Raw genomic sequence first — 461,373 nt, forward strand, 5'->3', positions numbered from 1 at the left:
AGAAACTTCATAACGATAACGCGCCGTCTCTCTATGGCGGCCGGGCATTTTGCCTGAAACTTAAGGTAAAGAAAATGGCTGCTTTTTACACCGAGCATACCGGCAGCCAACCTTGAATGGTTACATAATAACCATATCAACAGCTTAATCTAAACTTTATCACCTGCGCAATAAGTGCCTATTAATACATTTTGGCACGAATAGTCACTTAACGTGATTCTGGTTAAGGTAGCGCGGGTTGCCCCCGGTGTACAGCCACCTAATCCCTTAGAATTGCAGGTGGTGATCCTGCTCACACTCTTAAGAATAGGTGTTAGTCGGCCGCCTGTTTAGTGGAAAAATGCGACCAAGCCCCGTGAGCAATACCCTTTTGCAAACTCAGCGCTCTTCGCCAGGCACCTCATCTGGATTACGTTCCTGCGGGTAAAACGTCTGTTGCTGTTCGGCCATGCTCACCAGCAGTTGGCAAGGTTCAAAACGTTCGCCGTATTGTTGTGCCAACAATCTGAGTGTTTTCACGACCTTCTCCACCCCCAGACTATCCAGATAGCGGAAAGGCCCCCCGAGGAATGGCGGGAAGCCGATGCCAAACACAGCACCAATATCACCATCGCGTGGGTTACGAATTATCGATTCATCCAGACAGCGTGCTGCTTCATTCAACATCATCATGGTACAACGCTGTGCTATCACCGAGGACTCGATATGGGCTTTCGGCGTCACACCCAGCAAGACATAAACACTGGTATCGACTTGTTTATCCTGTTTTTTCTTCCAGTTAATACCTTTGGTTGCTGCCGGATAGAGATAAAAGCCACGGCCATTTTTACGCCCTTTCCGTCCATCCTTCAAGATGACATCAAATGATGGAGGTGCAGCAAAACGCGGCCCTAGTTGCTCAACCAGAATCGGCATGATTTTGGTACCTACATCAATACCAACTTCATCCAACAGTGTGATCGGCCCAACCGGGAAGCCAAAATTCACCAACGCTTTGTCAACAGAATCGATAGGTTCACCGTCCAGTACACAGCGAGCAGCTTCGTTGATATATGGAGCCAGAATTCGGTTTACATAAAACCCAGCGCAATCAGCCACGACAATAGCTGTTTTACCTTGTTTACGCGCCAAAGCTACTGTGGTTGCGATAGTTTCTTCGCTGGTTTTTGCATGAGGAATCACTTCAACCAGCGGCATTTTATCTACCGGGCTAAAGTAGTGCAGGCCGATCACCTGTTCTGGTCGCTGTGCCTGCGCAGCAATTTGGCTTATCGGCAATGAGGAGGTATTGGAGGCAAAAATGGTATGTGCTGCGCCGAAACGTTCGATATCAGCAACCATTTGCTGCTTCAATGATAAATCTTCAAATACAGCTTCAACTACGATATCAACCGAGTCAAAACCGCAATAATCTGTGCTGCCGGAAATCAGCATCATCTGGCGCTGCCGTTCAGCCGGGCGCATACGCTTACTGCGAACCCGCTTGCCTAAGGCATCCCAAGTGTATTTTAGCGCCTGATTAATCCCTTGCGGATTAATATCTTTGATACGTACCGGCAAGCCTGCGCGAGTGGCCGTTACATTGGCAATTCCGCCCCCCATCAAACCGCCACCCAAGACCCCAACACGATGAATAGCACGAGGCTGCGCTGTACCACCGGTCTCCTTTTTCAGTGATGTTGTGGCAAAGAACAAGCTACGCAAAGCAGATGACTGGGGAGACATGGCCAGATCACCAAAGGCTCTGGCTTCCGCTTCATAACCACTGGGGCCACCGTAGTCCAATCCTTTACGCACCACATCAATAATGCGCTCCGCCGCCGGATAATGGCCCTTGGTCTGCGCCAGCGTTTTTTTACGCACAATCTTAAACAGTAATGCTTTACCCAATGGGCCGCTAAGTAGACGTTCCTGCCAAGGTAAAACTGGCCTATCGAGCCAACCCGCTTTGGCCCGTTTGACCGCCACATCTAACAAGATATCGAGGGGCACCGCATCGTCCACCAGCCCCATCTTAAGCGCCTGGCGCGCACGGACTTGTCTGCCGGTAAGAATCATATCCAGTGCTTTGCTGACACCAATCAACCGCGGCAAGCGTTGTGTACCACCCGATCCGGGCAACAGACCCAGTTGAACCTCTGGCAAACCGAGTACCGTTTTGTCATCTAGCGAACAGATGCGACTATGGCACGCTAGCGCCAGCTCCAAACCACCGCCCAGGCAAGCACCATGGATAGCAGCCACCACCGGTATGGGGAATGCAGCGATCTGCGCTAGAACAGATTGCCCTTTCTGTGCCAATACACGCGCATCGTGCGCGGTACGGCAAGCGGCAATCATGGTGATATCAGCACCTGCAATAAAAGAGTCTGGCTTGCCAGAAATAATAACCAGCCCCTGCAATTGTGATAAAGCCTGCGCTTGTTGCAGTATCTCGGCAATTTGCTCTGCAAATTCAGCCTTTAAGGTATTCACTTTGTCACCAATAACATCAATGGTGATCACACCGATATTGTCTGGCCGCACATTGAGGGTAAAGACCGAATCGGTTGGGGTACGGCTATCCCCTGAGGCTGCTTCCCTACCGCTGTTAAGTAAATTTTCCTGACCCATTACTCCACCTCCAAAATCATCGCGGCACCCAACCCACCGGCAGCACATGCCGTCGTTAGCCCTAATCCTCCGCCACGGCGACGCAATTCATTTAATGTTTGGGTAATCATCCGGGCGCCTGTGGCCGCAAAGGGGTGACCGTAGGCAATCGAACCACCCAATACGTTGAATTTGCTCATATCAACTTCACCAATAGCCTGGCTACGACCCAATTTTTCACGCGCGAAAGTATCACTGGCAAACATTTTCAGGTTAGCCAGTGTTTGTGCAGCAAATGCTTCATGCATATCGATAAGGGTCAAATCAGCCAGCGTGATGCCGGCACGGTCCAGCGCCAGTGGCGTGGCATAAGATGGGCCTAGCAGCATATCTTGCCAGACATCGATGGCGGAAAAGGCGAAACTGCGCAGATAACCCAACGGTTGCAAACCTAACTCTTTTGCTTTCGCTTCACTCATCATCATCACGGCTGCGGCACCGTCCGTCAAAGGGGTGCTGTTGGCCGCCGTGACACTGCCATGTTGGCGATCGAATGCGGGGCGTAACTTGGCATATTGCGCCATAGTGGAATCTTTGCGGATATTGTTATCTTCGGTAATAGCATCACGGTAAGGCGGGATATAAGCCGTCATCACCTCATCGTGTAATAACCCTTGCTGCCAGGCAATCGCTGCCATTTGGTGCGATCGTAGCGCCAGAGCATCCTGATCTTCACGGCTGATACCATAGGTTTTTGCCATCTGCTCTGCGGTATCCCCCATACGCAAGCCGGTAGAGTATTCAGCCACTGCCGGGGCAACAGGAAGCAAATCGCGTAACTTTAAGCGGCTGAACAACTTCAGGCGCTGGGAGAGGGTTCGCGCTTTATTAACATCAACCAAGGTTCGCGCCAGTGCTTTACTGACACCAATTGGCAGCACGGAAGAGGAATCGGCACCACCGGCTATCGCCACCGTGACTGAGCCTGCAATAATACTTTCTGCCACATTGGCTACCGCCTGAAAACTGGTGGCGCACGCGCGTGAGACACTGTAAGCATCGGTATGCACACTCATGCCGGTACCCAACACGATTTCACGGGCAATATTTGGCGCTTCAGGCATCTGCACCACTTGACCGAATACGAGTTGATCAATTAACTCAGGAGCAACGCCACTTCTGGCCAGCAACTCACTGACCACAATTTTGCCTAAGTCGACGGCCGGTACGCCATGATAAGCAGTTGCTTGCTTGGCAAAAGGGGTCCGCAGGCCGCTGACGATTGCAATGCGATCGCCCTGGCGCGTCACTAGCGGTAATGGCTTACTCATAAACGCTCCTGATAAATAGAGTGGCTTTTAGTTAAGCATAACAAATAACAGGTCTGACCTGATCTAATTATTTTTAACCAAAAATTTACATTTGGTAAACCTACAGAACAGGAAAGTGAGAGCAGGAGCAACTTTTAGCGACAAAATCGTGGGAAAGATGAATTGGGGATGGGGAAGAATGATGAATCTAACGCGATAAATTTACAGAGGAAATTAGACAAAAATAAACGCGAAGCAAAAGGCTTCGCGTTAGAGATCGGTTCAACTTACCTGAGTTGCGGTGACTACCGGCATGAATTAACGCAGACCCAGCTGGAAAATCATGGTTTCTGCCTGGCAGGCAAAAGTAAAGTCGATGGTTAAACAAACACCGCCGTCCTTCTCTTCCAATTTATGCTCAATCAAGCAAGGTTCTGACTCAACAGCACGCGCTTTTTCGGTCAGCGATTTCAGCATCGCTTCAGCTTCAGTACGGTTGTCAAACACACAACTGTAAGAGGCCGTGCAATCAGTATTATCCATTATAGTACCAACATCTATACAGCAGCAGGCAGCAGTTTCTTCCGCACTACAGCGATTAATTGCATCTGACATCTTCAATTCTCCTCAACGGACATTTCAAAATAGGTGCAAATTGCCAATTCGTTAGTGCAAATAGCACAAAAAGGCATGGCGCAAAAAAAATATTTTCTCTGTCATTATTTTACTACCGTCGGTCACTTGGCACTAGGACTTACTGTTTATAGGCTTATTAAGTGATAAAGGTCACAGTCAAATTGTATGTTCATTCATTGATAATGTAATAATTGATACTAAATTGTGAGTTTTTTGTTAACTGCGTCTATTTTTTGCAATCAAAACTGAACAAATCCCAAAACATACTTGCAACACTGACACAGGTCGGACCTATACTTCAGCCACTGGTCTGCTTTGTCTGACCGATAACGGACCCTACAATCCCGCATTCTCTTGTTACGGTGTGTAACATTAATTAAAACAATGAGGTTTTGGTCATGAACCAGAAAAACCTGTTTACCCGATCAGCTCTGGCAGCTGCAGTGGCAATCATATCGTCGAACGTTTCTGCGGCTGGCTTCCAGTTGAATGAATATTCAGCCGCTGCATTGGGGCGTTCTTTCTCTGGTGAAGGCGCCGTTGCCGACAACGCATCAGTTGGTAGCCGTAACCCCGCAGCAATGACTTTGTTCGACCGCCCTTCTTTCTCTGGCGGCTTTGTTTATGTTGATCCTGACGTCAATATTAGTGGGACATCCCCCATTTCAGGCAGAAGTACCGATGCCAATAACATCGCGCCTTCAGAGTGGATCCCAAATATCCACTTTATTATGCCACTGAATGAGCAATGGGCAATTGGTGCCTCTGGTACCTCAAACTACGGTTTGGCTACTGAATTCAATGACGACTATCCTGCGGGTTCCCTTGGCGGTCAGACTGATCTGAAAACCGCCAACCTGAACCTGAGTACCGCGTATCGCCTGAATGAAAACTTCAGTTTCGGCCTGGGCTTTAATGCAGTGTACGCCGATGCGAAGATTGTACGCCATCTCGGTGAAGTTGGTCCGTTATCGGGTCGCCCTGCTAATACCGAAGTTACCCGTATGGAAGGTAAAGAGTGGGGGTATGGTTGGAATGCGGGCGTGCTGTATGAAGTTGATAAGGAAAACCGTTATAGCTTCACTTACCGCTCAAAAGTGAAAATCGACTTTGATGGCGATTTCAGCAACCAACTGCCACCACCAAGAGGCACTGGCGGTAATACGATCCCGGGTGCTTTAACTCTGAACCTACCAGAAGTCTGGGAAGTGTCCGGCTATAACAAAGTGGCACCACAGTGGGCCATTCACTACAGCATGGCCTACACCAGTTGGAGTCAGTTCCAAGAACTGAAAGCAACCGGCACTAATGGCCAGACACTGTTTGAAAAACATGAAGGCTTCCATGATGCTTACCGTATCGCGCTGGGTACCACTTATTATCACGATGATAATTGGACCTTCCGTACCGGTATTGCCTTCGATGACAGCCCGGTTCCGGCAGATAACCGCACTATCTCAATTCCAGACCAAGACCGTTTCTGGATCAGTGCGGGTACTACCTACGCCTTCAACAAAGATGCCTCAGTGGATGTTGGTATTTCCTATATGCATGGCCAAAGCGTGCATATTACTGAAAAAACACCAGCGGCAGTGGGCGGCACTACTTATCAGTTCGACTCTAAAGGTACGGCACTGCTGTACGGCGTGAACTTTAACTACGCGTTCTAATCAGCGGATACTGGCAATTCCTTTGCCCATAAAAAAGCGCCTTTCGGCGCTTTTTTATTATTCGAATCAGGTATCAGAATCAGTTGGCTGAATCGATACTGTCCAAATCACCCTGAATAGCTTGTGCATTCGAATTGACTTCCGGTTTCAACTGCCCGCCGTTCGCCAGGAAATCATGACGTTGGAAGTAGGCATCGCGCACCATCAGATAAGGATCTGACGAGTTACGCAGCAACCCATCGGAATCCAATAGCTGAGCACGGGTTTCAATCCCTTCTACCATCCATTTACCTGCCGACATCCAGAACGTGAGATAGCTCAACACCGGATAAACGTAATCAGCCGCATTCCCCCCATCCTCACGAATGGTGAAGCTGCCATAGCCCGGTAACACTACATACGGGCCGTAACCAACATTATAATGGCCCAGTGTACTGCCAAAGCGGTGAGGGACTTGTTTAGCCAGCTTAGGGTTAGCCATACTCGCCACATCTATCAAGCCACCCATGCCCAAAATAGTATTCAGGAAGAAGCGGTTAAAGTGCTTCATGCCATTATACGGGTCACCCACCAAGAAGCTGTTGACCATACTGGCTGGCTCTTCAAGGTTACTCAGGAAGTTACTTGTGCCGTTACGTGCAGGTTGTGGCACGTAATCACGCCAAACTACGGCTACCGGGCGCACCACGTAAGGATCAAGAACCTCATAGTTAAAATTGAACATTGCCCGGTTAAAACCTTCCAGCGGATCTGAGCGGCCCTGCTCCATATGATCCGGCGAGCTACTGGCACACCCTACTAATAGCACGGTGGCAAAAGCCAGCACAGTCAGGCGGTAGTTCATAATCTTCTCCATGAAATTCTGTCCAGCCCCTTACGCTTAAGGGATCTGTTTGTTTATCTGTACATTAATTGTTTGTGGCTTTGCTGTCCCACCGAAACTCTGCACGCTGCTCTCACCAAACCAGTCACCCGATTGCGGATTGGCCGTACCATCTTGCGAGAGACGTGCCCGCACTTTCACCTGAGACAACGAAGAGAGCAAACGCTCTGGCATCATTGCATTACTGTCATCCAACGTTACTAATAACGGGAATCGGCTCACAGGCAGTTGTTTGACGGCAACCGGTACCGGGTTTGCTCCATCGGTTACCGATATAATCAGGGTTCCCTGCTGAGGTAATTTCTGAACGGCATCAGAGGAGAGTGAAACCTCTATTCCCAGTGTAGCTGTTTCCTGCCCAGCCTGTGATTTGGCTTGCTGGATACTGCGTTTTATCACTTCTATGCGGGAATCGCCAGCAGGCAGCAATTTTAGCATAACTTCCCATGCACCAATGGCTTGTTTAAAGTCACCCTGCTCAAAAGCATTAAAAGCTAATAAACTCATGGCGCGCAGATTGGTATGATCCTGTCCAACCATCGTTCGCAACATCTGAGTTGCCAGCTGATTATCTTGTGGATCGTTGGAACGTGTCAGCACCTCAGCATAACCGAGTCTGACATCTTCATTATCGGGCGCAAGCTGATAAGCTTTAGCAAAAGCTTGGGTTGCGGTAGTGGCATTATTCAGTGCCATCCCCACCCGGCCAAGCATCATCCAATCATTGACGTTAGCAATATCTTGCTGCAAAGAAGTACGCAAGCCCAGCCCTAAACGTGCGACCTCTTCCATACTCAAAGGCTCCGCCCGCTCATTGGCAACTCTGGCACGTAATTCAGGCATTTGTGCAACAACCTGATGCCATGCCTGCACCTGAGCCAAACCACCGGTTTTTAGGTATAACCCCACGGCGACCACCACCAGTATCACCACCCCGGGCAGTAACACCCAGCGGTTAATCGGGCTTATCTCCTCATCCGGTTGTTGGGGGATATCTGTCAGCAGGTTTTGTTGCAGTTCCTGAATCAGTTCAGGTCGCTGTTCTACCACGCCTTGCGCTTCATCTTCAGCCAGTTCAGATAACCGATCCTGATAAATAGCCTTGTTCAATTCATCCCGGGTGGTCGTCGGTGAATCCGTGTCTTGCCGCATGGCAGGTATAACCAACAAAGCACCCGCGACCGCCAGCAAAATGATCACTATCAGCCAAAAAGCCATTATGGTTGTTTCCTGTTTGTCTTCGCGTGTTTAGTCGGGATGCTGTGTTGCACCACCGTCGATTTTTCCACACCGCGAGCATGTTCGGCGAGCAGATGGTGTAACCGTTGCTGTTCCTGCGCCGACAGTGGGGTCTCTTTCTCCACTCGTCGCCGTGCACGTAATATCACCACTACGGCCCCAAATAGCACAAACAGAGCCGGCCCCACCCACAGAATCAGCGTTGCAGCCGTCACCGGCGGCTCGTAAGTGACGAAGTTGCCGTAGCGGGCCACCATATAGTCAATGACTTGCTGTTTGGAATTACCCTGCTGCATCAGTTCATACACTTTGGCGCGCATATCAGCAGCAATAATCGCATTGGAGTCGGCAATGCTGTTGTTCTGACATTTAGGGCAGCGCAGTTGTTCGGTCAGTTCACGATACTGCTGCTCTTGTGCCTCAGATTTAAAGGTGTAGGTATCGATGGCGGCAAACAGACTCCAACTCAGCATAAGGCCGAAGATCAGGCTTAGTAATCTCATGCGCCCCCCTGATACTTCTTATACAACGGCAGAATTTCTTGCAGCCAGACGCGATCGTTCAGATCACCGGCATGGCGATAACGGATAATTCCCTGCCCGTCGATCAGAAAAGTTTCCGGCGCACCATAAACCCCCAGATCCAGCCCTAACATGCCATCACCATCATACAAACTCAGCGCGTAAGGATTACCCAGCGCATTGAGCCACTGCACCGCTTTGACACGATCATCTTTATAGTTCAAACCCACCACACGGATGCCTTGTGCCGCCAGCTTATTCAGATATTGATGCTCAGCGCGGCAGGTCGGACACCAGGTTGCCCAGACATTAAGTAACATCGGCTTACCATCATGTAATACTGCCTGATCAAAGGTTTTCCCCGGTTGCTCAAGCGATTCAAGCTTGAACGTTGGCACCGGTTTACCAATCAGCGCTGACTCCAACATCGTCGGATCCTCGCCATTAGCATTGCGAGTCAATTGCACTAAAAAGGCCACAACTAGCAGTAAAAACAGTACCAGCGGAATAAACATCAGCTTATTGAATGAAAAGTGAGATTTCATTATTCAGCCTCCGATGCAGCACTGCGCTTTAACTTTTTGCTCATCCGATAGCGCGGATCAAGCATGCAGAAGATGCCGCCGATAGCCATAAATACCCCACCGAACCAGATCCAGCGGACAAAGGGTTTGTAATACAAGCGCACCGCCCATGACCCGTCATCCAGTTCTTCACCCAGTGCGGCGTAGAGATCACGGCTGAAGCCACCATCAATAGCGGCTTCAGTCATCATAGAACGGGCCACACTGTAATAACGTTTCTCCGCATGTAAGGTGGCTTCAGCTTTACCATGACGGGTGACATCAATAATGCCAACACCGCCGGTATAGTTCGATCCTTTGATATCGTGAACATCGCGGAACACGAAGTGATAATCGTGAATATCGATGCTATCACCAGCCTTCATGCGCACATCACGCTCAACACTGTAATTTTGGCTAAAGGCAATACCGATCACCGTCACCGCCACACCCAAGTGCCCCAACACCATGCCCCAATGACTGCGAGATAAGTGCGTTAAACCACGCCAAAAACCATGGCGGTGAGTTGCTCGCTCATGCAACTCCATCAATGTCAGGATAATGACCCAGATAGACATCATCAAACCGACCACGGTCATACCGGCAATAGTGTCTTGCAGCAGCCAGGGTATCAATATCGACAGCAGCAAGGTGATGACCAGAGCCACACTGAGGCGTTTCCAGAGTTTACTCGGCTCATCACGACGCCAACGCACTAACGGCCCAATCCCCATCAGCAGTGCCATTGGGGCCATCAACCAGGTAAACATGGTATTAAAGAACGGTTCGCCGATTGAAATACTGCCCAGTCCCAGTTGCTTGTGTACCAATGGCAACAAAGTACCCAGAAGCACCACCAACATTGCGGCAATCAGCAGCACATTATTACCGAGCAGGAAAGTCTCGCGTGAGAACACCTCATGCTGAGTACGGCTGCGCACTTGTGCGCCTTTAACTGCATACAGTAGCAATGAGCCACCGATAACAATCACCAGATAAGCCAGAATAAACATGCCACGAGCCGGATCAGAGGCAAAAGAGTGTACCGAAACCAATACGCCGGAACGCACCAGGAAGGTGCCCATTAGGCATAGAGAGAATGCCGTAATCGCCAGCAATACCGTCCACGCTTTGAATGTGCCACGTTTTTCGGTCACCGCCAGTGAGTGAATTAACGCCGTACCTGCCAGCCAAGGCATAAACGAGGCATTCTCAACCGGATCCCAGAACCACCAGCCGCCCCAGCCTAATTCATAATAGGCCCACGCCGAACCGAGCACGATCCCCATGGTCAGGAACACCCATGCCGCTTGAGTCCACGGCCGTGACCAGCGCGCCCAAGCACTATCAAGTCGGCCAGCCATTAAGGAAGCTATCGCGAAAGCAAAAGCTACCGAGAACCCCACATAACCCATATAAAGCAGTGGCGGATGGAAAATCAACCCGACATCCTGCAACAACGGATTTAAATCATTACCGTCAATTGGGAAGTCCGGCAAGGTGCGGGTAAACGGATTTGACGTCAGAATAATAAACAACAGGAAACCGCCGGTAATCATCCCCAGCACCGACAGCACTCGGGCTACCGCATCATCCGGCATTGAACGGCTAAAGAGCGCAACGGCCAGCGACCAGCAACTTAGCAGCAACACCCACAGCAGCAGCGATCCCTCATGTGCGCCCCAGGTCGCCGCAATACGATAATAAACTGGCAGGTGTGAATTTGAGTTCGCCGCCACATAGGAGACAGTGAAATCATTCACCACAAACGCATACACCAGACATATAAATGACAGCGCGATGGTAGCGAACATACCGTACGTCAAGGGTCTGCCAACCGCCATCATACGGGCATCTTGACGCGCAGCGCCCCATTGCGGATACAAACTCAGCAATAGCGAGATAGCCAGTGCCAGGCATAACAGAAAACTCCCTATTTCAGGCATCATGAGGCATTACCCTCACGCTTAGTGCTACTGTAAGCCTCCGCTGGGCGGGTGTGGTTTTCCTTCATCGCCTCTTTCACTTCTGGTGGTGTGTATTTTTCATCATGCTTTGCCAGCACTTCTTTCGCATTTACCGTATTGCCCTCAGCGAATACACCTTGCGCTACCACCCCCTGCCCCTCGCGGAACAGGTCCGGTAAAATGCCGGTATAAGTGACGGTGATTGCGCCGCGCGCATCATAAACCTTGAAACTCATTTCCAGCGTCTTATCATCACGTTTCACCGACCCCGGCATCACCATGCCGCCGATACGTAAACGCTGACCTATTTCCGGCTTCTCGTGGCGCTCCCCTTTACCCTGCAAGATTTCGCCAGGGGTATAGAACAGATCGATATTGGCACGCAGTGCGTACAACACCAGAGTGGTGGTCAGACCGATACCGATCAAAACCACCATCGCCAGATAGAGCCGACTTTTTCTACGTGGGTTCACTGCTGTTTCTCCTGCGAACGGGCGGAATGCTGAGTCTGATTTGCCTGCCGAATGCGCAGCTCCCGCGCCTGACGACGCTGAATATCCGCTAATAATTGTTTGTGCTGCCACAGCGTATGTCCCCACAAACTAAGCAGAGACAGCAAAGTAACCGCCGCCGCCAGCCAGACATAAAAGGCATAGCCGCCCATGGCGAAAAATGCCGCCCAAGAGTTAAAGGCCGGACTCATAGACGTGGCTCCTTACGCAATAGGGCGCTTACCCAAGGGCGATGGCGCTCTTGCTGCAAAATCAAGTTGCGCAGGCGCATTAATGTCAGAGTAATAAAGCACAACAAATAGCCAAAAATCGCCCAACGCAACGGTGAACGCATACTTGGATCAATGCTTTGCTGCATGTTGGTGGAACCTTGATGCAAGGTGTTCCACCACACCACGGAGAAATGAATGATTGGAATATTGACCACACCGACCAGCACCAAAATACCCGCAGCCCGCCCAGCCAACTTGCGGTCGTCAAATGCGTTATACAGCGCAATCACGCCAAGATAGAGGAATAGCAACACTAACTCAGAGGTCAATCGCGCATCCCAAATCCACCAGGTTCCCCACATCGGTTTACCCCAAGTAGAACCGGTGACCAAGGCAATAAAGGTAAACACCGCGCCGACCGGCGCCATGGCGGCGACGACGTTATCAGACATTTTCATTTGCCAGACCAGGCCGACAAGTGCCGCAATCGCCATCGACATATAGATCCCCATCGACCAGATCGCCGCCGGGACATGCAAGTAAATGATACGGAAACTGTTGCCTTGCTGATAATCAGAGGGGGCGAAACCAAATCCCCACACCCAGCCCACCATCAAACAGACCACAGCGGCAATACCCAGCCACGGGACAAACCGACCACACAGCGTATAGAGCCGCTCGGGTTTAGCGAATTGATGAAACCATTTCCACATTTTTCATTGCTCACAGTAAAATTGGACAGGCATCACTCAGTGGCAATGCCGGCGCAGGGTACGGCGCACAATCTGCTCTGACTGCGTTGGCTACCGTGCTTAAGCTTCTGAAAATTATTATATTTTAACTACAGATTTCTTTTAAGAAATTGTTACCTTCTGAGTGGCATTCAACTGCTAGTGCACACTCACTCTCAATGCAGCGGCGGTGGCAAAAGGCGCAAGTGTTACACTCCCCGCGAGCATTGCCCCCAAAATCGCCAGATACCCATCAATCGGCAGTGACATAGAAGCCGCATCAATGGCCGCAGTAGCAAATATCAGCACCGGGATATACAGCGGCAACACCAATAAACTCAGCAGCACCCCTCCCTTGCGTAACCCCACCGTCAGTGCCACACCAATAGCCCCGATAAAACTTAAGGTTGGCGTCCCCAACAGCAGCGTGAGCGCCATGGCAATCGCGGTATTACTATCAAGAGACAGCAAGAGAGCGACCAGCGGAGATAAAATAAGCAAGGGTAATCCGGTAACGACCCAGTGAGCACACACTTTGCCTAACACCGTGAGTGCCAGTGGCGCGGGTAACAACAACAACTGTTCAAGGGAACCATCGTAGAAATCATCGCGAAATAGCCGCTCCAAAGAGAGTAACGATGCAAGCAATGCCGCCACCCAGACAATCCCCGGAGCAATACGCGCCAATAATTGCGGTTCTGGGCCTATCCCTAACGGAAACAGCGTGATGACAATCAGAAAAAACCAGAGCGGGTTAACTATCTCTGCCCCTTTTCTAAAGGCTATTTTTAATTCACGACGCAACACGCTGATAAACATTAATTCTCCTGCGTGTTGGTTAAACGGATTTTACGCACACTCTGACCAACACCGTTCAGATCCTGATGTGTGGTAAGCAGTACCATGCCACCGTTAGCTGCATGTTCAACAAACAGATCTAACAGGGTAGCAACCCCCTGCTTATCAATCGCGGTCAACGGTTCATCCAGAATCCATAGTGGAGCCTTGCTCAACCACAAACGGGCCAAGGCCACGCGCCGTTGCTGCCCAGCCGATAATTGAGATACCGGTAAATCCTCATAACCCACCAACCCGACCTGAGACAAAGCCTGCCAGATTGCGGCGCTATCGACCTTTTGTAACACCGACTGATAAAACGCCAGATTTTCAAAAGGCGTCAGTACCGACTTAACCCCCGGTTGATGGCCTAAAAACAATAAATCCTGATGATACTTAGCGCGATCTCGGCGAATATTCGCCCCCAACCAGCTCACCTGCCCTTCATCTGCATCGGCCAGTCCGGCTAAAATCCGCAACAGACTGGTTTTACCTGCACCATTTTGCCCCTCGACCTGCACTATCTCCCCAGCAGCCACACAAAAGCTTAACTGTTGGAACAAGCTTCGCTCATCTCGGATGCAGGTCAGGTTTTTAGCTTCCAACATGAAGGATTGGTTTCCACCGTAGGATTGTTGTTTCAGGAAAACTGAATGATAACATAAGGCTTAATCCTTACGTAGCGTGGGCCTAACCCTGACCCTACCCTTATAGAGGTATTATTCGGTATAAGATCAAATTTCTGTAGAAAAAACCAACAACATTAACGTTGGGTTACTTTTCTCCCTCTTCTGATGGCTATTTTACTCCGCCCAACAAAGACACACTAACAACTCACCATTAGCCCGCGAATAATAAATAGCGACTACGCTTATTATGTCGACCTTCCCTTATTTTTTGTGTTCCAACCACCACAATTATTTATCTACCAACTGGGAAATCCCTATGAATGATGAAAAACTGTCGCAGAATAAGGGTGAATTGAAAGTGGAAAGTGAGGAACAAAAGCAGGGAAAAGAGATAGAAATAAATGAGAAGGAACTTCCCTCAAAAGCAGCCGCAATCCATGAATTGATCCGCCTCGAGGGGCAAAAAGAGTTAGAGCGCGACAGCTTTGCACTGCTGTGGTCTGCCATTGCTGCCGGCCTTTCAATGGGGGCATCGCTTATTGCCAAAGGCATTTTTCACGCAAAACTACCTGACTCACCGGCAAGTTTCCTGCTGGAGAATGTCGGTTATACCTTTGGTTTTATTATTGTCATTATGGCCCGCCAACAGCTATTTACCGAAAATACCGTGACCGCGGTACTGCCCATCATGCAAAAACCGAGTGGGCAAAACTTTCTTCTGTTATTTCGCCTATGGGGGTTGGTACTACTGGGCAACCTTATCGGTACAGGAATTGCGGCCTATTCCTTTATCCATATGCCGGTGTTTGATGAGTCGACCCGCGCATCATTTGTCACTCTGGCACAAGGGGTGATGGAGAATTCGCCATCTGAGATGTTTGCTAACGGCATATTTTCCGGTTGGATCATTGCCACTATGGTATGGATGATGCCATCAGCAGGAGGCACTAAGATCTGGGTCATTTTCCTGATGACCTATTTAGTGGCGCTATGCGACCTTACCCATATTGTGGTTGGTTCGGTCGAAATCTTCTATCTGGTATTTAATGGCTCATTACCCTGGCAGCAATTTATTTATCCATTCGCGATTCCAACATTGGCAGGCAACATTATCGGCGGTACTTTTATTTTTGCCCTGATAAACCATGCGCAGATCCGCAGTGATATGACCCATCAACCGAAAAATGGTGATAAGGCAGCCAAAGACACTCCGCCCCCCTCTGAATAGCACCAACTTAACCACTGTGTTAACGTAATAATTTCGTACTAGCAAAGAGGTACAACTAATGCATTTCTCTTCGATCGAGGATATCAGAGCGGCTATTGATGGCATAGATTCGCAAATTGTCGCGTTAATCGCGCAACGGAGCCAATGTGTAAAAGCGGCCGCCGCATTTAAGCAGGATCAGAACGCAGTACGGGCGCCAGATCGGGTGCAGATGGTAATAGATCGTGTCACAGCAGAAGCCAGCAAAGCGGGATTAGCAGAAGAGATCATAGAGAAAGTTTACCGGACGATGATCAATGCTTTTATCGACTATGAACTTGAACAACATCGGCGCTTAGGGCAAAAGTAAGCGGGATTCAGTTATCACTGTTCCACTAACAGGTGGTAACAGGGTATACCGACAATTTTTAATAAAATCCCCTTAGTTCAGCCAATCATCCTTATATCATCTAAACCATAAAAAATACCATGACGTGGCAGGATTCAAAGATAGCTACACCGATACACCCGTAATTATTTACCTGAGTTACTGGCCACTTGGCTATTCTTTAATGCGGTAAAAAGTGTAAAATATGTGAACATCAATATAGCAGACTGTTATTTGTCACTTTTTTATATTTATTCAATTTAATTTCAAGAGGTTAACGTGCAGGATTTACCAAACTGTCCAAAATGTAGTTCTGAATTTACATGGCAAGAAGGTGAACAACTGAATTGCCCGGAATGTGGTCATGAGTGGTCGGAAAATAGCCCTTCAGCCACCGGCCAAGACGACCTGGTGGTGCGCGATGCCAACGGTAATTTGTTGGCTGACGGTGACTCAGTAACTGTTGTTAAAGACCTAAAAGTAAAAGGCAGTTCTTCAACGCTGAAAATTGGCACCAAAGTGAAAGGCATCCGCCTGGTTGAAGGGGATCACAATATCGATTGTAAAATTGATGGGTTTGGTCCAATGAAGTTGAAATCAGAGTTCGTTAAGAAGAGTTGATATTTTAATCAATGAGTTACCCCCAAATAGAAATGTAGCCTCTGGGGGGATTGCCGTTGGTTGCTGAGTTTACTGGACACGAGTGGCGACAGCCTCGTGTCCTTAATTAACCTATTCAAATTAACTTATTCACTTCTCACGTCAGCCTGATACTCGATGTTGTTAATGGCTTACGGCAAAAAAACAGTTATAAGGCTAGATAGCTACAACTGTGCCGATAAACATCGTTTTTCGGTTATTACTATCACTTAATCACTCTAAGTTGGTGACAGAGTAACCAAACAGCCAGCTAACCGCTTATTATCTGGATAAAAATGCGTATAATGCTCGGCAGTACACTTCAGCGGCAGTCACTCTGCCAATGTCCGGGTCCCCGTAGTTAAACGGATATAACAAGCCCCTCCTAAGGGCTAGTTACTGGTTCGATTCCAGTCGGGGACACCATTAGCACTTCTCAGTAAGTCCAGTAAAGTCTAAAAATCCCTTTAAAACAAATGCATTACACAGAACTACGTCCAAAGAAATCCCCAAAATACCCGTAACAGCTACGCAAAACTTGTATAGAATGTTGTATAACGCTAGGTTCGATCTTATGGTTATACAAAAATGCTGCTAAATGACTTCAAAATCCGCTCCGCCAAGCCTACAGATAAGGCCTATACACTCAATGATGGCAAAGGCTTATCACTCATCATTTCCCCTAATGGAGTGAAAGGTTGGCGTTTCCGTTATCAATTTGGCGGCAAGGCTCATATGATTTCATTTGGTGTCTATGGCCCTGTATCACTGGCTGATGCTCGCCGCCAACGTGAAGAAGCAAAATCAGCTTTAGCCAATGGCACCAACCCCAGTGATGCCCGTAAAGCGGAAAAGATTGCCTTAAAGTATCCGGCTAAAAATACCTTTGAAGATATTGCCCGCGAATGGCACAGCTCCAAACTTGCGACATGGACACCAGAATATGCGGATACGGTTATGCGTGGCTTCGATAACAACGTATTTCCTTATATCGGCAAGCGCCCAATTGACCAGATAGCACCGTTAGAACTACTGGCCGTTCTGCAACGCATCGAAAAGCGCGGCGCACTGGAACTCACCGGAAAAATTAGGCGGCGCTGTGGTGAAGTCTTCCGCTATGCCGTCGTTACCGGGCGAGCCACTTATAACCCAGCCCCGGATCTGGCCAGCGCATTAAACCGCCCCAAGAATGGCCATTACCCTTTCCTGACTGAAAGTGAGCTACCCGAATTTATTCAGGCATTGGATAACTATAAAGGCAGCAAACTGACCAAATACGCCACCCAGTTGTTAATGCTCACCGGTGTAAGAACTATAGAACTGCGGGCCGCTGAATGGTCTGAATTTGATCTGGATAATGCCTTGTGGGAAGTTCCCAAAGAACGGATGAAGAAGCGCCGCCCTCACCTTGTGCCACTTTCTACACCAGCCTTGGCGATCCTTGAAAAGCTAAAGGTGCTGACAGGGAATTATCAGTTAGTGTTCCCCGGCCGCAATGATGCCGGGAAGCCAATGAGTGAGGCGAGTATCAACAAGGTGATCAAGATGTTGGGTTATCACGCTAGAGCCACAGGCCACGGTTTCCGGCACACCATGAGCACTATCTTGCATGAGAAAGGCTACAACAGTGCTTGGATTGAAACCCAACTTGCGCATGTTGATAAAAACTCCATCCGTGGAACTTATAACCATGCACAATATCTTGAAGGACGCAGGGAGATGTTGCAGTGGTACAGTATTTTTATACGAAAAGATAGAAATATAAATGATTAAAACATTCATTATCACATCAATTATATAAATATGTATAAAATTACATTAGCCAGAACTTAGTCATTTAATAATACCCATTATAACTAATTCGTAGTCACTCCATTAATCTAAACCAATCTTTTAAAGTTAAATTTAATCTTACTATCTCGTCTTCAGCTAAAGGGCTACAATGTGCTATAGGGCCTCTGAGAAGATTCAAGCTATGCATCACTCTATTAAAAGCCTTATCACTATTAAATAAATCAGCGAAATGCTTCCAGTTTTTTCTCACTATTTCACCTAACTCACCAAAGGTGGTATAGTCCAACTCATCATCTGAGCGCTGAGTAAAAGCAGAATCAATTTCCCGCTGAATATTATCTTTAACATTTTTCTTTATAATTTCCGGTATGTTATCGCTATTCCACCAATCTTCACCTAATTCGGATTTAAGTTTATCTTTAATTAAACTCCTAATTGAAACCTCTAAACAATAAAATATCTCATAATGCACAGCCATCTCTTTCGCTTGCATTCTTATCTTATGATTAAATTGGGGATAATATTCTTCATCCCTGTCTTTCTCGTCACTACCACCACGAAACAAATCTATTTTCAAATCACGCTCAAGATAATCCAAAGCTCTTTCTGCCATATTATTTGATAAAGCAAAAACCTTTATTTTATCTTCCATGATTATTTCCTAAGTAAGTTTTCTCTTAAGCTTCTAAATATTGCGTTGAAAACAGCAACATCATCTGTTTTTGGTAAAACCAAGTTAATTGTATATGACAAACCTAATTTTACGAGTTCGTTATCTAGATCGCTATTATTTAATTTCTCTATCGGCTCAACTTTGGCAGTTACAGCGCCATCCTCATTTTCTTGAGTATTGTTAAAACTTGCAAATGACTTGATTGCATCTATTGTTCCTAAAATTGCTCTAATTGTACCACTTCCCTTTTCAAGCCCTGTCATTTCTACCAATAACCCTTCAAGTTCAGTTTTAGAAAGATTATGAGCATACTCATTTCTAGCATATAAATCAGGGTATGCATTCTTTAACGCCTTACCCATAGCTTCTTTTGATTTTGAGCTGTTAGTGTTTCTAAATCTCTTATACAACTCAGTTGGCGCTCCGTCACTTCCCAACAAGCCCATTTTCTTTGCCAACGGAATAAAAGCTTTTGCACTCCCTCCGGAAAAACCCAACTCCGTACTTAAAAAATCCTGAGTAAAACGCTCAGGTGTAGCAGCGACTTTAATCTTTTCTAATATTTTTACTACCATCCCAGTAGCATTCATAAAAGCCGGATAATTCTTCGCCATCATAACCCCATGATTTTATTATTAAATAATAAATTTATAACTATAAGATATTAAAATGCAATATCATACAATTAAATTCAGCGCTAAAAACCTAACAATAACTAGCATTTTATTTATGAAAAATCAATATGATATGACTCACATGGTATTTTAACTATTTATTATTAAGCAGCATAATCGAATGATATATAAATAAAAAACTAAAAAAACTTGAAAAATCACATACCTCAAATATATATGCTAGTAAAATATCCCAACAAAATCCTAATATAAATAAAATGATAAAAATTCATGGATAAAACTCTAAAACCACGGAAACGGCACTACACCGCACCCGCCTGCACACTTTGCTTTATAAACTTATTTCAGTTTTAAATTCCTACAAACCCTAGCGCCAGCCCGCTCCGTGGCTGGGGTTCTGGCTGAAAATCCCAACTGAAAAGATTGAAAAGAATTTCAGTAAATTTCAGTTTCACTTTTTCTGACCGTGCCGCTGAAAGTTTTAATTATATGATTTAAAACAAGTATTTTATTTTACGTGGCGAGGGTTGAAAAAATCAGGTGAAAGAATAGCGCGGGGGAAATGTTGAAACCCTTGCCGGGCGGGGCTTCGCGGGGCAAGGTTATTTTTGGCTAACTGAAAAACACAGTACAGGGCCGGGAAGAAAATCAAGCGCCAGAGTGGTAACACCGGGCTAACGGTTGGCCACGTAATCTTTGCTCACCCTACGCGTAATTTGCGGTTTTGCATCACTGATGACTTGTTGCTGTACATCTTCTTTATGAGCCACTTGCAATAGCCTGATCGCCTCCTCCCTCTCTTGCGGTGATATGTGGTCTACCAAATCCTTAATTAACCGGCTATGCGTTAACGCACTGGGGCTAAGGGTATGGGAAAAGGTCGCATTCATTACAAAGGTATGGCCGCATTCAGTATTGGTACAACTACAATAGAGATCCGCAATATGGCTATGCTTGCGGTTAGTTTTACTGATAGTGGCTTGTGTACCGCAATCTGGACAAATAACTTTAAAAACTCGCATATTGATATGGCCCTCTGTTTAAAGCCAGAACCGCCAGCCAGAAAATAAGCCTCGAACTGACTCGTTTTTATATTGTCTCTTACGCCTGTGACTGGTATCAGTGGTAACGCTGGTAACGCTGGTAACACCATTGATTTATATAGATAAAATGAGTTACCACTGGGCATTATCAACTGGTAACCGGTGGTAACAGGCTGATTTCTGTTACCAGTGTTACCAATAGCCCCCTGTCACTGGTAACAGCTCTCCCCCTTGCTGCTTATGGTTGTTACCTCTGTTACCAGTGTTACCAGTTCTCAATAAGACTCGCGTGAGTGTATTAACCTAAAACCGTGCTATTGAACTGATAGACCCGTTTCAGCCCCATTTCTGGCAGGCGAATGTTTTTCTGTGTCCGGGCATCCTCTGGTGCATCGAGATAACCGGCCTTGACGCAGAGTTGAGCCACTTTCTTGGCATCAAAGCCCTTGCAGATTTCTTTCCAACCGGTGGCCAAAATAAAGAAAGTCGTTACCGCATCTTCTTTGTTATTGCCTTTATCCACTCGCCGAAAACCCACCATGTTAGCCGGGCGGCTGCGCTCGTCATGCCAGTCAGCAAAGCGGCTGAACTGATTACGGGTAATGAACTCTTTCACCTGCTCCAGTGCGGCGGCGTCTTCCTGATTGGCAGTGTGGCCACGATCTCCCATCCACGCATTAAGGCAGGTTTGTGCTGCCCGGAAAGCCTCGCCCTCTGGCCAGCCGGTGATCCCAACCTGTGTGGCCAACTCTCCGGCTATTGCCACCAGTGCAAAACGGGTAACTGCTCGGCCAACCTGATTACCGGCATTCTCCGGGGTAAGCAGTCGGGTATATTCTTTTAGCAGTATCTTGGCCTTGCTGGTCATGCCGGTCAGGTCTGCGGTTAACAGCCGCAGCCAAGCACGGAACGGCTCGCCATAGCAGGAAGCCACCGCCTGCTCTAAGTGCTCCGACAGCGCTTTACCTCCGGCAAAGCCGTGCAACTCTTCAAATACACCATGCTTACCGGAATCACTGGGGATCTGCACCATCCGCACTTCCACACCGGCATAAGTACGCTCCCCAGCATTGGCTGCATGTTCGACTAACGACAATTCACCAGTAGACAGAAACAACAGACACCAGCGATTAGCCTCGCGCAAACTGCCGTCAGTACGCGCCCGCGCTTTCCCTTGGCCATTCGCCAGCATATAGGCAATATTCCCGGCCTCTCTGCCATCCACTTCCCGTATTTCGTCTAACATTAGGGTGGCATCATTGCGGCGGCTGGCGGTGCCCTCCAGCGCGTTACCGGTTGAGCGCCACGTATGCCAGAAGTCAGTGCCGCCACAGACTGAAGCCGCCACTTTCATAGTGGTGGTTTTACCGTCCGTTGATTCCCCTTTCAGGTGATAACCACCACCGCCAACCCCCACCAGTTTTAACAATGGCGAGGCAAAAGAGAGACTGACAGAAAACGCCACCCGACCATTACCCACGCAATAACGGGAAACCTGATCGCGCCATTCGTCCAGTGTTCCGGCCGTTCTGAAATCCCGCCCCTGTACACTGGCAGTTTGTAAGATCACCGATTCAGCCCCAACGCCGATCACTTCGTCTTGCAGCACGTAAACCGAACCATGCCAGCCAGTTTTATTAACACAAGTTACCTTGCGCTCTGGCTTGCACAGGGAAAGGTATTCCATCAAGTGCGCCCGTGCTTGTCCGGTGGTACTGATATATGACAGGCCATTACTCAACAGAATGCGCCGCAGCTCTTCCCCGCTGCTACTGAGCATTTCCATCGGCATGGCCCATTTTCGGCTAATACCGTTGGTGTCTTCCCATTCCAGCAAGCGGCCATAGTTACCGCCGTCAGAATCGCAGGTAATCGCCGTGACTCTTACCGGGCTGCACAGTTTGATATTGCGGATCTCGGTATCGCCATCAGACTTATTCACCAGCTTGTCATACCAAAGATATTCCTGCGTTAAGCGGAACCCCTGCGGCAGTTTGGTTTTGCCCTTACCAAACAGGATCATTTCTTCCCGAAAGGCCTCTTTAGCCCGTTCCAGCCCGTTATCACGGCGATAATCATCCCAATCCGCTTTATGACGGGTAGGCGGCAGTGATACCCAGCCATCTACCGCTTTGGCAGCTTTCTCGGCCCACAGCTTACCAGTGTTCTCTTTACCATCATCAAAATCGTTATCCCCGGCGATAATCAACCGTGCATCGGGCCATTTATGGCGCAGGTGTTGCGCCACGTTCGGCAGGTTGTTAGCCGCGACTGCCGCCACAACCAACCCGTCAGTTAACATATCCAGCGTTAAAGCCGTGGCATAACCCTCAGTGATAACAACCAGCTCCGGGTTATCCCCAGCCTCTAATGGGTGAACCGCAATAAACGCCCCTTTAAGCACGGTATTAGGCAATAACCGCTTGTCACCTAACGGACTGATAAGCTGAGCACCGGTTAACTTGCCGTCGATATCAGTCAGTGGTAACAGTAAAGAGCCTGCCGGGAAGTCCATCCCTCCCGTTTTATGAACATCCTGCGTAATGGATTGGCTATGGCCAGACAACCCCTTATCAGCCAGATAACTGCTTTCACCGCTGCTGCAACGGGCCAGAAAAGCGTGATAAGCCTTGGCCAGCATCGCCTTTTTGCGCTCTTCGGGGATTTCATTTCTGGCAGGCTTAATCGCTTCCTGCGGCGCATTCGGTAAGGCTAGCGCCTTGGCCACCTCGGTTGCCGCCTGAAATGCCCCGTTGCCAGAAACCAAACGAATAAGATCCAGCCCGTCACCATGACTGCACTGGCTACAAATCCATGTGCCACGGCCTTCTTGATCATCAAAGCGGAAACGGTCATTACCACCACACTTCGGGCAAGCGCCGTGTCTGCCATTCTCTGGCACGGTAATACCCAACGCTGGCAAGATATACGGCCAACGCCCACGGGCCGCTTGCAGCGTTTCAGAGACAAATTGACTGCTCATCGCGGCGTCTCCATTGTAAATATGAAAAGAAATAACAATGACGGGAATAAATTAACGGCTTTCATTCTTTCCCCAGTCAATTTCGTTATCCAGCACTGCATCCAGATCTTCATAAATACAATCAAAGACAGCCGCTATATTTACTGAACCCACATTAGGTTGTGGCGTTTCATTTTTTGAATACAACAACTCTTTCATTAATTCTGAAATCAGCATGGCCCGATGGACTTTATCAACGCTCCGTTGTGATAAATTATATTTAGGTTTCATGCTATGCCCCCTGCGCAGGCAAACGCCCGGCAAAAAGCAGTATGTAATCTGCGGCATAACGGCGGCGGGCCGTCTTCTCATTCTCTGCGGTGATATGCAGCATGACAGGGCTAATTTTCTGTTGGGTGCGGTTGATCGCCGCAAAGATGTAGGTACACTTTGACGTAGCCATTGCGTTAGTTCCTCTAACATGATGGTCAGGCCCGGCTTGGTGTTGGTAGCACCTTGACGGGCCGCTGTATTTTGTCGGTACGCCGTGCTAACGTACGTACCTAACGAAAGACAGCTTATGAGGTTATGTACGTACGTGTCAACTATAAAACGAGATAAAAGCCCGAAAGGTGACGGTCTATCGCCAACATTCCAAATTCGTATCGCACCAGAACTGCGTGAACAACTTAATGCGGAAGCGGCTAAAGATGGCGTGAGCCTTGGCAATTGGTTTAAAGAGCTAGCCCGGCAGGAATTAAAACGCCGTGGCATAGAACCTAAAGCATAAATACTTTTGTCAGTAATATAACCGTATATATCCGAACCTATTTTATTGACGGAAATAACGGTGAATGAGATAGTCAAATCAGCATTAATTGAATTATTTGTCATTGTTATTTTCCGATAGAAGAGAACCATACCCGGCCCAGTAGCCGGGTATTTCTTATCTGTAATATAATAATTAACTTAGCGCTATTGCGGAAACCCAACCTTTACCGGCCATAATAGTGGCGTCTGATAAACTAAATTCCCTCGGCTTACTTATTTTTGCTTTAACACCACGTTTTGAAAAATAAGAACGGTTAGCACTAAAACGTAAGCGGTCAGTGCCAATGCTGGCGGGGCTATCAGTAACCGCCAGACCACTTAAATAAAAATGACCTTTGTCCTGAAAATCTTCTTCCACTTCGATGGAACAAAACAGTTTTTGCCCCAGTTCGTTATAACTCATCAATTTGGCCGTGGGCCGGATACGGGCATACAAATGAACAATGCCACTTTGCTTATCACTGCGTAGGGCCAGCACCTCGCCTAAATTATCCCGGTCACGTTTGTGCTCTTCCCAAATCAATGCGGTGTAAGTCCGTACATCATAGGTTTCAGCCATATCAAGCAGCCACTGCGATTCAATTTTGCGGCTATCAATGGTGGTTCCCTCGGTGGCAATACATATCCAGCCGGTAGTTAATTGCGAATCAGTCATTAGCTATCTCACTTCTTAACCAGAGTAATAGCAGCTTCATCTACGGCGGCATACAAGAAACCATTACCCAAGGCATAACCCTCATTGCGCAGGTAACTATGTTCGTAGGCGCTACGGTCTTCAACAAATTCAGCCCGAAAACGGCGGCTTCCTTTCTGTGTATAAATATGCAAATTGCTCAATGTCGTTACCGCCAAGCGTTTACCCGGCATAAATGGCGGGACAAAGGCAAAACGACCAGCAACCGACCCCATTAACATTTGTGCCGCTGCTGTATCTGCCGGGCGATCTGCGGCATTAAATAAACGTAGCCTTTCCGCTGCCGCCAGTTCTGCCCCCACCATGACCACTAAGCGGGGATCTTCCCGGTAGGCTTCAGGGATTTTTTCCGTAATTAAATGGTTAGCCAGTGCATCTAAATGTGGAAATTCGCCCCCCTCACCAAGGGTTAATTCATCAGTTATAACCTGAGATCCGTTATTAAAGTCTTTGGCTATCGTGTGCCAACCAATATTAACGTCCTCGCCTTTAGGGTTAGTAACGGGGTCTGATGGATAAGCAATTCGTTGACCATTTAACCCAATGCGTAACATATCCAATGAAATTGCCATACCAAAGAAATCAGAAACAGTCTGAGTAAAGTGCTCAATACCGCCAATATTGGCAATGGTGCTCATTCGCTCATAAGAGAGAGAAGCACAGGAATCAGTATCAGCCAGCGAATAATCAGAGCCTGAAACTTTCATTTCGCGATTAAAGCGGCCATCAATAGAGCGCCCGGTATATAAAGTGGATTCACCTATTTCAATACATTGCCCTTGCAACTCATCCACATCCAGCAACGTAATATTATTCATCATCCAGCCTGATTCCAGCATAGATATACGCAACTGATTTTCAGCCGATTCAGAAATTGAAAAACTCTTTTCATTATCGAATGCCTGACTAATACCGCCAATAAAATTGGCATGAAACTGCCCCGCCATAGCAGGAGGATTGACTCTGGCCATTAGTATTACCTTATATTATATAATTAAATTTTATTAACTATTAAAGTGGATTATTTATTGCTCGTTTTTTACTTGTTAGCCAGCTAGATTTATTTTTCATTAGACCAACAAAATCACCCAGTGACATTTTGCTTCTTATATTTTCAGACTCGATTTGATAATACTGTTTCTTTAATGCAGAAATTTCTTTCCCTCCGTTACTTAGTGAGTATTTATCTTTAGGCACAGTACATTTTTCTAATATATTTTTAAGCGCATATTCTAATTTATTTAGCTCCTTCCAAGCGTACTTGTGTGACGTTAATCCGCTGCTAGATCTATCCCCCTGATAGGTTTCCGATGGCAGTGAACCCATAGGGAGCAGCTCCAATACCTTACCTTTGAAGCCCTTACCCCCCTCACTCAGCATCTGCTCAACTTGCCCCCGCAGTAGCCCTAATAATCCTTTACGTGCTGAAACTGAGGCTTTAGTATTTTCTAACCTTAGCTTTGCATTCTCTACACGATCATTAAGATTAGACATTAACCCTCGAATATTACCATTATAACTGGATAAGCTACTGACTCCCCGCTGAGCATTATTTAGCTCAATATTGAGTTGTGAGATTTCATGCTCCACAGCTTTCACTTTTATTTCTTCTTGTTGGCAAATTTGTTGCCCACGCTCAATTAATATATTTATTTCGTAAGGTGTACAGTTTGCGCGAGGGGTTGCATAACCCGTTAATAATTCAAACTGTTCTAATAATGGAGCCATTTTCTTTAATCGATATATTTCGATTACCCGGATTGCATAGCCAGCATCACCCTGCTCAAGGGTAAATGGTATTGGCTGATATGTAGCAATAGTATTAATATCTTCATCGTATTTAGTTAGTGGCAGTTCTTTTAGCATCTCATTTCCCTCTTTGAAATATTTCCATCAATCCAATTAATTACTTCCCCCTCTACCCATGCAACGGATCTTTCTCCGATAGGGATATTATTAGGGAAGTTCCCTTCTTTCATCTTGAAATAAATAGTAGAACGCTTTAACCTGGTAATAGACATCACATCGGGTAACCGTATTAACCTTTTTGCCACATTATTTATGGCAATAGAATCCCGCTCCATAAAGTTATCCTTTAATAGACTTGTATAAATGTGTGAAGACACTATTAGACTTACATTTCCCCTAGCCGATGTAAATATAGGGTGAATGGACACAACCTAAATTAATACCAATAATTGCTTCTTATTTGTACACCTAATGGTGAATAAAGGTTAATGACAGTTAATAAGGGTTAAGAAGCTCTTTTGTAAATAAATGTAAAAGATAGAATTAAGAGCATTGGGTCAGAGATACTCTATATAGGTAGGCTAATAACATGAATATTGTGTTAGGTGTGACTATCTCGAATAAGAGAAAAATTTATGTATAAGGATACGTATAAGCAGATTAAGCAACATTAAAAATAAATATTAAAAACATATAATTAAGTAAACAGTTCGATTCCAGTCGGGGACACCATTAGCACTTCTTAGCACATCCCGCCAAGTCTATAAAACCCTGTTAAAACAACGATATCGACAAAGTCTAAACAATATGGATTTTCCAGAGAATCGAACTGGGTAGACTGCTTACGCTCCCTACTTTGAAGCTCAGTACAAAGAATGAACAATCAAGGTTGAAACACTAAAACAAAAATTGCCTAACGACTACCAGCAGTGGAAACACACAGAGTTTTTAGCTCATTTACTCCAGATAAAACATCACCAGCCAACCCATTCCCCTCACTATATGGACTTTGTCTTCACTTTATTCCTCGCTGGCATATAATAAATATTTATCATATATATCAATAAATAGAGTACAAATCTCCTCTATTTTTACCCATAAAACTCACTATTTATTACTCTCTGCTTGTCAATTTAGATATATCTAAAGGAGAGTCATTATGTTTGGTTTTTCAAAACGTGGTCATCATCAGGGCGGCGAACACCATGAAGGGCAGCGCCACTGTGGCGAAAGGATGCATCGCGGAGGTCGTCATCATATAACCGCTGAAGGCGCTGAAGCAGTAAGGGGCAGCAGGCGTGGTCGCGGTGATAAAATGCATCGCTTGTTCGAACATGGGGATTTGCGCATCGTCCTCTTAGCGCTGGTTGATAAAAAACCGAGCCACGGTTACGAGCTGATTAAGGCAATTGAAGAGGCGTCCTCCGGGCTCTATGTTCCAAGCCCTGGGGTTATCTACCCAACGCTAACCCTGCTAGAAGAGCAAGATTTTGTCACGCCAGTGGCAACCGGTAATGGCCGTAAAAGCTACCAAATCACTGATGCCGGTAAAGTTGAATTACAACAAAATCAACAGATGGTGGATGTGATTTTCTCCCGCTTGGCACAGGTAAATCGCCGGCCAGAAGGGAATCTGGCAGAAGGTATTTCTGATGCTATGCATCGCTTACGCCACATTCTACGTAGCAGTATGATGCGTTCTGATGTCGCACCAGAGCAGGTTTTACGCATTAACGCCGCACTACTGGCGGCGGTAGAAGTGATTGAAAAAGAGTTAGCACCGCCTTCGGCTACAACTGATGAAAAAGATCAGGAGAAAAGCTGATGCCGGGATATCGTTATCGCATCACCATTGAGCCGCTGACCGACCGCAAAGGTGACGCTATTGAGAAAGCCCCGCTAACGTTCGAAGCCGAGAATCATGACGAGATCCTCGGCATCATCGAACGGTTACAAATGCGGGAAGATATAGACTTCGGCAAAGAGAAAACCGCAGCATTTGCTCTCGGGCTGAAACTGTTTTCAGAAACGATGCTGGAGAACCGTAAACACCCGCTGTTTGCACCGCTGCGCACCGCATTTACCGATTTCATGATTCATCTGAAGAAAGGCCCGCACGATAGTAATGATAGTGCCGGGTAATACGTCATAAGGAGAAAATGGACCCGCTCCCGACTATATTTATCCACTGGGGATATCGGCTATAGACGATATCCCAGCAGATGACTTAATCCAAATCGGCACCGTTACTGGCAATAACTTTTTTGTACCAATAAAAGGATTTCTTTCTCTTACGGGCTAAAGAGCCCTTGCCCTGATCATCACGGTCAACATAAACAAAACCATAGCGCTTGCTCATTTCACCGGTAGAAGCAGAAACCAGATCAATACAACCCCATGAGGTATAACCCATTACCGGAATGCCATCAACAATGGCCTCCCCCATAGCTTTGATATGCTCACGCAAATAACTGATGCGATAATCATCTTCAATCTCGCCTTGCGGGTTAATTTCATCCTTGGCACCTAACCCATTCTCAACCAAAAATAGTGGTTTCTGATAGCGGTCGTACATCATATTCATGGTGATGCGTAAACCTAAAGGATCAATACCCCACCCCCATTCACTGGCCTCAATGTGAGGATTTTTCAGCGATTTTACGATATTCGCCGCACTGCTGTTATGGTCGTTCATATCGGCCGACGCACAGCGGGAGGCATAATAACTAAAGGAGACAAAATCCACTGTATGCTTGAGTATCTCGTCGTCACCCGTTTCAGTAACAATTGAAATCCCTTTCTCCCTGAAAAGCCGTTTGGTATAAGCCGGATAAGCACCTCGGGCCTGTACATCAATGAAAAACAGATTTTCACGGTCTTTCTCCAGCGCGGCCCACACATCCTCGGGTTTACAAGTGCGCGGATAAAAGTTCCCCCCCGCCAGCATGCACCCCACCTGATTATTCGGATTAACCTCATGGGCAATTTTTGTCGCCAAGGCACTGGCAAGCAACTCATGATGAGCAGCCTGATACTTTACTTGCTCCTGATTTTCCTGTTGCTCAAACACCAGCCCGGCGCCAGAGAACGGACTGTGCAGCAGGATATTAATTTCGTTAAAAGTGAGCCAGTACTTAACTAATCCATCAAACGCCGTAAAACATGTGCGCGCATAACGAGCGAAGAAATCAACCATCTTCCGGTTACGCCACGAGCCGTATTCTGTGACCAGATGCATGGGAACATCAAAGTGGCACAGCGTCACCAGTGGCTCAATATTGTACTTTTTACACTCGGCGAAAAGGTCGCGGTAAAATGCAATGCCCTGTGCATTCGGGGTTAACTCATCACCGTTAGGGTAAATCCGACTCCATGCGATTGAGGTACGAAATACGGTGAACCCCATTTCAGCCATTAACGCGATATCATCTTTATAACGATGATAGAAATCGATCGCTTGATGACTGGGATAAAACTCATCATCTCTTAGGGTAAAACGCTTCTCCTGCCCCAGCTTTACTGCCAAACGGTGTGGTCCATGAGGGATCATATCAACCGTCGTCAGCCCTTTTCCACCTTCAAAGCAAGCACCTTCGGCCTGGTTTGCGGCTAATGCGCCGCCCCATAAGAAACCGTCGGGAAATGTTGATACTGGCATTACATACCTCGTATTTAGTTAATTTTTACTGCGCTTGGCGCAACAGCAGAATGGGCGGTATCACTTTCGCTATTTTCAACCGGGATATCTTCAAAACCCAGCAACAGCGTGGTAATAAACGAAATCACGATGGCCAGAATCATCACACCAAACACCCATACGATACTCATTGGATTGGCCGGATCGAAGAACTGGACACTGGTAAATAATCCAGGGGACGCCATCGAATGACTTGCCAGCCCACCGATTCCGGCGACTGCACCACAAATAAAACCACTAATAAGACTGGCGATCAGCGGGCGTTTAAGACGCAATGCCACCCCATAAAGTGCCGGTTCAGAGATACCCGCGACAATCGCTGATGCGGCAGCAGCCAGCGCCGTTTGGCGCAATTCTGGGTTTTTGGTTCGCCATGCGACAGCCAACGATGAGCCACCCAGTGAAAGATTAGCGCCAATCTCTGATGGCATAACCATGCCCTCTTTGCCGGTCTCCGCAATGGTCTGAATAATGGTTGGGGTAAAGACACGGTGCATGCCGGTCATAACCAATAAAGGCCAGAGTGCCCCCATAATCGCTACCGAGAGCCAGCCCAGATAGTCATGAACGGTGTACACTAACGAAGAAATACCGCTGCCGATCCAAATTCCCAGAGGGCCAATAAACATGATGGCAATAGGCGCGGAAATCAGCACAATTAACATTGGTTTAAGGAAGTTTTTGGTCACCGCCGGTGTAATGCGATCCACCCATCTTTCAATATAAGACAGCAGCCAGGTCATACATAATGCCGGAATAACGGTATAGGTATACTTCACCGCCGTGACCGAAATGCCCATAAACTCAACTTGTTGGCCTTGTGCAGCTTTGGCCATTAAATCAATAAAGGCGGGATGAACCAACACCCCGGCAATGGCGATAGCCAGTGACATATTGGTTTTAAATTTGAGTGCGGCAGAAGCAGCAACCATAACCGGAAGGAAGAAGAACGCCCCGTCACCAATGACATTGAGAATAATCAGTGTCGATGAGCCTTTGCCAAAAACACCGGTCATATCCAGAATCATGGCCAACAGTTTGACCATTGAACCACCGATAATGGCAGGAATCAGAGGTGACATGGTGCCAATCAGCGCATCAAGGATCCCCGCTCCGATGCGTTTCAAGGTTATTTTATTTTTTTGCGGCAGCGTATTTTCAGCTACCAGGCCTTCCGGCAGCAGTTTTAGCACTTCAGCATAGGCATATGAAACGTTATTACCAATAATGACCTGACACTGGTTTTCATTGCGCACCACACCCAGCACACCGGTGATGGACTTCAACTTCGCCAGATCAACCGCACTATCATCGTTAAGCACAAAGCGTAAACGCGTCATACAGTGGGTCACCGCCGCGATGTTATTCGCCCCACCAATGGCATCGACTATCGATGCAGATACTGCGGCATAATTCTTTGACATGAGTAGCAACTCCCCGTAATGACGCACGCCGAGCTAAGCAAACCATTTGCCATCGAAGAGGGACTATCCTCACCAGCATGAATGGTAATTAGCTATTATATTCATAGTGTTATTTAAATATTACCTGCCGATACACCCTTGCTTTTAGTTATTATCAGGCAACTAGGTAACCGGTTCCACACGAGAATCTTAAATTACTGACTGCAATTCAATAGATGGAGTAATTAAATTCTTATTTTGTGATAACGATCAGCATTAATTAGGCGTGTTATTGTGCACGACAGTAGTTGTGAGCCTAAAGAACTGAGTATTGCCAGTCAGCCGCCAGTCTATAGCGCATGGGCCAGAACCCAATTGGAACAGCATGTCTACCCGCCCATAGGGTAAGTGAATATTGCTAACAGCCGTGCAGTTTCGAGGGCGAAAGGTATAGAATGACAATAATTTTCAACGGGTAGGAAAGACCTATGTCTACAATGCTAGAAGTGGCAAAAAAAGCAGGTGTCTCGAAAGCCACTGTTTCGCGTGTTCTGTCAGGCAAAGGCTATGTCAGTGAAGTGACTAAAGCGCAGGTATATAAAGCGATTGAAGAGAGCGGATATCGACCAAACTTGCTGGCAAGAAATCTGGCGACCAATAAATCACAATGCATTGGTTTGGTGGTGACCAATACTCTTTATAATGGTAACTACTTTAATGAAATACTGTCTCAAGCGGCCAAAAAATTAGAGAATAATGGCCGTCAACTGGTGCTGGTTGACGGGAAACACAGCGCGGAAGAGGAACAAGAAGCAATCCAATTCCTGCTCGACTTACGTTGCGACGCAATAATAATTTATCCCCGATTTTTAACTGTGGATGATATGGATCTTATTATTGATAAATATAAGCAGCCCATTATGGTGGTCAACAGAAAATTAAGAAAAAACCACAGCCACTGTACTTTCTGCGATCATAAAGGGTCCAGTTATAATGCGACAAAATATCTCATTGAGCGGGGCCATCAGGATATTGCATTTATCACCGGCTCACTGGATTCACCAACAGCGATTGAGCGCCTTTCTGGATATAAAGAAGCATTAAATGCATTTTCTCTTCCGCTGCGCGATAACCTTATTATTCAAGGAAAATGGACCCCGCTCAGTGGTGCAACTGCGGTAGAATCGTTATTAGCCAGCCAACAACCATTTAGTGCGATTATCGCCAGCAATGATGATATGGCAATTGGTGCCATGAAAAGATTAAATCAGGCAGGGATCAGCGTACCTGAAGCGGTCTCTCTTATTGGCTTCGACAATATCCCCATTGCACCTTTTCTAAGTCCATCGTTATCCAGTATTAAAGACCCCGTCAGCGGTATGATAAATGACGTCATTAATCGGCTAATTTCAATGCTGGACGGAGGATATTTATCAACTGAAAATATATTTCAGTCCGAACTGATTATCAGGGATTCAATCAGTGACGGGCCATATTTAAGCCAATTAGCGCTCAACCATCAATAAAGCGCCCAGTTCACTGGGCGTATATTGGGCATAGCAAGGGACAGCTGGTGTTTATAGCCCATCCTCTCGGCGATCACTGGCTATTGGTGGCACCGATGATGCTCTCTCAACCACAATACGGCGGACCTTATAGCCGGTGATACCCAGTATTAGCGTGACTATCGGCGCGGTAATATTAAATACCGCAAATGGCAGATAGCCCATGGTGGATACACCCAATACCGCCGCCATATAAGCACCGCAAGAATTCCAGGGAATCAACGGAGAGGTGACGATACCGGCATCCCCCACCAGGCGTGAGAGATTTTCAGGTGCTAACCCGCGTTTGGCAAATTCACCGTGGAATAACCGTGTTGGCAGCAATAAAGCAATATATTGATCACCCGCGACGATATTAAGCCCAATGGCCGTAGCAACCGCCGAAGCAAAAAGTTGCCCAACAGTTTTAGCCCGCAACAAAATCGGGGTTACCAGTTTATTAAGCAGGCCAAAGTCATCCACCATAATACCGAATGTCACTGCACCGATAATCAACCAGATAGTCAGCAGCATGCTGTCCATTCCCCCACGCGACAACAATGCATCCATCTGTGGAATACCGGAGTTCTCCTGAAAACCATTAGCCATCGCCAACCAAACGCCCTTCACCGCAGCAATGGGTAACGCGGTATCAGGTTCAGCAATAAAGCGCGCAATGGCCTGCGGCTGAATAAATGCTGCCATCACACCAGCCAATAACGCCGCGCTAATAATGGCCAACGGTGCCGGGACTTTACCGACGGATAATCCAAGCAAGAATACCAGTGGCAGTAAATTCCACGGCGTAATGTTGAATAACTCATCAAATCGGGCTAATTCGGCGTGCGTAATTGTGGCATCAAAGCTAGCTTGTTGATTGATACCCAATATGATGAATGCTACCAAAGCAACCAATGCGGCAGGAATTGTGGTCCAAAGTTGTGCCTGTATATGGCGATACAATTCAACACCATTCAACTGTGCGGCCAACACAGTACTTTCGGATAATGGCGAGATTTTGTCACCCACATAGGCACCAGAAATCACGGCACCTGCGGTTATCTCTGGTGAGACACCAATCATATTGGATAACCCAACCAACCCTACCCCAATGGTTCCCGCCGTTGTCCAGGAGCTGCCAATACTTAGAGAAACCCCGACACAAACAAGAAATGTAATGGGGAAAAACCAATTTGGTGTAATCAGAATAATGCCGTAATAAACTAAAGTCGGTATCGTCCCCGACATGTTCCAGGTCCCAATTAATGCACCAACAGCAAGTAAGATAAATATCGCGCCAACCACTGTTGATATTCCCTTACGCGTGGATTGGGCAATATCCTCCCATACATGACCATTCTTCATAATGATTACAGCGGTAATCATGGTGCAAAGAATAAGCGCGACCTGTAATGGTCCATTGACGGCATTGAGGCCAAACAGAGCGACAGATGCGCCGACGAGTAACACCAACGACAACATCGGAATAATGGCATCTAAATAGGAGGGAGGCTTGATAGTGCGCGTTTTTTTGGGAACATTGGCCATATATACCCCACAAACAATTAAATACGACTAGTGAGTCAGATCAATCTTTTAATGATGCTTGCACGCTACGGCTCGTTTTTTTAAGTATAGTCATTGGAAAGATATCTGATTAATTAGTTTAGCATTTAACGCCAGAAGTCAGCGCGGAGTAGCACCCAAAGAAAAGGAGCACAAGGCTCCTTTAGGTCAAACAACGACGGTATTGGTATCGCTCTGACTATTTGGCGCGAACACCTTCGACTGACAAAATCAGTTCGACTTCCTGTGATGCCGGGCCTAAATCAGTGGTGATATTAAAGTCTTTCAGCTTGATAGTACCATTTGCTTCAAAGCCAGCACGATAACCGCCCCAAGGATCACTACCTTGACCAGTCAACTTGCTTTCCAATGTCACCGGCTTAGTGACACCATTTAATGTCAGGTTACCCACGACCGAATAGCCTTCTGCATTTTTCTTAACGTCGGTCGACTCAAACGTTGCCTGTGGGAATTTACCGACATTCAGGAAATCTTTACTACGCAGATGTTTGTCACGCTCTGCATGGTTGGTATCAACACTATTGGTATTGATCACCACATTAACTTTATCAGCGGCCGGATTTTTCTCATCAAAAGTGAAAGAACCGTCAAAATCATTAAAACTGCCGTATAACCAGCTATATCCTAAATGTTTAATTCTGAATTCGATAAAGGCATGCTGCCCTTCTTTATCGATTTTATATTCGGCGGCTACGGCACTGCCTGCGGTAAACATCAGTGCACCTACAGCCAGGCCCAACAGGGTCTTATTAAACATATTTAATTCTCCATAATACAGTTGGTTAATCGGTGCTACGTCCCAGCATCCGCTTAAGGGTTACATCACCATCAATAAAGTGGTGCTTAATCGCGGCCAGTCCATGCAACAGTGAAAGCACGACGACTGCCCAAGCCAAATAGAGATGTACAGTTCCGGCAGTATCTGCCTGGTCAGGTAGATTGGTCAGTGTTGCAGGGACATTGAACCAACCAAATACATTGATTGGTTGCCCATCTGCTGTTGAGATCAAATAACCGCTGAACATGATACAAAATAGGACAATATATAAAATCAAATGCGCCAATATCGCGCTTACCCGAGTTAAGCGGCTATAACTCAATAAGGGTTTGGGGGGCGGCGAAATAAAGCGCCAAATCACCCGAAATAACATCACCGCAAACAGTATGCATCCGATGCTTTTATGTATTTCAGGTGCCTGATGATACCAGCCATCGTAGTAGCCCAGAGTTACCATCCATAAACCCAGGGCAAACAACGCATACACCGTAAATGCCACTAACCAGTGGATAGCAATAGTCATGCGCCCGAACTGCTCCCTGGTATTTTTCCAAAGCATAATGATTCCCTTTTGCTCAATTTACATAACAATAGTCAAACATTTCGAAACATAAAGTCAACACTTATTTTATATAAGATATATTTTCCCAACCGCCGTCAGTTATTTTGCGGGAGTCGATAATTACTCGGTCAGTTTAATTGTTGGACTTTACTTAACCTGACATAAGCACAGTAAGCAAGCAGGTAAATACAGCAGAAATAAAAGCGGTGAATTCATTAAATTAAGCATTTCCAGCGGGAAATAGCAGGAGTTAAAAGCAGAAATAATGCCATTACAAATATTTATAATGGCATTATTTGGAGTGGTATCCGTTGACCATTCTTATCTAACAGTAAGATAGAAGGCCATCAGGTTATACCGTAAAACCGAGATAGAGATAGATTGCCAAAACAATACTTGCAGTTGCAATGGCATAGGGCATTTGTGTTCGAATATGCTCAATATGGTCACAATCCGTCGCCATAGACGCCACAATGGCATCACCAGAGATAGGCGATGTCATGTCACCAAAAATAGAACCTGCAATGGCCGCACCAATCATATATTCCACTGGCATCCCCAAAGAAACCCCAAGCTGAACACCTATGGGGATCATAATGGCAAACGTGCCCCATGACGTCCCCGTAGCTAGCGACATAATTGCACTGATAATAAAAATAAAGCCAATTGAGAATCCAGGAGAAATAACACCGGAGGTGATAGTGGCAATATATTGCCCGGTATTGAGATCAGCAGAGACATTCCCCATCAAAAATGCCAATACCATTATTGAGCTGATTTTCACCATACTGGCGTAACCGATATACAACTCTTTAAAAAAGGATTCTATATTCAGGATCCGTCGCCCACAGAACCAAACAAAAGAAACCGTTGTCCCAAACATCACGGCGCTATATACCGACATAGAGCCGCTGCCTTTAGTGAAATCACCGTCCCCTGTAACATAAAGGGCAACCGGAACCGCAATAACTGTCGATAAGATAGGGATGAGGAAGTTAAGCAATGAATTACACGCCGGATGATCAATGACTTCATCTTTTTCTTTCTCAACGTGCAGATCCTGTTTGCTGATGTAATTCACTTCAGCCTTCTTCATCGGCCCCCAGGATGCCCCAGAGAAAATATAGAACAGCACTGACGCCAACGAGAACCATGCCATCAGATTCCACACCATCGATCTGGCCAGAATCTCAAAAGGCTGTCCATCGATGTACCCTTTGGCGATCTGGACACCGATGACCCCCATCATTGCCGCCCCCCAACCATTAATCATTGCTGAAGAACAGACCGATACACAGGAGGTTTGGACAATATAAGACATTTTCTCTGGTGATAGACCGTATCTTTTTGCCAGATCTTTGGTCGATGCACCGGCAATAAGTTGGTTGATCGAACTTTCAATGAAAATAATTGACGTAATCACCATCGCCAACAACTGCACTGCTTTTTTATTGGTAACAAACTGAGTTTTTTCTGTTAAGGCGCGAACTAAACTTCGAACGCCCCCGGTCACGACAATTAAGCGCATGATCCCGCCAATCATCACCATAAAAATAACGGTACGAGTATTCCCAGGAGAAGAGAACGTATCAATAATTCCATTTAAAGTGCCACTGATCCCTTGAAGTAGATTGTGATCATTAATAACCGTAAATCCAACAACTATCCCCATTAATAACGACAATATTACCTGCCGAGTAAAAATCGCCAAACAAATAGTTACCAGTGGAGTTATAATTGTCCACACGCTATAATCATGCATATGACTACCCTATTAATTATTGTATAAAGGAAAGGGCTTGCTCTGTGTCTGCTATTAAATCATTAATATCTTCGATACCGATTGAAAGCCGTAGTGTTGTATCGTATATGCCTATATTTTCCCTCTCTTCTTGAGACATTGAACCATGCGACATTGAAGCAGAATGGTTAACCATACTTTCAACACCCCCCAGTGATTCGGCTAAAACAAAATAATTTAACTTGGCAATAAAGGTTTTCACCGCTGTTATATCGCCTTTTAACCGGATACTGACTACCGCCCCGCCAGAACGCATCTGTTTTTTACATAATTGATATTGAGGATGAGATTCCAGACCAGGGTAATGCACATCCAGCACCTTAGGATGTTGCTCTAAAAACTGAGCAATTTTTAAAGCATTACTGCATTGACGTTCCATACGAACATCAAGTGTTTTCATGCCGCGCAATGCCAAATAGGCATCAAACGGCGAAGCAATTGCCCCAACGGTGGTTTTACAAAAATCCAGTTGGTCGGCAATATTCTGCACATTGGTAATAACTGCACCGCCAATTAAATCTGAATGCCCACCAATATATTTACTGGTAGAGAGCATAACAATATCAGCACCTAAAGTGAGCGGCCGTTGGTTCCAGGCACTGGCAAAGGTATTATCCACGCAGCTCATTATTCCCCTGCTTTTGGCAACCTGGCATACCGCTTCAATATCAACTAATTCCAACAGTGGGTTAGTGGGCGTTTCAATCCAGATTAAAGCTGTATTCTTCTGAATATGGCTATTTACTGACGCCAGATCGTTAAGATCGACATAACTGAATGTGGTGCCTGAAGTGTGTTTACGCAGACGTTCAAACAACCGATAAGTACCGCCATAGACCCCTTTCATTACTAATACATGGGAATCTTTAGGTAGCAACTCCAATATAAGTGCAGTTGCTGCCATACCGGAAGCGGTCGCTGTGGCATAGATACCACCTTCTAACTCAGCCAAGGCGGTTTCATACGCATATCTTGTCGGGTTACTGCAACGGGAATAACAAAACTCCCCTTCTTCGCCTAAATTGGGTTGAATGAAAGAACTGGCAGTAGTAATTGGTGGAAAAATAGCATTATTGCCCCGGTCAACTTGATCTCCGGCATGGATAACCAGAGTCGCGATCGATTTTGACTTATTCATTATTTGTCCCTTTAAATTTTTACGATAACCCACCGATCATTATTAATAATGACATTAGGCCACGCAGTTAAACCGTAATATTTATTTACGTGTCATTATACTGATAATTTCTTTATCTGTTTGCCTCATCGGCGATAACACTAATTTACATAAATTGTTGATAGAACCTTCAACATTACAAGAAACAATGCCATCACGCTCCCCTGCAACGCTATTTTGTTGTGCCATCAACACCGACTTAAATGCGCAGGCGGTGGCAGTAGACACTTTCATCGCACAACTATTTGATGCACCATCACAAATAATCCCACTGATATCACTGATCATATTACTGACCGCGTAGGAGATAGTCTGAAAATCTTGGGTCAATAACCAACTCATACCTGCCGCTGCGCCCATTGCTGCCGTTGAAGCCGCACACAATGCAGACAATCGGGTATAACGCATATGAATTGAAATTGCAGCCAAATGAGCCAATGCTAATGCCCTGGCCAGGGTTTCATCATCGGTATTTAGATGTCTGGCAAGTGTCACTACCGGCATTGTCACGGTAATCCCTTGATTACCTGAGCCATAATTTGACATCGCGGGTAAGGGTGCGCCTCCCATACGGGCATCTGACGCCGCAGTGGTGTTGATCAACATTTGGCTCAGTAAGTCAGTGCTGATAAAGCCGTTTTTCCTGGCCTGCGACAGCGCCCCACTCACGTTCAAACCATAGCTCTTCCTTTGCCCCTCATCAGAAAGCGCAGTATTAATCTCAGCACTTTTCAACATAAACATAATATCTTTAGCACCAACATCGGTCACAAATTTAAATGCGTCGTTAAGTGAAAATTCGGGTAGTGCGCCCTTTTCATTGTCGGTGATTAAGTCTCGGGCTAATATTTGTTTTATATTATTAATATATACTTGCGTGACATTGGTATGGCCACCTTGAATCACAACCCGGCAGTGTTCATCAAGGCTATATAACGTAATATCAATAAAAATAAAGTCCGCAGCATCTACTGCGTTTAAACACACTTTACCTGATTCATTGAACATATAAGCTTGGGTAATTTGTGCCGCAGTAATGTCTTTCAATACTTCTAAATCGGCATCCGCGTTACCGCCAATAGCCCCTATCGCCGCCGCAAGAGTTACTCCGCAATAAGTTGTTCCCGGGATAGTGACCCCCATCGCATTTTTATACAGATTCTCCGATATCTCCCCCGTTATTTTTAATATCGGTGCGTTGAGATATTTGGCAGCCACCGCAGCAGCATACGCAATAGCAATAGGTTCAGTACAACCTAATGAAAGTTTTACTTCTTTTCTCAACCAATCGAGCAACTGTTGATGCGTAATTTTTTGCATTTGAAATAATTAATCAGTGATTTTATTTATTTTTATCTTATGGTTTTAATGGGAGAAATACTTTTCATATTTTCCTGTTGTTTTTAATAGCTGGAGAATATTATTCTCTTTAATGAAAAATTAAAATACAGATAAATTTAATTAAAAATACATGAAATACAACAAGTTAAATAATTTACTTACCATAAGTACTACACCCAATGAGATACTAGTCACAAAACAATAAAGAGAATATTTTCCCCCTTGGGCGAGATTCTTTCTCTGAATCCATAAACCGCCGATTAAAAAGGCGAGTTAGCTACTGCCAACTCGCCTAAAATAAAACCTAAGCTATCACGATATTCTCGCTTCAACCTGTCCTAGTTTGATAACCCGTGCTACTGAGGAGACTGCTGCATGGTCCAGTTGAGCACTTGGGTGGCTAACTGGTCACTGGCCAGGCCAAAGGCCTGAATCACCTCATTCATCTCGCTACCTGTTATCGGTTGGCGAATTTCAAACTGGCGGGTCGCAATAATCCTACGGTCCGAAATTCTTACCAGCCGGGCATCAAAGCGGATCAGCACTTCGCTGCTACCAACATGATATACCCCTTGGAACGCAGACAAATCACCACTCAACTCCACATCAGCCTGTAGGCTGTCATCATCGCTACTGACTGCGCGGATTCGTCCATCACTACGGAACGCCTGAATAAGACGATTGCGCACCAGAATCGGCGCTGAATCACTCCAACGAGAGTTTTTATAAACTGCAATCTCCTGGCCCTGAGGCTGCACCGCTATGCGTGAGCTATTAAGAAACTGGTTCGTCGCCGGTTGTGAAACCCGTAATGACCAGTTTACTGTCTGCGCGCGCGGCGCACTCACTGCTGGTGGCACCGGCAGAAGATAAACTTGTGATACGGGGGCCGAGGGTAAAATGGTACAGGCAGAGAGCAGTATCGCCCCGCCAGATATCATCAACAGCCACACACGGCGGCCTGCATAGCGCATTAGATTAAGAGAGAGCATTAAGGCGTAAACTCCTGTGTTCTTTCACGGCCGCGCAACAAGGCCGCTGGGTTTTCTTCCAAACGAGAAACGGCGGCACGTAATGTCGCTAATGTTCTGCGCAGCTCATCCACAGCCGGCCCCAGCTCATTCATCCCTTGCATCCCGTTATTGAGTGAGGTTTTATTTTCATTCACCAATTTATTGAGGATGGTACTGGTATTTTGCAACGATGCCATGGTCTTGGCGGCATCATTGACCAGTTGTTTCCTCTGCCCATCCATTAAGCCGTTAGCATTACGCAGCAGGCGATTAGTTTGGGCCAGTGTCTCATTAGCCTGTATACTGGCCTGCGCCAACTGCTGCAACAGGGTACGAAGATCGCCACGTTGATCAGCCACGGTTTGAGTGACCAGCGCGAGATTATCCAGTGTCGTTATCAGGCGCTGCTGGTTATCCGGTGCCAGCAACTGGTTCAAGCGCACCAACACTTCATTAGCATTGGTCATGAAATTCTCACCGTTAGCCAGTAACTGACTCATCGGCGAAGGGGTGGCAATAATGATAGGAACATCGCCATCTTTGCCTTCCAACAACGGGCTGTCCTGGCTGCCACTGCTGAATTGAATATTTGAAGTGCCGGTAATACCCGCAACTGTCAGGCGGGCTTGAGTATCCTCGCGTATCGGAGTAGATGCAGAGACGCGGATACGTGCCCAAACCTTATTAGGATTCTCTCGGTCCAACCGCAATTGTGTCACCTCACCGACTCGAATCCCGCTGTACTGAACGGTGCTGCCCTGTGACAGGCCACTCACCGGTTCATTGAAAACGATATCGTACAATCTGAACTGGCGGTCAGAACCGGAATTTGTCAGCCATAGGCAAAACAGCAGCGCGGCACTCACCACAATAAGAGTGAACAAACCAATAACAACATGATGAGCACGGGTTTCCATATTACCACCTCTCTCCACTGTTAATTGCCGCTGCCTGATAAGCAGCCCGGCCTCGTGGGCCATGAAAATACGCCTGAATCCAGGCATCATCAGTCGCCGCAACTTTATCCAGAGTATCAACCACCAGCACTTTTTTCTGCGAAAGCACCGCCACACGATCACACAACGTATACAGCGTATCCAGATCGTGAGTTACCAAAAATACCGTCAGATTGAGGGCATCCCGCAGGGTGCGGATCAAACTGTCGAACGCCGCCGCACCGATGGGATCAAGGCCCGCTGTCGGTTCATCAAGAAACAGAATATCTGGGTCCAGCGCCAAGGCACGGGCTAACGCAACACGTTTGACCATGCCACCCGACAGTGATGCCGGATACTTACTGCCAGTGCCCGGCGGTAACCCGGCCAGTGCCAGTTTAACCTGAGCCAGACGCTCAGCCTCAGCCCGGGGTAACCCGGCGTTTTCTATTAATGGCAACGCCACGTTTTCGGTCACGGTTAGAGAGCTGAACAGTGCGCCTCGTTGAAATAATACGCCAAATCGGCGCTCGACCATGGAGCGGGATTGACCTGACAGTGTCATTAAATCTTCACCAAAAACATGAATTTGCCCGTCAGTCGGACGACGTAGCCCAACAATACTGCGTAACAGAACCGATTTACCAGTACCCGAGCCGCCAACCACGCCCAAAACCTCGCCGCGCTTAACATCAAGATTTAACCCTTGATGCACGCACTGTGCGCCAAAGCAGTTAACCAGAGAGCGAATTTGAATAATTGCATCTTGCGTCATTTGGCTCACCACCCCATTTCCATGAAAAATAGCGCTGCCACGGCATCAAGCAAAATCACCACAAAGATCGAATGCACCACACTGGTGGTGGTATGGACCCCGACAGATTCAGCGCTACCCGTCACTTTGAACCCCTCCAGACAGCCAATAATAGCAATCAGGAAAGCAAAAATAGGGGCTTTGCTTATACCCACCAGAAAATGCTGCAACCCATTACTGTTTTGCATAATCGACAAAAACATGGTTGGAGAGATATCCAGTGTTAAAGCGCACACCACCATGCCACCAAAAATACCACAAACCATACCAATAAAGGTCAGCATCGGCAGAGAAATCAATAGTGCCAAGACGCGCGGTAGCACCAGCAATTCGACCGGATTCAAGCCCAGCGTCTGGATAGCATCAATCTCTTCATTGGCTTTCATCAAGCCAATTTCAGCGGTAAAAGCACTGGCTGTCCGCCCTGCCATCAGGATAGCGGTAAGCAGTACCGCAAATTCACGTAAAAAAGAAAATACCACCAAATCGACGGTAAAAATGCCCGCGCCGAAGGTAGTGAGTACGGTGGCACCGAGAAAAGCGATAACTGCCCCCACCAAAAAGGTGAGCAACATAATGATCGGTACAGCATTGAGGCCAATCTGTTGAATATTGGCAATTAATGAGGTAATGCGCCAGCGTGAGGGCCGAAAGAGTGTTCCCAGCAAGGTTTCCAGCGTCAGGCCAATAAAGCCCAATAGTGACTTAATATCTTGCCATAAGTTATCTACCGAACGGCCGGTGTTAGCCAGCATCTCCAGCCAAAATCGTGCGGGTTTTTCTGACGGCTCAGGCGCTAAGTCAGGCAATACATGGCTTACCGTTTCAAGTAAGGTTCGCCGTTCTTCTGGCAATTTAGGCGCAAGTTCGCGTAAATTTGCCACACGATCCTCACCCATAAGTAGAGCTAGCAACGTTGCACCGGCGGTATCTAACGCCCCGAGTTGGTTGAGGTCAAATACTACGCCACTGGGCATATTCGCGCGCAACTGCGCCACTTGGGGTTCCAAAAAGCGATAATGCGCCAGTACCCAATCCCCCCTGATATACACTATGGGAGGCTGAGCCGCGCTATCGAGATCAAGTTGTACGGAGGACGTTTGCTCAGTCATTGCTCAGACCTTACCTATTTCAAACCCTAATGTTTCAAACCCTAAATAGGTATATCACACAGTTAAGTAAGAGTAATGACTGTTTAATTAATGAAGTGTTAACCACCCGCTAATCAGTGAGGTGTGGCACTCTGTTTGCCCAATTGCCGTATTTTCTTCCCCGGCAGGGTAAACCACACCACCACCGCCAGCAGAATTAACAGTGCGCTGGCAGTACCTAATACCAAACTATGCGAGGCAGAAAAGGCAAGTTTGGCGCTGGTCAGTAGATGCTCATTCCCACCAAGGCTATTGACCACCTGAATAGTTTCACTGATAGAAGCACTGGCCTGCTCAACCAGATCAGCAGGTAAATCTGCTGGTAATTCAATAGACGCGGTATAGGCCCGCGATAACATCAAACCAAATATTGCCACCCCGAATCCCGCCCCCAGCTCATAAGCCATACCCTCAACCGCCCCTGCCACACTGGCTTTTTCCGGGGGAGCCGCACTCATAATCGCCGCAGTAGAAGCTAATAACGAGGCTTCAATACTGAACCCCAGCACTATCATCCATCCCCATGCCAGATAAACTTGCGTGGCAAAATCGGTCCAGGCCAGGCCGAGAAAACTCAATGAGCTAAATGCAATACCCGCGCTTGCGACGGTACGTAACCCCAATTTAGCCACCAGCCAACCGGATATCGGCCCGCTAACACCACTGGCAATCATCAATGGCATTAGAAATATACCCGCTTCGAGTGGGCTTTTACCTAACACAAACTGCAATTCCTGTGTCAGCAGCAATTCAAAACCAACCAGCGTTATCATTGCCGTCATGGCCATTGCCATACCAACAGCGATCACCCGCTGGCTTATCAGGCGAAAATCGATCATTGGAGCTGTCGTTGATAACTGGTGACGAACAAAAGCAAACAGCATCGCGCCCCCGATACACGCGGTTAGGAAAGTTACCCTCATATCTCCCCCGCCGCGCAGCCCGGTTTTCGCCGCATAGACCAGCAATAGGATCGCAGTAATCAATACCAGTGCCGGAGCCAATCTCCATGACTGTTCCACCCGCACTGGCTGGCTCGGTATAACCAGCAGCGTGGCAATAACCACTGCAATAATAATAGGGATATTGATCAGGAAGACTGAACCCCAGTAGAAATATTCCATCAATAATCCACCAACCAGTGGCCCCATCGCGGCACCCGTCGTTCCGATGGCAACCCATATCCCCAGCGCCAATGCCCTTTCTCGTTCATCGGTAAAGATATGGCGCACCGCCGACAAGGTTGCCGGCAGGATCATCGCCGCACCTATCGCCAAGAAAGCGCGTGCCGCAATGAGCGCGGCAACCGATGGTGCAAGAGCCGCCGCCAGTGAAGCAAGCCCGAACAGTACCGACCCCAACAACGCCAACCGTTTGAAACCGATGCGATCCCCCAGCGCCCCCATTGGCAGCAGCAAACAGGCCATAACCAGTGAGTAAATATCAATAATCCACAGCAATTCACTGCCCGTGGCTGACAGTGCAATACCCAGCCGTGGGGCGGCCACATGTAATACAGTTGCATCAATAGAAACTGGGAGATACATCAGAATAATAACGTAGAAAATCATCCACTTTTTAGACATACAAAACGCTCAAATAAGGCATATATTAATGTTGAACACCTGTTCAATATGTCAATAATAGCGGAAAGTTGAACTAGCGTCCAATTCATCACATAATGGCTGAAACACTAATAAGTCAGATAAGGAGTCTCTTTGGCCTATTTGAACCGTGAGGAACGCCACGACACCCTTTTGCAGGCTGCGATGCGTGTCGCGATAAGTGAAGGGATGGCGGCAACCACTGTACGTCGTGTTGCCAGCGAAGCCGGCGTGGCTGTTGGGCAAGTTCATCACCATTTCACATCAGTCTCACGACTACGCGCAGATGCTTTTCTACTCTTAGTTAAACAGTCGTTATCTGCTTTTGCGCTAAACAGTCAAAACTTACCTGCCGTTGAACGGATACAGCAAGTGTTGGGCTATCCACAAGATGAAGCCGGCCGAAGAGAAACCCGGTTGTGGAATGAAATTTCAATGCTAGCCGAGCGCGATGAACTTATTAAGGAAGCCTATGCGGCGTCGATGTCAGACTGGCATGCGGCTACCGTGGCGGTGATCCATACCGGCATTACCTGCGATGAATTTCGCTCAGATATCAATGCCAGTGATGTTGCCTGGCGGCTGATCGGGCTGGTGTGCGGTCTGGATGGTCTAACCCAGTTTACCGAGTTAGGTTTTTCAGAAGCAGAAATCTTGCGCCATCTGGCCGCAATGATGAGAAGCGAGTTATTGAAAAACCATTAATAGATTCTCACCTTGGCCGGTACTTAACTCAGAGAGTTTTCCCTGATAGGACAGGCTATAATGATTATCTGATTCCTCAAATCCCCAACGTCATTGGCGTGGCAGCACAGCAACCAATCCCGATGAGCTGACAGAGGTTAGCAATTCAGGTGATAAACATGCCGGGAGCAGCTAACGTCAAGGAAGAAGGGACATATTATAAAGTACATAACATGACTAAACAGACTCCTGTCGCCGACAGTATTTATTACAACGGCACAATTTATACGGCAGATGCTGATAATACGGTTTGCAGTGCCATCGCCATCGGCCAGGGCTATATTCTGGCCACGGGCGGTGAGGAGATCAAACAGCAATTCGCTAGCGCGCATACTCAACTTATCGATCTGGCGGGTAAGTTTATGATGCCCGGCCTGATTGACAGCCATATGCACCCGTTTTGGGGCGGGAAACAACTGATTGGTTGTAACCTCAATTACGCTGCGCTAAGTGTTGAACAGACACTGGATATTATCCAGCAACACCTCGATAGCGATCCTTTTAACGGTGAAAATGACTGGCTGACCGTGCGCGCCTGGCAGCGTCAGGCGATGACACCCGTCGGCGCTGATATGAGCCGAAAGGCCTTGGATTCGCTCAATACCTGCCGTCCAATCGCATTGTTCTCCAATGACTGCCACACGCTGGCGGCCAACAGCCGCGCGCTGGAATTGCTGGGTATTGATGAACACACCCCAGTACCGCCAGATGGCAAAATTGCCCGCGATACCCACGGTAAATTGACCGGTATTTTGGAAGATGCGCCCGCCATGCGCGCCTTTGACAGTATCCCCTCCGCCACAGCGGAAAAGAATGTGCAAATTGCGGCCCATGTGCAGCAAGTACTTAATGCGCAAGGTGTCACTACCGTGATGGATACTCGTGTTTTTGCCGAACAGTTACTGGCTTTCCGTCGCTTGCATGAACGTGACGCATTAACCTTACGGGTACTGGGTGCTAAAGAAGTGACCCCTGATAGCCTGCAAGGCCCACAGGACGCCGCTCGCGTGGTACAAGAGGTGCTAGAGTTCGCCCGCCAATGGGGAAGCCACGCATGGACACCCGCACCGAGTTTCGCCGTCGATCACCTGAAATTGTTTATCGACGGGGTATTGCAACCCCCAACCATGACCGCTGCATTACTGGAGCCGTATCGTGCCAACCAGGGTTCAGCACAACAACCTGACTGGCAAGATACCGAGCGCTATGGCGACCTCTATTTTAGCGCGTCAGTAGTCAATGCCGTGATTCTGGAGTGCGCCCGCGCAGGTCTTCATCCACACACTCATACCGTGGGTGATGGGGCCATCGAGATGGTGCTGGATGCAGTGGAACAGATGCGCGCCGCCTTGCCGGGCAAAGATATCCGCCCAGGATTAGCACATAACGAGCTGGTTGCCCCCCATCAATATGATCGTTTTGCCAAACTGGGAGCAACAGCAGTGCTTTCCTTCCAGTGGGCCGGCTTACCGGGGGTACTAATTGATGAAGAGCGTGAGATGTTGGGCGAGGCCCGTTTCCTGCATATGGAGCCCGCAGCACGCTTCCTTGATGCTGGCGCACGTATTGCGTATGGCAGTGACTGGCCCATTGACCGGCTAGATGAATGGTACAACCTGCAAGTGGGTATGACCCGTCGTGCATGGGATCTCGACGGTCATCCGGCTGGCCCACGGCTGGATAATGATCGTGACCTGACGCTGATTGAAACATTACGTTCTGCCACTATTGATGCCGCTTATATGATTGCCAAAGAGCAATATATCGGCTCACTGGAAGCAGGGAAGTTCGCCGATATTATCATTCTGAAAAATAACCTGTTTGAGCAGTCGCCAAACGCTATTTACCAGACACAGGTGGACTCTACGCTGATCGGCGGTAATGTGGTTTATCAAGCCTAGTGAATGCCCCGCATCATTGATTCACGTCGGTGATGCGGGGGGCAAATCTGTCAGGAGCAGAGTTGAGCACGACAACATAGGCTAAGAAGGAAGTCATTGGCGTTACAGCGACCCTTATGTCAAAATCCGCTCCTTTATGTTCTATAGCTGCATAAAAATGCAGCGTAACGGTGCTTTTTCTCACCAGGAGATGATACGGTAATGCCACAAAATATTCAGTTGCGCAGAGTGCTTAAAACCCCCGCGCTGGTCGCTTTCGGGCTTGCCTATATGGTGCCTTTAGGCGTATTCACTACCTATGGACAGGTGACCGTATTAAGTCAGGGGCATTTGCCCGTTGCCTATCTGGTGACTGTTGCTACCATTCTGTTTACCGCCCTCAGTTATTGCCGGATGACCAGCGCCATGCCGCTGTCTGGCTCCGCCTATTCCTATGTTCAGCGTAGTTTTGGCGGGAAAACCGGTTTTCTGGTGGGTTGGGCGCAAATTTTGGATTATCTGTTCCTGCCAATCCTTAATTATTTAGTTTTAGGCATTTTCTTGCATGAGGCATTTCCGGCTATTCCCGCTCCGGTATTTATTATTGCGTCTATCATCAGTGTCAGTCTGCTTAATATTCTGGGCGTGCGTTTACTCACCTCAGTTAATTTCTCGCTGATCGCAGCACAGATGGTCTTTATCATATTATTTATTGCGCTCTCTTTCAGTCAGGCCGATTTAAGCCCGGAAGCGTTAATGAAGCCACTTCTGGTGAATGCCGGTGACCTATCCGGGTTACTCTCTGGTGCGGCAGTGCTCTGTTTGGCCTTCCTCGGTTTTGATGCCATCGCGACTATGGCCGAAGAGGCGCACGACGCCAAACGCACTCTGCCACGGGCCATTCTCTTTACGGTGATCAGCGCCGGTGCTATTTTTATCGCCGTTTCCTATGCTGCCCATTTGGCCTATCCCGATTGGAAATTGTTGATTCCACATCAGGATACCGCCAGCCTGATTATCTCCGAGCATGTCGGTGGTAAGTGGATGTATAACTTCTTTATGGCCACCTATTTGACCGGCGTTTATGCCTCCGCAATGACCGCGCAGACCAGTGTGTCACGTATTTTCTATGCCATGGGGCGTGAAGGTGTACTGCCACGCAAAGTGTTCTTTCATCTGCATCGCAAATTCCACACACCGTGGCGGGCCATTTTATTCGTTGCCACCATCTCGCTGCTGGCCCTGTTCCTTGACCTGAACTTAGTGGTATCGATGATAAGCTTTGGTGCCCTCGGTGCCTTCACCTTTGTTAATTTGAGTGTGATAAAGCATTTTATTATCAATGAGAAACGCCGCGGTACTGCGGCTATGTTTAAGTACGGGCTATTACCCATGATGGGATTCGTCATGTCGGTGTGGCTGTGGGTTCACCTTGAGCAACGGGCGCTTGAAGTCGGCTTATTGTGGCTATTGGCAGGCTTTATCTACTTGCTGTGGCTGACTCGCGGCTGGCGTAAATCGCCGCCATCCGTTAATCCAGATGATATTTCACACCTGTTGTAAGAAGCACCAACCACTAATAGAAAAGGGCCACATCGTAACATGTGGCCCTTTTACTACTTGCCATAACGACGCTAACCGTCGGCAACGCCTTTCACTCACCATTTACTGTATTGAACGTGCCCTGCCTACTGCCTCACCTAGCTGCCATACCGCCATCGCGTAATGGGTGCTGTGGTTGTAGCGGGTAATCGTGTAGAAATTGGGTAACCCGTACCAATACTGATAACCGGTGCCGACATCCAGACGCAGTAAGCTGGCCTCTTGATAACCCTCTAGCGAACCAGACGGGCTTAGCCCTGCGGCAGATAACATCGAGATAGGGTATTTCGTCTTAAAGCCATTATCAAGGTACGGCGCTTGCCCATTAGCGGGCACCGCGACCATCGCACCTTTGGTCCAGCCATGGGATTTGAAGTAGTTAGCGACACTGCCGATGGCATCTTCCGGATCCCATAAATTGATGTGGCCGTTACCATTAAAATCAACAGCATAGCTTTTGAATGATGATGGCATAAATTGGCCGTACCCCATCGCGCCCGCATAAGACCCCCGCAAGCTGAGCGGATCATTACCCTCCGCACGAGCCATCAACAGGAAGGTTTCCAGCTCGCCAGAAAAGTACTCAGCACGGCGTGGATAAGCAAAGGAGAGTGTTGCCAGGGCATCAATGATGCGCGTTTTACCCATCACCCGGCCCCAGCGAGTCTCAACCCCAATGATTCCGACGATAATCTCTGGTGGCACGCCATAAACCTCATAGGCGCGTTGCAACGCCTCTTGATGTTGGTTCCAGAAGTTAACACCGTTTTGCACATTATCCGGGGTAATAAACTGTTTGCGATAGCGGTTCCACGCACCATTAGGGCCGGAAGGACGGCCTGCCGATGGCGCTTGTTTATCCATCAAGCGGATAACAAAATCCAGTTTTTTAGTTTGGGCTAATACATCATGCAGTTGTTGAGGCTCAAAACCGTGTTCACGCACCATTTTGTCAACAAATCGGGCTGTATCGGCGTTATAAGCAAAATCACCGTTTTGCAAATGCCCCACATGTTGCGGCTCAAGCAAGAAACCGCTCTGTATCAGGCCCGCCGATGGCTCGGCAGCAACAGGAGGTGTCGGTTTGCTACTACAGGCAGAGAGCAACGTAAGTAAGGGAACAATAATAGCCAAGTAGCGCATCGAATACCCATAAACCATACAAAAAAGTGATAGCTATGTTAAGTCATTGTCTGCCACGAACAAACAGGAAAATTCGAACAATAAAGGAGGTACGATGCATTTATAAATCAGAACCCACGGCCACAACTGGCGATTAAGGAAAGATGACTGGAGCCGCTCAGATTTACCACCAGGCAGAAGATCGAAGTGATCACAGAACTGGGTCAGTTGATCATACAACAGGTACTATGGCTAAGCGTGATTGTAAGTCAGAACAGGCAGCAACTGAAGAAAAAGAACATAAGCCAATGATTATACAGTGTATTATTTACCTAGTGGCGGTAAAAAGCACCCTCAGCCTAAACTTATCCTAAGCGGTAAGTGGCAGGAAGCCTTGGGATTTACTACCGGCTAGCACGTTACTGTTACCCCCGAACACGGCCAGTTGATTATCCGCACCGCGCCCGCCACGGAGGGGAATGTATGAACATCACTTTTACCCCTGAGCCGATCCCTGAACTGACGATCGAAAGCGTGACGTTGGCCAAGCTCGGTTTTACCGCTGCAACTGACGCTCCAACATCACCAGCTCTGGATCACTGTCGTCACCGACGACGCCACCTGGGACGCGCTGTGCGAAGCCAGCCAAGACCGGCAAGATTTGGGGGCGGATTGGGTGCGGGAGAACGGCGAGGTGATTATCGGTAGGGATTGGATCACCGATTCTGGGATCACTGACGCGGAACAACTGGAGGTGACCGCCGCGCCCGGTGTTATTCGGTTGTGGCGGCGGGAAGTGTGGGGATTTAGGGCTTAGAAGTAGTAACCCCCAGCCAAGGCTGGGGTTGCTACTTTTAGTTGTAGTAGCTTAGACCTGATCTAACAGTCACCACCATTTAGGATAATCATTAAACGCTGCATATATTGCAGATTTCGCATCGTCCGTTAACTTTTCTCTGCCTTTTGATACTGTGGTATATCCATGCAGTTCTTCTTTAGCACATGACCATTCAAGCCATCCTAAAACTGGATTTACAATCAACTCAAAACATCCATTCATATCTTTAAGATGGGCTATATCATCATTCCGTATATTGTCGATAAATTCATCAAAGCATTGGCATTCAAGCCATACCTGGGAACTGACATTCAAACTATAACTAAATTTATCTACTTGAATCGCCAGATTAAACTTCAATGATGGAATATGTTCATCAAGTTCTATTACGTCCAATGTGATATTGATCGGACTTGTAATTTCTATATCCATTTAATTTGCCCCTAGATAACGAGCATGAATGACTGTTGGCAACTCACCAGCAGCACGCGGAGGTTTGATTTCCAGTTGCCAACCATCGACTGTTATACGCCCATATGACATACCGTTCTTTGTCGCGGTATCTAACGCAGCTTGAAAACTTCTGAGTTCTGTCTGGCTGGCAAGTCTGACCGCCTCTGGCGTATTAGTTACGGCTTTAGATGCCGCATATTCTGCCATGTGTTCTGTAGCATTGCCATGTACCCACACTTTTTGACCGTTAGGTAGTGTCATTTCAAAAGATTTCGGTATAACAGAACCAGGGTAAACAGGCTGGGTCCCTTTTATAGAATCAAATACAGTACCAGTTTTGCCTATATCAGCAGCAATAGACTCGGCCTTACCAGCAACACCATCAGGTAGTTTCTTGCCTGGTAGAAGAATACCTGCCAGCATTCCACCTGTGGCTTCCAGAGCAAGCTGGTTACCTTGAGCCGCTTCTTTCACCTGTCCTGCAACCGCTGACCAGGTTTCACTCTTCATCAGGGCTTTCAGCGTATCTGCCGCTGCCTGATTTTTACCCGCCAGATCGTTCAATGCCTGAGTGCAGTAACTGTCTCCCATGGCGCATGAGGTGAGCGCCATCGCCGCATCAGCACCGTAATCCGCTCCACCTAATAACGCATCACCGCTATCTGCCGCCGCACCGATAATGCTGTTAACAATAGCAGACAATGTCCCTTCACCAAGTTTATCCCTGACCTGATCTTTCAGGTTGGCCGTCACCTGTTTAACTGTTTCACGCGCCGCATCACCACTCAGCGAGTTATTCTCCACCGCGTTCTTCCCAGCCTGCGCGCCGATGAGAAGGCCGGTGCTGCTATCAGTACTTAAGCCACCCAGGATACCGGCAGTTAAGGTACTAATCGCACTAATAATTCTCTTATCAGGTTCGGACAAATCAGCGATTTTCTTGCCTGGATGCACCTCATCCATATAGATGTTGGCTGCCCACACTACCAGTGGCGGAAATTATACAGACACTGCGCAAAACCTGTAAGTTACCGAACCGTAAGCAGCAGTCCACTGATTTTATTGAGATGATGCTGGCTAAGAAACCGCCTGGCAGGAAGTGGACTTGATGAGTTGACTGGCAGGTAAAAAAATCCCGGCTTGCATTTGTCTGGGATTTTTTATTATGAACCGAGTTACCCATACAAAAAATAGTACTGAAAATGAAACATTTGGTAGCAAATAACGCGAATGATTTTCACTATCATTGTTAATTTCTTTCTATACAATTGCTCTGTTTTGCGGTTGCCTGACAATCTCGTTTTCTTCTTTGAGCTTTTAAAAGGATCTCAGTTTATGAAGTTACGTTTCCCCTCTTTCGGCCCTGTCGCCCTACTGGCTTCCTCAATGATGCTGGCGTTCTCCGTCAATGCCGCATCAAATGATGAAGGTATCGTGATTTATAATGCTCAACACGAAAATCTGGTGAAATCCTGGGTTGACGGTTTTACCAAAGATACCGGCATCAAAGTGACTCTGCGTAATGGCGGCGACAGCGAGTTAGGTAATCAACTGGTTCAGGAAGGCAACTCATCTCCCGCCGACGTTTTCCTGACTGAAAACTCGCCGGCAATGGTGCTGGTCGATAACGCCAAATTGTTCGCACCACTGGATGCCGCCACACAAGCACAGGTTGCGAAAGAGTATCGCCCTGAACATGGTCGTTGGACCGGTATTGCGGCTCGTAGCACCGTGTTTGTCTATAACCCGGATAAAATCAGCGAAGCCGAATTACCTAAATCCATTATGGATTTGGCAAAACCTGAATGGAAAGGCCGTTCGCCAATTCCCAAACGAAATGCAACAAAGTGACCCACCGGTCAGGTACGGATAAAATAGCCGTATTGACCCTGTCGGAGACCCTGTTGCATGAAGGGAAAACATTTGACTCAGCATGAGCGCTTTTACATCGAAAAACGAAAAGCTGAAGGCGTTAATCAGTCCTGCATTGCCAGAGAGCTCGGCGTCTCTCGCTCTACGCTGAGCCGGGAGCTCAGACGTAATACGGACCCCGCCTTCAACGGACTTTACTCCTCCAGACGCGCTGATGCCTTCGCCAGACAACGGCGGGGCGCCACCTCGGCACACAATGCCTGTTTCCCTCTGGGCCAGCAGACACAAGACTTTCTCCGGCAGGCGCTGGCTGTACATACCTCCCCTGAGGTTATCTCTGGGAGACTGAAAATCCAGTTTGATATCGCCGTCAGCAAAAATACCCTCTACCGCTATATCCGTTCGGACAGACAGGCTGGCGGTAAGCTTTACCTTCAGCTCCCTCACCGGGGTAAACGCTATCGCTATGATACGGGTGAGCCCGGACGCACGCCCATCCCGGACAGGGTTGGCATTGAGCACAGGCCTGCTGAGGCTGAACTCAAACAGGTTCCCGGGCATGTTGAAATCGATACGATTTTTGGCAAAGACCAGAAGTCATTCCTGCTGACGGTCGTGGACAAAGCCACAAAGCAGGTCATTATCCGTAAACTCCCCAATAAGTGCGCTGAGAGCGTCGTGGAAGCGTTCAGGGACATCGTGGCGAATACTTTCTGCGAGTTTAAAACCCTGACGGCAGATAACGGACCCGAGTTTGCGAAACATAAGGACATCACTCAGGTAACGGGCGCAAAGGTTTACTTTGCCCGGCCTTATCATTCCTGGGAGCGGGGGTTGAATGAGCATACCAACGGTCTGATACGGCGGTTTTATCCGAAAGGAACCGATTTTAATGGCGTCAGCGATGAAGATATTGCGAGACTGGAGCACATCCTCAACACTCGGGGGCGCAAATCTCTGGAATACAGCTCACCGAATGAGGTATTTTTAGAGTATCTACTCGCTGCATAACGCATGATGGTTTGTTGCGTTTCGTTCGGGAATGGGGCGTTGGGCTGCCTCACCATCGGGTGCCGACTTCCAGGCCATTGTCAGTGCCATGCTGGAATTGAAAGGCGAAAAAGCCACGTTGGAATGGCTAAAAGCCATGAAAACCAACTTCACTGCTTACAAAGGTAATAGCACCGTGATGAAAGCGGTGAATGCGGGCCAAATCGATGGCGGAGTTATCTATCACTATTACCGTTTCGTCGATCAGGCCAAAACAGGTGAGAACAGCGGTAAAACCAAACTGCATTATTTCAAACATCAAGACCCTGGCGCATTTGTGAGTATCTCCGGCGGCGGTGTTCTGGCCTCCAGTAAGCACCAGAAACAAGCGCAGGAATTCGTCAAATGGATCACCAGCAAATCAGGCCAGGATATCTTGCGTACCAACACCGCATTTGAGTATGCCGTTGGTGTCGATGCCGCTTCAAACCCTAAATTGGTGCCACTGAAAGACCTGCAAGCACCGAACGTTGAGCCGTCTAAACTCAACAGTAAAAAAGTGGTTGAGTTAATGACTGAAGCCGGTCTGCTGTAATAAGGACAACCGACTGATAGAATGCATTTTTAGCCCGTCACATCACTATGGCGACGGGTATTTAACAAGCCGAGCGCCTTGACTATTATGGCTAATATAAGCACCGATATTGTATTGGTTCCACTGCATAAGGCAGCCCAACGGCAGTATAACCATCGCCCGGGGTTTGGGATTGTGGCTATTGCGATTCTGTTGTCACTGCTATCCCTGCTGCCATTAGGGTTTGTTATTGGTATCGCTATTGATACCGGTTGGCCAACAGTCAAAGCCCTGGTTTTTCGCCCCCGCGTGGGCGAACTACTGATTAACACCGCGCTCCTGGTGCTCTTTACCTTACCGCTTTGTGCCATTATTGGCGTTGCACTGGCATGGCTGACCGAGCGTACGGCCCTGCCCGGCAGGCGGATTTGGTCACTATTGGCTATTGCACCGCTAGCCGTACCTGCTTTTGTACAAAGTTATGCATGGATTAGTCTGGTGCCATCAATGCATGGCCTTGCCGCTGGCGTGTTTATCTCAGTAATTGCCTATTTCCCCTTTATTTATCTGCCCGCATCCGCTGTATTACGCCGCCTTGATCCCGGCCTTGAAGACGCAGCATCATCATTGGGTAGTCCCCCAACAGTGGTCTTCTTTCGCGTGGTTCTGCCGCAACTAAAATTAGCCGTATGGGGCGGTTCGATACTGATTGCGCTGCATCTATTAGCGGAATATGGCTTGTATGCCATGATCCGTTTCGATACTTTTACCACCGCTATTTTTGACCAATTTCAATCCACGTTTAATGGTCCGGCGGCCAATATGTTGGCAGGGGTTCTGGCGTTATGTTGCCTGGGGCTATTGTTAATCGAAGCCACCAGCCGTGGCTACAACCGCTATGCTCGGGTCGGCTCCGGTAGCGCCAGGCGCCAAACTGCATATTCAATGGGTACAACCATCACACTACTGTGTCTGTTATTGCCATTGGTACTCACTGCACTCTCGCTGGGCGTGCCCTTTATCACGCTGGCCCGCTGGCTCTATATTGGTGGAATTGATGTGTGGCTGAATCCTGAACTGCTACCAGCCTTGAAGCAAACACTGGCATTAGCACTGAGCGGTGCGGTTATTATTACATTGTGTGCCGTCCCCATGGCATGGCTATCGGTGCGCTATCCGGGGCGCTTGCACCGTGTGATGGAAGGCTGTAATTATGTCACCAGCTCGCTGCCCGGTATCGTGGTCGCGCTGGCGCTGGTGACCATCACTATCCGTGTTGCTCGCCCGCTGTATCAAACAGAATTCACTATTTTGCTGGCTTATTTATTGATGTTTACCCCACGCGCTTTAATCAGTTTACGGGCCGGGATTGCGACCGCCCCGGTCGAATTGGAAAACGTGGCCCGCAGCTTGGGCAAAACACCCACTCAAGCCGTATGGAGCACCACCATGCGCCTTGCTGCTCCTGGCGCCGCTGCCGGGGCGGCACTGGTGTTCCTCGCTATCTCCAATGAGCTGACCGCCACACTATTACTGGCCCCGAACGGCACCCGAACACTGGCGACTGGCTTTTGGGCGTTGACCAGTGAAATTGATTATGTCGCGGCATCACCCTATGCACTGCTGATGGTGGCACTATCTCTGCCGCTAACCTGGCTTCTTTATTCTCAATCGCAACGTACGGCAGGATTATGAGCACGCTTGAACTTCAGCAAATCGGTAAGTCTTTCCAGTCTGTTACCGTATTAGACCGAATTGACTTGCAGGTTTCCGCCGGCAGTCGCACCGCAATTGTTGGGCCATCCGGCTCAGGCAAAACCACGTTGTTGCGGATTATTGCCGGGTTCGAAACCCCCGATCACGGTAAAGTTATTCTGCAAGGTCATCCGGTATTCGACAATTCAACCCACGTGCCAGCGCACAAAAGAGGGATTGGTTTTGTACCGCAAGATGGTGCGCTGTTCCCCCACTTTACCGTCGCGGGCAATATTGGTTATGGACTAACAGGGACCAAGCAGGACAAAGCCCGCCGAATTGATGAACTGATGGAGATGGTCGCACTGGATCGGCGGTTATCACAACTTTGGCCCCATGAGATTTCGGGTGGGCAACAGCAGCGGGTCGCTCTCGCCAGAGCGTTAGCACAGCGGCCGGTACTGATGCTGTTGGATGAACCTTTTTCAGCTCTGGATACCGCCTTACGCGCCTCAACGCGCAAAGCGGTGGCTGAACTGTTGGCACAGGCAAATATTGCCTCCATTTTAGTGACGCATGATCAAACCGAAGCATTATCATTTGCCTCGCAAGTCGCGGTAATGCGGGCGGGTAAACTGGCGCATGTTGGCCCGCCGCAAGAACTCTATTTGCGACCGATTGATGAACCTACAGCGACTTTCCTTGGCGAAACATTGATTCTTTCCGCCAATATTGATACCGGATGGGCTGATTGTGCACTGGGCAGCGTCAGGGTTGATGATGAGCAACGCCATGGATTGAGCCGGATTATGTTACGGCCAGAACAGATTACTATCACCCCTTTGCCCGCAGATCATCACTACACCACTCATTGTCTGGCCAAGGTTATCAATATTGATTTTGCGGGTTTTATCTCAACACTCACCCTATATCTGGTTGAAAGTAATGAAACGGTAGAGGTTAAAACCATCAGCCGCGAAGGTATAAGTATCGGTTTAATGGTTGACCTGACAATTATTGGCCAAGCGCATATTTTTGCTAACTGAGTAACCTCACAGGGCATTACAACCTTGGTTTTTGGTTCGCATTGCTCAGTATGGCCTTCATCTGGCTAAGGGGTTTTATGCTGCTGGCGTAATCTTCGATACTCCAGCAACGTCAACACAATAACCACCACATCCAGCGCAGTTATTACGATCAATAACACCGAGTGAGTGAAGGTATAACGATAGAGTTGATAGATAATGAATAAGCTGAATATGACTATTGCCGCCGGATAATAACCCAGTTTTTTGCGCCATAATCCAATAATGACCCACAACTTAACCACGCCGTGGATGAGCAGATAAAATGCGGCAAAATGCAGACTGCTGATTGAGAGATTTTGTGCCGCATGCAGTAAATAATGGGCTACCACATCGCCACGGTCTTCAATAAATTCAACTTGCGTGATGCGATGCAGAATATTTAGCAAAAACTGCGGCGTCACAAAATAGGTTAAAATACCGCTGATAATCTCCATCACGGCTAAGATTGCTTTCAGTAATAAGCTCAGTTCAAAAACTGCGTGAATATTCCTTTCACCTAAGATGTTGTTACCATCGAATCTGTTTTTCATATTCAACATCACGCTGATTCTCTACAATATAATACTCGATGGAGAATAGCGTAACAGTTTACGTGGTGCCAGTTAAAGCACCACGTCATAGCCGTATTATCTGCAATACAGGCGAAATTTAGAATTTAATAACTGTTTTTAATTCGGTTCCCCATACATCTTGCGTTTGGCTTACCCCTGCTGGTGAGTGCCAATATTGTAGATCAGGTTGTAATTCCAGCCATGAAGTGACACGGAAACGATAATACAGTTCGGCAGCAACCGAATACCCAGCTATTGGAGAGTAACGTGGATTATTATAATCAGAAACATTATTGATTTGATTCAGATAGCGTTGATTATCTTTATAATAATCACTCAGTTTAACCATTGATACGCCGAATCCCAACCAATCTTGTGGGCGGCTATCAAATAAGCCGCGATAACGGATGCCTGCGGAGGTAGCGTAATGCATGTAATTGGTCCGTTGGTCCGCCAACGACATGCTGTAAAACACACTTAAACCACGGTTGGCGTCATCCTGAGAGACTGTAATTAAATCTGTGTAACTGTTTATCATTGCCCCCTAACGGGAAGGATGAACAGACGATGGATAAAAAAGACCTAGAAGCCTTTGCACGCGAAGCGGCAAAAGGTATCAAGACTGAAAAAGACCTGACAGACATGCGAGCTATGCTGACTAAAGTGATGGTTGAAGCAGCTCTTAGTGCTGAACTTGATAATCACTTGGGCTATCGCAAGCATGAGCAGTCCAACTCAGACAACAGTCGCAATGGTGTCACGCGCAAAACCGTGCGCACTGAAGAGGGCCAGTTTGAGCTGGATACGCCACGTGACCGACAAGGGGATTTTGAACCACAGCTGGTGAAGAAGCACCAAACCCGCTTTACCTCGATGGATGATAAAATCCTTTTTCTCTATGCCCAAGGCATGACAACACGAGAAATTGTCGAGACCTTCAAAGAAATGTACGGTGCAGATGTTTCTGCAAGCCTCATATCCAAAGTCACTGATGCGGTGATTGAACAAGTCGTTGAGTGGCAGTCACGGCCACTGGATGCGGTTTACCCGATCGTTTATCTGGACTGCATCGTGGTTAAAATCCGCCAAGATAAACACGTGATCAATAAAGCCGTTTATCTTGCTCTGGGCGTAAATATGGAGGGCCATAAAGAGCTATTAGGCTTATGGCTGTCTGAAAACGAAGGGGCTAAATTCTGGCTTAGCGTGCTCACTGAGCTTCAAAACCGGGGCGTAAAAGATATATTAATTGCTTGTGTTGACGGGCTAAAAGGCTTCCCGGATGCCATAAATGCAGTCTTCCCTGAGACTCGAATTCAGCTTTGCATCGTTCACATGGTGCGCAACTCGGTCAAATATGTGCCCTGGAAGGACTACAAGGCCGTCACCGCCGAGTTAAAACAAATATACCAATCAGTCACCGAAGAAGAAGCCTTGCTAGCCCTGAGCCAATTTGCTGAGCACTGGGACGATAAGTACCCACAGATCAGCAAATCATGGCGGGCGCACTGGCATAACCTCAACACATTATTCAACTATCCTACGGATATCAGGAAAGTGATTTACACGACCAACGCCATTGAATCGCTGAACAGCGTGATCCGCAAAGCGATCAAAAAACGTAAACTGTTCCCAACCGATGACTCGGCTAAGAAAGTTATCTATTTGGCGATCCAGAATGCGTCCAAGAAGTGGACCATGCCGATCAGAGATTGGAAACCGGCATTGAATCGATTTATGATTGAGTTTGAAGACCGCTTAAAAAATTATATTTAACCTTGGCAGTTACACAGAATTATTTACACCCTCCATCCTGATGTTTTGTTACCTGCTGATTGAATCCACTGTAAAAGAACCAAGTATTATTATGGTAACGATAGCCACCTGGATCAGTCGCTCCGGGAGCACCAGAGACCCCGTTATAAAGATCCCGTTGGTTTCATTATTTTCCATTTTTAGAATAACCCGCACATCTAATAATAAATACTCGGTACTTCCCCAAAAATAAGTCGTGTTGCAGTGAGGCAAAACAGTTGAGAGCTGCTTATATCACTGCAACATACAAACGTCGCTATTAGCGTTTCAATGCCTCGCCATTACTCTGAATCACATCGCGATACCAATAGAAGCTCTTCTTACGACGGCGTTCCAATGTGCCATTACCACTGTCATCGCGATCGACATAAATAAAACCATAACGTTTGGATAATTCAGCTTTTGAGGCGCTAACCAAATCAATCGGCCCCCAACTGGTATATCCCATCACCTCAACGCCATCTTCGATAGCCTCACCGACCTGGACCAGATGGTCATTGAGATATTCAATGCGATAGTCATCTTCAATATGGCCATTAACATCCGGCTTATCTTTCGCTCCCAGCCCATTCTCAACAATAAACAGGGGTTTTTGATAACGATCCCATAATTCATTGAGCAAGATACGCAGCCCGTCAGGATCGATCTGCCACCCCCATTCCGAGCTGGCCAGATGCGGGTTCTGCACCATGCTAAGAATATTACCTCGGGCTTTACGGTTTAACTCTTCATCGGCGGTCACGCAGCCGCTCATGTAATAACTGAAGGAGATAAAATCGACAGTCTGTTTTAATGCCAGTTTATCTTCAGCAGTAATTTCAACACTAATGCCGTGCTGTTTAAAATAACGAGCCATATAAGAGGGGTAATAACCGCGAACCTGCACATCGCCAAAGAATAGCCATTCACGATTCTGCTGTAATGTTTCCAATACATCGGCAGGCTTGCAAGTTAGTGGATACATCAGCCCACCCAACAGCATATTTCCGATTCGGCCATCAGGGATAATTTCATGCAATGCAGCAACCGCTTTGGCACTGGCAACCAACTGGTGATGGATAGCCTGATACACGGCACTCTTACTGCTTGCTTGCTCTAATCCTACTCCGGTGAATGGCGCATGCAGCGACATATTGATCTCATTAAATGTCAGCCACAATTTAACCTTATGCTGATAACGCTGAAACACGGTGCGGGCATAATGTTCAAAGAAACCAATTGTTTTACGATTACCCCAGCCACCATAATTCTTAACCAGCCCATAAGGCATCTCATAGTGGGATAATGTCACCAATGGCGTAATGTTATATTTCGCCATTTCATCAAATACACGGTCATAGAATGCCAGACCTGCCTCATTAGGCTGCTGCTCATCGCCCTGTGGGAAAATACGTGTCCAGGCAATGGATATCCGCAAACATTTAAACCCCATCTCAGCAAATAGTGCGATATCCTCTGAGTAGCGATGATAAAAATCGATAGCGACATCTTTGACATAACTGTCACCACTCACCCTGGGAATGATATCGCCAAAAATACCATGGGGTTGTAAATCAGAGGTAGATAGCCCTTTCCCCTCAGCAAGATAAGCCCCTTCTACCTGATTAGCGGCAATCGCACCGCCCCAAAGGAAATTATCTGGAAATGCATGTTTCATCGGTTTTCTCCTAAATCAGTATTAACGAATTACGGTTAATAACGGGGCTTGCTCAGTAATAGAGGTGCCTTTAGCACACAGGACATCCTGATAATTTTCACTGTTGCTGATAATTATCGGCGTCGTCAGGTCATAACCTGCTCCGGTAATCGCCGCACAATCAAACTCCAGCAGTAAATCACCTGCGCTGACCCGGTCACCGGCTTTAACATGAGCGGTAAAATATTTGCCATCGAGTTTGACGGTATCAATACCAACGTGGATAAGGACCTCAGCACCAGAATCAGATTCAATGCCAATCGCATGGTGGGTTTTAAACAGTGACGCTACAACGCCATTAACCGGTGACACGACCCGCCCTTGTTGTGGAATAATCGCAATTCCCGCCCCCAATAAACCACTGGCGAAAATACTGTCACTGACATCCGCTAGCGCTAACAATTCACCACTGATCGGGCTGAATATCACTTCGCCCATACCACTGTGGTTATCGGTGATGGATGAGGTGTGAGACAAATCCTCTGTTTCTGCGGTGGCAACAGGCGCTGGCAGGCCAAAAAAGAAGGTGCTGATGGCAGCAAAGATCAACGCAATCAGGGTGCCAATAATGGCGCCCCATACGCTGGCATCGACACCTGTAGCGGGAATTATCTGGGCAAAAGAGAAGATACTGGCAAGGCCGAATGAATAAACATGGGTCTGGCAGAAACCGACGATGACACCCCCTATCGCCCCGCCTACGCAGCCAAAAACAAACGGTTTTTTCGACGGTAAGGTCACCCCATAAACAGCGGGTTCAGTAATACCGAATATCCCCGCAGTAAATGCCGAACCAGCCAGCCCCTTCATTTTTGCATCGCGAGTACGTAAAAAGACACCGAGCGTGGCCCCCACTTGCCCCATAACTGCCGGTAACAACAGCGGCAACATGGCGTCATAGCCCAGTACACTCAGGTTGTTTATCATCAAAGGGACCAAACCCCAGTGCAGCCCAAAGATAACGCAAATCTGCCATAGCCCGGCCAATACACCACCGGCAACAGGAGGAGCAGCCGAATAGATAATTTGGAACCCCGACGCCAATAAATGGCTAAGCCAGGTTGCCAGCGGGCCAATCAGTAAAAAGGTGGCTGGAACGGTTATTACCAGACACAGTAATGGCGTGAAAAAGTTCTTAATATTGCTGTGTAACACCCGGTTAAACCCTTTTTCTAACCGACTACTAACCCAAGCCGCTAATATGATAGGGATAACCGACGAGCTGTAATTGATAAATGTGACCGGAATACCAAGGAAATAGACCTCAGAAGCCCCAGGTTGCCCGGCTGCGTTAAATGCAGCGAGCATCAAGGGGTGCACTAATGCACCACCAATCGCCATGGTAATAAATGGACTGCCACCAAACTTCTTACCTGCGGTATAACCCAATACCAGTGGGAAGAAATAAAACAGTGAGTCACTGGCAGCAAATAAAATTGTATAGCTGCCGCTGTCGGGTTGTAACCAGCCGCAAACAACACTCAGTGCCAAAAAACCTTTAAGAATACCGGAGGCGGCCAATACACCGAGCAAGGGGGTGAAAATACCCGAAATGATATCGATACAGTGACTGAACAAACTCTCTTTTTGATTACCTGACTTGTTATCATGCTCTTCAGCATCAGCCAACCCCGCTTGGTTCACTAACGCCTGGTAGACCTCACTAACATGGTTTCCGATAACCACCTGAAACTGGCCACCACTTTCCACTACCATAATAACGCCAGGATTATCTTTCAGCGCTTGGGCATCAGCCCGCGCCATATCCTTGAGTTTAAAGCGTAAACGGGTAGCGCAATGTACTACGCTATTAATATTACTCTGACCCCCTACTCCGGCGAGGATCTCGCTGGCGACCGTTGTGTATTGCATCGTGTTTTCCTTCGGTAACACTCTTGTTTATACAGGTAAAAATTCGGGCAAAAAAAAACCTAAACGCACTCCGCACCGCGACCCAGCGACACAAGTACATTCAGGTTTTGCCTGCCGAAGCAGTAACAATCCAGTTTGGCTAAATTCTCTTACTACTTAGAACCCTTCCCTTTTAAATCATTTAATCTGGCAGATTAAAACTTTCCCGGCGAACGCGTTCAATATGGATAGTCAAAAACATCCGCTCTTCTTTGCTCAAATCTTGTTGATACTGCAATTTCATATGCTGCTGAATCTTACCCGCACAGCGGTAAGCCTCGGCATAATTATCTTTCACTGCATCGTGTAAGGAATCATCATCACTGGTGACCCCATTACGGCCCAACATTCGCTGTGAGAAAAATTTCAGATGGGTAACAAAACGGTGATAACTCAGCCCGTCCTCATCATATTCCAGCTTAAATTGGTACTTCACGATATGCAGTATCTCCTGCATTACCTTCGTCACTTGCATTACTTCAGGCATTTCACCCTTCAACTGAGCATTCACCAGATGGAGCGCGATAAATCCAGCTTCATCCTCACGCAATTGCACCCCAAGGCGTTGTTTAATAATCTGCAAGGCTTCACGACCCAAGGCAAACTCTTTAGGATACAACCGACGAATCTCCCACTGCAATCCATTCGTTATATCCAAACCTTGTTTATGCCGCTCAATCGCATAGAAACAGTGGTCAGTCAGCGAAATGTAGAGGTTATCCTGCAACTTACCCAGTTTTGCCGTTGCCTGCGTGATGATACAGTCACAAGCAATCATTACTTCTAATGGAATACAGCTCAGTAACTCACTCAGCCGCGAAACCAATTCATTGTCTTTTAGAGCAAACACTTTTTCGATCAATGTGTTATCTAGCGATTCACCTGGGTGTTTTTGAAAGCCAAGACCACGTCCCATAATGACTTGTTCCTGACCATGCTGATCGAGAACAATAACTACATTGTTGTTAAGTATTTTAGCGATTTGCATGCTTTAGCCCTGAAAACAAAAAAACCCGACTCAGCAGCATTCATCATGCTACTCAATCAGGTTTTGCCCGCCATTGACGGTAACAATCCAACTATTCGGTAAACTACCATGTTAATGCACGACTGCAAGCTGGAAGAGATAAGAATCGTGATGCAGATCTCCTCTTATCTGGATAAATAGATCAGCATGTCATTTTAGCCATTATTTAGTTAGGGTTAATACCACCAACCATTGCCGTTATGGTGATAAAGAATAGCGGTAAAAACAGCCGTTGCTTTATTAAGACTTTTCTTAAGATCATAAAGATAAATTAAATTAACCCATAAAATAATGGAAATAATAACAGCACCCGGTCATTTGAGATTGATTCTTTATTACAACTACTAACTTTATATAAATACATTAATTTTATGTATAGGGAATGGTTAATATCTTACGGTAAATTATTAATAACCTTCGCCTCACTCACAAAAAACAGCGCGATATTTCCGTTATATCGTCTTAATTGATTTACATCATATAAAAGTAACAAGTTATTTCCTAAGGTGAGACATTGCCGCTCAACCCTAATTTTCTTATTTTTCATTAAAAAAGTGTCCTCCGCAAAGGTAATGTCGATGAATAACAATAAAAGACCTATCACCGGCTCACTAAGCCGCCGTGAATTTATTCAAACATCCGCCGCAGTCACCGGGGCTGCGGCTATTGCCAGTTCTATCACCCTTCCTTTTTCAGTACATGCCGCGCCAGAAGAGCACGCAGCAACAACAGAGGAAACCGTTAAATACAGTGCTTGTCTGGTCAACTGCGGTAGCCGCTGCCCACTAAAAGTGCATGTGAGAAATGGCGAAATTATTAAGATTGCTAATGAAGCAATTTATGATGACTCTACCTTTGGTGAGCATCAAATTCGCCCCTGTTTACGTGGCCGATCGGTAAGATGGAAAACATATAACCCGGATCGGGTCAAATATCCCATGCTGCGTGTTGGCAAACGCGGCGAAGGTAAATTTAAACGTATTAGTTGGGATGAAGCTACCACTATTGTCGCTGATAATCTAAAAAGAACCATTGCACAATACGGCAACGAAGCAATTTATTATCAATATGGTTCTGGTTCGACCGGCGCTAATTTACAAGGCCGCAATGCCTGTAAAAGAATGCTGAGCTTGCTGGGTGGTTTTCTCGATCAACACGGTACTTATTCCACCGCCCAAATAAATACGGTAATGCCGTATATCTATGGCAATGCAGACGAAACTTTGCTGGATGAAATTAAAAACTCAGACCTGGTGGTTATGTTTGGTCATAATCTGGCAGAGACTCGGATGTCGGGCGGCGGGCAATATATCGAAACCGTTCATGCTCTGGGGCAAAGCAAAGCCAAAGTCATTATTATCGATCCACGGATGACAGACAGCGTAACGACCCTCAACGCAGAATGGATCCCCATCTTCCCAGGTACCGATGCCGCGCTGGTGGCCGCATTAGGACATGTATTAATTAAAGAAAATCTGACTGATGAAGATTTCCTGGCACAATATTGTGTCGGCTGGGATGCCACAACACTACCCGCCTCAGCCCCCGCCAATAGCTCTTACAAAGATTATATTTTAGGTAACGGCCACGATGGGGTAGAAAAAACACCGCAATGGGCCAGTGAGATAACCGGCATTGCACCGACACAGATTATTCAATTAGCCCGTGAGTTGGGAAATGCCCGTGCAGCATGGATATCACAAGGTTGGGGGATTCAGCGCAGTGCTAATGGCGAGCAGGCGGCACGCGCCATTATGATGTTGCCATTGATGACTGGTAATATTGGCCGCGCCGGAACCAATACTGGAGCCTGGGGCGGGAATGTGAAATATCCGGTGCCGGGATTCAGTATTCCGAACCCAGTGAAGACTGCTATTCCCTGCTTTATGTGGACCGATGCTATTTTTCGTGGCACTGAAATGACAGCGAAAAATGCGCATGTGAAGAATAAAGATAAACTTGATACCAATATTAAGTTTATGTGGAACTACGCCAGTAATGTTATCGGCAATCAGCATTCTGATCTGAATAAAACCCACCGCATTTTACAAGATGAATCACTGTGCGAGTTTATTTTGGTGTGGGAAAACCACATGACCAACTCTGCCAAATATGCTGATTTATTACTGCCCGATGTCACCTCAGTTGAATCAAATGATTTAATTGATAACTCCTACGCCAGTGGGGCTTATCACTACGTCACGCGGTTGCAAAATGCGATCGAGCCGCTGTGGGAGTGCCGCCCGTCTTATGATGTGTTAGCCGAAATTGCCACCAAGTTAGGAATTGGCGATGCCTTTACCGAAGGCCATACCCAGCAAGAATGGATTGAAATCAGCTATAACAAAATGCGTGAGAAAAACCCCGCCTTGCCACCTTTTGAACAGACCAACGACCAAGGCATCATCGATCGTATTTATGCCGACAGCAGTCAATATATCGCGTTAAAAGATTTCCGTGATGACCCTGTGAACCACCCGTTGAAAACCCCGTCTGGCAAAATTGAGATCTACTCAGAAGCGCTGGCAACATTGGAAAAAGAGTGGCAACTGGCACCCGGTGATCGCATTACCGCTGTCGCTGAATATTGCCCAACCTTTGAAGGTGTTAGCGATGTAGAAACCATGAAAAACTACCCTTTGCAGATGACAGGCTTCCATATCAAAGGCCATACCCACTCCTCTTATTATAACGTAGCCATGCTGCGGGAAGCGGTACCACATCAGTTTTGGATTAACCCCATTGATGCCCAGCCTCGCGGTATCCAACAAGGGGATATGGTCGAAATTTTTAACAGCCGAGGCCGCATGCGTATTGCAGCAAAGGTTACCGAACGGGTGTTACCGGGGGTTATTAGCGTGCCGCAGGGGGCATGGCGAAATACCAATAAGGACGGCATTGATGTGGGAGGGTGTATCAATACCTTAACAACACTGCGACCGTCACCACTGGCAAAAGGTAACCCACAACACACCAACCTCGTTGAAGTAAAACGTATATAAGGAGTTGAATAATGAAGCAATGTGGTTTTTTTGTCGACTCCACCAAGTGCACCGGATGTAAGACCTGCCAAATCAGTTGCAAGGATGAGAAGAAGTTGGATCTCGGACCGAAGCTGCGTCGGGTTTACGAATATGGCGGCGGCAGTTGGACTCAGCAGAACAATATCTGGGTACAAAATGTCTTTAACTACTACCTCTCTATCGCCTGTAACCACTGCTCATCACCTACCTGCGTAACGGGTTGCCCAACCGGTGCCATGCATAAACGCGAAGAAGATGGTTTGGTGGTGGTTAATCAGGATCTCTGTGTCGGCTGCCGCTATTGCGAGATGCGCTGCCCGTATGGTGCGCCGCAGTTTGATGCCAAGAAGAAACTAATGACCAAGTGCGATGGCTGCTATCAGCGGGTTGCCGCAGGTGATAAGCCAGTTTGTGTCGAATCCTGCCCGCAGCGGGCGTTAGATTTTGATGAAATCACGCTATTGAGGGATAAATACGGTGAAGAGAATGCCATTGCGCCATTGCCGCACGCGCATCTGACACACCCCAATCTGGTTATCAGAAGCCACCGTGATGCCAAGCCATCCGGTGATACATCAGGCTGCATCCAAAATCCGGCGGAGGTATAAAATGCATGAATTACCCTTGGTGTTTTTTACCGTACTGGGGCAAACCGCTGTCGGGTTGTTTGCACTGGTGCTACTGAGTCACAAACTCGGTATGACCACGCCACTGCAACTCAAACAAGCCAATATCATCGGTCTGCTGCTGATGATGGTAGGCCTGATCGTTGGCACACTGCATGTTGGGCAACCATTGCGCGCCGCCACCATGCTATTGGGTGTTGGTCGCTCGCCAATGAGTAATGAGATAGTGCTCAGTGGATTGTTTGTCGCCATGGCCTGTGGCACCGTATTTTTCTCAACCATAGCCAAAAATACATTACTGGCAATGCTGTGCAATGTGGCAACGGTTATCTTCGGCCTGGCCTTCGCCTGGTCAATCACCCAAGTTTATCAACTGACAACCGTGCCTAATTGGGATACCTCGTACACCGCCCTACAACTGTGGATGACGGTACTGGTCGGGGGCGGCGCTTGCGCTATTCTGACCGGCGCTCGTCAGCTTGGCGCATCAGCCGTGCTGGTCGGTGCCATTGTGACCTTGGTGAATAAACCGGGTTACCTCAGCTTTCTGGGTCAAAGTTCAGCGGAACTGAGTAGCCAGCAGGCGCTGTTTTGGGGAATTCAAATTCTGCTGCTAACGCTCGGTATCTTTGTTGCTGCCGCAGCATTACTGAAAGACAGGATCCCTCGGGTTACGCTCGCGGTCAGTGCCTCGGCGCTGGTTATCGGTGAGTTGGCCGGGCGTATCGCTTTCTACAATCTCTGGCAAGTGCCAATGTAAATTAACATATTGATTCTATTGGCCTACTGACAAATAGCTGCTTAGCCGTGATACCTGCGGCTAAGCCGTATTGAGATAGCTGGACCTGAAGAGAGAAAATTTTGATGTTACTGAACACCACTCTGCCGAGGATTTTAGGTGCCTGTTTTTACTATCCACCACAGTCCGATACCGTACAGCGCCTTTGGCCACTACTGCCACAGATTGCTGAGATTTTTCCGTGGCCGAATCAGGCTAAAATTGCACGATATTGCCAACAGATGCCGAGTATCCAACCCGAACAACTGGAATATGATTTCTCGATTTTGTTTGAGGGACAAGGTGAAATGCCCGCCCCACCTTGGGGGTCTGTTTATCTGGATAAAGAAAATATCTTGATGGGGGCGAGCACCCTGCAATATCGCCAATTCCTGTCAACATTCGGGTTGGTAAATCAAAGTGCGATACGTGAACCGGAAGATCAATTTGGCCTCATGTTACTGGCATGGGTTCATTTAATTGAACAGCAGCCGACAACTAAGCCCCCATCGGATAAAGCCGCGCTAGCACTGCTCACTGAGCATTTACTGCCGTGGGCCTATCGCTATCTTGAGCTGGTAACCAACAGCCAAACCGAGTATCAGGTATATCCGTTGCTGGCAAAAATCACCGAGTGCTACCTGAAAACCTTACAAACTGAACTGGGCCTATTTCCTCAGCCCCGTGAGCTATTTCGGTGATAAAAGACGAGCGCTACTACAAGGCGTATCTGGAAAACCGCACCATCAGTCGCCGTGGGCTATTTCGTGGCTTGCTAAAAAGCGCCCGCCAACAACCACTTACCCTCCCATCGGGGAGCGCAATCAGGCCACCGGGAGCCATTGTTGAAAGTGCTTTCACGCAAACGTGTACGGGTTGTGAAGCCTGCATGCACGTCTGCGGCGAGCATCTGATAGTCATGGTCGATCAACGGCCTGAGTTGGATTTTTCTACCCAATATTGCAGCCGTTGTCTGGCCTGTACCACTGCTTGCCAAACCGGTGCTTTATCACCCTCTACCTACCATATTACGGCGCACCCTCGCGTAGAAAACATCTGTCAAAATACCTATATCTACTGCGACAGTTGCGCCGATTACTGTGATAAACAGGCTTTGGTGTGGCAGCCTCACCAGCCGCCGACACTGGCTTTAGCGCAGTGCGATGGCTGCGGTGAGTGTGCATTCAGATGCCCGGCAAGGGCGCTGGAAATGCGGCTGACATCACCCAAAATGGCCGATTGAATCAAAGTGCTACTACGTTAAATAAGTAACCCCGACCTGCTGATGTCAGTACAATGCCACTACCTTTAGTAGCTTGTACCCCACAGGAGTGACACCGTGTTCCATTACCCAGCCCATTATGCCCTTGATGAAGCCAGCGGCGAGTACCACATCCAGTATCGCGACTTCCCTGAATTGGAATCAGTGACCTACTCTCAGGAGGATATTGAACTGGAAGCACAGGACGGTATTAAGAATGGTATTGCAGCAGAAATGGAAGAGCGCCGCCCCGTCCCCGCCCCCTCAGCGCTGCAACCGGGTGATATTGCAGTTCATGTGCCCATTCTGGTGCGACTGAAAGCTGAATTACACAATGCCATGTTAACCACCAATACCCGCAAAGCAGATATGGCGCGCAAGCTCGGTTTGAATGCCGCACAGATGGATCGCCTGCTGGATGTGTACTACGCTTCCAAGGTTGAAGCACTGGAACAAGCCCTGTATTTACTGGGCTTTGAGGCCAATATCGGGGTAAAAAAAATAAGCTGATTGTCTTAACGTCGGCCAGATTGGCTTAGATTGTAACCAAGAGAGTAACAAATTGTTATTTAGCGATAATTTAAAAAAACGTTAATAGCTTCACACTTCAATGCATTGGCTCACAATATTTGCGGTTTATATACGAAAACGTGATCTAATGCATAAAATTACAGTATTGAAAGTTTCTCCCTGTTGGGATTACATTAGCCCGATCCTGTCGTATACCACTGAGTTAGCTCAGGCTGGCACGACAATTCGGATGTATCTCAGATTGATAGCTGGCCAGTTGTGATGAAATGGCTACCATTGATTAAAAACGTGATTCGTCCACATTTAATACCCAAAGAACTTGGCATTACAGTCAGGCAGAACGTGAGTTGATACCGACAAGCTGACATCAATCAGTGACTCGGGTGAGTGAACGTAGCGAACACCACTGTAATTTTAAGTAACAAGGGTAAACGTAGCACAGCAATTTGGATCGTTACTGGCGAGGTAGCTCCAAGGGGAGTTGTTCAGTGAAATATTTCTTTATGGGTATCTCTATTATGTTGGTGGTTTGGGTTGGCACCTTCATGATGATGGTCGAGTAATATTAACTCGAACCATCCACAATCTGACATCGTATAGAGGGCGCATTCGCGCCCTTTATCATTTTCCTGGCATCATTCGGCGTAATGTATCATCCCGGCGAATATAGTGATGATAAAGCGCGGCCAGTGCGTGAGCGCCAATCACAAAATAGCCTAAATTGGCAATTAGCTCGTGAGTCTGCTTAAGATAACCACGCGCGACATCATCCGGTGTTACCCACTGCGGTACCTGCCACCCCAGCAAGAACCAGGTTTTCCCACCATAAGCCTGAGCCAACACCCCCAGCACCGGTAATGATAAGAACATTAAATACAGACCCCAATGCATAATCTGCGCCCCTAACAACTGCCAGTTAGGTAACCTTGGGGTGATCGCTGGTGTTATATTGCGCTGGCGCAACCACAGTCGTACCAACATCAGTAGCCAGACAGAAATACCAAAATTGAAATGCAGATTTTTCACTAATGTACGATCTTCATCCGGTACCGTGTCACTGAGTAACATGGCGGCATAAGTCAGAATGATCATCACTAGCGTCAGCCAGTGCAGGGTTATTTGGGGGAGTGAATAGCGATTTCTCATTGTGGTGCTCCACTGACTTCATCAAGTTAATAATCAGTATGGTGCAAAATAGATGAAGAAAACATTAAGGAGGGCGGATAACGTTTTGAACACAAGGTACTTTATTCTGACCGGACAGCGTGGGTCGCCGATCAGAATAGAGAGTTAGCTATTTAGTTGATGGTAAGCGCGGGGTTAGATACCGTCACCTGAAACCGCTTTACTCGGTTTCAGCAAACCATCAGTACGAAACATACTCTTAATTCCGCGCACCGCCTGACGGATCCGGTCCTGATTCTCAATCAAGGCGAAACGGACATGAGTATCACCGTAATCACCGAATCCTATCCCCGGCGAAACGCAGACTTTTGCCTCAGACAACAGGCGCTTGGCAAACTCGAGTGAGCCTAAATGGGCGTAAGGCTCTGGGATTTTCGCCCAGACATACATCGACGCTTTGGGGTTTTCAACCATCCAACCAGCCTCATGCAACCCACGCACCAACACGTTACGCCGCTGGCGGTATTTTTCAGCGATATCACGAACACACTGTTGGTCCCCTTCCAAGGCAGCAATTGCCGCCACCTGCAACGGAGTAAAAGTGCCATAGTCGTGATAGCTTTTGATGCGAGCCAGCGCATTAACCAATTCCGGGTTACCCACCATAAAACCAATACGCCAACCGGCCATATTGTAGCTTTTGGATAAGGTGAAAAACTCAACCGCAATGTCTTTTGCCCCAGGCACTTGCATGATTGACGGCGCTTTCCAACCATCATATACAATGTCGGCATAGGCCAAGTCATGCACCACCAGCACGTCGTATTGCTTCGCTAACGCCACCACCCGTTCAAAAAATTCTAGCTCCACACATTGTGCTGTAGGGTTAGACGGGAAGCCGAGGATCATCATTTTCGGTTTAGGAATGGTTTCACGAATCGCACGTTCCAATTCACAGAAGAAATCAATGCCCTCGGTCAATGGGACTGAGCGAACTTGCGCCCCTGCAATCACCGCACCATAAATATGAATCGGGTAGCTAGGATTCGGCACCAATACTGTATCACCGTGGTCCAGTGTCGCCAGCATCAGATGAGCCAGCCCCTCTTTCGAACCGATAGTGACAATAGCTTCAGTTTCAGGATCAATATCCACTTGGTAACGCTCGGCGTACCAGTTGGAAATGGCCCTACGCAGCCGCGGTATACCCCGAGAGGTTGAGTAGCCGTGGGTGTCTTCACGTTGCGCGACACTGCACATTTTCTCAACGATATGGGGTGGTGTCGGACCATCGGGATTACCCATACTGAAATCAATAATATCTTCACCGCGACGGCGGGCCGCCATTTTCAACTCAGCGGTAATATTGAAAACATAAGGGGGCAGGCGATCAATACGGGTAAAACGACGCTTAGCAGGGAGTTCAGCCATAATTTCCTCGAGGATACGTTAGCGCCCGGACCGTCCGAGCGACGCTGACCATCAGATGGTCTGTTTATGAACATATCCCAGCGCTAAAGGGCTGTCGAGTGGCTGGTAACAAATATCTAACTCATCGGAGAAGTTACTGAGAATCAAACTCACTCGCCAGCATCCCTAATACCCAGTCATCACACCATTGCCCGCCAAGTTGATAATTATCACGCAACGTCCCTTCCAACTGAAAACCACAGCGTTCCAGTAACCCGCGTGAAGCATGGTTGCCCACAGTAACCGTGGCTTTCATTTTATGAAACTGACATTGCTGGAAACCAAACGCCAATACAGCCAACAAGGATTCTTTGGCAAAACCTTTGCCCTGGCAGGACGGTAACATGGCATAACCCACTTCAGCTTGCTGTAACGGCAACCATTCAGCCAAAAAGCCGGTAAGCCCCATGCTCTGCCCGCTGGCGCGTTCACGAACCACCAGACATAGCCAATGGTTGGAGGCCTTTTCCCAAGGGGTTAAACGTGATTCAAAACGCTCACGAATCTCGGCCATATCCATCGGATCTGCCATATAACGCTGAACCACAGGATCTTGGTATAAGCGTAAAAACAGCGGCCAATCCTGCTCTTTGAGGCTCTCGAGCACCAACTGTGGTGTTCTCAGAGAAATCGGCGAGCTACTGAACATCGGGATCACTGGTGACATTTTTCCCTCGAATTGAAGATGTTAGCCATAAACAGAACGCAGAATATTAAAGAGGAAATTTTTCCATAACCTCATCCCTTTATTCTTCTCCATTTTACTTAAATAATGTTCACTTCAAGATAACAAAAAACAAACAAATGGTCAGCATCGCGCGCGCCATTACCACGGCCCTCCCCTACAGCTATCGGAGAATCAGTATTATGGCTTCATTACAAATAAACGATATTCCCGCAGCAATCAAAGCGGTGAAGCAGCAATTACGTCAGGCGCTGCCTGATTATCAGCAGGTCTTCCAAGCCGTGGAAGAGAATATTCGCCAGCAAGTCACCGAAATCCGCCGTAGTTTGGCGCAGGGTGAGAACCCTGTTCCCCAAATTCATGCCGATGATATTATCAATGGTAACGTCACTGAAGAACAAAAAGCACAAATAAAACAACGAGGATGCTGTGCCATTCTCGGTGTCTTCCCAACGGAAAAAGCAGCAGCGTGGAACCGTGAAATCGGTAACTATCTCGAACGTAATAATTTCGTCGAACGCCTGAAAAATGCTGCGGAAGATAACTATTTCGGTACGCTGGCTGCCAGCAAACCGCAAATTTACGGAATTTACTGGTCAACACCGCAGGTTGAGGCTCGCCAGGATCAGCGCATGAATGCGGTGCAGGTATTCTTAAATAATCTGTGGCAAACCGAGAGTAACGGCAAGCAACATTTTGATGCTAACCGGGTGGTGACTTATGCCGACCGGACCCGTCGCCGCCCGCCAAAATCATCGTCACTGGGCCTGTCCCCCCACGTTGATGGTGGCTCCATAGAGCGCTGGTTGGATGAGAACTTCCGTCATGTGTACCGCCACGTGTTCTCGGGTGACTGGCAGAAGTATGACCCATTCGCCGCTGAAGGCCGCCCACAAGTGCGCGAATTCCCCTCACCGGCAGTGTGCTCGATGTTCCGTACCTTCCAAGGCTGGACGGCACTGACACCACAGCGAACCCATGCGGGGACGCTGAATGTTATCCCGATCGCTAATGCCATGGCCTATATCCTGCTGCGCGCATTACAAGATGATGTTGCTGACGATGATCTGTGCGGTGCAACACCAGGGCGCGCTTTATCCGCCTCTGAGCAGTGGCATCCTCTTTTAATGGAAGCCATTTCCCCTATTCCAGATTTGGAAGCAGGTGATACGGTATTCTGGCATTGCGACGTGATTCACTCAGTGGAAAATGAGCATAATGGTGAGTTTGACAGCAACGTCATGTATATCGCGGCGGCGCCATGGTGCGACAAGAACGCCGCATACCTGCCACGCCAGTTAGCCAGTTTTATTGATGGCCGCTCACCACCAGACTTTGCCGCCGATGATTTCGAGGTGGATTTCAGTGGCAGAGCCACCGCCGATAACCTAACCACCCTCGGCAAACAACAGTTGGGTATGGCTGAATAACATTCCTATCAATCCCGTGTTTCTCTGCCAATAAGAACGATATAAATAATCTCCTCAACGTTATCTCTGCTGGCGCGACCCGCCAGCAGACTCCCCTGCAATCCGCCGCATCGATTTACCGGATAACGCGGATAAAGTGGCAGTTGCCGGTCATTTTCCTTATAGTTAGCCGCTTATTCGCCGCCGAATCTGATGGTCCCAAACTAAGATTCAAGGCTGTCGCCAAGAGAAAATAGTGTGCACCAGATATTTGAAATGCTACTGGCTGTGTTTGATCGTGCCGCATTAATGTTGATTTGTTTATTCTTTCTGACCCGCACCCACCTGTTTCGTCAGTTATTGCAAAAAGAGAAGCACACACCACTGGAACTGGCAGCGGTAACCGCTATCTTCTCGTTGTTCGCTATTTTTGGTACTTATTCCGGTATTAACGTCGAAGGTTCATTAGTGAATGTTCGGGTTATTGCTGTCATGTCTGGCGGTATTTTATTTGGCCCGTGGGTAGGTATCATTACCGGACTTATCGCCGGCTCTCACCGATATTTAATTGATATTGATGGAATTACATCAATCCCCTGTCTGATTACCAGCATTATAGCCGGCCTGATGTCCGGCTATATAAATCTGAAAATAAAGAAAGAGCGGCAATGGAGTATCGGTATTCTGGCAGGCATGATTTGTGAGTCACTCACCATGCTATTGGTGATTATTTGGGCCAGGCCGACCGCATTAGGTATTGATATTGTGTCTAAAATCGCCATTCCTATGATCTTAGGGGCGGTTTGTATCGGGTTAATTGTCCTGCTGGTACAGAGTGTCGAAGATGAAAAAGAGGTTATTGCCGCGCGGCAAGCAAAACTGGCACTGGATATCGCCAATAAAACCCTGCCCTATTTTCGCAATATCAACGGCGAATCACTGCGCAGTGTGTGTGAGATTATTCGCACCGATATTAAGGCAGATGCTGTCGCCATTACCGACACCCAACATATTTTGGCTTATGTGGGGGTGGGCGTTGAAGCCTATAATATCGGTCATGAGATCATCAGTGATATTACCAAAGAGAGCATTCAGTGTGGGAAGATTACTATCCGCAATAATGATGAAGTCCATCGCACGCCACAAATTCACTCCCTCATCATTATTCCGTTATGGGAAAAAGGTGAAGTCACTGGCTCACTGAAGATCTACTATTGCCATGCACATAAAATTACCTATTCACTGAAAGTGATGGCGGTCGGCTTGTCACAAATTATCTCAACCCAGATTGAAGTCTCCCGTATAGAACAACTGCGTGAAATGGCAAATAAAGCGGAAATGCGCGCACTACAAAGTAAAATTAACCCGCACTTCTTATTTAATGCCTTGAATGCTATCTCGTCCTCAATTCGTATTAATCCAGATACCGCGCGCCAATTGATCATCAATTTATCCCGTTATCTGCGTTATAACCTTGAGCTGAATGACGAACAGATTGATATTCGCAAAGAACTACATCAAATTCAGGATTATATCGCCATCGAGCAGGCCCGCTTCGGCAGCAAGTTAACTGTGATTTATGATATTGACGACGATATTGCGCTGAAAATACCCAGCTTGTTAATTCAACCCTTGGTTGAAAATGCCATTGTGCATGGCATTCAGCCGTGTCGTGGTAAAGGTGTGGTGGTCATTGCGGTTAAAGACAGTGGCGACCAAATAAAAATTTCCGTAAAAGACACCGGTAATGGTATTAACCCAGAGACAATTGAGCGCGTGGCGAATAATGAAATGCCGGGCAATAAAATTGGTTTACTCAATGTGCATCATCGGGTGAAGTTACTGTATGGGGAAGGTTTACAGATACGCCGCATGGAACCGGGCACCGAGATCTCTTTTTATATCAGCAAAAATGGCGGCAAAATCCATGCTGACCCCCATATTCCAGCCGGAGTCTAATCCGTGAAAGCAATCATTGTTGAAGATGAGTTTCTGGCTCAAGAAGAGTTGAGTTACCTGATTCGCCAGCACAGCAACATCACCATTGAGGCAACCTTTGACGATGGGCTGGATGTGCTTAAATACCTGCAAAACCATCAGGTCGATGCTATTTTTCTCGATATCAATATTCCATCATTGGATGGCGTGTTATTGGCACAGAACATCAGTAAATTTGCCCATAAGCCTTATATTATCTTTATCACAGCCTATAAAGAGCATGCCGTTGAAGCCTTTGAAATTGAAGCATTTGACTATATTTTAAAGCCTTATCATGAGTCTCGTATTGTCACTATGCTGCAAAAACTCGAAGCGCTGCATAAGCGTGAGCACCAAAATAGAGAACAGACCAGCAGTACCAACCACCGTTCTGCGGCGCATACCATCAATTTGATGAAAGATGAGCGCATTATCGTCACTGACATCAATGATATCTATTATGCCGCAGCACAGGAAAAGGTCACGTTGGTCTATACTCGGCGCGAAGAATTCATTATGCCGATGAATATTACTGAATTTTTCAACCGCCTACCGGAGGAGTACTTCTTCCGCTGCCATCGCTCCTATTGTGTCAATTTAGCCAAAATCCGTGAAATTGTGCCGTGGTTTAATAATACCTATATTCTGCGGCTCAGTGATTTGGACTTTGAAGTCCCTGTCAGCCGCAGCAAGATAAAAGAATTCAGGCAACTGATGCGTCTTTAAATGCATTTCATTCCGCGTGGAATGCAGCTCATTCCCCTTTCGATCTATAGTGATTAGCCCGCCCGTATACTGGTTTCATTCGGCGGGCTGATAACACCTCAAGACAAGATTTCCGGTGCCCCATCAGCGCGTAATCTTTGGCTTCCGACGCGATTGCAAATCATTGTTATGTTCGCAATAGCCATATTCGGGCCACATTGCATTGATGTTTAAGGAGTCCGGCATGAGCAGTAAACCGGTAAATCGTTGGCTAATTGTTGCGGGTACCATCATTGTTCAAATGGGGTTGGGAACTATCTATACCTGGAGCTTATTTAATCAGCCACTGGGAGAGAAGTTCAGTTGGTCGTTAGGGGCAGTTGCAACCACATTTTCCATTACCAGTTTCTCTCTCGCTATTGCCACTCTGTTTGCTGGCCGCCTGCAAGAGCGCATAGGTATCCGTAAACTGACGTTACTTTCCGGTATCATTCTTGGTTTGGGCCTGATTGCCAGCTCTTTTGCCACATCATTAGGAATGATTTATCTATTGGCTGGTATCGTGGTCGGTTTCGCCGATGGCACCGCCTACATCACCACCCTGTCGAATCTGATCAAATGGTTCCCGGAACGTAAAGGGCTGATTTCCGGTATTTCAGTGGGGGCATTTGGTACCGGCAGCTTATTGTTCAAATATGTAAATGCCAGTCTGATTGCCAACCAAGGAGTGTCGCTGGCATTCTTCTACTGGGGCCTCATCGTGATGGTATTAGTAGGGGCTGGCTCTTTCCTGCTACAAGAGAAAGCAGTGGCACCACAGGTCAATAACAGCCTGCAAACCGCCCGTGCCGGGCGTGATTTTAGTGTCAAAGAGATGCTGGCGGTTAAAGAGTCTTACTTCTTATTTATCATCTTCTTCACCGCATGTATGAGTGGCTTATATCTGATTGGTATCGTGAAAGATTTAGGCGTACAACTGGCAGGAATGGACTTGGTGACGGCAGCCAACACCGTTTCAGCCATTGCCATCTTTAATACCGCCGGGCGCATTATCCTTGGCGCACTATCAGACAAAGTGGGCCGTTTGCGCGTAATCAGCTTCACCTTGCTGGTCACCACATTAGCGGTATCCGTGTTGAGTTTTGTTCCACTGACTCATGCGCTGTTCTTCTTGTGTGTCGGGGCGATAGCCTTCTGCTTCGGCGGCAATATTACGGTGTTCCCGGCGATTGTCGGCGACTTCTTCGGTCTGAAAAATCACAGTAAAAACTACGGTGTCATCTATCAAGGGTTTGGTTTGGGTGCTCTGGCAGGTTCGTTTATTGCCGCACAACTGGGTGGATATCAGGCGACCTTTATGGTTATCGCGGTGCTGTCAGTACTTTCCTTGCTGCTGACGTTGATAATCAAACCGCCAAAAGGTGCAGCAACCGAGACTGAAAGTACACCAACAGCAACAGCGGGCGTAACTGCCCGTAGCCATGCCTAATAGAGGGTGACACGGCCCACCATAACTAATACAACTCAGCCAGAGTTTGTAAAGTATGGGGGCTGTTTTAAAGCAATGATGTAAAAAAGCAGAGCCTTGGCTCTGCTTTCATATTTCAGCGATGGCGAACAAAAACCTTATAATTCATGTCCTAATGTCTGACGCAAGTAAGCGCCCGCCCCCAGCAAACCCGGTTGCTGATGGGTAATCATATAAACAGGAATATCTTGCAGGAAATCTTTGAAACGGCCTTTATCTTCAAAAGCACTGCGAAAGCCCGAAGCTGTAAAGAAATCCATAAAGCGTGGCACGATACCGCCAGCAATATAAACGCCGCCAAAAGTGCTAAGATTCAATGCCAGATTGCCGCCAAAACGGCCCATAATCACACAAAACAGTGATAAGGCGCGGCGGCAGTCAGTACAGCTATCCGCCAGAGCGCGTTCAGTAATATCTTTCGGTGCCAGATGTTCCGGTAGGCGTGCATCAGAAATCACGATAGCTCGGTATAAATTAACCAACCCCGGCCCGGAAAGTACTCGCTCGGCAGAGACATGGCCCAGTTCCTGACGCAATACCGCCAAAATAGAGTCTTCTTCTTCGCTGTTCGGGGCGAAGTCCACATGACCGCCCTCTCCCGGTAAGCTAATCCAACGGCGGTCCACATTAACTAAATGGGCCACACCCAGCCCAGTACCTGCACCATAAACTGCCACTGGTTTACCCGCTTGAGGCGTTGTGCCACCAAATTGCAACACATCCTGTTCGGACAACACCGGAATCGCCATCGATACTGCCGTAAAATCGTTGATCACCTCCAGATGATCCAACCCCAGGCTTTGCTGCATAGCTGCAATAGAAAATGCCCAAGTATGATTGGTCATCGCCACCCAATCCCCGGTAATCGGGCAAGCAATAGCGATACAGGCATCCTTTACGGTGACTGTATGCTCTGACAGATATTGCTTAATGACATCTTCCAGACTGTCGAATTCCAACCCTGAATATGTTTTTGCTTGTGATATTTCGCCCGTCGCCACAGCGCAAAGCGCCAAACGGGCATTAGTGCCGCCAACGTCACCCACCAGGGCATAGCTTGTCATCAGAAACTTCTCCGTTACAGGGATGCTTAACTTCAACTATGTCCACTGTAAAATCAGGCCGGAGAAACAACAATATCAATGCGCTAAACCCTTTCGCTTTGCGATAAAGATCACATAAAAACGTTTCAGCAACAGCAAAATACCGCTGCTGAAGGTGAAAAATGACGTAAATATTTAGCGTGAATTGCGCCCTTCCTCAGAAACCGGCTGCAATGTCGCAAGCTGGCGCGAGCGGATAACCCGCATCCGCAGGCTGTCATAGGCCCAGTTGTAACATATGGTGTAAGGCAGGAAGAACAAGAAGAAACCGATCTCCAACATAAATGCCTGTAATAGCGAAACACCCAACGTGAAAGCCGCGATAGGTAAGCCTATCAGGATAAAACCACCCTCGAAGCCCAGCGCATGGAGTACCCGCACGAGCAGAGTCTTTGCTACCCGACTGACTGGCCAGAAGTGGTCGAACAGACTGTTGTAAACAATATTCCACAGCATTGCCACTGAGGAGAGGATCAAGGCCAATGTTCCCATTTGCAGTATGGAGCGATCCAGTAACCATGCGCCGACGGGCGCACAAATGGCAACGGCAATCACTTCAAACCCAACGGCATGAATAATCCGCTCCAAGAGAGATCGGTGATGAACTTGCATAAAACACCTACTTAAATTAACTGATGACAGATTGTTAGAGGTGATTATCATCGTTTTTTAAGATAGATTAAAAATAGAACCCATCGATAAAATAGATAGTTTATGCATTATTCTCCCGAAGCCTTAATTGCATTTGTTGAAGCCGCAGCCCTTGGGTCCTTCTCCGCGGCAGCCCGTAAGCTACGCAAAAGCCAATCAACTATCAGCACCGCCATCGCCAATCTGGAAGCCGATCTGGGTTTGACCTTATTTGACCGCCAGGCGCGCCAACCGGTATTAACTGACCATGGTCGCCGGGTGCTATCCCATGTGCAGGAAATTCTGGCGGCCAGCGAACGGCTGGATAATCTATCAATACGTCTGGCAGGTCAGGTTGAAACCCGACTGACTTTTGTCCTTTCTGATACTTATCAACCAACACATCATGAGGACTTACTACGTCGCTTTGAGCAGCGTTACCCTGATATCGAATTTGAGTGCCTGATTGCCGAAGAGGGCGACGTCATTGACCTGCTGCAACTACGGCGAGCGCATATCGGTGTAGTAGAAGTTCAGTCGTACTATCCACCGGATATTGCGGCCAGCCGATTAGCCGCACAGACTGAAATGGCTATATTCGTGCAGCAGGGTCATGCGCTGGCAAAGCTCCCTCAGGTTCACCCCGAACAACTGGCTACCGCCCGGCAACTTTGCCTCAATACTTACAATCGTACTGAGCGCAACCAGTCGCAAGGGCTAATGTGGTCTGCCCCCAGCTACTTAATGTTGTTAGAAATGGCGGAGCAAGGCTTCGGCTGGGCGATTTTGCCACGCTGGCTGGTGGAGCAATACAGCCGTCAAAAACTGGTCGCGTTGCCCACCATTGGTTGGCCTAAAATGATCTCTATTGATGCGGTTTGGTCGAAAAAAAGCCCACCGGGGCCAGCGGGCTATTGGTTGTTAGACCAATTAACCGGTCGTAATGGTATCGATAAACCAGATGCCTAATTAGCTACCACTGTAATTATTTTCTGACATCCCTTTCTCCGCCTTATCTTGTGATCCCGTTAGCTTACGTCGTCGGTGAAAACGCATACACTAAACTGTCGTTTACTCTCGTTAATAAGGGTCATCATGGTCTATCAGGCAGCTTCCTCCCGTTATCAAGAGATGAAGTATCATCGTTGTGGTCGTAGTGGATTAATGCTTCCGGCAATTTCTCTTGGCCTGTGGCATAACTTTGGTGACAGCACGCTGTACGAAAATAGCCGCAATTTAGTGCATCGCGCTTTCGATAGTGGTATCACCCATTTTGATTTAGCCAATAACTATGGCCCGCCGCCCGGTTCAGCCGAGCTGAACTTTGGCCGCATCCTGCAACAAGACCTGCGCCCCTATCGTGATGAACTGATTATCTCTTCCAAAGCGGGATACACCATGTGGCCCGGCCCTTATGGTGACTGGGGTTCGAAGAAATATCTGGTAGCCAGTATCAACCAAAGCCTACAACGTATGGGGCTAGATTATGTAGATATTTTCTACCACCATCGCCCGGATCCTAATACACCATTGGAAGAAACCATGGCCGCATTGGACCTGCTGGTGCGCCAAGGTAAAGCGTTGTATATCGGGTTGTCCAACTATCCAGCGGCGCAAGCCCGTCAGGCCTGTGAAATTCTGGCAAATCTCGGTACGCCTTGCCTGATTCATCAGCCTAAATACTCTATGTTCGAACGCTGGATTGAAACCGGGCTGCAAGATACTTTGGATGAGTATGGCGTAGGATCTATTGCCTTTTCTCCGCTGGCAGGCGGCGTATTGACGGATCGCTATTTGGCGGGTATTCCGCAGGACTCAAGGGCTGCCAGTGGCAGTAAATTCCTTAATCCCGAGCAGCTTACCGCAGAAAAACTGGCCAAGGTGCGCCAGTTGAACGCATTGGCCCACGAACGCGGTCAGAAGTTGTCACAGATGTCTTTAGCCTGGGTATTACGTGGCGGGCGGGTGACTTCAGCACTGATTGGTGCCAGCAAAATCAGCCAGATTGACGACGCGGTTGGTATGCTAGCCAACACTGATTTCAGCACCGAAGAAATCAAACGTATTGAAGATATTCTGGTGTAAACGCTCTCTCCAAAGTCCCCAACAGGGGCACTCCGGTGCCCCTAACCCATCATTATTACAGATAAATCTCAATTTTTTATTTTACAGTTTTATCTGAATCACAGTTGCCGAACCGCAGTTTAAGATAGGCCATAGCCAATAAAGCTGCGCAAGGATAAATCATGTCAAAAGTGGATGTTTTGAAACCAACGATATTTAGACCTATTGCGTTAAGACCACTGTTATTAGTAACGATATTAGCCTGGTTTCCTCTCGTTCCTATGGCAAATGCCGAAAGTATTGAGCTACTCCCCAGTGTTTCATTGCAGATCGGTGAGCAAGATCGCCGTGGCAATTATTGGGATGGTTATGACTGGCGCGATCAGCGATGGTGGCAGGATCATCAGGGGCGGGATTTAGGCGAACGAAACCGCCATGGGCATTACTGGGATGGCCACCGCTGGCAAAACAGAGACTGGTGGCAAAAGAACTATTATTACCGTGAAGGGCGCTATCAGAAACACGATAAACATTATGACAACCACGGCAAGAAACATCATCGAGGGAAAGGGCATGACCGCCATCATGATGATGACTAATTAAAAAAGCTTCTGGCGGATGATTGGCTATCGATCCGCCAGTATGAAGAAGTTAGAGCAAGCTAATCAACAGATAAGCATTTAATCCAACCACCACTAACACAATCATCTTCCCCAAAATCTGAATCAATTTTGAGTTAACCATCTCTCCCATCAATTCTTTATTGCCAGTAAAGACCAGCAATGGAACTAACGCCAACGCAATACCAAAACTCAGCAGTACCTGGCTCATCACCAAGATCCGTGTTGCATCCATACCCGCCAGAATGACAATAAAGGAAGGCAACATCGTGACCGAGCGTCGCACCCAGATAGGGATATAAAACCGGACAAAGCCTTGCATGACGACCTGCCCTGCCAAGGTCCCCACCACTGTCGATGACAACCCAGCGGCAACCAGACTCAAACCAAAAATAGTGGCTGCGGCATTACCTAACAGGGGTTGTAGTGTGAGGTACGCTTGCTCGATTTCAGCAATACTGCCATAACCATTGAAATGGAAAGCCGCCGCCGCCGTTGCCATCATAGCCAGATTCACAAAACCGGCAATTGTCATGGCAATCGCCACATCCAATTTAGTCGCAGCATAACGAGAAGCCTTGGAGTTTTCTCCCGCCGTTTGCGTCAAGGATGAATGCAGATAAATAACATGCGGCATAATAGTGGCACCTAATACCCCGGCCGCTAGAAACACCGCGTCACGGTTAGGCAAGTCAGGAACCAACATACCGCGACCCAACGCCGCCAGTTCTGGTCGGGAGAAAATAAGTTCGACAATATAAGCCGCCGCTACAAATAACAGCAACCCACCGATAACCAGTTCGAGAGGTTTTTGCCCACGCTTTTGCAGCATAAGAATCAGGAAAGTGGCAATGCCGGTCAGGACAGCACCTTCAAGCAGGGTCACACCTAGCAGTAATTTAAACCCGATTGCCGCCCCAATAAACTCGGCCAGATCCGTGGCCATGGCGATGATTTCGGCTTGTACCCAGTAGGCCCATACCGCAGGCCGTGGAAAACGATCACGGATATGCTCAGCCAGATTTTTACCAGTGGCAATACCGAGTTTAGCGGACAGTAATTGGATCAACATAGCCATGATGTTGGCCCAAACCACCACCCACAATAAGGTATAACCGAAAGAGGCCCCCGCCTGAATATTGGTTGCGAAGTTACCGGGGTCGATATAACCGATGGCCGCGATAAAAGCAGGCCCCATCAGGGAGAGTTTTATCCTCCTTGATGTACGGCGGGATGTATCGACAGCACGGCTATTCAGCATTCAGTATTACCCTTGAAAACTTACGTCTACTTTCTTATCAATAATAATATCTAAATGATAATAATTATCAAGCGCACTTGGCGTGGTAGAACTTATCTCTCTGATAGCTAACACCGTATAATCAGCCGTGTAGCAATCACCCGTGGTAGCTTTCTGAAAAGTTGGCTTAAATGTTCCATCGCCCTTTTCGTAACGAATGACTACAATTGTTCAACCTAGCATATTTAAACTACTTCCGTAGCAAATTATTAACATCCTATTTTTTGTGATCCACTCCACTAATTCGTTTGCATTAGTGCAAGTGAATTTCTATATTTGCTGCCTACATCTCGTTTTTAATGTAGCCGTTACATAAAATGTCCACCGAAATCTAGCCTGCCTCAAATTTGGAGCACACATGTCCCATATTCTGCAGTTTGCGTTGGCCTTAGTCGTGGTGGCCATATTAGCTCTGGCGATCTGTAAGGATCGTAAAAGCATCCGCATTCGGTTTGTTATTCAATTGCTGGTAATTGAAGTGTTGTTGGCGTACTTCTTCCTCCATTCGGAAGCTGGATTGGGTTTTGTGAAAGGATTCGCCGGTTTATTCGACAAGTTGCTTGGATTTGCCGCCAACGGTACCGACTTTGTCTTTGGCAATATGGGTGATAAAGGTTTGGCGTTCTTCTTCCTGAGAGTGCTGTGCCCTATCGTCTTTATTTCTGCTCTGATTGGTATTCTGCAATATATCAAAGTTCTCCCCGTCGTTATTCGTATCATTGGTACTTTGCTGTCTAAAGTTAACGGCATGGGTAAGCTGGAATCATTCAACGCCGTCAGCTCACTGATTCTGGGTCAATCTGAAAACTTCATCGCCTATAAAGACATTTTGGGCAAAATGTCTGAAAAACGCATGTACACCATGGCAGCAACCGCGATGTCGACAGTTTCTATGTCAATCGTGGGTGCATATATGTCAATGCTGGACGCGAAGTTTGTGGTTGCGGCTCTGGTACTTAACATGTTCAGTACCTTTATCGTGTTGTCATTGATCAACCCGTATAAAGCTGAGGGCGAGGAAGAGTTGCAACTAAGCAACTTGCACGAAGGCCAAAGCTTCTTTGAAATGCTGGGTGAGTACATTCTGGCCGGTTTCAAAGTTGCTATCATCGTTGCAGCCATGCTGATTGGTTTTATCGCGTTAATTTCTGCGATGAATGCCTTATTTAGCTTGCTGTTCGGTATCAGCTTCCAGGGTATCTTGGGCTATGTCTTCTTCCCGTTTGCCTGGGTGATGGGCGTACCGACTCATGAAGCCTTACAAGTTGGTGGCATCATGGCAACCAAACTGGTATCTAACGAATTCGTGGCAATGATGGACTTGCAGAAAGTGGCATCAGAACTGTCGCCACGCAGCGTGGGTATTCTGTCAGTGTTCCTGGTTTCATTCGCTAACTTCTCCTCTATTGGTATCGTAGCCGGTGCGATTAAAGGTTTGAATGAGCACCAAGGGAATGTGGTTTCACGCTTTGGCTTGAAGCTGTTATACGGCTCTACGCTGGTCAGTGTGCTGTCCGCCTCTATTGCGGGCCTGGTACTCTAAGTATCAGAAAAAAATCTCTAAAGAGGCGCTACGGCGCCTTTTTTTATACCTGCGATTCATACCCGGACTATTTACACGGATGATGACTCTTTGAGTAATCAAAGGCTGGACAACTTTAGTGGGTAAGTTTAATGCCGCGACTGATGTGATATGCCCGTTAATAAGCAATAGATGACGTTCTAAGTCAGGTAGTAAATATAATGGTGGGTCGTGCGGGATTACTCGGTCTCTGACCTCGCCCTTCGGGTCAACGCTCGCGCGTTGCTGTCTCGCTTCGCTCGGCTCGAACCTGAACGCAGGGTCTCACCCACACTATTTCGTGTAGTTTTTGATTTTTTAGATCTGGGGAAGTTAATACGGTACTTGATATAATGGTGGGTCGTGCGGGATTACTCGGTCTCTGACCTCGCCCTTCGGGTCAACGCTCGCGCGTTGCTGTCTCGCTTCGCTCGGCTCGAACCTGAACGCAGGGTCTCACCCACACGATTTCGTGTAGTTTTTGAGTTTTTAGATCTGGGGGAGTTAATACGGTACTTGATATAATGGTGGGTCGTGCGGGATTACTCGGTCTCTGACCTCGCCCTTCGGGTCAACGCTCGCGCGTTGCTGTCTCGCTTCGCTCGGCTCGAACCTGAACGCAGGGTCTCACCCACACGATTTCGTGTAGTTTTTGAGTTTTTAGATCTGGGGGAGTTAATACGGTACTTGATATAATGGTGGGTCGTGCGGGATTACTCGGTCTCTGACCTCGCCCTTCGGGTCAACGCTCCCGCGTTGCTGTCTCGCTTCGCTCGGCTCGAACCTGAACGCAGGGTCTCACTCACACGATTTCGTGTAGTTTTTGAGTTTTTAGATCTGGGGGAGTTAATACGGTACTTGATATAATGGTGGGTCGTGCGGGATTCGAACCTGCGACCAATTGATTAAAAGTCAACTGCTCTACCAACTGAGCTAACGACCCATTATATAGATTTATTCGACATTTTTAACACGAGTCATGCGGGATTACTCATCCTGCGGATTCGCCCTTCGGGTCAACGCTTACGCGTTGCTGTTTCGCTTCGCTCGGCTCGAACCTTTAACCAATTGATTAAAAGTAACTATTCTACCAACTGAGCTAACGACCCATTATATGGTAATACGAAGTAAAAGAAGTGGTGGGCGATACCAGATTCGAACTGATGACCCCCTCCGTGTAAAGGAGATGCTCTACCAACTGAGCTAATCGCCCACTTCTACTACCTTGAATCTTAATACTTTTAACAATGAGTGATGAGTGGTGGGCGATACCAGATTCGAACTGATGACCCCCTCCGTGTAAAGGAGATGCTCTACCAACTGAGCTAATCGCCCTCATCTATCTCATTTATTGCATAACACGTCGAGTTTGGTGGGCGATACCAGATTCGAACTGATGACCCCCTCCGTGTAAAGGAGATGCTCTACCAACTGAGCTAATCGCCCCGCCGTGTTGTTGGAGTCGCATTATAGGGATAGTTCGAAGTGAGTCAACGGTTTTTAAAACGAAAACAATCGTTCGCCGCAAATTTAAACAGGATGCGATATTTATCGCCGCTATGAACCTTTATTAAATGATCCCCAAAATATTTCAAGGTGCAGGACGGCGGCAAACAAATGAACCCGATGAGCTTACCCAAGGATGTGATTCGGGTGAGTGAGTGCGGCCAACACACCTGCAATTTGAAAGATGACAGGGATATCATCAATTGCATACCGGTAACATCGTTGAGGAATTACTACAGGGTGGTAGAATGTCGCCTACTTTTTCAAATTTCGAGCAACTGTCAGCTTTTGCTGACCGGCGTAGCGTAATAAGGCATCGATTCCAATGAAGATCAAAACCCGTTTTGCACCCAGTCCTACCGGCTATCTCCATGTAGGTGGCGCACGCACCGCATTGTATTCCTGGCTGTTCACCCGTCATTTAGGTGGTGAATTTGTTCTGCGCATTGAAGATACCGATCTTGAGCGCTCAACTCAGGAAGCTATCGACGCTATTATGGACGGTATGAACTGGTTGAATCTGGATTGGGATGAAGGCCCGTATTTTCAAACCAAACGGTTCGATCGCTACAATGCGGTGATTGACCAAATGTTGGAAAAGGGCACCGCTTATCGCTGCTATTGTTCTAAAGAGCGCCTGGAAGAGTTACGTGAAACCCAAATGGCCAATGGCGAGAAACCTCGCTACGATGGTCGTTGCCGCGATAGCCAGTGCACTCATGGCGCTGATGAGCCATCAGTGGTACGTTTTCGCAACCCGCAGGAAGGTTCAGTCATTTTCGACGACAAAATCCGTGGCCCTATTGAATTCAGCAATCAGGAACTGGATGATTTAATCATCCGCCGTACCGATGGTTCACCAACCTATAACTTCTGTGTCGTCATCGATGACTGGGATATGGAAATCACCCATGTTATCCGTGGTGAAGACCATATCAACAATACACCGCGCCAGATTAATATTCTGAAAGCATTAGGCGCGCCAGTGCCTGAGTATGCTCATGTATCAATGATTCTGGGTGATGACGGTAAAAAACTGTCGAAACGCCACGGGGCTGTTGGTGTTATGCAATACCGCGATGACGGCTATCTGCCAGAGGCACTACTGAACTATTTGGTGCGTTTGGGTTGGTCTCATGGTGATCAGGAGATTTTCTCTGTGGCCGAGATGACCGAGCTGTTTACCCTCGATGCAGTCAGTAAGTCAGCCAGTGCATTCAATACTGAAAAATTACAGTGGTTGAATCATCACTATATCAATAGCCTGCCACCAGAGCATGTTGCTGTTCACCTGTCATGGCATGTTGAACAACTGGGGCTTGATACCCGTAATGGCCCTGAGTTAGTTGAAATCGTAAAACTGCTAGGTGAGCGCTGCAAAACGCTGAAAGAGATGGCCGAGTCCTGCCGTTACTTTTACGAAGAATTTGACGAGTTCGATGCTGATGCGGCTAAAAAACATTTGCGCCCAGTGGCCCGCCAGCCACTTGAAGCAGTTAAAGCCAAACTCGCCGCCATCACCGCCTGGACCACTGAAAACGTTCACAACGCGATTCAGGGCACGGCTGATGAGTTAGGTGTAGGTATGGGTAAAGTGGGGATGCCGCTGCGTGTCGCAGTCACTGGTGCGGGTCAATCGCCAGGAATGGATGTCACTGTCCATGCTATCGGTCAGGCACGCTCACTGGCACGTATTGATAAAGCATTAGCCTCTATCAGCGAGCGCGAAGCACAACAATAATACGGTTATTGCGCGTTCAATCAGGCGGCTATTCAGGCCGCCTTTTTATTATTACTCGTTAGATAGTGTGAGCGACATTTAATATTTAATGCTATTTACCCGCTGATTTGGCGGCTTTTTCAGCGCTTAACGCGAGAAATCGAATTAGCCGTTGACACTGTTTCAGTGGTTTCATATCATGCGCCCCGTTCACACGATTTATTATGTGCACATTGGGGCTATAGCTCAGCTGGGAGAGCGCTTGCATGGCATGCAAGAGGTCGACGGTTCGATCCCGTCTAGCTCCACCAAATTTTCTTGTTTGATTGCATCATCAGGCCAGAAAAGGGTGGCATCATAGATAAGTCAGTACGAACAACCACATTTGTGGGGCTATAGCTCAGCTGGGAGAGCGCTTGCATGGCATGCAAGAGGTCGACGGTTCGATCCCGTCTAGCTCCACCACTCTTTAAAAAACCGGCTTATGGCCGGTTTTTTGCTTTCTCGCGCAAGCCTCCCTCACTCTTTGTCATTTATCTCTGTTATCCTGCGAACTAATCAAAGGTATTGATTACGGTGGAAATAGGCATGAATCAGCAGCAACAAATCATTCAATGGCTACAGGCTGACCCTCATCGTATGCAGGCTTTGTCGATTGCCCGAGAGCTCGGGTTAAAGCAGTGGTGTCTGGCGGCAGGATTTGTGCGTAATCTGGTGTGGGATCAATTGCACGGGTACCCGTTAGCGACCGCGCTCAATGATATCGATTTAGTCTATTTCGATAAGCAACATGCCCACGAGCAGCATGACTTACAGCGAGAAGCGCAGCTACAGCAAAAGAGTGCGGCTCAGCATCTCTCCTTCCCCTGGTCAGTAAAAAATCAAGCCAGAATGCACCTGTATAGGGGTCGCCAACCTTATACCAGTACCGACGATGCTATTAGCTACTGGGTTGAAGTAGAAACAGCAATCGGTGCCAGGCTCAATGCGAGCGGCGATATTGAGCTGGTGGCTCCACTGGGTTTGGGCGCACTGTTTACCCGAACGATCACCTTGAACCCGAAAAACGGTGAGGTCGATACCTACTACCAACGGGTAAATAGCAAAGGTTGGCTGCAACATTGGCCTGAACTACGTTTGGTAATTTAACGTTTCAGAACCGTGTGGTGGCGTTTAAAAAAACAACCAAGTGATAAGCAAGTGATAAGATTGTGTAAAGCAGCCCTCAAAAGTTAAAGGTTAATATCCTCCCGTCGATAAGCATTACTCCATCCAGGTTTTACTAAGGAATAATGATGTCGAATACTATCTCTGCAGCATCCGTGTCAGTGAGCAGCAGTAGCTCTTCTGACAGCAGTGCGGCGGCACAAATTAAATCCATTAATCAGCAGATCCAAAAACTGACCGAAAAATTAAGTACCTTAAAAGATTCCGGTTTGACTGCAGATGAATTACAAAAGCAGCAGCAACAGATTCAGAGTCAAATTGCAGCGCTGCAAGCTGAGCTTGCCCGTATTCAGGCCAAGGAAGCGGATAAAACCAAAGAAGGTGACAACAATGCGGCAACTGCGCCCGCCGGTGATGGAGTAAACCGCCCTTCCGCACAGAACCAGATTGACGTTTATATTTAATAACATTGATATTCGGTTAAACAGTGATAAGGCGATGGCAACATAACGGCTATCGCCCTGTTTTAGAAAGTAAAATCAACCACGCTTGAGGGGTTTTACCAAACCATCCAATCCCTCGATTTTAATGGTCAGCGTCAGCTCCATCAACATACCTAACTTGCCTGGTGGGAATTCCCCTTTGCGGGCGAACCAGAGCAGGTACTCTTCAGGTAAGTCGATTAATACCCGCCCTTGGTATTTACCAAACGGCATCCGGGTATTGGCAATCTCAATCAAATTCTCTTTTTCCATACAGCCCTCTGGCGTTACCACTATTCACCCAGCAGACGAATCATTTCCGCTTCATCAATGACTGTAATCCCAAGCTCCTGCGCTTTCGCCAGTTTTGAGCCAGCCGCCTCACCAGCAATAACCAGATCCGTTTTTTTGGAAACACTGCCACTCACTTTGGCACCTAAAGCAGCCAGACGATCTTTCGCTTCGTCCCGTGAGAGAATGGTCAGTGAACCCGTCAACACCACTGTTTTCCCAGCAAAGGGGCTATCAATCTCTTCGGCAATAATTTGCTGAGGTTCCGGCCAACTGATTACTTTCTCCAGCGCCGCGATCACTTTCTGATTATGTTCTTCGCTGAGGAAATTCCGCACATGCCTGGCCACCACTTCCCCGACATCTGGCACACTTTTTAATGCATCGATATCTGCCGCGCGCAAATTAGTCAGAGTGCGAAAATGAGCCGCTAAATTAGCCGCTGTCGCCTCCCCTACCTCACGAATACCCAAAGCATACAGGAAGCGGGCAAACGTCGTTTGCTTCGCCTTTTCTAGCGCCGCAATCAGATTTTGCGCCGATTTTGGCCCCATCCGATCTAAACCAGTCAGCTTGCCTGCGGTCAGCTCAAATAGATCAGCCGGGTTCTCGACATACTGTTTCTCTACCAGTTGCTCGATAATCTTGTCACCCATCCCGTCCACATCCAACGCCCGGCGCGAGACAAAGTGCTTCAACGCCTCTTTACGCTGCGCTGCGCAGAACAGACCACCGGTGCAGCGGGCAACCGCCTCGCCTTCTACCCGCTCGATATCAGAACCACATACCGGGCAGTGCTCCGGGAAAACTATCTCTTTGGCATCCTGCGGGCGTTGTTCCATCACCACACCAACCACTTGCGGGATCACATCTCCAGCGCGGCGAATAATAACGGTATCACCAATGCGTATACCAAGACGCTCAATTTCATCGGCGTTATGCAGTGTCGCATTACTGACAACCACGCCAGCTACCTGCACTGGTTCCAGACGTGCGACCGGGGTGATAGCACCGGTGCGCCCCACCTGAAACTCCACGTCGCGAACTTGAGTTATCTGTTCCTGCGCCTGAAATTTAAACGCTGTAGCCCAACGGGGCGCGCGTGCTACAAACCCCAATCTTTCTTGCAAGTCGAGTGAATCAACCTTGATAACCACGCCATCAATATCAAACCCCAAACTGGCACGGTCCTGTTCTACCTGACGATAGAAGGCAATGACCTCATCACTACCGGTGCATAACTTCACTCGATTACTGACCGGCAGACCCCAGGCTTTAAATTGCATCAGGCGCTGAATATGACTGCGCGCAAGCTCACCGCCATCGAGTAAACCCACACCATAACAGAAGAACATTAATGGCCGTTTGGCGGTGATGCGGGGGTCGAGCTGACGTAACGATCCGGCAGCAGCATTGCGTGGATTGGCAAAAATTTTACCGCCTTTGCGACGCGCCTCTTCGTTAAGTTGCTCAAAACCCGCTTGTGGCATAAAGACTTCACCGCGAACTTCCACCCGCTGTGGGATATTCTCCCCATGCAGGCGCAGTGGAATGGCACGGATGGTACGCACATTCGCGGTAATATTTTCACCCGTGGTACCGTCACCACGGGTAGCAGCTCTAACTAACTCACCATTCTCATACAATAGGCTGACCGCCAGGCCATCGAGCTTCAGCTCACAGCAGAAGGTCAACGGTTCAGCGGTTTTCAGCCGGTCATGCACCCGTTTGTCAAAAGCCAGGTAGCTCTCTTCATCGAAAACGTTATCAAGAGATAACATCGGCACTTCGTGTCTAACCTGTTCAAATGCATCAAGCGGCGCGGCACCAACCCGCTGTGTCGGTGAATCATGAGTAATCAATTCAGGATGTTGTGCTTCCAGGGAACGTAATTGCTGCATCAAACGGTCATATTCAGCATCAGGGATCTCAGGGGCATCCAACACATGATAAAGATGTTCGTGATGGCGCAATGAGGTTCTTAGTTGATTAATTTGCTGAATTATCGATTCCATGGCTCACCATCAAAGATAAAAAACCCCCGGCATGCGGGGGTTCGGGTTAATTCGATTCATTGCGAGGTAACGTTATCAGGCGCTAGCGTTTGCATCCAGCACTTCACGGATACGCGCCTTATACGTTTCCAGCTTCTGCGGGGTCATCATGCGGCGATCATCATCCAACACTACACCACCGACATCATCAGCAATGCGTTGGGCTGATTGCAGCATTAATTTAAAGTTCTGATTGGCATCACCATAAGACGGCACCATCATAAACATTGAGACACCCGGCGTTGAAAAATCAGACATGGTATCAGGGTCGAAAGAACCTGGTTTTACCATATTCGCCAAACTGAATAATACTGGGCCACTGCCTGCCGGGCTAAGATGACGATGGAAAATACCCATCTCACCAAACTGGAAACCAGACTGAAGAACACTCTGTAGCAGCAACTCGCCGCCAAGAGCGCCACCATGATGCGCAGCAACATGCAGCACCAAAACGGTCTCTTTCAGTTTCTGTGGTTTCACCTCTGCTGCCGGAGCGACAGGCTCTGGTTGTGATTCCACATGTTGTGGTGCCACACGAGGTGCAGGTTCTGCCACATGCTGTGGCTCTGCGTGTCGCGGTTGCGAATACGACTCTTCAACCGATCCAAGCAAAGGATCACGCTGTGATGCATGCGGTGGTTGCTCAGCCGATAGCCCACCCAAAAGAGGGTCGTCATAGTCTGTTGGCACTGAAGCAAAAGGCTTGTGACGAGGTTCCGTCTTGACCTGAGCCGGTTTGGTATCAGTATGCTGAATAACCGGCATGTCTTCGTCGTCGTCATCAATATGACTAAACGAAGGCTTCTCCTGTGGATGAGCAGTGCGGACGCGCACTTCTCCTACCCCTTCATCGAGACTCTCGATCGGGGTTTCAACACGTTCTTGTTTCGGACGTTTAACTGGGCGATCGCGAAAAAGTGAAGAGCGTTCTTTACGGCTGGTCCATAAACCATGCAATAACAACGCTATTATGGCGATCGCGCCAACAACGATTAATATCAGACGCAAATCCTGCATCATTACTATCTCTGTTGTTCCAATACATTGCCACCGCGGCAAACATTCACCCTTTAACTCTATTTGCCAACGAACACAAGTGCAAGTCCGTGCTCAATTTTCTTCGAAGAAAGATGATTATGCTAGATGTTTCGCTCGTTTTTTGCACAATATGTGACTATGCAGTGGGAAATCATACCGATATGATACGTGGGTCAATAGACTTACAGAGAACTGAATGGCATGGCGTATACGCAAAAAGCGGTAAAAAAGGTGAGTGGTGTCCATTATTTCGCCCAAGGATGGCAATTAATTTCCCGTCCGGGTATCCGGCGATTTGTTATTTTGCCCTTACTGGTAAATATTCTGCTGATGGGGGGCGCTTTCTGGTGGTTATTCAACCGTATAGGTGATTGGGTTCCACAATTGATGAGCCATGTTCCCGACTGGTTACAGTGGCTGAGTTATTTGTTGTGGCCAGTAATGGTTATCTCGGTGCTACTGGTATTCAGTTACCTGTTCAGTACCCTGGCCAATATTATTGCAGCCCCCTTTAGCGGCTTGCTGGCTGAGCAACTGGAGGCCAGTCTGACGGGTAAACCACTGCCAGACACCGGTATATGGGGAATAGTTAAAGATTTGCCGCGCATCATGGCGCGCGAGTGGCAAAAACTGGCTTACTACCTGCCCCGGGCATTAGGGCTGCTGCTGCTCTACTTTATCCCTGGCATTGGTCAGACCGTTGCGCCGGTATTGTGGTTCTTATTCAGTGCCTGGATGCTATCAATTCAATATTGCGATTATCCCTTTGATAACCATAAAGTGAGTTTCCAGCAGATGCGCAGTGCATTGCGACAAAATAAAGTCGATAACTTGCAATTTGGTGCACTGGTGAGCTTGTTTACTATGATCCCATTCCTTAATCTGGTGATTCTGCCGGTTGCCGTTTGCGGAGCCACCGCAATGTGGGTAGATCGTTACCGCGACCAGTTTACTCAACCACCTCGTTAATCTCCTTTGGGCGTGCCAGCCACGCCCTTAAAGCTATTGGGATTAAAACTTATTTCCTAATAACATATCGATATACTAATTACTTACTTCCATAGCCATACTGTTAGCGTATGCTTTGAACGTTTCCTACATTTTCATAGAGTTAAAGGACGGGCTATGAGCAAGATATATGAAGACAACTCTTTAACAATCGGCCATACGCCGCTGGTTCGTCTGAACCGTATCGGTAACGGGCGCATTTTGGCGAAGGTTGAATCACGCAATCCAAGTTTCAGCGTTAAATGCCGTATCGGTTCCAATATGATTTGGGATGCCGAAAAGCGCGGCATTCTGACCGCAGGCAAAGAGCTGGTAGAACCTACCAGCGGTAATACCGGCATTGCTTTGGCATTTGTTGCCGCCGCTCGCGGTTATAAATTAACCCTTACCATGCCAGAAACCATGAGCATTGAGCGCCGTAAGCTACTAAAAGCGCTCGGCGCTAATCTGGTCCTGACCGAAGGGGCCAAAGGGATGAAAGGAGCCATTGCTAAAGCGGAAGAGATTCAAGCAACTGACCCTGACCGTTACCTGATTTTGCAGCAATTCAGTAATCCAGCGAATCCGGAAATTCATGAGCAAACCACCGGCCCGGAAATTTGGGAAGATACCGATGGTGAAGTGGACGTCTTTATCGCAGGTGTCGGTACCGGTGGTACCCTGACCGGTGTTAGCCGCTACATTAAAAATACCAAAGGCAAAGCGATTATCACTGTGGCGGTTGAACCGACTGACTCCCCGGTTATCACGCAAGCGTTGGCTGGACAGGAAATCAAACCCGGCCCACATAAAATCCAAGGTATCGGTGCTGGCTTTATTCCCGGCAACCTCGATCTGAGTTTGGTTGACCGCGTAGCGTTGGTAACCAATGATGAAGCTATCTCAATGGCTCGCCGTTTGATGGACGAAGAAGGCATTTTGGCCGGTATTTCTTCCGGTGCAGCAGTTGCGGCAGCAGTCAAACTTTCCGAAGAAGATGGCTTTACTGACAAAACAATTGTGGTTATTCTTCCCTCCTCGGGTGAGCGTTATTTAAGCACAGCATTGTTTGCAGATTTGTTCACTGAGCAAGAGCTGCAACAGTAGTCAGGCTGTCGCACTAAATGCTAAAAAAGCACCCTCATGGGTGCTTTTTTTGTGGCGCACTTCAAAGTTTTTACTACATAAAGATTGATTTTACCCTCTGGGTTTAGTATTTAACCGGTCAATTATTTTGATACGCGAAATTAATCGTATCTTGAGTGAATCTCTGGCTGAATCGATTTAACAATTATGCAATGCGACAAAAAATGTCATCACCGAACGTGGATTGAAGACATAACGCAAAGAGAGCATTATTCTTAGATACGACAGTGTCGATTTTAGACCTGAATTCAGGTTGCATCAGAAACTGTCTTTGTGACTTGCCGGTGGTTGAGGCATAGTCATGCGCAAGTCAGATGGTCTTGTTATACGCGCACCAATACAGGCTAAAGTTTGGGTTCTACACTAAACTTTAGCTCCACAACATAAATCCAATAAGTTGGGGAAATACAATGTTCCAGCAAGAAGTTACTATTACTGCACCAAATGGTCTGCATACCCGCCCGGCTGCCCAGTTCGTAAAAGAAGCAAAAGGCTTTGCGTCTGAAATTACTGTGATCTCTAACGGTAAAAGCGCCAGCGCCAAGAGCCTGTTTAAACTACAAACTCTGGGCCTGACCCAAGGTACTGTTGTTACGATCTCGGCTGTTGGTGAAGATGAGAAGAAAGCTGTTGAGCATCTGGTAAAACTGATGGCTGAGCTTGAGTAATCACGCACGCTTTTTTAGTTAACACCAGTCAAGAGTAAGGTAGGGTTATGATTTCAGGCATTTTAGTATCACCGGGTATCGCTTTTGGTAAAGCACTTTTGCTGAAAGAAGATGAGATTGTCATCAACCGGAAAAAGATCTCTGCTGACCAAGTGGAGCAGGAAGTCGAACGTTTCAAATCTGGGCGGGCCAAAGCGTCTGAGCAGTTAGAAGCGATTAAGACCAAAGCTGAAGCAAGCCTCGGCGAAGAGAAAGCTGCCATCTTCGAAGGGCATATCATGCTGTTGGAAGACGAAGAGCTTGAGCAGGAAATCATAGCCCTCATCAAAGATGAGCATGCCTCTGCTGATGCAGCCGCTTATTCAGTGATTGAAGGGCAGGCAAAAGCCCTGGAAGAACTGGATGACGAATACCTGAAAGAACGTGCGGCTGACGTGCGTGATATCGGTAAACGCCTGCTGAAGAACATTCTCGGTCTGACCATTGTTGATCTGAGTGCCATTCAGGATGAAGTTATTCTGGTTGCCACCGATTTGACGCCATCAGAAACCGCACAGCTTAATCTGGATAAAGTGTTAGGGTTTATCACCGATTTAGGTGGCCGTACCTCTCACACCTCGATTATGGCTCGTTCGTTGGAACTCCCTGCTATCGTCGGCACCTCCGATGTGACCAAACAAGTCCAGAATGGCGACTATTTGATCCTTGATGCAGTAAACAACAAAGTCTATTTAAACCCAACTGCCGATATTATTGAGCAGTTGAAAGCGGTGAATACTCAATACATCACCGAGAAAAATGATCTGGCCAAATTAAAAGACCTGCCTGCTATCACCCTTGATGGCCATCAGGTTGAAGTGGTTGCCAACATCGGTACTGTGCGTGATATCGCCGGTGCTGAACGTAATGGCGCTGAAGGTGTTGGTCTGTATCGTACCGAATTCCTGTTTATGGACCGCGATTCTTTGCCTACAGAAGAAGAGCAGTTCCAGGCATATAAAGCCGTTGCTGAAGCGATGGGCTCTCAGGCTGTTATCGTCCGTACCATGGACATCGGCGGCGATAAAGATTTGCCGTATATGAACCTGCCGAAAGAAGAGAACCCATTCCTGGGCTGGCGCGCTATCCGTATTGCTATGGATCGCAAAGAAATTCTGCACGCACAGCTGCGCGCAATCTTGCGAGCCTCAGCATTTGGCAAATTACGTATTATGTTCCCGATGATTATTTCGGTTGAAGAAGTACGTGAACTGAAAGCAGAACTTGAACTGCTGAAAGGCCAATTACGTGAAGAAAACAAGGCCTTCGATGAAACTATCGAGGTCGGTGTAATGGTTGAAACACCTGCGGCGGCGGTTATCGCTCGCCATTTAGCTAAGGAAGTTGACTTCTTTAGTATTGGGACAAACGATCTAACTCAGTATACTCTGGCAGTAGATCGTGGCAATGAGCTGATTTCTCATCTCTATAATCCAATGTCGCCATCGGTATTGGGCCTGATCAAACAGGTTATTGATGCATCTCACGCTGAAGGTAAGTGGACCGGTATGTGCGGTGAACTTGCTGGTGATGAACGTGCTACACTGTTGCTATTGGGCATGGGGCTGGATGAGTTCAGCATGAGTGCGATTTCGATCCCACGCATCAAGAAAATTATCCGTAATACGAATTTCGAAGATGTGAAGGTGTTGGCAGAGCAGGCATTAGCTCAACCAACAGCGAAGGAATTGATGGATTTGATTACCACATTCATCGAAGAAAAAACACTCTGCTAATTCCACGATACTGGAACGCTGCCCGATATAAATACTTAGGAGAAGATCATGGGTTTGTTCGATAAACTGAAATCACTGGTTTCAGATGACAAAAAAGACAGTGGTACTATTGAAATCGTTGCGCCATTGTCTGGTGAAATCGTCAACATTGAAGATGTTCCTGATGTTGTTTTTGCAGAGAAAATCGTTGGTGATGGTATTGCTATCAAGCCTTCAGGCAATAAAATGGTTGCTCCTGTTGATGGCACCATCGGTAAAATTTTCGAGACTAACCATGCTTTTTCTATCGAATCAGACAGCGGCATTGAGCTGTTCGTCCACTTCGGTATTGACACTGTTGAACTGAAAGGCGAAGGCTTCAAACGCATCGCTGAAGAAGGCCAGCGCGTCAAGAAAGGTGATGTGGTTATTGAGTTCAATCTGGCCCTGCTGGAAGAGAAAGCCAAGTCTACATTGACGCCGGTTGTTATCTCCAACATGGACGAGATCAAAGAACTGATTAAGTTGTCCGGTAGTGTCACCGTTGGTGAAACACCAATTATTCGTATCAAGAAGTAATCTCATACGAATAAAAAAACGGCGCCTAAGGGTGCCGTTTTTGTTTTCTGCTATTACCGTTACTGTCAAACTACTCCACTGCAAGCCAACGTGGGATCCGTAGTGTAATCACCAATCCCCCCTGCTCACCATTGCGTGCTTCAACCTGCCCGCCATGGGCCTGAATCACCTTACGCGTAATGGCCAATCCCAAACCATAACCTTTGCCAGACATCGCCGACTTAACGCGCACAAAGGGGTCAAAAATACTGGATAACTTGCTCTCTTCAACGCCTGGTCCTTGGTCAGCAACCTGAATCTGATAACTCTTATCCACCAATGAAAGTGTCACTTTTACCTGTTGCCCATGAACGGAGAAACGCAGCGCATTGCGGACAATGTTATCAATAGCCCGTCGCATCAATTCAGCATTACCTCTGACGGTGTACTCGATAGGGGGCAACACCTGTAGCAAGATCTCAACGCCCGGCACCTGCGCCTCAAAGCGCGCATCATTTACCACCACTTTGACCAGCTCATGCAAATCGAAATACTCGTCATCGTCAGCAAGATCGTGGTTTTCAGCTCGTGAAAGTGCCAGCAACTCACCAATCATCTTATCCAACCGTTCCGATTCATGCTCAATACGCTGTAATGAGCTTTCAACATTGCCAGGATTCTGGTGCGCTAAGCCAATCGCCAGTTGCAAACGCGCCAGCGGGGAACGCAACTCATGGGACACATCATGCAGTAGTTGTTCCCGCGCACTGACTAGAGCTTCGAGCCGTTCGGCCATTGAGTCAAAGTCACGCGCAACTTCAGTCAGCTCATCATGACGCCGCCGCATTACCGGCAGCAATCGTACCGACAAATCCCCCTGTGCCACCCGTTCAAAACCGGCACGCAACTGGCGCATCGGCCGCGTTAGATTCCAGGCTAATAACGCACTAAAAAACAAACCGCCTAATACGCCCATCCAAATCATAGGGATAGGAATATTCAGTATTTCATGGCGCTTTTCATCGGGGCCACCCTGCTGATTAACGGGTCGCAAGCCATCGATGTCGTAACTGACACGATAGTTTTGTCCATCAGGGCCTTGGGCCCAAGTGGTAACCTCACGACGATAAAACTCAGGTTCACCGCCTTGGGGAATCGATTTCCCGGTAAGCGCCTCTTCAGTCAGCGGTGGCAGCGCCGCCACCGGTAATACAGAAAAATGGGCTTTATCAGCCTCCGACCAGTTAGCTGTCATGGTACTTAGCGCAGGCAAACCACCGGAATGTAATACCGACGCCGCCGAGGCAACCTGTAATTTGGCAATTTGCCGCACCATTTCACGCTCAGGGGGTTCATGGCGATTGCCATAAAAGGAGAACACCAGCCACAGCATCTGGGTCATTAAAATAAAGGTAAACCAAAAACCCAGCAGGATTTTCCAAAACAACCGTCCGCGCATAAGCAATCTCACTCCACCCAAGGCTATTATCTGATGCGATAACCAATACTACGTACCGTTTCAATATTCAGATTGTTCCCCGGCAGGGCTGCAAGTTTTTGACGTATATTGCTGATATGCACATCAACACTTCGGTCATAGGCTTCCCGTGGTCGGCCTAATCCTTTATCGGATAACTCATCTTTGGTAACCACCCGCTCTGGTGAACGCAACAGCAGTTCCAACAAGTTAAATTCCGATGCAGTCAGATCAAACGGTTTACCCTGCCATTCACTGCTGCGCGTTGACGGGTTGAGTGTGAGGTCGCCATGGCTGATGATACTGTCATCGGCTGACGGCACCTCAGGATGTTCATCAAAGCGGCGCAATACTGCGCGCAAGCGGGCGACTAGCTCGCGGGGATAACAGGGTTTAGGCATATAGTCATCTGCCCCCATTTCCAGACCGATAACCCGGTCAATATTATCCCCTTTAGCGGTTAACATAATGATCGGTAAGCGACTTTTTTTACGCACTTGCCGCAAAACATCAATACCACTCATATCAGGCAACATAATATCGAGGATCAAGGCGGTATAGTCTCCAGATAAGGCTGCGGCAATACCCGCTTTACCGGTTAATACCAATTCGGCATTAAAGCCCTCACCGCTCAGGTATTCTCTCAGCATAGTGCCCAGTTCCACATCATCATCGACTAACAAAATCTTCATTTTTAACTCTCCTGCCTGATTTCGGCTATTTTCATGCCTATTTGACTCGCGCGCAGCCGGTTTTACTCAATCCTTACATATTCTTGAATCTCACTTAACTCACACTCATCGGTGTTGGCGGTAAATTATCCCCCTGCATTTGGTTTCACCGTTCTCTTCATTGTGGTTCAAGGATCTTTGATTGATTATGCAACAGGTTACAAGGTCGAAACGACGCTTTATCGGGCTGGCTGTACTGCTGCTGATAGCGGGCGGCGTGCTGCTATTCAGATTGATTTCACCGGCGGATAAACCCGCTTACATCACCGCCGCCGCCGAAACTCGCACTCTGGAACAAACTGTCTTGGCTGATGGCACCATCAAGGCACAAAAACAAGTCACTGTTGGGGCTCAGGTTTCAGGGCAAATCAAAGCGCTCCATGTCACCCTAGGACAGCAGGTTGAGAAAGGCCAGTTAGTGGCTGAAATTGATGACCTGACTCAGCAAAATACCCTGAAAGATGCCGAAGAAGCGCTGAAAAATGTGCTCGCCCAACGAGCGGCGAAAGTGGCAACACAGAAAAACAACCTATTGACCTACCAACGGCAGCAGCAAATTTTGGCCAAAGGTCTCGGCGTACGCGCTGATTTTGATAGCGCCAAAGCCACATTAGAAAGCACTCAGGCGGAAATTACTGCGCTCGATGCCCAGATTGCACAGGCGGAAATTGCCGTCAGTACCGCCAAACTCAATCTTGGGTACACTAAAATCAGCTCACCCATCACAGGTACAGTGGTGGCTATCCCGGTTGAAGAGGGGCAAACCGTCAACGCAGTACAAAGTGCGCCAACGATTATCAAAGTCGCTCAGCTCGACACCATGACGATAGAAGCACAAATTTCTGAGGCTGACGTGGTGAAAGTTAAAGCCGGTATGCCGGTTTACTTCACTATTTTAGGTGAGCCGGAAGAGCGATTCAGTGCCACGCTGCGGGCAATAGAACCGGCGCCTGATTCGATCAACGATGAAACCACCACCACCTCATCCAGCTCAAGTAGCAGCTCCAGCTCCAGTAGCACTGCCATTTATTATAACGGCCTGTTTGATGTTGCTAACCCAAATGGCGCGTTACGAATTTCAATGACCGCGCAGGTCTACATCGTGCTCAACAAAGCCGAGAACGCCATCGTTATCCCCGCAACCGCATTAAACAACGTAAAAGGAAAGTATCAGGTCCAAGTGGTGAGCAACAACGGCAACATCGGTTGGCGTGAAGTGACCGTTGGGCTAAATAACAATGTTGATGCACAGATCCTCTCAGGCCTGCAAGCCGGAGAACAGGTGATCGTCAGCCAAGGCAGCAGTACCACCGCCAACAATAAGGCCCAACGTATGGGGCCACCGATGGGGATGTAACTGATGCCAGACCTCAACCACAGTAAGATCTTACTTCAGCTTGATAATGTCAGCCGTGAATTTATTAATGGCGAACAGACGGTTCAAGTGCTGAAAAATATCAATCTAACTATTTACAGCGGAGAAATGGTGGCGATTGTTGGCGCATCAGGCTCCGGTAAATCAACGCTAATGAATATTCTCGGTTGTCTGGATAAACCCAGCGCAGGCGAATATCTGGTCGCTGGCCGGATCCCACAACATTTGGACCGTGATGCGCTCGCCGAACTGCGCCGTGAACATTTTGGCTTTATCTTTCAGCGCTACCATCTGCTAAATGATTTGAGTGCGCGGGAGAATGTGGAAATTCCGGCAATTTACGCCGGTATCAATCGCGAGGAACGTCAAAAGCGAGCCGCCAGCCTGTTGTCTCGCCTCGGTCTGGCCGAGCGGCTGGATTATCGCCCAAGCCAGCTTTCCGGGGGGCAGCAGCAGCGGGTCAGTATTGCCAGAGCACTAATGAACGGCGGGGAAGTTATTCTGGCCGACGAGCCCACCGGAGCACTTGATACTCACAGTGGTAATGAAGTCTTAAATATCCTGAAAGACTTACACCAGCAAGGCCACACCGTGGTAATTGTCACCCACGATATGTCGATTGCAGAACATGCGCAGCGAATTATTGAATTGAGAGATGGCGAGGTCATTGCTGACCGACAAATGCAGTCGACAAAATCAGTAAGTACAGCAACCGTCGAACAAGAACCAGACATTGCCAGTAAACCACTACTCACCTCGTGGAAAGCGCAGCGCGACCGCCTACAAGAAGCGTTTAAAATGGCAATACTGGCGATGGCCGCACAGCGTTTGCGCACCGTACTGACCATGCTGGGGATTATTATTGGCATTGCCTCGGTGGTATCGGTGGTGGCACTAGGAAAAGGTTCGCAACAACAGGTTTTGGCGAATATCAACGCGATGGGGACCAGCACGCTGGAGATTTTCCCCGGCAAGGATTTTGGTGATATGCGCTCAGCGGCAATCCATACTCTACGGGCGACCGATGCGGATGCCCTGGCACAACAAGGTTATATTCACAGCGTGACACCAACGGTTTCGACCAGCACCACGCTACGTTATGGTAATAAATCGGTCAGTGGCACCGTCAATGGGGTCGGTGAGCAATATTTTCTGGTGCGTGGCTACAATATCAACCAGGGAATGGCCTTTAACCGCGCTAGCGTCGATGGCCTGATGCAAGAGGCAGTCATTGATGAAAACACCCGCGATAAGCTGTTTGCCCAAGGCGAAAACCCCATCGGAAAAGTTATCTTACTTGGCGCTCTGCCCTGCCGCGTGATTGGTGTGGCGGCCAAGAAACAAAGTGGTTTTGGTAGCGACGAGAACCTCAATGTGTGGATCCCCTATACGACGGCGATGAAACGTATGCTCGGCCAATCTTATCTAAAGAGTATTACCGTGCGGGTGAACGATGATATTGACCTGGCGAATGCTGAACAGGGTGTAACAAAATTGCTCACTCAACGTCACGGGACACAGGATTTCTTCGTGATGAATACCGACAGTATCCGTCAAACCATTAAGAAGACCACCTCAACCATGACATTGCTGGTATCAATGATTGCGGTTATTTCTTTGATCGTTGGTGGTATTGGAGTGATGAATATTATGTTGGTATCGGTCACCGAACGTACTAAAGAAATAGGTGTGCGGATGGCGGTTGGTGCCCGTGCCAGCGATATTATGCAGCAGTTTTTGATAGAGGCGGTATTAGTGTGCTTATTGGGCGGTGGCCTTGGCGTAATATTATCGCTAGCAATCGGCCTGATATTCAGTCAGTTCAGTAGTAACTTTTCAATGGTTTATTCAACAACATCCATCATGATGGCCTTTATATGTTCTAGTTTGATTGGGATTATTTTTGGTTTTTTCCCCGCCAAACGGGCCGCCGAGATGGACCCTATCAGGGCTTTAGAGCGGGAGTGAAGATGATTGGGGATATTAGAATCATCATCTATATCCCCTTCAATAGACTAACAATCAATACAATCTCGATATTATTTATCGATAAAATAGAGAAACATAAAAATAACAGCAGCCTATATCAACAACAAAGTAAATCATGACCAACCAGAGCATCAGATATAACTCAATCATAACCGCCATATTATTATAAGACAATTCCCACAAAACAAGATTGTTCTTAATAATAGCAAATTAACTTTATTAAATTTAAGCTAACAGCCTGAAGAACCTTTACACCTCTAATTACCTACGGTAATGTGTGGCTATACATATTAAAATACCAGACCATGCTAGGCCTAGTATTATCTATTTTTTATAATACACGTATAAATATCTCTATCCTTTTGGCGTAGTTATTTTCGTCATATTGGTATTCCACAATCTATTTTTGCTTTCAGCATACTGGGTGCTGTAAATCAGGGGCGGTAGCGTGGACAAACCAGATTAAATTTTTGGACAACAACAGATGGCTCGTAGTGGTTTCGAAGTACAAAAAGCTGCCGTTAACGCTTTGTTTCTAAGGGAAATTAAAACTAGATTTGGCAAGTATCGGCTGGGTTATCTTTGGGCGGCGCTAGAGCCTATGGCTCACATGCTCATGCTACTAGGCATTTTCGGCTACATTATGCAGCGTACCATGCCAGATATTTCCTTCCCGGTTTTTCTGATTAATGGGATTGTTCCCTACTTCGTATTCATTAATATCAGTAACCGGTCGATTGGTGCTATAGAAGCCAACCAAGGCTTATTTAACTATCGCCCGGTAAGGCCGATAGACACCATCATTGCCCGCGCTGTTTTAGAATCATTAATTTATGCGGTAGTTTACATCTTACTGATGGCGATCGTCGGCCTGCTTGGCGAGGAGTTTGAAGTCATTAACCTTATTTCGCTGGTTCTAGTCTGGTTAATGCTAATCATTTTCTCCTGCGGCGTCGGTCTGAGTTTTATGGTGATAGGAAAAACCTTCCCCGAAACCGAGAAGTTTCTACCCATTCTGTTAAAACCGCTCTACTTTATTTCCTGCATTATGTTTCCGCTCCATTCAATTCCAAAGGATTACTGGCCGTACTTACTGTGGAATCCGTTAGTCCATGTCGTTGAGCTATGCCGTGAAGCCGTCGTTCCGGGTTATGTCAGCGAAGGTGCCAACTTATACTATCTGGCCTTCTGTACGTTGGTCAGTCTGTTTGTTGGGCTTGTGTTGTACCGTAACGGTGAAGAGGCGATGCTAACCTCATGATCAGAATTGAAAATCTAACCAAATCTTATCGTACCCCTGCTGGGCGCCATTATGTTTTTAAAAATCTGCATGTCGAGTTCCCTGCTAATAAAAGTGTGGCCTTAATTGGTCGCAATGGTTCAGGTAAATCAACGTTATTACGTGTCATCGGTGGTATCGACCGGCCTGATAGCGGCAAAGTTATTACCGATAAAACGATCTCCTGGCCAGTAGGACTAGCAGGTGGATTTCAGGGGAGTTTGACCGGGCGTGAAAATGTTAAGTTTGTCGCCCGCCTGTATGCAGCAGACCGTGAATTACGAGAGAAAGTAGCCTTTGTTGAAGAGTTCGCCGAGCTTGGCAAATACTTTGATATGCCAATCAAAACCTACTCTTCCGGCATGAAATCCCGCCTGGGTTTTGGCCTGAGTATGGCATTTAAGTTTGATTACTATCTGGTGGACGAAGTCACCGCTGTAGGGGATGCGCGCTTTAAACAAAAATGTGCAGACCTGTTCAAATCCCGCCACCAGGAATCAAGCTTTCTTATGGTTTCCCATAGCCTCGGTTCACTGAAAGAGTTCTGCGATGCAGCGCTATTTATTGGCCGAGATAATCAGGTGAAATATTTCGAGTCAGTAGATGAAGCGATTGCGGTTTATAAAGTGGATGAAGGGATATAGTTTTGTTGCTTTAGTTTTAAGCAAATAAGATAAATTAAAACAACCTGTAAATTTAGCCTCAGGGTTTTGGCTATACTCCCCATTCAGGATACAACTCATAAATGTCATCCGCATGACAATCACGATTTTTAATCGTAGATAATAAAATGAAAAAAATTAAAAAATTCCTTAAAAGTCCTGGGGTATTCTTTCGTGACTATTTTAATAAAAAATACCCTATAATTAGAAATGAAGTTTTTTGTCCAGAAATTGAAGAAGAAATTCTTATCCGTCATGATCTGTCAATGGAAAAATTAATTAATATCGATTTTCCTATAGATGTCGTTTTTACATGGGTCGATGATTCTGACATCGAGTGGCAACAGCGCTATCAAAAATATAAAAGCCTTGCTGACTCAAATACTCTTGGTAAACACGCAACCGATAAGGCCAGATTTAGCAATCATGATGAATTACGATACTCTATTAAAAGTGTAGAACTATACCTACCTTGGGTTCGGCACATTTATATTGTCACAGATAACCAACGCCCTCAATGGCTACAAACTGACGAACGCATAAAAATAGTTGACCATAGCGAAATAATTGAAAGCCACTATCTACCAACCTTTAACTCACATGTCATAGAGGCGTATTTACATAAAATTCCAGGGTTAGCTGAGCATTTTATTTACTTCAACGATGATGTGTTTGTTGCAAGACCATTGCCTGCTGGGCATTTTTTTAAAGGTAATGGTATTGCCTCATTATTTCTCTCCCAAAAAAGCTTAACCAACATGCAAGCCAGGGGAACTGATACTCCCACACTATCAGCCTCGCATAATGCAGTAGAAATTTTTGACAAAGATTTTCAGATAGCAATTGATACACCGCTAGTTCATACCTATGTCCCACTCAGGAAGAGTATTTTCGAAAAAAGTTGGAAGCTTTATGAATATGAAATAAGAAAATTTTTACCCAATAAATTCAGAACAAATAATGATATGAATCTCGCGACTTTCTTCGTCCCTTGGATGTCCTATATTCAAGGTGAGGCCACTCCAGTACGGGATATTTGCTACTATTTTAATATTAGGTCTACCGCTGCAAGAAGTAATTTTAGGGCATTGAAGATTGCTAAAAAAGAGGGGTGTATGCCTCATTCATTTTGTGCTAATGATTTTAATACTCAGAAAGCACCGTTTGCAAACTATAAGTCATTATTAAATACCGAACTTAAATATCATTTTGAATCAGAGAAATAAAATGCTTACCAGAAAGTTTAAAAAATTAATACGCAATCCAAAATTATTCTTCTCGGACATGTTAGTAAAGCGAGAAAATAAAATAAAAAAATAATGCTAAAAAAATATAATGGCACCCATCAATACACTATAATTTCAGCAGTATATAATGTCGGAAGATATCTAGATGAATACTTTAAAAGTATTATTAATCAACACATGGATTTCAAAAAAAGCATTCACATAATTTTAGTCGATGATGGTTCAACTGATAACTCAGCACAAATAATAAAATCCTGGCAAAAAAAATACCCATTAAATATAACTTATATATATAAGGAAAATGGTGGGCAAGCATCTGCACGAAACCTTGGTTTAGATCATGCTAATACAGAATGGGTAACGTTCATTGACCCTGATGATATAATTGATCAAAATTATTTTTCGTCAATTGATATTTTCATTAATAAAAATATCAATAAAAAATTAGATTTAATAGGTTGTAATCTAATATTTTACTTTGATGCTACAAATCAATATAAAGACACTCACCCATTAAAATATAGATTTGCAAAAGAGGAAACGTTAGTTCCAATAAATAACTTAGGAAAACAAATTCAGTTATCTGCAAGTTCTGCTATTTTTAGACTGTCTAATATCAAGGATAACAATATATCGTTTGATGTAGATATAAAACCTAACTATGAAGATGCTCACTTTATAACAAAATATCTTTTTCCTCTAGATTATGGTAATGCAGCATTTTTAAAGAAAGCCAAATACTATTATCGAAAAAGAAGTGATGGTACATCCACTTTAGATAGCTCATGGGAAAAACCAGGGTTATACGATATAGTTTTACGAAAAGGCTGTATCGAGTCAATGCAGCGCTACCTTCAATCAGGGAGGCCTATTCCAGAATCACTACAAATACAGATTTTGTATCATGTTTTTTGGTATCTAAAAAGATTTATAAACCATGAGTCTAAACTCTCATTCTTAGATAATAAAAAAATAGAAGAGTTTGAAAAGAATATTTATGAAATATTCTCAATGATCGATGATAAGGTCATTATACAGTTCGGGCTGGCGGGATGTTGGTTCTATCATAAGGTTGGGATGCTATCATGCTTTAAGAAAAGTGAACCTCCATTCCAAATAGTATATGTAGAATCATATGATAAAATAAAAGGTCTTGTCCAATTACGCTATTTTACAGGTAAACATGAACTTGAACATATAACGATCAATGATGTTGATACTATCCCAGTATTCATAAAGAATATAAAACACACATTTATCTCTAAAGATTTCGTCAACGAAAGAAGATTATGGATTAAATTCGAACCAAAATCAGTTATAAAGGTAAATATTCGTGGTAAATCTGTACGAATAACACTTGCAGGAAAGCAGGAGAAAGATGGCGTCCATGGCGAGGCCATTATTAAACATTTCGATACAATAAAACCAAAATACAAAATATCTGAAAAATATAAAAACTCATGGGTATTGATGGATCGTGACACGCGTGCTGATGATAATGCAGAACACCTATATCATTATATTAAACTTAATCATCCTGATATTAACATATTCTATGTACTAAGAAAAACCTCTGATGATTGGCCGCGCCTTATTCAAGAGGAATTTAATTTACTCGAATTTGGCAGTGAAGAACATAGATCGGCACTAGAAAGTTGTTCAAAAGTAATAAGTTCTCATGCGGATTATTATGTAACTAATTTCCTTGGGCCAAAAATGTTATCCGGTAGACATTTTGTTTTCTTGCAACACGGAGTAATTAAAGATGACCTTTCTGGATGGTTAAATCAAAAAGACAATATAGATTGCTTTATAACTGCATCGAAACCTGAATTTGACTCTATTACTTCTGACAATTCACATTATAAGTTCGGTAAAAAAGAAGTTTTTCTTACCGGATTACCACGACACGATAAGCTATTAAAATCTATTGAAAATAACAAAAAAATATTGATCATGCCTACCTGGCGTTCTTCTATTTCCGGAGAAGCAAATAGAGAAGGCTGTGAACGAAAACTTAATCCTCTTTTTATGGAGTCGTGCTATGCCAAACATTGGTACAGTCTACTTCATTCGCCTGAGTTATATCGAATCTGCTTGAAGTATGGTTATGAAGTTATTTTTTATCCCCATGTAAATATTTTGCCTTACTTAGGTGAATTTAATATACCTAACTTTATAAAAATTGGTGACGACGAAAATATTGGAATACAAAATCTATTTAATAAATCTTCATTATTGGTTACTGATTATTCATCCGTCGCCTTTGATATGGCAGTACAATCTAAAGCGACACTTTACTATCAATTTGACGAAGATGCAGTTTTCCAAGGTTCTCACATATATGCCAAAGGATATTATGATTATCGTAAGGATGGATTTGGCCCAGTAGTCACTAACGAGAATGATTTTTTCTTAGAGTTAAATATTCTTCTTAAAAATTCAGCAAAACCCTCGAAACAAATTAAGAAACGTATCAATGATACATTCCAAAATCGCGATGGGAATAACTGCGAGCGTGTTTTCAACGCTATTGAAGCGCTGGATAAGCCTTTACCAACTGATTTTATAGATGTGGATATATTATTTGAATATGCTACTCATGCAAGTAATAGCAAAAACTGGAATCTTGCGCTTTCTCGCTGGTCATTAGTTTTAAATAGTGGGAATGAGCAGCAAAAAAATGAAGCAACAGTTCAAAAAATAGTTTCACTTAATAACCTTGGAAATATTAATTTAGCGCTGGAAGTAATTAATGAATATTATGGACACGATAAATCCATTTGGCCAGAGCCGGTACTTCGTGAATATGCTTTCATTCAGATGAAACTTCAACAATGGGAACTTTCCGCCGAATGCTGGGCAATGTTACCCAACCGTAGTAATGAAGACACTATTTATTTCCTGCAATCTATTGCAGAGCAATCAAACGCAGCAAAATTTGATCATATTTATAAAAGGCTAAACTTTGGTACTAGCGAAAAACATTCTTTGCTCAGTAAATCTTGGTATTATATCTGTCACGGCGAGTGGTCAAATACTATTGACCTTATAGAAAATAACTCTGTAGATTTTATTAATTGTGATTTTTCAAGATTACAAAGCTATATCATGCTAGCCCGCTGCAATAGAGAAATGGGTAACTATGACATCGCAAGGAAGAAACTTGAGTTAGCATCAAAAATACCAGGTGATAAAATAGCATTAAATTATGAAAATGCGAAAATTTCTTTCTTAGAAGAGAAATGGATTAAAGTAACCCAACAAATTAATAATAAAAATATTGATATAGTCTCTATATCTGATGAACTTATCATCACCTACATAAAAGGATTGCGCTTACAAGGAAATAATTCAGAAGCAGCAGTGGTTCTTGATAAACTCCCAATTAAAACTTTCGATAACCAAGAGTTTTTATTTGAACTAGGAGAAATTAACTACTTATTAAAAAAATGGGATGCTTCTGCTAAAGTCTGGTCAAAATTACTCACTAATTATGATATTGCAAACTACCGTTTAGCACATTCTTATAGAATGTTGGGAATGATAGAAGAAGCAATAACTTTAATCCAAAATTCTAAAAATAGGTTCCCAGACAGTATAGATGAATGGATTTTGAGAGCCGAATTAGCTCAACTTTGTTGCAAATGGGATGAAGCAATTCACTGTTGGTCGTCAATACTTCATTATTACCCTGATAACGCTCCGCAAGACAGTTGGTCAAGGCTTCATAATTCTCAAATGATGCTAATACTCTCAAAAGTTGCTGAGTAAATAAATTTTAGCAGCCCCCCCTAGTAGTTAATTTAATGCTTGTGGTATATCCGCTCACTCTATTTTATTTAATATACACCCTGTAGCATTTTAATATGTGAGTTGCAGACAGTATGAAGTACTATATCTGTCTGTATACTCAGTACGCATATAGCAATCATTGTATTATTGAAAAATCTTATCGGTAGTATTTTAAATTCACCCATAAAATAAGTTAGCAAAACCAAAAAGTTTAAACTATTTATTTCATATTCCCCACCCCCTCATCTTTAATATCTACGCGAGTGCGAATAAACTTATTCCCTTCCAGCACATTGTTATCGGCGTAATCAGCAAAGTACTTACCAGAATTATCTTTGGGGTTATCACCACAATCAAAACCAGAGAGATCTCTGCTTTGGCGGGAAGCTAGCCAAATGCCGACCTGCTCGTCGGTAAAGGTGTTATTGCGGATAATATTATGGTCGCTATGCTGCCAGCGGATAACCGACTTTCCACTACTGTAATGCTCGCCACAGTTCTTATACAAAAACACACCACCCGCACCATTGCCTTCAAATAGATTTCCCTCGATCAGATTATTGGCAGATGAATCCACCGCTAATCCTTCTCGCTTGCCCCGCCCCAGACTCTCATGACCATTATTCACTATACGGTTATTAATAATCCGGTTGTTGCGTGATGAGTGTTCCAGATATATTCCCGACATATAAGACTGCTGAACAGTAGAATTACTGAGAGTGGAGTCAGTCACGTAATCATCAAGATAGATGCCCACTCGCCCACTGCCGGTCACCACTACCGCGTCGATAAGAATCCCCATCGGCGTTCGGTGATAATTAATCTGGTGATCGGTGCTAAGTTGATTAGCCGGAATATTAGAGGTAATACGGATACCACTGCGACTAAAGTTGCGGATATGGCAATTTTTGATGCTGACGTTTTTTAGTGGTTTGCCTTTGCTATTGACCATTATGCCAAAGGGTAGATTATTGTCCCCTTCCAACGTCGCCCCTTGACAGTCGAGATGAGTATTGCTGTGCGATATCAGTAGGGATTGACGATAAATACAGTGCGGCTGCAAGCTGATATTCCCCTGTAACGCGGTGGCATCAGGCAAATAGCATGTCAGTTGAGCAGCTTGTAGCGATAATGTGTATGAAGTGGCTGTGGCTAATACTAACCAGAGGTGGCAGCGCAACAATAATCGGAAAATGGTTACAGCAGTATTATCTGTATTATTTATCGGCATCAGCAATAATCATTTCTCCGCCCCATCCTGAAAAGTATCCCCAAAACTCACTAAACCGGGATCCGGTAATATTCGTCTTTATATTCGGTCTTTACCGTAGGTATCAGTTCAAGCTGATTATCACCATAATAAACCGCATTAATCTGGGTGTTTCTCAGTATATATAGCCGGAATTTTTTGAATAACTTCATATCTGGCTTGAAATCAGACTGCCAAAATTGATTGAGGTGCCCCTGAAACGTTAACCCTTTCATGTCATACAGGGCGTTTCCCATCACGATCAACGGTTTATTATGGATCAGTGCTGATAACCCGGCAGTGCTATTAATCGTTACCACCGCCTTGGCGTGAGTCAGCAATTCCGGCATCGGCAAATCGTGTACATATTTTACTCGCTCACTGATGTTGTACTGCTTACCCAGTTTCCGGATTAATGGCCCGTACAGGCGATGCCCCCGGTCCATAGGGTGATGTTTGATAACTAACCACTGGTCACTACAGGCTTTTTTTGAAAATGAATACATTACGTCATTGATGTAATCACGCACGTCGTTGTATGGGCTGTGGTTGCGGATCTGGCTATCATTGTAGACCTGTAAAACCACCAGATGGTAGCGCTGGTCAAGCTCGCCCTGTAGTTGACTCAGCACTTTTCGTTGCAAGAATCGGTACCACTGTTTACGCGCGGCAGCACGTATCCAGCAACGGGCTTCGTACCAAGGTGAAAAGGATTTATGGTGACGATATTGTGGAAATTGGTGGCGGTAAAACCAGCCAGCCAGATAATAACCGATGCAACGGCGTACCCGCAGACTAAAGCATGATGTCAATTTTTTGGCGACCGGTGCTTTAATTTCTGGCAACTTACGGTAGAAATCAGGATTACGTGGCAAGGCGGAAAACGCATTCACCCCGCCCTCTTCGAGGGTAATAAAATGCGGGCGGAGGTAGCCTTCCTCAAACGCCAGAAAACGCACCCCTTTGGTCTGCGCCCAAAGCCTGGCAACTTGGTGTAGCGGGCGGCAATCACCAAAACACAAAATAGTGTCGAAGTGGTAATCTTGCCAGGTATCTTTCAACCAGGTGGGGAACTCTTTCGGCGTCTGCCTGAACACCAAATAGTCACGCTTACGGCAATAAAACTTGTCACCGCCGTTGAATACCACGTTCACCGCTTCGCACCCCTGAGATTCAAGCCACTCAGCGGTATCACTGAAATAAGGTCCCATCGGGCCTTGTAACAGTAGGTACTTCTTGCCAGCAAGAAGTGTTGTCAGTGCACGGCAATCTGTAAGCATAAACACGTCACCATTATCATTTAACAGACTGATTTATAAGTTCATTGTCACTTTAGTTAGCATGAGCAGTTTTCTATAATTACGCATAATCCTGCCCGATTTTTTTTTGCTAAATTGCATTTCAGCACGTGGCTGAGCCGCCAAAATGTCTAACGCCCGTTCTGCGGTTATTGCTTCACGCCGAAGAGGGTCAACATAGGTCGGATAAGCGATCAACGCCTGATATACCAAGTCATCCAGCGTCAATGTGCGCTGCCGGCGTGGTGCAGAATGTTCGTCCTGTGTCAGCCCCCACCCCGCATAAAAAGGTATGCCGTAGCAAAATACCTGCTTCCCATGCAACAGCGCTTCAAAGCCCGAAAGCGACGTCAAAGTATGCAACTCATCCGCAGCCTGAATGCATTGGATGATGTCGGCATCCTGCGCCTGAGTGTTAGCCCAACGCGCAATATCAGCCGCAGGAATATGCCCTTGCCGGTTGCCAACCAATACGTCCGGGTGCGGCTTATAGATAATGAAAGCGTCCGGGTTACGCTGGCGCACCGTTTTCAGCAGTTCACTATTGGTACGAATACTGATTGTTCCGCTCAAAATGGATGCATCGTCTTCCACCTGGCCGGATACCAGCAAAATGCGTTTGCCACTGGCTTGCGGCGGCAGACTGAATGGCGCGCCAATGTTGTATTTACTGATTTTGCCACTGACCAATCGCTGGCGAAGCTTTGCGGCCCGCACTCGCTGTAGGTCAGTTAACCGGCTGCTATTGAGTAACGACTCAAGATCACTCGGCCGGGTGGCATCGTAGTAAATGCCGCTTTTATCCAGCACCAGCGACAGCGGCGGATGCAAGTCAGAACCCAGCCCCGATGAGCGTATAAACCCATCTTCCATACGCCATACCGGCACTTTTTGCGCCTGAGCCTTTGCTTGCCAGCGCTGTTCGCCTTTATTGCCCCACACCACACAAGCCGTGTTCGATGTTTTACCGTCTCTGAAAGAGACGTTGTTCAGTGTGGTTTTTAAAAACAGTAAAAAAATGCTGCGTTTACAAAGTGTTAAACCCGGCGCCCATAACTGACCCTGGCGTTGTAGTTGATGGTTTTTTTGCATCAACAGGCCGTCTAACACAGCAAATAATGTCGCCGGCTGGCCACTACAGGGATCGATATAACGGCTGTAGCGCAGATAGGCGGCGCTGAATAAATCCAACAAACTGGCCTGCCCACGTCGTGCCGATAACCCATCAGCCTGCGAGTGGCGATCGTCAGTCAATCCCCAACCGGCATACCAGGGTTGACCAAATACCGTGACAGATTTGCCCGCCAGCAACGCTTCAAAACCATATTGCGAAGTCACCACATACACACGACTGACCTGGCGCAATAACGACTGCGGGCTGACATTTTCTGCCAGCAACTTGATGCGTGGATTTTTTGGTATTGCCTTGAAGTAGCCTGCTTTCTTGCCCTGTAAAACATCGGGATGAATTTTCAGCCAAACCTCTGCCTGTGGGTTTTCATTCAGCGCGGCATCTAACATGGCCTTAAAGTCTGCCGCATCGGCATTGCCGTATTTAACCGCCATGTCACCAAAAGTCTGGTCCACGACCAACACCGCATCACCTTGCGCAGGCACGCCGCTGAATGGCGGTGCCAAGTTATATTTCGACAAGTCAGCATCAACAATTAACCGCATTGCCTCTCGGGCATCGGCATAAAGTGGCTGGTTACCGGCCCGGTCAAGAATCAGCCTTTCCAGCGAGCTTGGCCGGCTGGCGTCGTAATAGATACTCTGAGTATCCACCACCATCGACAACGGCGGGCAGCCTGACACGCCCAACCCCAACGAGCGGATAAAACCGTCTTCAAGACGCACAACAGGCAAGCTGGAAGCTCGCGCCAACGCAACCGCTTTATCACCACTTGGACGATGGCCCCACACCGCCACCGCACTTATCTGCGGTGGAATTGAGCGCAACGATGAAAGCTTGCAGCAGGGTTCAGCCAGAAAGTTTTCCAGATGCTCGATACGATAAATCCCTGCCGAAAAGATGCCTATCATCAGAGTGTTAGCACCACTTTAGCGGCAACTGCCAACTGGTAAAGAATGGTCGAAATTCCCCGTGTCACTTCAATGTTCTTCGATTCAAACTTCGGTAATACCATCAGTTCGTCACCCGGTTGTAGCGTTTTGACGTCTTCAGCATTCAGTGCTTCACCATTCTGTTTAATCAGAATGACTTTGGTGTTACTGGCTTTTTGCGTGTAACCGCCAACCTTGGTAATGTAATCATCCGGGCTAAGACCTTTCTGCCAACTCACCGCATTCGGGAACATTACTTCGCCATGGATCATGACCAGCGAGGTCTTTTCAGGGATCTTAATTACGTCACCGTCCTCCAGAATCACCTGATCAAGATTACTTTCGTTGAGCACCACTTCACCCTTAGGTACCACGTTGCGGGCTTTGGTAACAAAGCGACTGATAAGCTGCGCTTCTTGCATTCGCAGACGGGCCTCTTCTGAAGTGGAAGACTGTGCTGATAAAGAGGCTTCTTCAAGTTTTTGCAGTGACAGGTCAAGCATCTCTTTCTGACGCAGCGCGACCGAGCGGCGATACAGTTGGATCGAGTCCATTTGCGACATGCTATTAGGGCGGATTTTTGCCAGCACCTGACGCATAGTCGCACCATAAGGCAGTACCATGGCATGCTCGCCGGAATGCGCCCCTTCGATTCGAACCTGAATGGTTCCTGAGTAGCGATCAGTGCTGATAATCAGCTTATCGCCATCTTGTAATGAACGCCCCGGTGCAGAGCTAAGTGGATAGTATTCACTGCGCTTAATCGTACCCTGCTGGCGGATAATGGTAATATGTGTGGCCCCCGGCTTAGGGCGTGCCCAACTGAGCGCTTCACTCACCGGAATCGTGCTGTTGCGGAATTCAAAGTCATAGCTGTTGAACACTTCGCCTTCGACACTGAAAGTGTGCTGGCGTGGGCCGACTACGATGGTATCGCCGTCAGCAAACTGTGATAGCCCCAAATTGCCGTTAAGGAGAAAGTCGTACAAATTAACCTGTGAGCGCACGCGGTTACCACGTTTGATGCTGATATCCACATAGCTGCCTCTCTGAGTATCGACACCACCGGCTTTACTGAGATAGGAGAGTAACGAGTCAGATGCCACCCCGCCGTACAATCCGGGGTTATTAACGTAACCGGTGACAAACACTTTGACCGGCTGGGCCTGTAATAAAGAGGCGTAGACATTCACATTCGACTGATAGACCTGTTTGACTTTGGCAGTCACCACACTGTTGATCTGGCTATTCGGGATGCCAACTACTTTCAGCGGGCCAACGTTTGGCAAGAAGATATTGCCTTTCGGGTCCACACTCACCCCCCATGTCAGGGTAGTTGTCGCCTCTAACTGAAAACATCCAAGGGGCTGGAGACAACAAGAATGAAAACGTATTCACCTGAGCTTAATGCCGCTGTGATTGCCAGAATGATGCCACCACACAATCAGCCGGTTGTTCAGATTGCACGCTCTGAGGGGATCCCTGTCAATACGCTTTACACCTGGCGCTCCAAGGCAGGTATTTCGACCGCGAGCACCCACGTTGAGGTAAAAACCCCGCAGCAATGGTCCCGTGAGGCTCGTTTTGCCATCCTGGTTGAAACGGCACCTCTTTCCGCCCATGCTGTTGCTGAGTACTGTCGCCGTAAAGGGCTCTACCCTGAGCAAATTCAGCAGTGGAAGAATGAGATAATGCAGCCAGATCCGCGTGAAGAGAAAGCACTCGTCAAGAAACAGCAAAACGAAATTCATCAGCTTAAGCGTGAAATTGCCCGCAAGGATAAGGCGTTGGCTGAGGCTGCGGCATTGCTGATATTGCAAAAAAAGTTCAAGGCGTTGTTCGTCGAGGAAAACGGGGACGAATGACGCCGACTCCGGACAGGCTGCGATTGATGACAATCGTAAAGGAAGCCGTTGCTGCAGGCGCGAGGCTGAGCGAGGCTTGCCAGTCTATTGGGCTTAGTGAGCGAACATTACAGCGTTGGGGAAAAGGGACGCATGACCGCAGACCCACGGCGTCACGGCCCATCCCGAAGAACAAACTCACTGCCGAAGAGGAACAACAGGTTTTAGCCCTCTGTCATGAACTGCGGTTCGCCAGCCTGCCACCGACGCAAATCGTTCCTTTGTTGGCGGATGAAAAGCGCTATATCGCCAGTGAGTCAACGTTTTATCGGATACTAAGACGTGCTGGCGAAACAACGCACCGTGGTCGGCAGAGGGTAGCGCAAAGCAAGCCGCTATCGACCTGGAGGGCGACGGCACCGAATCAGGTGTGGTCATGGGATATTACCTGGCTGAGGTCGCTGACGGCAGGACACTGGTTCTATCTGTACCTGATAGAAGACGTGTTCAGCCGCAAAATCGTCGGTCACGAGGTTCACTTGGTTGAAAGTGGTGAGCATGCGGCAGAGCTGATGAATCGGACAGTGCTGAGCGAACGCTGTTGGCAGGAGCCGCTGGTACTGCATGCGGATAACGGAGCCCCGATGAAGTCACAGGTGCTGCAGGTAAAGCTTGCGGAACTTAAGATAACCCCGTCGCACAGCCGGCCACGGGTGAGCAACGATAACGCGTATGTTGAATCGCTGTTCAGGACGTTGAAATACGTGCCGAGCTGGCCGGAGAAGGGCTTCGCGACGCTGGAGGATGCGCAGGCGTGGGTAGAAACCTTCGTTGGCTGGTATAACGAAGAACATCGGCACAGTGGTATCCGTTACGTCACACCAGGGCAACGACACAGAGGTGAAGATCGGGCACTACTGGCGCAGCGTAAATCGGTCTATGAAGCGGCGAAAATGCAGAATCCACATCGGTGGTCAGGTTCAACGAGAAACTGGCACCGGCAGGATGAGGTCTGGTTAAATCCGGAACGTGAAACGTTGGCCGCATGAATTAACTGAGGCGACAACTACCTTGACACGCGCCGATATTGTCACCTCGGACATGACCGGTTCGAGGCCGGTCATGTCCGTAGCCTGAAAAATCAGTACTCACATCCCTGGATAAAGTAAACTGGCCCGCTCTAGGCAGGCCAGCCAATAGCTTAACGACACGCCAGCTGCTGCTCGCAGTCCAGGGCATATCCATCTTCATTAAACCGCGCAGGCCAATCATGCATGTTATGTAACTGACACAGACTCAGTTCCCCTGGGCGATATAAAAGATGTCGGCACCAGGCACAGCAATCATCGTCAGATATCGAGCGGGAAAACGGGGTACTTTCCAATGACAAAACGTAAACGGGGGCTTGCTGGACGTGAAGAGGGATAAAATTGCTCATGACATTCGCTCCGAGTTATCAGATTAAGGTAGCGGCCTACGCCGTGCCCCTAAACCAAGACGGGCAAATAACGGATTTTACAAGGGCAGAACTGGAAGCCGCACGCGCAAGCGAATGACCGCAGGGAGGGAGTGCGAACGGGTGAAGGGCTGGCGTAGCATCCCCTTGTGGGAACCGTGGCCCGGATTAGTGTCAGGGCACGGCGTAAGGGGGATTTCGTTGATCGGGCAGAATATCGTCCATGGGGGACCCGACAAGGTCGGGTATCCTTTCTGTGGCCGGTGTTTGGCCACCATAGAACGACGGGCTATGCCCCGTCGGTTTGTAGCAACAACCGGAGTTGTGGCAGGAGATCATCAGGTTGGCCATTCGCCAGTTGGGGAAGCATAACCAGCAATGTCAGTGCCTGAATAGCCAATATAACCCGCCGTGGAAGCTTGTAGGATCCTTGTTCATAGCTCTTATAGGTCCGAATAGTGACCCCTAACTTTTCCGCAACCTGTACCTGAGTCCACTTTAGAGCTGACCGCCACTGTTTTAACCCTAACGATGGCATCACTACCGGATAAGTCGGCATGACCCCGAGCTCTTGTTTAGTGCACCCCGTCAGAGTTCGCAAACGATTTATTGCCTGATCGAAAGGCAATCTGGCCAACTCTGATAACATGGTTTGAAGTGATAAAATTTGCACACCTAGCTCAACCACTAATGGTGGCGTATATTGTTCATAAGTGCGATAGGTTCGCAGGGTTACGCCAAGTTGCTCCGCAGCATCCTCCTGCCGCCACCGACTTCCGATGCGAATTGATCTAACCTCATCTCGCGTCCAAAATTGTCCAGAGCGCCATAATCGCAAGTCGTAGCCAGTCATTTAATACGGCTCCTGTGCTCCATAAATTTAATTAATTTTAAGCAATTTTTGCACCTTTTTAGTAATGGAAAGGGCAATTTTTGCTTATTTTTCTACAATTCAAATGAGCTTATCCATCTTTTTACGAATATTTTCCAGTCCATCTGAGTTGGGTTCATCTTCCTTATGGACTGCCGCCTCATTAGGGGCAATGTCGACCGCCCCTAATGAGGCGATCACGTCGCGAATATCCGCCTGGCTGGGTTTCCATCCGGTAGTTTGAGTCAGCAAGTTGACCAGTTGATCAGCCGTCAACTGGCCATTAAACAGGGTGGCCAATAGCACCGGCAACCGAGGGTCGAGCTGATGCAGTGCTGCTGTCGTAATAACGGCATTACGCAAGAAATCCCCCCTTACCCGCTGTGATATGGACTCAACGACGTCCAACGCATGGCGATCAGCTTCACTATCCAGTTGCAAATAGCAGGTAAATTTCCGGCGGTTATCACTGCTTTTCTCGCTCACGTTCTGTTACCCCTTTAGCTTAAACAACGCCATTTCATTGACCAAGGCACATTGCGGATTGGAAACTAGCGTTATCCGTTCTGCAGGTAATTTCCAGGCATTTCGTATCGCTGATTCTATCAGTGGGGCGCCCCCACCGACCAGCCATACCCGGTTGACATGACGGAATCGGGCTAATTCATTCACAACACGGTCACCCAAGCGACTGATCGCTGTCTCAATCGTATCAATCACATTATCAACCCGCGAGCCGTCATTGATAACCTGAGATAAAAACTCCCGGTCGTGACGACGCTGGATAACCGTATCGGCTACGAATGCACTGGTATCACTCTCCGCGATACGTAATGCCGTTAAGGTAGCCTGCGTCACCAGTGAAACACCGATCATCGGGTTGCCATGGATTGCCGTTACGTCATCGAACTGGCCAACAATCACCCCTGCATCGAGCGTCGTACCGCCTAAATCAATGACAAGTGAGGTTTCAAGCGGCCCGACATTCTCACGGGCCAATGCAGAGAAAACAGCGGGTAATGATTCCGGCATCACTTCAACTGCCGAAATATCAAAGCATTGACCTTTATTCAGCACTACCGGCCGTAAAAGATTCTCAATTTTACGTTGAATATTCACCGTGTTTTTCTGGCAGTCCTCGGTATAAAACTCACTGATAGGCAATGTTACTGTCAATTTAACCGCCTGGGGTTCCAAGCCGCTGTTGAGCAAAGCATGATGCACCGCCAACAAGTTGGTATCACTGTACTGATATTCAATATTAGTTGTGCTGATTGCCTGGTGACTGACGTCATCAAATGTGTATTTCACGCCATCAATTTGATAGTTGAACGTGCGTCGGCTTCCCATGCCTTCGATTTTCCAACCGGGGCGAAAAGAGTTGGGGGAGAGGAAAGTGTTGAGGTTGTCATTATCAAACCATGCCAGCTTTACATTAGTGGAGCCGTCGTCACAGCAAATATGTTTCATTTCAGTGCCCTTTTTAGTTACTCAATTTGAGTCTTATTATAGATGAGTGATGTTGGAAATCAATGTTAATTACTCAATATGAGTCAATTAATACACTCAAATAGAGTTTTCTTGTATTATTGGTAGCGTAAAATTGCTTTCAATGCTACTCAGAATGAGTAACATTAATTATGCGTGCCCAGTATCCCCCTTGCCCTGATACCGTCTTGAACAAGGGGGAAAGGGCTAAATGCATGCCCTTATTCTTGCCATACGACTATTTATGGCATTCACTGACAACCGCCAGAAGTGCATTCGCCGTTGGCAACCCCTCAACATTTTTAATAATGAGTGATAACTCTGCAGCTAATTGACTGGCCATTGTCGCGACGTGTTGTGTTGATTTTTTATTGTTGATGTAAAGCAGCAGTGAGCAAGCGGCATCAGGATGCGCACCCTTAACATCAATCTCAATGCCCGTTTCTGCCTGGAAATGATTCATCGCGCGAACAAGAACACGTTCTTCCCACAGACCAAAATCGGTGTACAGCCCCTGCCGATGCAACAATGATCCCAGATGAAACAAATCAGCGATAAGATCACTGAATACCGACTCAACATCGATTTCATCGCATTGACTGTTATCCATAAAATTCAATAAAGCCCGGGCCTCTAACGTACTGCGGGCCAGGTTATCTTCTTCATCCGTTCTGTACGGGGTGCTCCCCGCTTCGGGCCCAATCAGGGCGACCAATGCATCTCTCAGTGTTGTAGTCATAAAACCCTCTCGTTTCGACTTTCTTCTGGTGTATACCCCTTTTGGCTTTTGCCGGCGCGGGGTGTCTGGCGCTGTGACATTAAGACCGAGACGGGGTATAAGCAGGCAGTGCAAGGGCGGCGTAGCCGGCGCCAGCGAACCCTTGCGCTGACTGCGCCCCGGCATAGCGTCTGTCACGGCGAAAGACTCACAGCGCTATTGCCAGAGTAAAGGGGATCACCAGAAAGGCCGGGCTTTAGCCTGGCTTTCCCAGACGCTGGCACATCAGTGGCAGCAGTGAGAGCGGCACGAGCGAAGCTCGTCGCAAGCGGGGGGTATATTGGTCAGAACCGGCTCAACGCCGGTTCTGACCAATAAAGGCAAATGGGCAGATTTGGGATGAAAAAAACCGCTCATCTGAGCGGTTTCTATTTGGCAGGATCAGGCGTGTGAGATACGCCGCCCCAACATTTCCATGATAGGACGCATTGGGGGTCGCTTATGTTTTTGAAGCGCTTCTCGTGCTTCCCAACGGTCATGAGCGGCTTGGAGGTTCAACCAAAATTCGGGCGTCGTCTCAAACAACTCAGAAAACAGCGTCGCTTCTTCTACAGTCAGACGACGACGGCCTTTGCACAAACGGTTAACCGTTGCTCGAGTCACTCCCATAATATCGGCCAGTTCTTCCTGCCCAATGGCTAATGGGGTTAAAAATTCTTCCTGCAAAATTTCGCCTACCGTAGTAGGTTCACGAGTAGTGGTATCAAGCATAAATCCCCCTGCTAGGTGTCTTGATGAGGATCGAGGTAGATGCTTTCAGCATATCCGTCTTTCCATTGAAACATTAACCGCCATTGAATATTGACTCTCATACTTGACCAGCCATCAAACTGCCCTGAGAGACGCTTGTAGTAATTACTGGTTGGAATAAACAAATCTCGCTCATTATGTGCGGCGGCCAACATATCAAGCTTCTTCGCTAACTGGCGCTCTATTGTTGCCGGTATCGCGCGATCTCGTTTACTTTCCATATAGAACAGTTCTAGGTTTTTATCCCGAAAAGACTTAATCATTGTCTGTTCCGTCATTCCATTCCGTACATGCATTGTATCATTAAAAGTTACACAATGTAAAATATAAAGTTACTATTATCAAGTATTCTAAATCAAAGTGATATATGATTTCTATATATCACTTTGTATTTAAAGTATTAAGCGGCTTGTAGGCGGGAGAATGTCGTCATCATCCGCTCAACGACTTCAGCGTGTTTTAACTTCTCTTCCCACCCCCCCAGATACCAAAAAGGTGTGTGGAAAGTTCTATTCACTGTCAGTGTGAGTGTATTACCGGTAACAACCTGGGCAGGGATACCCAGCAACGATAATTGGATGTAACACATATCAGCAACCATGCCATCAATATCTGTACAAACCATAAAAATTTGCTCTTGGGGGTTATACCCGTTTTCACGCATATACATCGCTGCTGCAATAGCCATCCCACCGGCCCCACAGGCGGGTTCATTGTAAGTTATAAAGGGACGTTTGTTTAAGTTTTGTACTGCGTCAGACATCGTTAATGCTGCCATCATTTCCGATAATGAATAAGGGGTAAAGAATTGACCTAAACTGGACGCACTCAACTCTAATTCCATATAGAGACTCCCCAGAAAGTCACTCGGCTCTGCGTCCAAAGCACCAATAACACACCCTAGCCATTGAGATAACTGACTCATATTCTCTTTGCCTAAGCGTTTTTCAATTACAAAATATTCTTGCTCTAACTCATCTGACTTTAAAAAAGCATTTTGAATAGCAATAGCAGCTGCATGAACAAAATCACGAAACACCTCGAAACGGTGATGATGTGGTGCCAAGTGTTTGAAAATAGATACAAACTCCTTGCGATACTGAGCAGCTGACACACCAGGGCGCCGGTTCGAGGGATCAAACAGGTTTTGGAGTGGTGAACGTGAGAACAGGTGGCCTAAATTTAATGAGTTGCCCAGTATTTCGGCGTTATGAATCTTCATCTGGTGTATTCCCCTTTGCTGTTAATCGCGAGTTTTCTGTTTCTCGCGCCGTAAAGCGTCAGGGCCTCTGCCAGATAAGCGTGATTGCAAGTGCGTCTGCAAAGCCGCAGCGCAACGACCGAAGGGAGTGAGAACGGATGTAGTAGACGGCGATAGCGCACACTTGTTGTCATGCCTGGCGGTGGAACTGTTTAGCGGGGCGGGAGAATAAGAAAATGCGTAAACGGTGAATTGCAGGAATAGCCGGAAGTTAATTTGTTCTGAAATTATTATGTTAGGTCTAAGACCTGATGTGACGTAGTTCTCTTGCTTGCTATTGAGATAGTTCTGGTTATTATTACTGTATGTATACACAGTAATAATGAGCCACACAATGAAAATTCAATTCCTATCCTCAGCGGGCATCGATTTACCAACTTCAACTATTCCATTATTCGCCGATCACTGTGTGGCCGGATTTCCCTCTCCAGCCCAGGACTATATTGAGCAATCCTTAGATCTAAACGATTACTGCGTGCCTCATCCTGTATCTACGTTCTATTTGATTGCACAGGGGGAATCGATGGTTCAAGCGGGCATCCTTTCCGGCGATCTTCTTGTGGTCGACAAATCTCTTCAAGCAGAACATGGCGATATTGTTATCGCTGCTTTAGATGGAGAATTTACCGTTAAACAACTTTGCACCCGCCCTACTCTGTGTTTAATGCCAATGAATCCAGCCTACAGCCCGATTTATGTCGAACCAGATCAACTGGAGATTTTTGGCGTTGTAACTTATGCCATCCACCGGACAAAGTAATGTACCTATTGTGTGATGCTAATGCGTTTTATTGCGCATGTGAGCAACTTTTCAGGCCCGACCTGAAAGGCAAGCCGGTGATTGTCCTTACAAATAATGATGGTGCCTGCGCGGCCTTGAATAAAGAAGCAAAGTTCCTGGGAATTAAGCGAGGCCAGCCCTACTTTGAAATAAAAAATATAATTAAAAAACATGATGTTACTGTTTTCAGTTCCAATTATGCCTTGTATGGAAATATATCTAACCGAGTCATGACGTTACTAGAAAGCATGGCGCCGAAACTGACAATTTATTCAATCGATGAAGCGGTGATGAATATTCAAGGGATGGAATCTGTCATGCCCCTAGAAGTATTTGGTCGCCTGGTACAACAGCGTGTTTTAAAGGAGATAGGGTTAAACACCGGCATTGGCGTTGCTCAAACGCTAACTTTAATGAAGCTGGCCAACTATGCTGCTAAGAAATGGCCAGCAACACAAGGTGTGGTTGTGTTAACTGACCGAGAACGCCAAAGAAAGTTAATGGCTCTCGTACCCGTAGGTGATGTATGGGGAGTAGGAAGAAAAATATCCGTTCGTCTTAATAGTATGGGAATTAAGACCGCCCTGCAGCTGGCCGACAGCAATTTGCAATTGATACGCAAAACATTTGGCGTTGTCTTGGAACGAACCTGCAGAGAACTGAATGGGATTGACTGTATTTCAATAGAAAACCTGTCAGCAAAAGAGCAGATCATCGTTAGCCGTTCGTTTGGTGAGCGAGTTACACAATTGCAAGATATGCGTCAGGCTGTCTGTCAGTATGCTGAGCGTGCAGCTGAGAAGTTGCGCCAGGAACACCAATATTGTAGGCAAATTAGTGTTTTTATACGTTGCAGCCCCTACTCTCCTGAACCGTATTACGGAAATAATGCTAATCAAACTCTGCTGTTGGCTACACAAGACACTCGCGATATCGTTGCCGCCGCCATGCGCGGTTTAGACACAATATGGAAAGGGGGGTATCGATATCAAAAAGCCGGAATTATATTGAACGATTTTTGTAGTCGCCCTGGGCAAATAGACATGTTTGACGATTCACAGCCCAAAGCCAACAGTGAGCAGTTGATGAAAGCTATCGACCGTATTAACCAAACAGGTCTGGGAAGGATTTGGTTTGCGGGTCAAGGGATAGATAAAGTATGGAAAATGAGGCAAGAAATGCTCTCCCCTGCTTATACTACTCGCTGGAGAGATTTGCCAAAAGCCCGATTATAAGTTTGATTGAGGATATTTCATCAATACAACCATTAATTCATGATTTAATGATTTAATGATTTAATGATTTAATGATTTAATGATTTAATGATTTAATGATTTAATGATTTAATGATTTAATGATTATTTATATATGACATATGAAACTCATCAAGCATAACCAAATTTCTGCGTCGTTTACGTCCGAACATACGGCGCATTGGACCACTTAAATCTTGTTCTGACCAGCCATACGGATACTTCCAATCGCCTTTTGGGATCTTAAGTGTGCAAATACGTTCTACTTCCGTATTCAGCTTACTACCGCGAAAACCGTATTGAGATAAATACCTGCGTACTTTGGTACGTGGAAATTTAGGGTCACTTACAGGGCCTCTTACAAAGGTTCTCATATCCTGATGAATCGTCGTTGTTGTATTACAACTAGATGCCCTTGATAAACACAACGTGTTTACTAGAGTTTCGTTCTGCATATGTAACCCTCAAAACCTAAAATCATGAATCAATGAAAGCATGATTTCATTAATTCATTTTTTGTCTATACATATCATAACCAGCCAAAAGCATATCCGTCATAGAGATACCTTGCTCCGCAGCATAAGCTTTCATTTCTTTATGCTTACTAACGGGCACCTTTATTTGAATTGGTTTTACATGAGTATCTGGCAATGCCCCTTTACCTGTAACATCCAATGTAGGTTCGTTTAAAGAAGGTGGGGCTAGCTTGATGCTGTTTTTTGGCGTTTTCATTGCAGTACCTATATATTTTCATGAAACAATTAAATCATTAATACATGATATCATGAATTAATGATATCATGTATTTCTTCTACCATGCCTTTTGCTGTGGCATTTAATGATTTAAATGGTGTTTCAAATAATGCTCTTCCTGCATCAAGCGCACTACCATAGCCCGCTTTGAAAGGTATTACGGTACTTAATACCCTGAACCCCCAAGCTCGGATAGTCTCTTGAGCTTTAACTCCCTCAGCATCCGAAGGCGATTTAGCAACAGAGAATACTATTTTCTCAAGTGCTATTCCCTTTTTCACCAATTCTCGAGCAAGTTCCAAGGACGGTTCAAGATCATCAATAGTCGTCCCCGTTGAGACAATAACAAGATCGGACTCCATAGCTACATCAAGAGATGTCGACTCTGCTGCTGGACGTCCATCGATGATGACAAGATGGAATTGATCTTGAACTTTAACCGCAGTATCTACTCTGCGATAAAGAGCGCAGTCTATTGTACTCAATCCGGCATCTTCACGACGCTTGCACCACTTGAATGATGTTTGCTGTTTTTCATCGATATCAGCCAGGTGCGTTTTCCAACCAGCATCAGTAAATCCCACCGCCAACGTTCTTGCTGTCGCACTTTTAGAACCACCACCTTTTTGGCCCACACAAGAAATCATCATGATATCATCCTTTCATTATTTCATGTTTTACTGCAAGTTATAATGACATGGCACTAGAACAAATGGAAGCATTTAAGCATGCTATCATGATTTAATGTTATCATTATATGCATATCATTGTTTATAATAAAAACACACACTAACAAATGAAGAATGAAATCATTATTTCATGAAATCATGATATTTAATCAACCATAAAATAGCTCGAATGGACAGCGCTGGCTATGAAAATATGAAGGTTATGTAAAATAGTAATGTGGAGATAATTGGATTATTCTGCGGAAAATGCAACATTAACACGAGGTAATGATATCATTCTTTCATGATATCATTCGAATGCGAATTCAGACAAAATGAAGTAGGCGAGGGCGTTTTACAATTGATGCAACTGTAAAACCCGCTCAGCGAACTCATCATCCAAGATATAAAAATAACATTCCGGCACATTCAGCACCCGAGCCATTGCGCACACGGTTAAAAATGTAGGTGTATAGGTTCCGTTTTCATATTGTGAAATACGTGACCGTGCGGTGGATTCATCGATACCAGCTAGCACCCCTAGTTGTTCCTGGGTGAGTTTGGCATGTAGCCGAGCGGATTTCAGTCTAATAGGAACCATAGCATGTCGTCATAGAAACATTGACGACATGTTTAGCATCACTTAACATTCGAGTTGTTTAGTATCCCTAAACACAATGCATTAACTAGCAAAAAAGCAACTCCAGGGAAAAGCCGGTCATTGACCGGCTGCCTGCTTATAACGTCTAAGTTTGCAGATATTCAAAGGTGCTTTAATACACCGAAGAAATACTTTTCAAAAGCTTTTTCTCCCTCAGTAGGCCACTTTGGAGGATCGGTATAAAGGTGTCCTAAACATCGCATCCCTGCATGTTGTCCAGCTTTTCTTTCGGCATACTCATCATCCGAATAACCCATGGTTTCAATAATGAGGTTACGCGCTTCTCCCGTACCCGGCGAAGAAGCTGTCACGATGAAATCAGGTAGGACAAATCCCTTTCCACTTGCAAGATTCACTTCCAAATCGAATAAAGGTTTCTTTAGGCTAAATTCATGTGGAGTAAAATTCTTTAGTTTGTATATCCATTCGGACGCAGTCTGAATAGAACGTATAGTTTGCCGCTCAAGCTCGCTGTCAACAGGGAGAGGGCATCCCCAACTGAACATTGCATGAGCATAACCCTCACTGCAAATCACTGCCCCATCCATACCCCGTCTGAACATAAGGACAACCCAATATGGCCCTCTCTTACCCTCCTGACTTTCTCCATTGATACTCACTTGTTTTGCCGGTGTAAACGTTATTTCAGTATAACGGCCTTTGTACTTCACTGATTCACGACTGACATCGTCGGACATGAAAATTTGGTAAAAGACTCTTTCTTTATCCTTTGGCCAAGGTTGTTCACTGCGTTCCAAATGTCGCATGAGAACTTCTTGCCGCGCCTGATTCAACCAAGGTTCGAAACGCACAAAGTCCGACAACATATTGTCTCGCCCAACGTATACTGTTCGTTCAGCAATTCCCCTCAGAGCATCAAGGTGTTGAGATGAAGGTATATTCGCGGGTGGCCAAACTGGTGACAGTTTATTAAGTTCAGCCTCTTCAATTAGCGTAAATAGCAGGCGGGCAATAGATGGAACGCGTTTTCTACGGGTCTTATCCGCTAAAGGAGGGGAATTTCCGCCTGGTAGACATATCCGGGCATCTCGTTCCATCTTCGGCAAAAACTTACGGTAATCTATCGTTTTGCACCCTGCAGTACGCCGCGTGCCACCGCCTGACAAATCATCGGTACTACTATGAATACGAAACAGCGGGCATTTATTGTCATGAGGGGAACTGAAACTATTAAAATATAGAGTCTGTGTATCGGAACGGAGGTTTGCACTATTCATCGGCACATTATCTCCTGATCCGCAATCGCATTTGAACCAGAGCTCATGCTGACGCATTTCAAGCAGGACCTTTTCTGCCAGCTTCTTTTCTATTAAGGAACGAACATTTCTAAAACCACAAACATGGCGAATAGCTGCTCTTTCTTCTTCGGTCAGTATTCGATAAAAACCACCACGCGGAGCTTTCTTTCTGACAAGTTGCATCTATCCTCCTGAGTCTTCCTCGTTGATTTGGACTTGGACTGGTAGACCAGCGTTATAACAGTTCAGATAGAGCTGGCCTACACTAATGGCATCTCCGTGTAAGCGGACCCTTTCCCCATCAGCTTGGACTAATAACAGGTAGGGCGTCCCCTCAAACGGTATAACGTAGCTTGCTCGCCAAGCCAAATATGTCTGATTATTTAAGATGATGGGTAGAGCGTCTGTAGCTGGTTTTGTCGGAAAATTATGAGGCAATACAAAGCTGGTTTTGCGTTTTTGCCGATCGAGCTCAGCCTGTCTTTCATTTGCGTAGAGTAGTGCGGCGCATTCCAAACCATCATGTGTTAGTTCGACAGCCAGTTGCAAATTAGTGGCTCGTAAAGTACGAACCATCCCAGCTTTAGCTAATCGATGGCATGCACCACGGAGATTGGGACCATATACTGGTTTGGCATCACTAAGAGCTAGCAATTTCTCGAGATCTTTTGTGGGTACTGGACCAGGCTTCCTTTCGTCCAGCGCAGCCAATATTATCAAGATATTCTTTTGCAACGCTGACAAGCGACGAGTTGGTGAATGTTCGTTATTCAAGATCATAAATATTGCCATATGATTAAAAATCACTGCAAGTAAATCATATCAAGATTGATTAAAAAACATATTCATAAATCAAATAATGAATGATTAGCTCACACTAACTACTATTTATATTAAGAATGATTAAAATCGATAATGGCTTAATCAATCATTTTCATATTTAACGTCAATGTGACATTTATGTATACCCAAATGTCACATCATAAATTATGGTCATTTCTCCATTGGATCATCACCTATCTGTCATGTACATTATGATCATCACCTAAACGTCACTTATGGGTAAAAAATGTACATTCACGGCTATCTCCGAGCTTCCACGAAAGAACAAGACGCTCTCCGGGCAAAAGACCGCATGAAAACCTTTGTGGAAGAGAAAGGCTTTCGGATGGCCAGCTGGTACACCGAAAATGTATCTGGGGCCTCCCTCCAACGGCCAGCACTTTTACAGTTACTCGATGATGCTGCACCCGGTGATATTATTCTCATTGAACAAGTGGACCGGCTTTCGCGACTAGACGATGAAGGTCGGCAGACGTTGAAATTGTTAATATTGGAAAAAAACCTGATTGTGGTTAGCCTGGATTTGCCGACCAGTCATACCGTGTTTTCAGTGAATGCCAGCGATAAATTCACGAAAAATATGTTAACTGCGATCAATGGTATGATGCTAGATATGCTGGCTGCCATTGCACGTAAAGATTACGAGGACCGGCGCCGGCGACAGGAAGAGGGGATAATCAAAGCCAAAGCGGCAGGGAGATTTAAGGGACGGCAAGCAGATCGAGAACTGCATGAACGGATCGTCGCACTACGAGTCAAGAACAGGGTGAGTATCCGTGAGACGGCGAGGTTATGCGGGGTTTCAGACCGAACAGTGATACGTATCGTGAAGAACGCAAAAGACATCACTGAAAACAACGAGAATAAATAGGTGATCGGTCATTTTGGAACAGAGATATTTTTGGACGTTTCCCGCAAAGAGCATAATACCTAATATGCCGCACTGGTGGGCAAGTTTTGCCCCCCCGGATATGCCCTCGAACCACAGACAAATCGACTCCTACTAAAAAGGAACTGAACAAACATGGATGAACATAGTAAACCTACCGACTTATCATCTCTGACACCAGATATGGTCAGGGCATCCATGGACTTTGTGGGCCTTAAATTTCAGATTGATACGTTAGCTAGAAAGTCACCGGCAAACATTCCGGATGACTTACATGGGCCAATGACAGGAGGAGAATGGGGACCATACTTCGGTAAAGATTTCTTCACCAACATCGTTCCCTTTTTACCCCGCGTCCGTTTATCTCAAAAAGCGACGATTATGGCGGTACCTGTGGTTCATACGATGGGTTGTAGTTGGCGTTTGTGGCCAGACCCAAATATTTCGATAAAAGAGAAGAAAGAAGTCATCTCGTATATTAATTCTGATAACGGGATACAAGACACAAGTTACGTTTATATTCCCGAACTGGGGTTGTTTTTTCCGGGAGAGGGAAAGAATCGAGTTAACTTCTGCCGGTTTCACAACATTGAGCATGTTCCCGCAAAGGTTTATGTCGAACATTATCCCGATGCTGAAAGGATCAAGGTTTACGTTTTAGGTATCGCCGGCGGCCGAGATGTGTGGGCTGTTTTTGATAACCGATATGTGCAGAAAGTCAGTCATTACGCCTTCGCACTGCCACTACTCAGAGCCTACGGTGTCACCGTGTCGCATGAGTGGCCAAAAGATCTGCCTGCGTTGTATGTGCTTCTGCAAAATGCTCGTTACTGTTCAGAGGATGATACCTTTCACAAGAAGGTTATCGATATCAGTGCCGTGTATGAAGTGCTCGATAAAGCTGCAAAGAAAGCAGAATTAGCAGAGCAATATGTGCGATGCGGACTGTTGGATCTCCCACTACGCAAAAAGTTTGTCTATCTGGCGTGGGTATCACTGGTCTGGCTGGTTTCTGCAATTGTTTGGGGGAGTTTCAGAGAAGGCGTTGTCGGGGATATTTCGCATGTGATTCTGGCCTTTACTACAGGTATCCTGTTTGTAATGATGGCTCCATTATTTAAGATCAGAAGAAAGAATTTAGATAGTGACCGTCTGTGACGAGCCCGTATTTTGATGCATGATCCCTTACTCGATAAACTGCAAATGAATGCATTTTTTGTGCGAGTCCGATATTATCGGGTGTGGGGCATCGCGCGCAAACCTATGCTAAGAATAACAGTCTTACTATCGATTTTTTCATACCGCTAGCGTACATTTTCGTTCCATTAACCCACAGAATTCTTCATGCCCTAGCGCTAAAATCCGTGCTATCAATGACTATGCTACTATTGCCTAATGAAAACGACACCCACACCGCACGATGCGCTTTTCAAACAGTTCTTGACGCACCCAGAAACGGCACGAGACTTTCTGGACGTGCACCTGCCGCCAGCACTACGCCAGGTGTGCGACCTGAATACGCTGCGACTGGAGTCCAGCTCATTTATCGAAGAAGATCTACGCGCTTACTACTCTGACGTACTGTATTCGCTTAAAGCGGGGCAGGGTGATGGTTATATCTACGCACTTATCGAACACCAAAGCTCGCCGGACAGGCATATGGGCTTTCGCCTGATGCGATATGCTATCGCCGCCATGCAGCGACACCTCGACGCTAGCAACGATAAATTGCCTCTGGTTATTCCCATTTTATTCTATCATGGCCAGGTGTCACCTTATCCTTATTCGATGAATTGGCTGCAAGCATTCAGTGAACCGGAACTGGCGGGGCAACTCTACGGCAATGATTTTCCCTTGGTTGATGTGACCATCATTTCTGATGATGAAATCATGACACACCGGCGTATGGCCATCCTGGAACTGCTGCAAAAGCACGTTCGTCAGCGTGACCTTGCCGAACTACTGGAACAACTGGTCACGCTACTGCTCGCCGGTTACACTAATAATGAGCAGCTGACATCGCTGATGAATTACATGTTGCAGGTTGGCGACACGGCGGCACCGGAAAACTTTATTCGGGAGCTGGCGCGCCGCTCACCACAGCACGAGGAGGTATTGATGACGATTGCACAAAAACTCGAACAAAAAGGGATTGAAAAAGGCCGGTTGGAAGGTATCCAGCTTGGTGAAGCCAAAGGACGTCAGGAAGGTAAACTGGAAGTTGCCCGCTCTATGCTAGCTAACGGTATCGATCGCGACTCGGTGATGAAAATAACTGGCCTGACCGCTGACGACCTGGCACAAATACGCCATTAACTATCAGTAATGACGGGCAGGGAAGATGTTGTTAGACAATATTGAGCCAGTTTCACCTGAAAACACCACCTCATCGTTAAGCCACCTGGCATTCTGTGCCTTGGTGGCCCTCGGGATGGCCCGGCATGATGGCGTAGCCGGAACGCCCTACGCAGAAAATTTGTTTCTCATCCGCTGGCTGGCCACCGCACAGAAACAGAAACGTTTCCCCAAAAGCGTCGCTATTGATATTACCTGGCTACTAGAACGGGGCCGTAAACACGGTGCAGCAGGCAAATTACGCCAACATCTGGAATATTTATGGCGTTCCTGTAATGGCACTATGGCCGCTCAATCAGACCTGTTCAGACTGACCTATGCCACTGAAACATTGAAAAATCAAGGCTGGGACAATTATGTGATGGACAGTCGGGAATGGAAATCCGGTGTCATACCCACCCCGTCTCAGAATAATGGCTTTTACGTCGAAAAAACCGCACTGCACGCCGCATTTTCTCAGAATGGTCACCACTTACATCCCGTACAATTTCATATTATCGGTGATACTCTCACCTTTATTAAGGTCATGGCTGAGTATGACCTGCAGGCAAGCGTTATCAACAGTGCATCAGATCACCATACTGTGATATTGGAGCCGGTAACGAATTTATCCTCACCCAGTCTGTAAAAGAGGGAAAACCAATGAAAATGGTCGACTTTCGCCGTATGGCGGCAAAAATGGATCAACATATGCAACAGCTGGATGTTCGTGGGATCCAAGAACCCCACCAAATTATCAACCACATGATGGGCTACACCCCCGAACTCCACCAGATTTGGACGGGCACCACCGATAAAGAGCTGATGGCATTAACACAGGAATATCCGGGGTTTTACCGTTACGCACTCATCATGGAAACCGCATTTGAACAGGATAGCCAAAAATCATCCCGGTCTTATGATGGCATGCCTGAGTTATCCGCGGCGCATAAGACAGTCATGGATAAAATACTGACTACGGCCGCCACACTAGAAAGAGGATATCTGGCTTATCAGGATAATACCCTCGCGGTATTTGATGGACAGATAGCCCAACTGGCTCTGTCGTTCAATTCATGGCGAGCAAGTGTGGACAGCTTCACTAAGATGCTGAATACCGATGAGAACATCCCCCCCATGCAAAGAGACTACATTCATGCTGGGCTGACACGGATTGTCGATCGCCTGATGGATTTGCAGGCAAGTATGGCACGCCACCGTGGCTAGCTCATGGCTTAGGTTAAAATTTATTACACTGTACAAACGTGGGCCTGTATAACGTGCTTCCCCATTGATGCACGCACTCTTACCCCTCGTTCAAATTGATTTTTAAACGTAACAAGTGGGTGAGAAAACGCCTGGGAATTGTGCCCGCTATAAACTATATTCATTTTCCGTAAATGAAGTTAATTCAATGGACTGCGTATATGAACGATTTTATCAAAAAGAGCATTGGCGGATTATCTAAGCAGTACTACATAAGAAATTTCCTCTTTGGTATGCTGTTCTTCGGGTTCTTTGTATGGATCATAAGCACCTCAACGACGCCGATGAAATTAGCCCCCTTATTTATCTTTGCTATAAGTACGTTGCTGTATCCATACTCACGATGTGTTTATGAGACCCTAATGAACTATATCATTGGGGATAATAGATTCTGGACTAACGCTATATTATTTATCATGACCAAATTTATGATGATGGCGCTATGTTGGGTCTTTGCCATTTTTATAGCCCCTATCGGACTGATTGGTCTGTATCTTTATCATTCATACCAGGAAAGGAACCCAGGGTAACGCTTGAGCGTTGGATGATCCAACAAGGAGAATGGATTTTGCTAACAAACAGTGGGGCACCAGACTTATTCCAGGCTAAGGCCTGTCTCTGGTTTATGTGTTGTTAATGGGTGCCCCTGTTAAGGTCAATGTCGTTTTTTGCAGCATCTCGCTCCCCAGATATAATCAGTTATTGATATTTCACCGCCCTCACAAATAAGATATTTCTTACTTAAATCATCTTCTATATAAGATATTTCCCACACAATGACTTTACTGTCAGATATTTCTTACAATATTGATTCGTTATTTCCCTAAGGTATTTTATCTCATCAAAAAACAGGTTGAAAATAACGCAGTGACAGGCAAAATAGCCTCAAATTATTCTAATATCATTCCCCACATCCTGGGGTAAAGGCATTTCTGATGTCCCGTTTCTGCTATGGTCTGTTCATGGTGAGCACCATTTTGCCCGCAACCCTTATTCCGTTAGTCAGTTATGGCGTGGAATTAGCGCCAGTCCAACAAAGTATTCATCAACAGGAACGGCAACGGGCACTGGAGGAGCGTTTGGCCCCCTCGATGCCGGATGTGCGTTTATCTGAACCCTCAACCTCTTTGGGTCGCCTCTCTTTTCCCGTCGAGAAACCTTGCTTTGCGATTGACCACGTGACACTCAGTGGGACGGAGCCGTTACCGCGCTGGTTGCCTCTGCAACGACTCGCCAATCAGGCGCAAGGCCACTGTTTGGGCGCGAAAGGCATTAACCTGCTGATGAGCGAGATGCAGAACCGCCTGATCGATCACGGTTATGTCACCACCCGGGTACTGGCTCCGCAGCAGGACTTAAACAGCGGCACACTGGCGTTACACGTAGTGCCCGGCAAAATACGCCATGTTGAGCTGACACAGGGCAGTGACCGCCATGTCACGCTGTTCAGCGCCTTCCCTGCCCGCCCCGGTAACCTGTTGGATTTACGTGATATTGAGCAAGGGCTGGAAAATCTCCAGCGCGTGCCCACCGTGCAAGCCAGCATGGAATTGGTTCCCGGTAGCGAACCCGGTGAGACCGATATTGCCCTGAGCTGGAAGCAGAGCAAAATGTGGCGACTGGCGGCGTCACTGGATGACTCAGGCACCCGCAGCACCGGTCGTTATCAAGGTGGGGCGACACTGTTTCTGGATAACCCGCTCTCCCTGAGTGACCTGTTTTATGTTTCTGCCGGTGGCTCCATAAAAAATCGCGGCGATAAAGGCACCAATAACCTGACCGGCCATTACTCGCTGCCGTTCGGCTACTGGACGGCCGGATTGACCGCCAGCAGTTATGACTATCACCAGACTGTCGCGGGCCTGAATGGCGACTACAGCTATCGCGGGAAAAGCGAGAATGTCTCGCTGCAACTCAGCCGTCTGTTGCACCGCAATGCCAGCCAAAAAACCACCGTGACTTACGATGTGCTGACCCGCTCGTCGAAAAACTATATCAATGATACCGAAGTGGAAGTGCAGCGCCGCCGCACCTCGGCCTGGCGTGTCGGGCTGGAACATCGCCACTTTATCTCCCAGGCCACATTGGACGCCGGTGTCAGTTACCAGCGCGGCACCCGCTGGTTTGGCGCAGAACCGGCACAAGAAGAGTATTTCGGCGAAGCCACTGCCCTGAGCAAAATTCTGCGCATGAATGCGCAACTGGATGTGCCTTTTGCCCTGGCGACACAAAAATTCCATTACAACCTGCAATACCAGCGCCAAAGCACCAACACGCCACTGACACCACAGGATCAATTCAGTATCGGTGGTCGTTGGTCAGTGCGCGGGTTTGACGGCGAACGCACCCTCAATGCCGATCGCGGCTGGACGGTTCGCAATGATCTCGGCTGGTACACGCCACTACCAGGGCATGAACTGTATGTCGGCGTGGATTACGGGGAGGTCAGCGGTCGCAGTGACCCTTATCTGTTGGGCCACCATCTGGCGGGCAGTGCCGTCGGCGTGCGCGGCACTGTGCTGAATACCCGTTATGACCTGTTTGCCGGTAAACCGCTGTCTAAACCCGATGGCTTCAAAACCGACTCGGTGACCCTGGGCTTTAACCTGAACTGGCAATACTGATGCACCTTATTAACCCTTTAGCTGTTGAGAGCCACCATGAATAAGAACCTGTACCGAATCGTATTTAACAAGGCGCGTGGCTTGTTGATGGTGGTCGCCGATATCGCCGCCTCCGGTCGGGCGGCTTCGTCGCCCTCGTCAGGTGTGGGTCATACTCAGAGCCGCCGTCTCAGTGCCTTATCAACATTGAGCTTCAGCCTGTTATTGGCACTGGGCTGCGTCTCATTATCCGTGCAGGCCAATATTGTCGCCGATGGCAGTGCGCCGGGTAATCAGCAACCGACCATTATCAGCAGTGCCAACGGTACGCCACAGGTGAATATCCAAACGCCGAGCAGTGGCGGGGTTTCCCGTAACGTTTACAGCCAGTTTGATGTCGATAATCGCGGGGTGATCCTCAATAACGGCCACGGTCCCAACCAAACCCAGATTGCTGGCGTGGTGGATGGCAACCCTTGGCTGGCGCGGGGCGAGGCCAGTATTATCCTCAACGAAGTGAACAGCCGCGACCCAAGCAAGCTCAATGGCTATATCGAGGTGGCGGGCCGTAAAGCGCAGGTGGTGATTGCCAACCCGGCCGGCATTACCTGTGAGGGCTGCGGCTTTATCAACGCCAACCGCGCGACATTAACCACCGGTCAGGCGCAACTCAATAACGGCCAACTCACTGGCTACGACGTTGAGCGCGGCGAGATTATCATTCAGGGCAATGGTCTGGACAGCAGTCGTCAGGATCATACTGACCTGATTGCCCGTTCCGTCAAAGTGAATGCGGGCCTCTGGGCCAATGACCTGAATGTCACCACCGGCCGCAATCAAGTGGATGCCGCGCACCAGGCCATTAATGCCAAAGCCGCCGATGGCAGCCCGCGCCCCACTGTGGCCGTGGATGTCGCCAATTTGGGTGGCATGTACGCCGGTAAAATTCGCCTGATCGGCACGGAAAGCGGCGTTGGTGTACGCAACGCCGGTGAGATAGGCGCATCAGCGGGTGATATCACCATCACGGCAGATGGCATGTTGGTCAACAGCGGCCAGATCAACAGTGCTCAACAATACCGCCGCCGGTATAGAGAACGCAGGTGTACTCTATGCACAGGGCAATACCCAGCTCACCACCGCGGGCAAGTTGAATAACACCGGCACTGTCGCAGCGGCGGGTGATACCTCACTGCGTGCTGCTGAAGTCAACAGCAGCCGCAACTCGGTCTTGGGTGCAGGCGTCAAGTCTAACAACAGCAGTATTACCGATGGCACACTGCGTGTTGAGGCCAGCGGAAAATTACTCGCGCAAGGAAAAAATATCAGCGGGACGGCGCAGCACTTCACTGCGCAGAGTCTCGATCTTAGCGGCAGCCAAACGCAAAGCCGTGATTTGACGCTGACCGCCCAAGGTGGGGATATCGATCTTGCTGGTGCAACTCTGTTCGCCAGTCAGAGCCTGTCAGCCTCGACCGCCGCTCTATTACGTAACGATAATGCCAGCCTGATTGCAGATAAAGTCACGCTGAACGCTCAATCACTCTCCAATATGGGCGGCGTGATAGCGCAAACGGGGACGACAGATTTTAACCTGAATCTGGCCGGTGATCTGGATAACCGAGGTGGTACTCTGCTCTCTAAAGGCAATGTGGCAGTTAATGCACAGCGCCTGGATAGCAACAGCAGCAGTCTATTGGCCGCTGGCGTACAAAGTGATGGCCGCCTGACGGAGGCCGGTGACTTGGTGGTGACCACCCGTCAGGCGTTGATAGCGCAAGGGCAAACCCTCGCCGCAGGTGCCATGACATTAAGCGGCAGCCGGGTTGATCTCACCGACAGCTACACCCAAGCCAGAGAAATGAATATCACCGCCAACAGCGGTGATATCAGCACGCAACGCGCCAACATCACATCCCTTGGCGCACTGACCCTCAATGCCAACGCGAATGCAGGCCAAACCCTCAATAACCAGAGTGGCACACTGGCGGCGAACACGGTGTCGTTGAATCTGGGTCAGTTGGACAATCACGCGGGCAAGATAACGGCCAGCGAGGATCTGAGCATTCAGTTACAGAGCGATTTCAGCCATCTGGCGGTCTCAACACTTCAGGCCGGGCGTGATTTCACCTTGACTACAGCGGGCGATTTGACCAATAACGGGCAATTGTTGGCGGGCGGCAAACTCAGTACCGATTCGAGCAACTTACTGAATAGCGGCACGATTATTGCGACGCAAGCCAGCCTCAAAGCTGCGGGTGCCGTGATTAATAGCCGCGAAATACTTACCACCGGCAGCCTTAATACTGACTCCAACACCCTGTTCAACACCGGCACCCTGATTGGTGCCGAAGCCACACTCAAGGCACGTGAGCGCATCACCAACTCAGGCCCGAACGCCCTGATCGGTGCCACGGATGAAAATGGCACCCTGGCCTTACTGGCTCCGGTGATTGAAAACAGCGATACCATCACTGACACCGACACGGCCCCAACGACCACCCTTTTAGGCATGGGCAACGTCATTCTGGCCGGTGTTTTAGACAATAATGGCCTCTACCAACAAGCCGCTCAGGTGCTCAATATCTCCGGTTTGATTGAATCCGGCAAAGATATGTTGATTTACGCCACGACACTGACCAATCGCCGTCATATTCTCACCGCCAATAGCAACTTTGTTGTGGCCGACACCGTGAATGGGTCAGCGGTCTGGACAGAAGAAAAACCTGATATTCCAGGCGGACGCTACAGTGAACCCCCTCATGGTGGAGCAGATAACAGCGATTATATTGGCACCGATTATACGTCGACTATTGCCTATAACCGCATTGATCAAATCAGCCCAGAGGCACAACTGCTGGCCGGCGGGAACCTGACGCCACAGGTCAGCACGCTGGAAAACTTCTGGAGTAAAGTGAGCGCACAGGGCGAGATTTCACTCTCTGGCGTCACTGTGCAACAAGATGGCTGGGGCAGCGCACAACGCCTGATCGAACGCACCACCTCCAGCGGTCAGTGGAATTACCGTAACTATAAAGGCGGCTTGTGGAGCAGAAGTTGGGGGCCAGAGGTCAGTGAGCGTACAACTCACCAATATGCGTCAAGCCTCACGGCACAAACCCTTAGCGGAAGTGGCACCACAATCAACAATGGGGCTAATCCCGGTACCATTGCGCCACCTAATGGTAACAACAATTCCGGGAAAGACCTTGCCATCGAGTTTAACGGCATTTCCCTGACACCGCCCAATGGCGGGCTGTATCAGTTCAGCACTGACTACACCGTCAACAGCCAGTACCTGATTGAAACGAATCCAGCCTTTGCCAATCTAAACAACTGGCTCGGGTCAGACTACGTGCTCCAGCAGTTAAATAGTGACCCTAACGTGATACACAAACGTCTGGGGGATAATGCTTATGAACAGCGTTTGGTGCGGGACCAGGTTCTGGCCTTGACCGGTCAGGCGGTGGCCAGTGATTACCGCAGCGCCCAGGCGCAATTCGAGCAACTGTTTGCGGCGGGCCTCGAGTACAGTAAAGCGTTCAATATTGCCCTTGGCACTCACCTCAGTGCGGAACAAATGGCGGCATTAACCAACAATATCGTGCTGATGGAAAGCCGCGAAGTGGCGGGGCAAACCGTGCTGGTGCCGGTGGTTTATCTGGCGGGCGTCAAGCCGGGTGAATTGCATGCCAACGGTGCATTGATTGCCGCGAATAATATCGCCTTAACCGATGTTCAAGGTTTCAATAACTCAGGGGCGATAAAAGCCAGCAATGACCTGCAAATCAGCATGGCGCAGGGCATTACGCTCAATAACCGTGGCGGCTTACTTGAGGCGGGCAATACTATGCTGCTCAGTACGTTGAACAGCGATATTGACCTGACCAGCGCGCGGTTAAATGCCACTAACCTGCAACTGGATAGCGGCCGCGATGTGATACTGCGTACCGGCAATGAGCAACTCAGCAGTGATAATGGGGCCGTCCAGCGGACCCAAACCGTGCTGGGGCCGCTGGCGAGTATCAATGTCAGCAATAACGCGGTTATCAATACTGAGCGTGACTTTATCATGCAAGGTGCTGGCCTCACTGTCGGTCAGGATTTGCAGGTCAATACTGGCGGCGACTGGCTGCTCAGTACGACCCAAGCCCGTGACCAGATAAGTTCGAGTTATAACGGTGGCAGTGCGACCAGCGAACATATTCGCCATCTGGGCAGCGAGGTGAATGTCGGCGGCGCACTGACCGCCAACGTCAGCGACTTAACCGCCGTCGGGGCCAACATCAATGCCAACACCATTGATATACAGGCGCAGAATATTAACCTCAGTGCGGCCACTGACAGCCTTAATGTCACCGGCGAATCTTCCAGCAAGCGCCACACCAGCTCAGTGGCACTCTATGATGAAACCCTGCGCGGCAGCCAGTTGAACGCCACCGGCGATATCAATCTTAATGCGGTAAAAGACATCAATATCAGTGCCAGTGCGGTACAAACCGATGGCGCGATAAAACTGGCGGCGGGCGGCGATATCACCCTCACCACCCAGACTGAACAACATGATGAACAGCGCAATCATACCGGTACTAAAAAAGGGCTGGCCTCCAGCACCACCACGCGCACCGAAGACAGTATTAGCCAGACACTGGCGGTCGGCTCGATGCTGTCGGCGGGTTCGATGGATGTCAGTGGCAAAAATATTGCGGTGATGGGCAGTAACGTGGTGGCCGATAACGATATTAACCTGCGCGCAAAAGAGAACATCACCGTCGGCACCGCGCAACAGAGCGAAAGCGGATCGCACCTGTATGAGCAGAAGAAATCCGGCCTGATGAGCACAGGCGGCATTGGGGTGACGGTCGGCAGCAACAGCACCAAAATGACCGATACCGGTCAATCTATTTCCAACGTCGGCAGCACGGTGGGCAGCGTACTGGGCAATGTCAGCATGACTGCCGGTGAAGACCTGACGGTGCAAGGCTCCGACGTGTTAGCCGGTAAAGACATCCGTCTGACCGGTAAAAACGTCGCTATTGTGGCGGCGGAGAACCAAAGCAGCCAGACCCACAGCGTCGAGCAAAAAAGCAGTGGCCTGACACTGGCCCTGTCTGGTGCGGTCGGCAGCGCCCTCAATACCGCGGTCACCACCGCCAAAGAGGCCCGCGAAGAGAGCAATGGCCGACTGTCTGCGCTGCAAGGTGTGAAAGCGGCACTCAGTGGTGCGCAGGCGGTACAAGCAGGTCAGTTGGTGCAGGCGCAAGGGGGCGATACCGCCAGCATGTTCGGCATCAGCGCCTCATTGGGCTCACAAAAATCGGCCTCGCAACAGCATCAGGAACAGACCAGCGTGACCGGTTCGACCCTGACGGCAGGCAACAATCTAACCATCAATGCGACCGGTGATGGGAACCCAGCGAACAGCGGCGATATCGTGGTGCAGGGCAGCCAGCTCAAAGCCGGTGGCGATACGACGTTGGATGCGGCGCGCGACATATTGTTGCTGGGTGCCGCTAACACACAAAAAACCGACGGCAGTAACAGCAGCAGTGGCGGCAGTGTGGGTGTCAGTCTGGGGTTCGGTAGCTCTGGCGGTGGTCTGAGCATCTTTGCCAACGCCAACAAGGGCCAGGGCAATGAGCACGGCGACGGCACCTTCTGGACGGAAACCCAGGTCGACAGTGGCGGCACGCTGTCGCTACACAGTGGCCGTGATACGGCGTTGATCGGTGCTCAGGCGAGCGGTGAAACCGTCAAGGTGGATGTCGGCCGCGACCTGCTGCTGCAAAGCCAGCAGGACAGCGATAACTATGATGCGAAGCAAACCAGCACCAGCGGCGGTGTCAGTGTCGCAGTGATAGGTACCGGAGGCTCCGCCAACCTGAGCCTGAGCCAGGACAAGTTGCACAGCAATTATGACTCGGTACAGGAGCAGACCGGTATTTTTGCAGGCAAAGGCGGCTTTGATATCACCGTGGGTGAACACACTCAGCTCGATGGCGCAGTGATTGCCAGCACTGCGGACAAGAGTAAAAACAGTCTGGATACTGGCACCTTGGGCTTCAGTGACATAGAAAATAAAGCCGATTTCAAAGCGGAACATCAGGGCGGCAGCCTGAGCACTGGCGGCCCGGTGGGTTCAGACCTGCTGAGTAATCTGGGTGGCGTGGTGCTGTCGGGTCTGGGTAATGATGGACACGCGGAAGGTACCACCCAGTCAGCAGTCGCCGATGGCACTATCACCATTCGTGACACCGACAAGCAGCAGCAGAATGTCGATGACCTGAGCTGGGATACCGACAATGCCAACGGCAGCATCGGGCTTATCTTTGACAAAGAGAAAGAACAGAACCGCCTGCGTGAAGCCCAGCTCATTGGCGAGATTGGCGGTCAGGTCAGTGATATCGTACGCACACAGGGCAAAATAGCGGAAAAAAAAGCGCTGAAAGACCCGGCCGCGATTCAAGCGGCAAAAGAGGCACTGGCCCAAAAAGGTATCCTGACGCCAACGGAAGAACAACTGACCACCCAAATACGCAATACCGCTATGGCGCCTTATGGCACCGGCAGTGCCCTGCAACAAGGCATTCAAGCAGCGACGGCGGCGATACAGGGGCTAGCGGGCGGTAATATGGCGCAGGCACTGGCGGGAGCCTCAGCGCCGTATCTGGCGGAAGTGATTAAGAAAAGTACCGGTGATAATCAGGCGGCCAACGCCATGGCCCACGCCGTGCTGGGTGCCGTCACCGCCTATGCCAGTGGCAACAGTGCGCTGGCGGGTGCAGCGGGTGCGGCGACGGCAGAACTGATGGCACCGGTGATTATCGCGGCGATGGGTTGGGATAAGAACAATCTCTCTGAAGAGCAGAAGCAGACGGTCAGTGCGTTGGCCACTCTGGCCGCAGGGCTGGCCGGTGGTTTAACCGGTGACAGTACCGCTGATACGGTTGCAGGTGCGCAAGCAGGGAAGAATGCAGTGGAGAATAACTCGCTCCATGACATTATTGATAATAAAACCTCTGGTGTATCACAGGAACAGAAATACCAGAATGCACAGAAAGAGCTGGTTGCCGCCATTGAAGAGTTCAAGGCACAGAACTGCGCCGGGTTAAGTGCAGAGGCTTGTACAGCGAAGATAAGTGAACATCGTGATGAACTGCTGAAAGGCGCTGCGGGTTTTGGGATAGACTTCATTCCCATCATCGGTGATATCAAAAGCTTTGCAGAAGCTCAGAGTGCCCTGGATTACCTGATTGCCACAGTAGGCTTGGTTCCCGTATTAGGTGATACAGCTGGTAAGCTTATCAAGGCAGCAGAGACAGCGCTGAAAAAAGGTGATGTGGCTGAAGCGTCTAAATTACTTAATAAAGCCAGTGATGAAGTTAGTAGTGCCCAGTACTTTGGTCAGGAAAGAAAATATTGGTCTGCTGAACCAATACAATTCAATGGTAACAAAGTCTATCAGCGGAATGATTTGTTCGATCCTCACTATGTGGATCCAAAGTCTGGAAAAACAAATCTCCAGCTAATGGATGCAGGTAGGGCACCAATAGGTACTGATGGTAACCCTGTTAATCTCCATCATATGTTGCAACGACAAGATGGGCCAATAGCTGAAGCCACTCAATCTTTCCATAAGGAAAATCATGGAGTTATCCATATCAACGATAACAGTATTCCTTCTGGCATTAACCGTGCTGAATTTAATAAATGGCGTTCTAACTATTGGAAAGAAAGAGCAGCAGGACTTAAGTAGGAGAATATATGAATAGTGATATCGACAAAGTAATTAATGAGTTAAAGATTTTATCAGGTGGTAAAAGTCTAAATATAGAACTACCTGACGACGCATTAATAGCGAGCTATGAAAAAAATATTGGTTTTACTTTTCCAGAAGACTATAAAAAAGCTCTGAAAGAGGTCAGTAACGTCTTCTATGGAACAGTTGAGCTGTTATCGGTGACTAAAGATGGGAATTACTACGGTGAGCTTGCTCAGGCGTTACGTGATGCGAAAGAACAGGGACTACCAGAAGGTTGGTTACCTATCTGTGAAGATAACTGTAGTTATTATTGCCTTGTTCCTGACGGCCAAATTAGATACTGGACGACAGATGGTTATAGTGATGAGAAATGGCCGGATCTGGCAAGCTGGATTAAACAAGTCTGGATAGAAAGTAACTAAGCAGTAACCTCGGCTTTAGTCGGGGTGGCTGCTCTGTTGTGGAGAATAACTCGCTCCATGACATTATTGATAATAAAACCTCTGGTGTATCGCAGGAACAGAAATACCAGAATGCGCAGAAAGAACTGGTTGCCGCTGTTGAGGAGTTCAAGGCACAAAATTGTGCCGGAATAAGTTGTAGTGGTCAACTAAAATTGGCCACGGTAGTAGACTGTTCATAGAACAGCCGTTCGGATTCATTGGGCGTTAAGCCTCCGTTGTACCAGTGCGGGCGAAGTTCGCTGTAGTAACCCGTTATATATCGAGTGATTGCATTTCTGCCCTCCCCGAAGCTCTGGTAACCTGTCGTCGGTACCCATTCGGATTTCAGACTTCTGAAAAATCGCTCCATTGGCGCGTTGTCCCAACAGTTCCCACGCCGGCTTAGGCTCTGTTTTATCCGGTAACGCCACAGCAACTGACGGTATTTTTTACTGGTGTAATGACTGCCCTGATCGCTGTGGAACATCACTCCGCCTGGGCGTCCCCTGAGTTCCCATGCCATCTGTAACGCTTTACCCGTTAGCGCTGAGTCAGGTGAAAACGACATCGCCCAGCCTATGGGCTTGCGGGCAAACAGATCCAACACCACAGCCAGATAAGCCCAGCGCTTACCTGTCCAGATATGGGGTTCCGTGCACATTTCCACGAAAATGCTAAACGTTTCGATAAAAATATCTATTTTTCATTATGTTAACTTTTCAAATTAATCCTGCTTCTTCCTCACTATTTAGTGGATCAACATCTTCTAGGATACTGTCTAGGCTCGTGATTGCTGGCTGTTCTTCAAAAGTATAGTTACCCCCCAGAAGGATATGACCCCAAGCAACCGGGGATAAATTAGCAAGCATCTCAATAGCCTTTTCATTCCCTTGTTTTTCAAATTTATCAATTAATCCAGATAGTATTGCTGCATTATAATAAATAATACAGTTTGCTATCAGTCTGGCACAATCATTCCATTGATCTATCTGGTAGTCATCACCGCCACGAAACTGATTTCCATTAACTGAGGCTATCGCTCTTCTCAACTGATGATAAGCCTCACCTCTATTTAGGGCCTGCTGAACAAATTGCCTTAACGTTTTATTATCAGCGTAATCCAGAACGTAAATACATCTAATCAGCCTGTCATATTCTCTCAGAGCTGCGAGCGTTTTGCTGCTACGTTTAGTATTAGATAACTTTTTAATTACTGTGCTTTGTACAGTTGTTTTCCGGCTCAAAGAACAAATGATATGCTGTATATTATCCCATTCCTGCATGATGAGTTTATGATTAAACTCTTTCTTCAGTTTAATTATTAATTCATCTTTATCTAGAATGATTTCAAACAACTCATTAAATATCTTTTTAAATTTCGCATATCGTGGAGAGAACTGATATGCAAAAATATCAAGAATGGCAAAGTTTATATTGTTGACACCATGACTATCCGTTGCCAGAGATTTTGGCTGTATTTCACTTGAATTATTATAAAGTAGATCGAATGCAAAATGTCCTTCATACTCATTTGGAGAAATGACAACTGTTTTTAATGGCACATGATTGGATACCAGCGTCATGGATGAAACACCTTCTCCTTTTCGAAAGTACTTGGCAGAAAATCGGGCCTTGAAAGTATTTATTCTGCATGTGTGCTTCTGACCATCAATACTTCCAAAGGGTGACTCTTCATTTATTGTCCAGTATTTAAATACAGAAAGTTTGGCTATTGCATCCGATATGATGATATTTGCCTGTTCCGTCGTATCAGGACGAATGAATTTTTCATTTACGTCTCTCAATACCCCTATACTTCTGTCCGATGAAAATGCCATCCGATGAACACCATAGTTTGCACCATTGCCAAATATGCAGGCCAGGAGATCGTTGTCATTTGCTTCCAGATTATTCTTTCTGGATGTTATAGCATTAAAAGTTGACAGAAACCCTGTTTCTTTATTGACATATTTCATCACATCAATAATTCCGATGTTTTTTATTTGATTGTAAACCGGATTGTCAATACTGGTTTTCCATTTTTTACTTGCCAGACTCCATTGTAGCTTGTTTGATTTCGGCAGTCTTTTTACAAATTCATTTGCATCTGAATTTATACTTATACTTACTTTCTTTAACTGATCATTAAAGTTATTTTTAAGTTCTGATAGAGTCTGGGCTATGGGGGTAATCATTCTCTTCAGACCGGTCTTTTCTATCAGTATAGATTTATCTTTATCCCAGATCTCAGGAGCAATCAGATCATCCTCCAATCGTTTGTTTTGCTCGCTTTCTGATGCGTAAATCCTACCGTTTTCCAGCATGTTAGACACTCTGGTGTACATATGAAACTCGAAGCGGGATGTATTAACAGCTCCTTCGTTTACAATGTAAGATTTCTCGGCTGGGCGAATTATCCGCTGATCTGTGATGTCCAGTCGTCCTTTTTCTTTTAAATCCGTCCGGGACGTTTCAATTTGCTTACCTATGACAGAATGCTCTTTGTCATAAACAATATCAATGGCCCCATTCCCGAACGAAACGCAACAAACCATCATGCGTTATGCAGCGAGTAGATACTCTAAAAATACCTCATTCGGTGAGCTGTATTCCAGAGATTTGCGCCCCCGAGTGTTGAGGATGTGCTCCAGTCTCGCAATATCTTCATCGCTGACGCCATTAAAATCGGTTCCTTTCGGATAAAACCGCCGTATCAGACCGTTGGTATGCTCATTCAACCCCCGCTCCCAGGAATGATAAGGCCGGGCAAAGTAAACCTTTGCGCCCGTTACCTGAGTGATGTCCTTATGTTTCGCAAACTCGGGTCCGTTATCTGCCGTCAGGGTTTTAAACTCGCAGAAAGTATTCGCCACGATCCCCCCATGTCAGGGTAGTTGTCGCCTCTAACTGAAAACATCCAAGGGGCTGGAGACAACAAGAATGAAAACGTATTCACCTGAGCTTAAAGCCGCTGTGATTGCCAGAATGATGCCACCACACAATCAGCCGGTTGTTCAGATTGCACGCTCTGAGGGGATCCCTGTCAATACGCTTTACACCTGGCGCTCCAAGGCAGGTATTTCGACCGCGAGCACCCACGTTGAGGTAAAAACCCCGCAGCAATGGTCCCGTGAGGCTCGTTTTGCCATCCTGGTTGAAACGGCACCTCTTTCCGCCCATGCTGTTGCTGAGTACTGTCGCCGTAAAGGGCTCTACCCTGAGCAAATTCAGCAGTGGAAGAATGAGATAATGCAGCCAGATCCGCGTGAAGAGAAAGCACTCGTCAAGAAACAGCAAAACGAAATTCATCAGCTTAAGCGTGAAATTGCCCGCAAGGATAAGGCGTTGGCTGAGGCTGCGGCATTGCTGATATTGCAAAAAAAGTTCAAGGCGTTGTTCGTCGAGGAAAACGGGGACGAATGACGCCGACTCCGGACAGGCTGCGATTGATGACAATCGTAAAGGAAGCCGTTGCTGCAGGCGCGAGGCTGAGCGAGGCTTGCCAGTCTATTGGGCTTAGTGAGCGAACATTACAGCGTTGGGGAAAAGGGACGCATGACCGCAGACCCACGGCGTCACGGCCCATCCCGAAGAACAAACTCACTGCCGAAGAGGAACAACAGGTTTTAGCCCTCTGTCATGAACTGCGGTTCGCCAGCCTGCCACCGACGCAAATCGTTCCTTTGTTGGCGGATGAAAAGCGCTATATCGCCAGTGAGTCAACGTTTTATCGGATACTAAGACGTGCTGGCGAAACAACGCACCGTGGTCGGCAGAGGGTAGCGCAAAGCAAGCCGCTATCGACCTGGAGGGCGACGGCACCGAATCAGGTGTGGTCATGGGATATTACCTGGCTGAGGTCGCTGACGGCAGGACACTGGTTCTATCTGTACCTGATAGAAGACGTGTTCAGCCGCAAAATCGTCGGTCACGAGGTTCACTTGGTTGAAAGTGGTGAGCATGCGGCAGAGCTGATGAATCGGACAGTGCTGAGCGAACGCTGTTGGCAGGAGCCGCTGGTACTGCATGCGGATAACGGAGCCCCGATGAAGTCACAGGTGCTGCAGGTAAAGCTTGCGGAACTTAAGATAACCCCGTCGCACAGCCGGCCACGGGTGAGCAACGATAACGCGTATGTTGAATCGCTGTTCAGGACGTTGAAATACGTGCCGAGCTGGCCGGAGAAGGGCTTCGCGACGCTGGAGGATGCGCAGGCGTGGGTAGAAACCTTCGTTGGCTGGTATAACGAAGAACATCGGCACAGTGGTATCCGTTACGTCACACCAGGGCAACGACACAGAGGTGAAGATCGGGCACTACTGGCGCAGCGTAAATCGGTCTATGAAGCGGCGAAAATGCAGAATCCACATCGGTGGTCAGGTTCAACGAGAAACTGGCACCGGCAGGATGAGGTCTGGTTAAATCCGGAACGTGAAACGTTGGCCGCATGAATTAACTGAGGCGACAACTACCTTGACACGCGCCGCTCAGCGCACCTTCAAAGTTAAATGCGCCCCATAACCGTACCTGAATCTGATCCCCCAAACTCACTCGCCAATTCCCAAACGAAATGCAACAAAGTGACCCACCGGTCAGGTACGGATAAAATAGCCGTATTGACCCTGTCGGAGACCCTGTTGCATGAAGGGAAAACATTTGACTCAGCATGAGCGCTTTTACATCGAAAAACGAAAAGCTGAAGGCGTTAATCAGTCCTGCATTGCCAGAGAGCTCGGCGTCTCTCGCTCTACCCTGAGCCGGGAGCTCAGACGTAATACGGACCCCGCCTTCAACGGACTTTACTCCTCCAGACGCGCTGATGCCTTCGCCAGACAACGGCGGGGCGCCACCTCGGCACACAATGCCTGTTTCCCTCTGGGCCAGCAGACACAAGACTTTCTCCGGCAGGCGCTGGCTGTACATACCTCCCCTGAGGTTATCTCTGGGAGACTGAAAATCCAGTTTGATATCGCCGTCAGCAAAAATACCCTCTACCGCTATATCCGTTCGGACAGACAGGCTGGCGGTAAGCTTTACCTTCAGCTCCCTCACCGGGGTAAACGCTATCGCTATGATACGGGTGAGCCCGGACGCACGCCCATCCCGGACAGGGTTGGCATTGAGCACAGGCCTGCTGAGGCTGAACTCAAACAGGTTCCCGGGCATGTTGAAATCGATACGATTTTTGGCAAAGACCAGAAGTCATTCCTGCTGACGGTCGTGGACAAAGCCACAAAGCAGGTCATTATCCGTAAACTCCCCAATAAGTGCGCTGAGAGCGTCGTGGAAGCGTTCAGGGACATCGTGGCGAATACTTTCTGCGAGTTTAAAACCCTGACGGCAGATAACGGACCCGAGTTTGCGAAACATAAGGACATCACTCAGGTAACGGGCGCAAAGGTTTACTTTGCCCGGCCTTATCATTCCTGGGAGCGGGGGTTGAATGAGCATACCAACGGTCTGATACGGCGGTTTTATCCGAAAGGAACCGATTTTAATGGCGTCAGCGATGAAGATATTGCGAGACTGGAGCACATCCTCAACACTCGGGGGCGCAAATCTCTGGAATACAGCTCACCGAATGAGGTATTTTTAGAGTATCTACTCGCTGCATAACGCATGATGGTTTGTTGCGTTTCGTTCGGGAATGGGGCACTACGTAGTTTGGATTGAAACCGATGCTGGAACCACTATCTGCCGCCGAGACCGAGGTAAAGAGTTGCGCGCCAAACATCCGACTCATCACCACCGGGATCACCGGAGGGGGGGTATCGTCAAACTGGCTATCGCTATAAGGTCTCTGGCTTTGACCTGAAATAATCGACGGTAACGGTGCGGCCCCGGTCATATTGGGATCGGCATTCAGATCAACGGCCTGAGCGGGTGTTGCCTGTATGGCAATAATCAGAAGAACAGATTTCAATAATTTCATAGCATGCTCTGAGTTACTGCCTGCGGTGTCATTCCGACAAGCTAGAAATAGCGTTAAAACGGCGTCAATCTTTATGATCGTCAATCACCGCCAGCAATAATTTGACAGTACCAAAAAGTAAGCCACAAACCAGTAACCAACTGATAAGCAGATACAAACTGTTGGGGAACTTTGACTCCTGCGGTAGCTGAGGAGAGCTGATCACTGACAACATTTTCAGTTTTCTTGCCGCATCAACACGGGTTTTTTCAATCGATGTCAGGGTCAATTTGTAGATATCAGTATCGAACTGTACCTTGGCTTTAATCTCTTCAAAATCTACCGCCATACGGTTCAATTTGTGACCATCGGGCGCAGTAATTTTGCTTTTTTCATTATCAATCTGGCTGGAGAGCGACTTGAGTGCGTTCTTCGCACTGATGACCTGAGGTGCATCTTCACGGAGAAAAGTCAGTAGGTTACGCAATTCTGCTTCCATCTGAATGCGTTGGCTAACCAAGGTGTTAATCAACGTAGTGGCAGCCAAAGCCTGAGCTTCAGGGTCAAGAATATTATTGCTGTTCTGGTAAGTGAGTAGTTCGGTTTTGCTGCTATTCAAACGAACGCGCGCTTCCTGCATTTCGTTTTCGGCAAACAGCAACTGCTCGCGGGCAATTCGGTGTGAGATCTCATTGATAAATCTTTCGGATTCTTTCAAAACAGCCTGATTGAACCGTTGAGCAAATTCAGGCGAGAATCCTTGGGTACCAATGGTGAGCAAACCTGTTTTGTCATCGTAAGAAACGGAGATACGGTTACGGTAATAATTAAGGAATTGCTCGCGAGTGGCACTATCTGACAAATGATAGAAAAAATCCCAGCCGCTATGACCGAATGCCTGACGAAAATCGAGCTGTTTATCCAAGACCGCCAACATATCAGGAGAATTAATATATTCCTTCAGATATAGGGCATCTTCCGCAGAACTAGGGCTGCCAGCACCCATCAGCAAAGCGACATTCAGATTACTGCCATTGATATCGTTGGAATGTTTGATGGCGACTTTAGATTCACTGAGATAGCGTGGTTGGCTAAAAATTAACAAGTAGAGAATCAGCAGCAACATCGGTATCAGAATCATAACCTTACCTAAATGGCGCTGTAGCTTGGACAGAGTTAAGTGTGACATGCGCACGCGCTTCAACATATCACCTGGCCAAGCCGACTTTATTTTTTCAATAAACATGGGTTTCATCATTTGTTATTTGCGCGGGCATTTCCCCATCACGTCTAATGCAATCATCAACAGAAAATTCGAGTAATAAAATGATCATTACCCAGCTCAGGTAAATTAAGTTCGTCGATCGTCCGTATCATGTTCAATCAACACATGTCGCAACATACGACTAGCCCAGAGGAATAAGCCCACATTGGGCTAAAATACAGACGTTTTGCCAGCAAAACTCTAAATGAAGGGGTAAATCAATAAAAATTGCGGCTACAACACTGTTGATAATTATAATTTACATTTAACGAGTTTTAATAAATATTACAACCCGTTAACTTGCTAAAATCAGTGAAATAAATACTCATACAACTAAAACATCAAATAAAATCTATATGTTATTCCAATAGAAAATATAAGCAAAATACGAACAGCAGCAGTATAGGAAGAATAGACAGCTAACACCAATTGGTTAAATGCTACAGAATGTAACCATTGATAGCCAAATAAATTAGATATAGTTAGTTGATTTATAAGAAATTTCTCAAAATTAAATTAAAATACCCTTATAACTCATACCTGTAAACAACTCACATTCAAATTCACCACGGAATCAATGAAGCTAACTGTACGAATATTCCTACAATATTTATTCTAACAATGTGACGTAAATTAACTATATTAGCAAAGCAGGCTTGTACTAATAGCCACAGTTGATTGCATAAATTTCATTTACCACTAGATAGCCTCTAGCAGACAATTTGCTTACAGGGAAAGGACAGCAACGGGGTTCTGAGGCTTTTAAATATGATTAATTATAAATCAAAATCTCTGGCACCAAAGCTCCGTTCCTTTTTATAATTTATAGGTTCAAAACTATAAAAGTTGAAGTATTGCGAGGAAGGCAAAATATCATATCAACCCCATCTGATAGCGCGATCAGATAGAGTTGATACGTAACGCTCGGCCTACTTAATCAAAAACACCTGTCGACAAGTATCGGTCACCACGGTCACAAATAATCGCCACGATCACCGCTGCGGGGTTCTGTGCCGCCACTCGCAGCGCGCCGGCAACCGCACCGCCAGAACTGACACCACAAAAAATGCCCTCTTCCGTGGCCAGCCTTCGTGTCGTTTTCTCTGCTTCGCTCTGGGTGATATCCAGTACCTGATCAACCAACTCCGGGCGGAAAATCCCCGGCATGTATCCCGGTGACCAACGGCGGATACCAGGAATACTACTTCCTTCTGCCGGTTGCAGGCCGATAATGGTAACTTGCGGGTTTTGGCTTTTCAGATATTGGCTAACGCCGGTAATCGTCCCGGTAGTTCCCATGCTGGACACAAAATGGCTCACTTTACCCGCGGTTTGTTGCCAGATTTCTGGCCCAGTACCGGTGAAATGTGCGTAGGGGTTATCGCTGTTATTGAACTGATCCAACACCTTACCCTGCCCTTCAGCCTGCATCCTTAGCGCTTCATCGCGCGCCCCTTCCATTCCTTGCTCACGACTAACCAGAATTAACTCCGCACCGTAGGCACGCATTGCGGCCTGCCGCTCTTGACTCATATTTTCCGGCATCAGTAGCTTTAGCTTATAGCCCTTCATCGCGGCGATCATCGCCAGCGCAATACCAGTATTGCCGCTGGTCGCCTCGATCAACACATCACCCGGAGCTATTTCTCCACGTAATTCTGCCTGCCGGATCATGGTTAGTGCCGCACGGTCTTTGACCGAGCCTGCCGGATTATTTCCTTCCAATTTGACCCAAATCTGCGCATCCAGCCCTTGGCTTAAACGTTGCAGTTTGATGAGTGGGGTGTTGCCGATGCATTGTTCGAGGGTTGTCACTGTAAATACCTATTAAATACCCTTCCTCCTTGAAGTGGCAGCTATGTTCACTGCTCTCACGAACCCGAATCACTTACTTATGTAAGCTCATCGGGATTCGCTCGTTAGCTGCCTTGCTGCCACTCCAATGACGTTGGGTATAATTCTATGTTTACCAAAAGAAGAAAAACTTATCAGGCGCTTTGGGCTAAAGCAATGGGTTGTAATAATTGGTCGCCAGAATATAAGCGTGCATTTAACCCGCCCACATAATAACGGTTACCGCGCACCGGGGCGTCAATTTCGCCTTCCGGCAGTACCACGCTGATAGGATCCTGATGCCAACCAATAGGTTGCACCGTCAGTTGCCAGAAGTGACCACGCGGGCTGACTTCAAGCACTTGTACTGGCAGTGGGCAACGATCACTGGCGTGTGTATTGACTTCCATCTCCCACGGACGCAAGAATAAATCAACACTGCCCTGATGCATTGGGGCCAAATCCAGCGGCCAGTGGTGCGCGCCAATATAGAGTTGTGAGCCTCGAATCTCCCCACTCAAGCGATTAACTTCGCCCAGGAATTCCAGCACAAAGCGGGTCGCAGGGTAGCGCCACACTTCATCTGGCGTCCCGACCTGCTCGATATTACCCTGACTCATCACCACCACCCGATCAGCAACTTCCATGGCTTCTTCCTGATCATGAGTGACGAAGACGCTGGTAAATTTCAGCTCTTCATGTAACTGACGCAACCAGCGACGTAACTCTTTACGCACCTGTGCATCCAGCGCACCGAATGGCTCATCCAGCAACAGAATTTGTGGCTCGACGGCCAACGCCCGCGCCAGGGCCACACGCTGTTTCTGCCCACCAGAAAGTTGTGATGGGTAACGGCTGGCAAGATGACCTAATTGCACCATCTCCAACAGTTGCTCCACCTTCTGTTTGATAGCTGCCGCATTCGGCCGTTCACGGCGCGGTAACACCGTCAAACCAAATGCAATGTTATCGAATACTGTCATATGGCGGAACAAGGCGTAATGCTGAAAAACGAACCCGACACGTCGATCACGGGCATGCAGGCGGCTAACGTCAGTGCCATGGAAACTTAAACGTCCAGCGTTCTGGTTCTCCAGCCCGGCAATAATGCGCAGAAGGGTCGTTTTCCCCGAACCGGAAGGACCAAGCAAAGCCACCATCTGGCCAGAAGGAATATCAAGCCGGATGTCATTCAGTACCTTGGTGCGACCAAAATACTTGCTGATATTATCAATCTCAATGCTCATGCTTTTGCTCCTGTTCGAGACGAACAACCTGACGCGCTAAGCGCCATTGCAGGCCGCTTTTCAGAAAAAGGGTCAATATTGCCATCAGGGTCAGTAACGCCGCGGCGGTAAATGCCCCGGCAGTATTGTAATCCTGATGCAACAACTCAACTTGCAGTGGCAAGGTGTAGGTTTCGCCACGAATAGAACCGGATACCACCGAGACTGCCCCGAACTCGCCAATGGCGCGGGCATTGGTCAACACCACGCCATACAACAATGCCCAGCGAATGTTCGGTAACGTTACCCGGCGGAACATCTGCCAGCCGGATGCACCCAGTAATACTGCGGCTTCATCTTCCTGGCTGCCCTGACTCATCATCACCGGCACCAGTTCACGCACCACAAATGGGCAGGTGACGAAAATGGTGACCAACACCATACCGGGCCACGAGAACATCAATTGAATGTCGTGAGAATCTAGCCAGCCCCCCACCACACCATTTGAACCGTAAAACAGCAGATACATCAGGCCGGCGACTACCGGTGAGACCGCAAACGGAATATCAATTAGGGTCATCAATAACTGGCGGCCAGGAAATACAAACCGCGTCACCAACCATGCCAGTACCACACCAAACACCAAATTCACCGGCACCGTAATCAGTGCCACCAGCACTGTCAGCCAAATGGCATGCAACATGTCCGGGTCTAATAAATTCTGCCCGACCACCGCTATCCCTTTGGAAAAAGCAGTGATAAAGATCCACACCATCGGGATCACTAACAGTAAAAATGAGAACACCGCGCCGATGGCGATCAGGGTCCATTTACCCCAATTGATGGGTGGGCGAGCTACGCCGTTAAATTCAGTGATATCAGCCATCAGTGCCCGCCTATCCGCCGACCAAAGCGGCTTTGTAACGTGTTAATACCAAACAGCAATACCAATGAAACGGCCAGAATAACGGAAGCAATTGCACTGGCAGCCGGGTAATCAAATTCTTGTAGTCGGATGAAGATCATCAGCGAGGTCACTTCGGTCTTCCAGGCAATGTTACCGGCGATAAAGATAACTGCGCCAAACTCCCCCAGACTGCGGGTAAAGGATAAAGCAGTGCCTGCCAGTAATGCCGGAGCCAGTTCTGGCATCACCACCAGCCGGAAGCTCTGCCAACGGCTGGCGCCGAGAGTTTCCGCGGCTTCTTCATATTCGGGACCCAATTCTTCCAACACCGGTTGTACTGTGCGCACCACAAACGGCAAGCTGGTAAACGCCATCGCCACGGCAATCCCCAACCAGGTAAAGGAGACTTTAATCCCCAGTTCGTTCAACCAGGCACCGTACCAACCGGTGGTCGAAAATAGCGTTGCTAATGTCAGACCCGCCACCGCCGTGGGTAAGGCGAACGGCAAATCCATCAAACCATCCAACAAACTGCGGCCGGGGAACTGATAGCGGGTCAGAATCCACGCCATCAACATACCGAAAACCGCATTAAATACGCTGGCGACGCCTGCGGCCAGTAAGGTCACTTTATAAGCAGCGACCACTTGGGGGTTAGTAATCACCTCCCAGTACTGGGTCCAACTCATCTGTGCAACCTGCATGACTAACGCGCTGAGCGGTAATAATAAGATCAGGCAGGTGTAAAGCAGGCTGCTCCCGAGACTGAGGGTAAATCCGGGCAGAACCCGTTTACTGGATGCCGACAACATTACTGATGCCCTTGCGCTAACAATTTATCCAGCACGCCGCCAGTCACGAAATGAGTACTCATCACCTGCGGCCAGCTACCGAATTGATCTTCAACACGGAATAGTTTGGTTTGTGGGAATTGAGACTTGGCCGCTTCCATTGCCGCTTTGTCGTAAACCCGATAATTAAAGCTGGTGATCACTTGCTGTGCTGGCGGACTGTAGAGATAGTTGAGATAAGCTTTAGCCGCTTTCTCAGTGCCATTCTTCTCGACATTTTTATCCACCCAGGCCACCGGGAATTCAGCCAAAATATCTACCGGCGGGACAATTACTTCGTATTTATCACTGCCATACTCTTTACGGATATTGTTAACTTCCGATTCAAAACTGATCAGTACATCACCCAACCCGCGTTCAACGAAGGTGGTGGTAGCACCACGGCCACCAGTATCAAACACCACTACATTGGTCAGGAAACGCTTCATCCAGTCGCGGGTTTTAGCCTCATCCTTACCATTCGCTTGTTGGGTAGCACCCCATGCCGCCAGATAGGTGTAACGGCCATTACCGGAAGTTTTTGGATTCGGGAACACCAGTTTGACGTCTTCACGCACCAGATCATCCCAGTTGTGGATATTCTTTGGATTACCCTTACGTACTAGGAATGCCATGGTGGAATAAAACGGTGAGCTGTTATTAGGTAACCGCGCCTGCCAGTCGGCCGGGATCAGATTGCCCCGGTCATGTAGGATCTGCACATCGGTGACTTGGTTATAAGTCACCACATCTGCTTTCAAGCCCTGTAAGATAGCCAGTGCCTGTTTAGACGACCCAGCATGAGATTGTTTGATGGTCAGCTTGTCGCCGGGATTTTGCTGCTCCCACTGTTGCTGGAAGCCGGGATTGAGGGCCGTGAATAACTCGCGGGAAACATCATAAGAGCTGTTAAGTAACTCAGTGGCAGAGGCAGTTGCACTGCCGAAAATTAACGCGCTTAATAAGGCAACACGGTGCCATCCTTTACGTGTACCGTTCTTCACTGAAGTCTGTTTCATGCTGCACCTTATTCACTGAGTTCATCCGACAGGCATGTCATTAAATGTGAACAGTGCCTTTAATATCTTCAGTGTATTTATAACTAGGTGCATACCTATAATGCTTTTATATACCGTTTAGTGATGTTCAAGTATCAAATGCTCTAAGCCAGCAACAACGCTGGTCGCAAGCCACTCCCTTTTGCCCATTAAAAAACCCGGCCAACCGGCACCGGGTGATAGAAAAGACTTATTGAGTAAAAATTGTCGGTTGCGAAAAACCGGCCCTTCAGCCTTTCGTCATTACAACGATAATAATTGAGTCAGCGACGGTGCGAAGTAATAACTACCGGTCACTGGCTTACTGAAACCTAATAACAGATCGTGCTTACCGTCTATCGAGCCAAACATACTTAATAATTGTTGTTCGATATTATGTAAGCGTGCGCAATAAGCAATAAAGTACAAACCGTGTTTGCCACTGGCGGTACCGTAAGGCAAGCTTTGACGCAGAATTTTCAATCCTTTGCCATTTTCTTTTAAATCGACCCGGCTAACATGGGAGGTCTCCGGGCGCTTATCTGATGGCAATTCTTCGCTGGCATGCTTGGTACGCCCAACAATTTGCTCTTGCTTATGTTCAGGAATACGCTGCCATTTTTTCAGGTCGTGCTCATAACGCTGTACTAACACATAGCTGCCACCGGCATCTTCTTCACCGTCCGCAATCACCGCCACTTCCGAGCGGCTATCCCCTTGTGGGTTTTCGGTGCCATCAATAAAACCAGTAAAATCACGTTCTTCTACCCAGCGAAAGCCATGTGTCTCTTCTTCAACGGTGATCACATCGCCAAAAGCAGCCATCGCGGCCTGGGCTAAAGTAAAGTTGATATCCTGACGCAATGACTGAATATGAATCAATAAATCGCGTTGTGTTGCGGGGGCAACCATTGGTGCTTTGCCTAATGGCACAAAAGGTTTTAACTCATTAGCCCCTTTACCACCGGATAGGTCATGCCAAATATCAGAACCAAAAGCAATCACAGCACCTAAATACTCGTTAGGAAATTTTTGCTGTAACTCCTGCAATGACTGACAGAATTGTTTGCACCCCTGACGAATAGCATCTAGCTCGCCCTGTACTTTTGCTTCCATAAAAATGGCAAAACGACAATGTTCCATCAGAATGCCACTCTGAACTTGAGTCATGTTTGGTTCCTCACAAAATATCGGTGTTAATTATGGCGAATATAATAGCTGAACCGATTAGGATTACCTTGCGGCAACGCAAAATAAATTTAGGCGGAGGAAATGAGACCAAAGGTGGGAATATTATTAGCTAATTCACAGAAGAGAGCCAAAGTAATGATAAATCTGCCAGAAGCCAATTTGGACGCGGTTTGCAGCGGCCTCACCTTCAGATGCCCAAATAATGGGCCGAGTAATGAGTGCCGCTAACACTGCTATAACGTCAGGAACTAAGGGATGGTTATTCGCCTTTAGCTCGCCAGATAATCTTGCTCACTTTCCAACTTTGCAATGTATCATCGGATGGCATTAAACCTTCAGGACCATGCCAGTCGCCATCAAATAAATAGCTGACGTGCTTGCTGTCCGGTGCCGCACACTCTATTTGCGCACTATCATCACCGCTACCTTTGCGGCAAACACCAAAGGCTTTTTTATATAGTTCACTAAATGGTGTACCAATCGTAACACCCCATTGGCTGGGAATAGACTTATCCAAAACATCAATGCGCTCTACCGTGCCTTTCGGTTGCCCTGAGATAACCAGTTTGATTTGGTTCTCTTTCATCGCCTGATAGAAGGAAATCAATTTACCGTCGTTGGTCGCCATACCGCTACGCAGCCGGAAATCGCCTTTTAACCCCTCTTTGATGTCACTCTCAGTCAACGCAGTAGTGGCGGTAATTCCGCCAACACCCTGATCAGTCACCTGCATACTGCTGCTGCCAAACCAATTCAGTGGTGACAGACTGGACCAGGAAAAACCTGACATGGTTGAGCACCCGGCTAACAACAAAGGGGCACCCAGTAATAACAATCTCACCCCAGATAACCGTGGGCGAATATTCATCTAAAGCTCCTTATAAAACCACCGCATCCGGTAAGCTGTTCTGCATTGTACAAGCTACAGAGGGCATCTACATGCGCAGTTTAAAAATGATAACCAGTGGTTTGAGTCCACACAGCTAAAAAAGTGCCATAACACTACCGGCTTTAATTGTTATAACCAATAAATAGGTCTAATCGGATAGACTCGCGGCCATCGTATTGCAATACTTCAGCACGCCTTAACGCAAATTTGGTCTACTATTGGGTACCACAAAGGCTTGTGTAATTTTTGTTTTCAAACCTAATAATTCATGCATTGAAGGAGCAATAAAATGAAGAAATTAACCTTAGCGGCAGCCTTGGTTATGTTATGCAGCACGCCATTGCTGGCACAGAGTGCCACAGCACAAGGGGGCTTCGATGGCCCGGCAGCAACACAGACACAACCGACGACTCAGGGCGGATTCTCGGGTCCAAGTGCGACCAATACCACGGTAGATAAAGTCAAAACCATGCGTGATGACACCCATGTCACTCTACAAGGGAATATTGTCGAGCGCCTTGGCCACGATACTTACACCTTCCGCGACAGCACCGGTACCATTACCGTTGATATTGATAACAAGCGCTGGAACGGTCAAACCATCTCGCCACAAGATAAAGTCCAAATCGAAGGCGAAGTTGATAAAGACTGGAACTCGGTAGAAGTTGATGTGAAAAGTATTACCAAGATTAAGTAATTAATCTTTACCCTATCCTCTGCGGCTTTATCAGCTTTTGGGGATAGGGTTATTGCCATATTAAGGGTGAGGCCAATAGGGCGACCTCAATATTCCTGATCCACAATCAGCCGTTTGCCCAGCATGATGCTGTCTTGGGTTTCGTAATCGAGCTTTTCATACATACCAATGACCGCGTCATTGTCTTCGCGCACCATGATATTCAGCTTCGGGCAGCCACGGGCGATAAGTTTCTTCTCGAGGCGGCTGATCAGCGCATTGGCAAAGCCACGGCCACGGAAGTCAGGATGGACCCCCAGATAATAAGCCGAGCCACGGTGGCCATCGTAACCGCCCATGATTGACCCTACAATCGCCCCACTCACTTCCGCTACTAAAAACAGTTCGGGCGAGTGATTCAACTTACGCTCAATATCCATTTCTGGATCATTCCAAGGCCGCAGTAAGTCGCAATGCTCCCACAGCAGAATCACTTCTTCAAAATCGTCTTGCTGGAATACGCGGATTTCCATGGATGTTCGCACCCTTGAGTAATATGGATATTCTGATTATCGTGGCAATATTATATCACGCAATATTAAAGTGATATTTCCCACCGTGATAGTGAGTAATGATATTTGAGAAGAAGCAGATAAATCTTGCCGATCTTGTAGCTTAATAGCCGCTAATCCACACAGAAAGTACAATAATGGCGGCGAATCGGGGTATACTTGGCCCCTAAATATTTGCAAGCTAATAGAACCCTCGCTGATGAATTCACCCGATATCACCCAAATCAAAACCTACCTGCTAGCTTTGCAGGATAAAATCTGTGCCGCACTGACACATGCCGATGGCGGTGCAAGCTTCACAGAAGAGAGCTGGACCCGCGAAGAAGGCGGCGGCGGGCGCAGTCGGGTATTGGTTAATGGGGTGGTATTTGAACAGGCGGGGGTTAATTTCTCTCAGGTATCTGGTGCAGCATTACCCGCATCCGCTACTGCGCATCGCCCCGAATTGGCCGGTCGTAGTTTTCAGGCACTTGGGGTGTCGCTGGTGATTCATCCACTAAGCCCTTATCTGCCCACCAGCCATGCCAATGTGCGTTTCTTTATTGCTGAGAAACCTGGCGAAGATCCAGTGTGGTGGTTTGGTGGCGGTTTCGATTTAACCCCTTACTACGGCTTTGAAGAAGATGCTATTCACTGGCATCAGACCGCCCATCAGTTGTGCCAACCTTTTGGTAAAGAAATCTACCCACGCTATAAAAAATGGTGTGACGATTACTTCTATATCAAGCATCGCAATGAAGCGCGAGGCATTGGTGGCCTGTTTTACGATGACTTGAATAGCCCTGATTTTGATACCTGTTTCCGCTTCACTCAGGCGGTAGGTGATGGTTTCCTTGATGCTTATATGCCAATTGTTGCACGGCGCAAAGCATTGAGTTGGGGGGAGCGCGAGCGTCAGTTCCAACTTTATCGCCGTGGCCGTTATGTGGAATTTAATCTGGTGTGGGACCGTGGCACCTTGTTCGGTTTGCAAACCGGTGGTCGTACCGAATCTATTTTGATGTCGCTACCACCCCTGGTGCGCTGGGAATATAACTATCAGCCGGCAGAAGATAGCGCTGAAGCGGCGCTGTATCGCGATTTTCTGCCCGTAAAAGAGTGGCTAGCGACCGGAGAACAGCACTGATGCAAATTTGGGTTGATGCGGACGCCTGTCCGAATGTGATTAAAGAGGTGTTATTTCGCGCCGCAGATCGTACCGGCATGATGGTCACGCTGGTGGCTAATCAGCCATTGAAAACCCCGCCATCAAAATTTATCCGTACCTTACAAGTCGCCTCCGGTTTTGATGTTGCCGATAATGAGATCGTGCAACGGGTGGAGAAAAATGATCTGGTTATCACGGCAGATATTCCCCTGGCCGCCGAAGTGATAGACAAAGGCGGTATCGCCCTGAATCCACGGGGTGAGCGCTATACGCCAGATACCATTCGTGAACGGCTGAATATGCGTGACTTTATGGATACCATGCGCGCCAGCGGTATTCAAACCGGTGGGCCTAACACCTTAAATCAGCGTGACCGCCAGCAATTTGCCAACGAACTGGATAAGTGGTTACAGCAAGCAGCCAGAAGCCTATAAGCAAAAACCCGCCGAAGCGGGTTGAGGTTAGTAATAGGAATACTCAAAGTCATTGGCATTGCAGTCAGGCAGCAGTTGAGTAAATCCCGATGAGCTTACACAGGTAAGTGACTCGGGTGAGCGAAAGCCGCTAACAACGCGGCAATGCCAAGGATAAAGCATATTTATAAAGGCTCGGTTTGTGCTTCAACCACCGCTAACGCCACCATATTCACGATCCGACGCACTGAAGCAATTGGCGTCAAGATATGCACCGGTTTCGCCACCCCCATCAGCACTGGCCCAACCGTCACCCCTTCCGATGATGTCACCCGCAGCAGGTTGTAACTGATACGTGCCGCTTCCATATTCGGCATAATCAACACGTTGGCAGCACCTTTCAATGGGCTGTCTGGCATCAGGTTATGGCGAATACTTTCCACCAGCGCGGCATCACCATGCATCTCACCGTCAATTTCCAGCTCTGGTGCCATCTGATTAACCAATTCCAACGTGCGGCGCATTTTACGCGCGGCTGGGCAGTCTGAGGTGCCAAAGCTGGAGTGAGATAACAGTGCCACTTTCGGTTCAATCCCGAAGCGACGCACAGTTTCAGCGGCCATTAAGGTAATCTCAGCCAACTGCTCTGGTGTCGGATCATCATTGACATAAGTATCCGCAATAAAAGTGTTACCGGTGGGTAGCAACAGTGCATTCATCGCACCCGCCACATGAGCACCTTCACGGAAACCGAATACTTTCTCTACCACATCGTAATGTTCATGGTAGGTACCGATAGTGCCACAAATCATTGCATCAGCTTCACCACGATGCACCATGATCGAACCAATCAGTGTGGGATTACCAATCACTGCACGACGGGCTTGCTCTTGCGAGACGCCACGACGTTTCATGATTTGATAATACTCTTGCCAGTACTCGTTAAAACGCGAATCGGATTCATTGTTAACCACCTCAAAGTCTTTACCTGCTGTAATTTGCAGGCCCAACTTCTTCAGTCGGGTCTCAATCACACTCGGGCGGCCAATCAGAATAGGATAAGCCAGTTCCTGCGAGATCAACTCCTGAGTAGCATGCAGCACCCGCTCTTCTTCCCCTTCCGCCAATACCACCCGTTTCATCTCTTTCTTCGCCTGCGAGAAGATAGGTTTCATAAACAGGTTAGTTTTGTAGACAAACTCAGACAGCTTTTCGATGTAAGCACTAAAATCGGCAATTGGCCGGGTTGCCACACCAGAGTCCATCGCCGCTTTGGCCACTGCCGGTGCAATTTTTACAATCAGACGCGGGTCGAATGGTTTAGGAATTATGTACTCAGGGCCAAAGGAGAGGTCTTGCTCACCATAAGCGGATGCCACCACATCACTCTGCTCAGCCAGCGCCAGATCCGCAATGGCATGCACACAAGCCAGTTTCATCTCTTCATTAATGGTGGTGGCACCGACATCCAGCGCGCCACGGAAGATGAATGGGAAGCACAGTACGTTGTTAACCTGATTTGGATAATCCGAGCGGCCAGTGCAAATAATCGCATCAGGGCGCACCGCTTTCGCCAACGGCGGCAGGATCTCTGGTTCCGGGTTCGCCAGTGCCAAAATCAGTGGGTTCGGTGCCATGGTTTTCACCATGTCCTGAGTTAAAACCCCCGGGCCAGAACAGCCGAGGAAGATGTCCGCACCTGGCATCGCATCACCCAGCGTGCGTTGACCGTTATCTTCAATCGCATACGCCGCTTTGGTTTGTGCCATATTGGCCTCACGGCCTTTATAAATCACACCTTTGGAATCGCATGCAGTGATATTGTGATGTTTTAATCCCAGCGCCACCAGCAGGTTTAAACAGGCAATCGATGCCGCCCCTGCCCCTGATACTACCAGTTTCACATCGCTGATGTCTTTCTTCACTACCCGCAGGCCATTGAGTACCGCAGCGGTGCAGATAATCGCCGTGCCATGCTGATCATCGTGGAATACCGGGATCTTCATGCGTTCACGCAATTTTTGCTCAATATAGAAACATTCCGGTGCTTTGATATCTTCCAGATTAATGCCACCGAATGTCGGTTCCAGCGACGCGATAATATCAATCAATTTGTCTGGATCGAGTTCATCCACTTCAATATCAAATACATCAATACCTGAAAATTTCTTAAACAGAACGCCCTTACCTTCCATTACCGGTTTACCGGCCAATGCGCCAATATTGCCCAGTCCCAGCACCGCAGTACCATTGGAAATCACAGCAACCAGATTGCCGCGCGCCGTGTATTTGTAAGCAGCCAAAGGATCAGCGGCAATTTCTAAACACGGAGCCGCCACACCAGGCGAGTAAGCCAGCGCCAAATCCCGTTGGGTTGCTAGCGGTTTGGTTGGCGACACCTGAATTTTCCCTGGGGTTGGATATTGGTGAAAATCAAGCGCACTCTGTTTCAACTGTTCGTCCATTGTAGGTTCCCTTTGATTTTATTCTTCGAGGTTATACCCAATAAACTTGAAATTGCAGGTAGGCAGCAAGTGAACCAATCCCGATAAGCGCACGATGATAAGTGATTCGGGTCAGTGAACTTAGCTAACACCACGGTGGTTTCAAGGTCGAAGGGTATATATGACCAATAACAGAACCAGTATAGTGAGTGATTTATCACAATCTATGAAGCAGGCCATACTCTGCATAACATTTTTGCTTCAATTGAAGAATTTACTTATCAATCAGAGAGGATAGTCAACAATCGGGGGAGTGAATGCCGCTAACATCACGGCAATATCGGTAAGAAAGGTATTTATTTGAACCAATTATGAATTTGGGCGTATTGCAATAACATAATCGTCTTACCATCTTTAATGCGGCCATCAGCAATCATGGCAATGGCTTCGCTAAACGATAATTCAACCACGTCGATCACCTCATCCTCCACGCCGACATCATCAGTAATTTTCTGATCTGGATGATATTCCGCCGCAAAGAAATAGACGATTTCAGTCACGCCACCCGGCGACATATAAGCTTCAAACAGCTTCTGCACTTTATCAACCTGATAACCCGTCTCTTCCATCGCTTCACGGCGGATACACTCTTCCGGTGAGTCGTTATCCAGCAAACCGGCACAGGCTTCCAGCAACATGCCACTAGGATTGCCATTCACATAGGTTGGCATGCGGAATTGTTCAATCAGTACCACGGTACCCTTCTGGCGGTTATACAGCAGAATGGTTGCGCCGTTACCCCGGTCATACACTTCGCGAATCTGTTGTACCGGAGTCCCGTTATCAGTTATTAAATCAAAGGTGTATTTGTGTAGTTTGAACCAGTTTTTGGATAATAATTCACTCTGAATATTTTCAATTTTGACTGACATAAACCCTTCTCTAATCTGGTTAATAGTCATTAGCGTAATCGGTCACTTGCAAGGTTATACACCTCGCTACGATCTCTTTTTCCTACTGCAACCACAGCAACGATCAACACATCATCGATAACTTCATACACTAATCGAAATCCAGAGGATCGTAATTTAATTTTGTAGCAGTTTTTCATACCACGTAGTTTAGCGCTTTCAATATGTGGATTATCGCTGCACTTTTTTAATTTCTTGGCAAATTGCTGTTGTATCGTCTTATCCAGTTTGTGCCATTCCTTTAGCGCTTCTTCTCTGAACTTAACGGCATAGGTCATAGATAGCTATCCAAATCGATATCAAGCAAGGGTTGATGGCGCCGCCTGTTAACCAACTCAGCTAATTCGTGATCATCAAGCGCTTCCATTATTTGTTCATACAGTTCTGCGGGTACACAATAGAATGCGGGTTGATTGCGGTTCAGGATAGCTACGGGGAAACCGGCCCCAGCGTTCACTGTTGCCATTGGATTTTTTTTCAGTTCGCTCACGCTGGCACTGGTATCAGTCAAAATTATACTTGGCATAGGCACCTCAAAAAGACCTGTTAACAGGTCTCATTATGCGAGCAGTGACACAATAAAGCAATAAAAATGCCCTGTCGACACAACGTCAACAGGGCATCTCAACAGCGAAAAGCACGACGAAAGAGGTCGGTTAGAAGCCGGTAGGAATATCCTTCATATCCGGTAACTTATGGGCTATCCCTTTGTGGCAGTCGATACAGGTTTTCCCTTCGGTTATCGCCTTACTGTGCATTTTCGCCGCGACCGTTTTTTGTGCGGTGAAGTCCATATTGTCGAAATTATGGCAGTTACGGCACTCTTGCGAGCCATTGGCTTTCATTCGCGCCCACTCATTTTCGGCCATGGTTAGGCGGTGAGCCTCAAACTTTTGCGGGGTATCAATCAGGCCGAAAGCCTTGGCATACAGCTCTTTACTCGCCTTGATTTTACGCAGCATCTTTGGCCCCCACTCATGGGGAACGTGACAATCCGGGCAGGTCGCCTTCACACCACTGCGGTTGCTGTAGTGGATGGTCCCCATATATTCCTGATAAACGTTATCTTTCATCTCATGACAGCTAATACAGAATTTCTCAGTATTCGCCATCTCCATGCCGGTGTTAAATCCACCCCAGAAAATGATGCCACTGACAAAGCCAATTAGCAGTAAAGTCCCGAGCGCCAGCCGGCTTGGCCTGCGCCACCACTGCCATGTACGTCTGATAACACCGGGCTTTTTAGTTTCGCTCATAACTTATCTCGCTTATCGCTCATTTCGGTTATTGGCCAAAGCCAGGGGCTGGCTGGAAGCTGTTACCGACAATCGGTGCGGCATCGGTTTGTGGCACATGGCATTGCAGGCAGAAATAGCGACGTGGTGAGACTTCACTCGATACTTTGCCATCACGGTCAATAAAGTGAGTTGGGCTGACACGCGGTGCTCCAGTGGTGCGATAGTGCTCCACACCATGGCATTGCAGGCAACGGTTGGTATTTTTACTGACTTGATAGCCATCCACGCTATGCGGGATCAGCGGGGGTTGGTTAACATAGTTCAATGCCATGCGCTGTTGTTGTTTCGGCATTTTCACTTTGCCTTCAGCCGTGCCAGAGACTTCTGGTGATTGAGTCAAGTCCATTTCAACATTGCTGGCAGCAGTGGCTGCACCGGCGATCACCAACACCGCCAGCAGCGATATAACTGACAAAAACCGGCGGTTTAATGATTTAAAAATCGTGTTATTCATTATTTTCTCCTGAGTACACCGTCTTTTCCTGAGCATCCCTGGATGAGGGTTATAACTGGCTGCTCATGCCTGCCCCGCAGGGCAGGCATGAGCAATTACGCCACTACCCGTGCCAACTTCACTGCACATTTTTTGAAGTCAGTTTCTTTGGATAACGGATCGGTGGCATCCAGCGTCAGGTTATTGACCAACTGTGCAGCATCGAAGAACGGCATATACACCAGTCCTTGCGGTGGGCGGTTACGGCCACGGGTTTCCACCAATGAGGTCACTTCGCCACGCCGTGAAATCACTTTCACTTTGTCACCACGCCGCAAATCACGGGCTTTGGCATCCAGTGGGTGAATGAATAGCACCGCTTCAGGGAAAGCGCGGTGTAACTCAGGGACGCGACGGGTCATGGAACCGGTATGCCAATGTTCCAGCACACGGCCGGTAGAGAGCCACAAGTCATATTCCTGATCCGGGCTTTCAGCCGCAGGCTCGTAGGGCAGCGCAAAGATTACTGCCTTGCCATCAGGTTTACCGTAGAAACGCACCTCTTCGCCTTTCGGCACGAAGGGATCGAACCCCTCACGGTAACGCCAGAGCGTTTCTTTACCATTGACTACCGGCCAGCGCAGACCGCGCTCTTGGTGATAACGGTCAAACGGCGCTAAATCATGGCCGTGTCCGCGACCAAAATCGGCATACTCTTCAAACAGCCCTTTCTGAATGTAGAAGCCGAAATCACGTGCTTCGTCGTTCAGTTGGTCGGCGGGTATTTCACTCAGTGGATATTTGCTGACCACATCGTTGGCAAACAGCACGTCATACAACGTCTTACCGCGATACTCCGGTTTTTTATCGACCAACTCAGCAGGCCAAACATCTTCCACTTTGAAGCGTTTGGCGAACTCGACAATCTGCCATAAGTCAGATTTCGCCTCACCTGGCGCTGGGACTTGCTGACGCCAGAATTGGGTGCGCCGCTCTGCATTGCCATAAGCCCCCTCTTTTTCCACCCACATCGCAGTCGGTAAAATAAGATCAGCAGCCAGTGCACTGATAGTGGGATAAGGGTCAGATACCACAATAAAGTTGCGCGGATCACGCCAACCCGGCATGCGCTCTTCATTGATATTCGGACCCGCTTGCATGTTGTTATTACACATCACCCAGTAAGCATTAAGGGTGCCGTCTTTTAGCGCGCGGTCTTGCGCCACCGCATGCAGCCCCACTTTCTCAGGGATAGTGCCGGCAGGCAGTTGCCACTTGGTTTCAGCAATCTGGCGATGTTTTTCGTTGGTCACCACCATATCTGCCGGTAGACGATGGGAGAAGGTCCCCACTTCACGGGCTGTGCCACAAGCAGAAGGCTGGCCGGTCAGAGAGAATGGGCCAGACCCCGGTTTAGAGATTTTGCCGGTTAACAGGTGCAGGTTGTAGCACATGTTGTTGGCCCAAACCCCGCGGGTGTGTTGGTTAAAACCCATGGTCCAGTAGGAGACTAATTTTACTTTCGGATCAGCATACAACTGCGCCAACGACACCAGTTGGTCCTCCGGCACGCCGCTCATTTTAGCGGTTTTCTCTAGGGTATATTCCGCGACAAAGGCTTTGAAATCATCAAAACTCATCGGCTCGGAGGCATCACTACCCGGATTCTTGGCGGCTTTTTCCAACGGATGGGTTGGGCGCAGACCATAACCGATATCGGTGGCACCACGGCGGAAATTCACATGGCGGTCGAGGAAACCCTGATCAACAGCATTATTCTGGATAATGTAATTGGCGATGTAATTCATGATGGCCAGATCGGTCTGTGGCGTGAAGACGATCGGGTTATCTGCCAGCTCAAAACTACGGTGCTCAAAGGTAGAAAGGACGGCGATCCTGACATTGTCATCGCTCAGGCGGCGGCTGGTCATGCGCGACCACAAAATCGGGTGCATTTCGGCCATATTGGATCCCCAGAGCACGAATGCATCTGCTTCTTCAATATCATCGAAGCAACCCATAGGTTCATCCATACCAAAGGTACGCATAAAACCCACCACCGAAGAGGCCATACAATGACGAGCATTCGGGTCCAGATTGTTGGAACGGAAGCCTGCTTTCAGCAACTTGGAAGCCGCATAGCCCTCCCATACCGTCCATTGGCCGGAGCCGAACATACCCACCGAGGTTGGGCCTTTTTCTTTTAGCGCGTTTTTGAACTTCAGTTCCATGATATCAAAGGCTTTTTCCCAACTTATCGGGGTAAAATCACCTTCTTTATCATACTGACCGTCTTTCATGCGCAGCAGCGGTTGAGTCAGTCGGTCTTTGCCATACAGGATTTTCGGCAGGAAATAGCCTTTGACGCAGTTTAGCCCACGGTTAACCGGTGAGTCGGGATCCCCTTGCGACGCCACGATACGGCCATTTTGTGTTCCGACCAATACACCGCAGCCCGTGCCACAGAATCGGCAAGGTGCTTTGTCCCATTTTATTGCATTTGTTGTTTCACCCACCACGGCTTTAGCGACAGTAGGTATGGTCAATCCGGCGGCTGCGGCTGCGGCTACCGCAGCATTGGCCTTCATAAAATCCCGGCGGCTGAGTTTCATGGCATTTCCTCACCTTGGCTTTCCTGCTGGTGATAAACCAGCGATACAGCCAGCACACCATCCAGATTACGTGCTGACTCAATATGATTCAGGAGCACGTCTGAGCGCGCCGCCTGCATAACCACCACCAACTTGCCCAGAGTGGCATCACTGGTGGGTATTTCTGTTCCCGGGATAGCCAACAGGTCGTCGATCAGTTGTGCAATTCGCGCCGGTTTGGCTTGCAGCACCAATCCACAGACATGCCATTCTTTATCGTCCATCTTCACTCCGGGTAAGGGTTACTGCCTGAACCGGACAACTGGGCACACAGGCACCACATCCGTTACAAGCAGGAAGGTCTAATTCGGGCTGAGCAATGCCGTTTACGCGCGGACGAAATCGAATTGCCCTACTCTCACAGCTATCCTGACAGCTACGGCATTCAATATTGTGGAAAGGTAAACAGCGCTCTGAAATGTTGATTTTAAGTCGCCAGGGCGTCAGAGCTGTTGCGGTAAAAACACCCGCCTCACACACCTGTACACAGGCCTGGCAAAAACTACATTCAGCACGTTGGAAATCTATTTCGGGGAATCCGCCACTGCCAACCACCAATACACCGGTTTCACAGGCAGTCACACAGGCATGACAGCGGGTACAGCCAGCAATAAAATCGGCTTCCATCACCGACCAGGGGGGCCTATGCGCTGAAAGTTCTCGTTTATCTGCTTGCCAAAGGCCAGTCAGCAATTTACGCCGTGATAAATCAGTCATACTGATATCCTTAACATCTACTGGCGCGCCCGCATGTGCGATAGAGAGAGTTCATTCAAAGCCCAGAGGTTTACATTGGCTGGTGATAATAATTCTTATTTTTATTAAAGGATTTCCCCAGTGTTTAGGTATTAGATACAGAATAATGAGTAATAAAATAATTACTCTTTAGGGTTAATCGGTGGTAGATATTGAGCAAGATCAATTAATTTAGTGGTTATTTACGCAGTTTGTCACTGTTAAATCTATTTGCGTTATTACCTTTTTTATATAACGATTTGTTTAATGAGAATAGCTATCAAACAAGATGATACTTTGGTAATTATTTCTTCAGGTAAACTGTTGCGGTTAAATGAATTTGGCCTCAGTTTTGAGGTACACTTAGATCGCAGTTTTACTAACAATAATGGATAACGTAGCCTGCTAAATTGGCTATCGAAAATAATCTGTATTCAACAGCCAAAATATTTAACGTCTATACCCAATAGATTACAAAGTGCAGGAAGGCGGTCAGGAACAGATGTGCTCACCGCTCACAGTGGCCGAGTAACATCAACCGCCAATCCCCCGATGCAATTTGCAAGATAATGGGCATATATCGGTTACAGGGACATTACTTATATGACCAAAAGTCACACCATTATGATCGTTGATGACCATCCCCTTATGCGCCGTGGTATTCGGCAATTACTTGAGATGGACCACAGTTTTGATGTCGTTGCCGAAGCTAACTGCGGCAGTGAGGCTATTACCGAAGCGGCCAAATGTCAGCCGGATGTCATTCTGCTCGATCTGAATATGAAAGGGATGTCTGGGCTAGATACCCTAAAAGCATTACGACATGACGGGATTGATGCGCGAATTATCGTGCTGACGGTTTCTGATGCGCGCAGCGATGTATATGCCATGATTGATGCCGGTGCTGATGGTTATCTGCTCAAAGATAGCGAACCGGAAGTATTACTGGAAAATATCCGTCAGGCAGCGCGTGGCGAGAATGTATTCAGCAATGAAGTTGCACAATACTTATCCTCCCGCCATGAAGAGATTAATCCTTTCTCCGAGTTAACCGAGCGCGAATTAGATGTGCTGCAAGAAGTGGCGCGCGGTATGTCCAATAAGCAAGTCGCATTTGAATTACACATTTCAGAAGAAACCGTAAAAGTACATATTCGTAATTTATTACGTAAGTTAAATGTGCGTTCGCGAGTGGCAGCAACCATTCTGTTTTTGGAAAATAAAAAGTACTAACCACCACCCAATTATTTAATAGCCACCAAACTACTCGCTGGCTGTCAGGCTACTCAATGGCCGCTAAAATAAAATCATGGTTATCGTATATCCATTTTTTGTTCAGTGGCCCCCAACTATCTAACTGGTAATAACCCGCGTTATTGCGCACGCCACACTGCACAAAAGTCAGAGTGATACCCAAACCGGGTAGCGCCTTCAAGACATCTTGCAAGGTGCGCCGTGGCCAGCCGGTCAATTCCATCAAGCGCGGTACATTAAGCGAGTCACCACTGCTGATTAACCAGCAGAGATAGATACGGCGGGCAAACACTGGATTTAGCTCCATAAAAATTCCTATTTTGAGTGACTGCTATTCCCTACCCATTTAACATCGCAACAAGGCTGCCACGCTAAATTCTTGGGATATAATCAGTTTACCTGATGCCAGAAAAAACACCTGTTTATCATTATTTTCTACATTGAGATGGATTAACTCAGTTTTATCGAGGTTTTTTACAGGTTCTCCATATTTTCTTCACGTTTCCACCCGCATTCCCGCGTAAAGTGCACAGTAGATTCTGCTGGATATGATTTTTTATTTATAGAGGCTGGCACTGCATGGCTAATTTTTTCATCGACCGCCCGATCTTTGCTTGGGTATTGGCGATAATTTTGTGTCTTACCGGGGCTTTAGCAATCTCGACGCTGCCTGTTGAGCAATACCCGAATCTGGCACCACCTAATGTCCGCATCAGTGCCTCATATCCAGGAGCCTCGGCACAAACACTGGAAAATACCGTCACGCAGGTTATCGAGCAAAGCATGACCGGCCTTGATAAGCTGCTGTATATGTCATCGCAAAGCAGCAACTCTGGCAGCGCATCAATAACCCTGACATTCCAAGCGGGTACTGATCCTAACGAAGCGATGCAGCAGGTACAGAATCAGTTGCAGTCTGCCATTAAAAAACTGCCACAAGATGTGCAACAGCAAGGGGTTTCAGTCTCGAAATCTGGTGATAACACCTTGATGATGGTGGCCTTTGTCTCCACCGATGGCAGTATGGATAAACAAGATATTGCCGACTATGTCGCCAGTAATCTGCAAGACCCACTTAGCCGTATCGAAGGGGTCGGTAGCATTGATGCCTTCGGTTCCCAATATGCTATGCGTATCTGGCTCGACCCCAATAAACTCAATAATTATCAACTGACCACCCAAGATATTGTCAGCGCTATCCAATCGCAAAATAGTCAGATTGCGGTGGGCCAATTAGGCGGAACCCCTTCCGTCGATAATCAGGCATTAAATGCCACCATTAATGCTCAATCTCAATTACAGACACCAGAGCAATTTAGGGAAATCACGCTGCGGGTCAACCAGGACGGCTCGCTGGTCACATTGGGTGATGTGGCTAAAATTGAGATGGGTGCTGAAAGATATGATTATCTGAGTCGCTTTAATGGCCAGGCGGCATCAGGGATGAGTATCAAGCTCGCCTCCGGTGCCAATGAACTGCAAACCGATGAGTTGGTTAAGGCCCGGATAGCAGAACTGGCCCCGTTTTTCCCGCACGGTCTTGAAGCCAAAATCGCTTATGAAACCACACCGTTCGTTAAAGCCTCAATCAAGGATGTGGTAAAAACATTGTTGGAAGCCATTTTGTTGGTTTTCCTGGTGATGTATCTCTTTTTGCAGAATTTCCGCGCCACCCTTATCCCAACAATCGCCGTCCCAGTGGTGCTATTGGGCACGTTCGCAGTACTGTCGGCGTTCGGATTCAGTATTAATACCCTAACCATGTTTGCCATTGTATTGGCGATCGGGCTGTTAGTTGACGATGCCATCGTGGTGGTAGAAAACGTCGAACGAGTGATGAGCGAAGAAGGACTAGGGCCACGCGAAGCGACTCGTAAGTCTATGGGGCAAATTCAGGGCGCATTGGTGGGTATTGCGCTGGTGCTGTCTGCCGTGTTTATCCCGATGGCATTCTTCGGTGGGACCACCGGGGCCATCTACCGCCAATTCTCCATTACCATCGTTTCTGCCATGGTGCTTTCGGTGCTGGTCGCCTTGATTCTAACCCCAGCACTTTGCGCCACCATGCTCAAACCCATTCAGCAGGGCCATCATCACGCCAAGCGTGGCTTTTTCGGTTGGTTTAACCGTATGTTCGATAGTAACACTCGCCGTTACGAGAAAGGTGTGGCTCAGGTGTTACATCATAGTCTGCGCTATATGTTGCTCTATTTTCTGCTGTTGGGCGGGCTGGCTCTGTTGTTCATCAAGTTACCGACGTCGTTCTTACCATTGGAAGACCGTGGTGTGTTTATGGCGCAAGTCCAGCTCCCAGTGGGATCAACCCAGCAACAGACACTGAAAGTGGTTGAAAAAGTAGAGAACTACTTCCTGACGGAAGAAAAGAATAATGTGTTGTCGGTATTCTCAACGGTGGGGTCCGGCCCAGGTGGTAACGGCCAAAATGTGGCACGCCTCTTCATCCGGCTGTCTGATTGGGATCAGCGTAAAGAGAGTAATAACTCTTCTTTTGCCATTATTGAACGCGCCACCAAAGTATTTAATAAAATTGCCGAAGCCAGAGTGTCAGTCAGTAGCCCGCCGGCCATTTCAGGCTTGGGTGGCTCATCAGGTTTTGATATGGAATTACAAGATCACGGCGGTTTGGGCCATGACAAATTGATGGCTGCTCGCGATCAGTTATTACAGATGGCGGCTAAAGAGCCAGCCCTGACCCGGGTGCGACATAACGGATTGGACGATAGCCCGCAGTTGCAGATAGATATCGATCAACGCAAAGCACAAGCATTGGGCGTAGCACTGGATGATATTAATAACACCCTGAAAACGGCCTGGGGTTCGACTTATGTTAACGACTTTGTTGATCGTGGGCGGGTGAAGAAAGTCTATGTGCAGTCTGAGGCCACCGCCCGTATGCTGCCGGAAGACGTTAACAAATGGTATGTCCGTAATAAAAGCGGCAGCATGGTGCCCTTCTCGGCGTTCTCTACTACCCGCTGGGAATATGGCTCACCACGATTGGAGCGCTATAACGGTTATTCTGCACTGGAGATTGTCGGTGAGGCGGCACCAGGTATCAGTACCGGTACTGCAATGGATGTTATGGAGAATCTGGTCAAACAGCTACCGAATGGTTTTGGTCTGGAGTGGACAGGCATGTCCTATCAGGAGCGGCTATCGGGTTCACAGGCCCCGGCCCTCTATGCCATCTCGTTACTGGTGGTGTTTTTGTGTTTGGCGGCATTGTATGAGAGCTGGTCAATACCGTTTTCTGTGATGTTGGTGGTGCCTCTCGGGGTTATAGGTGCGGTGGCGGCCACTTGGATGCGTGGGTTGGAGAATGACGTTTATTTCCAGGTCGGGTTGCTGACCATTATTGGCTTATCGGCCAAAAACGCCATTTTAATCGTCGAGTTTGCCAGCGAATTAAACAATAAAGGTAAAGATTTAGTCGAAGCCACTCTTGAGGCTTCCCGCCAGCGGTTGCGGCCTATTTTGATGACCTCGCTGGCATTTATCTTTGGTGTATTACCCATGGCTATCAGCCAGGGTGCAGGCTCAGGTAGCCAACATGCCGTAGGTACTGGTGTGATGGGGGGGATGATTTCAGCTACCGTGCTGGCGATTTTCTTTGTACCGCTGTTCTTTGTTCTGGTGCGTCGTCGCTTCCCAGGCAGGCCACCGCGCGCGAAAGAGTCACGAGAGCCGCTACCCCCCAAGGATGGGCCGGGTAACTAGAGACGCCAACACACCTACGGTTGGAAAGATGACTTCTGATTATGCCCAATAGATTTCAAGCTGTAGGCAGACGGCAAGCAAGAGAATCCCGATGAGCTGACATCAAGTCAGTGATTCGGGTGAACGAGAGCCGCCAACACACCTACGGTTGGAAAGATGACTTCTGATTATGCCCAATAGATTTCAAGCTGTAGGAAGACGGCAAGCAAGAGAATCCCGATGAGCTGACATCAAGTCAGTGATTCGGGTGAACTAGAGACGCCAACACACCTACGGTTTGAAAGATGACGGGCATAAAAAAGGCAGAGCCAATATGGTCTCTGCCTTTCTGGCGAGCGATTTTTCGCCCCTGGGTGTAATAAGTCAATCGTTAAAACAACAAAAAGATAGTTACTCTTACTGCCGGTTTATTCGCTTATGCCTTACGCAGCATAGCATCGATAAACTCTTTCCACGTGCTTAACTCAAATTCAACCATAACATCCTCTCTAATTATCGCGGCCAATTATACGCCTATTTTTTGAACAGTCAAAATTGAAAGTAAGCTACCTAACGGTTGAAATGAGATCTGTCGCAGAGATCTTGAATTTTGCCCTGTCACTGAGTTTCCTCAGCCAGCATTACATCACTTGCCTGTTTTATCATTCGAGAGTAGCGTGCTCAGATATATAGGGGTAAACGCCGTTTTTGACAAAACCCGTTATTGGCAAAATACAGAGCACAACCATGAAACACTCCATCGACTCATTAAAAGAGCTGGGCCGTTATGATGATGCGGTGGCAATGGCGCTGGACTTACTGCGTCGTTCACCAGATAACGCCAGTCTGCTGTATAAGATTGCCTCACTGTATGATGTGCAGGGGTTGGAGTTGCAGGCAATCCCATTCTATCGGGCCGCTATTGAGCACAATCTGGTAGGTAAAGAGTTGCAGGAGGCTTATTTGGGGCTGGGCAGCACTTATCGCGCTCTGGGGTTATATCAAGAGTCACTGGATACATTTGACCGCGCGTTAGCCCATTTCCCACAAGCGAAAGAGATTACCTTATTCCGCGCCATGACACTGTATAACCTCGGTGAAACCAAAGAGGCAGTCGCTGCGTTATTGATATTGCTGGCTGAAACCTCAAACCATCAGGACATCAGCCTCTACCAAAAAGCAATTCGCCAATATGCCGCTAACCTTGACCGTATTGGCTAAATCAACAGCTCAGTTCTGATTACCGCCGCGCTCAACAACGCATAGCCGTCTGGATTCAAATCACATTTTCCCGCATTATGGGCAAATTGCTCCCCTTGAGCCGGGCAGTCGTCTATACGGCTGACCTGATTTGCCATTCTAGCCGAGGTATTATTTTTCCATGTCAGATAGCCTAGCCACTCCATCATTGCGCCTTTATGGCATTAAAAATTGCGATACCATAAAAAAGGCCCGCCGCTGGCTGGAAGAGCAAGGTATTGCCTATCAGTTTCACGATTATCGTGCAGACGGATTGAGTGACGAACGCCTGCAAGGTTTTATCGATCAACTGGGTTGGGAACCATTGCTCAATACGCGCGGTACCACCTGGCGTAAATTGCCACAAGCCCAACGTGATGCAATAACCGATGCTCTGGCCGCCAAAGCGCTGATGCTAGAACAGCCAGCCATAATTAAACGCCCGCTACTGGAAGCCACCAATGGCGAAATGCTGCTGGGCTTCAAAACTGAAAGTTATCAACTTTTTATTCAACAACATAATATTAAACAACACGTTATCGAGGTGCAATAACATGATCTGTCCGGTAATCGAACTGGCCCAACAATTAATTAAACGCCCGTCGCTCAGCCCTTCTGATGCGGGCTGCCAGGCGATCATGATTAAGCGCCTAGAGGCTATCGGTTTTACGGTAGAACCTATGAATTTTGGCGATACCCTTAATTTCTGGGCCTGGCGCGGCGAAGGTGAAACCTTGGCATTTGCCGGTCATACCGATGTGGTCCCCACCGGTGATGAAAGCCATTGGAGCAGCCCACCGTTTGAACCGACCATTCGTGATGGCATGCTGTATGGCCGTGGTGCCGCCGATATGAAAGGTTCACTGGCTGCAATGGTGGTCGCCGCCGAACGTTTTGTCGCGGCTCATCCAGAACATAAAGGCCGGCTGGCATTTATGATTACCTCCGATGAAGAAGCCAAGGCCATTAACGGTACGGTCAAAGTCGTGAATGCGTTGATGGCGCGTAACGAGCGGCTGGATTACTGTCTGGTTGGCGAACCCTCCAGTACTGACCGAGTCGGCGATGTAGTGAAAAATGGCCGCCGGGGTTCTATTACTGCCAACTTGCGTATCCATGGAATTCAAGGGCACGTGGCCTATCCTCATTTAGCGGATAATCCGGTTCACCGTGCCATGCCAGCCCTGAATGAGCTGGTTGCTACACAATGGGATGAAGGCAATGAGTTCTTCCCCGCCACCAGTATGCAGATCGCCAATTTGCATGCCGGAACCGGCAGCAATAATGTGATTCCCGGTGAGTTCTATGTGCAGTTCAACTTCCGTTTCAGTACAGAACTGACTGACAGCATGATTAAGCAGCGAGTAGAGGCGCTGTTGAAACGCCATCAACTAAATTACACCCTCGAGTGGGTGTTGTCTGGTCAACCCTTTCTTACCGCAAGGGGTGCGCTGGTCGATGCAGTAATTAATGCTGTTGAGCACTACACTGAAATCACGCCGCAACTGTTAACCACCGGGGGCACCTCTGATGGCCGTTTTATCGCGTTAATGGGTGCTCAAGTGGTGGAGTTAGGGCCGGTTAATGCCACTATCCATAAAGTGAATGAATGTGTTCACGCCGCTGACTTGCAACTACTGAGCCGGATGTATCAGCGAATTATGGAGCAGCTCATCGCATGACAGCTAATACATTAACACCAGAGATGCTTACCGGCCGTTCAACCGATCATCTGACGGTGTTAAGCGGCAACCATCGCCTGCAACCACAAGCTGTTGCGGCCTTTCAGGCTATGCAACAAGCCGCTAAACGAGCGGGGTTTGATTTACAACCTGCCAGCACTTTTCGCGATTTTGACCGCCAATTAGCGATCTGGAATGGTAAATTTCGTGGTGAGCGACCAGTATTAGATAAAGACAGCCAGCCGATAGAGATTTGCCAACTTGATGCTCAGGCTCGTTGTGAGGCTATTTTACGCTGGTCTGCCCTGCCGGGAGCCAGCCGCCATCACTGGGGCAGTGATCTGGATATTTACGATCCCTCCCTGTTGCCCGCAGAGACTAAATTACAGCTGGAGCCATGGGAATACCAAGCGAGTGGCTATTTTTATCCGTTGACCCAGTGGCTGGATGTTCATATGGCTGAATTTGGTTTTTACCGGCCATTTAGCGAGGATAACGGCGGTATTGCAGCAGAACCTTGGCACCTAAGTTATCGCCCGTTAGCTGCGGCGGCGGAACATTTACTGACACCCAACACTCTACTAGAAGCTTGGCAATCACAGGATGTGGCAGGCAGTGAGTGGCTGACAAGCCATTTACCCATGATTTTTTCGCGATTTATTCATACCCTATAGATTCCAAGATGCAGGAAGTCGGCAAGCGAGAATAAGGTTGATTAATCCCGACGTGCTTACGCAGTCAGGTGATTCAGGTTCTTGAGTGCAGCCACACCGGCAGTTTGAAAGATGACAGGTATATCAACGGAAGGAACTTAACCATGCACTGGTTAGCAGATTATTGGTGGATCATACTTATCCTGCTTGCGGGTATTATCTTAAACGGCATCAAAGAGTTACGCCGTCTTGATCATAAAAGCTTTTTAAAAAACAAACCAGAATTACCACCTCATCGCGATAACAATGCGCAATGGGACGACGATGACGACTGGCCGGATAAGAACAAGAAAAAATAAGTAAAGCTCGAGTCACATCAAACGAAGGGGCCAGCCCCCTTCGTCAGGGTGAATTACCTCGCAACAATGTCGTCACGCACATGGTCGATAGCCAGTTTGAGCATCGGTTGATTAATACCATGCCCAGTATTGGCATCCAGACTCAGTGTTACGCGGCTGCCCAAAGCTATTAAGTTACTGGTTGCAGCCTTAGCATGTTCCACACGAATCACCCCATCCTGCTCACCATGAATAAAATGGATCACCACGTCAGCGATGGGTTGCTGTGGTAACGTCGCAAAACGGCCACTAAACGCAATAACTTGCCTGGCTAACTGCGGCTGAGCTTTCACCCCCTCCAATGACATAATCGTGCCCTGCGAAAAACCGACCAGGGTGGTCTGCTGTGCCCCAAGGCCACTCTTCTGTTGCCAATAACGTATAATATCAATGAATTGCGACATCACCGCATTAACTCGCTCCTGACGATTATCCTCAGTAACACCTTGCACTGAGAACCACTGACGCCCACTCCCCATGTTGCTGGCGAATATACCATCAACACTGACGACCAGCGCCTGAGGAAAGGCTTGTGCAAAATGGCTACCGACCGGTGCCATTCCAGCGGCGCTATCACCAACACCATGAAACAATAATATTAATTGTTCTGGCGTTGCCGGTTGCTGCACTACGATAGAAGTCTGATTCATCAAGCGGCCTTTAATCATTAAATGACAATAACGTTACTATACGCTGCAGGTTTCGGAGAGATATTGGGTTTTATTGATGGAGTTGGTGGGAATTATTGAAGGTAACGGCGGATGCGGGATCTGACTCGGTGGATAGTCGATTGCTCGAGTAATTTATTATCAACAAAACAGGCCAATTAGCCTGTATTCATTATCATTATAAGCAGATGAGATCAAAGAGGTTTTACTATCACTTCACCTTTGCGCTCAGCAACTTCTTTAGCAGCCATAAATCGTTTGAACATTTCGACTTTGCCATCATGAATCGCTTTAAAATCAATTTTACCCTTCGTGTGGGTAGTGCCGCGTTCGTATCGCATAACAAGCCCCATCATTTAGGTAGGTGAGATTACGCTCTCTGGCAAACCGCTTAACATACCTTGGATATATCGTATTAAGGCTTCGTTCTCAGCAGAGAAATACAGACGTTGTGTGCTTTCAATGTCAGCCACCCTGAGCATGAAGTCAACTAACGCGCTATAGAGATAATGTAACTCATGTAGCAATAGGTCAATTGAGCCTTCAGGCTTTGCAAATATCTGTGTCGGGTTTAGCTCTTCCTGCTGCCTATTGTAAAAACTGGCAACAAAAACGAGTAATCCTCTGATTTTTTTACCAATCATACTGTGCATAGTGACTGCCGCCACAGGATCTAAAGAGGGGGGGGACAGAACATTAGCCTCACGGTGATGGAACGTTTTTCATCTCCCGCAAAAACAAATTCAATATCAATGTACCCCATGCCATCTTCAATTTTTACTAATCCTTCAGTGACCAATCTGTGCGTGTGCATCTAGCCTGGTATCCTCGCTATACTCATCCTGAATATGGCGAATACCTTACCTTAAGAGCCTCTTCGACACATCATGAGAAATTGAGTTTTAAGACAATAAAAGATAACTGTCATCAACCCTCTGCCATCCCCTCGGCTGCCTCTTGCCGCCAACGCGCCACTAATGCTTTTCGCCCTGTGAGGGCTAGATTATTAACAATCTGCGCGGGCGAAATACCTTGCTGTAAATAATACCGTAATGCAGGAAGGGGTAATTGGCTGCGTAATAATAAACGCTGTAGAGCGGGTAAGCTCGCTTCTAACGGCCGAAAAGCAAAGGCAAAACCAGCCAGTTCACGCCAGTCGTCGTCATTTAAGGAAATGTCAGGTTGTTGAGGCGGGGATAACGATAAGGGCGTTGGGATGTCTACCCATTGTTGCAACCAATACCAATCACGCTCTAATTGCTGCCGTGCTGCCTCACAGAGCGATTGCCCCGCCGGACTCAAGGGTGATACCGCCATTGCCGCGTAACAGCCGCTGCTGGCTTCCTTATGGCTACCAATACGCACCAGATGAAAGCCGCAGGCACGCCAGAAGCATTCTAATTCGGGGGTATAACCAAAACTGACTGAAATATAATCAAGCCTCTCGCGCAGCCCACACGCAAGCTCGGCGGCAATCATCTGCCGGGCTATCCCCTGCCGCCGCCATGACGGTGCGACGGCGACTCGACTGATTCGCCGCGACCGTAAGGTGGGTGCATGCCATTGCCCACTATGTGCCGCCAGTGACTGAGCCACCAAACTCCCCTTTGGCCGCCGTTTCCCTGCCCAAACGGCATGGGCTAATGCACTGCTAAGCCCCCCCTCATCCACCAGCCACAGTGCACCAATGACTGAATCAGCCACCTTGGCCGCAGAAAAATGCATCCCCGGCGCATCCATCAAACGCCGCAAATCAAGGGGGGTGGTGCGATAATGCGCACTGGCAAGCAAACCATAAAAACGTCGCAGCAATTCGGGGTAGTGCAGCCAATCGCGCTGCTTACAGGGCATAATATCGACTGACGCTGAGAGAGATTCGCGGCACGGTAGCTCATCGTCAAATAGCATAACTTCATCCACGACACGCTCTAGCGGATCACCGCTGGCCCAACGAATAGGGTCTGTTAGCGCCAAAGGGTGCCAATCGTGTAGTGTTGTACAGAACTTCAACAAGAAACCACGCCCGGTGCCTTCGTAACCCTGTACGGTGGTGGTTAATAATGCCCGTGGGAAGTACACCAATAACGCCGATAGGAGTGTGGCAGGGATAGCCGCAGCCTCATCAATCAATAACCAGTCAATGCCGCTGACATCGTTTAACCGACAGTAGTCTAATAGTGCATCCGGCGCCCAGAAGTGCGCTCGTTCTCCCGCGCACTGATTCAGCACTTGTGTGGCCGCTTTACCCGGCCCGGTAACCCAGCAGCGACCGGGCCACTGCGCTACCAACATACCGGCCAGCGTCGATTTACCGCGCCCACGGGCTGCCGTCAGCACCCAAGTGCCGCGTTCTGCCTGCATTAGGCGTTGAAGGATAGTTTGCTGTTCCGTGGTAGGAGAACCGTCGGGCTGCTGCCAGTCTGGGCGAGAGTACACCATATGCATAGCTAGCGGCTGGTTCTGTTGCCACAAAATAACATCAGGATCAGCCTGAAGTTGACGTTGCAGATGGTGAATAAAATTCGGTGTAGTGATGGGGGTTAGTTGTTCACTCCAGCGCAAACTATCAGCGTCTGGTAAGCACGGCCACCTATCCCACTGCGGCACTAATAGCACCAGCCAGCTCCCAGCTTGCAATGCGCCGGCCAGCACCGCCAGTGCTTCGGTATTCAAACCATCGGTGGCATCAAATACGCCATGTAACCCTTCCTGCCCGAGTAAGGTTTTTGCCGCTGTCGGGTGAATTGCATTGCCAGTGTCAGGGGCCTGTTCTGCTATCCATAACCAATCACCCGGCAATTGCTGACGCAGATTTAATGCCTGCTGGCGCGACCAATCCGCGCAACCGCTGAGGACCAGTAAACGCCGTATCCCCTGCCGTGCCATTAGTGGTTGGCTGAGCACAATTTGATGAATCACGTTACGATTTACCGATCACCAGTGAAAGCAAGCCCGCGGCGATCAACGGCCCAACCGGAACGCCTCTGAATAACGCAACCCCCAGTACCGTTCCGACCAATAGCCCTGCCACCACGGACGGTTGGTGAGTCATCAACGACACGCCACGCCCGCCTAACCAAGAGACCGCAACCCCGACCACAATGGCTAATATCGATTTCCACTGCACAAAGGAGTGCAGCACCTCGCTGGCGCTAATTTTACCACTAGCAATCGGCGTCATCACGCCAATGGTCAGAATCAAAATACCGATGGTTAAGCCATACTTTTCTATCCATGGGAAAAACTGATTTAACGGAGTAATACGAATGGCGAGTAGTGTCAGAATAGCTAATGTGACGGTCATATTGTGGCTAATGATGCCAAGCGCAGCCAACGCCAATAGAATCAATAAAGTTGGATCAAGAGCGGCCATGGTTATCCCTGCCTTGCAATAAATGCCGGCAGCTAGCGTGCCGGTAAGAGGAAAGTGGTCTTATGATAATCTATTTATACTTTTCGTACCTGACGCTACAGCGCTGTTCGCTGTAACGCCAATGATTTTAGCTGATCAGTTTAACGGGTGGAGAACGTGTTGCAGCTATTAGGATCACCGCTATCGAAACCACGTTTAAACCAGGTATAGCGCTGTTGTGATGTGCCATGAGTGAAGCTATCGGGGACGACACGCCCTTGCCTTTGCTGCTGTAAGCGATCATCCCCAATCGCCTGTGCCGCATTTAGTGCCGCTTGTAAATCACCCACTTCCAACACCTGCTGGTCTTCCATCGCTTTGCCCCACACACCGGCAAAGCAGTCCGCCTGCAATTCCATTTTGACCGAGAGACGATTAGCTTCAGCCTGAGATGCACCCTGCTGCTGCTGACGCACTTTAGTATCAATACCCATCAAATGCTGCACATGGTGGCCAACTTCATGAGCAATCACATAGGCCTGAGCAAAGTCGCCCCCCGCCCCCAGTTTATTCTTCATATCTTCATAGAAAGATAAGTCGATATAAACCGTGCTATCTGCTGGGCAATAAAATGGCCCCATAACGGACTGACCGGTACCGCAACCGGTGCGCGTTGCACCACGATACATCACCAGTTTAGGCTCCTGATAGGTGCGCCCCATCTTTTGGAAAATAGGTTTCCAGGCGTCTTCTGTATCCGCCAGAACGACCGAGGTGAATTTGGCATATTGGTCATCTTTAGTGCTGACTGAACTTGGAGAACGTGGCTGTGTTTGAGTTTGTGACATCGGATCACTGCCATTTAACAGCGGGGTCAAGTCAACCCCGTAGTAGCCCGCAACCAACACCACAATCAGAATAACAATACCGCCCTTGCCGCCAATCGGAGGCCGGAACCCACCACCGCCCCCGGATGCGTCCCCGCGCCTATCTTCTACATTGTCACTTTCACGACGACCTTGCCAACGCATAGCAATACTCCCAGATATTTTCCTTACATATTATCGTAGGAAATCTGTCGAGCTAATACCATTAAAAGCTTAAATGATTGGTGTTATTAGGGGAGTTGGGCATTCAAATACATGCTCAAAGTACTTAGCGGCACAACCAGACGGCAAGTGAGAGACAAATCTGTCTGGAGCAGAACTAAACGCTGCTTGCTGCGGCTGGCCCAAAGAGGGGCTGAGTGGTGAACATAGCTAACAATGCTGTAGCGTTAAGAAAGAAAAGCATGGGGGAGATAGCGACTATCTCCCCTGCGCCAGACAAAACGGAATCGATTGCGCGGTTAGTCTAATTTTACGCCGATACGGTGTGCAACTTCTTCGTAGGCTTCAATCAAACCACCCAGGCTTTGACGGTAACGGTCTTTGTCCATCTTGTTCAGGGTTTCCTTATCCCATAAACGGCTGCCATCAGGTGAGAACTCATCACCCAACACCACTTCATCACCGAACAAACCGAACTCCAACTTGAAGTCCACCAGGATTAAACCGGCATCATCAAACAGTTTACTCAACACATCATTCGCCAGATAGCTCAGCTCTTTCATGCGGGCCAATTGTGCTTCTGTCGCCCAACCAAAGGTCTTGCAATAAGACTCATTGACCATTGGGTCATGCATGGCATCGTTTTTCAAAAACAGGTCGAACAGTGGTGGGTTTAGTTGCAAACCTTCTTCTATTCCTAAGCGTTTTACCAACGAGCCTGCGGCACGGTTACGGATAACACACTCAACTGGGATCATTTCCAGTTTTTTGACCAACACTTCGGTATCTGACAGCAAGCGTTCCATTTGCGTTGGAATACCGGCTTCTTCCAATTTAGTCATAATGAAATAGTTAAATTTGTTATTTACCATTCCTTTACGATCGAATTGTTCAATGCGCTGACCATCCAGTGCTGACGTATCGTTACGGAACTCCAATACCAATAGGTCAGGATTTTCGGTGGTATAGACGGTCTTCGCCTTCCCACGATACAACTCAGCTAGCTTTTGCATCTTATTACTCCAGTGATATGCGATAAACAGACCTTTCGTGCTTGAAGCCGCAGGGGTTAGCGCGTTCGCTCACCCGAATCACTTACCGATGTAAGTTCATCGGAATTTGTTCACTTGCCGCCGTCCTGTAACTCCAGTTACTTTAGGTATAAATAAGGAAAGGGGCCGAAGCCCCTTTGATTTTATTTGGTACTTGTAGCACCAGTTTGGCTAAATGCTGCCTGGAACACCGCGACCAGAGCATCGTTCTGAGACTGAGTCAGAGTATGCCCTTTCGGACCGATGAACTGTAAGCTACTGCGGTTATCGAGATCACCGACCTGTAACTTATAATCGCCTTCTGGCAATTCAGGGTCTTTGGCACCCAACGCATCCCAACTGCCGCTACTCATGGATTTATTGGTAACGTTAATCGAACCTTGTGGGCGGCTACGATCAGTAACCTTCATGCCAATCTTCTCAAGGGCGGCTGGCAGACGTTCCCACAATACAGCATAAGGGGCACGTACAATCAGTTGCGGTAAACCAGTATCATCGCTGCCGCTTTGAACATCTAGCGTGCCGACTTTACGGGAAGCCTGACTGCTTTCGCTATCAGAACGCACCTTATCCAGACCTTCGATAATGGCATTCAGCATTGCACCGTTGTAGCGCTGGATTTCGGTATAGCTGGTGACCGGTTGCCCACCTTGCTGTAAAGCAAGAGATTTCACCACTAACACCAACTGATAACCTTGCTCCTGCACGCTTATCTGATAACGGCCTTCAAACTGCACGTCTTCATCTGCACGGTTCCATTTGACCCAGTCAGTTGTCAACGTTTGGCTGGCATCCTGACGGCTGGCTATCGCCCAGTTTTTATCCTGTAGAACGCGGGTAACTTGCGCCCAAAGATTACGGTTTTGCGGGCTATTCTCTAACAATAGCTTGCTGGTATCGTTAGCATTTTCAGCGCGAGAACCGCTAAGCAATGCCAGTGGTTGTACCGGAGGACGGATGTCCAACTGTTTGCCCACAGCACCTTGAGAGTTGACGGAACGGATATCAAACTCACCATTTTGTATCGGCAGAATCATCCCTGCTGGTGAGTTAAGCGGCTTTAGCCCCGGAGCTTCAAGATAAGACTCGTCACCGCCAACCTGGCGTTTGTAGCGTTGGTCAGTGGAGCAACCTGCCAGCAGCATTGCCAGCGAAACACCCACTACCGTTACCACCGTCGACTTTTGCAATGTTATTGCCATCAAATTTCCCTAAGAGTTACAGCAAACCAGCGCTTTTCAGCGCATCTTCCACAATCCGTTTAGCCGGGTCAGTCAGTGGGGTCATTGGCAGACGAAGAGTGTCATTCGCCATTAATCCCAGCTTCTTCGCGGCCCATTTCACCGGAATTGGGTTTGCTTCTACAAATAAATGCTGATGCAACGGCATCAAGCGCTGATTCAAACGGCGTGCTTCTGCAAAGTTACCCTGTGCAGCCAAGGCACAAAGTTCAGCCATTTCGCGCGCAGCAATGTTAGCTGTCACCGAAATAACCCCTTTACCGCCCAGTTGCATAAAGTCCAGTCCGCTCGCATCGTCACCACTGAGCAGGATGAAATCTTCATCATCAACCAGCACTTGGATCTGACTAACCCGACTTAAGTTCCCTGTTGCTTCTTTAACAGCAACAATATTTTTAATTTTGGCTAAGCGAGCAATGGTCGGCGGTAACATATCGCAACCGGTACGCGAAGGCACATTATAGAGAATTTGTGGCAAATCGGTACTTTCAGCAATCGCTTTGAAGTGTTGATATAACCCTTCCTGCATTGGCCGATTATAATATGGCGTGACAGTCAAACATCCCACCACACCGGTATTATTAAACCGTTGGGTGAGAGAAATTGCTTCGGAGGTGGCATTAGCGCCGGTTCCGGCAATGACTGGGATTCGGCCGTCGGCCAGTTCGAGCGTCTGCATGACCACATCGACATGTTCGTCATGGTTCAGTGTTGCAGACTCACCAGTTGTGCCCACGGAGACAATCGCCGCAGTACCACTGGTTACATGGTAATCAATCAGTTTCTTCAGGCTTGCACGATCGACCGCACCTTTGTCGTCCATCGGCGTTACCAGTGCAACTATGCTTCCTGTAAACATTGGACTTCCCGTAAACATTGCCCACCCCCTCCTTAAACAAGTTCCTCATGGTACTTTTGACCTCTATCCAAAAGCAAGCAAACAACTGTGTTGTAAGCGCTTGGCAGCAGGTTTTTTTTATGTTTACCATGGTAACCCCAAAGAGCATGACAGGAAGAGCGATTTTGCCGCAGCTTGATGAACATTATCTGGTCATTACCGCACTGGGTGCTGACCGCCCAGGAATCGTGAATACCATCACCCGCCATGTCAGTAGCTGCGGTTGTAATATTGAAGATAGCCGGCTAGCCATGTTCGGTGAGGAGTTCACATTTATTATGCTGCTTTCAGGCAGTTGGAATGCGATTACCCTACTGGAGTCCACCTTACCGCAAAAAGGGGCAGAGCTTGATTTGCTAATTGTGATGAAGCGAACCAACGCTCAGGACCAAAAAGCAATGCCTGCCACAGTATGGGTAAAAGTTGAAGTCAATGACTCCCCCCATATTATTGAACGGTTTACCAACTTGTTTCATTGTCACAATATGAATATCGCCGAGTTGGTTTCCAAAACTCAGCCGGCTGAAGGCGGCAACCCCCCTCGGTTGCATATCCAGATTAGTGCGCACAGTCCCGCCAGCCAAAACAGTTCGATAATTGAACACGCTTTTTATCAGCTATGTACAGAACTCAACGCGCAAGGCAGTATTAGCGTTGTGAACTATCCACAGCATGACTCACGAATGGAGAGTTAGTAATGAGCCCATTGAAAGCCGGTGATATAGCGCCGAAGTTTAGTTTGCCCGACCAAGATGGCGAGCAGATTAGTTTGGCCGACTTCCAGGGACAACGTGTCTTGGTCTACTTCTACCCTAAAGCCATGACACCAGGCTGTACTGTTCAGGCCTGCGGTCTGCGCGACAACATGGATGAATTGAAGAAAGCGGGTGTCGAAGTGCTCGGTATTAGTACCGATAAACCTGAAAAGCTGTCACGTTTCGCTGAAAAAGAGCTACTGAACTTCACATTGCTGTCTGATGAAGATCATCAGGTCGCAGAGCAGTTTGGTGTCTGGGGCGAAAAAAGCTTTATGGGTAAAACCTACGATGGTATCCACCGTATCAGTTTCTTAATTGATGCCGACGGTAAGGTGGAGCATGTGTTTGATAATTTCAAAACCACCAACCACCACGATATCGTAGTGGATTACTTGCGCCAAAGTGCCTGAGTGATTAGTTAGTCAGAAGAGCAAAAAAAGAGCGCTCAAACGCTCTTTTTTATTCGTCATATCTTCATATACTCTAAATAATTCGAGTTGCAGGAAGGCGGCAACTAAGTGAAGCCCCAAGAGCTTACATAAGTAAGTGACTGGGGTGAACGAAGGCAGCCAACGCAGATGCAGCTTGAAGTATGACGAGTATAAGTTAATCTGCGTCGGGGATAAACTCCTCCGGCCAGGCATGAATAACCGCTTTCACCAGCGTAGCTAACGGGATGGCAAAGAATACCCCCCAAAAGCCCCACATGCCGCCAAAAATGATCACTGACAGAATAATCACCAAAGGATGTAGGTTTACGGCCTCAGAGAACAGTACCGGCACCAGCAAGTTACCATCCAGCCCTTGTACTACCAGATAGGCGATAAAAAGTGTCCAGAAATCGGCCCCAACCCCCCACTGGAATAACGCCACCAACACTACTGGAATAGTGACAATCACTGCGCCAATATAAGGGATCAGTACCGAGAAGCCGACTAACACCGCCAATAACAGCGCGTAATTCATACCCATAACAAAGAACACTAAATACGTGGCGATGCCAACAATCACCATCTCCAATACTTTGCCACGAATATAATTGGTTATCTGCTGGTTCATTTCCAGCCAGACTTGCCCAGCCAGACCGCGATTACGCGGTAAAATACGCCGTACTGCATTCAGCATCTGCTCTTTATCTTTGAGCAGGAAAAACAGCATCAGTGGCACCAGAATCAAATAAATTGCCAATGTCAGTAAACCTATCAATGAAGCGAGAGAGATTTTAACCACGGACTCCCCCATCCCCGACAGCTTGCTTCGCAGATTTTCTGCCATCATATCGACAATGCCGGCATCCACCAGCGCGGGATAACGCGAAGGTAATGTCTGAGCAAACGCATTGAATTTATTAAGCATTTTCGGCATATCTGATATCAGATTATTGCCCTGTTGCCACACCGTTGGCGCCACAACAAATACCGCCAGTAGTGTGATACCACCGAAAATCACCAGTACGATACTGGCCGCCCATGGGCGCGAACAACCAATACGTTGTAATCGGGCGGTTGGCCATTCTAACAAATACGCCAACACGATCGCCGCCAGCAGAGGAGCCAAAATGCCACTGAAGAAGTAGAGAATGCAGAATCCAGCCAACAGAATAACCAATAAAGCGATAACCTGCGGGTCGGTAAAACGCCGACGATACCACTGTAACAACAGCTCTAGCATCCGTAATTGCTCCTTAAGTGCCATGAGAGATCGACAAATTAGTCGATCCCTTTAACCGCCCCGACATGCAGGGACATAACGAAGGTAAATTGTTTTCGTCAGACGTTCCCTTATCTCCACATGCTGGCTAAGATAGTTGCGGGCCTCAGCACGGATGTTGAGCTTAACCTTTGACGTATTTGATGCTATTTATGTGATCTATACCCAATTGTACTGGAGAGTAGAGTAAGGAAGAAGAACTCTTACACATCTCGGAGTCTAATTGTCATTACATTAGCAAGGGCAGCCTCGTTTATGACTTATCGGTTAACTAAAACAGGTCGGTTAAGTAAGACAATGATCGCCACACTACTCAGTAGCTTGCTGCTCACTGGCACAATACCTGCCAGCGCTGAGACACAAGACCTGCTGCCCGATATTGGTACCTCTGCGGGTGCCACTTTGAGTATCGATCAGGAAAAGGCAATGGGGGATTTTTATGTCCGCCAAATGCGCGCCAGCACACCGCTGATTTATGACCCGCTATTGACTCAATATATCAATACGCTGGGTAATCGGCTGGTCGCCAATGCCTACTCAGTACGTACGCCGTTTCATTTCTATTTAGTGAATAACGATCAAATTAACGCTTTTGCTTTCTTCGGTGGCAATGTGGTGCTCCACTCTGCCCTGTTCCGCTATACCGAAAACGAAAGTGAACTAGCATCTGTATTAGCACATGAAATATCTCATGTGACTCAACGCCATCTGGCGCGCGCGATGGAAGAACAGCAAAGAATGGCGCCGCTGACGTGGGTCGGGGTACTAGGTTCTATTCTGTTAACCATGGCCAGCCCACAAGCAGGGATGGCGGGTTTGAGCGGCACGTTAGCAGGCGCTCAACAAGGCGTCATCAGCTTTACTCAAGGCAACGAACAGGAAGCTGACCGTATAGGTATTCAGGTATTACAGCGTTCGGGGTTTGATCCGCAGGCCATGCCTAACTTCCTGCAAAAATTAGCCGATCAGTCACGATATACATCAAAACCACCGGAAATGCTGCTGACTCACCCCTTACCAGATAGCCGTTTATCTGATGCGCGTAACCGTGCTAATCAGATGAAACCGCACCCTATCGCGTCATCACAAGATTACTTATTCGCCAAAGTTCGTATTCTGGGCATGTATGGCTCAACTGAGAACAGCCTCACGCCAGACCTGCTGGAAACATTGAGTAAAGGCACGGTGCGCGAGCAATTGGCGGCCAAATACGGTCAGGCCATTTTATGGTATCAGGCCAAAAAGTACGATGAAGCCCGCAATCTGTTACAGCCCCTGTTAGCGCAACAACCGGGCAATATTTGGTTCCTTGATTTGATGACTGATATCGATCTGGGGCAAAACAAAGCCGCCGCCGCCATTGCCCGCCTGCAAGCGGCAACCGCTAAACAAAATGATGAGCCGGTGTTGCAATTGAACCTGGCCAACGCTTATGTCCAAGGTGGCCAACCGGCGGCAGCAGTCAAGATACTAAATCGCTACACCTTTGCTAATCCAAACGACCCTAATGGCTGGGATCTGTTAGCCCAGGCAGCAGCTGCACTGGGTTTACGTGATCAGGAACTGGCTGCTCGGGCAGAGAGCCTGGCTTTGAGCGGCAAATTGCCACAGGCCATCGGCCTGCTCAGCGATGCCAGTGCTCGGGTGAAATTGGGGAGTCTGGAACAGGCGCGTTATGATGCGCGCATTGACCAGTTACGCCAGCTAGATAAGCGCTTCCAGAAATACCAGAAGTCTTAAGGAAATTTATCATGAAAGATGTCACGTTTTATCATAATCCACGCTGCTCTAAAAGCCGGGAAACCCTCGCGCTGGTTGAACAGCAGGGGATTCAGCCACAGGTCATATTATATTTAGACAATCCACCGTCTGTGGCGGGGTTAAAAGCGTTACTGCAACAACTCGGCTTTCATGACGCGCGGCAGCTTATGCGCACCAAAGAAGATCTCTACAAAACACTGAATTTGGCAGATGAGGCACTAACGCAGGATCAGTTGCTGCAAGCAATGAGCGATAACCCAAAGCTTATCGAGCGCCCGATTGTGGTTTATTACGGCCAGGCACGTATCGGCCGCCCGCCTGAGCAGGTGCTTGAGATTTTACCGTAACTTGATTGCAACCCATGATTGAACGCTGCGTATCGAAGCGAGGCCGATGGAAGGACCGAGTCACCAACGCAGCGCCCCCTACCACTTGCCAAAGGAAGGGGATTAAAGGCTAAGAGTTTCTTTTACAAAAGGAATGGTGAGCTTACGCTGGGCGGTGATAGAGGCCCGATCAAGTTGATCCAGGGTCATAAACAGTGTGCGCATTTCCCGATCCAACCGTTTTAGCAAGAAACGGCCGACGTCTTCGGGTAATTCAAAACCACGCAATTTGGCACGTAACTGTAAAGCCTGCAATTTTTCATCATCCGACAACGGCTGCAATTTATAGATCTGCCCCCAATCCAAGCGTGAAGCTAAATCAGGCAAACCGAGATTTAATTGCCGTGGTGGGCGATCACCGGTAATCAATAAACGGGTACGGCCGGTTTCAACAATGCGGTTATAGAGATTAAAGATCGCCATTTCCCACTGCTCATCGCCCGCGATACACTCAATGTTATCAATACAAACCAGCGCCAACTGCTCCATACCATCTAATACTTCGGGTACAAAATAGGCACGTTTATCGAGCGGGACATAGCCTACCGCCTCGCCTTTTTGCGATAACTCCGCACAAGCTGCATGTAATAGATGGCTCCGGCCACCGCCTTCGCGCGACCAAAAATAGATATAACTGCCGTGGGACTGATGAACAGTGGACTGGATCGCCGCTAACAGGGACGGGTTCTCCCCCGGATAAAAACTGGCAAAAGTTTCATCATCGGGAAGATAGAGTGGCAGTGAAAGCTGTGCCGGCGTATTCAGAAGCACCTCAACCAACAAAACGGGCGGGAAAACGTGGCAAGCTTACCACAAAAATTAACAACAGCATAAAAACCTGATCTGAAGCGAAAAACTGGCCGAACCCACAATAACTGCCCGGCCAGATATCACTTTTTATTGCACCGATATTAACGTGTGGACTCGTCTTCCTGGGCGTCAATAATCTCTTCTTCAGGGCGAATCAGACTGATCACTTTAAACAGCAAGCTCAAGCCAATCCCCACAACCGTTGCTAAAGCCATGCCTTTCAGTTCTGTTGCGCCGATGTTCACTTTCGCGCCACTCACCCCGATGATCAGGATAACGGAGGTTAAGATCAGGTTTTGTGCTTTGTTATAGTCAACTTTTGACTCGATCAGCACGCGGATACCTGATGCGGCAATAACACCGTACAGCAGTAGTGAAACACCGCCCATCACCGGTACTGGCACCGCTTGAATGGCAGCAGCCAATTTACCGATACAAGACAGCATGATCGCCAGAATCGCCGCGCCACCTATCACCCAAGTACTGTAAACACGGGTGATCGCCATAACACCGATATTCTCACCATACGTGGTATTGGGGGTTGAGCCAAAGAAGCCGGAAATCACCGTCGAAATACCGTTGGCAAACATCGAGCGATGCAGACCAGGGTCACGAATCAAATCCTTTTTCACAATATTCGCCGTGACCACTAAGTGCCCAATATGCTCGGCAATAACCACCAGCGCCGCAGGAAAGATGGTTAAAATAGCGAACCATTCAAAACGTGGGGTATAAAACGTCGGTAAGGCAAACCAATGGGCCTGACTAATCGGGGTTAAATCAACCACCCCCATCACGAATGACAAAGCATAACCGACCAACACACCGATCAAGATAGGGATAATGGCGAAGAAGCCACGGAACAGCACCGATCCCAGAATGGTTACCCCTAACGTCACCATTGAAATGATAATAGTGGTTGAATCTACTGTCACACCTTGGGCGGGCAATAATCCGGCCATACCCGCAGCAACGCCAGCTAACTCAAGGCCGATAACGGCAACAATCGCCCCCATCGCCGCGGGCGGGAACAGCACATTCAGCCAACCCGTTCCGGCTTTTTTCACAATCAGCGCCACCAGACAAAACAGCACGCCGCACATGATAAAACCACCCAAGGCAACTTCGTATCCCAAGGGCAATAGCAGCAGTACCGGTGAGATAAACGCAAAACTTGAGCCGAGGTAAGCCGGGATTTTTCCCTTACAAATAAACAGATAGAGCAAGGTTCCGATACCGTTGAACAGCAGCACCGTGGCCGGGTTAATTTTAAATAGAATAGGAACTAAAACGGTGGCACCAAACATGGCGAACAAATGTTGAAAACTCAAGGGGATCGTCTGGAGCAGCGGTGGACGCTCGCTGACACCGATGGTGCGACGGCTCATTTCTCTATCCTCTTAATGGTGTGTTTAAAAATGATTATGCTAAAAGTTATTCAAAAAAAAGCCGACTATCGAGTCGGCTATCATCAGTTATTTGGTTCCGAAAATCTTATCCCCGGCATCACCCAAACCTGGAATGATATAACCGTGTTCGTTCAGGCACTGATCGATGGCGGCGGTATACAGCTCTACGTCTGGATGCGCTTCTTCTAGCGCTTTGATACCCTCCGGTGCGGCAACCAATACCAACACTTTAATGCTCTGGCAGCCGGCTTTCTTCAGCAAGTCGATAGTCGCAATCATCGAACCACCGGTTGCCAGCATAGGGTCAACAACCAACGCCATACGTTCGTTGATATCAGCAACCAGTTTCTGGAAATACGGTACCGGTTTTAGTGTCTCTTCATCACGATAGACACCCACCACGCTAATGCGGGCACTCGGTATATTTTCCAACACCCCTTCCATCATGCCTAAACCAGCACGTAGGATCGGCACCACCGTAATTTTCTTACCTTTAATCTGTTCAATCTCTACCGGCCCGTTCCAACCCTCAATGGTGACTTTCTCAGTTTCCAGATCGGCGGTTGCCACGTAAGTCAGCAAACTCCCTACTTCAGACGCTAACTCGCGAAAACGCTTCGTGCTGATATCATTCTCACGCATCAAACCAAGTTTATGTTTTACTAGCGGGTGTTTCACCTCAACGATCTTCATTATTTTTCTCCTGGTTAGGCGGTTGACGGCCAAAAAAATCGCGAGATTATACCGCCTTTTTTTTTGAACGCCACAATGAATAGCCTGATTCAGATCAATAGAAAATCAATCTTAAGTCAAGAAAGCTAAAAATCAGCGTGATATCACAAGCTACTCGCAAACGTTTGCCTGCGCTGTTAGAATTGTCGCGTTTTCTTCCTATAGCCAAAGTAATTGGCGTTGCAGGTAGGCTGCCAGCAAGCGAACTGCGATGAGCTGACTAAGTCAGTGATTTGGATAAGTTCGTGCAGCGAGCCCTCTTGCGGCTTCAAGTATGAAGGATATAAGCTCAAACAGCCAACCGCCGTGGGGACCTCGCTGTGACCAACAAAACCTCTCTCAGCTATAAAGACGCAGGCGTAGATATCGATGCCGGTAATGACCTTGTTGATCGCATAAAAGGTGTGGTTAAACAAACTCGTCGCCCAGAAGTGATGGGTGGATTGGGCGGGTTCGGTGCCCTGTGTGCTTTGCCACAAAAATACCGTGAACCTATTTTAGTCTCAGGCACCGACGGCGTAGGCACTAAGCTGCGCCTGGCGATGGACCTGAAACGCCACGATACCATTGGTATCGATTTAGTGGCCATGTGTGTCAATGACCTGGTGGTTCAGGGTGCTGAACCGCTGTTCTTCCTTGACTACTTTGCCACCGGTAAATTGGATGTGGATACTGCCGCCAGTGTGATTACCGGTATCGCCGAAGGGTGTAAACAATCAGGTTGTGCACTGGTTGGCGGCGAAACCGCAGAAATGCCGGGGATGTACCACGGTGAAGATTATGACGTTGCCGGTTTCTGCGTTGGTGTAGTTGAAAAGTCTGAAATCATTGATGGCAGCAAAGTGACACCGGGTGATGCGTTGGTTGCCTTAGGTGCCAGCGGCCCGCATTCCAATGGTTATTCACTGGTACGCAAAATTCTGGAAGTCAGCAACACCAATCCTGAGCAAACTCAGTTGGATGGTAAATCGCTGGCTGACCATTTGCTGGAACCGACCAAAATCTACGTTAAATCCATTCTCAGCCTGATTGAGCAGCTTGATATTCATGCTATTGCTCATCTGACTGGCGGCGGCTTCTGGGAAAACATCCCACGGGTATTACCCGCAGGGACTCAAGCGGTTATCGACGAAGCTAGCTGGCAGTGGCCTGCGGTATTTAGTTGGTTGCAGCAAGCCGGCAATGTCAGTCGCCACGAAATGTATCGTACCTTTAACTGTGGTGTCGGCATGGTTGTTGCGCTCCCGGCAGAACTGGCTGATATCGCCGTTGAGTTACTGACCGCATCCGGTGAGAAAGCCTGGAAAATCGGTGTGATTGCGGCGGCGACTGACGGTGCAGATCAAGTCATCATCAATCCATAACATTGCTGACTCAGCCTGCAGCTTCAAAATCCCGATGAGCTGACTCAAGTCCGTGATTCAGGTGACAAATCTGCCGGGAGCAGATTTCAACGCTGCTTGCAGCGGCCTCAACGAGGCGAGGCCCACGGATGGGCCGAGTAATGCGCGCAGCCAACACCCCGCAGCTTCAAGTACGAAGGGTATATGAAAAAGATAGTGGTTTTGGTCTCCGGCCAGGGCAGTAATCTACAAGCGTTGATCGACGCCCAACAACAAGGGCGTATTTCAGGTACCATCAGTGCCGTGTTCAGTAATAACCCCGATGCTTATGGGTTGGAACGAGCTGAATTGGCGGGTATTCCCCACCATGCTGTGGATGCCAAGTCCTATGCGGATCGCGCCAGTTTTGATTTGGCATTGGCGCAAGCCATTGACTACTATCAGCCTGACTTACTGGTGTTAGCCGGTTATATGCGCATTCTCAGTGCAGAGTTTGTTCAGCACTATGCTGGACGAATGTTAAATATCCATCCGTCACTGTTGCCGAAATACCCCGGTCTGCACACTCATCGTCAGGCACTGGAAAACGGTGATCCGGAGCATGGCACCTCAGTGCATTTCGTTACTGAAGAGCTGGACGGCGGCCCGGTTATTCTGCAAGCCAAAGTACCGGTTTTCAGTGAGGATAGCGAAGAGGATGTGGTCGAAAGAGTACAAACTCAGGAACACAGCATTTATCCGCTGGTAGTCAGTTGGTTTACCGATGGCCGTCTTGCTATGCGTGATAATGCCGCCTGGCTGGATGGTGAACGCCTACCTGCCCAAGGCTACGCGGCTGAATAAAACAAGTTAATAAATATTGATTAAAGGCGCGGCCATTAATGGTTAGCGCCTTTTTTAATTCCCCTGTGCTTACCTCTTGTGCTAATAGTATAATTTTTAGGGCAGCAACCGCTGTCGCCAATGAGGAATATGTATGTCTACCACTAACAGCGTCAGGTTACGCCCACTAGAACGGGATGACTTGCCGTTTGTTCACCAGTTAGATAACAATGCCAGCGTGATGCGCTATTGGTTTGAAGAGCCTTACGAGGCCTTTGTTGAACTGTCTGATCTGTATGATAAACATATTCATGACCAGAGTGAGCGCCGCTTTATTATTGAAAGCCAGGGGACAAAAGTCGGTCTGGTGGAGTTAGTTGAAATTAACCATATTCACCGCCGTGCTGAGTTTCAGATAATTATCGACCCGGCTCATCAGGGTCAAGGCCATGCAGGTGCTGCCGCAAGACTGGCGATGGAATATGGTTTTTCGGTACTGAATTTGTACAAACTTTATCTGATTGTTGATAAAGAAAATCAAAAAGCTATCCATATCTATACAAAATTAGGCTTTGAAATAGAGGGTGAATTAAAGCAAGAGTTCTTTATCAATGGTGAATACCGTACTGTAATTCGTATGTGCATTTTCCAGCCACAATATTTGGCTAAATATAAAACACCATCGATAAAGAGTGCTTAATCCGCTGGGGCCAGTTCAGTTGGCCCCAATATCAATTCAACATATTCAGTAAAGAAAAATCATCACTTTCATTGACTTTATCTATGTTAGATAACAGGATACTTTGAGCATTACTCTTGTGCAGCTTAAAGATACTGTATGAATAGACGATATTAATGATATCATCTTCACTCAACGTGCCATTGTGTATTACAAATGCACTGATAACTGATTTTATAATAAAAAAATCGATAACGTAGGAATGAAAGTCCTTATCAATATCATCAGTTTTACTAAGTGCAAACTGATTATGGTAGAAATTATACTGAAAAAAATTACGTAGAATATGGGGGTGTTGGTTAAGCAACGGCATAACTCTGTCATTCCAGGTAGCGCTTAACATAGCCATACGTTCTTCTAGTTGGTTAACATCTACTTCATTCATCAAATGATGAATGAGAAAAGCCATATAATTAAATAGCGTTTTATGTCCCCTAGTACCCATAGCGCTAACCGTATTCCTTTGATATATCATTAGGAAATGCCAACGTGCGTTAGCATTAAAAGTGATCTTTGCAACCTCTTCTCGTATATCGCCAGCCTGCAACTTGGCTCGAATGGTGGTATATAATTCAAATATCATCTGTAATTTGTCATCGACGGTGCTATCGATATTTTTACAGCAGTGCATAAAAACATGAACCGCATAAATATTCTCTTCAAAATTATCATTCGGCATAGTCACTATTTGGTTGCAATAATAGTGAATAAATTGCCCTTCAGTATTCATTTTTCTATTATTGAAATACTGTTTTTGGTAGACGGTCTCCTCATGCAGAGTAAATGCATGCGGATTAAACAATACCAACCGGGTAACCTCTGGGCAGGAAAGTGTCAAAGTATTAAATTGTTCTGTTTTGTACTTATGGCTACTGCGTGGATATGTCGAGCAAGTATTACTCAGCGCCTCGCTCCCCAAGCGTTTATGTACTTCACACAGACGAGACTCGTCAAGATAAGGGCAGTTGCCATCGCTTTTAAGGCGTATTTTAGCCCAATTGGATGGGTTTGTTCGTGTAACTGTAATATTCTTAACTGCTATATTTCTAATACTTTGATTTTGGCTATTTTTATATTTTCGGTAGGTATTTTTATCGAGGTTAATATCCCAACCATGACAACAGTGGTCACGGCAGTCTGACCCAATACAACTGAAATTCTTAACGAATTCAGGTTGGATAATCTGTAATTCCTTCACTGAATAGATCCCTATTAGTTACTGATAATTTACAGATAACAAACGACACAATCCGCCACTAAGTTAAATACTATTTCACGCCAACAACGATAATAATGAAAAATCTTCTTTTAGCGCCCAAGCCATAACGTCTTGTTTAAATTTCTGGCTTGAGCTGTCCGTGGATTCCCGACACGCATGATAAGAATAGATAATACCAATCACGTCATCTTCGGTTAGCTCCCCATGCTGGCTGGCATAGGCTGAAATGAGTGCTTTCAAATAGAAGAAATCTATAGCTTGTAGATTAAATACTGTAACCGCCGCTTGCTCATCCCCCATCGCCAATTGGTCATGATGAATGCGTAACAGAAAATAATTGCGCCATACTGACGGGTATTTGGTAAAAAAGGGCAATGCATACTGTTGCCATGCATTGTTTAATTGTTGCTTATTATTATTTTGCTCAATCAGGTCATTAGTGGCGTAGCTCAGCAACGGTTGAGCATAAGCCGCCAGCGTATTTCGCCCCCGAATATCAGCCAGTTGTGCAATAAAATCAGCCAAGAAATTTAATCGCTCATCACCGATAGTCGGCTCTCTCTTCGCCGCAGCCAGTTCATGGGCTGCTTGCCCCACCATCATGGTGGCGATAAGTTCAGTGCGCAGGTTGTCTATCTCAACCATTTTAATTTTACTCACGTCATCCCAGGCTTGATAATTATGTAATAAACAATTTATCGCCCAAAGATTTTCTTCAATATTCGGTTGCTGGCTGGCTGCAATTGCCGCACAAGCGCGATTAACCAACCGCTCTTCAATAACAATATCCGGTGCTTTGTAATAGTCATATTGGTTGATAGTAGAAAAACGCAACGTTAGCGCGTCATCGGAAAATAACGCCTGCCGGGTTACTTCAGGGCAAGAGAGTGACATGCTTTTAATTTTCTGATTTTTATAAACATGTTCAACGCGGGGGAAAGTTGCGCAACTGTGACTCAGTGCATGAGCGCCGGCATGTTTGTGAATTTGACATAACCGTTGTTCATCAAGAAAGGGGCAATTCCCCTGACTATCTGGGTGAATATTGGCCCAAGAGGCAAGGCTGGCTTGAGTAACAGAAATCTGGTTAATGGCAATACGTTTAATTTCTGCGTAAGGGCTTTTAATGTATTTTTGATAACGATTTCTATCAAGCGTGACATTTTGGCCTTTGCAGCAGTGTTCGCGACATGCTGTGCCGACACAACTAAATGTCTCCATAAAATCAGGCTGAGTTATCAATAGCTCTTTCACTTAACGCTTCCATTCAATAGTCACCTAAATAACGAGCGGCACATGAAAGTGTAAACTTAAATCGCAATTGATAAATAAAGCAAACACCTTAGAAACTGCTGTACTGGCGCTAAATGTTCAACCGTAACGCCCGGTAATATAATCTTCCGTCCGGCGCTGACGCGGTGAAGTGAACAACGCATCGGTATCGTTATATTCCACCAGGCTCCCTTGATGAATGAAGGCGGTGTAATCCGAGACCCGCGCCGCCTGCTGCATATTATGGGTGACCAGTACCACGGTGTACTGCTGCTTGAGTGTGGTTATCAACTCTTCGATGGTTAGGGTGGATATTGGGTCCAGAGCGGATGTCGGCTCATCGAGCAATAACACCTCAGGTTCAATAGCAATGGCTCTGGCGATGACCAAGCGCTGCTGCTGGCCGCTGGAGAGGCGAAAGGCATTTTCCCGCAACCGGTCCTTCACTTCATGCCACAATGCTGCGGCCCGCAATGAGCGCTCAACAGCATCATCAAGCACCCGACGGTCACGAATCCCCTGCAAGCGCAGGCCATATACCACATTCTCATAAATTGACTTAGGGAATGGGTTGGGCCGCTGAAACACCATGCCAACCCGCCGACGCAATGCGGCAACGTCAGTGGTTTTATCGGTGATAATTTCACTACCTAGCCGGATTTCACCCTCAAGATGGCAGTTATCCAGCAAATCATTCATGCGGTTAAAGCAGCGCAATAAGGTAGATTTACCACAACCAGACGGGCCAATCAGCGCAGTAACACGGTGCTTAGGCACATTAAATGAAATATCGTGCAACACCTGTTTGTCACCATAAAATAAATTGAGCTTTTCGACCGCCAGCGCTGTTTGCTCGTCGGTCAATTGCTGCACATCAAGCAGCGGCAGCGAATCTGGCGTCAAAAGTCCCATATTTCGTCCTGCGGGTTAAAAAGTTCAGTCACAACAATAAACCTCGATATTTTTCACGCAAATGATGGCGAATACCAATAGCCGCTAAATTAAGGCCGACCACAATGATCACCAGCAGCAGAGCTGTGGCAAAGACTAATGGGCGAGCCGCTTCCACATTGGGGCTTTGAAATGCCATATCGTATATCTGGAAGCTCAAATGCATGAACTTACGTTCTAAATGCAGGAACGGGAAGATACCATCGACTGGCAAGAGCGGCGCTGATTTCACCACCCCTACCAGCATCAGCGGCGCGGTTTCCCCCGCAGCCCGTGCCACCGCCAAAATAAGCCCGGTAATCATCGCCGGTGCCGCCATCGGTAACACAATATGCCACAGTGTCTCAGCCTTAGTGGCTCCCAGCGCTTGCGAGCCTTGCCGCAAGCTGGCCGGAATGCGTGATAGCCCCTCTTCGGTGGCAACAATCACCACTGGCAACGTCAGCAGTGCTAGCGTTAACGCCGCCCATAAAACGCCAGGGGTACCGAATGTCGGGTTGGGGAGCGCCTCTGGGTAAAACAGTTTATCCAGTGATCCACCAATCAGATAGACAAAGAAACCGAGGCCAAACACGCCATAAACAATAGAGGGCACCCCAGCCAGATTCACCACAGAAATACGGATCATTCGGGTCAACCAGTTTTTGCCGGCATATTCATGTAAATACACCGCAGCAATCACCCCTAATGGCATGACCACGATAGACATCAATATCACCATCAGTACCGTACCAAAAATCGCTGGGAACACACCGCCCTCGGTATTGGCATTGCGCGGATTATCGGTCAGGAATTTCTGAGTTTGTGCTGCCCAATGATGTAGTTTTTGCCCGAAAGTCATGTCATTGGGATACCAGGCGCGGTTAATCTGGCTAAGTGACAGTGGGTGGATTTGCCCATTCATGTCGCGCAATAACAGCGTGTAGCGACTTTGCTCGGTTTGTAGCCCGCGTAATGTTTCCATCATGGCTTGATGGCTACGTTGCAGCGCCCCCCACTCCGCCTCGATACGGTCCTGCGATTTACTGTCAAGGTCGCCATTCATTTGTAGCCGTTTCTTCTCTAACCGCAACGCCTCAAACTGTTGATTGAGCATATTCATTTGGCGGAACTGAATATCCTGCGCGCGCTTGACCAGACCTTGTATCACAGGAATACGTTTTTGCAGTTCCTGAGCCAAATCATTGCCCACTAACGGTTGGCCGTTATCCAACATGCCAGCGAGGAAACCGTATGCCGTACCATTGTTTTGGCGATCCAGCACCAGCAGATCTTTAGGCAAAGTGCGTTGCTGGATATCACTGTCCAGCAGGCGATGGAAATCCTGACTCTGAATCTCACGGTTACCGGTTTTAATCAAATAGCGGGTTACTGTCTCACCGGCCTGCGACGGTAACATCACGCCGGCTTGTTCTAATTGCTGACGTGACAGCGTCTGCTGTTGATAAATTTCACCAATCATTTTGACCGGGCCTGCCGCCGTTTGCTTAAGCTCAAACAGATAGACCGGGGCGGGCCAGAAATATCGCATCCCTTGGCCTGCCAACAATAATATGATCCCAAGCAACGCCAGCAGGCTGATACTGACAGCACTAGCGGTTAGCCAGATCCACGGGGAACCCGATGCAAACCACTTTTTGGTCACGCCAGACACATTAGGCTTAATGTTCATCACGCCGTCCGCTCCATCTGATAGCGTTCACGCAACCGCAGACGAATAGCCTCGGCCAGTGTATTGACTAAAAAAGTGAAGCAAAACAGCACCAGTGCGGTCAGGAATAGCACCCGATAGTGGCCGCTACCGACGACCGCTTCCGGCATCTCGATAGCGATATTGGCGGCCATCGCCCGTAACCCCTGAAAAATGCTGCCATCAATAATGGGTGTATTGCCGGTCGCCATGAGCACAATCATGGTTTCCCCCACCGCACGGCCAAAACCAATCATCAGTGCAGAGAAGATACCAGCGTAGGCTGAGGGCAGAATGACCCGGGTTAACGTCTGCCACGGGGTCGCCCCTAGTGCCAATGAGCCTTGGCTGAGTGACGGCGGCACACTGAATAGTGCATCCTCTGCCAGCGAAAAGATGACCGGGATCAGAGCAAACCCCATGGCGACACCGACCACCAGCGCATTACGTTGAGAGTAGTTGTCACCCAACCACTCATGTAACGGCCCTCCTAGCACCCACTGCGCCAGTTGTGGTCCCAACCATAATGCGAACCAACCGGTCAGCAGGATAACCGGCAACAGCACAATCACGTCCCAGCCCGCAGGTAACCGCCATTGTGTCTTTTCCACCAGACAACTACTCCCCCAGCCACACAATAAAATAGCCAGCGCCAACAGCGGCGGAAGTAGCAGAATTCCCGTCAGATAATGTTCAATTACCGGAGCCAACCAAATACCAGCAATCAAACCTATAACCACGGTTGGGAATGCCCCCATCATCTCAATGGCCGGTTTAACCACTCGCCGCAAACCTGGCGACATAAAATAGGCCGTATAAATTGCCCCCGCCAAGGCTAATGGAACGGCGAATAACATGGCATAGGCGGCCGCCTTTAATGTGCCGAAAATAATCGGTACCAAGCTGAATTTAGCCTGATAGCTTTCTTCGGCCGAGCTTGATTGCCAAACATAGGCTGGCTCAGGGTAATTCTCATACCACACCCGTTGCCACAAGCTACGCCAGCCAATGTCTGGATAGCGATTGTCCAATTGATAGGTAGACCAACCGGCAGCATTCTCAAGCAGCAAACTATCGCCCCAAGGGGAGAACGCGGCGTCGGTAACGCCGTCAGCTAATTTATGTTGCAGCAAAGGCGTTGACTGGATACTGGAGAAGAGTGATAGCTCGCCTTGTGGCGATAATGAGGCAAAGACCCGACGCGCGCGCTCCGTGGTCAATAAGCCCTTACCTGTTGGAGTGAAACTGCGTATGCGCGTCAAGTGAAATTGATTATCCGGCCCTTTCTGCACATCAAACCATTGGCTGATTACGCCGCCCGGCGCTTGCACCAGCAACGACTTGCCACCTGGTAGCAAAGAGAGGGTCAATGGCCCATCAGACGCATGCTGGTCATCCAGTAACGACACAGTTTCACGCAATTTCAGTTCTGGGCCAAATTGATAGATAGATAACTGCTGGCCGGATAACAGATAGAGCAAACGCCCGTCAGGTGCCAATAACAGTTGACTGACCGTTTTCGGCACATCCGTCAGTTCAGTAACCTGCTGCCCTTGGGCAGTAAACGTCCCTGCCAGCAAGCGGCCATCATCGGTAACGGCGGCAATGGTAAATTGCTGTGGTTGCGGTTCAGCCAGCACCAAATGCTGCAAGCGTTGGCCTTTCAAATCCATAAAACGCGGCTGTTCACCCAGCGGAAATTGCCAGCGTGGCGGTGTGGCTGAGAAATCGGGTTGCAGTAGAGTAAGACGGCCATTGCTCAGGCCAACGCCATACAAAGGTTGCCCATTGGCTGCACGGCTGATTGATACCGGTGGGGGCGATAACCGCTGTTCGCTTATCAGACTACCTGCTGGGGATGCCCCCAGTGCATTGAGCCGAATAAAGTAGCCATAGCCTTGATTATCAATGCGATATCCGATCTGCCCTTGAATATCAATACCCAGCGCGGCCGTCGGCGCACTGCGAGTGACAGCGAACTGATTATGCAAACTGATAGAGGCCGGTTTAAACAACGGTAATACGGCATACAATAGGTAAACGAAAATCAACATCAGTGTCAGCAGCACTAACAAGCCACTACTCGTCACCGCCATGTGCACTAAACGATCAATGGCAGCCCGGCGCTTATCTCTCCCTGATGGTGTTGCTTTGCCTGTTCGCTGCATACTCTTCGATTGCCCCATGCCCCGTCTACTATTATCAATCCAAGCGTATATCTATACCGCCAGATGACCGAGCATCTTATGTCACTTTTGTGGCGTTTGCATGACAATGTTTTATACCCACCATCTTTCAAAATGCAGGTGTGTTGCTCAAACCCGTCTTTGACCAATCTGTCTGTTACTTGCCGCTTTCCTGCAACTTAAGATCGATTGGGTATAAGGTTTAACGGACAAAGTTAACTAATGATATCTGTTGGACTTTCTTGTCAAACTTTCGCAATAATGATTGAGGACACTAAATACTCCCACAATAATCTTACTGGAGTTGCAATGGGTCAGGAAAAGCTCTACATCGAAAAAGAACTTAGCTGGTTATCTTTTAATGAGCGGGTATTGCAGGAAGCAGCAGATAAGAGCAATCCACTCATCGAGCGGATGCGATTTCTTGGCATTTACTCCAATAATCTGGACGAATTCTATAAAGTCCGATTTGCCGATCTGAAACGGCGCATTTTGATCAGCGAAGAGCAAGGCTCTGCCGTGACCTCTCGCCATTTGCTGAAAAAAATTCAGAGCAAAGTGGTGAAAGCCGATCAAGAATTTGATGGGTTATATAATGATCTTTTACTGGAAATGGCGCGTAATCAGATCTTCCTGATTAATGAACGGCAGATTTCCGAAAATCAGCAAGCCTGGCTAAAAATCTATTTTAAACAGCATCTGCGCCAACACATTACGCCGATCTTGATTAACCATGACACCAACCTGGTGCAGTTCTTAAAAGACGATTACACCTATCTAGCGGTGGAGATTATCCGCGGGCAGGAAATTGCCTATGCCCTGCTGGAGATTCCTTCAGATAAAGTCCCGCGTTTTGTCAATTTGCCACCAGAAGCACCTCGTCGCCGCAAGCCAATGATATTACTTGATAATATATTGAGATTTTGCCTCGATGAGATTTTTAAAGGCTTCTTTGATTACGATGCGCTAAACGCCTACTCCATGAAGATGACCCGTGATGCCGAATATGATTTGGTCACTGAAATGGAATCCAGCCTGCTGGAGCTGATGTCGTCGAGCCTTAAACAGCGCCTGACGGCAGAGCCGGTGCGCTTTGTTTACCAACGTGATATGCCCGATGAGATGGTGGAATTACTGCGCAATAAATTGGGTATCTCTAATGATGACTCGGTTATTGCAGGTGGCCGTTACCATAACTTCAAAGACTTTATCAGCTTCCCGAATGTGGGCAAAAGCAATCTGGTTAACCGGCCAATGCCGCGCCTGCGCCATATTTGGTTTGATAAATTCCGCAATGGCTTTGATGCTATCCGTGAACAAGATGTCCTGCTGTATTACCCTTATCACACCTTTGAACACGTATTGGAATTACTGCGTCAAGCCTCTTTCGATCCCAGCGTATTAGCGATTAAAATCAATATTTATCGGGTCGCCAAGGATTCACGCATCATAGAATCGATGATCCATGCCGCCCATAACGGCAAGAAAGTCACGGTAGTGGTAGAGTTACAGGCGCGCTTTGATGAAGAAGCCAATATCCACTGGGCCAAAAGCCTGACCGCCGCTGGTGTACACGTTATTTTCTCAGCACCTGGTCTGAAGATCCACGCCAAATTATTCCTGATTTCCCGCCTTGAAGGCGAGGAGATCGTGCGCTATGCCCATATCGGTACCGGCAACTTCAATGAGAAGACCGCCCGAATCTATACCGACTACTCATTACTGACCGCTGATGCCCGTATTACCAATGAAGTACGGCGGGTGTTTAACTTTATCGAAAATCCTTATCGCCCGGTCAAATTCGATAATCTGATGGTGTCACCGCAGAACTCGCGCTTAATGTTGTATCAATTGATTGATCAGGAAATTATTCATGCTCAGGCCGGAGAAAGCGCCGGTATTACCCTGAAGATAAATAATTTAGTAGATAAAGGTCTGGTAGATAGGTTATATAGCGCCTCCAGTGCTGGGGTAAAAATCCGATTATTGGTACGTGGCATGTGCTCGTTAATCCCCAATATGCCGGGGATCAGCGATAATATTCAGGTCACCAGTATCGTTGACCGTTTCTTGGAACATGACCGGGTCTATGTGTTCGAGAATAAAGGCGACAAACTGGTGTATCTCTCTTCAGCTGACTGGATGACCCGTAATATCGATTACCGTATTGAAGTCGCGGTCTCATTGCTGGATCCGAAATTAAAACAACGGGTGCTAGATATTTTAGAGCTGTTATTCAACGACACGGTAAAAGCCCGTTATATTGATAAAGAACTGAGTAATCGTTATGTACCGCGTGGTAATAGGCGCAAAGTACGTGCACAGATTGCCATCTATGATTATTTAAAAGCGCTGGAACAACCAGACGCATCGAGCTAAAACTATGCCGCTATCCAACAGTTCATCGACCACCAAGCCGCAGGAAATTGCAGCTATCGATTTGGGTTCTAACAGTTTTCATATGGTCATTGCCCGGGTCGTCAACGGCGCGCTACAGGTTTTAGGTCGCCTAAAGCAGCGCGTACATCTGGCTGATGGTTTGGACCACAATAACATGCTTAGCGAAGAAGCCATCGAACGGGGTTTAGCCTGTTTGGCGCTGTTTGCAGAACGCTTGCAGGGTTTCTCACCTGATAATGTGTGTATTGTTGGCACTCATTCGCTGCGCCAAGCTGCTAACGCAGAGGCATTCCTCAAGCGGGCGGCGGCGGTTATTCCGTATCCGATCGAAATCATTTCCGGCCAAGAAGAGGCCCGTCTGATTTTTATGGGCGTCGAACACACTCAGCCGGAAAAAGGCCGCAAGCTGGTCATTGATATTGGTGGGGGTTCAACAGAGTTAGTTATTGGTGAAGATTTTGAGCCTCTGTTGGTAGAGAGCCGCCGTATGGGGTGCGTGAGTTTTGCCCAGCAGTTCTTCCCACACGGTGAGATAAGTAAGGCCAATTTCAAACGTGCCCGTCTTGCGGCAGCACAGAAACTGGAAAATCTGGCATGGCAATACCGCATTCAGGGTTGGCAATATGCGCTGGGGGCATCCGGCACCATTAAGGCCACCTATGAAGTGTTGGTGGAAATGGGCGAAAAAGACGGTTTGATAACACCAGAGCGCCTCGAAATGCTGGTTGAGCAAGTGTTACAATTCAAACACTTCTCAGCCCTGAGCCTGCCGGGATTATCAGAAGATCGCCAGTCGGTATTTGTACCAGGCCTGGCTATCTTGTGTGGGGTATTTGATGCGTTAGCAGTCAAAGAGTTACGCTTATCCGACGGCGCGCTGCGCGAAGGCGTGCTGTATGAGATGGAAGGCCGTTTCCGCCATCAGGATATTCGTCAACGCACGGCAAAAAGCCTGGCGGAACACTATAATATTGACCGCGAACAAGCCCGCCGAGTGCTGGAAACAACCGAACAACTTTATACCCAGTGGTTAGCGCAGAACACCAAGTTGGTGCAGCCGCAGCTTGAAGCATTGTTGAAATGGGCGGCAATGTTGCACGAAGTGGGTCTGAGTATTAATCACAGTGGGATGCACCGCCATTCTGCCTATATCCTGCAAAACACCAACTTACCGGGTTTTAATCAGGAGCAACAACTGCTGCTGGCAACGTTGGTACGAATGCATCGTAAAGGCATCAAGCTGGATGAATTACCGCGTTTAAATTTATTCAAGAAAAAGTATTATTTACCGTTAATTCAGTTATTACGTTTGAGTACGTTACTGAATAATCAGCGTCAGTCGACTACCACGCCAGAGAGTCTGCGTTTGATAACTGACGATAGCCATTGGACATTACGTTTCCCCGTCGGTTATCTGACACAAAATAATCTGGTACAACTGGATTTTGAGCGTGAGCAGGCATACTGGGATGATGTAGTAGGCTGGAAGCTGATCATTGAAGAAGAAGAACCAGAAGCAGCGGATGTGGTTACCGTCAAAGAGTAATCAGAATCAACCCCGATGAGCTGACTCTCGTCAGTGATTCGGGTGACAAATCTGCCGGGAGCAGATTTGAACGCTGCTTGCAGCGGCCTCAACGAGGCGAGGCCCATGGATGGGACGAGTAGTGAGAGCAGCTAACATTAATTGTGACAAACAACGCTGCAACGCCAAGAGCGAAGGGTAGGAAGGTAAATGATGAGAAGACGGCCAACAGCACAGCTAACAAAAATAATCCTACTGGTGAGCTTTCTCATTCTGTTTGGCCGTTTATTGTATGCGGCGGTCGCTTCTATTTCCCATCATCAGGAGCGCAGGCAGTCACAGCAGCTTGAACTGACTGTAGAAGGCGAACCACCTGGCCCCCATGAGAGCGATCTCAGCCCCTAGATGTTTTGTCGTTAATGTTTTAGTGCCTATCCCTACGACTTCAGGGGCAAAGGGTCGTTTTCGAATTAAGGACACACTATGCCAGTGCCGATTATTCCTGTGCCAATTTCTGCCGTTATAAAGAATAAAACTAAAAATAATACGAAAAAACTGGCTGAAATACGCAACCGGATACTTTCTCTATTATTGAATAATAAGGCTTTGGTTGATGGCATTCTTGGCCGTCAGGAAGAGAAAGAAAAGCTCAGCGATGAACAACTGTCCGAGCAAACGTTAGAAATCAGAAGTCTACTTGATGATCTGCATGCTGCCGACCTTGCTGACTTACTGGAGGCGTTGCCTCATGACGAACGTTTGGCATTGTGGCGGTTGGTCAAAAATGAGAAACGCGGCCAAACGCTGGTTGAAGTCTCTGAAACAGTGTGGGATTCGCTGATTAAAGAGATGAGTGATAAAGACCTGTTGAGGGCCATGCGCACTTTGCATGTCGATGAACAGGCTTATTTGGCTGAATACCTGCCACGTAATTTGATGGGCCGCCTGCTCACCTCGTTGGACCCGGATCAGCGCGCCCGAGTGCGGGAAGTTATCCAATATGCCCGTGACACTGTCGGTCAGATGATGGATTTCGAGCTGGTGACGGTACGTGCCGATATTACGCTGGCAGCCGTGCAACGCTATTTGCGTTATCGGAAAAATATTCCCGATGCCACGGATAAAATCTTTGTGGTTGACCGCAAAAATACCTTGCTTGGCGAGTTACCATTGACCTCTATCCTGCTCAATGCGCCCGATGCTAAAGTATTTGAGGTGATGGATAGCAACCCGACCACGTTCCAACCCGAACAGAAAGCAGAGGATGCTGCCGGTGCTTTTGAACGTTATGACTTAATCAGTGCCGCGGTAATTGATGCCAAAGGCAAACTGATGGGTCGTTTGACCATCGAAGAGATTGTTGATGTGGTCAACGAAGAGAGCGACACCACCCTAAGACGCATGGGGGGCTTAAGCCCGGAAGAAGATGTGTTCTCCCCGGTAGGCCGCGCGGTTCGCACCCGCTGGTCATGGCTGGCAATCAACCTCTGTACGGCATTTGTTGCCTCACGCGTGATCGGCTTATTTGAGGACACCATCTCACAATTAGTGGCTCTGGCGGCATTAATGCCGATTGTGGCCGGTATTGGCGGCAATACCGGTAATCAAACCATTACCATGATTGTCCGAGCGTTGGCATTACACCATATTCAACAAGGTAACGTGACCTTCCTGATGTTCAGAGAATTGGGCGTAGCGTTGATTAATGGTCTGGTATGGGGCGGGATTATGGGGGTAGTAACCTATCTGCTCTATGGCGATCCGGCAATGGGAGGGGTGATGACATTAGCCATGATCCTTAACTTGCTGATGGCAGCACTCATGGGGGTTATTATCCCGATGACCATGGCTCGGATGGGGCGTGATCCGGCTATCGGATCGAGTGTTATGATCACCGCCATCACAGATACCGGTGGTTTTTTCATCTTTCTGGGACTGGCAACTATATTCTTGGTCTGACTATTATGCTAATAAACAAATCATTAATTAAGCACTGAGAAGAGGAATAACACTCTACAGTGTTTATCTATACTAAACTTTTGAATATGACCGTATTTTAACGGCGGTATATTCTTTATGTGATGGGTTTTTCCTATCATAATCTAAAGCTGTATGAGCAAAATAAGGCGTTATATGGATCTCAGTGCGTCCGAAAGACCGGCACCTGACAATAGAACCATTATCCACATTACTATCATCAGCATAGTCGTATTTTTGCTCGCACTCTTTTGTATCCAGCTTTCTGAACGGTCAGAAAACCTTGCCCCATTATGGTTCCCGACGGCAGTATTAATGGTGGCGCTGTTCCACCATCCTATGCGCTACTGGTTATGGCAATTATTGGCCGCAGGGATATGTATTGTTGCTGCTAATTTTATTTTATATGGCCTCAGTTGGTTCCCGTTACCCCTAACATTTATCAACCTGGCAGAGGCATCCGCCGGGGCCTGGTTACTGCGTAAATTCCTGCAAACCAAAGACCCGCTCAATAACCTGCTCAGTTGGCTTAAATTCTCGGTTTGCACTGTGATTGTGGTCCCTCTGGCCAGTGGGCTGGCAGCGGCTTGGTATTTATCCCCACAAAACGGGGGCTTTACCCAAGTGCTCACGGTGTGGTTTATGTCCGAAGCGGTAGGCATGTTGGCCTTAGGGCCGGTCGGGTTACTTTACCGTCGAGGTTACTTCAATATCGCGACCAAATCCAAAGCGCTGTTTGATATGATTTTTATGATGATAATATCACTATCAGCTTGTTATATCGGACTGATTTATCTGCCTTTCCCCTTCACTTTTGTCATCATGACGTTGATCTGGACCTCAATCCGCTTACCGCGTTTTGAGACATTTACCATCTGCTTTATGGCAACATTGCTGATTGCATTGATGCTTAATTTCAAGCTGTATACCATTAATTCCGATACTAACCTGTCAATTCAAGCGTTCTCCTTTATTCCTTTATTAATGGTGTTAATTCCGCCCCATGCCATGGCAATGGTAATGCACTCTTTTCGCATGGAGAAAGAGCATATTATTGAAAGCGAAAACCGCTTTCGTAACGCGATGGAATATTCAGCCATCGGTATGGCCTTGGTCTCACCGCAAGGCCAATGGATGCAGGTCAATCAGGCCTTATGCAAGTTATTAGGCTATTCCCAAGAGACATTACTGACCCTGACTTTCCAGCAAATTACTCATCCAGACGATCTCTCTGCGGACCTGAAATTACTCGACGACCTGTATCATGGCCGTATCCCCAGCTATTCGATGGAAAAGCGCTATATTCGCAGCGATGGTGAAATCGTGTGGGCACTACTGGTGGTCAGTGTGGTGCGGGATCACCAACAGCAACCGCTCTATTTCATCTCGCAGGCTGAAGATATCAATGAGCTGAAAAAAACCGAGATTATTAACCGCCGCCTAATGGAGCGTATTACGCTGGCTAACGAGGCTGGGGGGATCGGTATCTGGGAATTGGATATCAAAACGCAGGTTATCAGTTGGGATAAGCGGATGTATGAACTCTATCATATTCCTTTTAATACCCAGGTTGATGAGCGTGTTTGGCAGAAATACATTCATCATGAAGATATCAATCGGGTTAATCGCGAATATAGCGCCGCCCTCAAGCAGCGCCAGCCATACCGTCTGGAATTCCGGCTGTTATTACCGGATGGTGAAATTGTCCATCTGCGTAATCAAGCCAATATGATATGTGATAAAAATGGCAATATTCTGCGTCTGATTGGTACCACGCTGGATATGACGGAAATCAGAAATCTGACGGAAGCGCTGCACGAAGAGAAAGAGCGACTGCATATCACGCTGGACTCCATCGGTGAAGCTGTGGTCTGTACCGATCAGGAGATGAAGATTACCTTTATGAACCCGGTGGCCGAGAAAATGACTGGCTGGGCAAATACCATCGCATTGGGCCAACCGGTCAACCATATCATCAAGTTGACTAACGGCGTAGACGGCGCGGAGATTGATAACCCGATAGAGCATTGCCTTAATCATCGCCCCTACTCTTCGTTCAATGAGTCAATGGTATTACACCATCGTGATGGCCAGCATTATGATATTCAGGAGTCGGTCGCGCCGCTGAAAACGTTGGAAGGGGACATTGTCGGGGCGGTACTGGTGTTCCAGGATGTCGGCGAATCGCGCGCAATGATGCGCAAACTCAGCCACAGCGCCTCTCACGATAATCTCACAGGTCTGCCAAACCGCGCCAATTTTGAGAATAAATTGAAAGCGGCAATCCAAATTAGCGTCGAACTTAACCAACAACATGCATTGGCTTTCCTTGATTTAGACTATTTCAAAGCCATTAATGACACTGCCGGGCATCCCGCAGGAGATGCATTATTGAAAGAGTTGAGCCAGTTGATGCGCCAGCACTTACGTAACAGCGATTGTGTTGCACGCCTCGGCGGTGATGAGTTTGGCTTACTGATGCTCAACTGCACCCTACCCCATGCCAAAGCCATTACCCAAAGTCTGGTATCACTGATTAATGGCTATCATTTCTACTGGGAAGATAAGCTCTATCGTATTGGGGCCAGCGCCGGTGTGACGCAAATAAGTAGCAATAACAATCAGCGCAGTGAAATTATGGCACAGGCAGATATCGCCTGTTACACCGCTAAACACAGTGGACGCGGTCAGGTTTATCTCTATCAGCCACGGCAAAAGCAGCTATTAGCACGCCAACACGAGCTGTTGAGCAGGGAAGATGTTGAGAATATTCTCAATGATAACCAACTGGTATTGCAACTCACCCCAACCGCGCCCCCCAGAACGCCATTGTCTGTCTGTTTCTATCAAATCAGTTTCGAGGTTAATCGGCCACATGGCCTTAACGTCAGCCAGGCCGAGTTTCAGGAAGCCGCGCTGCTCTATAGCTTGCTGCCGCAGATTGATAATTGGGTCTGTGAGCAACTGTTAATGACACATGCCCAAGCTATCAAACATAAAGGGCTGGCGCTGGCTATCCCGCAGTCAGAGGCGGCGCTGCTCAAAGAAGAGTTTCGCCAATCATTGCTGACCTTGGTGCGGCAAACCGTACTGCCAACACAAAGTCTCTATTGGATGGTCGATGAATCCACCTTACTGCAATACCCCTTCGCGATTGGCAATTTTCTCGCCAAATTGCAACAACTGGGCTGTAAGCTCATCGTTAAAGAGTTTGGTCATAACCTGAATGATTTCGAGTTACTGGCGGATCACACTATCGATTATCTTAAGTTTAACAGCGAGTTAATTTCCCATATCCATATTAACCAGATGGATGAAGTGCTGGTCTCTATCATTAATGGTACCGCTCAGCGAGCCAATATCGCCACTCTGGCTGGGCCAGCAGAACTCCCTCTGACGCTCAATAAACTGATAACCATTGGTGTCGATTTAGCTGACGGTGAAACCATCAGCCCGCCGCAACCGTTGTCTGATTTACTCGACAGTGGCTATTTTGCGATTAAATAACCGGCTCGTCATGTTGCATCCTCAACCATGATTAAAAAATCACTAACATGACGATTGCCCCGCTGCCCACTCTCGGGTAAAGTCGCACCCCTTTATTTGGCCTGGGGGGCAATTATGTTCATTGGTTTTGACTACGGCACAGCAAACTGCTCAGTTGCCGTGATGCGGGATGATGCTCCCAACTTACTGGCACTGGAAAATAATGACGTCTATCTGCCCTCCATGTTGTGCGCGCCAACACGGGAAGCGGTCAGTGAATGCCTGCACCGCCACTGGCAGGTACCCACCGGTAGTGACGAAAATCAGCAGCTATTACGCCGGGCCATGGCATTCAATCGCGAAGAGGATATTCCGGTTGCCGCCGACAGTCTGACATTTGGCCTGTCTGCCCTCGCCCACTATATCGAAGACCCTGAAGACGTATACTTTGTAAAATCACCTAAATCCTTCTTGGGCGCCAATGGGCTGAAACCTCAGCAATTGGCGCTGTTTGAGGATTTGGTCTGCGCCATGATGTTCCATATCAAACGTCAGGCAGAATCCGTACTGGCATCAGAAATTAGTCAGACAGTAATTGGTCGTCCAGTCAACTTCCAAGGCTCTGGCGGTGAGGATGCTAATCGCCAGGCAGAAGGGATTTTACTGCGCGCCGCCCAACGCGCCGGTTTTCGCGATATTGCTTTCCAGTTTGAACCGGTCGCGGCAGGGCTAGATTTTGAAGCGACGCTGACAGAAGAAAAAACCGTACTAGTGGTGGATATCGGTGGTGGTACCACTGACTGTTCGGTGCTATTGATGGGGCCTAAATGGCAGGGGCTGGCAGACCGTCAACAAAGCCTGCTGGGTCACAGTGGTTGTCGCGTTGGTGGTAACGATCTGGATATTATGCTCGCGTTTAAACAACTGATGCCGCTGTTTGGCATGGGGGGCGAAACCGAAAAAGGGATTGCTCTGCCGTCACTGCCCTATTGGAATGCCGTTGCGACTAACGATGTTCCGGCACAGAGCGATTTCTACAGCACGGTTAACGGCCGCTTCCTGCGTGATTTGATTCGTGACGCGGCCAATCCACAGCAAGTAGAGCGCCTGCTGAAAGTGTATCAACAGCGCCTGAGTTATCGTTTAGTTCGGGCGGCGGAAGAGAGCAAAATCGCGCTATCCGAACAAGTACAAGTAGCGACTGCACTGAATTTTGTCGAGCCAGAGTTAGGCCAGACTATCAACCAGCAACAGCTTGCTGAAGCCATATCTCAGCCACTACAACGGATTCAGGAACAAGTCAGTTTGGCATTATCCACCAGCCATATCACTCCAGATGTCATCTATCTGACAGGCGGCAGTGCTCGCTCCCCGTTATTGCGAGCCGCCCTGCAACAGCAACTACCGGGTATCCCGTTGGTGGGTGGCAATGACTTCGGCTCAGTGACCGCCGGTTTGGCCCGTTGGGCGCAGACCCTGTATCGTTAATGCTATTTTGATTACCCACTGCGCAGTGGGTAATCAAGAAACAGATCACATCACTTAATCGAATATCAACCGCAACCAAACCCTATCAGTTTTGAATCCTAAAATTATAAAAACCAAAATCCCACATACCCTGACACTACTTCCATATTTCCTCCATTTTTATCCGGTAAATCCCCGCTAAACTAGTAACATATCGATACCCAATTGATTGCATCTATGTGCGCATAACAAAATAAACAAAAAGGACTCCCGCCATCATGAAAGCTCAATCCAAACGCACTTCCAGAGTACTGATGTTACTCGGGGCGGTGGTGGCGATTACTGTTGCTATATTTGCCTGGCGCTATTTTAGCGCGGCCACCAACAACACCGCGCCAGGTGCGCAGCACACCGCTGGCGGGACGACAACAGCCCGCGCCGGTGGCCGACGTAATATGCCCATGTCGCCGGTACAGGCGGCCACCGCCACCGAACAAGCCGTACCCCGTTATCTTACCGGCCTAGGTACCGTGATTGCCGCCAATACCGTCACCGTGACCAGCCGGGTCGATGGCCAATTAATGGCAATCCACTTTACTGAAGGGCAACAGGTCAACGCCGGTGACTTACTGGTGGAGATCGACCCACGCCCTTATCAGGTACAACTGACCCAAGCACAGGGCCAACTGGCAAAAGATCAGGCCACGCTGGACAATGCCCGCCGTGATTTAGCCCGCTACCAAAAATTGGTGAAAACCGGGGTCATTTCACAACAAGAGCTCGATACTCAAGCCTCGTTAGTGCGCCAAAGTGAAGGCAGTGTTAAAGCCGATCAAGGCGCTATCGACAGTGCCAAACTGCAACTGACTTATAGTCGAATTACCGCCCCAATATCTGGCAAAGTGGGCCTAAAACAGGTCGATGTCGGTAATTACATTACCAGCGGTACCACAGCCCCCATAGTGGTGATCACTCAGACACATCCGGTTGATGTGGTCTTTACGCTGCCAGAAAGCGATATCCCCGCTATCATGCAAGCGCAGAAAAATGCGGCCAAAAATAACACTACCGTGCCAGTAGAAGCTTGGGATCGCACCAATAAACAGCGACTGGCGCAGGGCTATTTGCTCAGTATTGATAACCAAATTGATACCACCACCGGCACCATTAAGCTGAAAGCACGCTTTGCCAATAACGATGACATCCTGTTCCCCAACCAGTTTGTCAACGCCCGTATCAAAGTCGATTTACTGCAAAATGCTGTGGTGGTGCCAACCGCCGCCGTACAAATGGGTAACGAAGGGAGCTTTGTCTGGACCCTAAATGATGAAAATAAAGTCAGTAAGCATCTGGTCACTACCGGTATTCAAGACAGCAAACAAGTGGTTATTAGCGCCGGCCTGAATGCGGGTCAACGCGTGGTCACTGACGGTATTGATCGCCTGACCGAAGGCTTACAGGTCGAAGTGGTAACACCACGGGCCGCAGCAGCAAACCAAACGGGTGTCGCAGAGAAAGCAGCCACGGAGGAGAAAGCCACACATCGGGGCAGAAGAGCGACGAGTAACACTGTTCCTGCGGAGAAATCCTGATGCAAGTGATGCCTCCAACACCTGGTGGCGGGCCGTCACGGCTGTTTATCCTGCGCCCGGTTGCCACCACATTATTTATGATTGCCATTCTGCTGGCCGGGATTCTCGGTTACCGCGCGCTGCCGGTTTCTGCCCTGCCGGAGGTTGATTACCCGACGATTCAGGTGGTGACACTCTATCCTGGGGCCAGCCCGGATGTGGTGACATCATCCATTACCGCGCCGCTGGAGCGCCAGTTTGGCCAAATGTCCGGCCTCAAGCAGATGGCATCACAAAGTTCGGGTGGTGCGTCAGTGATTACGCTGCAATTCCAGTTTACTTTGCCACTGGATGTAGCAGAGCAAGAGGTGCAGGCTGCCATTAACTCCGCCACCAATCTACTGCCCAATGATCTGCCTTACCCCCCGATTTACAGCAAAGTGAATCCGGCTGATCCGCCGATTATGACCTTAGCCGTGACCTCCACTGCCATCCCGATGACGCAAGTAGAAGATATGGTCGAAACCCGGATTGCGCAGAAAATATCGCAAGTCACCGGGGTCGGTCTGGTCACTATTTCCGGCGGACAGCGCCCCGCCGTGCGGGTGAAACTGAATGCCCCGGCGGTCGCCGCATTGGGGCTGGACAGCGAAACCATTCGTACTGCCATCAGCAATGCTAACGTCAATTCTGCCAAGGGTAGCCTCGATGGCCCCACCCGTTCGGTGACATTGTCGGCTAATGACCAGATGAAATCTGCCGAGGATTACCGTGATCTGATCATTGCATACCAAAATGGAGCGCCGATCCGCTTGCAGGATGTCGCCACCATTGAGCAGGGCGCGGAAAATAACAAACTGGCTGCATGGGCCAATACCCAGCAGGCGATTGTGTTGAATATCCAGCGCCAGCCGGGGGTCAACGTCATTGCCACCGCGGACAGTATTCGCGAGATGCTGCCGGAGTTGATCAAAAGCTTGCCCAAGTCGGTTGATGTCAAGGTACTAACCGATCGCACTACCACCATCCGCGCCTCCGTCAGTGACGTGCAGTTTGAGTTATTGCTCGCCATTGTGCTGGTGGTGATGGTGATTTATCTGTTTCTGCGCAATGCCGCAGCCACCATTATCCCCAGTGTCGCAGTACCGCTGTCACTGATCGGGACCTTTGCGGCGATGTATTTTCTCGGGTTTTCAATCAATAACCTGACGTTAATGGCGCTGACCATTGCCACGGGCTTTGTGGTCGATGACGCCATCGTAGTGATAGAGAATATCTCTCGTTATATCGAAAAAGGCGAGAGACCGCTGGATGCGGCGCTGAAAGGGGCCGGAGAGATTGGCTTTACCATTATTTCACTCACCTTCTCATTAATTGCAGTGTTGATTCCGTTGCTATTTATGGGCGATATCGTGGGCCGGCTGTTCCGCGAATTTGCCGTAACACTGGCGGTGGCGATCCTGATTTCAGCGGTAGTTTCGCTGACTCTGACCCCAATGATGTGCGCGCGGATGCTCAGTTATGAGTCACTGCGTAAGCAAAACCGCCTGTCACGCGCCAGTGAGAAGTTCTTTAACTGGGTGATCGCCCATTATGCCGTGGCACTAAAAAAAGTGCTTAATCATCAATGGATAACCTTGGGTGTAGCGGTGAGCACACTGGTCCTGACGGTGCTGCTTTACTTGCTGATGCCGAAAGGTTTCTTCCCGTTGCAAGACAATGGTCTGATTCAAGGAACCCTGGAAGCACCGCAATCCGTTTCATTCAGTAATATGGCGGAACGCCAGCAACAAGTGGCCGCCATTATCCTTAAAGATCCAGCGGTAGAAAGCCTGACCTCATTTGTCGGCGTTGACGGTACCAATGCCACGCTGAACAATGGCCGGTTGCAGATTAACCTTAAACCACTCAACAGCCGTGACGATCGCATCCCACAGATCATTACCCGCTTACAGGAAAGCGTTACCGGCGTCCCAGGGATTAAACTTTACTTACAGCCGGTACAAGATCTGACCATTGATACGCAACTGAGCCGGACACAATATCAGTTCACCCTGCAAGCCACGACACTTGAGGAGTTGAGTACTTGGGTACCGAAGCTGGTTAGTCAGTTGCAGCAACAAGCTCCCTTCCAGGATGTCACCAGTGATTGGCAGGACCGAGGATTGGTGGCGTTTGTTAATGTCGATCGCGATAGCGCCAGCCGTTTAGGTATCACGATGGCAGCTATCGACAGCGCACTATATAACGCCTTTGGTCAACGCCTGATTTCCACCATTTATACCCAAGCCAACCAATACCGCGTGGTGCTAGAACATGACGTGCAGGCCACGCCGGGCTTGGCGGCGTTTAACGATATCCGCCTGACCGGCAGCGACGGTAAAGGGGTGCCGCTGAGCAGTATTGCCACCATTGAGGAGCGCTTCGGGCCATTATCGATTAACCATTTGAATCAATTCCCGTCAGCCACTATCTCCTTCAATCTGGCACCGGGATATTCCTTGGGTGAGGGGGTAAACGCGGTGACACAAGCTGAGCAGGCAATTCAGCTACCGGCGGATATCACCACCCGCTTCCAAGGCTCTACGCTGGCATTTCAGGCCGCACTCGGTAGCACGTTGTGGCTGATTATCGCCGCGATTGTGGCGATGTATATCGTGCTCGGCGTGTTATATGAAAGTTTTATTCATCCGGTCACTATCTTGTCAACTCTGCCCACCGCCGGTGTCGGTGCCTTGCTGGCGCTGATGCTGACCGGCAATGAGCTGGATGTGATTGCCATTATCGGCATTATTCTGCTGATCGGAATTGTAAAGAAGAATGCCATCATGATGATCGACTTTGCACTGGCCGCAGAGCGGGATCAGGGGATGACCCCGTATGATGCTATCTATCAGGCGTGCTTGTTACGTTTCCGCCCGATTCTGATGACCACATTAGCAGCGCTGTTTGGTGCATTGCCATTAATGCTCAGTACCGGGGCCGGGGCCGAGCTACGCCAACCGCTGGGTGTGTGTATGGTCGGCGGGCTGATTGTCAGTCAGGTACTAACCCTGTTTACCACTCCGGTTATCTATCTGTTGTTCGATAAACTGGCACGCAACTCCCATGGCAAAAATCGCTATCGCCATCAGGATACTGACACACCTGAATTACCCCATGGACAGGAGCAGCCGTGAAATTCTTCGCTCTGTTCATCCATCGCCCGGTGGCTACCACCCTGCTGACACTGGCTATCACCCTCAGCGGAATTATCGGTTTTAGCTTATTGCCGGTATCACCGCTGCCGCAGGTGGATTATCCGGTGATTTCGGTGAGTGCATCGATGCCAGGGGCCGATCCTGAAACCATGGCGTCCTCAATTGCCACACCGCTGGAACGCGCACTGGGCAGAATTGCGGGCGTCAATGAAATGACCTCTACCAGTTCATTGGGCAGCACGCGGATCATTCTGCAATTCTCTCTCGATCGAGATATCAACGGTGCAGCCCGTGATGTGCAGGCAGCGCTTAATGCCGCGCAAAGCTTGCTACCCACCGGCATGCCAAACCGCCCGACCTATCGTAAGATGAACCCGTCGGATGCGCCCATCATGATAATGACGCTGACCTCGGATACCTTTACCCAAGGTCAGTTGTATGATTTTGCCTCTACCAAATTGGCGCAGAAAATTGCTCAAACCGAGGGGGTCAGTGATGTCTCGGTGGGAGGCAGTTCCCTGCCTGCGGTGCGGGTTGAATTGAATCCTGGGGCGCTGTTTAACCAAGGCGTTTCGCTGGATGCGGTGCGACAAGCAATCAGCGCCGCCAACGTTCGCCGCCCACAAGGTGCTATCGATTCCAGCCAACAGCACTGGCAGGTGCAGGCCAATGATGAGATCAAAACCGCAGCGGGTTATCGCCCACTGGTGATTCATTACAACAATGGTTCAGCGGTACGGCTACAGGATGTCGCCACGGTGGTGGACTCAGTGCAAGATGTGCGTAACGCCGGGATGTCCGATGGTAAACCGGCGGTGCTGTTAGTAATCAGCCGCGAGCCGGGGGCAAATATTATCGCCACCGTCGACCGGATTCGAGCAGAACTTCCGGCCCTGCGTGCCTCGATCCCCGCCTCAATTCAGTTGACTATCGCACAAGATCGCTCGCCGACCATTCGTGCTTCGTTAGATGAAGTGGAGCGCTCATTGATGATAGCCGTAGCTTTGGTGATTCTGGTGGTATTCCTGTTTCTGCGCTCCGGCCGTGCCACGCTTATTCCCGCGGTTGCCGTGCCGGTTTCGTTGATCGGAACATTTACCGCTATGTATCTGTGCGGTTTTAGCCTGAATAACTTGTCATTGATGGCATTGACCATCGCCACCGGCTTCGTAGTTGATGATGCCATTGTGGTGCTGGAGAATATTTCCCGCCATCTGGAAGCGGGGGTAAAACCAATGGCCGCCGCCCTGCGCGGGGTGCGCGAAGTGGGCTTTACCGTGTTGTCGATGAGTATTTCGCTGGTGGCCGTATTTATTCCACTGCTGCTGATGGAAGGGTTACCGGGCCGTTTATTCCGCGAATTTGCCATAACACTGTCGGTGGCTATCGGCATCTCACTGGTCATTTCCCTCACCTTGACGCCAATGATGTGCGCCCATTTGCTACGATCACACCCGGTTGGTCAGCAACCCCGGATTCGTGGGTTTGGTAAAATGCTGCTGTCTATTCAGCAAGGTTATGGTCGCTCACTCAATTGGGTACTGGGTCATACACGTTGGGTGATGGTGGTGCTGCTTTCCACTATCGCGCTCAATGTTTGGCTCTATATCAGTATCCCGAAAACCTTTTTCCCCGAGCAGGATACTGGCCGGATGATGGGTTTTATTCAAGCTGATCAAAGTATTTCGTTTCAGTCGATGCAGCAGAAGCTGAAGGATTTCATGAAGATAGTCAACGATGATCCGGCGGTCGACAATGTCACCGGCTTCACCGGTGGCTCACGCACGAATAGCGGGTCGATGTTTATCTCGCTCAAACCCTTGAGTGAGCGCAGTGAGAGCGCTCAGCAAATTATCACTCGTCTGCGTGCCAAACTAGCCAAAGAACCGGGGGCGAGCCTGTTCCTTGCACCGGTGCAGGACATTCGCGTCGGTGGCCGTCAAGCCAACGCCAGTTATCAATTTACGCTGTTAGCAGACGATTTAGCCGCACTACGTGAATGGGAACCCAAAGTCCGCGCCGCGCTGGCTAAATTGCCGGAGCTGGCAGATGTTAACTCTGACCAGCAGGATAAAGGCTCGGAGATGGCACTGACTTACGATCGCGAGACCATGGCGCGCTTGGGGATTGATGTGTCCACAGCCAATGCCCTGTTAAACAACGCCTTTGGTCAACGGCAGATCTCCACCATTTATCAACCGTTGAACCAATACAAAGTGGTGATGGAAGTTGCCCCCCAATACACTCAGGATGTCAGTTCGCTCGATAAGATGTTTGTGATTAATAGCAGCGGTCAGTCAATTCCATTGTCTTATTTCGCCAAGTGGCAACCGGCCAATGCACCACTGTCGGTTAATCATCAAGGCTTATCCGCCGCCTCGACCATCTCATTTAACTTACCGGAAGGCGGAAGTTTATCTGAAGCAACCGCCGCCGTTGAGCGGGTAATGACGGAACTTGGGGTGCCTGCCACCGTGCGCGGCACCTTTACTGGTACCGCGCAGGTATTCCAGGAAACACTGAAATCGCAGTTGTGGCTGATTATGGCCGCTATCGCTACGGTGTATATCGTGCTCGGGATGTTGTATGAGAGCTATATTCATCCACTGACCATTCTGTCCACACTGCCCTCTGCTGGGGTGGGCGCGCTACTGGCGCTAGAACTGTTCGACGCCCCCTTTAGCCTGATCGCACTTATTGGCATTATGCTATTGATTGGTATCGTGAAAAAGAACGCCATTATGATGGTGGACTTTGCCCTCGACGCGCAACGTAATGGCAATCTCAGCGCCCGCGATGCTATTTTTCAGGCCAGTTTATTGCGCTTTCGGCCGATTCTAATGACCACATTGGCCGCCTTGTTCGGGGCGCTGCCACTGGTGCTAAGCAGTGGTGATGGGGCAGAGTTACGTCAACCACTGGGGATAACCATTGTCGGTGGGCTGGTAATGAGCCAACTGCTAACGCTGTATACCACACCGGTGGTTTACCTCTATTTTGACCGATTACGCAGCCGCTTTAGTAAGCAGCCGCTAATGAAGCTGGAATAGCCTATGGCGATATACCCAGGCGGCAAGCGAGAGAGTCCCGATGAGCTGACTTATATTTTAAGGTCAAAACCCGTAAGTGATTCGGGTAAGCGAATGCAGTCAACACAGCAGCAGGTTGAAAGATGACGGGTATACGCTGGCAACTGTGGATCGTTGCCTTCGGTTTCTTTATGCAGACGCTGGATACCACCATCGTCAATACCGCCCTGCCCTCGATTGCGGCCAGTTTGGGTGAAAACCCATTGCGTATGCAATCGGTCATTGTGTCGTATGTGTTGACGGTGGCTGTGATGCTGCCCGCTAGCGGGTGGTTGGCTGATCGTGTCGGGGTTAAATGGGTATTTTTCTCAGCAATCATTCTGTTTACCCTTGGTTCACTGATGTGCGCGCAATCTGAAACCCTGAATGAGCTTATCGCCTCTCGCGTGATTCAAGGGGTCGGTGGCGCAATGATGGTACCCGTGGGCCGCCTGACGGTGATGAAGATCGTGCCACGCGAACAATATATGTCGGCGATGGCCTTTGTCACCCTACCCGGCCAGATTGGGCCATTGGTTGGCCCGGCGCTGGGGGGATTTCTGGTGGAATACGCCAGTTGGCACTGGATCTTCTTGATCAACCTGCCAGTGGGGGTGATTGGCGCCTTAGCTACTCTGATGCTGATGCCTAACTACACCATGCGTACCCGTCGCTTTGATATCAGCGGCTTTATCATGCTGGCTATCGGCATGGCAACCCTAACACTGGCGTTAGATGGCCATAAAGGGCTGGGTTTGCCACCGCTGGCAATTGCGGGTTTAGTCTTGTCTGGGATGTTGGCTCTGGCCGGATATTGGTGGCATGCCCGAGGTAATAACGCTGCGCTATTTTCACTGCGATTGTTCAAAAACAAATCCTATGCCCTTGGCCTGACTGCAAGTATGACTGCGCGCATTGGCAGTGGCATGCTGCCCTTTATGACCCCGGTTTTCCTGCAAATCGGGCTGGGATTCACGCCGTTCCATGCAGGTTTAATGATGATCCCGATGATTATCGGCAGTATGGGCATGAAGCGAATTATCGTGCAGGTGGTTAACCGCTTCGGCTACCGGCAAGTGTTGGTCAGCGCGACATTGCTGCTGGCGGTGGTTAGTCTGAGCTTCCCACTGGTGGCACTGATGGGCTGGCTATGGCTACTGCCGGTGGTGCTATTTTTCCAGGGAATGGTTAACGCACTGCGCTTCTCCACCATGAATACCTTAACCCTGAAAGATTTACCAAACCGCCTTGCCAGTAGCGGCAATAGCTTGCTGTCGATGGTGATGCAACTCTCCATGAGTCTGGGGGTCAGCACCGCCGGGATATTATTGGGCGTGTTTGCGCATAATCAGGTGGTAACCAATACCTCGGCCACCCACAGCGCGTTCTTGTACAGCTATATGTGCATGGCCATTATCATTGCTCTGCCCGCCCTGATATTTAATCGCGTGCCACCGGATACCGGCACCAATCGTAATCTGGCCCGCCAACCCATTAAACCAGCCAACCGATAGAACAGGTGAAAACACAATGAGAATCGGCATTACCGGAAAACTGTTTATGGCGATATTTGCTACCTGCATGCTGGTGTTGATCACGATGCACTGGGGGGTTAGAGCCAGCTTCGAGCGCGGATTCATTGATTACATCAAACAGAGCAATGAACAACGTATCGCCATGTTGGGAGACGCGCTTGAGGTGCAATATCAGCGTTACGGTAACTGGGATTTCCTGCGTAATAATGATCAGGTGATTTATCAGATCATGCGCTCTTTCGAGCAGAGCAGTGATAACAGCCGCAATCTGCCGCCACGAGGCTGGCGCGCTCAGTTCTGGGTGGTCGATAATCACAATAATCTACTGGTCGGACACACCGGTCAGGTGCCGAAAGAAGCTAGCCGTCGCGCCATCAAGGTGAATAAAAACGTGGTGGGCTGGGTGATGTCGACTCCCCCCGAAAAACTGACGCGTAATGCAGATATTAACTTTGACCAGCAACAGCGCCGCACCAGTTGGATTATTGTCGGCTTATCAACCCTGCTGGCGGCAGCGGTGACCTGGGTTTTATCGCGCGGGATGTTAGCACCGGTAAAACGGTTAGTGGAAGGCACTCACCGCTTAGCTGCCGGTGATTTCAGCACTCGAGTGGCGGTCAGTAGCCGTGACGAACTGGGCCGTTTGGCACAAGACTTTAACCAACTTGCCAGTTCGTTGGAGAAAAACGAGCAAATGCGGCGCGACTTTATGGCCGATGTCTCGCATGAATTACGCACGCCACTGGCGGTACTGCGCGGCGAGTTGGAGGCGCTACAGGATGGTGTGCGGCAACCAACACCTGAATCCTTGATCTCACTGCAAGCCGAGGTAGGAATTCTGACCAAACTGGTCAACGACCTGCATCAGTTATCGCTCTCAGATCGTGGTGCACTGGCCTACCGTAAAACCCAACTGGATGCCGTGCGTCTGTTACAAATCGCTATCGCCAGCTTCCATGGCCGTTTCCAAAGTAAAAATATCACCATTACTGCCCATCTGCCTGAACAGGCAATAATGTTCGGCGACCCCGACCGATTGAATCAGCTATTTCATAATTTACTGGAAAACAGTCTGCGTTATACCAATGAAGGCGGGCAGCTTGAGATTATCGCACTGCCAGAAGAAGAAATATTAACCCTACACTGGCAGGACAGTAAACCGGGCCTTAGTGATGAACAGCTGCAACGTATTTTTGAGCGTTTTTATCGCACCGAAAGCTCACGTAACCGCGCAAGCGGCGGCTCAGGACTAGGGCTGGCGATATGCCACAATATTGTCGAGGCCCACGGTGGCAAAATCAGCGCCGAACATTCACCTTTGGGTGGCCTGCGGATTACGGTAGTATTTCCGCTATTCCATTCCATAGGGTAATTCATTGTAATGCACGAGCCGCTTCAGTCTGCCAGCCAATCTGGCTCCGTATTGATTGTTGAAGATGAACCGAAGCTCGGCCAGTTATTGGTCGATTACCTACAGGCTGCGGGTTATCAGACCCAATGGCTCACCAGGGGTGACGAGGTAGTGGCGGCAGTCCGTCAGTCGCCACCGGCCATTATTTTGCTGGATTTAATGTTACCCGGTAGCGATGGCATTACCATTTGCCGAGAAATTCGCCGTTTCTCTGATGTGCCGATTATGATGGTGACGGCAAAAACCGAAGAGATTGATCGATTACTGGGGCTGGAGATCGGTGCTGACGACTATATCTGCAAACCCTATAGCCCGCGGGAAGTGGTGGCGCGGGTCAAAACCATTCTGCGCCGCTGCCGACCGCTACCGCAGCAGCCAAGTGATACGGTGCCACTGCTGATTGATGAATCCCGCTTTCAGGCCAGTTATCTGGGCCATCAGTTGGAATTGACCCCGGCAGAATTTCGTCTGCTGAAAATACTGGCAACTCAACCAGGCCATGTGTTTAGCCGTGAGCAACTGCTGAATAATCTGTATGACGATTACCGCGTAGTGACGGATCGCACTATCGATAGCCATATCAAAAATCTCCGGCGCAAGCTGGAATCACTCGATGGCAAGAAGCCATTTATCCGTGCAGTGTACGGTATGGGGTATCGCTGGGAAGCAGAGATCTGTCGTTTACTGTAATGCCGTCTTTGCCAAAGGTGCGTTATGTTGGTGGTGCATAGCGCATTGACCTGACATCCGGTCAACGTTGACTACACTCATTAGAGGTATCACAACCAACAGGAGAACCACTATGACCATGGGTCACTATGAGCTTAATAAGGCAAAGAATGGGCAGCACTATTTCAATCTAAAAGCCAGCAATGGCGAAACTATTCTCTCCAGTGAGATGTACGCCAGTAAGGCTTCGGCTGAAAACGGCATATCATCAGTGCAGAGTAACTCGCCACTGGAAAGCCAATATGAGCTGAAGCACAACGTCAAAAATGAACCTTATTTCGTTTTGAAAGCGAAAAACCATCAGGTTATTGGCGTCAGTGAATCCTACAGTTCTGACGCTGCTGCCAAAAAAGGCATTGCCTCCGTAATAAAAAATGGCCCGACCACCATAATTAAAGATCTGACGCTGTAATTTTTATTTATCTGATAGAGCTATTTTACCTACATTCGTTGCTTAAAGGTACCCGCGCGGGGCGAGTGACCGCGCATCTCATTTCAAACGCTCCTGATCTTCGGTTACCGCTGCAAACTCTTTCGCCAGCATTTTTTTCAATACTTGCTGGTTACGTGGCAATAAACCTATTTTCAAACCAAAAGGCCGAAAAACACGCCCAAGCACAGATAACGTCTGGCCCCCTTTATCAGTTTCAATATCAGACAGAGTACGTCGGCTGATATTAACCAAAGATGAAAACTCGTCCTGAGACATGGTTAGCATCTCTTTTCTAAGTTTGCGCAGTAATTCCCCTGTAGATATCTGTTCACTAAATAGCTGGCTTAGTAACATCAGTAACAAGTTCTCACGCTCTTGCGGTGAAAGTTTCACTTTCATAAATGTGCCCAGCGTTGTAATTTTTCATCCAAATAATCAAAAGCCATTCCCGGCATATTAAGAATGCTGTCCGGTACTCCTCGCATTTTAAGACGAACCTTCAAACCTATTAGATTTTCAGCCACTTGCTGGAATGCCAAAAAGACACTGTCAGGGTCAGCAAGATCAGATAACTCAGTAATAATACCCTTCCAGTCGAAATTCCCTCCCTCTTCATAAGGCGACCCCCATTGAGTCACTCTGGGAATACCTTCAGGATCTGCTTTCATCGGGGCAAAATCATAGATAGGCGAGAGCCAGATCCCCTCAGGCCGTTTAATTAATGCAGTATTGCGGCCATGATTGTCAGAATTACCAAAAGCGACGTTTAATAAATCTCGCTTAATCATTTCAATAACGAGAGCTTCAACATTTAAAGGCCGACTTAATTCATTAACTTGATACTGAGAAGTCAGTTTTTTTACTAAAGTTCGGATTACCTCAAAATGATTTAAATAGCTACCCGAAGCAACATCCATAACTGAATAAAGTGACTCCAGACCATATTGAACTCGCTTATTCTCAATTGAATCAATATCAAAGCGAGGTAACCATAAAGAAGGATAATTATCTCCCTCTATCAGCCTCATCTTTTCAGTCTTTATCGTATCGATACCAATGCTTGCCAGTTCCTGATAAAAGTGATACTCAGCACGTAAAATATCGCAATCAATAGTGCTACGCTTCCCTCTTGGGAATTTAATTAAATAATGAGTATCTTGGTTACTGATGCCATCCTGGAAAGTATCAATCCAGATTTCATCATTATCTGAACAACATAATAGTAGCTTCGGCGCTTCGCCACCGGCCCCTGTCGCCCCCCCTGCCGAGGCCCCTCTTTGCTGCGCATATTCCAAAAAAGATGAGTCACGCTCAACTACGTCCTGCAATGTAAAGCGGATATGGTTTAACTGGCTATCAGGATGTAACTCAGGTATTGCATCTTTTATTCGCATATTGCCAACAGGGGCGATAGTGCCCGTTTTCAGCAAAATATAATCCTGCTCGCTCGCTGACATTGATTGCAGACCAAGTTGGTTAACCCAATAGCGGCGGCTTGCGCCTGCGGGCATTATATCGTCAATAAAAGCAAACCAATGCTTAGACGAATAGGTGTGAGCTAATTCAACCGGTAAATTTATGCTACAACTGAATTCATCATCACGATACATCCACTCAATAGCATAATCGCCGTCATAGCCTAGCACTGCCGCGCCTTGCCTTCCACGAGCCGGCTCTGTAAAAGTCAGTTCAGCAGCATCATGCCAAAGGCCGTGATTGAAGATCTGTATCGTTAGTTTAGCCACAAACACCTCTTGAGCAAAAAACTGCTCATATAAAGAATAAATCAGTATTTATGTGCAAAATATTACTCAAAGAAAATCATTTAGTCAAAAAATGAGCAAAAAATCGCTCAATTAACGAATTTTTCCTTTATGCTCCAAGACATTAAAATCCGCTTAAACTGATCCAGATCATTTAAACCCTACAAAAATTGTGCGATGGCTGATTTTCCTGATTGGCAAGGTTACAATCCCCGGCTTTTAACCACCCCTTCGGGCGTGGTTCTGACTTGAACTCAGACTGAGAGCCACTTATATGTCTTCATCTATTCCTTTTACCCCGGAATTATTATCGCCTGCCGGTACCCTTAAAAACATGCGTTATGCCTTTGCTTATGGGGCAGATGCGGTTTACGCCGGCCAACCACGTTATAGCCTACGGGTGCGTAATAATGAATTTAATCACGAGAACCTGGCATTAGGTATTCAGGAAGCGCATGTCCTCGGTAAGCGCTTCTATGTGGTCGTAAATATTGCCCCCCACAACTCCAAACTGAAAACCTTTCTGCGTGATTTAAAACCGGTGATCGATATGGGGCCGGATGCACTGATTATGTCGGATCCCGGCTTGATCATGATGGTACGTGAGGCATTCCCGCAGATGGATATTCATCTGTCAGTACAAGCTAACGCCGTCAACTGGGCTACCGTCAAATTTTGGCAACAGATGGGGTTGACCCGCGTTATTCTCTCCCGCGAGTTATCACTGGAAGAAATTGCAGAAATACGCGCACAAGTTCCTGATATGGAACTGGAGATTTTTGTCCACGGCGCACTGTGCATGGCCTATTCCGGCCGTTGCCTACTATCTGGTTATATCAATAAACGCGACCCGAACCAGGGAACCTGCACCAATGCCTGCCGCTGGGAATATAATGTTCAGGAAGGCAAAGAAGATGAAATCGGCAACATCGTGCATATTCACCAACCGATTGCGGTAAAGAATATCGAGCCAACACTGGGTATCGGTGCACCAACCGATAAAGTGTTTATGATTGAGGAAGCACAGCGCCCTGGTGAGTACATGACCGCCACCGAAGATGAGCACGGCACTTACATCATGAACTCAAAAGACCTACGCGCTATTCAACATGTGGAACGCCTGACGCAATTAGGTGTGCATTCACTGAAAATTGAGGGTCGGACTAAATCCTTCTACTATTGCGCGCGTACCGCACAGGTTTACCGCCGTGCTATCGATGATGCCGTTGCGGGTAAACCTTTTGATCCAACCTTGTTGACCACACTGGAAGGCTTGGCTCACCGGGGTTATACCGAAGGCTTCCTGCGCCGTCATGTGCATGAAGAGCAACAAACTTACGATTACGGCTATTCAGTTTCTGAACGCCAGCAATTTGTCGGTGAGTTTACCGGAGTGCGTCGTGACGGCTTGGCTGAAGTGGTGGTCAAAAACAAATTCTCGGTTGGTGATAGTGTTGAGCTGATGACGCCAAACGGCAATATCCAGTTTATTCTCGACAGCATGCAAGATAAAAAAGGTCAGCCGGCAGATATTGCACCGGGTAATGGTCATATCATGTATTTGCCCATCCCCGCGGACATTAACGTGGAATATGGCTTACTGGTACGTAATCTAAATGGGACAAATAGCCGAAATCCCCATGAAAAAGCGTAACGTAAAGCGATAAAAAAATAATGCCATCGCCAAGATGGCATTTTTAGCAAATATTAGAAATGGATCACATCAATTATAATTACGCTGGGGTAGCATAGCTCGAGTACAATCAAGAACTAAAAAAGTTTTACAGCAAGACTAGGAACCACCTCCTTGGCTAGCCCAATCTCCCTTGGGCTGGCCTTTTCTTTTTTATGGCCCTATCCATCTGATTACTATTAATTTTTCCTAAATTTTATTATTAATGATTCTTGTTAAGCTATTAACTAATAATAAGAAAGCCTGTTTTATGAATAACCTCACCATCAAATAATAATTATCTCCGTTAAATAAATATCCCAACAAAAATAAAACCTCTTTTTATTAAACTTAAAGATAATTGATATTTGCAATATTGTCGGAATAATCTCATATAGCTAAAGAAGCCAAACCCACTACCAGCAAGTGATTCGAGCTGCATTTATGCTAGCCCCACACTAATCCTGATGAGCTTACGCAGTCAGGTGATTCGGGTGACAAATCTGTCAGGAGCAGATTTGAACGCCGCTTGCGGCGACCTCAACGAGGCGAGGCCCTAGGATGGGCCGAGTAACGAACACCGCTAACCCCGCTGCAAGTTCAAGTAAGAAGGGGATAGGTAAATTAAACAGCTATGGGTTACTGTTACTCCTATCGCAGAAACGATTGGAGCACGTTATGACCTCAATGCCACGTACCCTTCTCATCTTGAATGGTAAGGAATCGGGTAATCTTGAAGTTCGCAATGCCGTCAAGAACTTGCGTGATGAAGGCATTATGCTTCATGTTCGAGTCACTTGGGAACACGGGGATGCGAAGCGTTATGTTGGCGAAGCTGCCGGTCTGGGGGTCGATACGGTAATTGCAGGCGGGGGAGATGGCACTATTAATGAAGTCGCCAGTGCGCTGATGGCCCTGCCCTCCTACAATCGCCCCAATTTAGGTATTGTGCCCTTAGGTACAGCCAACGATTTTGCCACCAGTTGTAACATTCCCCTGCACATAGAAAATGCATTTCAATTGGCAGTCAAAGGCCGGGCGGTCACCATTGATATCGCGCGAGTAAATAGCGAGCACTACTTTATCAATATGGCGACCGGTGGCTTTGGCACTCGCATTACCACTGAGACACCGGAAAAACTCAAAGCCGTACTGGGTGGGGCTTCATACTTTATTCATGGCCTGATGCGCATGGATACAATTAAAGCAGACAGTTGTGAAATACATGGGCCGGATTTCGAATGGGCGGGTGATGCACTGGTAATAGGTATCGGCAACGGTCGGCAAGCCGGTGGTGGACAGCCTCTCTGCCCCGATGCACTGATTAATGATGGCTTGCTGCAATTGCGGTTGCTGACCGCAGAAGAATTACTTCCTGCCCTACTGACCAGCGTGTTCAGTGGTGAGAAAAATAAAAATGTAGTGGAGGCTACCTTGCCTTGGCTGGAAATCACAGCCCCCCATGACATCACTTTTAATCTGGATGGCGAACCACTGGCAGGCAAGCATTTCCGTATCGAAATAATCCCCAATGCGATTGGCTGCCGTCTGCCGCCAAATTGTGAACTGCTGGGCTAAATATCAATCTGTGGGCTATCTTCGGTTAGCCCATGATTCTTCTAGATTTTATTACCCTTATCGCTCTGCCTAACTCAACGTTGACCTGGCTTTAGCTCGAGTTAACGCATTTTCTTACGCAAAAACCTTTCATTTCAAACCTATTTTCTTTTACATTTAATTTTCACTTTGAAAGGTTTTACTTTCAAAGTGTGATCCATATGCAATAAATAGATCTAAAAAATGATTATGGTAGTTCACATGGCGACAGACAAGATGCTGAAGTCCATTCTGGAACCTCAGTATTTTGAATACCGCTTTATCACGCGGTTCCTGAAGTTTCTTTTCAAAACAAAAGTTTATAAAAACAGCCATAACCTCGATTACAGGAGAAAAAAATGATTGAACTCATAACCCATGGAGCCGAGTGGTTTATCGGACTCTTCCAAAAAGGGGGCGAAGTTTTTGTTGGCATGGTCACCGGGATCTTACCTTTATTAATCAGTTTGTTAGTAATCATGAATGCACTGATCAAGTTTGTTGGTCAGGATAGGATTGAACGATTGGCTCAACGCTGTGCCGGTAACCCTGTTTCCCGTTACCTGTTGCTGCCGCTGATCGGTACCTTTGTATTTTGTAACCCGATGACCTTAAGTCTCGGGCGTTTTATGCCAGAAAAATATAAACCAAGTTATTACGCGGCCGCCTCTTACAGTTGCCACTCAATGAATGGTTTGTTCCCACACATTAACCCAGGTGAGTTGTTCGTGTTCTTAGGTATTGCCAGTGGTTTAACCACACTGGGCTTACCCCTCGGCCCGCTGGCTGTTAGCTACTTCCTGGTTGGGTTGTTCACCAACTTCTTCCGTGGCTGGGTTACCGATCTGACGACCTCCATCTTTGAACGCAAAATGGGCATCCGTCTGGACCGTAACGTACAACTTTAATATGTAAATTAAATACATACTGTGTGGAGCAGAGCATGAGTGAATTCATCAGGATTGAAAAAGGCGAAGGCGGCTGGGGTGGCCCATTAGTGTTGCCAATCGTACCGGGTAAGAAAATTGTCTATATCACCGCGGGTACCCGCCCGGCCATTATTGACCGTATCAGTGAACTGACTGGCTGGGAAGCGGTGGATGGGTTCAAAGAAGGTGAACCACCAGCCGAAGAGATCGCCGTGGCGATTATTGACTGTGGTGGCACCCTGCGCTGTGGCCTGTATCCGAAACGCCGTATTCCAACCGTTAATATCCATTCAACCGGTCAATCCGGGCCGATGGCGCAATACATACTGGAAGATATTTATGTTTCCGGTGTGCGTGAAAAAAATATCCATAAAGTCAGTGGAACCGATCACGCCACCGCAACGGCTGCACCAGCAGAACCGGCAACCGCAACCGCAACCGCAACCGCAAGCAAAGCTGGCCGTGATTACGATACCAGCAAGAAAATTACCGAACAAAGTGACGGGTTACTGGCGAAAGTCGGGATGGGGATGGGGTCTGTTGTGGCGGTATTCTTCCAGTCAGGCCGCGACACCATAGATACCGTACTGAAAACTATCCTACCGTTTATGGCCTTCGTTTCAGCGTTAATCGGCATCATTATGGCATCCGGTTTGGGCGACTTTATCGCTCACGGCTTAACACCGCTGGCCAGCAGCCCGATAGGCTTAGTGCTCTTGGCACTGATCTGCTCCTTCCCGCTGTTGTCACCGTTCTTAGGCCCAGGGGCCGTTATCGCACAAGTTATCGGCGTATTGGTTGGGGTACAAATTGGTTTGGGGAATATTCCACCGCAATTAGCCCTGCCAGCGTTATTTGCAATTAATGCCCAAGCAGCATGTGACTTTATCCCAGTAGGTCTGTCTCTGGCCGAAGCGAAACAAGATACCGTTCGTGTCGGTGTCCCTTCGGTTCTGGTTGGCCGTTTCCTTACCGGAGCGCCAACAGTATTGATTGCCTGGGCAGCATCAGCCTTTATCTATCAGTAAGCACTAAATACAAAATTATCTGTAATACATTCAACGGTTAAGGATGTACGTATGAATACTATTTATCAGACAACTATTACCAATATCGGCGACAGCGCCCGCGAGGCGCTGCTTGATGACATGCTTATCACCTTCCGCGAAGGGGCACCCAAAGATATTGAAGAGTTCTGTTTTATCCATCAGCACAGCGACACCGATGGAGAGCTACAGGCTGGCAACATTATGGAACTGGCTGATCTGCGCTATGTCATCACCGCAGTTGGCGAGGTGGCAACTCAGAACCTGCGTGAATTGGGTCATGTCACCATTCGTTTTAATGGTGATAAGCAACCTGAGTTCCCCGGTTCTATCCATGTAATAGGGCCAACACCCGATGATATTCCTATCGGTAGCTCACTGAAATTTATTCGTTAATTTATTCATTTATACCCGATGTCATTAGCATCGCAGTTAACCCTGCGACAACTTCAAGTACTAAGGGTATTAGCCGAAGTAATTGGAATTGCAAAGGAAGTAGACGAACAAATCCCGATGAGCTGACACTCGTCAGTGATTCGGGTGAGTGAGTTCGACTAACACCGCTGCAGCTTCAAGTACTAAGGATAATTTTGGAGGTAGTTATGTCACAAGTAGCAGTAGTTATTGGCGGTGGACAAACATTGGGCGCATTCTTGTGTCATGGTCTTGCCGAAGCAGGGTATAAAGTTGCAGTTGCTGATTTAAATTCAGATAACGCACAGTTAGTCGCTGATCAGATTAATGCCGAATACGGCGCAGATAGCGCCCGTGGTTTTCAGGTTGATGCCACCAATGAAAGCAGCGTGCAGATGCTGGCAAAAGCAGTAGATCAAAGTTTCCATCAAACTAACCTGCTCGTTTACAGCGCAGGCATTGCCAAGGCCGCACCGATTACTGATTTCCCACTGGATGATTTTGACCGCTCACTACAGGTCAATCTGGTCGGTTACTTCTTATGTGCTCGTGAATTCTCTCGCCTGATGATCCGTGATGGCGTTGCCGGGCGAATTATCCAGATCAACTCCAAATCAGGTAAAGTGGGCAGTAAACACAACTCGGGTTACAGTGCTGCCAAGTTTGGTGGCGTTGGTTTGACCCAATCATTGGCTCTGGACTTGGCTGACTACGGTATCACGGTGCATTCCTTGATGTTAGGCAATCTGTTGAAATCACCGATGTTCCAATCTCTTTTACCGCAGTACGCTGCAAAGTTGGGTATTCAGCCGGAAGAAGTTGAAAAATATTACACCGATAAAGTGCCACTAAAACGGGGTTGTGATTATCAGGATGTGCTTAACATGCTGTTGTTCTACGCTAGCGATAAAGCCGCCTATTGCACCGGACAATCAATTAATATTACCGGTGGTCAGGTGATGTTTTAAGTTTGATGTTGTCTGAAAAAACAGTTTGTCATCCCAGCAAGCGAAGGGGACTGTTTCTAGCGGTCTCACAGAGGCGAGGCCCAAGGATGGGCCAAGCAACGAACGCAGCTAACACTGCTGCAACGTCAAGTAAGAAGGATAAAAATATGTCTCCAACATCAGCACTGATCACTATTGTTATCATCGCCTGGGTGCTGCAAATCATGCTTGGCTGGTGGCAAATCAATCGGTTTAACCGTGCTTTTGATCGCCTGTGTCAACACAGTAAATCAGTTGGTGTTGGCCGATCTGGTGGGCGCTTTAAGCCCCGCGTGGTAATGGCGCTGGCTTTCGATGAGAATATGCGGGTCAGTGACAGCATGATCATGCGTGGCATTAGCGTTTTCGCCCGCCCACGCCCATTACCTCAGCTTCATGGCTTACATCAGCAGGATTTAATCCCGGATGTGATCTTCCCTACGGATAAAGCATGTCAAACTGCACTATTATTAGCGATTAAACCGAAATCATGATATTTTCACAATGAAAGCTATTCTTTTTCATGTGAAAGTTATGCCTGAAAAAGAGGCAATGGAAATACTTGAGCGGGGATCGTTATGAAGCCAAAGCAGCGACAGGTTGCAATACTGGAATATCTCCAACAACACGGAAAGACGGCCGTCGATCAACTCGCCGCACATTTTTCAACCACCGGTACCACAATTCGTAAGGATTTAACCAGTCTTGAAAATGAAGGGGCGGTTATCCGTACCTACGGTGGGGTTGTATTAAATCGTGATGATATAGAACAACCCATTGACCGTAAAACTCACATTAATACCGATAAGAAAAAGCAAATTGCTCAAGCTGCCAGCAAACTGATTAAAGACGGTGATAGCCTGGTTTTTGATGCCGGTAGTACCGTGTTGCAAATGGTTCCCCACCTGACAAAGTTCAACAATATCACGGTGATGACCAACAGCCTGCATATCGTCAATGAACTGGTTGAGCTGGATAACGATCAAACTATCTTGATGCCGGGTGGCACTTACCGTAAAGGTTCAGCCTCTTTTCATGGTAGTCTGGCAGAATCTGCATTTGATAATTTTAGTTTCGATCAACTGTTTATCGGTGCAGATGGTGTCGATCTGAAAGCAGGTGTCACCACGTTTAACGAAGTTTATCATGTTAGTACGGCGATGTGCCGTGCCGCTAGCCGCATTATTTTGCTGGTCGATTCCTCCAAATTTGGCCGTAAAAGCCCAAATGTAGTGTGCCCGTTAAGTGCCGTTGATATCCTGATTACAGATAAAGGTATTAGCCCAGAATATTTGCAAGCGCTACAGGACATGGGCATTAACATCATTCTGGTTGATAAAAATGACTAATCCATTGATTACCTATGCCCGTGAAACACTGGAAATTGAACTGACAGAAGCGCATAAGCTGCTGTCACGTTTAGATGATAATTTTATCCGCGCCTGTGAGTTATTATTAGCCTGCACCGGTAAGGCTGTAGTTTCAGGGATTGGCAAATCTGGCCATATTGGTAAAAAGATTGCCGCATCACTGGCCAGCACTGGCACCCCCTCCTTCTTTGTACATCCGGCGGAAGCATTGCACGGCGATTTGGGCATGATTGGCCCTCAGGATGTGGTGATTTTTATCTCCTACTCAGGGCGCGCCAAAGAACTGGACCTGATTCTGCCCTTGTTGGCGGATAGCCAGATCCCCGTGATTGCCATCACTGGCGGCAAAGAGTCCCCGCTGGCGCTGGGTGCAGCCTGTGTATTGGATATCAGTGTCGAACACGAAGCTTGCCCGATGGGGTTGGCTCCTACCTCCAGCGCGGTTAATACCCTGATGATGGGGGACGCTCTGGCAATGGCATTAATGCGCCATCGCGGTTTCGGTGCAGAAGATTTTGCCCGCTCACATCCTGGCGGCAGCTTGGGCGCAAGGCTACTTAATCGAGTCCATCACTTAATGAGAACCGGTGATCGCCTGCCGATGGTGAATGAATCCGACAGCGTAATGGAAGCCATGTTAGAACTGAGCCGTACAGGACTAGGGCTGGTGGCTGTATGTGATCCGGAGCAACGGGTTGTGGGGGTATTCACTGACGGTGATTTACGCCGCTGGCTGGTAAAAGGTGGCACCTTACAGCAACCCTTAGAAAATGCCATCACACGGCCAGGCTACCGATTACCTGAGCAATGGCGCGCAGGAGAAGCGCTGGAGGCACTGCATCAGCACCATCTCAGTGCCGCACCGGTGGTGAATCTGGATGGGAAACTGGTCGGAGCCATTAATCTGCACGACCTGCATCAAGCTGGCGTTGGTTGATATCCCCGTCATCGTTCAAGTTGTAGCTGTGTTGGTTCCATTCACGATTCAGGCCTCGCTGCTGCGAGGCCGCTGCAACCAGCATTCAAATCCGCCAGTGACATCTTCATCAATATAATCAATTAATCTAGATAAATTTACTTATTAGCGGCCTGCCTCAATCAGTGCCAATTAGGATCTTGCTGTAACTGCTTTTTGAGCATGGCCTGGATACTGTCATTGGGACGACCGAGCCATTGATAGGTCGCGAACTCACTCGGTTTATCAAGTGCTTGTGGCTTGTCTGCCACGGAAATACGCATTCCCCATGCCTGCCATACTTGTTTTTTATCCTGACTAAACGCCACCCACATAAAGTTATTACTGCAATCATGAGGTTTACAAATTCGCCCCACCTTATATTGCTGCCCTTGCCAATTTATCACCTCATAAGGTGCTGACGTCCCCACCCCTTTGCGTGCCCAGGCGGGGAGATTCTTTTGGCTTTTCACCATTTTTTGCCAGCTATTTTTATAAACCGGCTGTTGCAGCAGATCCGCCGTGGTCGGGCGGCTTTTGACAGGAGAAGTCTGGGCAACTGACGTGGCTGTGACAGTTGTGGTGGCTGGCTGCGCGAAAGCCCAGGCGCTGACACTGAGCATCACCGCAGCCACAAGACAATGGCGGGTTTTGTTACCTTTCATTATCGAAATCCTTATTATCTGATTAATCTACTCGCCGGACAGTGAGCCAGGCTCTATGCAACGGCTTAGCGGGCGTGGTATTAGCTTGCCTGTCTATGACCATCAACCGGCGAAAAAGTTGATCCATAGCACGAATTTTCATCCTAATTCCAGTTATATCACAATCTGTATGACAGCTTGAGTTAAGCTATGAACCAGATAGCTATCAGCCGAGCCCACCCGATAAAAGGCCATGCCATGTTAACCGTTGAGTTACCCGAAGAACCCGAGAAGCTGTATTACTCTGCCGGGGATGCCCACCCGCTGGCTAAGCTTGAAACGGATAAAATTATCCAGATGGTTATCGATCTGGATGTTGCCAATTCCGACAGCGAGCATTATGTCACTGGCTGGATGGGGCTAAATAGCGTGGTGGTGGTACGTAATTACCAAAATAAGCGCGGTACAGCCAATGGTTTTGTGGTGAATAAAGGCGATCGCTATCGTCTGAGCATTCAATCCATTGAATTTCGCATTCCGAAGGCCGTGTTGTGGATGAGCTTTCGCCGTAAACCCCGCACCATGGAGTTAATCACCTACGAAACATTGGGCGAACAACCCAGCGGTATGCAGCAGTACCGTAATATCCTCGATGAAGAGTTGCTACAGCAACTCGATGCCGATTGGCGCGAATTGAATGATTATCTTGGTGCAGCCTGCTGGCAACTTGAAAATGACACCCCGCTGTGGCAACAAACCCGACAACAGATAACGCCCGAGACTATCCGTCAGTTAGTCGATGCGCCTATTTTTCGCACTAAACATCTACAGGCTGATGGGGATTACGCCGGGTTCTGGGCCGGAGAGTACTTTTTTGCCGTTCGCCAACCTAGCGCAGGCAACCCATTACCTGCGGTACAAATCTCCTGGCGTGAAGATGCAAAAGATATCGGCAGTTATCAATTTGATCTGATTAACGATGAAACAGGCGAGCCAAAACTCTCACTGTGTATCCGCCCACGCAAAGGCGCGGACAGCTATCTGCTTAACCGTTTTGATGCCCATCACTTGCAACGTGCTATCGCGATGTTTGCGATGACTCAGCGCTATTTATTGGCATAAAAATCTCTGCCATTTCAATAAATAAGGCATGCACTTCGTCATTGGAGCTACAGGTAGGCGGCAAGTGAACACATCCCGATGAGCTGACTCAAGTCAGTGATTCGGGGGGTGAGCGCAGCTAACACCCCGGCGACTTCAAGGACGAAGGATCCCCAAAGTCATTGGAGTTGCAGGTAGGCGGCAAGTGAACACATCTCGATGAGCTGACTCAAGTCAGTGATTCGGGGGGGTGAGCGCAGCTAACACCCCGGCGACTTCAAGGACGAAGGATCCCCAAAGTCATTGGAGTTGCAGGTAGGCGGCAAGTGAACACATCCCGATGAGCTGACTCAAGTCAGTGATTCGGGGGGGTGAGCGCAGCTAACACCCCGGCGACTTCAAGGACGAAGGATCCCCAAAGTCATTGGAGTTGCAGGTAGGCGGCAAGTGAACACATCCCGATGAGCTGACTCAAGTCAGTGATTCGGGGGGGTGAGCGCAGCTAACACCCCGGCGACTTCAAGGACGAAGGGGATTACCACCACCGGTGAAAATGATGCACCGGCCCGACCCCCTGTCCGACTTCAAGGGTATCGGCTTGTTCTAATGCACCTTGCAGATAGTGTTTGGCGGCATTCACTGTATCTGCCCAATCGTGGAGCCGTGGCCGTAAGGCCGCCAATGCGGCCGATAAGGTGCAGCCGGTGCCGTGGGTATGGCGAGTATTTACTCTGCGGGTAACAAAACGCTGTTCGCCTTGTGCCGTAAACAGCCAATCGGGGCTATCTTCACCGCTCAAATGCCCTCCTTTCATCAATACTCCCTGACACCCCAGAGCCAACAGTGCTCGCCCCTGTTCACACATTTGTTGCTCATCGCGCGCAGGCTGGCAATTGAGTAGCGCGGCTGCTTCTGGCAGATTCGGGGTAATCAAAGCCACTCGCGGTAACAGCAGTTGACGTACTGCGTCTACGGCCTCTGGTGCCAATAATGGATCACCGCTTTTGGCGACCATAACGGTATCTAGCACCACAAATGGGATGGGGTAACGTTGCAGTTGTGTGGCAACAATCTCGACAATGTCAGCATTAGCCAACATACCGATTTTCGCGCTATCGATGCGCACATCACTGAGAACAGAATCGAGTTGAGCTGCAACAAACGCCGGTTCGATGGGATAAACTGACTGCACACCACAGGTATTTTGTGCCACCAAGGCGGTGATCACACTGGTGCCGTAAGCTTGCAAAGCAGAGAAAGTTTTCAAATCAGCCTGAATACCGGCCCCACCGCTAGGGTCAGTTCCGGCAATCGTGAGTGCATTAATTCGCTTCATGAATATCTCTCCACACTCATATCAATGGGAGATCGAATGGCAGCAACAGCGAGAATAGCTAAAGAGAAAACGGCAGGTTGAACGAACATATTCCTCCTAACCGGCGGTCAAGAAGGCGGAACCCTAAGGTGCCGAGACTTCCCTACGCTGGCATAATCCAGATCAGGTAATACGGGTAATATCTCAGCCATGCCACTGTTTGTGGCAGGCACCCCGAGTCAGAATTGTTATTATCATGGGCAGGTGGTAGAAGATCAATCATGTATTGGCTCAACCAATGATCAATTTCGCAAAAGCACCCTGTTTTGGAGGTATAACCATAGGATGAGTATCAAGATTCGTCAGTATCAGGAAAGTGACCGGCCATTCCTGCGCACCTTGTATCTGGCATCACGTAAAGCAGCCTTTACCTGGCTGGACGTTGAACACTTTAGGCTGGAAGATTTTGATCGCTCAACCATTGGTGAAACTGTGCTGGTCGCCGTTGATGGCGATCAACACTTAGGTTTTGCCTCAATTTTTATGGAAGAGAGTTTCCTGCATCATCTGTTTATTGCCCCTGAACTACAACAGTCCGGTACGGGAAAAGCCTTATTGCAGGCAGCACAACAGCTATTTACCAGCCACGGCTCACTCAAATGTCTGGCAAAAAACCAGCAGGCGCTGGCGTTTTATCAAAAACAGGGGTGGGTAGCTATTGCCACCGGCATCAGTAATGATGGCGAATATACATTAATGCATTGGCATAATGAGAAGGTTAAATAAGAACAATATTGATAATATTAGTTAAAAAATAAAATTTAATATCTAACTTACTATCAAACATCGCTGCATCGTTATATGGGTTATTTTCCCCTCACAGATAAATCAGAAATAAGCACAAGGGAACTGGGTTTCCTTGTGCTTATTTTCTATTCCCCGCGCAGCGCCTTCACATCATCGGCTTTTATATTCAGTGCCGGTTGTCCGAATTGCTGTAGCAGATAATGACTCAAACTAACAACCTGCTCATCGGTTAAGGTGTTAGCAAATCCGGGCATAAAGACTTCACCGTCATTGGTTTTGCGTGACACACCGTGGAGAATCACATTAATCAGGTTATTGGGCTCGGATGCCCCGACCACCGAGTTTTTCATCAATGAAGGGTAATAACCGTCTTTCACGCCCTCACCGGTGAAACTGTGGCAACTGGCACAGTTCCCCAAATACAGGCGCGCGCCGTCAGTGTTGTTATCTGCCGTGAAAGGCATACCGCGTAAGGAATTAACACTACTCGCCGCTTGCCCCCAATCCGAACGACTCTTGGTTTCGTCATCTGGATTTAATGGCTCCAGGGTACGCAGATACACCGCCATGGCATTGAGATCACTCTCGCTCAGGTGGCGAGTACTGTTCTCAATAACTTCAGCCATCGGCCCGGCAGCTTGTGCTTTACCGTCAACATGGCCGGTGCGCAGATATTGCACCACCTGCTGCTGACTCCAGCCGCCAATACCGGCATGTGGATCAGAGGTAATATTAAACGCCGTCCAACCATTAATCTCTGCCCCCCCATAGGCTTTGCTCTCTTTCATCCCCATGGTGATATTACGCGGGGTATGGCACTCAGCGCAGTGCCCCAATGCTTCAACAAAGTAAGCACCCTGATTCCATTGTGCATCTTTAGTGTTGTCCGGCTGAAAGCGCTCCCCCTCGAAATTGACCAAATTCCAGAACCACAATCCCCAACGCTGGTTGAATGGGAAAGGCATGTCATTTTCGCGGTTAGCTTGATGCACTGCTGGCAGACTAAACAGATAGGCTTTAATGGCTTTGACGTCAGCATCCGTCAACAAGGTATATGAGGTGTAAGGGAATGCTGGGTAGAGATTCTCACCATTTTTCCCTTTCCCTTCATGTAATGCGCGCAAGAACTCTTCATCCGTCCAATTGCCAATTCCGGTCTCTTTATCGGGCGTGATGTTGGGCGAATATAGCGTGCCCATCGGCGTCTTGAAGGCAAGTCCACCGGCAAAAGGCTTACCGTCTTTGGTGGTATGGCAGGCCACACAGTCAGCGGCCGTAGTCAGGTACTCACCACGTGCAATTAGGTCAGCATCAGCACTGGCATACCCAGTTACAGCTAAACCTAATGCGATAAGCAGGAGATTCACTGAACAGCCCAAGGTTTGTTTTCTCATCTTACACCTCGGCCTTTAATGTTTCAGCGATACGCAGCGAGAGTGCGGCAATCGTCAAAGTACAATTAACTGAACCGACAGTTGGCATCACACTACTACTGGCGATAAACAGGTTTTTATGGTCATGGGTGCGACAATCGCTGTCCACTACCGAGTCTTTCGGGTCACTGCCCATAATGGTGGTACCCGTAATATGATTGTTATTGGCGAAGTTATTGTTGAATTTAACCTCGGTTCCCCCCATCAACTTTGCCGCCTCGGCATAGACCTGCTGAGTGTGTACCGCACTTTTTCGCACATAATCATCCATTGCATAGTAAAACTCGGGTTTCGCAATGCCGATGGCGTCTTTCTCGCTAGCGCTGGGGATAATGCGATTTTCGACATGAGGCAAAATCTCGTGGAAGCTGTCGAATTGTACAAAACGCGCGGCCCTGTCACGGATTTTGGCCTCAAGCTGTGGCCCGAGTTGCAAATCCCCCTGTTTGAGTAATTCAATCGTGACTTGATCGGTACGTGACAAATTGGATAAATGAATTTTTTTCGCTGCAAAATCAGCACGAAATGCACCATCACGGAAGCCGATCATCGACGTCATTTCCTGCGGCCCACGCCCTGGCCACAAGGGTTCACTGGCCATAAAAGTCACCCCGGTTCCGGGGTGATCCATTAGATTGCGCCCCACCATATCGGAACTATTACCCACTCCCCGTGGATTTTTCTCATCGGTGGACATCAGCATCAGTTTCGGAATTTCAATCCCATTAGCGGCCAGTACGAAGTATTTACCCTCAGCCCGATGCTCATTGCCTTGTTCATCTTTAAACAGTGCCGCAGTAATCTGTTTTTTATCATTAACTTCTAACTTATAAACCACAGCTTTGGGGCGCACGACTGCCCCCGCCTGCTCGGCTTTTTCGACATGAGTGATACCGTTATACATGGCGCCAATCGGGCAAATAGGCATGCAGTTGTTATTACCACAACAGGTTGGCCGGCCATCATAAGGTCGACTGTTACGGGCGACCGGTTCAGTGACCACATTGAAACTTCCGCCGTTAAAGCTGCCACCGTTAAAAACATGGCTATTTAACACCGTCTTGATGCGCTGTTCATTCCACGATAATGGCAATGGTGCCATCGGATAGGGTTCACTGCGGGGTGATCCTAGATCTTCATCACTTGGCCCCCAAACACCTAATTCCTGTTCAGCGCGCAGATACCACTTTTCCAACACGGCATACTCAATTGGCCAATCTCGCCCGACGCCATACACGGTTTTCAGTTTGAAATCGTTAGGCAAAAAGCGCCAGGCAGAAGCCGCCCAGTGCCAGGTTGTGCCACCCACTGCGCGGATATATTGCACATCATACGGATGTTCACCCTTTTGAATCAGATAGTTATTATTTGGGTTAGATTCAGGATGAGGCGCATACGCGGTGGAAGGATATGGCGCCATGTTGTCTGATTTATCCGGCTGATTACGGAAGTTTTCTACAATTTCCCAGCGAGAGAGGCGCGGACCTGCCTCTAAAACCAGTACTGACTTGCCAGCCATGGCCAGTTGATGGGCAACCAGCCCTCCTGCAACACCCGAGCCAATAACGACGATATCCGCCTTTAGTGTGTCAGCCATAAATGTATTCTCCAAAATTATAAGGCGACATCAGGCTTTACAGCCCAGTATCCGGGTTTATTCGGGCAATAAGAGCGAATAACCAACACATCGGATACCGCATCGAACATCAACGCATTCTCATAGCTGATTACCGCCGCATCGGTTCCCTCACCGATCACGCCGATATACCAGCCTTGCAATATTTGCCGGGCGATTTGTTGTTGCAGGGGTAGCCATTGCTGAGGTTCACCCGAAGGCAACGGTTGTAACAAGGAGAGTTTTTGGTCAAAACCGCCTATTTTCCCGAGCAGAACCTGATAGATTCGTTGACCAATCTGCGCATTAAGCTGGCGCTTACCGGTCAATGCGCGTGATACCAACATGAATCTTTCTAAATTCTGCGGCGAGGTTTGGGTCGATGCCGCGAAAGCATCTAGTGAAAGGGGACTCATCAGGCTACTGACTAGCCCGACGCCGATATATCCCAGCAGACGGCGGCGTGAAATACCCCGCACCTGAGGTATCGGAGAGAGATTTACCGACATGTTTTTTCTCCACAAAACAGCACGCACGCAGTATTCATCCGTTGTATTTAGGAACATGCTGCTAATCGGCATGTGCTAACAGATGCGGGCTACTGCGAGCTAAACTACCCTGCGTTTTACACAGCGGCAGTGGCAATCTTGACTAATAATGAATGGACTTCTCGTCTTATTGACGATGTAAGTTATGAGATGCGGATGTTAAATATTTAGTTGAGTTGTAAAGATTCGTCAAGATTATACCTCATCAGTGAAGGGGTAAAGCAAAACGTGATTCATATCACATTTTGTAACTATAGAGCCGGATCATGCCTTCACCTCAATCATTACTTCAATACGATTAAGGACATATGCCACTTGATGCCAAACTTGCTGATATTCGGTTGAGTTATAGGTACGCAAAAACTCCACCAGCAGTGTTTTGGTTTGTTGCCATATTGCATCATCGACCGGATGCTCTTTATTTGTCTCAAAGAAGGTTTCCAGTGTTTCAACTTTTTGCAGGTAAGCATCCAACGCAGCAGTCCATTCACTTGTATGCAACTTGTGAGAAATTTGCGCCAGCAGCCAGGGCATATAGTCGCGACTGAGGCTAACATCCCAAGTATCAGCATCTGTTACAGACCATGTGGCACTTAGATCACCACAATGTGTGCCTTGATCATCGGTAAATCCGTGCAATGCACAAATAGCCTTTTCTACATCAAGCACATAGCCTAAGGCCGGATTATTAATGAATACAGCATCATGAGGGGTTCGCTCATTAAAATTCACTACAGCACCTATATATTCACCTAATTTTGGCCCCGTCAGCACACCTTTGAAGTTAATATATGATGTTTTTTCATTCATATAAAAATGCAAAAGTTTATTTTTATATCCATTAACCAGATAATGATATTCCCAGTCAGCCATAAAGTACCATTTTTTGCTGTATATATTATAAGCTACTCCATTATCACAACGGTACTCTAAACTATTATCACTGTAGTTACTGCGATGGTAGGTAAAGCTAATCGCCGAAGGTTGGTCAGTGCCATCATTCAATAATGAAAGGCACGAGGACTCTATTAACGCTTTACCCTCACTTAATTTATTATAAGCCATCAGTAATTGAGTTTCTGCATTATAATAAATATGATTCCTACCTTTTTTACTCCCCAAATAAATATAGGTATCATCTGGTTGGTCCAAACGATGGGTTATTACCTCACGTTGGTCATTTACACCCCCTGATTCAAGCGTTTCCTTATATTGTAAAAAGGGTCTTACTGCTTTTTCCTGCCACGTTTCAATAGTAGACGCATCAAACCATAGAGTGTATTTATTCACGGTCCCCTGCTGAGAATGTTGTTCCCTGCCATGTAGAATATTAATCGGGCTAGTATGTAAGCTCACATAGAAACCGATTTGATCTAATGATAACGCGGTACCCGTCCCTTGATTGACTAATCTTATTTCATTTTCTACCACCTGAGGGAACCAATACTGGCCAGAATTATTAAAATCACAATAGGTAAATGCCACATCAGCATCAAGCTGGGAACTACGCCGAACCACCGGTGACAAACAGTAAAGGTTGCGATCAAACCCTTGCCCGATAAAGGCCGTCATTATCTGCCCTGCATGACTATAAAAGAAGTAAGAACTTTGTCCATCAGCACCAATAGGCTGACTTTGCTTGGTTAAAAAGATGCTATGACCATTGTTAACATAATAATCATAGCTGAAATATTTTTCAGCTAAAATGTCTGAATGGTAATTGAATGTCACCCTCTTATTCTCAGGATATAAACTCTTTGGTAATACACGATAAGAACTGATATCTGCTGTTAATCCATACTGAGCCAACTCAGCCGCATTGGTGTTTTTATAAAGCGAAGCAGACTTCCCCAAAAATGAATAATCACTAAAAATCTCAACCCGTAAATTTAGCGGAATTTTTATTGATGCAATATTATTATTCCATTGGCTAAATAGCCATTCATCCTCGGTATAATAAGGCACGCAAAATTTTGTGCCGTCCTCCTTTTCAGAGTAATTATCTTTTGAATAAAAACAGACATTATCTTCATTATTATGCTCTGCTATTGTGGATATTGATATAAAGATCCAAGGAACAATCAAAATACTAATTTTAGCATTCATATTTCACCTGTTAATTATAAAGAAACCAAATATAATCTTTCACATCAAATGGGAAGGTAAGCGTTACAATTTTTATATTCACATATAGTAATCTTACCTAAAAGCGATACTCACAAAAGCATCGTTCATTTTTTATTTATCCGTGAAGGTAAAATATAAATTTTTATTTCATCGCAGCCAAAATAAAAAGCCCCCGAAAGTTCGGAGGCTTAATTAATGTCAGAACACTATCTTATCGACGAGTGATAGTATTTATTCCCACTCAATGGTAGCTGGTGGCTTGCCACTGATATCGTAAACTACACGGGAAATACCATTCACTTCATTGATAATGCGGTTTGAAACGCGGCCCAAGAAGTCGTATGGAAGATGCGCCCAATGTGCGGTCATAAAATCGATGGTTTCTACTGCGCGCAGTGAAACCACCCAATCGTATTTACGCCCATCGCCCATCACACCAACAGAACGCACTGGCAGGAATACGGTAAAGGCTTGGCTCACTTTATTGTACAGATCAGCTTTATGCAGCTCTTCGATAAAGATGGCATCAGCGCGGCGCAGCAAGTCACAATACTCTTTTTTTACTTCGCCCAGAACACGTACACCCAAACCTGGACCTGGGAATGGATGGCGATATAGCATGTCGTACGGCAGACCTAATTCCAGACCAATTTTGCGTACTTCATCTTTAAACAGCTCTTTCAGCGGCTCAACCAGCCCCAGTTTCATCTCTTTCGGCAAACCGCCCACATTGTGGTGAGATTTAATTACGTGTGCTTTACCAGTAGCAGACGCTGCTGATTCAATCACATCAGGGTAGATGGTGCCTTGTGCCAACCACTTCACTTGATCTTGCTTACACGCTTCTTCATCAAACAGTTCGACAAACACGCGACCAATGATTTTACGCTTCGCTTCAGGTTCATCGACACCAGCCAGCGCTGCAAGGAAACGATTTTCGGCGGCAACATGAACAATATTCAGGCCGAATTTATCACCGAACATTTCCAGCACTTGGTCGGCTTCATTCAACCGTAGCAGCCCGTTATCGACAAACACACAAGTCAGGCGGTCACCAATAGCGCGATGCAGCAGCATTGCCGTCACAGAGGAGTCAACACCACCGGACAGGCCAAGAATCACATGGTCTTCACCAATTTGCTCACGCAGACGAACAATGGCGTCTTCGATAATGGTGGCCGGGGTCCATAAGGCTTCGCAGCCGCAGATATCCAACACAAAGCGCTCTAACAGGCGTTGGCCTTGTTTGGTATGTGTGACTTCTGGATGGAACTGCACGCCATAAAAACGCTTCTCTTCGTTGGCCATAATGGCAAACGGGCAGGTATCGGTGCTGGCAACCGTCACAAAATCAGCAGGGATGGCAGTGACTTTGTCACCATGGCTCATCCATACATCCAATATTGCTTCGTTGGCTGGATTGATAGCATCTTTGATATCGCGGATCAGTGCGCTGTCAGTTTTGATTTCCACCTGCGCATAACCGAACTCGCGCTGATTTGAACCTTCAACTTTGCCCCCCAGTTGCATCGCCATAGTCTGCATGCCGTAGCACACACCTAATACCGGGACACCCGCAGTGAACACGTAATCAGGCGCGCGTGGGCTGTCGTGCTCAGTAGTGCTTTCAGGACCGCCAGAAAGAATGATGCCGCTTGGATTAAATTCGCGGATCTGAGCTTCGGTTACGTCCCACGCCCATAGTTCACAATAGACACCGATTTCACGAACGCGTCGCGCCACCAGTTGGGTGTATTGCGAGCCGAAATCAAGAATAAGGATGCGATGCTTATGGATATTTTTTGTCATGTGCGGCGTATTCCACAGAGAAATAATAAAATTAAATAGTTACCATAATTATTTATGAATCATTCCAGTCGGCGAAGCCAAAAAGTTAGTTACCGCCCGCAGCACAGCATACGCAGTTGACACTAAGTCAATGAGCAATGCGAGCCGCGAACGATGACCAAATTCGCCGGTTTAAGCCCCTGGAATTAGCCCATGCGATAGTTAGGGGATTCTTTAGTGATAGTCACATCATGCACATGGCTTTCTTGAATCCCTGCACCACTGATGCGCACAAACTCAGCTTTGGTACGCAATTCATTGATAGTGGCACAACCGGTAAGCCCCATGCAGGAGCGCAAGCCCCCCATTTGCTGATGTACAATCTCTTTCAACAAACCTTTGTATGCGACACGACCTTCAATACCTTCCGGTACCAGTTTATCGGCAGCATTGTCAGTTTGGAAGTAACGGTCAGAAGAGCCTTTGGACATCGCGCCCAGTGAGCCCATACCACGGTAAGATTTGAATGAACGGCCCTGATAGAGTTCGATTTCGCCCGGAGACTCTTCAGTCCCTGCCAGCATAGACCCCACCATGACACAGGAAGCACCCGCGGCAATGGCTTTAGAAATATCGCCAGAGAAACGGATACCGCCATCGGCAATCACCGGAATACCGGTACCTTCCAGTGCTTCGACTGCATCAGCAATCGCCGTGATCTGTGGCACACCTACACCAGTCACAATACGGGTGGTGCAGATTGAACCTGGACCAATCCCTACTTTTACGGCACTCACACCGGCATCAGCCAAGGCTTTTGCACCCGCGCCCGTCGCAACGTTACCGCCAACGATTTGCAGGTTAGGATATTTGGCACGGGTTTCACGGATTCGTTGCAGAACACCTTCAGAGTGACCATGGGATGAGTCAATCAGTAAAACATCAACACCCGCGGTGACCAGCGCGTCGATACGCTCTTCATTGCCAGCACCGGCACCCACAGCAGCCCCAACACGCAGACGGCCATGCTCGTCCTTACAGGCGTTAGGCTTGCGCTCTGCCTTCTGGAAGTCTTTTACAGTAATCATGCCGCGCAGATGGAAGCTATCATCAACAACCAATGCTTTCTCGACACGTTTTTCATGCATTTTTTGCAAGACAATTTCACGAGCTTCGCCTTCCTTGACGGTAACCAGACGCTCTTTCGGTGTCATCACCGCCGTCACGGGTTGGTCTAAGTCAGTCACAAAACGCACATCACGGCCAGTGATAATGCCAACCAGCTCATAATCTTCGGTTACCACCGGGTAACCTGCAAAACCGTTACGGGCAGTCAATTCTTTCACTTGGCGCAGGGTGGTGGTTGGGGTAACAGTCTGCGGCTCGGTAACAACGCCACTTTCGTGTTTTTTCACGCGGCTGACTTCTTCAGCCTGGCGCTCAATGGACATATTTTTGTGAATGAAACCTAAACCGCCCTCTTGTGCCAGCGCAATGGCCAGACGAGCTTCGGTAACGGTATCCATGGCTGCGGACAGCATAGGGATATTTAGGCGGATAGTTGCGGTCAGTTGAGTGCCAAGTTCGGCCGTATTAGGCAAAACTGTGGAGTGGGCTGGAACCAGGAGAACGTCGTCAAATGTCAGAGCTTCTTTCTTGATACGTAGCATGGGCAATATCTCACCAAGGTGGATGTGAAAAGATAAAATATTGCCGTGGCATTATACAGAGCGTAATCGGTTGCCTCCAGCACTTTCTCATAATTTTTCTTGCCAACCGGTCTGAGGTAGGTAATATCGATCAATTAAGTGCTTGTTTTAAAATTTGATCCAGGTCACATGTCACAATCTTCCGCATCAACAATTTTTACTGTTAGCCGTCTTAATCAGACGGTGCGACAACTGCTGGAAATGGAAATGGGCCAGATTTGGCTCACGGCCGAGATATCCAATTTCTCCCAACCGTCATCCGGTCACTGGTATTTCACCCTAAAAGACGCCCAAGCGCAGGTGCGTTGCGCGATGTTTCGCAACACTAACCGCCGTACTACGTTTCGCCCACAAAATGGTCAACAAGTGTTGGTTAGGGCATCGATTACCCTGTACGAGCCGCGTGGCGATTATCAGTTAATTGCGGAAAGCATGCAGCCTGCCGGTGACGGATTGCTGCAACAACAGTTTGATCAACTCAAGCAACAACTGGCGACAGAAGGGCTATTTGATCAGCATCATAAACAACCGTTGCCAAGTCCTGCCAGGCAAGTTGGCGTCATCACCTCTGCCAGTGGTGCGGCGCTGCATGATGTTCTACAGGTTTTGCAACGCCGTGACCCATCATTGCCAGTAATTATTTACCCAACAGCAGTGCAAGGCGTTGATGCTCCATTGCAGATAGTCCGTGCCATTCAGTTAGCTAACCTACGTGCCGAGTGCGATATATTAATCGTCGGGCGCGGCGGCGGGTCGCTGGAAGACCTGTGGAGTTTTAACGACGAACGGGTCGCCCGCGCTATTTTCAATAGCCACATCCCAATAGTCAGTGCAGTCGGCCATGAAACCGACATCACTATTGCTGATTTTGTTGCTGACTTGCGGGCGCCAACACCGTCTGCTGCCGCAGAATTAGTGAGCCGTAACCAGATTGAGCTGGTCAGGCAAATTCAAGGACAGCAGCAGCGGATGGAAATGGCGATGGATTATTATCTGGCACAGCGCGGCCAGCAATTCACCCGCCTTGAACACCGTTTACAGCAACAACACCCACATTTGCGACTGGCACGTCAGCAGACCCTGTTATTAAAGCTGCAACGCCGTCTGGAAGAGAGCGCGCAAAACCAAATCCGCTGGTTAAGCCGGCGCACCGAAAGGCTCCAGCAGCGCCTCGCGCAAGTGCAACCGCAAGGGCAAATTCACCGTTACAGCCAACAAGTACAGCAGCAGGAATACCGTTTGCGCCAGGCATTAGAGCGCCAGCTTAATGGTTACCGGCAGCGTTTTGGTATCACCTGCTCGCAGTTAGAGGCCGTCAGCCCATTAGCAACCTTGGCCCGTGGCTACAGTGTCACGCAGACTCCGGCTGGGGTAGTGCTGAAAACCACTAAGCAGGTGCAGGCTGGTGATAAGCTGACCACCCGATTGCAGGACGGTTGGGTAGAAAGTGAAATCACCCAAATCAATGTGGCGAAGAAGGCTCGTCAACGGAAAGCGGCAAAAGAGTAACGCCGCCTGGCTCAATTGCTGCCAGTCAAATCGTCGGCAAGTAACTAAAGTGAACGCGGCTTTTCGAAATGAGTCCGTGACCGTGCTGGCAGAAATAATCAATCGCGCCACACGCCTTCAGTACCTGCAACGGTTTGACGCAATCAGGGCACTCCGCCTGTTGCTGATAGTTGCCATGGCAATTAGAGCAATGAAAGTGGCCACTTACTTCGGTCATCAGTTTTTGGCAAACCGGGCATAATGCATCCATCGACTTCTCCTTAAAAACTACATCACCCCGAGCGATCGTAGGAAGTAAATCCCCAGCGCGGTGGTAAAGAATGAACCGACCGTGGTGATGGCAATGATATTCGCCGCCAGGGTGGCATTGCCTCCCATGGCGCGGGTCATAACATAACTGCCAGCCGCCGTTGGGGTGGCAGAGAACAGAAATATAATCCCTAATGTCGCCCCACGAAAGCCCATCAACAAGCCACCAACGGTCATCAATATTGGCACCACAAATAATTTAGCTGTTGAAGATAACGCTGCCACATTGGAAGAACGGAACATCGCGTGCCAGTCGAGGCTCGCTCCGGTGCATAACAGAGCCAATGGTAATGCCAAAGCAGAGATATAACTCCCCGTCTGGACAATCACCTGAGGAAGAGGTAATTGCGTTTGTGCGTAGAGTAAACCGCACAGTAGCCCAATTATCAGCGGATTAGTCACAATACTGCGTAACAGTGCCAATTTACTGATTTTGCCGCCCTGCCCAGCTTGCAGACTGCGAGTCAGGGTGATCACCGACAGCATATTAAATAAAATCACTGTCACCGTCAGATACATCGAGCCGAGTGCCACCCCTTCGGCACCATATGCCGTCATGGCAAAAGCCAACCCCACGATAGCGGTATTGGCTCTGAACCCTCCCTGCACGAATACACCACGCTCTTTTGGGTCTTTTACCAACCACTTGGCGGCGACTTCCAACAGCAAGAAGGTCACCAACGTACCAATAGCGCCATAAACAACCAAGGGTAGGTTATCCAATAAGCTGACATGATTGGTCGCGACACTAAAAAACAGCAGACAAGGGAGGGCGAGATTGAAGACCAGCTTGGTGGCACCATCGCAGAAACGATCATCCATCAAGCCAAAGCGCCGTAACAGCACACCGAGTAACATCATCAGCAAGTTAGGCATCGTAACACTAAATGCAAAACTCCAGGTTTCCCAAGACATGACTGACTTTCAACTCCCTTTGTTTACGGTTAAGCGGCCAAAGCTGCGTTTTACTGACGGCGGTCGTTAAATGTGCAAAAAGCGCGGAATGCCCGCGCTTTGCTGTTACTACTTACCTTTTTTCAGGTGCGACATCAAACGTTTACGTTTACGCATCTGATTTGGTGTTAATGGATTGCGCTTACCCGCGAATGGGTTTTCGCCCTCTTTAAACTGGATGCGAATTGGCGTCCCCATTACTTTCAATGAACGACGGAAGTAATTCATTAGGTAGCGTTTATACGAATCCGACAGGTCAGTAACCTGGTTGCCGTGGATTACGACAATCGGCGGGTTGTAACCCCCAGCATGGGCATACTTCAATTTGACGCGACGGCCACGCACCAAAGGAGGCTGATGGTCTTCTTCGGCCATCTGCATAATGCGGGTCAGTAAGGAAGTGCCCACACGTTTGGTTGAGCAGTCATAGGCTTCTTGAATAGATTCAAACAGATTACCCACGCCACTGCCATGTAAGGCTGAGATAAAGTGAATCCGCGCAAAATCGACAAAGCCAAGACGCAGATCCAGCATATCTTTAACCTGCGCACGCGCTTCTTCTGTCATGCCATCCCATTTGTTCACCGCAATAACAAGTGAGCGCCCACTATTGAGAATAAAGCCCAACAGCGACAGGTCCTGATCCGAAATACCATCACGAGCATCAATAACCAACAGTACAACATTGGAATCTTCGATTGCCTGCAAGGTTTTAATTACTGAGAATTTTTCCACCGTTTCGGTGATTTTGCCGCGTTTACGCACACCCGCAGTATCAATCAGGATATATTCACGCTCATCGCGGGTCATAGGAATATAAATGCTGTCACGCGTGGTGCCCGGCATATCATAAACCACCACCCGATCTTCACCGAGAATGCGGTTGGTTAGTGTGGACTTACCTACATTAGGACGCCCGACAATTGCCAGTTTGATTGGCAGAGTCCGTGGGTCAAAATCATCTTCTGCGTCATCTTCAGGAACAGCGTCGTCCTCAGCTTCCTGTGCGGCCCAATAAGCCGCATTCGCTTCTTCATCGGTCAATTCAACTTCAGACTCTACGGCATCCATATAAGGTGCCATAACATCTTCAATCAACTGAGTCACACCACGACCATGGGACGCCGCGATAGCATGAACTTCACCTAAGCCCAATGAATAGAAATCTGCTGTAGCAGTATCTGGATCAATACCATCAGTTTTGTTGGCAACCAGGAAAGTCGCTTTTTCACGACTGCGCAGATGCTGGGCAATCCCCTGATCCGCAGGCATCAAGCCTGCGCGGGCATCAACCATAAACAGGACAATATCGGCCTCTTCAATCGCCAATAACGATTGACCTGCCATCTTGGTTTCTACGCCATCTTCTGTGCCATCAATACCTCCGGTATCGATAACAATAAACTCATGCCCCTCGACCTCGGCACGACCATATTTACGGTCACGCGTTAGCCCGGGAAAGTCCGCAACTAACGCATCACGGGTGTGCGTTAAACGGTTAAATAGAGTGGATTTACCCACATTCGGGCGCCCGACCAGCGCGATGACAGGTATCATTGTTGAAGCCTCATTACTTAATTTTCAAATCATTACAGCGCTGTACCAAACCTGCAACAGCGCAGTTTTTAGAAGACAAACGGCCCCTGAATCTCAGGAGCCGCTTAAAACCCTGCGTTTTGAACGTTGCTGCGATATTAGCGGCATTCACTAACCCGAATAACTGACGGTATCAGTTCATTAGGGTTCATTCGTTTGCTGCCTTGCTGCAACACCAATAACTTTGGGTATTGACCTATTATTGGCCTGTTAAACAGGCACTAAATCAGGATTAACGGGTGAACGCGTATACCGTGCCGCCTCTCGCCTGAACCAGCAACTTATCGCTGGCAACCACTGGCGCACTCAGGAAGCCGGAGCTGTCTACGCTCTGCTGAGCTACAAAACGGCCATCATCGGTATTCACCCAGTGCAGATAACCTTCGGCATCACCTACAACCAGATACCCATTATACATCACAGGAGCTGTCAAGTTACGATGTAATAAATCGCTTTGACTCCAAAGGGTTATACCGCCATCTGTTTTCAGCGCAACAATTCGGTCATTTTGATCGACCAGATAAATGCGACCCGCGTCGACAATGATGTCATTCACTGATCCCATTTCACGCTTCCACAGGATCTGGCCGGAACGCAGATCTAATGCAGTCAAGTTACCATTGTATGCCAAAGCATAAACCACACCATCGACAACCACAGGCGTGGTATCAACGTCGTTCAGGCGGTCAATTTCAGTGGTACCTGTCACTTGGGAAATACGCTGTTGCCAGATCAACTGGCCCTGTTCCATCATTACCGCACTGACGCGGCCATTGTCACCACCGACAATCGCTGCACCGAATGCGACTGCTGGTGCAGATTCACCGCGCAGAGACAGCGCTGGTGTATCGAGGTTTAATGTCCACTTAATCGCACCGTCTGATTCATTCAGTGCTTGCAGCATGCCATTTGATGTATGGATCAGTACCACCCCATCGCTGACAACCGGACGAGATAATGCTTCACCCGCCACCACGGTCTGCCATGCAACCTGACCATCATCGGAATTAAGCGCATAAACTACCGCTTTCTCGCTGCCGACATACACATGGGCACCTGATGCAGTGACGCCACCAGATAACATTGCAGAACGGTTGCTGGAAAGGAAGTTGGTTTTTTCAGACAAATCGGTTTGCCAGATTTGCTTACCGCTGTCGGCGTCCATGGCTTTCACCAAGCCTTTACGGTCGGCGGCAAAGACAGTCGTCCCCTGCCAGGCTGGGCGCAAATGGGAGTAATAATCACCGACACCACCACCTACTGAGGTACTCCACACTTTAGTTGGTGTGAATTGATTCTCAATTTTTGGCAGTGGTGACATGGTAACCACATCTTCTTCACTGTTAAACAGTGAACAACCGCTCAATAGGGCAACAGATACCAGTCCTACTAAGAGTGTTTTACGCAATTGCATGGGAATACCCCTTAGCTGGACAAATTATTCAATTTCATGCGCAGCAAAGCTTGCAGCGCCTGAGAAGCATTTGATTCGACGCCTTTGCTGTAAGCAGCTCGCGCACCTGCGGTATCACCTTTACTCAATAGCGCATCGCCACGGACATCCTGAGCCATCGCAGTCCAACCATCACCCTGCACCGCATCCAGCGTTTTCAATGCGTCGTCTGGTTTCTTCAATTGCAATTGCAGACGTGCAAGACGCAAATTAATCAGTGACAACAGATTTTCATCTTTGGTCTGACCCAGCGCCTGAGTGAGTTGTTGCGCCGCTTTATCAAACTCATTTAGCTCAACAAAGTGATGAGCCAGCTCTAACCCGGCCAGTACGCCGTAGTTATTGCTATTGCCCTGAACAAATTTTTCAGCAAGAGCAACACCATCAGCACTGTTAGCTGACAAAGCATCACTGGCTTGCTGATAGGCAGAGGAGGCTTCCGTCAAGACAGTGTTCTGATGACTCTGCCAGTAACGCCAACCCACTAATGCACCAATCCCGAGCACCACACCCACGGCCAGCGCTTTACCATTCTCACTAAAGAAACGGCGCACTGCATCAACCTGGTCATTTTCAGTGGTATAGACTTCCACGGTGTCTCTCTCCTTAACCCAACATCAAAGCCAGACGCGCAGCAACATCCGCTTGCGCCAGCGTTTCTTGTTCACCATTTCGCAAATCTTTTACGACCACTTGCTGTGCTGCTACTTCGCTTTCGCCAAGCATTAATGCAACACGGGCACCCCACTTATCAGCGCGGGTAAATTGCTTTTTGACATTACCACCGCCGTAATTGGTCATTAATTTCAGCGTTGGCATGGCATCACGCAGGTTCTCAGCAAGTAGCATTGCAGCACTTTGCGTATCCTGACCAGACGAAATGACATAAACATCTACTGTCGCTGGTACCTGGAAGTCAGCATTTACGGCCTGCACTAACAGAACCAAACGCTCAAGGCCCATGGCAAAACCAACCGCAGGCGTTGCACGCCCACCGAGTTGTTCAACCAAACCGTCGTAACGCCCACCGGCACACACAGTGCCCTGGGCGCCCAAGCTATTGGTGACCCACTCAAATACCGTACGGTTATAATAATCTAAACCACGAACTAAACGCTCATTGACGGTATATGGGATGCTGGCCTGGTCTAAAAGTTCACACAGACCTGCAAAATGTTGTTTTGACTCTTCATCCAGATATTCAGATAGCTTAGGCGCATCATTTAGCAGCAATTGAACATCGGGATTTTTGGAGTCCAGCACTCTCAGCGGATTACTGTACATCCGGCGCTTACAATCTTCGTCCAGTACCTCAACGTGTTGCTCGAGGAAAGTCACCAGCGCTTCACGGTAATCAGCACGCGCATCCAATGATCCAATGGAGTTCAGTTCAAGTTGCACATGCTCTGAGATACCTAAAGCACGCCACCACCGGGCAGTCAGCAAAATTAATTCGGCATCAATATCCGGCCCTTGCAGACCGAAAACTTCCGCACCCAACTGATGGAATTGACGATAGCGGCCTTTCTGTGGGCGCTCATAGCGGAACATCGGACCGATGTACCACAGACGCTGTTCCTGATTGTACAGCAGACCATGTTCAATACCTGCACGTACACACCCTGCGGTTCCCTCAGGACGCAGTGTCAGACTTTCGCCATTGCGATCATCAAAGGTATACATCTCTTTTTCAACCACGTCGGTGACTTCACCGATCGCGCGCTTGAATAACGGGGTCTGCTCTACAATCGGCATGCGAATTTCGCTATAACCGTAGCCTGCAAGTACTTGCTTCAAGATACTTTCAATGCGCTGCCATACTGCCGTATCGGCTGGCAGGTAGTCGTTCATACCACGGATGGCTTGAATGTTCTTTGCCACGTCTGTTCTCTGTAGTTTTATACCCTATTTACTTGAAGCAGCAGCGCCGTTCGCAGCCACTCTAATTACTTTGGGCATGGTGCAAAAAATAAAGCCGATTATAGAGGCTTGCCACCCATATATTCAATGATGACAACTTGTTACCCCTACAGGCGCAATGTAAAGCGGGCTAAAACCCGCTTTTGTGCTGACCGACAACCCATGACCAACGATGTTTATTCATCATCCAATTGATTGATAACAATCCGATTATTAGCATCAAGCATTGATGCTTTAGCCCGAATTTTGGCTTCCAACTGGTCAATCATATTTTTGTTATCAAAGCGTTCTTTTTGACGAACACCATCTTCGTAGAAACCGCTTTTGTTATGAGCACCGGTCACACCGATAGTCGACACTAAAGCCTCACCCGGGCCATTGACCACACAACCGATGATAGAGACATCCATAGGTGTAATCAGATCTTCTAACCGCTGTTCTAAAGCATTCACAGTACCGATAACGTCAAACTCTTGGCGCGAGCATGTTGGGCAAGCGATAAAGTTAATCCCACGGGCACGGATACGCAAAGATTTAAGAATATCGAAACCGACTTTGACTTCTTCAACCGGATCAGCCGCCAGCGAGATACGCAACGTATCGCCAATACCTTCAGACAGCAACAAACCTAATCCAATGGCAGATTTAACTGAACCACTGCGCGCACCACCCGCTTCGGTAATACCCAAATGCAAAGGTTGGTCGATTTTTTTGGCTAACAAACGATAGGAGTTTACCGCCAGGAAAACATCTGAGGCTTTAACACTGACTTTAAACTGATCAAAATTGAGGCGGTCAAGAATGTCGACATGCCGCATCGCGGATTCAAGCAGGGCTTCCGGCGTAGGTTCACCGTATTTCTCCTGAATATCTTTCTCCAGCGATCCACCATTGATACCGATACGGATAGGGATGTTGTAGTGGCGAGCGCTAGCAACCACGTCTCGGATACGGGCTTCGTTGCCAATATTACCGGGGTTAATACGCAAGCAATCAACACCGTACTCAGCCACTTTCAGGGCGATACGGTAGTCAAAATGAATATCGGCAACCAGCGGCACAATGACGTCTTTATGCTGCTTGATTAATTTAAACGCCTCAGCCGCTTCCATGGTGGGTACTGAGACTCGCACGATATCCACACCAACACGTTGCAATGCTACGATTTGGGCAACAGTCGCAGCAACATCCGTGGTTTTAGTATTGGTCATCGATTGCACTGCAATCGGCGCACCATCACCAATTGGCACTTTACCGACGTAAATCCGGGTAGATTTACGTCGGATAATTGGGGGTTCGTTATGCATTACACACTCTCCTTTACAGTCGTGTAGTTTATACAACAAAGCAGTTTTTCAAAACTACAGTGGCGGTTTAGCTGAACCACAACATAGTTTGTCAAAACCACAATATTACTCTACACCGACAGTCAGGCGGGCTACGCGATTAGCCTTAATAAACTTACTCAAATCAACCGGATTACCCTGATATGTGATTGTCAGCGCACCAGGTGCACCGATAGTCAGTTTATAAGGGGATTTCCCCGATAGGTTGAGGGTCGCGCCTCCTTTTTGGATACCGCTAAACAATGTTTTTCCACTCGCATCAACAACCTGTAACCAGCAATCAGCTTTGAAGTTCATTACCAATGAACCCACAGATGATGCCGCACCATTTACCCCAGCGTCTGCTGTAGGTAGTGGTGATTGCGCGGTAGAAGCATCAGGCACAACTGCCTGACTCGGGGAAACGACCACAGACTCCGCCGGAGTCGCTCCCTGATTAGTTGCTGTCTCGACACGGTTATTTACCGTATCCACAGGTGCTGTACTGTTTGTTACCGGTGCAGTACCACTTGCCGTAGGTGTAGAGGCAGGCTGACTATTCGCAATCGGAGCCTGGGTATCGGTCGGCGCGTTAGGATCGCTATTCTCATCAGACAGCGGCACAGATTGCCCGCCATTTTGCAACAGCTGGGCAGAGGATTGATCAGCCATAGTGGCTATCTCTGCTTGCTGCGCCTGATGATTTTGCCACCACCATGCTCCTGTCAACCCCAGCACAACCAACACAATAAGCCAGGTGAAACTCATCAACCAGCCATCACGTTTTTTATGCTTTTTCCCCAATGAAAAACTTTGCATTGGGGCCACTTTTGTTGCCCTGATTGGTGCTTGTTTTTCCAACATGGGTAACAGTTCATCTTCAGGGAGGTGAACCAATTTGGCGTAAGAACGAATGTAACCACGGTGGAATGTTGAGGCGAGATTAGCTTGCGCTTTATCCTCCTCAAGATCACGGATTGTGGATACCTTCAGACACAGACGTTCTGCAACCGTCTGCTGAGTTAGCCCTAGAGCTTCGCGGGCTTGACGCAGGCGCACACCTGTCGTCTCTGGAACTGTTTGATCTTGGGAGGCTTCAGTATTCATTAGCTAGAAAATGCTGGTACTGTTTGGATTGTGGAAAACTTCGCGCAAGCTGCTTGCCATAGCGTTGAACACTATCTTGACGGCCTGCTAGCGCGGCGAAACGAATTTGTAACCATAAACTTTCAGCACTGGCCGGAAGTGTATGTTGGTAAACATCCAGTAATAGTTGCGCCTGAGCGCGATTCCCTTCTCCAAAATGCCTTTGAGCTTCTGCAAGCAGCGGCTCACCTTTATCAGGATCATACTTCAATGCCCGACTCAACAGTATCCGAGCCTGGTCATTTTGATTGGCCCGTAAAAAGCAATATCCAGCGTTTTCCAGACTATCTGCCACCTGACCGTAATCGGGCAGCAGCGCTGCTGCGCTAAACTGTTGTTGGGCCGGTACATACTGCCCTAAACCACACAGAAACGCACCGTAATTATTCAGTACCGTGCCATTTCCAGGTGCCAGTTTCATCGCTTGCTGATAACGCTGCTCTGCGGCACTGTTTTCACCGATACGTTGTTCGTAAAACGCCATACCCAATTGAGCGCGATAATCCTGTGGATCAGCCTCTACAGCCTTCTCAAGATTCTGCCGCGCGGCATTAAGATCACCCTGCGCCAAATACTCTAAACCCAGTTGTAAACGCGTCTGCCCGGCGGCGGGTTGGCTAACCTTTTCCGGCGATGAACCGGAACAACCAGCCAATACGGTCGCAATCAGGCAAACTCTCCACAGTCTTGTCAGCTTCATGCTTTCTCAATTGTCCTTATATGTGAAGATACCCGTCATACCTCAAGCGTCATGCACGTTCGCAATACTCACGACTTGAATTATTTAGGGTATAGCTTTTTCAGTATTTAGCATCTAACAAATTATAAGTTAAATAACAATTAGTTATATAGAACAAATCAATACTTTCAATCAGACTGTCTTAATAGCGATAGGTTCACCGGCCATTTTCTTTTTCAAGGTACGCTTGGTGCGGTCAATCACCTCACCCGCTAACTGCCCACATGCAGCATCTATATCGTCACCACGCGTTTTACGAACAATGGTGGTAAAACCATATTCCATCAATACCTTAGAAAAACGATCCACCCGGCTGTTTGAACTACGGCCATAAGGTGCGCCAGGGAACGGGTTCCATGGGATCAAGTTAATCTTACATGGTGTGTCTTTCAGACATTCCGCCAGTTGATGAGCTTGTTCCACGCTGTCATTGATGTGATCCAGCATAACGTATTCGACGGTAACCCGCCCGCCATTGGCTTTGGATTTATCCAAATAACGCCGTACCGCAGCCAGGAAGGTTTCAATATTGTATTTACGATTGATTGGCACGATTTCATCGCGGATATCATCGGTCGGCGCGTGCAATGAGATAGCCAACGCCACATCAATCATATCACCCAGCTTGTCCAACGCCGGAACCACGCCGGAAGTAGACAAGGTCACACGGCGTTTAGATAAGCCGAAACCAAAGTCATCCATCATGATATCCATGGCCGGCACCACGTTATTCAGATTGAGCAAAGGTTCACCCATCCCCATCATCACCACATTGGTGATTGGGCGGATACCGGTGGCTTTTACTGCGCCGATAATTTTGGCCGCACGCCATACCTGACCGATGATTTCCGATACCCGCAGGTTACGGTTAAAGCCCTGTTGTGCCGTGGAGCAGAATTTACACTCCAGTGCGCAGCCTACCTGAGATGACACACACAGCGTTGCGCGGTCGCCTTCTGGGATATAGACGGTTTCAACTTGCTGATCACCCACTTTGATGGCCCATTTAATGGTGCCATCCGTTGATCGCTGCTCTTCAGTCACTTCCGGTGCACGGATTTCTGCTACCCGCTGCAATTTGGCGCGTAGCACTTTATTAATGTCGGTCATTTGCTCGAAATCATCAAAGCAATAGTGATATATCCACTTCATGACCTGATCTGCACGGAAAGGCTTCTCGCCCATTTCAGCAAAGAATTGGCGCATTTGCTGGCGATTTAAGTCGAGCAAATTAATTTTGCCAGTGACGGGCGCGGCAATGGCGGGCGCGTTGTCTGGCGTAGGGACAGCATCAATTGGTGCTGATGAAGTTAATAATTGTTCAGACATGAGTTGTCGTGGCCTCGTTGTTACACTTTACGGCGCTGCGTGTTAAACCGGATAGGCTTTCGAAACGGCGATAAATAAATAATAGAACGCCCCGGGAGAGATGTCTCCACCGGGGCGCGGCATTGTACGAATTTTAGAGCATGGATTCCATGATTGGAAAGGCGTCCGGGCAACTTTATTGTTTCAGTTGATTAAATCCTGGCCATTTCTACACAGAATCAACTCATTAGCGACGAGAAATAATCTCATCCGCAGCGAAGAAATAGGCAATTTCACGCTGAGCTGATTCAACCGCATCAGAACCGTGTACTGCGTTAGCGGTAAAACTGTCGGCAAAGTCAGCACGCAGAGTGCCTGCTAGTGCGTTAGCTGGATTAGTTGCCCCCATGATATCACGGTGGCGCTGAACGGCATTCTCACCTTCCAGAACTTGTATCATAATTGGGCCAGAGGTCATAAATTCAACCAAACCATCGAAGAACGGGCGGCCTTTATGTTCTGCGTAAAAACCTTCTGCTTGTTCTTTGGTCAGGCGCAGCATTTTTGCAGCAATGATTTCGAAACCAGCACTTTCAAAACGCGCATAAATAGCACCAATGTCGTTATTGATAACAGCATTGGGTTTGATGATGGAGAAAGTACGTTCTAAAGCCATGATAACCTCTATTGAATTTCTAATATTGACCGGACGTGGAACCCGCCCCGCTAACTACCCTAAATAAGGATATAAACTTGGCTGGCGAACGGTTCCTTTACTACAAAATTATGCCGACCCCTGTACAGTGGCCGCCGATTATAAGTGCGCGATTAACGCTTGCATACGGGAATCACAACATTTCATTAAAAAATATTTATCTTAATTACTCATTTTTGCGTACAACTCACACTTTGTATAAAAAACCGTTTGCCATACTCGCAGTGCTTTGCAGGTAAAACGTTATTAATATCAAAGTTCATTGATAAATTGAAAGCCCACCTTCTTTTTCACAATGGCTGAAGGTTGGCTGATCACATCCGATACCAGTGCGCGTTTCCCTTTTTTGGCTAAATAGTCGGCTAATGCTCTGATAGCCGCTGTACCTGCGCCTCTGATAACGCCTTCAGCCGTTGGATATAGCACATAAGCTGGATGAGTCAGCGAGCCGGCGACACCAACATCAAACTCATTAATATCAACGGCCAGCGTGATGCTAATAACCTCTCCTGATAGACGAACGATCACATAGATATAATCATCACGGGGTGTTATTAGCCAACTCAGCACCACGTCACTCACCAAATTCGAGGCAGAAATAACCACATCCATCCCCTCATACGGATTGAGATTGCCAATATTTTCAATATTCGTTGCGCTTTTTAAGGTCTGCGCGGCCTCACTGTAGCGCCGTTGCCATTCTTCGATATCCGCGAGGACATGTTGCCTGGCAGCCAGCGTGCCTTCGGTTGCGCCGCTAATGATTTCAATATCAAAGTGCATTTCAGGCTGTTCTAGCCATTGATTGTGTTGCCGTCTTCTGGGGATGGTTTCGACAAACTCGAAATTTTGCAGTGCCAACTCATAGCGCCCTTGAGGTAGTAGCTGTGCTACTTGTGGTGTTTCGACATTAAAATCCAGATTATTGTGATGTAAATAAACAGCATAGCTAAGTTGTGAAAAATCAAATGCTGTCTTTAACAGGGCGATATTATCAATATTCTCCGCGATATAGGTTCGGACACTTTCAATAAACCGCGCATCGGTCGCTGTATCTAATGCCGCATAGCCGGTATCACCTGAGCTGATAATCCGCGCAATAACCCGACCAAAATTTTCAGCGTTCCAACTATCAAGACTGTCACCAAAGAGCAGTGTAAAATCAGTCAAAATATTCAATGTCCAATCAATGCAGGGGGGAATAAGCTGGCGGCGAAAGCGTAAATGAGGGAGCACTTCATCTTTCATTGAAACTTTACAGGCCCGTGCACTGGCCGGTACTGTCAATGATTTACCGTTCATATCAGAATTAATTTGAGTCAATATACCGACCGGCTCAGTTGACAACTCCGTCAAAAAAACATCAGCAGACAACGCTTCATTCGTCATTAATTTAGGGAAGGGCTTCGAAGAACCGGATACTTGTAATATCTTATTGTTATCGCCATTGAAAAAATCATAAGCATTAGTGACAAACCGGTCTACCTGATTACACCGCCCTTGGATAACATAATTATAAATATTAAGCAGGGGAACTAACCAACAAGCGGTTTTTCCAACCAGACTTCGCACTGCCCTACTTTTATTTTTTTCAGCCGTCAACACTATTTTATTTATAATTAATGGTTGAGTTTCATTTGCGTTATTAATAAAAAACTTAACACTCGTTTTATCCGCATCAAACAAATAGGTGATCAGTGGATAGTAATAGACTACCTGTTCACCAATAGACTCCATAAATTGAACTTCGAAATAGCCACCATTAAATGTCGATAACATTGACAATGTATCGCTTTCATTGCTCAATTTGAATATAGAACTATTATTTCTGCTTTCATGAATAAAAAAAACCTCACGATCTCTTATTTTAAATATACCACCGCCGATTATTTCTATAGAATAATCACCTTGATCATTCAAATCAAAACTGACCAACGCTTGTTTTGGACCTATTCGTTCATAACCCCAATATCGACCAAAGGTGTATTGTATCGGGATAATAACTCTATCTTTTACAGCACAATATTGATCGCAAATAAAATATTCTTGCTGAGAAACATGAATACTGCTAATTCCATTATCCATGCCTATTTTTTTTAAGTCAAAAGTTAAGTAATCATCAGTCAGAGTAAAATAATCACCACTATAGTTATCATTTTTATAAACTGTCACTTGGGTATTTTGTGGTAGTTTTATCGAACTAATTTTATCATTAAGTGGGTTTAAAATATGTGATTGCTTCCTACGGCGATCAGTATTATTAAACAGATCAACGTACTCGTTACCAGAGAGGCAAATTGATTCACCTAAAAAGTCATCTTGCTCATAAAAACAGGCAGCGCTTCGAACTCTAAAGGAACTAATCTCATTATTTAAATCAGCCCAACTGCGAGAGGAAAATAAATCAACATCATCTCTAAATGTCAATAATTTTCCTGAGAAATCATTATTTTCATAAACCGTGACAATCATACCTGAGGGAACAAAAATAGATGATATTTTGTCATTCCATTCATCCTTAAGATCACTTACTTCTTGCCCCTGCCCCGCGCAAATTGATTTCCCCGTATAGTTATTATTAGCAAAGAAACACACTTTTCCCTGTTGAGCAGAAACGTTTTCAGTTAATATTAGCGTGAAAAATATCATTAAGTAATTATGGTTCATCTAATAATCCCCAGCAATAAGTAGCAGTGCTAAAAACCATGATGTAATTACTTTATCTGGCTAATAAAAGCATTGATATCATTTTATTTATCACAGGGATGTTATTTTAATGATAAATACAAAAATTAATTAACCATTGTTATTAATTAGTTTTATCAGTATGACTATTCCATACGGAACATTATATTACCCACCTGGCCACTTTCATCCAATACATTAAGCTGATAGCCGCCCGGCACAGATAAGCTTTGTACCCATGACTGATTATTCTCGGTTACCGCCACCTGCTCCCCATTGAGGAACCACCAATGTTGACCTCTCCCGCCTTGCGCCACCAGGCGCAGATCAAGGCTATTATGACCAGGTAAGCGCTTAACTACAGCACCATCACGTATACCTAAAATCAGCAATGGTGCAGCACTGCCTTCCCCTTGCGGTGGACATTGCTGGCTTGCTGCGGGTAACCGTTGATTACGCCGTTCAGCCAGTGGCAACCATGGCTCCAGTGGCAGTGGCCACAAGGCCACTTGCGTTGGCTTGGCTCCTAAGCAATCCGCGGCAACCCGCTCGCCTTGCTGATTTAGCCAGATACTGAGTTGACTACCCTGCATATTTTCCTGGCCGGGTGCGGTCAGTGTGGGCGGTACCGTGCCATCGAGCACCCAGCTTTGACGCCGCTGTCGACAGTTGCTATCACCAACCGCTAGCGGTTGCCCACCCGGCCAACAAATCTCTTCCCGACTGACTGACGATGGCCTTGGATCTGACGGTAACCTGCGAATGCTTTGCTGTAACCCTGCCATCAACAGGTTATTGACCTGATTAAGTATCGGTATCGCAGTAGCATAACCAAACTGCCCGGCAACCGGAGTGCCATCTGGACGCCCCACCCACACGCCTATTGTATAACGCGCATTGATGCCAATAGCCCAAGCATCACGATAGCCGTAGCTGGTACCGGTTTTCCATGCCAGTGGCACGGTAGCTGGCAAAATGTCATCCGGTAATGGTCTGGCTTCACCGGCCATAATGCGCCGGGTAATCCATGCCGCTCCCGGTGAGAATAGTCGCCGTTCTTGTATTTGTTGCTGCGGTTCAAAACGCAATGTTGCTGCCATTCCGCCACGGGCGAAAGCGCTATACGCGGCAACCAATTGATCCAACCGTGAACCGGTTCCGCCTAAAATGACCGCCAGACTGGGTTCACTGTGAGAGGGGAAACGTAAGTTCAGACCACCATTGCGTAAATTGGCGGTAAAACGTTTTGGGCCGTAGGCTTCCAGTAATTGAACCGCCGGTAAATTCAGCGAACGCACCAGAGCTTCACTAGCACTGACCGGCCCATGGAATCCGGTATCAAAATTGCCAGGCCGGTAATCACCAAAGCGACGTGGCACGTCCTGAAGCAGAGATTCAGCATGGATCAGGCCGTCATCCAGTGCCATGGCATACAGGAAAGGTTTGAGTGTCGACCCCGGTGAGCGCCATGCACTGACCATATCCACATGACCAAAGCGGCTGTTGTCCTGAAAATCCACCGACCCAAGATAAGCACGCACCTTCATCGTGGTATGGTCAACCACCAGCAAGCCTAGTGAGGTTTTCTCAGGTAATTGATGACGCCAACTCGCCGCCATATCTTCCAATTGGCGCTGTAATCCGGTATCAAGTGTGGTGTGGATCACTTCGCGCTGATTACCACTGGTTAAACGGCGAGCCAGTAAAGGAGCCAATTGTGGCATCTGACGCGGTGCCAGCCAGACCTCTTCTTGTTTAATATCAGCCACATCCTTTGCTGTCCAAACCTGATAATCCGCCAGTCGGGTTAACACTTTGTCTCGAGCAGCCTTTGCCCGTAGAGGATAGCGATCGGGACGTAGCCGACTAGGGGCTTGCGGTAATGCTGCCAGCAATGCGGCTTCTGCCGCGGTTAATTGAGAGGGCGGCTTAGCTAAATAGGTCCAACTGGCAGCGCCAATCCCTTGTAGGGTGCCACCAAATGGAGCGCGATTAAGGTAGATTTCGAGAATTTGAACTTTGGAAAAATGCCATTCCAACTGAAAAGTACGCCAGACTTGACGCAATTTGCCAGCTAACGTGCGCGGATGTGGGTCGATCAAGCGGGCAACCTGCATAGATAGCGTGCTGCCACCTGAAAGTATCTTACCAGCGCGCAGATCCTGCCAGGCGGCACGCGCTAGCGCCAATGGGTTTACCCCGGGATGAGAGTAAAACCAGCGGTCTTCAAAAGTGAGCAGTGCTTGTAGATAATACGGCGAAACCTGACTCAACGTCACCGGATAACGCCATACGCCGTCAGCATCGGCAAAACGCCATAACGGTGTACCATCTTCACCAACCACTACCCGCGCGACCTGGACCTCGGCCAGAGGCAATGGCCAAAGTCTATCTGCCAGCCAAAGAGTGGCCGGAAACAACACCAAGATAAGCACCAACGCCCAGCCCATACGCCGATAGCGGGAATAGATATTTTTGCGCATGAATCGTATTACTTCCCCCGACAACTGTTTCGTCGCTCAGGGGAAGTGAGTATTCACTTAACGATTTCAAGCTGCGCTGGAGTACTCCCTAGCGCACGCCAATCGGGTACATACATCGATTCTACTTGTGGCGCAGGTACCTGGTAGAGGCCTGGCGTGACCGCCCGCGCCAGATAGAGCAACGTGGTGTGACGGTAACCATCGACATTGACGGCAGCGACATAACGGTCATCACGAAACTCCTGATGTTTGATATCCGATTGCTGCATATCCTGTAATAGCTCAGTCACGCTGCTGGCACTCTCTCCCAAACTGGCGCTGCTATCGCCCAGATTCTGGTTTTCCAGTTCCAGACCAGCAGGCAGCAAATCAACCACCAGCGCATCCGGTACCCGCCTATCGGCCCAAACATCCAGATGCACCAAGACTAACTCACCACTTTTCAGTTGTGATAACTGCAACGGATTGCCATCTAGCCCAATGTAACTCCGGGTGATATGCAAATTATTACTGAATGGTGCCGGGGTTTGCTGCGGATATCCCACCACTGCAACGCGGCTATACAATGGTGTATCACCCCGATTTTGCAGTTGCATCCCCGCAGCCAGTTGTGATGCCGACCAGTTTTGGTTTAACGCGGTACTTTGGGTCAGCGTCACGCTATCCGCAATTGGCTCAGCTTGTGGCGCGATAGCAACCTGCCACGGCGTTTCAGCGCCATTCATCAAGGTGCGCCCCGCAAGGAATATAGCATTGCTCTCCTGCGTTGATAGGTAGTTGCGGCTGGTCAAGGCATCAGACAGGGCCAACAGACGACTATCACGTGCTTGCGGCAGTAGATTGTTGTCGGTTAACAGTGCCAGAATAAGGGCATCATCGCGTATCGGGCTACCGTAATCCTCCAGCCAGTAATCCTTATCACTGCGTATGGTATTTAGCCCCTGAGTGATGGCTTCTTTGGCACGAGGCATGTCGCCCATCAATTTCAATGCCACACCCAACTGCACCAGTGGTAAGCCAGAACGCGCTTCACTGTTACGGCTATATAACTGCCGTAATGCGCCGAGCGAAGCCTGCTGCTGCTGCGCCAATACCAGCCCCGCATAGGCTTGCACCGCAAAGCGGGTATGCTTGGTTTGCTCGCTGTAGCGAATTTCAACCTGATTAGGATCCTGTAAATAACGCTGTAATCGGGTATTCGCCGCCGTCAGTGCCGCCGCAGGCACGCTGTAGCCTTGTTGGCTGGCACGGTAGAGGAAGTCAGTGGCATAGGCGGTTAGCCAGAACTCTTCCGGGCTGTCGTTGCTCCACAAACCAAAGCCGCCGTTGTAGCGCTGCATACTGAGCAAATGCTCAATCCCGACATCAATCGTCTGTCGCCGTTTTTCATCGCTATCGGCCTTAATACCCAGCGCAGTCAACTGTGCATGGTTGCTGTACAGTGAGGGATACAGTCCACTGACTGTCTGCTCCAGACAGCCATAAGGATAGGCGTATAACTCGCTGATATAACGAGCCAAGTTGAGAGGTGGGCGGCTGGTTATCAGCAGTTGACCTTGCAATGTTTCAGCACTCAATCCCGCCGTAGCCTGCTCAGGCAGGCTCCAGCTTTCACCACTGCGCAGCACATTAGCGAAATGGCGCGTTTGGGCCGGATAGGCTGGCCGCACGCCAATTTTCCAATGATGCTGGTAATCTGGCAGTTCTTCATTTGGCAGTACCATGCCACTGATCGTCAGACCAAGATCACCCTGCCCAAACCCGTTCAGCGCCCGAACCGGGATCAGTACCGTTTTACGCTCACCGTTCGCCAGCGTAACGGACTGAGTTTGCGCGCCATTTAGCGCCAGTAAATCACTGGCGGCCAATTTCAGCGCTAAGGTTTGTGCCTGACCAGATAAATTACTTAAGTCCAGAGCCAGTTGGGTACTGTCGCCACCGGCCAGAAAACGTGGCGCTGCCAGTTGAGCAATCAATGGTGCTGCCACCACCACTTTCGACTCTGCTTTGCCAAAATCTTCATCACTCCAGGCTTGGGCCATTAAACGTAACTCACCGTTAAAATCTGGAATCGCCAGCTCAACGGTGCCTTCACCCTGCGCGTTTAATGTCACCGGTTGGGCTTGCTGCGCTACAATAGTCACTTCGGTAATGGGTTTCTTGCCCCCACGGGACAGCGCATCTTCCTCATCACCATCACCACCAAAACGTAAGCTGGCTAAACGCCCTTGCCCTTCTATCAATTGCCCATAGACATCATAGCGATCGGCGCTGTAGCGCTTACGGCCAAAAAAGGCATCGTAAGGATCTGGCGTGGCGTAATCCGTAATATTCAAGATCCCGCTGTCAACGGCTGACAGTAAAACTTGCACTTTTTCCGGTAACGGCGCGCCACTGCGGCTGGCCTTCACTTTTACCGTTAAAGTTTGATTGGGCCGGATACGCTCGGGGGCATCCAATTGCAATGCCAACTTGCGGGTTTCATCCACCAACGGCAGATGCAATAAACCAATCGCTCGTTTTGGCGTCGCCTGTTGTGATTTATCACCGGGGCGAATCACTGTGGCACTGAGATACAGGTCATGCCGATTCCACTCTTTGTTAATCGGCACTTCGACCTCTGCACCACCCGCAGGAATAGTCACTTCCTGCCACCACAGCGGGCCGTCGCTGGATTCCACCAGCAGATAGCCATTACCCGCCGCTGGCGCTTCAATATTTAACTTCACTTTTTCGCCTGGGCGGTAAGCGGGTTTATCCAATGTTAATTTGACCTGATCAGGACGCACCGCACCACTGCCAGCGGTATTATCCTGCCAACTGTAACCGGCCCAGAAACGAGAACTGCTGATCAATTCATTATCTGGGTTACTCACCTCAATGCGGTATGCGCCCCACTCCACCGGGAAACTGACTTTAGCGCTCCCGTTGGCGGCGATATTCACGCTTTGCTCTGCCAGAGTCAGATCTTTTTTATCAAATAACGACTGCCAGCCATCACTTTCTGACCACTGCCAGTAGTAATCACGCCGCTCACGTACCAACTTCACTTTGATGCCATTGGCGGCCAGCTTTTCGCCGTTGGCATTTGCATAGATAATTTCAAAATCAGCCTGCGTATCCTGATCCACCATCGCCTGTGATTTATAGCTGTCACTGCGGTAATCATAAACCTGCTGTTTATTGAACAGCGGGCGAATCCCCACCAACGCCTCAGCAGGCCACACTGCTTGCTCCGCACGGCGAGTGACTGGCCGGCCACCCGACTCCAACAAGCTGGCCTGTAATATCAATTTCAGCGGCGATTGGGCATGCTGCCAACTGTTATCCACCGCAATATCTGTCTGCCCCTCGTTATCTAAGGTGGTATCAAACTCATCTAAGGTGCGGGAGAGGTTCTCTTCGATAATCGAACCAAATTCAAAACCGGGCAGTGTGGCAACAGCTTCACGCAGTGGGCGCAGGAATAATTGGCCTTGCAGACGGTTGCCCGAGGCCGGGGCACCGTATAAGTAACGGCCAGTGACGGCAAAGCTGGCCTCACTGTCAGTGGCGATCGGTTCTTTACTGGTGGCAATATCGAGCGCCATACGCTCTGGCAGAAAATCCTCTACCTTGAATTTGTACAACCGTGGTTGGTTATCACCCACATTCAGGCGCAGTGACCACTCGCCAGTTGGGCCACCTTCAGGTATGGCATATTGGTATTGATACAGGCCATCCTGTGGTTGCCAGGTAAAGCTGCGCACCACTTGATTATCCGGTTTGAGGATATCGACTTTAACTGGTTGGGTTGTTAGGGGTTTACCGTCAGCATCGCGCAGTAACCCATTAACAATTAAGGTTTCACCTGGCCGATACAGGTCACGGGGGCCAAAGACAAAGAACTGCTTCTGGAAACCCTCTGGACCGGCAATATCAAACTCGGCCAGATCTAAAGCGGGCGCATTAAGGTCGATCAGACTGGTCTGCCCATTTTGCGCGGCGAGTAGCAGTTTGGCGTTAGCGTTTTTTTCCAACTGCGCATGGCCCTTGCCGTCGGTTTCGGCCTGAGCCAACACCTGGCCTTTATCATCTAACAGTTGCAGTGACACGCCTTTCAACGCCGCACCACCGGCTAATGCCTGAGTGAACACATCCATCTGGTTATGGTAGCTATGTAGCGAAACACCGATATCACTCAGGGTAAATAGGGTTGCAGCATTGGTATAGCTGTAGTGACCGGCTTGCTGCATGACAGCCAGATAGACGCCAGATTCTTGTAACGGCTTGATATCGGCTAAGGGCAGCAACAGCTTTTCACGGGTATTAACCGCAGGATTGAGATCAAAACGGCCGGTATAGACTAAATCAGCCATTTTCAGCAGTTCGTCCGATTCCCAGTTAGAGAGCGCACTGCGGTTCTGCCAGTTAGCGAGGAAATTAGCCAGGCTGCTTTGTTTAATGCGAAAGAAGTTAACATCGACGTTATCAACATTGAGCGCCATCACCGGCAAGCCCTGCGCCAGTTTGCCCGGCAGCAAAGAGCCTTTGCTGGCAAAGCCGACACTCGGTTTAATATCACGCGTGGTGATTTGTTGCTGTTGTTGTGCACCCAGTTGCGCGCCACCTACCCCTTGCAGCGTGCTGTCGACAGTCAACAGCAATTTACGCTCCGGTTTGAGATGGCGTAAACGCAGCTCCATTAGATTATCGGATAGCTCCCAGGCACCGTCGATGTTGCCACTGACAGTATCAACCAAATGCACCTGCGCGGCGAAGTCCTGATTTGGATTCAGTGGTTGCGAGAAGGTCAGTACCATGGCACTGGCCCCGTCAAGTTGCAGCTCAGAGGCATCCAGCAAGGTGAGCGGCTGACCAGCATGGCGTTTTGCCAGCTCCGCCAGTACCACCGTATCTGTGGGTTTACTCGCCGGTGTTTTTGCCGCCGAGGTACTGGCTTGAGCCGCAGGCGGTGTGACCACGCCCTTATTATTGCTGTCATCACAAGCGGCTAATAACAACGCCGCAGCGAGCAATATAGCCGCCCGCCCCCCCTTAATTCCTGACATTAACCGACGCAAACCATTGTGATTCATATCTTGCTCCCTGGCTGATAGCAAGATTATAGCATTGGTATGAAAGGGAATATAGGGAGGGAAGAGTCAAGTGATTATCTTCATAAAAAAATGCGCATTGGCTCGCATTTATATCGCCCTTTCTAAACAACGTACACCAAAAACCTATTTAATATTTTTTTAATAAAAATTAAATTATTCAATCCGCCAATGAAAGACAAGGCAGAACATAAAATAAAAACCAATAAAATCAACATAAAAACAAGGAAGTCCTCACAATAAAATAAAATTAAAAATCAAATTAATATAAACCACCCGAATTAATATTTTAATAAATAGGAATGGGTAGCTTACTTCTTTATATTTAATCCAACATTTTGTCGTTATTACCCCTCTTGAGTATTTCGTCTTTTAAATTAATCTGTAAATAGGAATATATAAAACCATGGGTCATCGCAACACATTAAACACACGTTTATTGCCGTTATCTATTTTGGTCTCATCATTGATATCTGGTGGGGCAATTGCTGCATCAACATCTACGTTTATACCCGGTGCAACTCTCGGTATGGGCAATGCTGGCAGCTTTTCCATACCCGCTAACACCCCGGTGGTTAACACCAAAGCCCCTGAAGATATCTTGCTGGAAAGCATCTTTCCTGAAAGCCAAACAATTACACCAAAGATGATTGCCGAGGCTGAGTCGCAAATTACAACAATGCGACAGGATCACCAGCAGCAGATTAAGGATATTGAAACCAACATTGCTGCATTAGCACCGGCACAAAAAGAACAAGCGAACAAAGAACTAGACTCATTTAAAGGTGTATTTGAAAAAAATATCACGCAGTTAGAAGCCGTTGTTGCTTATGCAAAAGACGATACCGAAGACAACAAGAACAAACTCAATGCAGCAGCAGCAGATGCTTTTACAGCCTCGCTCAATAGCAAAGCACCGGGCCAGTTCACCGCTGAAGAAGCCAACTCACTGTTTACTGCGTCATTAACCAACGATAACTCAGCTATTTCGCCAGAACTTAAGCAAAAAGCCACGGCAGTTACACAGCGGCAACAAGCAAGCCAAAATACTCTGACTAAGGTACAAAACTACCTGACTCAAGGTGTGATTAGCCAGGAACAAAAGGAAAAACTGGCGGCTTATTTTGCCGATAAACAAGTTAAGTTCAACGAGCTGGCTGTTGCTGAACAGGCAGAGGAAGAAGCCAAAAAAACAAATACCAAGGCAAAAGCTGATGCTGCAGTCCTGAATGTTAAATCCGTTCTTCTTAAGACAAGTGTTGAAAACGCTGAGAAAGAAAAAATTCAAGCTGAAGATAACTTAAAACAACTTGATACTGAAAAAACCACGGCAATTAAAGCTGTCAATGCAGCCTGGGATGATAAGACACCAGATCTCGTCAACGAGCTACAAAAACTGATTGATGATACAAGCACGCCTGTGGACAAAAAAACTGAGGCTGAAGCCGCGCAAAAGGCCATCAAAAATGCAGCGGCAGCACAGCAGGTAGCTGATGACGCAACCAAGAAACATCAGTCTGCCGACGCTGATTTTAATAACATTGAGCTTAAGGTTACTGCTGCCAATAAGATTAAAACTGACGCTGCGGATAAGCTCGCCACTAGCACCACAGAAATGCACAATGCGGCAGCAGCATTAGCTAATTTAGAGACAGTAACGACTACGACTATTGATATACCTGCATTTGAGCAAAAAATTGCCAGCACTGAGCAACAAACCGTCGCTACCGGAACCTTTGCAGTCGATACCCAAGTATCAGGCGGCACACAAAATGTGGAAAAAGACGGCGAAATCATTAACAGCGTGATTAGCGAAGATGGCACCGTAACGTTGGCGCTTGGCGCGTTGGCAAATAGTACTGTTATCACCAAAGGCATTATGGAGAATAACGGTGGTACGGATAAAAATACCAATGTTGGTGCAGAAGGTCAGTTAAGCCTTAAAGGGATAAGTGAGACTGAACGAGCCAAATCAGAAGGGGCTATTGTTGCCAAAGGCGGCCAGGTTACAGCGGGAGATTATTCTTTTGTCAGTGATATGGTCAGTGAAGGTGATATTACTGCCAAAGATAACGCTATTATTTCTAAAGCCACCATCAAGGGTGGGAGCTTAACCCTGCAAAGCCAAGCTATCGCAGCAGATACCACGCTGAATGGCGGTGTTTTCACCGTTGAAGCTGGTGCAGGAGCGATACGTACGACTATCAATGGCGGCGAATTCGCGGTTAATGACAAGGCGAGTGCTTCTAACACCACACTTGAGAACGGTACCTTCACTTTGGCGAGCGGTGCCACAGCAGAGTATACGACGGTTAATGGCGGCAAGTTCATTGTTAACGATGGTGCCACGGCCGAGCATACCGAACTGAATAACAGTCATTTCGAGCTTGCTGGTAGCGCAAGCGCCCATCATACCACGGTTAATAACGGTGCAGAATTCACCGTTATTGGCGATGCGAAAGCTGACAACACCACGGTAAACGGCGGTATCTTGAAGCTTAAGTCGCGCATGCAAGCCAATAAGATATTGGTTGAAGACGGTTATGCGCTGATCTACAGTTCGCTGAAAGACGCGGAGTTAAATGGCGGTACCACCATTTTCACCCAAACTGCCGCAGTCGAAGGGACTATTGATGCCAACCAAGGCAGCTTCCTGAGCGTCCATGACGGTGCAGTAACCCAGAATGCAGACCTGAATTTAGCCGGTAACATGGTGCTGGTGGCCGAAGATGCACCTTATGTCAGGCTACACCCAACTTCCCGTGCGGCCTTTAGCGCCATGAATGGCAAACCCGCTAAATTCGCCTTTAAAGATGTCACGCTAGCGGGCGGCTCTATCGATATGAGCCAAACAAAAGCGCAACTGACCATGAACTCATTGGCAGGTAACGGTAGCTTTAACTTAGGTTCAGCCCTGCACAGCCATACCACGGCACCACTGAATGTAACGGGTGATGCCAATGGTGATTTCAACGTTCAGATCGATGCCAGCGGTGTTGCTCCGGCTAACCTGAATGTCGTTGATGTACAGGGTACCAATAACGCGCGCTTTGCACTGGCTAATGGCCCGGTAGATCTGGGTAACTATAAGCACAACCTGGTCAGTAATGGTCAAAGCGGCTTCAAACTGGTAGCCGATAAAGCAGCTCTGACACCAAGCACCGCGGGTGTGCTGGCTGTCGCCAATACCATGCCGGTTATCTTTAATGCTGAGTTAAGTTCAATTCAGAATCGTTTGGATAAGCAAAGTTCGTCAGCTAACGAAAGCGGTGTGTGGCTCACTTACCTGAACGACAGCTATAACGTGAAAGGCACAGCAGCCAACTTCAACCAGAAGTTGAATGGCATGACTTTAGGTGGCGATAAAGCCATTGATTTAGGTAATGCCGTATTCAGTATCGGTAGCTTCGCCAGCTACAGCAGCTCAAATATCAAATCTGATTACCAGAGCAGCGGCAGTGTGGAAAGCAACTCATTGGGTGCTTACGCGCAATATTTGGCTAACAGCGGTTATTACATTAATGGTGTGCTGAAAACTAACCAGTTTAAACAGAACCTCAGTGTAACCGCTAAAGGCGGCAGCGCCACCGGCAATACTAACTTCTCCGGTCTGGGTCTGGCCATGAAGGTAGGTAAACATATTAATATCAATGAGATGTATATCTCTCCTTATGTCGCGCTGAACACCTTTAGCTCCGGCAAGAGCCAGTACCAACTGTCTAACGGCATGGAAGCACAGAGCCAAGGCGCACGTTCTACCACTAGTACTTTGGGGATGAACACCGGTTATCGCTTTGTGTTGAATGGTGGTACTGAAATTAAGCCTTACGCTATCTTCTCAGTGGATCATGACCTGATGGCCAGCAACAAGGTGATGGTTAACAACGAAATGTTTGATAACAGCCTGAAAGGGACCCGAGCTAACGCAGGTGTGGGGGTCAATGTAAACCTGACCTCTAACCTGTCAATCGGTTCTGAAGTGAAAGTCTCTAAAGGTAAAAACATTGCGACCCCAATGACCATTAATATGGGCGTTGCTTACACCTTCTAAATAACACGTTAAGTTCTTCATGTAGCAATGAGAATGGTGTGTCAAAAAAGGGAGCCTGTTACGGCTCCCTTTCCTATATCTAGCTAACCTGACCCGCCAACAGCGAGTTAATGGCTGGTCGAGGGAATCACATTTCTCAGCCAACTGCCCCAGCGGCGCTGATAAAACGCCTGCGTATGGGTCATCAGATAGTGGCTTACCCCACGCTCTTTCTCATTAACCAGACAGAAATCGACCGGGCGATCATCCGGTGCATGGTCACTGGCCACATTGCCCGCTTCCTGAATTAGCTGGTCTATCTCTTCGGGCGAACCATCCACTTCTAACCCAATCAGTAAGTTAGCTTGCTCATCCACACTTTTATCATGCATCAATGCCAGAAAAGCACGCCGCACCGGTTTGCGCTGGCTGAACAGTTGGATCAACGCATCAACCATCGCCGCCGGATACTCTTCCGGCTGGCCCAACAAGATTTGGCTCTCTTTATCCACCATCATTTCAGCCGGTTGGGCTAAACCGCCATTTTCCAATAGCATCGCCACTTCTTGCGGCCAAAACTCTTTGCCATGTTCTGATTTCGGGTTCAGGAACAGATGTGCACCCTGTGTCATTTCAAATAACACTCGTACTGGCATAGCAACAAAAGGCTGCTTTTCGAGGTCAGTTTGCTCATCCTCAGCCTGGCTCAGCGCCTGTTGCAATACTTCTGGCGAACTGAAGAAAGGAATAACTGATTCACCATCCTGCTTTTCCCAATGCAGAATATTGACCCCATTGCCCGCAGTGAAGGTCATCTCGCTATCCTCACCGCCCGGTTCTGAGCCGGCCACCAGCACTAACACCGTGGCGTCCAGTAACGTGCGGAAAAAAGCAGTGCGATAAATTGACTCAGTTGCCGCCAATTTTAGCAACGACTCCAGACTCTGGTCCTCATCATGGTGGTGATCATGGTTATCATTGGCAGGTGGTTGTAGCAAACTCATCTTGTACTCCGAAAAACGTCAAGCAGATCGAACAAAGGGACGTAAATGCGCCCCATTAGTAGCTTACAAAGCCAAACGAAGGGGAAGCGCGCCGTTCGGGTCGTAGCGGCATGAGCCGCCGGAGTGCCCGTGGGTGTGCTAGCCCCTTCATTCACCAAACTTACTGTTTTGCTTTCGCCAACAACAAATTAGCAATGGTACGAACACCTAAACCTGTAGCACCGGCAGACCATTGTTCAACCGCACTTTTACGGTAAGTGGCAGAGCAGTCAATATGGAGCCAACCTTGTTGGTAGTTTTTCACAAAATGCGACAGGAATGCGGCGGCAGTACTGGCACCCGCACTGTAGGCAGCGCCCGCCACATTATTCAATTCAGCAAAGTTAGATGGCAACTGGCTGCGATGGAATTCCGCCAGCGGTAAACGCCAGAAAGGTTCATGTTCACTTTGCGCGCTGTTCAGCAGCGCTTGTGCCAGTTCATCATCAAAGCTGAACAGAGCATGGTAGTCGTTACCCAATGCCGTTTTGGCCGCACCGGTTAAAGTGGCAGCATCTATAATCAGCGGTGCGTTTTGTTCAGCGGCATCAATCAGGCCATCAGCCAGTACCAGACGCCCTTCAGCATCGGTATTCATGATTTCTACAGTTTTACCATTGCGGTAACGGATAATATCACCCAGTTTAAAGGCATTACCGCTAACCATATTGTCGGCACAACACAGATACAACTTCACACGCTGTTTCAAGCCACGCGCCGCCGCCAGGGCCAAGGCTCCCGTCACGGTGGCTGCACCGCCCATATCGGATTTCATCGAGTCCATGAACGCACTCTGCTTCAGGCTGTAACCGCCGGAATCAAATGTAATTCCTTTACCTACCAGACAGGCCATTACCGGCGCATCAGGATTACCGGTTGGGTTATAATCCAAGGCCAGCAATACCGGTGCACGATCAGATCCACGACCCACGGTATAGATCCCAGCATAACCCTGCTCGCGTAGATCTTCGCCTTTGGTAATACGGTAACTGACCGCATCGCACGAGACGGCACACATCAAATCAATGGCATTTTTAGCCAATTGCTCTGGACCTAAGTCTTCCGCCGGTGCGTTGATCGTGTCGCGCACCCAATCGATAATTTTTATGCGTTGTTTCAGTTCAGTTTTTTCGTTCTCTGGCAGTTCTGCCCACTCCACGCTGCGCTGACCTTTTGGCCCACGGAACCCTTGCCAAAATGCCCAACTTTGCTCCAACCCCCAGCCCTCGCCAGCCAGTTTTATGTGCTTGATTCCCTGCCCATCTATTTTGCGCGCAGCACGTTGAATCGCACCTAATTTACCGTTGTCCGTCAGGTGGATAGTCATCCCTTCAGCATCGGTACTCAACAGCGCTTTCTCGCCCCAACGGGCATCTGCCGGATTATGCGACAGGGATACTTGCATCAATTCTGTTGTCATTATTACCTCGTTATTATTTTTTGCTGTTATTCAGCTAGTTATACGCAGCCCTGTGTTGACTGCGGCGGACCCAATAATATTTCTTTGTATAAGGTATCAGATCAGGTACAAAAAAGGCCGCTTTCGCGACCCTACGATACTCACTCAAACTCATCCAACCACACTAATAGAATGGCCTCTAGCACTTTTTCATTCGATTTCTGCGGATCGTCGTCAAAATCTTCCAGAGAGCAAATCCATTGATGCATATCGGTAAAACGCACAGTTTTCGGATCGGTATCCGGGAATCTGTCGTAGAGTGCTTCACCGATTTCCCGAGTATCTTGCCACGTTAAGCCCATATCAATGCTCCCGCGCATGGTTAATGGTATAACGCGGGATCTCAACTACCAAGTCTTCGTCGGTCACTCTGGCTTGGCAGCTCAGGCGACTCTCCGGCTCCAGACCCCAGGCTTTATCCAACATATCATCTTCCAACTCACTGCTTTCTGGTAAGGAATCGAACCCTTCACGCACCACGCAGTGGCAGGTGGTGCAGGCACAGGATTTCTCACAGGCATGCTCAATATCGATCCCATTGCGCAAGGCAACGTCGAGTATCGTCTCACCTTGGGTTGCTTCCAGTACTGCACCATCCGGGCAAAGGTCTTTATGGGGCAGAAATACTATTTTGGGCATGATTAAACCTCATCCACTGAATGACCAGCCAACGCACGGCGAATGGAAGCATCCATCCGGCGCGCAGCAAAATCTTGCGTTTGCGCATCTAACGCTTTGATCGCAGCTTCGATTGCGTGTGGGTCGTTACCCTGCATCTGCTGCTGTAATAAGGCCATCGCCTGAGCGATAGCGGTACTTTCTTGCTCACTGAGTAATGCTGCATCTTCTGCCAATGCGCCTTGTAAACTCTCCAGCACACGGGATGCTTCGACCTGTTGTTCCGCTAACTTACGCGCACTGACATCACTTTGCGCATTCGCCATCGAATCTTTAATCATATTGGCAATTTCATCATCAGATAGTCCATAGGATGGCTTAACCTGAATCGATGCCTCAACACCGGTGGACTTCTCCATCGCGGTAACACTCAATAAACCGTCAGCATCTACCTGGAAAGTAACACGAATATGCGCACCACCTGCAGGGAGTGGCGGTAGGCCACGCAAGGTAAAGCGGGCTAATGAACGACAATCTTGCACCAATTCACGCTCGCCTTGCAGCACATGGATGTTCATCCCACTCTGCCCATCTTTAAAGGTGGTGAACTCCTGCGCGCGGGCCACTGGAATAGTGGTATTGCGCGGAATAACTTTTTCCACCAGGCCGCCCATGGTTTCCAGCCCCAATGAGAGCGGGATAACGTCAAGCAGCAGCATGTCACTATCGGGCTTATTACCCACTAAAATATCGGCCTGGATGGCGGCACCGATCGCCACAACTTTATCGGGATCAATCGAGGTTAGCGGCGTGCGGCCAAAGAATTGCCCGACTTGCTCACGCACCAGCGGCACACGGGTTGAACCACCAACCATCACCACTTCCAGCACCTCATCAGGAGTCACTGCGGCATCTTTCAACGCACGGCGACAAGACATTAATGTCCGTTTGATTAACGCTGCAATCAGCGATTCAAACTGCCCACGGGTTATTTGCCCCTGCCAGCCAGCAACAGAGACATCTACAACCTCGGCGTCACTCAACGCGATTTTAGCCGCGATCGCGGCATCAAGTAATTGCCGCTGAATACCATGATCATCACGGGAGTCAATACCTGCTCGTTCACGCAGCCAATCGGCTAATAGATGGTCAAAGTCATCGCCCCCTAGGGCAGAATCACCACCGGTTGCCAACACTTCGAACACACCACGGCTCAAACGCAAAATAGAGATATCAAAGGTGCCACCGCCAAGATCATAAACGGCAATCACCCCTTCCTGACCTGAATCCAGGCCATAGGCAATTGCCGCTGCGGTCGGCTCATTAAGCAGACGTAATACATGTAGCCCCGCCAGACGTGCCGCATCTTTGGTACCCTGACGCTGAGCGTCATCAAAATACGCCGGCACAGTGATCACGACACCATCCAGATCACCACTCAGTGCCGCTTGGGCACGTGCAGACAATACTTTAAGAATATCAGCAGACACCTGGATCGGATTCACCAACCCGCTGGCAGTCTGGATCATCGGCAAGCCATTTTCGCTGGGCTGGAATTGGTAAGGAAGATTAGGATAGCGCTGTACGATATCTGCCAAAGAGCGACCTATCATACGTTTAATTGAACTGATGGTATTGACTGGGTCCAATGCCGCCAAATTGCGGGCATTCCAACCAACATCAATACTATTTGCTTGATAATGAACCACTGAGGGCAAAAGATCCCGCTGTTGCTCATCAACCAGCGTTTGTGCTTTACCGCTACGCACGGTGGCGACCAATGAATTGGTCGTACCTAAGTCTATGCCTGCGGCCAGCCGACGTTGATGCGGCTGCGCAGTTAAACCAGGCTCACTAATTTGTAATAAGGCCATGTTGAGCTTCCATCAATCTATACTCGTCATACTTCAAGCTGCATATTCGTTGGCTACGTTCGTTACTCGGCCCATCCATAGGCCTCGCCTCTACGAGGCCGCTGCGAGCAGCGTTCAAATCTGCTCCCGGCAGATTTGTCACCAGAATCATTGACACCCGTCAACTCATCGGGACTCATTCACTTGCCGCCTTCCTGCAACTCGAATTATTTAGAGCATATAAAAACGTTAGTGACGCGCCCTAATAAGAAGTAGCTGGGCATTGCAGTCATCAATAAATTGAATTTTATTTATTTTTATCAATTAGATACAATTTCATTACCCTATCAGGCACTCAGGAAAAGTCATCAAACAGGCGCTCTTCAAGTTGTTCAACCTGCTGTTGTAACTTATCCAAAAAACGCAATTTACGCACAGTATCAGCCGCCAGTTCCCACTGTTGCTTATCCAGTTGCTCCACCATTTGCTGACTGCGCGTTTGTGTCATCAATGCTAAGCGGCTACCGAATGCAGCAAGCTGCGTTTCAGCATCGGGTTTGCGTTCAATCTCATCAAGCTCTTCACGCAGTTCCAACTGCTCTATCAGAAACGCAGTATCACGCATGGTGTGCTGTTCATTGCCTAAATCAAAACCCTGCAAAGATAACATATACTCGGCACGTTTTAACGGATGCTTGAGGGTTTGGTAAGCGTCATTGATGGTTGCGGCTTGTTGCAACGAGGCTAAACGCTCGCGTTCAGGCTGGTTAGCAAAACGGTCAGGGTGGAATTGACGTTGTAATTCCTGATAGCGGGTAGTGAGTTGGTTGCCGTCAACCAGATAGCGGGGCGGCAGCCCGAACAATGTGAAGTAATCCATAGCATGCTCTGGAATATAGTGATGACTTAGCAAATATTATACAGCCCTCTTGTTATGCAAGAGAGCTGTATGAAGCACAAGTGCCTGAGGTAGAAACAAAAACAGGAGTCAGACGTTAAAGCTTTCACCACATCCGCACTCACTTGAGACATTCGGATTGTTAAACTTAAAGCCTTCGTTCAGCCCTTCCTTGACGAAATCTAATTCGGTGCCATCAAGATAGACCATGCTTTTGCCGTCGATGATCACTTTCACACCTTTGTCTTCAAAAATGACGTCATCGTCGTTCATTTCATCAACAAATTCGAGTACATATGCCATACCAGAGCAGCCCGATGTCCTTACGCCCAAGCGCAGACCCGAGCCTTTACCACGGTGATTTAAAAAGGCACTGACCCGTTGTGCAGCACTGTCGCTGATTGATATCGACATACACCTTCCTCAACTCTGCTAACAATTGATAACCTATGTTACAACTACTTGGCAGTATGTTTGCTTTTGTAGTCGGCGATAGCTGCTTTAATGGCATCTTCTGCCAGAATCGAGCAGTGAATTTTGACTGGCGGTAACTCCAGTTCTTCAGCGATTTGAGTATTTTTGATCGCTTCAGCCTGATCGAGAGATTTGCCCTTCATCCATTCAGTTACCAGAGAGCTGGAAGCAATGGCTGAACCGCAACCATAAGTCTTGAAACGAGCATCTTCAATAATACCGGCTTCGTTGACTTTGATCTGCAATTTCATGACATCACCACAAGCGGGTGCGCCAACCATGCCACTACCAATAGTAGGGTCTGCGTTGTCGAATGAACCGACGTTGCGTGGATTTTCGTAATGATCGATTACTTTTTCGCTGTAAGCCATGTGATTACTCCTGAGTCTTAAAGTCTGGAATTAATGGTGAGACCATTCAATGCTGCTGATATCCACGCCCTGTTTGAACATATCCCATAACGGGGACAAATCACGCAGACGGCCAATAGATTTACGCACCAGTGCAATGGCGTAGTCTACCTCTTCTTGAGTGGTGAAACGCCCCAGAGAGAAACGAATTGAACTGTGAGCCAGTTCGTCGTTCATCCCCAACGCACGCAACACATAAGAAGGTTCCAGACTCGCGGAGGTACAGGCTGAACCTGATGAAACAGCCAGATCTTTCAGTGCCATGATCAGCGACTCACCTTCAACATAGTTGAAGCTAATGTTCAGAATGCCAGGTGCGCCATTCTCTAAATCGCCATTCAGGTAAACTTCTTCGATATCTTTCAAACCATTCCACAAACGCAGGCGCAGTGAGCGCAGACGCGCAGCTTCGCTTTCCATCTCTTCTTTGGCGATACGGTAAGCTTCACCCATACCGGCTATCTGATGGACTGGCAAGGTGCCTGAGCGCATACCACGCTCATGACCACCACCGTGCTGTTGTGCTTCGATGCGAATGCGTGGTTTACGGCGAACAAACAGCGCGCCAATGCCCATCGGACCATAAACTTTATGGGCTGAGAAGGACATCAAATCAACTTTCAGTTTGCTCAGATCAATCGGTAATTTACCAACACTTTGCGTTGCATCGACGTGGAAAATGATCCCGCGACTGCGGCACATTTCGCCGATTTCAGCGATATCCTGCACCACACCGATTTCATTATTCACGTGCATGATAGAGACCAAAATGGTGTCTTCACGCATGGCCGCTTCAAGCTGTTTCAGGTCGATAATACCGTTTGACTGTGGTGCCAGATAAGTCACGTCGAAGCCTTCACGCTCCAGTTGACGACAGGTATCCAGCACCGCTTTATGTTCGGTTTTACAGGTGATGATGTGCTTGCCTTTCTTTTGATAGAAATTAGCCGCACCTTTTATTGCGAGGTTATCAGACTCAGTTGCACCGGAGGTGAAGACAATCTCACGAGGGTCAGCACCTACCAGAGCAGCAATATCATTACGTGCAATATCAACGGCTTCTTCTGCCTGCCAACCGAACTTATGAGAACGCGAGGCGGGGTTACCGAAAATACCGTCCAGAGTCAGATACTGCATCATTTTTTCAGCGACACGAGGGTCTACCGGGGTAGTTGCTGCATAATCCAGATAGATCGGTGTCTTTATTTTTGATTCGGTCATTGCTCTTATGCTCCGTACATCACTTCCAAAACGTAAAATTCCGCAGATTCTGCTTATGCGCGCAGATTGACGTTAATCGTCTCTTGCGGTCGGCCATTAGCCGTACGGCGCGTATCGTTATTCTGACGATCCGCAACCTCTAGGATATCTTGGTTATTCACCAGCTCTGCCAGCGTAATATTGTTGAGGAAGCTGCTGATGCGCTCACTCAGATCACGCCACAAGGTGTGAGTCAGGCAACGATCACCGCCCTGACAGCCTTCTTTACCCTGACAACGGGTAGCATCGACAGATTCGTCTACGGCGGTGATTACTGCACCTACCGCGATTGCTGATGCATCTTTGCCCAGCAGGTAACCGCCACCTGGACCACGAACGCTGGCAACTAAGCCATTTTTGCGTAACCGTGAAAACAGTTGTTCCAAATAGGATAATGAGATCCCTTGGCGTTCAGAAATATCTGCCAGAGGAACTGGCCCGTCCTGGGAATGTAATGCCACATCAAGCATGGCGGTCACGGCATAACGGCCTTTGGATGTCAGTCTCATAGCTAAAATTACCTGTTGGTGAAAACAAGCCAGAATTCTGACATTCTTGACTGTTTTAGTCAACTATTTAACCTAGTAATTTACTCAAGTATTATTAACCTATTCCCTTTTGAATAATATGGCAGGATTTTAATAATAACCAATTGATATAAAACCTTATTTTTTGTTATCTAACGCACTTTCACCCGCATCATGCTGTGGGTATTTATCCTGTTTTTCAATGGATGTCAGCATACCGCGCAAGATATTTAGCTCTTGAGCCTCTGGGCGTGCACGGGTAAACAGACGGCGCAATTTACTCATAATCTGGCCTGGATGTGCCTGTCGGATAAAACCAGTATGGGATAACACCTGCTCCAAATGCAGATAAAAGCGCTCCAGATCATCTACCAAAGGATAAGGAGCTTCCTCTTCTTCTATTACCGGTGCCGCAGCCTGCTGGCGATCAAGGAATGCTACCCGCACTTCATAGGCTAAAATTTGTACCGCCATCGCCAAATTTAATGAACTGTATTCGGGGTTTGCCGGGATCGCCACATGATAATGGCATTTCTGTAGTTCATCATTCGTCAGCCCTACCCGCTCGCGGCCAAATACCAATGCAACCGGAGCATGTTCTGCTTCGTGGGCGCTGCGCACACCACATTCACGCGGCTCTAACATTGGCCAAGGCAAGGTGCGTGAACGGGCACTGGTACCGACAACCAGACTACACCCAGCCAATGCTTCATCTAAAGTATCGACAATAGTAGCATTACCAATGACATCACTGGCGCCGGCAGATAGCGCAATCGCCTGCGAATCGGGTTTGACTAAAGGGTTAACCAGATACAAGTTGGTTAATCCCATGGTTTTCATGGCTCTGGCTGTTGAACCCATATTGCCGGTGTGCGAGGTTTCGACCAAAACGATACGAATATTGTGTAGCATACAAACTCTGAAGATAACGGGGAATCGCCATATCTTAACACAGACATATACCCAAGCTACTTCGAGTTGCAGGCAGGCGGCAACCGAGTGAGTCCCTGGGAGCTTAGATAACTAAGTGACCAGGGCAAATAAGGGCAGCCAACACCTCTGCATCTTGAAGGGTGACGGGTATAGGCATTTATCAGAACCCCTGCTATACTGCGCCCCGTTTCTCGTTCTTTAACATCCTAGTGGAAGATACCCATGCATCCGATGCTGACTATCGCCATACGCGCTGCGCGTAAGGCCGGTAACCTGATTGCCAAAAATTATGAAACCCCGGACGCTGTCGAAGCGAGCCAGAAAGGGACTAACGACTTTGTTACTAATGTAGACCGTGATGCAGAGCGCCTGATTGTCGAAGTCATCCGTAAATCTTACCCAAAACACACCATTATTGGTGAAGAGTGCGGTGAGTTGGTTGGTGAAGACGATGATGTACAATGGGTTATTGATCCACTGGATGGCACTACCAACTTCATCAAACGCCTCCCTCATTTCGCTGTTTCTATCGCTGTACGCATCAAAGGCCGTACCGAAGTGGCAGTCGTTTATGACCCAATGCGTAACGAATTGTTTACAGCCACCCGTGGTCAGGGCGCGCAATTAAACGGTTATCGTCTGCGCGGCACCAATGCTAAAGATTTAGACGGCACTATTCTGGCGACCGGCTTCCCATTCAAAGTAAAGCAACATGCGCCAGCTTATCTGCGCGTGGTGGGTAAACTGTTTGAACAGTGTGCAGATTTTCGTCGCACCGGTTCAGCGGCGCTGGATCTGGCTTATGTGGCCGCTGGCCGTGTTGACGGTTTCTTTGAGATTGGTCTGAAGCCATGGGATTTTGCTGGTGGCGAACTGTTGGTACGTGAGTCTGGCGGTATCGTGACTGACTTTGCTGGCGGTCATAACCATTTCAGTTCTGGCAATATCGTAGCCGGTAATCCACGTATTGTTAAATCTATCGTTCAAGCGATGAGCGATGAGATTAGTGATGCATTGAAACGTTAATATCATATACCCGTCATCTTTCAAATTGCAGGTGTGTTGGCTGCTCTAGTTCACCCGAATCACTTACTCGAGTAAGCTCATCGGGGTTCTCTTGTTTGCCGCCTTCCTACACCTTGAAATCTATAGGGTATATACGCATCCAGCCATATAAAAAAAGCCAGTCGGCTAATCCTGACTGGCTTTTTTCATTGTTAACTTTAGCGGCCAAAGGGCCGTATGCCGCCGATAAACTCCGGCTGACTAGAAAGATAGAGCAGCACACCGGCAAACAGCAGAATAATCCCGCCGGTTAATGCCAGAGTAGACCACGCAATAGCCCCCCAGGCTACCGGTGCACGATTACGGCTTAAGTACACCGCCAGACGCCGCGCATAATGGACAAACAGCGCCAGTAGCGAAATGGTCAGGGATGTTCCGATTGCCATCGCTATCGCTGACAAAATCCCCCACCCGTAGACGCCGATCACTTTGGCAAATAACAGCACCATAATCGCGCCGGAACAGGGCCGCATCCCCATCGCCAGAACAATCGCCAGACGAGTGCGCCAGTCATCACCAGCTTGTAGCTCTTGAGCACTAGGGAGATGGCGATGCCCACAACCACAATGGTCACTATGAACATGGTTGGCAGGCAACGGTTGTATACGTTGGATGCTGACTTTTTGCGGTTTGAGCAGTTTAATCTGCTGATAAAGACGCTTTAAGGCCCGTAAACACAGCAAAACCCCCAGTGCGATAACCAGCAGAAAACTGCCCTTCTCCAACCAGAAACTGCTTTGATGCAGATACCGTGATGAGAGTTGTAAAACACCCAGCAGTAACGTTACCAACAAGATAGCCACACCACCTTGCAATAGTGAGGCGGCAAAAGTTAGCTTCAGACTCTCTTTTAATTGTGCCGGATGGGTCGCCAAATAAGTGACAATCACCACTTTGCCATGCCCCGGCCCCATTGCATGCAATACGCCATAAATCAGGCTAAACATCATCAATGTAAAACCGGTCTGATGGGGATTAGCTTTAACTTGTTGCAGTAATTGGGCCATCTGCTGATGCATGCTTTTCTGCCAAACGACTGTTTTGAAAAGCATCTCAGGCCAATAAAGCCATGCCAGCTGGGCTGCACCGGCTAAGATCAGTAAAAACAGTATTAGCGGCCATAAATTTATCAGCCAGTGCCGGGGGCGTGAAACTGCCGTGATACCTACTGACATTGTACGGTAACCCGCTGTGCAAACTGTTTTCCTAGTTCCATGTCTTCTCCTGGCGAATCACTTTTATCCAACGATAATGCATACGCTTGTAACGAAGCATTGGGATCTGGGGTAAATAAGGTTAACTGGCAACTTTTATCCATGTCAGTTGATAACCTTACCGCCTTGTTGCCCGCATAGGTCATGTCAACAAAATAGGTCGGGTCGTAAGTGGAGATGATGAAAGGCTTCCCCGCCAACGGTTGGGGTTCTGCCAGTGGCAAAATAAACTCTAAAACTGCCTGATGCCCCTTGCGGGATAAGTGATACTCTGTTGGTAAGTTTTTATATTTCACCGGTTTACCGTCACGATAAATATCGGTGAAATAATGCTGCCCCAGCACATTAGCCATCACTTCAGCCGCCAGTTTTTTCCAGATTTCAGAGTCACTTTTGGCATTTTCTGCATCATATAACAGATCGGCAGATGTGATTTCATCCATAGTCCATACCATTTTCATCCCCACCAGCATCTGTTTATCGCTAACGAAAGTGGCATCCATATCAATAAAACTGTGCGGATGGGCCTGCGCCAACTGGCTATAAACAAAAATCCCCCCCGCCAGCAGCAAAGCTATCAGTCGTTTAACCATCATATTGTTATAGTATAACATATCACACATTAATCAATCCTTAGATATTTTATGATGTGCCAAAAGTCATTGGTGTTACCGGCAGGCAGTCAGCTAACGACCCTATAGCTCAAGCACTGCGGGGAAAACTGTGATGTAAGTTATAAGTCGATGTAAAAGCCCAGAGCCCCACTAAACCGAATAGAATCTCTTTTGCTATGCTTAAGCCTGATAAACAACAACACATTCATCACGGAAGGTTATATGAGCTTGGACACTCCCTCTGTGCCCCAGTTATCCGATCAACCGCTATCCGGTCAACAACGACGCTGCCATATGGTGCTGATGCTATTCATGCCTGCACACAAAGTACAACTGGACACCATCAGCCAATTCAATGGCGTCGGGCTAGCGACTACCCGGCAAGATATAACCGAGGTTGCTAATGAAATCCAGCGTTTCTACCATTTGCAGCTTAGCGCCGATAGTGACGATAGTTGTCTGATTCACGGTAGCCATCTTGATAAAAGGCTGTGCCTAATTCATTGGCTACGGCGTGGGTTACGCTATTGCCCGCATTTCGTTGAGAACCAGTTTGCTCCCCACCTGTATCAGGCTTTGTCATGGGATAACACGGTGCTATCGCAGCATCTGCCACAGATAATCAGCCAATGTGAACCCCATCTCAGTCGACAGTTAAATGAAAAAGACCGTCAGTTTTTACAACTGTATTTGGCTTATTGTGCTTGGGAAAATCGACAGCAGGTGTTGCCGGAATTATCACCCACTCAGCAACAGTGGTTAGAATGCAAACCCGCACTGGCGGCGGCTGACAGCTTGTTTGATTCATTTAATCCGTTATTAGGTCATGCGCTGAATAGAGTTGAACGGGATATGCTGATTCTGATGCTAACGATGATTAAAGCACACAGCTATCACAGCACTCAATCAGCGGAAGATGCCCGTCTAATCAACGCCATTCACCAATTGATCACGCATTTTCAGCAACTTTCGGGGATGACACTCAGTAGCAATGAAGCACTTATCAGCCAACTTTTTGCCCATCTCGCTCCCGCAATTGAGCGCTGTTATTTCAATATCGGGATTGATAATTCTTTGTTGGAAGAAGTTATCCAAAAATACCCGCGGCTGTTACGAACCACGCGACAGGCGCTGGCTACTTTTGAACAGGAATATCAGATTCAATTTTCTGTCGACGAAGTCGGTCTGATTGCCATTAGCTTTGGTGCCTGGCTGATGCAGGAAAATGCATTACAGGAAAAGCAGATTTTACTGCTGACGCGGAATAACCCAGAATTGGAAGAGCAAGTGGAACAGCAGGTACGTGAGTTAACCTTACTGCCATTACATATTAAATATTTGCCCCACGACGTTTATCTGCAATCGGGTGCCCCGCCCGGTACTACTGTGGTGCTCACACCGTATGCCGTACGGCAACCTGAATCAACGCCCCCGCTGATTCAGGTACTACTACCGCTCACTGAGCAACAAAACAAGCAGTTACGCAGTGTGTTGGAGCTGCCTTAACTGGCAGACTCTGGCTGACTCGGCACTACCCGAGGGCGAATAAACAGTGCCGGGATCACAATCAATGCCATAACCCAGAACACCCCTCCCTGATAATGCTCAAACAGGAAACCGGAGATCACCGTCATGACCGCAATTCCACCGCCCATCGCCAGTGCAGAATAAACTGACTGTAAACGGATCACATCCGGCCCACGTCGCGCGGCAATAAAACGCATGGCTGCCAAGTGGCAGACAGTAAACGAGCCACAATGTAAAATCTGAATCAAGATCAACCACGGCAATTCGGTGGTTGATGCCATTAAGCTCCAGCGCACTATCCCGGTGATCGCCGAAAGCAGTAATAAGCTGCGGGCAGTCCAGCGGCGAAATAGTACATTGCTAAATGCGAACACCAGAATCTCAGCGACCACGCCCAACGACCATAAATAACCAATGGTGGCGGCGGAATAACCAGCATCTTTCCAGTAAATAGAGCTAAAACTGTAATAACCGGCATGCGCACCTTGTAATAGGGTCACGCAGAGTAAAAAACGCCAGACCTGTGGCTCAGACAGTAATACTTTCCAGTGGGTGGCGACAACATTACGATGTTTAATCTCACCCTGCGGCATAATACTGGGTTTGAGGAGCGCCCCGAGTAACATGGCGGCGATACCGAAAGTCAGGCTATAGAGAATAGCCGTGTGGCCCCAAACAGAGACCAGCTTACCGGTCAATGCCGAACCGATAACAAAAGCCAGTGACCCCCACAGCCGGACCTTGCCGTAATCCATGGTTATCTGTTTCTGCCAGGTGGCTGCCAACGCATCGGTCAGTGGCACTAGTGGGCCAAAAAACAGGTTAAAACCCGCAATAACCACCATCAACCAGGCCCAACCATTACCAAACCAAAAACCCACCGCAAAGGCCAATGTCAGTAGTGCCAAAATTCGGATTGCTGTCACCAGATGAGAAGGATCTTTGACGCTGGGGGCAATGATCAGACTGCCAAGGAAACGGGAGATTAAACCGGCACCCAGCAAGATACCAATGGTTTCCGGTGGAATGCCTTCCCCTTGTAACCAGATGCCCCAAAAAGGCAGGAAAATGCCATAAGAAAAAAAATAGGTGAAATAGCTGAGCGACAGCCAACGTGTTGATTGCAATACCATGAATCCCTCCAGGCTCAGCCCGATACTGTGACAGAGGCCTCTTCCGCTGGCAACGTTGTAATTATGCAAACATACAGTTTGAGATGAGCTTCACATTTAAATAGGGTAATTTACAAAGTAACAACAGATTGCGCGGCCGCTATCGCATCGTTACATTCACGCTACAGATATCAATATCAGATATAAAAAAACCCGCATTCGCGGGTTTTCATTACAGCTTAACGATATCCAGCAATATTATGCGTAAACCGGTAAGCGGGCGCAGATAGCCAGTACTTTCTGTTTCACGCGCTCAATGGTTGCTTCATCGTTGATGTTATCCAACACATCACACATCCAGCCAGCCAGTTCGCGAGATTCCGCTTCTTTGAAGCCACGGCGGGTAATCGCTGGGCTACCGATACGCACGCCTGAAGTCACAAACGGACTTCTTGGATCATTAGGTACGCTGTTTTTGTTCACGGTAATATTCGCACGGCCCAAAGCGGCATCGGCGTCTTTACCGGTGATATCTTTATCCACCAGATCCAACAGGAACAGGTGGTTCTCAGTACCACCAGAAACCACTTTATAGCCGCGCTCCTGGAACACTGACACCATCGCTTTGGCATTGTTAACTACTTGTTGCTGGTAAATTTTGAACTCAGGCTCCATGGCTTCTTTCAATGCTACCGCTTTACCGGCAATAACATGCATCAATGGGCCACCCTGGTTACCAGGGAAAACAGAAGAGTTCAGTTTCTTGTACAGATCTTCATCACCGCCTTTCGCCAAGATCAGACCGCCACGTGGGCCAGCCAATGTTTTGTGCGTGGTCGTGGTAACGACATGTGCATGTGGAACTGGGTTAGGATAAACGCCAGCAGCAACCAGACCTGCTACGTGAGCCATATCGACAAAAAACCATGCGTCGATGCTATCAGCGATTTCACGCATTTTTGCCCAATCAACGATACCGGAATAAGCGGAGAAGCCACCGATAATCATTTTTGGTTTATGAATTTCGGCCTGACGCGCCAGATCTTCATAATCAATCTGACCAGATTCATCGATACCGTAAGGTACGATATTGTACAGTTTACCGGAGAAGTTAACCGGTGAGCCGTGGGTCAGGTGGCCGCCATGGGCCAGGTTCATCCCCAATACAGTATCACCGGGTTGCAGCAATGCAGAGTAAACAGAGACGTTTGCCTGAGAACCGGAATGTGGCTGAACGTTAGCGTAATCGGCACCGAACAACGCCTTAGCACGGTCAATGGCCAGTTGCTCAACAACGTCAACATACTCACAGCCACCGTAGTAACGTTTGCCTGGATAACCTTCAGCATATTTATTCGTCAACTGAGAACCTTGCGCCTGCATAACACGCGGGCTGGTGTAGTTCTCAGAGGCAATCAGCTCAATGTGCTCTTCCTGGCGCACCACTTCTTGCTCCATTGCACGCCATAAATCTGCATCATAATCGGCAATGTTCATTTCACGCTTTAACATCCGGCTCTCCTGACTTAGCTAACAAGTTATACCTAGTGGGCTACCCGTTTGGGTTCTAGCCCACAGTGTAAACTGTTTCCCCCCCGGTAAGATAGGTCTTGACAGAGGTTTTTACGCAAACGATTGGCTTCAGACTGCGTAAGGCTTTGACCTGTTCAGACTTCATCCAGTGCAACGGAATTATCCTCATATTCATCATGTGATTTTTTCACATTCTGTGAGCTGACACGTCAAGGTAATCCCTTATAAGTGGAATCTGCATTTACAAATTAGGGTGCAATTTATAAGATGCATTTAAAATACATGTATTGATTTACACACTATAATACCCAAAGTAATTAGCGTGGCAGCAAGGCTCGTAGATGGGCCGAGTAACAAAACCGCTGTGACGCCGAGTACCACGGGAATAAGGAGCACACCATGCTAGATAACCAAACCATCGCTACCGTTCAGTCCACCATTCCGTTACTTGCAGCCACCGGCCCCAAACTCACTGCACATTTTTATGATCGCATGTTTGAGCACAACCCTGAGCTGAAGCACATTTTCAATATGAGTAATCAGTTTAATGGCGATCAGCGTGAAGCTCTGTTTAATGCGATTTGCGCCTATGCAGCCAATATCGATAATTTGGCTGCACTACTGCCCGCTGTTGAGCGTATTGCTCAGAAACATACCAGCCTGAATATTCAACCTGAGCACTATGCCATTGTCGGCCATCATCTGATCAGCACTCTGGATGAGATGTTCTCCCCCGGCCAAGAAGTGTTAGATGCCTGGGGTAAGGCCTATGGTGTGTTGGCAGATGTTTTTATTCAGCGAGAAAGTCAGATTTATCAGCAGGGAGAGGCCAGCACCGGTGGCTGGCGGACCTTACGCCGTTTTCGTATCATTAAAAAAGAGATGCAGAGCGAGGTGATTTGCAGCTTTGTGTTAGCGCCGGAAGACGGTGGCCGGGTATTGGATTTCAAACCGGGGCAATATCTGGGGATTTATATTGAAGATGAACAACTTGAATATCAGGAAATCCGCCAATACTCACTCACTGCGGCACCCAATGGCAAGACTTACCGTATTGCGGTGAAACGCGAAGAACAAGGCACAGTTTCTAACTATTTACACCAGCAACTGCACGAAGGAGATAGTGTACGTATCGCTCCCCCTCGTGGCGATTTCTTTCTCGATATCTCACCAGAAACGCCTGTTGCATTGATTTCTGCCGGTGTCGGCCAGACGCCAATGTTAAGTATGCTCAATACCCTTCATGATAACCAACATGCAGCGCCGATACATTGGCTACATGCCGCTGAAAATGGCCGGGTACACGCGTTTGCCGATGAAGTCGCGACCCTTGCACAGAATATGCCGAATCTTAGCCGCCACGTGTGGTACCGCGAACCCACCGCTCAGGACCGTGCCGGTGATAATTATCACAGCCAAGGGCTGATGGATCTCAGTTCACATCAGTGGCTGGCGGCCGATCCCAATAGACATTATTATTTCTGTGGCCCGCTGGCATTTATGCAATATGCTGGCAGCCAGTTATTGGCGCAAGGGGTAGCATCCGCGCATATACATTATGAATGTTTCGGCCCACATAAAGTCATCTAACTATTGAATTTATCATCGAGAGGCTGCTCAGCCTCTCCTCTATTTCTGTTCTAAAAAAACCATCTGGTTATTACGTTTAAATTTGGTAGAACGTGATACAGATCTCATATATCCTACCTTAATATTGCCACGATGAGACATTCGGATGAATGTCTAGCTATCCATACAACTAAAATTAATAGTGTGGCTACAATTATCCCCTTACTATTTATTACTCGGTAATAGATTTTATTGCTGAGTGAAATAAGGCTGAATTGACCTACCATGAGTAAGAAATTCATAAAAAAAGAAGGGTTGGCATTGGTATCCATGGCGCGCTATTTAATTGGTGAGCGCCCCGGTAATCGACTTAAAACCATCGATGAATTATCAGAAGATTTCGGTATCTCAGTCGGTGTAGTTCAGCACGCATTAAAAGTACTGGAAGCTGATGGGGCGATCATCGTTGAGCGTCGAGGCCGTAATGGTACCTTGCTTATTGACCTGAATATGCCGCAGTTACTGCAACAGGCTGATTTAGGCAATATGGTATGCGCCATGCCACTGCCCTATACCAAGCTTTATGAAGGCTTGGCCAGCGGCTTAAGGGAACAATTCACCCTACTTCCGCTCTATTTTGCCCATATGCGCGGGGCCGAAGTACGTATCGAATGCCTGATAGATGGTGTCTACGATATGGCCGTCGTATCGCATCTGGCAGCGAAAAGTTATCTGAACGAAGGGAAAGTGTCACTGGCATTAAATCTGGGTAATGGCTCTTACGTGGACGGCCACCAGCTTATTTGCCGCCCTGGTGAGCAGCACAAAATTCGGCGGGTGGGATTGGACCCGCGCTCACCCGACCAATGTTTGCTGACTGACATTAAATTTGCTGGCCAACCCATTGAGCGGGTTGAATTACCTTATAGTGACTGTATCGCACATATTAACCGTGGTGATATTGATGCTGCTATCTGGAATCTGGCCGAAGATATTCCTCATGAACACTTGCAGGCGATCAAATTACAAGGTGATGAGCGATATATTCAGGCTTCGCAGGCGGTGATCCTCATCCGGCCAGATAACCATCCAATCAAATTATTACTGGAAAAAGGCATCAATGAGGCATTGTTGCTTAACCATCAGCGGGCAGTACAAAATGGCGAGATAGAGCCTCGCTATTAATATTATTTGCCTGGCTGCAAACTAAGCCATTTTCAGGAGGTCAACTCTTTGGAAATTTGTATTGATGCGCGTCTTAATATTCTGTGTCAATCAGGGATTATCGATACCGACATTGGTCAAGGTTTAGACCAAGTTATCAACCGCTTAGAGAATTTTTGGCAGCTACCGGTTAGGGGTGAGCAGGGCATGATGGCCATTACCCATATGGCGAATGCATTAATGCGCACCCGCCGGGGCGAAGAGATCCATGCCCTGGATCCGGCGATATTAGCGGAAATTACCCAAAGTGAAGAAATTTACTATATCCGTGAGATCAATCAGGATTTATTGGCCTATTTTTCACTAAAACCGACAGAAAACGAAATAGGATATTTACTCGCGAACCTTTACGGTCTATACCTTTCTAGTGACATACCTCCGCTGCGCTGAAATGAGCTTCGCGGATGTGTCGTTAAACAAACAACATCAGGGTCTTTTTTCACTAAATATTCAAAATAATAATAATTTAGCAAAATAATTCTGCCTCGGGCGCCCTTAGGACATCAAATGTTTTTAAAAACCCTTTTAAAACAAAATACTAAATTAATCGATGCCGCTATCTCATATTGGCAACAGGGGGAAATTTATCCAGACAGCTATGTTATTGACGTCGAACAAACTGAGGCCAATGCCCGTCTACTGGTTGAAACCGCCAGTCGGTACCAGATAAAACTGTATCTGATGAGTAAACAGTTTGGGCGTAACCCTGAACTATGCCGCCGTCTGCTGGCATGTGGTTTTCAGGGAATGGTCGCGGTTGATTTTAAGGAGGCGCGGCAACTATACCGCCATGCTATTCCTGTCGCTCATGTAGGTCATTTAGTACAGCCGCCCTCAGCAATGGTCGAGGAGATAGTGCGCCAGCGGCCAGAGGTCATTACTGTTTTCTCGTTGGAGAAGGCACTGGAGATCTCTCAAGCCGCGTACCGCCAACATACTATCCAACCGCTGATGCTGAAAGTATCTCAGCCAGGAGACGTACTGTATGCCGGGCAGGAAGCCGGTTTCGCCTTAGAAAATTTACCCGTAACTATTGCTGCCATCAATGAAATGCCAGCCGTGCGCCTGGTCGGGATAACACACTTCCCTTGCATGCTGTATGACCCCCACTCGCGCCAGACCTTGCCGACCGCTAATATGCATACCTTGCTGGCGGCCCGCGATATCCTGTTGGCACAAGGCGTTAACATTCAACAGATCAATGCCCCGTCAGCCACCAGTTGCACTACCCTGCCCCAATTGGCTCAATTAGGCGTGACACACAGTGAACCCGGGCATGCCCTCACCGGCACTATCCCCGCCAATCAGCATGCTGACCAACCAGAACAGATTTCTATGCTTTATCTGTCTGAAATCTCACACCATGTAGCTGATAGCAGCTATTTTTTTGGCGGCGGTTATTATCGCCGTGGCCATTTGCAAAACGCATTAATTTGGCATGACAATCAGTTCAGCCAACGCGCGGTATCTCCGATTGAAGATAGCAGTATCGATTACTGCCTGCGTTTGGCCGGTAAATTCCCAATTGGTAGCCCAATTATCATGAGTTTCCGCACTCAGATATTTGTTACCCGCAGTGACGTGGTATTGATGGATGGAATTCAGAGCGGAAAACCCCGGCTACTGGGCTGTTACGACAGTCAGGGTAATCAACTCAGGTAAAACAAGAAGCCAATGCTTTAGCCCTGGTAATAGGTTCTAATGATGGTCTTATTGAATGATATGGCCGATAAACAATATTGTTACTGTACTGATTGATAAAACTGCCGATATATTAGTTGTCGATATCGTAAGCACTACTAATGAAATTATGCATTCAGTAATAAAAAACTGCCGATATCTGGATGAAATTTCGCCCCTATACAAACCCTCTTCGGAGCCTACCCGATGATCAATCCTAACGGATACACCTACGCACACGAGCATCTCCACATTGATTTGTCTGGATTTAAAAATAATCTGGACTGTCGCCTCGATCAATATCAGCCGATTTGTGACGAAATGCGTGAACTGGTGAGTAAAGGGGTACTGAACATCATCGAAGTGACCAACCGATACATGGGCCGTAACCCTCAGTTTTTATTGAATCTGATGCGTGACAGTGGCATAAATATCATCGCATCAACCGGTTACTACACTGACAGTTTTTACCCGCAGAGGGTGCGTGAAAGTAGCGCACAGCAATTGGCACAAACCATGATTGATGAGATCGAGACAGGTATTGATGGCACGGCACTAAAAGCGGGCGTCATTGCCGAGATAGGGACCAGCGAAGGGGTTATTACCCCTGATGAGGAGAAAGTGTTTCATGCTGCAGCATTGACTCATCATGCAACTGGCCTGCCCATCTCAACCCATACCAGTTTCAGTACCATGGGATTGCAGCAAATTGCACTACTCAAACAACATGGTGTAGCGCTCGATCGCGTCGTTATCGGCCATTGTGACCTGAAAGAGCAAACTTATCTTATTGTGCAAATGATCGAGATGGGCGTGTATGTCTAATTCGACACCATAGGTAAAAATAGTTATTTCCCGGACCAACGCAGGGTCGCGATGTTAGTGGCGTTGGCTGAACGCGGGTTGCTGGACAGAGTCATGTTGTCGATGGATATCACCCGTCGCTCACATTTAAAAGCGAATGGCGGTAGCGGGTTTAGTTACTTAGTTGATTCGTTTGTTCCCATGTTACTGGCCGCAGGGATTTCCCACGCTCAGGTGGAAATGATGTTGCGCCACAATCCTAATAAATTTTTCGCCACGCAAGGAAAGTGATTATGAAGAAGATTGGCATTGCCGGGCTGCAACGAGAGTTAATACGCGAAATGATTGAGCAGACGGCACCTAATACCTTTGAGACATTTATTCTCTCGGACATGGATGCGGCTATCAAAGTGAAAGAAGGTCAATTGGACTATTATATCGGTGCCTGTAACACTGGTGCTGGAGCGGCATTATCAATGGCTATCGCGATTATTGGTTATAACAAAAGTGCCACTATCGCCAAGCCTGGAATCAAGGCGAAACCTGAGCAAATAGAGAAATTGGTGACTGAGGGCAAAGTGGCATTTGGCTTATCCGTCGAACATATTGAACATGCAATCCCACTACTGATTACACAGTTGCGCTAAAGGGGACACCACCGTGGATTATATTCATATTGTTGTGGTTGCTCTGCTGACAGGGATGACCGCGCTGCTTTCTCACCGTTCCGTTGCCGTGTTTCATGACGGTATCCGCCCTATTTTGCCACAGTTGGTTGAAGGGAATATGAGCCGCCGTGAAGCGGGGAGTATTGCTTTTGGTCTGAGTGTGGGTTTTATCGCCTCAGTCGGTATCTCATTTACCCTCTCGACCGGCTTACTTAACTCCTGGTTACTGTTTTTGCCAACTGACATCATTGGTGTGCTGGCAATCAATAGCTATCTGGCATTTGCTCTGGGTGCTGCGTGGGGTATTTTGGCCCTTACCAGCTTACCGGCAGTTAATACTGCGCTCACCTCATTACCAGTGAATTTTATCGGTTCTCTGGGGGAGTTGAGTAGCCCAGTGATATCCGCCTTTGCCCTATTCCCGTTGGTGGCTATTTTCTACCAATTTGGCTGGAAGACTGCGGTTATTTCCGCCTTTATCGTGCTGCTGACCCGTCTGCTGATTACCCGTTTCACCGGGCTATTCCCTGAATCAATTGAAATTTTTGTCGGTATGATTCTGCTTATCGGCATTGCCATTGCCCAAGACTTACGGGCAAAAACCCACCTGGGAGGTGGTGGCGGACACTCGGTATTTGAAGAGCGAACCCAGCGAATTATTAAGAACTTGCCGATGCTGGCGGTAGTGGGTGGATTAATTTCAGCCGTCGCCAGTATGAAGATTTTTGGTGGTAGCGAAGTATCAATTTATACACTGGCAAAAGCTTACGCGCCGGGTATCACGCCGGAAGAGTCATTGGCATTAATCCATCAGGCATCACTGGCTGAGTTTATGCGTGGCCTCGGATTTGTGCCGCTGATTGCTACTACGGCACTGGCGACCGGTGTTTATGCCGTTGCAGGTTTCACTTTCGTGTTTGTGGTCGGTTATCTGGTTCCAAACCCCTTACTGGCAGGGATAATCGGCGCGGTGGTGATATCACTGGAAGTGCTAATGCTGCGTTCCATCGGAAAATGGTTAGGCCGCTTCCCATCAGTACGTAATGCGTCTGATAATATCCGTAACGCCATCGCCAATTCCCAAACGAAATGCAACAAAGTGACCCACCGGTCAGGTACGGATAAAATAGCCGTATTGACCCTGTCGGAGACCCTGTTGCATGAAGGGAAAACATTTGACTCAGCATGAGCGCTTTTACATCGAAAAACGAAAAGCTGAAGGCGTTAATCAGTCCTGCATTGCCAGAGAGCTCGGCGTCTCTCGCTCTACCCTGAGCCGGGAGCTCAGACGTAATACGGACCCCGCCTTCAACGGACTTTACTCCTCCAGACGCGCTGATGCCTTAGCCAGACAACGGCGGGGCGCCACCTCGGCACACAATGCCTGTTTCCCTCTGGGCCAGCAGACACAAGACTTTCTCCGGCAGGCGCTGGCTGTACATACCTCCCCTGAGGTTATCTCTGGGAGACTGAAAATCCAGTTTGATATCGCCGTCAGCAAAAATACCCTCTACCGCTATATCCGTTCGGACAGACAGGCTGGCGGTAAGCTTTACCTTCAGCTCCCTCACCGGGGTAAACGCTATCGCTATGATACGGGTGAGCCCGGACGCACGCCCATCCCGGACAGGGTTGGCATTGAGCACAGGCCTGCTGAGGCTGAACTCAAACAGGTTCCCGGGCATGTTGAAATCGATACGATTTTTGGCAAAGACCAGAAGTCATTCCTGCTGACGGTCGTGGACAAAGCCACAAAGCAGGTCATTATCCGTAAACTCCCCAATAAGTGCGCTGAGAGCGTCGTGGAAGCGTTCAGGGACATCGTGGCGAATACTTTCTGCGAGTTTAAAACCCTGACGGCAGATAACGGACCCGAGTTTGCGAAACATAAGGACATCACTCAGGTAACGGGCGCAAAGGTTTACTTTGCCCGGCCTTATCATTCCTGGGAGCGGGGGTTGAATGAGCATACCAACGGTCTGATACGGCGGTTTTATCCGAAAGGAACCGATTTTAATGGCGTCAGCGATGAAGATATTGCGAGACTGGAGCACATCCTCAACACTCGGGGGCGCAAATCTCTGGAATACAGCTCACCGAATGAGGTATTTTTAGAGTATCTACTCGCTGCATAACGCATGATGGTTTGTTGCGTTTCGTTCGGGAATGGGGCCATGAACTTGCTGATGGAATACGCGCTGTTAATCGGGGCAATTTTTGCGTCGATCAAGATGGCCGGTTATACCGGTTTCACTATCACTACCGCCTTATATTTCCTGAATGAAGCTATTGGTCGCCCGGTGATGAAGATTGCCGCACCAGTGGTGGCGGTGATTCTTGCAGGTATCGTGTTGAACCTGTTCTACTGGCTGGGGTTATTTGTTCCAGCATAAATCCTTGGTACTTGAAGTTGCAGGAGTGTTCGCTTGCGGCCTACCTGCAACGCCAATTACTTCGAATTTAGGTGTAAAAAAGCCCGCTTGTGGAAACGGGCTTATTATCATGTCAATAGGTGGGGAAATGTGCCGAATGGGTCGTAGCAGCGTGCCCATCGGTGCAGTCTCTCCACCAGTCGCCAAATTTAAATCGCTTCTTCGTCTTGCTCACCGGTGCGGATACGCACCACACGAGAGACATCAAATACAAAGATTTTGCCGTCGCCAATTTTACCTGTCTGGGCCGTTTGCATAATCGCTTCAACGCAGGTATCGACAATATCGTCAGCAACCACAATTTCTATTTTTACTTTTGGCAGGAAATCCACCATATACTCAGCGCCACGGTACAGTTCGGTATGCCCTTTCTGGCGACCAAAACCTTTTACTTCTGTCACTGTCATCCCGGTGATACCAACTTCAGCCAGTGCCTCACGGACATCATCCAGTTTGAATGGCTTAATAATCGCGTCAATTTTTTTCATGGTGAATCCCTGTTTTACCAATTCTTGCGGCCAAAGCCTGATGTAATCGGATAGCGTCTATCTTTACCAAAATTGCGGGCAGTAATACGTGGCCCGACAGCCGACTGACGCCGCTTATATTCATTGATATCTACCAGGCGAATGACCTTACGCACGATAGTTTCATCAAAACCGTCTGCGACCAAATCAGTCACCGACTTATCCTGCTCGACGTACCCTTCGAGAATAGCGTCCAAAATATCATAAGGTGGCAGACTGTCCTCATCTTTCTGATCAGGAGCCAGCTCAGCTGACGGTGGACGAGTAATCACCCGCTGTGGAATCACATAAGAGACGGTATTACGGTATTCCGACAGTTTAAACACCAAGGTCTTTGGCACATCTTTCAATACATCAAAACCACCGGCCATATCACCGTACAGCGTGGCATAGCCCACCGCCATTTCACTTTTGTTACCGGTAGTTAATACAATACTGCGACGCTTGTTAGACAAGGCCATCAATACAACACCGCGGCAGCGTGCCTGTAGATTCTCTTCCGTGGTATCGCGCCCTGTTCCGGCAAACATCGGTGCCAGTTGGCCCATAAAAGCATCAAACATCGGCTCGATGGACAGCACATCAAATTCAATACCGAGAATTTCAGCTTCTTCTTTAGCATCCGCAATACTGATATCGGCGGTGTAGCGGAACGGCATCATCAATGCCTGGACTTTATCTTTGCCCAGCGCATCAACTGCAATCGCCAGTGTCAGCGCCGAGTCAATCCCACCGGACAAGCCCAGTACCGCGCCATTAAACCCATTTTTGGTCACGTAATCACGCACCGCCAACACCAGCGCTTCATACACTTGCGCTAATGGCGGTAACTCTGCGACAGGGGCCGTCATAGGGACCACATTGCACTCATTCAATTGCAATAAGGTAGTCTGTTCCGCAAAAGCCGCCAAACGATGCGTCATATTACCCGCCGCATCGAATACCTTGGAGCAACCATCAAAAATCAGCTCATCCTGCCCACCAATCTGGTTGAGATAGACCAATGGCAACCCGGTACGCTGGCAATGTGCTGCCATCAGAGTTTTACGAATATACGGTTTTTCACGGTTATATGGCGAGGCATTGATCGACAATATCACCTCTGCACCGGCAGCTTTAGCGGCATCTACCGGGCCATCGAACCATAAATCTTCACAGATAAGCAGCCCCAACCGGTAGCCATTCAGTTCCACGACACAGCTTTCATGACCGGCAGAGAAATAACGTTTTTCGTCGAACACACCGTAGTTAGGCAATTGTTGTTTAAAATAGCGCCCTAGCAATTTACCATCAGCAAACAGGGACAATGCGTTATACAAGTTGCCCTCTTCGCGCCACGGATGCCCCACCAGTATCGCCGTATGCTGCGTTGCCGCCTGCAAACGATCCAGTTGCGCTTCACAACGTTGATAAAAATCATCACGATACAGCAGATCTTCTGGCGGATAACCGGACAAAGCCAGCTCGGAGAACATAACCAGTGAGGCACCCGCCTTCTGCTGCTCATTTAAGGTTTGCAACATACGTTCAGTGTTGCCTTCAATATCGCCAACCAGCCAATTCAACTGGGCTAACGCAATGGAAAGTGATCTGCTCATTTGTATTTAAACTCTATTTCAGCTTTATCAGGGAATAACTATTGCCACGCATTCACAATAATTATTCTTTAAAATCATTGGCATCCAGCTCATGGCGCGACAATAACTTGTAAAACTCGGTACGGTTACGCCCCGCCATCCGGGCAGCCTGGGTCACATTACCGGTGGTGATTTGTAGCAGCTTACGCAAATAATTCAATTCGAACTGATTACGAGCTTCAACAAAGGTTGGTAATGCCGTGTTTTCCCCTTCCAGTGCCTGCTCAACCAATGCTTCACTAATGACCGGAGCTGAGGTGAGTGCCACACATTGTTCAATCACGTTGACCAATTGACGCACGTTACCCGGCCAACTGGCGGTCATTAACCGCTTCATAGCATCAGTTGAGAAACTGCGGACAAAGGGCTTATGCCGCTTAGCTGATTCACGTAATAGATGATTAGCCAGCAGCGGGATATCTTCTGAGCGCTCATGCAGTGCCGGGATCTTCAGATTCACCACATTCAAACGATAGTAGAGATCTTCGCGGAATTCATTTTTTGCCATGGCTTTAGGCAAATCACGGTGGGTGGCTGAAATGACCCGCACATCGATACTTAAATCACGGTTACTGCCCAGCGGACGCACTTTGCGTTCTTGCAGCACTCGCAGTAATTTAACCTGTAAAGACAGTGGCATATCGCCAATTTCGTCTAAAAACAGCGTGCCGCCTTCTGCGGCTTGAAATAGCCCTTCACGGCTACTGACCGCACCGGTAAACGCGCCTTTAGCATGACCAAACAGTTCTGACTCCAACAACTGTTCCGGCAATGCACCACAGTTAATGGCGATAAAGGCTTTTTTCGCCCGAGGGCTGGCAGCATGGATAGCTTGCGCCAGAACCTCTTTACCGGTTCCACTTTGCCCGATAATCAGCACACTGACGTCAGATTGCGCCACCATTTTAGCCTGCTCCAGCAGGCGCAACATAACCGGGCTGCGGGTCACTATCTCTTCACGCCAGGTATCATCACCGGCAGGAATAGAAAGCTCTAAAGCTGCATCAATGGCTTTATACAAAGCATCGCGATCAACCGGTTTGGTCAGAAAACTGAACACCCCTTGCTGGGTGGCAGCCACCGCATCAGGGATAGAGCCGTGGGCGGTCAGGATAATCACTGGCATACCTGGCTGATGTTTCTGAATTTCGACGAACAGCGCCATGCCATCCATTTCATCCATACGCAAATCACTGATAACCAAGTCTATCTTTTCACGCATTAACAAACGCAATGCTTCCTGGCCGCTTTCAGCCGTGGTGACATTAAACCCTTCGCTGGTTAAACGCATCCCCAGTAACTTAAGTAAGCTGGGGTCGTCATCAACCAGCAGTAGATTGGCCGGTTTGCGTGGCGTCATGAGATTCCTTATTGGTGGCAGGTGGTACATCCGTTGGTGGTACCACTGGCGGAGTATAAGTATCAGCCGGTTTTTCTACCGATTGTGGGGCCGCTTTAGTATCAGCTTGAGGCGCTGTCGGCTTGGTTTCAACCGGTTTAGCTTCAGTCGGTTTAGCTTCGGTCGGTTTGGCTTCAACCGGTTTAGCTTCAGTCGGTTTGGCTTCAACCGGTTTAGCTGGCTCAACTTTGGGCTGTGGTTTAGCTTCTAGCGGTTTCGGCACGATGGCTGGTTTGCTATCCACATCCGTTTCTGGAATTTCATTCTGCAACTGCTTGCGTGATGAAAGCTGCCGTTCGATATCAGTCAGGTTTTCCAGCTTACGGGTAGTATCCAGTAAGTTATATTGCAACCGGACCTGGCTTTCTCGCAGGCGATCAATCTGGGTGTCCGATTCGTCCTGTAAGCGCTGGTAGCGAATGCGCTCTTCTGCCAGAGAGATGCGCAGCACCTGTTGCTCACGCCATAGCTGAATCAGTGGGCGCACAGCGCCAGGGACGCTTTGGCTATAACTGTTCAAACGCTCAACCACTTGACGACGTTCCGCCATTGAAGGCTCGGCACTGCTGACTAAAATGCCCTGCTTGAAGGCCGAAGGCCATGCCACTACCGGCAATGACTTCGCTAATGCTCGCGCTTGAGTAGACCCCATACGCTCTGCACAGTCCATTGCCCGTAGCCAGTACAGGGAGTTTTCCAGTGTCTCTTTATCATCAAGATCCCACAGCACATCGCAGGATAAGGTCCGATAATCAACGATTTTCGTTTCCGGTATGACCAACTGCACTGCTTGTGAAAAACGGCTACTGGCGGGATTATCAGTACATCCGGTAAGTAAGAGTGGGGCCAGCAACAATGCTCGCCAAAAAATACCCGTACCAGATTTGCCCGCGAGCATAGCTGCCGCAGTTGATGTCGGACATGATAAAAAGACGGTCTTTTTAATAATGCTGCTCATAGACCATTTGTACATTATTCATTCATTCTCGGCGGTTAATGGCAATTCAACACGAAAGCAAACCGCAGCGTAATCAACAGCCACCAGTTGCAAGTCGCCCTGCATACGTCTGATGCAGTCCTGAGCAATACTCAGCCCCAACCCACTACCTTTGACGGCCCCTTTTCGCTGATGGCTTCCCTGATAAAAAGGCTCAAATATCATGGTTTCTTCAGAACGCGGGATCGGCGCCCCGGTATTGGCAATATCAATTTGTACGCGGTTATCTACCCGACGGCTGCGAATCCAAATGGTACCGGATTCCTCGCCATAGTGCACCGCATTGGAGTAGAGATTATCCAATACCCGCATTAATAATGTCGGATCTGCCCAACAAATGTCCGCTTGCAGATCCGTCTCAGTATGTAGAGTCTTGGCCCGTGCGGGTAAACTATGGGCTGAGATAACATCCTCAACCATTTCCGCCAGTTCAACATTCTCATGTTCACCGGGGCCGTCTGCCAGTTTACGGTTATAGTCTAATAATTGCTCAATCAATAATTGCAAATGACGACTGCTGTTATCAAGGATTGCCACAACTTCTTTTTGATCTTGCGTCAATGGCCCGGCAACCTCATCCGCTAACAATTCGGTCCCTTCGCGCATACTGGCGAGTGGTGTTTTCAATTCATGAGAGATATGGCGCAAAAACTCGTGGCGCTGTGACTCTAACCACGCTAAGCGCTCGCTGAGCCAAATAATACGCTGTGCCAGTGAGCGTAACTCGCGTGGCCCTTTAAATAGCGCCGTATTACCTAATGGTCGCCCTTCACCTAAGCGATTAATCATCCGCTCAATGCCTTTAACCGGCCCGATTATCATCCGGGTGAATAACACCACTAACAGCACACTGACCAAAAACAGCAACAGGGATTGCCAACCAAAGAATTGCCCACGTTCGGCAATATCTTTTTGTAATTGCTGACCGCGGGAGAAAATCACATCGCGCGTTGCCTGTACCATTTCGGCATTGGAGCGGGAGAACTGCTCTAATAGCGTTGACGCATTTTGTTCCGGGCCACTATTTTTACATTTAATATCAGAAAGTTGTGTCAGTAAACTGCTCAGAGTCTGATAGTAACGGGCATCTGGCAGGATAGAGGCGTGCGCATCAAGCATTTGAGCGTACTGTTTACGTTGGTGCTGATATAACTTTGCCAGTGTTGCATCATCTAATACACAGTACTGGCGATAACTACGCTCCATTTCGAGCGCCACACTGGTCATCGCCTCACTGCGCCGCGCATCTGCCAGCGTAGTACGATTAATGTCGGCCGCCTGCGTGCTTAGATGGTCAAGGCTTTGATAAGCCTGATATGCCAGCACCAATAAAGGTAACAGCACCAACAGAAATGCCATGAGCACCAATTGACGTAAAGAACGGGGGAATAAACGCCATCTTTTCAACGAAATCATCTCATTACCTATCATTCTGTGGTGATGCTAACTGACTGCGTGAGGATTACAATGCTTGTGCCCCAATTACCCGTCATATTTTAAGTTGCAGGTGTGTTGATTGCACTCAATAACCCGAATCACTGACTGATGTCAGCTCATTGGGATTAATGAGCCTCATCCTTGAGGCTCACCCTGCGGGCTAGCAGAAATACTGTTCAAATCGGTTCCCGACCGATTTGTATCTCGTTTGCCGCCTGCCCACAACTTGAAGTCTATTGGGTATGTACCAGGAACAATGTCTCTTGATTGAGATAAAAAAAAAGCACCTGGCTTTGAGCTAAGTGCTTTTAATTAATGCGGCTTGTCCATTATCGTCAGAATCATCATCAGACCTGCTTTTATTGTTATTTGCAGTAAAAACGGCGAGCGTAGCTTATCTTTGACCATAATATACCCTAAATAATTCGAGTTGCGGGAAGGCGGCCAGCGCACATGCAGCTTGAAGTATGGCGGGTATAGATGTGACAACGGGGCAATAAATTGCCCCGTCGCAGAATATGTGGATGCCCTTAAGCATCGTCTCCAGTTTGATGAAGCCGAAGCAATCATCGGGAGGATGAGACGAATAGCATCCAAACATGTCCAAAATTGATGAACCATTCATCACAGCAGGACATAGGCGGTACCTCACTCAACGTGTCGTCCGATGTTTGATAAAGTGAATTCACACGATATCGGTTTGGTGGACGATAGGTACCAGTCTTAGGCATCATTCGATGGTTTATGAAGCGCATATTCCGCTTAACTGCGGGACTATCATAATAAGTTGAATGAGCAACTGTAAGTAATAATGCAGCTTGCGTGCCAAGTTTATTAAAAATAAATTAAGATTATGATTTAAAAGAAAAATAAACTTATTGAGCCGATTATTATCCACGTAATGCCCGCCAACTTGCATCAATTACTGCTGTTTTGTCGCCAATCCCCGACAGCAATCCCCTTATTAAATAAAAATGATATAAATCAAATATTTATATGTCTCCTATTTGAGACAGGTTGCAGGGCTATTGTCGCAATTTACCGACAAAACAATAAAGACATTTAAAATCAGTAAGTTAAAAAATATAGTGGCATTTAATTATCCGTGCATCTTTTGACCGCCCGTTACTCTTCCCTTTGGAGGCATGCTGTTTAAATCATTATTACTTTATAAATTATGAGGTTTGATAACTCACAAATATGAGTAACGTTGATTACTTGACTCAGGTACCGACAAGAAATTGCCAAAATGCAGCAAAAGAAAACACAGACAGCGACACTTATTGATAATCGCTCTAAAAATATGACCTTGTTTTTAGTGAACTTGCCACCTGGGAACTATCGATTAGTCGTTACAGGATTGGCAACCGACCACCAGATTTCTAGCAAAACCTTTCATATGACATTAGCGAATCAGACCACGGGGTATGACTCAATTTATTAAAGATAAATGAATATATCTTAAGCCCTTATCAGCATGCGTAAAAAAGGGGCATCAACTGATGCCCCTGTTATCACAATCAAAGCTGATTCACTTAACCTAATTGCTTACGCGCATTACGGAACATACGCATCCATGGGCTATCTTCGCCCCACTCTTCTGGATGCCATGAGTTACTGACGGTGCGGAAGACCCGCTCTGGGTGCGGCATCATTACTGTTGCTCGCCCATTGGCACTCGTCACCGCAGTAATCCCGTGAGCTGAGCCATTCGGGTTAGCCGGATAAACCTCGGTCACCTCACCCTGATTATTCACAAAGCGCAATGCCACCAGATTGTTCTGCTCAAGCTGCGCCAGATGGGCCGCATCACGCACTTCAACCCGCCCTTCACCGTGAGAAACAGCAATTGGCAGGCGAGATCCGGCCATCTCTTGCATAAACAGTGATGGACTATTGGCCACTTCAACCAAACTGAAGCGTGCTTCAAAGCGATCAGACAGGTTGCGGACAAAGCGTGGCCAATGTTCAGCCCCTGGAATAAGTTCACGCAGATTAGACATCATCTGACAACCGTTGCAGACCCCCAAGGCCAATGTTTCTGGGCGATGGAAGAAGGCTTCAAACTCATCACGAACCCGGTTGTTAAACAGAATAGATTTCGCCCAACCTTCACCCGCCCCCAGCACATCACCGTAAGAGAAACCACCACAGGCCACTAAGGTCTGGAATGATTGCAAATCAGTTCGGCCGGCCAGCAGGTCACTCATATGTACATCGATTGCATCAAACCCGGCACGATGGAAGGCGGCAGCCATTTCTACGTGGGAGTTAACCCCCTGCTCACGCAATACGGCCACTTTTGGCCGAACCTGCTTGATGATATAAGGTGCGGCAATATCTTCTGCGGGATCAAAGGTCAGTTGGACATTCAGGCCCGGATCAGTTTCAACCTGTTTAGCTTGATGCTCTTGATCAGCACAATCAGGGTTATCGCGCAGCCGCTGCATTTGCCAGGTAGTTTCTGCCCACCACAAGCGCAGAGTACTGCGTTTCTCGCGGTATACCACCTCAGTGCCACTGCGAATATCGAAGCTATCCCCCTCAACAGCACGGCCCAGATAGTGAACACAGTTTGCCAGACCGTGGTCTGCCAGAATTTTTTCCACCTCAGCACGCTGTTCAGCACGTACCTGAATCACTGCTCCCAGCTCTTCATTAAACAGCGCCGCCAGCGCGTCATCACCCAAGGTGTGAATATCAACCTGCACCCCACAGTGACCGGCAAAGGCCATTTCAGCCAGTGTCACCAGTAAGCCGCCGTCAGAGCGATCGTGATAGGCCAGTAATGCCTGAGAGGCCACTAAGCACTGCATCGCATTAAAGAAACCTGCCAGTTGCTGTACATCGCGCACATCAGCAGGTTTATCACCTAACTGACGGTAGACTTGCGTCAGGGCGGTTGCACCCAGGGCATTGTGGCCAGCACCTAAATCAATCAGTAACAGCGCGTTATCGCCTTTATCAGTGCGTAACTGTGGTGTCACCGTATGGCGAACATCTTCGATACGGGCGAAAGCAGTAATGACCAGAGAGAGCGGTGAGGTCATTTCGCGCTGCTCATCACCTTCCTGCCAGCGGGTTTTCATCGACATGGAGTCTTTGCCCACCGGGATGGTAATCTCCAGCGCAGGACATAGCTCTTCGCCCACCGCACGCACCGCCTCGTACAAACCGGCATCTTCACCCGGATGACCGGCTGCTGACATCCAGTTAGCTGACAGTTTAATGCGCTTTAGCTCACCAATCTGAGTGGCCGCGATATTGGTCAGTGCTTCGCCTACCGCCAGACGGGCTGAGGCGGCAAAGTCTAGCAATGCCACTGGCGCACGTTCACCCAATGACATCGCTTCACCATAGTAGCTGTCCAGACTGGCACTGGTAACCGCACAGTCGGCCACCGGAATCTGCCACGGGCCAACCATTTGATCACGTGTCACCATGCCGGTCACACTACGGTCACCGATGGTAATCAAGAAGGTTTTCTCTGCCACTGCCGGTAAATGCATCACCCGTTTGACCGCATCAGCGATGCTTATCTCAGCACGTTGCAATGCATCACCCTGTGCCTGAAGGCGGGTGACATCACGCAGCATCTTCGGCGTTTTACCCAGCAAGACATCCAAAGGCATGTCAATTGGTTGATTATCGAAGTGGCGGTCATTCAGTGTCAGATGTTTTTCTTCAGTGGCTTCACCTATAACGGCATAGGGCGCACGTTCACGGCGACAAATTTCATCAAACTGAGCCATCTGCGCGGGGGCAACAGCCAGAACATAACGCTCCTGAGACTCGTTACACCACACTTCCAGCGGGCTCATGCCCGGCTCATCATTGAGGATGTCACGCAGCTCAAAACGGCCGCCACGACCACCATCACTGACCAGTTCTGGCATGGCATTAGATAAACCGCCCGCACCGACGTCATGAATAAATAGAATCGGGTTGTGGTCACCTAACTGCCAGCAACGGTCAATCACTTCCTGACAGCGGCGTTCCATTTCCGGGTTATCACGTTGTACCGAAGCAAAATCCAGATCCGCATCTGACTGACCCGATGCCATGGAAGAGGCCGCGCCGCCACCCAGACCGATATTCATCGACGGGCCGCCGAGCACCACCAGCTTGGCACCGACTGTTATCTCGCCTTTTTGTACATGGTCGGCCCGAATATTACCGATGCCACCGGCCAGCATGATCGGCTTGTGGTAGCCACGTAACTCAGTGCCGTTATGACTGTTGACGCGCTCTTCATAAGTACGGAAGTAGCCCAGCAGCGCCGGACGGCCAAATTCGTTGTTAAAGGCCGCGCCGCCCAGTGGACCTTCGGTCATGATATCCAGCGCAGTCACAATCCGATCCGGCTTACCGAAATTCTCTTCCCACGGTTGTTCAAAACCGGGAATACGCAGGTTAGAAACAGAGAAACCCACCAAACCGGCTTTAGGTTTAGCGCCACGCCCGGTAGCACCTTCATCACGGATTTCGCCACCAGACCCGGTAGCAGCACCCGGCCAGGGTGAAATTGCCGTCGGATGGTTATGAGTTTCTACTTTCATCAGGATATGCGCCGCTTCCTGATGGTAATCATAAACGCCATTATCAGGTGCAGCAAAGAAGCGCCCGACCTGAGAACCTTCCATCACCGCCGCATTGTCTTTATAGGCTGACAACACGTAATCCGGCGTGTGTTCAAAGGTATTTTTGATCATTTTAAACAGTGTCTTAGGCTGAGAAACACCGTCAATTATCCAATCTGCATTAAAGATTTTATGCCGACAATGCTCAGAGTTTGCCTGAGCAAACATATACAGCTCAATATCCGTCGGGTTACGCCCCATACCGGTAAAGGCGGCCAGCAAATAGTCAATTTCATCTGGAGCAAGAGCCAGGCCCAGCTTAATATTAGCCAGCTCCAGTGCACTGCGGCCCTGCGCTAAGATATCCACCCGTTGTACTGGGGCAGGTTGATGATGAGAGAATAACTGCTCTGCTTGCTGCAAATCGGTGAATACCGTTTCCATCATGCGGTCATGCAGCAGCGCCGACAATTGCTGCCATTGGCTTTCATTCAGGTCTGGGCCTTGAATATAGAAAGCCAGGCCACGTTCCAGACGCAGAACCTGTGGCAACGCACAGTTGTGCGCAATATCCGTCGCTTTGGAAGACCACGGAGAAATGGTCCCCGGCCTTGGCGTAACCAGTAACAAACGCCCTTCTGGCGCATGTTCAGGGAGAGAGGGTCCATACTTAAGCAGCCGTTGGAGCCTGGCGTGTTCATCAGCACTTAACGGAGCGCTAACATCGGCAAAGTGAACATATTCGGCGTAGATATCACTCACCAAAAGGTGAGCATCCAGGCAACGGGACAGCAGTTTGGTAATACGAAAAGCCGACAAAGCGGGCGAACCACGCAGTATTTCCATAATCTAAGTTTCTCTCTCTTCGAAGCGACTGGAACAGCACTTCATTGGGCGCAGCATTTATTGGCGCAAAACAGGGGAAAACGCGGGCATTATAGTGAATCTACGCCTCCGACGAAACCGTTTGCGTAGCTATTATTAATAATTGAGTCAGAAATTGTCGTTATCTAGAGAACACCAATACTGAATAAATAAGCTCGCAATAAAGTTGCACACTGACGATTTGTTGCGCAAAATGCCACTCCACTGGGGTTTTAACCATGTCGATTCTTACTTCACAACACACACATAAAGAGCGCTGCCGAGAGATAACTATTTGACGCGCATAAAATTAAATTACTTTGTTATCGGTGTAGTTGCCTTACTTCTGGCCCTCGCGCTGTGGCCCAATATTCCCTGGCGCAGTAGTCAAGAAGGACAACTAGACCGTATAAAAGCCCGTGGCGAGCTACGTGTTAGCACGATTAGCTCACCACTTATCTACTTTACCGGAAAGGATGGCCCTTCCGGTCTTGACTATGAGCTGGCCAACCGTTTTGCGGACTATCTGGGGGTTAAGCTCGTCATTACCCCTCATCATAATATTGATGACTTGTTTGATGCACTTGATAACGATGATGCAGACATGCTGGCTGCCGGGCTAATTTATAACCGTGAGCGTCTTAATCGGGCGCGTACCGGCCCTGCCTATTATTCAGTCTCGCAACAGTTAGTATACCGATTGGGTAAACCACGACCAAAATCATTCAGTGATCTAAAGGGTCAATTGATTGTCGCCTCTGGATCGGCCCATATGACCACCCTCAAACAACTTAAGCAGAGCAAATATCCCGATCTTAACTGGGAATCATCCGTTGATCGTTCTGGCAAAGAGTTACTGGAACAGGTCGCGGACGGCAAACTTGACTATACCCTGGGTGATTCGGTGACAATTGCCCTACTGCAACGCATCCATCCGCAATTAGCGGTTGCCTTTGATGTTACGGATGAAGAGCCAGTAACTTGGTATTTCCAGAAAGGGGACGATGATAGCCTGTATGCCGCCATGCTCGATTTCTACAGCCAGATGGTTGAAGACGGTAGTCTGGCGCGGCTGGAGGAAAAATATCTCGGCCATGTCGGTAGCTTTGATTATGTCGATACCAAAACCTTCCTGTCAGCCATCGACAGTGTGTTGCCCTCTTTCCAATCCTTGTTTGAAAAACATGCCGGGGAAATTGACTGGAAACTGCTGGCGGCGATTGCTTATCAGGAATCCCATTGGAACCCACAAGCCACCTCACCGACTGGCGTGCGGGGGTTAATGATGCTAACCCGCGCCACAGCAAATGGTTTAGGGGTTAAAGACCGGGTTGATCCTGAGGAAAGCATTAAAGGCGGTTCCATTTACTTGCAGCGGTTAATGCAAAAAGTGCCGGAGACCATTCCAGAAGATGAGCGTATCTGGTTTGCGCTGGCCGCCTATAATCTGGGTTATGGCCACATGCTGGATGCTCGCCGCCTGACTAAAAATCAGAATGGTAATCCAGACAGTTGGGTTGATGTAAAAATGCGCCTACCGATGTTGAGTCAAAAGCGCTACTACCCAAGTACCACTTATGGCTACGCCCGTGGCCATGAGGCTTATAACTATGTGGAAAACATCCGTCGTTATCAGGTCAGTCTGGTGGGATATTTGCAGGAAAGAGAGAAAAAAGCAGCCCAACATGCCGCTATCGAAGCTGAGCTGGGTAAAGCTTATCCGGTTGTCGGCCCAGGCTGGTCAATCAATAACTAACATGATGCGAAAACACGTAACTAATCAATAGATTTCAAGATGCTGCCAGCAGTGGCCTCCTAGACGCAAGGCCCACGGATGGGCCGAATCATGACTGCCGCGCGAGTTTCAACGCCTTTTGCTGCTCACGTCGTAGGCGGAAAAAAGCACTTAATTGGTGGGAACACGTCTCTGCCAGTACCCCGGCACTGACCTCTATTTGATGATTCATCCCCGGATGGCGCAAGATATCCACCAGCGAACCGGCAGCACCGGTTTTTAAATCATTGGCCCCATAGACCAAGCGACGGATCCGGCTGTGTATCATGGCTCCGGCACACATTACGCATGGCTCCAGCGTCACATATAGCGTGGCTTCCAGCAGACGATAGTTCTGCACCACCTGCCCGCCTTGCCGTAGCGCCATGATTTCTGCATGAGCGGTAGGGTCGTTATCGCGAATAGACTTATTCCACCCTTCGCCAATCACCTGGTTGCCCAGCACTAACACCGCGCCAACCGGGACTTCTCCCTCTTCTTGTGCCCGCAGAGCCAGCGTCAACGCCCGTAGCATCCAGTACTCATCACTGTATTCAACAGGTAAATCAAATTCAGAAAACAAACTTTTATCAGCAGACACATTAACCTCTCTGGTACTTTGGCGGCGTGCATTATACACAGCCAGCGACAACCGCTATACCCGCTATCTCCAATATAAAGTAGCTCAGTCCATAATGATCGGTTAATGTTCCGGCAGGATATAAATCATTCCTGATATAAATTATCAGCATATGGAAGCCAGCTACATGAAGCTCAGCAAGAAAAATGCCGCGGTAGTACGTAAAACCCTGAATGGATGGGCCAGTGAAGGCGTTATCCCTGAGGAAGAGCATCAACGTTTGTTACAGAATATCGATGTTCAACCGTTTGACTGGCGCAGATTAGCCGGTTACGCCTTTCTTGCCGCACTGGCTTCGTTGGTTATCGCCATTGGCAGCCTGATGGCTGATACTTTCTTACTCAACTGGATAAGCCAGTTTTTCCGCTTTGATCCCCCGGTACGGGTGGTGGTCACGGCGATATTGGCCGCCGTATTTTACGGCTGGGGCTTTAACCGCCGCCGGCGAGATCCCAGTAAGATCTACAGTAATGAAGCCGTACTCTTTCTCGGCGTAATATTCACCGCAGCCGCCATCGGCCAACTCGGTGAGTGGTTGGATAATGGTAGTGGCCGCATCTCAGTATTACTGCTGTTGGGTACCGTCATCTATGGTGTGGTGGGCTGGTTTGGTCGTGCGCCATTAGTATGGCTATTTGCCTTGCTGTCACTGGGTAATGCGTTTGGGGCAGAAACTGGCTATTTGTCCGGTTGGGGTGCCTACTGGCTGGGAATGAGCTACCCGATACGCTTTATTGCTTTTGGCCTGCTACTTTGTGCAGCGGCACTGGTGTTGCAACCGCAGTTGGCACAACGTCGGCTAGATCGGGTGTCACAGGCGATGGGGCTGCTTTATCTGTTTATTGCCCTGTGGTTATTGTCTATTTTTGGCAATTACGGTGACCTGGACTATTGGTATCAAGTGCGCCAGATAGAGTTGCTGCATTGGAGTCTATTGTTTGCCATTGCCGCCAGCGTCGCTATTTGGCTGGGACTAAAACGAGATGATGCCATGTTGCGCGGCTTCGGCCTGACATTTTTGGCCATCAACTTGTATACCCGTTTCTTTGAGTTCTTCTGGGATGCGATGCCGAAAACTATCTTCTTCCTGCTGCTCGGCATTAGCTTGTGGTTACTGGGTCGGCATGCCGAACGAATATGGCGGCTCGGCCACCATGATAATGACGTCACACACTAGAGCCAAAACCACTTAAAATGGCGAATGACTGCAATGGGCGTTTATTCTAATTGCTGTAATTCGCCGCTTTTACTGACCCGCCAGCGATGCTCGCAAAAATACAATAGTGGGTTATCCTGCTTGCTGTCCGAGTATCCGCTATAAAGTTTCAGCGGCGATCCCAAACGCTGTTCCAGTTGCACCACTTTCTCTGGCCCCAAACAGCGCAGAGGTAGTACCCAGCCGCCATTACGCCGCGCCATGCGGCTACCGACCAACCGCAAACGGTGAATAAACGCCGAATCATGATAAACCTGCTCCACCAGCCGTTGCGGCGAGCCAGTTATCAACCATACCTGTGCGTCATGGCTCTCCAAATATTGGCGCAAACGCATCACGACCACGGGAAATTCGGTAACTTTTTGGCGAAAATCATTCACAAAACGTAATTCCAAATCTTTCAAATGCGCTTCGCGCCGACCGAAGGTTATCGCCCACAGTAACAGGCTCATTGGCCAACGAGCGCAACGACCGCCCTGCAGCAATCCCAACCCAATCACCGGCAGTAATGGGACCACCAGCAACAGATTTAGCGGCAAATGTCGCAACAAAAAACGCAAAAAACTGCCAAACATGTCCTGTTGATGTAACGTGCCATCCAGATCAAAGAATACAATGCGTTTGGCGTTTTCTGATAATGCCTCGGCCGTCCCCTCGCGGTTACTGTCAGTTTGCTCAAAGGTCGATGTGGCCTGCTCTGCGCTCAAACGTTACTCCTCAGGATCATTGAATCCCATAAACCAGTTAAATATGAAACCTGCAAGTATGGTGACAATCATCGCGACTAAATACAACATCACTTTGCCTGCGGCATCGAGGCCAATTATCAACGAGTGCTAATCCCCTGAGTGTGAGTCTTACAATGCTGCACGCAAATAGCCATTATGTTGCTGTAGATCCTGGCGAGCCTGCTCGGCACTCACGCCTTTCAGAATCATCAAAATGGCTGGTTTTACGTCAAACTCGGTTTGTGATAAGGCATTTTCAGCCTCTGCACGGCTGGCCCCGGTGGCTTCAACCACAATACGACAAGCGCGATCAACCAACTTCACGTTGGTCGCTTTCACATCTACCATCAGATTTTGATAAACCTTACCCAGTTTCACCATCGCCCCAGTGGATAACATATTCAGCACCAACTTTTGTGCAGTACCCGACTTCATACGCGTAGAGCCAGTGAGGGCTTCCGGCCCTACTACCGGTGAAATCGCAACCTGAGCTTCTTGCGCGATAGGAGAGTCTGGGTTACAAGAAATAGCCGCCGTTGGGCACCCAAGTTGGCGGGCATAGCGTAGCGCACCGATGACATAAGGCGTGCGACCAGAAGCTGCCAGCCCGACCACCATATCAGTTGCCATCAGCTTTAAATCTTGCAGATCCCGCACACCGAGCGCGATATCATCCTCAGCACCTTCCACCGCTTTGAATAAAGCACCCGGGCCACCGGCAATTAGACCAATCACCCTGCCATGAGGCACACCAAAGGTCGGTGGGCATTCGGAAGCATCCAGCACGCCGAGCCGACCACTGGTACCGGCCCCCAGATAAATGAGCCGACCACCTTGCTTTAAGGACTCCGCGGCTAAATCTACCGCTTGAGCGATAGCCGGTAACACCAAACGAATGGCCTCCGGCACTTTGCGATCTTCATCATTAAAGCAGGTCAACATTTCGAGCGTAGAGAACTTATCCAGCTCCATCGTGGCCGGATTACGACTTTCTGAAATCAATGATCCTAGATTCATGACATATTCCTCTTTGAATATTTAATTCGTAAAATTAAATATATAATTGAATATTATATTCTATAAAGCGACTATTTTCTTGCGCCATTCATCGAATGATCAGCAAAAAAGGGTGCTATGCTCCATCACTTGCCCTTTATCTTGAGTCTTTCCGGGTATTATTAAGTTCTCCCGCATTCAGGAACTGATTTATGAGTAGTCTTCTTCGCATTCGTCAGCTTTATCCAACGCTGGCACAAAATGACCGTAAGTTAGCCGATTTTCTGCTAACCAATCCTGAGCAGGCACGTCATCTTAGTTCGCAAAAGTTGGCGCTGCAAACCGGGGTTAGCCAATCTGCAGTGGTTAAATTTGCCCAAAAATTAGGCTATAAAGGCTTCCCGGCGCTAAAACTAGCCCTGAGTGAAATTGTCGCGGCCCCTGCACAGGCAGTGACACTGCATAATCAGATCTTGAGCACTGACAGTTTAAAAATCGTTGGGGAAAAACTCCTGAGCGAGAAAGCCGCAGCACTACGGGCCACCTTGGATATCAATAGTGAAGAACGACTTACGCAAGCATTAGAGATGTTATTGTCGGCACGACGGATTATTCTAACCGGTATTGGTGCTTCGGGGCTGGTGGCAAAAGATCTGGCTTATAAGTTACTGAAAATAGGCATTATGGCGGTCTCCGAAACCGATATGCATGCACAACTGGCCGCCGTACAAGCATTGGATGCACGGGATTTACTGCTGGCTATCTCATTTAGCGGCGAACGCCGTGAGATAAATCTGGCGGCTGAAGAGGCACAGCGTTGTGGTGCCAAAGTGCTGGCATTGACCAGTTTTTCCCCCAACAGTTTGCAGCAACGTGCCGATCATTGCTTATATACCATTTCGGAAGAACCCGCGATTCGCAGTGCCGCGATCTCCTCTAGCACCGCGCAATATGCTCTGACTGATCTATTATTTATGGCGATGATCCAACAAGACTTGGAAAGAGCGCAGGCGAGTATTAAGCACAGTGCGGCACTGGTAAAAAAACTGGTCTAAGGATACCAGAGGGGTATAATCCCCCGCAGTTGAGAATACCCGACCTAAGGTAAGAGAAAGCATGGCCCTGTTGATCACTCGTAAATGTATTAATTGCGACATGTGCGAGCCGGAATGCCCTAATGAGGCAATTTCCATGGGTGCAGAGATCTATCAGATTGATCCGATGCGCTGTACGGAATGTGTCGGTCATTACGAAACACCAACCTGCCAGTTGGTCTGTCCTATCGATAATACGATTGCTATCGATCCTGCCTGGGTTGAGAGTAACGAACAATTGTGGGATAAGTTTGTCCAACTGCATCACGCCGAACGTTTGTAATCCCCGCAGCAAGACTCGTTTTTAATACCAACAATATATTCGCGCATAACAAAAAGGGCGGCATTCGCATGCACGCCCCTGCTCTCTTTCACCACTATTCGCGGCTAAAACGGGCCTAGCTTTCAATAATTACGGTTGCGCAGGCATAACGTCGTTCATCGGCCAACGTTACATGTAAGGATTTGACACCCAGCTCAGCGGCCAATTCTGCCGCGCGCTGATGTAAACGCAGCGTCGGCTTACCCAGTGCATCGTTAACAACTTCAAACTGATTAAATGCCAAGCCATTACGAATACCAGTACCAAATGCCTTGGCCGCGGCCTCTTTAACGGCAAAGCGTTTTGCCAGAAAACGAATTGGCTGCTGATGCTGCTGATAGTGCTGCCATTCCGATGGGCTAAGGATACGCCGCGCCAGTTTTTCGCCACTGCGCTCCACCACCGCTTCAATCCTTGAAATTTCAACAATATCAGTGCCTAACCCCAAAATCGCCATTAACGACGCGCTTCCCGCATTAATACTTTCATCTCAGTAACGGCAGCCGCAAGGCCCGTCATTACTGCCTGACCAATAATTGCATGGCCGATATTCAGCTCATGAATCTCTGGTAAGGCTGCGATCGGTTGCACATTGTGATAGGTCAGGCCATGACCGGCATTCACTTTCAACCCTTTGCCTGCGGCATAGGTCGCAGCTTTGGTGATACGCACTAATTCAGCTTGACGCACCAAATCGGTGGTGGCATCTGCGTACGCGCCGGTGTGGATTTCAATATAAGGGGCACCCACAGTAACGGCTGCATCAATCTGGCGCATATCGGGATCGATAAACAGTGACACCAGAATGCCGGCCTCAGATAATCGGCTCACCGCAATGGTCATTTTATCGAGTTGACCGGCAACATCTAGCCCGCCTTCGGTGGTAACTTCTTGGCGTTTTTCCGGCACCAGACAGCAAAAGTGCGGTTGTAACTCACAGGCAATATCAACCATTTCATCGGTAACCGCCATCTCCAGATTCATGCGGGTCTGGATAGTTTGGCGCAAGATGCGTACATCTCGATCAGTGATATGGCGGCGATCTTCACGTAAATGCACGGTAATACCGTCGGCACCCGCTTGCTCGGCAATAAACGCGGCCTGAACAGGGTCGGGGTAAATGGTCCCACGTGCATTTCGTAATGTCGCAATGTGATCGATATTGACGCCCAACAACAAATCAGCCATGACAGCCCTCCAGATATGGATGCATCTTTAATAGGTCAATGAGCACGCAAAAACCGGCCCTTAAACGCATAAGTGCCTTGCAGTTTACACCGACTAGACTGTCAGCGGATAGGTTACTGTACGGGAAAGTTGATGATGGGCAGTTTAAAAATGAAGGTATTGCTACTACGGCACTGGATCCGCTGGTGGCTTAATCACAAACTGACGAAACAGTTCGCGACTTTTTAACGGTTTACCCCCCAAATAGGGTTTGAGGGCGATGCGGGTGAAGCGCTTGGCTGCACGTAAAGTATCGGCATCAGGAAATTCACGGTTAGCCAAAGCCGATAATTGGCGGCCAGTAAAGCTATAGTGATCAACCACCAAGCTGGCGATAAATCCTTTTTCTTCCCGATAGCGGTAGGTCATGGTCTCAGACACCGGCTGACCACTCCCCGCACAGTGGAGAAAATCCACACCATAGCCAAGATGAGCCAATATCGCCAATTCAAACTGGCGCAGGGCATATTCGGGCGATCCATCACTGCCTGCCAAAGCCTGTAAGCAATGCAGATAATCGAAGAATAAAGCAGAGTAATTGGTTTGATGTTCTAACACGCGGGAAAGCAGCTCATTGACATATAAACCGCTATACAACATAGAGCCAGTCAATGGAAGAGCCAGTGATACTGGCTCAGCACTGCGTAAGGTTTTAACTTCACCACGCCCGGTCCAGCGAACCAATAATGGCGTAAAAGGCTGCAAGCAGCCTTTTAGATTGGAGCGGCGACCCCGCGCACCTTTGGCCAGCACCCGCATGCGGCCCTCTCCTTCAGTAAATAAATCCAGCATCAAACTGGTTTCACTGTAGGGTCGCCCATGCAGGACAAATGCGCGTTGCCAACCGTCCATTGGCAAGTCTTACTTCAGATCGTCGGTATAGCCTAAGCTGCGCAATGCACGTTCGTCATCTGCCCAGCCTGATTTCACTTTCACCCACAGCTCAAGATGCACTTTTGCTTCGAACATTTGTTCCATGTCCTGACGGGCTTCAATACCAATGGTCTTGATTTTCGAACCTTTATTACCGATGACCATTTTCTTCTGGCCTTCGCGTTCAACCAAAATCAGCCCATGGATGTTATAACCACCGCGCTCATTTGGGACAAACTGTTCAATTTCAACTGTGACTGAGTAAGGTAATTCCTCACCCAAGAAGCGCATCAACTTTTCGCGAATGATTTCTGACGCCATAAAACGCTGAGAGCGGTCAGTGATATAATCTTCCGGGAAATGATGACCCGCTTCCGGCATAAGCTTGCGCACGATGCCAGCGATGGTATCCACGTTCATCCCTTTCTCGGCAGAGATTGGTACGACGTCCAGGAAATTCATCTGCTTACTTAAGAACTGAATATGGGGCAACAGCTTGGTTTTGTCTGTTACGTTATCAACTTTGTTGATCGCCAATAATACCGGGCATTGTAAACTGCGCAGCTTATTAACAACCATTTCATCGTCGGCAGTCCAATTGGTGCCTTCGACTACAAAAATCACTAATTCCACATCACCGAGAGAGCTGCTTGCCGCGCGATTCATTAAGCGGTTAATCGCGCGTTTTTCTTCAATATGCAGTCCCGGGGTATCAACATAAATGGCCTGATAAGGCCCTTCAGTATGGATCCCCATAATACGGTGGCGTGTGGTTTGTGGTTTACGTGAAGTGATGGAGACTTTTTGCCCCAACAGTTCATTTAGCAAAGTAGATTTACCCACATTCGGGCGACCTACAATTGCAATAAAACCACAATACGTTTTTTCTACTTCGCTCATTCAAGCTCCAACTGTTTCAGCGCTTGTTCCGCTGCCGCCTGCTCAGCTTTACGGCGACTTGAGCCGGTACCTATTACCGGTTCATTCAAGCCACTCACCTGGCAGTGGATAGTAAATTCCTGGTCATGTGCTTCTCCGCGAACCTGCACAACCAGATAAGAGGGCAATGGCAGATGACGGCCTTGCAAATATTCTTGCAAGCGCGTTTTCGGGTCTTTCTGCTTATCACCTGGGCTGATTTCTTCCAACCGACTGCGATACCAGTCGAGAATCAGCCGTTCAATCATATGAATATCGCTATCGAGGAATATACCGCCAATTAAGGCTTCGACGGTATCTGCCAAAATTGATTCACGGCGGAAACCACCACTTTTCAATTCACCCGGCCCAAGGCGTAAACATTCACCGAGGTCAAATTCACGGGCCATTTCAGCGAGTGTATTTCCTCTAACCAATGTGGCACGCATCCGACTCATGTCCCCTTCATCGACACGGGGAAAGCGACGATACAGCTCATTGGCAACAACGAAACTTAATATAGAGTCACCCAGGAACTCCAAACGCTCATTGTGTTTGCTACTGGCGCTACGATGAGTCAGTGCTTGCAGCAAGAGCTCCTGCTGTTGAAAAGTGTAGCCCAGCTTCCGCTGTAGCCTGTTTATTACGATGGGGTTCATGAGTTACCAATAGATCAAGAATGCGTCAAAAACTACAGCATACGGAACAGGTCTGATCCGCCAATATTGCAGGACAAAACTGTTTCGTTTGCAGTGGCTCCCATAAAGAAGCCAACTTTTATCGCTCGAAGGGTTATTCTACAACGAGTGGAAATATAATGCTGCGTTTAAATACCCTGCTTACTTGAAGTTGCAGCAGTGCTAGCGGCGTTCAAATCTACTCCCAGCAGATTTGTCACCCGAATTACTGACTTTTGTCGGTTCATCGGGATGTGCTCGTTTGCTACCTGGCTGCAACTCCACCATCTGGGTATAGCCGATACTAATGAATTCCACCAATTCGACTTAAACGAATACCCGTTGGCCATTCACCTTCTTGCTTTTCAAAACTCATCCAAATAGCAGTGGCCTTGCCAACTAGATTACGTTCCGGCACAAACCCCCAGAAGCGGCTATCTGCACTGTTATCCCGGTTGTCGCCCATCATAAAATAATGACCTTCCGGCACCACCCAAACCCCTAAAGGCTGGTTAGGTTGTTGATAATAAGCGCCTATCTGCTCCTGACGCCCAGGGACGGTCAGAATATGGTGTGCCACCGGTCCAAGAGTTTCGGTGCGCTCACGCAAACGTACACCACCATCAGGCACTGCCTGATTTGTCGGGATTTGGAAGAAGCCAGCAGAAGCCTCGCCATTGCCGCTATAGCGGAATGTCTGCACAAAATCGCTTGGCTCAGATGCACTGTAAGTAATTGGCAACGCACTATCACAAGAAGTACCGGTATTACATGCAGGCTGCACCGTCACTTCCTTGCTGATTGGATTATAGCTAACGCGGTCACCCGGCAAGCCCACTACACGTTTGATATAGTCCAAACGCGGATCGAGCGGATATTTAAATACCGCGATATCACCACGTTTTGGATGTCCCGTAGGGATCAGCGTAGTTTGCGTGATGGGATCTTTAATACCATAAGCAAACTTCTCAACCAGGATGAAGTCACCGATCAATAGCGTTGGCATCATCGAACCAGAAGGGATCTGGAACGGTTCGTAAATAAACGAACGAACGATAAATACCAGAGCTAACACCGGGAAGACTGAAGCACAAGTCTCTATCCAGCCAGGCTGCCTTGCCGCCTGTGCTAAAGTCTTATTATCTACAGCACAACCCGTTTGTGCCTTGATCGCCGCAGTTTGCGCATTAACTGCCGCAATTTTTGCCTGGCGAGCCGGTCCCCATTTAAACCGCTCGAAGCACCAGATAATCCCTGTCAGCAGTGTTGCTATCGCTAAAATCAAGGCAAACATGTTAGCCATCAAAACTCCTTATTTACTGTCTTTTCCAACGTGCAGAATAGCCAGGAAAGCCTCTTGCGGTAATTCAACGTTACCGACCTGTTTCATACGTTTTTTACCGTCTTTCTGTTTCTGCAAAAGTTTCTTCTTACGGCTAACGTCACCGCCATAACACTTCGCCAGTACGTTTTTACGTAACTGTTTCACAGTAGAACGGGCAATGATGTGGTTACCGATAGCAGCCTGAATTGCAATATCAAATTGCTGGCGCGGGATCAATTCTTTCATTTTCTCAACCAGATCACGGCCACGGTATTGCGCATTATCACGATGGGTAATAAGCGCCAGCGCATCTACACGCTCGTTGTTGATTAACACATCAACACGCACCATGTCAGAGGTCTGGAAACGTTTGAAATTGTAATCCAGCGAGGCGTAGCCACGGGATGTCGACTTCAGGCGATCGAAGAAATCGAGCACCACTTCAGCCATCGGAATTTCATACGTCAGCGCCACTTGGTTACCGTGGTAAACCATGTTGGTCTGCATACCACGTTTTTCAATACACAACGTGATGACGTTACCCAGGTATTCCTGCGGCAACAGCATATGACACTCAGCAATTGGCTCGCGTAGCTCTTCGATGTTGTTCAACGCAGGCAGCTTGGATGGGCTATCAACGTAAACAGTTTCCTGACTGGTGGTGATCACTTCATATACGACCGTCGGTGCGGTGGTGATCAACTCCAGATCGTACTCACGCTCCAGACGCTCCTGAATGATCTCCATGTGCAGTAAGCCAAGGAAGCCACAGCGGAAACCAAAGCCCAATGCGGTAGAGCTTTCTGGTTCGTAGAACAAAGAGGCGTCATTAAGACTCAACTTGCCCAGTGCATCACGGAAAGCTTCATAATCGTCTGAACTAATAGGGAACAGACCTGCATAAACCTGTGGTTTTACTTTCTTAAAGCCAGGTAATGACTTCTCCGCCGGGTTACGGGTCAGAGTCAATGTGTCGCCGACCGGTGCGCCTAAAATGTCTTTTATCGCACACACCAACCAGCCAACCTCACCGCAGTTCAACATATCGCGATCTATACGTTTTGGCGTAAAAATACCGAGGCGCTCAGCATTATAACTCTGCCCGGTACTCATTACTTTAACCTTATCGCCTTTACGCAATGAGCCATTTTTAATACGAATTAACGATACAACACCCAGATAATTATCAAACCAGGAATCGATAATTAGCGCTTGCAATGGACCATCAGGATCACCCTCTGGCGGCGGAATATCACGCACCAAACGCTCAAGGATATCGGGTACACCTACACCAGTTTTCGCTGAGCAACGTACCGCATCAGTCGCATCAATGCCCACGATGTCTTCAATTTCTTCCGCAACACGCTCAGGGTCAGCAGCCGGCAGGTCGATTTTATTTAAAACAGGAACCACTTCCAGATTCATTTCCATCGCGGTGTAGCAGTTCGCCAGCGTTTGTGCTTCAACGCCTTGCCCTGCGTCAACAACCAGCAACGCCCCTTCACAAGCCGCTAAGGAGCGGGAAACTTCATAAGAGAAGTCAACGTGACCAGGGGTATCGATAAAATTGAGCTGATAGGTTTGACCATCTTTAGCATGGTAATCAAGCGTCACACTCTGTGCCTTGATGGTAATACCACGCTCACGCTCCAGATCCATAGAATCCAGTACTTGAGCGGCCATTTCACGCTCAGATAATCCGCCACAAATCTGAATAATACGGTCCGACAGTGTCGACTTACCGTGGTCAATATGGGCAATAATAGAAAAGTTTCTTATGTGCTTCATTTATATGAATTTTTCTCTAGTCGTTGTCTTTAATTAATTATTGGTGGACACAGCGATGGACTCAAACCCAAAACTACCCACATAAATATGCACGCATCTTACACTGTAAGTCTGCCTCGTGAAAGGCATCACACTTAGCTTGTTAGCTGATTTATCCTGTAAAAATGTATCAACGCCTTACCTTACATCGCTATTGATAGTACATACTCTTAGCGCTGTTCCGTGCTGATATCCCGGTAAAAATAGTTTAATACCAATAACTTTATTGTACCTATCGCTTATAAAGCGCACTAGTGTCTATTATTTAACTGATTATAATCAGCACGATAGATACCCTACCTGCCTAATTTAGGGGTGCACATATTTCTATTTTGTCGAACTGATGATTAATTCATTTTCGGAAAATGCTCATTTACCCTGTCGGATAATAATTTAAAGTATTCATGTGACTTTATAACAACCAAGTGAAATATCCTCTTGGCGGCCATATGGAGAATATTATGATCGATGAAGGAAAAATACTGAGCCGCCATGAGTTTAGAAAAAATAACTCCAGAGCCACTATCGTCGCAATAATACTTATATTAGTATTTAGTTTTATAATAATTACCTTATCAATAGCGACATCTATTTTTTCAACCCCATCAATTCTTTCGATCTTATGTGTCGCTATTGCAGCTATCTCGCTGAGTACCTTCCTGTATTTGCGCTTACACTGTAATCCAATGTTTACCTACTTTCTTTATGAGAAAGGAGTACGGGTCTTCAATCATCACAGTGGAAATGTCTATTTTATTACATTTAATAAAATACAATACATTCATAAATACCATACAGGAGTAAACCCTAATGGCAAAATTAACACAATGGCATTTCGCACCTCTAAACTGCAGCCATGGAATATTATAATTAATAATATAACTAATGCTTACCCGCTGATAAACACAATAATCCATCAACAAGTCATGCATGTCGGGATAGTAAGTTTAAACTCTTTATCCCGAGGGAAAAAAATTATATTTGATGTAATTAAAAAGAATGACAACTGGCTAAAATCACTCATATACCATGGTCTTTTAAATGTAATCATGGTGAAAAATGTTCAGATAGATACAACTCCACTTTCACTTAGTGCACACTCATTAATTACAACAGACGGTATTATCAGCATTGAAGACATCCTGCGTGTCGAGACGTTACGCGAGAAAGATCATGATAAAATACGCTTATTTGATGCTAAAGGTAACATACTTTTCTCAGTAGATTACTCAGCGCTTATCAGTGCCGATCTTTTTATTGCTTTAGTTGAACATATGATACAGAACCGTATTCCGGCCTATCATGGGTAAGAGGAAAGGAATTATTCTGTTACTGAATTCGTATAGTCGTTGGGGGTAAACCAATCTGTAGAATCATTGGTTGATAGTCACTCTGTCCTTCAATTCTGCTGGCTAATGTTCTGGCGAGCAAAAAACCTAGCCCCGCACCTAAAATAGCGCCTAGAGCAGTAAAAGCATCGGTGACAAATAAAGCCTGAAATAAACCGCCACCCGCAATCAATCCGGCTAAAGGCGTTAGATAAACCAAAGAAGCAGAACGTAATAAACTCCCCTCACTAACACCGACTTCAACCTTTTGGCCAGGTTCAAGCGGTTGCGAGATAGCTATTTGTAATTGGTGCTCCGACTCCGGCCCCAATTCATTTAATAAATGACTACCGCATCCAGTGCGCGCATTGCAACTCCCACAACCAGACTGTGGTTCACAACGCAATAGAGCAACACCATTTTGCCACGAAATAACTGTAGCCCATTCTTTCATCATTTTGTTGATTCCAAAACAATACTGTCAGCGATACGTTTTGCAGTTGTAGGCGGAAGCTCGCCAACTATGGTAATTTCAACATTATTACGAGCTTCAGTATGCACAGTTCTACGACCTTGACGTAAGGATTGCTCTGAAGGCGCATCTTTACCCGCCGGATTTATATTTACTGAAAAACTGAATAACCCATCAGAATATAATCGTGATTCTGTTGGTGCCTCCATATTCGGTAATGTACGGCGACTGCGTGAAATCTCGGAAACACCTTCCGGCAACCAACGTGGGGCCCAGGTAAAATCAACCTTGGTTTTAGCAGGTAATGCAAGTAATGGCGGTAAAGAGAGCTTTACCAGACCTTGCAAAATATCCTGAATAGGTTCACCGATAGCAAAAGAAATCACACGAAATTGCTCAAGTGTTTCACCATCACGATCTAACAAATCTACCCGCATTGGGAGTTTGCTCGTTTCATCCATCCAAATAATATAGCTGTATCGGGTACTGTCACGGGCGACTACCCGAATAACCTGACATGGTCGGTCTGCAATACGGGCACGGCCAAGTGCAATATAGTTATAGTATTTTGACAGCTTTTCAAAATCGGGGAATACGATAGACGGCAATGCATCGACTATATGTTCACCCGCCAGAGTGAAAGCATCGAAACCAGGTTCGAAATAACTTATTTCATTACCACGCTGTAAGATCTCAGTACGTGGGCCATCCATACGCAGCAATTGCGCAAAGGTTTTTTTATCTAAAATAGCATGTCGATAGCGAAGAGAATCAATCCCTTGCTTATTAACATTAATGTAGGATAGCTCATAGTTGAGCGACTGGCTGGCACTGCTCATTTCCTGCAACATTGCTATCGGCGTCGTTTCCGCCGAAGCAATTGTTGGCATGAACAGGCTGCCCGTCATTAAACAGACGGAGAACCAAAGTTGCTTCATTACTGCTGCTGCATTCCTAAGGACTGAGTTCCGGGAACCTGAATAGCGGCTTGTGTCGATGTTGAAGGCTGCTGCAACACGTCAGTTTGTGGCAAGCGGCGTTGCAATTCAAAATCTTGCAATTGAGTCATCATATTGACTCGCCGACGTTGCTCCTGAACCTGATGCTGTTGAGACGTTCCGAAAGAACCATCAGCAGGCACACCAAAACTTACTGGCGAGGCTTTACCCATCATCGGTAAGGTATTAAATGCAGGTGATTCTGGTTGCAAATTACCTGATTCGGGCTGGTTGTATTGTTGAACCCCAACAATTACCGCTAGAGAAACACACGCGGCAACCCCAACCTGAGTAATCTGGCTGGCCCATGGGCGAACTTTTTGCCAGAAAGGCATTTTCTGCCAGACATGAGGTTGTGGCTGAGATTCAGGCACAGCAATAGGTACAAAACGAGCAGGCTCGTTTTTGAGTGCCTCTGCGACTCGGCTGGCGATATCCAGATGCAAGACTTCACCAACATCCCCCCGCAGGGTATCACGGATTAAATGGTAGCTCTGCCAGCTTTGCTGCAATGCTTTATCTTTCGATAAAGAACCAAGCAGCTCACTATCGAGAGTTTCTCCGTCCATCAGAGCGGAAAGCTTTTCTTTCTGCATGCCAAATACCCTTTATGTGTCCGCTTATCGCTGAATTAGCGGCTGAACTTTATTATCGATAGCCTCTCTGGCACGGAAGATACGGGAACGAACAGTACCGACCGGACAGTCCATAATCACAGCTATCTCTTCATAGCTTAGACCATCTAACTCCCTGAGTGTAATTGCCATCCGCAGATCTTCAGGAAGTGACTCTATGGTTTTAAAAACTATCTGCCTCAATTCTTCAGACAACATTAAGTTCTCAGGGTTCGATATTTCTTTCAATGCACCCGCATTTTCGTAATTTTCAGCATCATTTGCATCCACATCACTGGATGGTGGGCGCCGCCCCTGAGCAACTAAGTAATTTTTTGCTGTATTCACAGCAATACGGTAAAGCCACGTATAGAAAGCGCTATCGCCACGAAATGACTCCAATGCACGATAAGCTTTGATAAAAGATTCCTGAACTACATCAGGGACATCACCCTGAGGCACATAGCGGGATACAAGGCTCGCAACCTTATGCTGGTATCGAATTACCAGTAAATTGAACGATTGCTGATCACCTTTCTGGACCCGTTCAACCAGCATCTGATCCGTTAACTGCTCGCTCATCCGAGGTGAACTCTCCCGAAATCTATCCTCACGCTAAAAGTAGTACTGCCAGCCATATCTTTATTTTCCTGAGCAAGCACACGCTTGGAGTTTATAAAAATTGCAAAGTTCCATGTTGCCAGATTATTTGTCTGAATATTCTTTAGACATCTTATAGCCATAGCTTTTGCTCTGGCAGATAGGCTAACATGAATTTCACTCTTCTTCTGCACACATCATACGATATGCAATCATCATCTGAACACGTTAGCGATGTATTGATCATCGGGAGTGGCGCTGCCGGTTTGTCATTGGCTTTACGCCTGGCGCCACATTGTAAAGTAACTGTTCTCAGCAAAGGGCCACTTAATGAAGGTGCCACTTTTTATGCTCAGGGAGGTATTGCTGCCGTTTTTGATGAAACTGACAGCATTAGTTCACATGTCGATGACACCCTGATTGCTGGGGCCGGGCTTTGTGACAAAGACGCCGTAGAGTTTATTGCCAGTAACGCCCGCTCTTGCGTGCAATGGCTTATTGATCAAGGCGTCCTGTTTGATACCGAAACCAATGCCAGCGGCGAAGAACGTTATCACCTTACCCGTGAAGGCGGCCATAGCCATCGCCGTATACTGCATACTGCTGATGCTACAGGTAAAGAAGTAGAAACCACCCTGGTAGGTAAAGCAAGGACCCACCCTAACATTTTAGTGAAAGAACGCTGTAATGCTGTCGATCTTATCACGTCCAATAAAATTGGTCTGACGGGCACTAAACGTGTGGTCGGCGCTTATATCTGGAACCGGGAGCTTGAGAAAGTTGAAACTTTTCGGGCTAAAGCGGTCGTTTTAGCTACCGGTGGTGCCGCCAAAGTTTACCAATATACCACTAACCCCGATATCTCTTCTGGCGATGGTATCGCCATGGCATGGCGTGCTGGGTGTCGTGTCGCTAATTTAGAATTTAACCAATTTCATCCTACCTGCTTGTTCCATCCGCAAGCGCGTAACTTCTTACTGACCGAAGCATTACGTGGCGAAGGTGCTTACCTTAAGCGCCCTGACGGCAGCCGCTTTATGCTTGATTTTGACCCCCGAGGGGAGTTGGGCCCGCGTGATATCGTCGCCCGCGCCATAGACCATGAGATGAAGCGCCTCGGTGCTGATTGTATGTATCTAGATATCAGTCATAAACCGACTGATTTCGTGATGCAACACTTCCCGATGATCTACGAAAAACTACTGTCGCTCGGTATCGATCTGACCAAAGAAGCCATTCCTATCGTACCTGCTGCTCACTATACCTGTGGCGGTGTAATGGTAGACCAACATGGGCGTACTGACCTGGATGGTTTATATGCGATTGGCGAAGTCAGCTATACCGGCTTGCATGGCGCTAACCGCATGGCTTCTAACTCTCTACTCGAGTGCCTGGTGTATGGCTGGTCTGCCGCTGAAGATATTCTTATGCGCTTGCCACATGCCAAATTGGCGAAACATTTGCCAGACTGGGACGAAAGCCGTGTTGATAACTCTGATGAACGTGTCGTCATTCAGCATAACTGGCATGAACTGCGTTTATTCATGTGGGATTACGTCGGTATTGTGCGCACCACCAAACGCTTAGAGCGCGCTTTACGCCGTATCAACACATTACAGCAGGAGATTGATGAATATTATGCCAACTTCCGTATCTCCAATAATCTGCTGGAATTACGTAACCTCGTGCAGGTCGCTGAGTTAATCGTGCGCTGTGCCATGGAGCGTAAAGAGAGCCGTGGTTTGCATTATACGCTTGATTATCCTGATCAAATAGAGAATCCACAGCCTACCATTCTCCATCCATAATAGCTTTTCAGGGCGCGGTTCACTATCGCGCCCTGCTTATCCTGATTTTTGACTTATCACTACAACCACTTATCACGATAACTAATAGTTGAGATAAAACTCGCTGATCAACTGACAAAACTCAGGGGAATAGACCCCTTCAGATTGACGCAAAGCTAAATGCTGATACTCCGTCTTTCCCGTCTGGCGCGATAACGTCAATAACATTCTATTTAGCGGCTTACCAGGACGATCCCTGATGTCTACTTGGCAGTGAACGAACCAGTTTTGTTGAATAGCAAGGCGGGAGAGTTCAATTCCCAAGTCATGAGGTAAAACCACACAAAACGCACCGCTCGGTGTGATAAGCTTCTCAGCACAGTTTAGTAAAGCATCATGCGTTAAGGAGCCGGTGTAACGCGCAGTATCGCGGGCCTCATCCCGGCAGGCGACCGCCGGAGCAAAATAAGGTGGATTGCTGACAATCAGATCATACTGATGAGGGTGGTTTTCAGCAAACTGGTGCACGTCCTGCTGATAAATACGAACCCGCTCAGCCCAGGGAGATGACGCCGCATTGCTGCTTGCCTGCCGTGCGGCTTCTGGCTCCAGTTCAACGCCATCAATCAATACCTCAGATGTTGAACGTTGAGCAATCATTAGAGCAATAAGTCCACTGCCACAACCGATATCCAGCACTTTACGGGCTTTTTCCACCGGCACCCAAGCCCCAAGTAGAACACCATCAGTGCCTACCTTCATCGCACAGCAATCATGTGCCACAAAGAATTGTTTAAAAGTGAAACCACCACCACGTAACACCGGTTTTTTTTTCAATTGTTCGCCCACATTAGTCACCAGAATCCATAACCGGCGTAGCATAGGACAATATGATTGAAGGGAAAAGACATCATTACCGCTTAAACAGGTGAAGAATTCGGCTAACCCGTCTATAATCGGCGCCCCAAGTAGAGGAAGACCATGACTGTAACCAATTTTTCCGAACTCGATCTCGATGAACGCCTGATTGACGCACTGCGCGACAAAGGCTATGAGCGCCCTACCGCCATTCAAGCTGCGGCTATTCCGCCAGCTATGGATGGGCGCGATGTATTGGGTTCGGCTCCAACAGGTACTGGCAAAACTGCCGCCTTTTTGCTGCCTGCCTTGCAGCATTTGCTCGATTTCCCACGCAAAAAATCTGGCCCGCCACGGATACTGATCCTGACGCCAACCCGTGAATTAGCCATGCAAGTTGCGGATCAAGCCCGTGAATTGGCCAAGCATACACAACTGGATATCGCCACGATCACCGGCGGTGTGGCTTATATGAACCACGCGGAAGTGTTTAGTGAAAATCAGGATATCGTTGTTGCGACCACTGGCCGCTTGTTGCAATACATCAAAGAAGAGAACTTTGACTGTCGGGCAGTAGAAACCCTGATTCTGGACGAAGCCGACCGTATGCTGGATATGGGCTTTGCGCAGGACATTGAAACCATCGCCGCAGAGACTCGCTGGCGTAAACAAACCTTACTGTTCTCCGCCACGCTTGAAGGTGAAGCTATCCGTGAGTTTGCGGAACGCATCCTGAATGAGCCGGTAGAGTTGGAAGCCGATCCATCTCGTCGCGAACGTAAAAAAATTCAGCAATGGTACTATCGTGCTGACAATATCGAACACAAAACCGCGCTGCTCGTGCATCTGCTCAAGCAACCGGAAGTGCAGAAATCCATCATTTTCGTCAGAACCCGTGAAAAGGTACACCAACTGGTCAGTTGGCTACGTGAGGCCGGAATTAACGCCTGGTTCCTCGAAGGTGAAATGGTTCAGGCGAAGCGCACCGAAGCCGTTATTCGTTTAGGCGATGGCCGGGTTAATGTTCTGGTTGCCACTGATGTGGCTTCACGCGGCCTCGACATCGACGATATCAGTCATGTATTCAACTTTGATCTGCCGCTGACATCTGACGTCTATCTGCACCGTATTGGCCGTACTGGCCGCGCCGGGCGCAAAGGTGTTGCTATCTCATTAGTTGAAGCGCATGACCATCTATTGCTGGGTAAAATTGGCCGTTATCTGAACGAACCATTGAAGCCACGGGTTATTGATGAATTACGCCCGACCAGTAAGGCACCAAGCGAAAAAACCACCGGTAAGCCTTCTAAAAAGGTTTTAGCAAAGCGTAAAGAGCTAAAAGAAGCCAGCAAAGAGAAGGTAAAGGTTAAGGTACGTCACCGCGATGCCAAAAATGTTGGTAAGCGGCGTAAGCCAAAGGAAAAACCTGATACCAAGAGTGCTGATTGATTTAGCATTCTTGCGAAGAAGCCGCTTACAATAGCGGCTTTTTTATTATCAGCACGATGGCGACAACCTTACTGTATTTCGCACTCAAGTTGCGTTTTAGCCTATCCGGCTAATATTCTGCTACTGCTGATAAATCTCAGCGAGTTTCTTCCCGCGCAGCCAGGTATTCAATTGCTGGTGTTTTTGTTGCATTTCAGCACTTTGAATATTCAAAGGCGTCATGGCAAAATATTGTTGAAAGGTCGCCCCCTGCTTGTTGCGTAATTCAGGATCAGCACCGGCTTTTAATAGCCGCAATGCCAGATCTGGCGCATTGGTTTTGCCCGCTAAATGCAGTGGTGTATCCCCCATCCGATCAGCCATATTCGGATCGACCCCAGCAACTAACAGCAGGATAACCTGAACTCCGCGCCCCGCCATAACAGCCGCAGCCAATGGCGTCGCCAGTGTCACACTATTGCGCGCATTAGGTTTCATACGACCTTCAAGTAAAATTTGCAGGTAATGCGCATCTTGCACACTAGCCGCCGTATGCCAGGCGGTATCACCCTGCATGCCCGACTGAAATGGATCAGCATGCTCTTGCAGCAACGCCGCTAAACTTTCTGGCTGTTGGTTGAGAATAGCCCACTGCATCAGGGTTAGCGACCGATCACCTTGCTGCTGCAACAACTTTTCATTTGCTAACTGATGGATCTGTTTTACATCTCCGTGGACAATCGCATCAGCGATCGGTATTACAGTCGGATCAGTAAAAGCTGTATTAATATCTGTCATCGCCTGCCCCTCAAAACTTATTAATGGCATCAAAACACCGTAGATGGCATAACGCAAATGGCGCCTCACCCTCATTGCCAGTGTCGATTCAGGCATACTGCCGCTCCCAAGGTTGTTGTTCACTCATTGAGCTGATCACTTTATCAATACTGTGTGCCGATAAGCGGCGTTCAAGGTGCTTATGTGGCAGCCAATCATCTATCCCTGTGAGTTTGTCACTATTTGTCAGAGTGATTTTATGGCCTACCGCATCAGGAATTAACCACGTAGATTCCTGTGCATCTGTCAGCAAATCATATTGTTCGCTATAGCAGCGCACACCACCGTTTCCTGCTGAAATCCGTGCTTGAGTGGGGTCCATACCAAGGCGATTTATGGTATGGTCTGAAACACCCGCGGCATTAAATGTCACCGCAAATGTTCCACTCGCTAATGCTGCGGTCGCCGCCAAACCGCCCCCCAATGAGTGCCCGGTAATCACCAGCGCATCACCAAATGCCATTTTTGCTGTTTTCCCTACAGCAACGGCTTGATTATACTGTACATCATCGTAGCCAGTGGCTTGCCGGATGTTACTTAGCCAATCATTTACATCATTGGTACCGGCAAAGGATAAAACATACTGCTGATTATCATGATAAATCCCAGCCTGAAATCCTGAAGCACTATTAAATAAACTCGCCGGATCTATTCCCGCAGCCAGTAACTCACCATCACTCAAACGTGTAAACCCGCCGATGCTCCCAGCAGCAGGAGCGTAAACATCTTTAGCGAGTAATGCTAATGAATAGTCCCCTTGCTGTGATCCTTGTCCATTTGATATCGCAACATGCTCACTCCCCGTCGCAGATCCGTTACTTCGTGTCAGGCTAACGTTAGCTTGCATACTGTAACAAAGCTCATTACCTGCCAGCGTTGCTGCTGTATGATGAGTCGGTTGTCCCACTGAAGGCTTGTCCGCGGTGGTGACATCCCTCTTTGGCAGTTCCGATGGGTTCACTTGACTCATTAAACCTACTAATGCAGTAGGCCCAATCAAACTGACAGGTCCACTCATGCCAACTCCTTGTCGAAAGATAATCCAGATAATTAGTTCGGCGTTATGGGTTTATCTATCGACACATCGGATGAGTTCTTAAATAGAAATGATAAGATTTACTTATAAATATAGAGAAGTGTGATCGTTATCAAATTTATCGACCACTAAATAGCAGAGATGAAAAAGGGAGCCGAAGCTCCCTTAGAATTTTTGAATGACTTAAACGTTATGACAAAAATTACAGACTTTCAGTGAAAGTACGAGTAATCACATCACGTTGTTGTTCTGGTGTCAGAGAGTTAAAACGCACTGCATAGCCAGAAACACGAATCGTCAACTGAGGATATTTTTCTGGATTTTTCACTGCATCTTCCAGTGTTTCGCGGCGCAGAACGTTAACGTTCAAATGCTGACCACCTTCAACACGCACTGTTGGCTGCACTTCCAGTGGAACTTCGCGATATTCAATCTGGCCTAACTCACTGGCAGGAACTATCTGATCTTCGGCATAACCCGCTTTAGCGCAAACGCAGCGCAATTCAGATTTTTCATCATCCAACAGCCAAAAAGAGTTCAGTAAGGCTTCATTGTTAGCTTTAGTAATTTGAATACCAGTAATCATTTGGTGCCTCCATAATGCGGATATAAATTCCAAGGGGGAGAAACTATCTTGGTTATTTGGTAAAACCATTGTTGTCTTATTGTTCTGTATACCAGTCAGACCGTCGCAATTCTTTGACTTAAATCAATCTTTCGGCCATGTCAGTAATAACTCCATCGGCAAATTTATGTTTTATATCAATTTTATCAAAACGACTGACAGCAAATATTTTTGTAAATTTTCAACATTTTTTGCATAAAAAGGTCAAAAAATCATCATTACGTCACAGAGTCAGGTTTAACGGTTTCACTCACCGGTTTGAACCGGTAAGCTAACGCACATCAATACTTTGCAGAAACCAAGGAGAGTGTTTATGTCTGCCTCCCTTACCTGGCACGATGTGATCGGCCAGGAAAAAGAACAGCCTTACTTTAGAGATACACTGGCCTATGTGGCAGCAGAACGCAGTGCTGGCAAGACTATCTATCCTGCGCAAAAAGATGTATTTAACGCATTCCGCCTGACTGAATTGGATCAGGTTAAAGTGGTTATTTTAGGGCAAGACCCCTACCACGGCCCCAATCAAGCACATGGATTATCATTTTCTGTGTTACCTGGTGTGCCGGCGCCTCCCTCTTTGGTGAACATGTACAAAGAGTTGGCTACCGATATTCCAGGCTTTGAGCGCCCCAATCATGGCTTCTTGCAAAGCTGGGCCGAACAAGGGGTATTGCTGCTCAATACCGTGCTAACCGTTGAAGCAGGTAATGCGCACTCTCATGCTAACCTTGGTTGGGAAACCTTCACTGATAAAGTCATTGCAGCCCTGAATGAACATCGTGATGGGGTGATTTTTATGCTGTGGGGAGCACATGCCCAGAAGAAGGGCCGGATCATTGATACCCAACGCCACTTTATTTTAAAAGCGCCGCACCCATCGCCGCTGTCTGCCCATCGTGGTTTTCTTGGTTGTAAGCACTTTTCACAAGCAAATCAGCTACTGCAACAGCACAATCAACAAGCTATTGATTGGCAACCAAAACTACCAACAGCAGATTAAAATACCAAGATAGTTAAATAAAAAAAGGCACCCGAAGGTGCCTTTTTCACGTCAGGACACCTTAAGCTTTCGCTTTAGATACCGCAACCATTGCCGGGCGTAGCAAACGGCCATTTAGCGTATAGCCTTTTTGCATCACCATCATCACATGATTTGGTTCATGATCAGCAGATTCAAGCATCGTCATTGCCTGATGAACATCAGGATTAAACGGCACATGGGTATCAGCGACAACCTCAATGCCGAATTTACCTACTGCATCGAGCAGTGATTTCAGCGTCAACTCGACACCTTCAATCATCGAAGTCAGTTCGGCATTGCTTTTATCAGCAGTATCCAGTGCACGTTCCAGATTATCGATCACTGGCAATAATTCAGATGAAAATCTTTCCAGTGCAAACTTATGCGCTTTTTCAACATCCAATTCAGTACGACGACGGATATTCTCAACTTCAGCCTTAGCGCGTAGCAAGCTTTCGCGCTCACGCTGTACGGCTGCAGCCAACTGCGCTTCAAGCTCGGCAACACGCGGATCTACACCTTCACCCGTCTCTTGTGTCGCTTCCACTTGCTGCTCTGCTGCATTTTCCATTTCTTCCGAGACTTGCTCGTTTGGTGTTTTCTGTTCTTTACTACTCATGGATATCTCCGCGTTTTAGCATTAATCTCGCTACTTGGCTTATTATGGGGATCAAAACCGGGGATTCAAGGGAACCGGTCATAATGTGGGGTAAAAGACACCCCAGTAAGGAAAATCACGGCAATGAATAATAAAAGATTCAATTGTATTGGTATTGTCGGTCACCCACGGCATCCGGCTGCACTTGCCACCCATGAGATGCTCTACCACTGGTTAAACGCCAAAGGTTATGACGTGATGGTTGAACAGCAGATCGCCAAAGATCTAAATTTAACCGATGCCATTACCGGCAGCTTGGCTGATATTGGCCAAAAAGCCGATTTAGCCGTGGTGGTCGGGGGCGACGGCAATATGCTCGGTGCCGCGCGAGTACTCGCTCGCTATGATATCAAAGTCATCGGTGTCAACCGAGGCAATCTGGGCTTTCTGACTGATTTGGACCCGGATAATGCCCAACAACAACTTTCAGATGTACTGGAAGGCGAATACCTAAGCGAACAACGCTTCTTACTAGAAGTACAAGTGACTCGTACCAATCAGCAAAGCCGCATCAGCACAGCAATCAATGAAGTGGTTTTGCATCCGGGTAAAGTGGCACATATGATTGAATTCGAAGTGTATATCGATAACCGCTTCGCTTTTTCTCAACGTTCAGACGGCCTGATCATTGCCACCCCTACCGGCTCGACGGCTTATTCGCTCTCGGCTGGTGGTCCAATCCTCACCCCCACCCTAGACGCCATCGTATTGGTCCCGATGTTCCCACACACTCTAACCGCCAGACCTCTGGTCATTAATAGTAGCAGCACCATCCGATTGAAGTTTTCGCAAATCACCAGCGACCTGGAAATAAGCTGTGATAGCCAGATAGCACTACCGATTCAGGAGGGTGAAGAAGTATTAATTCGCCGTAGTGATTTTCACCTTAATCTTATTCATCCAAAGGACTACAGTTATTTCAATACGTTAAGTACAAAACTAGGCTGGTCGAAAAAATTATTCTAAAAAGTGCCGCAAGGACTTTACTGTATATAAAACCAGTATATACTGTATTCAAATACAGCCATGTGTTTATGTACAGGAGATTTACCATGCTGGCCCAATTAACCATCAGTAATTTTGCAATTGTGCGTGAGTTAGAAATCGATTTTCAACCCGGGATGACAGCAATTACTGGCGAAACAGGGGCAGGTAAATCTATCGCCATAGATGCATTGGGGTTATGCCTTGGTAGCCGCTCAGATGGCAGCATGGTGCGTTTAGGTGCAACGCGTGCTGATATTTGTGCTCGCTTTTCACTGACAGACACCCCATCGGCCCGACAGTGGTTGGAAAATAACCATCTTGATGACAGTAATGAATGCCTATTGCGGCGGGCTATTGGAACCGATGGCCGCTCAAGAGGCTTTATTAATGGTACGGCAGTCCCCCTGTCACAACTGCGAGAGTTAGGCCAACATCTCATCCAGATTCACGGCCAACATGCCCATCAGTTGCTATTAAGACCAGATCATCAAAAACAGCTATTAGATGCCTACGCAGACCATTCTGCTTTGCTGAGCGAAATGAAAACAGCCTATCAAATCTGGCACCAAAGCTGCCGGGCACTGGCACTCCATCAACAGCAATCTCTGGAACGTAACGCCCGAAAGGAATTATTGCAATATCAGTTGAAAGAACTAAATTCATTTGTCCCACAAGCGGGGGAATATGAACAAATTGATATCGAATATAAGCGTTTGGCAAACAGTGGGCAGTTGTTGTCACTCAGCCAACAAGCCTTACAATTGCTGTCGGATGATGAACAGAATAACATTCTCAGCCAGCTCTTCTCAGCCAAACACCAGTTAACCGAACTGGCTGGCATGGATGAACAATTTAATAATTTATTAAATATGCTAGAAGAGGCTTCTATCCAAATCAGTGAAGCCAGTGATGAGCTACGCCATTATGCGGAGCAATTTGATATGGACCCTAACCGTTTGTATGAATTGGAACAACGGTTATCTCGTCAATTAAATCTGGCCCGTAAACACCATGTAGCACCAGAAGAGTTACCCTTGTTTCACCAGCAATTGCTGGATGAGCAAGAACAGCTGTCACGGCAAGAAAACGACCATGAGCAACTCAGCCACGCGGTAAATACTCACTATCAACACGCGTTAGAGATAGCTAACCGGTTGCACCAAGAACGCCAGCATTATGCTGATGAATTGGCCGCGCTAATTACCGAAAGCATGCATCAATTATCAATGCCACATGGCCAATTCACGATTGACACCCATTTTGAGCCAGAGCACCTCAGTGCTGAAGGGGCGACCCGCATTGAGTTCTGCGTCACTACCAACCCAGGTCAACCGCTACAAGCACTGGCCAAAGTCGCCTCCGGTGGTGAACTGTCTCGCATCGCATTGGCGATTCAGGTGATTACAGCGCGTAAAATGGATACTCCTGCGCTTATCTTCGATGAAGTTGATGTTGGTATCAGTGGACCAACGGCAGCCATAGTGGGCCGCCTGTTGCGTCAGCTTGGTGAATCGACTCAGGTTATGTGTGTGACCCACCTTCCACAAGTTGCGGGTTGTGGCCATCAACATTTCTTTGTGAGTAAACAAACCGATGGCACTGAAACCGAAACCCATATGCATCGGCTAGATAAAAAAGCCCGCTTGCAAGAGTTGGCGCGCCTTCTGGGCGGCAGTGAAGTGACGAAAAACACCTTGGCAAATGCAAAAGAATTGCTCGCAGCATAGAAAAGATTAACTTTTTTCCTTTCCAGAGGTCATACAGGTGCCCTGTAAAGGTTTCCAACTGCTGCAAGGTCTATTATCATCGTCATCCTACGCCCTAAAGGAATGTGATTACTATGCGCTGTAAAATGCTGACTGCCGCCGCTGTGATGCTTGCAATGCTTACTGCGGGTTGTTCAACGCTGGAGAAGGTGGTCTACCGGCCTGATATTAATCAGGGTAACTATTTATCACCTAATGACGCGTCCAAAATTCATAAAGGTATGACCCAGCAACAAGTGGCATATACCTTAGGCACACCAATGCTACAGGACCCGTTTGGCACCAAAACCTGGTTCTATGTGTTCCGCCAACAACCTGGCCACCAGAAAGTAACACAACAGACGTTGACGTTGACCTTTGATAGCAGCGGCGTGCTGACTGATATCAAAAACGAACCAACATTAGCAGGAAATTAATTTATCCGAAGATTGCAGAACAGATGAAGGGAACGAATACTGATTATGGTTTTAGGCAACAAGCCGCCTAATGCTTATGCAACCATAGGATGGCGTACGCTTTTTCTTCGATAGCAGTTCAGGGCTACAATAAAAATAAGGCACAGACGGTGCCTTATTTTTTTGCCTGTTCGGCGCGTTGTCGGCGTAACTCTTTAGGGTCTGCGCTCAGAGGGCGATAAATCTCAACACGATCACCCGTGGAAAGCTTATCTCCCAGCTTTACCGGGCGGCTGTAAACACCCACTTTATTTTTTGTCAGATCAATATCTGATCGTAACTCAAGTAAACCTGATGCTTTGATAGCATCCTCAACAGTACTACCAGCCTCAAGTGAAACAGTCCGCAAATATTGGCGTTCAGGCAAGGCATAAACCACCTCAACGCGAATCTCAGACACTGTATACCTCTTTAGCACGTTGAGTGAACGCCTGCACCATATTGCCAGCTAATTCCTTGAATATTTTACCAAAAGCCAACTCAATCAGCTTATTGGTAAATTCAAAATCCAGGTGCAGTTCAACTTTACAAGCATCTGCACTTAATGGGGTAAAATGCCATCCGCCCATTAATTTCCGAAATGGCCCATCTACCAATTGCATATTAATGCTCTGGTTATCAGTCAATGTATTGCGTGTAGTAAACGTTTTACTGATACCAGCCTTGGCGACATCAACTGCGGCCGTCATTTCATTTTCAGTAACATCAAGCACCCGGCTGCCGGTGCAACCAGGCAAAAATTCTGGATAAGAGCGAACATCATTAACCAGTTGATACATCTGTTCTACGCTAAACGGAACCAACGCAGAGCGGCTAATCTGTGGCATAACATTTCCTGTGAGACATAAAACGCGCTGATAATACCATTTATCTACCGCCAGACAAAAATCTGCTAGGCATTCTACGCAACAAATGAGACAAAATGCACAGGCATCCTGCGGGAAAGGATTTCATTCGCCTCCGCATACAGTATAATGATCAATACTATGACAAAGAAAAAAGCATACAAACCCGGTTCCGCAACCATTGCGCAAAATAAACGAGCCCGCCATGAATACTTCATTGAAGAAGAGTTCGAAGCGGGTCTTGCGCTGCAAGGTTGGGAAGTAAAATCTCTGCGTGCTGGCAAAGCCAACATTAGTGATAGCTACGTAACCTTTAGAAATGGCGAAGCCTTCTTGTTTGGCGCCACCATTACGCCGTTGAACGTTGCGTCGACTCATGTTGTCTGCGAGCCAATGCGTACCCGTAAACTGCTGCTAAACAAACGCGAGCTGGATTCGCTGCTCGGTAAAGTTAATCGCGACGGTTTTACCGTAGTTGCCCTTTCCGTATATTGGAAAAATGCTTGGGTTAAAGTTAAAATCGGTGTCGCAAAAGGTAAGAAAGATCACGATAAACGTGATGACATCAAAGATCGTGAATGGCAGGTCGATAAAGCCAGAATAATGAAACACGCTAACCGTTAAGTCTCTGGCTTATCAGCGTATAGTTCTGGTATACTATAGAAGTTCTTTGGGGCTGATTCTGGATTCGACGGGATTCGCGAAACCCAAGGTGCATGCCGAGGTGCGGAGGCCTCGTAAAAAACCGCAAAAAAAATAATTGCAAACGACTCGCAATACGAATCTGCTGCTTTAGCAGCTTAATCAGCCTAAGAAACTGAAGGTTCCCTCTCTCCCTAGCCTCCGCTCTTAGGACGGGGATCAAGAGAGGTCAAACCCAAAAGAGCTCGTGTGGAAACCTTGCCTGGGGTTGAAGCATTAAAACTAATCAGGATAGTTTGTTAGTGGCGTGTCCGTCCGCAGCTAACCGGCGAATGTAATGACTGGACTAAGCATGTAGTGCCGACGGCGTAGTAATTTCGGACGGGGGTTCAAATCCCCCCAGCTCCACCAAATAATGATCCGGGTATTACCAGATAAGTCCGGAGAAGTACGGAAAGCCCACATCCCACCTAGGTTTGCGGGCTTTTTTGTGTCTGTAGTAGTCCGAGAGTATCCGCCTGAATCCAGAGATAATTGGTACACGTTTAGGTACACGCTATAATGTGTACCAATAATCGTGTACCAATTATGGAAGAAAGCTAGCTATGGCGCGCCTAACACGCCCCCTGTCCCACAATGAAATCCTCAAAGCCAAGCCTCAAGACAAAGACTACACGCTGCACGATGGCGACGGTCTGTTCCTCCTGGTCAAGACCAGCGGCAAAAAGCTGTGGCGGTTACGCTACCAACGCCCAGGTACTGACAAGCGAACCAACGTGAGCCTAGGTGCCTACCCTGCCCTCTCGTTAGCCGATGCCCGACAGATCCGCGATGAAAAGCTTTCGCTGCTTGTTCGCGGCATCGACCCTCAAGCCAAAGACGCCGAAGAAACCGAACAGAAGCAGATCGCACAGGAAAGCATTTTCCTTAACGTGGCAAAGCAGTGGTTCGCATTAAAGCAAGCCCACGTGAGCGCGGATCACGCGAAAGATATCTGGCGTTCTATCGAGAAAGATATTTTGCCTTCCCTGGAGAATGTCCCTGTTCAGGAAATTAAGGCCCGTTTGCTAATCCAGGTGCTGGAGCCTATCAAAGCGCGTGGAGCTTTGGAGACAGTTCGCCGATTGGTGCAGCGCATCAACGAAATCATGATCTACGCCGTCAACACCGGCTTGATTGAGGCGAACCCTGCCTCAGGTATTGGTAATGCGTTTGAACGCCCTAAAAAGCAGCATATGCCGACTATACGCCCTGAAGAGCTACCGAAGCTGATGCGGACTATCTCGATGAGTAATCTATCGATACCAACGCGCTGTTTGCTGGAATGGCAGTTGCTAACTCTGATACGCCCTGCAGAAGCCTCGGCAACCGCATGGGCCGAGATCGATATAGAGAAAAGGGAATGGTGCATACCGGCAGAACGGATGAAAGCAAAGCGCGATCACATTGTTCCTCTCTCAGATCAGGCATTATCAATACTTAAGATAATGGAACCAATAAGTGGTAACTGTGTGCATGTATTCCCAAGTCGTAACGACCTACGCAAGCCTATGAACAGCCAAACTGCAAACGCAGCTCTTAAACGTATAGGCTACGGTGGAAAATTAGTTGCACATGGTTTACGTTCTATTGCTAGCACTGCTATGAATGAAGCTGGGTTTAAAGCTGATGTGATTGAAGCAGCATTAGCTCATAGTGATAAAAATGAGGTAAGACGAGCTTATAATCGCTCTACATACTTGGAGCATCGTATCGAATTAATGGATTGGTGGGGGAGGAAATGCGTACAAGCCAAACTAGAATTTTAACAGTGATTTCTGAAAGTTAGTACCATTCTGTAACGGAATTTTTTATTTAACAGGAGTGGAAAATGGATCTGGACTTTTTTAAAAACTCATTAAAATATAATGCATCATTAACAATAATTGGTGTCATTATCTTATATCTGCTAAAACCCATTTTCGAAAATGTTGACTTCATTTCAAATAATCCAATGACTACATTGTTATTCTTTGTAATAGCAATAAATTCCTGCCTGCTTGTTGCACTATACAATAATAAAAACAAGAAAATCACAAAAAATAATAAAAGTGCCTTACAATCTGGAGTTTCCAATAATAGCATAAGCGGAAACAAGGCAAGAAATATAAACATCAAAGCTACTGAAATCATAAATGATAATAAAATAGATAATAATGAAGTCGAGGGTGACATTACCATTGGGCAAGGCTTTAAAAATGGAAAATAATGAAAAATTGCAAATTTATGATAATGAAATAAATGATAACAGTCCTGGTAGGGATCTTAACATTGGAACAAACATTAGTTTTAATGAAGTTAAGACAAAAAGTAACGCTCTTTCTAATTTGCTAATAAGATCTAGGCAGCTTTGCGAAACAGATCAAGAATATCGGTATATGCTTGAAGAATTACCACGCCAATTCCCAAACGAAATGCAACAAAGTGACCCACCGGTCAGGTACGGATAAAATAGCCGTATTGACCCTGTCGGAGACCCTGTTGCATGAAGGGAAAACATTTGACTCAGCATGAGCGCTTTTACATCGAAAAACGAAAAGCTGAAGGCGTTAATCAGTCCTGCATTGCCAGAGAGCTCGGCGTCTCTCGCTCTACGCTGAGCCGGGAGCTCAGACGTAATACGGACCCCGCCTTCAACGGACTTTACTCCTCCAGACGCGCTGATGCCTTAGCCAGACAACGGCGGGGCGCCACCTCGGCACACAATGCCTGTGTCCCTCTGGGCCAGCAGACACAAGACTTTCTCCGGCAGGCGCTGGCTGTACATACCTCCCCTGAGGTTATCTCTGGGAGACTGAAAATCCAGTTTGATATCGCCGTCAGCAAAAATACCCTCTACCGCTATATCCGTTCGGACAGACAGGCTGGCGGTAAGCTTTACCTTCAGCTCCCTCACCGGGGTAAACGCTATCGCTATGATACGGGTGAGCCCGGACGCACGCCCATCCCGGACAGGGTTGGCATTGAGCACAGGCCTGCTGAGGCTGAACTCAAACAGGTTCCCGGGCATGTTGAAATCGATACGATTTTTGGCAAAGACCAGAAGTCATTCCTGCTGACGGTCGTGGACAAAGCCACAAAGCAGGTCATTATCCGTAAACTCCCCAATAAGTGCGCTGAGAGCGTCGTGGAAGCGTTCAGGGACATCGTGGCGAATACTTTCTGTGAGTTTAAAACCCTGACGGCAGATAACGGACCCGAGTTTGCGAAACATAAGGACATCACTCAGGTAACGGGCGCAAAGGTTTACTTTGCCCGGCCTTATCATTCCTGGGAGCGGGGGTTGAATGAGCATACCAACGGTCTGATACGGCGGTTTTATCCGAAAGGAACCGATTTTAATGGCGTCAGCGATGAAGATATTGCGAGACTGGAGCACATCCTCAACACTCGGGGGCGCAAATCTCTGGAATACAGCTCACCGAATGAGGTATTTTTAGAGTATCTACTCGCTGCATAACGCATGATGGTTTGTTGCGTTTCGTTCGGGAATGGGGCATCAGCTAAAATACAGCCCCCGAGAGGGGTATTCTGTTCTGCATTATCTTTAGTGCTTTTCTTTGCGCTCATGCTTTAATCCTCTGCAATAATCAGTTCAGGTTTTACTCGCATGCTGCCATCGGTGTTATTTAATAGGATCGTGCACCGTGACCAACCGGCTACCGTCAGTAAAAATTGCCTCAACCTGAACATTCGGAATCAGATCAGCTACCCCGTCCATCACATCATCTTTAGTGAGAACTTTGCTGGCTTCTTTCATGACATCTTCTACCGATTTGCCATCTCTGGCCCCTTCCATTGCAGTCACGGTGATGATAGAAACGGCTTCGGGATAATTGAGTTTCAAGCCACGCGCTTTGCGTTTGAACGCCACATCAGACAGCGTGTAGATCATGAGTTTTTCAACTTCTCTTGGGGTGAGCTGCATAAGCCCTCCTGTATGGTGTTAAGAAAGTGAAAGTGAGAAAAACAACCTACTAGCTCTATAACTGCTAGCCCTCTAATTTGCCTTGTCAGTAAAGGGTTATCCCTTGTTATTACTGATAAAATAGGCTTTTGATGCCAGTTAATTAGTATATTTCAGAATTTAAGCGCATCCTCCTGCATATCTTGTTAGATTCTTCATTTGAGTTCTGATTTTGCGTTTTAACCACCCTCAATATGCTGCCCGACATTTGCGCTGCAACTTAAAATATCGAAAGAACGACTGCCGCCCGTTATACAGCAAGATATTACAATCGTGTATAAAGGTGTTATCCCGCTGGATTGATTTGTATGATGAATTTTTGATGGGTATTTTTTACCGCTTTTAGTTATGCCAATCAATAGGTGAATGGCATCCGCTAATATTTTTTTACTAAAACAGAAAAGGATTACTGCATTTATCCACAGTAAACAACAAACGGATGAATCGATTAAACGTTTGCTTCCCATAGCTAACCAATCCCTTATTCAGCGCTCAGTTTCGGTATGTTCTTTTTGTAGCATAGATAATTATAAATCAATATGTTGCTATAAAAAAAACACCTCTAACCAATATAGACCAAAAACTGGAAAATTCATCATTAATTACCAACTTGATAAAAAACACTGTAGCGATGAGGGTAGGGTAATTAAATGTAATTGAAAATCAATTAGTTAGGTGTAAAATGATGCGGGTTTATATTCATCACAAATAAAGAACACCAGAACTCCCACCAAAATAGATGTTAAGTCGGCATGCTGAGACAGAAACAAAATCACACAAACCCTAAGGGGTGTTAGCCTGATAAGAATACGTTAAAATACTAATCACTGTGTATAGAATAGCCACCTACTTCAAGTTAATATTGAACGCTATCTCAATTTATTTATGTAAAGTTATCTTACCGTGATGTTAATTATCATCTCCACTGTATAACCCCGCGTTTTTATCATTATTTAAACAGAACATGATCCTAATCAATAATTCTATTTTCACTTGGAAATAAAACACCTCATACATTGAGTGACTATCACTCTAGATAATTATTTAATCGATTACATTTTAATTTACCGTTATTAACTCATCCTGTTTTTATCAATGCCAAACCAATTTGAGACTTAACCACTGGTTTTTGATAAAGAGGGATTTTACTTTCACGCTCTGGTATCCATATACGTGAACACACCTTTTCCAATAAGAATTTATTGTGGCTGAAAACAATGAGCCCCAATGGGCGGTGTGCCGCTTCGTCTAATAAAACGCGCCAAATTTGTGCCTGAACATGTGCATCCAGTTGTGCCGTTACTTCATCGGCAATCAAGTATCGGGTGCGCGGATCCAGTGCCCGCAATAGTGCGATACGCGCCAACTCGCCCCCCGACAATTCATCAGGCCGGCGCTTCAACCAATCAGGATTAACGGCCATGCGCTCAAGCCAATGTGCTGCGGGTCGCCAGGCATCATGCAAGCTCTCCCCCGTAGTCCGGTAAGGATTGAAACTTTGTTCTGGATGCTGTGGCACTAACTGAATAGGACAATAACCTTTTTTTGCCAGTGGCGCGCCACCGAGCAAAATCTGGCCGGAAGTGGCTGACTGCCATTGTGCTAATACCCGGCCAAGGGTCGTTTTACCAAAACCACTGGGAGCCGAAATACCTAAGCGCTCTCCGGCTGTTAGAGAAAATGAGATACTATCCCACAACAGTTTGCCACCTTGAACCACCGTCAGATTATCGACACTAAACATATTCGCCCACCTCCGACAAGGCTATGTGCTGACTGACAAATTGTTGCTCCGGTAGCGCCGCCCATAGTGACTGTAGCCAGGGGCTACCACCGTTATTCTTCAATTCTTCAGCACTCAGCGTCTCATGTAGCTTACCCTGATGTAACACCGCAATCTTATCGGCAAAACGTGCCGCCAATGCCAGATCATGAGTTACCCATAAAATGCCCCGCCCTTGTTGGCAAAAAGCCCGCAGGTGAGTCAGTAACTGGCAGGCATGCTCGTCATCGAGCCACGAGGTCACTTCATCAGCCAAAATATAGCGGGCATTGGTCAGGGTGGCACAACTGGTCAGCACCCGTTTTGCCATGCCGCCAGAGAGTTGGCGAGGGAAGTCATGCACCAACCCTGGCGCAAGATTGTAGGTTTGCAGTTGCATTGCCACATCTTCTAGCCGCAGTTTTACACCACTAAGCTGCGCGGCGCGGGTCATTTGTGAGCCGACTTTAATTAATGGATTTAGCGCGCTGACCCCTTGAGGGACGTAACATAACGTTTTTCCGCGCCGTTCAATTTTGTCTTGGGCGCACAACACCTCACCATCAAGGATAATCTCGCCATGACAACGCATATTGTCTGGCAATAAACCCAATGCACTTTGTAACAACAGACTTTTGCCTTCACCGCTACCGCCAACTAACGCCACCAGTTCCCCCGGATTCACCTCCAAAGAAATATTACTCAGCAGAGGATGCCAGGTTTTTCGCCCCAGCCAGCGGTAATGAGCAACATCAATAGCAAATTTTGCAAATTTCAACATCAGGTTATCCTCACCCAGAGTTGTTGCAGCGACCGGACAAACTGGTCAAATACTAATACCAATCCCACCAAAATCAGGCCAGGGAAAAAAGCCAGCCACCATGCCCCACTGCTCAGGTAACGCAGTGCATCCGCTAATAAGATCCCCAACGACGGCTCATGAGGTGACAGCCCAAACCCAAGAAAACTGAGCGCTGCGCTGTGTAACACCGCATGGGGAAACATCAACAGTGTGCCAACAATCCATTGTGGCAGTAATAACGGTAGCAGATGATGACGCCAACGGTAAAAATTACTGTTACCCAACCGATGAGACAACATCACATAATCAGTCTCGCGAATACGTAAGATTTCTGCGCGTAAAATCAGGGCAAGCTTTGGCCAATGGGTGAGGGCTACCGCCAGAATAACGCCTTGTTTCCCGCCCCCCAAAGTGAAGCAGATCAGCACCAATAACAGCAAGTGGGGCAATGCCAACATACTGTCAATTAATCCGCGAATGATATAATCCAGCGTTTTATTGATAGCACACAAACTGGCAGTGAGCATCGCCAGCAGCCCACTGGCAAAAGCAGCAATCAGGCCAATTTGTAAACTGGTTGTCATGCCCTGAAAACAGCGCAACCACAAGTCGCGCCCCAGACTATCAGTACCAAACCAATAAGCCGGTGATGGCGGCTGGCGGCGCGCCATCAGATCCATCGGAACTTCAATGGGATAAATAACCCAGCCATAAACAATTAAAATGAGTAATAGCGCCAATGAAACGAACAGCCGAAACAACGCCCGGTTTGGGTTATAAGTCATAATTGCCGCGCAGCTCCCCTATTTAAGCGGTGTAACAGTGCGTTGGCAACGCTGTTACCGCAAAAGACCAATATGGCGCAAAACATGACGATCCCCATCAGTAACGGAATATCGCCGTGAAGCCCGGCATCAATAGTGGCTTGCCCTAAGCCGGGATAGGCAAAAACTTTCTCCGCTAATAGCGAGCCACCCAGTAATTCCCCCACAGAGGCAAATTGCAGACAAAGCGCTGGCGTAATGGCATGGCGTAAAATATGGAAGTGAACCAATGACCAGCCCTTATCTCCCTGAGCACGTGCATAGCGGATAAACTCGCTATTCATCACCTCAGCAACCCTGGCGCGGGTATGCAACGCAATATTGCCAACCCCCAATAATCCCAAGGCCAGCATCGGCAGAATGAGATGACGCAGTTTGTCGCTCCAACTGGCTGTTTCAGCATTGCTTCCAGGTGCCCATGCACAGCAAATCGGCGCCCAATTCAGCTTCACCGCAAATAATGACAGCAACAATAAACCAATCCAGAAAGTGGGTAGCGAAGCTAATAAATATGACAGGGTTGAGATCAAACGATCAGGCCAGCGATTAAGATAACGCCCCGCAGTCAGCCCCAGCAGTAGCCCAACAATGCCGGAGAATAGCCATGCCGAAAGCAGTAACGCAAACGAGGTGGCAAAACGTTCACCAATGACCTGTGAGACCGGCGCGTTATACAGCATGGAGTAACCCAAATCACCTTGCAAAACCTGAGTAAACCAATGCAGAAAACGCTGCCACAAAGGCAGATCCAACCCCCACCGCGCCGCAATCAGCGGATATTGTTCCGGTGGAACATGCAGCAGCTCACTGCCAATATAGGCGCGTATTGGGTCTACCGGGGAAAAACTCAGCAGCGTAAAAGTGCCTACTGCGGTGATTAGCAGCAGGCAAATTAAACGCAGAGTAAATAGCGAGACCCCCTTCATTACTGACAGGTCCATTTCCAGCTATCCAGGCTATTAAGCAGTGACCAGGAACCATGGATTTCCGGTGCCCCCTTACCTAAATCAACGCAATCATTAGCCAGGTAAGTATGCTGAATATTCAATAACCACGCCCACGCCGCATCACCGCGAATACCGGCACCGGTCGTTCCATCCCAATCAACCTGTTGCCAAAATGGCACTGCTTGTTCCCAGGTTGGCGCATCCAGTGCCTGTTGCAGATGTTTATCAACTACCGGATTCTGGTAGTAGCCTGGATTATAATATTCAACACCGGCAGCTTTACTGCTGTAGTGATGGTACAGCTCCATGGGATCAAGGCTACCCCAGCCAAACAACGTGGGGTTAGCATGCATATTACGTTCAACGGTTTCCCAGCTACCGGATTTCAAATCAACATCAACACCAATAGGTTTCAGCATCGAACGCAGCGCCTGGGCTAAATCGCGGCGCGTAGTATCACCGCTGGTATACCAAAGCGTGATTTTGGCCGGCACCCCACTTTTTTCTCGAATACCCTCACTGTTCAGCGCCCAACCGGCCTGTTCTAATATCTGTTTGGCTTTTTCGCTATCACCATCTTTAATGGCCGAATCTGGGTTATTCCATGGCAGCCCCTGTACACCTGTATAGGCAGGAATAGCATGACCCTCCATAATTTGGTCGGCCAGGAGTTGGCGGTTAATGGCATAGTTAATGGCACGGCGGATAGCAACATCAGCCGTTACATCATTACCAATCGGATAACCCTGAGCATCTTTCTTACCCGCCGGAGTGGTCGGGAACACGATGCCACGGTTTTCTACACTTGGCCGCACCCATAACTTCATGTTATTGACCGGACCTGCCGCCATCGATGGTGGAATGCGGACGACCCCTAACTGCCCACTTTGCGCCGCGGCAAAGGCACTGTCTTCATCAAGAAAAACAAAAATCAGTTTATCGAAATCATTCTTATTACCGGCATAATGAGGATTGGCTTCCACGATCATTTGCTGACCAGGTTGGAAGCTCACCAAACGGTACGGGCCAGCACCAATAGGGTTTTGTGCATAGGTTTTGGCATTATATTTATCAGCAGAAACGATCCCCAGCGATCCCAACACATTTACAAAAGTACTTTGTGGCGCTTTCAATTGGATTCGAATATTGAGGGGATCGATTTCTTCGGCGCGGAGGAAATTACCCATATCGACTTTACCGCCACTGGCAGCAGCATTGTTATAGGTAAACACCACATCTTTGGCCGTCAGAGGAGATCCATCAGAGAATTTGAGGCCCGGCTTGAGCGTCAGAGTCCAGGTTTTACCGTCGTTGCTGGTTTTATACTGGCTCAGCAGAAAATTATTCCAGCTAAGATCTTCATTTTGTTTTAGCAATGGGCTATGCAATAGCAGATAACTGCCATGACTCCAGCCTAGCATTGGGTCAAAGCCTTCGGTGGGTTCATCACCGATAGCCAGTTGCAGTGTATGTGTTGCGGCACTAACGGGAACAGAAAAAACACTGAGTAGGGCGGCTGTGAGTAAGGTAGTTCGGAGCCATAGACGTTTAGACATGAATCATCCTTTGATAAATTAGCCAGTGCATATAGGGCATTGCCTGTCAGGCAAAGATTCAACAAATAATTAAGCGTAGCACTAAACATTAATATGGGTAATAGATGTCTTTTTTAGTATTAAAGACCAATTTCACCACTTTAGTTAGAACTTAACAGCATTAAACTAACAAAAATCAGGTTTAGATGAGGTAAATCAAAAAAAACAAGACAGATCTAAAATTGATTATAAATAAAATTGATCTACATCTATAAAAACGACAAAGATAGTAAATGAAATAGTCGATATATTCCTTATAATATCGCCTTGCAACAAGATTCGCCGATTAGTACCCACAAACCAAGAGATATAGCCTATTAATTCATGGCCGCGTTATTTTCAATCAAGAAGATTAATTATCGAGCCATTGGTGCAATTTTTATTTTTCCGTCAAGCATCGGAACACTGCGAGGATATTAAGATAAGTTCCAATCGGGAATTATTACCCATTGAGGGAAATCTATCATAATAATGAGAGAAAGAGAGTGATTGAGTAGACATTCTTTCGCACCAGAATAATTTTTCTGACACAGATTATCCCTCACAGCCCTTTACACGCCCACCCACCTTGAAGGTAAAATACTTGAATATCTGGGTATACATATCGATGGACATATCACAGACCTGTCACGATCAACATCAGGTGTAGCTGGATTTTCGGACACCTGTAAATCATTTCATGCACGAAGCCGCTCTGTCGCCAGTTCGGGTTAATATACTGGTAATAAATAATGTTCCCAATTCCAATTAGAATAATACCCGCAGAATAGTACTCATATTATTACATTTATTTCTGTTACGTAATGCCGTTGCGATATCTGACAAAACCACACCAATACCTGGATATCATAACCTCCATCTAATTCACCGCTAAATCCTTTATGCGATAAATATTAAAGTAATGAAACTATACTACTTACACGTATATTAAAATTCACAATATGCAGTAGCTATTCTAGCGAACACACAAATTTACAGTAAATACTTAACCATTAGGCTGGTAGGTCATCTCGTAAAAATAAGCGCTAAACGGCAACTCATACAAAACTTGAGTACTCTCCAAAAGCGAAGGGAGGATTTTTGGCTCGCAGCGTGAATAGTCTTCTGTAGGATATTGGCGCTGACAGTATCCCCGAGGGCTATCGATAAAATCCATCTTAGGAATGCGTTTAAGCACTAAAACTTTCCCTTCACTGTTCCCCATTTGAGGTTCAATAAAAAAGAAGCTGAGCTGAGATATGAGCGCCGTAATGCTAATAGCCACTACGACTATCCACAGATAAATAGAACGCATACAGAATTCCTGCAATGAGTAAACACGATTACTCTATCAGCTAACCTATAATGAACGCCAAGAATAATAGCAGTGGTTGTCCATCGCAGGAGAAAAAGCACTTTTATATTCAAATATTGCAGCCACAGCTCACTGGATCCCTGGGTTTATCTATGTCCGTGATTTTCGTGTGCAGCGGTAACCCCTCATCACGCCAGCCGGTGACACCTCCTATCATCTCTTTAACCGCATAGCCAAGTTTGCTCAAATTAACGGCGGCGCGGTGAACACCGTTGCAGTGGGGACCAGCACAGTAAATCACAAATAATGTCTCTGGCGGATAGAGTGAAAGCAAAGTGGTATCCATTAATCGATGAGGAATATTGATAGCTCCCGGTAGGTGTAGCGTGGCAAACGCCGCCTCACTACGCACATCTACCAACACAAAATCTACATTACCTTGCTGCTGGCTGGTATAGACATCTGAGCAATCAGTTTCAAATGCTAAACGCTGGGAAAAGTACTGTAATGCGCGTTCTGCACAAGCCGCTGGGATCTGACTGACTAAACTGCTCATATGATTTCTCCATTCAATATTATGAAGCATCACTTTATGAAATGGCATTAGCCGATTACAGTGGCAGAAATGACAATAAACCACTGAGATACGCCAATGAATATTTCAACTGCATCAATATCTGCCAACAGACCAACGGAGGAGCCGGGATTAGTGGTGACGCTGGCTTACGACGGATTGTACCTATTTGAGTTTGGTATTGCGCAGGAAATATTTGGTTTAGCTCGCCCTGAATTTGATTTTCCCTGGTACCGGCACCAAGTGGTCGGTGTAGAACAACACATCACTACGGCCAATGGCAGCCTACATATTCAAGTTGATACCGATTTGTCCCTACTGGAACAGGCTAAAACCATTGTGATACCCGGTTGGCGCAGCCCTGACGCCCTCCCTCCAACAGCACTTACCGAGGCTTTGCAGCAAGCAGTTGCACGTGGTGCACGCATTATATCCATCTGTTCTGGCGTTTTTGTACTGGCGGCTGCGGGGTTATTACAGGGGAAAAGCGCCACAACTCACTGGCGCTATACCGATTATCTGGCACAACACTATCCTGACATTCATGTCGATGCCAATGTGTTGTATGTAGATGAGGGGCAAATTATCACCTCTGCGGGTAGCAGTGCCGGTATTGATGCCTGCTTACATCTGATTACCCGTGATTTTGGGGCTAAAATCGCCAATCAGGTAGCACAGCGGTTAGTCATGGCTCCCCAGCGACGGGGCGGGCAACAGCAATTTATTCCGCTGCCGCTTGCCAAAGAAACGCATCGGGATATGGCAAAAATGATGCAGCAAGTGCGCGGGCAACTGGCCCAAAATTGGAGTGTCAGCCAAATGGCCGCCGAATTGGCGCTCAGTGACAGGACATTTTTACGGCATTTTTCTGCCGCCACGGGCCAATCACCCAAAATATGGTTACAGCACGAGAGAATGCACAAAGCGAAAGAATTACTAGAAAGGGATCAGATGAGTATTGCGAGGATTGCCGAATATTGCGGATTTCAGACCATTGAAGGTTTTAGAAATGCATTTCGCCAAAAAGTAGGGATCACACCTGCGGTGTATCGGCGGCAATTTAAATATAACTAAGGGGGATATTCCAGAGTAATGAATCAATATCGACGATTTTAGAAAACTAAAAACCCCTCCGTGGCGAGGTTTTTAGGTTGTTGGTTAATCTTATTTTAGAGATAAGAATAATATTATTGAGGATATTATTGTCTGCTCCGGCTTAGGCCATCATCGCTATCGCAACTTTCCAACAATACTTTTTACCAACAATACGTTTACCAAAAAAAATCTGACCTGAGCCAGATTTAATTACAGCTAAACGTGATAGATAGCAGTGTAAATTACAGTGCTACTACGTTTACAGCTGAAGGGCCTTTCTGGCCTTGCTCGATGCTGAACTCTACGTTCTGGCCTTCATCAAGAGTTTTGTAATCAGTGCCCTGGATTGCAGAGAAATGTACGAATACATCTTTGCTACCGTCAGCAGGAGAAATAAAACCAAAACCTTTACCAGCGTCAAACCATTTTACTAAACCAGTCATTTTATTAGACATAGAGATATTTCCTTCATTATTTGTGCCAAAACGTGGCAATTGTGGTCTGCTGATCAAGAGTTACTTATGGGGGCACTAAAGAAGGAAATTCGTCGGAGAAGTGATGTCTAAAAAATATCGCTTTAACTAGGAACTGCTTTACTTAAATGGCTTACATAAATAGGTCTGTGCTACAAACCGATGAAGCTATTAACGCATGCTGAGATATTAATAGCAAGGCTTATTTATTTTGAGTATTAAATGAATGATAAAAACAAATCGTGCATAAATTATGATATACCCTAAATAATTCAAGTTGCAGGAAGGCAGCAACGAAATGAACCCACGGAGTTGAAATAACTCAATGACCTGGGTGAGTGATGGCAGCCAACGCACATGCAGTTTGAAGTATGACGGGTATAAAACCAACTGTCATACATCGTCCGGTGGCATCCTGTGCCGGGATAGAAAGACAGATTCTAGCGGGTGAGGTTATGCTCAGACTTCGTTATAATGCCAATGAAAATCGGAAGCCGTCATAAAGGAAAAGCAATGACAATGCGTGAGCTTGAAGTACAGTTTCTTAATGCAATGAGTGAGTTGCAGTCAACTTTTGAGAAGCAGCATCAGACATGGCAGGCAAGCTACAATGCATTGCAACATGAACTGGAGCAGTCAAAAGCACGGGAAACAGCATTGCGTGCTAAAAATGATATGTTGCTTAGAAAGCTTAATACTGCCAACACCTTGCCAGAACAACATTCATTAGTTAGGCAGATTAAAGTGTTAGGTGCACATCTTGATGCTCTGGCGAAAGATGCTGCCGCTTTCAATCATCATCTGAATAATCAGCAACAAAATAGCGATAATTTCAGTGGCGATAACCCTTAAACACTTCGTTGACTTTATCTACTCAGGCGATTTAACAGCCAGATAATTTTACGTTGTCAATTACACCTTTTATGGCGCAAAGAAACATTCAATGACGTGGATAATTATTGCTGTTTTGATCGTAGTTTTTATTGTCGGCTACCGTGTGTTGACATCAGATACCCGCAAAGCGGTGGATACACTGGCCAATTTACTGAAGATAAAACCGATTTACATTGAATCCATGTTGCAAGAGATGGGGCAACGTCAGACACAAATGTTTATCCGCTCCACCAGCAATGGCTATGCCGAGGATGTGAGAAAGGCAGCTTATCTGGTCTTTATTTACCAAACCTTTATCAAAGACTCTTCCGATGAAAATGTGATGCAATGGCGCAATACGCTGATTCGCTCACATATATCCCCAATGCTAACGGCCGAACATACCGAAGCGGCTTTGTTCTATTTCGCAGAACTGGATTTAGATGCCTTTGAATTGGCGCAATTCCGCCGACAATATAATATGCAGTTTAATCAGGAAGCTGACGCCGTATTGCATTGATTCTGGCGCTACGGCGCGGTGACATTTATTGCGCCAAGGCGAGCTGGTTTTACGGGTACATACTGTTTAGATAGCGCAATAACATTTCTCTTGAGCTAAAACCGTGGGCAATACCGTAGCGGTCATCAGCTTCACCGGCCAGATAGAGCGGAAACTCCACATACTTATCACTGATACGAATAGTTGCCGTGGGTGTGGCAAACAACAAGCTTTTATCTTTATGCGCTGGGTGAATAACCAATGCTGTCCTGCCCATTCGGGCTTCACGGTTAACATAAACGTAATGCTCCGCTTTACGATAACCGTAAGCCTGATCAACCGTATAATCCCGATCAAAACCGGCATTCTCCAGGACCTTAGCCACTTCATCTGGCCGTAAATACATTTATTTCCCCTCTTTTTGACTACTATTGAGCGACCTTACCGTAATAAATAAGGGAAACCACGTATTTATTGGCTCAAAACGACTATTTCGGAATAGTCTACACGCCATGTTCATCTCATCAGCGTTGTTTCTACTCGACTGGCGCGTTAATAATCCGTTGCTGGCGTGGTAGCGTCGCACGCCAAAACCACCACAAAAAGAGGCTGACTGAGTTACGGATAATAAAATCTTATTCCGCCCCCAGTGAGGGCTTGTTTTCACGCCATTGCGATGGGGTAATGCCCTTAACTCGCATAAACTCGCGATTAAAATTTGATTTAGTCTGGAACCCCGCCTCTAGCATAATATCGATCACTGGCAGCTCCGTACGCATCAATAGCATCGCGGCATGATCGACCCGCAACTGATTAACGTATTGCGAAACATTTTGCCCCGTTTGCTGATTAATGGCCTGCGACACTTTGCGCGGGGCAACACCAACTTTGCGCGCCAACGTTGATAAGTTGAGTTGACTCTCCAGATACAGATTATTTTTCTTTAAGGTTAATAAGATGACAGAGAAAAGCGCCTCCAGCGATTCAGCTAATGGCTTATCATCCATTACCGCCAACTCAGCCGACACCGCAGCAATCGGCTCTTCACGATGTGCGCTGGTCGCTAGGGTGTAGCACATTGCCAACGTAATCAAAAGGTTGCTCAAGCTGGCTATTAACCCAGCCTGATTTCCGGCAAAAAATGCATAGTCAGCACTGATAATGATATCGCCCACCCCCGACCCAATCAGCAAGATAGCCATCAGAAGCCATAACCGGTAGCTAAGCCAAATTTTTTCCACAGAGATCTGTTGCAAACGATCCTCACCAGGGCGCAAGTAAACCAGCACCGCAAGGCCATAAGACAAATAACTGATAATGACCATTGCATCGAGCCACTGCGGCGCGATCCAGACACAAATTGCCGTACCGATAGGGCCTAAAGCATGTATCCCAAGCTGGCGAATACCCGCCCTCCTCTCCCCGGTTGTACTGAGGAGTGCTAAATAAGTCAGCGGGGGGATAGTCATAGCGACGATAGGTTGTAAGCCATTAAACAGGGCAAGATGATAGCCATAGCGCAAGCCAATCAACCCGCTTTGTAATACACAAACCAGCAATAGCAGCAGTAATAATCCTCTCTGCTTACCGGATTTAATCAAATGATAAAACAAACCAATACATAAAATTGATAACAGAAAAGAGACGGGAATCAGTGGCATAACCCTTGCCTTAACAAGTGGATATCGTGAATAACGGTTTTGTAGTGTAGACAGCCAGATAAGCGAAAACAAGCAGGTTCAGGGACTGGATCATGATCGAGGTCGCGGCTAAATGCTCTTCCCTCTAAGGTGACAAATAACTCAATCAGTCAGGATATTAAATCATGAAAAATGCTGTGCTGTGCTTCTGTTTTTTGCTGTTTTTCCCGATGGTCAGTTATGGCTGGCAAACAGCGGTTACTCACATTTCATTCAATGACACTCAACGCCAGCGCCAACTTGATAGCTTAATTTATTATCCAACGGCGAAACAGGGAACAACGTCCCTACTGGGTGATAGTGCCGTCTTCAACGGTATCTCGGTTTTACCTGATGCCCCCCTTGCCACAGGCCAATTTCCATTGATTGTCCTCAGCCACGGCAGTGGTGGCAACAATACCAGTATGGCGTGGTTGGCAGATAAGTTGGTGCAGCAAGGTATGGTGGTAGTCGCAGCCAATCACCCAGGCAGTACCACTGGTAACTCTATACCGGCCAAATCGGCACAGCTATGGTTACAAACTGAAGATATCTCTTTTATTATTAGCGCATTACTGTCTGATTCGCGCTGGAAGTCGGTACTGGATAATCAGCCTATTGGGGTAATTGGCCATTCGAAAGGGGGTTATAGTGCTATTGCGGCATTGGGTGCAACGCTTTCATTTCCACGTTTCATTGCCAGCTGCCAACAGCAGCCCGAACAAGCCAACTGCCAGTTTTATACCCGTGCGGAGGTAAAATTAAAGGCACTTCCAGTGCGGAAAATTGAAGGGAATTATGCTGATAAACGTTTACGTTTTGCGGTCGCTTTGGATCCCGGCATGGTGCCTTTTTATCAAAACAGTAGCCTGTTTCATTTAACAGCCCCACTGCTTCTGATTAATGCTCACTATTTTATCTCGCCAAATATGGCACTAAATCTGGGCGGGAGTGAGTGGATAAAGCGGCTTAATCCGCCAGGTATAACCACAATAACCTTAGCCCACAGCGGACATTTCGATTTTCTGCCAACCTGTAAACCGACAGCCCGCGCAGTTTTGGCAGAGGAAGGCGAAGACTTTATCTGTGCGACATCAGTGACGGAAAGAGAAAAGTTACATCAGCAGACGGTTCAACAGATTGTTGAGTTCCTGCATCAACAACATATTTTGCACTGATATTTCAATATGATAATGGTGACGCACAAACCATCCAAACTGTGCGAGACTAAATAAAGGTGTCGGTAAGAAACAGCACACAGGCAAGTGATACACCACATAGGGTCATCACACTGAAAATCAGCTCGAACAGATAACGATTGATCATGATGGTTAGCCTATAAAAAAAGACACCCGGCGTTAACCGGGTGTCTGGAATTGGCTAGACTGTGCGGTACTTAGTAGCCCGCATTCCGGCATAATTATGCTGCTGGCGCTGTTGCTGATTTTTTAACAGCTTTATGGTGTTTTTTAGCGGCTTGGGCTTTCTGAGCTGGCTGAGCTGGCGCTTTTTTCACGTGTTTTTTAGCGGCCTGTGCTTTTTGAGCAGGTGCTTTTTTCACATGTTTTTTAGCAGACTGTGCTTTTTGTTCTGTGGTTTGTTTGGTTGCTTTATGTTTTTTATGGTGAGTTGCTTTAGCTGGTGCTGCATTTTCTGCGGCAGGCGCAGCAGTAGTGCTGGTTGCAGCTGGTGCTGCTGTAGCGGCCGCAGTAGTTTCAGCAGCGAAAGCAACAGAAGACAGACCCATGGTTGCAGCAACGATCAGCGCTAATACTTTTTTCATTTTAAAATCCTCAGAGTTTGTTTCGCTAAGCCCCCGGTGGGGCCGTTGAAAGAATCATAGAGGAATCAATTTTTCCTTTCCGTGAGTCATTGGTTTCGCTAAGTAACCAAATGTACAAAGTAATAGTGATTATTATTTACGCCATACATTATGAATCACGCTATTTAAAAGCAGCCCTGTTCGGGAGGCATGGTGGTTAATTCTCCCCTCACCTTCGGATTAGTCCTGAAGCGCATGTCACAGCGACGTGATGGACTATGCTTAATGTTCATCAGGCAAAACGGAGAGTCAAATGTTCAAGAAATCAGAAAAAATTGAAAGAGATCTCAATCAGGACGTGACCCTTCTGGCAGATACTCTTGACGATGTATTGCGTTCATCAGGTGAGAAAACCAAAGAGGAACTGACCAAAGTGCGCCACAATGCCGAAGGTGTATTACGTGATGCGCGAGCGCGTTTCAACGGTTCGACCAGCCTAAAACAGCATGCCCGAGATGTTGCAGGTAACGCAGATGACTACATCCGCGACAAACCATGGCAAGGTGTCGGTATTGGTGCTGCGGTCGGTATCGTTCTGGGTGTGCTGTTAGCACGCCGTTAAAAATAATCTGATAGCTGATAAATCGCCGGTATTTTATCCCCCTCATTGCTGTGTCTACTTATAGGGATGACGATATCTGGCAGTTTGGTTAATCGGTGGCCCCAGTGATAATAGATGCACTGCGGGCCAATTCATTTACTCGGTAAATGGTGGTTATTAAGCAGACATAGAAGTAATAACTTTGGCCAATAGGGTCACCAGCCGATCAGTTTCTGCCACAGAAGTGAGATTAGTAAATCCCATCAACAATCCATTTCTACCGGTTACCTGGCTCGTTTCCGCCAACGCCCAATCTGATAGCGCCTGAACCGCTAACCCTTGCTGCCGCGCCCGTATTGCTACGGCATAATCAGCAAAACCCTTATCCAATCGCGCCAGTAATTGTATCCCTCCAGCTTGCTGTTCAACCTCAACAACGCCTGCCAACTGACGCCTCAGACTTGTCGATAGCATCTCACGCCGTTCGGCATATAGATGACGCATACGTTTCAGATGGCGATAAAAATGCCCCTGATTGATAAACTCCGCCACACTGGCCTGTATCAGTGGTGGGCTGGTACAAATGCGTAACTGGCATCGCTGATTAAATAGTGCCACCCGTTCTGCTGGAACGACCAGATAAGCCAGCCTCAGTGCCGGAAACATCACTTTGCTGAAGGTACCGGCATAGAGCACCCGCCCCTGCCGGTCCAACGTTTTCAACGGTGGCAGTGGCCGCCCTTGATACCTGAACTCACTGTCATAGTCATCTTCAATAATCCATGCATGCTGCTGATCGGCCCAATCCAACAGGGCAATACGTCGTGCCAGACTGAGCGCCACCCCTAACGGGCTTTGATGGGCTGGGGTGACGATGGCAAAACGTGCCTGGGGGCAGTCGTTAATTGCCGCACCGACATCCATTCCGTCCTGATCAACTGCGACCGGATGCGGAATAAGCCCAGCTTCGCGAATCAGTTGCCGTGTCACAGGATAGCCGGGGTCCTCCAACCAGCCACGATCGCCCGGTTGCAGTAAGGTACTGATCACCAGATCCAGCAATGACTGATAGCCTGAGCAAATAAAAACTTGTTCAGGCTGGCAACTCACCCCGCGTGATAACTGTAAATAATGTGCTATTGCTTCGCGCAATAACGCAAGCCCGGTAGCGGGGGGATGTCCAAGGGATGATGCGGTGAGATTATGTAACTGTTTGGCCATGATTCGCCCCCATTGCGCTCGGGGGAAAGCGTCCAGCGCCGGTAATCCTAGCTCGAAGGGCCGCGCCACCGGACTAACCGTTGAGACTTTATTCACCACAACAGGCTGCGCACTCTGAGTTAATGGCAGCAAAGGGGTATCACGTAACTGAGCGGAAACGTAAGTCCCACTCTGCCCACGACTTTGCAAATACCCCTCGGCAATTAATTGACCATAGGCATTTTCCACCGTACCTCGTGCTACCCCCACTTCACTGGCTAGCACCCGAATCGAGGGTAACCGCGAGTCAGGCAGCAATGCTCCTTGCACGATGGCATCTTTAATACGCTGATAAAGCTGACGGTAGACCGGCTCGTTTTGTTGGCTATCCAGGCTCAGAAGATGTGAAAAAGACCTCATCATGACCCACTAAAATAAGTAATTTATGGCTCTATAGTATAGGTCATCACAGCGCTAGAGTAGCGCCATACTCTACGGTACCTCACAGGAACATATCATGGTTGAACAACGTCTTTATTTTTCCGAACTTTCACCTACAACCTATAAAGCACTGGTTAATGCGTCTCTCTCGTTAGATAAGAGTTCATTACCTAAAGCATTGATAGAAATGATTTTTATGCGGGTATCACAAATCAACGGCTGCGCATTCTGCTTGAATATGCACGGTAAATTCTTGCGTGAGAACGGTTTTGATAATGCCAAAATGGATGTGATAGCTGGCTGGCGACTCAGTAATGCATTTACTGAGGCAGAAAGAGCAGCATTAGACTGGGCAGAAGCGGTGACTTACATCACCACCAGTGGCACACCTGATAATATCTTCGACGCCTTAAAAGTACATTTTACCGATGCTGAAATTTCCGATTTAACTTTTGCTATCAGTATCATGAATGCCTTTAACCGCTTAGCCGTCAGCCTGCGCCAGTAAATCATCTTGCCCGCAACAACTCCGCAATAGAAATATTTTTATCCTCCTTATTATTACTAAATCTACCGCCAGCCCCGTGCTGGCGGCCCTGTCGCTGAACAATGCATGAATTCTCAATAAATAACTACATGTAGTGTGGTTGAATTAAATAAACACTAGATATAGTATTTGTTTTATCACCTACGGAAATGAAACCGCAGTTGATTATCAGAGGCAGGTCGTCGCGGCACCTTAACAACCTGACTAATCCGCCTTTCCTCATTACAAAAGGTAAATGCGAATCATGAGTATTATTATTTACAGTAAACCTGATTGTGTCCAGTGCAATGCCACTTACCGAGCATTCGACAAACAAGGAATATCCTATCAAACAATTGATTTAACAGCAGATTTGCAAGCATTAAATCATGTGAAATCTCTTGGTTATCAGCAGGTGCCAGTGATTATTGCCGGCAATGAACATTGGTCCGGCTTCCGCCCTGACAAAATTAACGCACTGGTTCAGGCCGTCAGTGCCTGATGGGGGGACAAGATGAATCCGCTGGTCTATTTTTCCAGCTCTTCGGAGAACACTCACCGTTTTGTCGAAAAGTTAGCACTCCCGGCAATACGCATCCCCATTGCCGGTGCGCGAGGGAAACTACAACTTGAGCAACCCTATATTTTATTAGTACCCAGCTATGGCGGCGGCAGCACGATAGGAGCAGTACCGATACAGGTTATTCGATTTCTAAATGATCCACACAACCGTTCATTGATCCGCGGCGTTATTGCGGCGGGTAACACTAATTTTGGCGACGCCTATTGCCTGGCAGGGAAAATCATCTCCCAAAAATGTCAGGTTCCTTATCTGTATCGCTTTGAACTACTGGGTACAGCAGAAGATGTGGCTAACGTGCGCAAGGGAGTAACTGAATTTTGGCAACGACAGAACTGAATATCACTGATCCATCCAGTAGCGAGCTTGACTATCACTCACTGAATGCGATGCTAAACCTCTATGATGCTGATGGACGTATCCAGTTTGATAAAGACCGGTTGGCGGCACGTCAATATTTCTTGCAACACGTCAATCAAAACACCGTGTTCTTCCACAATTTGCAAGAAAAACTCGATTATCTGGTCGAAGAAGGATATTACGAGAAAGAGGTGCTGGCTCAGTACGATTTCAGCTTTATCAAAAGCTTATTCCAGCAGGCCTATAGCAAAAAATTTCGTTTTCCCACTTTCCTTGGCGCCTTTAAATATTACACCAGCTATACCCTGAAAACCTTTGATGGCAAACGTTATCTGGAACGCTACGAAGACCGTGTTTGCATGGTGGCGCTGACACTGGCAGCAGGTGACCCGACACTGGCGCAAGAACTGGTAGAAGAGATAATCTCTGGTCGATTCCAACCGGCCACCCCGACATTCCTCAATTGTGGTAAAAAACAGCGTGGTGAGCTTGTCTCCTGCTTCTTGTTACGCATTGAAGATAATATGGAATCAATTGGCCGCTCCATTAACTCAGCGCTGCAATTGTCTAAACGTGGTGGCGGGGTCGCTTTCCTACTAAGTAATATTCGTGAAGTCGGTGCGCCAATCAAACGGATTGAAAACCAATCCTCCGGCGTCATCCCTATCATGAAAATGCTGGAAGATGCCTTTTCTTATGCTAACCAGTTGGGCGCACGGCAAGGTGCGGGGGCAGTATATCTCCATGCCCATCATCCCGATATTTTACGTTTTCTGGATACCAAACGCGAAAACGCCGATGAAAAAGTTCGTATAAAAACCCTCTCATTAGGTGTGGTTATCCCGGATATTACCTTTGAGTTGGCGAAGAATAACGAAGAAATGTACCTGTTCTCTCCTTATGATGTAGAACAGGTTTACGGTTTACCGATGTCAGAAATCAGCATCAGCGAAAAATACCGCGAGATGGTCAATGACAAGCGCATCCATAAAAGCAAAATCAAGGCACGCGAGTTCTTCCAGATTCTAGCCGAGATCCAGTTTGAATCCGGCTATCCCTACATGATGTTTGAGGACACAGTTAATCGCGCCAATCCGATTAAAGGTCGAATCAATATGAGTAACCTGTGCTCAGAAATTTTGCAGGTTAATTCACCAACCGAATACAATGACGATCTTAGCTATCGCCATATCGGTAAAGATATCTCTTGTAACCTTGGTTCGATGAATATCGCGCATACCATGGATTCACCAGACTTTGGCAAATCGATTGAAACCGCTATTCGTGGGCTGACTGCCGTCTCCGATATGAGCAATATCCGCTCAGTACCTTCTATCGAGAAAGGTAATCAAGAATCCCATGCCATTGGCTTGGGGCAGATGAATCTGCACGGTTATCTGGCCCGCGAGCGTATTTTCTACGGCTCTGAAGAGGCGCTCGATTTTACTAATATCTACTTTTATAGCGTGGTATATCACGCCATCCGCGCCTCGAACCAACTGGCAATAGAACGAGGCCACCACTTTAAAGGCTTTGATGAGTCAGATTATGCCTCGGGTACTTATTTCACAAAATATATCGAGCAGAGCTGGCTGCCTAAAACCGCCAAAGTACAGGCACTATTTGCTCAGGCAGCTATTGTACTGCCCGACCAGCAAGATTGGGCCGCGTTACGCCAATCAGTGATGGAACACGGTATTTATAACCAGAACTTGCAGGCGGTGCCGCCTACCGGTTCTATTTCCTATATCAATCACTCGACATCGAGCATTCACCCGATTGTCTCACCGATTGAGATTCGCAAAGAAGGCAAGATTGGCCGAGTCTATTATCCCGCACCTTATATGACTAACGATAACCTTGAATATTATCAGGATGCTTATCAGATAGGGCCGGAGAAAATCATCGATACCTACGCTGAGGCAACACAGCATGTCGATCAAGGGCTATCACTGACCCTGTTCTTCCGTGATACCGCCAGTACCCGCGATATTAATAAAGCGCAAATTTATGCCTGGAAGAAAGGGATTAAGACCATTTATTACATCCGGCTGCGTCAGATGGCGCTTGAAGGCACTGAAGTCGAAGGTTGTGTTTCTTGCTCGCTGTAATTCGCGGCACTGAATGAATAAAAATGGTTGATAAGGAAAATGATATGAACGCAGTAAAACCGATAACACACGTCAGTGCCATTAACTGGAATAAGATTGAAGACGATAAAGACCTAGAAGTATGGAACCGCCTGACAGCTAATTTCTGGTTGCCGGAAAAAGTCCCACTATCAAATGACATTCCCTCTTGGGCAACGCTGACACCTAATGAACAACAGCTTACGATTCGGGTTTTTACCGGCCTGACACTGCTGGATACTATTCAGAATACATTGGGTGCGCCGGCACTGATTAAAGATGCCATTACCCCTCATGAGGAAGCGGTATTCTCAAATATCAGCTTTATGGAGGCGGTCCATGCTCGCTCTTATAGCTCTATTTTTTCTACTCTTTGCATGACATCTGATGTGGACGATGCCTATCGCTGGAGTGAAGAGAATGACCCACTACAAAATAAAGCCAATATTATCTTACAGCACTATCATAATGATGACCCACTGAAGAAAAAGATAGCCAGTGTATTTCTGGAATCATTTTTATTCTATTCCGGTTTCTATTTACCGATGTATTGGTCCAGCCGGGCAAAATTAACCAACACTGCCGATCTTATTCGATTAATCATCCGTGACGAGGCAGTACATGGTTATTATATCGGCTACAAATTTCAGAAAGGGTTGGAGAAAGTCGACAATAGTCGCCGCCAGGAAATAAAGAACTTTGCCTTCGATCTGCTGCAAGACTTATATGACAATGAGGTGCGTTTCACCGAGGATCTGTATGATAAGGTTGGCTGGACCGAAGATGTCAAAAAGTTCCTTCATTATAATGCTAATAAAGCATTAATGAATTTAGGTTATGAAGCCTTATTCCCTACCAGTCAGGCAGCAGTCAGTCCGGCCATTCTGGCGGCATTATCACCAAATGCAGACGAGAATCACGATTTCTTCTCCGGTTCTGGCTCCTCTTATGTGATTGGTAAGGCAGTCAACACCGAAGACGAAGATTGGGATTTTTAAGCGTTCCCTATCGGTGCCCCACCCTCACTTTTATGGCATAAAAATGAGGCGATCCACATCCACTGGCAGCCGCAGCAAGGCTGCCCTCTATTTGGTGATGATTTAATGCCTCAATCACCTTGTAAACTCACCACCACTCATCCGCTATATTTACCTACGCAATGAACAGAACCACAACTAAAAACTGAAATTATTACCTGACTACTAATTTAGGCGCAGGCCAGTATATAAGGGGGATTCAGCATGTCTCTTGTGACGATAAAAATGTCATATCAGCACGATGACGGATGCTCAAGCCCAAGGCTGACCACAAGAAAAATCGAGGGAATATAATCAATAACAGTATATTCAATAGAATGAATATATATGGACAATATTCAGGCTATTAACTGGCTAATTATAGCCCACTCAGCATATCAATATTAAGCAAGATGTGAACATCAAAAAACCACAATATTAACGTATATAAATTAACAGATTAAAAAGATATATCCTGGGATAAGGTCTATTACAATTCAGATTATAAGAACATTGAGGGTTGTCTCAGATTCTCATTGTGTTAGGGTATATGGCGCTCTATTTTTTCATCAGGATAACATTGATCGAATAAACATAATTCAAAATTGACAGAGGAATACACCAGCTGCATGGCAATTAAACTCGAAGTAAAGAATCTATATAAAATATTTGGTGAGCATCCAGAACGGGCTTTTAAGCTGCTTGAATCAGGTAAGAATAAAGAGCAGATATTTGCCAAAACTGGTTTGTCCGTTGGCGTTAAAGATGCCAATCTGGCCATTGAAGAAGGCGAGATATTCGTCATCATGGGGTTATCCGGTTCTGGTAAATCCACCCTGGTACGCCTTCTCAATCGTCTGATAGAACCCACCCGTGGAGAAGTACTGATCGATGGCGAAGATATTGCCAAAATATCTGATAGTGCCCTGCGCACCGTACGCCGTAATAAGATCAGTATGGTCTTTCAGTCCTTTGCATTAATGCCCCATTTGAATGTTCTCGATAACACCGCATTCGGTATGGAGCTGGCTGGCGTCCCTTTGCAGGAACGTCACGACAAAGCGCTGGAAGCACTGCGTCAGGTGAGTCTGGAAAGCTACGCCCACTCCTACCCCGATGAACTTTCCGGCGGGATGCGTCAGCGCGTCGGTTTAGCCCGGGCGATGGCCAATAACCCTGACATCTTATTAATGGATGAGGCCTTTTCAGCGCTAGACCCCTTAATACGTACAGAAATGCAAGATGAGCTGGTCAAATTACAGGCCAAACATCAAAGGACCATTGTCTTTATCTCTCATGATTTGGATGAAGCCATGCGCATTGGTGATCGTATCGCCATTATGCAGGGCGGCGAAGTAGTACAGGTCGGCACCCCGGATGAAATACTGAATAATCCGGCTAATGACTATGTGCGCACCTTCTTCCGTGGCGTCGATATCAGCCACGTCTTTAGTGCCAAGGATATCGCGCGCCGTCGCCCGGTATCATTAATTCGTAAAACTCCGGGTTTCGGCCCTCGTTCAGCGTTAAAACTGCTTCAAGATGAAGACCGCGATTATGGCTATGTGCTGGAACGCGGGCAGAAGTTTATTGGCGTGGTATCGATAGATTCACTGAAAAAAGCCTTGGCGGAGAGCCAGTCGCTGGATAGTGCCTTACTGGCCGATCCAGCGCCGGTTCCCGCAGATATGCCCCTCAGTGAGTTGATTTCACTGGTTGCCCAGGCCCCGTGTGCGGTCCCTGTGGTCGGTGAAGACAACAGTTATATCGGTATTATTTCCAAAGCCATGCTGTTGCAGGCTTTAGATAAGGAGACGCCAAATGAGTGATCCAATTCAAAGCAGTACCCCCGTAGACAGTAATCCTTGGGCGACGGATGCGGCAGCTTCAGCAGCACCGGCGGCAACAGATACCGCCCCTCAGACACTGTCAGCCGCTGTTGACCCGTGGGGAGCGAGCATGGCTGAGGGTAGCCATGCCGCCAGCAGTACCAGCCATGAGGTTGCTTCTCAGGCCGTTCAGAGCACTGCGACACAAAGTACCGATTGGTTGAATAGTACTCCGGCCGCTGCTCCCGAGCATTTCAGTCTGATGGATCCGTTTCATAACACCTGGGTGCCACTGGATTCCTGGGTCACCCACGGTATCGACTGGGTTGTGCTGCATTTTCGCCCCCTGTTCCAGGGCATTCGCGTGCCGGTTGATTTTATTCTCAGTGGCTTTCAGCACCTACTACTGGGTATGCCAGCACCGATCGCCATTCTGGTTTTCGCGCTGATCGCCTGGCAGTTCTCCACCTTAGGAATGGGCGTAGCAACCCTGATATCACTGGTTGCTATTGGCGCTATCGGTGCGTGGTCACAAGCAATGGTGACACTGGCGCTGGTTCTGACTTCGCTGTTCTTCTGTATTCTTATCGGGCTACCGATGGGGATATGGCTGGCACGCAGTAATAATGCCGCACGTATAATTCGGCCGTTACTGGATGCCATGCAGACTACACCGGCATTCGTTTATCTGGTGCCCATCGTCATGCTGTTCGGTATCGGTAACGTCCCCGGCGTGGTCGTGACCATCATCTTTGCTCTGCCACCCATTGTTCGTCTGACCATTTTGGGCATCAAACAGGTACCAGAAGATCTTATCGAAGCCGCTGAATCCTTTGGTGCCAATCCACGCCAATTACTGTTCAAAGTGCAGTTACCGCTGGCGATGCCAACCATCATGGCGGGTGTGAACCAAACCCTGATGCTGGCACTGTCGATGGTAGTCATCGCCTCGATGATTGCTGTAGGGGGCTTAGGTCAAATGGTACTGCGCGGTATTGGCCGCCTTGATATGGGGCTGGCCGCAGTCGGCGGTGTCGGTATTGTGATTCTGGCGATCATCCTTGACCGCCTGACCCAATCATTAGGCCGCGATCGCCGTACCAAAGGCATTGGCCTCTGGTATACAGCCGGCCCGATTGGTCTTATCACCAAACCTTTTAGAAATACTAAGTAATTTCAAATTATTACGCTAAAATTTAAGCGTAATTTTCGCAGGCAGTTTGGACATGGACAGCGCGCAATCACCACAATGTACACATAGTACGTAAGGATGATGAGCACTGTCCTCGTTCAAAATGGCAAGTAAAATAGCTTAAAAAGGAACAACTATGCGTTCGACAGGAATCTGGGCCTTGGCCCTCACCACACTGATCAGCACTCAGTTATCCGCCGCAGAATTACCGGGCAAAGGCATCACTGTCCAGCCGCTGCAAAGTACCATTTCGGAAGAGACCTTCCAGACCTCTCTGGTCAATAAAGCCTTGGAAAAACTCGGTTACGATGTCCAACCGACCAAAGAAGTAGATTACAACGTCGCGTATTCAACTATCGGCGCAGGTGATGCCACCTATCTGGCGGTAAACTGGGAACCACTGCATAACGACCAATATAATGCTGCCGGTGGCGATGCCAAATTTTATCGTCAGGGTAACTATATTGAAGGATTGGCACAGGGTTATCTGATCGATAAAAAAACCGCTGATAAATACCACATTACCAATATTGAGCAGCTAAAAGATCCGAAAATCGCCAAATTGTTTGATGCTAATAACGATGGTAAAGCCGATCTAACCGGCTGTAACCCAGGTTGGGGCTGTGAAGCGCCGATAAATCATCAGATCAAAGCTTATGGTCTGAGCGATACCGTTATCCATAATCAGGGTAACTATGCCGCGATGATTGCCGATACGATTACACGTTACAAAGAAGGCAAACCAATCCTGTATTACACCTGGACACCTTATTGGGTCAGTGATGTATTGGTGCCGGGCCGTGACGTAGTATGGTTGCAGGTTCCATTCTCTTCCCTGCCAGATAAAACTATCGACACCAAGCTGTCTAACGGTGCGAACTACGGCTTCCCACCGAGTGTGATGCATATCGTGGCTAACAAAAAATGGGCTGAAGCTAACCCGGCCGCCGCTAAGCTGTTCTCTATCATGAAATTATCGATTAATGATGTGAATGCTCAGAACATGCGGATGCACGCGGGTGAATCGTCAGATGCCGATATTGAACGTCATGTGAATGGTTGGATTCAGGCCCATCAGGCCACCTTTGATGGTTGGGTAAAAACAGCCGCGCAAGCAGGTAATGCGAAAGCTACGCAGTAAATTCTAAATGGGTTTATTGATGTGTTACCCAAGGGGGGAGTTCTATTATTTTGCCCCCCAGCGGCTTCAAGTACCAAGGGTATAGATACAACGAAGCCCTGAGTTAGCAATAACTCAGGGCTTCTGAATGTTGGCGGTGCGGACGGGACTCGAACCCGCGACCCCCGGCGTGACAGGCCGGTATTCTAACCGACTGAACTACCGCACCACGCTGCTGTTCCGGTTAAGAACGAGACGGATATTACGTATGGAATGCAATCTCGTCAATACTTTTTCCAGCAAAATAAGCCGGTTGCGCAGTTTTTCATCTGGAAATCATTTTATTCTGCATTTGCACTATCTTCCGATTCAAGCGGCATCCGCCACAAACAACTGCCGCCCTTCTTCATCACCAAATCCAGACGCGATTCATGGGCTGACAACTCCTCTTCAGCCGCATAAATTACTTTCAACGCAGATGCTGGCCGGGTAATACGCTGGATATTTTCAGAAGAATCATTCTGCGACTGATCACCTTCCATAGAGAAAGACAGAGACGTCTGGCCGCCGGTCATCGCCAGATAAACTTCTGCCAGAATTTCGGCATCGAGTAATGCGCCGTGCAACGTTCGCTTGGTATTATCTATCAGATAGCGATCGCATAACGCATCAAGGTTATTACGCTTGCCGGGGAACAGGCGGCGCGCCAATAACAGGCTATCGGTGATGGTACAGAAGGTTTCCGTTTTCGGAATATCCTGCTGCAACATACGGAACTCGTAATCCATAAAGCCGATATCAAACGCCGCATTATGAATGACTAGCTCAGCACCACGGATAAACTCGATAAACTCCGGTGTAATATCAGCAAATGTGGGTTTATCGGCCAGAAACTCATCACTGATACCATGGACACCGTAGGCCTCTGGGTCGACCAGACGGTCCGGTTTCACATACACATGGAAGTTTCTGCCGGTCAGACGGCGGTTGATCACTTCAACAGCACCGATCTCAATAATCCGATGGCCTTCATAATGAACGCCCAGCTTATTCATACCAGTGGTTTCAGTATCCAGAACAATCTGTCTGGTCGGGGTAACTTGCATATTGCCAGTGCTCATAGCGCTCGTTTATGTCAGACTTAACGTTTAAACAGATAGGAAGAGTCTACCAGAGATGACTAAACAGGTAGAAATTTTCACCGACGGATCTTGCCTTGGCAATCCTGGCCCCGGTGGTTATGGCGCAATTATGCGTTACAAACAACATGAAAAGACCTTTAGTGCTGGCTACCGTTTGACAACCAACAACCGTATGGAGTTGATGGCTGCTATCGTCGCCTTGGAGGCATTGACATCACCTTGCCACGTGACGCTCAGCACTGACAGCCAATACGTGCGTCAGGGCATCACACAATGGATCCACAACTGGAAAAAGCGCGGGTGGAAAACCACAGACCGCAAACCGGTACGTAACGTCGATTTATGGCAACGGCTGGATCTGGCAATCCAAGGCCATACCGTACAATGGGAATGGGTTAAAGGCCATGCTGGCCATCCTGAAAATGAGCGCTGCGATGAACTGGCACGTCTTGCGGCCAATTCACCGACACAAGACGATATTGGTTATATCCCCAACTAACTCTTCTTACCTGACGTTGCCACGGTATTAGTGGCTTTCACACACCGAATCAAGGTTGGTCGCGATAACTTTTGGTTGCGCCAACCGCACGGCTAAACCAAGGCTTACGTGCACCAAACTTCATCGGATTAAATGTCAAAGGTATGGTGCGCTTACGGGCCACAATCAGGCTGACACACCCCAGCGCATGTAGATGGGTGCTGATAAAGCGCCCACCTTCTTTATGCCAGGGTAAAACGTGAAAGCACGACATATGCATAACTTCATAATTCAGCAAACTCAGCCAATCCAGCAAACGCATCTGAGTAAACATTCGGCTAATATAAGGCTGCCGCTGGCGTAATATTGGCACCAGCTTGCCGGCACCCAGCACACTCATCGGATTGAAGTTACTGATAATCAACCAGCCGTCATCAATAAGCACCCTATCTGCTTCACGCAAAATACGATGTGGGTCAGTGGCATAGGCTAAAGAATGAGATAACAGACAGGCGTCCACTGACTTTTCAGCAAAAGGTAACTGGTATGGGCTGGCCAGCACCTGCATATTAGTACCTTGTTCCCCCACATTAACCTGATGGGAGATAGCACATTTATCGCTGGCGATTTCCGCACTCAACTGGCCTATTTTCAACAGATGAAAACCAAATAGCTTCGGCCACCAAGGTTGTAATTGCTGTTCGAGCGCTGCGCGATAATACTCTCCCCAAGGTAACTCCGCCCAAGATGCAGGCGCATCGATCTGTTGGTGTGTTTGCGCTGGTTTCATGTTTCTACCCAATAGATTTCAAGGTGCAGGAAGGTGGCAAGTAAGTGAACCCCGATAAGCTAACCCCCGTAAGTGATGCGGATGAACGGGAGCCGCCAATACACCTGCGATTTGAAAGATGACGGGTATATTATCTTCTTTCACACTCAAGCGGTTGCCAACAAAAAAGAGGTATCCAATGAATCTTATCAGTATTCCGGCATTTCAAGACAATTACATTTGGTTATTGGCAAACCCACAAAAACACTGCGTTATTGTTGATCCGGGTGAATCAGCGCCGGTGCTGTCTGCACTGGCACAAGGCCAATACACTCCTCAGGCCATCCTGCTCACCCATCACCACAACGATCACGTCGGTGGTGTGGCACAATTACACCGCCATTTCCCCAATATTCCCGTCTATGGCCCGCAGGAAACAGCAAATAAAGGTGCGACAGTTATCGTAAATGGGGGTGATCACCTGACAATTGATGGTCAAAACTACACCATTATCGCCGTCCCTGGCCATACCCTTGGGCACATTGCATACTACAGCGAACCTTATCTTTTCTGCGGCGACACGCTTTTTTCTGCCGGCTGCGGCAGACTATTTGAAGGCACACCAGAGCAAATGTATGCGTCAATTCAACGGCTGGCGCAGCTTCCCGCTGAAACCTTAATTTGCAGCGCGCATGAATATACTCTCGCAAATCTTAAGTTTGCCCGTTTCATTTTGCCCGCAGATCAAGACATTGCTACATATCAACAACAAATCATGCAATTACGGGCAAAAAACCTACCTAGTTTGCCGGTAAAATTGCAATTAGAGCGTAAAATTAATGTTTTTTTACGTTGCGATGACATTGATTTACAAAGGAAAATAGGCGTTATCTCGCCACCAGCCTCACTTGCTTCAGTTTTTTCCGAATTACGCGCCCAGAAAGACCGCTTCTGAGCTTTTAGTTGTGTTTTTTGTCGAAGCAAAGTATGATTGGTCGTCTTTTAAGCAACTGACATTGACACACACATGAAGACCAAAGCGATATTTCTCGCCTCAGTCTTGCTTGTTGGGTGCCAGGCGTCCAAGCAGGACGTACAGGTTCCCGTACAGCATGCGCAGAGTTTGTCTTCAGCAGGTCAAGAGAGTGAAGCAGGAGAGTACACAAATAGCGTCCGAGAGGGCAGCGCGCGATGGCTTGATAGTGAAAGTGGCCTCGCGCAGCAAGATTTGTGGAACTTCATTAGCGACGAGCTGAAGATGAAGGTTCCGGAAAATTCCCGGATCCGTGAACAAAAGCAAAAATACTTAAGAAATAAGAGCTATCTCCACGATGTAACATTACGGGCAGAGCCGTACATGTACCTGATAGTCGAGCAGATTAAGAAACGTAAAATGCCGATGGAACTGGTACTGCTACCCATAGTGGAGAGCGCTTTTGACCCACACGCGACATCATCCGCCAACGCCGCAGGGCTATGGCAGATAGTGCCGAGTACAGGTCGAAACTATGGCTTGAAACAAAACCAATGGTATGACGGCCGCAGAGATGTGGTTGCGTCTACCAAAGCAGCGCTTGATATGATGGAGCGCCTGAACAAAATGTTTGACGGTGACTGGTTGTTAACAGTCGCTGCTTATAACAGTGGTGAAGGCAGAGTCATGCAAGCGGTGAAAGCGAATAAGGCAAAGGGTAAACCGACCAACTTTTGGGCATTGTCGCTTCCACGTGAAACGTCAATTTATGTTCCAAAAATGCTGGCCTTGGGTGATTTAATCAAGAACAGCAAAAAGTACGGTATAAACTTGCCAGAACCCGACAAAGACCGTGCATTAGCACGTGTTGATGTAGGTCAGCAGATACAGCTAACTCAGGCGGCTGAGATGGCGGGGATGTCACTTACTAAGTTGAAATCCTTTAATTCTGGGTATAAGCGCAATGTAACGGCACCTGATGGACATGGTCCTCGTTATATTATGTTGCCAAAGGCCCATGCTGAGCAGCTTAAAGATTCATTGGCAGATACTGATATTGCCGCCGTTCAACCAACCAAGTTGGCACAGAACAGCTCAAAATCAGCATCAGGTTCGCAGTATAAAGTTCGCTCCGGTGATACCTTATCTACGATTGCCAAGCGGTTGAATATCAAGACCAGCGATTTGCAGAGTTGGAACAACTTACGTGCCAAGAGCACCTTAAAAGTTGGGCAAACCCTGCAACTGGCAAGCAATACAACGACCAGCAACAGCATCACCTATCAGGTTCGTAAAGGTGATTCTTTTGCCAGTATTGCCAAGCGTCACGGTGTAAACACCGACGATGTGATGCGATGGAATTCGGTAGTCAGCAAGGCTAATAGTTTACAACCAGGCTTGAAATTGACGTTGTTCGTTAACGGCAAATCGACCCCGGATACGTAGAGTCAGAATCGCGATTAAAGCTGTTAAAAAGCACCCTTCGGGGTGCTTTTTTTATGGCTGGAATTCAACCAGCAGTGGATTGTGATCAGAGGCTCGGGTCACTAATACCGATGCATCTGCCAGAGTAAGACCCCGATAAAAGACAAAATCAAGCGGTCGGCCAAACGCACGGCTACGGTTATCAGCCCGGAATTCAACTTCAGCTAACCCCACCACTTGGGCAAAACACTGTAAAGCATTAACCCGCTGTCGGCTCCAGGCATTAAAATCCCCCGCCAGAATCACCGGGCCACGATGCATCGCGATTTGTTCCCCAATGGGCTCGAGTTGTTTACTGTAAACATCAACACCAAGACTGAAATTCACCGCGTGAATATTAACCACCATCAATAAACGGCCGTCATGGATTGGGTAAACAGTAATTAAGGCCGATTTAGACAACCGCAGTAACGGCTCTCTCTCACGCAGGGGGCAACAGTAGACCGGATGGGTGGCTGCAAGCGTCATCACACCTGAAGGGTGCTGAGGCAGTGCAAAGGCAGGAACCTGATCGGCGGCCTGATAGTGAGACGTAGCAAACCGCACCAGCTCAGGTGTTGTTTGTGCTTCTTGCAGTAACATCAGTTGAGTATCACGCCCGAATTCTTTGAGCACCGAGAGCCATTGCGCCCGCTGCTGCTTAAAGATATTCCACACCATCACCCGCAAAAATTCAGATGTTGGCAATGGCGCGCCTGGCGGTAACCCCAGCCCCAGTTGCTTAGCAGAACCTGGGAAGATTTGTTCAACCGGTTGACCTGCAACATATCGCATTGCATATGTTCGTTTCGGCACTTTGATGGCCTATTCCTTATTCGAAATCACTCTGGCTCGAGAGGTAACAACAGCCGGTAGTTCACTGATTATACGCCCAGATGCTCCTGTCAGTAATTTCTTTTAGCCACGATATTATTCTGATGTTGGGATACACAAGCAGAGATTCAATCTATGTGATTCATAATGCACTAATAAGCCTTCTATTAACAAAGAAGCCCACAATCGCGGGCTTCAATAGATACTGGCAGGGATTTAGCTGACAGCAACTTGCCGTGGGTGCTTCTTATCCAGCTTGCCACTCAGTGTCACCAGTAATAGCGCACCAATAACAATCACGCCACCGATCCAAGGGGTCTGAGCCAACCCAACCCGGATAACTGTCTGCCCACCAATAATCGATCCTAACGCGATTCCGACATTAAACGCCGCGATATTCAGGCCCGAAGCCACGTCAACGGCATGTGGCGTATATTCTTCCGCTTTCTGCACCACATAAACTTGTAAACCGGGGACGTTACCAAAGGCAAAAATCCCCATGACCAGCAACGTAATTAATGCCGCAATACTGTGGTTAGCACTGAATTGGAAAACAAACAGTAAGACAGCAAGTGCGGTAAAAATAAAACTTAAAGCAGGTACTGCACCATGGCGGTCTGCGAGTTTACCGCCCCAGATATTGCCGATAGCGACCGATACCCCATACGCCAGTAAGATCCAACTCACTGCGGCAGGTGAGAATCCTGCCAGCTCTTGCATCACTGGCGCGAGGAAAGTAAACATGGTGAAGAAACCACCATATCCCAAGGCGGTAATGGCATAAATCAGCAGTAAACGTGGGTGGGTGAGCACCTGTAGTTGCTGCTTTATACTGGCTGAAGCCTTATTGGGGATATTACTGGGAACCAAAATGGCGCTGGCAATAATGGCAATGACCCCAATCAGTGACACCGCAAGGAAAGTCTCCCGCCAGCCAAAATGCTGGCCGATAAATGTCCCGAGCGGAACCCCAGTCACCAGTGCCACCGTTAAACCACCAAACATAATAGCAATCGCCGACGCCGCTTTCTCCTTTGGCACCAAACTGGTAGCAATAGTCGAACCAATCGAGAAGAACACACCGTAAGCCAGACCGGTGAGTAAACGAGCAACCACCAGAGTCTCATAACCAGGTGATTGCCAGGCTAATAAGTTCCCTAGGGTGAACAAGACCATCAAGCCAATCAATAGCATTTTACGCGGTATGCGCCCGGTTAATGCGGTTAACACTGGAGCACCAATAGCAACGCCCAATGCATAGATTGAAACTAATAAACCGGCGGATGGCACAGAAACTGCCAGTTGTTCTGCGATGGTCGGAACCAGCCCGACAATCACAAATTCAGTGGTACCAATAGCGAATGCACTGATGGTCAGTGCCCATAATGCAAGTGGCATAATTACTCCAGAAATACGGGTCAATTTGATAGCGGCTATTATGTCCCTATGGTTAAATGACAAAAATGCTCAAAATATCAAAATATTTTTGCTGGAGTGGCAACAATGAAAGCGCATTCAGATGAACTGATTACTTTTGTTACCGTAGTGGAATGTGGCAGTTTTAGCCGTGCGGCAGAGCAACTCGATCAAGCTAATTCAGTCGTCAGCCGGACAGTAAAAAAACTCGAAAGCAAGCTAGGGGTGACGCTGTTAAATCGCACAACCCGGCAAATCAGCCTGACACAAGAAGGCGAGCACTACTTTCGGCGAGTGCAAAATATTCTGCGGGAAATGGCCACGGCGGAAAACGAGATACTCGATAATCAGTTAAATCCCAAAGGATTGCTGCGTATCGATGCTTCTACTCCAGTGGTGTTGCACATTCTGGCTCCGCTGATGGCGGAGTTTCGTCAGCGTTATCCGTTGGTGACATTATCACTGGTTTCGTCAGAAACCTTTATTAACCTAATTGAAAGAAAGGTTGATATTGCTATCCGGGTCGGCACGTTACAGGACTCAACCTTACGAGCCAGAAAGCTGATGACCAGTTATCGCCATATTTTGGCCTCACCTGCCTACCTAAAGCAACATGGTACCCCGCAAACGGTGGCTGATTTACAGCATCATTTATGTCTGGGGTTCAATGATTTACCGGTGCTAAATCGTTGGCCGCTCGCAGGTGCTGATGGGCAACTTTATGAAATAAATTCAGATTTAACGTCAAATAATGGGGAGACGCAACGCCGCCTTTGCCTTGAGGGAAATGGCATTGCTTGCTTATCGGATTTCATGATCAGAGGCGATCTACAACGCGGGGACTTAGTGCCGCTACTGGTAGAACAGACTCTACCCGTCGTTATGCCGATTAATGCGGTGTATTACAGTGATCAGGTCGTCAGTAACCGGCTGCGTTGTTTTATTGATTTTATCAATGAACGTCTGGCACAAATGTTCCCTGCAAAATAAAAAACCACCCAACATAGGGTGGTTCAGATAATGGTTTAAAGCGTGATCAATCCCATGCAGGTGCCAGGCCTTCAGGGCTGACTAACCTCTCACCACGATCCAACGACGCTATCAGTGCCATATCTTCGGCACTCAAGCGCAATTCCTGCGCTAACATATTACTGGCCAGATTAGCGGCTTTGGTCGATGATGGGATCACACTATAGCCCAGTTGCATCGCCCAGCTTAAAATCACCTGAGCGGGAGTGGCACCATGTTGCTCCGCAATCGTTTTAATCACGGGTTCTTCTAGCGCTTTACCATAAGCCAGCGTCATATAAGAAGTGATCGCTATGCCATTTTCTCTCGCAAATTCAACGACCTTACTGTTCTGCAATAAGGGTGACAGTTCGATTTGGTTAGTAGCAATCACCTCGGCCCCCACCGCCGCAATGGCCTGTTTCATTAAATCGATGGTGAAGTTAGAAATACCAATCTGCCGGGTTAAGCCCAGCTCTTTGGCTTTCACTAATTCAGCCATAAATTCAGCGACGGGTACTTCATCGTTTGGTGAAGGCCAGTGAATCAATGTTAAATCCACATAGTCTGTTCTCAGCTTCTGCAAGCTCTCTTGCAGGCTAGGGATGAGCTTGCCCTGCGCTAAGTTAGCAATCCAAATCTTAGTGGTGATAAATAACTCATCACGCTGGATGCCGCTTTGCGCAATAGCTTGGCCAACAGCTGCTTCATTTTCATATATTTGTGCGGTATCGATAACACGATAGCCCGCGGTTAATGCCTGACTCACTGAATCAATAACAACTTGATCTTGAAGACGAAAAGTTCCCAGGCCGAATGCAGGTACGCTCATAGTAATTCCTCATTTTGAATTTTTATCGTGCTTAGACATGTTTAAAATTGGCTGATTACCGGGGGCCATTTACCCGAGCCACCCGGTAAAAATCTGAACTGATTATGCCCAGAGTTTTATTGCCAAAAAATGCCATATTCAACACAATACTTTTGATAAAAAATCAACAATGAGGAAAGCAATGGCGGTTACGGCCAGCGACGGATCACCAATGAGGTGTTAATGCCGCCAAACGCGAAGTTATTTGTCTGGAAGAATTCGGTATCAATATAACGCCCCTCGCCCATCAGGTAATCCAGGTCACCACAGGCAGGATCAGGGTCGGTCAGATTAATGGTTGGTGCGAAACGCCCGGCCCGCATCATCTCCAGACTCATCCAGGCTTCAAGAGCACCGCAAGCCCCTAAGGTATGACCAAAATAACTTTTCAAAGAGGAAATGGGGGTCCGGTTACCAAAAACAGCCGCCGTAGCCTGGCTTTCTGCAATATCGCCACGCTCAGTCGCGGTACCATGAGCACTGATATAGCCAATATCAGTGGCAGCCAGGCCCGAGCTTAGTAACGCCTTTTCAATGCAGATTTGCATGGTCTCTTTTTGTGGTTGAGTAATATGGCTGGCATCGCAATTAGTATAAAAACCAATGATTTCACCGTAAATAGTGGCACCACGTGCTTTGGCGTGATCCAGTTCTTCCAGAATCAACGTGCCAGCCCCTTCACCAATAACCAAACCATCACGTTGGCGATCAAATGGCCTTGGTGATAATTTTGGTGAATCATTTAGCTGGCTAGTAGCAAACAAGGTATCAAATACCGCCGCCTCGGAAGGACACAGTTCCTCTGCACCACCAGCAACCATCACTTTCTGGTAGCCATGACGGATTGCTTCATAGGCATAACCAATTGCCTGACTACCTGACGTACAAGCACTTGAGGTAGGAATAACCCGCCCGCGCAACCCAAAAAACAGCCCAGTATTCACCGCCGCCGTATGCGGCATCATTTGCACATAGGTCGTGCCGGTAATATTGTTGGTGTGTTTTTCGGTTAACATCGTGGCAAATTCACTCACCGGCTTAGTGCTACCGGTAGAAGAGCCATAGGCAATCCCAGTATCCCCATTGGTAAGTACATCCTCCCCCATCAGACCCGCTTGCTCTAGCGCCAGCTCAGTGGCTCTGGTGGCCAATAAGGATACCCGCCCCATCGAGCGGATGCGTTTACGGGTGTAATGTGCGGGCACCACAAAATCATCAATCGGCGCACCTAAATGGGTATTCAACCCCTGATATTCTTCCCACTGCGGCATATATTGCACCGCATTTTGACCGGCATAAATACGTGCTGAAATATCCGCCCAGTTATTGCCAAAGGCAGTGACCCCACTCATGCCGGTAATCACAACTCTATTGATGGCAACCATCCTGCTGCTCATACCATTCCTCCATTAATTGAAATCACCTGACGCGTGACATAACCGGCGATATCTGACATCAGGTAACTGGCTAAACCAGCCACCTCTTCAGCTTCTCCCATCCGTTTAAGTGGGATCATCCGCATGGCTTCTTGCAGCGCGATAGGCTCCATATTGATCATGCCAGTATCAATCAACCCAGGTGCAATACAATTCACGGTAATCTTGCGTTTAGCCAACTCCAGCGCCAAAGCCTTACAAGCCCCGATAACCCCCGCTTTAGCCGCACTGTAATTCACCTGACCACGATTCCCCACCACACCGGAGACCGAAGAAAGCGCAATAATGCGCCCGCCGTTACGTAAACCGATCATCGGCATTACGCAGGGGTGCAACACATTATAGAAACTGTCCAGATTGGTATGAATGACGCCATCCCAATCTTCTTGCGTCAATGCTGGGAATGCACCATCACGCGTAATACCGGCATTGTTCACCACACCGTAGTAAGCGCCATGAGTGGCGATATCCTGCTCGAGTACCTCTTTACACTGCGGCCTGTCGCTGATATCAAAACAGATCAAGCGCCCTTCACCACCCGCCTCAATAATCTGAGCCAGTGTCGCTTCACCGCCAGTAAGATCTTGGTGATAATGAACAACCACTAAAAAACCATCCGCAGCCAGACGGTGTGCGATGGCCCGCCCGATCCCTTTGCTGGCCCCGGTGACTAAAACAGAACGCTTCATGCGCCTTTCCTCAATGTGAGTTTTTTTATTTCTTCGGCATCTGGCTGATAAGTATTTAGCCGACCACGAGCAACCTGCTTTCCAGCCATGTTGATACTGCACTCGAAACTGCCAATTTTTTCATCTTGCAGGATTAACTGGACACAAACCTGAAGTTCGCTACCCGCAGGAAATGCCGGTAATTCACAGCTGATAGCTCGCCCACCAAGTAGCATCCCTATCGTGGGAGGTATCGCTTGCGCCAAGCCATGCCAGCCACGCCACACGCCGATAGTTTGTGCCATTAATTCGATAGCAAACCAGTTGGGGAGGCAGCCCTGAGCATCGAGGAACGGCGCAAGCACCCCATGCTTACTCAAGGTGACCCTGCATTCAGCCCCGTCCTCCCCTACCCAATGGACGTTATCCAGCATCACCATTGGTGATTGATGTGGGAGGTAATGTTCAGCGGAATACGCCATCAGCCGGCTCCTAATATCACACACGCATTGTTGCCACCAAAAGCGAATGAGTTCGACAAAATAACCGGGGTTTTAAGTACTTCCGGCTTGGTGACCAAATTAATCTCGGCCAAAGTAGTATCCCAAGAAGCATGAGAAAAATCTTGTACTGGTAAGGGTAGAGTCCGGCTTAACATCAGCCAACTGAGTGCCGCCTCTGTGGCCCCAGCGGCCCCCAGCGTATGCCCGGTAAGATGTTTAGTTGAACTACAAGGGGTCTGATGACCAAAAACCCTATTCACGACCTGCGCTTCTATCTGATCATTTAACCGCGTCGCCGTGCCATGTAGATTGATGTAGCCCACATCAGCGGGCTGCAACCCTGCCTGACGTAATGCCATCCTGATAGCCTGTTCCGCCCCATGCCCTTCAGGATGGGGGGCGGACATATGCCAGGCATCGGAGGACTCCCCAACCCCGAGTAACGCTACAGGTGAAGGTTCACGTGATAATAAAATCAACGCCGCTGCCTCACCCACGTTGATCCCTTTGCGCTCGGCGGCAAAAGGGGTACAACGCTCAGCCGAAAGTGACTCCAGGCTATGAAAACCGTTGATGGGCATACGACATAAACTGTCAGCGCCACCGACTATCGCCGCATCGACTATTCCAGACTCAATCAAACGCTTACCACTGATAATCGCCCGTACACTGGAAGAACAAGCCGTAGACACGGTATAACTCGGGCCATTCAGCCCCAAATAACGCGAGAGGAAGATGCTAGGATCGCCTAACTCCTGCTGTTGATAGTGATACCCTGGCGGAAACTGCCCGCCGACGTCACCAGAACCAGGCTGATATTCTCTAACCGCCCGTTCCCCCTCAAAAATACCTGAGGTGCTGGTTCCCATAATCACAGCAATCCGTGATACGCCATAGCGAAGAATGCATGCGGAAACCTCAGGTTGAATCTGCGACAATGCCGCCAACAACAGGCGATTATTCCGGCTATTGTGCTGTGAAAGTGGCTCGGGCAAGGTAGGCAATTCAGTATTCACCGCACCCAGCCAAATCGGCGAATCACCCAAGAGCCACCCTTGCTGGGGAGCCATGCCTGGGGCTAACCCGGCACGAAGGCTCGCACTCACTTCAGACAATGAGCTACCTAATGCATTAACCATGCCAACAGCAGAGAAATAGACCATCGCTGTTACTCCTCCACATTTTGGATAGTAATACGGTAGTGAAAGACAAATTGCTCAATAGTGATCGGCTTACGGGTGTTACCTGATAGCTGGTAGCGAATCTCTGTCACTATTTGGTTTTTGTCATCATAGAGTCTGCGTGTATCCCCTTCATCCACCAACCGCCAATTTCCGGGTAATAACGGACGCCATGATATGATGGGCCAATAACTCAGCATAATATCGGCAAGAACCTGATTTGCTGGAGGTAATCCAACAATTTTCATGGTTTGCTCTAAATGAATACCTTGCAGGTCATAGGAAACCTTGAACAAGCGGATCCCAAGCGGCGACAGCCCAACCAAGGTTAAGCGCTGCCCATCAGCCTGAAGTAACACTAATAATGACTGCTGCTTCCCCTGCGCTGTTGCAGTCAGTAATTGCTGCTGATTGATAGGTTGTGCCAAAGTCGGTTGCGGCAAAGCGACCCGCACCCCGGGCTTAAGCCAGGCTTTAGGCTGTGTTTGGTCCGGCGAACTGGCACACCCTACAATCAATAAGGCTAAAACGAGTAACACCCCACAGCGTTTATAATTCACTCAGGCTCTCCTTTTGGCTTGGGCAGCGCCAGAGGCGCTAATAAGAAGGCTGTAAACACACCACTACTCAGCACAATGCCAAAGCTACTGATGGCTTGGGTGTGGCTAAATACCAGCATGCCGAAAGTCAGTTGCGTGGTGAACACCGCCATAAAAATAGCAAACATTGAGGTGCTAGGCGTCCCTCGGGGATTGGTAAAGAACAGGGTATAATTGATACCAATCCCCAGAACCAATATTAATGCCAGCAACGAGAAGAGATTTAACGAGTGGCCGGTAAGAGAAAGTACCGCCAGCCCCATCCCCAATGAAAGTAACGTCGGTGCCACACAATAGAGGCCGCGACGCAGACCCAGGCGCCAGCAATAGACTACAGCTATAGCAACCACTGCAATGAGTAACAACCATGATAGATAGGCGCGGTAGAGAGAAAATAGCGCATTGAACTCTGTTTTCCTGTCAACCCAAGTCACTCCTGGCACGGACTCCGCTAACTGTTGCAGTGCCGCCGGATTACTGACACCACTTACCGGCACCAACATCGCTGTGCGCCCATCAGGTAATGAGAGCCAAAGCAATCGCCAGCCCTCACTGACCACCGAGCCAAGCCATTGTTCCGGGGTCACCCATGTATGCTGGTTGCCTTGTGCTGGCAAATCTGGCAGAGAAACGCTAATACCCGCCTGTTGCAATTGGTGGATAATAGCTGGCGCGGTTTGCTCAAGTAATGCCAGATTTTGTTGCTGCCGCAATAATGATGGCAGCGGCAACACACGATAACTTTCAATCCATCCAGCCTTTTTCGCCTGTGATAGCTGTGGAGAGAATTGCTCCAGACGTTGCAATGCCTGTTCAGCATTATCACCATACACAACGAACCATTTTTGATCGCTGTGCTGACCGGTAAGTGCCGCAATGCGCTGTTCCTGTTGCTGGAACTCACGCGGCATCGCCTGCAATTCACTGATATCGTCATTAATTTTTAATGTGGCTAACCCACTGATAGTCAAAATAGTAATCAGGGCCGGCAAGCCTAAACGTAACATTCGGTTGTTTTGCCAACTCTCTAGCCACAGATAAATAAGCTTTAGGCGCGGAACCGGGCGCACCGGCAACCGTTTAGCCAATATCGGATACCAACACATCACCGTGATACAGGCGGCGGTTAGACCTGCGGCGGCAAAAACAGCCAATTGCTGCAACCCAGGGAAAGGCGCAATAAGCAGAATCAGATAGGCAATTACGGTGGTGAGTAGCGCCATTGACAGGGCTGGGAAAAGTTTTGCCAGGCTCTCCAATGGCGTCGTTTGGCCACCGTGCGCCATGCGGTCTGTCAGGTAATAAAGCGTGTAATCCGCTGAAATACCAATGATACTGGCACTCAATACCAGCGTCATAACATGGACTTCGCCAAAGACCAGTAACGTGGCAACCGCCCCAGCCAATGCCCCAATAGTTATTGATAAAAGGCATAAGGCGAGTGGCAATAGCGATTTAAACATTATCAATATCAGCAGGAATACACCGGCGACGGAGATCAAACCAATGGTCGAGATATCACTTTCAGCCTGCTGACTCGCGTAATTACTGTAAAAAAGGGTGCCGCGTTCCAAGACTTCAGTACCGGGCCAACGCTGCTGAAGTTGCTGCTTTAATTCAGCCAATGACTCAACGGTGCTACGGGCACTGGCCATATCATAAGATGAAGCGCGTAATTCACCGTGAATCAAATACCATGGGCGGCCCTGGCTATCTTTCGCCACCAGCCAGCCCTTACTGATACTTAATGCCCCACTGTTTTGTTGTTGTGCTAATTGAGAGCCACGGACCAACAGTAAAGGATCATACTGCAACTCTTTACCACTCACGCCAGCAAATGCCGAATACGCCTGCCCCAATATCCACTGAGCCTGTGCCGCTCCACCATGGCTTAATCGCAGACGGGTAGCCTCATCCAACAATACATTACGATGCTGAAAGAAAAAGGCGCCCCACGCCTGTAAACGTTGAGCAGTCATCTCACCACTGACCTGATGCAGCGCAGGCATTTTTTGTAACTGCTGCAACCACCAGTTCACCGGAGCCAATTGGTCTTCTGCTGGGCTAACCAGCCACACTAATTGGCGATCAAGACGCTGATTAAACCCTGCGGTTAATTCGACAGGTACGCCTGCCAACTCCTGCTTGGGCAATAGTGCCAAGACACTGCTGTTAATCTGACTACGAGGGATCAGCCAGAGTAATGTTGCCAGTAACAGCAAACAGATAAGTAACCAGCCGATAGCCAGTTTTCGATGGCAATCAGTGCGCAAAAAGCTGCTGTTCGGCATGGCTCAGTATCTTAGGTTCAGTTAATTGGTTGAAAAACCGGATGTGGGTCCCATCTCCCTGCATATCTTCAATATCGATAGTTTCCAGAAAATATTGACCGTGCAACGTGATGCTTTTAAAGAGCTTATCCAATGGTGTGGTTTTCGGGGTGAGCACTAACACCCAAAGATCTTGACCACTATCAGTGAAAGCTAAGGTAAAATTCTGCTCCAAAATCGACGTATCAGCATGAAATAGTGCCGTTAATAAGTGATTAAATTGGAACATTTGCGGATTGCTGTCAGCAGTAATAACCTGCGCAGGCTGGCCGGCCATGGTTTGCACCATGCGCTTATCGTCGAGTAGCAGTGTCAGAACGAAAGGTTGCTGCTGTGACCACCACAGCCCTTTATCCTGTGAAATCAGTAAATTACCACTTGATTTTAAAGGTTTATTCATTCCACTAATACTGCGCTGCTGTTCAAATTCGGCGCGCAACACCGGTTGTTCGCTGAATCGTTGTTGTAACGATGCCAACGTTACCGCATGAGCGCTGATACTGAGACACAGTAAGAGAACGGTGAATATCGATTTCATGAGACGATACCCATTCTTTCCAGCAGTACCGGCGGTGAAACAAAGCTCATTTCTTTCGTGGATGCTTTAACGGCAACCTGAATGGTGTAGCCGGTTGTCATGCGCTTCCCGCTGGTCGCATCATAAATCTGGTAACCGATACGTAAGCGGTTCTCATATTCTTCAATAGAGGCACAAATATGAATACGCTGTTCAAATTCGAGCGGGGCAATGTATTTCACTCGCGTATCAACTATTGGCCACACATAGCCTGACGCCTGCATCGCGCGGTAACCATAATCAATTTGATTCAGTAAAGCCTCACGAGCAATTTCAAAATAACGGAAATAATTGCCATGCCACACCACCCCCATAGGGTCAATATCATGAAACGGGATATTGTGAACTATCCGGGTAGTAAAACGCGGGTCATCGGGTAAATTCATGTCACTGATTTCCTTGGTTTGGCTTTTCATCGTTTAAATGCCAAAAATCATAAAAATTAAACCAATCGAGCGGCGCTAATAAACTGTAGTGCTCCAGGCGGGCGGCGTAACTCTCCACTGCCTGTTGCAATGCCGACTGACGATTTGCTCGCGGTAATATCAATGGATCGGCGAAAGGTTCAAAATAAACATGTAATCGGGCAGCAGATGCGGGATCAATAACACCTGATGGTGCAGCCTCCTTCCCCTGCCTACCGAGTTTTAAACCAAACATCAAAAACACCGGGCAGCGCAATGCCGCAGCTAACGCAAACGGCCCAACCGGGAAAGGTGCTGGGTGGCCTAAGAAGGTGCTCCAAATGACTCTTGGTTGGTTATCTCGTTGATAAGGGCTGACGGAGGTTCTATCACCAACAATCGCGACCCACTCCCCTTCATCCAGCTTTTGGCGCAATAAAATGGCAGTATCAGGTCCAATAGAGGTTACCTGGATAAGGTTAATCAGTGCGTGTGGGTTAATCTCCTGCATGACCTGATTAAAACGGGCAGCATGCTGGGTAAAGACCAATGCATTAACTTTTACACCAACAGATAGCTCAGCCAAAGCGCGACAAGATTCAATATCACCTAAATGCGATGCCAGAATTAGCGCCCCCTGACGGCTGGCAATTTGTGCCTCACAGCGCTCACGCCCAACCAAAACCACATCTTTACCCATCACTAAATCCCCTTGCCAGCTCGCCAGTTTATCGAGCATAGACTCACCAAACCGCATGAAATGGCGGAAGCTGTTTAAGGATGCCGGTAAGGGGTGATTTTGCTGTTTGGCGAAAGCCGTAAGGTGTTGTAAATAATGGTTTGATGCCTGGCGCTGACGATGTCCGGTAAGCCAAAAATAGCCAATAACAGGATATAACAACAGGTTAAAAGTTGTGCGCCCCAGAATTTTATAACTGCGTAACATCAAGCGCATCCCCCACAAACCATTGCGTTCTTTCGTCTGGGACCAATGGTGCTCGGGCTTTTGCATATTACGCTTTAGCAACGCAGGAATACGCGGCAACATGCCAAAAAATAGCCGGGTATGCATCCACGAAATACGTAAGTTGTCATGCAGCGCATCAAAATGTGAAATACCTTCTGCGGGATAGGTGACCTGTGTTGGCAAGAACCGGCTCTCAGTTCCCTGCCAATATAATCTCACCATCACCTCAGTATCAAAATCCATTCGCACACCCAATGGGTGCCGGGCAGCCAAAGCCTGTGTTTCGGCAATCGGATAAACGCGAAAACCACACATACTGTCTTTCAGCGACAAAGATAAAGTTTCGATCCATACCCAGAAGTGGGTGATATAGCGGCCATAAAGCCGCGCCTTCGGTACAGACTCATCGTAAACCGGTCGCCCTGAAATTAGATGATGGGGGTATTTTTCCGCCTCGCCCAGCATTATTGGAATATCAGATAATTGGTGCTGGCCATCAGCATCGACTTGTAGCGCATGGCTGTAACCCTGCTTTTGTGCCACGGTCAGTCCATTCAGAACGGCATGCCCCTTCCCCCGATTTTCGGGTTGTGTTATTAGCACCACCCACGGGTATTTCGCCGCCAGGCGTGTTAGCTCATTGGCAGTATCAACATCACTGCCATCATCAATTATCAGACACGGCAATTGATACATAGCCAACTGAGATAACACACCCGCCATGGTCTCACCATGATTGAAACAAGGGATAACCACGCACGGCGCGAAAGTGGTTACTGACATAGAGATATTTTTCCACTACTGGCAGTTATTTCGCCATGGACAAGGTACTTAAACATCAGTTTATGATTTGTTCGTTGCCAATTAAGTACGAGAGTGACTTCATCATCAGGCATCAGTGGCCGCTGGAATTTTACGACATCGATACTTCTCACGACCGGCAACTGACCCAGTAACTGATTGGCGTAGTGCATAACCCAATTGATTTGTGCGACGCCGGGCAATATTGAACAGTTGGGGAAATGACCACTAAACCACAGTAAATCAGCAGGTAATAAGAGATCGATGCTGGCAAAGTGATCACCTGTTATTTGCTGACTGACGACGACGGGCAACATCATAAGAATAGCTCCTGTAAGCGGGCATAATCACGCTTCCCTTGTGGATTCAGCGGGATAACATCAATCACACGTAAACGACGAGGAACAGAGACCGGCTCAAGCCAGTGACGCAAAGTATTGCGTAAGCTTTGAGTAAAAGACCTCAATGATTCTGCTGCAAGTTGCTCTTTACCTGTGTCGGTCAATACCACAACAGCAGCAATGTTCACTCTTTCGTTTTGGCTTAAGACCAATACCGTTGCATCTGCAATTTCAGGAAGTGACATTAAGCGCTGTTCTATCTCTGTGAGTGAAACACGCTTCTCTTCTATTTTAACTATTCGATCTTTACGCCCCAGCAGATAAAAACGCTGCCGGTTATCGGATAGCTCTATAATATCGCTCATTGGTATACCTGTTGATTCAGGTATCAAGGCAGAGTAAACAGTGAAAGTATTGTCGCTGTTGATGTCCAAACTGACACCGGAGAAAAACTGCCATGCTTGTTCAGGTACTGATTGGTGGCGATAAGCAATAACACCGGTTTCAGTGGCACCATAAATCTCTGTTGGCAATGTACCCAGTGTATTTAAAGTAGATTGCGCATCCTGATAACTGAGCGGCCCGCCCGCGGAAAATATCTGTCGACACAAAATCGGCGACAATTTTGTATCCATGCGCTTTAGAAATGCCGGACTGCTAATAAATATTGGTGAGCAAGATTCAGGTAGTGACTGAAGTTGTTCATGATAACCAATCAACTCAGCCTGAAAGGGAATACCCAGCGAGAGGGGTAAAAAGATACGAAAAGTCAGCCCGTATAAATGTTGATGAGACACCGACGCAACAATTAATGGGTTATTCTTTCTATCAAAGCGCCCTCCCCATTGAACAGCCAGCCAATGGCTTTCGGTATCCAAACTCGCAACAGATTTAACGACTGCTTTTGGAGCCCCCGTAGAACCCGAGGTGAAGAGGATTAATGACGCAGCAGAAGGCCAATCAGGTAATGGATGATAGGCAGCCTCACTAGAGGCATGGCTTGCGACTATAACGCTTGGACAGGCAAGATTCAGTAATTGATCCGTCAGCAGGCCATCAAACTCATGCAATTGCTCTTTGAGAACGGCCTCACGTGCATGGCCGAAAATTACCGGCGTTTTTTGACAATACAGCGTAGCCAGCAGCGCAACAGTAAACCAATAGCTATTTTCAAAACATAATGCCCAGCGCTGATTGGGTAAAAAATTAATTTTATTAAATAGATAGGTAACATCGCACCTGAATTGACTCAAGGTTATGGTCTTTGCGCCACACATGGCGATAACCTGGTCATCATCCCGAGAATGATCCAACCAATTCGCCATGGGTAGATTTACTGCTGTTGAACCCTTTTCCTGATTATCCATTCCAGACCCATCAAAGAACCAATAAGTAAATAGCTCAAGCCACCGTTATATAAAGCCCATATATGCATATTGCCGTATAAACAGGTCGCCAGAGCAATAGTGCCATTTACTGCAAAAAATCCGCACCATACCTGTGTCACCTTTCGGGTATAAGCCACCGCTCGGGAAGATAATTCAGGCTCGGACAGCCTTGCCAATCTTTCAATGATGGGTGGGGGGCGAAATAAAGAATAGGAAAACAGCACCAGTAAAATGATGTTTACCGCGACAGGATAAAACAATAACCACTGCGCCTTGCCTAAACCCCAGCTTGCCAAAGACAGAATAATGCCAGCAAGCGCCAGCGCTTTACCTAACCAAAGTTGTTGCTTAATTTTGCTGCGCACGGCAAAGAGGCGCAATGTAAACATTAATAACAATATTGGCGCTAATACCTGCATTCCCCAGCGCGATAAACCAAACCATACCGCCAGCGGGTAGGCTGTAAGTGCAATAACGGTGAGGATTTTGAGCAAAACAGTCAGGCGACCAATGAATAAATTACGCTGATTAGCTGTCACCTGATTTCACCATTTACGACTTGGTGTTTAATAAATTATCGACGGCATCGACAATATCTTGAACCGTTCGAACGGATTTGAACATTTCCGGCATTATTTTTTTACCCGTCACTTTCTGCAAATGTACAACCAGATCGACAGCATCAATACTGTCTAGCTCTAACTCTTCATAAAGCCGTGATTCTGGTTTGATGTCAGCTTCATCAATTTCAAATAGCTTAACCAGAAGAGCTGTAATTTGCTGATAAATTTCTTGTTTTTCCATTATGACAATATCCTGTTAGTTACGCTGTTGAGAAATAAATTTCGCGAGCGTTTCTACCGAATAAAAGTGCTGACGCATATCTTCACTCTCAGCAGAGAGTACAACGCTATATCGGTTTTTGAGTGCTAATCCCAGTTCTAGCGCATCGATTGAATCTAAGCCTAAACCGTCACCAAATAATGCAGCCTGTGAGTCAATATCATCCACCGACATACCTTCCAGATTTAGGGCATCAATAATTAGCTGTTTAATCTCACAACTTAGTAATTCCATTAACTCTTTCTCTTAGATTCAGGCATTAATGCACAGGTTAAATGTTTAGTAAGTCGTCGTGCAGCAAGTGCTAACGATAAATCGCTATCTTGAATAAAGTCATTACTATTGATTTTATTTTGAACAATAATATTAAATTGAGGTTTTACCGGCGGTATATTATACCATTTTAGTTCTTTCGTCAGCATTGGTGGGTTGCAATCAATATATACTACGCGAATATCACACCCACTATGTAGCGCGATATTCGCCGCTCCTCGTTGCAAATTCAGTGCACAACCTGCGGTTGTTCTGGTCCCTTCAGGAAATATAAGGATACTTCCTCCTCGGCCTAAACGCGCTTTACAGTGTGCTAATAATTTATCTGATTCAGCATTAACTAAGTATCCTGCGGATTTAATCACACCGGAAACAAATATGTTATTTAACAACGCTTCTTTGACAATACAATCACATCTTGGCATGTGTGCTGCCAACAGCACATAATCTAATAAGCTAGGATGGTTAGCAACAATCAGACACCCCGAGTCCTCACAAAACAGCTCATTATTTTCTATTTGATAATCAAAAACACCCAGAAATTTAGCAATACGCAAGAACAGTTGAAAACTATAACGAATACTTTGCTGAGTGATCTGGTTACGCACTACTTCAGAGCGAACAATTAGGCGCAGAGAGGTAAACCATAGAATAGATAATAACAGCCCACCTAGGCCAAAAAGTGCAAAACAAAAACCGGTTGCAGCCACTCGCCATAACCGATTTAGCAAAGAAGAATGTTGGGGTGCAGTTTGTACTGCAAGATAACTGTCCATCACTGACTCCAGTGCCAATTATTATGCTGGCCTTGTATAACGAAAGAACCCTTTTTGCTCAACCAATTACGTAAAAAACTAAGACCCTGAGGCAATTCAGAATTATTAACATCAATCTTAGAAATACGTTCACACTGTAAATCATCGCCGGTGGTTAACACTAATGCCAAGGCATAGGGCAACCCTATTGGAGAAGTCTGAGAATGATAAAAATCAGGCATTACTCCATCGAAATCGACCAATAACACACGCTCAGCGCCGCAAGCCAGCATCCCCATAGCTTCGACTATACCTTGTTGAAAACTATCTATGCCTGCGGCAAGAGACGTCACTGGCATGGTATTGCTCGCCATGATAGTTAACCAGCCGGAGGCAGTATTATGCACTGACATAGCAAAATCTGTTGGCGAAATATTCTGCTGCTGATGGAGGGATTGCAATATTTTATAAGTGCGCTCTAATTCCCCATGGCGACTGGTAAATATCGCCATATCAGCCGTGTCTTCCTCTAGTAACGAAAGCCCCGCTTCAACGGCTAGTCGGCTGCCTGTACTCATTCTTCTAGCGGACATCATAGGGATATGCGATGACTTGGGTAAATCCCCTTGCCATGTCGCCGAGAGTGCCTCCTCCTGTGCCCAGGCAAGCCAGTGCTCTTGCGACTCCATACCAGGAGCCAAAGCACGCCAGTTCAATACATTCAATGAATGAGCCACGATATCAGAACTTCCAGACAGCAAAGCGAGATAATTTATTCTATTTTTAGGTAAAAAGCATTTAAAAACTTTATCTATTATCTTTTGGTTTAATTATCGGCCATTCACATCGCATTTTTTAAAAAATTAAAAAGTAAAATATTTTATTTATCGGCATAGCTTCAACATTCTTTAGATAAAAACTCAATAAAAGTAATTATAATTTTAAAATAAAAAATGACGCAAAATAACAATATAAATTTTACATTTATTTAAAACAAAACAAACATAAGAATATTTGTGTATTAGAATAAGTCAGAGTATTTTATCTCTGCTATTTAGCATTCTTCCGTTACTCCTATCATGGGTTAACATGAAAATCATTAATTAATTGGATCATCATGAAACTATTAAAAGCACTCTTGGTCGGGTTGGTATCTATCACATTTATTGTTGGATGTGCAGGTACGACGCCTATCCAAAACGTTAACCAAACGATAATTGGTAGTCACACGACTTCAGAAGTACAAAAAGCGATTCTGGCTGGTGGGATAAACCGTGGTTGGGTAATGATACCTGGCGCTGAAGGCGTGATTAACGGGAAGTTAATAAATCGCGATCACACTGTTGAAATCCAAATTAATTACAATGCTAATAATTACCAAATCAAATATATTGGCAGTACTAACATGGATGCCAAAAATGGGAAAATACACTCAAAATATAATCGCTGGATCGCTAACTTGAATAAAGATATCCAGATTCAACTAAATCGCCTGTCAATATAAAAACATTATATAACAAATAGTTACCTTAATTTTATGCTCACCATTAAAGCTGAATAATGCTAAATGGTGAGCTATTACCTGAATTACGAGGACGTAAGCTTGCGCTACGGATATGATAAAGACCAAATTAGTGCTTTGGCGGCAATCACTGAAGCTCAGAAAATAGCTTTTGCCCCTATGCTATTTCAAGCTGCGCTTAACCTGAGAGAGTCAGGAATCTTAGCTGCATTAGATGAATCAGGTAAAGGTGGTATTACACTCGATGAGCTTCAGACTCATTGCACACTAAGCCGATATGCAATCAGCATCCTGCTAGACATGGGGCTTAGCGGTAATATCCTCTACCAACAGGAAAACCGATTTTATCTGGGCAAGGTCGGTCACTACTTATTGCATGATCAAATGACCCGCGTAAATATGGACTTCACTCAGGACGTTTGTTATCAGGGTTTATTCAATCTAAAAGAAGCACTAGAGACAGGAAAGCCAGCCGGATTATCCGTATTTGGTGAATGGCCTACTATTTACCCTGCACTAAGCGAGTTGCCGACTGCCGCACGTGAAAGTTGGTTCGCCTTTGATCATTTTTATTCCGATAATGCCTTTCAGCTTGCGCTAAAAGCTATTTTTGATCTTGAACCAAAACATATATATGACATTGGTGCAAATACTGGGAAGTGGGCTTTACAGTGTGCGGCCTATGACCCTGATGTGAAAATAACATTGCTGGATTTGCCACAACAGTTAGTCTTAGCTAACGAGAACGTCAAAAGCAAAGGCTATAGCGACCGTATCAGTACATATCCTGTGGATCTGTTATTAGCTGATCGATTGCCAGCAGAAGCAGACGTTTGGTGGATGAGTCAGTTTCTAGACTGCTTTAGTGAAGAACGAATCGTCCATATTCTTAAGCTTATTCATCATGCAATGAAGCCCGATAGTTACGTATGCATCATGGAGATATTTTGGGATAGGCAACAATTTGAAGCTGGTGCATTCAGTTTGAATGCCTCATCTCTTTATTTTACATGTATGGCTAACGGTAATAGCCGTTTTTATCATTCAGATACTTTTTACCAGTGCTTATCTACCGCTGGATTCTACGTTGAGAAAGATATTGATGGTCTTGGTATTGGGCATACATTATTAATTTGCCGTAAAGAACCCGCATAACATTAAGCCCTCTGTCTGAGGGCTTACCCCATCAAGAATCGATATTTCCTTATTCCTATAGTGTATCCAGGCTGCTCTTAACCATTCTGTTCTGTTAAAAGTGTGGTAAATAACCTATTGAATTAAAATTATAAATAGCACAGAGAGCCAGATGGTGGAGTCGCAAACTGACAATAAGAGAGTTGTGGTTGGGTTTTGTCGCAGAAATATATCTAGCAGATCAACAATATATAAAAATTACAATGCAAAAAACCCTGAATCAGAGATCCAGGGTTTTGCAATAAGTGGCGGAACGGACGGGGCTCGAACCCGCGACCCCCTGCGTGACAGGCAGGTATTCTAACCAACTGAACTACCGCTCCACCGATTCTTTTACGCGTATCTTCCCGATACTTACCCTTGACAGGGCCAGCGCTCCGCGCTGTGCAAAACCGCTCTAAGCGATTTTGTTAGTTACCAGATGTCACTCTGGTAACTCGTGTTTGATGCCTGGCAGTGTCCTACTCTCGCATGGGGAGACCCCACACTACCATCGGCGCTACGACGTTTCACTTCTGAGTTCGGCATGGGATCAGGTGGGACCACCGCGCTATGGCCGCCAGGCAAATTCTGTCTAAACTAACCCGCTATGCAATCCTGCACACAGCCAGTCAGCCCAATCTCGGAACTTCGCTGAAAATTTCTATCTCTCAAATCTAAAACACCTTTGGTGTTGTAAGGTTAAGCCTCACGGATCATTAGTACTGGTTAGCTCAATGCATCGCTGCACTTACACACCCAGCCTATCAACGTCATAGTCTTTAACGTTCCTTCAGGGGGCTTAAAGCCCCAGGGAAGACTCATCTCGAGGCAAGTTTCCCGCTTAGATGCTTTCAGCGGTTATCTCTTCCGAATTTAGCTACCGGGCAATGCCATTGGCATGACAACCCGAACACCAGTGATTCGTCCACTCCGGTCCTCTCGTACTAGGAGCAGCCCCTCTCAATCTTCCAACGCCCACGGCAGATAGGGACCGAACTGTCTCACGACGTTCTAAACCCAGCTCGCGTACCACTTTAAATGGCGAACAGCCATACCCTTGGGACCTACTTCAGCCCCAGGATGTGATGAGCCGACATCGAGGTGCCAAACACCGCCGTCGATATGAACTCTTGGGCGGTATCAGCCTGTTATCCCCGGAGTACCTTTTATCCGTTGAGCGATGGCCCTTCCATTCAGAACCACCGGATCACTAAGACCTACTTTCGTACCTGCTCGAGCCGTCACTCTCGCAGTCAAGCTAGCTTATGCCTTTGCACTAACCTCACGATGTCCGACCGTGATTAGCTAACCTTCGTGCTCCTCCGTTACTCTTTGGGAGGAGACCGCCCCAGTCAAACTACCCACCAGACACTGTCCTCACCCCGGATCACGGGGCCGAGTTAGAACATCAAACATTAAAGGGTGGTATTTCAAGGTTGGCTCCATGCAGACTGGCGTCCACACTTCGATGCCTCCCACCTATCCTACACATCAAGGCTCAATGTTCAGTGTCAAGCTATAGTAAAGGTTCACGGGGTCTTTCCGTCTTGCCGCGGGTACACTGCATCTTCACAGCGAGTTCAATTTCACTGAGTCTCGGGTGGAGACAGCCTGGCCATCATTACGCCATTCGTGCAGGTCGGAACTTACCCGACAAGGAATTTCGCTACCTTAGGACCGTTATAGTTACGGCCGCCGTTTACTGGGGCTTCGATCAAGAGCTTCGCCTTGCGGCTGACCCCATCAATTAACCTTCCAGCACCGGGCAGGCGTCACACCGTATACGTCCACTTTCGTGTTTGCACAGTGCTGTGTTTTTATTAAACAGTTGCAGCCAGCTGGTATCTGCGACTGGCTTCGGCGCCGGGAGCAAGTCCCATTACCTAATGCCAGCGTGCCTTCTCCCGAAGTTACGGCACCATTTTGCCTAGTTCCTTCACCCGAGTTCTCTCAAGCGCCTGAGTATTCTCTACCTGACCACCTGTGTCGGTTTGGGGTACGATTTAATGTTACCTGATGCTTAGAGGCTTTTCCTGGAAGCTTGGCATCAACTACTTCACCACCGTAGTGGCTCGTCATCACACCTCAGCGTTGATAAGCAACCGGATTTACCAAGTCACTCCGCCTACATGCTTAAACCGGGACAACCGTCGCCCGGCTAGCCTAGCCTTCTCCGTCCCCCCTTCGCAGTAACACCAAGTACAGGAATATTAACCTGTTTCCCATCGACTACGCTTTTCAGCCTCGCCTTAGGGGTCGACTCACCCTGCCCCGATTAACGTTGGACAGGAACCCTTGGTCTTCCGGCGTGCGGGTTTTTCACCCGCATTATCGTTACTTATGTCAGCATTCGCACTTCTGATACCTCCAGCAACCCTCACAGGTCACCTTCAACGGCTTACAGAACGCTCCCCTACCCAACAACGCCTAAGCGTCGCTGCCGCAGCTTCGGTGCATGGTTTAGCCCCGTTACATCTTCCGCGCAGGCCGACTCGACCAGTGAGCTATTACGCTTTCTTTAAATGATGGCTGCTTCTAAGCCAACATCCTGGCTGTCTATGCCTTCCCACATCGTTTCCCACTTAACCATGACTTTGGGACCTTAGCTGGCGGTCTGGGTTGTTTCCCTCTTCACGACGGACGTTAGCACCCGCCGTGTGTCTCCCGTGATAACATTCTTCGGTATTCGGAGTTTGCATCGGTTTGGTAAGTCGGGATGACCCCCTAGCCGAAACAGTGCTCTACCCCCGAAGATGAGTTCACGAGGCGCTACCTAAATAGCTTTCGGGGAGAACCAGCTATCTCCCGGTTTGATTGGCCTTTCACCCCCAGCCACAAGTCATCCGCTAATTTTTCAACATTAGTCGGTTCGGTCCTCCAGTTAGTGTTACCCAACCTTCAACCTGCCCATGGCTAGATCACCGGGTTTCGGGTCTATACCTTGCAACTAGACGCCCAGTTAAGACTCGGTTTCCCTACGGCTCCCCTATTCGGTTAACCTTGCTACAAAATATAAGTCGCTGACCCATTATACAAAAGGTACGCAGTCACCCAACAAAGTAGGCTCCCACTGCTTGTACGTACACGGTTTCAGGTTCTATTTCACTCCCCTCGCCGGGGTTCTTTTCGCCTTTCCCTCACGGTACTGGTTCACTATCGGTCAGTCAGGAGTATTTAGCCTTGGAGGATGGTCCCCCCATATTCAGACAGGATGTCACGTGTCCCGCCCTACTCATCGAGTTCACAGCAAGTGTGTTTTGGTGTACGGGACTATCACCCTGTACCGTGCGACTTTCCAGACGCTTCCACTAACACACAAACTGATTCAGACTCTGGGCTCTTCCCCGTTCGCTCGCCGCTACTGGGGGAATCTCGGTTGATTTCTTTTCCTCGGGGTACTTAGATGTTTCAGTTCCCCCGGTTCGCCTTGCATGGCTATGTATTCACCATGCAATAGTGCAACGAATTGCACTGGGTTTCCCCATTCGGGTATCGTCGGTTGTAACGCTTCATATCAGCTTACCGACGCTTTTCGCAGATTAGCACGCCCTTCATCGCCTCTGACTGCCTAGGCATCCACCGTGTACGCTTAGTCGCTTAACCTCACAACCCAAAGGTGTTTTTCGTTATTGGTGTGGCTGTGAACACACTCTGCTATGTTGTGCAGTGCGCGCAATCCTCATGAACGTTAAGTTCACTCCGGTTGCTGTGCGCTGTACGCCTTGCTGAGTGTCTTCTCGCTCACACTGCAACAATGATTACCCATTGGCATTGCGATTATTTGAGAGACTCTATTACAGGTTACTCTTTATCTCAGTACATCTACGGAGAGATAAATTTCAGCTGTAATGTTTCAATTTTCAGCTTGTTCCAGATTGTTAAAGAGCAATATCTTAAACACGACTCGTTAAAGTCATCTTTAAGATATTCAGTTGATAATGTCTTTCACACATTATCGGCGTGGCGTCCCCAAGGGGATTCGAACCCCTGTTACAGCCGTGAAAGGGCAGTGTCCTAGGCCTCTAGACGATGGGGACACAAAAATTTCTACTGAATCACTGATTCAGTATTTTTGTGTAAAGGTGAGAATGTGGTGACACATTCGAACGACTGATGCAGTAAAAACTCGATACCGAGGTCTTATTGCACAATCATCACCCTCATCAACAGGTGCTCTTGCTCATTTACATTCATCAGACAATCTGTGTGGACACTACGCAATGCGTATCGTTAGGTAAGGAGGTGATCCAACCGCAGGTTCCCCTACGGTTACCTTGTTACGACTTCACCCCAGTCATGAATCACAAAGTGGTAAGCGCCCTCCCGAAGGTTAAGCTACCTACTTCTTTTGCAACCCACTCCCATGGTGTGACGGGCGGTGTGTACAAGGCCCGGGAACGTATTCACCGTAGCATTCTGATCTACGATTACTAGCGATTCCGACTTCATGGAGTCGAGTTGCAGACTCCAATCCGGACTACGACAGACTTTATGTGGTCCGCTTGCTCTCGCGAGTTCGCTTCACTTTGTATCTGCCATTGTAGCACGTGTGTAGCCCTACTCGTAAGGGCCATGATGACTTGACGTCATCCCCACCTTCCTCCGGTTTATCACCGGCAGTCTCCCTTGAGTTCCCACCATTACGTGCTGGCAACAAAGGATAAGGGTTGCGCTCGTTGCGGGACTTAACCCAACATTTCACAACACGAGCTGACGACAGCCATGCAGCACCTGTCTCACAGTTCCCGAAGGCACCGAAGCATCTCTGCTAAGTTCTGTGGATGTCAAGAGTAGGTAAGGTTCTTCGCGTTGCATCGAATTAAACCACATGCTCCACCGCTTGTGCGGGCCCCCGTCAATTCATTTGAGTTTTAACCTTGCGGCCGTACTCCCCAGGCGGTCGACTTAACGCGTTAGCTCCGGAAGCCACGCCTCAAGGGCACAACCTCCAAGTCGACATCGTTTACAGCGTGGACTACCAGGGTATCTAATCCTGTTTGCTCCCCACGCTTTCGCACCTGAGCGTCAGTCTTTGTCCAGGGGGCCGCCTTCGCCACCGGTATTCCTCCAGATCTCTACGCATTTCACCGCTACACCTGGAATTCTACCCCCCTCTACAAGACTCTAGCTTGCCAGTTTCAAATGCAGTTCCCACGTTAAGCGCGGGGATTTCACATCTGACTTAACAAACCGCCTGCGTGCGCTTTACGCCCAGTAATTCCGATTAACGCTTGCACCCTCCGTATTACCGCGGCTGCTGGCACGGAGTTAGCCGGTGCTTCTTCTGCGAGTAACGTCAATCAACCGTGCTATTAACACGACTGCCTTCCTCCTCGCTGAAAGTGCTTTACAACCCGAAGGCCTTCTTCACACACGCGGCATGGCTGCATCAGGCTTGCGCCCATTGTGCAATATTCCCCACTGCTGCCTCCCGTAGGAGTCTGGACCGTGTCTCAGTTCCAGTGTGGCTGGTCATCCTCTCAGACCAGCTAGGGATCGTCGCCTAGGTGAGCCATTACCCCACCTACTAGCTAATCCCATCTGGGCACATCCGATGGCGTGAGGCCCTAAGGTCCCCCACTTTGCTCTTGCGAGGTCATGCGGTATTAGCTACCGTTTCCAGTAGTTATCCCCCTCCATCAGGCAGTTTCCCAGACATTACTCACCCGTCCGCCGCTCGCCGGCAAAGTAGTAAACTACTTCCCGCTGCCGCTCGACTTGCATGTGTTAGGCCTGCCGCCAGCGTTCAATCTGAGCCATGATCAAACTCTTCAATTTAAGATTTGTTTGATTTGCTGCTAATAAAAGCAGCGATGCTCAAAGATTACTTTCTGCAAATAAGCATTCGAACCGAAGTTCAAATGTGTACTGCTTTGGTCACTCTTCAAGACTTTGATATTTCTTCTGCCTGCCGAAACAGGCTTCGATATCGTCTTGCGAGTGCCCACACAGATTGTCTGATAAATTGTTAAAGAGCGTTCGTTACCCGTTTGCCTTTCGGCGAATCTTACGGTAACGCGGGAGGCAGATAATACGCTTTCCCGGTACAGAGTCAACCACTTAATCAGTTAATTTTCTCTGTTCTTCCCGGCCACTCTGTGAAGTTGCTCACAGCGCCGTGTCGATGGATGCGCATTATAGGGAGCCGCCTCAGAATGGCAAGGGTTTATCTTAAAGTTTTTTCCAACTGCTGATTATTTGAACGCAAAGACTACTTATGACGCGTTTTTATCGCTTTTGGCAGGTCAGCCAGACTATTTAGCACCCAATCAGCTAGCGCCTCTCCTTCTGCGCTAACAGGCTTACCAGTGCGAACTAACACTTTAGTGCCGACATTAGCCGCTAATGCTGCCTGCATATCTTCAATTTTGTCACCAACCATATAAGAAGAAGCCATATCAATGTTCAATTCGCTTTGTGCTTGCAGTAACATGCCAGGCAGCGGTTTACGGCATTCACATGTTTCACTGAACTCCGCTACACTGCCATCGGGGTGATGCGGACAGAAGTAGATGCCGTCCAGGTCAACACCACGGTCAGCCAGAGACCAATCCATCCACTCGGTGAGACTTACAAATTGCTCTTCGGTAAACATACCGCGTGCAATACCTGATTGATTGGTTACCAATACCAAAGCGAAACCCATTTCTTTCAATTCACGACAAGCATCAATAACACCGTCTATAAACTGGAAGTTATCAATTTCGTGGACATAACCGTGATCAACATTAATTGTACCATCACGATCTAAAAATATTGCGGGGACGGGCTGAGTCACTTATCTGCTCCTGAGGGCTGTAAACCCCACTAGTATCGCATGTTTCATTACCGATTGAGAATGGAAGAGAATCGGTGTTGCCAGTTGACTTGGCCGTCTAGACGCCTTAACATCCAATCTATACTTTGGTTCCGCTGAAGTTTACTTTTTATCTAGCCACGGAAACGACGATAAAATAAGAATAATATGATTAAACTTTCTCACATCAGCAAAGTGTTCCAACAGGGTTCGCACACTATTACCGCACTTACAGACGTGAGTCTACACGTCCCTGCTGGACAAATTTATGGCGTTATCGGTGCATCAGGTGCGGGTAAAAGTACACTGATTCGCTGTGCCAATATGTTAGAGCGCCCTACCAGCGGCCAGGTTCTGGTTGATGGGCAAGATCTGACAACCTTATCTGAAGGTGAACTGACGCGCGCGCGTCGTCAAATCGGCATGATTTTTCAGCATTTCAATTTACTGTCATCTCGCACGGTGTATGGCAATATTGCGTTGCCTCTTGAGCTGGATAACACGTCACGCGCAGATATAAAGAAGAGAGTTACCGAACTGTTGGATCTGGTCGGTTTAGCGGATAAGCAAGATGCTTACCCGGCTAACTTGTCGGGCGGTCAGAAGCAGCGTGTTGCTATCGCGCGTGCTTTAGCCAGTAATCCAAAAGTCTTGTTGTGCGATGAAGCCACCAGCGCATTAGACCCGGCAACCACTCGTTCGATTCTGGAGCTACTTAAGGACATTAATCGTCGTCTGGGGCTGACTATTTTGCTTATTACTCATGAAATGGATGTGGTGAAACGCATCTGTGATCAGGTTGCTGTAATAAGTGAAGGCAAATTGATTGAGAAAGACAGTGTCAGTGAAGTGTTCTCGCATCCGAAAACTCCGCTGGCGCAACAATTTATCCAATCAACACTCCATTTGGATATTCCAGAAGATTACGCCCAGCGTATGACGCAGGAACCAACTGCAGATCGCGTTCCACTGCTGAAATTGGAGTTCACCGGTCAGTCCGTTGACGCACCACTCATTTCACAAGCGGTGCGCCGTTTCAATATTGATATCGGGATTCTCAGTTCGCAGATGGATTATGCCGGTGGCGTTAAGTTTGGTGTCATGTTAGCAGAGCTGCATGGCGACGATCAGGATGGCCTCGCTGCCATCAAGTTTTTGCAAGATCATCATGTAAAAGTAGAGGTTCTGGGTTATGTCTGAGGCAATGATGTGGTTAATGGGCCGAGGCGTCTGGGAAACTCTAATGATGACTTTTGTGTCTGGTTTCTTTGGCTTTGTGCTAGGGCTACCGGTTGGGGTGCTGCTGTATGTCACCCGCCCAGGGCAAATTATCGCTAACAATAAGATTTACCGCACCCTGTCTGGAGTTGTGAATATTTTCCGTTCCATACCTTTTATTATCTTATTGGTGTGGATGATTCCATTCACTCGAATGATTGTCGGTACATCGATTGGGTTACAGGCGGCGATTGTGCCACTAACGGTCGGTGCAGCCCCCTTTATTGCTCGTATGGTGGAGAATGCCCTACTAGAGATTCCATCTGGTTTGGTTGAGGCTGCCCGTGCGATGGGAGCGACCCCAATGCAAATTATTAAAAAGGTGTTGTTGCCCGAAGCCCTACCCGGCTTGGTGAATGCCGCCACTATTACATTAATTACCCTGGTCGGTTATTCCGCGATGGGTGGTGCAGTCGGTGCCGGTGGCTTAGGCCAGATCGGTTATCAGTATGGTTACATTGGCTATAACGCCACGGTAATGAATACTGTATTAGTATTATTAGTAATTTTGGTTTACCTGATTCAGTTCAGTGGCGATCGGATCGTAAAAGCCGTTACCCACAAATAGTTCTTAACACATCAATTACCCAAAGGAATTGATGTTGCAGGTAGGCGGCAAGCGAACATATCCCGATAAGCTTATTCAAGTAAGTGATTCGGGTAAGTGAAAGTTGCTAACAACCCTGCAGCGCCAAGTACCAAGGGTATAGCGACTGCCTCACACAGCGGCGCATCTTAACGAATGTCTATAGAGGAAGGGATATGTCTTTAAAATTCAAATCTATCGCGGCAGTCAGTGCACTGATTGGTACCTTAGCTCTGGTGGGTTGCGGCCCGGCAGAGAAAGATCCAAACCACATTAAAGTTGGTGTCATTGTGGGTGCCGAGCAACAAGTTGCTGAAGTTGCTCAAAAAGTGGCAAAAGATAAATATGGTCTGGATGTTGAACTGGTTACCTTTAACGACTATGTATTGCCAAACGAAGCATTGAGCAAAGGTGATATTGACCTGAATGCCTTCCAGCACAAGCCTTATCTGGATCAGCAAATTAAAGATCGTGGCTACAAGTTAGTGTCTGTGGGTAACTCATTCGTTTATCCAATTGCTGGTTACTCTAAGAAAATCAAATCATTGGAAGAGTTACAACCAGGTTCTCAGGTTGCACTGCCAAATGACCCGACCAATCTGGGCCGTTCTCTGTTGCTGCTGCAAAAAGTGGGTCTGATTAAACTGAAAGACGGCGTTGGTCTGCTGCCAACCGTGTTGGATGTGGTTGAGAATCCTAAAAACCTGAAACTGGTTGAACTGGAAGCCCCTCAGTTACCACGTTCTTTGGATGACCAACAAATCGCCTTGGCGATTATCAATACCACCTACGCCAGCCAGATTGGCTTAACACCTGCTAAAGATGGCTTATTCGTGGAAGATAAAGAGTCACCTTACGTCAATCTGATCGTAGCCCGCGAAGACAATAAAGATGCGGAAAACGTGAAGAAATTCGTTCAGGCATATCAGTCTGATGAAGTTTACGATGCAGCAAACAAAGCATTCAACGGTGGTGCAGTAAAAGGCTGGTAAGTGTTAATTGGCTATTTTGCTGAATATGGCGTTAGCTAAAATCAGTGTTTGCTAAATATATTGCAAGACGGGCCATGGCCCGTCTTGTTATTTGCATCATAGATTGCTTCAATAGCGCCTCTTAAATAAAAAAGGCTGAGGAATCTCTATGCGTGCGTTACCTCTGTGTCTGTTAGCACTTTCGCTAACTGGATGCTCCATGCTTCAATCAAAGCCATCCACCACAGAAAGTCCGGTTAAGCAACCACCTCCGGTGACTAAACCCAGCCCAACGGCAGCCCCTCGTCCGGCACCGGTAAAACTTTATAAAAGTGCTGAAGAACTTGTTGGCAAGCCTTTCCGCGACTTAGGCGAAGTATCCGGTGAGTCTTGCCAATCTACCGTTCAAGACTCTCCAGCCAGTATCGCCACCGCCCGTAAGAGAATGCAGACCCGTGCTTCTTATATGAAAGCCAATGCGGTGCTGCTACACGGATGTGAAATACAAAGTGGCGTTCCTGGCTGCTATCAACAAGCGGTGTGCCAAGGTTCTGCACTGAACGTTTCATCAAAATGAGTGTATTTTCCTTCAATCAGATCGGGGTGATTCGCTCACCCTATAAAGAAAAGTTTGCGGTGCCAAGACAGCCCGGTCTAATTGAAGATGGCGGTGGTGAGTTACAGTTAGTGGCTCCCTATAATCAGCCGGAAGCCGTGCGTGGGTTATCTGACTTCAGTCATGTATGGGTGATGTTCGTTTTCCATCAAACCATGGCGGGGGGTTGGCGTCCGACGGTTCGCCCGCCACGTTTAGGCGGTAATACACGGATGGGCGTATTTGCCACTCGCTCCACTTTCCGGCCAAATCCTATCGGCATGTCGTTGATTGAGCTGAAAGGGATACGTTGCCAGGGCGCAGAGGTGATTCTGGAGTTGGGTAGTCTGGATCTGGTTGATGGTACCCCGGTGATTGACATTAAACCCTATCTGCCTTTTGCAGAGAGCCAACCACTGGCGCGCGCTGGTTTTGCGCAGACAGCCCCAGATGCAGGTATGCCGGTGTGTTTCTCCGCCACCGCTGAGCAACAGTTAGTACAGCAGCAGACGCGTTATCCACATTTGCGGCGTTTTATCAGCCAGGTTTTGGCACAAGACCCCCGCCCAGCCTACCGTAAAGACGATAATGAAAGTCGTGAATACGCGGTTCTGTTGCTGGAATTTAATGTGCGTTGGCGGGTTATGGGCCAGCAAACAGAAGTGTTGTCGCTCGACCCACGCTAAATTTCAGCCAGTTCTCTTTTGACAACCCGTACTCGCTGGTAAACTAAATCACTTTTTACTTTTTGGACTGCCTCTACTTGTTGCAGTGCTAATGGAACCAAAACATCATGCGTACTAGCCAATATCTGCTCTCCACTCTAAAGGAGACACCTGCCGATGCTGAAGTGATCAGTCACCAACTGATGCTTCGTGCCGGGATGATCCGTAAACTGGCATCAGGTCTTTATACCTGGTTACCGACCGGAGTTAGGGTGTTGAAGAAAGTCGAAAACATCGTGCGCGAAGAAATGAATAACGCCGGTGCTATTGAGGTTTCAATGCCCGTCGTACAACCGGCTGATTTGTGGCAGGAGAGTGGTCGCTGGGAACAGTATGGTCCTGAGCTATTGCGTTTTGTCGATCGCGGCGAACGCCCTTTTGTGCTCGGTCCAACTCATGAAGAAGTAATTACTGACCTGATTCGCGGTGAGATCAACTCTTACAAACAGTTGCCGCTGAATTTTTTCCAAATCCAGACTAAGTTTCGTGATGAAGTTCGCCCACGTTTCGGCGTGATGCGTGCTCGCGAGTTCCTGATGAAAGATGCTTACTCTTTCCATACCACTCAGGAATCGTTGCAGGAAACTTACGACGCGATGTATGCGGCCTACAGTAAGATTTTCTCTCGTATGGATCTGAATTTCCGTGCAGTTCTGGCAGATACCGGTTCAATTGGTGGCAGTGCATCGCATGAATTCCAAGTGCTGGCCGAGAGTGGCGAAGACGACATTGTGTTCTCAACCGGTTCTGATTATGCCGCTAATATTGAGTTTGCTGAAGCAGTGGCTCCTGGTGAACCACGGGCTAGCGCCACGGAAGAGCTGCGTATCATTGATACCCCGAATGCAAAAACCATCGCTGAATTGGTCGAGCAGTTCAACCTTCCAATAGTGAAAACAGTGAAAACCTTATTGGTGCATGCTCACGAAGAGAGTGGTCACAAGCTGGTTGCGTTGCTGGTTCGCGGTGATCATGAACTCAATGAGATTAAAGCAGAGAAACTGCTACAAGTCGCCAAACCACTGACCTTTGCCAGCGAAGAAGAGATTCGTGCAGTGATTGGCGCAGGTCCAGGGTCATTAGGCCCGGTTAATTTGCAGTTGCCAATCGTGATTGACCGCAGTGTGGCAGCGATGAGTGATTTTGGTGCTGGCGCGAATATCGACGGCAAACACTACTTTGGTATTAATTGGGAGCGTGACTTACCGCTGCCACAAATTGCCGATTTACGTAATGTGGTTGAAGGCGATATCAGCCCTGATGGCAAAGGCACATTACTTATCAAGCGTGGTATTGAAGTCGGTCATATCTTCCAGCTAGGCACTAAATACTCGGAAGCGATGAAAGCCACGGTTCAGGGCGAAGATGGCCGTAACCAAGTGATGACCATGGGTTGTTACGGTATTGGCGTATCCCGTGTAGTAGCAGCGGCCATTGAGCAGAATCATGACGACCGTGGCATTATTTGGCCGGATGCGATTGCACCGTTCCAGGTAGCCATTTTGCCAATGAATATGCACAAATCTTTCCGCGTGAAAGAGTTGGCGGAAGAGCTGTATGCCACTCTGCGTTCCCATGGTATTGACGTGATTCTCGATGACCGCAAAGAACGCCCAGGCGTGATGTTTGCCGATATGGAGCTGATTGGCGTGCCACACAATATCGTGATTGGTGACCGCAATCTCGACAGCGAAGAGGTGGAATATAAAAACCGCCGTATTGGTGAGAAGCAGATGATTAAAACCAGCGAAATCATTGAGTTCCTGCTGGGCCAAATCAAGCGCTAATTGAGCCTAAGTAAACCGCTGAGCCGCTGGATAGTTAACTCACTACCAGCGGCTTTTTATTGCAGCAACGGATAGATTCTATTTACTGCCGCAACTCTTACTGGCATTAAACTTAATGTTATCAGCCGGAATCAGCGTTTTGTCTGATTGCCCTTCTTCCATCGATGGCCGCACATCAAAATGGCCATTAAGGGTTAAAAATACCGGTTCACCGACCTTTTTACGGGCTTTTAAATATCCGGTTTCCAGTGCAATATTATTCTCGACTGGGAAGGTTCGGCCGGTAGCACAATCGGTAAATACGGCAGCATCAGCAAAATACTTATACATACCGCTCAACGGCATCGGCGTTTTGGGTAACGGCTGATCACTCGGGGTAAGCTGATAATTCAATGCTGACTGAATCGCCAATCCTTGTTGGTCGAGCATCACCAGATTTTTACCTACCGGCCGAAAGTAGCGTTTCTCCCCTTGTCCGTTAGTAAGTACCAACTTATCAGCAGTACGCGCCCACTGACCGTATTCAGCAAAGGTTTGATCGCTCTCGTTGTTATCGCCAGCATGAGCAGTGCCACGATAAATTTCCTTCAGGATAAAAGTCCCATCGCTATCAAGGAACAGTGAGGTATCCAAACCACTGCAATCCGCGCAGGGTAATACGCCCTGATAGCTTTGCTGCATAGGTTGTAAAGCCTGTTCAACCGGTTGATGTCGATTGTTGCAACCTAATAATGACAGTGCACCTACTGCCAAAAATAGCGTTATTGTTAATTTTTTCACAGTCATTCTCCCATACTGTGTCCGATATATAAGGAATGAAGCCACATTAGTCACAATGTATAAATCACAGGCTAAATAATGGCATCACTCCTGATGTATTTTGCCGCGCAGTGCTTTGGTCGCACCTTTGCGGACTTTGCCCTCGACTCGCCTTATTTTTGAGCCTTTGGTCGGTTTTGTCGCCCGACGAGCCTTTTCTACCACCATTGCCTGATGGATTAATGCCACCAGCCGCGCCAATGCCGCTTCGCGGTTCATATCTTGGCTGCGGTATTCTTGCGCTTTGATGATAACGACACCCTCTGCCGTCATCAAATGGCTATTTAGCAATAATAACCTTTCTTTATAGTACTCTGGCAGGCTTGAAGCCTTAATGTCAAAGCGCAAATGAATGGCAGTTGAGGTTTTATTGACGTGCTGTCCCCCCGCGCCCTGCGCCCGGATCGCCGTCAGCTCAATCTCACTGTCAGGTAGACTGACATAATTAGATATAATCAGCACGCTTATTGCCCGTCGCCTTGCCATTCATCAAAACTAATTTCCAGATTATTCTGAGCATCCGACAACCAAATAGTTCCCTCTTGCAACGTAGCCTGTAACGACATATTACGATTCGCAAGTGCCGCCAACTTGGCCATCTGTTCATCACCCAAGAAGCGCACCCGCAAATTACGGTGCCCGGATAACTTATCTCGGGCTTGTGGCCACCACACCTTGGCGGCGCGTTCACTGTAGGCATACAGCACCACTTGCTGTGACTGATTACAGGCTTTACGCAGACGTTTCTCCTCTGGTAACCCCAGCTCAACCCACAATTCAATACCGTTATGGTCATTATGACGCCAAATCTCCGGCTCATCGTCAGCGCTCAGACCTTTAGTAAACTGCAAACGCTCATCAGCATGGCAGATCCATGCGAGTAACCTCAGCATCATACGTTGGTCAGTTTCGGAGGGGTGCTGCGCGATAGTCAGGTTAACATCCTGAAAAAAATTACGATCCATATCCGCAATGTTAACAGCAGCTTTATGGATGGTTGCTTTTAGTGCCATGGGTGACCTCTTAATTATCTGGCAGACAGTGTACTTGATCCAGTCTGCCAGCAGCCAGCCAACCCTGCATAAAGAGAACGATTAGTGGCATCAATGCGAAAAAGAAACCTTGTGCCACACTCTAATATCTCTATCACTCCTGTGCTATAGTCCTTATAAGTTCAGAGTTTATCTTCGTAGGTTGACAGTGTGTCGCTTCCGCTGAGAATCTACTGGGTTAAACTTTTCCAGGAGGATTACTGTGCAGCAATACTGTGAATTAGTACGCCGTTTTTATGCCCAAATTGGAAGTGGCGATCTGGGTTACGTACCAGACGCATTGCGCTGTGTATTGAAAGCATTGGACGAAGTTGCGGCTAACGACGCACTACCGTCCTCCGTTAGAGAACAGGCGGCCTTTGCCGCCGCTAACTTATTGGTGAGCGATTATGTCGATGAGTGAAGAGTATCAACCCATCAATTGTGATGACTACGATAATCTAGAGCTCGCCTGCCAACATCACCTGATACTGACGTTGAAGTTGAGAGGCGGTGAGATCGTAGAAGGTAAAGCCAGCGATCTGCTGCTGAGAAAAAAGGTCGAATACCTGATTATCGAGCAAGAAGGAACAATGCGCGAGTTGCGTCTGGACTATATTGCCAGCTTCAGTCACCCCGAGATAGGGACTGTTGTGGTGAGTGCATCATAGCTTCATCCCATTATATTGATGACGGGCCGCTGAAGAGTGGCCCGTTTTGCATTCAGGGCAGACCAAACCGAATCAAGGTTTTAAACTGGCATAGTAAGCCGCCAAATCAGAGAAATCCTCGTCGGTTAAAGGCACAACATAAGCCTGCATCACTCCAGCTTGCCCACCAGTACGCTCTCCTTTTTTATACGCTTTTAATGATTGTTCTAAATACATGGCATTTTGCCCAGCCAGATTAGGATACATCGGCACCGAAACCTTACCTTGTGCACCATGACAAGCCACACAACTGGCAGACTTAACTCGCCCCGCTTCGATATCATTTTTTGCCAACGCCGAGAAACTACTCAATCCCCATAACATCATTATACTGACGACTAATTTCATCATTGCTCCTCAAAATAGACTGTTCTGCGTGTTGTTATTTTATTATTCCGCGTTGGTCCAATTTAGGTACCAACAAGGTTCGCCTTCTTTTGCCTGGCCTGCCTGAGCCACAAACACTCCAGCCGCAGCAATTAATTGTTCGCCAAAGTAGAGTAGCGGAATACGCTCCCGTTGCCACGGCGGTACCCCCAACTCTTGCCAAATCTTTTTGCTATGGCGCGAATGATGCCGCCCGACAATCTTGATATCACCTTGTAAACCGAAACGGATGCTGATTACCTCGCCGGTTGCCGCAGCCCTGACCGCTTGCCCCCCTTCAGTAATAAAACTCAATACCCCCAGATTGGCAGGTAGAATCAAAGGGCCAGGGGGGATTGCGACATGATTAGGCCCAGCCTCAATGTTGGCCCAAGGTAGATGCCGTATATTTATTTCAGCCAGCGGTGGCAATAGATATAAATATTGCCGGAAGCGGCGAACCTGATGTGCCCCCAAAGTAAGCTGAGGCTCTGCATCTTGCCTTGCCATAGCAACTTCTAACCACAAACGTTGCAGTTGGTTTTGCGATGGCATCACTGCTCCCCATCTAGCCAGCCAACGGCGTAATATCGCCCCCCGTTTGGCTTCTGAGGCCAGTAATAACCCCTCAATAGAAAGCGCGCCATCCAGACTTTGCAGTTGTTGCAGATTATCTGCCAACAACTCATCCAATAATTGTTCCTGCTCAGCGCACAGACTTGCACTGCGCGCCGTCGCTTGAGCAAAATGCGGCCAGCGCTGATGAAGCAGAGGCAACACATTTAATCGCAAGAAGTTACGATCGAAACGATGGTCCTGATTGCTGTCATCTTCAATCCACCGTAGTTGTTGTGCTTGAGCATAGTTCTCAAGCGTTGCGCGGGAAAAGGCCAACAATGGTCGCAACAACTGGCTATGGGCAAACGGCATTCTGCCTGCCATTGAGGACAGCCCCGCCGGACCACTGCCCCGCTTAAGTGCCAGTAAGAAGGTTTCACACTGGTCATCCAGATGTTGAGCCGTAAGTAGCACTTCATTGGCAGCTAAATGTGAGGAAAATGCCTGATAGCGAGCCGTTCTGGCGGCAGCCTCTATTCCATTGTGTCGCGGATCAATCTTCACTCGCACTACTTCAAGTGGAACTTCCCATTGATCACACTGCTGCTGGCAATGTTTTACCCAACTGTCTGCCAATGGGTTTAATCCGTGATGAATATGAATCGCACGAACTTTCAGCTCAGGGAGCAATTGTTGGCGCAGGCTAACCAATAAATGCAGTAATACACTGGAATCCAACCCACCACTGAACCCCACCAGCACATGGCGATGATCACCCAATTGTGCGAACAAAGGATTGAGTAACACATTAGGCATAAAGGTGGCTGAGTTCATGTCATTCCAGCGTTATTTCGTATAGCTCCAGAGGTAAACCATCTGGATCAGTAAAGAAAGTAAAACGTGATTGGGTATAGGGATCAATGCGAACCGCTTCGCAAATCACACCGGTAGCCCCCAGTTCACTGACTGCCTGCTCAATATTATCAACCTGAAAAGCCAGGTGACGTAAACCACAAGCCTCTGGGCGGCTAGGCCGTGTTGACGAGGAGGGAAAAGAAAACAACTCGATAGTATAAGTATATTGCCCATTTAAGGCTAAATCAGCTTTCCATGAGTCGCGTTCTTCACGATAGACCTCGCTTATCAAGCTGAACCCCAGCACCTCACAGTAGAATTTTTTACTGACCTGATAATCTGAGCCAATGATTGCAATATGATGTATCTGACGTATTGCTAACATGTATTACTCCAGTTTAATCATTTGTCTTCAGCACATTGACCCAATAGCGACCATCATCATCACGTTTAGCTCCGTGAATGTCGGTTTCAAACCCAGGATAATGCGCGCCAATTGCACACAGCATCAGCAGGAAGTCCAAGACTGCGCGGCTCTCTTCACTGATCATTTCACCTGGCATAACCAACGGTACCCCCGGTGGGTAAGGCAGGATCATGTTGGCCACGACTTTGCCTATCAAATCACGCATTTCGCAGGCTGCTATATTACCGCGAATCTGCTGTTGGAACATGTCATACGGCGTGAGTTTCATCTCTGGCAGTACATCAAAAGACTGACGCATCAAACGGGGCAAGTCGTGTTTACGGATCAATTGGTGGATACCGGCGGCCAACTCCTGAATGCGCATATGGCGGTAAAAATCGGGATCTTCAGCAAACAGATCCGGCAGCATATTTTTAACCCGCAAGTTAAGATCATAAGCGCGTTTAAATTCAGTGAGGCCGCGTAATAAGCTCATCGACTTGGTTTTATCAATGCCAATACTGAACAGGAACAGTAAATTATATGGCCCGGTTTTCTCTACCACAATGCCGCGTTCATCGAGAAATTTAGCGACTAATGCCGCAGGGATCCCTTCGTCTTCAAGTTCCCCCTCACTGCTCATACCCGGCGTCAGGATGGTCACTTTGATCGGATCCAGATACATATGGTCTGCATCCGCATTACTAAAGCCATGCCATTTTTGCCCCGGTTGCAACGGCCAACAGGCTATTTCGTCAATATCTTCTGGCTGCCAGACATCAAAGAACCAGTTGTCACTTTGTGAACGTAAACGGCGAACTTCTTTGCGAAAATGCATCGCACGCTCAATGGAGCGCATAATCATGCGCCTGCCCGGTTTACCACGCATCATTGCTGCGGCAGTTTCCATTGATGCCACAATGCCGTAATTCGGAGAGGTGGTGGTATGCATCATATAAGCTTCGTTAAAAGTGCCTTCATTGTAATCACCTTTAATATGAATCATCGAAGCTTGAGAGAATGCGGCCAACAATTTATGTGTCGATTGCGTTTCATAGAAAACTTTACCCGCAATCCGTTCCCCGCTCATGCCACTTTTCCCTTCATAAATCTCATGGAAATTGGTATAAGGCACCCAGGCGGAATCAAAGTGAATTGAAGGGACGTCCAGTGTCTGCTTAATATAATCAGTATTATAGAGCAGCCCATCATAGGTTGAGTTCGTTATCACCGCATGCACTGGCCAGCTGGCATTCTTGGTTTGTGCAATTTTCTCAGTAATAGATTCGCGCGTAAATTCGTGCTGCGGGATGCCGCCCAAAATACCGTAAGCATTACGGGCCGGGCGCAAATATAGCGGAATGATATTGGTCATCATCAAAAGATGTGTCAGAGACTTATGACAATTACGGTCAATCAATACCGTACTGCCCGAAGGGGACGAATACATGCCAATGATTTTATTTGCCGTTGATGTCCCGTTCGTCACCATATAACTCTGCTCAGCATTGAAAGTACGGGCAATATACTCTTCGGCTTCCAGATGCGGGCCACTGTGGTCTAATAGTGATCCGAGTTCAGTCACTGAAATCGACACATCAGCCTTGAGGGTATTAGCACCAAAGAAATCATAGAATAAGCTGCCTACCGGGCTTTTTTGAAATGCCGTCCCCGCCATATGCCCCGGCGTACAGAAGGTATATTTCCCTTCTTTGACGTAATTAAATAACGCCTTGGTTAGCGGCGGAGTGATGCTATCCATATACTCAGCGGTATATTGTTCAATATGCTGGGCAATATCATCTGCCGCATTTAACGTATATTCAAAGAAATAAAGAGCCATGCGCATTTCATTCAAACTGACATCCAATGAGGAGGTCGTATTGATAAATGCGTAAAGTGGGAGATATTCGTTCAGATCATTAATTTCAGTGCAAAGCTCATTACTGTGCTGGTCCCAATCGAAAATCACACCAATAATCCGCGCATTATGCTCGATCAGTTTAAGCAGATCACCACGATCCTGAGGGTAGATCAACTGAAAACCTTTAGCCAGCAGGGCATCGTTTAACTCACGAATAGGTTCATCTTTGTAGTAAACCCCCATCGGCCCCATGATTGCGATGATATTCATCGGTGAATCCTCATATTGTTCGCCAATTACCTATAACAACATGAAATTAAATTTTTGCCAAAATTATTATGGGGTTAGATATTATGACTCAGAATCTATAAGTAAAAAATCCGGCTCATAATATATGAGCCGGATTTCAATATTTCTCTGCGATGCCCAATAAATCGGGCATGCTTAATCAGCAATAACCGTAATTCATCAGACGCTGATAACGACGATTCAATAATTCTTCGTCATTCAAAACATCCAGATCACTAAGATCAGCCAACAGTTGCGCCTTCAAAGCAGCAGCAATAGTGATGTAATCACGGTGTGCGCCGCCTAAAGGTTCAGGGATAACCGAGTCAATCATCTTTAATTCTTTCAGACGATGAGCCGTAATACCCATGGCCTCTGCGGCTAACGGTGCTTTATCAGCACTTTTCCACAGAATAGATGCACAGCCCTCTGGGGAGATAACGGAATAGGTGCTGTATTGCAGCATATTCACTTTATCGCCAACACCAATGGCTAATGCGCCGCCTGAGCCACCTTCACCAATAACGGTACAAACGATAGGAACACTCAGGCGTGACATCTCACGCAGGTTACGTGCGATGGCTTCAGATTGACCACGCTCTTCTGCGCCAACACCAGGATATGCCCCCGGTGTATCAATGAAAGTAATGATTGGCAGCTTAAAGCGCTCAGCCATCTCCATCAGACGCAGTGCCTTACGATAACCTTCAGGCGCTGGCATACCAAAGTTACGGCGAATTTTTTCTTTGGTTTCACGGCCTTTTTGATGACCAATGATCATCACCGGGCGACCATCCAGACGAGCAATACCACCGACAATAGCTTTGTCGTCGGCATAAGCGCGATCACCCGCCAGTTCTTCGAAATCAGTAAAGATATTAGCGATATAATCCAGGGTATAAGGACGACGAGGGTGGCGTGCCAGTTGGGCAATCTGCCATGCGCCGAGGTCCGAGAAAATTTTCCGCGTCAGCTCAACACTTTTCTCACGCAGACGCTGGACCTCTTCATCCAGATTAATATCTAATTTTTCGTCTTGACGGCTGACTGCAGTCAGCGAGTCAATTTTCGCTTCCAGCTCTGCAATCGGCTGTTCAAAATCAAGAAAATTCAGACTCATAGCATTCCTATTTTAGTCAAATTCCAGTTCCACCTGCTCATTACCTACCAGCGTTCGCAAATCTATCAATAAGCGATCGGTGGGCGTCACGCGCCATGTGGCTCCAAACCGCAGCCGGGCGCGAGCATCTTCCCGTTGGTAATAAAGATGCACTGGGATCGTCCCCGCTCGATGGGGTTCCAACGACTGACGGAGACGGTTCAAAAGCTGGTCATCAATTTGCCTGTCGGTCAGCGATATAGCAAGCCCACGGGCATATTTTTCACGAGCTTCACTGATGTCCATTAACTCACGGGCGGTCATTTTAAGTCCACCACTAAAGTCATCAAAGCTGACCTGTCCAGTGGCTATCAGGATACGGTCTTTTTCCAATAAATGCTGATATTTTTCCAATGCATCGGTGAATAGCATCACCTCCAGACGCCCGGAGCGGTCATCCAAAGTACAAATACCAATGCGATTCCCGCGTTTTGTTACCATAACCCTTGCAGCGATTACCAGCCCTACCGCAGTGGTCATTTTGCCCCGATCCGTCGGATGCATATCTTTCAAACGCAGCCCGCCAGCATAACGTTCGATTTCCTTTAGATATTGAGTAATCGGGTGGCCGGTTAGGTATAACCCCAGCGTTTCCCGCTCACCGTCTAAAACAATTTGTTCCTGCCACCGCGGCACATTAGCATAAGATTGCTCAACCTGCTCAGGTGCATCAGCCAATACGCCAAACATATCGGCCTGACCAATGGCCTCTGCTTTCGCATGTTGGTCTGCGGCTTTTAACGCTTCGCCTAAGGAGCTCATTAATGCGGCACGGTGCGGTCCCAAACGGTCAAAAGCACCGGACATGATTAACTTTTCTAATATCCGCCGATTCAGCTTTTTCGTATCGACGCGGGCACATAAATCAAACAAATCTTTGAAGTGACCGCCCTCTTTACGCGCCTCCAGTATCGCGTCGATCGGCGCCTCACCAACCCCCTTGATAGCACCAATCCCGTAAACAATTTCACCCTCATCATTTACATGGAAGTGATACAGGCCACTGTTAATTTCTGGTGGCAGAATCTTCAGCCCCATACGCCAACATTCATCAACCAGGCCAACGACTTTATCGGTGTTATCCATATCGGCGGTCATTACCGCAGCCATAAATTCAGCCGGATAATGTGCTTTTAACCACAACGTCTGGTAGGACACCAAAGCATAAGCAGCGGAGTGAGATTTGTTAAAACCATAACCGGCAAACTTCTCTACCAAGTCAAAGATTTTTATCGCCAATTCACCGTCAACGCCCTGACTTTTGGCCCCATCTTCGAATACCGAACGCTGTTTTGCCATCTCTGCTGGGTTTTTCTTACCCATAGCTCGACGCAACATATCCGCGCCGCCAAGGGAGTAACCAGACAGAACCTGCGCAATCTGCATAACCTGTTCCTGATACAGGATGATGCCATAGGTCGGCTCCAGTACAGGCTTCAGGGATTCATGTTGCCATTCGATATCAGGATAGGACAGTGCTTCACGACCATGTTTACGGTCAATAAAGTTATCTACCATCCCTGATTGCAGCGGACCGGGGCGGAATAATGCCACCAGAGCTATCATATCCTCGAAGCAGTCTGGCTTCAGCCGCTTGATAAGATCCTTCATACCTCGGGATTCAAGCTGGAATACTGCTGTCGTTTCCGAACGTTGCAGCATATCGAAGCTTTGCTTATCTTCCAGCGGAATAGAGGCGATATCTATCGGTTCTAGCCCAGTTTTGGCGCGCTTGGCATTGATCATCTCCAGCGCCCAATTAATGATAGTTAGCGTACGCAAACCGAGGAAGTCGAACTTCACCAGACCGGCATATTCCACATCATTTTTATCGAACTGAGTAACCGGGTTTTTGCCTTCCGCATCACAATATAGCGGTGCAAAATCAGTAATTTTGGTCGGAGCAATAACCACCCCACCGGCGTGTTTCCCAGCGTTACGTGTTACCCCCTCCAGCTTACGCGCCATATCAATCAGCGCCCTAACCTCTTCATCGGCTTCATAAATTTCAGGAAGTTGCGGTTCAGCGGCAAAGGCTTTTTCCAGCGTCATTCCAGGATCTGGTGGCACCAATTTTGAGATACGATCGACAAAACCATAAGGGTGGCCCAGCACGCGACCCACATCGCGGATAACCGCTTTGGCAGCCATCGTACCGAAGGTAATAATCTGAGAAACTGCATCGCGGCCATACATTTCGGCCACATGTTCAATCACCAGATCACGTTTCTCCATACAGAAGTCAACGTCGAAGTCGGGCATTGATACACGTTCAGGGTTGAGAAAACGTTCGAACAGCAGGTCAAATTCCAGCGGATCCAGATCGGTAATCTTGAGCGCATATGCCACCAGAGAGCCTGCACCTGAGCCTCGCCCTGGCCCTACCGGAACACCATTATCTTTAGACCACTGGATAAATTCCATTACTATCAAGAAGTAACCAGGGAATCCCATCTGGTTGATAACTTTTAGCTCAATATCGAGCCGCTCGTCATACTCTGGCCGTTTTTGCGCCCGCACTTGCGAGTCGGGGAAGAGGAATTCCAACCGTTCTTCCAAACCTTGCTTTGATTTTTCTACCAAAAAATCTTCCGTGCTCATCTCACCGGTAGGGAACTGCGGTAGAAAGTATTCCCCAAGGCGGATGGTGACGTTACAACGTTTGGCTATTTCAACACTGTTGAGCAGCGCTTCAGGAATATCCGCGAACAGCTCACACATCTGTTCTTCATCGCGCATAAACTGCTGAGGACTATAATTTTTAGGCCGCTTAGGATCAACCAATGTAAAACCGTCATGAATAGCAACGCGGATCTCATGGGCGTCAAAGTCAGACTCAACGATAAAACGCACATCATTGGTCGCAACAACGGGCAGGCCGCGCTCAGTCGCTAGCGCGACTGCCGCATGAAGATAGTTCTCTTCGTCTGGCCGACCGGTACGGATTAGCTCCAAATAGTAACTGTCAGGGAAATGCTCTTGATAAAACTCAAGACACTGATCAACCTGAGTCTGATTACCGCGCAGCATAAACTTGCCGACATCCCCCATCCGGCCACCGGATAGCAGAATCAGTCCCTCTTTATGCTTGATCAGCCAATCGCGATCAATTATCGGACCAGCTGCGCCATAACCACGTTGATAAGCTTCGGAGATCAATAAGGTAAGGTTTTGATAACCTTCATTATTGCGTGCCAACACAGTAAGGTGAGCCAACTCATCACCCAAGATTTCACTTTGCACGTAGAAATCTGCGCCAATGATGGGTTTAATCCCAGCACCGTGGGCGCTACCGTAGAATTTCACCAAACCACAAAGGTTAGTGAAGTCAGTAATGGCCAGAGCGGGCATACCTAATGCAGCAGCTCTCTTCACCAAGGGTCCAATCTTGGCTAATCCATCGATCATGGAGTAATCGCTGTGAACACGCAGGTGGACAAAACGAGGTTCGGCCATATCCAGATACCAGAAATTAGTGGATTGAATCACACCCGCAGAACAGAGTGTCTGAGGGCATCATAACTATGAGTGTCTTTCAGCGACAATACCGGCTTATATCAGCCCTAGCACGCGCTTAACCGGGCCAAAGCTGCGCCGATGGTGCTCAGTTGCGCCTAGTGCTGCCAGCCGCTCCAGGTGGAATGCTGTCGGGTAGCCTTTGTGCTGCGCAAAACCATACTCGGGGAAAATGAGATCCAGTTCAGTCATTTCACGATCACGGGTCACTTTAGCCAGAATAGAGGCGGCACTGATCTCTGCAACTCGGCTGTCCCCTTTTACAACGGCTAATGACGGCATCGCCAGTTTTGGACAGCGATTACCATCAATCAACACATAATCGGGTGTGATATGTAATCTTGCTACCGCTCTTTGCATTGCCAGCATTGTTGCATGCAATATATTTAGGTGATCAATCTCTTCTGGCTCAGCGCGACCAAGGCTCCAGGACAGGGCCTTATCCGTAATTTCGTCATAAAGTGACAGACGCCGCTTCTCACTCAGTTTTTTCGAGTCTGCCAAACCGACAATTGGCCGTGTCGGATCGAGAATAACCGCCGCAGTGACAACAGCCCCCACTAATGGGCCACGGCCAACTTCATCCACACCGGCAATCAAATTCGCCTGCGGGTATATAAAAATATCTGTCATCGACCTGCTAACTCCAATACCGCCTGTGCTGCCTGTTCATCCGCGCCACAACGGATGCTCTGATGCAAAATCAGGAAACGTTCTTTTAACGCCTCAACTGCATCACCACCTTGTAATAGCGGTAACAATGCATCGGCTAATGTTTGTGGTTGGCACTCTTGCTGCAACAATTCTGTCACCAGCTCTTCGCCTGCCAACAGATTCGGTAATGAGACATAAGGTGTTTTAACTAATCGTTCTGCTAACCAGAAAGTGAAGGGTTTCATACGATAACCTACCACCATGGGGCATTTAGCCAACATGCATTCCAACGCCGCAGTACCCGAGGCGAGCAAGGTAGCATCACTGGCAATCATCGCCACCCGGGCATTGCCATCTAATAAATGGACGGATAAGTCAGGGGCAATTTCAGCTTTAATTCGTTCGAACTGCTCACGACGCTTGCTGTTAACCAATGGAACCAGCACTTCCAGCTCAGGCAGCTGTTGCCTCAAGATGGCAGCAGTACGCAGAAAGTCGGCACTGAGCATTTCCACTTCTGAATGGCGACTACCCGGCAACAGGGCCAGACATGGCGCATGTAGCGCAATCCCCAATTCTGTTCTTGCCGCTTGCTTATCAGGGATTAAAGGCATGGCATCAGCCATGGTATGACCAATAAAGCGACATGGAACATTGAAACGATCGTAAAACGCTTTTTCAAAAGGAAGAAAAGCCAACACCATATCGGTCGCTTTACCAATTTTGAAAACGCGTTTTTGTCGCCAGGCCCAAACAGAGGGGCTGACATAATGAATGGTTCGGATGCCACGCTGTTTCAAACGCCCTTCGAGGGTGATATTGAAATCAGGCGCATCGATACCCACGAAAACATCTGGGGAGAGTTCACTAAAGCGTTGGGTCAGATCTTTGCGGATCTTGAGTAACCGTGGCAAGCGTTCTAATACTTCAACAACGCCCATCACTGCCAACTCTTCCATCTCATACCAGGCTTCACATCCCTCAGCTTGCATCAACGGCCCAGCAACACCAACAAAGCGGGCATCGGGAACCTGAGCTTTCAGCGCACGAATCAACCCAGCGCCTAAGATGTCGCCAGAAGTTTCTCCGGCGACTAAACCGATAGTTAAAGGACGCCCGGTATTCGACGGACAATCAACAGCTAATGGGCTATTTTGCATAAGTTAGCGAATAATGCCGCGAGTAGAGCGCGCAAAGAAATCACTGAATGCCTTAACCGCCGGAACCTGCTCCGCCAATTCGGCAATTTCTGGTTTCACTTCATCCAGCGTCCGACCACTGCGGTACAACAACTTGTAAGCATTACGGATCGCATGAAGTGATTCTTTGTCAAAACCGCGACGTTTTAACCCTTCAATATTGATACCAAATGGTGTTGCATGGTTGCCCTGAGCAATGACATAAGGAGGCACATCCTGAGCAACGCCTGAACAACCGCCCACCATCACATGCGCACCAATCACGCAGAATTGATGGATAGCCGTCATTCCGCCAATGATGGCAAAATCGTCAATTTCCACATGACCACCCAAAGTTGCATTGTTCGCAAGAATGCAACGATCACCAATGATACAGTCATGGGCGATATGGGCATTAATCATCAGCAAATTGTCGCTGCCTACTTTAGTTAATCCACCACCTTGGACCGTACCACGGTGGATAGATACGCTTTCACGGATACGGTTACGCGAACCGATCTCAACGCGAGTAGGCTCGCCTGCATATTTCAGATCCTGATTCGCCTCACCAATGGAGGCAAATTGGTAAATCTGATTGTCACAGCCAATCTTGGTTACACCATTAACGACGACATGGGATTTCAGTTCCGTGCCAGCGCCAATTTCCACCTGAGATCCGACAAAGCAGAAGGGGCCAATACGAACGCCGGCACCAATAATGGCACCTTCTTCGACGATAGAACTTGGATGGATAATGGCGGTTTTGTCAATCACGTATCAGGACTCCTTAACTGCGGGTTCGACAACAACAGACTTTGCAACAACAGCTTCTGCTGGTGGGGTTACTGGTCTGCTACGAGCACACATCATCGTGGCAGTACAGACGATTTCACCATCGACTTTCGCAACACCAGTAAAACGGGTCAGACCACGGCGTTCTTTAACGAACTGAACTTCCATGATCATTTGATCACCAGGCACTACCGGACGTTTGAAGCGAGCTTCATCAATGCCAGCAAAATAATAAAGTTCACCCGGCTCAAGTTTACCGCGGCTTTTAAATGCCAAGATACCGGTCGCCTGCGCCATCGCCTCTAAAATCAGCACGCCTGGGAAGATAGGTTTACCCGGGAAATGGCCTTGGAAAAATGGCTCGTTGAAAGAGACGTTCTTCACTGCACGCAGAAATTTTCCTTCTTCGAAATCAAGGACACGATCTACCAGCAAGAACGGAAAACGGTGCGGGAGTAGATCCAAAATCTCTTCAATATGCAGAGTATGAGTGTCAGTAGTCAAAATACTCTTCCTGTCTAAAAAACTAATGCTATCAACAACACGGCCTGCACTGCCCCAAAAGGGAGGCATTAGGCAGGCCGCAAATTAGGAACTCTGTATACCCTTCGAACTTGACGCAACAACGGCGTAACTGCACGTATTTACCTGAATCACTTGACACATAAGTTCATCAAGATTGATTTATTTTGTCAGGCTGCGACACCAATTTCTTTAAGTATCTACTTTTGGCATCACTTGCCAATAAGCTTAATTATTGACTCAGAGTATCAGTCTTGAGTGACTACTCTTTATCGATTTTACGCTCAATAGCTTTTAAGCGTTTATTAATTCCATCGATATTCATCACTAAAGCAGCGGTCTTGCGCCAAACTTTATTTGGTTGTAACGGAATGCCGGAGGAGTATAACCCAGGTTCAGTGATTGGGCGCATCACCATTCCCATTCCGGTGATGGTGACTTTGTCACAAATCTCCATATGACCATTGATCACACTCGCGCCGCCTATCATACAATATCGGCCAACTTTCAGACTGCCTGCCATGATAACACCACCCGCAACCGCGGTATTGTCGCCAATCACAACGTTATGTGCAATCTGACATTGGTTATCAATGATGACGCCATTACCAATAATGGTATTATCTAGTGCACCACGGTCAATCGTGGTACAAGCGCCAATCTCAACACGGTCACCAATATGCACTGAACCGAGCTGTGGAATTTTTATCCAATTACCACGATCATTTGCATAACCAAAACCATCTGCACCAATGACCGTACCGGATTGAATCAAGCAGTTCTGCCCAATAACAACTTCATGATAAACGGAAACATTGGCCCACAAACGGCTACCAGCACCAATGTGAGTATTCTTGCCAATAAAGCAGCCAGCACCGATAACCACATTATCGCCTAGCACAACACCGGACTCTATCACTGCATTTGCACCGATAGAAACCGTCTCTCCCAACGTTACCAGTGGAGCGATAACTGCACTCGGTGCAATATCCTGGGCCGGTTGAGGTGTGGTATCCATTATCTGAGCCATACGTGCATAGGTTAAATACGGATTTTTAACCACTAGAGCTGCAGATTTACAGAAAGGTAAGTCAGCCTCAGTCAATACCACCGCACCTGCATTACAAGTAGCGAGTTGTTCTTGATAGCGACTATTTGACAAAAACGTGATTTGCGAAGGCTCGGCGGAATGCATAGAAGCGATGCCGGTGATGACGAGATCGCCATCACCGTACACCTGTGCATCCAACTGCTGAGCTAAATCAGCCAGTCGAATTGAAGGCATGTTTTATTTAACCTGTTTCAGCACGTCAGCAGTGATATCTTTAGAAGGGTCTGCATATGCAACAGCATTTGCATCAATCACCACATCATAACCACCTTTGCTAGCAACAGATTTAACAGCATCCTGAATACGGCTCAGAATTTTGTTACGCTCTTCCATCTGACGACGGCGATTATCTTGCTCAAAAGCCTGGGCTTTAGTAGAGAAAGTTTCACGCTGTTTCATTACGTCGCTTTCCAGCTTGGTACGATCACTGGCTTTCATGGTAGAACCGTCACGTTGCAGCTTCTGCATTTTAGTTTGCAGGTCGCGCTCCATTCCTTGCAGTTCGGTTGCACGGCCTTTGAATTCATTCTCCAGCTGCTTAGCTACGGTTTCACGCGCAGGTAATTGTTGGAAAATGCTGGAAACGTTAACAATAGCAATCTTGTCAGCGGCTTGAACGCTGGCAGAAGCTGCCAATGCTAAACCAAGACCTGCGGCACACAACCACTTTTTCACTATAAACTCCTTACCATTACCCGTTTGTGTCAGAGACACCTTGAAGTGCACTTAATACTGAATAGTGCCTAAAATAGCGCCAAACTCACTAGCGCTACCTTAGGTTATTTCAACTACCAGTGCTGTCTTTAAAATTCAGAACTACTTTGCCAATCAATTACCAAGTCTTACCAATGTTAAACTGGAATTGCTCTGACTTATCACCTTCGTAATCTTTAACCGGTTTAGCATATGAGAACACTAATGGACCCAATGGCGACATCCATTGTAATGACACACCGGCAGACACACGAATATTACTCGCCTTACTGTAATCAGGTACACCAGCAGCACGCGTCAGTGCGGTATTTTCCCAGTTAGTATCCCATACAGTACCTGAGTCAATGAAGAAGGAGGTCCGTACAGAGTTTGAGTATTTTTCACTGATAAACGGCGTCGGTGTAATCAGTTCTAAACTGGCCACCGCCATCGCGTTACCACCAACCGCATCGGTTGAATCTCTGATGGTCCCATTAGCATTATAGTATGCCGCTTTAGGACCGATATTATTTGATCGGAAACCACGGACAGTACTGGAACCACCGGCATAGAAGTTCTCATAGAATGGCATCTCTTTCGAACCGATACCGTCGCCATAACCCAAGCGACCACGGCCTAAGAGCACCCATGAATGATCTTCATCTAACGGTTGGTAAGCAGATGTATCGAAAGTGATTTTATAGAACTCGTTATCAGAGCCAGGTACCGTCACTTTGGTATTAACTGATGATTTAACCCCTGACGTTGGGAAGAAACCACGGTCAAGGTTGTTATAAGTCCAACCCAGATTCAGTGTGAAGTCATCCGCGGTGAAGCTGGCACGATCAGTCAGATTAGGATCTTGACCAACAGAGTCAAGATATCGCCACATCGCGACTTGTGGTTCCATGTCAGACAGGGAGTTATGGACGTAACCTAAACCAACCCGTAATGAGTTATTCTCATTAATTGGGAAGCCTAAAGTACCGTCAATACCATAACTGCTGTTGGTATAGCCAGACAGGTCTGCGTTATCTGCTTTAAAATCATTATAGAAGATACGCCCGCCCAGACTTACACCATCAACGGTGAAGTAAGGGTCAGTTAAGGTAAATTCAGCATAAGTCTGATAGTCGTTCTTCGTACCATTAATACCGACGGTATTACCAGTACCCAACCAGTTATCTTGCTGAACCCCAACCTGGAAGCTGACACCACTTTCTGTGCCGTAACCAATACCAAAGTTTAAACTACCGGTATTGCGTTCCTTGACTTTATAAGTGACATCGACCTGATCAGCAGTTCCTGGAACACGTTGAGTTTCAACATCAACGGTTTCGAAATAGCCCAGACGGTTTAAACGTTCTTTGCCCGCTTCGACCTGATCATTACCCAACCATGCACCTTCCATCTGGCGCATTTCACGGCGCAATACGGAGTCTTTACTGGTGTCATTACCTTCGAAACGAACATTGCGGACATAGAAACGGTTACCCGCATCTACGTTGATATGCAGTTTGACTGTTTTATCAGCATCGTTAATTTCTGGTTGAGAGACCACACGCGGATAAGCATAGCCATAGCGGCCCAACATCTTCTTGATGTCTTCTTCAATGCGTGTGACTTTACTGCCGTTAAACAATTCACCCGGTTCAATCGCTGCCAGCTTATCCGCTTCAGATTGATGCCCTGCAAGATTACCGCTCACAACAACGCTATTAAGCTTGTATTGATCGCCTTCGGTAATGTTGATGGTGATATAGATGCCTTTTTTATCTGGCGTCAAACTCACCTGAGTAGAATCGATATTAAATCGGGCGTAACCGCGATCTAAGTAGAAGCTGCGCAAGATTTCGAGATCACCGGCTAGCTTCTGCTTCTGATATTTACGATCACCAACCACGTTCCACCATGGCACTTCATCACGCAATTGGAAGCGTGAGATAAGCTCATCAGTTGTGAAACTGTGGTTACCTACGATGTTAATCTGCTGAATTTTTGCAGAGACACCTTCGGTAAAGACCAGTTTGATATCAACACGATTACGCGGTAGCGGTGTAACAACAGCCTTCACTGAAGCGCTGTATTTACCCACACTGTAATAGAAGTCTTCGAGTCCTTTTTCAATGCTGGATATAGTGGTACGGTCCAGGGCTTCGCCAACCCGGACGCCAGAGGCTTCCAGATTCTGCTTAAGCATGTCATCTTTCACCGCTTTGTTACCGGAGAAAGTGATGCTGGCAATCGTTGGGCGTTCTTTGACTTGAACAATCAGCGTATCACCATCGCGCAGGACACGAACGTCCTCGAAGTTGCCTGTAGCAAACAACGCACGGATAGTTTTACCGATGTCATCATCACTGACGGTATCGCCTACGCGAACCGGCATATTAAGTAACGCCGCACCGACGGCGACCCGTTGCAGGCCTTCGAAATGAATATCTTTCACTACGAACCCGTCTGCACCGTATACGGTGGCGCTGCCAAACAGCAGCGACGCTATGAGCAACTTTTTCATCGCCATCGTTGTTATGCGTTCTTCCTAACCTATCCCCAGCCGTTAAAGACGGGAGAAATCATTGAAAAGTGCAAGCCCCATTAATAACACCAGCAAAATCGAGCCGATGCGATAACTGAAGTCCTGTACTCGCTCAGAAACCGGCCCACCCTTCAGCTTTTCTATCGCCAGGAAGAGCAGATGTCCACCATCTAATACCGGTAACGGGAACAAATTGATAATGCCCAAGTTGACACTGATTAGTGCCAAAAACATCAGGTAATACACCAATCCGTACTCAGCTGAAACCCCAGCGCCTTGTGCAATAGATATCGGGCCACTCAAGTTATTCAGTTTAACATCACCAGTAATCAGTTTACCCAACATGCCTACCGTCAACCGCATCAACTGCCAGGTTTTATCCCCAGCTTGGTAGAGTGCCGTGAACGGGCCATATTGGCGAATCGTTCTATATTCATCCGGAAGCGGTATAACTTTCGGCACTACACCCGCAAAACCTTCATTGCGGTTTTCTCCAACCGATTTTGTATCTGGTATTAAGGTTAAAGACAAGGGGGTACCACCCCTTTCAATATCTAACACCAGTGGCTTACCGGGGTTATCACGAACCTGTAAAACAAATGTTTGCCAACGATCCAGTGGCTGACCACCAACTTTAACTATCCTATCCCCTGCTTGTAAACCTGCCTTTTGTGCCGCAGACCCGGTTTGAACTTCAGCCAAGACAGATTCAATCTGCGGGCCTCGTGGAATAATACCCAACGCCACGACAGGATCTTGCTTATCAGGCTCGAACTGCCACTGTTGCAGATCCAGTGTCTTTTGCACCACATTAGCAGAACCAAATGGTGCCACACCCACCTGTGTTTGTTTATCACCGATTTTGCCGACGAGGGCCAAACGAACAGAGTCCCAGTCAGGCGTTTCGATACCATCTACAGACTTAAGTTCCATTCCTGGAGAAATATTGGCTTGTGCAGCAATGGATTGTGGCGAAATGTCACCCACTACCGGGCGCACACTTGGCACACCAATGATAAACACCAGCCAGTAAGCAATGACAGCAAAAAGGAAGTTGGCAATAGGGCCCGCGCTGACGATTGCCGCGCGTTGCAAAACAGTTTTATTATTAAAAGATTGATGACGAAGCTCAGGAGCAACAGCTTCAACACTCTCATCTAGCATCTTAACATAGCCGCCCAGCGGGATAAGGGCGATAACATACTCGGTACCTTGACGATCCGTCCGACGCCACAGCGCTTTACCAAAACCAATCGAAAAGCGTTCGACACGGACACCACAGCGCCGCGCCACCCAAAAGTGACCGAACTCATGCACTGTAATTAAGATCCCCAGTGCGATAATAAACGCGGCCAGGCTCCAGAGTATGCTCATCATATTCCCTAAACTCCCCGTCAGTGACGGATTAAAACACTAACAGCATTAAGCAGGCAAATACCGGCACAGCTGCGGTCAGGCTATCGATACGATCCAGTATCCCACCATGACCAGGAATCAGATGACCACTGTCTTTGATTCCCGCTTCACGTTTAAACATACTTTCGGTCAAATCGCCAAGTACTGAGGCCAATGCAGCCACCACGGAACAGATTAACAGTTTTTCCGGGATGATATCCAACGGAGCATAACGACCGAACAACCATGATATCAGAGCTGATGTCAGTAAACCGCCAATTAATCCTTCCCAGGTTTTACCTGGTGATACTTTAGGCGCTAATTTATGTTTACCGAATAACTTACCAAACATGTAAGCGCCAGAATCCGCACCCCATACCAAAAGCATCACATACAGCAGCCACCAGGCGCCGATATGGTGGTTCTGCTCATAACCATACTGACGTAATGCCACCATGCCCCAGAAAAAGGGAACAATAGTCAGAACGCCGAAAATTATACGTAACAGACGTGAATCGCGCCACAACGCCGCAGAGCGTGGGTAAGTAAGCACCAACAGCAATGCTGCGACCCACCAGCCCATAGAGAGCCAGAGAGGGACACTCACTTGTGGTAGATGAGCAGAATGCTGATAGGCAGGAAGGCTAAGCAGCATTGAGATCAGTAGAAAACCACAAAGTATGGCTAACCAAATACGCTGAGAACGACTGGCGAACCCAGCTAATTGCCCCCACTCCCAGGCTGCAAGCATACAGACAAAGAGAGTAACGATAGCAAAACCAACCGGCGGAAGCAGGAACAGGGCACCAATGACAACCGGAATCAAAATCAAAGCAGTTATGAGACGATACTTCAGCAAAAGTTCCCCCTAGGATGCAGTGGCATCGATAGGTGTAGTTCCCCCGAAGCGACGCTCGCGTTGTGCAAATGCATTCAGCGCACCTTCAAAGACATGTTCATCAAAATCAGGCCAGAGTACATCAGTAAAGTAAAGTTCAGCATAGGCAATTTGCCATAACAAAAAATTACTGATGCGATGTTCACCACCGGTTCTGATCACTAAATCCACCTCAGATTGCTCATGCAGGCAGATATGCGAGTTTAGCGATTCTTCACTGATATCTGTGGGCTGCAACTCACCTTGCTGTACTTGCTCAGCTAGATGGCGCACACCCTGAATAATATCCCAACGGCCACCATAATTGGCAGCGATGTTGAGTTTCAGACCGTCATTGTCGGCAGTTAGCGCTTCTGAGCGACGGATCCGTTGTTGTAAACGTTCACTAAATCGACTGATATCACCAATAACAGATAAACGAACATTATGTTTATGCAGACTTTTTACTTCACTGTCCAGCGCACGAACAAAAAGCTCCATCAGAGCGGTGACTTCCTGAGCAGGGCGATTCCAGTTTTCACTACTGAAAGCATAAAGCGTGAGCGCATCCAAATGATGATTGGCAGCAAAACTTACTGCACGACGAACTGACTTCACTCCCGCTTTATGCCCGAAGACCCTTAATTTACCCCGATTTTTAGCCCAACGCCCATTACCATCCATAATGATAGCGACATGACGCGGAATCAGGGGGCACAAGTTAGCCCTATCTTCATTTACAGACGACATAATGCGAACTCATTTCCTCAATAAATCAATTGTTCGTCCCGAACATTAGGCAGTAAGCCCACAAAAAAAGCCGTGTACCAAGTCACGGCTTCTTAAGTGACAGCCAAAATAGACGGTTTAAATACCTATTGGGCCACTAATCAACAGTCTATCTATCTATTGACGGTGCAGACTATACCATCTCAGCCTTGCCCTAACAAATTCCCAAAACAGCCAATACAACTTAATGATTCAATTTTTCTATTGCTTGAGCTGCCGTATCACGGGCTTGACGATCAATGATCAGCACCTCATCCACACTAGTGGGTTCAGCCAATGATAACTGTTCCACAACCCTAAGGTTGATGGCTGCAATATCAGTGAAACGAATGCGTGAAGCTAAAAATGCCATAACGGATATTTCGTTCGCGGCATTCAGTGCCGTCGTTGCTGCCTGGCCTGCATTAGAAGCATCAATAGCCAGCTTCAGGCATGGATAACGTTGATAATCCGGTTCAGCAAAAGTCAATTCATGTATCTTGCAGAAATCCAGTGGTTCGACACCTGAACTTACTCGCATAGGGTACGCCATCGCATGTGCAATCGGGGTACGCATGTCTGGGGTCCCCATCTGGGCCAGTACACTACCATCGTGATAACGCACCATCGAGTGAATGACAGATTGAGGATGTAAAATAACCTCTACCTGCTCTGCGCTGGCATTAAATAACCAACGGGCCTCGATATATTCAAGCCCTTTATTCATCATAGTCGCAGAGTCGACTGAAATTTTGCGCCCCATAGACCAGTTTGGATGAGCACAAGCCTGATCTGGTGTGACATCGGCAAATTGCGATAAAGGTATTTCACGTAGTGGGCCACCCGAGCCAGTTAAAATAATGCGCGAGACGCCATTCTCACTTAGTGAAGAGTAGCCTAGTTTACGCTGAATTTTCTCAGGTAAACTCTGAAAAATCGCATTATGTTCGCTGTCGATTGGCAGCAGTTGTGCATGGCTGTGTTTCACTTCATCCATGAAAAGCTTGCCGCAGGTAATCAGTGACTCTTTGTTAGCCAGTAATACCTGTTTACCTGCACGAATAGCCGCCAGCGTTGAAGACAGGCCTGCCACACCGACAATTGCCGCCATCACTTGATCAATATCGTCTAACGCAGCCAGTTCACCGGCCGCTTTTTCACCATGAAAAACTTCGGTTTTCGAACCGTGCTCAGCCAATAACTGGCGCAACGCTTTGGCCGATATTTCATCTGACATCGCGGCATAGCGAGGAGAAAACTCGAGGCATTGCATTGCCATCTGCTCGACATTGCGACCAGCCACAAGTGCAGTAACGTTGAATAATTCGGGATTAGCGCGGACAACACCCAAAGTGCTGTTACCGATGGAGCCAGTAGAACCAAGAATAGTCAGTTGCTTCATGAGAGTGCTCTGAATAACTGTTTTTATGATAGGCGAGAGCGCAACCGACCCGAATAACAGGTGGTCTAATAAAGATCCTCGGCCCAATTTTATAGCGTATTACTGCCGATATCGCATGACTCTACTAACCTAGTGAATCGGCAAAATAGTGATCCTGCTAAAAACAAAGCGCCACCTAAGCGACGCTCTGTTTTTTGTCAGTCAGAATTAGAAATCCATCAACTCAGCTTCTTTAGCCGCTAATGCAGTATCAACTTTCTTGATAAAAGCATCGGTCAGTTTTTGGATATCATCCTGAGAACGGCGGTCTTCATCTTCACTGATCTCTTTATCTTTCAGCAAAGCTTTCACTTTTTCGTTAGCATCACGGCGCACGTTACGAATCGATACACGGCCCTGCTCTGCTTCTGCACGAACAACTTTGATCAAGTCTTTACGGCGCTCTTCTGTCAATGCTGGCAGTGGAACACGAATAACGGTACCCGCGGAAGAAGGATTCAGCCCTAAATCGGAGGTCATGATCGCTTTCTCAACCGCGGCGCTAAGGCTGCGGTCAAACACGGTCAATGCCAGAGTACGGGAGTCTTCAACCACAATGTTAGCCAACTGGCGCAATGGCGTAGCAGTGCCATAATACTCAACCTGAATGCCATCAAGAATACTTGGAGAAGCACGACCGGTACGGATCTTACTGATATGGTTTTGGAAAGCTTCAAAGCATTTTTCCATACGCACTTCAGTATCTTTTCTAATTTCGTTAATCACGTTGTGAACCCTTGGAAACTGGTTACTTGGCAGGCCATAGCATGAGTATAGCCGGTGAATATACAAACCAACAGTTGCAGGCATTGGGGGCATATCTGAAAGCCGCATGCCCCTGACAATACAGGCTGCCGCTTATTTAGCGATCGCTGTCACTTCTTTAGTGATCAACGTCCCTTCATTCTCACCCATCACCACGCGACGCAGAGCGCCAGGTTTGTTCATATTGAAAACACGAATTGGCAAGTTATGATCACGGGCCAAAGTGAAGGCCGCCAGATCCATAACTTTTAGCTCGCGCTCCAGAACATCCTGATAGGTTAGCTGCTCAAACAGTGTTGCGTCAGGGTTTTTAACCGGATCTGCGGAGTAAACTCCATCAACTTTCGTCGCTTTCAGCACTACATCAGCTTCGATCTCGATACCACGCAGACAGGCCGCGGAATCGGTGGTGAAGAAAGGGTTACCTGTACCTGCGGCAAAAATCACCACACGGTTATGACGCAGCAAGCTGATAGCTTCAGCCCAACTGTAATTATCACACACACCATTAAGTGGAATAGCAGACATCAGGCGGGCGTTCACATAGGCACGGTGCAGTGCATCTCGCATTGCCAGGCCGTTCATTACGGTAGCCAGCATTCCCATGTGGTCGCCCACTACGCGGTTCATCCCAGCCTGTGCCAAACCGGCACCGCGGAATAGGTTACCACCGCCAATGACCACACCGACCTGAATGCCCAATTCGACCAGCTCTTTAACTTCTTGAGCCATGCGATCCAAAACGCTTGCGTCGATACCAAAACCTTCCGCGCCTTGCAGGGCTTCGCCGCTAAGCTTAAGCAGGATACGCTGATATACGGGTTTTGCATTGGTTGCCATGGTGTTCTGTCCTAAGCAGCAGTAATAAATATTGGGAACTTGACCGTCAAATGTTCAAAGCAATACCGTGCGCTGAAAACTGACAGGACTAAGCTTATACCCTAAATAATTCGAGTTGCAGGAAGACGACAACTGAGCGAATCCTCAGAAGCTTACATAAGTAAGTGACTGAAGTGAACGAAAGCAGTCAACGCACCTGTAATTTGAAGTATGACGGGTATCGAGTGGATAAAATGGAACCGCCGATTGGCGGCCCCATTTTTAGCATTAAGACTGTTTGCTCATTGCTGCAACTTCAGCAGCAAAGTCAGTCTCAACTTTCTCAATGCCTTCGCCCACTTCGAAGCGGATGAAGTTTGTTACGTCAGCTTTGTTCTCTTTCAACAAATCACCAACGGTTTTGCTTGGGTCCATAACGAAGTTCTGACCAGTCAGAGAAACTTCGCCGGTGAACTTACGCATACGGCCTTCAACCATCTTCTCAGCAATTTCACGTGGTTTGCCGGATTCGATAGCAATGTCCAACTGGATTTGGTGCTCGCGAGCAACAACTTCAGCAGGAACATCGTCTGGCTTAACATATTCTGGTTTGCTTGCAGCAATGTGCATAGCAATGTGCTTAACCAGCTCTTCATCAGCGCCAGTTGCTGCAACCATAACGCCGATACGAGCGCCGTGCAGATAAGTACCCAGAACATCGCCTTCCAGAGCAGCAATACGACGAATATTGATGTTCTCGCCGATTTTAGCTACCAGATTGGCGCGTTGCTCTTCAAACTTAGCTTTCAGAACGTCGATATTAGTGATTTTGTCAGCCAGAGCTGCGTTGATAACTTCTTCGCCAAATGCTTTGAAGCCAGCATCTTTAGCAACAAAGTCAGTTTCGCAGTTCAGTTCCAGAATCACACCGAACTTACCGTCGGCTGAAAGTTGAGCCAGGATGATGCCTTCAGCAGCGATACGGCCTGCTTTCTTGGCAGCTTTAGCCTGACCAGATTTACGCATATTGTCGATGGCAAGCTCGATGTCGCCGTTAGCTTCAACCAACGCCTTTTTACATTCCATCATGCCTGCGGCAGTACGCTCACGCAGTTCTTTTACCAAAGCAGCGGTAATAGCAACCATTTAAATTTCCTCGGTTCTCTTGTGAAAACAAGATCTCACATTAGATACGCAAAGGGGGCCTATAAAGGCCCCCTAACCAACATATTTCAATACCTGGTTAATAAGGGCTCCAACGAGCCTGACTTATTATTCAGCTTCTACGAAGCTTTCTTCCGCTTGAACGGCCAGATCTTGAGAACGACCTTCAGTGACGGCAGTAGCAACGGCGTTCAGGTACAGTTTAACTGCACGGATCGCGTCATCGTTACCTGGGATGATGAAGTCAACGCCATCTGGATCGGAGTTAGTATCAACGATAGAGAATACCGGGATACCCAGGTTGTTAGCTTCTTTGATAGCGATGTGTTCGTGATCAGCATCAACAACAAACAGAGCGTCTGGTAAACCGCCCATGTCTTTGATACCGCCCAGGCTGTTTTCCAGCTTGTTCAGTTCACGAGTACGCATCAGCGCTTCTTTTTTGGTCAGCTTGTCAAAGGTGCCGTCTTGAGACTGGATTTCCAAATCTTTCAAACGTTTGATGGACTGACGAACAGTTTTCCAGTTAGTCAGCATCCCGCCCAACCAGCGATGGTTCACGAAGAACTGGTCGCAGTTGTTGGCAGCGTCTTTTACCGCTTCGCTTGCTGCGCGTTTAGTACCAACGAACAAGATCTTACCTTTACGGGAAGAGATCTTTTTCAATTCAGCCAGAGCTTCGTTGAACATTGGTACGGTCTTTTCCAGGTTGATGATGTGAACTTTGTTACGTGCGCCGAAGATGAAAGGCTTCATTTTCGGGTTCCAGTAACGGGTCTGGTGACCGAAGTGAACACCGGCCTGGAGCATGTCGCGCATGGAAACAGTTGCCATGATTAAAACCTCTATAGTATCAGTTGGGGTTATGCCTCCACGTGCCCCATAACGCCGACCCCATAAGAAATTGATAATCATCAAAAACTTTAGGGCACCCCGGCGTATGTGTCGACACGTGTGTGTTATTTACACATATGAGTGCGATTGGTATTACTCAGCTAAACAGCTACCTGCCATCAGGACATGCCCTGAAATCGGACCTGAAACGACAACATAATAGTGCGGTTTGCCGGCGCGCTTTATACCATAAACAGCCGCAACACACCAACTTTTGTTGCATTTAGTGTCGTCACTGCAAACGAAAGTTTGGCAGCTAATTGCAGGGCTGGTACCATTAGCGACAGGTTATTTAGGGTATATGATATTTATTACCTGCTTATTCATATTACGGCGGCTGGTTGGTATTCACAGCCCCTACGGACACTTTTGCATGGCAATCTCAATAAAAACACCTGAAGATATTCAAAAAATGCGCGTTGCTGGCCGCCTGGCTGCTGAAGTGCTGGAGATCATTGAACCTCACGTAAAACCGGGGGTAACCACTGGTGAACTCGATCGTATCTGCCACGATCATATCACCAACCATCAGCAGGCTATCTCTGCTTGTCTGGGTTACCACGGCTTTCCTAAATCGGTTTGTATTTCCATTAATGAAGTTATTTGTCACGGCATTCCAAGTGATGAGAAAGTGTTGAAAGACGGTGACATCGTCAATATCGACGTGACTGTTATTAAAGACGGTTTCCATGGCGATACATCAAAAATGTTTATCGTCGGCAAACCGACCATTCTAGGTGAGCGCCTGTGCCGCGTCACTCAAGAGAGCCTGTACCTGGCAATCAAAATGGTCAAACCGGGTATCCGCCTGCGCACTCTGGGTAAAGAGATCCAAAAATTTGTGGAAGCAGAGAACTTTTCTGTGGTGCGTGAATATTGTGGCCACGGTATTGGCGAAGGTTTCCATGAAGAGCCACAAGTGCTGCACTACGATGCAGACGACGGTGGCGTAATCCTGCAAACGGGTATGGCTTTCACCATTGAGCCTATGGTCAACGCAGGGGATTACCGAATTCGTACCATGAAAGATGGCTGGACGGTAAAAACTAAAGATCGCAGCTTGTCGGCACAGTATGAGCATACTATTGTGGTAACCGATAACGGCTGCGAAATAATGACGTTGCGAAAGGATGACACCATCCCCAACATCATAACGCACGAGTAATAATGACAAGCCGGCAGCCGCCGGCTTTTTTATGGGCTGCGTCTTTTTATCAGGTCGCATTTATCGGGTAAACATATGTCTGACAATCACACCGAGCACTCTGTATCCCCTGCGGTACCGAAGGTCATTCCTGAGCAGCCCGCACCACCGAGCACTTATCTCGATAGTGACCTTAATTGCCCGATTCTCAAGCAGCGGCTTGAGACTTTCCAACTTTGGCAGGCGGAAGCATTCAATGGCGGAATCAGTGCCGAGATATTAATTGCTGCGCGCAGTGATTACATTGACCGCCTGTTACGGCGGCTGTGGACCTTCTATGGCTTTGATGATGTGGCTGAAACCGCGCTGGTTGCTGTGGGCGGCTATGGCCGTGGTGAACTACACCCCTTATCAGATATTGATGTATTGGTTCTCAGCAGGCAGCGTCTAAGCGATGAAGATGCGCAACGCGTCGGCCAGTTGATCACTTTGCTATGGGACCTGAAACTGGAAGTCGGCCACAGCGTGCGCACACTGGAAGAGTGTTTGCTCGAGGGGTTAGCCGACCTCACTGTCGCCACCAATATGATTGAGTCACGCTTGATTTGCGGTGATGTAGCTCTGTTTTTACAGATGCAGAAGCACATTTTCAGCGACAATTTCTGGCCCTCTCCGCAATTTTTCCATGCCAAAATCACCGAACAACAAGAACGGCATAAACGCTACCATGGCACCAGTTATAACCTAGAGCCTGATATTAAAAGTAGCCCTGGTGGGTTACGGGATATCCACACCCTACAATGGGTAGCCCGCCGCCATTTTGGTGCCACATCCTTAAGTGAGATGGTTGATTTCGGTTTTCTGACCAAAGCTGAGCGCAATGAGCTGATTGAAAGCCAGAGTTTTCTGTGGCGCATCCGTTTCGCGCTGCATTTGGTATTAACTCGCTACGATAACCGCCTGCTGTTTGACCGCCAACTGAGTGTGGCTCAGCTTTTGCAATATCAGGGCGAAGGCAATGAACCGGTCGAACGGATGATGAAAGATTTTTATCGTATGACGCGCCGGGTCAGCGAACTGAACAACATGCTGCTACAACTGTTTGACGAAGCCATATTGGCGCTGGGTACCAATGAAAAACCACGTCCACTGGATGATGAATTTCAGTTACGCGGGGATTTGATAGATCTGCGTGATGAGAACTTATTTATCCAGCAGCCTGAAGCTATTATGCGCATGTTCTATCTGATGGTGCGCAATCAGGATATCAAAGGCATATATTCCACCACAGTACGCCGCTTACGCCATGCCCGGCGGCATCTGAAACAGCCTTTATGTAACATTCCTGAAGCCCGCAAGCTATTCATGGCCATTTTGCGCCACCCAGGTGCGGTTTCCCGAGCATTATTACCGATGCATCGCCACAGCGTGCTGTGGGCCTATATGCCACAATGGGGCAGTATCGTTGGCCAGATGCAGTTTGACCTGTTTCACGCCTACACCGTAGATGAGCACACTATCCGCGTGTTACTTAAACTCGAAAGCTTTGCCGATGAAAAAACCCGGCCACGCCATCCTCTCTGCGTCGAGCTTTACCCACGCCTGCCTCAACCTGAATTATTGTTGCTAGCAGCGCTGTTCCACGATATTGCCAAAGGGCGTGGGGGCGACCATTCAATACTGGGCGCTCACGACGTATTGGAATTTGCCGAGCAGCACGGCCTTAACTCGCGCGAAGCTCAACTTGTGGCTTGGTTAGTTCGTTGCCATCTCTTGATGTCAGTGACAGCTCAGCGTCGAGATATTCAGGACCCTGCGGTTATTCAGCAATTCTCCGCCGAAGTACAAAGCGAAACTCGCTTGCGCTATTTAGTCAGTCTGACGGTGGCTGATATTTGCGCCACCAATGAAAATTTGTGGAATAGCTGGAAACAGAGCCTGTTACGCGAACTTTATTTCGCTACAGAAAAACAGTTACGCCGTGGTATGCAAAACAGCCCGGATTTGCGCGAACGTGTCCGTCACCACCGGCTACAAGCTCTGGCGCTGCTGCGGATGGATAATATCGATGAAGAAGCATTGCACCGCATCTGGAGCCGCTGCCGGGCTGATTATTTCCTGCGTCATTCACCCAATCAATTAGCCTGGCATGCCCGCCACTTATTAGAGCATGACTCAACCAAGCCACTGGTGTTAGTTAGCCGTCAGGCAACACGGGGGGGAACCGAAATATTCATCTGGAGCCCTGACCGCCCATCACTGTTTGCTGCGGTGGTCGGTGAGCTGGATCGCCGCAATCTGAGTGTTCATGATGCACAGATTTTCACCAACCGCGATGGTATGGCGATGGATACCTTTATCGTATTGGAGCCAGATGGCAGCCCACTGGCTCAAGATAGACATCCCATCATTAGTCATGCCTTAGAACAAGCGATGACCCAGCCGAATTATCAACATCCGCGCGTCAGGCGGTTATCACCTAAATTACGGCATTTCAGTGTACCGACTGAAACCAATTTCTTGCCAACCCATAACGAGCGCCGTACTTATCTGGAGCTAATTGCACTGGACCAGCCGGGCTTACTGGCTCGGGTAGGTGGGATATTTGCAGATTTAGGGTTATCGCTGCATAGCGCACGTATCACAACTATTGGCGAGCGGGTGGAGGATTTATTTGTATTAGCAGACAAAGATCGCCGCGCTTTAAGTATTGAAACCCGCCGCGAATTAGCACAACGGTTGACAGATACCCTCAATCCGAACGATAAACTGTGATACAAATAACTTTTTAGTCATTAATTTTTCTTACAACCCATTTTGAAGGGAACAGGATGCAGCAACTACAGAACGTTATTGAAACCGCCTTCGAACGCCGTGCAGATATCACGCCGGCCAACGTTGATACCGTAACCCGCGAAGCGATTAACCACGTGATTGATCTGCTTGATACCGGTGCACTACGGGTGGCAGAAAAGATTGACGGCCAGTGGGTTACCCATCAATGGCTGAAGAAAGCGGTACTGCTGTCTTTCCGTATCAATGATAATCAGGTCATGGAAGGCGCAGAAACGCGTTACTACGACAAAGTACCAATGAAATTCGCCGGTTACGATGAAGCGCGGTTCCAACGTGAAGGCTTCCGTGTCGTACCACCAGCAACCGTACGTAAAGGCGCATTTATCGCTCGTAATACCGTACTGATGCCTTCTTATGTGAATATTGGCGCTTTCGTTGATGAAGGCACCATGGTCGATACCTGGGCAACTGTCGGTTCTTGCGCGCAAATTGGTAAGAATGTGCACTTGTCCGGTGGTGTCGGCATTGGTGGCGTGCTTGAGCCACTGCAAGCCAACCCAACCATCATTGAAGATAACTGCTTTGTCGGTGCGCGTTCAGAAGTGGTTGAAGGGGTTATCGTCGAAGAAGGTTCCGTTATCTCTATGGGCGTATTTATTGGGCAAAGCACCCGTATTTACGATCGTGAAACTGGTGAAATTCACTATGGCCGCGTTCCGGCCGGGTCTGTTGTCGTTTCCGGTAACCTGCCCTCGAAAGACGGTAGCTACAGCCTGTACTGTGCAGTTATCGTGAAGAAAGTTGACGCGAAAACCCGTGGAAAAGTCGGTATTAATGAGTTATTACGCACCATCGACTAAGATGAATATAGCGGGCTAATCACCCGCTATTTTTTTGCTTTGTGAAGTTATCGCCTGCAATCACATACTTTGGCGAAATTTACCGTCATAATCATAAACTGTGGAATATAAAATCAAAAAGGTGGCGCTATGTATGACAATCTGAAAAGCTTAGGAATCACACAACCAGAAGATGTCGATCGCTATAGCCTGCGTCAGGAGGCCAATAACGACATTCTGAAAATTTATTTCCGCAAAGATAAAGGCGAGTTTTTTGCTAAGAGTGTGAAATTCAAATATCCACGCCAACGCAAAACTGTAGTGGCGGATAACGCTGGACATGGTTACAAAGAAATCAATGAAATCAATCCTAATCTCCGTTACGTCATTGATGAGTTGGATCAACTGTGTAAGCGCGATCAGATTGAAGTGGATTTGAAACGCAAAATCCTGGATGACTTACGCCATTTAGAAAGCGTTGTCGCCAATAAGATTTCAGAAATTGAATCAGATTTAGAAAAGCTGACCAACGGCCGCTAAATCTAGCTCAATGACGTATTGTGGCAGCACACTGCACGCCACAATACGTCATTGAGCAGAAGCTATGTTACTTAAGCAAGCGGCCCCATTTTTCTACCCACAACGCTGAAACCACTTCTGGCTCAGGGTGTTCCATCGCGTCAATATCCAGTCGTTCACCAATCCGGGTCGCCCCTTGCTCTTGCAGCAGTTCATCAAATGCTCGCCCTGCGCCGCAGAAATTATCATAACTGCTGTCACCTAGTGCAATGACGCCATAACGTAGCTCTGGCTGAAACCCTACCTGATCACGAACAGCGACGAACAGTGCTGCTATGCTGTCAGGGAAGTCGCCTTGTCCGGTAGTAGATGTGATAACCAGTGCATAATGTTGACGATAATACTGCCAGGCTTCTAAAGTCCCCTCTTCAAACAGTGTTACCTCATGCCCCTGCTCTTTCAGTATGTTTTCAGCTTCTTCCGCCACTAACAACGCATTACCGTAGACAGTGCCGACAAAAATCCCGACCTGAGCCATAAAAGATATTCCCTTTTAACCAGAAAAAATTATTCACTATCCTGACCTTCGGTCGCCGGAAACTCAACCCTTTCAAGATGAGGGGTAATACCCAACCAGCCAAAGTGTGACATCAAGCCTTGCCAGGATTCATCCCAACGCGCCGTAAGCGAAAGCACCTCACCAGTAACTGGATGATTCAATTGTAAATGGCTAGCGTGCAACATGAGCCGTGAGCAATCAAAGTGTTGGGCAATGCCTCTATTCTGACGCAAATCACCGTGGGCACTATCACCAATAATTGGGTGGCGTATATGTGCCATATGTCGCCGTAACTGATGCTTACGCCCTGTTTCCGGTTTCAGCTCCAATAAACTGAAGCGTGATGTGTCATAGCGCCCAATAGCAACAGGAACTTCCACTTGAGCCAAAGGCTGATAGTGGGTAACTGACGGTTGTGGTGCTTTATCTTGTTTGGAATGTTTATCCGCGATTTTATCCAGTTCTTCGCTCATCGCGTAATCAACCGTACCACCTTCCAGCACATAGCCACGAACCACCGCATGGTATATTTTCTGAATCTGGTGCTGTTCAAACTGCGCCGAAAGAGCACGGGCAACATCACTGGATAACGCCATCAGCAGCACACCTGATGTTGGGCGATCCAGACGGTGGACGGTATAAACATGCTGGCCAATCTGGTCGCGCACCGTTTGCATCACAAATACGGTTTCATTACTGTCCAACCAACTACGGTGAACCAGCCAACCGGCGGGTTTATTCACCGCAACTATATATTCATCTTGGTAAATTATTTCCAGCATTAGTTACTTTCTTTATTCAACAGATCATCGAGACACTGTAATTGTGCCAGCAGTATGGTGCAATCTGGCCGACTATCACCACTTAATGCCTCTTCAAAGTATGGCGTAATGGCGAAACGTGTCGGAAGTGGGTTATTCGATTCCAGCAATGCATACATTCGGGGAATCAGTACCCATTGCAACCACTGCTCGGCATCCATGGTATCGATACTGAAAGGCTCATTACTTTCGAAGGCTGCCGCTGGCGGTGGAACAACTTGCCAAAGATCAATTGCTCGCATGGCAAGCTCAATATCCCGTAAGTTCTGACGCACCTGATTTTCTATACTCATGATTATGCTCTCAACCAAAAAACAGCCATTCGCCGGGCTGGTCCAACGGCGGCCAAGCATACCATTGAAGAAGGCGATGCCCAAACTCACGCCATAGACAACAGAAGGATATTGGGCAAAATAAGCATAAAAAAAGGGGTACTGTTTTACCAGTACCCCTCAATTCGTTTCATAGCTATCCCGCTAAAAGTGATGCTCCCTGCTCAATCCATGAAAACTTTTCCGTGTGGTTATCCTAACCAGCAATCCGTCGCAGTGTCCTACACCATCCCGATGCTAATCCTGAGGTTATCCTAACCCACCATTCATCCTGAACCGGCTCTCAATCTCCATCCTGGAGGTGTCCTTTGTTCCATCCTGAAACATCCCTTCACTCGTCCTAAGCAGTCCCAGTGTTCTTCATCCTGAAGTGGTAGCATCCAGATACCGTCCTTCTCCGCCAGATCCTATCCGGCGATTAGAAGGATCGCTTAATCGACAAAGGGTGGCAAGGCACTGTAAGAATAATGATGCTGATACTTTTACATATAAAAAAATGAACGTTTATAACAAAATGATTTTATTGAAGATAAATTTGACACAAAAACTTTACAGTTAAAGAATAGAAGTGATGTCTCACAGCCGGTGTGAGAGATCTCGCACACCGACTTGACCAGAATAAACAATAACCACTCGCTTATTCAGGTAATACTGGACGCAATGCATCAAGAAAATGTATGAGAGTCGATGCCAGCAGGGTGCGCTTACTACTACCAAATTGCTCTAACACCACATTACCTGTGACATTGCACAATGAAGCCATTGTCATCTCTGACTCGGTGGTTGCTAAAAACAGCGTTGGCGAGAGTTTCAGCCTTTTTTGCGTGACCAGATGACCAATTAGATTCTCCTGTAAACGGATAAAATCATCTTCGCTCCACACTTGTAGCAGCGTAAAACGGTGATCACCTAAATTAGCCATCATGTCGCCAGCATATTGGCAGGTGTAAAACGCATGAATATCCGGGTGAAGCTGAATCTCCAACGCCCGTTCAATATTAGCCAATGTGGCATCGGCAACCGCTGGCTGTGGCAACCAAAATACCTGGCTGTCCTGAGTTTCCACGATGCAAGGTGAAGTAACACCATAAAGTTCTTCACTGGCGGGCAGATGCCCGGTCTGCTGCTGCCATAGATTGATATAACGTTGGGTAAAGCTATTCAGTGCCGTTGAAACATTCTGGTCCATTCTCGATTCTCAGTATCGCGGCGGCTTGCGCTGCATTTCTGAGTGTTACCCCCACTCAGAAATGCAGTTAAACGCGGCATAAATTGATAAACTAAAGCTATTGTACCTTTCTCTCATCATGGGAACAGCATGTCTTCATATCAAGACCATAAGGCTCTGGCGGAACTGACGCTGGGCAAACCAACCGCTTATCGCGATCACTATGACGTCACCTTGTTGCAAGCTGTGCCACGCAGCATGAACCGTGAACCTCTCGGTTTATATCCAGATAACCTGCCCTTTCATGGTGCAGATATCTGGACGCTCTATGAATTGTCTTGGCTAAACAGTAATGGCCTGCCACAAGTTGCCGTGGGTGAAATCAGCCTGAATGCGGATAGTACTAATCTGATTGAATCCAAAAGCTTTAAACTCTATCTCAACAGTTTTAACCAAACCGTGTTTGCTGATTGGGAAAGTGTTCGCGCCACATTGCAACGCGATTTGGCGGCCTGCGCTCAAGGTGATGTCAGTGTCACGCTATATCAACTCAATGAAATAACACATCAACCCATTGCCGATTTCTCGGGCGAATGTCTCGACCAACAGGATATTCGTATCAATAGCTATGAATTTAGCGCCGATTATCTGCAAGGGGCTACCACGGCCAACAGAGTAGAAGAGAGCCTGGTTAGCCATCTGCTCAAATCCAACTGCCTGATTACCCACCAGCCAGATTGGGGATCAGTACAAATCAGCTACAGTGGCCCACAGATTAACCGAGAGGCACTGCTACGCTATCTGGTCTCTTTCCGGCACCATAATGAATTTCACGAACAGTGTGTAGAGCGTATCTTCAACGACATAATGCGTTTTTGTCAGCCTGAAACACTGTCGGTCTATGCTCGTTATACCCGCCGTGGCGGACTGGATATCAACCCTTGGCGCTCCAATACTGATTTTGTTCCATCAACTGGCCGTATGGCCCGGCAATAAATATATGCGTACATGTACGCAACATTTAAGCACAACGCACGTTAGTATTGGCAAAAACCGAGGGACAACGTTAAGGTTAATTACCGTATCTTCACGCTATTTTTCAGTAGAGAAATCAGGGATAGATACTTAAAGATCTCTATGATATTCCACGGCAAAATAGAAAGCAGCATTCTGATATACCCAAAGTAATTGGTGTTGCTGGTAGGCAGCCAACACCCAGCAACGTTAAGTACGAAGGGTATACACGGACACTACCACCCTCCGGGGTGTAAAGGAGTAACTTTGATTACACATGTCAGCCCACTCGGCTCAATGGATCTGTTATCACAGCTCGAAGTGGATATGCTCAAACGTACAGCCAGCAGTGATCTGTACCGTTTATTCCGTAACTGCTCCTTGGCAGTTCTCAATTCAGGCAGCCTAACCGATAACAGCAAAGAGCTTTTATCGCGTTATGAAACTTTTGATATCAATGTATTGCGCCGTGAACGAGGTGTAAAACTCGAACTGGTAAATCCACCAGAACATGCTTTTGTTGATGGCAAAATTATTCGTTCATTACAGGCAAATCTGTTTGCGGTGTTACGCGATATTTTGTTTGTGAATGGTCAAATTGTTAGCGCTGGGCGTTTTCAACATCTCGATATGGAAAGCTCCAGCCATTTGACCAATCTGGTCTTTTCTATTTTACGTAATGCCCGAGCCCTCCATCTTGATGAAGACCCCAATATGATTGTGTGCTGGGGCGGCCATTCAATCAATGAAACTGAATACTTGTATGCCCGTAAAGTGGGGAGCCAACTGGGTTTACGAGAGTTAAATATTTGCACTGGCTGTGGGCCAGGAGCGATGGAAGCACCGATGAAGGGTGCCGCCGTTGGCCATGCCCAACAACGTTACAGAAATGGCCGTTTTATTGGTATGACTGAGCCTTCCATCATTGCAGCAGAGCCACCTAATCCGCTGGTCAATGAATTGATTATCATGCCGGATATTGAGAAACGGCTTGAAGCGTTCGTCCGCATCGCGCATGGCATCATTATTTTCCCAGGTGGCGTAGGGACAGCGGAAGAGTTGCTCTATCTGCTAGGCATATTAATGGATCCAGAGAACAGTGAGCAGGTACTGCCACTTATCTTAACCGGGCCAAAAGAGAGCGCGGATTATTTCCGAGTGGTGGATGAGTTCATCATGAACACTCTGGGTGATGGCGCGCGCAAATACTACAAGATAATTATCGATGACCCGGCTGAAGTCGCCCGTCAAATGAAGAAAGCGATGCCACTGGTGAAAGAAAACCGCCGTAATACGGGGGATGCTTATAGCTTCAACTGGTCTATCCGTATCAAGCCAGATTTACAGCATCCGTTTGAACCGAGTCATGAAAATATGGCGAATCTCAATCTGTCTCATAACCAGCCCCCTGAAGAACTGGCTGCGGCACTACGCCGTGCATTCTCAGGCATCGTTGCGGGTAACGTAAAAGAAGTGGGAATTCATGCCATCGAAGCCTATGGGCCTTATAAATTGCATGGCGATCCACAATTGATGAAACAAATGGATAGCTTACTGCAAGGATTTATTGCACAGCATCGAATGAAACTGCCTGGCACTGCTTATACCCCTTGCTACGAAATTTGCAGCTAAGCCTTAAATAGTAATACCTCACCGGGCAGCGCCAGCACTTAGTCGTGTGGCTGCCCGACATTAATCTGGCTTAATGACTATATAAGACAGGCTATGCAAATCCATCTTCTTATCGTTGATGCACTTAATCTGATTCGTCGCATCCATGCAGTACAAGGTTCACCTTGCATTAATGCCTGCCAGCATGCGTTGCAACAGCTTATTTCACATAGTTTACCCACCCACGCTGTCGCCGTGTTTGATGAGGATGATCGTTCCGATAGTTGGCGTCATCAATGCTTGCCTGATTACAAAGCTGGCCGCTCACCGATGCCGGACAACCTGCAACAAGAAATGCCGCAGATCCGTGAGGCGTTTAGTTCACTCGGGGTCGCTTGCTGGCATTCTCCTGGCAATGAAGCCGATGATCTGGCGGCAACTTTGGCGACCAAAATTGGTAGAGCTGGCCATCAAGTGACGATCGTTTCCACCGACAAAGGTTACTGCCAACTGTTAGCGCCAAATGTACAGATTCGCGATTACTTCCAAAAACGCTGGCTGGATATGCCATTTGTAAAACAAGAGTTTGGTGTATTGCCACACCAACTGCCTGACTATTGGGGGCTTGCGGGCATCAGCAGCAGCAAAATTCCAGGCGTCGCGGGGATAGGTGCCAAAACTGCCGCACTGCTATTGCAGCATGCCAGCAACCTTGAAGTGCTTTATCAAGATCTGGAATCAGTGCCGGAGAAATGGCGGAAGAAATTGCAGCAACACCAAGATATGGCATTTATCTGTAAGCAAATCGCTACACTGAAAACCGATTTGACATTAAGCGGTAATTTGCAACAACTTAGGTTACCTTAAAATTAAGGGGCCAAATGGCCCCTTGCGGATAACACGATACTCATATTCCAGTAATTGGAGCCACCGCTAAACCACTGCGGCTGCAAGTACCAAATATATATGACTATTGACGCTCATCCCGACGCCCCGGAACACCGGACCAAATACGACGCACATGCACCGTCACTTCTTCACGGTCATGATAGAGCTGTTTAGCTTGAATATGGGCATTGATACCGTTTTCTTTCAACTGTTCATCCATCATTTCCATATTTTCCAAAACGATTTCAAAACGTTTTTTCATCGGTAATTTCAAGTTGAAAATTGCCTCACGACACCAACCGTTTACCAACCACTTGATGATAAGTTGCGTCACTTTAGCCGGCTTTTCTACCATATCGCATACTAACCAATAGATATTGCTACGCGTTGGCTCATATTTAAAACCATCGACGCGATGATGGGTTACCTGTCCGGTATCCATCAGGCTTTGTGCCATCGCACCATTATCAATAGCCTGAACCATCATGCTGCGCTGCACTAATTGGTAGGTCCAACCACCGGGGCAAGCACCTAGATCAACTGCATGCATACCACTGGCCAAACGCTCCTCCCATTCATCCGCAGGGATAAACACATGAAAAGCTTCTTCCAGTTTTAAGGTTGAACGGCTTGGTGCGTCAGATGGGAACTTAAGACGGGGGATACCCATATAGAACGGCGAGTTATTATTGCTGTAAGAGTAGCCAACATAACAGCAGCCAGACGCGATAAAGAACACGTGTACTACTGGCCGATGAGGATTTTCACGGGCAGAAAGAATTTTTTGTTCCCGCATTGCGCTGCGTAAAGGTACCGTTAACTTACGGCAAAACTTAAGCAACTCTTTGCTTTCATTGGTATCAGGAACTTCAACACGTAACTCACCGGCTTTTTCAATAACACCGACTAACATCCCCACAATCGGTGAAACACGGTCTTCCGGCGGCAAATCTTTTAATAACTCACCCACCACCATCATCTGGCGGGCAAAAATCAACTCACGAAAAGGCACTTCACGAATCAAGCGATCGGCATCTTCCAACTGATAGCACTCAAACAGCACATAACCGCTGTTTTCTTTTACTCGAGCGAAACCAAAGATTTCAAGCTGTGCCGCTTTCGCGGTAATTTCTGCCGCACACTCTTTCTCAAAGCCAGAGCGGCAATATAAAGCAATTTTATTATTCATGGCGTTCTGCCCTTTTTCTTAGACGCAGCGCGCCAATCAACATCAAAATCCATCCCGCCAGAAAACATACGCCGCCGATTGGCGTGATATATACCCACAGTTTCAGGTGCGATAGAGCCAGGCAATATAAACTGCCGCTAAAGAGTAGCGTTCCGAGCGCTAACAAGGCACCACTCCAGTAAAACCAAATACTTACTTGCCGTTGCATCGCAACAGCTAACGCCAGAATCGCCAGCGTATGGAACCCTTGGTACTCCAGCCCAGTACGAACCCAGGCCATCTCATTCGGCCCCAGTGAGGCGCTCAATACATGAGCACCAAAGGCACCAAAAGCGACATAGAAAAAACCGCTCAGTGCGGCAAATATCAGCATTAAACGACCATTCATCGTCATTAACCTTAAATTAGATAGAGTTATACCCTTCGTACTCGACATTGCAGAAGTGCTAGCTGCGATTCCAATGACGTGGGTATATCGTTATATCGCCCGACAATAGCCCATTTTATCGTAGCGGGTTACCATCGTGAATGGGTTGTCATTACTACGCAGAATAGGGTGATTAATCAGTTCTCATAGCGAAAGCGTAACTTTTCTTGCTCGCTGGCAGCTCTTGCCAATATCCACTGACGAAAGGCGGCTATTTTACCTAGTTCTGCCTGACTGTCATGACAAACCAGATAAAAAGCATTTTTACTCACCAAAACATCATTAAACGGGCACACCAAGCGCCCTGCTTCAATCTCTGCCTGAGCCATGACGTTATTCACTAACGCAATACCTTGGCCGTGAACGGCAGCCTGAACCACCATCGCACTATGGCTGAATATCGGACCTTGTTGCACATTAATTTGAGGAACACCCAGTTGACGGGTATAGGCCATCCAATCCCGGCGGGAAGTATCATGCAACAACGTATGATTAGCCAGATCTGCCGGTACTTTTAATCCATGCTCACCCGTTAATAAAGTAGGCGCACAAACAGGAAGTAAGAATTCTGCATACAAACGCTCAGTACGCAAACCAGTCCAATTACCCCGGCCATAGAAAATAGCCACATCAACGTCATCAGCAAGTTTGTCCTCCTCCCGATCTACCGCCTGAATCCTGACATCGATCCCCGGATAAGCCGCATTAAATCCAGATAGACGAGGGACCAGCCATTGAATAGCAAAGCTAGGAGGGAGGCTTACAGTGAGCGCGCCTTTCGCGCTACGCGCCTGCAATTTACGAGTTGCTTCATTGATGGAGGTAAAAATCTCTTTAATATCGAGGTAGTAGCTTTGCCCCTCCTCAGTCAGTAACAGCGAGCGGTTACGACGGCGGAACAGTTTTAGCCCGAGAAAATCCTCCAGGGACTTTATCTGGTGACTAACAGCCGCTTGCGTGACAAATAATTCATCAGCAGCTTTAGTAAAACTCAAGTGGCGTGCGGCCGCATCGAAAACCCGCAAGGCGTTCAGGGGTGGTAATCGTTTTGACATGAATTGGATACTTTTTTATAACGGCTCATCCTTAGATGAAACCCTTTGTTTACTTATTAGTTTTTATAATCCGAGACATTATAAATTGTCCGTTGATGATGCGCCAGCAAATACCTATAGTGGCGGCACTTCCCAAGCCGGAACGAAAAGTAGGTTTAGTATCCAGGTACTGAAATGCTTTTGGCTTTGTGGTTGTGATGTTGTGTTTGCAAATGGTCTGGTAGTCCAGACATAGTAGCTAAGCTACTGTTTTTTTTCACTTCCTGTACATTTACCCTGTCTGTCCATAGTGATTTTATGCAGCACCGCTATTTTAGCGGTGCTTTTTTTTACCCTATTTTCAGCGCTTAAATTTAAACGCGACTTTGCATTGCACATAGTCAGAGCTTAAATTTAAGTTGTTGCAGAGGGTTTGATTGCCGTATTAGGCATCTTTTGAACGGTGACTTCGCGTTAAACTACTTACCCTCAGCCATTTCTTTTACTTCTGAACGGTTAATTTGCTGCTCGGTGCCGTTGGCATCGGTGTAGCTTATCATCCCAGTTTCATCATCTACTTTAGGTTTACCATCAGCAACGATAGTGCGACCATCATTGGTATGCATAACATAGTTGCTTGAACAGGCTGCTAAGGTAAAAGTGAGCATAAGTGCAGAAATTACGGCAGCTGTCTTTTTCATGGGTGACTCCTTGTAGATTAAAATGCTAAAAAACTCATTTTCATTACCAGACAAATGGTTATGTCCGTTACTATTTAGCATAACTCACTTATGACATATTTCCAGTGAACCGAGCCATTAGCGGGCAAATTATGAACAAAATGAGTCAAAATGAGACAGTTCCGAAGTAACCCAAAGGATGAGAACAACAGTATGAAAGCTTTTAATCCCACGGATTTTCGTCAGGAATTCCCGGCTATTAGTGATGAGATAACCTATCTGGACAGTGCGGCAACTGCGCTGAAACCCCGCGCCATGATTGAGGCGACACAACAGTTTTATCAGCAGGACTCCGCAACAGTACATCGCAGCCAACATCAATCAGCATTGTCATTGACGGTTCGTTTTGAGGAAACCCGCCAACAAGTGGCCGACTTTATCAATGCACCCGCAGCAGAAAATATCATTTGGACCAAAGGCACTACCGAAGCCATTAATTTAGTAGCACAAAGCTATGCCCGCCCTCGTCTGCAAACGGGTGATGAAATTATTGTCAGTGAAGCTGAACATCATGCCAACTTAATCCCCTGGCTTATGGTTGCAGAGCAGACAGGGGCCAGAATGGTTAAATTACCCATCGGCCTTGATCATCTCCCCGATTTACAGCAATTACCGCAATTGCTTAATGATAAAACACGCATATTGGCGCTGGGCCAGATGTCTAACGTCACGGGTGGTAGCCCCGAGTTAGCTCAGGCAATCGAACTTGCCCATCAATATAACTGTGTAGTGATGGTAGATGGGGCGCAAGGTGTTGTGCATAACCCGGCAGACGTTCAAGTGCTAGATATTGATTTTTACGCTTTCTCAGCCCACAAGCTTTATGGGCCGACCGGCATAGGCGTGCTGTACGGCAAGTCTGAATTACTCGACGAGATGCCAGCCTGGCACGGTGGCGGTAAAATGCTCACTCATGCTTCCTTCGGTGGATTTACGTCCCATGAGGTGCCATACCGTTTTGAGGCTGGTACGCCAAATATTGCTGGCGTCATTGGTTTCTCTGCCGTTCTTAGTTGGCTCGAACATATTGATCTGACAGAAGCAGAAACCTATAGCCAAGATTTAGCCACATTGGCAGAGAATAAACTGGCTAAATTACCGGGTTTTCGCAGCTTCCGTTGCCAGCAATCCAGTTTATTGGCGTTTACTTTCGATG

401 protein-coding genes, 10 tRNA genes, 3 rRNA genes, 6 other RNA genes, 14 pseudogenes and 1 riboswitch (1 of these 435 running past the window's edge) are annotated in these 461,373 nt (G+C 47.7%); of the genes and pseudogenes, 171 read left to right on the forward strand and 263 right to left on the reverse strand.

Annotated elements, in window-relative coordinates:
- Window positions 1-378: 378 nt before the first annotated feature.
- The 3 genes from fadJ to ACWJJO_RS15510 all read right to left on the reverse strand — a co-directional run bounded on the left by fadJ (window position 379) and on the right by ACWJJO_RS15510 (window position 4,517).
- The gene (fadJ, locus tag ACWJJO_RS15500) at window positions 379-2,613 is read right to left on the reverse strand and encodes a fatty acid oxidation complex subunit alpha FadJ (RefSeq protein WP_481091214.1); all 2,235 of its coding nucleotides are present in this window, start codon (window positions 2,611-2,613) and stop codon (window positions 379-381) included.
- The gene (gene fadI / locus ACWJJO_RS15505; protein WP_083158210.1) at window positions 2,613-3,923 is read right to left on the reverse strand and encodes an acetyl-CoA C-acyltransferase FadI; all 1,311 of its coding nucleotides are present in this window, start codon (window positions 3,921-3,923) and stop codon (window positions 2,613-2,615) included. The genes fadJ and fadI overlap by 1 nt, the downstream gene beginning before the upstream one ends.
- 297 nt (window positions 3,924-4,220) lie before the next feature.
- On the reverse strand, window positions 4,221-4,517 hold the full coding sequence (locus tag ACWJJO_RS15510; RefSeq protein ID WP_083158209.1) for a YfcZ/YiiS family protein: 297 nt from the start codon (window positions 4,515-4,517) through the stop codon (window positions 4,221-4,223).
- A gap of 419 nt (window positions 4,518-4,936) precedes the next feature.
- Between ACWJJO_RS15510 and fadL the strand changes: the two genes are divergently transcribed.
- Window positions 4,937-6,208, forward strand: a complete 1,272-nt coding sequence (gene fadL / locus ACWJJO_RS15515; RefSeq protein ID WP_193784622.1) for a long-chain fatty acid transporter FadL — start codon at window positions 4,937-4,939, stop codon at window positions 6,206-6,208.
- Window positions 6,209-6,287: 79 nt separating this feature from the next.
- Here the strand turns inward: fadL and mlaA are convergent, their stop codons facing one another.
- From mlaA to ccmA, 10 genes are all read right to left on the reverse strand, one after another.
- The gene (gene mlaA, locus ACWJJO_RS15520) at window positions 6,288-7,052 is read right to left on the reverse strand and encodes a phospholipid-binding lipoprotein MlaA (protein ID WP_083158207.1); all 765 of its coding nucleotides are present in this window, start codon (window positions 7,050-7,052) and stop codon (window positions 6,288-6,290) included.
- A 36-nt stretch (window positions 7,053-7,088) separates the two neighbouring features.
- Window positions 7,089-8,309, reverse strand: coding sequence for a c-type cytochrome biogenesis protein CcmI (ccmI, locus tag ACWJJO_RS15525; protein ID WP_481091215.1), 1,221 nt, complete (start codon window positions 8,307-8,309; stop codon window positions 7,089-7,091).
- On the reverse strand, window positions 8,309-8,833 hold the full coding sequence (locus tag ACWJJO_RS15530) for a cytochrome c-type biogenesis protein (RefSeq protein ID WP_372569404.1): 525 nt from the start codon (window positions 8,831-8,833) through the stop codon (window positions 8,309-8,311). Before ACWJJO_RS15530 ends, ccmI begins: the two co-directional genes overlap by 1 nt.
- The gene (locus ACWJJO_RS15535; protein WP_083158204.1) at window positions 8,830-9,396 is read right to left on the reverse strand and encodes a DsbE family thiol:disulfide interchange protein; all 567 of its coding nucleotides are present in this window, start codon (window positions 9,394-9,396) and stop codon (window positions 8,830-8,832) included. The genes ACWJJO_RS15530 and ACWJJO_RS15535 overlap by 4 nt, the downstream gene beginning before the upstream one ends.
- Window positions 9,396-11,363 carry a heme lyase CcmF/NrfE family subunit gene (locus ACWJJO_RS15540; protein WP_481091216.1) on the reverse strand — a complete coding sequence of 656 codons (1,968 nt, stop codon included), beginning with the start codon at window positions 11,361-11,363 and terminating at the stop codon, window positions 9,396-9,398. The genes ACWJJO_RS15535 and ACWJJO_RS15540 overlap by 1 nt, the downstream gene beginning before the upstream one ends.
- Window positions 11,360-11,854 carry a cytochrome c maturation protein CcmE gene (gene ccmE / locus ACWJJO_RS15545; protein ID WP_032905922.1) on the reverse strand — a complete coding sequence of 165 codons (495 nt, stop codon included), beginning with the start codon at window positions 11,852-11,854 and terminating at the stop codon, window positions 11,360-11,362. The genes ACWJJO_RS15540 and ccmE overlap by 4 nt, the downstream gene beginning before the upstream one ends.
- On the reverse strand, window positions 11,851-12,084 hold the full coding sequence (ccmD, locus tag ACWJJO_RS15550; protein WP_442820649.1) for a heme exporter protein CcmD: 234 nt from the start codon (window positions 12,082-12,084) through the stop codon (window positions 11,851-11,853). Before ccmD ends, ccmE begins: the two co-directional genes overlap by 4 nt.
- Window positions 12,081-12,818 (reverse strand): heme ABC transporter permease, encoded by a 738-nt coding sequence (locus ACWJJO_RS15555; protein WP_083158200.1) that lies wholly within the window; start codon window positions 12,816-12,818, stop codon window positions 12,081-12,083. The genes ccmD and ACWJJO_RS15555 overlap by 4 nt, the downstream gene beginning before the upstream one ends.
- A gap of 177 nt (window positions 12,819-12,995) precedes the next feature.
- The gene (gene ccmB / locus ACWJJO_RS15560) at window positions 12,996-13,655 is read right to left on the reverse strand and encodes a heme exporter protein CcmB (protein ID WP_083158199.1); all 660 of its coding nucleotides are present in this window, start codon (window positions 13,653-13,655) and stop codon (window positions 12,996-12,998) included.
- Window positions 13,655-14,281, reverse strand: a complete 627-nt coding sequence (gene ccmA, locus ACWJJO_RS15565; RefSeq protein WP_083158198.1) for a cytochrome c biogenesis heme-transporting ATPase CcmA — start codon at window positions 14,279-14,281, stop codon at window positions 13,655-13,657. The genes ccmB and ccmA overlap by 1 nt, the downstream gene beginning before the upstream one ends.
- Before the next feature lie 337 nt (window positions 14,282-14,618).
- On the opposite strand from ccmA, the gene ACWJJO_RS15570 reads away from it, so the two are divergent.
- From ACWJJO_RS15570 to ACWJJO_RS15590, 5 genes are all read left to right on the forward strand, one after another.
- Complete coding sequence (locus ACWJJO_RS15570; RefSeq protein ID WP_481091217.1) at window positions 14,619-15,530, forward strand: formate/nitrite transporter family protein; 912 nt, start codon at window positions 14,619-14,621, stop codon at window positions 15,528-15,530.
- A 58-nt stretch (window positions 15,531-15,588) separates the two neighbouring features.
- A complete protein-coding gene (locus ACWJJO_RS15575) occupies window positions 15,589-15,879 on the forward strand; it encodes a chorismate mutase (RefSeq protein ID WP_083158196.1) in 291 nt (96 codons plus the stop codon).
- Window positions 15,880-16,176: 297 nt separating this feature from the next.
- Complete coding sequence (locus ACWJJO_RS15580; protein WP_083158195.1) at window positions 16,177-16,518, forward strand: zinc ribbon domain-containing protein YjdM; 342 nt, start codon at window positions 16,177-16,179, stop codon at window positions 16,516-16,518.
- A 369-nt stretch (window positions 16,519-16,887) separates the two neighbouring features.
- Window positions 16,888-16,962: transfer RNA gene (locus ACWJJO_RS15585), tRNA-Arg, on the forward strand.
- Window positions 16,963-17,124: 162 nt separating this feature from the next.
- Complete coding sequence (locus tag ACWJJO_RS15590; protein WP_481091218.1) at window positions 17,125-18,309, forward strand: tyrosine-type recombinase/integrase; 1,185 nt, start codon at window positions 17,125-17,127, stop codon at window positions 18,307-18,309.
- Window positions 18,310-18,403: 94 nt separating this feature from the next.
- On the opposite strand, the gene ACWJJO_RS15595 is transcribed toward ACWJJO_RS15590, so the two are convergent.
- The 6 genes from ACWJJO_RS15595 to ACWJJO_RS15620 all read right to left on the reverse strand — a co-directional run bounded on the left by ACWJJO_RS15595 (window position 18,404) and on the right by ACWJJO_RS15620 (window position 24,106).
- Window positions 18,404-18,982 carry a Swt1 family HEPN domain-containing protein gene (locus ACWJJO_RS15595; protein WP_481091219.1) on the reverse strand — a complete coding sequence of 193 codons (579 nt, stop codon included), beginning with the start codon at window positions 18,980-18,982 and terminating at the stop codon, window positions 18,404-18,406.
- Window positions 18,983-18,984: 2 nt separating this feature from the next.
- Window positions 18,985-19,617 (reverse strand): DUF5343 domain-containing protein, encoded by a 633-nt coding sequence (locus ACWJJO_RS15600; protein WP_481091220.1) that lies wholly within the window; start codon window positions 19,615-19,617, stop codon window positions 18,985-18,987.
- A gap of 695 nt (window positions 19,618-20,312) precedes the next feature.
- Window positions 20,313-20,660, reverse strand: coding sequence for an Ogr/Delta-like zinc finger protein (locus ACWJJO_RS15605; RefSeq protein ID WP_481091221.1), 348 nt, complete (start codon window positions 20,658-20,660; stop codon window positions 20,313-20,315).
- 319 nt (window positions 20,661-20,979) lie between these two features.
- Window positions 20,980-23,664 carry a DUF927 domain-containing protein gene (locus ACWJJO_RS15610; RefSeq protein WP_481091222.1) on the reverse strand — a complete coding sequence of 895 codons (2,685 nt, stop codon included), beginning with the start codon at window positions 23,662-23,664 and terminating at the stop codon, window positions 20,980-20,982.
- Between the two features lie 51 nt (window positions 23,665-23,715).
- Complete coding sequence (locus tag ACWJJO_RS15615) at window positions 23,716-23,934, reverse strand: hypothetical protein (RefSeq protein WP_481091223.1); 219 nt, start codon at window positions 23,932-23,934, stop codon at window positions 23,716-23,718.
- A gap of 1 nt (window position 23,935) precedes the next feature.
- Window positions 23,936-24,106: a host cell division inhibitor Icd-like protein gene (locus ACWJJO_RS15620; RefSeq protein WP_481091224.1), complete on the reverse strand. Its 171-nt coding sequence runs from the start codon at window positions 24,104-24,106 to the stop codon at window positions 23,936-23,938.
- A 135-nt stretch (window positions 24,107-24,241) separates the two neighbouring features.
- Here ACWJJO_RS15620 and ACWJJO_RS15625 point away from each other — a divergent pair, with 135 nt between their 5' ends.
- Window positions 24,242-24,433: a toxin-antitoxin system HicB family antitoxin gene (locus tag ACWJJO_RS15625; protein WP_004703800.1), complete on the forward strand. Its 192-nt coding sequence runs from the start codon at window positions 24,242-24,244 to the stop codon at window positions 24,431-24,433.
- Window positions 24,434-24,607: 174 nt separating this feature from the next.
- On the opposite strand, the gene ACWJJO_RS15630 is transcribed toward ACWJJO_RS15625, so the two are convergent.
- From ACWJJO_RS15630 to ACWJJO_RS15645, 4 genes are read right to left on the reverse strand one after another with little or no spacing between them, the layout of a single operon-like run.
- On the reverse strand, window positions 24,608-25,129 hold the full coding sequence (locus ACWJJO_RS15630; protein WP_023160818.1) for a GPO family capsid scaffolding protein: 522 nt from the start codon (window positions 25,127-25,129) through the stop codon (window positions 24,608-24,610).
- Window positions 25,130-25,137: 8 nt separating this feature from the next.
- Window positions 25,138-26,139, reverse strand: coding sequence for a P2 family phage major capsid protein (locus tag ACWJJO_RS15635; RefSeq protein WP_481091225.1), 1,002 nt, complete (start codon window positions 26,137-26,139; stop codon window positions 25,138-25,140).
- Between the two features lie 40 nt (window positions 26,140-26,179).
- Window positions 26,180-27,034 (reverse strand): hypothetical protein, encoded by an 855-nt coding sequence (locus tag ACWJJO_RS15640; RefSeq protein ID WP_481091226.1) that lies wholly within the window; start codon window positions 27,032-27,034, stop codon window positions 26,180-26,182.
- On the reverse strand, window positions 27,028-27,252 hold the full coding sequence (locus tag ACWJJO_RS15645; RefSeq protein ID WP_481091227.1) for an AlpA family phage regulatory protein: 225 nt from the start codon (window positions 27,250-27,252) through the stop codon (window positions 27,028-27,030). The genes ACWJJO_RS15640 and ACWJJO_RS15645 overlap by 7 nt, the downstream gene beginning before the upstream one ends.
- 824 nt (window positions 27,253-28,076) lie before the next feature.
- On the opposite strand from ACWJJO_RS15645, the gene ACWJJO_RS15650 reads away from it, so the two are divergent.
- Window positions 28,077-28,742 carry a PadR family transcriptional regulator gene (locus tag ACWJJO_RS15650; protein WP_083158194.1) on the forward strand — a complete coding sequence of 222 codons (666 nt, stop codon included), beginning with the start codon at window positions 28,077-28,079 and terminating at the stop codon, window positions 28,740-28,742.
- A complete protein-coding gene (locus tag ACWJJO_RS15655) occupies window positions 28,742-29,059 on the forward strand; it encodes a DUF3861 domain-containing protein (protein ID WP_372559531.1) in 318 nt (105 codons plus the stop codon). Before ACWJJO_RS15650 ends, ACWJJO_RS15655 begins: the two co-directional genes overlap by 1 nt.
- Before the next feature lie 85 nt (window positions 29,060-29,144).
- Here the strand turns inward: ACWJJO_RS15655 and ACWJJO_RS15660 are convergent, their stop codons facing one another.
- Window positions 29,145-30,575 (reverse strand): 6-phospho-beta-glucosidase, encoded by a 1,431-nt coding sequence (locus ACWJJO_RS15660; protein WP_083158192.1) that lies wholly within the window; start codon window positions 30,573-30,575, stop codon window positions 29,145-29,147.
- A gap of 14 nt (window positions 30,576-30,589) precedes the next feature.
- On the reverse strand, window positions 30,590-32,038 hold the full coding sequence (gene ascF, locus ACWJJO_RS15665) for a PTS cellobiose/arbutin/salicin transporter subunit IIBC (protein WP_193784621.1): 1,449 nt from the start codon (window positions 32,036-32,038) through the stop codon (window positions 30,590-30,592).
- Between the two features lie 467 nt (window positions 32,039-32,505).
- Here ascF and ACWJJO_RS15670 point away from each other — a divergent pair, with 467 nt between their 5' ends.
- Complete coding sequence (locus ACWJJO_RS15670) at window positions 32,506-33,543, forward strand: LacI family DNA-binding transcriptional regulator (RefSeq protein ID WP_083158190.1); 1,038 nt, start codon at window positions 32,506-32,508, stop codon at window positions 33,541-33,543.
- A gap of 51 nt (window positions 33,544-33,594) precedes the next feature.
- Here the strand turns inward: ACWJJO_RS15670 and ACWJJO_RS15675 are convergent, their stop codons facing one another.
- The 11 genes from ACWJJO_RS15675 to ACWJJO_RS15725 form a co-directional block, all read right to left on the reverse strand.
- Window positions 33,595-35,109, reverse strand: coding sequence for a Na+/H+ antiporter NhaC family protein (locus ACWJJO_RS15675; RefSeq protein ID WP_481091228.1), 1,515 nt, complete (start codon window positions 35,107-35,109; stop codon window positions 33,595-33,597).
- 217 nt (window positions 35,110-35,326) lie between these two features.
- Window positions 35,327-35,905 (reverse strand): YceI family protein, encoded by a 579-nt coding sequence (locus ACWJJO_RS15680; protein WP_083158188.1) that lies wholly within the window; start codon window positions 35,903-35,905, stop codon window positions 35,327-35,329.
- 25 nt (window positions 35,906-35,930) lie between these two features.
- Window positions 35,931-36,485: a cytochrome b gene (locus ACWJJO_RS15685; protein ID WP_420072867.1), complete on the reverse strand. Its 555-nt coding sequence runs from the start codon at window positions 36,483-36,485 to the stop codon at window positions 35,931-35,933.
- Between the two features lie 355 nt (window positions 36,486-36,840).
- Window positions 36,841-38,250 (reverse strand): Na+/H+ antiporter NhaC family protein, encoded by a 1,410-nt coding sequence (locus ACWJJO_RS15690; protein WP_481091229.1) that lies wholly within the window; start codon window positions 38,248-38,250, stop codon window positions 36,841-36,843.
- Between the two features lie 16 nt (window positions 38,251-38,266).
- Window positions 38,267-39,427 (reverse strand): trans-sulfuration enzyme family protein, encoded by a 1,161-nt coding sequence (locus tag ACWJJO_RS15695; protein WP_442850763.1) that lies wholly within the window; start codon window positions 39,425-39,427, stop codon window positions 38,267-38,269.
- Window positions 39,428-39,508: 81 nt separating this feature from the next.
- Window positions 39,509-40,786, reverse strand: coding sequence for an L-cysteine desulfidase family protein (locus tag ACWJJO_RS15700; protein WP_083158184.1), 1,278 nt, complete (start codon window positions 40,784-40,786; stop codon window positions 39,509-39,511).
- A gap of 377 nt (window positions 40,787-41,163) precedes the next feature.
- Complete coding sequence (locus ACWJJO_RS15705; RefSeq protein WP_442821424.1) at window positions 41,164-41,781, reverse strand: ABC-type transport auxiliary lipoprotein family protein; 618 nt, start codon at window positions 41,779-41,781, stop codon at window positions 41,164-41,166.
- Between the two features lie 17 nt (window positions 41,782-41,798).
- Window positions 41,799-42,737 (reverse strand): MlaD family protein, encoded by a 939-nt coding sequence (locus ACWJJO_RS15710; protein ID WP_481091230.1) that lies wholly within the window; start codon window positions 42,735-42,737, stop codon window positions 41,799-41,801.
- A 1-nt stretch (window position 42,738) separates the two neighbouring features.
- Window positions 42,739-43,530: an ABC transporter ATP-binding protein gene (locus ACWJJO_RS15715; protein ID WP_193784620.1), complete on the reverse strand. Its 792-nt coding sequence runs from the start codon at window positions 43,528-43,530 to the stop codon at window positions 42,739-42,741.
- 5 nt (window positions 43,531-43,535) lie between these two features.
- Complete coding sequence (locus tag ACWJJO_RS15720) at window positions 43,536-44,681, reverse strand: MlaE family ABC transporter permease (RefSeq protein WP_372569413.1); 1,146 nt, start codon at window positions 44,679-44,681, stop codon at window positions 43,536-43,538.
- 113 nt (window positions 44,682-44,794) lie between these two features.
- Window positions 44,795-46,306, reverse strand: a complete 1,512-nt coding sequence (locus ACWJJO_RS15725) for a SmvA family efflux MFS transporter (protein WP_372569414.1) — start codon at window positions 46,304-46,306, stop codon at window positions 44,795-44,797.
- 132 nt (window positions 46,307-46,438) lie between these two features.
- Here ACWJJO_RS15725 and ACWJJO_RS15730 point away from each other — a divergent pair, with 132 nt between their 5' ends.
- The 3 genes from ACWJJO_RS15730 to ACWJJO_RS15740 all read left to right on the forward strand — a co-directional run bounded on the left by ACWJJO_RS15730 (window position 46,439) and on the right by ACWJJO_RS15740 (window position 50,511).
- Window positions 46,439-47,029 carry a TetR family transcriptional regulator gene (locus ACWJJO_RS15730; protein ID WP_083158179.1) on the forward strand — a complete coding sequence of 197 codons (591 nt, stop codon included), beginning with the start codon at window positions 46,439-46,441 and terminating at the stop codon, window positions 47,027-47,029.
- Window positions 47,030-47,241: 212 nt separating this feature from the next.
- Window positions 47,242-48,969 (forward strand): amidohydrolase, encoded by a 1,728-nt coding sequence (locus ACWJJO_RS15735; RefSeq protein WP_442848328.1) that lies wholly within the window; start codon window positions 47,242-47,244, stop codon window positions 48,967-48,969.
- Between the two features lie 201 nt (window positions 48,970-49,170).
- Window positions 49,171-50,511 (forward strand): APC family permease, encoded by a 1,341-nt coding sequence (locus ACWJJO_RS15740; protein WP_083163522.1) that lies wholly within the window; start codon window positions 49,171-49,173, stop codon window positions 50,509-50,511.
- Between the two features lie 102 nt (window positions 50,512-50,613).
- Here the strand turns inward: ACWJJO_RS15740 and mltB are convergent, their stop codons facing one another.
- Window positions 50,614-51,693 carry a lytic murein transglycosylase B gene (gene mltB, locus ACWJJO_RS15745; protein ID WP_193784804.1) on the reverse strand — a complete coding sequence of 360 codons (1,080 nt, stop codon included), beginning with the start codon at window positions 51,691-51,693 and terminating at the stop codon, window positions 50,614-50,616.
- Window positions 51,694-51,991: 298 nt separating this feature from the next.
- Between mltB and ACWJJO_RS15750 the strand changes: the two genes are divergently transcribed.
- Window positions 51,992-52,087, forward strand: a complete 96-nt coding sequence (locus ACWJJO_RS15750) for a SymE family type I addiction module toxin (protein ID WP_420073283.1) — start codon at window positions 51,992-51,994, stop codon at window positions 52,085-52,087.
- Between the two features lie 68 nt (window positions 52,088-52,155).
- Window positions 52,156-52,489: pseudogene (locus ACWJJO_RS15755) on the forward strand (hypothetical protein).
- 69 nt (window positions 52,490-52,558) lie between these two features.
- Here ACWJJO_RS15755 and ACWJJO_RS15760 read toward each other — a convergent pair.
- Complete coding sequence (locus ACWJJO_RS15760; protein WP_083163518.1) at window positions 52,559-52,942, reverse strand: hypothetical protein; 384 nt, start codon at window positions 52,940-52,942, stop codon at window positions 52,559-52,561.
- A pseudogene (locus tag ACWJJO_RS15765) lies at window positions 52,943-53,851 on the reverse strand (VENN motif pre-toxin domain-containing protein); the annotation flags it as partial.
- Window positions 53,852-54,298: 447 nt separating this feature from the next.
- Between ACWJJO_RS15765 and ACWJJO_RS15770 the strand changes: the two are divergent.
- The 5 genes and pseudogenes from ACWJJO_RS15770 (at window position 54,299) to ACWJJO_RS15790 (ending at window position 59,140) form a co-directional block, all read left to right on the forward strand.
- Window positions 54,299-54,814 (forward strand): extracellular solute-binding protein, encoded by a 516-nt coding sequence (locus ACWJJO_RS15770; RefSeq protein WP_481091231.1) that lies wholly within the window; start codon window positions 54,299-54,301, stop codon window positions 54,812-54,814.
- A 57-nt stretch (window positions 54,815-54,871) separates the two neighbouring features.
- Window positions 54,872-55,846 (forward strand): IS30 family transposase, encoded by a 975-nt coding sequence (locus ACWJJO_RS15775; RefSeq protein WP_481091195.1) that lies wholly within the window; start codon window positions 54,872-54,874, stop codon window positions 55,844-55,846.
- A 34-nt stretch (window positions 55,847-55,880) separates the two neighbouring features.
- Window positions 55,881-56,420, forward strand: a pseudogene (locus ACWJJO_RS15780) (extracellular solute-binding protein); the annotation flags it as partial.
- 87 nt (window positions 56,421-56,507) lie between these two features.
- Window positions 56,508-58,094 (forward strand): ABC transporter permease, encoded by a 1,587-nt coding sequence (locus ACWJJO_RS15785; protein ID WP_481091232.1) that lies wholly within the window; start codon window positions 56,508-56,510, stop codon window positions 58,092-58,094.
- On the forward strand, window positions 58,091-59,140 hold the full coding sequence (locus ACWJJO_RS15790; RefSeq protein WP_083163511.1) for an ABC transporter ATP-binding protein: 1,050 nt from the start codon (window positions 58,091-58,093) through the stop codon (window positions 59,138-59,140). Before ACWJJO_RS15785 ends, ACWJJO_RS15790 begins: the two co-directional genes overlap by 4 nt.
- A 65-nt stretch (window positions 59,141-59,205) precedes the next feature.
- On the opposite strand, the gene ACWJJO_RS15795 is transcribed toward ACWJJO_RS15790, so the two are convergent.
- Window positions 59,206-59,721, reverse strand: coding sequence for a DUF2127 domain-containing protein (locus ACWJJO_RS15795; protein WP_083163509.1), 516 nt, complete (start codon window positions 59,719-59,721; stop codon window positions 59,206-59,208).
- Between the two features lie 109 nt (window positions 59,722-59,830).
- Window positions 59,831-60,238, reverse strand: a pseudogene (locus tag ACWJJO_RS15800) (carbohydrate porin); the annotation flags it as partial.
- A 62-nt stretch (window positions 60,239-60,300) separates the two neighbouring features.
- Between ACWJJO_RS15800 and ACWJJO_RS15805 the strand changes: the two are divergent.
- The gene (locus ACWJJO_RS15805; protein ID WP_481090948.1) at window positions 60,301-61,509 is read left to right on the forward strand and encodes an IS256 family transposase; all 1,209 of its coding nucleotides are present in this window, start codon (window positions 60,301-60,303) and stop codon (window positions 61,507-61,509) included.
- A 298-nt stretch (window positions 61,510-61,807) separates the two neighbouring features.
- On the opposite strand, the gene ACWJJO_RS15810 is transcribed toward ACWJJO_RS15805, so the two are convergent.
- The 3 genes from ACWJJO_RS15810 to licT form a co-directional block, all read right to left on the reverse strand.
- On the reverse strand, window positions 61,808-63,205 hold the full coding sequence (locus ACWJJO_RS15810; RefSeq protein ID WP_481091233.1) for a glycoside hydrolase family 1 protein: 1,398 nt from the start codon (window positions 63,203-63,205) through the stop codon (window positions 61,808-61,810).
- Between the two features lie 21 nt (window positions 63,206-63,226).
- A complete protein-coding gene (gene bglF, locus ACWJJO_RS15815; RefSeq protein WP_372569418.1) occupies window positions 63,227-65,116 on the reverse strand; it encodes a PTS beta-glucoside transporter subunit IIABC in 1,890 nt (629 codons plus the stop codon).
- Window positions 65,117-65,297: 181 nt separating this feature from the next.
- Window positions 65,298-66,143: a BglG family transcription antiterminator LicT gene (gene licT / locus ACWJJO_RS15820; RefSeq protein ID WP_083163501.1), complete on the reverse strand. Its 846-nt coding sequence runs from the start codon at window positions 66,141-66,143 to the stop codon at window positions 65,298-65,300.
- A 617-nt stretch (window positions 66,144-66,760) separates the two neighbouring features.
- Between licT and ACWJJO_RS15825 the strand changes: the two genes are divergently transcribed.
- From ACWJJO_RS15825 to ypdK, 7 genes are all read left to right on the forward strand, one after another.
- The gene (locus tag ACWJJO_RS15825) at window positions 66,761-69,184 is read left to right on the forward strand and encodes a DmsA/YnfE/YnfF family dimethyl sulfoxide reductase (protein ID WP_420073374.1); all 2,424 of its coding nucleotides are present in this window, start codon (window positions 66,761-66,763) and stop codon (window positions 69,182-69,184) included.
- Window positions 69,185-69,195: 11 nt separating this feature from the next.
- Complete coding sequence (locus ACWJJO_RS15830; RefSeq protein WP_481091234.1) at window positions 69,196-69,813, forward strand: DMSO/selenate family reductase complex B subunit; 618 nt, start codon at window positions 69,196-69,198, stop codon at window positions 69,811-69,813.
- Between the two features lies 1 nt (window position 69,814).
- Window positions 69,815-70,591 (forward strand): dimethyl sulfoxide reductase anchor subunit family protein, encoded by a 777-nt coding sequence (locus ACWJJO_RS15835; protein WP_372569421.1) that lies wholly within the window; start codon window positions 69,815-69,817, stop codon window positions 70,589-70,591.
- 104 nt (window positions 70,592-70,695) lie between these two features.
- Window positions 70,696-71,310 (forward strand): TorD/DmsD family molecular chaperone, encoded by a 615-nt coding sequence (locus ACWJJO_RS15840; RefSeq protein ID WP_372569422.1) that lies wholly within the window; start codon window positions 70,696-70,698, stop codon window positions 71,308-71,310.
- Complete coding sequence (locus ACWJJO_RS15845) at window positions 71,307-71,852, forward strand: 4Fe-4S dicluster domain-containing protein (RefSeq protein ID WP_372569423.1); 546 nt, start codon at window positions 71,307-71,309, stop codon at window positions 71,850-71,852. Before ACWJJO_RS15840 ends, ACWJJO_RS15845 begins: the two co-directional genes overlap by 4 nt.
- 96 nt (window positions 71,853-71,948) lie before the next feature.
- Window positions 71,949-72,380, forward strand: coding sequence for a type II toxin-antitoxin system HicB family antitoxin (locus tag ACWJJO_RS15850; protein ID WP_042568372.1), 432 nt, complete (start codon window positions 71,949-71,951; stop codon window positions 72,378-72,380).
- 509 nt (window positions 72,381-72,889) lie between these two features.
- A complete protein-coding gene (ypdK, locus tag ACWJJO_RS15855; RefSeq protein WP_098057507.1) occupies window positions 72,890-72,964 on the forward strand; it encodes a membrane protein YpdK in 75 nt (24 codons plus the stop codon).
- 58 nt (window positions 72,965-73,022) lie between these two features.
- Here the strand turns inward: ypdK and ACWJJO_RS15860 are convergent, their stop codons facing one another.
- From ACWJJO_RS15860 to ACWJJO_RS15870, 3 genes are all read right to left on the reverse strand, one after another.
- Window positions 73,023-73,547, reverse strand: a complete 525-nt coding sequence (locus ACWJJO_RS15860; RefSeq protein ID WP_083163483.1) for a cytochrome b — start codon at window positions 73,545-73,547, stop codon at window positions 73,023-73,025.
- Between the two features lie 174 nt (window positions 73,548-73,721).
- Complete coding sequence (gene alaC / locus ACWJJO_RS15865) at window positions 73,722-74,957, reverse strand: alanine transaminase (RefSeq protein WP_083163481.1); 1,236 nt, start codon at window positions 74,955-74,957, stop codon at window positions 73,722-73,724.
- 133 nt (window positions 74,958-75,090) lie between these two features.
- Entirely contained in the window at window positions 75,091-75,603 is a 513-nt protein-coding gene (locus ACWJJO_RS15870; protein WP_442851304.1) for a GNAT family N-acetyltransferase, read from the reverse strand.
- Between the two features lie 260 nt (window positions 75,604-75,863).
- Here ACWJJO_RS15870 and ACWJJO_RS15875 point away from each other — a divergent pair, with 260 nt between their 5' ends.
- The 4 genes from ACWJJO_RS15875 to ACWJJO_RS15890 all read left to right on the forward strand — a co-directional run bounded on the left by ACWJJO_RS15875 (window position 75,864) and on the right by ACWJJO_RS15890 (window position 81,261).
- The gene (locus tag ACWJJO_RS15875; protein ID WP_481091235.1) at window positions 75,864-77,111 is read left to right on the forward strand and encodes a DUF1479 domain-containing protein; all 1,248 of its coding nucleotides are present in this window, start codon (window positions 75,864-75,866) and stop codon (window positions 77,109-77,111) included.
- 237 nt (window positions 77,112-77,348) lie between these two features.
- The gene (locus ACWJJO_RS15880) at window positions 77,349-79,049 is read left to right on the forward strand and encodes a sensor histidine kinase (RefSeq protein WP_083163474.1); all 1,701 of its coding nucleotides are present in this window, start codon (window positions 77,349-77,351) and stop codon (window positions 79,047-79,049) included.
- 3 nt (window positions 79,050-79,052) lie between these two features.
- Window positions 79,053-79,793, forward strand: a complete 741-nt coding sequence (locus tag ACWJJO_RS15885) for a LytR/AlgR family response regulator transcription factor (protein WP_442847654.1) — start codon at window positions 79,053-79,055, stop codon at window positions 79,791-79,793.
- A gap of 223 nt (window positions 79,794-80,016) precedes the next feature.
- Window positions 80,017-81,261 (forward strand): L-lactate MFS transporter, encoded by a 1,245-nt coding sequence (locus tag ACWJJO_RS15890; RefSeq protein ID WP_083163469.1) that lies wholly within the window; start codon window positions 80,017-80,019, stop codon window positions 81,259-81,261.
- A 137-nt stretch (window positions 81,262-81,398) separates the two neighbouring features.
- Here ACWJJO_RS15890 and glk read toward each other — a convergent pair whose 3' ends face one another.
- Window positions 81,399-82,364, reverse strand: coding sequence for a glucokinase (gene glk / locus ACWJJO_RS15895; protein WP_442820633.1), 966 nt, complete (start codon window positions 82,362-82,364; stop codon window positions 81,399-81,401).
- 174 nt (window positions 82,365-82,538) lie between these two features.
- Window positions 82,539-83,015 carry a multidrug/biocide efflux PACE transporter gene (locus ACWJJO_RS15900; RefSeq protein ID WP_481091236.1) on the reverse strand — a complete coding sequence of 159 codons (477 nt, stop codon included), beginning with the start codon at window positions 83,013-83,015 and terminating at the stop codon, window positions 82,539-82,541.
- Window positions 83,016-83,117: 102 nt separating this feature from the next.
- Between ACWJJO_RS15900 and ACWJJO_RS15905 the strand changes: the two genes are divergently transcribed.
- The 3 genes from ACWJJO_RS15905 (at window position 83,118) to ACWJJO_RS15915 (ending at window position 85,696) form a co-directional block, all read left to right on the forward strand.
- Entirely contained in the window at window positions 83,118-84,002 is an 885-nt protein-coding gene (locus tag ACWJJO_RS15905) for a LysR family transcriptional regulator (RefSeq protein ID WP_083163462.1), read from the forward strand.
- Window positions 84,003-84,128: 126 nt separating this feature from the next.
- Window positions 84,129-85,118: an aldo/keto reductase gene (locus ACWJJO_RS15910; RefSeq protein WP_083163459.1), complete on the forward strand. Its 990-nt coding sequence runs from the start codon at window positions 84,129-84,131 to the stop codon at window positions 85,116-85,118.
- Window positions 85,119-85,279: 161 nt separating this feature from the next.
- Window positions 85,280-85,696, forward strand: a complete 417-nt coding sequence (locus tag ACWJJO_RS15915) for a DUF2502 domain-containing protein (RefSeq protein ID WP_372569427.1) — start codon at window positions 85,280-85,282, stop codon at window positions 85,694-85,696.
- 52 nt (window positions 85,697-85,748) lie between these two features.
- Here the strand turns inward: ACWJJO_RS15915 and ACWJJO_RS15920 are convergent, their stop codons facing one another.
- The gene (locus tag ACWJJO_RS15920; protein WP_420073378.1) at window positions 85,749-86,978 is read right to left on the reverse strand and encodes an Nramp family divalent metal transporter; all 1,230 of its coding nucleotides are present in this window, start codon (window positions 86,976-86,978) and stop codon (window positions 85,749-85,751) included.
- 397 nt (window positions 86,979-87,375) lie between these two features.
- Here ACWJJO_RS15920 and ACWJJO_RS15925 point away from each other — a divergent pair, with 397 nt between their 5' ends.
- Entirely contained in the window at window positions 87,376-88,560 is a 1,185-nt protein-coding gene (locus ACWJJO_RS15925; RefSeq protein ID WP_481091237.1) for a NupC/NupG family nucleoside CNT transporter, read from the forward strand.
- Window positions 88,561-88,761: 201 nt separating this feature from the next.
- On the opposite strand, the gene ACWJJO_RS15930 is transcribed toward ACWJJO_RS15925, so the two are convergent.
- From ACWJJO_RS15930 to ACWJJO_RS15970, 9 genes are all read right to left on the reverse strand, one after another.
- A non-coding RNA gene (locus ACWJJO_RS15930) (RtT sRNA) lies at window positions 88,762-88,887 on the reverse strand.
- 45 nt (window positions 88,888-88,932) lie between these two features.
- Window positions 88,933-89,058: non-coding RNA, RtT sRNA (locus ACWJJO_RS15935), on the reverse strand.
- A gap of 45 nt (window positions 89,059-89,103) precedes the next feature.
- Window positions 89,104-89,229, reverse strand: a non-coding RNA gene (locus ACWJJO_RS15940) — RtT sRNA.
- A 45-nt stretch (window positions 89,230-89,274) separates the two neighbouring features.
- Window positions 89,275-89,400, reverse strand: a non-coding RNA gene (locus tag ACWJJO_RS15945) — RtT sRNA.
- 45 nt (window positions 89,401-89,445) lie between these two features.
- Window positions 89,446-89,521 (reverse strand) — tRNA-Lys (locus ACWJJO_RS15950).
- A 43-nt stretch (window positions 89,522-89,564) separates the two neighbouring features.
- Window positions 89,565-89,656, reverse strand: a non-coding RNA gene (locus tag ACWJJO_RS15955) — RtT sRNA.
- 59 nt (window positions 89,657-89,715) lie between these two features.
- Window positions 89,716-89,791, reverse strand: a tRNA-Val gene (locus tag ACWJJO_RS15960).
- Between the two features lie 46 nt (window positions 89,792-89,837).
- Window positions 89,838-89,913 (reverse strand) — tRNA-Val (locus tag ACWJJO_RS15965).
- A 35-nt stretch (window positions 89,914-89,948) separates the two neighbouring features.
- A tRNA-Val gene (locus ACWJJO_RS15970) sits at window positions 89,949-90,024 on the reverse strand.
- Between the two features lie 385 nt (window positions 90,025-90,409).
- Between ACWJJO_RS15970 and gltX the strand changes: the two genes are divergently transcribed.
- The 5 genes from gltX (at window position 90,410) to ACWJJO_RS15995 (ending at window position 93,435) form a co-directional block, all read left to right on the forward strand.
- A complete protein-coding gene (gene gltX / locus ACWJJO_RS15975; RefSeq protein ID WP_481091238.1) occupies window positions 90,410-91,825 on the forward strand; it encodes a glutamate--tRNA ligase in 1,416 nt (471 codons plus the stop codon).
- Window positions 91,826-92,039: 214 nt separating this feature from the next.
- Window positions 92,040-92,115 (forward strand) — tRNA-Ala (locus ACWJJO_RS15980).
- Window positions 92,116-92,193: 78 nt separating this feature from the next.
- Window positions 92,194-92,269, forward strand: a tRNA-Ala gene (locus ACWJJO_RS15985).
- A gap of 123 nt (window positions 92,270-92,392) precedes the next feature.
- Entirely contained in the window at window positions 92,393-92,953 is a 561-nt protein-coding gene (locus tag ACWJJO_RS15990; protein WP_083163446.1) for a nucleotidyltransferase family protein, read from the forward strand.
- A 146-nt stretch (window positions 92,954-93,099) separates the two neighbouring features.
- Complete coding sequence (locus ACWJJO_RS15995; RefSeq protein WP_083163444.1) at window positions 93,100-93,435, forward strand: FlxA-like family protein; 336 nt, start codon at window positions 93,100-93,102, stop codon at window positions 93,433-93,435.
- A gap of 75 nt (window positions 93,436-93,510) precedes the next feature.
- Here ACWJJO_RS15995 and ACWJJO_RS16000 read toward each other — a convergent pair whose 3' ends face one another.
- From ACWJJO_RS16000 to zipA, 3 genes are all read right to left on the reverse strand, one after another.
- Window positions 93,511-93,726 (reverse strand): DUF3820 family protein, encoded by a 216-nt coding sequence (locus ACWJJO_RS16000; protein ID WP_005183737.1) that lies wholly within the window; start codon window positions 93,724-93,726, stop codon window positions 93,511-93,513.
- A 20-nt stretch (window positions 93,727-93,746) separates the two neighbouring features.
- Window positions 93,747-95,759 carry an NAD-dependent DNA ligase LigA gene (gene ligA, locus ACWJJO_RS16005; RefSeq protein WP_420073423.1) on the reverse strand — a complete coding sequence of 671 codons (2,013 nt, stop codon included), beginning with the start codon at window positions 95,757-95,759 and terminating at the stop codon, window positions 93,747-93,749.
- 75 nt (window positions 95,760-95,834) lie between these two features.
- On the reverse strand, window positions 95,835-96,818 hold the full coding sequence (gene zipA / locus ACWJJO_RS16010) for a cell division protein ZipA (protein WP_102970550.1): 984 nt from the start codon (window positions 96,816-96,818) through the stop codon (window positions 95,835-95,837).
- Window positions 96,819-97,037: 219 nt separating this feature from the next.
- On the opposite strand from zipA, the gene cysZ reads away from it, so the two are divergent.
- The 5 genes from cysZ to crr all read left to right on the forward strand — a co-directional run bounded on the left by cysZ (window position 97,038) and on the right by crr (window position 101,970).
- Window positions 97,038-97,805, forward strand: a complete 768-nt coding sequence (gene cysZ, locus ACWJJO_RS16015; protein WP_372559579.1) for a sulfate transporter CysZ — start codon at window positions 97,038-97,040, stop codon at window positions 97,803-97,805.
- A 156-nt stretch (window positions 97,806-97,961) separates the two neighbouring features.
- Window positions 97,962-98,930 (forward strand): cysteine synthase A, encoded by a 969-nt coding sequence (gene cysK / locus ACWJJO_RS16020; protein ID WP_083163436.1) that lies wholly within the window; start codon window positions 97,962-97,964, stop codon window positions 98,928-98,930.
- Between the two features lie 449 nt (window positions 98,931-99,379).
- Complete coding sequence (gene ptsH / locus ACWJJO_RS16025) at window positions 99,380-99,637, forward strand: phosphocarrier protein Hpr (protein ID WP_083163435.1); 258 nt, start codon at window positions 99,380-99,382, stop codon at window positions 99,635-99,637.
- Between the two features lie 47 nt (window positions 99,638-99,684).
- Window positions 99,685-101,412 (forward strand): phosphoenolpyruvate-protein phosphotransferase PtsI, encoded by a 1,728-nt coding sequence (gene ptsI, locus ACWJJO_RS16030; RefSeq protein WP_372559580.1) that lies wholly within the window; start codon window positions 99,685-99,687, stop codon window positions 101,410-101,412.
- Window positions 101,413-101,460: 48 nt separating this feature from the next.
- Complete coding sequence (gene crr / locus ACWJJO_RS16035) at window positions 101,461-101,970, forward strand: PTS glucose transporter subunit IIA (protein ID WP_004392561.1); 510 nt, start codon at window positions 101,461-101,463, stop codon at window positions 101,968-101,970.
- 70 nt (window positions 101,971-102,040) lie between these two features.
- Here crr and ACWJJO_RS16040 read toward each other — a convergent pair whose 3' ends face one another.
- Both ACWJJO_RS16040 and ACWJJO_RS16045 read right to left on the reverse strand, forming a co-directional pair.
- On the reverse strand, window positions 102,041-103,408 hold the full coding sequence (locus tag ACWJJO_RS16040) for an ATP-binding protein (RefSeq protein WP_083163430.1): 1,368 nt from the start codon (window positions 103,406-103,408) through the stop codon (window positions 102,041-102,043).
- A gap of 26 nt (window positions 103,409-103,434) precedes the next feature.
- Window positions 103,435-104,118 (reverse strand): response regulator transcription factor, encoded by a 684-nt coding sequence (locus tag ACWJJO_RS16045; protein ID WP_083163427.1) that lies wholly within the window; start codon window positions 104,116-104,118, stop codon window positions 103,435-103,437.
- A gap of 187 nt (window positions 104,119-104,305) precedes the next feature.
- Between ACWJJO_RS16045 and ACWJJO_RS16050 the strand changes: the two genes are divergently transcribed.
- The 6 genes from ACWJJO_RS16050 (at window position 104,306) to ACWJJO_RS16075 (ending at window position 114,483) form a co-directional block, all read left to right on the forward strand.
- On the forward strand, window positions 104,306-105,514 hold the full coding sequence (locus tag ACWJJO_RS16050) for an efflux RND transporter periplasmic adaptor subunit (RefSeq protein ID WP_083163425.1): 1,209 nt from the start codon (window positions 104,306-104,308) through the stop codon (window positions 105,512-105,514).
- A gap of 3 nt (window positions 105,515-105,517) precedes the next feature.
- Window positions 105,518-107,500 (forward strand): MacB family efflux pump subunit, encoded by a 1,983-nt coding sequence (locus ACWJJO_RS16055; protein WP_083163422.1) that lies wholly within the window; start codon window positions 105,518-105,520, stop codon window positions 107,498-107,500.
- A gap of 505 nt (window positions 107,501-108,005) precedes the next feature.
- Entirely contained in the window at window positions 108,006-108,782 is a 777-nt protein-coding gene (locus ACWJJO_RS16060) for an ABC transporter permease (protein WP_083163420.1), read from the forward strand.
- Window positions 108,779-109,444 (forward strand): ABC transporter ATP-binding protein, encoded by a 666-nt coding sequence (locus tag ACWJJO_RS16065; RefSeq protein ID WP_481091239.1) that lies wholly within the window; start codon window positions 108,779-108,781, stop codon window positions 109,442-109,444. Before ACWJJO_RS16060 ends, ACWJJO_RS16065 begins: the two co-directional genes overlap by 4 nt.
- Before the next feature lie 146 nt (window positions 109,445-109,590).
- Window positions 109,591-110,688 (forward strand): stealth family protein, encoded by a 1,098-nt coding sequence (locus tag ACWJJO_RS16070; RefSeq protein ID WP_481091240.1) that lies wholly within the window; start codon window positions 109,591-109,593, stop codon window positions 110,686-110,688.
- A 93-nt stretch (window positions 110,689-110,781) separates the two neighbouring features.
- On the forward strand, window positions 110,782-114,483 hold the full coding sequence (locus ACWJJO_RS16075) for a CDP-glycerol glycerophosphotransferase family protein (RefSeq protein WP_481091241.1): 3,702 nt from the start codon (window positions 110,782-110,784) through the stop codon (window positions 114,481-114,483).
- 241 nt (window positions 114,484-114,724) lie between these two features.
- Here the strand turns inward: ACWJJO_RS16075 and ACWJJO_RS16080 are convergent, their stop codons facing one another.
- The 4 genes and pseudogenes from ACWJJO_RS16080 to ACWJJO_RS16095 all read right to left on the reverse strand — a co-directional run.
- A complete protein-coding gene (locus tag ACWJJO_RS16080) occupies window positions 114,725-115,735 on the reverse strand; it encodes a right-handed parallel beta-helix repeat-containing protein (RefSeq protein WP_481091242.1) in 1,011 nt (336 codons plus the stop codon).
- A 50-nt stretch (window positions 115,736-115,785) separates the two neighbouring features.
- Window positions 115,786-117,033 carry a capsule biosynthesis protein gene (locus ACWJJO_RS16085; protein WP_442848573.1) on the reverse strand — a complete coding sequence of 416 codons (1,248 nt, stop codon included), beginning with the start codon at window positions 117,031-117,033 and terminating at the stop codon, window positions 115,786-115,788.
- A gap of 33 nt (window positions 117,034-117,066) precedes the next feature.
- Entirely contained in the window at window positions 117,067-119,094 is a 2,028-nt protein-coding gene (locus ACWJJO_RS16090) for a capsular polysaccharide biosynthesis protein (protein ID WP_481091243.1), read from the reverse strand.
- Window positions 119,094-120,434 (reverse strand): annotated as a pseudogene (locus ACWJJO_RS16095) (polysaccharide biosynthesis/export family protein); the annotation flags it as partial. The pseudogene ACWJJO_RS16095 and the gene ACWJJO_RS16090, both read right to left, overlap by 1 nt.
- Window positions 120,435-120,497: 63 nt before the next feature.
- Here ACWJJO_RS16095 and ACWJJO_RS16100 point away from each other — a divergent pair.
- Window positions 120,498-122,008 (forward strand): IS3 family transposase gene (locus tag ACWJJO_RS16100; protein WP_481091244.1). Its coding sequence is split into 2 segments (ribosomal slippage): window positions 120,498-120,933 and window positions 120,933-122,008, totalling 1,512 coding nucleotides; the frame shifts between segments, so codons are not numbered across the junction.
- A 696-nt stretch (window positions 122,009-122,704) separates the two neighbouring features.
- Here ACWJJO_RS16100 and ACWJJO_RS16105 read toward each other — a convergent pair.
- The 7 genes from ACWJJO_RS16105 to ACWJJO_RS16135 form a co-directional block, all read right to left on the reverse strand.
- Window positions 122,705-123,268 carry a helix-turn-helix domain-containing protein gene (locus ACWJJO_RS16105; protein ID WP_481091245.1) on the reverse strand — a complete coding sequence of 188 codons (564 nt, stop codon included), beginning with the start codon at window positions 123,266-123,268 and terminating at the stop codon, window positions 122,705-122,707.
- A gap of 99 nt (window positions 123,269-123,367) precedes the next feature.
- On the reverse strand, window positions 123,368-123,772 hold the full coding sequence (locus ACWJJO_RS16110) for a plasmid partitioning/stability family protein (protein ID WP_120806768.1): 405 nt from the start codon (window positions 123,770-123,772) through the stop codon (window positions 123,368-123,370).
- A gap of 6 nt (window positions 123,773-123,778) precedes the next feature.
- Complete coding sequence (parM, locus tag ACWJJO_RS16115) at window positions 123,779-124,756, reverse strand: plasmid segregation protein ParM domain-containing protein (protein WP_481091246.1); 978 nt, start codon at window positions 124,754-124,756, stop codon at window positions 123,779-123,781.
- Between the two features lie 256 nt (window positions 124,757-125,012).
- The gene (locus ACWJJO_RS16120) at window positions 125,013-125,513 is read right to left on the reverse strand and encodes a hypothetical protein (protein ID WP_481091247.1); all 501 of its coding nucleotides are present in this window, start codon (window positions 125,511-125,513) and stop codon (window positions 125,013-125,015) included.
- A gap of 420 nt (window positions 125,514-125,933) precedes the next feature.
- On the reverse strand, window positions 125,934-126,263 hold the full coding sequence (locus tag ACWJJO_RS16125) for a HigA family addiction module antitoxin (protein WP_049615233.1): 330 nt from the start codon (window positions 126,261-126,263) through the stop codon (window positions 125,934-125,936).
- Window positions 126,264-126,274: 11 nt separating this feature from the next.
- Complete coding sequence (locus ACWJJO_RS16130) at window positions 126,275-126,565, reverse strand: type II toxin-antitoxin system RelE/ParE family toxin (RefSeq protein ID WP_049615238.1); 291 nt, start codon at window positions 126,563-126,565, stop codon at window positions 126,275-126,277.
- A 137-nt stretch (window positions 126,566-126,702) separates the two neighbouring features.
- Complete coding sequence (locus ACWJJO_RS16135) at window positions 126,703-127,524, reverse strand: N-6 DNA methylase (protein ID WP_481091248.1); 822 nt, start codon at window positions 127,522-127,524, stop codon at window positions 126,703-126,705.
- A gap of 373 nt (window positions 127,525-127,897) precedes the next feature.
- Between ACWJJO_RS16135 and umuD the strand changes: the two genes are divergently transcribed.
- Entirely contained in the window at window positions 127,898-128,323 is a 426-nt protein-coding gene (umuD, locus tag ACWJJO_RS16140) for a translesion error-prone DNA polymerase V autoproteolytic subunit (RefSeq protein ID WP_050074434.1), read from the forward strand.
- Window positions 128,323-129,579, forward strand: a complete 1,257-nt coding sequence (umuC, locus tag ACWJJO_RS16145) for a translesion error-prone DNA polymerase V subunit UmuC (RefSeq protein ID WP_481091249.1) — start codon at window positions 128,323-128,325, stop codon at window positions 129,577-129,579. Before umuD ends, umuC begins: the two co-directional genes overlap by 1 nt.
- A 522-nt stretch (window positions 129,580-130,101) precedes the next feature.
- Here the strand turns inward: umuC and ACWJJO_RS16150 are convergent.
- The 5 genes from ACWJJO_RS16150 to ACWJJO_RS16170 form a co-directional block, all read right to left on the reverse strand.
- Window positions 130,102-130,329, reverse strand: coding sequence for a hypothetical protein (locus ACWJJO_RS16150; RefSeq protein WP_145544398.1), 228 nt, complete (start codon window positions 130,327-130,329; stop codon window positions 130,102-130,104).
- A 50-nt stretch (window positions 130,330-130,379) separates the two neighbouring features.
- Window positions 130,380-131,000, reverse strand: coding sequence for a ParA family protein (locus ACWJJO_RS16155; protein WP_432324226.1), 621 nt, complete (start codon window positions 130,998-131,000; stop codon window positions 130,380-130,382).
- A gap of 373 nt (window positions 131,001-131,373) precedes the next feature.
- Complete coding sequence (locus tag ACWJJO_RS16160) at window positions 131,374-131,619, reverse strand: helix-turn-helix transcriptional regulator (protein WP_145563364.1); 246 nt, start codon at window positions 131,617-131,619, stop codon at window positions 131,374-131,376.
- Window positions 131,620-131,780: 161 nt separating this feature from the next.
- Entirely contained in the window at window positions 131,781-133,121 is a 1,341-nt protein-coding gene (locus tag ACWJJO_RS16165) for a hypothetical protein (RefSeq protein WP_004723383.1), read from the reverse strand.
- On the reverse strand, window positions 133,122-133,718 hold the full coding sequence (locus ACWJJO_RS16170; protein ID WP_038251904.1) for a hypothetical protein: 597 nt from the start codon (window positions 133,716-133,718) through the stop codon (window positions 133,122-133,124).
- A gap of 289 nt (window positions 133,719-134,007) precedes the next feature.
- Here ACWJJO_RS16170 and ACWJJO_RS16175 point away from each other — a divergent pair, with 289 nt between their 5' ends.
- The 8 genes and pseudogenes from ACWJJO_RS16175 to ACWJJO_RS16210 all read left to right on the forward strand — a co-directional run bounded on the left by ACWJJO_RS16175 (window position 134,008) and on the right by ACWJJO_RS16210 (window position 149,057).
- Window positions 134,008-134,652 (forward strand): recombinase family protein, encoded by a 645-nt coding sequence (locus ACWJJO_RS16175; RefSeq protein WP_481091250.1) that lies wholly within the window; start codon window positions 134,008-134,010, stop codon window positions 134,650-134,652.
- A 153-nt stretch (window positions 134,653-134,805) separates the two neighbouring features.
- Complete coding sequence (locus tag ACWJJO_RS16180; RefSeq protein ID WP_481091251.1) at window positions 134,806-135,828, forward strand: hypothetical protein; 1,023 nt, start codon at window positions 134,806-134,808, stop codon at window positions 135,826-135,828.
- A 237-nt stretch (window positions 135,829-136,065) separates the two neighbouring features.
- Window positions 136,066-136,986, forward strand: a complete 921-nt coding sequence (locus tag ACWJJO_RS16185; protein ID WP_481091252.1) for an Rpn family recombination-promoting nuclease/putative transposase — start codon at window positions 136,066-136,068, stop codon at window positions 136,984-136,986.
- A 25-nt stretch (window positions 136,987-137,011) separates the two neighbouring features.
- Window positions 137,012-137,653, forward strand: coding sequence for a DUF2913 family protein (locus ACWJJO_RS16190; RefSeq protein ID WP_481091253.1), 642 nt, complete (start codon window positions 137,012-137,014; stop codon window positions 137,651-137,653).
- 14 nt (window positions 137,654-137,667) lie between these two features.
- Window positions 137,668-138,231 carry a hypothetical protein gene (locus ACWJJO_RS16195; protein ID WP_481091254.1) on the forward strand — a complete coding sequence of 188 codons (564 nt, stop codon included), beginning with the start codon at window positions 137,668-137,670 and terminating at the stop codon, window positions 138,229-138,231.
- Between the two features lie 974 nt (window positions 138,232-139,205).
- The gene (locus ACWJJO_RS16200; protein ID WP_481091255.1) at window positions 139,206-140,894 is read left to right on the forward strand and encodes a ShlB/FhaC/HecB family hemolysin secretion/activation protein; all 1,689 of its coding nucleotides are present in this window, start codon (window positions 139,206-139,208) and stop codon (window positions 140,892-140,894) included.
- Between the two features lie 36 nt (window positions 140,895-140,930).
- A pseudogene (locus ACWJJO_RS16205) lies at window positions 140,931-148,629 on the forward strand (hemagglutinin repeat-containing protein).
- Between the two features lie 8 nt (window positions 148,630-148,637).
- Window positions 148,638-149,057: an SMI1/KNR4 family protein gene (locus ACWJJO_RS16210; RefSeq protein WP_481091256.1), complete on the forward strand. Its 420-nt coding sequence runs from the start codon at window positions 148,638-148,640 to the stop codon at window positions 149,055-149,057.
- A 184-nt stretch (window positions 149,058-149,241) separates the two neighbouring features.
- Here the strand turns inward: ACWJJO_RS16210 and ACWJJO_RS16215 are convergent.
- The 3 genes and pseudogenes from ACWJJO_RS16215 to ACWJJO_RS16225 form a co-directional block, all read right to left on the reverse strand.
- Window positions 149,242-149,724: pseudogene (locus tag ACWJJO_RS16215) on the reverse strand (IS3 family transposase); the annotation flags it as partial.
- A 73-nt stretch (window positions 149,725-149,797) separates the two neighbouring features.
- Complete coding sequence (locus tag ACWJJO_RS16220; RefSeq protein WP_481091257.1) at window positions 149,798-151,636, reverse strand: transposase; 1,839 nt, start codon at window positions 151,634-151,636, stop codon at window positions 149,798-149,800.
- A gap of 3 nt (window positions 151,637-151,639) precedes the next feature.
- On the reverse strand, window positions 151,640-151,951 hold the full coding sequence (locus tag ACWJJO_RS16225) for an IS30 family transposase (protein ID WP_481091258.1): 312 nt from the start codon (window positions 151,949-151,951) through the stop codon (window positions 151,640-151,642).
- Between the two features lie 67 nt (window positions 151,952-152,018).
- Here ACWJJO_RS16225 and ACWJJO_RS16230 point away from each other — a divergent pair.
- Window positions 152,019-153,529 (forward strand): IS3 family transposase gene (locus tag ACWJJO_RS16230; protein WP_481090522.1). Its coding sequence is split into 2 segments (ribosomal slippage): window positions 152,019-152,454 and window positions 152,454-153,529, totalling 1,512 coding nucleotides; the frame shifts between segments, so codons are not numbered across the junction.
- A 190-nt stretch (window positions 153,530-153,719) separates the two neighbouring features.
- Window positions 153,720-154,694: an IS30 family transposase gene (locus ACWJJO_RS16235; protein ID WP_481091195.1), complete on the forward strand. Its 975-nt coding sequence runs from the start codon at window positions 153,720-153,722 to the stop codon at window positions 154,692-154,694.
- Window positions 154,695-154,731: 37 nt separating this feature from the next.
- Here ACWJJO_RS16235 and ACWJJO_RS16240 read toward each other — a convergent pair.
- The 9 genes and pseudogenes from ACWJJO_RS16240 to ACWJJO_RS16280 all read right to left on the reverse strand — a co-directional run.
- A pseudogene (locus tag ACWJJO_RS16240) lies at window positions 154,732-155,010 on the reverse strand (polysialic acid transporter); the annotation flags it as partial.
- 64 nt (window positions 155,011-155,074) lie between these two features.
- Window positions 155,075-156,247: a capsule biosynthesis protein gene (locus ACWJJO_RS16245; protein ID WP_083163408.1), complete on the reverse strand. Its 1,173-nt coding sequence runs from the start codon at window positions 156,245-156,247 to the stop codon at window positions 155,075-155,077.
- 939 nt (window positions 156,248-157,186) lie between these two features.
- Window positions 157,187-158,068, reverse strand: a complete 882-nt coding sequence (gene cysM / locus ACWJJO_RS16250) for a cysteine synthase CysM (protein ID WP_481091259.1) — start codon at window positions 158,066-158,068, stop codon at window positions 157,187-157,189.
- Window positions 158,069-158,241: 173 nt separating this feature from the next.
- Window positions 158,242-159,333 carry a sulfate/thiosulfate ABC transporter ATP-binding protein CysA gene (gene cysA, locus ACWJJO_RS16255; RefSeq protein ID WP_083163403.1) on the reverse strand — a complete coding sequence of 364 codons (1,092 nt, stop codon included), beginning with the start codon at window positions 159,331-159,333 and terminating at the stop codon, window positions 158,242-158,244.
- Complete coding sequence (gene cysW / locus ACWJJO_RS16260) at window positions 159,323-160,198, reverse strand: sulfate/thiosulfate ABC transporter permease CysW (protein WP_083163401.1); 876 nt, start codon at window positions 160,196-160,198, stop codon at window positions 159,323-159,325. Before cysW ends, cysA begins: the two co-directional genes overlap by 11 nt.
- Window positions 160,198-161,031 carry a sulfate/thiosulfate ABC transporter permease CysT gene (cysT, locus tag ACWJJO_RS16265; RefSeq protein WP_083163399.1) on the reverse strand — a complete coding sequence of 278 codons (834 nt, stop codon included), beginning with the start codon at window positions 161,029-161,031 and terminating at the stop codon, window positions 160,198-160,200. The genes cysW and cysT overlap by 1 nt, the downstream gene beginning before the upstream one ends.
- Window positions 161,031-162,068: a sulfate ABC transporter substrate-binding protein gene (locus ACWJJO_RS16270; RefSeq protein WP_083163396.1), complete on the reverse strand. Its 1,038-nt coding sequence runs from the start codon at window positions 162,066-162,068 to the stop codon at window positions 161,031-161,033. The genes cysT and ACWJJO_RS16270 overlap by 1 nt, the downstream gene beginning before the upstream one ends.
- A gap of 282 nt (window positions 162,069-162,350) precedes the next feature.
- A complete protein-coding gene (locus ACWJJO_RS16275) occupies window positions 162,351-163,256 on the reverse strand; it encodes a Dyp-type peroxidase (RefSeq protein WP_083163393.1) in 906 nt (301 codons plus the stop codon).
- Between the two features lie 280 nt (window positions 163,257-163,536).
- A complete protein-coding gene (locus ACWJJO_RS16280) occupies window positions 163,537-164,145 on the reverse strand; it encodes an RpoE-regulated lipoprotein (RefSeq protein WP_083163391.1) in 609 nt (202 codons plus the stop codon).
- Between the two features lie 310 nt (window positions 164,146-164,455).
- Here ACWJJO_RS16280 and ACWJJO_RS16285 point away from each other — a divergent pair, with 310 nt between their 5' ends.
- Complete coding sequence (locus ACWJJO_RS16285) at window positions 164,456-164,863, forward strand: YgiW/YdeI family stress tolerance OB fold protein (protein ID WP_372569443.1); 408 nt, start codon at window positions 164,456-164,458, stop codon at window positions 164,861-164,863.
- An 86-nt stretch (window positions 164,864-164,949) separates the two neighbouring features.
- Here the strand turns inward: ACWJJO_RS16285 and ACWJJO_RS16290 are convergent, their stop codons facing one another.
- Window positions 164,950-165,375 (reverse strand): GNAT family acetyltransferase, encoded by a 426-nt coding sequence (locus ACWJJO_RS16290; RefSeq protein WP_005183815.1) that lies wholly within the window; start codon window positions 165,373-165,375, stop codon window positions 164,950-164,952.
- Between the two features lie 238 nt (window positions 165,376-165,613).
- Between ACWJJO_RS16290 and hemF the strand changes: the two genes are divergently transcribed.
- Together hemF and ACWJJO_RS16300 are read left to right on the forward strand one after the other, a co-directional pair.
- Window positions 165,614-166,540, forward strand: a complete 927-nt coding sequence (hemF, locus tag ACWJJO_RS16295; protein WP_083163361.1) for an oxygen-dependent coproporphyrinogen oxidase — start codon at window positions 165,614-165,616, stop codon at window positions 166,538-166,540.
- Window positions 166,540-166,995, forward strand: coding sequence for a YaiI/YqxD family protein (locus ACWJJO_RS16300; RefSeq protein WP_083163358.1), 456 nt, complete (start codon window positions 166,540-166,542; stop codon window positions 166,993-166,995). The genes hemF and ACWJJO_RS16300 overlap by 1 nt, the downstream gene beginning before the upstream one ends.
- Before the next feature lie 164 nt (window positions 166,996-167,159).
- Here the strand turns inward: ACWJJO_RS16300 and maeB are convergent, their stop codons facing one another.
- The 9 genes from maeB to napF all read right to left on the reverse strand — a co-directional run bounded on the left by maeB (window position 167,160) and on the right by napF (window position 175,488).
- Window positions 167,160-169,439, reverse strand: coding sequence for an NADP-dependent oxaloacetate-decarboxylating malate dehydrogenase (gene maeB, locus ACWJJO_RS16305; RefSeq protein ID WP_083163356.1), 2,280 nt, complete (start codon window positions 169,437-169,439; stop codon window positions 167,160-167,162).
- A gap of 335 nt (window positions 169,440-169,774) precedes the next feature.
- Window positions 169,775-170,350, reverse strand: coding sequence for a GDP-mannose pyrophosphatase NudK (gene nudK / locus ACWJJO_RS16310; protein WP_083164148.1), 576 nt, complete (start codon window positions 170,348-170,350; stop codon window positions 169,775-169,777).
- 29 nt (window positions 170,351-170,379) lie between these two features.
- Window positions 170,380-170,667: a type II toxin-antitoxin system RelE family toxin gene (locus ACWJJO_RS16315; RefSeq protein ID WP_042568392.1), complete on the reverse strand. Its 288-nt coding sequence runs from the start codon at window positions 170,665-170,667 to the stop codon at window positions 170,380-170,382.
- Window positions 170,664-170,915, reverse strand: coding sequence for a type II toxin-antitoxin system Phd/YefM family antitoxin (locus tag ACWJJO_RS16320; protein WP_032905973.1), 252 nt, complete (start codon window positions 170,913-170,915; stop codon window positions 170,664-170,666). Before ACWJJO_RS16320 ends, ACWJJO_RS16315 begins: the two co-directional genes overlap by 4 nt.
- A 130-nt stretch (window positions 170,916-171,045) precedes the next feature.
- The gene (gene napC, locus ACWJJO_RS16325) at window positions 171,046-171,645 is read right to left on the reverse strand and encodes a cytochrome c-type protein NapC (RefSeq protein WP_083163350.1); all 600 of its coding nucleotides are present in this window, start codon (window positions 171,643-171,645) and stop codon (window positions 171,046-171,048) included.
- Between the two features lie 28 nt (window positions 171,646-171,673).
- The gene (gene napB, locus ACWJJO_RS16330; protein WP_442847640.1) at window positions 171,674-172,141 is read right to left on the reverse strand and encodes a nitrate reductase cytochrome c-type subunit; all 468 of its coding nucleotides are present in this window, start codon (window positions 172,139-172,141) and stop codon (window positions 171,674-171,676) included.
- 95 nt (window positions 172,142-172,236) lie between these two features.
- The gene (gene napA / locus ACWJJO_RS16335) at window positions 172,237-174,732 is read right to left on the reverse strand and encodes a nitrate reductase catalytic subunit NapA (RefSeq protein ID WP_442847639.1); all 2,496 of its coding nucleotides are present in this window, start codon (window positions 174,730-174,732) and stop codon (window positions 172,237-172,239) included.
- Window positions 174,729-174,995, reverse strand: a complete 267-nt coding sequence (gene napD / locus ACWJJO_RS16340) for a chaperone NapD (RefSeq protein WP_083163344.1) — start codon at window positions 174,993-174,995, stop codon at window positions 174,729-174,731. The genes napA and napD overlap by 4 nt, the downstream gene beginning before the upstream one ends.
- A complete protein-coding gene (napF, locus tag ACWJJO_RS16345) occupies window positions 174,985-175,488 on the reverse strand; it encodes a ferredoxin-type protein NapF (protein ID WP_083163341.1) in 504 nt (167 codons plus the stop codon). Before napF ends, napD begins: the two co-directional genes overlap by 11 nt.
- Before the next feature lie 621 nt (window positions 175,489-176,109).
- Between napF and narP the strand changes: the two genes are divergently transcribed.
- Window positions 176,110-176,739, forward strand: coding sequence for a nitrate/nitrite response regulator protein NarP (narP, locus tag ACWJJO_RS16350; RefSeq protein WP_372569445.1), 630 nt, complete (start codon window positions 176,110-176,112; stop codon window positions 176,737-176,739).
- A 49-nt stretch (window positions 176,740-176,788) separates the two neighbouring features.
- Here narP and ACWJJO_RS16355 read toward each other — a convergent pair whose 3' ends face one another.
- The gene (locus tag ACWJJO_RS16355) at window positions 176,789-177,067 is read right to left on the reverse strand and encodes a winged helix-turn-helix domain-containing protein (RefSeq protein ID WP_083163336.1); all 279 of its coding nucleotides are present in this window, start codon (window positions 177,065-177,067) and stop codon (window positions 176,789-176,791) included.
- A 272-nt stretch (window positions 177,068-177,339) separates the two neighbouring features.
- On the opposite strand from ACWJJO_RS16355, the gene acrD reads away from it, so the two are divergent.
- The 6 genes from acrD to ACWJJO_RS16385 all read left to right on the forward strand — a co-directional run bounded on the left by acrD (window position 177,340) and on the right by ACWJJO_RS16385 (window position 184,410).
- On the forward strand, window positions 177,340-180,498 hold the full coding sequence (gene acrD / locus ACWJJO_RS16360; protein ID WP_442847638.1) for a multidrug efflux RND transporter permease AcrD: 3,159 nt from the start codon (window positions 177,340-177,342) through the stop codon (window positions 180,496-180,498).
- A gap of 726 nt (window positions 180,499-181,224) precedes the next feature.
- Complete coding sequence (locus ACWJJO_RS16365; RefSeq protein ID WP_083163331.1) at window positions 181,225-181,698, forward strand: tetratricopeptide repeat protein; 474 nt, start codon at window positions 181,225-181,227, stop codon at window positions 181,696-181,698.
- A 160-nt stretch (window positions 181,699-181,858) separates the two neighbouring features.
- Window positions 181,859-182,269, forward strand: coding sequence for an ArsC family reductase (locus ACWJJO_RS16370; RefSeq protein WP_083163324.1), 411 nt, complete (start codon window positions 181,859-181,861; stop codon window positions 182,267-182,269).
- Window position 182,270: 1 nt separating this feature from the next.
- Entirely contained in the window at window positions 182,271-183,398 is a 1,128-nt protein-coding gene (gene dapE, locus ACWJJO_RS16375) for a succinyl-diaminopimelate desuccinylase (protein WP_083163321.1), read from the forward strand.
- Window positions 183,395-184,072 carry a M15 family metallopeptidase gene (locus ACWJJO_RS16380; protein WP_420073148.1) on the forward strand — a complete coding sequence of 226 codons (678 nt, stop codon included), beginning with the start codon at window positions 183,395-183,397 and terminating at the stop codon, window positions 184,070-184,072. Before dapE ends, ACWJJO_RS16380 begins: the two co-directional genes overlap by 4 nt.
- Window positions 184,073-184,215: 143 nt before the next feature.
- Window positions 184,216-184,410, forward strand: coding sequence for a YpfN family protein (locus tag ACWJJO_RS16385; protein WP_083163315.1), 195 nt, complete (start codon window positions 184,216-184,218; stop codon window positions 184,408-184,410).
- A 53-nt stretch (window positions 184,411-184,463) separates the two neighbouring features.
- Here the strand turns inward: ACWJJO_RS16385 and ypfH are convergent, their stop codons facing one another.
- The 9 genes from ypfH to dapA form a co-directional block, all read right to left on the reverse strand.
- The gene (ypfH, locus tag ACWJJO_RS16390) at window positions 184,464-185,099 is read right to left on the reverse strand and encodes an esterase (RefSeq protein WP_481091260.1); all 636 of its coding nucleotides are present in this window, start codon (window positions 185,097-185,099) and stop codon (window positions 184,464-184,466) included.
- Window positions 185,100-185,311: 212 nt separating this feature from the next.
- A complete protein-coding gene (locus tag ACWJJO_RS16395) occupies window positions 185,312-185,458 on the reverse strand; it encodes a hypothetical protein (RefSeq protein ID WP_005183905.1) in 147 nt (48 codons plus the stop codon).
- A gap of 15 nt (window positions 185,459-185,473) precedes the next feature.
- A complete protein-coding gene (locus ACWJJO_RS16400; protein ID WP_442820617.1) occupies window positions 185,474-185,770 on the reverse strand; it encodes a hypothetical protein in 297 nt (98 codons plus the stop codon).
- 274 nt (window positions 185,771-186,044) lie between these two features.
- Entirely contained in the window at window positions 186,045-188,003 is a 1,959-nt protein-coding gene (locus tag ACWJJO_RS16405) for a tRNA(Met) cytidine acetyltransferase TmcA (RefSeq protein WP_481091599.1), read from the reverse strand.
- 34 nt (window positions 188,004-188,037) lie between these two features.
- Entirely contained in the window at window positions 188,038-188,490 is a 453-nt protein-coding gene (locus tag ACWJJO_RS16410) for a DUF441 domain-containing protein (protein ID WP_004876835.1), read from the reverse strand.
- A 140-nt stretch (window positions 188,491-188,630) separates the two neighbouring features.
- The gene (gene ypfJ / locus ACWJJO_RS16415; RefSeq protein ID WP_083163309.1) at window positions 188,631-189,500 is read right to left on the reverse strand and encodes a KPN_02809 family neutral zinc metallopeptidase; all 870 of its coding nucleotides are present in this window, start codon (window positions 189,498-189,500) and stop codon (window positions 188,631-188,633) included.
- A gap of 317 nt (window positions 189,501-189,817) precedes the next feature.
- Window positions 189,818-190,531, reverse strand: coding sequence for a phosphoribosylaminoimidazolesuccinocarboxamide synthase (purC, locus tag ACWJJO_RS16420; protein ID WP_083163306.1), 714 nt, complete (start codon window positions 190,529-190,531; stop codon window positions 189,818-189,820).
- A 182-nt stretch (window positions 190,532-190,713) separates the two neighbouring features.
- Window positions 190,714-191,772: an outer membrane protein assembly factor BamC gene (bamC, locus tag ACWJJO_RS16425; RefSeq protein WP_083163303.1), complete on the reverse strand. Its 1,059-nt coding sequence runs from the start codon at window positions 191,770-191,772 to the stop codon at window positions 190,714-190,716.
- A gap of 16 nt (window positions 191,773-191,788) precedes the next feature.
- Window positions 191,789-192,670, reverse strand: coding sequence for a 4-hydroxy-tetrahydrodipicolinate synthase (dapA, locus tag ACWJJO_RS16430; RefSeq protein ID WP_083163301.1), 882 nt, complete (start codon window positions 192,668-192,670; stop codon window positions 191,789-191,791).
- Window positions 192,671-192,834: 164 nt separating this feature from the next.
- Between dapA and ACWJJO_RS16435 the strand changes: the two genes are divergently transcribed.
- Together ACWJJO_RS16435 and bcp are read left to right on the forward strand one after the other, a co-directional pair.
- Window positions 192,835-193,404, forward strand: a complete 570-nt coding sequence (locus ACWJJO_RS16435; RefSeq protein ID WP_083164144.1) for a glycine cleavage system transcriptional repressor — start codon at window positions 192,835-192,837, stop codon at window positions 193,402-193,404.
- Window positions 193,405-193,406: 2 nt separating this feature from the next.
- Complete coding sequence (gene bcp / locus ACWJJO_RS16440; RefSeq protein ID WP_083163299.1) at window positions 193,407-193,877, forward strand: thioredoxin-dependent thiol peroxidase; 471 nt, start codon at window positions 193,407-193,409, stop codon at window positions 193,875-193,877.
- Window positions 193,878-194,073: 196 nt separating this feature from the next.
- Here bcp and ACWJJO_RS16445 read toward each other — a convergent pair whose 3' ends face one another.
- A complete protein-coding gene (locus ACWJJO_RS16445; RefSeq protein WP_050084783.1) occupies window positions 194,074-195,138 on the reverse strand; it encodes an AI-2E family transporter in 1,065 nt (354 codons plus the stop codon).
- Between the two features lie 294 nt (window positions 195,139-195,432).
- Between ACWJJO_RS16445 and bepA the strand changes: the two genes are divergently transcribed.
- Window positions 195,433-196,917 (forward strand): beta-barrel assembly-enhancing protease, encoded by a 1,485-nt coding sequence (gene bepA, locus ACWJJO_RS16450; protein ID WP_481091261.1) that lies wholly within the window; start codon window positions 195,433-195,435, stop codon window positions 196,915-196,917.
- 11 nt (window positions 196,918-196,928) lie between these two features.
- On the forward strand, window positions 196,929-197,285 hold the full coding sequence (gene arsC, locus ACWJJO_RS16455; protein WP_481091262.1) for an arsenate reductase (glutaredoxin): 357 nt from the start codon (window positions 196,929-196,931) through the stop codon (window positions 197,283-197,285).
- A 102-nt stretch (window positions 197,286-197,387) separates the two neighbouring features.
- On the opposite strand, the gene hda is transcribed toward arsC, so the two are convergent.
- From hda to upp, 3 genes are all read right to left on the reverse strand, one after another.
- A complete protein-coding gene (gene hda / locus ACWJJO_RS16460) occupies window positions 197,388-198,095 on the reverse strand; it encodes a DnaA inactivator Hda (protein WP_032906019.1) in 708 nt (235 codons plus the stop codon).
- A 140-nt stretch (window positions 198,096-198,235) separates the two neighbouring features.
- On the reverse strand, window positions 198,236-199,522 hold the full coding sequence (uraA, locus tag ACWJJO_RS16465; RefSeq protein ID WP_481091263.1) for a uracil permease: 1,287 nt from the start codon (window positions 199,520-199,522) through the stop codon (window positions 198,236-198,238).
- 87 nt (window positions 199,523-199,609) lie between these two features.
- Complete coding sequence (gene upp, locus ACWJJO_RS16470) at window positions 199,610-200,236, reverse strand: uracil phosphoribosyltransferase (protein WP_005183956.1); 627 nt, start codon at window positions 200,234-200,236, stop codon at window positions 199,610-199,612.
- A gap of 359 nt (window positions 200,237-200,595) precedes the next feature.
- On the opposite strand from upp, the gene purM reads away from it, so the two are divergent.
- The 3 genes from purM to speG all read left to right on the forward strand — a co-directional run bounded on the left by purM (window position 200,596) and on the right by speG (window position 203,140).
- Window positions 200,596-201,639 carry a phosphoribosylformylglycinamidine cyclo-ligase gene (purM, locus tag ACWJJO_RS16475; protein WP_083163287.1) on the forward strand — a complete coding sequence of 348 codons (1,044 nt, stop codon included), beginning with the start codon at window positions 200,596-200,598 and terminating at the stop codon, window positions 201,637-201,639.
- A gap of 183 nt (window positions 201,640-201,822) precedes the next feature.
- Window positions 201,823-202,461, forward strand: coding sequence for a phosphoribosylglycinamide formyltransferase (gene purN / locus ACWJJO_RS16480; protein WP_083163285.1), 639 nt, complete (start codon window positions 201,823-201,825; stop codon window positions 202,459-202,461).
- A gap of 133 nt (window positions 202,462-202,594) precedes the next feature.
- The gene (speG, locus tag ACWJJO_RS16485) at window positions 202,595-203,140 is read left to right on the forward strand and encodes a spermidine N1-acetyltransferase (RefSeq protein ID WP_083163283.1); all 546 of its coding nucleotides are present in this window, start codon (window positions 202,595-202,597) and stop codon (window positions 203,138-203,140) included.
- A gap of 31 nt (window positions 203,141-203,171) precedes the next feature.
- On the opposite strand, the gene fliB (ACWJJO_RS16490) is transcribed toward speG, so the two are convergent.
- The 5 genes from fliB (ACWJJO_RS16490) to ACWJJO_RS16510 form a co-directional block, all read right to left on the reverse strand.
- Window positions 203,172-204,377 (reverse strand): flagellin lysine-N-methylase, encoded by a 1,206-nt coding sequence (fliB, locus tag ACWJJO_RS16490; RefSeq protein ID WP_481091264.1) that lies wholly within the window; start codon window positions 204,375-204,377, stop codon window positions 203,172-203,174.
- Window positions 204,378-204,452: 75 nt separating this feature from the next.
- Window positions 204,453-205,652 (reverse strand): flagellin lysine-N-methylase, encoded by a 1,200-nt coding sequence (gene fliB / locus ACWJJO_RS16495; protein WP_083163279.1) that lies wholly within the window; start codon window positions 205,650-205,652, stop codon window positions 204,453-204,455.
- Between the two features lie 117 nt (window positions 205,653-205,769).
- The gene (pstB, locus tag ACWJJO_RS16500; protein WP_083163277.1) at window positions 205,770-206,582 is read right to left on the reverse strand and encodes a phosphate ABC transporter ATP-binding protein PstB; all 813 of its coding nucleotides are present in this window, start codon (window positions 206,580-206,582) and stop codon (window positions 205,770-205,772) included.
- A 28-nt stretch (window positions 206,583-206,610) separates the two neighbouring features.
- On the reverse strand, window positions 206,611-208,293 hold the full coding sequence (gene pstA, locus ACWJJO_RS16505) for a phosphate ABC transporter permease PstA (protein ID WP_442821420.1): 1,683 nt from the start codon (window positions 208,291-208,293) through the stop codon (window positions 206,611-206,613).
- A complete protein-coding gene (locus tag ACWJJO_RS16510; protein ID WP_083163273.1) occupies window positions 208,293-210,479 on the reverse strand; it encodes an ABC transporter permease subunit in 2,187 nt (728 codons plus the stop codon). The genes pstA and ACWJJO_RS16510 overlap by 1 nt, the downstream gene beginning before the upstream one ends.
- A gap of 327 nt (window positions 210,480-210,806) precedes the next feature.
- Here ACWJJO_RS16510 and ppk1 point away from each other — a divergent pair, with 327 nt between their 5' ends.
- The 13 genes from ppk1 to ACWJJO_RS16575 all read left to right on the forward strand — a co-directional run bounded on the left by ppk1 (window position 210,807) and on the right by ACWJJO_RS16575 (window position 233,278).
- A complete protein-coding gene (ppk1, locus tag ACWJJO_RS16515; RefSeq protein WP_083163271.1) occupies window positions 210,807-212,876 on the forward strand; it encodes a polyphosphate kinase 1 in 2,070 nt (689 codons plus the stop codon).
- Between the two features lie 4 nt (window positions 212,877-212,880).
- Complete coding sequence (ppx, locus tag ACWJJO_RS16520) at window positions 212,881-214,443, forward strand: exopolyphosphatase (RefSeq protein WP_083163269.1); 1,563 nt, start codon at window positions 212,881-212,883, stop codon at window positions 214,441-214,443.
- 192 nt (window positions 214,444-214,635) lie between these two features.
- On the forward strand, window positions 214,636-214,827 hold the full coding sequence (locus ACWJJO_RS16525; protein WP_083164142.1) for a YfgG family protein: 192 nt from the start codon (window positions 214,636-214,638) through the stop codon (window positions 214,825-214,827).
- A 78-nt stretch (window positions 214,828-214,905) separates the two neighbouring features.
- Entirely contained in the window at window positions 214,906-216,381 is a 1,476-nt protein-coding gene (mgtE, locus tag ACWJJO_RS16530) for a magnesium transporter (RefSeq protein WP_083163267.1), read from the forward strand.
- Window positions 216,382-216,555: 174 nt separating this feature from the next.
- Window positions 216,556-219,906, forward strand: a complete 3,351-nt coding sequence (locus ACWJJO_RS16535; RefSeq protein WP_481091265.1) for a diguanylate cyclase — start codon at window positions 216,556-216,558, stop codon at window positions 219,904-219,906.
- 114 nt (window positions 219,907-220,020) lie between these two features.
- On the forward strand, window positions 220,021-221,373 hold the full coding sequence (gene yegD, locus ACWJJO_RS16540; protein WP_083163263.1) for a molecular chaperone: 1,353 nt from the start codon (window positions 220,021-220,023) through the stop codon (window positions 221,371-221,373).
- Between the two features lie 257 nt (window positions 221,374-221,630).
- Window positions 221,631-222,944: an MdtA/MuxA family multidrug efflux RND transporter periplasmic adaptor subunit gene (locus ACWJJO_RS16545; protein ID WP_372569454.1), complete on the forward strand. Its 1,314-nt coding sequence runs from the start codon at window positions 221,631-221,633 to the stop codon at window positions 222,942-222,944.
- Complete coding sequence (locus ACWJJO_RS16550; RefSeq protein ID WP_481091266.1) at window positions 222,944-226,102, forward strand: MdtB/MuxB family multidrug efflux RND transporter permease subunit; 3,159 nt, start codon at window positions 222,944-222,946, stop codon at window positions 226,100-226,102. The genes ACWJJO_RS16545 and ACWJJO_RS16550 overlap by 1 nt, the downstream gene beginning before the upstream one ends.
- The gene (mdtC, locus tag ACWJJO_RS16555; protein WP_481091267.1) at window positions 226,099-229,173 is read left to right on the forward strand and encodes a multidrug efflux RND transporter permease subunit MdtC; all 3,075 of its coding nucleotides are present in this window, start codon (window positions 226,099-226,101) and stop codon (window positions 229,171-229,173) included. The genes ACWJJO_RS16550 and mdtC overlap by 4 nt, the downstream gene beginning before the upstream one ends.
- 122 nt (window positions 229,174-229,295) lie before the next feature.
- Window positions 229,296-230,705 (forward strand): MFS transporter, encoded by a 1,410-nt coding sequence (gene mdtD / locus ACWJJO_RS16560; RefSeq protein WP_420073064.1) that lies wholly within the window; start codon window positions 229,296-229,298, stop codon window positions 230,703-230,705.
- 16 nt (window positions 230,706-230,721) lie between these two features.
- Complete coding sequence (baeS, locus tag ACWJJO_RS16565; protein WP_481091268.1) at window positions 230,722-232,098, forward strand: envelope stress sensor histidine kinase BaeS; 1,377 nt, start codon at window positions 230,722-230,724, stop codon at window positions 232,096-232,098.
- Between the two features lie 9 nt (window positions 232,099-232,107).
- On the forward strand, window positions 232,108-232,827 hold the full coding sequence (gene baeR, locus ACWJJO_RS16570) for an envelope stress response regulator BaeR (protein WP_083163251.1): 720 nt from the start codon (window positions 232,108-232,110) through the stop codon (window positions 232,825-232,827).
- Between the two features lie 112 nt (window positions 232,828-232,939).
- The gene (locus ACWJJO_RS16575; protein WP_083163248.1) at window positions 232,940-233,278 is read left to right on the forward strand and encodes a YegP family protein; all 339 of its coding nucleotides are present in this window, start codon (window positions 232,940-232,942) and stop codon (window positions 233,276-233,278) included.
- A 78-nt stretch (window positions 233,279-233,356) separates the two neighbouring features.
- On the opposite strand, the gene ACWJJO_RS16580 is transcribed toward ACWJJO_RS16575, so the two are convergent.
- Both ACWJJO_RS16580 and ACWJJO_RS16585 read right to left on the reverse strand, forming a co-directional pair.
- Window positions 233,357-233,698 carry a helix-turn-helix transcriptional regulator gene (locus tag ACWJJO_RS16580; RefSeq protein ID WP_050084756.1) on the reverse strand — a complete coding sequence of 114 codons (342 nt, stop codon included), beginning with the start codon at window positions 233,696-233,698 and terminating at the stop codon, window positions 233,357-233,359.
- On the reverse strand, window positions 233,695-235,044 hold the full coding sequence (locus tag ACWJJO_RS16585) for a type II toxin-antitoxin system HipA family toxin (protein ID WP_481091269.1): 1,350 nt from the start codon (window positions 235,042-235,044) through the stop codon (window positions 233,695-233,697). Before ACWJJO_RS16585 ends, ACWJJO_RS16580 begins: the two co-directional genes overlap by 4 nt.
- A 292-nt stretch (window positions 235,045-235,336) precedes the next feature.
- Here ACWJJO_RS16585 and trhP point away from each other — a divergent pair, with 292 nt between their 5' ends.
- From trhP to gutQ, 9 genes are all read left to right on the forward strand, one after another.
- A complete protein-coding gene (gene trhP / locus ACWJJO_RS16590) occupies window positions 235,337-236,716 on the forward strand; it encodes a prephenate-dependent tRNA uridine(34) hydroxylase TrhP (protein WP_083163244.1) in 1,380 nt (459 codons plus the stop codon).
- 705 nt (window positions 236,717-237,421) lie between these two features.
- Entirely contained in the window at window positions 237,422-238,312 is an 891-nt protein-coding gene (gene yegS, locus ACWJJO_RS16595; protein ID WP_481091600.1) for a lipid kinase YegS, read from the forward strand.
- Between the two features lie 377 nt (window positions 238,313-238,689).
- The gene (srlA, locus tag ACWJJO_RS16600; protein WP_004877312.1) at window positions 238,690-239,238 is read left to right on the forward strand and encodes a PTS glucitol/sorbitol transporter subunit IIC; all 549 of its coding nucleotides are present in this window, start codon (window positions 238,690-238,692) and stop codon (window positions 239,236-239,238) included.
- Window positions 239,239-239,273: 35 nt separating this feature from the next.
- Window positions 239,274-240,287 (forward strand): PTS glucitol/sorbitol transporter subunit IIB, encoded by a 1,014-nt coding sequence (gene srlE, locus ACWJJO_RS16605; RefSeq protein ID WP_442820606.1) that lies wholly within the window; start codon window positions 239,274-239,276, stop codon window positions 240,285-240,287.
- 51 nt (window positions 240,288-240,338) lie between these two features.
- Window positions 240,339-240,701 carry a PTS glucitol/sorbitol transporter subunit IIA gene (gene srlB / locus ACWJJO_RS16610; RefSeq protein ID WP_083163238.1) on the forward strand — a complete coding sequence of 121 codons (363 nt, stop codon included), beginning with the start codon at window positions 240,339-240,341 and terminating at the stop codon, window positions 240,699-240,701.
- Window positions 240,702-240,907: 206 nt separating this feature from the next.
- Entirely contained in the window at window positions 240,908-241,687 is a 780-nt protein-coding gene (gene srlD / locus ACWJJO_RS16615; protein ID WP_083163236.1) for a sorbitol-6-phosphate dehydrogenase, read from the forward strand.
- A 146-nt stretch (window positions 241,688-241,833) separates the two neighbouring features.
- Window positions 241,834-242,199 (forward strand): transcriptional regulator GutM, encoded by a 366-nt coding sequence (gutM, locus tag ACWJJO_RS16620; protein WP_083163234.1) that lies wholly within the window; start codon window positions 241,834-241,836, stop codon window positions 242,197-242,199.
- Window positions 242,200-242,283: 84 nt separating this feature from the next.
- Complete coding sequence (gene srlR / locus ACWJJO_RS16625; protein ID WP_083163232.1) at window positions 242,284-243,054, forward strand: glucitol operon DNA-binding transcriptional repressor SrlR; 771 nt, start codon at window positions 242,284-242,286, stop codon at window positions 243,052-243,054.
- Window positions 243,047-244,012, forward strand: coding sequence for an arabinose-5-phosphate isomerase GutQ (gene gutQ / locus ACWJJO_RS16630; RefSeq protein ID WP_083163230.1), 966 nt, complete (start codon window positions 243,047-243,049; stop codon window positions 244,010-244,012). The genes srlR and gutQ overlap by 8 nt, the downstream gene beginning before the upstream one ends.
- Window positions 244,013-244,173: 161 nt before the next feature.
- On the opposite strand, the gene ACWJJO_RS16635 is transcribed toward gutQ, so the two are convergent.
- Entirely contained in the window at window positions 244,174-244,695 is a 522-nt protein-coding gene (locus tag ACWJJO_RS16635; protein ID WP_420073620.1) for an inhibitor of vertebrate lysozyme family protein, read from the reverse strand.
- Between the two features lie 237 nt (window positions 244,696-244,932).
- Between ACWJJO_RS16635 and ACWJJO_RS16640 the strand changes: the two genes are divergently transcribed.
- Complete coding sequence (locus ACWJJO_RS16640) at window positions 244,933-245,796, forward strand: hypothetical protein (protein WP_481091601.1); 864 nt, start codon at window positions 244,933-244,935, stop codon at window positions 245,794-245,796.
- A 514-nt stretch (window positions 245,797-246,310) separates the two neighbouring features.
- Here ACWJJO_RS16640 and thiD read toward each other — a convergent pair.
- Window positions 246,311-247,111 carry a bifunctional hydroxymethylpyrimidine kinase/phosphomethylpyrimidine kinase gene (thiD, locus tag ACWJJO_RS16645; RefSeq protein ID WP_083163226.1) on the reverse strand — a complete coding sequence of 267 codons (801 nt, stop codon included), beginning with the start codon at window positions 247,109-247,111 and terminating at the stop codon, window positions 246,311-246,313.
- A 122-nt stretch (window positions 247,112-247,233) separates the two neighbouring features.
- Window positions 247,234-247,337: riboswitch (TPP riboswitch) on the reverse strand.
- 98 nt (window positions 247,338-247,435) lie between these two features.
- Here thiD and ACWJJO_RS16650 point away from each other — a divergent pair.
- On the forward strand, window positions 247,436-247,876 hold the full coding sequence (locus ACWJJO_RS16650) for a GNAT family N-acetyltransferase (RefSeq protein WP_083163224.1): 441 nt from the start codon (window positions 247,436-247,438) through the stop codon (window positions 247,874-247,876).
- Window positions 247,877-248,022: 146 nt separating this feature from the next.
- On the opposite strand, the gene ACWJJO_RS16655 is transcribed toward ACWJJO_RS16650, so the two are convergent.
- The 6 genes from ACWJJO_RS16655 to guaB all read right to left on the reverse strand — a co-directional run bounded on the left by ACWJJO_RS16655 (window position 248,023) and on the right by guaB (window position 257,078).
- The gene (locus ACWJJO_RS16655; protein WP_420073388.1) at window positions 248,023-249,291 is read right to left on the reverse strand and encodes a c-type cytochrome; all 1,269 of its coding nucleotides are present in this window, start codon (window positions 249,289-249,291) and stop codon (window positions 248,023-248,025) included.
- Between the two features lies 1 nt (window position 249,292).
- Complete coding sequence (locus ACWJJO_RS16660; RefSeq protein ID WP_481091270.1) at window positions 249,293-250,927, reverse strand: GMC family oxidoreductase; 1,635 nt, start codon at window positions 250,925-250,927, stop codon at window positions 249,293-249,295.
- A 17-nt stretch (window positions 250,928-250,944) separates the two neighbouring features.
- The gene (locus ACWJJO_RS16665; protein WP_193784798.1) at window positions 250,945-251,454 is read right to left on the reverse strand and encodes a sugar dehydrogenase complex small subunit; all 510 of its coding nucleotides are present in this window, start codon (window positions 251,452-251,454) and stop codon (window positions 250,945-250,947) included.
- A 303-nt stretch (window positions 251,455-251,757) separates the two neighbouring features.
- The gene (locus tag ACWJJO_RS16670; protein ID WP_481091271.1) at window positions 251,758-253,599 is read right to left on the reverse strand and encodes a hypothetical protein; all 1,842 of its coding nucleotides are present in this window, start codon (window positions 253,597-253,599) and stop codon (window positions 251,758-251,760) included.
- Between the two features lie 252 nt (window positions 253,600-253,851).
- On the reverse strand, window positions 253,852-255,429 hold the full coding sequence (gene guaA, locus ACWJJO_RS16675; protein WP_083163218.1) for a glutamine-hydrolyzing GMP synthase: 1,578 nt from the start codon (window positions 255,427-255,429) through the stop codon (window positions 253,852-253,854).
- A 185-nt stretch (window positions 255,430-255,614) separates the two neighbouring features.
- Window positions 255,615-257,078 carry an IMP dehydrogenase gene (guaB, locus tag ACWJJO_RS16680; RefSeq protein ID WP_083163216.1) on the reverse strand — a complete coding sequence of 488 codons (1,464 nt, stop codon included), beginning with the start codon at window positions 257,076-257,078 and terminating at the stop codon, window positions 255,615-255,617.
- A gap of 168 nt (window positions 257,079-257,246) precedes the next feature.
- On the opposite strand from guaB, the gene xseA reads away from it, so the two are divergent.
- Window positions 257,247-258,626: an exodeoxyribonuclease VII large subunit gene (xseA, locus tag ACWJJO_RS16685; RefSeq protein ID WP_481091272.1), complete on the forward strand. Its 1,380-nt coding sequence runs from the start codon at window positions 257,247-257,249 to the stop codon at window positions 258,624-258,626.
- A gap of 25 nt (window positions 258,627-258,651) precedes the next feature.
- Here xseA and ACWJJO_RS16690 read toward each other — a convergent pair whose 3' ends face one another.
- From ACWJJO_RS16690 to ACWJJO_RS16755, 14 genes are all read right to left on the reverse strand, one after another.
- Window positions 258,652-258,876: a zinc ribbon domain-containing protein gene (locus ACWJJO_RS16690; protein ID WP_083163211.1), complete on the reverse strand. Its 225-nt coding sequence runs from the start codon at window positions 258,874-258,876 to the stop codon at window positions 258,652-258,654.
- 17 nt (window positions 258,877-258,893) lie between these two features.
- A complete protein-coding gene (locus ACWJJO_RS16695) occupies window positions 258,894-259,850 on the reverse strand; it encodes an AEC family transporter (protein ID WP_083163209.1) in 957 nt (318 codons plus the stop codon).
- 108 nt (window positions 259,851-259,958) lie between these two features.
- Window positions 259,959-261,446 carry a ribosome biogenesis GTPase Der gene (gene der, locus ACWJJO_RS16700; RefSeq protein ID WP_083163207.1) on the reverse strand — a complete coding sequence of 496 codons (1,488 nt, stop codon included), beginning with the start codon at window positions 261,444-261,446 and terminating at the stop codon, window positions 259,959-259,961.
- Between the two features lie 271 nt (window positions 261,447-261,717).
- Window positions 261,718-262,899 (reverse strand): outer membrane protein assembly factor BamB, encoded by a 1,182-nt coding sequence (gene bamB / locus ACWJJO_RS16705; protein WP_083163205.1) that lies wholly within the window; start codon window positions 262,897-262,899, stop codon window positions 261,718-261,720.
- 11 nt (window positions 262,900-262,910) lie between these two features.
- On the reverse strand, window positions 262,911-263,531 hold the full coding sequence (locus ACWJJO_RS16710; RefSeq protein WP_083163203.1) for a YfgM family protein: 621 nt from the start codon (window positions 263,529-263,531) through the stop codon (window positions 262,911-262,913).
- Between the two features lie 13 nt (window positions 263,532-263,544).
- Window positions 263,545-264,819 carry a histidine--tRNA ligase gene (hisS, locus tag ACWJJO_RS16715; protein ID WP_083163201.1) on the reverse strand — a complete coding sequence of 425 codons (1,275 nt, stop codon included), beginning with the start codon at window positions 264,817-264,819 and terminating at the stop codon, window positions 263,545-263,547.
- A 215-nt stretch (window positions 264,820-265,034) separates the two neighbouring features.
- Window positions 265,035-266,165 carry a flavodoxin-dependent (E)-4-hydroxy-3-methylbut-2-enyl-diphosphate synthase gene (ispG, locus tag ACWJJO_RS16720; RefSeq protein WP_083163199.1) on the reverse strand — a complete coding sequence of 377 codons (1,131 nt, stop codon included), beginning with the start codon at window positions 266,163-266,165 and terminating at the stop codon, window positions 265,035-265,037.
- A gap of 105 nt (window positions 266,166-266,270) precedes the next feature.
- The gene (gene rodZ / locus ACWJJO_RS16725) at window positions 266,271-267,290 is read right to left on the reverse strand and encodes a cytoskeleton protein RodZ (protein WP_083163197.1); all 1,020 of its coding nucleotides are present in this window, start codon (window positions 267,288-267,290) and stop codon (window positions 266,271-266,273) included.
- Window positions 267,280-268,029: a type IV pilus biogenesis/stability protein PilW gene (pilW, locus tag ACWJJO_RS16730; protein WP_372559663.1), complete on the reverse strand. Its 750-nt coding sequence runs from the start codon at window positions 268,027-268,029 to the stop codon at window positions 267,280-267,282. Before pilW ends, rodZ begins: the two co-directional genes overlap by 11 nt.
- Window positions 268,030-268,200: 171 nt before the next feature.
- Window positions 268,201-269,397 (reverse strand): dual-specificity RNA methyltransferase RlmN, encoded by a 1,197-nt coding sequence (rlmN, locus tag ACWJJO_RS16735; protein ID WP_083163193.1) that lies wholly within the window; start codon window positions 269,395-269,397, stop codon window positions 268,201-268,203.
- Window positions 269,398-269,623: 226 nt separating this feature from the next.
- Window positions 269,624-270,052 carry a nucleoside-diphosphate kinase gene (gene ndk / locus ACWJJO_RS16740; protein WP_481091273.1) on the reverse strand — a complete coding sequence of 143 codons (429 nt, stop codon included), beginning with the start codon at window positions 270,050-270,052 and terminating at the stop codon, window positions 269,624-269,626.
- 291 nt (window positions 270,053-270,343) lie between these two features.
- Window positions 270,344-272,758 (reverse strand): peptidase inhibitor family I36 protein, encoded by a 2,415-nt coding sequence (locus ACWJJO_RS16745; RefSeq protein ID WP_481091274.1) that lies wholly within the window; start codon window positions 272,756-272,758, stop codon window positions 270,344-270,346.
- A 164-nt stretch (window positions 272,759-272,922) separates the two neighbouring features.
- On the reverse strand, window positions 272,923-275,259 hold the full coding sequence (pbpC, locus tag ACWJJO_RS16750; RefSeq protein ID WP_083163187.1) for a peptidoglycan glycosyltransferase PbpC: 2,337 nt from the start codon (window positions 275,257-275,259) through the stop codon (window positions 272,923-272,925).
- Between the two features lie 53 nt (window positions 275,260-275,312).
- On the reverse strand, window positions 275,313-280,337 hold the full coding sequence (locus ACWJJO_RS16755; RefSeq protein ID WP_481091275.1) for an alpha-2-macroglobulin family protein: 5,025 nt from the start codon (window positions 280,335-280,337) through the stop codon (window positions 275,313-275,315).
- 424 nt (window positions 280,338-280,761) lie between these two features.
- Between ACWJJO_RS16755 and ACWJJO_RS16760 the strand changes: the two genes are divergently transcribed.
- Window positions 280,762-284,406, forward strand: coding sequence for an autotransporter outer membrane beta-barrel domain-containing protein (locus tag ACWJJO_RS16760; protein WP_481091276.1), 3,645 nt, complete (start codon window positions 280,762-280,764; stop codon window positions 284,404-284,406).
- 107 nt (window positions 284,407-284,513) lie between these two features.
- Here ACWJJO_RS16760 and sseB read toward each other — a convergent pair whose 3' ends face one another.
- The 11 genes from sseB to trmJ form a co-directional block, all read right to left on the reverse strand.
- On the reverse strand, window positions 284,514-285,389 hold the full coding sequence (gene sseB / locus ACWJJO_RS16765) for an enhanced serine sensitivity protein SseB (RefSeq protein WP_372569469.1): 876 nt from the start codon (window positions 285,387-285,389) through the stop codon (window positions 284,514-284,516).
- A 160-nt stretch (window positions 285,390-285,549) separates the two neighbouring features.
- A complete protein-coding gene (gene pepB, locus ACWJJO_RS16770; protein ID WP_372559671.1) occupies window positions 285,550-286,848 on the reverse strand; it encodes an aminopeptidase PepB in 1,299 nt (432 codons plus the stop codon).
- A gap of 140 nt (window positions 286,849-286,988) precedes the next feature.
- A complete protein-coding gene (iscX, locus tag ACWJJO_RS16775; RefSeq protein WP_083163179.1) occupies window positions 286,989-287,189 on the reverse strand; it encodes a Fe-S cluster assembly protein IscX in 201 nt (66 codons plus the stop codon).
- A 1-nt stretch (window position 287,190) separates the two neighbouring features.
- A complete protein-coding gene (gene fdx, locus ACWJJO_RS16780; protein ID WP_004713939.1) occupies window positions 287,191-287,526 on the reverse strand; it encodes an ISC system 2Fe-2S type ferredoxin in 336 nt (111 codons plus the stop codon).
- A gap of 2 nt (window positions 287,527-287,528) precedes the next feature.
- On the reverse strand, window positions 287,529-289,379 hold the full coding sequence (gene hscA / locus ACWJJO_RS16785; protein WP_083163177.1) for a Fe-S protein assembly chaperone HscA: 1,851 nt from the start codon (window positions 289,377-289,379) through the stop codon (window positions 287,529-287,531).
- Window positions 289,380-289,713: 334 nt separating this feature from the next.
- A complete protein-coding gene (gene hscB / locus ACWJJO_RS16790) occupies window positions 289,714-290,238 on the reverse strand; it encodes a co-chaperone HscB (RefSeq protein WP_083163175.1) in 525 nt (174 codons plus the stop codon).
- Between the two features lie 108 nt (window positions 290,239-290,346).
- Window positions 290,347-290,670 (reverse strand): iron-sulfur cluster assembly protein IscA, encoded by a 324-nt coding sequence (iscA, locus tag ACWJJO_RS16795; RefSeq protein WP_481091277.1) that lies wholly within the window; start codon window positions 290,668-290,670, stop codon window positions 290,347-290,349.
- Between the two features lie 44 nt (window positions 290,671-290,714).
- Window positions 290,715-291,101: a Fe-S cluster assembly scaffold IscU gene (iscU, locus tag ACWJJO_RS16800; protein WP_005159510.1), complete on the reverse strand. Its 387-nt coding sequence runs from the start codon at window positions 291,099-291,101 to the stop codon at window positions 290,715-290,717.
- A gap of 30 nt (window positions 291,102-291,131) precedes the next feature.
- Window positions 291,132-292,346 (reverse strand): IscS subfamily cysteine desulfurase, encoded by a 1,215-nt coding sequence (locus tag ACWJJO_RS16805; RefSeq protein WP_083164132.1) that lies wholly within the window; start codon window positions 292,344-292,346, stop codon window positions 291,132-291,134.
- A 68-nt stretch (window positions 292,347-292,414) separates the two neighbouring features.
- Window positions 292,415-292,909 (reverse strand): Fe-S cluster assembly transcriptional regulator IscR, encoded by a 495-nt coding sequence (iscR, locus tag ACWJJO_RS16810; protein WP_004707916.1) that lies wholly within the window; start codon window positions 292,907-292,909, stop codon window positions 292,415-292,417.
- Between the two features lie 156 nt (window positions 292,910-293,065).
- Window positions 293,066-293,839 carry a tRNA (cytosine(32)/uridine(32)-2'-O)-methyltransferase TrmJ gene (trmJ, locus tag ACWJJO_RS16815; protein WP_372569471.1) on the reverse strand — a complete coding sequence of 258 codons (774 nt, stop codon included), beginning with the start codon at window positions 293,837-293,839 and terminating at the stop codon, window positions 293,066-293,068.
- 243 nt (window positions 293,840-294,082) lie between these two features.
- Here trmJ and suhB point away from each other — a divergent pair, with 243 nt between their 5' ends.
- Entirely contained in the window at window positions 294,083-294,886 is an 804-nt protein-coding gene (gene suhB, locus ACWJJO_RS16820) for an inositol-1-monophosphatase (RefSeq protein WP_005192722.1), read from the forward strand.
- A 197-nt stretch (window positions 294,887-295,083) separates the two neighbouring features.
- Here the strand turns inward: suhB and ACWJJO_RS16825 are convergent, their stop codons facing one another.
- Together ACWJJO_RS16825 and ACWJJO_RS16830 are read right to left on the reverse strand one after the other, a co-directional pair.
- The gene (locus ACWJJO_RS16825; protein ID WP_083163171.1) at window positions 295,084-296,100 is read right to left on the reverse strand and encodes a nickel/cobalt transporter; all 1,017 of its coding nucleotides are present in this window, start codon (window positions 296,098-296,100) and stop codon (window positions 295,084-295,086) included.
- Window positions 296,091-296,753, reverse strand: a complete 663-nt coding sequence (locus ACWJJO_RS16830) for a DUF1007 family protein (protein WP_193784873.1) — start codon at window positions 296,751-296,753, stop codon at window positions 296,091-296,093. Before ACWJJO_RS16830 ends, ACWJJO_RS16825 begins: the two co-directional genes overlap by 10 nt.
- 222 nt (window positions 296,754-296,975) lie before the next feature.
- Here ACWJJO_RS16830 and csiE point away from each other — a divergent pair, with 222 nt between their 5' ends.
- Window positions 296,976-298,259: a stationary phase inducible protein CsiE gene (gene csiE, locus ACWJJO_RS16835; RefSeq protein ID WP_083163167.1), complete on the forward strand. Its 1,284-nt coding sequence runs from the start codon at window positions 296,976-296,978 to the stop codon at window positions 298,257-298,259.
- Here csiE and ACWJJO_RS16840 read toward each other — a convergent pair.
- The gene (locus tag ACWJJO_RS16840) at window positions 298,256-299,413 is read right to left on the reverse strand and encodes a 3-phenylpropionate MFS transporter (RefSeq protein WP_083163165.1); all 1,158 of its coding nucleotides are present in this window, start codon (window positions 299,411-299,413) and stop codon (window positions 298,256-298,258) included. The genes csiE and ACWJJO_RS16840 overlap by 4 nt on opposite strands.
- A 237-nt stretch (window positions 299,414-299,650) precedes the next feature.
- Window positions 299,651-300,904: a serine hydroxymethyltransferase gene (gene glyA, locus ACWJJO_RS16845; protein ID WP_372559680.1), complete on the reverse strand. Its 1,254-nt coding sequence runs from the start codon at window positions 300,902-300,904 to the stop codon at window positions 299,651-299,653.
- A 408-nt stretch (window positions 300,905-301,312) separates the two neighbouring features.
- Here glyA and hmpA point away from each other — a divergent pair.
- The 9 genes and pseudogenes from hmpA to ACWJJO_RS16890 all read left to right on the forward strand — a co-directional run.
- Window positions 301,313-302,515: pseudogene (hmpA, locus tag ACWJJO_RS16850) on the forward strand (NO-inducible flavohemoprotein); the annotation flags it as partial.
- 264 nt (window positions 302,516-302,779) lie between these two features.
- The gene (gene yhfZ / locus ACWJJO_RS16855; RefSeq protein ID WP_083163159.1) at window positions 302,780-303,679 is read left to right on the forward strand and encodes a GntR family transcriptional regulator YhfZ; all 900 of its coding nucleotides are present in this window, start codon (window positions 302,780-302,782) and stop codon (window positions 303,677-303,679) included.
- A gap of 48 nt (window positions 303,680-303,727) precedes the next feature.
- Window positions 303,728-304,108 carry a PRD domain-containing protein gene (locus tag ACWJJO_RS16860; RefSeq protein WP_372569474.1) on the forward strand — a complete coding sequence of 127 codons (381 nt, stop codon included), beginning with the start codon at window positions 303,728-303,730 and terminating at the stop codon, window positions 304,106-304,108.
- Window positions 304,109-304,225: 117 nt separating this feature from the next.
- Window positions 304,226-305,380, forward strand: coding sequence for a YhfX family PLP-dependent enzyme (locus ACWJJO_RS16865; RefSeq protein ID WP_083163156.1), 1,155 nt, complete (start codon window positions 304,226-304,228; stop codon window positions 305,378-305,380).
- A gap of 225 nt (window positions 305,381-305,605) precedes the next feature.
- Window positions 305,606-306,493 (forward strand): annotated as a pseudogene (locus ACWJJO_RS16870) (phosphotriesterase-related protein).
- A 2-nt stretch (window positions 306,494-306,495) separates the two neighbouring features.
- Window positions 306,496-306,849 (forward strand): DUF2620 domain-containing protein, encoded by a 354-nt coding sequence (locus ACWJJO_RS16875; RefSeq protein ID WP_372559686.1) that lies wholly within the window; start codon window positions 306,496-306,498, stop codon window positions 306,847-306,849.
- A gap of 13 nt (window positions 306,850-306,862) precedes the next feature.
- Window positions 306,863-307,942: pseudogene (locus tag ACWJJO_RS16880) on the forward strand (YhfT family protein); the annotation flags it as partial.
- A gap of 88 nt (window positions 307,943-308,030) precedes the next feature.
- Window positions 308,031-309,005, forward strand: a complete 975-nt coding sequence (locus tag ACWJJO_RS16885; protein WP_481090518.1) for an IS30 family transposase — start codon at window positions 308,031-308,033, stop codon at window positions 309,003-309,005.
- A gap of 36 nt (window positions 309,006-309,041) precedes the next feature.
- Window positions 309,042-309,263, forward strand: a pseudogene (locus ACWJJO_RS16890) (YhfT family protein); the annotation flags it as partial.
- Window positions 309,264-309,451: 188 nt separating this feature from the next.
- Here the strand turns inward: ACWJJO_RS16890 and glnB are convergent.
- The 6 genes from glnB to purL all read right to left on the reverse strand — a co-directional run bounded on the left by glnB (window position 309,452) and on the right by purL (window position 320,725).
- Window positions 309,452-309,790, reverse strand: coding sequence for a nitrogen regulatory protein P-II (glnB, locus tag ACWJJO_RS16895; RefSeq protein WP_002231018.1), 339 nt, complete (start codon window positions 309,788-309,790; stop codon window positions 309,452-309,454).
- 14 nt (window positions 309,791-309,804) lie between these two features.
- Window positions 309,805-311,427, reverse strand: coding sequence for an NAD+ synthase (locus ACWJJO_RS16900; protein ID WP_481091278.1), 1,623 nt, complete (start codon window positions 311,425-311,427; stop codon window positions 309,805-309,807).
- 61 nt (window positions 311,428-311,488) lie between these two features.
- A complete protein-coding gene (gene glrR, locus ACWJJO_RS16905) occupies window positions 311,489-312,826 on the reverse strand; it encodes a two-component system response regulator GlrR (RefSeq protein ID WP_032907964.1) in 1,338 nt (445 codons plus the stop codon).
- A complete protein-coding gene (gene qseG / locus ACWJJO_RS16910) occupies window positions 312,789-313,763 on the reverse strand; it encodes a two-component system QseEF-associated lipoprotein QseG (RefSeq protein ID WP_481091602.1) in 975 nt (324 codons plus the stop codon). Before qseG ends, glrR begins: the two co-directional genes overlap by 38 nt.
- Before the next feature lie 78 nt (window positions 313,764-313,841).
- Window positions 313,842-315,278: a sensor histidine kinase gene (locus ACWJJO_RS16915; protein ID WP_193784797.1), complete on the reverse strand. Its 1,437-nt coding sequence runs from the start codon at window positions 315,276-315,278 to the stop codon at window positions 313,842-313,844.
- Between the two features lie 1,556 nt (window positions 315,279-316,834).
- Window positions 316,835-320,725, reverse strand: a complete 3,891-nt coding sequence (purL, locus tag ACWJJO_RS16920) for a phosphoribosylformylglycinamidine synthase (RefSeq protein WP_372569478.1) — start codon at window positions 320,723-320,725, stop codon at window positions 316,835-316,837.
- A 313-nt stretch (window positions 320,726-321,038) separates the two neighbouring features.
- On the opposite strand from purL, the gene mltF reads away from it, so the two are divergent.
- Window positions 321,039-322,499 (forward strand): membrane-bound lytic murein transglycosylase MltF, encoded by a 1,461-nt coding sequence (mltF, locus tag ACWJJO_RS16925; protein ID WP_481091279.1) that lies wholly within the window; start codon window positions 321,039-321,041, stop codon window positions 322,497-322,499.
- 88 nt (window positions 322,500-322,587) lie between these two features.
- On the opposite strand, the gene tadA is transcribed toward mltF, so the two are convergent.
- Window positions 322,588-323,157 (reverse strand): tRNA adenosine(34) deaminase TadA, encoded by a 570-nt coding sequence (tadA, locus tag ACWJJO_RS16930; protein WP_481091280.1) that lies wholly within the window; start codon window positions 323,155-323,157, stop codon window positions 322,588-322,590.
- Between the two features lie 127 nt (window positions 323,158-323,284).
- On the opposite strand from tadA, the gene ACWJJO_RS16935 reads away from it, so the two are divergent.
- Window positions 323,285-324,334: a DUF2157 domain-containing protein gene (locus tag ACWJJO_RS16935; RefSeq protein WP_083164126.1), complete on the forward strand. Its 1,050-nt coding sequence runs from the start codon at window positions 323,285-323,287 to the stop codon at window positions 324,332-324,334.
- Between the two features lie 41 nt (window positions 324,335-324,375).
- Here ACWJJO_RS16935 and yfhb read toward each other — a convergent pair whose 3' ends face one another.
- From yfhb to murQ, 3 genes and pseudogenes are all read right to left on the reverse strand, one after another.
- On the reverse strand, window positions 324,376-325,080 hold the full coding sequence (gene yfhb / locus ACWJJO_RS16940) for a phosphatidylglycerophosphatase C (protein WP_193784796.1): 705 nt from the start codon (window positions 325,078-325,080) through the stop codon (window positions 324,376-324,378).
- Between the two features lie 3 nt (window positions 325,081-325,083).
- Window positions 325,084-325,179 (reverse strand): annotated as a pseudogene (locus ACWJJO_RS16945) (PTS transporter subunit EIIC); the annotation flags it as partial.
- Window positions 325,180-325,230: 51 nt separating this feature from the next.
- The gene (gene murQ, locus ACWJJO_RS16950; protein ID WP_083163147.1) at window positions 325,231-326,118 is read right to left on the reverse strand and encodes an N-acetylmuramic acid 6-phosphate etherase; all 888 of its coding nucleotides are present in this window, start codon (window positions 326,116-326,118) and stop codon (window positions 325,231-325,233) included.
- A 191-nt stretch (window positions 326,119-326,309) separates the two neighbouring features.
- Between murQ and ACWJJO_RS16955 the strand changes: the two genes are divergently transcribed.
- Both ACWJJO_RS16955 and ACWJJO_RS16960 read left to right on the forward strand, forming a co-directional pair.
- Window positions 326,310-327,152 carry a MurR/RpiR family transcriptional regulator gene (locus ACWJJO_RS16955; protein ID WP_083163145.1) on the forward strand — a complete coding sequence of 281 codons (843 nt, stop codon included), beginning with the start codon at window positions 326,310-326,312 and terminating at the stop codon, window positions 327,150-327,152.
- A gap of 61 nt (window positions 327,153-327,213) precedes the next feature.
- Window positions 327,214-327,474 carry a YfhL family 4Fe-4S dicluster ferredoxin gene (locus tag ACWJJO_RS16960; RefSeq protein ID WP_032906988.1) on the forward strand — a complete coding sequence of 87 codons (261 nt, stop codon included), beginning with the start codon at window positions 327,214-327,216 and terminating at the stop codon, window positions 327,472-327,474.
- 115 nt (window positions 327,475-327,589) lie between these two features.
- Here ACWJJO_RS16960 and acpS read toward each other — a convergent pair whose 3' ends face one another.
- The 7 genes from acpS to lepA all read right to left on the reverse strand — a co-directional run bounded on the left by acpS (window position 327,590) and on the right by lepA (window position 334,320).
- Window positions 327,590-327,970, reverse strand: coding sequence for a holo-ACP synthase (gene acpS / locus ACWJJO_RS16965; RefSeq protein ID WP_083163143.1), 381 nt, complete (start codon window positions 327,968-327,970; stop codon window positions 327,590-327,592).
- Window positions 327,970-328,701, reverse strand: coding sequence for a pyridoxine 5'-phosphate synthase (pdxJ, locus tag ACWJJO_RS16970; RefSeq protein ID WP_083163141.1), 732 nt, complete (start codon window positions 328,699-328,701; stop codon window positions 327,970-327,972). Before pdxJ ends, acpS begins: the two co-directional genes overlap by 1 nt.
- Before the next feature lie 165 nt (window positions 328,702-328,866).
- Window positions 328,867-329,592 (reverse strand): DNA repair protein RecO, encoded by a 726-nt coding sequence (gene recO, locus ACWJJO_RS16975; RefSeq protein WP_083163139.1) that lies wholly within the window; start codon window positions 329,590-329,592, stop codon window positions 328,867-328,869.
- A 9-nt stretch (window positions 329,593-329,601) separates the two neighbouring features.
- Entirely contained in the window at window positions 329,602-330,513 is a 912-nt protein-coding gene (era, locus tag ACWJJO_RS16980; protein WP_083163137.1) for a GTPase Era, read from the reverse strand.
- On the reverse strand, window positions 330,510-331,190 hold the full coding sequence (gene rnc / locus ACWJJO_RS16985) for a ribonuclease III (RefSeq protein WP_083163135.1): 681 nt from the start codon (window positions 331,188-331,190) through the stop codon (window positions 330,510-330,512). Before rnc ends, era begins: the two co-directional genes overlap by 4 nt.
- Before the next feature lie 322 nt (window positions 331,191-331,512).
- The gene (lepB, locus tag ACWJJO_RS16990; protein WP_481091281.1) at window positions 331,513-332,511 is read right to left on the reverse strand and encodes a signal peptidase I; all 999 of its coding nucleotides are present in this window, start codon (window positions 332,509-332,511) and stop codon (window positions 331,513-331,515) included.
- Between the two features lie 9 nt (window positions 332,512-332,520).
- Entirely contained in the window at window positions 332,521-334,320 is a 1,800-nt protein-coding gene (lepA, locus tag ACWJJO_RS16995; RefSeq protein ID WP_083163131.1) for a translation elongation factor 4, read from the reverse strand.
- Window positions 334,321-334,820: 500 nt separating this feature from the next.
- On the opposite strand from lepA, the gene ACWJJO_RS17000 reads away from it, so the two are divergent.
- Window positions 334,821-335,669, forward strand: coding sequence for a hypothetical protein (locus ACWJJO_RS17000; protein WP_481091282.1), 849 nt, complete (start codon window positions 334,821-334,823; stop codon window positions 335,667-335,669).
- A gap of 19 nt (window positions 335,670-335,688) precedes the next feature.
- On the opposite strand, the gene rseC is transcribed toward ACWJJO_RS17000, so the two are convergent.
- The 4 genes from rseC to rpoE are packed head-to-tail and all read right to left on the reverse strand — an operon-like array spanning window position 335,689 to window position 338,353.
- Entirely contained in the window at window positions 335,689-336,144 is a 456-nt protein-coding gene (gene rseC / locus ACWJJO_RS17005; protein WP_442847610.1) for a SoxR-reducing system protein RseC, read from the reverse strand.
- A complete protein-coding gene (gene rseB, locus ACWJJO_RS17010) occupies window positions 336,141-337,097 on the reverse strand; it encodes a sigma-E factor regulatory protein RseB (RefSeq protein ID WP_083163124.1) in 957 nt (318 codons plus the stop codon). Before rseB ends, rseC begins: the two co-directional genes overlap by 4 nt.
- Window positions 337,097-337,753 (reverse strand): anti-sigma-E factor RseA, encoded by a 657-nt coding sequence (rseA, locus tag ACWJJO_RS17015; protein ID WP_083163122.1) that lies wholly within the window; start codon window positions 337,751-337,753, stop codon window positions 337,097-337,099. The genes rseB and rseA overlap by 1 nt, the downstream gene beginning before the upstream one ends.
- Window positions 337,754-337,777: 24 nt before the next feature.
- Window positions 337,778-338,353: an RNA polymerase sigma factor RpoE gene (gene rpoE, locus ACWJJO_RS17020; RefSeq protein ID WP_005159396.1), complete on the reverse strand. Its 576-nt coding sequence runs from the start codon at window positions 338,351-338,353 to the stop codon at window positions 337,778-337,780.
- Between the two features lie 224 nt (window positions 338,354-338,577).
- On the opposite strand from rpoE, the gene nadB reads away from it, so the two are divergent.
- The gene (gene nadB, locus ACWJJO_RS17025) at window positions 338,578-340,179 is read left to right on the forward strand and encodes an L-aspartate oxidase (RefSeq protein ID WP_481091283.1); all 1,602 of its coding nucleotides are present in this window, start codon (window positions 338,578-338,580) and stop codon (window positions 340,177-340,179) included.
- Window positions 340,180-340,260: 81 nt separating this feature from the next.
- Here nadB and trmN read toward each other — a convergent pair whose 3' ends face one another.
- On the reverse strand, window positions 340,261-341,007 hold the full coding sequence (gene trmN / locus ACWJJO_RS17030; RefSeq protein ID WP_481091284.1) for a tRNA(1)(Val) (adenine(37)-N(6))-methyltransferase TrmN: 747 nt from the start codon (window positions 341,005-341,007) through the stop codon (window positions 340,261-340,263).
- A 132-nt stretch (window positions 341,008-341,139) separates the two neighbouring features.
- On the opposite strand from trmN, the gene srmB reads away from it, so the two are divergent.
- Window positions 341,140-342,465: an ATP-dependent RNA helicase SrmB gene (gene srmB, locus ACWJJO_RS17035; RefSeq protein ID WP_005188653.1), complete on the forward strand. Its 1,326-nt coding sequence runs from the start codon at window positions 341,140-341,142 to the stop codon at window positions 342,463-342,465.
- A gap of 120 nt (window positions 342,466-342,585) precedes the next feature.
- Here the strand turns inward: srmB and ACWJJO_RS17040 are convergent, their stop codons facing one another.
- From ACWJJO_RS17040 to grcA, 3 genes are all read right to left on the reverse strand, one after another.
- A complete protein-coding gene (locus ACWJJO_RS17040) occupies window positions 342,586-343,242 on the reverse strand; it encodes an ankyrin repeat domain-containing protein (RefSeq protein ID WP_083164120.1) in 657 nt (218 codons plus the stop codon).
- An 88-nt stretch (window positions 343,243-343,330) separates the two neighbouring features.
- Window positions 343,331-344,299: a Tle-like phospholipase domain-containing protein gene (locus tag ACWJJO_RS17045; RefSeq protein WP_083163118.1), complete on the reverse strand. Its 969-nt coding sequence runs from the start codon at window positions 344,297-344,299 to the stop codon at window positions 343,331-343,333.
- A 220-nt stretch (window positions 344,300-344,519) separates the two neighbouring features.
- Complete coding sequence (grcA, locus tag ACWJJO_RS17050) at window positions 344,520-344,903, reverse strand: autonomous glycyl radical cofactor GrcA (RefSeq protein WP_005188661.1); 384 nt, start codon at window positions 344,901-344,903, stop codon at window positions 344,520-344,522.
- Between the two features lie 352 nt (window positions 344,904-345,255).
- Between grcA and ung the strand changes: the two genes are divergently transcribed.
- Window positions 345,256-345,942 (forward strand): uracil-DNA glycosylase, encoded by a 687-nt coding sequence (ung, locus tag ACWJJO_RS17055; protein ID WP_372569481.1) that lies wholly within the window; start codon window positions 345,256-345,258, stop codon window positions 345,940-345,942.
- A 61-nt stretch (window positions 345,943-346,003) separates the two neighbouring features.
- On the opposite strand, the gene grpE is transcribed toward ung, so the two are convergent.
- Window positions 346,004-346,582 (reverse strand): nucleotide exchange factor GrpE, encoded by a 579-nt coding sequence (gene grpE / locus ACWJJO_RS17060; RefSeq protein ID WP_083163114.1) that lies wholly within the window; start codon window positions 346,580-346,582, stop codon window positions 346,004-346,006.
- Window positions 346,583-346,705: 123 nt separating this feature from the next.
- On the opposite strand from grpE, the gene nadK reads away from it, so the two are divergent.
- The 3 genes from nadK to bamE all read left to right on the forward strand — a co-directional run bounded on the left by nadK (window position 346,706) and on the right by bamE (window position 349,790).
- Window positions 346,706-347,587: an NAD(+) kinase gene (gene nadK / locus ACWJJO_RS17065; protein ID WP_083163112.1), complete on the forward strand. Its 882-nt coding sequence runs from the start codon at window positions 346,706-346,708 to the stop codon at window positions 347,585-347,587.
- Between the two features lie 86 nt (window positions 347,588-347,673).
- Window positions 347,674-349,335 (forward strand): DNA repair protein RecN, encoded by a 1,662-nt coding sequence (gene recN, locus ACWJJO_RS17070; protein WP_442847607.1) that lies wholly within the window; start codon window positions 347,674-347,676, stop codon window positions 349,333-349,335.
- Window positions 349,336-349,448: 113 nt separating this feature from the next.
- The gene (gene bamE / locus ACWJJO_RS17075; protein ID WP_083163108.1) at window positions 349,449-349,790 is read left to right on the forward strand and encodes an outer membrane protein assembly factor BamE; all 342 of its coding nucleotides are present in this window, start codon (window positions 349,449-349,451) and stop codon (window positions 349,788-349,790) included.
- 154 nt (window positions 349,791-349,944) lie between these two features.
- On the opposite strand, the gene ACWJJO_RS17080 is transcribed toward bamE, so the two are convergent.
- Both ACWJJO_RS17080 and ACWJJO_RS17085 read right to left on the reverse strand, forming a co-directional pair.
- Window positions 349,945-350,229 carry an RnfH family protein gene (locus ACWJJO_RS17080; protein WP_083163106.1) on the reverse strand — a complete coding sequence of 95 codons (285 nt, stop codon included), beginning with the start codon at window positions 350,227-350,229 and terminating at the stop codon, window positions 349,945-349,947.
- Window positions 350,222-350,656, reverse strand: coding sequence for a type II toxin-antitoxin system RatA family toxin (locus tag ACWJJO_RS17085; RefSeq protein WP_005188672.1), 435 nt, complete (start codon window positions 350,654-350,656; stop codon window positions 350,222-350,224). The genes ACWJJO_RS17080 and ACWJJO_RS17085 overlap by 8 nt, the downstream gene beginning before the upstream one ends.
- 159 nt (window positions 350,657-350,815) lie before the next feature.
- Between ACWJJO_RS17085 and smpB the strand changes: the two genes are divergently transcribed.
- The 6 genes from smpB (at window position 350,816) to ACWJJO_RS17115 (ending at window position 354,815) form a co-directional block, all read left to right on the forward strand.
- Window positions 350,816-351,298, forward strand: coding sequence for an SsrA-binding protein SmpB (smpB, locus tag ACWJJO_RS17090; RefSeq protein ID WP_049608454.1), 483 nt, complete (start codon window positions 350,816-350,818; stop codon window positions 351,296-351,298).
- Window positions 351,299-351,346: 48 nt separating this feature from the next.
- Window positions 351,347-351,727, forward strand: a transfer-messenger RNA (tmRNA) gene (gene ssrA / locus ACWJJO_RS17095).
- 194 nt (window positions 351,728-351,921) lie between these two features.
- Window positions 351,922-353,124 carry an integrase domain-containing protein gene (locus ACWJJO_RS17100; protein ID WP_481091285.1) on the forward strand — a complete coding sequence of 401 codons (1,203 nt, stop codon included), beginning with the start codon at window positions 351,922-351,924 and terminating at the stop codon, window positions 353,122-353,124.
- 62 nt (window positions 353,125-353,186) lie between these two features.
- The gene (locus ACWJJO_RS17105) at window positions 353,187-353,564 is read left to right on the forward strand and encodes a hypothetical protein (RefSeq protein WP_481091286.1); all 378 of its coding nucleotides are present in this window, start codon (window positions 353,187-353,189) and stop codon (window positions 353,562-353,564) included.
- Entirely contained in the window at window positions 353,554-353,805 is a 252-nt protein-coding gene (locus ACWJJO_RS17110; RefSeq protein WP_481091287.1) for a hypothetical protein, read from the forward strand. The genes ACWJJO_RS17105 and ACWJJO_RS17110 overlap by 11 nt, the downstream gene beginning before the upstream one ends.
- A 35-nt stretch (window positions 353,806-353,840) precedes the next feature.
- A complete protein-coding gene (locus ACWJJO_RS17115; RefSeq protein WP_481091069.1) occupies window positions 353,841-354,815 on the forward strand; it encodes an IS30 family transposase in 975 nt (324 codons plus the stop codon).
- 32 nt (window positions 354,816-354,847) lie between these two features.
- Here the strand turns inward: ACWJJO_RS17115 and ureB are convergent.
- The 10 genes and pseudogenes from ureB to ACWJJO_RS17165 all read right to left on the reverse strand — a co-directional run.
- Window positions 354,848-354,925 (reverse strand): annotated as a pseudogene (ureB, locus tag ACWJJO_RS17120) (urease subunit beta); the annotation flags it as partial.
- Between the two features lie 55 nt (window positions 354,926-354,980).
- On the reverse strand, window positions 354,981-355,283 hold the full coding sequence (locus ACWJJO_RS17125) for an urease subunit gamma (protein ID WP_002215288.1): 303 nt from the start codon (window positions 355,281-355,283) through the stop codon (window positions 354,981-354,983).
- A 218-nt stretch (window positions 355,284-355,501) separates the two neighbouring features.
- Window positions 355,502-355,789: a hypothetical protein gene (locus tag ACWJJO_RS17130; protein WP_227746584.1), complete on the reverse strand. Its 288-nt coding sequence runs from the start codon at window positions 355,787-355,789 to the stop codon at window positions 355,502-355,504.
- A gap of 611 nt (window positions 355,790-356,400) precedes the next feature.
- Entirely contained in the window at window positions 356,401-357,066 is a 666-nt protein-coding gene (locus tag ACWJJO_RS17135) for an ATP-binding cassette domain-containing protein (protein WP_481091288.1), read from the reverse strand.
- Window positions 357,059-357,865, reverse strand: coding sequence for an ATP-binding cassette domain-containing protein (locus tag ACWJJO_RS17140; protein WP_083163051.1), 807 nt, complete (start codon window positions 357,863-357,865; stop codon window positions 357,059-357,061). Before ACWJJO_RS17140 ends, ACWJJO_RS17135 begins: the two co-directional genes overlap by 8 nt.
- Window positions 357,865-358,671 carry an ABC transporter permease gene (locus ACWJJO_RS17145; protein ID WP_481091289.1) on the reverse strand — a complete coding sequence of 269 codons (807 nt, stop codon included), beginning with the start codon at window positions 358,669-358,671 and terminating at the stop codon, window positions 357,865-357,867. Before ACWJJO_RS17145 ends, ACWJJO_RS17140 begins: the two co-directional genes overlap by 1 nt.
- Window positions 358,668-359,636, reverse strand: a complete 969-nt coding sequence (locus ACWJJO_RS17150) for an ABC transporter permease (RefSeq protein ID WP_083163047.1) — start codon at window positions 359,634-359,636, stop codon at window positions 358,668-358,670. The genes ACWJJO_RS17145 and ACWJJO_RS17150 overlap by 4 nt, the downstream gene beginning before the upstream one ends.
- Window positions 359,636-361,213 carry an ABC transporter substrate-binding protein gene (locus ACWJJO_RS17155; RefSeq protein ID WP_481091290.1) on the reverse strand — a complete coding sequence of 526 codons (1,578 nt, stop codon included), beginning with the start codon at window positions 361,211-361,213 and terminating at the stop codon, window positions 359,636-359,638. The genes ACWJJO_RS17150 and ACWJJO_RS17155 overlap by 1 nt, the downstream gene beginning before the upstream one ends.
- Window positions 361,214-362,237: 1,024 nt before the next feature.
- Complete coding sequence (locus ACWJJO_RS17160) at window positions 362,238-362,546, reverse strand: DNA-directed RNA polymerase subunit beta (RefSeq protein WP_083163043.1); 309 nt, start codon at window positions 362,544-362,546, stop codon at window positions 362,238-362,240.
- Between the two features lie 109 nt (window positions 362,547-362,655).
- Window positions 362,656-363,102: a rhodanese-like domain-containing protein gene (locus tag ACWJJO_RS17165; RefSeq protein ID WP_083163041.1), complete on the reverse strand. Its 447-nt coding sequence runs from the start codon at window positions 363,100-363,102 to the stop codon at window positions 362,656-362,658.
- 96 nt (window positions 363,103-363,198) lie between these two features.
- Here ACWJJO_RS17165 and ftrA point away from each other — a divergent pair, with 96 nt between their 5' ends.
- Window positions 363,199-364,194 carry a transcriptional regulator FtrA gene (ftrA, locus tag ACWJJO_RS17170; RefSeq protein ID WP_481091291.1) on the forward strand — a complete coding sequence of 332 codons (996 nt, stop codon included), beginning with the start codon at window positions 363,199-363,201 and terminating at the stop codon, window positions 364,192-364,194.
- Between the two features lie 263 nt (window positions 364,195-364,457).
- Here ftrA and cspE read toward each other — a convergent pair whose 3' ends face one another.
- The gene (gene cspE, locus ACWJJO_RS17175; RefSeq protein ID WP_005275958.1) at window positions 364,458-364,670 is read right to left on the reverse strand and encodes a transcription antiterminator/RNA stability regulator CspE; all 213 of its coding nucleotides are present in this window, start codon (window positions 364,668-364,670) and stop codon (window positions 364,458-364,460) included.
- A 531-nt stretch (window positions 364,671-365,201) separates the two neighbouring features.
- Here cspE and ACWJJO_RS17180 point away from each other — a divergent pair.
- A complete protein-coding gene (locus ACWJJO_RS17180) occupies window positions 365,202-365,540 on the forward strand; it encodes an MbeD/MobD family mobilization/exclusion family protein (protein WP_083163037.1) in 339 nt (112 codons plus the stop codon).
- Between the two features lie 91 nt (window positions 365,541-365,631).
- Window positions 365,632-366,081 carry a DUF1198 domain-containing protein gene (locus tag ACWJJO_RS17185; RefSeq protein ID WP_083163035.1) on the forward strand — a complete coding sequence of 150 codons (450 nt, stop codon included), beginning with the start codon at window positions 365,632-365,634 and terminating at the stop codon, window positions 366,079-366,081.
- A 49-nt stretch (window positions 366,082-366,130) separates the two neighbouring features.
- On the opposite strand, the gene ACWJJO_RS17190 is transcribed toward ACWJJO_RS17185, so the two are convergent.
- Both ACWJJO_RS17190 and ACWJJO_RS17195 read right to left on the reverse strand, forming a co-directional pair.
- On the reverse strand, window positions 366,131-366,466 hold the full coding sequence (locus ACWJJO_RS17190; RefSeq protein WP_083163033.1) for a DUF2002 family protein: 336 nt from the start codon (window positions 366,464-366,466) through the stop codon (window positions 366,131-366,133).
- Between the two features lie 229 nt (window positions 366,467-366,695).
- Window positions 366,696-367,721, reverse strand: a complete 1,026-nt coding sequence (locus ACWJJO_RS17195; RefSeq protein WP_481091292.1) for a helix-turn-helix domain-containing protein — start codon at window positions 367,719-367,721, stop codon at window positions 366,696-366,698.
- Between the two features lie 164 nt (window positions 367,722-367,885).
- On the opposite strand from ACWJJO_RS17195, the gene ACWJJO_RS17200 reads away from it, so the two are divergent.
- Window positions 367,886-368,917, forward strand: coding sequence for an alpha/beta hydrolase family protein (locus tag ACWJJO_RS17200; protein WP_481091293.1), 1,032 nt, complete (start codon window positions 367,886-367,888; stop codon window positions 368,915-368,917).
- A gap of 242 nt (window positions 368,918-369,159) precedes the next feature.
- Here the strand turns inward: ACWJJO_RS17200 and asr are convergent, their stop codons facing one another.
- A complete protein-coding gene (asr, locus tag ACWJJO_RS17205; protein WP_083163029.1) occupies window positions 369,160-369,522 on the reverse strand; it encodes an acid resistance repetitive basic protein Asr in 363 nt (120 codons plus the stop codon).
- Between the two features lie 292 nt (window positions 369,523-369,814).
- Between asr and ACWJJO_RS17210 the strand changes: the two genes are divergently transcribed.
- On the forward strand, window positions 369,815-370,123 hold the full coding sequence (locus ACWJJO_RS17210) for an ElaB/YgaM/YqjD family protein (protein WP_083163027.1): 309 nt from the start codon (window positions 369,815-369,817) through the stop codon (window positions 370,121-370,123).
- Window positions 370,124-370,279: 156 nt separating this feature from the next.
- On the opposite strand, the gene pdxR is transcribed toward ACWJJO_RS17210, so the two are convergent.
- On the reverse strand, window positions 370,280-371,725 hold the full coding sequence (gene pdxR, locus ACWJJO_RS17215) for a MocR-like pyridoxine biosynthesis transcription factor PdxR (protein ID WP_420073610.1): 1,446 nt from the start codon (window positions 371,723-371,725) through the stop codon (window positions 370,280-370,282).
- Between the two features lie 94 nt (window positions 371,726-371,819).
- On the opposite strand from pdxR, the gene ACWJJO_RS17220 reads away from it, so the two are divergent.
- The 8 genes from ACWJJO_RS17220 to proX all read left to right on the forward strand — a co-directional run bounded on the left by ACWJJO_RS17220 (window position 371,820) and on the right by proX (window position 380,516).
- Window positions 371,820-372,251 carry a carboxymuconolactone decarboxylase family protein gene (locus ACWJJO_RS17220; protein WP_083163023.1) on the forward strand — a complete coding sequence of 144 codons (432 nt, stop codon included), beginning with the start codon at window positions 371,820-371,822 and terminating at the stop codon, window positions 372,249-372,251.
- Between the two features lie 283 nt (window positions 372,252-372,534).
- The gene (gene nrdH, locus ACWJJO_RS17225; protein ID WP_083163021.1) at window positions 372,535-372,771 is read left to right on the forward strand and encodes a glutaredoxin-like protein NrdH; all 237 of its coding nucleotides are present in this window, start codon (window positions 372,535-372,537) and stop codon (window positions 372,769-372,771) included.
- A gap of 12 nt (window positions 372,772-372,783) precedes the next feature.
- The gene (gene nrdI, locus ACWJJO_RS17230; protein WP_083163019.1) at window positions 372,784-373,188 is read left to right on the forward strand and encodes a class Ib ribonucleoside-diphosphate reductase assembly flavoprotein NrdI; all 405 of its coding nucleotides are present in this window, start codon (window positions 372,784-372,786) and stop codon (window positions 373,186-373,188) included.
- Window positions 373,170-375,320 carry a class 1b ribonucleoside-diphosphate reductase subunit alpha gene (nrdE, locus tag ACWJJO_RS17235; RefSeq protein WP_083163017.1) on the forward strand — a complete coding sequence of 717 codons (2,151 nt, stop codon included), beginning with the start codon at window positions 373,170-373,172 and terminating at the stop codon, window positions 375,318-375,320. Before nrdI ends, nrdE begins: the two co-directional genes overlap by 19 nt.
- Window positions 375,321-375,364: 44 nt before the next feature.
- Window positions 375,365-376,336, forward strand: coding sequence for a class 1b ribonucleoside-diphosphate reductase subunit beta (gene nrdF, locus ACWJJO_RS17240; RefSeq protein WP_481091294.1), 972 nt, complete (start codon window positions 375,365-375,367; stop codon window positions 376,334-376,336).
- 647 nt (window positions 376,337-376,983) lie between these two features.
- Window positions 376,984-378,183, forward strand: coding sequence for a glycine betaine/L-proline ABC transporter ATP-binding protein ProV (gene proV, locus ACWJJO_RS17245; RefSeq protein WP_083163015.1), 1,200 nt, complete (start codon window positions 376,984-376,986; stop codon window positions 378,181-378,183).
- Window positions 378,176-379,357 carry a glycine betaine/L-proline ABC transporter permease ProW gene (gene proW / locus ACWJJO_RS17250; RefSeq protein ID WP_083163013.1) on the forward strand — a complete coding sequence of 394 codons (1,182 nt, stop codon included), beginning with the start codon at window positions 378,176-378,178 and terminating at the stop codon, window positions 379,355-379,357. Before proV ends, proW begins: the two co-directional genes overlap by 8 nt.
- Window positions 379,358-379,511: 154 nt before the next feature.
- A complete protein-coding gene (proX, locus tag ACWJJO_RS17255; RefSeq protein ID WP_083163011.1) occupies window positions 379,512-380,516 on the forward strand; it encodes a glycine betaine/L-proline ABC transporter substrate-binding protein ProX in 1,005 nt (334 codons plus the stop codon).
- 131 nt (window positions 380,517-380,647) lie between these two features.
- On the opposite strand, the gene ACWJJO_RS17260 is transcribed toward proX, so the two are convergent.
- A tRNA-Asp gene (locus ACWJJO_RS17260) sits at window positions 380,648-380,724 on the reverse strand.
- A gap of 112 nt (window positions 380,725-380,836) precedes the next feature.
- Entirely contained in the window at window positions 380,837-381,601 is a 765-nt protein-coding gene (gene dnaQ / locus ACWJJO_RS17265) for a DNA polymerase III subunit epsilon (RefSeq protein WP_481091603.1), read from the reverse strand.
- A gap of 70 nt (window positions 381,602-381,671) precedes the next feature.
- On the opposite strand from dnaQ, the gene rnhA reads away from it, so the two are divergent.
- Window positions 381,672-382,136, forward strand: a complete 465-nt coding sequence (rnhA, locus tag ACWJJO_RS17270) for a ribonuclease HI (RefSeq protein ID WP_050074222.1) — start codon at window positions 381,672-381,674, stop codon at window positions 382,134-382,136.
- A 49-nt stretch (window positions 382,137-382,185) separates the two neighbouring features.
- Here the strand turns inward: rnhA and ACWJJO_RS17275 are convergent, their stop codons facing one another.
- A complete protein-coding gene (locus ACWJJO_RS17275; RefSeq protein ID WP_083163007.1) occupies window positions 382,186-382,905 on the reverse strand; it encodes a class I SAM-dependent methyltransferase in 720 nt (239 codons plus the stop codon).
- 178 nt (window positions 382,906-383,083) lie between these two features.
- Between ACWJJO_RS17275 and gloB the strand changes: the two genes are divergently transcribed.
- Together gloB and mltD are read left to right on the forward strand one after the other, a co-directional pair.
- Window positions 383,084-383,839 carry a hydroxyacylglutathione hydrolase gene (gloB, locus tag ACWJJO_RS17280; protein WP_420073214.1) on the forward strand — a complete coding sequence of 252 codons (756 nt, stop codon included), beginning with the start codon at window positions 383,084-383,086 and terminating at the stop codon, window positions 383,837-383,839.
- Between the two features lie 72 nt (window positions 383,840-383,911).
- On the forward strand, window positions 383,912-385,303 hold the full coding sequence (mltD, locus tag ACWJJO_RS17285) for a murein transglycosylase D (RefSeq protein WP_442820583.1): 1,392 nt from the start codon (window positions 383,912-383,914) through the stop codon (window positions 385,301-385,303).
- A 51-nt stretch (window positions 385,304-385,354) separates the two neighbouring features.
- On the opposite strand, the gene ACWJJO_RS17290 is transcribed toward mltD, so the two are convergent.
- Entirely contained in the window at window positions 385,355-386,137 is a 783-nt protein-coding gene (locus tag ACWJJO_RS17290) for an endonuclease/exonuclease/phosphatase family protein (protein WP_083163001.1), read from the reverse strand.
- 234 nt (window positions 386,138-386,371) lie between these two features.
- Window positions 386,372-387,553 carry an MFS transporter gene (locus tag ACWJJO_RS17295; protein WP_481091295.1) on the reverse strand — a complete coding sequence of 394 codons (1,182 nt, stop codon included), beginning with the start codon at window positions 387,551-387,553 and terminating at the stop codon, window positions 386,372-386,374.
- Window positions 387,554-387,658: 105 nt separating this feature from the next.
- Between ACWJJO_RS17295 and yafC the strand changes: the two genes are divergently transcribed.
- Window positions 387,659-388,561 carry a DNA-binding transcriptional regulator YafC gene (gene yafC / locus ACWJJO_RS17300; RefSeq protein WP_083162996.1) on the forward strand — a complete coding sequence of 301 codons (903 nt, stop codon included), beginning with the start codon at window positions 387,659-387,661 and terminating at the stop codon, window positions 388,559-388,561.
- Between the two features lie 46 nt (window positions 388,562-388,607).
- Here the strand turns inward: yafC and dkgB are convergent, their stop codons facing one another.
- The 17 genes from dkgB to ACWJJO_RS17385 all read right to left on the reverse strand — a co-directional run bounded on the left by dkgB (window position 388,608) and on the right by ACWJJO_RS17385 (window position 403,253).
- Window positions 388,608-389,411 (reverse strand): 2,5-didehydrogluconate reductase DkgB, encoded by an 804-nt coding sequence (gene dkgB / locus ACWJJO_RS17305; RefSeq protein WP_083162994.1) that lies wholly within the window; start codon window positions 389,409-389,411, stop codon window positions 388,608-388,610.
- Between the two features lie 188 nt (window positions 389,412-389,599).
- On the reverse strand, window positions 389,600-390,835 hold the full coding sequence (locus ACWJJO_RS17310) for a beta-ketoacyl-ACP synthase (RefSeq protein WP_193784870.1): 1,236 nt from the start codon (window positions 390,833-390,835) through the stop codon (window positions 389,600-389,602).
- Between the two features lie 8 nt (window positions 390,836-390,843).
- Window positions 390,844-391,575 (reverse strand): 3-ketoacyl-ACP reductase FabG2, encoded by a 732-nt coding sequence (locus ACWJJO_RS17315; protein ID WP_083162990.1) that lies wholly within the window; start codon window positions 391,573-391,575, stop codon window positions 390,844-390,846.
- Window positions 391,572-392,036: a hotdog family protein gene (locus tag ACWJJO_RS17320; RefSeq protein WP_083162988.1), complete on the reverse strand. Its 465-nt coding sequence runs from the start codon at window positions 392,034-392,036 to the stop codon at window positions 391,572-391,574. The genes ACWJJO_RS17315 and ACWJJO_RS17320 overlap by 4 nt, the downstream gene beginning before the upstream one ends.
- Entirely contained in the window at window positions 392,036-393,220 is a 1,185-nt protein-coding gene (locus ACWJJO_RS17325) for a beta-ketoacyl-[acyl-carrier-protein] synthase family protein (RefSeq protein WP_372569524.1), read from the reverse strand. Before ACWJJO_RS17325 ends, ACWJJO_RS17320 begins: the two co-directional genes overlap by 1 nt.
- A 5-nt stretch (window positions 393,221-393,225) precedes the next feature.
- Window positions 393,226-393,798 (reverse strand): DUF3261 domain-containing protein, encoded by a 573-nt coding sequence (locus ACWJJO_RS17330; RefSeq protein ID WP_083162985.1) that lies wholly within the window; start codon window positions 393,796-393,798, stop codon window positions 393,226-393,228.
- Window positions 393,795-396,128, reverse strand: a complete 2,334-nt coding sequence (locus ACWJJO_RS17335) for an MMPL family transporter (protein ID WP_481091296.1) — start codon at window positions 396,126-396,128, stop codon at window positions 393,795-393,797. The genes ACWJJO_RS17330 and ACWJJO_RS17335 overlap by 4 nt, the downstream gene beginning before the upstream one ends.
- Entirely contained in the window at window positions 396,100-396,705 is a 606-nt protein-coding gene (locus ACWJJO_RS17340) for a LolA family protein (RefSeq protein WP_481091297.1), read from the reverse strand. Before ACWJJO_RS17340 ends, ACWJJO_RS17335 begins: the two co-directional genes overlap by 29 nt.
- The gene (locus ACWJJO_RS17345; protein WP_372559744.1) at window positions 396,702-397,130 is read right to left on the reverse strand and encodes an acyl-CoA thioesterase; all 429 of its coding nucleotides are present in this window, start codon (window positions 397,128-397,130) and stop codon (window positions 396,702-396,704) included. The genes ACWJJO_RS17340 and ACWJJO_RS17345 overlap by 4 nt, the downstream gene beginning before the upstream one ends.
- 1 nt (window position 397,131) lies before the next feature.
- Entirely contained in the window at window positions 397,132-398,898 is a 1,767-nt protein-coding gene (locus tag ACWJJO_RS17350) for a glycosyltransferase family 2 protein (protein ID WP_372569526.1), read from the reverse strand.
- Window positions 398,889-399,236 carry an ApeI family dehydratase gene (locus ACWJJO_RS17355; RefSeq protein ID WP_481091298.1) on the reverse strand — a complete coding sequence of 116 codons (348 nt, stop codon included), beginning with the start codon at window positions 399,234-399,236 and terminating at the stop codon, window positions 398,889-398,891. The genes ACWJJO_RS17350 and ACWJJO_RS17355 overlap by 10 nt, the downstream gene beginning before the upstream one ends.
- Window positions 399,233-400,582, reverse strand: a complete 1,350-nt coding sequence (locus ACWJJO_RS17360; protein ID WP_481091604.1) for an AMP-binding protein — start codon at window positions 400,580-400,582, stop codon at window positions 399,233-399,235. The genes ACWJJO_RS17355 and ACWJJO_RS17360 overlap by 4 nt, the downstream gene beginning before the upstream one ends.
- A gap of 8 nt (window positions 400,583-400,590) precedes the next feature.
- Window positions 400,591-401,184, reverse strand: a complete 594-nt coding sequence (locus ACWJJO_RS17365; RefSeq protein ID WP_083162979.1) for a COG4648 family protein — start codon at window positions 401,182-401,184, stop codon at window positions 400,591-400,593.
- Window positions 401,185-401,197: 13 nt separating this feature from the next.
- Window positions 401,198-401,449: an acyl carrier protein gene (locus ACWJJO_RS17370; protein WP_083162978.1), complete on the reverse strand. Its 252-nt coding sequence runs from the start codon at window positions 401,447-401,449 to the stop codon at window positions 401,198-401,200.
- Window positions 401,450-401,464: 15 nt separating this feature from the next.
- Window positions 401,465-401,722: a phosphopantetheine-binding protein gene (locus ACWJJO_RS17375; protein ID WP_083162977.1), complete on the reverse strand. Its 258-nt coding sequence runs from the start codon at window positions 401,720-401,722 to the stop codon at window positions 401,465-401,467.
- Window positions 401,722-402,537 carry a lysophospholipid acyltransferase family protein gene (locus ACWJJO_RS17380; RefSeq protein WP_481091299.1) on the reverse strand — a complete coding sequence of 272 codons (816 nt, stop codon included), beginning with the start codon at window positions 402,535-402,537 and terminating at the stop codon, window positions 401,722-401,724. Before ACWJJO_RS17380 ends, ACWJJO_RS17375 begins: the two co-directional genes overlap by 1 nt.
- Window positions 402,537-403,253 (reverse strand): beta-ketoacyl synthase chain length factor, encoded by a 717-nt coding sequence (locus ACWJJO_RS17385; RefSeq protein ID WP_083162976.1) that lies wholly within the window; start codon window positions 403,251-403,253, stop codon window positions 402,537-402,539. The genes ACWJJO_RS17380 and ACWJJO_RS17385 overlap by 1 nt, the downstream gene beginning before the upstream one ends.
- A gap of 380 nt (window positions 403,254-403,633) precedes the next feature.
- Here ACWJJO_RS17385 and ACWJJO_RS17390 point away from each other — a divergent pair, with 380 nt between their 5' ends.
- Together ACWJJO_RS17390 and ACWJJO_RS17395 are read left to right on the forward strand one after the other, a co-directional pair.
- The gene (locus ACWJJO_RS17390; protein WP_083162974.1) at window positions 403,634-404,020 is read left to right on the forward strand and encodes a hypothetical protein; all 387 of its coding nucleotides are present in this window, start codon (window positions 403,634-403,636) and stop codon (window positions 404,018-404,020) included.
- A gap of 99 nt (window positions 404,021-404,119) precedes the next feature.
- Window positions 404,120-405,193, forward strand: coding sequence for a methyltransferase (locus ACWJJO_RS17395; RefSeq protein WP_481091300.1), 1,074 nt, complete (start codon window positions 404,120-404,122; stop codon window positions 405,191-405,193).
- Window positions 405,194-405,478: 285 nt separating this feature from the next.
- Here ACWJJO_RS17395 and ACWJJO_RS17400 read toward each other — a convergent pair.
- From ACWJJO_RS17400 to gmhB, 6 genes are all read right to left on the reverse strand, one after another.
- Window positions 405,479-405,555 (reverse strand) — tRNA-Asp (locus tag ACWJJO_RS17400).
- Window positions 405,556-405,680: 125 nt separating this feature from the next.
- Window positions 405,681-405,796 (reverse strand): 5S ribosomal RNA (gene rrf, locus ACWJJO_RS17405).
- Window positions 405,797-405,909: 113 nt separating this feature from the next.
- Window positions 405,910-408,817 (reverse strand): 23S ribosomal RNA (locus ACWJJO_RS17410).
- Between the two features lie 358 nt (window positions 408,818-409,175).
- A tRNA-Glu gene (locus tag ACWJJO_RS17415) sits at window positions 409,176-409,251 on the reverse strand.
- Between the two features lie 198 nt (window positions 409,252-409,449).
- Window positions 409,450-410,992: ribosomal RNA gene (locus tag ACWJJO_RS17420) — 16S ribosomal RNA — on the reverse strand.
- The 16S, 23S and 5S rRNA genes sit together here with 2 tRNA genes alongside, the layout of an rRNA operon.
- Window positions 410,993-411,425: 433 nt before the next feature.
- The gene (gene gmhB, locus ACWJJO_RS17425) at window positions 411,426-411,992 is read right to left on the reverse strand and encodes a D-glycero-beta-D-manno-heptose 1,7-bisphosphate 7-phosphatase (RefSeq protein ID WP_083162970.1); all 567 of its coding nucleotides are present in this window, start codon (window positions 411,990-411,992) and stop codon (window positions 411,426-411,428) included.
- A 186-nt stretch (window positions 411,993-412,178) separates the two neighbouring features.
- Here gmhB and metN point away from each other — a divergent pair, with 186 nt between their 5' ends.
- From metN to proS, 6 genes are all read left to right on the forward strand, one after another.
- Window positions 412,179-413,210 carry a methionine ABC transporter ATP-binding protein MetN gene (gene metN / locus ACWJJO_RS17430; RefSeq protein ID WP_083162968.1) on the forward strand — a complete coding sequence of 344 codons (1,032 nt, stop codon included), beginning with the start codon at window positions 412,179-412,181 and terminating at the stop codon, window positions 413,208-413,210.
- On the forward strand, window positions 413,203-413,856 hold the full coding sequence (locus ACWJJO_RS17435; protein ID WP_050078607.1) for a methionine ABC transporter permease MetI: 654 nt from the start codon (window positions 413,203-413,205) through the stop codon (window positions 413,854-413,856). The genes metN and ACWJJO_RS17435 overlap by 8 nt, the downstream gene beginning before the upstream one ends.
- Before the next feature lie 194 nt (window positions 413,857-414,050).
- Entirely contained in the window at window positions 414,051-414,866 is an 816-nt protein-coding gene (locus tag ACWJJO_RS17440; protein WP_042569242.1) for a MetQ/NlpA family lipoprotein, read from the forward strand.
- Between the two features lie 148 nt (window positions 414,867-415,014).
- Window positions 415,015-415,422 carry an Rcs stress response system protein RcsF gene (rcsF, locus tag ACWJJO_RS17445; protein ID WP_083162966.1) on the forward strand — a complete coding sequence of 136 codons (408 nt, stop codon included), beginning with the start codon at window positions 415,015-415,017 and terminating at the stop codon, window positions 415,420-415,422.
- Complete coding sequence (tsaA, locus tag ACWJJO_RS17450) at window positions 415,419-416,126, forward strand: tRNA (N6-threonylcarbamoyladenosine(37)-N6)-methyltransferase TrmO (protein ID WP_083162964.1); 708 nt, start codon at window positions 415,419-415,421, stop codon at window positions 416,124-416,126. Before rcsF ends, tsaA begins: the two co-directional genes overlap by 4 nt.
- A 107-nt stretch (window positions 416,127-416,233) precedes the next feature.
- Entirely contained in the window at window positions 416,234-417,952 is a 1,719-nt protein-coding gene (proS, locus tag ACWJJO_RS17455; protein ID WP_083162962.1) for a proline--tRNA ligase, read from the forward strand.
- A gap of 78 nt (window positions 417,953-418,030) precedes the next feature.
- Here the strand turns inward: proS and nlpE are convergent, their stop codons facing one another.
- The 3 genes from nlpE to ACWJJO_RS17470 form a co-directional block, all read right to left on the reverse strand.
- Entirely contained in the window at window positions 418,031-418,732 is a 702-nt protein-coding gene (gene nlpE, locus ACWJJO_RS17460; RefSeq protein WP_193784790.1) for an envelope stress response activation lipoprotein NlpE, read from the reverse strand.
- 84 nt (window positions 418,733-418,816) lie between these two features.
- Complete coding sequence (gene arfB / locus ACWJJO_RS17465) at window positions 418,817-419,233, reverse strand: alternative ribosome rescue aminoacyl-tRNA hydrolase ArfB (protein ID WP_083162958.1); 417 nt, start codon at window positions 419,231-419,233, stop codon at window positions 418,817-418,819.
- 2 nt (window positions 419,234-419,235) lie between these two features.
- Window positions 419,236-419,784, reverse strand: coding sequence for a YaeQ family protein (locus ACWJJO_RS17470; RefSeq protein WP_083162956.1), 549 nt, complete (start codon window positions 419,782-419,784; stop codon window positions 419,236-419,238).
- Between the two features lie 241 nt (window positions 419,785-420,025).
- On the opposite strand from ACWJJO_RS17470, the gene ACWJJO_RS17475 reads away from it, so the two are divergent.
- Both ACWJJO_RS17475 and rof read left to right on the forward strand, forming a co-directional pair.
- Window positions 420,026-420,226 (forward strand): YaeP family protein, encoded by a 201-nt coding sequence (locus tag ACWJJO_RS17475; protein WP_005185672.1) that lies wholly within the window; start codon window positions 420,026-420,028, stop codon window positions 420,224-420,226.
- On the forward strand, window positions 420,213-420,473 hold the full coding sequence (rof, locus tag ACWJJO_RS17480; protein ID WP_083162954.1) for a Rho-binding antiterminator: 261 nt from the start codon (window positions 420,213-420,215) through the stop codon (window positions 420,471-420,473). Before ACWJJO_RS17475 ends, rof begins: the two co-directional genes overlap by 14 nt.
- 72 nt (window positions 420,474-420,545) lie before the next feature.
- On the opposite strand, the gene ACWJJO_RS17485 is transcribed toward rof, so the two are convergent.
- From ACWJJO_RS17485 to rpsB, 21 genes are all read right to left on the reverse strand, one after another.
- Window positions 420,546-420,863, reverse strand: coding sequence for a c-type cytochrome (locus ACWJJO_RS17485; protein ID WP_083162952.1), 318 nt, complete (start codon window positions 420,861-420,863; stop codon window positions 420,546-420,548).
- Window positions 420,864-420,902: 39 nt separating this feature from the next.
- The gene (gene tilS, locus ACWJJO_RS17490; RefSeq protein WP_442820579.1) at window positions 420,903-422,270 is read right to left on the reverse strand and encodes a tRNA lysidine(34) synthetase TilS; all 1,368 of its coding nucleotides are present in this window, start codon (window positions 422,268-422,270) and stop codon (window positions 420,903-420,905) included.
- A gap of 1 nt (window position 422,271) precedes the next feature.
- On the reverse strand, window positions 422,272-422,676 hold the full coding sequence (locus ACWJJO_RS17495) for a VOC family protein (RefSeq protein ID WP_481091301.1): 405 nt from the start codon (window positions 422,674-422,676) through the stop codon (window positions 422,272-422,274).
- 13 nt (window positions 422,677-422,689) lie between these two features.
- Window positions 422,690-424,831 carry a lysine decarboxylase LdcC gene (locus ACWJJO_RS17500; protein ID WP_481091302.1) on the reverse strand — a complete coding sequence of 714 codons (2,142 nt, stop codon included), beginning with the start codon at window positions 424,829-424,831 and terminating at the stop codon, window positions 422,690-422,692.
- Window positions 424,832-425,009: 178 nt separating this feature from the next.
- Entirely contained in the window at window positions 425,010-425,969 is a 960-nt protein-coding gene (gene accA, locus ACWJJO_RS17505) for an acetyl-CoA carboxylase carboxyl transferase subunit alpha (RefSeq protein ID WP_083162942.1), read from the reverse strand.
- 12 nt (window positions 425,970-425,981) lie between these two features.
- Entirely contained in the window at window positions 425,982-429,464 is a 3,483-nt protein-coding gene (gene dnaE, locus ACWJJO_RS17510; protein WP_083162940.1) for a DNA polymerase III subunit alpha, read from the reverse strand.
- Between the two features lie 96 nt (window positions 429,465-429,560).
- On the reverse strand, window positions 429,561-430,157 hold the full coding sequence (gene rnhB, locus ACWJJO_RS17515) for a ribonuclease HII (protein ID WP_481091303.1): 597 nt from the start codon (window positions 430,155-430,157) through the stop codon (window positions 429,561-429,563).
- Entirely contained in the window at window positions 430,154-431,338 is a 1,185-nt protein-coding gene (gene lpxB, locus ACWJJO_RS17520; RefSeq protein ID WP_083162937.1) for a lipid-A-disaccharide synthase, read from the reverse strand. Before lpxB ends, rnhB begins: the two co-directional genes overlap by 4 nt.
- 3 nt (window positions 431,339-431,341) lie before the next feature.
- Window positions 431,342-432,130, reverse strand: a complete 789-nt coding sequence (gene lpxA, locus ACWJJO_RS17525; protein ID WP_083162935.1) for an acyl-ACP--UDP-N-acetylglucosamine O-acyltransferase — start codon at window positions 432,128-432,130, stop codon at window positions 431,342-431,344.
- A 3-nt stretch (window positions 432,131-432,133) separates the two neighbouring features.
- On the reverse strand, window positions 432,134-432,652 hold the full coding sequence (gene fabZ / locus ACWJJO_RS17530; protein WP_083164110.1) for a 3-hydroxyacyl-ACP dehydratase FabZ: 519 nt from the start codon (window positions 432,650-432,652) through the stop codon (window positions 432,134-432,136).
- A gap of 280 nt (window positions 432,653-432,932) precedes the next feature.
- Window positions 432,933-433,955 (reverse strand): UDP-3-O-(3-hydroxymyristoyl)glucosamine N-acyltransferase, encoded by a 1,023-nt coding sequence (lpxD, locus tag ACWJJO_RS17535; protein ID WP_420072797.1) that lies wholly within the window; start codon window positions 433,953-433,955, stop codon window positions 432,933-432,935.
- Between the two features lie 3 nt (window positions 433,956-433,958).
- The gene (gene skp / locus ACWJJO_RS17540; RefSeq protein ID WP_032820361.1) at window positions 433,959-434,456 is read right to left on the reverse strand and encodes a molecular chaperone Skp; all 498 of its coding nucleotides are present in this window, start codon (window positions 434,454-434,456) and stop codon (window positions 433,959-433,961) included.
- A gap of 157 nt (window positions 434,457-434,613) precedes the next feature.
- A complete protein-coding gene (bamA, locus tag ACWJJO_RS17545) occupies window positions 434,614-436,998 on the reverse strand; it encodes an outer membrane protein assembly factor BamA (RefSeq protein WP_083162931.1) in 2,385 nt (794 codons plus the stop codon).
- Window positions 436,999-437,034: 36 nt separating this feature from the next.
- Window positions 437,035-438,390: a sigma E protease regulator RseP gene (rseP, locus tag ACWJJO_RS17550; protein WP_481091304.1), complete on the reverse strand. Its 1,356-nt coding sequence runs from the start codon at window positions 438,388-438,390 to the stop codon at window positions 437,035-437,037.
- 28 nt (window positions 438,391-438,418) lie between these two features.
- A complete protein-coding gene (gene cdsA, locus ACWJJO_RS17555) occupies window positions 438,419-439,267 on the reverse strand; it encodes a phosphatidate cytidylyltransferase (protein WP_083162927.1) in 849 nt (282 codons plus the stop codon).
- A gap of 9 nt (window positions 439,268-439,276) precedes the next feature.
- Complete coding sequence (gene ispU / locus ACWJJO_RS17560) at window positions 439,277-440,035, reverse strand: (2E,6E)-farnesyl-diphosphate-specific ditrans,polycis-undecaprenyl-diphosphate synthase (RefSeq protein WP_083162925.1); 759 nt, start codon at window positions 440,033-440,035, stop codon at window positions 439,277-439,279.
- Window positions 440,036-440,258: 223 nt separating this feature from the next.
- Window positions 440,259-441,455, reverse strand: a complete 1,197-nt coding sequence (ispC, locus tag ACWJJO_RS17565) for a 1-deoxy-D-xylulose-5-phosphate reductoisomerase (RefSeq protein ID WP_372569535.1) — start codon at window positions 441,453-441,455, stop codon at window positions 440,259-440,261.
- Window positions 441,456-441,662: 207 nt separating this feature from the next.
- Window positions 441,663-442,220, reverse strand: coding sequence for a ribosome recycling factor (gene frr / locus ACWJJO_RS17570; protein ID WP_083162921.1), 558 nt, complete (start codon window positions 442,218-442,220; stop codon window positions 441,663-441,665).
- 132 nt (window positions 442,221-442,352) lie between these two features.
- Window positions 442,353-443,099 carry a UMP kinase gene (gene pyrH / locus ACWJJO_RS17575; RefSeq protein ID WP_083162919.1) on the reverse strand — a complete coding sequence of 249 codons (747 nt, stop codon included), beginning with the start codon at window positions 443,097-443,099 and terminating at the stop codon, window positions 442,353-442,355.
- Window positions 443,100-443,366: 267 nt separating this feature from the next.
- The gene (gene tsf, locus ACWJJO_RS17580; RefSeq protein ID WP_005185754.1) at window positions 443,367-444,224 is read right to left on the reverse strand and encodes a translation elongation factor Ts; all 858 of its coding nucleotides are present in this window, start codon (window positions 444,222-444,224) and stop codon (window positions 443,367-443,369) included.
- Between the two features lie 126 nt (window positions 444,225-444,350).
- Window positions 444,351-445,076, reverse strand: coding sequence for a 30S ribosomal protein S2 (rpsB, locus tag ACWJJO_RS17585; RefSeq protein WP_083164108.1), 726 nt, complete (start codon window positions 445,074-445,076; stop codon window positions 444,351-444,353).
- Window positions 445,077-445,509: 433 nt separating this feature from the next.
- Between rpsB and map the strand changes: the two genes are divergently transcribed.
- The 4 genes from map (at window position 445,510) to ACWJJO_RS17605 (ending at window position 450,455) form a co-directional block, all read left to right on the forward strand.
- A complete protein-coding gene (gene map / locus ACWJJO_RS17590; protein ID WP_083162917.1) occupies window positions 445,510-446,301 on the forward strand; it encodes a type I methionyl aminopeptidase in 792 nt (263 codons plus the stop codon).
- Between the two features lie 75 nt (window positions 446,302-446,376).
- Window positions 446,377-449,055 carry a bifunctional uridylyltransferase/uridylyl-removing protein GlnD gene (gene glnD / locus ACWJJO_RS17595; protein ID WP_083162915.1) on the forward strand — a complete coding sequence of 893 codons (2,679 nt, stop codon included), beginning with the start codon at window positions 446,377-446,379 and terminating at the stop codon, window positions 449,053-449,055.
- Window positions 449,056-449,111: 56 nt separating this feature from the next.
- Window positions 449,112-449,936 (forward strand): 2,3,4,5-tetrahydropyridine-2,6-dicarboxylate N-succinyltransferase, encoded by an 825-nt coding sequence (dapD, locus tag ACWJJO_RS17600; RefSeq protein WP_004391708.1) that lies wholly within the window; start codon window positions 449,112-449,114, stop codon window positions 449,934-449,936.
- Window positions 449,937-450,065: 129 nt separating this feature from the next.
- On the forward strand, window positions 450,066-450,455 hold the full coding sequence (locus ACWJJO_RS17605; protein ID WP_004706707.1) for a DUF3461 family protein: 390 nt from the start codon (window positions 450,066-450,068) through the stop codon (window positions 450,453-450,455).
- 67 nt (window positions 450,456-450,522) lie between these two features.
- Here the strand turns inward: ACWJJO_RS17605 and ACWJJO_RS17610 are convergent, their stop codons facing one another.
- From ACWJJO_RS17610 to syd, 4 genes are all read right to left on the reverse strand, one after another.
- Complete coding sequence (locus tag ACWJJO_RS17610) at window positions 450,523-450,972, reverse strand: flavodoxin (RefSeq protein WP_083162913.1); 450 nt, start codon at window positions 450,970-450,972, stop codon at window positions 450,523-450,525.
- Window positions 450,973-451,001: 29 nt separating this feature from the next.
- Window positions 451,002-451,775, reverse strand: a complete 774-nt coding sequence (gene truC, locus ACWJJO_RS17615) for a tRNA pseudouridine(65) synthase TruC (RefSeq protein ID WP_372569538.1) — start codon at window positions 451,773-451,775, stop codon at window positions 451,002-451,004.
- On the reverse strand, window positions 451,775-452,107 hold the full coding sequence (locus ACWJJO_RS17620; protein WP_083164106.1) for a YqcC family protein: 333 nt from the start codon (window positions 452,105-452,107) through the stop codon (window positions 451,775-451,777). Before ACWJJO_RS17620 ends, truC begins: the two co-directional genes overlap by 1 nt.
- Before the next feature lie 676 nt (window positions 452,108-452,783).
- Entirely contained in the window at window positions 452,784-453,335 is a 552-nt protein-coding gene (gene syd / locus ACWJJO_RS17625) for a SecY-interacting protein (protein WP_481091305.1), read from the reverse strand.
- A gap of 129 nt (window positions 453,336-453,464) precedes the next feature.
- Between syd and queF the strand changes: the two genes are divergently transcribed.
- From queF to xni, 3 genes are all read left to right on the forward strand, one after another.
- Complete coding sequence (queF, locus tag ACWJJO_RS17630) at window positions 453,465-454,310, forward strand: NADPH-dependent 7-cyano-7-deazaguanine reductase QueF (RefSeq protein ID WP_083162906.1); 846 nt, start codon at window positions 453,465-453,467, stop codon at window positions 454,308-454,310.
- A gap of 285 nt (window positions 454,311-454,595) precedes the next feature.
- A complete protein-coding gene (ppnN, locus tag ACWJJO_RS17635) occupies window positions 454,596-455,960 on the forward strand; it encodes a nucleotide 5'-monophosphate nucleosidase PpnN (RefSeq protein WP_083162904.1) in 1,365 nt (454 codons plus the stop codon).
- A gap of 93 nt (window positions 455,961-456,053) precedes the next feature.
- Window positions 456,054-456,806: a flap endonuclease Xni gene (xni, locus tag ACWJJO_RS17640; protein WP_442850691.1), complete on the forward strand. Its 753-nt coding sequence runs from the start codon at window positions 456,054-456,056 to the stop codon at window positions 456,804-456,806.
- Window positions 456,807-456,909: 103 nt separating this feature from the next.
- Here the strand turns inward: xni and rlmM are convergent, their stop codons facing one another.
- The 4 genes from rlmM to ACWJJO_RS17660 all read right to left on the reverse strand — a co-directional run bounded on the left by rlmM (window position 456,910) and on the right by ACWJJO_RS17660 (window position 460,178).
- On the reverse strand, window positions 456,910-458,016 hold the full coding sequence (gene rlmM / locus ACWJJO_RS17645) for a 23S rRNA (cytidine(2498)-2'-O)-methyltransferase RlmM (RefSeq protein ID WP_083162900.1): 1,107 nt from the start codon (window positions 458,014-458,016) through the stop codon (window positions 456,910-456,912).
- Window positions 458,009-458,404: a DUF423 domain-containing protein gene (locus ACWJJO_RS17650; RefSeq protein WP_083162898.1), complete on the reverse strand. Its 396-nt coding sequence runs from the start codon at window positions 458,402-458,404 to the stop codon at window positions 458,009-458,011. Before ACWJJO_RS17650 ends, rlmM begins: the two co-directional genes overlap by 8 nt.
- A 176-nt stretch (window positions 458,405-458,580) precedes the next feature.
- Entirely contained in the window at window positions 458,581-459,498 is a 918-nt protein-coding gene (locus ACWJJO_RS17655) for a transcriptional regulator GcvA (protein WP_083162896.1), read from the reverse strand.
- Window positions 459,499-459,956: 458 nt separating this feature from the next.
- The gene (locus ACWJJO_RS17660; RefSeq protein ID WP_005166349.1) at window positions 459,957-460,178 is read right to left on the reverse strand and encodes a YgdI/YgdR family lipoprotein; all 222 of its coding nucleotides are present in this window, start codon (window positions 460,176-460,178) and stop codon (window positions 459,957-459,959) included.
- Window positions 460,179-460,370: 192 nt separating this feature from the next.
- Here ACWJJO_RS17660 and csdA point away from each other — a divergent pair, with 192 nt between their 5' ends.
- On the forward strand, window positions 460,371-461,373 hold the 5' portion of the coding sequence (gene csdA, locus ACWJJO_RS17665; RefSeq protein ID WP_193784868.1) for a cysteine desulfurase CsdA. The gene runs 203 nt beyond the window's last position; the window shows 1,003 of its 1,206 coding nt (coding positions 1-1,003); it begins with the start codon at window positions 460,371-460,373; its stop codon lies off the right edge, out of view.

The organism is Yersinia antarctica (assembly GCF_056636475.1).

Coding starts and splice junctions, on each gene's coding strand:
- hemF (WP_083163361.1), top strand. CDS start 165,614: ATGAATTCACCCGATATCACCCAAATCAAAACCTACCTGCTAGCTTTG.
- ACWJJO_RS15575 (WP_083158196.1), top strand. CDS start 15,589: ATGCATTTCTCTTCGATCGAGGATATCAGAGCGGCTATTGATGGCATA.
- ACWJJO_RS16510 (WP_083163273.1), bottom strand. CDS start 210,479: ATGCAGCGAACAGGCAAAGCAACACCATCAGGGAGAGATAAGCGCCGG.
- ACWJJO_RS16695 (WP_083163209.1), bottom strand. CDS start 259,850: ATGTCTTGGGAAACCTGGAGTTTTGCATTTAGTGTTACGATGCCTAAC.
- ACWJJO_RS15905 (WP_083163462.1), top strand. CDS start 83,118: ATGCATTATTCTCCCGAAGCCTTAATTGCATTTGTTGAAGCCGCAGCC.
- ACWJJO_RS17115 (WP_481091069.1), top strand. CDS start 353,841: ATGAAGGGAAAACATTTGACTCAGCATGAGCGCTTTTACATCGAAAAA.
- acpS (WP_083163143.1), bottom strand. CDS start 327,970: ATGGCGATTTTGGGGTTAGGCACTGATATTGTTGAAATTTCAAGGATT.
- napA (WP_442847639.1), bottom strand. CDS start 174,732: ATGAAACTCAGCCGCCGGGATTTTATGAAGGCCAATGCTGCGGTAGCC.
- rpsB (WP_083164108.1), bottom strand. CDS start 445,076: ATGGCAACTGTTTCCATGCGCGACATGCTCCAGGCCGGTGTTCACTTC.
- rpoE (WP_005159396.1), bottom strand. CDS start 338,353: ATGAGCGAGCAGTTAACGGATCAGATGCTGGTTGAACGGGTCCAGAAA.
- ACWJJO_RS16190 (WP_481091253.1), top strand. CDS start 137,012: ATGTTGTTAGACAATATTGAGCCAGTTTCACCTGAAAACACCACCTCA.
- pilW (WP_372559663.1), bottom strand. CDS start 268,029: ATGAAGCTGACAAGACTGTGGAGAGTTTGCCTGATTGCGACCGTATTG.
- ACWJJO_RS17125 (WP_002215288.1), bottom strand. CDS start 355,283: ATGCAGCTCACCCCAAGAGAAGTTGAAAAACTCATGATCTACACGCTG.
- mdtD (WP_420073064.1), top strand. CDS start 229,296: ATGACGGGTATACGCTGGCAACTGTGGATCGTTGCCTTCGGTTTCTTT.
- purL (WP_372569478.1), bottom strand. CDS start 320,725: ATGGAAATACTGCGTGGTTCGCCCGCTTTGTCGGCTTTTCGTATTACC.
- metN (WP_083162968.1), top strand. CDS start 412,179: ATGATTAAACTTTCTCACATCAGCAAAGTGTTCCAACAGGGTTCGCAC.
- ACWJJO_RS16865 (WP_083163156.1), top strand. CDS start 304,226: ATGTTTTTAAAAACCCTTTTAAAACAAAATACTAAATTAATCGATGCC.
- bamB (WP_083163205.1), bottom strand. CDS start 262,899: ATGCAATTGCGTAAAACACTCTTAGTAGGACTGGTATCTGTTGCCCTA.
- ACWJJO_RS16155 (WP_432324226.1), bottom strand. CDS start 131,000: ATGATGATTTCTTGTGTGGGCCAAAAAGGTGGTGGTTCTAAAAGTGCG.
- srlA (WP_004877312.1), top strand. CDS start 238,690: ATGATTGAACTCATAACCCATGGAGCCGAGTGGTTTATCGGACTCTTC.
- ACWJJO_RS16120 (WP_481091247.1), bottom strand. CDS start 125,513: ATGACTACAACACTGAGAGATGCATTGGTCGCCCTGATTGGGCCCGAA.
- ACWJJO_RS17085 (WP_005188672.1), bottom strand. CDS start 350,656: ATGCCACAGATTAGCCGCTCTGCGTTGGTTCCGTTTAGCGTAGAACAG.
- ACWJJO_RS16075 (WP_481091241.1), top strand. CDS start 110,782: ATGCTAAAAAAATATAATGGCACCCATCAATACACTATAATTTCAGCA.
- ACWJJO_RS16575 (WP_083163248.1), top strand. CDS start 232,940: ATGACCATGGGTCACTATGAGCTTAATAAGGCAAAGAATGGGCAGCAC.
- srlD (WP_083163236.1), top strand. CDS start 240,908: ATGTCACAAGTAGCAGTAGTTATTGGCGGTGGACAAACATTGGGCGCA.
- ACWJJO_RS15830 (WP_481091234.1), top strand. CDS start 69,196: ATGAAGCAATGTGGTTTTTTTGTCGACTCCACCAAGTGCACCGGATGT.
- bamE (WP_083163108.1), top strand. CDS start 349,449: ATGCGCTGTAAAATGCTGACTGCCGCCGCTGTGATGCTTGCAATGCTT.
- ACWJJO_RS16200 (WP_481091255.1), top strand. CDS start 139,206: ATGTCCCGTTTCTGCTATGGTCTGTTCATGGTGAGCACCATTTTGCCC.
- rseB (WP_083163124.1), bottom strand. CDS start 337,097: ATGAAGCAACTTTGGTTCTCCGTCTGTTTAATGACGGGCAGCCTGTTC.
- cysZ (WP_372559579.1), top strand. CDS start 97,038: ATGGCGTATACGCAAAAAGCGGTAAAAAAGGTGAGTGGTGTCCATTAT.
- ACWJJO_RS17190 (WP_083163033.1), bottom strand. CDS start 366,466: ATGTATTTACGGCCAGATGAAGTGGCTAAGGTCCTGGAGAATGCCGGT.
- ACWJJO_RS16045 (WP_083163427.1), bottom strand. CDS start 104,118: ATGAAGATTTTGTTAGTCGATGATGATGTGGAACTGGGCACTATGCTG.
- ACWJJO_RS16650 (WP_083163224.1), top strand. CDS start 247,436: ATGAGTATCAAGATTCGTCAGTATCAGGAAAGTGACCGGCCATTCCTG.
- murQ (WP_083163147.1), bottom strand. CDS start 326,118: ATGAATCTAGGATCATTGATTTCAGAAAGTCGTAATCCGGCCACGATG.
- ACWJJO_RS15990 (WP_083163446.1), top strand. CDS start 92,393: ATGAATCAGCAGCAACAAATCATTCAATGGCTACAGGCTGACCCTCAT.
- ACWJJO_RS16320 (WP_032905973.1), bottom strand. CDS start 170,915: ATGCCAAGTATAATTTTGACTGATACCAGTGCCAGCGTGAGCGAACTG.
- yegD (WP_083163263.1), top strand. CDS start 220,021: ATGTTCATTGGTTTTGACTACGGCACAGCAAACTGCTCAGTTGCCGTG.
- srmB (WP_005188653.1), top strand. CDS start 341,140: ATGACTGTAACCAATTTTTCCGAACTCGATCTCGATGAACGCCTGATT.
- ACWJJO_RS16900 (WP_481091278.1), bottom strand. CDS start 311,427: ATGAGCAGATCACTTTCCATTGCGTTAGCCCAGTTGAATTGGCTGGTT.
- ACWJJO_RS17355 (WP_481091298.1), bottom strand. CDS start 399,236: ATGATGTTGCCCGTCGTCGTCAGTCAGCAAATAACAGGTGATCACTTT.
- dkgB (WP_083162994.1), bottom strand. CDS start 389,411: ATGAGCGTACCTGCATTCGGCCTGGGAACTTTTCGTCTTCAAGATCAA.
- crr (WP_004392561.1), top strand. CDS start 101,461: ATGGGTTTGTTCGATAAACTGAAATCACTGGTTTCAGATGACAAAAAA.
- ACWJJO_RS16825 (WP_083163171.1), bottom strand. CDS start 296,100: ATGTCAGTAGGTATCACGGCAGTTTCACGCCCCCGGCACTGGCTGATA.
- ccmB (WP_083158199.1), bottom strand. CDS start 13,655: ATGTTTATCAGCGTGTTGCGTCGTGAATTAAAAATAGCCTTTAGAAAA.
- ptsI (WP_372559580.1), top strand. CDS start 99,685: ATGATTTCAGGCATTTTAGTATCACCGGGTATCGCTTTTGGTAAAGCA.
- mgtE (WP_083163267.1), top strand. CDS start 214,906: ATGCCAGTGCCGATTATTCCTGTGCCAATTTCTGCCGTTATAAAGAAT.
- ACWJJO_RS16380 (WP_420073148.1), top strand. CDS start 183,395: ATGACAGCTAATACATTAACACCAGAGATGCTTACCGGCCGTTCAACC.
- proV (WP_083163015.1), top strand. CDS start 376,984: ATGGCAATTAAACTCGAAGTAAAGAATCTATATAAAATATTTGGTGAG.
- ACWJJO_RS16245 (WP_083163408.1), bottom strand. CDS start 156,247: ATGATGAAACCCATGTTTATTGAAAAAATAAAGTCGGCTTGGCCAGGT.
- cspE (WP_005275958.1), bottom strand. CDS start 364,670: ATGTCTAATAAAATGACTGGTTTAGTAAAATGGTTTGACGCTGGTAAA.
- ACWJJO_RS15910 (WP_083163459.1), top strand. CDS start 84,129: ATGGTCTATCAGGCAGCTTCCTCCCGTTATCAAGAGATGAAGTATCAT.
- ispG (WP_083163199.1), bottom strand. CDS start 266,165: ATGCATAACGAACCCCCAATTATCCGACGTAAATCTACCCGGATTTAC.
- ACWJJO_RS15705 (WP_442821424.1), bottom strand. CDS start 41,781: ATGCGCTATGCAGGCCGCCGTGTGTGGCTGTTGATGATATCTGGCGGG.
- fadL (WP_193784622.1), top strand. CDS start 4,937: ATGAACCAGAAAAACCTGTTTACCCGATCAGCTCTGGCAGCTGCAGTG.
- ACWJJO_RS17040 (WP_083164120.1), bottom strand. CDS start 343,242: ATGACAGATATTAATACAGCTTTTACTGATCCGACTGTAATACCGATC.
- ACWJJO_RS15900 (WP_481091236.1), bottom strand. CDS start 83,015: ATGCAAGTTCATCACCGATCTCTCTTGGAGCGGATTATTCATGCCGTT.
- pyrH (WP_083162919.1), bottom strand. CDS start 443,099: ATGGCAACCAATGCAAAACCCGTATATCAGCGTATCCTGCTTAAGCTT.
- rof (WP_083162954.1), top strand. CDS start 420,213: ATGTCGATGAGTGAAGAGTATCAACCCATCAATTGTGATGACTACGAT.
- ppk1 (WP_083163271.1), top strand. CDS start 210,807: ATGGGTCAGGAAAAGCTCTACATCGAAAAAGAACTTAGCTGGTTATCT.
- queF (WP_083162906.1), top strand. CDS start 453,465: ATGTCTTCATATCAAGACCATAAGGCTCTGGCGGAACTGACGCTGGGC.
- ACWJJO_RS15605 (WP_481091221.1), bottom strand. CDS start 20,660: ATGCGAGTTTTTAAAGTTATTTGTCCAGATTGCGGTACACAAGCCACT.
- ACWJJO_RS17360 (WP_481091604.1), bottom strand. CDS start 400,582: ATGGCGAATTGGTTGGATCATTCTCGGGATGATGACCAGGTTATCGCC.
- trmJ (WP_372569471.1), bottom strand. CDS start 293,839: ATGCTACACAATATTCGTATCGTTTTGGTCGAAACCTCGCACACCGGC.
- iscX (WP_083163179.1), bottom strand. CDS start 287,189: ATGGGCTTAACGTGGCAAGATACTCGGGAAATCGGTGAAGCACTCTAC.
- ACWJJO_RS15915 (WP_372569427.1), top strand. CDS start 85,280: ATGTCAAAAGTGGATGTTTTGAAACCAACGATATTTAGACCTATTGCG.
- ACWJJO_RS17210 (WP_083163027.1), top strand. CDS start 369,815: ATGTTCAAGAAATCAGAAAAAATTGAAAGAGATCTCAATCAGGACGTG.
- bepA (WP_481091261.1), top strand. CDS start 195,433: ATGACTTATCGGTTAACTAAAACAGGTCGGTTAAGTAAGACAATGATC.
- ACWJJO_RS16535 (WP_481091265.1), top strand. CDS start 216,556: ATGGATCTCAGTGCGTCCGAAAGACCGGCACCTGACAATAGAACCATT.
- asr (WP_083163029.1), bottom strand. CDS start 369,522: ATGAAAAAAGTATTAGCGCTGATCGTTGCTGCAACCATGGGTCTGTCT.
- ACWJJO_RS15570 (WP_481091217.1), top strand. CDS start 14,619: ATGAATGATGAAAAACTGTCGCAGAATAAGGGTGAATTGAAAGTGGAA.
- srlB (WP_083163238.1), top strand. CDS start 240,339: ATGAATACTATTTATCAGACAACTATTACCAATATCGGCGACAGCGCC.
- ACWJJO_RS16960 (WP_032906988.1), top strand. CDS start 327,214: ATGGCCCTGTTGATCACTCGTAAATGTATTAATTGCGACATGTGCGAG.
- ACWJJO_RS16300 (WP_083163358.1), top strand. CDS start 166,540: ATGCAAATTTGGGTTGATGCGGACGCCTGTCCGAATGTGATTAAAGAG.
- grcA (WP_005188661.1), bottom strand. CDS start 344,903: ATGATTACTGGTATTCAAATTACTAAAGCTAACAATGAAGCCTTACTG.
- ispC (WP_372569535.1), bottom strand. CDS start 441,455: ATGAAGCAACTGACTATTCTTGGTTCTACTGGCTCCATCGGTAACAGC.
- ACWJJO_RS16915 (WP_193784797.1), bottom strand. CDS start 315,278: ATGATTTCGTTGAAAAGATGGCGTTTATTCCCCCGTTCTTTACGTCAA.
- napB (WP_442847640.1), bottom strand. CDS start 172,141: ATGAATAACACGATTTTTAAATCATTAAACCGCCGGTTTTTGTCAGTT.
- rseP (WP_481091304.1), bottom strand. CDS start 438,390: ATGATGAGCATACTCTGGAGCCTGGCCGCGTTTATTATCGCACTGGGG.
- trhP (WP_083163244.1), top strand. CDS start 235,337: ATGTCTTCATCTATTCCTTTTACCCCGGAATTATTATCGCCTGCCGGT.
- ACWJJO_RS16355 (WP_083163336.1), bottom strand. CDS start 177,067: ATGGAGCTAAATCCAGTGTTTGCCCGCCGTATCTATCTCTGCTGGTTA.
- ACWJJO_RS17470 (WP_083162956.1), bottom strand. CDS start 419,784: ATGGCACTAAAAGCAACCATCCATAAAGCTGCTGTTAACATTGCGGAT.
- glrR (WP_032907964.1), bottom strand. CDS start 312,826: ATGACGCCACGCAAACCGGCCAATCTACTGCTGGTTGATGACGACCCC.
- ACWJJO_RS17620 (WP_083164106.1), bottom strand. CDS start 452,107: ATGAGTATAGAAAATCAGGTGCGTCAGAACTTACGGGATATTGAGCTT.
- ACWJJO_RS17315 (WP_083162990.1), bottom strand. CDS start 391,575: ATGAAGCGTTCTGTTTTAGTCACCGGGGCCAGCAAAGGGATCGGGCGG.
- ACWJJO_RS15540 (WP_481091216.1), bottom strand. CDS start 11,363: ATGATGCCTGAAATAGGGAGTTTTCTGTTATGCCTGGCACTGGCTATC.
- rcsF (WP_083162966.1), top strand. CDS start 415,015: ATGCGTGCGTTACCTCTGTGTCTGTTAGCACTTTCGCTAACTGGATGC.
- ACWJJO_RS15760 (WP_083163518.1), bottom strand. CDS start 52,942: ATGGATATAGAAATTACAAGTCCGATCAATATCACATTGGACGTAATA.
- nrdF (WP_481091294.1), top strand. CDS start 375,365: ATGAACGCAGTAAAACCGATAACACACGTCAGTGCCATTAACTGGAAT.
- hscA (WP_083163177.1), bottom strand. CDS start 289,379: ATGGCCTTATTACAAATTAGTGAGCCTGGTTTAACTGCGCAGCCGCAT.
- alaC (WP_083163481.1), bottom strand. CDS start 74,957: ATGGCTGAACTCCCTGCTAAGCGTCGTTTTACCCGTATTGATCGCCTG.
- umuC (WP_481091249.1), top strand. CDS start 128,323: ATGTACCTATTGTGTGATGCTAATGCGTTTTATTGCGCATGTGAGCAA.
- acrD (WP_442847638.1), top strand. CDS start 177,340: ATGGCTAATTTTTTCATCGACCGCCCGATCTTTGCTTGGGTATTGGCG.
- iscA (WP_481091277.1), bottom strand. CDS start 290,670: ATGTCGATATCAATCAGCGACAGTGCTGCACAACGGGTCAGTGCCTTT.
- ACWJJO_RS17440 (WP_042569242.1), top strand. CDS start 414,051: ATGTCTTTAAAATTCAAATCTATCGCGGCAGTCAGTGCACTGATTGGT.
- syd (WP_481091305.1), bottom strand. CDS start 453,335: ATGGACCAGAATGTTTCAACGGCACTGAATAGCTTTACCCAACGTTAT.
- ACWJJO_RS17325 (WP_372569524.1), bottom strand. CDS start 393,220: ATGGTCTATTTCTCTGCTGTTGGCATGGTTAATGCATTAGGTAGCTCA.
- qseG (WP_481091602.1), bottom strand. CDS start 313,763: ATGCTCGCGGGCAAATCTGGTACGGGTATTTTTTGGCGAGCATTGTTG.
- ACWJJO_RS16395 (WP_005183905.1), bottom strand. CDS start 185,458: ATGCGATACGAACGCGGCACTACCCACACGAAGGGTAAAATTGATTTT.
- ACWJJO_RS15530 (WP_372569404.1), bottom strand. CDS start 8,833: ATGAGATTACTAAGCCTGATCTTCGGCCTTATGCTGAGTTGGAGTCTG.
- ACWJJO_RS17200 (WP_481091293.1), top strand. CDS start 367,886: ATGAAAAATGCTGTGCTGTGCTTCTGTTTTTTGCTGTTTTTCCCGATG.
- mlaA (WP_083158207.1), bottom strand. CDS start 7,052: ATGAACTACCGCCTGACTGTGCTGGCTTTTGCCACCGTGCTATTAGTA.
- ACWJJO_RS15630 (WP_023160818.1), bottom strand. CDS start 25,129: ATGACTGATTCGCAATTAACTACCGGCTGGATATGTATTGCCACCGAG.
- zipA (WP_102970550.1), bottom strand. CDS start 96,818: ATGATGCAGGATTTGCGTCTGATATTAATCGTTGTTGGCGCGATCGCC.
- lepA (WP_083163131.1), bottom strand. CDS start 334,320: ATGAAGCACATAAGAAACTTTTCTATTATTGCCCATATTGACCACGGT.
- proX (WP_083163011.1), top strand. CDS start 379,512: ATGCGTTCGACAGGAATCTGGGCCTTGGCCCTCACCACACTGATCAGC.
- bglF (WP_372569418.1), bottom strand. CDS start 65,116: ATGCAATACACAACGGTCGCCAGCGAGATCCTCGCCGGAGTAGGGGGT.
- ACWJJO_RS16065 (WP_481091239.1), top strand. CDS start 108,779: ATGATCAGAATTGAAAATCTAACCAAATCTTATCGTACCCCTGCTGGG.
- truC (WP_372569538.1), bottom strand. CDS start 451,775: ATGCTGGAAATAATTTACCAAGATGAATATATAGTTGCGGTGAATAAA.
- ACWJJO_RS17155 (WP_481091290.1), bottom strand. CDS start 361,213: ATGTCTAAACGTCTATGGCTCCGAACTACCTTACTCACAGCCGCCCTA.
- bamC (WP_083163303.1), bottom strand. CDS start 191,772: ATGGCAATAACATTGCAAAAGTCGACGGTGGTAACGGTAGTGGGTGTT.
- ACWJJO_RS17345 (WP_372559744.1), bottom strand. CDS start 397,130: ATGAATTTACCCGATGACCCGCGTTTTACTACCCGGATAGTTCACAAT.
- gloB (WP_420073214.1), top strand. CDS start 383,084: ATGAATCTTATCAGTATTCCGGCATTTCAAGACAATTACATTTGGTTA.
- ACWJJO_RS16060 (WP_083163420.1), top strand. CDS start 108,006: ATGGCTCGTAGTGGTTTCGAAGTACAAAAAGCTGCCGTTAACGCTTTG.
- ACWJJO_RS15555 (WP_083158200.1), bottom strand. CDS start 12,818: ATGTGGAAATGGTTTCATCAATTCGCTAAACCCGAGCGGCTCTATACG.
- ACWJJO_RS16655 (WP_420073388.1), bottom strand. CDS start 249,291: ATGAGAAAACAAACCTTGGGCTGTTCAGTGAATCTCCTGCTTATCGCA.
- ACWJJO_RS17100 (WP_481091285.1), top strand. CDS start 351,922: ATGGCGCGCCTAACACGCCCCCTGTCCCACAATGAAATCCTCAAAGCC.
- ACWJJO_RS16830 (WP_193784873.1), bottom strand. CDS start 296,753: ATGTTATACTATAACAATATGATGGTTAAACGACTGATAGCTTTGCTG.
- ACWJJO_RS17135 (WP_481091288.1), bottom strand. CDS start 357,066: ATGTTTAGTGTCGATAATCTGACGGTGGTTCAAGGTGGCAAACTGTTG.
- napD (WP_083163344.1), bottom strand. CDS start 174,995: ATGGACGATAAAGAATGGCATGTCTGTGGATTGGTGCTGCAAGCCAAA.
- ACWJJO_RS16150 (WP_145544398.1), bottom strand. CDS start 130,329: ATGAAAACGCCAAAAAACAGCATCAAGCTAGCCCCACCTTCTTTAAAC.
- rnhA (WP_050074222.1), top strand. CDS start 381,672: ATGACTAAACAGGTAGAAATTTTCACCGACGGATCTTGCCTTGGCAAT.
- ACWJJO_RS15610 (WP_481091222.1), bottom strand. CDS start 23,664: ATGAGCAGTCAATTTGTCTCTGAAACGCTGCAAGCGGCCCGTGGGCGT.
- bcp (WP_083163299.1), top strand. CDS start 193,407: ATGAGCCCATTGAAAGCCGGTGATATAGCGCCGAAGTTTAGTTTGCCC.
- rseC (WP_442847610.1), bottom strand. CDS start 336,144: ATGATGAAAGAATGGGCTACAGTTATTTCGTGGCAAAATGGTGTTGCT.
- ACWJJO_RS17500 (WP_481091302.1), bottom strand. CDS start 424,831: ATGAATATCATCGCAATCATGGGGCCGATGGGGGTTTACTACAAAGAT.
- ACWJJO_RS16125 (WP_049615233.1), bottom strand. CDS start 126,263: ATGCTTGATACCACTACTCGTGAACCTACTACGGTAGGCGAAATTTTG.
- ascF (WP_193784621.1), bottom strand. CDS start 32,038: ATGTCAAAGAATTATGCCGCAGTATCTGCATCGATAGTCGATGCCATT.
- guaA (WP_083163218.1), bottom strand. CDS start 255,429: ATGACAAAAAATATCCATAAGCATCGCATCCTTATTCTTGATTTCGGC.
- tsaA (WP_083162964.1), top strand. CDS start 415,419: ATGAGTGTATTTTCCTTCAATCAGATCGGGGTGATTCGCTCACCCTAT.
- ACWJJO_RS15510 (WP_083158209.1), bottom strand. CDS start 4,517: ATGTCAGATGCAATTAATCGCTGTAGTGCGGAAGAAACTGCTGCCTGC.
- ACWJJO_RS16210 (WP_481091256.1), top strand. CDS start 148,638: ATGAATAGTGATATCGACAAAGTAATTAATGAGTTAAAGATTTTATCA.
- dapD (WP_004391708.1), top strand. CDS start 449,112: ATGCAGCAACTACAGAACGTTATTGAAACCGCCTTCGAACGCCGTGCA.
- ACWJJO_RS17165 (WP_083163041.1), bottom strand. CDS start 363,102: ATGAGCAGTTTAGTCAGTCAGATCCCAGCGGCTTGTGCAGAACGCGCA.
- ACWJJO_RS16195 (WP_481091254.1), top strand. CDS start 137,668: ATGAAAATGGTCGACTTTCGCCGTATGGCGGCAAAAATGGATCAACAT.
- ACWJJO_RS15660 (WP_083158192.1), bottom strand. CDS start 30,575: ATGCCAGTATCAACATTTCCCGACGGTTTCTTATGGGGCGGCGCATTA.
- ACWJJO_RS17320 (WP_083162988.1), bottom strand. CDS start 392,036: ATGGCGTATTCCGCTGAACATTACCTCCCACATCAATCACCAATGGTG.
- ACWJJO_RS15925 (WP_481091237.1), top strand. CDS start 87,376: ATGTCCCATATTCTGCAGTTTGCGTTGGCCTTAGTCGTGGTGGCCATA.
- ACWJJO_RS15775 (WP_481091195.1), top strand. CDS start 54,872: ATGAAGGGAAAACATTTGACTCAGCATGAGCGCTTTTACATCGAAAAA.
- ACWJJO_RS15805 (WP_481090948.1), top strand. CDS start 60,301: ATGGATAAAAAAGACCTAGAAGCCTTTGCACGCGAAGCGGCAAAAGGT.
- sseB (WP_372569469.1), bottom strand. CDS start 285,389: ATGAGTTTGCTACAACCACCTGCCAATGATAACCATGATCACCACCAT.
- ACWJJO_RS16220 (WP_481091257.1), bottom strand. CDS start 151,636: ATGATGGTTTGTTGCGTTTCGTTCGGGAATGGGGCCATTGATATTGTT.
- ppx (WP_083163269.1), top strand. CDS start 212,881: ATGCCGCTATCCAACAGTTCATCGACCACCAAGCCGCAGGAAATTGCA.
- narP (WP_372569445.1), top strand. CDS start 176,110: ATGACCAAAAGTCACACCATTATGATCGTTGATGACCATCCCCTTATG.
- yafC (WP_083162996.1), top strand. CDS start 387,659: ATGAAAGCGCATTCAGATGAACTGATTACTTTTGTTACCGTAGTGGAA.
- ACWJJO_RS15890 (WP_083163469.1), top strand. CDS start 80,017: ATGAGCAGTAAACCGGTAAATCGTTGGCTAATTGTTGCGGGTACCATC.
- lpxB (WP_083162937.1), bottom strand. CDS start 431,338: ATGCAAAATAGCCCATTAGCTGTTGATTGTCCGTCGAATACCGGGCGT.
- tilS (WP_442820579.1), bottom strand. CDS start 422,270: ATGAACTCAGCCACCTTTATGCCTAATGTGTTACTCAATCCTTTGTTC.
- ACWJJO_RS17605 (WP_004706707.1), top strand. CDS start 450,066: ATGTATGACAATCTGAAAAGCTTAGGAATCACACAACCAGAAGATGTC.
- ACWJJO_RS15770 (WP_481091231.1), top strand. CDS start 54,299: ATGAAGTTACGTTTCCCCTCTTTCGGCCCTGTCGCCCTACTGGCTTCC.
- ACWJJO_RS16370 (WP_083163324.1), top strand. CDS start 181,859: ATGTCAGATAGCCTAGCCACTCCATCATTGCGCCTTTATGGCATTAAA.
- hscB (WP_083163175.1), bottom strand. CDS start 290,238: ATGGATTACTTCACATTGTTCGGGCTGCCGCCCCGCTATCTGGTTGAC.
- ccmD (WP_442820649.1), bottom strand. CDS start 12,084: ATGAGTCCGGCCTTTAACTCTTGGGCGGCATTTTTCGCCATGGGCGGC.
- ACWJJO_RS15725 (WP_372569414.1), bottom strand. CDS start 46,306: ATGTCTAAAAAGTGGATGATTTTCTACGTTATTATTCTGATGTATCTC.
- pstB (WP_083163277.1), bottom strand. CDS start 206,582: ATGGGACTTTTGACGCCAGATTCGCTGCCGCTGCTTGATGTGCAGCAA.
- ACWJJO_RS17220 (WP_083163023.1), top strand. CDS start 371,820: ATGGTTGAACAACGTCTTTATTTTTCCGAACTTTCACCTACAACCTAT.
- ACWJJO_RS16070 (WP_481091240.1), top strand. CDS start 109,591: ATGAAAAAAATTAAAAAATTCCTTAAAAGTCCTGGGGTATTCTTTCGT.
- ACWJJO_RS15840 (WP_372569422.1), top strand. CDS start 70,696: ATGTTACTGAACACCACTCTGCCGAGGATTTTAGGTGCCTGTTTTTAC.
- ACWJJO_RS16365 (WP_083163331.1), top strand. CDS start 181,225: ATGAAACACTCCATCGACTCATTAAAAGAGCTGGGCCGTTATGATGAT.
- ACWJJO_RS15615 (WP_481091223.1), bottom strand. CDS start 23,934: ATGAAACCTAAATATAATTTATCACAACGGAGCGTTGATAAAGTCCAT.
- ndk (WP_481091273.1), bottom strand. CDS start 270,052: ATGGCTTTAGAACGTACTTTCTCCATCATCAAACCCAATGCTGTTATC.
- ACWJJO_RS16760 (WP_481091276.1), top strand. CDS start 280,762: ATGGGTCATCGCAACACATTAAACACACGTTTATTGCCGTTATCTATT.
- ACWJJO_RS16840 (WP_083163165.1), bottom strand. CDS start 299,413: ATGGTATTGCAATCAACACGTTGGCTGTCGCTCAGCTATTTCACCTAT.
- cysA (WP_083163403.1), bottom strand. CDS start 159,333: ATGAGCATTGAGATTGATAATATCAGCAAGTATTTTGGTCGCACCAAG.
- xni (WP_442850691.1), top strand. CDS start 456,054: ATGCAAATCCATCTTCTTATCGTTGATGCACTTAATCTGATTCGTCGC.
- ACWJJO_RS16690 (WP_083163211.1), bottom strand. CDS start 258,876: ATGGATGCATTATGCCCGGTTTGCCAAAAACTGATGACCGAAGTAAGT.
- ACWJJO_RS15675 (WP_481091228.1), bottom strand. CDS start 35,109: ATGGCCAATGTTCCCAAAAAAACGCGCACTATCAAGCCTCCCTCCTAT.
- ACWJJO_RS16745 (WP_481091274.1), bottom strand. CDS start 272,758: ATGAACCATAATTACTTAATGATATTTTTCACGCTAATATTAACTGAA.
- ACWJJO_RS15835 (WP_372569421.1), top strand. CDS start 69,815: ATGCATGAATTACCCTTGGTGTTTTTTACCGTACTGGGGCAAACCGCT.
- smpB (WP_049608454.1), top strand. CDS start 350,816: ATGACAAAGAAAAAAGCATACAAACCCGGTTCCGCAACCATTGCGCAA.
- ACWJJO_RS15785 (WP_481091232.1), top strand. CDS start 56,508: ATGGCTAATATAAGCACCGATATTGTATTGGTTCCACTGCATAAGGCA.
- ACWJJO_RS17660 (WP_005166349.1), bottom strand. CDS start 460,178: ATGAAAAAGACAGCTGCCGTAATTTCTGCACTTATGCTCACTTTTACC.
- ACWJJO_RS17435 (WP_050078607.1), top strand. CDS start 413,203: ATGTCTGAGGCAATGATGTGGTTAATGGGCCGAGGCGTCTGGGAAACT.
- gltX (WP_481091238.1), top strand. CDS start 90,410: ATGAAGATCAAAACCCGTTTTGCACCCAGTCCTACCGGCTATCTCCAT.
- ACWJJO_RS16165 (WP_004723383.1), bottom strand. CDS start 133,121: ATGCAACTTGTCAGAAAGAAAGCTCCGCGTGGTGGTTTTTATCGAATA.
- maeB (WP_083163356.1), bottom strand. CDS start 169,439: ATGGACGAACAGTTGAAACAGAGTGCGCTTGATTTTCACCAATATCCA.
- ACWJJO_RS16755 (WP_481091275.1), bottom strand. CDS start 280,337: ATGAATCACAATGGTTTGCGTCGGTTAATGTCAGGAATTAAGGGGGGG.
- ACWJJO_RS15735 (WP_442848328.1), top strand. CDS start 47,242: ATGACTAAACAGACTCCTGTCGCCGACAGTATTTATTACAACGGCACA.
- rnc (WP_083163135.1), bottom strand. CDS start 331,190: ATGAACCCCATCGTAATAAACAGGCTACAGCGGAAGCTGGGCTACACT.
- ACWJJO_RS16935 (WP_083164126.1), top strand. CDS start 323,285: ATGAAGCTCAGCAAGAAAAATGCCGCGGTAGTACGTAAAACCCTGAAT.
- ACWJJO_RS16410 (WP_004876835.1), bottom strand. CDS start 188,490: ATGGCCGCTCTTGATCCAACTTTATTGATTCTATTGGCGTTGGCTGCG.
- ACWJJO_RS15600 (WP_481091220.1), bottom strand. CDS start 19,617: ATGGCGAAGAATTATCCGGCTTTTATGAATGCTACTGGGATGGTAGTA.
- ACWJJO_RS15685 (WP_420072867.1), bottom strand. CDS start 36,485: ATGCTTTGGAAAAATACCAGGGAGCAGTTCGGGCGCATGACTATTGCT.
- ACWJJO_RS17350 (WP_372569526.1), bottom strand. CDS start 398,898: ATGTCAGTAACCACTTTCGCGCCGTGCGTGGTTATCCCTTGTTTCAAT.
- mltD (WP_442820583.1), top strand. CDS start 383,912: ATGAAGACCAAAGCGATATTTCTCGCCTCAGTCTTGCTTGTTGGGTGC.
- ACWJJO_RS16885 (WP_481090518.1), top strand. CDS start 308,031: ATGAAGGGAAAACATTTGACTCAGCATGAGCGCTTTTACATCGAAAAA.
- baeS (WP_481091268.1), top strand. CDS start 230,722: ATGAGAATCGGCATTACCGGAAAACTGTTTATGGCGATATTTGCTACC.
- ACWJJO_RS17370 (WP_083162978.1), bottom strand. CDS start 401,449: ATGGAAAAACAAGAAATTTATCAGCAAATTACAGCTCTTCTGGTTAAG.
- dapA (WP_083163301.1), bottom strand. CDS start 192,670: ATGTTTACAGGAAGCATAGTTGCACTGGTAACGCCGATGGACGACAAA.
- csiE (WP_083163167.1), top strand. CDS start 296,976: ATGAGCTTGGACACTCCCTCTGTGCCCCAGTTATCCGATCAACCGCTA.
- era (WP_083163137.1), bottom strand. CDS start 330,513: ATGAGCGAAGTAGAAAAAACGTATTGTGGTTTTATTGCAATTGTAGGT.
- rlmM (WP_083162900.1), bottom strand. CDS start 458,016: ATGAATAATAAAATTGCTTTATATTGCCGCTCTGGCTTTGAGAAAGAG.
- ACWJJO_RS17130 (WP_227746584.1), bottom strand. CDS start 355,789: ATGGGAAGCAAACGTTTAATCGATTCATCCGTTTGTTGTTTACTGTGG.
- thiD (WP_083163226.1), bottom strand. CDS start 247,111: ATGAAGCGAATTAATGCACTCACGATTGCCGGAACTGACCCTAGCGGT.
- ACWJJO_RS16580 (WP_050084756.1), bottom strand. CDS start 233,698: ATGAAAGTGAAACTTTCACCGCAAGAGCGTGAGAACTTGTTACTGATG.
- glnB (WP_002231018.1), bottom strand. CDS start 309,790: ATGAAAAAAATTGACGCGATTATTAAGCCATTCAAACTGGATGATGTC.
- fadJ (WP_481091214.1), bottom strand. CDS start 2,613: ATGGGTCAGGAAAATTTACTTAACAGCGGTAGGGAAGCAGCCTCAGGG.
- ACWJJO_RS16445 (WP_050084783.1), bottom strand. CDS start 195,138: ATGCTAGAGCTGTTGTTACAGTGGTATCGTCGGCGTTTTACCGACCCG.
- ACWJJO_RS16400 (WP_442820617.1), bottom strand. CDS start 185,770: ATGCACAGTATGATTGGTAAAAAAATCAGAGGATTACTCGTTTTTGTT.
- ACWJJO_RS16180 (WP_481091251.1), top strand. CDS start 134,806: ATGGATGAACATAGTAAACCTACCGACTTATCATCTCTGACACCAGAT.
- ACWJJO_RS16280 (WP_083163391.1), bottom strand. CDS start 164,145: ATGAATATTCGCCCACGGTTATCTGGGGTGAGATTGTTATTACTGGGT.
- ACWJJO_RS17340 (WP_481091297.1), bottom strand. CDS start 396,705: ATGAAATCGATATTCACCGTTCTCTTACTGTGTCTCAGTATCAGCGCT.
- ung (WP_372569481.1), top strand. CDS start 345,256: ATGTCTGCCTCCCTTACCTGGCACGATGTGATCGGCCAGGAAAAAGAA.
- ACWJJO_RS17375 (WP_083162977.1), bottom strand. CDS start 401,722: ATGGAATTACTAAGTTGTGAGATTAAACAGCTAATTATTGATGCCCTA.
- gutQ (WP_083163230.1), top strand. CDS start 243,047: ATGACTAATCCATTGATTACCTATGCCCGTGAAACACTGGAAATTGAA.
- dnaE (WP_083162940.1), bottom strand. CDS start 429,464: ATGGCCGAACCTCGTTTTGTCCACCTGCGTGTTCACAGCGATTACTCC.
- tsf (WP_005185754.1), bottom strand. CDS start 444,224: ATGGTTGCTATTACCGCTGCTTTGGTAAAAGAACTGCGTGAGCGTACT.
- ACWJJO_RS16085 (WP_442848573.1), bottom strand. CDS start 117,033: ATGCTTACAGATTGCCGTGCACTGACAACACTTCTTGCTGGCAAGAAG.
- xseA (WP_481091272.1), top strand. CDS start 257,247: ATGTCACAATCTTCCGCATCAACAATTTTTACTGTTAGCCGTCTTAAT.
- ACWJJO_RS16175 (WP_481091250.1), top strand. CDS start 134,008: ATGTACATTCACGGCTATCTCCGAGCTTCCACGAAAGAACAAGACGCT.
- upp (WP_005183956.1), bottom strand. CDS start 200,236: ATGAAGATCGTTGAGGTGAAACACCCGCTAGTAAAACATAAACTTGGT.
- ACWJJO_RS16055 (WP_083163422.1), top strand. CDS start 105,518: ATGCCAGACCTCAACCACAGTAAGATCTTACTTCAGCTTGATAATGTC.
- ACWJJO_RS17610 (WP_083162913.1), bottom strand. CDS start 450,972: ATGGCTCAGGTCGGGATTTTTGTCGGCACTGTCTACGGTAATGCGTTG.
- ACWJJO_RS15825 (WP_420073374.1), top strand. CDS start 66,761: ATGAATAACAATAAAAGACCTATCACCGGCTCACTAAGCCGCCGTGAA.
- dnaQ (WP_481091603.1), bottom strand. CDS start 381,601: ATGCAAGTTACCCCGACCAGACAGATTGTTCTGGATACTGAAACCACT.
- ispU (WP_083162925.1), bottom strand. CDS start 440,035: ATGTCGTCTGTAAATGAAGATAGGGCTAACTTGTGCCCCCTGATTCCG.
- map (WP_083162917.1), top strand. CDS start 445,510: ATGGCAATCTCAATAAAAACACCTGAAGATATTCAAAAAATGCGCGTT.
- accA (WP_083162942.1), bottom strand. CDS start 425,969: ATGAGTCTGAATTTTCTTGATTTTGAACAGCCGATTGCAGAGCTGGAA.
- ACWJJO_RS16875 (WP_372559686.1), top strand. CDS start 306,496: ATGAAGAAGATTGGCATTGCCGGGCTGCAACGAGAGTTAATACGCGAA.
- pdxR (WP_420073610.1), bottom strand. CDS start 371,725: ATGATGAGGTCTTTTTCACATCTTCTGAGCCTGGATAGCCAACAAAAC.
- licT (WP_083163501.1), bottom strand. CDS start 66,143: ATGCAAATCGCTAAAATACTTAACAACAATGTAGTTATTGTTCTCGAT.
- ypfJ (WP_083163309.1), bottom strand. CDS start 189,500: ATGCGTTGGCAAGGTCGTCGTGAAAGTGACAATGTAGAAGATAGGCGC.
- uraA (WP_481091263.1), bottom strand. CDS start 199,522: ATGAGCCGTCGCACCATCGGTGTCAGCGAGCGTCCACCGCTGCTCCAG.
- ACWJJO_RS17295 (WP_481091295.1), bottom strand. CDS start 387,553: ATGCCACTTGCATTATGGGCACTGACCATCAGTGCATTCGCTATTGGT.
- ACWJJO_RS16090 (WP_481091243.1), bottom strand. CDS start 119,094: ATGATAGGCATCTTTTCGGCAGGGATTTATCGTATCGAGCATCTGGAA.
- yegS (WP_481091600.1), top strand. CDS start 237,422: ATGCCACGTACCCTTCTCATCTTGAATGGTAAGGAATCGGGTAATCTT.
- ftrA (WP_481091291.1), top strand. CDS start 363,199: ATGAATATTTCAACTGCATCAATATCTGCCAACAGACCAACGGAGGAG.
- recN (WP_442847607.1), top strand. CDS start 347,674: ATGCTGGCCCAATTAACCATCAGTAATTTTGCAATTGTGCGTGAGTTA.
- rodZ (WP_083163197.1), bottom strand. CDS start 267,290: ATGAATACTGAAGCCTCCCAAGATCAAACAGTTCCAGAGACGACAGGT.
- ACWJJO_RS17110 (WP_481091287.1), top strand. CDS start 353,554: ATGGAAAATAATGAAAAATTGCAAATTTATGATAATGAAATAAATGAT.
- ACWJJO_RS15640 (WP_481091226.1), bottom strand. CDS start 27,034: ATGCTAAAAGAACTGCCACTAACTAAATACGATGAAGATATTAATACT.
- nadB (WP_481091283.1), top strand. CDS start 338,578: ATGCAATCATCATCTGAACACGTTAGCGATGTATTGATCATCGGGAGT.
- ACWJJO_RS15875 (WP_481091235.1), top strand. CDS start 75,864: ATGGCTTCATTACAAATAAACGATATTCCCGCAGCAATCAAAGCGGTG.
- ACWJJO_RS17310 (WP_193784870.1), bottom strand. CDS start 390,835: ATGGTTGCCATCAATAGAGTTGTGATTACCGGCATGAGTGGGGTCACT.
- ACWJJO_RS15595 (WP_481091219.1), bottom strand. CDS start 18,982: ATGGAAGATAAAATAAAGGTTTTTGCTTTATCAAATAATATGGCAGAA.
- iscU (WP_005159510.1), bottom strand. CDS start 291,101: ATGGCTTACAGCGAAAAAGTAATCGATCATTACGAAAATCCACGCAAC.
- yhfZ (WP_083163159.1), top strand. CDS start 302,780: ATGAGTAAGAAATTCATAAAAAAAGAAGGGTTGGCATTGGTATCCATG.
- ACWJJO_RS17150 (WP_083163047.1), bottom strand. CDS start 359,636: ATGAAGGGGGTCTCGCTATTTACTCTGCGTTTAATTTGCCTGCTGCTA.
- ACWJJO_RS15680 (WP_083158188.1), bottom strand. CDS start 35,905: ATGTTTAATAAGACCCTGTTGGGCCTGGCTGTAGGTGCACTGATGTTT.
- ACWJJO_RS17390 (WP_083162974.1), top strand. CDS start 403,634: ATGAAACTATTAAAAGCACTCTTGGTCGGGTTGGTATCTATCACATTT.
- iscR (WP_004707916.1), bottom strand. CDS start 292,909: ATGAGACTGACATCCAAAGGCCGTTATGCCGTGACCGCCATGCTTGAT.
- ACWJJO_RS16170 (WP_038251904.1), bottom strand. CDS start 133,718: ATGATCTTGAATAACGAACATTCACCAACTCGTCGCTTGTCAGCGTTG.
- proW (WP_083163013.1), top strand. CDS start 378,176: ATGAGTGATCCAATTCAAAGCAGTACCCCCGTAGACAGTAATCCTTGG.
- pdxJ (WP_083163141.1), bottom strand. CDS start 328,701: ATGGCTGATTTGTTGTTGGGCGTCAATATCGATCACATTGCGACATTA.
- ACWJJO_RS16405 (WP_481091599.1), bottom strand. CDS start 188,003: ATGGCACGGCAGGGGATACGGCGTTTACTGGTCCTCAGCGGTTGCGCG.
- ACWJJO_RS16275 (WP_083163393.1), bottom strand. CDS start 163,256: ATGACTCAAGTTCAGAGTGGCATTCTGATGGAACATTGTCGTTTTGCC.
- dapE (WP_083163321.1), top strand. CDS start 182,271: ATGATCTGTCCGGTAATCGAACTGGCCCAACAATTAATTAAACGCCCG.
- ACWJJO_RS17105 (WP_481091286.1), top strand. CDS start 353,187: ATGGATCTGGACTTTTTTAAAAACTCATTAAAATATAATGCATCATTA.
- ACWJJO_RS15720 (WP_372569413.1), bottom strand. CDS start 44,681: ATGACTGAGCAAACGTCCTCCGTACAACTTGATCTCGATAGCGCGGCT.
- ACWJJO_RS17335 (WP_481091296.1), bottom strand. CDS start 396,128: ATGCCGAACAGCAGCTTTTTGCGCACTGATTGCCATCGAAAACTGGCT.
- suhB (WP_005192722.1), top strand. CDS start 294,083: ATGCATCCGATGCTGACTATCGCCATACGCGCTGCGCGTAAGGCCGGT.
- ACWJJO_RS17140 (WP_083163051.1), bottom strand. CDS start 357,865: ATGTTGAAATTTGCAAAATTTGCTATTGATGTTGCTCATTACCGCTGG.
- ACWJJO_RS16670 (WP_481091271.1), bottom strand. CDS start 253,599: ATGAATGCTAAAATTAGTATTTTGATTGTTCCTTGGATCTTTATATCA.
- ACWJJO_RS16665 (WP_193784798.1), bottom strand. CDS start 251,454: ATGTCGGTAAATCTCTCTCCGATACCTCAGGTGCGGGGTATTTCACGC.
- ACWJJO_RS16545 (WP_372569454.1), top strand. CDS start 221,631: ATGAAAGCTCAATCCAAACGCACTTCCAGAGTACTGATGTTACTCGGG.
- pstA (WP_442821420.1), bottom strand. CDS start 208,293: ATGAACATTAAGCCTAATGTGTCTGGCGTGACCAAAAAGTGGTTTGCA.
- ACWJJO_RS16270 (WP_083163396.1), bottom strand. CDS start 162,068: ATGAAACAGACTTCAGTGAAGAACGGTACACGTAAAGGATGGCACCGT.
- baeR (WP_083163251.1), top strand. CDS start 232,108: ATGCACGAGCCGCTTCAGTCTGCCAGCCAATCTGGCTCCGTATTGATT.
- speG (WP_083163283.1), top strand. CDS start 202,595: ATGTCTACCACTAACAGCGTCAGGTTACGCCCACTAGAACGGGATGAC.
- lpxD (WP_420072797.1), bottom strand. CDS start 433,955: ATGCCTTCAATTCGACTGGCTGATTTAGCTCAGCAGTTGGATGCACAG.
- ptsH (WP_083163435.1), top strand. CDS start 99,380: ATGTTCCAGCAAGAAGTTACTATTACTGCACCAAATGGTCTGCATACC.
- ACWJJO_RS16235 (WP_481091195.1), top strand. CDS start 153,720: ATGAAGGGAAAACATTTGACTCAGCATGAGCGCTTTTACATCGAAAAA.
- bamA (WP_083162931.1), bottom strand. CDS start 436,998: ATGGCGATGAAAAAGTTGCTCATAGCGTCGCTGCTGTTTGGCAGCGCC.
- mltB (WP_193784804.1), bottom strand. CDS start 51,693: ATGCGCTACTTGGCTATTATTGTTCCCTTACTTACGTTGCTCTCTGCC.
- umuD (WP_050074434.1), top strand. CDS start 127,898: ATGAAAATTCAATTCCTATCCTCAGCGGGCATCGATTTACCAACTTCA.
- pbpC (WP_083163187.1), bottom strand. CDS start 275,259: ATGCGCAAAAATATCTATTCCCGCTATCGGCGTATGGGCTGGGCGTTG.
- ACWJJO_RS15670 (WP_083158190.1), top strand. CDS start 32,506: ATGTCTACAATGCTAGAAGTGGCAAAAAAAGCAGGTGTCTCGAAAGCC.
- ACWJJO_RS15810 (WP_481091233.1), bottom strand. CDS start 63,205: ATGAAACATGCATTTCCAGATAATTTCCTTTGGGGCGGTGCGATTGCC.
- gutM (WP_083163234.1), top strand. CDS start 241,834: ATGTCTCCAACATCAGCACTGATCACTATTGTTATCATCGCCTGGGTG.
- cysK (WP_083163436.1), top strand. CDS start 97,962: ATGAGCAAGATATATGAAGACAACTCTTTAACAATCGGCCATACGCCG.
- ACWJJO_RS16130 (WP_049615238.1), bottom strand. CDS start 126,565: ATGATTAAGTCTTTTCGGGATAAAAACCTAGAACTGTTCTATATGGAA.
- ACWJJO_RS16635 (WP_420073620.1), bottom strand. CDS start 244,695: ATGAAAGGTAACAAAACCCGCCATTGTCTTGTGGCTGCGGTGATGCTC.
- ACWJJO_RS17145 (WP_481091289.1), bottom strand. CDS start 358,671: ATGACTTATAACCCAAACCGGGCGTTGTTTCGGCTGTTCGTTTCATTG.
- nrdI (WP_083163019.1), top strand. CDS start 372,784: ATGAATCCGCTGGTCTATTTTTCCAGCTCTTCGGAGAACACTCACCGT.
- cysW (WP_083163401.1), bottom strand. CDS start 160,198: ATGGCTGATATCACTGAATTTAACGGCGTAGCTCGCCCACCCATCAAT.
- ACWJJO_RS17180 (WP_083163037.1), top strand. CDS start 365,202: ATGACAATGCGTGAGCTTGAAGTACAGTTTCTTAATGCAATGAGTGAG.
- nrdH (WP_083163021.1), top strand. CDS start 372,535: ATGAGTATTATTATTTACAGTAAACCTGATTGTGTCCAGTGCAATGCC.
- glk (WP_442820633.1), bottom strand. CDS start 82,364: ATGACAAGCTATGCCCTGGTGGGTGACGTTGGCGGCACTAATGCCCGT.
- ACWJJO_RS15635 (WP_481091225.1), bottom strand. CDS start 26,139: ATGGCCAGAGTCAATCCTCCTGCTATGGCGGGGCAGTTTCATGCCAAT.
- ACWJJO_RS15700 (WP_083158184.1), bottom strand. CDS start 40,786: ATGCAAAAAATTACGCATCAACAGTTGCTCGATTGGTTGAGAAAAGAA.
- ACWJJO_RS16105 (WP_481091245.1), bottom strand. CDS start 123,268: ATGACTGGCTACGACTTGCGATTATGGCGCTCTGGACAATTTTGGACG.
- ACWJJO_RS17650 (WP_083162898.1), bottom strand. CDS start 458,404: ATGAATGGTCGTTTAATGCTGATATTTGCCGCACTGAGCGGTTTTTTC.
- rnhB (WP_481091303.1), bottom strand. CDS start 430,157: ATGACAGATATTTTTATATACCCGCAGGCGAATTTGATTGCCGGTGTG.
- rlmN (WP_083163193.1), bottom strand. CDS start 269,397: ATGTCTGAACAATTATTAACTTCATCAGCACCAATTGATGCTGTCCCT.
- ACWJJO_RS15690 (WP_481091229.1), bottom strand. CDS start 38,250: ATGCATGATTATAGCGTGTGGACAATTATAACTCCACTGGTAACTATT.
- recO (WP_083163139.1), bottom strand. CDS start 329,592: ATGGACGGTTGGCAACGCGCATTTGTCCTGCATGGGCGACCCTACAGT.
- ccmI (WP_481091215.1), bottom strand. CDS start 8,309: ATGGCTTTTTGGCTGATAGTGATCATTTTGCTGGCGGTCGCGGGTGCT.
- purC (WP_083163306.1), bottom strand. CDS start 190,531: ATGCAAAAGCTAGCTGAGTTGTATCGTGGGAAGGCGAAGACCGTCTAT.
- ACWJJO_RS17485 (WP_083162952.1), bottom strand. CDS start 420,863: ATGATGAAATTAGTCGTCAGTATAATGATGTTATGGGGATTGAGTAGT.
- ACWJJO_RS16080 (WP_481091242.1), bottom strand. CDS start 115,735: ATGCCGATAAATAATACAGATAATACTGCTGTAACCATTTTCCGATTA.
- nadK (WP_083163112.1), top strand. CDS start 346,706: ATGAATAATAAAAGATTCAATTGTATTGGTATTGTCGGTCACCCACGG.
- glnD (WP_083162915.1), top strand. CDS start 446,377: ATGTCTGACAATCACACCGAGCACTCTGTATCCCCTGCGGTACCGAAG.
- ACWJJO_RS15620 (WP_481091224.1), bottom strand. CDS start 24,106: ATGGCTACGTCAAAGTGTACCTACATCTTTGCGGCGATCAACCGCACC.
- ACWJJO_RS16185 (WP_481091252.1), top strand. CDS start 136,066: ATGAAAACGACACCCACACCGCACGATGCGCTTTTCAAACAGTTCTTG.
- ACWJJO_RS17195 (WP_481091292.1), bottom strand. CDS start 367,721: ATGCCACTGATTCCCGTCTCTTTTCTGTTATCAATTTTATGTATTGGT.
- ACWJJO_RS16660 (WP_481091270.1), bottom strand. CDS start 250,927: ATGGCTGACACACTAAAGGCGGATATCGTCGTTATTGGCTCGGGTGTT.
- ACWJJO_RS16285 (WP_372569443.1), top strand. CDS start 164,456: ATGAAGAAATTAACCTTAGCGGCAGCCTTGGTTATGTTATGCAGCACG.
- napC (WP_083163350.1), bottom strand. CDS start 171,645: ATGAGCGAAACTAAAAAGCCCGGTGTTATCAGACGTACATGGCAGTGG.
- ccmA (WP_083158198.1), bottom strand. CDS start 14,281: ATGTTGGAAGCTAAAAACCTGACCTGCATCCGAGATGAGCGAAGCTTG.
- ACWJJO_RS16525 (WP_083164142.1), top strand. CDS start 214,636: ATGAGAAGACGGCCAACAGCACAGCTAACAAAAATAATCCTACTGGTG.
- nudK (WP_083164148.1), bottom strand. CDS start 170,350: ATGTCAGTCAAAATTGAAAATATTCAGAGTGAATTATTATCCAAAAAC.
- ACWJJO_RS17185 (WP_083163035.1), top strand. CDS start 365,632: ATGACGTGGATAATTATTGCTGTTTTGATCGTAGTTTTTATTGTCGGC.
- ACWJJO_RS16135 (WP_481091248.1), bottom strand. CDS start 127,524: ATGAAGATTCATAACGCCGAAATACTGGGCAACTCATTAAATTTAGGC.
- ACWJJO_RS15710 (WP_481091230.1), bottom strand. CDS start 42,737: ATGGAAACCCGTGCTCATCATGTTGTTATTGGTTTGTTCACTCTTATT.
- ACWJJO_RS17160 (WP_083163043.1), bottom strand. CDS start 362,546: ATGCGTTCTATTTATCTGTGGATAGTCGTAGTGGCTATTAGCATTACG.
- ACWJJO_RS16385 (WP_083163315.1), top strand. CDS start 184,216: ATGCACTGGTTAGCAGATTATTGGTGGATCATACTTATCCTGCTTGCG.
- ACWJJO_RS15790 (WP_083163511.1), top strand. CDS start 58,091: ATGAGCACGCTTGAACTTCAGCAAATCGGTAAGTCTTTCCAGTCTGTT.
- srlE (WP_442820606.1), top strand. CDS start 239,274: ATGAGTGAATTCATCAGGATTGAAAAAGGCGAAGGCGGCTGGGGTGGC.
- ACWJJO_RS15995 (WP_083163444.1), top strand. CDS start 93,100: ATGTCGAATACTATCTCTGCAGCATCCGTGTCAGTGAGCAGCAGTAGC.
- ACWJJO_RS16955 (WP_083163145.1), top strand. CDS start 326,310: ATGAGTAGTCTTCTTCGCATTCGTCAGCTTTATCCAACGCTGGCACAA.
- ACWJJO_RS16000 (WP_005183737.1), bottom strand. CDS start 93,726: ATGGAAAAAGAGAATTTGATTGAGATTGCCAATACCCGGATGCCGTTT.
- grpE (WP_083163114.1), bottom strand. CDS start 346,582: ATGAGTAGTAAAGAACAGAAAACACCAAACGAGCAAGTCTCGGAAGAA.
- ACWJJO_RS16640 (WP_481091601.1), top strand. CDS start 244,933: ATGTTAACCGTTGAGTTACCCGAAGAACCCGAGAAGCTGTATTACTCT.
- fdx (WP_004713939.1), bottom strand. CDS start 287,526: ATGCCCAAAATAGTATTTCTGCCCCATAAAGACCTTTGCCCGGATGGT.
- ACWJJO_RS16040 (WP_083163430.1), bottom strand. CDS start 103,408: ATGCGCGGACGGTTGTTTTGGAAAATCCTGCTGGGTTTTTGGTTTACC.
- ACWJJO_RS17000 (WP_481091282.1), top strand. CDS start 334,821: ATGATCGATGAAGGAAAAATACTGAGCCGCCATGAGTTTAGAAAAAAT.
- ACWJJO_RS15590 (WP_481091218.1), top strand. CDS start 17,125: ATGCTGCTAAATGACTTCAAAATCCGCTCCGCCAAGCCTACAGATAAG.
- arsC (WP_481091262.1), top strand. CDS start 196,929: ATGAAAGATGTCACGTTTTATCATAATCCACGCTGCTCTAAAAGCCGG.
- ACWJJO_RS15860 (WP_083163483.1), bottom strand. CDS start 73,547: ATGAGAAATCGCTATTCACTCCCCCAAATAACCCTGCACTGGCTGACG.
- ligA (WP_420073423.1), bottom strand. CDS start 95,759: ATGGAATCGATAATTCAGCAAATTAATCAACTAAGAACCTCATTGCGC.
- ACWJJO_RS17045 (WP_083163118.1), bottom strand. CDS start 344,299: ATGAGTGGACCTGTCAGTTTGATTGGGCCTACTGCATTAGTAGGTTTA.
- ACWJJO_RS15535 (WP_083158204.1), bottom strand. CDS start 9,396: ATGAAATCTCACTTTTCATTCAATAAGCTGATGTTTATTCCGCTGGTA.
- ACWJJO_RS16315 (WP_042568392.1), bottom strand. CDS start 170,667: ATGACCTATGCCGTTAAGTTCAGAGAAGAAGCGCTAAAGGAATGGCAC.
- ACWJJO_RS17655 (WP_083162896.1), bottom strand. CDS start 459,498: ATGTCAAAACGATTACCACCCCTGAACGCCTTGCGGGTTTTCGATGCG.
- pepB (WP_372559671.1), bottom strand. CDS start 286,848: ATGACAACAGAATTGATGCAAGTATCCCTGTCGCATAATCCGGCAGAT.
- purN (WP_083163285.1), top strand. CDS start 201,823: ATGAAAAAGATAGTGGTTTTGGTCTCCGGCCAGGGCAGTAATCTACAA.
- ACWJJO_RS16050 (WP_083163425.1), top strand. CDS start 104,306: ATGCAACAGGTTACAAGGTCGAAACGACGCTTTATCGGGCTGGCTGTA.
- napF (WP_083163341.1), bottom strand. CDS start 175,488: ATGACTGATTTATCACGGCGTAAATTGCTGACTGGCCTTTGGCAAGCA.
- ACWJJO_RS15920 (WP_420073378.1), bottom strand. CDS start 86,978: ATGCTGAATAGCCGTGCTGTCGATACATCCCGCCGTACATCAAGGAGG.
- ACWJJO_RS16160 (WP_145563364.1), bottom strand. CDS start 131,619: ATGGTTCCTATTAGACTGAAATCCGCTCGGCTACATGCCAAACTCACC.
- parM (WP_481091246.1), bottom strand. CDS start 124,756: ATGAAACATATTTGCTGTGACGACGGCTCCACTAATGTAAAGCTGGCA.
- ACWJJO_RS15695 (WP_442850763.1), bottom strand. CDS start 39,427: ATGAATAAGTCAAAATCGATCGCGACTCTGGTTATCCATGCCGGAGAT.
- cysT (WP_083163399.1), bottom strand. CDS start 161,031: ATGTTGTCGGCATCCAGTAAACGGGTTCTGCCCGGATTTACCCTCAGT.
- ACWJJO_RS16290 (WP_005183815.1), bottom strand. CDS start 165,375: ATGGAAATCCGCGTATTCCAGCAAGACGATTTTGAAGAAGTGATTCTG.
- lepB (WP_481091281.1), bottom strand. CDS start 332,511: ATGGCTAACATGTTTGCCTTGATTTTAGCGATAGCAACACTGCTGACA.
- fadI (WP_083158210.1), bottom strand. CDS start 3,923: ATGAGTAAGCCATTACCGCTAGTGACGCGCCAGGGCGATCGCATTGCA.
- ACWJJO_RS15715 (WP_193784620.1), bottom strand. CDS start 43,530: ATGACGCAAGATGCAATTATTCAAATTCGCTCTCTGGTTAACTGCTTT.
- proS (WP_083162962.1), top strand. CDS start 416,234: ATGCGTACTAGCCAATATCTGCTCTCCACTCTAAAGGAGACACCTGCC.
- ACWJJO_RS15645 (WP_481091227.1), bottom strand. CDS start 27,252: ATGGAGCGGGATTCTATTGCCATAAATAATGTGGCAAAAAGGTTAATA.
- ACWJJO_RS16550 (WP_481091266.1), top strand. CDS start 222,944: ATGCAAGTGATGCCTCCAACACCTGGTGGCGGGCCGTCACGGCTGTTT.
- ypfH (WP_481091260.1), bottom strand. CDS start 185,099: ATGAATCAGACTTCTATCGTAGTGCAGCAACCGGCAACGCCAGAACAA.
- glyA (WP_372559680.1), bottom strand. CDS start 300,904: ATGTTAAAGCGTGAAATGAACATTGCCGATTATGATGCAGATTTATGG.
- ACWJJO_RS15795 (WP_083163509.1), bottom strand. CDS start 59,721: ATGTTGAATATGAAAAACAGATTCGATGGTAACAACATCTTAGGTGAA.
- guaB (WP_083163216.1), bottom strand. CDS start 257,078: ATGCTACGTATCAAGAAAGAAGCTCTGACATTTGACGACGTTCTCCTG.
- srlR (WP_083163232.1), top strand. CDS start 242,284: ATGAAGCCAAAGCAGCGACAGGTTGCAATACTGGAATATCTCCAACAA.
- ACWJJO_RS15650 (WP_083158194.1), top strand. CDS start 28,077: ATGTTTGGTTTTTCAAAACGTGGTCATCATCAGGGCGGCGAACACCAT.
- ACWJJO_RS15740 (WP_083163522.1), top strand. CDS start 49,171: ATGCCACAAAATATTCAGTTGCGCAGAGTGCTTAAAACCCCCGCGCTG.
- ACWJJO_RS17495 (WP_481091301.1), bottom strand. CDS start 422,676: ATGTTAGCAATACGTCAGATACATCATATTGCAATCATTGGCTCAGAT.
- ACWJJO_RS15655 (WP_372559531.1), top strand. CDS start 28,742: ATGCCGGGATATCGTTATCGCATCACCATTGAGCCGCTGACCGACCGC.
- rseA (WP_083163122.1), bottom strand. CDS start 337,753: ATGCAGAAAGAAAAGCTTTCCGCTCTGATGGACGGAGAAACTCTCGAT.
- ACWJJO_RS17275 (WP_083163007.1), bottom strand. CDS start 382,905: ATGAAACCAGCGCAAACACACCAACAGATCGATGCGCCTGCATCTTGG.
- ACWJJO_RS17380 (WP_481091299.1), bottom strand. CDS start 402,537: ATGGACAGTTATCTTGCAGTACAAACTGCACCCCAACATTCTTCTTTG.
- der (WP_083163207.1), bottom strand. CDS start 261,446: ATGATACCTGTCATCGCGCTGGTCGGGCGCCCGAATGTGGGTAAATCC.